Origin of the sequence: Pseudomonas sp. JS425, assembly GCF_018223845.1 — a bacterium.
In the GTDB taxonomy this organism is placed as follows: domain Bacteria; phylum Pseudomonadota; class Gammaproteobacteria; order Pseudomonadales; family Pseudomonadaceae; genus Aquipseudomonas; species Aquipseudomonas asiatica.
Window position 1 is genome coordinate 935,643 of the sequence record NZ_CP073661.1, and the last position, 457,831, is coordinate 1,393,473.

Sequence of the window (457,831 nt, forward strand, 5' to 3'; positions counted from 1 at the left end):
CCGCGAATGCATCGGTAGCTTTGATGACGCATTCGCGGGTAAACCCGCTCCTACACCCACCCCGGAACACTCACCAGCACTCGTAGAATCAATGAGATAGAGGCAAGCCTGCGAAATCCATAAGCGAAGCGGCAAACTGCCATGGATCGACCATACTGACTCTTCATTCGCCCTCAGGAGAGTGCCATGTCGAAGTCGTCCAGGAAGAGAGACCCCAAGGACCAGCCGGAGAAACTGGGCGGCAAGGCGTACGAGAAGGAGCTCAAGCAGCTGCACGTGGAGCTGGTGAAGCTGCAGGAATGGGTGGTGGCCAAGGGCCTGAAGGTGTGCATTGTCTTCGAGGGCCGCGATGGCGCCGGCAAGGGCGGTACCATCAAGGCCATTACCGAGCGCGTCAGCCCGCGAGTATTCCGCGTGGTGGCGCTGCCGGCGCCAACCGAGCGGGAAAAGAGCCAGATGTATGTGCAACGCTACCTGGGCCACCTGCCTGCCGCGGGCGAGGTAGTGATCTTCGACCGCAGCTGGTACAACCGCGCCGGTGTCGAGCGAGTGATGGGCTTCTGCAGTGAAGAGCAGAGCAGCAAGTTTCTCACCGTGGTGCCGCTGTTCGAAAAGATGATGGTCGAGTCGGGGATCATCCTCATCAAGTACTGGCTGGAGGTCAGCGCCGAAGAGCAGACCCGCCGCCTGCAGGACCGCATCAACGATGGCCGCAAGCTGTGGAAGCTGTCGCCGATGGACCTCAAGTCCTACACACGCTGGGATGAATACACCCGGGCCCGCGACGAAATGTTCGCCGCCTCCGACTCGTCATGGGCACCGTGGTTCATGGCCCATTCCAACGACAAGCGCCGTGCCCGGCTGAACATCATCAGCCATCTGTTGACGCGCATTCCCTACAAGGACATCACCCGTGACGGGCTGGTGAAATTGCCCAAGCGCGGCAAGATCGGCAAATACAAGGCCGTCAACTACCCGTTCAAAGTCGTCGAAGAGCGTTTCTGATCTCTCCCCGCGGGGAGCAGCGAGGGTGCGAGCCTATGCCACATGATGGCAGCCTGTTGCAGGCGACGGTGGTGTTCCTGCTGGCCGTGGTGCTTCTGGTACCGCTGGCGCAGCGTTTGAAAATGGGGGCGGTGCCCGGCTATCTGCTGGCGGGCATCCTGATAGGGCCATCGGTATTTGGCCTGCTGAACAACCCGGATAACGTGGCACGCCTGTCGGAGATGGGTGTGGTGATGTTGCTGTTCGTCATCGGCCTGGAGCTTTCGCCGCGGCGTTTGTGGGGCATGCGCCGGGCGCTGTTTGGCGTCGGCTCGCTACAAGTGGGCCTGAGTGCTGTAGTGCTTGGCCTGCTGGCGTACTGGCTGTTCGGCCAGTCGAAGCCGGCTGCCATCGTGCTGGGCCTGGGCCTTGCGCTGTCGTCAACTGCGTTTGGCCTGCAGGTACTGGCCGAGCGCAAGGACCTGGGCAAGCCGCACGGCCGCCTGGCCGTGGCGATCCTGCTGTTCCAGGACATTGCCGCGATCCCGCTGATTGCCGTGGTGCCGCTGCTCGGTGGTGATGTCAGTACCGCCGACGAAGGCGCCTGGCCGGTGTTGGCGGTGGTGGTTGGCATAGGTGTGCTGATCATCTTTGGCCGCTACCTTTTGACCCCTGTCTTCAAATGGACAGTCGGTTCTGGCCTGCCCGAGCTGTCTACCGCTACCGCCCTGTTGGTGGTGCTGGGCACCGCCTGGGTGATGGAGCACGTAGGTGTGTCCATGGCGTTGGGGGCGTTTCTGGCGGGCGTCCTGATGGCCGAGTCGCCTTTCCGCCACGAACTGGAAACCCAGATCGAGCCCATCAAGGGGTTGCTGCTGGGGCTGTTCTTCGTTGGCGTGGGAATGAGCGCCGACCTGCGCCTGCTGTTCGGCATGCCGTTAATGGTGCTGGGGCTGACCCTGCTGCTGGTGATGATCAAATTGCCGCTGCTTTATGGCCTGGGCCGCACCGCAGGTGGGCTCACCCAGGCCCAGGCGCTGTGCCTGGGCGTGGTGCTGGCGTCTGGCGGCGAGTTTGCCTTCGTGGTGTTCAAGCTGGCGTTGGATCATCAGGTGCTGGGGCAGCAGGTGCATGACCTGCTGGTGCTGGCCATCACCTTGTCGATGGCGGTAGTGCCGTTGGTAATGATGGCCCTGGCGCGGCAGTTGCGTGACGACAGCCCCACACCGGCAGCCCCTGAAGCGGGCCACTGAATCGCGCCACATGGCGCACCTGGAGTTCGGAGGTGAAGCATGCAACCGGGTATCAAGATGGACAGCCGCCTGTCGCGGGGCTTGCTCGATGTGCTCATCAAGGCCGGCCTGGTGGCTGCGCTGGTGATATTCGCCTTCCAGACGTTCCAGCCGTTCCTGGAGCTGATGCTGTGGTCGGTGATCCTGGCGGTGACCTTGTACCCGTTGTATTGCCGCATCCAGCGCCGCACAGGGCTCAAGGACGGGCTTTCGGCGACGCTGGTCGTTCTGCTGGTACTGGTCGTGCTGCTGGTGCCGATCTACCTGGTGGTGATGTCGATCGGCGAATCGGTGGACAGCCTGGTGACGCTGCTGAAAAGCGGGGCCTGGACCGTGCCGGCCCCTCCCGACTCGGTGGCGGCCTGGCCGCTGATCGGGCCGAAGGTGCATGCCTTGTGGCTGGCCGCCTCGGAAAACATGGCCGGTGTGCTGAACCAGTGGATGCCCCAGCTCAAGGGTGCCGGGCGCACGGTGCTGGGGGCTGCAGCCAGTGCGGGCGGCGCGTTCCTGCTGTTCATCGCGGCGATCATCGTCTCGGGCATCATCATGGCGTTCGGTGACCGCGGCGAAATCGCGGCGCAGCGCATTGCCATGCGGGTGTCGGGGGAGGAGCGCGGCAAGCCATTGGCCAAGCTGTGCACCGCCACCATTCGCGCGGTGGCCCAGGGCGTGATCGGCATTGCCTTCATCCAGATGCTGCTGATCGGTGTCGGCTTCGTCATCAAAGGGGTACCGGGAGCGGGGATGCTGGCAATCGTCATCCTCATGCTGGGGATTGCCCAGGCACCGGCCACGTTGATAACGGTGCCGGTGATCATCTACATCTTCAACGTCGAAGGCTTTACCGTGGCGACCATCATTTTCGCCATCTACACCTTCGTCGCCGGGCTTGCCGACAACGTGCTCAAGCCGCTGCTGCTGGGGCGCGGGGTGGACGTGCCGATGCCGGTGGTGCTGATCGGGGCATTGGGCGGCATGGTGGTCAAAGGCATCATCGGCCTGTTCATCGGGCCGGTGATCCTGGGCGTCACTTATGTACTGTTCTGGCAGTGGGTGGCGCTGCAGGTGCCGGAAAATCCCGTCGAACCGTCGGCGTAAGCCAAGGCCTGCCATGCCCGGACGCTTCTGTGGTTTTGCACTGAGCCTGGCTGCCGCGTTGGTGGGCTGTACCCAGGTCGGCCCGGATTTCCAGCCGCCGCAGGACCCGTGGCTGGGTACCTGGAATACCCCGCTGCTGGAGCAGGCCGGGCAGCAGGCCGCGGCGCCCGACCTTCGTCAGTGGTGGGCCGTGTTCGCCGACCCTGCCCTGGATGCCTTGATCGCCGAGGCCGATGCCAATAACAGCAACCTGCGCGTGGCTGGTTTGCGCGTTGCCGAAGCCCGCGCCCAGTTGGCCATCGTGCAGACCGGGCGTTATCCACAGCTGCAGCAACTGCGCGCGCAGAGCCTTTACCTGAAGCAGGATCAGTCCGGCACCGCCACCGCTCGCGACTCGGTGTTCTGGCAATCCAGCGCGGGCTTCGACATTGGCTGGGAAATCGACTTCTGGGGGCGCTTCAGCCGCGCCATCGAAAGCGCCGACGCCGTCTACTTCGCCTCCCAGGCCAATTACGCCGATGCCATGCTGCTGTTGCGTGCGCAGGTGGCCGACACCTACTTTGCCCTGCGCACCGCCGAGGCGCGGCTGGATATCGCCGAAGAAAACGCCCGCCGCCAGGCGCGCAGCCTGGAGATAACCGAGCGGCTGTTCCGTCATGGCGAAAACGACGAACTCGACTGGCAACAGGCGCGCACCCAGTACCTGGCTACCCAGGCCACCATCCCCGAGTTCCAGAACCAGCTCAATGCCCTGCGCAACGTGCTGTGCTCGCTGCTGGGCCGCGCGCCCGGGCCGCTGCCACAGCTCGATGCCGGTCATGGCCAGTTGCCGTTGCCGGACCGTGCCGTGCTGCAGGATGTGCCCGCCCGCCTGCTGCAGCGCCGCCCGGACATCCGTGCCGCCGAGCAGGCGGTAGCGGCGCAGTCGGCGCTGGTCGGGGTAGCCGAGGCCGACCTTTATCCACAACTGAGCCTGTTGGGCAGCATCGGCTGGAGTTTCGTCACGGCCAATCATTTGCCCGATACCTTCGACATCGCCGCCGGGCCCAGCCTGATCTGGAACCCGTTCGACTACGGTCGACGCAAGAACGCTGTGCGCGTGGAAGATGCCCGCTTGCAGCAACTGATCGAGCTGTATCACCAGGATGTGCGCGAAGCCGCCCGTGAGGCCGACGATGCCGCCAGCGGGCTGGTGCGCTCGCTGCAGAGCGCAAGTATCCGCGACCAGGCCTCGCAGGCCGCGCAGCGCTCCCTGAACCTGGCCAGCTCGCAGTACCGCGAAGGCTTTGCCGACTTCCAGCGCGTGCTCGACGCCCAGCAACTGCTGCTGCAGCAACAGGACGGCTACCTGGTCAGCCGCGGCAATGCGGTCAGCAGCCTGGTGACGCTTTACAAGGCCCTGGGCGGCGGCTGGGACGCCAGCCGCGCACCGATCGACCCGGCCACCCGCCAGCAGATGCAGCAACGCACCGACTGGGGTGAGCTGCTTGACGAACCAGGCCCCAGCGCACATGCACAAGGTGAAACGAAATGAGCGACACCACGCCGACGCCATCCCCGCCAGCCCCCGATCGCGGCATGCGCTGGGTGCTGCTGCTGATTGTCGTGAGCCTGCTGTGGTACCTGCTGGCCGATCGCTTCACGCCCTATACCCAGCAAGCCCGCCTGCAGGCCTACGTGGTGCCGGTGAGTGCCGAGGTGGCTGGGCAGGTGAAGCGTGTGGCGGTGGGCAACAACCAGGAAGTGCGCAAGGGCGATGTGTTGTTCGAACTGGACCAGGAGCAATATCGCATCGCCCTGGCCCGAGCCGAAGCCGACCTGGACACGGTACGCCGGCAGATCGGCGCCCACACCGCTGGCATCGACTCGGCCCAGGCGGCGCTGGTGGCGGCCCAGGCCAACGAGCGCAAGGCCCGGCAGGACGCCGAGCGGCTCAAGCGCCTGATCGATGAAGACCCGGGCACGGTGTCGGTGCGCCGCCTCGAGGGCGCCCAGGCCACCCGCGACCAGGCCATCAGCCAGGTGGCGGCAGCCCGTGCCGAAGTTGAGCGGGCCCGTGAGCAGCAGGGCGGGGCGCAGGACGACAACGCCCAGCTGCGCAGCGCGGCGGCCAATGTGGAAAAAGCCCGGCTGGACCTGGCGCGCACCATGGTACGCGCCGATGCAGACGGGTTGATCACCGACCTGCGCACCGACGTTGGCCACTATGTTGGCGCCGGCAGCCCGATGATGACCCTGATCGCTATCCATGACGTGTGGATAAGTGCCGACATGACCGAGAACAACCTAGGTCGGCTGCGCCCTGAAACCCCGGTGCTGGTAGTGCTTGATGCGCTGCCCGGCACGGTGTTGAAGGGGCGCATTCGCAGCATCGGCTACGGTGTGAGCGTAGGCCAGAGTGCCCCGCCAGGTACGTTGCCGACCGTACAGAACAGCCGCGAGTGGCTGCGCTCCGCACAGCGCTTCCCGGTTATCGTCGAACTGGAGCGTGACCAGTTGCAGGACAAGACCGTATTGCGGGTCGGTGGCCAGGCCGAAGTCATGGCCCTGCCAAGCGAGGGCAACCCATTGAACCTGCTGGGCCGGCTGTTCATGTGGCTGATGAGCTGGCTGTCGTATGCCTATTGAACTACGCCGCCTGCGTGCCCTGCGCCTGGCCTGGGGCGTGGCGCTTTGCCTGGCGGTGAGTTTCGGCATCGGCTTGCCGGTACCGATCCTGGCGCCGGTGTTCGCGGTGTTGTTGCTGGCCATGCGCAGCCAGCCCTTGCCCCTGCGTGCGGCACCGGCCTTGGCGGTGCTGGTGCTGCTTGCCTGCGGCAGCGGGCTGCTGCTGATTCCGCTGCTGCGCCATGCCCCGGTAAGTGGGGTGTTGTTGGTGAGCGTGGGGGTTTTCCTTACCTTGCGTTATGCACTGAAAGGCGGCAATGGCCTGTTGGCCAATTTGCTGGTTATCGGCCTGACCATGATCGCTGCCGCCGGCACCAGCGACTTCAGCCTGGCGCTGTCGGTGGTCGAAGCGCTGGCCAAAGGCATGCTGCTGGCGGTGCTGGGCACGGCAGCGGCGCATGTGCTGTTTCCCGAGCCGGCCGATGCGCCGGCGCAACCGGCACCGCCTCTGCTCGACGGTGACCAGGTGAGCTGGGTTGCCTTGCGTGCTACGTTGATCGTCATGCCGGCCTTCCTGCTGGCGCTGATCGCCCCGGACCAGTACATGCCGCTGATCATGAAGGCAGTGAGCCTGGGGCAGCAGGCCGGTGAGACCCGCGCACGGCATGCCAGCCGCGAGCTGATCGGCTCGACCTTGCTGGCCGGGTTGCTGGCGATATTGATGTGGGGCGCGTTGAGCCTGTTCGTGCACCTGTGGATGTTTTTTCTGTGGGTGCTGCTGTTCGTTCTCTGGCAGGGGCGCAGGCTCTACCGTGCGGTGGATACCAGGCAAAGCCCGGCGTACTGGGTGAGTTGCCTGACGACCATGCTGATCTTGCTGGGGCAGTCGGTGCAGGACAGCGCGGGCGGGCAGGATGTGTACCGCGCCTTTGCCGTGCGCATGGCGCTGTTTCTGGCGGTGTCGGTGTATGCCAGTGCCATGCTGATCTGGATCGACCGGCTTCGGATGCGGCGTGGGCTTCTTCGCGGGTGAACCCGCTCCTACAGGTATCGTGTTGCCCATGGGATCACGCAATTCTTGTGGGAGCGGGCATGCCCGCGAAGAGGCCAGCCCAGGAAAACCTAGGGCTTCCAGTCAACCCCACTCTCTTCCAGGTAGGCGTCCACCGCTGCCCCAACAGTGGGATGAAATGCCGACTCCCCCATATGCTCGAACAACTCGAACTGCCGCATCTTGTCCTTTACCGGGTCCTTCATCTCGGCAAACTGCAACTCCACCCCCCGCGCCTCCAGCGCCCGGTCCAGCTCGGCCAGCATGTCCGCCGAGGTGATATCGATGCTGGTCACCGGCTCTGCCGCGATCACCAGCCGTTGTACCGGGGTAGGCGATGCATCCACCGCCGCCATCACCGTGCTCTGGAACTGTTCGGCATTGGCAAAGAACAGCGGGGCATCCCAACGCAGCAGCACCAGCCCCGGAATGCGTCGGGCCTGTGGATAACGCTGCACATCATGGTAACCGCGGGTGCCATCCACCCGTCCCAGCACCGCATGATGCGGCCGCCAGCCGTCCCACAGGAATTCGATCACCGATATAGCCACGGCAATGCAGATACCGGGAATGGCCCCGAATACCGCTACGCCGACGAAGCAAGTGAACGACAGCCAGAATTCCCATTGCTGCATGCGGAAGATGCGCTTGAGGTCGGCGAACTCGAACAGGCCCAATGCTGCGGCAATCACCACTGCCGCCAGGGCGCTGTTGGGCAGGTGTTGCATCAGGTTGGGCGCCACCAGCAGCAACAGGGTCACCGCCAGCGCGCCGATAATACCGGTGAGCTGAGTCTGCGAGCCGGCCGCTTCGGCCACGGGGGTGCGCGATGAGCTGCTGCTGATGGGGATGCCCTGGAACAGCCCCGAGGCCAGGTTGGCCACACCCAGGCCGAACATTTCCTGGTTGGGGTTGACCGGGGCCTTCATGCGCGCGGCGTATGAACGTGACAGCACACTGGTATCGGCGAACGACACCAGCGCTACTGCGATGCCACCGAGCAGCACCTCCACCAGGTCGATATCGCTGACCCAGGGGAACACGAAGCTGGGTAGCCCCTGGGGCAGTTCGCCGAGCACTTTCACGCCTTGCTGGTCGAGCCCCAGCAGGCTCACCGCCAGCGTGGCCAGCACCACAGCAATGAGAATGCCCGGCAAACGCTTGAACGGCTTGAGCAGCAGGATCAGCGCCAGGCTACCGCCACCGACCACGAAGCTTGGCCAATGGCCCTGGCCGGCGAGCAATGCCTGGATCAGGTTCCAGGTATCCCGCAGTGGGCCCTGGCTGTCGACCGACAGGCCGAACAGTTTGGGCAACTGGCTGATCAGCACCGTGAGGGCGATGCCGTTCATGTAGCCATAGCGGATCGGCTTGGACAGCAGTTCGGTGATGAAGCCCAGGCGCAGCAAACCGGCGATCACACAGAACGCCCCGGCGACCAGGGCCATCATGCTGGCGATGGCGATTGCCCGTTGCGGGTCGCTGGCGGCGTACTGCACCACCACTGCCAGGATCGGCGCGGCCAGCGCCGAGTCCGGGCCCAGCACCAGGATGCGGCTGGGGCCGAAAAGGGCGTAGGCCAGCAGCGGGATGATGGTGGCGTACAGGCCGTAGATGCCAGGTACGCCGGAAGCTTCGGCATAAGCGATACCCACCGGCACCAGCATGGTGGTGAGCACCAGGCCGGCGGCGATGTCCCTGGGTAGCCAGGCGGGTTGGTAGTGGAGCAGGGTGACCAGGCCGGGTAACCAGCGTTGCCAGTCGAGGCGGGTTTTTTCGGGCATGGGGCGTGCGTCCAGGGGAGGGTGCTGAATCACAGCTTAGATGCTGAATTCCGGGGCCGCTCTGCGGCCCTTTCGCGACACAAGGCCTTTGATGCAATGTCCAGAAAATGCGTGGTAGCTGTGGGAGCGGGCATGCCCGCGAACACCGGCGCAGCCGGTGCCAGGCACCGCGTTGGATTCTTCGCGGCTAAAGCCCACAGGGGGAGCGTGCCGCTTGCCAAATGCCAGAAAAAACAAAACCCCTTGAGGCGTTGGCCTCAAGGGGTTCGTGGGTACTGCAGTCTGGCGCTTAGACGTTGAAGCGGAAGTGCATCACGTCACCGTCCTTGACGATGTAGTCCTTGCCTTCCAAACGCCATTTACCGGCTTCCTTGGCACCGCTCTCGCCCTTGAACTGGATGAAGTCGTCATAGGCCACCACTTCAGCGCGGATGAAACCTTTTTCGAAGTCGGTGTGGATCACGCCAGCGGCCTGTGGTGCGGTGGCACCGACGCGTACGGTCCAGGCGCGTACTTCCTGCACGCCGGCAGTGAAGTAGGTCTGCAGGTTCAGCAGCTCGTAACCGGCGCGGATAACGCGGTTCAGGCCAGGCTCTTCCAGGCCCAGGGCCTCAAGGAACATATCCTTCTCTTCACCGTCTTCCAGTTCGGCGATTTCCGCTTCGATCTTGTTGCACACCGGCACCACTACCGCGCCTTCTTCCTCGGCGATGGCCTTGACCACGTCCAGGTGCGGGTTGTTGTCGAAGCCGTCTTCGGCCACGTTGGCGATGTACATGACCGGCTTGCTGGTCAGCAGGTGGAAGCCGCGGATGACCGCCTTGTCTTCGGCGCTCATGTTCTTCATCAGGCTGCGCGCTGGCTTGCCTTCGGTGAAGTGCGGGATCAACTGTTCGAGGATGGCCTTCTGCGCCAGGGCTTCCTTGTCGCCGCCCTTGGCGTTGCGGGCAACCTTCTGCAGTTGCTTCTCGCAGCTGTCGAGGTCGGCGAAGATCAGCTCGAGGTCGATGATCTCGATGTCACGCTTGGGGTCGACGCTGTTGGAAACGTGGATCACGTTCTCGTCTTCGAAGCAGCGCACCACGTGGGCAATGGCGTCGGTCTCGCGGATGTTGGCGAGGAACTTGTTGCCCAGGCCTTCGCCTTTCGAGGCACCAGCCACCAGGCCGGCGATGTCGACGAACTCCATGGTGGTCGGCAGGATGCGGTTTGGCTTGACGATTTCAGCCAGTGCATTCAAGCGCGCATCGGGCATCGGCACGATGCCGCTGTTAGGCTCGATGGTGCAGAAGGGGAAGTTCTCCGCCGCGATGCCAGACTTGGTCAGGGCGTTGAACAGGGTGGACTTGCCGACGTTGGGCAGGCCGACGATGCCGCAATTGAAACCCATGGGTATTCCCCTCTCTAAGGAAATCAGGCCTTCTGGCTGTGCAGCTCGCGCATCGCCTTGGCGAAGTCGCCGGCAAGCACGTCCGGCAGCACGCCGAGGGCAAAATCGATGCTGGCGTCGAGCTTCTCCTGCTCGGCGCGCGGCGCGCGGCCCAGGACGAAGTTGGAGACCAGTTTGGCGTCACCCGGGTGGCCGATGCCAAGCCGCAGGCGGTGGAAGTCGTTCTGGTTGCCGAGCTGCGCGATGATGTCGCGCAGGCCGTTGTGCCCACCATGGCCACCGCCGCGCTTGAGCTTGGCGACGCCCGGGGGCAGGTCGAGTTCGTCATGTGCCACCAGGATCGCTTCCGGCTTGATGCGGAAGAAATTGGCCAAGGCCGCCACGGACTGGCCGCTACGGTTCATGTAGGTGGTGGGGATGAGCAGACGAACGTCGTTGCCCTGATGGCTGAACTTAGCCGTCAGGCCGAAATATTTGCGGTCAGCGGTCAACGAGACGCGCTGGGCGCTGGCAATGCGTTCAACGAAAAGAGCCCCTGCGTTATGCCGGGTCTGTTCGTATTCGGGGCCGGGGTTACCCAGGCCGACGATCAACTGGATGGCGGTCACGTCAGGGGCTCTTCCTTGGAGTTGGTGGGTTACAGGGCGCGCGGCACTGTAACCCGATCAACGCCGGCGCGCGAGTGGATTACTCGGCAGCGCCTTCTGCTTCTGGAGCAACGCGTGGAGCGTGAACGTTGGCAACAGCTTTGTCATCACCGTGGGCCAGAGCTACGAACTCTACGCCTTTCGGAGCTTTCAGGTCCGACAGGTGGATGATGGTGCCGATTTCAGCGTTGGCCAGGTCGACTTCGATGAACTCAGGCAGGTCTTTGGCTTCGCAGGAAACTTCGATCTCGGCTTCTACGTGGGAGATCTCGCCGCCTTTCTTGACCGGGGCTTCTTCATTGATGAAGTGAACCGGTACCTTGGCGGTCAGTTTCTGGCCAGCAACGACGCGAACGAAGTCGGCGTGCATGATGAAGCCTTTGGCCGGGTGGCGCTGCAGAGCCTTGACCACGACGTTTTGCTTGGCGCCGTCGACGTTCAGTTCCAGAACGTGGCTGAAGGCAGCCTCGTTTTCGAACAGCTTGGTGATTTCCTTGGCCAGGATGGTCAGGGACTGAGCGTCTTGGTTACCACCGTAGACAACGGCTGGGATGTTCGCGGAGTGACGCAGGCGGCGGCTCGCACCTTTCCCCAGGTCAGTACGCGCTTGGGCGTTCAGAGTGAATTCGGTCATTTTGTTTCTCCAAAGTAGCCCCCCGAGGGCGTTTGCGACCAGCGCCAACGGGGATGGCAAAAAAGCCCCGCCCCAACAACCAGTGTTGGGGCGGGGCGCTTTTCGTCAGCGTGTGTTCCGCTTAGCGGAACATCGCGCTGATCGATTCTTCGTTGCTGATGCGGCGGACCGCTTCAGCGACAACCGGTGCGATATCCAGCTGGCGGATACGGTCACAGGCTTGAGCAGCGGCGGACAGCGGAACGGTGTTGGTCACCACCAGCTCGTCCAGTACCGACTTCTCGATGTTCTCGATCGCGCGGCCCGACAGGACAGGGTGCGTGCAGTAGGCGTAAACCTTGGCAGCGCCGTGTTCTTTCAGGGCTTTGGCCGCGTGGCACAGGGTGCCGGCGGTGTCGACCATGTCGTCTACCAGGATGCAGGTGCGCCCTTCGACGTCGCCGATGATGTGCATGACCTCGGAGTGGTTAGCCTTCTCGCGGCGTTTGTCGATGATACCCAGGTCGACGCCCAGGGACTTGGCAACGGCACGTGCGCGCACGACACCACCGATGTCCGGGGAGACGATCATCAGGTTCTCGAAACGCTGGTCCTCGATATCGTCGACCAGTACGGGCGAGCCGTAGATGTTGTCGACCGGGATATCGAAGAAACCCTGGATCTGGTCAGCGTGCAGGTCGACGGTGAGTACACGGTCGATACCTACGACAGTGAGCATGTCAGCGACGACTTTGGCGCTGATGGCTACACGTGCCGAACGCGGACGGCGGTCCTGGCGGGCGTATCCGAAGTAAGGAATCACGGCGGTGATTCGGGATGCTGAGGAGCGGCGGAAGGCGTCGGCCATCACTACCAGTTCCATCAGGTTATCGTTGGTCGGGGCACAGGTCGGCTGAATAATGAAGACGTCTTTACCGCGGACATTCTCATTGATCTCAGTGCTGATCTCGCCGTCGGAGAACTTACCGACAGAAACGTCACCGAGAGGGATATGCAGCTGACGTACGACACGCCGAGCCAGATCGGGGTTGGCGTTCCCCGTAAAGACCATCATCTTGGACACGCGCAGTACCTGAAGGCTGAGGGTAACCTGGATGAGTATAAGGAAAATGGCAGGGGCGGCTGGATTCGAACCAACGCATGGCAGGATCAAAACCTGCTGCCTTACCGCTTGGCGACGCCCCTGTATCTGTTGCTGCGAACGCTTATGCGCTCGACTTCTTGACCAGACTTTGCAGCTTGCGATGCAACATCGAAACGTTGCTTCCTTTCGCCACAAACCCTGTTTGGGTCGCTGAAAGAAGGGCCAGAACTTTATCAGCTTCGGCTTTGCTTGGGAAGGCCCCAAACACACAACTTCCAGTACCGGTCAGTCGAGCCTCAGTGAATTTACCCAGTGAATTCAACGCATTGCGAACTTCCGGGTAACTCTGCTCTACCACCGGTTGGCAGTCATTTCGACTGTTTCCCTCGGGAACGGGGCGCATCTTAAGGGGGAGCGAATCACGTGTCAACTGTGGATGTGAAAAAATTTCTACTGTGCTGACAGACACTTGCGGCACAAGCACGACATACCACGGCTCTTCCGGGTCGACCGGGGTCAATTGTTCACCCACGCCCTGGGCGAATGCCGCGTGGCCGCGCACGAATACCGGTACGTCGGCGCCCAGGCTCAGGCCTAGTGCGGCCAGGCGGTCTTCGTCCCAGTCCAGTTGCCACAGGTGGGCGAGGGCCAACAGGGTAGTGGCGGCATCCGAGCTGCCACCGCCGATGCCGCCGCCCATGGGCAGCACCTTGGTCAGCCAGATATCGGCGCCCAACGTCGTGCCGGATTGTTCCTGCAGCTTGCGCGCAGTACGCACGATCAGGTTGCTGTCATGCGGCACTGCTTCGATCTCGGTGTGCAGGCGGATCACGCCGTCGTCACGCACGGCAAAGCTCAGTTCGTCGCCGTGATCGAGAAACTGGAACACGGTTTCCAGCTCGTGATAGCCGTCCGCACGGCGGCCGATGATGTGCAGCCACAGGTTGAGCTTGGCCGGAGCGGGCAGGGTTAGGGTCTGCATGTATCAGTGCCCCAGCTGGCGGGGCTGCCAGTCCTTGACCACCAGTGTCACGTCGAGGTCCTTGCCGTGCAGCTTCATACGCTCGGGCAGCCAGTAGCCGTTCTGTTCCGTGTAGCTCAGGTATTGCACCTGCCAGCCGTCCTGGTCGAGGCTGGCCAGGCGGCTGTCGCCGTCCAGGGTCAGCTTGCTCTTGCTGTCGGGGGCCGGCAGGCCGCGGACCCACCAGACCAGGTGCGAGACCGGCAACTGCCAGCCCAGTTGTTCTTCCAGCAGGGCTTCGGGGCTGAGGGCCTCGTAGCGGCCCTGGTTGGCCACTTCCAGTACCACGCCGCCGGGGCGGCCGGTCAGGCGAGCGGCGCCACGGCCCAGCGGGCCGGCCAGGCGAATATCGTAGTAGTCCTGGCGTTGCAGCCAGAACAGCGTGCCGCTGCCGGAGTCGCGCGGGGCACGGATGCCGACCTTGCCGTTGATCTGCCAGCCATCGAGGCTGCTCAGTTGCTCTTTATGGGCGCGCCACTGCTGCGGGTCGCCGTGGCCCTGCAGGGCCTCGCGACTACCGAAGCCGGCACAGCCGGCCAGCAGGGCGATCAGGGTGAAGGTAATGCAATGGCGCAGGAACATGGTGTTAGAGAGTCTCGGATCCGGTCAGGCGCAGGATGGTCTTGCGCAGGATGGGGCTGTCGGCCTGGGCTTCGAAGCCCTTGGCCCAGACCTGGCGGGCTTCGCGGCGCTTGCCGTTGGCCCATAGCACTTCGCCCAGGTGGGCGGCCACTTCGTGGTCTGGGAAGCTGGCAAAGGCCTTGCGCAGGTAGGTTTCAGCCTCGTCGAGGTTGCCCAGGCGGTAATTGACCCAACCCAGGCTGTCGAGCACCGCCGGGTCATCCGGGGTCAGCTGATGGGCCTTGTCGATCAGCGCCTTGGCTTCGCTGTAGCGGGTGGTGCGGTCGGCCAGGGTGTAGCCGAGGGCGTTCAGGGCCATGGCGTTTTCCGGCTCGCGGGCGATGATGGCGCGCAGGTCTTTTTCCATCTGCGGCAGGTCGTCACGCTTTTCCGCCAGCATGGCACGGGTGTACAGCAGGTTGAGGTCGTCCGGGTAGCGCTGGATGGCTTGCTGCAGCACCTGGCTGGCCTGGGCGTCCTTGTTGTTGTTGCTGTAGCTTTCCGATTCGATCAGGAACAGCTGTATGGCGTAGTCCGGCTGGGATTCGCGGGCATCGGCGAGCAGGCGCGAGGCTTCGGTACCACGGCCGTTGGCAATCAGGATGTCGGCCTGGCGCAGCTGCGCCGGCAGGTAGTCGGGGCCCGGGCCGACCAGGGCGTATTCACGCAGGGCGCCTGCAGGGTCGTGGCGCTCTTCGCGGATGCGGCCCAGGTTCAGGTGCGCGGCGTCGACGTTGCTGTCGCGTTCGATCAGCTCCTGCAGGTAGCCCTCGGCTTCATCCCAGTCCTTGTTTTCCAGGCACACCAGCGCCAGCGAATAGCGCAGCTCGTCGTCCTCGGGGTATTGCTGGACCAGGCTGAGGAACTCGCCCTTGGCATCGGCGATGCGGTCCTGTTCGACCAGGGTGCGCGCGTAGGTCAGGCGCAGGCGCTTGTCGTCCGGGTTGTCGCGAATCGCCCCGCGCAGCAGTGGCAGGGCCTCCGGGCCGCGGTCCAGGGCTTGCAGCAGGCGCGCGCGCAGCAGGACCGGGGCGACTTCGCCGTTTTGCGGCGGGTGCGACTCGAGCAACTCCAAGGCTTCTTCGGCCTTGCCGTCCTGGTTCAGCAGCAGGGCCTTGCCGAACACCAGCTGGCTGTTGTCCGGGTACTTCGCCAGCAGGCGTTCGAAGCTTTGCAGCAAGCCGTCGCGGGTGCTCTGGTCGGTTTCGGCGGCGGACAGAGCGAGGAAATCGAAATGGGTGTCGCCTTGGCCCTGCAGGACCTTTTCCATGTAAGTCATGGAGTCGTCATAGCGGCCGGCGCGGGCCAGCTGGATGGCTGCGGCGCGCTGGGCGTCGAGGTTCTGCGGGTCGTTGCGGGCCCAGACCAGGGCGTTGTCCAGTGCCGGTTCGTCGGCGCCGAGGTATTCGGCAATGCGGTAGGCGCGCTCGGAAACCCCGGGGTCCTGGGTTTTCGCGGCCTGGTCGGTGTAGTTGGCCAGGGCGATGTCGAAGCGGTTGCGCTGGCCGGCCAGTTCGGCCACCAGCAGGCTGTAGAGCGTATCCTGCTTGAACGAGCCATACACCACGGGTTTTTCCGCCTCGCTCTTGCCGGCCTCGGCGACGGGAGGCTCGGCCTTTTGCGGGGCCAGGCTCTGGCAGCCCTGGAGCAGGGCGAAGGCAAGCAGCAATGCGTATGGTTTGTTCATAGAAGGCTTTAAAAAGGACTCACCGGCGGTCGGAGCATGATGACACAAGCGCGGTGGCAAACCCACCTGCGAAGGTCGTGGTTTACAGGCTGGGTGGTGCAGAGTGGGACAGCGGGGTGGGGGAGAGGTTCGAAGGGGCTTCTGACACAATGACCCAGCCCCTACCTGCGCCGACAATTTTGTCGAGATCACAGGTCAGGATAGATCCGCTCGTATAGTGCCACGTCGCTGGGGCAGTCAATTTCTCCCCAGGGAGCGTGCGTCGCCACGCCGGCGACTGGAAAACCCTCGCTGACTAGTGCCCCTAATAGCGATGTCATGTCAGTCTGGTCGCGTGCCTGAGGCGTGAGCCCTTGCAATTGCCTTTTCAACGCCTGCCAACCCGCTGGCGTGACTTTGAACAAGCCTATGTACTGGCCCTGAATGACCTCAAGACTGGTAGCGGTCTGTCCAATAGCGCTCACCAATCCATCGACTAACCGGAAGTTCTCCAGGTCTGGTAGCGGATCGTTGAAGCGTTGCTGCCAGAGACGCACTGCAGCGGGATCGTAGCCCAGGACAATATCGGCTGGATGGTTAATTAGCTCGGATACTAGGGTGCTGTCGTAGAAGATGTCACCGTAGCTAACAAGGCAAGGCTCTGCGCTCAACCAACCGCTGGCGCAATTTAGAGAGCTGAAAATACCGGAGCTGTGCCAGCGGTGGTTGTGAAACAAAGTGTCGGTGAATGGTGCAAGCATTTCGCTTCGATAGCCTGCAACGATGCCAACCTCGCTGACATCGCATCGACGGAGCGTTTCAATCGCGCGCTGTAGCAGTGGCACACCATTAAAGGGTACCAAGGCCTTGGGGCGTTCATCGGTCAGGGCTTGTAAGCGACTCCCGCGACCTGCAGCAAGAATAATGGCTTTCATGAAAAAGCTCCAAAGGCATGTCGCACGCGTTGAATATCCAATGGATCGGCAGGTAGTTCTCGCTCGGGGTGCCACATGATCCCGGTATGACGACGGTGGTCGTCATACACAGCCTCGATCACGCCGTCGTCGGCCAGGGCTATTACGCGGTAGCCGTCGGGCGCCTCCCGAAAGCCGTATTCATGATAGGAATTCACTCGCCGCCGTTGTTCTTGCATGTTGATCATGTGTTCGCCTACATGGCCGGCCAAACGTTCCAAAGTGCCGCCAGCTCGCGTCAACATTACCTGCATGCCGCGGCATACACCGAGCACCGGAAGCCGTAGATTTTCCGCAAGATCAAGCAAGACCCTCTCAGTGGCGTCGCGTGTGTCGGCTGTCCCACTCAGGGCCTGGCAGCTCCCTCCACCAGTAAGCAAGAGGCCCTGAGGGCGCAATGATTGGACTAGCGCCATGCTGACTCTCGGATCGTTTGGAAGGTACAGCGGGGTCAGCCCACATTGGTCTAAGAATTCAACCCAGCGCTGGTCAAGCGCGTCCCGCCATTCCTGGCGTTCGGCGTTGAACTGCCTGAGCATGGTCATCCCAACCAAAATCATGCCAGCACCTGTATACGCCGCTCGGCGCAGTCGAGCAGCAGGCTTGTCGCCGCCAATAGGGTTTTGAATCGAGTATCGCCCACGCCGATAGCTGCGGGAATGGCGAACTCTCGGGCTCGGATCGACATATGCGAGTTCTCGCCTCCGTAGGCGGTGATGAAACCAGCAATGCGGTGGGTAAAAATCCAATCAAAACCCGGATCAGCGTTTTCGATTAAGACAATGCAACCCTCTATGTCCGGTGCCAATTGCCCTGGAAGCACTTGGGCCACCCGCGCGTGAGTGGCACGTCGAGTGATGAAGTTGGGATTGCACCAGTGCACTCGATGGCCGAATAGATCTTGCGGCTGACAGATGATGCTTGGCGTACGGACTAACTGCGTTTCATACCAGCGGCTGCGGTTGTGGGCAATTGCTTGGTGCAAACGTTTGCGATCGATGTCGGCATAAACGCTGGTAAATTCGGTGATTTGCGCAAAGCTGAGTTGGTCGCGGTCAAAACCATGTACCTCACCCCAATCGCATAGTGAGCGCAGAACATCCGAAACAAACGCTGCATAGAGGTATTTGAGCTTCTCGCGCGACGCAATAGCGGCCTGAGCAAATTGTAGAAACTGCTCGGCGGAAACGTTAAGACCGCACTGGTCAAAAGCTTGCTGAATGGCGTTGACCTGGGCCCGAGATACAGTTAGCCCGTTCATAGATTTTGGGGGCCGCTGTAATGGGCGCTGCCAGTCAAAATAACGCTCCGGAGTCTCGTCGTAGCGTGCCACACGTATATCGTAGGTACCCGGCCGGACATGACCGTGCAGCTTTAGGAAATCGTCCTTATGCAACGTCTGGAAATCGCTGGCCATCTCGCGATCGATACTATTGACCCCTCCGGTCACATGATCGATGAAACCGGCAGATACTACCCCCGCTGTTTCCAGCGATTTAATTATTGCGGTACCTATGAACGCTGCACGGGCAGCGCCAGCGAATATTTCAGCGACCACGTTGGCCGCCGATAGGCCATTCCTCATACGTTGCAAGGACTCGCGCCGAGGTTCCCCCGCCATTAAACTCTGCACCTTGTCAGTAATACTCGGTAGGCGTGTCAGGTCGGAGAAGAACGGGCCGCTGGGGGAGATAATGTGCTCGGTCAACTGGCGTAGCTCGTTCAAGTAGCATTCGTGCTGCTCGGTACTAAGAGTCCGGAGCGCCGGCAGCGCGGCAGCGGCACCGGGGCTAGTAAGCTCTGGCGTGAAGCAAGTAGGAATGATCGCGAACTCGATCTTGTCATGCAGATGAGGATGCATGGCCAAGTAGTCGCCGCACTGTTCGACTACGCGCTCGGCAACATCTTGAGGTACCGAGGCAGGGATGAATGACTCGATGCTGTGGGCAATGCAGATGTAAGGAGAGCCACCCACCTGGTACATCAGCGGTTTGCGCCGCAGATCCCGGTAGCCGTATCGGAACCTGGCAGAGGCCCAATTAAGGTCAGTGATCAGCTCCTTATATAGCGAGTAGGCTAGCGCCCGCGGCTTGGTACCGATCATTTCCGCCGGGTTCCAGTCCGGCATAAGGCCAAGGAAGGCGGTCGACGTAGGACGCGGATGGCGTTGCTTGCAGATCAGCTCTTCGAGCTGAGAGGCCTCGTGCTCCAAAACTTTGCGTAGTTGGGCGTCGGCAAGTGCGCTGGCATTACGGGGCCCATCCGCGGTCATGGGACTCACTTGGAATAGCAGAGGGCCATCGACAGTGATCGCGAACTCTATGTCCAAGGCATCGTGCCCGGTTAGAACTTGTACCTCTTCGAGCAACGAAAACAGCCCTAGTAATTCCGCAGGCTCGCTTGCCGCCTCGCTGCCAAGGGAGACGAAAGCGTGCACAGTCTCGTTGCCGGCAGTGACACCGTCGGTGCTGGCACCTAGTACATAGTCAACTACGTAATATGGCAAACCCGTCTCTGGATCACGGGTCATCGCCACTCCGCTGGCCAATACACCTCTCGCCATCTGCTGCACCAGCACCTCATCGCGCTCGCGAGCTAGGCCGTAGGAGGCGATCACCGTCTTGATGGCTTCGCCGAGTGCCTGGCCGCCACACACATCTAGAATTGACGCGTACATCCCTGCACCGGAATGGCCGTCGCGGTCTTCGGCTAGACAGCTGGATCTTACAATCAGCGGCTCATCGCCAAAGAACGCCTGACAGTGCGAGATCACTGCCTGCCAGTCCTCCCGCCACTGTGCCACGGTGAATCGATGAAGGGGCAACACTTGCCCGGTGCTCAGAAGTGGTGCCAGTTGCTGCAGGGTATCGGCCTTGCCGGAAAAAGCGAACACGGAAGAAGGATTTACCGAGTGCATATGTCTTCCCTAATCAGTCCAATCAGTCCTTCGCAGGGGCTGTAAGTTTGTGTCAGGTTTAAGCCAACTCGGCGCCGGTATAAGTCGCGAGTTCAAGGCCGTAAAGTGAGGACAGCTCGCGCAGGAAGCGATTGCCCTTTTTCGCCGCAGCGTAGGGACAGTCGTCCTCAACGATGACGTGGCCAATTGTGCCGATGTTGCCGCTATAGACGTTTACCGCCTGGCCAGGCGCAACGTGGGCGGTGCAAAACCGGATGTTGTACTTGTCCAGTAATGGCTGTAGGGAGTCGGGGGTGTAGTCGTTGGCGATATGACCGCCATTGCGGGAGGCGACAGTTACGACGCTACCTGCGCGCTGAAGCACTGAGTCGTCAATTAGAATGGGCTCGCCTAGGTGCAGACGGACTAGCAGTTCGAACGGGTCGATGCCGGTCAGCATCCGGTACATCTGCGGCGCTACGCTACCCATCATGCGTGCGTTGATCTCCACTAGACAGGGCCCTTTGGCATCGCGCAACAGTTCAACATGATAAAGGCCAACATCCAGCCCCAGAGCGCTGAACACTGCCTGCACATATGCTTTGATCTCGTCGCGCTGTGCTGCGTCAAGGCCTGACGGCATGGTCGCGGTCATTTCTAATATTTCGCTATGGTCGGCGCGGAAACGGATGGTGGTCGCAAAGCAGGAGACCTTGGCGTCTTGGACGATGACTTCCGCTGAATGCAATGTACCGTTGATGTATTGCTCGACCAGATAGTCGCGGCTTACCAAGTGGTCGATCATAGGATCAGCACCCTTGCGACTCTGGCGCAGCTCGGCGAGAAAGGCGTCAACGTCGGCCTGGCTATGGCAAATGGCGGAAAACTGCTTGGCGAATCCTCGGGTCGGCTTGACAACGAATGGCAGCGACAAACTCGGAACGACCCCGTTGATCAGTTGCTCCTCGCTCAGTACTTCAAAATCAGGAGAGCGTAGTCCGTGTGCCCGCAGCGTTTCGCGCAATCGACTCTTGTATACCGCCCCGCACAGAGCTTCGTACCTCGGGTAGAGGGTGCCGATACGCTGGGCCTCACGCGCCACCGGTACTATGGCTGCTTCAGAGGTAGAGATGAGGGCGTCAATAGGACGCTCCGCGTGCAGGTTGGCCAACAACTGGCTGAGTTCGCCGTCTTCCAGATTATCGATACGCAAATAAGTATCCACATATCGCAGGTAAGGCTCGAGACGGGAGGTGTCGTCCTTGATCGAGATCGTCAGGAACGAGGCGTCGCGCTGATGAATGAAGGTGACATGGCAGCCAAGCCGTTTGGCTGCCTCAAAAGCCAGCAGGCCGCTTACGGTGCTGTCGACGAAAACCACGTGTTTCATTGGAACCTCGGATTACCAGGGATGAAAGTAAATGGTGCTGAGCCCGAACAGCATTGCGAAGCAAGCGACCGTCGAAGGTGCGCCATACTTGGGAATTCTCAAGCTGGTGACCTGGAGGATGCCGACCAGGGCCACCAGGCCGACGATCACACCGGCACCGTAATGCCCGGCCGATAGCCCCATCAGCGCCAGCGCAAAGACAAATCCTGAATATGTGGTGGGTAGCCCCTGATATCCCTCGCCAGCCGATGTGCTGGGCATGCCAAACAGCGATAGCCGCAAAATGGCTGTGAAAACCAGAGTTGCTGCGGCCAGCGTGGCCGAAAGAGACTGGTCGAGGATTAGGATGACAAGGGCTGGCGTGATGCTGAAATTGAGCAAGTCGGCAAAACTGTCTAGATGCTTGCCGAAGGCCCGTTGCGCGTTGTTCGCCGCCAGGTAGCGTCGGGCGATGTGGCCGTCAAGGAAATCGAGCATCGCGGCCAGGCAAATCACCGTTGCCGCCAGAATGAACCGTCTTTGCAACGCAAAATAAACAGTACCGAAGGCCAAACCGATATTGAACATTGTTAATATGTTCGCCAAATCCAAAAGACGGACGAACGGAAATACACGCGCTAATGTGGGCATATTGTTCTCCTTGAAGAAACTATTTAGACAGGTTGTTTTCCCTTGATCGCAACTGTCTTTCGAAGGGCGTTGGTTACGACGAAATAGAAAGCAACGAAGATAACGCTCGTGCTGAACAGGCCTGCATACTTAACCAGAATTGAACCGACGAAGATGGTAATTATCATGCCTAAGTACACCCCAGCATACTGGACAGATGCCATCAACGGCATGGCACTGGTAGGTGTGCTCCTGACAAGATCGGCTTGCAACTTGAAAAATGTCAGTTCGAAAAAGAATATGTAGAAAAAATACGCGATGTAACTGGACTGAATATCATGGCCGAACGCTGCGAGCATCATGAACAGGCCGCTGGCTACAGCCATCGGCATAGGTAGCGGTCGCAAATTACACTTGCCCAAACGATAGAACAGTACTGCGCCCACCAAAGCTGCCAAACTATTGACGGCCTGCAACAAGCCGATATACACCTCTCCCAAGCCCAGCACATGGGCCGGTAACAGCACCCTGGACACATTGAAGAAACCCTGAAAAACGCTGACGAAGACGATGAACTGATAGAGGCTGAGGCGTAGCGCGGGATACTCCTGCAAAAGCGAACCAAGGGCAGTCAATAGTCTTGGTGCGACCTGCACGGTGATCGGAGGCTTTGTTGGCGCAGGTAGTAGATAGGCCGCCAAAGCCGCGATGGAAAAAAGACTGACAGTAATGAGCAGGGCTAACCCAGGCGTCATGTTGGCTTTGAACAGTACCAGACTGATGCCTGCCAGGCCGCCGGCAATGAATTGTGCGGTGAGTGTCAGAGGCACTGAGCTGGCGATTTGCGCACTCGGGAAATAACACTTGATGGCAACAATACGCCCTACCCGTTGCAGCGCATCCAGGGCGCCAATGACTACCGCGCCTAACACGGCGACTTCCACATGATGTGGCAGGATCTTGTAGGTGACCGCCGCGCAGCCCAGCGACAGCAAGTTGGCACTCCACAGCAAGGTGCGTGGCGCTAGATAGTCAGCCAGACGGTAGATAGGAGCGACAAAAATTACCGGCAGAACCATTGGCGCAAACAGCACTACTTGGGAAAGTATTAGGCTGGCAGTATTAGCATAAATGTAGTAGGAAAGATAAATATAACTCAGCGTAGAGGCCGAAATGGCACACAAGTTAACGCCCCAAAGGAGCACTGAGTGCCTACGAGATGCTGCAAATTCTTCCATTGCTCGCGCCTATTATATAGCTTCCTGCCATGCATGAAGCATACCCTGCATAGAAAATCATTTTTAAGATAGGTTAAACAAGAATTTAAAAAATGCTTGTTTTGGGTGCGTCACCAGGTAAATGTGCATCATTGCAGTCCGTCAATATCTTTACTAATCCTCACCAACATAGCTTCTAGTCATCAGCAAAATTAGTAGATAGAAATAAACCGACTGACTGATAAAGCCATGCTATCCCACTCGTATCGCTGTCTCGGTGAGGAATATCGATGTAGCGGCGTCAAGACTAGGTGCGGAAGGAGGGTAGGGCAACAGCTGGGCATGTATTTGGGAAATGGACTACAAGACTGTGGATAAGTCTTATGGACATATGTCAAAGAGTCTTCTCGACCCGGTCGGCGTAGTTGGCTAGGGCGATGTCGAGCCGATGGCTCTGGCTTTTGCTGTGACTGTTGCTTCTAAGAGCGCGGTAGATCAGGTGCTGCAGATTGCGACTTCAGGAGGCCGAGCGTAGGGCTTGCTCCCGGGAGGACTGCGCAGCAGGCCTCATCCTGGGGCCCAGCGCTTGACGGGCATCCATGCCCGTCACCTCCATGCGCAAGGCCTGCGTTCGGCCTCCTGAAGTCGCGAAGATCAAGATCAGGATCAAAAGCCAGATCAAAAGCCGGCAAGACCTGAAAACACCGCTAGGGCAGGCTACGAAAAGGCGATAGCCGCACGACTATCAGCGCAATAGCGAACGGTGGTTGTCCTGAAACCTGCGAAAGAGGACAATTATCGGCTTCCCGTCACAACCAGCGACCTTGCATGGCCTTTCTTGCACTTGGTATCAACCATAAGACTGCCTCGGTAGACGTACGCGAGCGCGTGGCGTTTACCCCAGAGCAGCTGGTAGACGCCCTGCAGCAGCTCTGCCGGCTGACATCCAGCCGCGAAGCGGCGATTCTGTCGACCTGCAACCGTAGCGAGCTCTATATCGAGCAGGACCACCTGTCCGCCGATGCCGTGCTGCAATGGCTCGCCGACTACCACCGCCTCAGCCTGGACGAGCTGCGCGCCAGCGCCTACGTGCACGAAGAGCACGAGGCGGTGAAGCACATGATGCGGGTGGCCTCCGGCCTGGACTCGCTGGTGCTCGGCGAACCGCAGATCCTCGGCCAGATGAAGTCCGCCTATGCCGTGGCGCGTGAGGCCGGCACCGTCGGCCCGCTGCTCGGGCGCCTGTTCCAGGCCACCTTCAGTGCCGCCAAGCAGGTGCGCACCGACACTGCCATCGGCGAAAACCCGGTGTCGGTGGCGTTTGCCGCGGTCAGCCTGGCCAAGCAGATCTTCAGCGACCTGGGCCGCAGCCAGGCCCTGCTGATCGGTGCCGGCGAAACCATCACCCTGGTCGCCCGCCACCTGCATGAGCAGGGCGTGCGCCGCATCGTCGTGGCCAACCGTACCCTTGAGCGGGCCAGCATCCTGGCCGAACAGTTCGGTGCGCACGCCGTTCTGCTGGCCGACATCCCTCAGGAGCTGGCCAACAGCGACATCGTCATCAGCTCCACCGCCAGCCAGTTGCCGATCCTTGGCAAGGGTGCGGTCGAGAGCGCGCTGAAGCAGCGCCGGCACAAGCCGATTTTCATGGTCGACATTGCCGTACCGCGCGATATCGAAACCGAAGTCGGCGAACTGGATGACGTCTACCTGTACACTGTCGATGACCTGCACGACGTTGTGGCAGAAAACCTCAAAAGTCGCCAGGGCGCGGCCCAGGCCGCCGAAGAGCTGGTGTCGGTGGGGGCAGAGGACTTCATGCTGCGCCTGCGCGAGCTGGCCGCGGTGGATGTGCTCAAGGCCTATCGCCAGCAATGCGAGCGCCTGCGCGACGAAGAACTGCAAAAGGCCCAGCGGCTGCTGGCCAACGGCGGCAACCCCGAAGACGTACTGGCCCAACTGGCCCGGGGGCTGACCAACAAACTCCTGCACGCGCCCAGCGTGCAATTGAAAAGGCTCTCGGCCGAGGGCCGCCTCGATGCGCTGGCCATGGCCCAGGAACTCTTTGCCCTCAACGAGGGCTCGACGGACAAATCCCCGCAATGAAAGCGTCGCTGCTGAACAAACTGGAAATCCTCCAGGACCGCTTCGAAGAACTCACCGCTCTGCTTGGTGATGCCGAGGTCATTTCCGACCAGACGCGCTTTCGCGCCTATTCCCGTGAATACGCCGAAGTCGAGCCGGTCTACGCTGCTTATAAAGAGTGGCGCAAAGTCCAGGACGACCTCGAAGGTGCCCAGGCGCTGCTCAAGGACAGTGACCCGGACCTGCGCGAAATGGCCGTGGAAGAAGTGCGTGAAGCCAAGGAACAACTGCTGACGCTGGAGTCGCAGCTGCAACGCATGCTGTTGCCCAAGGACCCCAACGACGGCCGCAACGTGTTCCTCGAAATCCGCGCCGGCACCGGTGGCGACGAGGCGGCGATCTTCTCCGGCGACCTGTTCCGCATGTATTCGCGCTACGCCGAAAAGCGTGGCTGGCGCCTGGAAATCCTCTCGGAGAACGAAGGCGAGCACGGCGGCTACAAGGAAATCATCGCCCGCGTCGAGGGTGAGAGCGTGTACGGCAAGCTCAAGTTCGAGTCCGGCGCACACCGCGTACAGCGCGTGCCCGAAACCGAATCCCAGGGCCGTATCCACACCTCCGCGTGTACCGTGGCGGTACTGCCCGAGCCGGACGAACAGGCGGCCATCGAGATCAACCCGGCCGACCTGCGCGTGGACACCTACCGCGCATCCGGTGCCGGCGGCCAGCACGTCAACAAGACCGACTCGGCGATCCGTATCACCCACTTGCCCACCGGTATCGTGGTCGAGTGCCAGGAAGAGCGCTCGCAGCACAAGAACCGTGCCCGTGCCATGTCCTGGCTGTCGGCCAAGCTCAACGACATGCAGACCAGCGCCGCGCAGAATGCCATCGCCACCGAGCGCAAGCTGCTGGTCGGCTCGGGTGACCGTTCCGAGCGCATCCGTACGTACAATTATCCACAGGGGCGGGTGACCGATCACCGTATCAACCTGACCCTGTACTCGCTGGACGATATCCTCGCCGGCGGGGTGGAGGCGGTGATCGAACCGCTGCTGGCCGAATACCAGGCCGATCAACTGGCCGCTCTGGGGGACTGATGACCATCATCGCCAGCCTGCTGCGCAACGCGCAGTTGCCAGAGTCGCCTACCGAGCGGCTGGATGCCGAGTTGCTGTTGGCCGCGGCCATCGGCAAATCGCGCAGCTACCTGCACACCTGGCCCGAGCGAATCGTCAGCAGCGAAGATGCCGAGACCTATGCTGGCTACCTGCAGCGCCGCCGTGGCGGCGAACCGGTCGCCTACATTCTCGGGCTGCAGGGCTTCTGGAAGATCGATCTGGAAGTGGCACCGCATACCCTGATCCCGCGGCCGGATACCGAGCTGCTGGTCGAAGCTGCCCTTGAACTGCAACCCGCCACGCCGGCCAAGGTCCTTGACCTGGGCACCGGCACCGGCGCGATTGCCTTGGCCCTGGCCAGCGATCGCCCGGCCTGGCAGGTGACCGCAGTGGACCGCGTGGAGGAGGCTGCAGCCCTGGCTGAGCGCAACCGCCAGCGGCTGGGCCTGGCAAACGCCCAGGTACGGCTCAGCCACTGGTTCGACAGTCTGGCCGGCGAGCGTTTCGACCTGATTGTCAGCAACCCGCCCTACATCGCTGCCGCAGACCCGCATTTGGTCGCCGGTGATGTACGCTTCGAGCCCAGCAGTGCGCTGGTGGCCGGTGCCGATGGCCTGGACGATCTGCGCGTGATAGCTGCCCAGGCGCCCGCGCACCTGGTACCGGGTGGCTGGTTACTGCTGGAACACGGCTACGATCAGGCAGCGGCGGTGCGCGCCTTGCTGGCTGAACAAGGCTTCATCGAGGTCGCCAGCCGCACGGACCTGGGCGGCCATGAACGCATTACCCTGGGGCGCCTGCCATGCTGAGTGATCAGGAACTGCTGCGTTACAGCCGGCAGGTTTTGCTGGCCCAGATCGACATCGACGGCCAGTTGCGGCTCAAGCAGAGCAAGGCGCTGATCGTCGGGCTCGGCGGCCTTGGCTCGCCCGTCGCCTTGTACCTGGCCGCCGCCGGGGTCGGTGAGCTGCACCTGGCGGACTTTGACACCGTCGACCTGACCAACCTGCAACGCCAGGTGATCCACGACAGTGCGAGCGTGGGCATGAGCAAGGTCGATTCGGCCCTGCAGCGCCTGCAGGCAATCAACCCGGAAATCAGCCTGGTTGCCCATCGCCAGGCTCTGGACGAGGACTCGCTGGCGGCCGCTGTGGCAGCGGTCGACCTGGTGCTGGACTGCTCTGACAATTTCGGTACCCGCGAGGCGGTCAACGCTGCCTGCGTCGCGGCTGGCAAGCCGCTGGTCAGCGGTGCGGCGATCCGCCTGGAAGGACAGTTGTCGGTATTCGACCCACGGCGTGACTACAGCCCTTGCTACCACTGCCTGTATGGCCATGGCAGCGAAGCCGAACTGACCTGCAGCGAAGCCGGCGTGATCGGCCCATTGGTGGGCCTGGTAGGCAGCCTGCAGGCGCTGGAGGCGATGAAGCTGCTGGCCGGGTTCGGCGAGCCGCTGGTCGGCCGCCTGCTGTTGATCGATGCTCTCGGCACTCGTATCCGCGAATTGCGGGTCAAGCGCGACCCGGCTTGTGCGGTCTGTGGTAAGCGCGATGGCTGAGCGATCGGCGCCGGTCGGCGTGATGGACTCCGGGGTTGGCGGCTTGTCGGTACTCGCCGAGATCCAGCGCCTGCTGCCCAACGAGACGCTACTGTACGTGGGCGATTGCGGCCACATACCCTACGGCGAGAAGTCGCCGGACTATATCCGTGAGCGTCTCCGGCGCATTGCTGCGTTCTTCCATGAACAGGGCGCCAAGGCCATGGTACTGGCCTGCAATACCGCCACGGTGGCGGCGGTGGCCGACCTGCGCGAGTTGTACCCGAACTGGCCGCTGGTGGGCATGGAGCCGGCGGTGAAGCCCGCTGCCGCCGCTACGCGCTCTGGCGTGGTCGGTGTGCTGGCCACTACCGGTACCCTGCAGAGTGCCAAGTTCGCTGCCTTGCTCGATCGTTTTGCCAATGACGTACAGGTCATCACCCAACCTTGCCCGGGCCTGGTCGATCTGATCGAGACCGGTGACCTGGCCAGCCCGACGCTGCGCCAGTTGCTGCAAGGTTATGTGCAGCCGTTGCTGGCCGCTGGCTGTGACACGTTGATTCTCGGTTGCACCCATTACCCCTTCCTGCGCCCGTTGCTGGCCGGCATGGTGCCAGCCGACGTCGCCATCATCGATACCGGTGCTGCAGTGGCACGCCAACTGCAGCGGCTGCTGGGCGCGGATGACCTGTTGGCCGATGGGCCGGCCAGGGATACCCGCTTCTGGACCAGTGCCGATCCGCAATATCTCAGAAAGATCCTGCCTTTGCTGTGGCATAAGTCGGACAGTGTGCAAAGCTTTTCATTGTGAAAAAAACGTGAAAAGAAGCTGAACTATCGTACCGCTGCCGTTTTCTACCGCCTTGCCTGAAATGAGGCGGATACCAATAACAGCAAAGAAGGATGTTGCTCATGAAGAAGCTGCTCGGCTTGGCGGCGGCTGCCGTCTTCACCCTGGGGCACTCACTGTCGGCGCAGGCTACCGACGTTTCGTTTTCGGTGGGGCAGACCGGTGACTCGACCATGGTCTACCGGTTGGGGCTGCAATCGAATTGGGAAGCGAGCTGGTGGCAGACCAGCGTCGGGCGCCTGACGGGGTATTGGGATGGGGCCTACACCTATTGGGATGGTGACGAGACCGCGAGCAACCATAGCCTGTCGTTCGCGCCGGTGTTCGTCTACGAGTTTGCCGGGGAGTCGGTGAAGCCTTATATAGAGGCTGGGATTGGCGTGGCGGCATTCTCCAGCACCGAGCTGGAAGACAACGAGCTGGGCTCGGCATTCCAGTTCGAGGACCGCATCGGCTTTGGATTGCGCTTTGCCGGTGGGCATGAGATTGGCGTGCGGGCGATTCACTATTCCAACGCGGGCATCAAGCAGCCCAACGATGGGGTGGAGAGCTATAGCCTGCATTACCGCATGGCGCTCTGACCTCTCCTGTGCGGGCCTCTTCGCGGGTGAACCCGCTCCCATAGCACCCCCTGTATCTTGAGTGCAGTGGTGTACCTGTGGGAGCGGGTTTACCCGCGAACAAAGCAGTGCCGATGCCAGGCTCTAGCGCGTCAACGGCCACAGGCCATTGAGATCCAAGGCCTCCAGCACAAGCTCGGGCTCCCTCTGCGGCCACCGCCGCAGCAGTTCTTCTGCCGCATCCTGCGGCGTCCATGCCTCCGGTAGCGCCTGCGCCGGTGTCACGGGGTTCTTCAGCGACTGCGGCCCCACCACGGTCAGCTCAACCCCCTGCGCCTTCAACGCCTGACGCTGCTCGCGCATCCATTGCGGCATGTTGTTCCAGCCCGCAGGCACCTGCGTCGGTGCATGCAACTGCAGCGCCGAATAACGGTTGAACACCGCCATCACCTGCGGCGAGTCACCCTTCGCCAACAACGGCAGCGCACTGGCCAGGCAATGCTCGCCGGCCAACTGGTTGTCCGTGACGATCGCCTCGAACAGCTCGCTGTCCGCCACATCGTCCGCCAGGTAATCGCTGGTACCGGCGTTGATGATCAAGCCATCCAGCGTGCACCAGGCATGGCAGATCTGCTGGCTGGCCTGGGCCGCCTGATGTTCTTCGTGCAACTGCCACGGCAAGCGCAACAGCTGGCTGCCATAGCGTGCACCCAAGGCATCCAGTGCCTCGCCATGCTTCGCGCTTGCAGCTACCCGGTGTCCTTGCCCGAGCAGCCCCTCCACTAAAGCCAGGCCAAGTCCATTGCCTGCTCCCGTCACCCAGATACTGCGTGCGTTGTTCAAGATGCTGCCCTCTGATCCTGCCGGCGCGGGAGGTTCTTGAATGCCTCCAGTGCGCGCTGACGACTGCTGTCGAGATCGACAATTGGACTGTGGTAGGAATATCTAGCAAAAAGATCGGCCGACTTCACGGGGAAATGAATGGCTTTTTCATCTACCCCCTGCAATTCCGGCAGCCAGTGCCGAATGAAACGCCCTTGCGGGTCGAATCGCTGCGACTGTGAAACCGGGTTGAAGATGCGGAAATAGGGCACTGCGTCGGTGCCAGTGGACGCGCTCCACTGCCAACCGCCGTTGTTGGCGGCCAGGTCGCCGTCTATCAAGTGGCGCATGAAATGCCGCTCGCCCTTGCGCCAGTCGATCAGCAGGTTCTTGCTGAGGAACATGGCCACGATCATGCGCAGGCGGTTGTGCATCCACCCGGTGTGCAACAGTTGGCGCATGGCGGCGTCGATGATCGGGAAGCCGGTTCGGCCCTGTTCCCATGCTTCGAGGTCGGCCGGTGCATCGCGCCAGGGCAGGGCTTCGGTCTGGGCGCGGAAGGCTCGGTGACGCGAGACCTGTGGATAACCGGTCAGGATGTGTTTGTAGAATTCGCGCCAGAGCAGCTCGTTGATCCAGGTTTGCACGCCGCTGCTGCCGCTGTCGAACTCGCCGCGGTTGCTGGCCAGGGCACCGTGCAGGCACTGGCGTGGCGAGATCATGCCGGCGGCCAGATAGGCGGAGAGCTGGCTGGTACCGGGCTTGGCAGGCAAGTCACGCAGCTGTTGGTAATCGTCGATGGTTTCATCGAGAAAACGGGTCAGCCGCGCCTTCGCTTCGGCTTCGCCGGCCGGCCAGTGGTCGCGCAGTGCCTGCGCGGGTTTTTCGAAGCCGTCCACGTGCTGTGGGATCGGGTCGCTGCTGACATGCAGCGGTGCCTGGCGTTTTATCTGGCGGGCCAGGGCAGGGAGGCTGCGGTGCAGGTGCTCCAGGCAGCTCTTCTTGAACTGGCTGAACACCTGGAAGTAGTCGCCGCTGCGGGTAAGGATGGTGCCAGGGCGGAACAACAGCTGGTCGAGGTGGCTGTGGGCCTGGATGGACGACTTTTCCAGCAGCGCGCGGGTGGCGTCGTCGCGACGTTGCTCGTTGATGCCGTACTCCTCGTTCCAGTGCACGCTTTGCACCTGATGTTGGCGGCAGACGTCGAGTACGGCCTGTGGCGCCTGGTCCCAGGTGTCGATCTTGCGGATCAGCAGGGGGATGTTCAAGCGCTCCAGCGACTGGCGCAGGTCGCGCAGGCTGCGCAGCCAGAAGTCGACCTTGCAGGCGGCGTCGTCGTGGGCCAGCCATTGCCCGGGGCTGACCAGCCACAGTGCGAGGGTCGGGCCGCGTTCGCTGGCGGCGGCTAGCGCGGTGTTGTCATCGATGCGCAGGTCGCTGCGCAGCCAGGTCAGGTGCATGGTGCGGTCATCTCTCCAGGCTGGCGGTCATGGGCTTGCAGCAAACGCAATGCCGCCTGCGGGGTATCGAACAGGGCAAGATTGGGCAGCCCCAAGGCACGCAGCCGGGTTTCATGCAGCGCCAGCGTCGGCCCGCCAGCCAGGGTCGGCACGGGCAGGTTGGACAGGGTACGGTGCAACGCCTTGTCATCGATGCGTGGCCCCAGGTGCAGGAGCACGGCGCGTGGCTTGAGCATGGTGGCTGCGCGTTGCAGGTGCGCGCCAGCAATGGTGTGCTCCAGCACTTCGACCGGCAGGCCGTTGCTGGTGAACAGCCAGGCGCACAACCACAAACCGGGGCTGAAAGTGTGTTCGCTGTCTTCGGCCAGCAAGATGGCAGGCCCATGCAGCAACTGGTTGTCGTGGTAGACCCTGGCGCCCAGCTTGCTGCGCAACCAGCTGTGGAAAAACACCTGTTCCAGCCGTGCGTTGAAATAGTTGCGCCAGCGCAGGTCGAGGAGGTCGAGCAGCGGCAACAGCAATTGCTCGCACAGAGTGACGGCCGGGTACAGGGCCATCGCCTGGTTGAGCTGCTGGTCAAGGGCGCGCTGCGACAGCGTGGCGATGGCCTCGATCAGTTGGAACTGCCGGGCTTGCCAGTCGCCTTTCGGCGGCGTGCTAGCCGGTTTGTCGAGCAGCTCGCGTACCTGGCCGACGGAGGCGCCGCGCTGCAGCCAGGCAAGGATCGCTTCTACTCGTTCGACCTGCTCCAGCGGATACAGGCGATGGCCCTTGGCGGTACGCTGGGGCTTGAGCAGGCCGTAGCGGCGCTCCCAGGCTCGCAGGGTGACGGGATTGACGCCCGTGCGGCGAGCCAGTTCGCCGATGGGCAACAGGATCTCAGACGGCATTGCGCAGGCCCAGGCTCTCGGGGTGCGGCTGAAGGTAGGCCTGCTGCTGCAGATACGGATCGGGATGCTTGCGCAAATGGTGCTTGAGCAGGGTTAGCGGCACTACCAGCGGCACCACGCCTTGCTGGTATTGGCCGATAATGGCCTGCAGCTCGGCTTTGTCCTGCCGTGTGAGGATGTCCTTGAAGTAGCCGCTCAGATGCTGCAGCACGTTGCAATGAGTGCCGCGGCTGGCACAGCGGCGCAGAGCCTGCATCAGCTGGCTGAAGTAGCGCGGGCCGATGCTTTGCGGGTCATCGTCCTTGCTCATGCTGCCGAGCAGGCGCCCGAGGCTGCGGTAGGCCTGCGGGTTGTTGGCCATCAACAGGTACTTGTAGCGTGAGTGGAATCGCACCAGAGCGCCACGGCTCAGGCCTTCGGCCAGCAGGCGTTGCCAGTCGGCGTACGCGTACACGCGGCTGATGAAGTTCTCGCGTAGCACGGGGTCGTGCAGGCGGCCTTCTTCTTCCACCGGCAGGTCCGGCCGCCGTGCGCAGAACGCCTGCGCATACACTCCCCGCCCACCGTGGAAGGCAGGGTGGCCATTGTCTTGGTATACCTTGACCCGCTCCAGGCCACAGGAAGGCGATTTCTGCATGAAGATGTAGCCACAGATATCATCGAGTTCCGCCGCCATTTGCTCGCCATAGCTGCGCAGCGGCCCGGTCAGGTCCATGCCGGGGTTGCGGGTGCCTACCACTTCCGGCTGCTCGGGGTCGCCGACCAGGCGGATCGGGTCGCGCGGCACGCCCAGGCCGATGGCCACCTCCGGGCACACCGGCAACCAGTCGAAATGTTCCTCGAGTTGCATACGGCACAGGTCGGAGGCCTTGTGGCCGCCGTTATAGCGCACGCTGTGCCCGGTCAGGCAGGCGCTGATGGCGATACGCGGCTTGCTGTGGGCGGATGAGTCGTGCATGGGCTGCCTCCAAAAACCTGTACGAGACAAAATAGTTGTACAGGTTCATTCCAGCACAGCCCGGAAGTTATGCAAACAGTTTTTTTTGTATAACCCTACATCACTCGAGATGTTCGAGCAGTCGACGCGCCGCTTCCTGGCCACTGAGCCAGGCGCCCTCGACACGGCCGGACAGGCACCAGTCGCCGCAGGCGTATAGGCCCTGGTCAGCATCGGCCAGTGCGCCCCATTCATGGTTGCTGCTCGGACGGGCATAAAGCCAGCGGTGGGCCAAGGCAAAAGTAGGTGCTGGCACCACGCAGCCGACCAGTTCGGCGAATTCGCCCCACAGCTGTTCGATCACTTCCTCCTTGGGCAGGTCGATGTGTTGTCGGCTCCAGTCCGATGTGGCGTGCAGTACCCAGGTGTCGAGTTGCTCGTCACGCCCGGGCTTGCTGCGGTTGCGCGCCAGCCAGTCGAGCGAGTTGTCCTGCACGAAGCAGCCTTGCATCGGGGTATCCAGCGGTGTCTGGAAGGCCAGGGCGACGGCCCAGGTGGGCTCCATCTGCACACCGGCGGCCACGGCAGCGAGCTTCGGGGTAGCGGCCAGCAGCGGCGTGGCCTGTGGCGCCGGCACGGCGATCACCACGCGGCTGTAGGGGCCGTGGCTGCAGCCTTCGGTGTCCTGCAGGTGCCAGTACTGCTTGCCGCGGAACACTTCGGCGATGCGGCAGCCGAAGTTGACCGTCACGTCCTTGAGCAGGCCGCGGGTGATTGCACTCATGCGCGGCACGCCCACCCAGCGCGTCTGCTCGTCGGGGGAGGGGCTGAGTTCACCATCGCGGTAGTTGTACAGCTGTGGCTTCCATTGCGCGGCCCAACCGGCGGCAACCCATTGCTGTACCTGCTCGACGAAGCGGCGGTCACGGGCCGTGAAGTATTGGGCGCCGAGGTCCAGCGCGCCAGCTTCGCTGCGCTTGCTGGCCATGCGCCCGCCACTGCCGTGGCCCTTGTCGAACAAATGCACGGATTGCCCGGCCTTCTGCAGGGCCTGGGCGGCTGACAGGCCGGCGATACCGGCCCCGATGATGGCGATAGGTACTGTCATGATGGCCTCTTCAAACCTTGCTGTAAGCAGACTACGCTGTCAGGCAAACCTGTACAATGCTCAAATGTTGTATAAGGTTATTCCGTGTTGGCAGGCAGGTTGGCCTATGTTTATCCGAGAGCGTCGGGTCAAAAAAGTGCCTTGATGTTAAAAATAGACCACCGCCGCATTCTGCGAGGACACAGCCATGCATATATTGCTGACAGGCGGCACCGGGTTGATTGGCAAGCACCTGTGCCAGTACTGGCTCGGCCAGGGTCATCGCCTGACGGTGTGGAGTCGGCGGCCTGAACAGGTGCCGAAAATTTGTGGGACCGGCGTGCGTGGCATCGCCCGCCTGGAACAACTGGAGGCGGATGTTCAGCTGGACGCAGTGATCAACCTGGCCGGCGCGCCGATTGCCGATCGGCCCTGGACGGCGACCCGGCGCAACCTGCTGTGGGCCAGCCGCGTCACCCTCACCGAGCAGTTACTGGCCTGGTTGGGCAGCCGCGAACAGCGCCCGGAAGTGTTGATTTCCGGCTCTGCGGTGGGCTGGTATGGAGACGGTGGCGAACGCGAGCTGACCGAGGCTTCACCGCCGGTGCGCGAAGATTTCGCCAGCCAACTGTGCATTGCCTGGGAAGAGACAGCGATGCGTTCGCAGGCTCAGGGCATTCGCGTGGTGCTGGTGCGTACCGGGTTGGTGCTGGCCAGTGACGGCGGCTTTTTGTCGCGCCTGCGCCTGCCCTTCAAACTGGGGCTGGGCGGGCCTTTGGGTGACGGGCGGCAGTGGATGCCTTGGGTCCATATAGACGACCAGGTCGCCCTGATTGATTTTCTCTTGCAGCACAAGGATGCCAGCGGTCCTTATAATGCCTGCGCCCCGGAGCCGGTGCGCAACCGCGAGTTCGCCAGGCGCCTGGGCCGCGCCTTGCACCGGCCGGCGCTGCTGCCAGTGCCGGCACTGCTGCTCAAGGCGGGGCTGGGTGAGCTGTCGACCCTGCTACTCGGCGGCCAGCGCGCCCGCCCGGCACGCTTGCTGGCGGCAGGCTTCACCTTCCGCTTCAACGATCTGCAATCGGCTCTGGACAACCTGTCCAGCTGCCTCTGACATAGGACGCTGCATGACCGATCACGCCCTGCTGCTGGTCAACCTGGGTTCCCCGGCCTCCACCTCGGTGGCCGATGTGCGCCGCTACCTCAACCAGTTCCTCATGGACCCGTATGTGATCGACCTGCCCTGGCCGGTACGGCGCCTGCTGGTGTCGCTGATCCTGATCAAGCGCCCGGAGCAGTCGGCGCACGCCTATGGCTCGATCTGGTGGGAAGAGGGCTCGCCGCTGGTAGTGCTGACCCGTCGCCTGCAGGCGGCGATGGTCGAGCACTGGCCCCATGGCCCGGTGGAGATTGCCATGCGCTATGGCCAGCCGGCCTTGCCCGAGGTGCTGGAGCGCCTGGTGGCCCAGGGTGTGCGCAAGGTGACCCTGGCGCCGCTGTATCCACAGTTCGCTGACAGCACGGTGACCACTGTGGTGGAACTGGCCAGGCAGACGGTCAGTGAACGCCAGTTGCCGTTGCAACTTCGCGTGCTGCAGCCATTCTACGAGCACCCGGACTACATCGAGGCATTGGTCGCCAGCGCCCGGCCTTACCTGGAGCAGGATTACGATCACCTGTTGCTGAGCTTCCATGGTTTGCCGGAGCGCCACTTGAAGAAGCTGGACCCTACCGGCAAGCATGACTTCCAGGCGGCCGATTGCTGCAAGGATGCCAGTGCCGACATGCGCGCGGTGTGCTACCGCGGGCAGTGCCTGGCAACGGCCAGGGCCTTTGCGCAGAAGATGGGCATACCCGATGGCAAATGGTCGGTGTCGTTCCAGTCACGACTGGGGCGGGCCAAGTGGATCGAACCCTATACCGAGGCGCGGCTGGACGAGCTGGCCAAGGCTGGGGTGAAGAAGCTGCTGGTAATGTGCCCGGCGTTCGTGGCCGATTGCATCGAGACCCTGGAAGAGATCGGCATGCGCGGGAGCGAGCAGTTTGTCGAGGCCGGCGGGCAGGAGCTGGTGCTGGTGCCTTGCCTGAATGATCACCCGGAGTGGGTGAAGGCGCTGGCGGGGATGTGCGAAAAAGCCTGAGTCCAAGGTTGCCTGTTCTGGCCTCTTCGCGGGTAAACTGAACTGGCCTAATGATCCCGGACACCTCTTAAGGGCGATATGATTCGCCCAATCAGGAGGTTCCATGCAAGAACGAAAGACCTACACCCGCGAGTTCAAGCAACGTGCTGCCAGCATGGTCCTTGATGACCACTGCTCGATTCCCGACGTCTGCGCCTCAATGGACGTCGGCCCTACAGCCCTGCGCCGCTGGGTTGATCAGGTGCGTAAAGAGCGACACAAGGGCCAGCCAGTAGCCGGTACCAAAGCGATCAGCGACGAACAGCGCGAGCTCCAGCAGCTGCGAGCCAAGATCAAGCGCCTGGAGACCGAGGCTGAAATCTTAAAAAAGGCTACGGCTCTCTTGATGTCGGATCCCGATCGTTTTTCCTGATTGAGGAACTGAGAGAGTCAGGCTCGTATCCGACCAGCCTTCTTTGCAGTGCGCTGAGCGTATCCCGTAGCGCGTTTTATGACTGGCTTCGCCGTCGTTCAACACCGAATACCAAGCGTGACGAACTCAGAGAGAAAGTAGTTCAGCTGCACGTCGAAAGCAGGGGAAGCGCGGGCGCGAGAATGATCTCTGAGTACCTGAAGGCCCAGCAGCTCAAGGTGGGACGGTATCTGGCCGGAAAACTCATGGAGGAGGCAAATCTGGAAAGCAAGCAGCGTCGTCCTCATCGGAATCGCTCCAAAGGTGTTGAAGCGTTTGTGGCCAAGAACCTGCTCGAACGCAACTTTGAGCCAACAGCAATTAACCAGGTCTGGTGCGGTGACGTGACCAGTTTGATGGTCGGGAAGCGCTGGTATCACCTGGCAGTAGTGATTGACTTGTTTGCGCGTCGGATCGTTGGCTGGGCGTTTTCCCTGATCAACGACGCCAACTTGGTTAGCAAGGCACTGAGGATGGCAGTAGGGGTTAGGGGCAAGCATACAGGCTTGATGTTTCACTCGGATCAAGGCTGCCAATACACCAGCCAGCGCTTCCAGTCCGAGCTGCTTGAGCATGGCATAACGCAGAGCATGAGTCGCAGGGGACAATGCTGGGACAACGCACCAACAGAGCGTTTCTTTGGAACGCTCAAGTCAGAATGGGTGCCGCCCAAGGGCTACAAGGAAATTGAAGAAGCCAAGCAGGACATGACCAGCTTCTTCATGCGATACAACCGAATCAGGCTCCACAGCTACAACGACTACCTGTCACCAATAGCTATGGAGCAGCAGGCGGCTTGATCACCGTAACCGGTGTCCGGAAATACTTGACCAGAACAAACCCGCTCCCACAGGTTTTGCACAAGGCCTGAGGGCAGCGGGGTACCTGTGGGAGCGGGTTTACCCGCGAAGTGGCCGGGTCAGGCTAAAGCCGAATCAAGGCAACTGATCCTTCTTGTGCTTCCAGCCATCATTGCCCGGCAAGATCAGGTTCAGGGCGATAGCCACGATGGCGCACAGGGCGATGCCCTTCAGGCCCCAGTCATCCGGGCCATCACCACTGCCGATCAGTACGCCGCCGATACCGAACACCAGTGTCACCGACACGATCACCAGGTTGCGCGCTTCAGCCAGGTCGATCTTGTGGCGGATCATGGTGTTCATGCCCACCGCCGCGATCGAGCCGAACAGCAGGCACAGGATGCCACCCATCACCGGTACCGGGATGCTTTGCAGCAATGCGCCGAACTTGCCGATGAAGGCGAGGGTGATAGCGAAAATCGCCGCCCAGGTCATGATCTTCGGGTTGTAGTTCTTGGTCAGCATCACCGCGCCGGTAACTTCGGCATAGGTGGTGTTGGGCGGGCCGCCGAACAGGCCGGCTGCGGTGGTGGCCAGGCCGTCACCCAGCAGGGTGCGGTGCAGGCCGGGCTTCTTCAGGTAGTCGCGGCCGGTCACGCTGCCGACCGCGATCACCCCGCCGATGTGCTCGATCGCCGGTGCCAGGGCAACCGGGACGATGAACAGGATGGCCTGCCAGTTGAATGCTGGCGCGGTGAAGTTGGGCAGCTCCAGCCACGGCGCGGCGGCGATCTTGGCAGTGTCGACCACGCCAAAGGCGAACGACAGGGCAAAGCCTACGAACACGCCGGCAATGATCGGCACCAGACGGAAGATGCCCTTGCCGAACACGGCAACGATCAGCGTTGTCAGCAGGGCCGGCATCGAGATCATCATGGCGGTCTTGTACGGTAGCAGCACGCTGCCGTCACCGGCCTTGCCCATCGCCATGTTGGCGGCGATCGGCGCCATGGCCAGGCCGATGGAGATGATCACCGGGCCGATCACCACCGGCGGCAGCATGCGGTCGATGAAGCCAGTGCCTTTGATTTTTACCATCAGGCCCATGAAGGTGTACACGAAACCTGCGGCCATCACGCCGCCCATGGTCTCGGCCAGGCCGAACTGGCCCTTGGCGAGGATGATCGGGGTGATGAAAGCAAAGCTCGAGGCCAGGAACACGGGTACCTGGCGGCCGGTGACCAGCTGGAACAGCAGGGTGCCGATGCCGGCAGTGAACAGCGCTACGTTCGGATCGAGGCCGGTGATCAGTGGCATCAGCACCAGCGCGCCAAATGCCACGAAGAGCATCTGCGCGCCCGAAACGACCTGGCGCCAGAGCGGGTCGTTGAAGCCGTCCTGCATGGTCAGGCGTCCTTTTGCTTGGTGCCGAAGATCTTGTCACCGGCATCGCCCAGGCCCGGCACGATGTAGCCGTGTTCGTTCAGGCGCTGGTCGATCGAGGCGGTGTAGATCTGCACGTCCGGGTGGGCTTTTTCCACCACTTCGATGCCTTCTGGCGCAGCGACCAAAACCATGGCGCGGATCTCTTTGCAGCCGGCCTTTTTCAGCAGGTCGATGGTGGCGACCATCGAACCGCCGGTGGCCAGCATCGGGTCGATGATCAGGGCCAGGCGCTGGTTGATGTCCGGCGCGAGCTTTTCCAGGTAGGTGTGGGCTTCGAGGGTTTCCTCGTTGCGGGCAACGCCGACGGCGCTGACCTTGGCGCCCGGGATCAGGCTGAGCACGCCGTCGAGCATGCCGATGCCGGCTCGCAGGATCGGTACCACGGTAATCTTCTTGCCGGCGATTTTTTCAACTTGCACCTTGCCGCACCAGCCGTCGATCTCGTAGGTTTCGAGCGGCAGGTCCTGGGTGGCTTCGTAGGTCAGGAGCGCGCCGACTTCCTGGGCAAGTTCGCGAAAATTCTTGGTGCTGATATCGGCACGGCGCATCAGGCCGAGCTTGTGGCGGATCAGCGGATGGCGGATCTCACGAGTGGGCATAGGGGGGCTCCGAAAGGCGGGCAAAAAAACCGCGCTAGATTAATCTATTCAGCCTGTGCTGTCGTCTGGTCATTCTGGACGTTAGTCCATAAATGCTTGATCTGTGACGAGCGGATGCGTACCTTTGCCCGCTTTTCCAAAATGCACCCCCGGAGAGCGCCATGTCCGCCGATCTCGAGCATATCCGTCAAGTCATGCGTGAAGCTGACTGCCTGTACACCGAAGCCGAAGTCGAAGCGGCCATCGCCAAAGTCGGCGAGCAGATCTGCAAGGACCTGCACGACAAGAACCCGGTGGTTTTCTGCGTGATGAACGGCGGCCTGATCTTCTCGGGCAAACTGCTGACCCACCTGCAGTTCCCACTGGAAGCCAGCTACCTGCACGCTACCCGCTACCGCAACCAGACCAGCGGCGGCGAGCTGTTCTGGAAGGCCAAGCCCGAAGTGTCGTTCATCGACCGTGACGTACTGATCGTCGATGACATCCTCGACGAAGGCCACACCCTCAGCGCCATCATCGAGTTCTGCAAGCATGCTGGTGCGCGCTCGGTGCACACCGCGGTACTGATCGACAAGGAACATGACCGCAAGGCCAGCCCGGAACTCAAGGCCAACTACGTGGGCTTGCCCTGCGTCGACCGCTATATCTTCGGTTACGGCATGGACTACAAAGGCTACTGGCGCAACGCCAACGGCATCTTCGCCGTAAAGGGGCTGTGATCATGCGCCAGCCTGCGTTCATCGACCAATCGCTGTTCGCCGGGCTGGCCGCAAAGGCTGCAGCCAACCCGCGCGGGCGGCAACATCACAATTTCCATGAGATGGAAGAGCCTTGCCACCGCATGGCAGTCGGGCTGCAACCGAGCACCTATATCCCGCCGCATCGGCACCTGAGCGATGACAAAGCCGAAACGCTGGTCGTGCTCAAGGGTTGCCTGGGCCTGCTGCTCTTCAACGAGCAGGGGGCGGTGACCGACAAGCGAGTGCTGCAGGCGGGCGGGGATTGCCTGGGTGTGGACCTGGCGCCTGGTATTTACCATGGGCTTGTGGTGCTGAAGCCGGACAGCATCCTGTTCGAGTGCAAGGCCGGACCGTATCGGCCGGTGGGTGAAGGCGAACATGCGCACTGGGCGCCGCGCGAAGGAGAAGAGGGCGTGGACGAGTACCAGGCCTGGATGCGCGCGCAGTTCGATTGATGTTGCCTGCACCGGCCCCATCGCAGGCAAGCCAGCTTGTATGGTTAGACTTGAAGGGAGGAGGAGGGACAAAGCCAGCTTCTGACTGTTAGCGCAGTACAGACCGTGGGAGATCTCGCCCCTCCTCCCTTTTCACCCAAGCGCCGATAAAGAATGCTTCCGGGCTCAGACCGACGAAAGACACAAGCCAGCGCCTCTGGGTGACCCTTCAAGTGCTTCAACACTATCGAGGAGAGTTGCTCATGGCAATGGTGGTTGCTGATTCAAAGCGGCTGATTGGCGTGGATGTGGCCAAAGCGGAACTGGTCATCTGGGACGATGAATCAGCAGAGCTCATAGCAATCCCCAATACCAAAGCAGCTATTAAGAAATGGCTCAAAGGCCTCTCGGGTGCGATGTCCGTGGCCATCGAGGCGACCAACATCTATCACGTTCTGTTTACGGATCTGGCCTTTGAGTTTGGGCATACGATCTACGTGGTAGATGGTTACGCCCTGAGCCATTACCGCAAAGGCGTCAACGTACGCGCTAAGACAGATGCAATTGATGCCCAGCTGTTGGCCCGCTATCTGAAGAACGAAGGACAGGACCTTACGCCTTGGGCGCCGCCACCGGCTATCTATCGACAACTTCTGAGCCTGTTTCGGCGACGTGCGGGACTGGTCCAGGCACGAACCAGCCTGTCTCAGGGATGGGCTAATGAACCGCTACTTAGAGCCGCCTTCAAGACACATCTGCGTGCGATGCAGCGGCTTGAGCTGCTGGTGGAGAAGATGATCAAGGGTCTGCTGGAAAAGGCCGGACTGATGCCTCAGGTAAAGCGCTGCATGAAGGTCGAGGGGATTGGTTTTCTAACGGCTGCACGCCTGACTGCGACGTTTCAGCGTGGCAACTTCAGCGGGGGTGATGCGTTTATCGCCTTTTTGGGTATGGATCTGAGGATTGCGCAGTCGGGGCAGAAAAAAGGGCAATCCAAGCTCACGAAGCGAGGAGACCCCGAAGCTCGACGCCTCCTTCACAACGCAGCCATGTCGGCATGCCGCACGGCAGTATGGAAATCGTACTACGAAGAGCGCCTGGCACGTGGTTTTAGCACGACAGCATCGCTTGTCATGCTCGCACGCAAATTGGCGCGAGTAGTATTTGCCCTACTGAAAAGCGGAGATGAGTATCGGTCAAAAGCCGCTTAAAAAACTTCCCTAAAACCATAGAATCTCCCACATGGATAGCGCGGTACCTGTGGGCGCTGGCTTGCCGGCGATAGGGCCGGTACAGCCCAGACACAGCATGCTAGAGTGCTCTTTCATTCAAGGAGCCTCACATGCGTGCGTTTCTTCCCCTCCTGCTGGCGGTCAGCCTGCCACTCGCCGCCGCACCGCTACACAGCCAGTTCCTGCCACCAGACGACCAGTCCCTGCGCCAGGAAGCGCCGACCGGCCAGCAATTGCTGCAAGTGACCGACTACTCGGTGGTAGTGGGTACCCAACGCCAATCCGACCAGCAGCCGATCCCGATCACCTCGTCGTTGCAGGTGCGCCTCAAGGGCAAGCCGCTGAGCAAGGGCGCAACCATCGCCCAGGTACTGCTGACCTTTGACGGTGAAGCGGCCAAGAGCCTGAAGAAACCCGTATACGATGAGAAAACCCGCACCCTGAGCCTGAATTATCCGCTCAGCGACTACCGCGTGATCATGGACCTGCTGCGCAACGAGACGCTGTATGTGCAGTTCCTCACCTACGGCAACGGCCACGTCTGGGCCGACCTGCACACCGGTACCGTACGTACGCGTTGAGGCGCCCGGCCTGCGGGGGGTACACTGCCGGCCTTCGAAATTTCGTGATGGTCCAGTTGGAGTCGGCAATGCGTAAAGACAAGAAACAGGTAATCGGTGACGAGATCAGCGACGACTACATCAAGTCGTTCCTCCAGTTCGAGCCGGCCGATGGCGTGACCTCGCCGTCGCTGCACAAGCTGGTCAAGGCCTACCGCGGCCTGCGCATCGACGATTTCGAGCGTTTTGTCGGCTTCTTCGTCGAGGCTGGGCTGGACCTGGATGGCAAGGACGAGCACGGCAAGACCTTTGTCGAGCAGATTGCCGACCAGCGCAATGCGTCGGATTACATCGAGATCATCGCCAAGGCCCGTGGCTGATTTGTAAACCTGCTCCGGCCCTTTCGCGGGTAAACCCGCTCCCACAGGTACAGCACAGCCCTTAGTTGTGGTGCGGTCTTTGTGGGAGCGGGTTCACCCGCGAAAGGGCCGGAGCAGGCTTACAAAGATCCAGGCACAAAAAAACGCCCCGAGGGGCGTTTTTTTCGTTACCGGCCGAATCAGGCGTAATGCTTGGCCGCCGGGCTGCTTTCCACCAGGTCCAGCGCCACGTCGTTGTCGGCACTGATCTTGTGGTACAGGGCAGCATCGGTCGCCAGGATCTTCTCGCGAGCCGGGAAGATTTCCTTGAGCTTGGCAGCCCAGGCACCTTTGGCCTGCTCGGGGAAGCAGCGCTCGATCAGTTCCAGCATGATCGAAACGGTCACCGAAGCGCCCGGCGATGCGCCGAGCAGTGCAGCCAGGCTGCCGTCCTGGGCTGAGACCAGCTCGGTACCGAACTGCAGCACGCCGCCTTTTTTCGGGTCTTTCTTGATGATCTGCACGCGCTGACCGGCTACTTCCAGGCGCCAGTCTTCGGCCTTGGCCTGCGGGTAGAAGCGACGCAGGGCTTCCAGGCGCTGCTCCATCGACTGCATCACTTCGCTGACCAGGTACTTGGTCAGGTCCATGTTGTCACGGGCCACGGCCAGCATCGGGCCGATGTTGCCCATGCGTACCGACAGCGGCAGGTCCATCAGCGAACCGTGCTTCAGGAACTTGGTGGTGAAGCCGGCATATGGACCGAACAGCAGCGATTTCTTGCCATCGACCACGCGGGTATCCAGGTGCGGTACCGACATCGGCGGGGCGCCGACCGCGGCCTGGCTGTAGACCTTGGCCTGGTGCTGCTTGACGATTTCCGGGTTGTCGCAACGCAGCCACTGGCCGCTGACCGGGAAGCCGCCGAAACCTTTGCTTTCCGGAATGCCCGACAGCTGCAGCAGCGGCAGGGCCGCGCCACCGGCGCCGAGGAAGACGAAGCGGGCGTCCACTTCACGGCTACCGCCGCTGTTGACGTCCTTGATGCTCACGGTCCAGCCCTTGCCGTTACGGCGCAGGCCAACGACCTTCTTGCTGTACTTGACCTGGGCGTCCTGCGAGTCGCCCAGCAGCTTCAGCAGCTTGTTGGTCAGGGCGCCGAAGTTGACGTCGGTGCCCTTGAGCACGCGGGTGGCGGCGATGTGCTGGTCGGCTGGGCGGCCTGGCATCATCAGCGGCATCCAGTCCTTCATCACGGCCTTGTCTTCGGTGTATTCCATGTCCGCAAAGGCATGGTGCTGCTTGAGCAGCTCATAGCGCTTCTTGAGGAAGGAAACACCCTTGTCACCCTCGACGTAGCTCAGGTGCGGGACAGGGTTGATGAAGGCACGTGCCGAGCCGAAGTTGCCCTTCTTGCTCAGGTAGGCCCAGAACTGGCGCGAAACCTCGAACTGGGTGTTGATGTGCACGGCCTTCTTGATGTCGATGCTGCCATCGGCGGCCTGGGGCGTGTAGTTAAGCTCGCACAGGCCGGCGTGGCCGGTGCCTGCGTTGTTCCAGGGGTTGGAGCTTTCCGCGGCTCCGGAGTCCATCGCCTCCACGACCTCAAGCTTCAGGGTCGGGTCGAGCTCCTTGAGCAGTACGGCCAGGGTGGCACTCATGATGCCTGCGCCTACCAGTACCACATCAACCGATTCGTTCTGCGCCATTTAACGCGTCTCCACAATCTACAGCTACCTAATTGACAGCATAGGACCTGGGTTCGCCAGGGTCGCCATGTCCGACTTTTCGCAGTTCTTGCAACTTCCGCGGACACCGCCAATCAGTCTTCGGGTTCGCGTATTGAACGCGGTTTGCCACGGGTGCGGCAATTCGACTTATGGTCAAGGTGTCGTGCGTGCGTTATGGAACGGCTCAGACACTCATACGGGATGAGCGCATTTGCCGCCTGTTCAGGGCTGTTCGGGACACATCTGCCGCTTTTGCACATGCCAGACTGTTCATTTGCTCGCCACACTCTTGTGAAGTTGTGAAAACCGTTTTTTCACGCTCTTTTGGAGACGTGAACCTCAAAAGGGGACTGCGCGATGGCAACCCGCAGGTTCATGCAGTGTGAAGGGCCGGAAAAGCAGGCACGACAGCCGATGCAAGACCTGAGTGGAAGGCTCTCTGTGGGCGAAGCATTGAAGTTGCCGGGGTCAATCGGCGAGTGCGGGGCCCGATCAGGAGACGTCCTTATAATCGGGGGGAGATTATAGCGATGTCGCGGGCAGAAATGTCGCCATTCGTGGTTTTTATTGCAGCGTTTGTCAGGCCGCGAGGATGCGCTGGTGCCAGCGGCGGCTTGCGCGGGCGCAAACCCGGGCACTGGCGGGCAGCTCGCGGCCCAGCCAGGCGAGCCGGATTTCGCCGATCTGCACCCAGCCGCTGCCGCTGGGCGCCTGGCTGCATTGCTTGAAGGCCAGGCATTTGCCGTCGGCATCGAGGCGGGCATAGGTGTTGTGGCGCGGGCGTTGGAACAGCAGGGTCCAGAGCGAGGCCATGGCAGCGAGTCCTGTGCGTTAGGGCTTGGCGCAAGGATAAGGGCGCGGCGATGAAACGATTGTGACAAGCGGGCCGGACCGATGACTGGTCGATGCGTGGCTAGGTATACTGTGGGCCTTCGCCGCTTTTTCTGGAGTAACGCGCATGTTGCAACGTCTGTTGTTCGGTTTGATCGCCGTGGCCAGCCTCAGCCTGGTCGGTTGTGCCCACAGCCCGCAACAACTCAACCCGCAACCCACGCTCAAGGCCCAGCTCGCCCCGGTCGGCCATGGCCAGCCGGTAGTGGTCCGGGTAGTTGATGGCCGGGCCTCGCAGTCCCTGGGCACTCGCGGTGGCATGTATCCCGAGACCAGTACCATCAGCGTGAGTGGCAACGACATCGTGCCCAAGCTGCAGGCCCAGGCCGAAGCCGCCGTACGCCTGCTCGGCTTCACCCCGACGCCGAACGCCTACAACGCGCCGCAGCTGACCGTGACCCTGGCCGAACTGAAGTACCAGTCGCCGAAAGACAACCTGTACGTGACCGAGGCTACCATCGGCGCCACCTTCCGTGCCGACGTGTCCAATGGCGGCCGCCGCTACAGTGGCCGTTACGGCGCTTCGCTGGACCAGCGTTTCGGCATGGCGCCGAACCAGGAAACCAACACCCAGCTGGTGGGCGATGTGCTGAGCGATGCCCTGACCCGCATGTTCAAGGACCCGACCATCGGTCAGGTGCTGGGGCAGTAAGCCTTCAGCTATAAAACAAAACCCGCTGCCTGTGTTCCAGGCAGCGGGTTTTTTGTTGTCTGTGCCCGCGAAAAGGCCGGCAAATCTTCATGCCATGCCAGATGAAATTCGATGACACTTTGTCGCCTGAGCCGGGCGTCTGGGCATGACTTGGGTAGAATGCCGGCCTTTGCCGTCGCTCATACCGAGGTTGCGTGATGTCCTTGCAAGTGCTCTGGGGGTTCCTGGCCGCCCACCCGACCAAGCTGATCAATCTGCTGGCGCTGCTGCTGACCTGCCCGGGCGGGTTGCTGCTGCACAGTGCGCGGCGGCGCGAGGCCGAGACCCGCGAATACATGGCGGTGGACGAGGGGGTGGTGGACGCGTTCGACCTGCGGGTGCCGCGGTATTTCTACATTCTCGGTTTTTCGTGCCTGGCGATGGCGTTGCTGCTGTCCTGGTTCAGTACCTGGATTTGAGATTTCAGGGCCGCTTTGCGGCCCATCGCGACACAAGGCCGCTCCTACAGGTATGTGCGATCCCCTGTAGGAGCGGCCTTGTGTCGCGATGGGCTGCAAAGCAGCCCTAGGATCTATCAGGCAACCGGTGCCTGCTGCCTGACCTGGTACTGGTTGCGCACCGGCGTCGCATACTGCAGCACAAGGTACGGCCGCTGCTCCTCAGGGCAGGCATCCAGGCGGCGTTGCCATTCCTCCTTGGCCCGAGCCAGCTCATCGGCCGGGAACACCTTCTCGGCGCTCGGCACCTGTAGCGCCTCATCCTTGCCATCCCACATTGCATAGGCCAGGTAGTGCACCGGGAACAGTCGGTAGCCACCGAGGATCTGCCGGTCGATTTCCGCTGCCAGCTGCTTGGTATCCTCGTGATACTCGGTCACCGGCGGGGCAAAGTTGATGTGCACCCGGCCTTTGTAGCCGGTAATGCCCTTGGCGATGCTGTTGTCGTCCTCGCCCGGCGCCTTCTTGTAGGTGCCGGTGGTGGCGCGGATATACAACTCGCGGGCCTTGGCCTGGTCGCACGGGTCATATTCGTAGCTGATCGAAACCGGTGTCAGGTTCAGGCTCTGGATCACCGCGCCGAACGGCTCGTCCTTGCGGCTCATGTGGAACATCTTGAGTATCGCCGAATCGGTGCGGTCGTCACCGTCCTTGGCCCGGCCTTCTGCCTGGGCGATCCAGATCGACGTGGCGTCGTTGCGGATCGAGTGGTTGATGTAGGCTGAGAGCAACTGGTAGGCCGCCAGCTTCTCGCGGCGCCCACTGATCGAGCGGTGCACGATGAAGCTCTTGTTCAGGCGCATCATGTCGCTGACAAACGGCTTTTGCAGCAGGTTGTCGCCAATGGCGATACGCGGCGTGGGCAGCCCGGCGTGGTACACCGCGTAGTTGACGAAGGCCGGGTCCATGACGATGTCACGGTGGTTGGCCAGGAACAGGTAGGCGGTGCCGGCCTTGAGCTGCTCCACGCCCGAATAGGTGACGCCGTCGGTGGCGCGGTCGATGGTCTGGTCGACGTAGTACTCGACTTTGTCCTGCAAGGTCGAGACACAGGTGACACCGGCGAATTCCTTGCGCAGACGGCGGGCGATCAGCGGTTTGAGCAACCAGCCGAGAGCACCGGCCGCACGCGGGAAGCGGAAGTGGGTGAGGATATCGAGGAATGCCGGGTCGCTGAGCAGGCGTGCCAGAACGGCAGGGACCTCAGCGTCGTCGTACGGTCGGATGGCATCGAATTCGCCCATCATGCTCTCTTGTTGGAAACGGCTAGGGTAATAAGGTAGGGGCGGGCTCCGAAAAACGGCTCGGACACACACAGGCCCTGTAAACAGACCGGCAATTATACGCATAAGTCACCCCGGAGGCCGCGATGCTGCAAACTGCTATCTACGATTGCCCTTATTGTGGCGAAGAAGTCGAAACCACGGTGGACCTGTCCGGTGGCGATCAGGAGTACATCGAGGACTGTCAGGTATGCTGCAAGCCTATCCGCTTCGTGCTGCAAGTTCATGGCGAGGAGTGGATGCTGGATGTATTCGGTGAGAATGACTGATGCAGCGTATCTACGAACCGGAAAACCTGCTCGAGGCTGAATTGCTGGCGGGCATGCTCGCCAGCGAGGGGGTCGAGGCGCACCTGGTTGGTCGTGACCTGATCGGTGCTGCCGGTGAACTGCCGATGCAGGGCTTGCTTGGGCTTGCCGTGGCTGATGAACAGGCCGAGTACGCACGGCAGCTGATCGATGCGTACAATGATGCCCAGCCACTGGTTGGCGACGAACCGGAGAGTTTCCCCGGTACCTTGATCTGCTAGGTTCTGAATTCGCCCATGTGTGGACGTTACGCCCTGTTTCGCTGGCCCCAGGCTCTTGCCAGTCTGCCGGGCTTTCCCGTTGGCCAGCCAGCCCAATGGAACATCTCGCCCGGGGCTTCGGTGCTGATCCAGCGCCAGCTTGACGGCCAGTTGCAACTGGCCAAGGCGCGCTGGGGGCTGACCCCGGCCTGGCTCACCGACCTGTCCCGCACCCCCGCCCATGCCCGCGCCGAAACCCTGGCCGAGCAGCCGATGTTTCGCGACGCGTTTCGCCTGCGCCGCTGCCTGATGCCGGCCAACGGCTTTTACGAATGGCGCGGCAGCGTGCGCAAGCGCCCGTACTGGCTGACCCCGGGGGAGGGTGCATCACTGTACTTCGCCGCCGTGTGGGAGGCCTACCCGGTGCAGGACCAGGTTTGGTTGAGTTGTGCGGTTGTGACCCAGGCGGCGATGAACCAGCGTCGGCCGCTGATACTGGACGAGGCAGGGCAGGCCGCCTGGCTTGACCCGGACACGCCGCTGGCCCGCCTGCATGAATTGCTGGCCAGCCCGCCGGCGACGTTGCGCGAACGGGCCCTGGCGCATTTCGTCAATGATCCGAAGCTGGATGCGCCGGAGTGCCTGACTCCGGCCTGATGTATGGCTGTGCCGGCCTCTTCGCGGCTGAAGCCGCTCCTACAACGATCGCATTATCCCTGTAGGAGGGGGTTCACCCGCGAAGGGGGCGGCACAGGCGACGAAAATCTTCCCTGCGGCTATGGCGGCCCCAAGCGACTCGGCCTACGATACGGCGCATGTAAAAAGGGAGTGTTTTCATGCGCAAGTCTTTTGTCGTCAGCCTGTTGAGTGCTGGCATCCTGCTGGCCGGCTGCCAGGCGGTTAATACCACCAGCGGCGGTGCTGTCGGCGTCGAGCGCCAGCAGTACATGTTCAGCATGCTTTCGACCGATGAGGTCAACCAGATGTACGCCCAGTCGTACCAGCAGACCCTGGGTGAGGCATCGAACAAAGGTGTGCTCGACAAGTCCAGCGCAGATGCCAAGCGTGTGCAGGTAATTGCCAACCGCCTGATTGCCCAGACCCCCAAGTTCCGCCCGGATGCCGCGCAATGGAACTGGGAAGTCAACGTGATCAAGAGCGACGAGCTCAACGCCAACTGCGGCCCGGGCGGCAAGATCATCGTCTACACCGGCCTGATCGATCAGCTCAAGCTCACCGATGCGGAAATTGCTGCGGTGGTGGGCCACGAGATCGCCCACGCTTTGCGTGAGCACAGCCGCGAGGCGATGTCCAAGGCGTATGGCGTGGAAATGGCGCGCCAGGGCGCCGGTGCCCTGTTCGGCCTCGGCCAGGGCAGCATGGCCATGGCCGATACCGTGGTGAACTATGCCATGACCCTGCCCAACAGCCGGGCCAACGAGAACGAAGCCGACCTGATCGGCCTGGAGCTCTCGGCGCGTGCCGGTTACGACCCGAATGCCGCGATCACTTTGTGGAACAAGATGAGCCAGGCTTCCGAAGGCGCACCGCCTGAGTTCATGAGCACTCACCCGGCGTCCCAGAGCCGCATTGCTTCGTTGCAGGCGGCCATTCCGAAGGTGATGCCGCTGTATCAGGCGGCCAAGAAGTAAGACCGTAAGGGGCCGCAGAGCGGCCCCCATCAGCAGTCAACCCACCCAGCCACTGGCTTTCATCGCCGAGTACACGGCCACGATCGCCAGCACGAAGAACGCCGTGGCCGCCAGGCGACGGATCAGCGTCAGCGGCAGTTTGTCCGCTGCGAAGTTACCCGCCAAAACCACCGGCACGTTGGCAATCAGCATGCCCAAGGTAGTACCGATAATGACCATGATCAGGTACGGATACTGTGCTGCCAGCATCACCGTGGCGACCTGGGTCTTGTCACCGATTTCAGCCAGGAAGAACGCGATCAGCGTGGTCAGGAACGGCCCGAAGCGGCGCGCCGGGTTCTCGTCGTCATCCATCTTGTCCGGAACCAGGGTCCATAGGGCAGTGGCGGTGAAGCTCGCGGCCAGGATCCAGTGCAGTGCCGAGTCGCTGAAGAAGCTGCCGACCCACGCGCCCACGGCACCAGCCGCGGCATGGTTGGCCAAGGTGGCGGCGATGATGCCGGCGATGATCGGCCAGGGCTTGCGGAAGCGGGCAGCGAGTATGAGCGCGAGCAGTTGCGTCTTGTCGCCGATTTCGGCGAGGGCAACGATGGCGGTGGGGACCAGCAAAGATTCCAGCATCAGAATTCCTACGGGGGCGGGTCGACACGGCTATGACACGTACAGCCTCCCCGCCCCGGGTAAGGTGTGCGTGTCATAGGTCTTGTCAAACCCTGGATCCGTCTATGCGGATCTCGCCATGCAGGCTGGCATGGTGGGTCGCACGCGCCATGGTCTGTGGACCAAGTATGTTGACGCGTACCGGGCGAGCTGGGTGCTCGCGGGAGACTACTCCCCTAGGACGGTGCGGATTCTGCCTAGGCAAAACGCTTTCGGCAAGCGCTGTTTTTATCCGTGTGTTGCCTGGTAGATGCGGAAACCGTCCGCCTCGTCGCGTACCTGGCAGTTGCCCAGCGCCCCTTCGATCAGTGGCTGGTAGCGCAGGAAGCTGTTGGCAACCAGGCGCATTTCGCCACCTTTTCGCAGATGAACGGCTGATTTTTTCAGCAAGTTTTCCGATGCCTGGTAGTTGGTGTGCACCCCGGTGTGGAACGGCGGGTTGCTCAGGATCAGGCTCAGCTCGGTCGGCGCCGCGTCGATGCCGTCGCCGCTGATCACTTCGCCCTCCAGACCATTGGCGGCCAAGGTCAGGCGGCTGGCGGCCACGGCGAAGGCATCCACATCCAGCAGGGTCACCCGGTTTTGTGGATAACGGCGCTTGACCGTGGCGCCCAGCACCCCGGCACCGCAGCCGAAGTCCAGCACATGCCCGCTCGGCAGGCCGTCGAGGTGCTTGAGCAGCAGGGCGGTACCGCGATCGAGGCGGCCATGGCTGAACACACCGGGCAGGCTGACCACTTGCAGTGGGCCGTCTTCCAGGCTGAGCTCGAAGCGTTCGGCCAGGCTTTCCAGGGGCTTGGCTTCTGGCGCGTGCTCGATGGTCACCTGCCACAGCTGGCAATGGCGGGCGCTGTCGAGCTTGCGCGGCTTGCCAAAGGCCTGCAGCTGCTTGGCCGCACCCTCGATGCCACCACGTTTCTCGCCGACCAGGTACAGCTCGCGGCCCGCCAGGCGCGAGGCCAGGGCATTGAGCAGGTAGGCGGTCAGTTCGCGGGACTTGGGCAGGAACAGCACGGCGCTGTCGAAAGCCACTTCAGGGGGCTCCACTGAATAGTGGCTGCGCCCGGCGAAGCGGCTTTCGAGCGTAGCCTGATCACCCGCATGCCAGGTCCAGGCCTGGGCATTGGGCAACTGGCCTAGCAGGCCGTCGGCGGGGGCGCCGGCGAGCAGCAGCGGGCCCTGGAACAGCTCTGCCTGGCGGAGCAACACTTCACTGCGCGGGTCCATGGACGACGCCTCCTGGAAAAAGTGGCGCAGTTTAGCAGAGGCGGGCGTCGGGCTCAGCTAACCACGCGGCGTGGCTGCCCGGCGAAGAAGGCCTGGGCGTTCTCGCTGAGCTGGCCGACGATGCGCTGGCGCGACTCTACCGCGCCCCAGGCGCTGTGCGGGGTGATGATCAGGCGCGGGATGCCGGGCTCGAGCAGCGGGTTGCCGTTGACCGGCGGCTCCACACTCAGCACGTCGGTGGCGGCGCCACCCAGGTGGCCACTGCGCAGGGCGTCGGCCAGCGCCTGCTCGTCGATAAGGCCGCCGCGGGCGGTGTTGACCACCAGTGCGTTTGGCTTGAGCAAGGCCAGTTCGCGGGCCCCGAGCATGTGTCGTGTGTGCTCGTTCAGCGGGCAGTGCAGGGTCAGGGCGTCGACTTGCGGCAGCAACTCGTCCAGCGGCAACCGGTCGGCGCGTTCCGGGCGGCCGGGGATCTGCCCGCTGAGCACGCGCATGCCAAAGGCTTCGGCCAGTCGCGCCACCGCGCCGCCCAGTTCACCGTGGCCGAGCAGGCCAAGGGTCTTGCCCTCCAGCTCGACGATGGGGAAGTCCAGCAGGCAGAACTGGCTGGCCTTGGCCCACTGGCCGTCGGCTACCGCCTGGTTGTAGTCGCACAGGCGGGTGGCCAGTGCCAGTAGCAGGGCGAGGGTGTGCTGGGCGACGGACGGTGTGCCGTAGCCCTGGCAGTTGCACACGGTGATGCCCTGGGCGCGGGCGGCCGCCAGGTCGACGTTGTTGGTGCCGGTGGCGGCCACCAGGATCAGCTTCAGTTGCGGGTTGGCGGCCAGGGTCGCGGCGTCGAGCATGACCTTGTTGCTGACCACCGCTACCGCGCCCTGAAGGCGTTCGGCGACCTGCTCAGGACGGGTGGCGGCGAACAGTTCGAACTCGTCGAACTGCTGCTTCAGGGACGAGAGGTCGAGATCGCCCAGGTCCAGGGACTGGTGATCGAGAAACACGGCGCGACGCGGGCTGGGCATGAAGTTCTCCGAGGCTGGGCGGGATTTCGGTGTCGCGGCCATTCGCGGGTAAACCCGCTCCCACAGGTACTGCACCAGCCTTTGCAATGGTGCAATACCTGTGGGAGCGGGTTTACCCGCGAATAGGCCATCAGCTTCACCACATAACCTGAAGCTGCCGCCGCAGTGTCTAGTTCAACCTTGCCGCCCGTCAACGCCCGCCACTCATACCTTCATCACGCAAACCATTCCTTCGGCTGATTTAGCCGTCACATTGGCGAACTACAGTAGTTCCCAGACTTGTCCGGCCCGCTTTCCAGAAAAGGGATACCCATGTTGCAGACCCGCATCATCAAGCCCGCCGAGGGCGCCTACGCCTACCCCCTGCTGATCAAGCGACTGCTGATGTCTGGCAGCCGCTATGAAAAGACCCGCGAAATCGTCTACCGAGACCAGATGCGGCTGACCTACCCCCAGCTCAACGAGCGCATAGCGCGCCTGGCCAACGTGCTGACCGAAGCCGGGGTAAAGGCCGGTGACACCGTGGCGGTGATGGACTGGGACAGCCACCGCTACCTGGAATGCATGTTCGCCATCCCGATGATCGGTGCGGTGGTGCACACCATCAACGTGCGCCTGTCGCCCGAGCAGATTCTCTACACCATGAACCACGCCGAAGACCGCGTGGTGCTGGTCAACAGTGACTTCGTCGGCTTGTACCAGGCCATCGCCGGGCAACTGACCACGGTCGACAAGACCCTGCTGCTGACCGACGGCCCGGAAAAGACAGCCGAGCTGCCCAACCTGGTGGGCGAGTACGAGCAACTGCTGGCCGCTGCCAGCCCGGGCTACGACTTCCCGGACTTCGACGAGAACTCGGTGGCCACCACCTTCTACACCACTGGCACCACCGGCAACCCCAAGGGTGTGTACTTCACTCATCGGCAACTGGTGCTGCACACCCTGGCCGAAGCTTCGGTGACTGGCAGCATCGACAGCGTGCGCCTGCTGGGTAGCAACGACGTGTACATGCCCATCACGCCGATGTTCCATGTGCACGCCTGGGGCATTCCCTACGCCGCCACCATGCTGGGCATGAAGCAGGTGTATCCGGGGCGCTACGAGCCGGACATGCTGGTCAAACTGTGGCGCGAAGAGAAGGTCACCTTCTCCCATTGCGTGCCGACCATCCTGCAGATGCTGCTCAACTGCCCGACCTCCCAAGGTCAGGACTTCGGCGGTTGGAAGATCATTATCGGTGGCAGCGCACTCAACCGCTCGTTGTACCAGGCCGCCCTGGCACGCGGTATCCAGCTGACCGCTGCGTATGGCATGTCCGAGACCTGCCCGCTGATTTCCGCCGCCCACCTGAACGACGAACTGCAGGCCGGCAGCGAGGATGAGCGCGTCACCTACCGCATCAAGGCCGGCGTGCCGGTGCCGCTGGTGGAGGCGGCCATCGTCGACGGCGACGGCAACTTCCTGCCCGCCGACGGTGAAACCCAGGGCGAGCTGGTGCTGCGTGCGCCATGGCTGACCATGGGCTACTTCAAGGAACCGGAAAAAAGCGAGGAGCTGTGGCAGGGCGGCTGGTTGCACACTGGTGATGTCGCCACGCTCGACGGCATGGGCTATATCGACATCCGCGACCGTATCAAGGATGTGATCAAGACCGGTGGCGAGTGGATTTCCTCGCTCGACCTCGAAGACCTGATCAGCCGTCACCCGGCCGTGCGCGAAGTGGCGGTGGTAGGGGTGGCCGACCCGCAGTGGGGTGAACGCCCGTTTGCCCTGCTGGTGGTACGCGAAGACCAGGTCATCGACGCCAAGGCGCTGAAGGAACACCTCAAGCCGTTCGTCGAGCAGGGGCACATCAACAAGTGGGCGATTCCAAGCCAGATCGCCGTTGTTACCGAAATTCCCAAGACCAGTGTCGGCAAGCTCGACAAGAAACGCATCCGCCAGGACATCGTCCAGTGGCAGGCCAGCAACAGCGCGTTCCTCTCCACGCTGTAACCGCCATGCGGGTCGCGTACTGCAGCGCGCGACCCGCATGCTAGAGGGGTGGAGCCTTGCCAAACGGCAGAAATACGCCATCCTTTAGCACTGCCAGCGCGCAGCCGGGGCAACATGGCAGCGAGTTGGCCGCACGGAGCGCAAATCACACTTTAGAGGGATCAAGCGCCTGTGCCTTGCTGGCTATAGTCGGGGCCAGGGGATTTTCAGGAATGGGGGAGGCGACATGCGCAAGCCGTGTCGCCGCGGGCGCAAGCCTGCAAACCGGTCGCTCGGGCCGTTCTTGAAAGGACTCACTGCCATAACAAAAAAAGTACATGGAGTAGCGTCGATGAAATCTGCAAACCTGTTCTGGCGCCGGGCCAAGTTGCCCCTGGCCGTCAGCCTTGCTTCCACGCTCGCAAGTCCTGCTTTCGCTGTCAGTTTCAACATTGGTGAAATCGAAGGCCAGTTCGACTCGTCGCTCTCCATCGGCGCCAGCTGGTCGACGGCCAACCCCAACAAGAACCTGATCGGGGTGAACAACGGCGGCAAGGGCCTGTCGCAGACATCCGACGATGGCCACCTGAACTTCAAGAAGGGCGAAACCTTCTCCAAGATCTTCAAGGGTATCCATGACCTGGAGCTCAAGTACGGCGACACCGGCGTTTTCGTCCGCGGCAAGTACTGGTACGACTTCGAACTGAAGGACGAAGGCCGCGAGTTCAAGGACATCAGCGACTCCAACCGCAAGGAAGGCGCCAAATCGTCCGGTGCCGAGCTACTCGACGCATTCGTCTACCACAACTACTCCATCGGCGATCAGCCAGGCTCGGTGCGCCTGGGCAAGCAGGTGGTGAGCTGGGGTGAAAGTACCTTCATCGGTGGCGGCATCAACTCGATCAACCCGATCGACGTGTCGGCGTTTCGCCGCCCGGGGGCCGAGATCAAGGAAGGCCTGATTCCGGTCAACATGTTCTACATTTCGCAGAGCCTGACCGACAACCTGTCGGCCGAGGCCTTCTACCAGATCGAATGGGACCAGACGGTCGTCGACAACTGCGGCACGTTCTTCTCCCAGCCGGACATCATTGCCGACGGCTGTACCGACAACCTGCGTGTGCTCAACAGCAGCCGCACGGTGCCAGGGGCGGCGCAGCAGTTCCTTGCCACTCGGGGCGTGGATATCAACGAAGAAGGGGTGATGGTGCGCCGCGGCGCCGACCGCGATGCACGTGATAGCGGCCAATTCGGTGTGGCCATGCGCTACATGTTCGAACCGCTGGACACCGAGTTCGGTGCCTACTTCATGAACTATCACAGCCGTGCGCCGATCTTCAGCGCTACAGGGGCTGCACCCTCCGTGTTCGCCGGGTTGAGCGCCCTGCCTGCACAGCTGCGCGCCCTGGCACCCCTGATCGTGGCGGGTAATTCCGAGTACTTTGTCGAATACCCGGAGGATATCCGCCTCTATGGCTTGAGTTTCTCCACCACGCTGCCTACAGGGACCGCCTGGAGCGGCGAACTCAGCTACCGCCCCAACGCGCCAGTGCAACTCAACACCACAGATATATTGTTTGCCGGGGTTCGTCCCATTGGCGGCGCCTTGAGCAATGCTTCGCTGTTGACTGGTACTCCGGGGCAGGACCTGCATGGGTATCGCCGTAAGGAAATCACGCAATTCCAGACTACCCTGACGCACTTCTTCGATCAGGTGATGGGTGCCAGCCGCATGACCGTGGTGGGCGAAGTGGGTGTCACCCATGTGGGCGGCCTCGAAAACGCGCACGACACTCGCTACGGTCGCGATCCAGTGTTCGGCCCTGGCCCGCTGCCTTCCACCGGTGGTGCCGATACCTGCCAGGTACTCAACGCCAGCACCATTGCAGGCGCTGGCGCCGGTGCATCCACTGCCAACCTGAACCGCAACTGCGAGAACGACGGCTACACCACCAGTACCTCCTGGGGTTACCGCGCCCGTGTCATCTGGGACTACAACGACGTCTTCGCCGGGGTCAACCTGAAGCCGAGCGTGGCCTGGTCGCATGACGTTTCCGGCTATTCGCCTGGCCCTGGCGCCAACTTTGAGGAGGGCCGCAAGGCTGTCAGCCTGGGCCTGGACGCCGAGTACCAGAACACCTACACGGCGAGCCTGTCGTACACCAATTTCTTCGACGGCAAGTACACCACCGTGGATGACCGCGACTTCGTCGCCCTCAGCTTCGGCGTGAACTTCTAAGCATACAGATCCAGGACGACACGACATGAACAAGACCAGAAGTCTGCTGCAAGCCGGTGTGCTGGGCCTGTCCCTGCTGGCGACCAGCGTCATGGCTGCAGTATCCGCCGACGAGGCGGCCAAGCTGGGCAGTACCTTGACTCCGATGGGCGCCGAAAAGGCTGGCAACGCCGATGGCTCGATCGGCCCGTGGGAACCGCTGTCCAAGAGCGCGGGCAGCGTCGACGGCAAGGGCTTCCTGTCCGACCCGTACGGCAGTGACAAGCCACTGTTCACCATCACCGCGCAGAACGCCGACCAGTACAAGGACAAGCTCTCGCCGGGCCAGCTGGCCATGCTCAAGCGCTATCCGGACACCTTCAAGATCCCGGTATTCAAGACCCATCGCGGTTCCACGGTGCCGGCCGATGTGTTCGCCGCCATCAAGGAAAACGCTACCAAGACCACCCTGGTCGAAGGCGGCAACGGTCTGAACAACTTCCGCACGGCTGTACCGTTCCCGATCCCGAAAAGCGGCCTGGAGGTGATCTGGAACCACATCACCCGCTACCGGGGCGGTAGCGTCAGCCGTCTGGTGACCCAGGCAACGCCCCAGCAGAACGGCTCTTTCAACCCGGTATACTTCTCCGACCAGTTCGTCTTCCGCGAAAGAATGAAGGATTACGACCCGAACAACCCGGGCAACATCCTGTTCTACTTCAAGCAGGAAGTGACCGCGCCTGCGCGCTTGGCCGGTACCGTGCTGCTGGTGCACGAAACCCTCGACCAGGTGAAGGAACCACGCAAGGCGTGGATCTACAACGCCGGTCAGCGCCGCGTACGCCAGGCACCACAAGTGTCGTACGACGGCCCGGGTACCGCCGCCGACGGTTTGCGCACCTCCGACAACCTGGACATGTTCAACGGTGCGCCAGACCGCTATGACTGGAAGCTGGAAGGCAAGAAGGAGATGTACATCGCGTCCAACGCCTTCAAGCTCGACGACCCCAAGCTCAAGTACACCGACATCATCAAGGCCGGGCACATCAACCAGGACCTGGCCCGTTACGAGCTGCGCCGTGTATGGCACGTGGTCGCCACCCTCAAGCCGGGCCAGCGGCACATCTATGCCAAGCGTGACTTCTACATCGACGAGGACACCTGGCAGGCTGCGGTGATTGACCAGTACGACGGCCGTGGCCAACTGTGGCGCGTGTCCGAGGCACATGCCCAGCCGTACTACAACGTGGAAGTGCCGTGGTACACCCTGGAGGCCATCTATGACCTGCAGTCGGGCCGTTACCTGGCCTTGGGCATGAAGAACGAAGAGAAGCGCGCCTACGACTTCGGCTTCAGTGCCAGCAAGGCTGACTTCCAGCCAGCGGCACTGCGCCAGTCGGGTATTCGCTAAGTATCGCGCAACCTCGGAGCGCCCCGGCTTGTCCGGGGCGTTTCATTTTCCTGTACCGGCCCCTTCGCGGGTGAACCCGCTCCCACAGGTACTGCACTGGGCTTGAAACCTGCGCAATCTCTGTAGGAGCGGGTTCACCCGTGAAGAGGCCGGTACAGCAATAAAGCTGGTGAATACCCCTCCAAACCCCCGCCCCAGCCGCTGTCCATCAGTCATGTTGCTTTTTGTCGCAGTCTTTTTCAGTGTAATTGCGCCCATCATCTTCAAATGCGTAGCGTTACCCGCTAGTCTCGCAAGCATCCATACCGCCGTAGTCTTCCAATCAGAACGAGCCGGCCATGACAGATCTGTCCCGTACGCATGGATTCACCAGCCAGGCCCTGGGCCTGCTGGACGGGCGTTTCTTCCGGCCGCCCTTGCCGGACGGCCATGTGCCGCGCCTGCGCCTGTGCCAGCGGCTGCAAGCCGGTCTCGGCGGGCGGTTGTTACTGGTCAATGCCCCGGCAGGGTTCGGCAAAAGCTCCCTTGCCATCGAATTTTGCGAAGCGCTGCCCGAGCACTGGCGTAGCCTGTGGCTGGGCCTGAGCCAACGGGATGCCGACCCTGGCCGATTCCTCGAACGCCTGCTCGAAGGCCTGCAGCAGTATTGCCCGGCGCTGGGCGGCCAGGCCATGGGTCTGCTGAAAATGCGCCAGCGCCACCAGCCGTTCGCCTTCGAGGAATGGCTCGACGGCCTGCTCGACGAGCTGGCGCTGTACCTGCAAGCCGATACTCCCTTGTTGCTGGTGCTGGACGACTATCACCTGGCCCAGGGGCCGGTACTCGACCGCTGCCTGCAGTTCTTCCTCAATCACCTGCCCCCCGGCCTGGTGCTGCTGGTCACCAGCCGCCAACGCCCGGATTGGCACCTGGCGCGCCTGCGCCTGTCGCGGCACCTGGTCGAACTCAACGAACAGGACTTGCGCCTGACCGCCGAAGAATCACTGGCGGTGATCGGCCGCCAACCCAACGGGCTGCGTGGCCAGGCTCTGGACAACCTGATCCAGCGCAGCGACGGTTGGGTGGCCGGGTTGCGTTTCTGGCAGCTGGCGGCAAGCGAGTCCGCTGACGAGCAGGCCTTGCCCCAGGCCTTGCATGGCGGCGAGGGCCTGATCCGTGACTATCTGCTGGAAGAAGTCATCGACATGCTGCCCGCCGATGTACAGGCCTTCCTTTACGAAACGGCCTGCCAGGAACGTTTCTGCGCCCCGCTGTGCGATGCCGTACGCGGCCGCCACGACAGTGCCGCGATCCTGCGTTTCTTGCAGGCGCACCAGGTGTTCCTGGTGCCGCTGGACGAGCATGGCCACTGGTTCCGCTATCACCATTTGTTCTCCGACCTGTTGCGCAGCCGCCAGGCCAGCGAGCCGCTGGCCGACCTGCAGTTGCGTGCCTGCCGCTGGTTCGAAAGCCAGGGCCTGCTGGACGAAGCGGTGGAGCAGGCCCTGCGCGCCGGTTACCTCGATGTCGCCGCCGACCTGGTGCAGAGCCTGTCCGAGGAGCAACTGCTGGCCGAACAGAACGTCGGCATGTTGCTGCGCTGGAAGATGGACCTGCCCGACAGCCTGCTGATCAGCACGCCGCGGCTGATCGTGCTGTACAGCTGGGCGTTGGGCCTGGCGTGCCAGCTGGACGCGGCCGAGGAGCTGGCGGGTTATCTCAGCCGCTTCCTGCCCGCGCCTTCGGCGACCGCGCAAAAGTCCATGCTGGCCCAGTGGCTGGCGCTGAGTGGTGTTATCGCCCGTGGCCGTGGTGATCGCGAGCGCACCCTGGCCTATTGCGGTGAAGCGCTGCAGAGTTTGCCGAGCAAGCGTTATGGCCAACGCCTGGTGTGCCTGTCGACGCTGTCCAACCTGGCGATTGCCGATGGCGATTTCTGGCGGGCCCGCGGCTGGAACCGTGAGGCGCTGGAGTTGGCCCAGCGTGTTGGCAACCCATTGTTCGAGGCCCTGGCCCATTACGACCGGGCGCGGGTGCTGCATGCCCGTGGCGAGGTGTTGCGCGCGCTGGACGAAGTTCGCCAGGGGTTGCAGCGCCTGCAAGGGCTCTCGGCACAGCGGCTTTATGCCGTGCGCGCCCGCCTGACGCTTTACGAGGGCTACCTGCTGGTGTCGCGTCTGCAGCCGTCCCAGGGTCGTGCCCGTTTACGTGCTGGGCTGGGCGAGGCTCGGGCCTGCCGTGATATCAGTGTGCTCATCGGCCACTGTGTGATCGCTACGCTCGATGGCCGAGAAGGGCACTTTGCCGAGGCCTTTGCCGAACTGGCCGAGGCCGAGCGGCTGATGCACATCTGGGATGTACCGCCGGTCTACTATCTGGCGATGATCACCCTGGTCAAATGCGAGTTGTGGTTGGCCCAGGGGCGCATCGACCTGGCCGAGTCCTGGCTGCTGCGGCTGGGCCAGACTTATGGTGGCGAGCAACCGGCGGCGGCCCCGGAGTTCCACCCGTTGCTGCCGTTGCACATCGCCTTGCAGCAGGCATCCCTCGAGCGTATCCAGTCGCGTAGCGCCGATGCGGCGCAGCGGCTGGCAGGCCTGGTCGAGCGCGGCCAGGCCAGTGGCGGCATGATGCTCAGCGTCAGTGCCCTGTGCCAGTGGCTTGGCTTGTTGCTGGGCGAAGGTCGGGAAGAGCAGGCCGCCCAGTTGTTGCCACGGTTGCTGGCGGCAGCCCATGGCGGCGTGCTGCAACCGTTCCAGCCTTTGCTGGAGCAGTACCCGCAGTGGCTTCTCGAACAGCTCCATGCAGTAGCCGCCTGCCCGGTGCAGGCCGAGTTGCTCAAGCGCTTGCCGCAGATACCAAGCGCCAGCACCGGCAGCGGCGAAGCCCTGAGTAGCCGCGAGTTGGCCGTGCTCGAGCTGATTGCCCAGGGTTGTTCCAACCAGCAGATCAGCGAGCGGTTGTTCATTTCCCTGCACACGGTGAAAACCCACGCCAGCCATATCAACAGCAAGCTGGGGGTGGAGCGGCGTACCCAGGCGGTGGCGAAGGCCAAGTCCCTGGGGCTGCTGTTGTGATATTGGCCCAGCAGGGTCTTGCTCGTTAAAGTGATGGCTCGAGGCCATGGTTCGTGGCCGCGAATGCTCTACCCTAATCTTTTCCGACCAGCTGCCGATACAGCTATCGGTGGCATCGCCTCGCGCGATTTTTCAATCATTCCAAGGCAGGTCGTGTTGATGCTGCAGTACGGGCAAAAGAGCTTTCTGATCGTCGACGACTTTACCGACTTTCGCACGTCGACCCGTTCCATGCTGCGCGAACTGGGCGTGCGTGACGTGGACACCGCCGACAGCGGCGAGCAGGCGCTGCGCATGTGCGCGCAAAAGCGCTATGACGTCATACTGCAGGACTTCCACCTGGGCGACGGCAAGAAGAACGGCCAGCAGGTGCTCGAAGACCTGATCCTCGACAAGCACATCAGCCATGAGTGCATATTCATCATGGTCACTGCCGAGAGCAGCCAGGCCATTGTCCTCAGCGCCATCGAGCACGAGCCTGATGCCTATCTGACCAAGCCGTTCAACCGAGTTGGCCTGGCCCAGCGCGTCGAGAAACTGTACCAGCGCAAGACCCTGCTCAAGCCGATCCTGCAGGCCCTGGACCGAAATCGCCCGGCAGAAGTGCTGGCGGCTTGCGCCGAGCTGTGCAAGCGCGACCCACGCCTGGCCCCGCTGTGCCTGCGCTATCGGGCCGATGCCTTGCGCAACCTCAACCGCTTCGAGGAACTGGAGAAGTTCCTCAAGGCCATCCTGGCCAGCCGCCCGCAGCCGTGGGTCTACTCGGCGTTGGGCGGCCTGATGCACAAGCGTGGCCAGAATGCCCAGGCCCAGGGCGTGTACGAGCAGGCGCTCAAGGCCTTCCCGATCATGCCAGGCCTGTACGATGGCATGGCCGAGGTGCTGGTGGCCCAAGGCGAGACCAGGCGTGCGCAGAACATGCTTGAAGAAGCCGTGCGCCTGTCGCCGTTATCGGTGCGCCGGCAGTCGACGCTGGGCAAGCTGGCGTTGGAAAACGAAGACTTCGAGAGTGCTTCGAAGGCATTTCGCCACGCGGTGAATCAGGGCCAGAGCTCACGCTACAAGGACCCCGAGAACAACCTGGGCCTGGTGCAGGCGCTGATGAGCAGGAATGCCGGCTTTGGGCTGGATGCGCGCACACGGGTCGAGATCAACAGCACACTCAGCGAAGTGGCCAAGGAAAACCCCGAGGACCAAGGCCTGCAGGTGCGTGCCCGCATGATGAAGGCCGCCAGCCTGCAGCAGGCCGGCGACCCTGAAACGGCTGCAAAGCTGACCGAACAGGCGATCCAGCGCCTGGACAAGATGAACCAGTTCTTCTCGGTCGATTCGGCCCTGACCGTTGCCGCGCAGTTGCAGGCCATGGGACAGGAAGCTGCCGCCATCGGCGTGCTGAAGAACTGTGTGGAAAGTTATGGCGATGACCCAAAGGTCATGGAGAGGGTCGGCAAGCTGACGGACGACCCCAGCGTGCTCAACGCCATTACCGAAGCGGTCACCCTCAATCGCCAGGGTGTGCGCAGTTACCAGGGAGGGCAGCTCGGCGAGGCTTTGCAGCTGTTCCGCAAGGCGCTGGGTTTGCAGCCGAAGAACATCAGCATCGCCCTCAACACTGCCCAGGCGCTGCTGCGCATCGGCGGAGACAACCCTCAGCCCGCGATCATGCAGGAGTGTCGCGACGCCCTGACCAGCGTGGCCGGCATCCCCGCCAGCGACAACCGCTACGACCGTTACCGCAAACTGCACATCCGAGTGTTCGGCGCATGAATCAAGACAACCAGGGGCTGGATTTTTCCACGGTGATCGCCTCCACCGTGCACGACCTGAAGAACTCCCTGTCGGCGCTGATCCAGTCCCACAACCAGTGGATGCAGCGCTTGCCCGAGGAGCTGCGAAGTGGTGCCGAGCAAGGGGTTATGGAACATGAGTTTCGCCACCTCAACGGCATGCTTGTGCAGTTGCTGGGGTTGTACAAACTGGGCGTGAACCAGTTGCCGGTGTGCCCGGACTACCACGAACTGGACGACTTTATCGAAGCCCAGCTCGCGGCACACGAGGAGGTGCTCAAGCACAAGGACATCCTTGCCACCTGGCGCATCGACACCGACAACCCGCTGGGCTTCTTCGACCGCGAGCTGGTGGCCTCGGTGATCGCCAACGTGATCACCAACGCCACCCGCTTTGCCGCGCATGCCTTGCTGATCACCATCGAAGAGGCAGACAACCAGCTGGCCATCTGCGTCAACGATGACGGCCCGGGTTATCCACAGCGGATGCTCGAACGCCAGGAAGAATTCATCCAGGGTATCGACTCGACCAGCGGCAGTACCGGCCTTGGCCTGTATTTTGCGGCGCGGATCGCGGCACTGCATGAAAGCGGCGGGGTGCGCGGGCGGATCGAGATCTCCAATGGCGGCGCGCTTGGGGGTGGGTTGTTCAGGTTGTTTTTGCCTTGAAACTGACAAGGATTACGTTTCAAATTTTTGCAGGTGGAAAGTAGGTTCCCAAGGTGATGTAGGGCATTTCCTTCTTGAGGTTGCAGGGCTTTTGTCCATACCGGGCAAATGACAGTGTAGATACGACGTCTCTACATTTCGCTTGCAATCATTTGGAGGGTTTCTACTATGTATCTACCTTGGGAGATACTCATGCAGATCAAGATTCAACAGTGGGGTAACAGCGCCGCGATTCGCTTGCCGGCTGCAGTGCTCAAGCAGATGCGTCTCGGAGTCGGCTCTACCTTGAGCCTGGACACCGCGGGTGAGACCATGGTGCTCAAACCCGTCAGGTCGAAACCCAAATACACCCTTGAAGAGCTGATGGCTCAGTGCGATCTGGATGCACCGGAGCCAGAGGACATGGCCGACTGGAACGCGATGCCACCAGTAGGGCGTGAAGTGTGAATCGGGTGAAGTTCGCCAGGGGCGATATCGTTCGCGTCAATCTCGATCCGACTGTTGGACGGGAGCAGCAGGGTGCCGGGCGACCTGCGCTGGTGCTCACTCCAGCTGCGTTCAATGCGTCAGGCCTGGCTGTGGTAGTGCCGATCACTCAAGGTGGCGATTTTGCCAGGCATGCGGGTTTCGCCGTCACGCTCAGCGGTGCGGGTACGCAGACTCAGGGCGTGATGCTCTGCAATCAGGTGCGCACAGTCGACCTTGAAGCCCGATTTGCCAAACGCATAGAGTCGGTACCCGAGGTCGTCATCCTTGATGCACTGGCTCGCGTACAGACCCTCTTCGATTAACCGGTTCCCGTATTCCCTATGCAGAATCCATCGTCAGCGCTCATCCGCGAAACCTTCCCCGTAGGCCCCCTGCAGTGCAACTGCACCCGCATGGTAGTCATAATGTAGCGACAATATGGACATGGTCATGGCATCGGTGTAGCAAGGGTTTAGCCGATCTTCTGGCTTGTCCATATGGACTTCTGTTTATGTGGACAGATCCCGGATTTTTGTCCACATAGGATGTGGTACCCATCATCGACTAAAAAATCGTCCTTTTGAGCAATGGCTCCCCGCTGCTGAGGTAGATGATGCATGGGAGTGGGCTGCAGGCCTAGCCAGACGTTAGCTCTGTGCGATCGTCGATCATGGGTTCAACGGTTTGATACAAAGTCGCGTATTCGAATCAAGCTGCATATACTGCAGGGCAGTTATTCGCGCTTTCGATAAAATTAATCTCTCGCAGTTCTTTCAAGATTGTGTGGATAAATCAGCTTCCAGTCATTAGCATATAGGCTTATCGGTTCGAAGAAGCGTATCCATGACTGACCCCACTCAAATGAAGTCACGAAATAAGTTGAGCTCAAAAAAAGTTAGAGACGATTTCTCGGAGCCAGTGAAAAGACAGCTTCGAGAAATGTGTGGGGGGATATGCTCAAATCCAGATTGCAAAGTCTATACATTCGGGCCGACTATGGAGGAAAGAAGCGGGTATTCCAATATTGGTGTCGCTGCACATATCGCAGCTGCTGCACCTGGGCCGGGAGCGCGTCGCTACGATCCGACCATGACCTCGGAAATTAGGGGCTCGGCTACGAATGGAGTTTGGTTATGTCAATCTTGCTCGAAACTTATTGACACTGATGAAGTTAGGTTTCCTGTTGAGCTTCTGAAAGAGTGGAAGTTTCGCGCTGAGAAGCGAGCCATGGAATTGCTTGGCAAGACATCCATCGGACCCAGTGAGCTGCAGCAGAAGTTAGTCGAAGCAGTAGCGAATGCCACTAAGCTTGCCTACACAGGTATTGGCGAGATTGGAAAAACCCCTCTATGTGGCTTTGTTCGTGGCTATGAAGAGTACCTTAGTCAGCTTGATCAGAGGTTTGTAATAAAGATTACTGCTAGCGGTAACCACTTGGCGCATGAAATAAGTACGAAGCCAGGAGAAAAAGTTCAAGTTCAAATTCGCTTTAAGGACGAGGATGCAGCTCGCGCAGCCAATCAGAAGTGGAAGAAATATCTGGAGACGGGCGAAGGTATTGAGATAAAAACAAGCGATTTCGATTTTTCTGGTTCCCCTCTATTTGAGATGATCAGTAATAGTCAGCGGGAAGGCGTACTGTTTCTTGAGCCTGCGAAAACGCTCTTGCCTTCGACCCTGTATCTAAGATCGATGGAAAGCGATGCAGAGTTTGAATTGGCATCATTTGACTCGAGCCTTCATGTCGCGGGGGAGAATGTATTTATAGTCGGTAGCTGTCTGGATGGACTGTTCACTCATAGAGTTACATTTAACGCAAGTAGTCAGGTGATAAAGATTGACTACAATTTTGATCCGCAGAAGTGGATAGGGTCTACCTTCTCCAATGTTATGCATCTCCCTAAGCTTCAGAAAGCCGTAAGCTTTCTAAGTCGACATGAAACTTCAAGGATGGTTATTGAGCTGAATTCGAAGGGAGAAATTTTGCAGTTTGGTGAAAGCTCGTCTCATGACTATGCTCCACTCTTTGATGTTTTCGACCACGTCGTACAATTAGTAGGCAGGGCCAGAATAGTTGCAATGGCTATTGATGGGAGCCTCAAGATTAATTCGTTAGATATATCAGCTCAAGACGAACGACTGATTAGCATCTATTCTGAAATTTTGAGTGGGGCTGTTATCGAAAGCAAGCCAACAGGTCAGGAGATTCTGAAGACGGCGAATTTGAACATTCCAGAGGAAACGGTTCTGGCAATGAATGAGGGCGGGCTTGCATCTTACTTGCGAATTTCTGAGCGTTGCGGTGCTGACTTCGACCTGCTGGGTAATCAGGTGACTCCACCCATCTTTCAAAGTGTCTTGCAAGGGTTTGAGGCAGCTTTTTTCACAAACTTGGATTCCCTTGAAGGTAGGGAGTTAGCGATCGTAGTCTATTCCATCGAGGGTACTACGATCACTCATAGTATTGAGAACGCTGATTTCAAGGTTCAAAGGGTGAAAGGTAGTTGAAGCTGCTTTTCTGCCGTATGAGATATGAACCAAAATTCGGCGGCGTCCCCGCCGCCGAATTTGTCCTGCTTCATTCGATTTTGCGTTCCGTTTAAAATGGTTGTATCCCGAATCCTGATAAGTTAAATTTTTAATTTTTCGTTATCATTGGAATTGTGCTGTGTCACCTTCCCCAAGCTAGCTATCACTAGCGGGGGTTGTTCGATTGTCGCTGCACAATTTTCGATGTGACTACGCAAAATTTCAGCAGCAGCCACCACGCATATAAGGCGTCTGTGCCAAATAGGCCTTCATCATCAATCAAACCATGTGCTACTTCGTTTCGCAGATTTGTGCCGAGAGGATCAACAAGCAAACCCTGTAGCTCAAATACTCCATCCGATCCAAAAATTTTGAGTGCTTCAGGAGTATCGAGAAGAGCGCTTAGAGGTCGCTCCGGTTGTACTCCGCCAGGTTCTAGCATTGAGGTGGCTCCGCCCATTGATTCAACGGCATGACGAATAATGGCTTCGAGTTGAGGAATTACAAGATGCGATGAAACCAGCATGTCCCCATGGAAACCAGCTACCAACGCACGAAGTACACTTTCCATATGTCCGGGGGGAATCCAGGGGCTGTGCTGAATCAAGCTTAGTACGTCGAGCCGGTCCGGAAAGTGCTCAGCCAAAATCTCAATACGCCCGGGTTCAAAGGCACCTTGTACATAAAGTCCTCTTCCTAAGCGCGCCGTGCTAAACATCCTCCAACGCAATCCATCGTGCTTGATATCGTCAGTAGCGCCATCAAGTCCAGGAGCGCGAGCGACTACCCGGCCGCGAGAATTGACGATCTCGCTGGACAACATACTGCCCAGAACTGAGACACGAGCTTGGTCATTGACGTCTTGGACTAGCTTGGAAATCGATGGTGGTGCTCCCATGCTAATCAAAGCAATAACAGCGTCATGAAAGCTTTTATCACGTACAGCCGCCCTTGAGTTTAGAACCATTTCGGTCAGGTCGATGCTGGTCGAAATTGGCTTGTAATCATCTAAGGACTCTTTCTGTAGTTTCAGCAATTGATCATGTAGCTCTGCTGCTCGTTCGCGTCCACCTGGAGCTTGTCGCATAGCCTCTACAGCGTCTGACAAAATTGACGCAGCAGCCATCGCTCCGCGCCCGATTTGGGCACGTGCCAGTTCGGCCTCTTTAACCAATGACTCTGCTGAGTCTCTGAGTGCGGCCCCTTCTCCGTCCATATCACCTGCGGTGCGAAGGCATTCGGCTACCAGTTGATAGTAGTCCTTCGCACGCCAGTAGTTTTTTTCTGTTTCAGCGGCGGCGGCTGCTGCACGAGCGTATGCGGCGAACTGACTAGGTTCGCCGTGCTTGAATTCCAGCAGCAGTCGTGTGAGGCGCAATGTCAGATAAAGTGGGTCTTTTCCTTGATGCCTATGAAGCATGGCTTCAGTTTCGTTTAAAACTTTTAGCCGTAGCTGAGCTGCGCCCTTGCCCAATCCAGCAGAGAGACGTAAAGATCGCTCTATGCGCTCGAGACATTTCGACCAAACAGTGGGACATTCAAGCCGTAACGCCGATTCAAGATACGCCTCAACAGCTCCCAGAGCAGCTGGAAAAGAACGAGCTTGTACCCATATCAGATCCAAGAATCTTGCTCGAAGCTCTGGGTCCCTAAGAGAAATTGCCCAGGCCTGTAACTCACCAAGGCACTTTTTGGGGAAATCAGTCGGAACAGCGCTCCGTCGGCCGCCCATCACGAACATTGGACCAAACGGCTCAGACGGCTGGTTCGCGTGGAGCATCATTGAAAGCGATGCACCAATAAAGCGTAAACCCTCCAGTTGAGCAGAGCTCCATCGACTTTCCTCCTTTTCCAAACGAGAAATTTCAGTTTGAAAACTGAAGCATTCGAAATCTGTTACACCCTGAAGCAGGCTGTCCAAATCGAGAGATGACAAGGTCTCTTCAGTAATGAGTTGCCAATCCAGAGGCATACGTTGTCTCCATGTAGGTCCTATCGAAATGTATACGCTAGCTTCGAGAATGACGAGCCGCTTTATTCCGAATAAGCGTCCGTAGCATCTGTCTTCTATCAGATCACACCAGTGAGTGTCATTCTTACTGCGTAGGACAGAGCAACCAGCTCTGAGTGGTAATCCATTCGAGCGGACTCGATTTGCCGCATCATCGCGGTATGGGCTTCTGCTGAGAGGCTGGCAGCCTTACCCTCAGCAGCTTTTATGCGTGATGCCAGTCGCTCCAGGGAAGCGTCAACGCATTGCAAACAGTTAAGGATTGGCCTTTCATCGTAAGCGGCCAGAGAACACACCTTCAGAAATCCGGAATTAAGGGCGATGGTGTCCGCCTATTTTAAGCGGACGCGATCACCCTTATCGCTAGGATTTCCATGCGCCAACGAAGCTCCTATCCCAAACCCTTTAAGGCCCAGGTCGTGCAGGAATGCCTGAAACCCGGTGCCTCAGTTTCCAGCGTCGCCATCAGCCACGGCATCAATGCCAACGTGATTCGCAAGTGGCTGCCGATTTACCGTGATAAACCCGTCGCGCCACTTCCCGCGTTTGTACCGCTGCAACCGATTCCTAAACGGCAAGCTGATGAAGCCGTGGTCATCGCACTGTCGCTGGGCGACAAATCCATCACGGTAAAATGGCCCATCTCCGACCCGGACGGCTGCGCACGTTTTATCCGCAGCCTCTCGCAATGATGCGCATCGACGCCATCTGGCTAGCCACCGAGCCCATGGACATGCGCGCCGGCACCGAAACTGCGTTGGCCCGCGTGGTCGCTGTGTTCGGTGCGGCGAAGCCGCACTGCGCTTATCTGTTCGCCAACCGCCGGGCCAACCGGATGAAGGTGCTGGTGCACGATGGCGTGGGCATCTGGCTTGCCGCGAGGCGTTTGAACCAAGGCAAGTTTCACTGGCCTGGCACTCATCGCGGCTTGGAAGTTGGGCTCGACGCTGAACAACTTCAAGCGCTGGTGCTCGGTTTGCCATGGCAGCGAGTTGGCGCTAACGGCGCAATCACAGTGATTTAGCCTTGCTTTTCAGCTGTGGCAGGTGGATCGCTTTGGTAAAATCCACGGCATGACTTCCTCGCCCAATCTCGCCCAAATGACACCCGAACAACTGCGCGCACTCGCTGCGCAGTTGCTGTCGAAGGTCGACACCATGGCGCGAAAAATCCATCGTGACGAGACGATCATCGAGCAGCTCTCTCACGAGATTGCCATCCTCAAGCGCCACAAGTTCGCCAAGCGCAGCGAGCAGATCAGCCCAGCGCAAGGCAGCTTGCTGGATGACTTGCTCAACACCGACCTTGAGGCTATCGAGGCAGAACTGAACGCGCTTCGTCCCGCCCCAACGTCGGACGAACCCCGCCAAAAGCCCAAGCGCGCGCCGCTACCGCCGCAGTTCCCACGTACCGTCATTCGTCACGAGCCAGAGAACACCCAGTGTGTCTGAGGGTGCCAGCTTCAGCGCATCGGCGAAGACGTTAGCGAGAAGCTGGATTACACACCTGGCGTGTTTACCGTTGAGCAGCATGTACGTGGAAAGTGGGCCTGCCGCCAGTGCGAAACACTGATCCAAGCACCGGTGCCGGCCCAGGTGATCGACAAGGGCATCCCGACCGCAGGCCTACTGGCGCATGTGATGGTAGCCAAATTCGCTGACCATCTGCCGCTGTACCGGCAAGAAAAGATCTTTGGCCGTGCAGGCCTGGCGATCCCGCGTTCAACGCTGGCTCAATGGGTGGGCCAAACTGGCGTACAGCTACAACCGCTGGTGGATGCACTGCGCGAAGCGGTGCTGGCTCAGCGAGTCGTGCATGCCGATGAAACTCCGGTGCAGATGCTGGCTCCCGGAGAGAAGAAAACGCATCGAGCTTATGTCTGGGCTTATTGCACGACGCCTTACTCGGCCCTCAAGGCGGTGGTCTACGACTTCAGCCCCAGCCGCGCCGGCGAACATGCGCGCAACTTCCTGGGCACCTGGAACGGCAAGCTGGTCTGTGATGACTTCGCGGGTTACAAGGCCAGCTTCGACCTGGATATCACCGAAATCGGCTGCATGGCGCATGCCCGCCGTAAGTTCTTCGACCTGCATGCAGCGAACAAAAGCCAGTTGGCCGAACAAGCGCTGCACTCAATCGGCGGGCTGTACGAAGTCGAACGGCAGGCCAAAGACATGTGCGATGAAGAACGATGGCGATTACGCCAAGAAATAGCGGCGCCCATTGCACAGAAGTTACATGAATGGATGCTGGCTCAGCGCGACCTCGTGCCCGAGGGGTCGGCCACGGCCAAGGCTCTGGATTACAGCTTGAAACGCTGGGTAGCGCTGATGCGCTACCTGGATGATGGTGCCGTACCCATCGACAACAACCCGGTGGAGAACACGATCAGACCATGGGCGCTTGGGCGCTCCAATTGGTTGTTCGCCGGGTCTCTGCGCAGTGGCAAACGAGCGGCAGCGATCATGAGTTTGATCCAGTCGGCACGCATGAACGGGCATGATCCGTACGCATATCTCAAGGATGTACTGACGCGATTGCCGACGCAGAAAGCTAGTGAGATCGAACATCTACTGCCGCATCAGTGGATGCTGCGTAATTGCATGGACTTGACCACCCGTTTGCACTCGACTTGACCAGTTGTTTGCATCGAATTTGAACCGCGCACGGGTACGCCCTGACCGGCAGAAATCGACCGACTCTGTTGAAAAAGTCGGTTCGCCCAAACAGCCCGGTCATTGACTGGTTAAAACGCCTTTTTTGCACACTGCTACGTGAAATCTGAGTCCGGAAGCCTCTGCCGAAAGTAAAGATTTCAATCTCGGACGCATACTTTTCTGCTGCGGAAACCATGGTCGACTTTTTCAACAGAATCGGCCAAAAGCGGACGTAGCTAATAGACCACTGCTTTCGGTCAGTGCGCGGTCATGAAAGCAAGTAGCTGGCCGCAGGCACTCCGGATAAGGCCATCAGCGCCCTTCGATTAACTCTCCGAACAACTCCCTGACCTTGACTTTGGCATCCGCCAACGCGACTCGGCCTTCATCGGTAATCTCGTACATGCGTCGCTCACGGCGCCCGGTACGCTCATGGTGCGAGCGCAGATAACCTTTCTTTTCCAGACCGTGCAGCATCGGATACAGCGTGCCCGCGCTAAGCTCGTAGCCGTGGTGTCGCAACTCTTCGATGATGGCCAGCCCGAAGATGGGAGCCTCGGCGGCGTGGTGCAGGATGTGCAGGCGGATCAACCCGCCGTAGAGGTCTTTGTCGGTCATTCGCCGCCTCTCACAGGGCAATGCTCAACAGCCCGCCTAGGATACCGCTGCCCAGCACGACCAGCCACGGCGGCAGCTTCCAGAACATCAACGCCACCAGTGCCACAAGGGCCAGGCCGAAGTCTTGCGGGCCATGAATCGCACTCGTCCACACGGGCTGGTAGAGAGCAGCCAGCAGCAGGCCGACCACGGCCGCATTGATGCCGAGCAGTGCAGCCTGCGTGCGCAGGTTACGGCGCAGGTGTTCCCAGAACGGCAGGGCACCCACCACCAGCAGGAAAGACGGCGCAAAGATCGCCAGAAGGCAGATCAGGCCGCCAAGCCAGCCAGTTGGTGCTTGGTTCATCGAGGCGCCGAGAAAGGCTGCAAAGGTGAACAGAGGCCCCGGCACGGCCTGCGCCGCACCATAGCCCGCGAGGAATGCATCATTGTCGACCCAGCCTGTTGGTACGACCTCAGCTTGCAACAGCGGCAGCACGACATGCCCGCCACCGAATACCAGCGAGCCGGCGCGGTAGAAGGCATCCACCATCGCCAATGTCTGATTCGGGAACACAGCTGCTAGCAACGGCAGCCCCAGCAGAAGAGCAAAGAACAGCGCCAGCCAGAACAGGCCAACGCGACGCCGCACGCTGATCGGCAGTGGATCATGGGCCTCTCCCTGTTGCGGTTTGAACAGCAGCAGGCCGACGATGGCTGCAAGGATGATGACACTCACTTGCCCCCAGGCAGAGGGTATGAGCAGCACGAAGCAGGTCGCCGCCGCCATGATGGAAATACGCGGTGCATCGGGACACAGATTGCGCGCCATGCCCCAGACCGCCTGGGCGACCACTGCCACGGCCACCACCTTCAAACCGTGCAGCACGCCAGCAGGCATGGCATCACCATAACTGGCGATGCCGAGTGCGAAGAGGATCAGGGCAATTGCGGAGGGCAAGGTGAAGCCCAGCCACGCGGCCAGCGCGCCGCGATAGCCAGAGCGCGACAGACCGAGCGCGATACCGACCTGGCTGCTGGCCGGCCCTGGCAGAAACTGGCAAAGGGCGACAAGATCCGCATAGCTGCGCTCGCTCAACCATTGTCGACGCACCACGAACTCATCGCGGAAATAGCCCAGGTGTGCGATTGGGCCGCCGAAGGAGGTGAGCCCCAAGCAGAGGAAGATCAAAAAAACAGCCCAAGGGCTACGGTCAGTCTTGGTGATCTCAGTCATGGTCATTACTTGATCTGTGACAGGGTTGGATGAAATTATCGATGTACGATAGCGTAAATCGATAATTGAGGTCGACCATCATGGAACTCATTCTGATCGGCTTTGCGGCACTGCTGGCTTCAGGGCTGACGTTGCTCTCTGGCTTCGGTCAAGGGACAGCGCTGATGCCAGTATTTGCCCTTTTCTTCCCCTTGCAGCTCGCTATTGCGGCCACCGCCGTGGTGCACTTCGCCAACAATCTTTTTAAGCTCGGGCTGATGGCCCAGCAGACTGATTGGTCGGTTGTGGTGAAGTTCAGCTTGCCGGCTGCCTTCACGGCAACCCTGGGCGCAGGCTCACTGGCGTTCTTCGACCAACTGCCGCGCGTCGGCCCATCTGGACACCATGGTCTTTCAGCATCCGGAACGACGCGGAAAGAACTCCTTGGAAGCTACGCACCAGACTGATGTGCGAACTTCTGGCCGGCGATGTGGGGGTAGATGTTATGCACGCGATGCGGCCGCAGTTCGCACTGCAGATCGACATAGGGCAGATCGCCGCCGATTTGGTGAAAGAGTTCAACAAGACGCCAGCACTCAAAACCTGGGGCTGGATGTGCATCATTGATGGCACGCCGCAGATGATGCCGCCCACATCGTTTTTGTAGCTATTCAGTTACGCCGTGCTTTGAGTGGTCAGATCCAATGCAATTGGCTGGTCAAATCCGATGCCAACAGGTGGTCAAGTGCAATGCAAACGCTTGGTCAAGAGAGGTGCAATTTCCCAGGATGCCTGGCTGATCTACGCAAGGCGTATTCCCCGTACGCTTACCTCCCAGCTATCCTCGGCTTCAACTAAAATCTGGGTACACTCCACGATCAAGTGCTCGTGCCCCGATACTAGCGATTCTAGATAGTCAGGAATTGCTGGCCAAAATTCGCCTCCTTCAGACTTAGGTAGTACTAAAGTTAAGGACAGAAACTCGGTGTGGCGCTCCCATTTCATTGAGAAGCCATCCAACCTCAGTAGCCCTTGGGACCTGCAATGCGTTGCAGTGTTCTCGCCTTCGGTCTCCAGTTTACCGACTATTTGGTCTAGAGCATTTCCCTCCTCGAGCAAAGCCATGTGAAAGACATGCGCGGGCTCATGGAAGTAGATTGAGGGACGTGCGTGCAACTCATTGTGCAAGCCGATTCTCAGGGAATGCATGGTAGGACTCTACTTAGAAGAGTTGTACTAGGTCAGGTTTTTGCCACTTCAATGCCTCTGGAGATCGTCATATAAGGTGCCCTATGAGCTACTCGGGGCTAGGCTTGAGTTTGCCGTAATTTCCACAGATAACACCATAAAGATGCTGAAGTAGTCGTTTGATTTCCGCCACAAGAGAGTTAGGCTGATCAGCACGATCAGCCTAACAAGTTTATTTAATTACATTTAGCCGTCGAGTAAGGCTCCTCGCCCTTCGGGCTTCACCTAGCAATTTGCCATCCTGGTAAATTGCCGCATGAGCCCCCTTAGCCAGATAAATCACCAGACCGCCGGGTAAAAACTCCAAGTCAAGCGCCGACGCAGGTTTTTCGCTGCGCACGACAACGCGGATGGCAGAACCACGTTTTATCCAGAACTCGCTTGACTCCGGTTCCAGTACGACGACCAAACGCTTGTCAGTACTGTTAATAAAACTGAATTCTTGGCTCCCTGCTAGCGCACTGGCACGGGTAGGAAGCACTGCGGCGCTTTCTACCCCACTCGCCTCAATCATTTATGTGCGCAAGCAGCACGGAACTGCGGATAGTCAGCCATAGCCTGTGAGCTGGTCAGATAGCCACCAGCAATGTCGCCATTAATTTCATCCAACGACCGCTCATCCGCCGGCCCCCAACCGCCACCGTTAGCTGTTACCAGGCGCAAAAGATCACCCTGTTCCAGCGGCACCCGATTAGCTCGGCTGAAGCGTTGCACGCGACCGTCTGCCCGCGTTACTTCGGCATAGTTGCAGGAACCATCCGAGCCACCTTCAATACCCCATGGTGGTGTCACACCACGACCGAAAAAGGTCGAGACCCACGCTTTAGGCGAGAGGATGCGATAGTCCAGGACCACACCACGACCTCCTCGCTTTCGCCCGGCACCACCGCCTTCTTCGTTGAAAGCATAGCGCTCCACCAATACTTCGTAGCAACGCTCAGTGATCTCAACAGGGATATTGCTGGTCTCACCATTACCTACACAGAACTGGCCACTCTCCCCATCCTTATTTTGCCCAGCCCCCCATCCTCCCACGAGAGGCTGGACTAACAGGTATTCCTCGCCTGTGCCGGAATTGTGGCCATTGAGCACCATTGAGCAAACCGAACCAAGTTGGCCAGCAATCAACCGGTCCGGCAACAGGGGCGCCAACGCGCGGCGAATTACGTCCGCGGCAGTGACCATGGATTCGAAGTAGGCGGATACTGGCGCAGGACGCTCAGCCGTGCAGATGGTCCCGGATGGGCAGATCACTTCGACCGGTCGGAAACAGCCTGCGTTCGCCGGTATGCCTGGGCGAACCACACCCATGAATACTTCCCGCACCGCCGACTGCAGGCCGGCCAGTGTGTTGTTGATCGGTCCTGGTGCCTGCAGGCTGGAGCCGGTGAAATCTACCAGGAAGCGCGAGTCACTGATTTCCACACGCACTTTGACCCAGAATGGCCCATTCCCAAGCCCGTCTTCATCGATCACGTCTTCAGCATGAAATACGCCCTTGGGCAGCGTCTTGAAGCATTCGAGCACCATTGCCTCACCATGTTCGAGCAAGCGCTCCATGGCATCCAGGGTTGTAGCCTCACCGTATTTGGCTACGAGAGAAAGCAACCGGCGCTCGCCCACCCGCAATGCGGCCGCACACGCATGCAAGTCGCCAATGGTCATTTCCGGTAGGCGGACGTTGGCGGCGATTACATCCACCAAAGCTTGGTTGATCCGACCGCGGTCATAGATGCGCACAGTCGGAAACTGCAGACCCTCTTGGTAGATTTCACTCGCATCGGAGCTGAAGCTGCCAGGGTCCTTGCCGCCCACCTCGGTCCAGTGCGCCTTGTTGGCGGTCCAGGCAATAAGCCGTTGCTCATGGAAGACCGGCATGATCATAGACACGTCAGAGAGATGGGTTCCTCCACCACCATACGGGTCGTTCGTGATGAACATGTCGCCCGGTTGAATGTCGTGAAGGTCAAACTTCTCCAGAACGCTGCGCACCGCTCCGTCGAGTGTGCCGATAAAGCCGGGAATGCCATTACCCTGAGAGATCAATTGGCCACGCGCATCGGTCAAGCCGATGCCATAGTCCAGTGCCTCGTAAATGATCGGGCTCATGCTGGTACGCTTGAGGGCGATGAACATTTCTTCGCCGATTGCCACCAAAGCGTTTTTGATGACCTCACAGGTAAAAGGATTGGCCTGGGACATGGTCATGCCTCCTGAGTGCTGATGTTGATATGAAGGCCGCCGTAGGCGTCTACCTCGACGCGGTCCCCAGGACGCACCACAGTGGTGGTAGTCGCCTCTTCGATGATTGCCGGACCGACAAAGCGCATACCAGCGAGAAGGACCTCTCGGCGATAGATTGGGGTCGATACGGGCCGCTCCGGCTCGAATTCCACCATCCGTTGCCCTCTCCGCGCCTGTTCCGCACAGGAATCAGCGCTTGGCGCAATTGGAGCAATAGGTGATTTCCGCACCTCGGCAAAGGCCACCAAATGCAGGTTGACCACTTCTACTGGAGCTTCAAGACGGAAGGTGTAGTTCTGCTGATGCCGCTCGTGGAACGACTCGAGCATTGCCTGTAGCTCGAGCGAATCCAGAGCAATCTTCACGGTGTGCTCCTGACCCAGGTAGCGGGCATCCAATTGCCACTCGAAGCGAAGGCTCTCAGGTGACAAGCCATCGCTGGCGAACTCGGTTTCGGCGCTGGATTGAAGAGCAGCGAAAGCGCTTTCCAGTTCGGCCAGCCCCTCCTGGTCGAGCATTTGGAGGTGGGTTTGGATGTAGTCACGGCGTACATCCAGCATCAACATTCCCCAGGCAGAGAACACGCCTGCAAAGGGAGGAATGATCACCTTGGGAATACCCAACTCGGCAGCCAGGGCCGTGGCGTGCAAGGCACCGCCACCACCAAATGCCATCAAGGAGAAATCGCGAGGATCGTAACCACGATTCACAGAAATCAGCTTGAGTGCGTTGACCATGTTGGCGTTGGCGATCTGCAGCACACCATGGGCGAGGATATTCGCTGAAACACCGAGTTGATCACCGATGCGGGCGAACGCTCGCTCCACAGAGGCTAAGTCCGGCTCGATTTCGCCGTTGGCAAAGCCTTGTGGGTTAATCCGTCCAGTTATCAAATTGGCATCGGTTGTGGTTGGTGCCATACCACCACGTCCGTATGCTACCGGGCCTGGTGTTGAACCGGCACTCTGCGGCCCGACACGCAAACTTCCGGCTGCGTCGACCCAAGCGATACTGCCGCCCCCGTTGCCGATTTCCACGATATCCACCACAGGCGACATGATCGGATAGCCCGCACTGGTCGGCGTCTTCTCGATTACATAGTCATTACTGATTTCAACTCGCCCATCGTGAATCAACGAGCATTTGGCGGTCGTGCCACCAATGTCCAACGCCAGCAATTCGGTCTCACCAATCAAGTTCCCATAGGCTTGCGCCCCGAGGATGCCGCCAACCGGGCCAGACTCAACCAGGCTGATCGGGTCGCCTTTGACCGCAGCCAAAGGCGCGATGCCCCCGTTGGACTTCATGATGAAAGGCGCCTGGCGAAGTCCTTTAGCAGCCAAATGCTGATGCAGGTTGTCCAGATAATCACGAGTAGCCGGCATGACATAAGCCGACAGCACGCAGGAGTTGGTCCGCTCGTATTCGCGCCAACCGCGACTCACCTGATGCGAAGCAATAACCGCAACCTCTGGCCAGAGCTCTTCAATGGCGGTCACCAGGCGCTGTTCATGGTCGGGGTTGCGGTAGGCATGAAGAAGGGAAACAGCTATTGCCTCCACACCAGCCCCGCGAAGGTAGTCCAGCATTGCTGGTAGCTGCTCCAGGTCCAGCGGCGTAACCACATCACCTTGATAATTCAGTCGCTCGGTAACTTCCAGACGCAGCTCTCGCGGCACGAAAGGGGGAGGCTTGCGGTAATGCGGGTTGAAGATGTCCGGAGTATTGCCACGAGCAATCTCCAGCACATCCCTGAATCCCTGGGTGGTGATCAAAGCAGTCTTTACACCCTTACGCTCTGTCAGGGTGTTGATCACGACAGTCGAGCCATGGGCAAAGAACGAGATGTCGCTGTAGGCGACACCACTCTTCTCCACTGCATCGAGCAAACCCTGCTCGAAGTTCGGTGGCGTGGTGTCGGCCTTGACGGCGCGCACCACGCCATCTTGCAAATAGACTAGGTCGGTAAAAGTGCCACCGATATCAGTAGCGATGCGAATTGCCATGGCTCACTCCAATTACAAGGAAAACACGCGCCCGGCCAGGCCAGGCGCGTTGGCATTAGAAGGTGTGGGACAGGGTGAAAATGAAACGACCGTCGTTTCGAAGGAACTCGCCGTCGTTGTAGAAGCGCCCGGACAGATCGGTATCAACCCAGCTCAACTTGGCGTCGACAGGGCCGAAGCTGCGCTTCACAGCAATCTCCCAGTTGCTGTACTCGTGAGCACCGGTTAGCTCGGTGTTGCGGTAGTACTCGCCGAAGGAGTGGCCTGCCGCAAAGGTCAGGTCCACCTGCCAGGGCAAGTTGAAGGTGTAATCGGCCGCAACATAGTGGGACTCCATCGAACTGCTGATCATGTCGTTGGAGTAGTAGTAATAGGCGTTGAAGTTTCCATAACCGGTACTGAAGCCGATTTCTGGGTAATCGATCGTGTAGTTGGTACCAGGGAAGTAGTAGTAGTACCCGATTACGCCATAGCGCAGCCCGTTCTCTAGCTGGCCGTTGTAGCCGCCATAGAAATCGACCTCGATACTGGCACCGTCGTCATAGGGATCACCATCAGCGAAGCTATCGGTGTTGGAAACCCAGGTACCAACATACGTGCCATTGCTGCCGTACCAGTTCAGGCTGCCACTCAGTGCCGGATCGTCACCCGAGTAGCCGATGCCACGCATCTGGTATTCCGAAGTAAGCGCTACGGTGCTGGAAATTTCAGCACGGGCGGCCCCACAGCAGATGAGCCCAGCGAGAAAAATTGCTTTTACGATCTTCAACACGATCTGCTCCTGAAATTCTTGTATATGGCAGATAGGGGGCGGGCGGAGCCCGCCTGGCTTCAATTTGGTTTCCTACAGGCATGGCTTCGCCTTCCGAGTCATGCCCGGTGCCCATAAGCGGTTGCGTCAGATGTTGCGGTGCGGTGCCTCTGGCGCGATCTGCGGCCTGCGCAGTCGCTGTAACACCAGATAAGCCACCAAAGCGATTAGCAGAGAGTCGAGGGTCGGCTGGGTTGTGAGCGTCCAGTTTTCATAGGTGGTCATCCAGGCCACAAGGCTAGCCAGTGCCCAACTGGTCAATGCGGGCCAACCGAAGGCCGGTAGCTGATCAAGCTGCTCGACTGCGTACTGTTGACGATTGACGATGAAGAAGTCAGCAAGGTAGATGCTGGCCAAGGGTGGAATGACAATGCTCAGAGTCAGGATGAAATCCAGGAAGTGATTCATGAACCCGCCCAAAGCCAGAGCCGTGGCAAGGACACTTCCGCCGACGGTGAGCTTCCAGCTCGGCGTGCGGGTTATCGTGGCCAGAGTCAAAGTGGCTGAGTAGAGGTTGGCCGTATTGGTGATCCAGGTCGAGAAAACCATCACGATCAGGGCCGGCAAAAGCACACCGAGCACCGCCATGATCGCCATGATCTCGGCCTGCCCACTGGAGATGGACAGAAGCCCGCCGACGATCAATACAAACGGGAAGCCAATGACCATCCCCAAGATTGTGATCAGCGCATCCGCATCGGTACGTGCATAACGTGTGAAGTCCGGCATCAGTACTGGAGTCAGAACGACCATGCCAATGGTGCTGGAGATTGCCAGCGCCAAACTGTCACCACCGCCTTCAAATCCGACAAGCTGCCCTGGTACCGCGCGCTCCAATCCGAGGTAAAGCGTGTAGAGCAGGAACAGCCCCATCAGTGGCACCGAGCAGACCGACAAACGATCCAGCCCACGCAGGCCAAAGATCGCCATGAGAGTCATCAAAATACTTCCCCACAGGCTGTGTCCCCAGGCCGGCGTTACCATTCCCAATGCGCTCTCCAACGCACTGGAGATTGTACTGCCGAAGATGTCCACGGTAGCGGCGTAGAATCCGAGCAGCGTGATTGCCATGATCAAGTTGAGCAACTTGGCGCCATGCTGACCAAAGGAGAACTGCAGCACCATGTAGGTGCTCAGGCGACTGCGTACACCAGCCAAGGCCGTGAGCGCGGCAAGTACGCCGAGCACAGCGCAAACCCCGAGGAAAATCCAGCAAGCTTTGTTGAAACCGACCTTCGCAGTGACATCTGCGCCAAGCCAGAACACCGGGAGCGTCATGCCAATGCCAAAGGTAATCAGGGCCAAGCCATAGCCGGATACCGTCTCCTCTTGCGGTACGGGGCGCCTTGTATAGCCTTCAGGTACTGCACTTTCATTGCTGCTCATGTTCGCCTCTCACCGGGCAATGCCAGCCCCCCCCACTTTGCAAGGAGGCACCAGCGGATCATTGAAATTGTTATTAGGCGCTCGCGAACGCTGGGGACATATTATTCGGTGGCAGGGAAAGCAAATTTCGCTTTTCTGGGTACAGGAATGAACTTACAGCGGATTATCAGAGCGGTTCCGCAGATTGTTCGGCGCCGGCTCTGCCCTGCAGCCACTCAACCACCTCCGGCTCCATGTGGGGTGCCAAGCTGCGGCACACTCTTTCATGATAGTCATCCAGCCACCTCAGCTCCGAGGCGCCCATCTGCTCCCGATCGATCAGCGATGGCTCAAATGGAGCCAACGTCAGAGCCCTGAAAACCAGGAAGCCAGCAAAGCGCTCGCACGCCATGACTTCGTAGAGATTCTCTATTCGGATACCCAGATCGCCCGGCAAATACACTCCAGGCTCGATGGAAACAACCATCCCCGACTCCAGAGCGACGGGACTAGCATGCTTAGCAATGCGTTGCGGACCCTCATGGACATGGAGGTAGTTCCCAACACCGTGACCGGTGCCGTGCGCGTAGTCCAGACCTGCCTGCCACATGACACTCCGCGCAATTGAGTCCAGTTGCTGCCCGCTGGTCCCCTTAGGAAAGCGACTAGAGGCAAGCGCGATATGGGCTCGAAGCACTCGGGTATACAAGGCACGCTGGCGTACCGTTGCCGAGCCAATCGGCAGCACGCGGGTGACATCGGTGGTGCCTTGCGGGTACTGGCCGCCAGAATCGATCAATAGCAACTGGCCTTTCTCCATGCGCCCGGCATGTTCTGGTTTTGGCAGGTAATGCGGCTGCGCGCCATTCGCTCCGCAGGCGGCAATTGTTTCAAAGCTCACGCCCCGGTAGTCGGTATTACTCCGTCGACTCAGCTCCAAAGCGGCGGACACAGCCAACTCGTCCTCACCTAGGAAGCGTTGCGGGTACTCATCGAACTGATGCAAAAAACGGCACAGCGCTAGGCCATCAACTACATGTGCCTCTCGCATACCCGCCAGTTCCGCTGCGTTCTTGCGGGCGCGCATCAGCAATAGTGGGTGAGGGGCCAGATGCAAAGAGGCACCGCCTCGCTGCAGCTGTTCGAAGGTCGAGGCATTACAGCTCGCTGGTTCCAACCATATGCGACGACAGCCACGTCGTATTAAGTGTTCAGCCAGTCGCTCGGCTACTGCTGGTGGATATGTTTCGACCTCATTCGGCAACCAGCCGGCGGGGAGTTGAAGACGCGCGACATCTATAAACCAATCCAACGATCCATCGGCATATAGCAGCGCTGAGCTGAAAGGCAATGGTGCAATATCGATGTCCTGGCCCCTCACATTGAGTAACCATGCCACCATATCTGGCGCCGGCAGCCAGAGCCCATCACAACCCACTTCGCGGAGCATTACCGCCAGCTTCGAGAGCTTGTCCGTTGAGCTTTCCCCTGCCCAACGTAACGGCTGCTCCGTTACAGGACTGGCAGGAAGGACCGGCCGATCGGCCCAGCAAGTGTCTACTGGGTTTTGATCCATCGGAACCAGATTCAACCCTCTGGCTGCGGCTAGTCCACTCCAAAGCTGCCATTGGGCGGCACTATGCAAGCAGGCGTGGATACCCACAGTCGAGCCTTCAGGCAGTTGCTTTTGCAACCAGTCGAATAACAAGCCGTCATCCAGGTCGAGAACGTCTAACCAATCGCCACATTCCTGCTCAGCCTGGACACTGTAGCGGCCGTCCACCAGCAACGCTGCGGAACTCTCGGTAAGTGCAAGCACCCCTTGGCTTCCACTGAAACCACACAACCACAACAAGCGCTCATCGGCAGGCGCGAGATCTTCATTCAGATATTGGTCACTACGGGGAAGCAGGAACGCATCGATATTGCGTGCGGACATGGTACGGCGCACCGCCACAACTCTGTTCGAGTACATGCTCAAGCCCTCCGGTAGGCGCGCAGAATGCGAATCTCCGCCTCTGGCGCTAGGTATTCGGTAGGTCCGGCCGCGGCAAAGATCGCCTCGACTACCGCCATGCCTTCGTACACCTCACCAAACGCAGCAAAGCCCATTCCATCCGGCTGACGGGCTCCACCGTAGTCGAAATGCGGCTGATCACCGATACAAACGAAAAAATCTCCTTCAGCACTATTGGGTTCATCTCGCCCCATAGACAACGTGCCATGCCGATGCTGAAGTCCACTCTTTTGCGTAGTTTCCAGCGGGATCATCGACAGATTGCTGGCCGCCAGAGGCCGAGTCCCACCATGGATGACGCTAATACGAACTGGGTCAGCCGGCTCCTGGTTGGCTGGATTAACGATGCGAAAAATGCTGCTGCCGTCGTAACGACCTGAGTCGACATACGCGAGGAAATTAGCCACGGTGAGGGGCGCGCGGTCCGCATGCAGTAGTACGGCAAATGTACCCATTGCGGTTTCTATGACGACGCGAGGATTCAGAGCGGACATGCGGACCTCTACTTTTAGTAAAAGCCCATTGTCGACCGGCCTTGCTGCCAAAAAATCGGAGTTATCCCATGATCCCCGCACATGCTGCGGGAATCGCCTATGTCCTCCGCAGTAAGTACGGTCAGTCGCGCCAGATCAACCTATCCAGGGGATAGCCAGCAAACCACTTAGTCTTGTCGAGGATCATGTTACTGCTGATCCTCTGAATATTTGGGTCCTCCTCAAGCAACTGCTCGAGGAGCGTGTTGAAGTCGCTTACGGTGGAGCACGTCGCCAGCGCGATGTAGTCAAACTCACCATCTACCTTCAGGCAATCGACGAATTCGTGACGCTGACGAATGTGGCGTTCGAACCTTCCACGCAAATGGGATGCATGGTCTCGCAGTCGAAACATCACGTACGCCATGACATTGATGCAGATAGCGTCGAGGTCAATCGACGCCATGTACTGCCGGATATAGCCCGCATCCTCAAGCGACTTGGTGCGCTGGAGGCAAGCACTGGGCGACAGATTGACCTTCTCTGCCAGTTCCAGATTGCTGATCCTTGCGTTGTTCTGTAGGTGCTCAAGGATTGAACGGTTGATCCGATCGAGTTTGACTCGTTTCATGCAAGGACTCCGAAACATCGCTGATACCAGCCGACCTGGCACGCCGTGATGAGGAGGGACAGTCTCTCAGATGGACCAATTGTTGCCAAACAAGAAAAAACCTTAGGGAGCCAAAGGTTTTGAATGATAGGTGAGGTCGCAGCCGGTCAGATGCGGTCAATGCCACCAGGGCACTACCCGGCAGGGATGGTCCATCGCGTTAAGTGAACACGAGCCTGTTGTCACCAGCGACCTTAGATAGCGGTTGAGTCGTCGTTAGTACAGCACCTTGGCGATTACCGTGATTCCGAAGTCGAAACCGGCCATTCGAGCGCCTGAAGGCACACACGAAAATCGCTGCGGAACAAGTGGCAACTCCGGTTGGAAGCCCATATCGCCATGATGCGACAGATCAAGCCAGCTCAGATGGATCAATCCTCTGAGCTGCTTGCCTTGGGCCATCGCTTCAGCAGAACACAAGCCGCTCAGCCGAATCTATTACTTTAGTTTGGCAATTACCTTGATCTCGAAGTCGAAGCCGGCCAACCAGGTCACACCAAGTGCGGTAGCCGTCGAGTAAGGAGCCTCGCCCCAGTATTCAGCTGCAACCGCCCAAATGGTCTCGAATTTCGAGACGGGGTCCACCATGAAAATGGTTGTGTCGACCACATCATCGAAACTGCTGCCAGCCTCGGCCAGGATCGCATTGAGGTTGGCAAAGGCCAAACGTACCTGCGCCGCGAGGTCTGGCTCGGCCGCCCCATCCTTGCGACTGCCAACCTGACCTGATACGAACAGAAAACCGTTGGATCGAATCGCTGGCGAGTATCGGTGGAGCTCGTGCAGTGCATGGCGGTCAGGCGGGAAAACAACATCACGTTTGCTGTTCATGACATACCTCAATCAGAGCCATTGCGGCCCGCTAGTTACGATGGACCCACTGTAGAAACAGCGCCGTCCTGGATAAGGGGCAACTCTGGTCATGACTGTTTGTAGAATCCAAACAATCCGAACCGATTGGCGGCGTGAGATGGACCGTTTCGATGCGATGCAGGCCTTTGCCCGGGTTGTGGAAACCGGCAGCTTCACCAAGGCGGCAACCACCCTGAGCATGAGCAAGACCAGCGTGACTCAGCTCGTCCAGCAACTGGAGGCAAGGCTGCGTGTGCGCCTGCTCAATCGCACCACGCGGAAAGTTAACGTCACTGCCGATGGCGCTGCCTACTATGACCGCGTGGTGCGCCTGCTTGCCGATATGGACGACGCAGAGACCAGCCTGTCCAGCGCGTCGATGGCACCGCGGGGGAGGCTGCGGGTACCCGGGAAGACGTGACTTTCTATCGCTCTCCATCGCACTGGCGGGGGGATTACTAATTGGGGAAAAGGCTATCGCCAAAGAGATGGACGCGGGTATGCCAATGCCACGCACCAAGGCTCCTGGGGCTGGACGCAAGGTTGCAATGCTGATTCATCCTCGTATGGCCTTACTGGATCTCGTCGGGCCGCAGACCATCCTCCGAATACTAGGGTGTGACATTTATCTGGTCGCAAAAACGCTAGATCCGGTTTCAACGGATGTTGGTATCAGCGTCACACCGGATATCACTTTCGATCACTGCCCGAATGATCTGGATGTGTTGTTTGTACCGGGCGGTCTGATGGGCTCTCTGGTTGCCATGGAAGATCAGCAGACGCTCAGCTTCCTCGCAGATCGAGGTGCTTCAGCCAAGTATGTGACCGGTGTCTGTACCGGAGGATTGGTGCTTGCTGCGGCGGGACTGCTGAAAGGTTATCGGGCGACAGCGCACTGGGGCGTTGTAGACCTGTTGCCACTCATGGGGGCGGTTCATGAAAGGGGCCGTGTCGTGCATGACCGAAATCGTTTGACCGGAGGAGGCGTCACAGCCGGTCTGGATTTTGGTTTGACTCTGGCCTCGCAACTTTGTGGAGAAGATGCCGCGAAACATGTGCAGCTCATTATTGAATATTCACCCGAGCCACCCTTTCACTCAGGCACACCTGAAGAAGTCGGGGCTGAACGAATGATAGAAGAACGCAAAGGCCGAGTGTGGATGGACGGCCAGGCACGACAAGCCTCTGAGCGAGCGGCCGCGAGGCTCGGCTTACAAATCAGCACTGTAGACCAAGGAATAGGCCACCCATTGACGTAAGCATCCCAAGCCCTTGGCCGCCTTCCAGTTAGCAGGCGGCCGAAAATTCGCACAGCACCTGCGCGCTTTTAAGCGAAAGCAGTGTGTCTGCTGTACTACCTGGTCACTAGGGATGCTCCGATCAACTTGCTGCGCGGCGGCGGCAAGGGCGGTCTCAGTGACCAAGTGCAACACCCGAGGTAAGGTGCTGCATGACTACTCACTACACCCACTTGACCATCGAAGAGCGCGTAACGCTAATGATCATGCGTATGCAAGGCGCCTCGCTGCGAGCCATCGCCCAAGTGAATCGCCCCTGGTTTCGTAGACACCTCCAAGCCTCATAATGAGGCCCAAATAGGAGGTGCCATGAGTCGTCAGCGTTACCCCGAAGAATTCAAGATCGAAGCGGTCAAGCAAGTGACCGAGAAAGGCAAACCTGTCGCCGATGTCGCCCAGCGCCTGGGCATGTCCGTGCACAGTCTTTACGCCTGGATCAAGGTCTACAGCAAGCCCCAAGAGCAGCGTCAGCAAGACGACGATCAGCAGGCCGAACTGCGCAAGCTACGCGCTGAACTCAAGCGCGTGACGGAAGAGCGAGACATCTTAAAAAAGGCCGCCGCGTACTTTGCCAAGGAGTGCGGCTGAAGTACGCCTTCATCAAGAAGCACTCGACTGATTACCCGGTGCGGCGCCTTTGCCAAACCCTCAAGGTGCACCCCAGCGGCTATTACGCCTGGCTGGCCGAGCCTCAATCTGCCCGAGCAAAAGAAGATCAACGTCTGCTTGGCTTGATCAAACACGCTTGGCTGGAAAGCGGAGGTGTATACGGCTACCGCAAAATTCACGATGACCTGCGTGAGCTGGGAGAGGAATGCGGCCGAAATCGAGTCAGGCGCTTGATGCAGGCGGAGGGGCTGCGTTCTCAAACGGGCTATCGGCGGCGTCCAGGGTTCTATGGTGGAAAACCAACAGTGGCCTCGCCCAACCACCTCGCGCGGCAGTTCAAGGTAAGTGAGCCGAACAAGGTCTGGGTGACAGATATCACTTACATCCGCACCTATGAAGGGTGGCTCTACCTCGCGGTAGTGCTGGATTTGTTCTCACGCCAAGTAATTGGTTGGTCAATGAAGCCAAGGATGTGCAGCGACCTGGCTATCGACGCGATGTTGATGGCTGTTTGGCGACGCATCTGCAACTGCTGGCAACCAATCGGCTCAACACTATCAACTGACTGTTGCACTTGGAACCTGAGGCCGCCGTTCAAGCGCAGGGACAACCTGGACCTGTGCAAGCAAGGCCGCATTGGCGAGTCACCGGTGTGTGAAGGTCGGCGGTAGCGCAATGGCAAAAGAGACGGCACGTTCCTTTACGGTTCAGCCGTTTGCCAGCGAGGAAAAATCACAAGCGAAGCAATGATCGCTAAAAGTGCACCACCGGTGCTGTAGAGCATCCGTAAAAATACCAAATCGAGCTCAGATCCTCCTGACTGGCCAATCTGCGCGACCAGAATGAAATGGGGAGTGAGGAACATTAAATAGCTGATGTGGCTCACAGAGCGCCCAGCCAGGGTGCCAATAGAGACAGGCAGTATCAGTGCAGCCAACAAAACCGGATCATGGATTACGTAACCAAGAACGGCAGCAATGGCTCCCCCCAAGAAGGTGCCACCGACGCGTTCCAGAGACATCTTCAACGTTGAAGACATGTAGGGTTGCATGATCAGAAACACCGTGAGGGTCATCCAGTAGCCGTAATGCAACGACCACAATTGAACCATCCAGACTGACAGGGCTCCCGACAGCGCTACGCGAAGACCATGCAGAAAGAGGTTAGATTTGGGTGTGAAATTTTCTCTGAGGGCCGACCATAAAACTGGCGGCTTAACAGCATCAGATTGATCGTTCTGACACCATTGGAACAGTAATGCGGAGCCTGTAGCCCATAAGCTGCCGTAGAGAAAGTAACGTGCATAATCCAGTCCCTGGGCAAAGTCCTTTGCCGGGAATGCAGTGGATACCGCAAATGCCGTCGCTGTCAGCAAAGCAGGAGTGCTGATGCGCGCGCCGCAAACCTGGGCGTAAGCACCCGCAAACGCGAAGAGGGCCGACAGCACTATCGCCAGCGGCGGCCATTCCATCGTCCAGGCACCTAGCCCTGACGCCACGGCGCCGGTCATGCCGAAAACCAGGCCGACAATACAATCTTTTGCGGACTTATTGTCCGGAATCGACAGATAGCTCCAGAATGCGGCAATCGCTGACCAACAGAACAAAGGGTTGTGCAAGCGAGCCGCGAGGAGCGCCGGCACAGTACAGACAATCCCACCACACACTACGTAGCCAATGGGCACATTGCGTACCGCTTGCAACATCTTAACGGTCAGTGATTGCGACATGATCGAACCTTCACTACTCAACTGAAACCAGTGCGGTTCGATCGATCTTGTCAATCGAGGTCACCCCCGTGAGCGTCATTGCCACGCGCATTTCTTTCGAGAAGATATCCAGCATATTCTCGACCCCGTGCTGTCCGTCGGCGGCCAGAGCGTAAACCGTCGAACGCCCCAGCAGGCACGTCTTGGCGCCTAACGCGAGCATACGCACAACATCCAGCCCGGAACGAATGCCGGAGTCCACCAGCACCGTCAGGTCATCGCCCACCACGTCGGCAATGGCAGGCAAAGCCTTGGCGGTGGACAGCACACCGTCCAATTGGCGACCGCCGTGATTGGAGACCACGATGCCATCAGCGCCAAAACTGACTGCGTCCTTGGCGTCCTGTGGATCAAGGATGCCCTTGATAATCATCGGGCCCTTCCAAAACTCGCGGATCCACTCCAAATCCTTCCAACTGATGGAGGGGTCGAAGTTATTGCCTAACCAGCCAACATAATCTTCCAGGGTGGTGGCTTTGCCCATGTACTTGGAGATGTTGCCCAAATCATGCGGGCGACCGAGGATACCGACATTCAACGCCCAATCCGGCCGAGTAGTGGCTTGCAGGATGCGCCGTGTAGCTGCGAATGGACCGGACATGCCCGAGTGGGCATCACGGTAACGAGCGCCTGGTGTCGGCATGTCTACGGTGAACACCAGCGTGGTAACGCCAGCTGCTTGAGCGCGCTCCAGGGCATTACGCATAAACCCGCGATCCTTGAGCACATAGAGTTGAAACCAGATCGATTGCGGACTCTGGGAAGCAACCTCTTCAATCGAGCAGACCGATACTGTGGACAGGCAAAAGGGGATGCCTTTCGTGGCCGCAGCCTTGGCCGCTTGCACTTCACCACGACGGGCGTACATACCGGTCAGTCCAACGGGGCTGAGGATGATCGGCAGACTCTGTTCCTTTCCAAATAGCGTCGTCTTGAGATTCAGGCTGTCAACATTTCTCAAAATGCGTTGACGCAAGCTGATGCTGGCAAGGTCAGAGCTATTGGCCCGCAGTGTGTGTTCGGCATAGGCGCCGCCGTCGATGTAGTCGAATAGAAATCGCGGCAACTTGCGTCTGGCAGCTTCGCGATAGTCGGACGCCGATGAAATAATCATTCTCTACAACTCCTATGTGTCTAGAAAATTTCAGCGACGCAGGAGGTTGCTGAATGGATTTCACGATAAGGGTTTGTTGATCATGATAAAAACAACTTTTCCTACTCAAAATAAGTCGCTATTGGAATACACATGAATCTCAGAACGCTGCGAGTGTTTGTAGAAGTGGTGCGCCAGGGAGGGTTCTCACAAGCCGCTGAGGTGGTGTCTTTGACTCAGTCTTCAGTCAGCAAGGCGGTCAGAACGCTCGAAGATGAACTGGGAACACCACTCTTGAACCGTATCGGCCATAAAAGCGAGTTGACGGCCGCCGGTGAGATTGCCTTTCGACGCGCACTGGTTTTACTCGCAGAGCGCAACGATCTGATCGCAGAGATCAATGAACTGCGGGATCTGAAGGGCGGTACGCTGCGGATCGGCTTACCCCCTGTAGGCTGCGGGGTGTTGTTCGCTCAGATGTTTGCCACTTATCGCAGCCGCTATCCGAGGGTGAATATAGAACTGATAGAGCATGGGAGTAAGAAACTGCGTGAGTGCCTGGAGGCCGGAGAGGTGGACCTGGCTGCACTACTGATTCCGATCGATGAAACGTTCGCTTATCAGCAAGTGCGTAACGAGCCCTTAGTGGCTGTACTGCCTGGCGCCCATTCGCTTTCGCGACGCAAGCGGATCAACTTCAGTGATCTGGCGGATTCGCCATTCATCCTCTTTGAGGAGGGGTTTGCACTTAACGCATTAATAATGGCCGCATGTGATCGAAGAGCGATTGTGCCCCGGGTGACAGCCCGCAGCGGGCAAATTGATTTCATCGCCGACCTGGTAGCTGCTGGTTTGGGGGTAGCATTTTTACCGCGAATGCTTGCGCAAAAACATAAACATGCGGGCATCGCTCTGGTACCTCTTGATGAGCCAGATACGGATTGGAACATCGCACTGGCTTGGCGCGCCGGTGCGCATTTGCCTCCGGCTGCAATAGCGTGGTTAGAGCTGGCCAAAGAGCTGAGATAGTCCAACAAGATCCAATACCGCAAAGCGAACGACCGCGATGGGCGTTTAAGGATGCTCCGATCAACTTGTCGTGCAGCCGCGGCAAGTTGCAATTTTCCAGGCACCTACAGCGTCATTGGACGAAAAGTGACCGAAAAATCATGTACGGAGAGCTTTTTCGACCGGTTCTCCGTGTTAAACGCGAACCTCACCCATACCCATGAGCTGTTTTCGAACCCTCCACAGGTTTGCCAGGGCGAACAGCGTGGTCAACTGAGCCGTGTTTTTCATCAGCCCACGAAAACGTACTTTCACGTAACCAAACTGCCGCTTGATCACGCGAAACGGATGCTCGACCTTGGCCCGTGTCTGAGCCTTGCAGAACTCGATCTTGCGCTTGGCTTTGTACAGTACGCTGCGCTGGTTCAGCTTGGAATAGGTGCTGCGACGCGCTGCAATCTGCCAGATCACCCCCCGATTTTCATGCTCTTCGCGCCTTTCGACACCGGTGTAACCGGCATCTGCATACACGGCGTTTTCTTCGCCATGCAGCAGTTCAGCCACCTGCGTGACATCGGCCACATTGGCAGCGGTGCCATGGACGTGATGCACCAGGCCGGACTCGACATCGGCACCGATGTGCGCCTTCATCCCGAAGAAATACTGACCGCCTTTCTTGGTCTGGTGCATCTCGGGATCACGCTTGCCTTCTTTATTTTTGGTCGAGCTGGGGGCATGAATAATGGTGGCATCGACGATGGTGCCTTGGCGCAGCGACACGCCTTTTTCCTGCAGATAACCATTGATGACCGCAAGGATTGCCGGTGCGAGCTGATGCTTCTCCAGCAAGTGCCGGAAGTTCATGATCGTGGTGTCTTCGGGGATTGGCGCGCTCAGCGTCAGGCGTGCGAACTGGCGCATGGGCGTGATTTCGTAGAGCGCTTCTTCCATGGCCGGGTCGCTCAGGGAGAACCAGTTCTGCAACAGATGGATGCGCAGCATGGTTTCCAGAGGATAGGGTTTTCTACCGCCGCCGGCCTTGGGGTAGAACGGTTCGATCAGCTCCAGCAGGCCTGCCCAGGGCACCACCTGATCCATTTCGGCGAGGAAGCGCTCTCGGCGGGTTTGCTTGCGCTTACCGGCGTACTCGAAATCGGAGAAGCTCATCTGACTCATGGGCAAGACTTGTTGGCGTGGATGAACGGACCGCTATTTCAGCACAGGTCAGGCTGCCTGTGCTGACTTGATCGGAGAATCCCTTTAGACAGCCCCACTGCTTGGTTTTGCGCCAAGCTCTTCAGCTTCGTTTGACCATGTGTGACGGACCATTGAGACAGTCGCCACACCACAAATACGGCAGGTGCGGCAATCAAGACAAACCATGCCACAGCGGCTTGTCCATGAGGAATGATGATCGCGGCCGCAAGCAGTGGTCCAATCGCCGACCCAGTATTTCCTCCTACCTGGAAAGTGGACTGCGCTGTACCGAAACGACCGCCAGAGCCCTCACCTCTCACAAAAGTTGATTGGCCTAGTAAGGGCCAGTGTGTTCTCCCCTCACGACCGACGTGTGCGTTTTCGGTAAGGGATGAGGAGTAGTCGCAGCGATCCTTTAGCTCCCAGTCTGGCGACCTTGGGTTCAGAATCCGACCGGCAATGCCCGCCGTCACTACTTCAGAGGTACCAGTTTCCTCTGCTGCCAAAATTGCGGGGGGGCTCATGCTGGTGCCCAGGCCCGACAAATGGGCAGTTGCAGCCCTCAATCGCAAGGCTATCCAAGGCGGCACGTGTGTCAATCAAGATCTGATGCATGGCGGTGGCCGGCCTCACAGAGGGGAAACCGGAGATTCGGAAATGACTAAACCGCCTCCGTAGACATCAACCTCCTCGCAAGGCCGCAATCGACCCAAAGCTGCCCATGGCTAGGAGCAGCTATCGGCTAGAAGCAGCCATTTAGGCGTGTCTTCGATTTCTGGGGCAAATCAGATTAGAGATGGCTCTATGATATCATCGCTCTGAGCTCGACCACCTAAACCGGAGTTAGTAAGGGGCGTTGGAGTCAATTGAGCGAGCGCTCATAAACATACATGGATGAAGGATAAGACATGCCTGACATCAGGAAAATGGCAAATTCAGGGCTTTTGCTGTCACATAAGGATTTTTATAAGACACCTAGGAGCTTTTCTAGAATTCTAGGGCGTAGCAATAGGCGAGAGCTATTATTACATCTCTCCACGCTTTCTTATGTTCACCAAGAAGAGGAGTTCTTTCGTGAATGGGCGATAAAGAGAATTTGCAAAACAAAGTCACAGCGAACTTACGCCGAGAAGCGAGTGGTGTTTTCAAGATTGCAATGCTGGCGCCTATGGACCCTAATTTTTAAAGAATGGTCGCCACGCATAGATTCTTCAAGTGCTCGATCAGAATATGAAGTGCTACACGAAGTATTCGCTAAGCTTAATGATAGGCCGGATGACCTCAAGGATGATAGCGAGCAGGTCTTTCTCAAGGCGATCACAAGTAATGGAAGGGATCATAGGCTTCTCAAGCTCAGAAGAGCACAGCATATTTTCTGCACTGAAAGCCCCTTAACGCCATATATAAGGGTATTTGAGGAAAAGATCGGTGCTCCAATTAGAACTTATATCAATGCTATTTATTATCTGATCGAGTATTGGCATGGCTTGCGCCCCCACCTGGGTACGGCGCACGGTTTTGATGAATGGGCAGTTTCGGCAGAATGGTTCAGCATTCAACTCAATACACCCGCATCGCAAATTTCCGCCATATTTAAAGATATTTCGTTTTCAGTTGCAGAAGGCAGAGCATTTTCTGACAGCACCACAGGTAAGCCAAACGAATTCATGCTATATCGGGAGCGACCGCTTTTCGAGATTGAAAGTGGGAGATACGTGCCTGTCGAAGGAAAACTTCTAGAGGAGTTGCTATTTGAGAATCTTCTTTATCGAATTCATAAAGCCAATGGCGAGATCGAAGTTTTTCTAAGCAAATTTGGCGTTGAGTTTGAAAAATATGCCCAAAATTATGGCTTGACCTTTATGAGCGCCCTCGGGCAGTACCAAGTCATTGAGGAGTTTAGTTTCGGCGCTGACAATAGCCTCAAGTCTCCCGACCTTATGATCGCTCTGCCTGAAGAGAATTGCATTGTCGTATTCGAGTTTAAGTCTGCGCGCCCTCTCTATGCTAGTTTGTCTTCGGAAAACAAACCGGAAAAAGTAAATGAAAGCCTGACGAAGTTACTTGACAAGCCGTGGGAACAGTCAGTGAAAGCTGTGACGAATATCATGAAAAAGCACGCCCACCCTGCTTTCAATGATAGGGTGAATTATTTTTTTGTGGCCGTTACCATGAATAATTTTCCAATGACTTTAAAGGAACACGTTATCTACAATGCGGCAGGACAAGATATCTCATCGTACTTCCATTCCTTCGATATTGAAACGTTCGAACTGCTTATGCGGGCAGCTCGACTGTCACCTGAATATAGCCTAAGAGATCAGCTCAAGTGGTGCTATGACGCACGTCACGAAATGTCCGCCAAAACCAAGCTCAGTCGCTTCATTGACATTATGGAAACCCGAGGGGTCGTAGATGATCATGTTTATCATGACCTCCTGCAAGAAGTCTCTATGCGATATCGGGCATACTTTAAGTCCTTTTCAGCCTGAAGTTATAAGAACGTTTCTGCCTAGAGGTATCGTGAACGGTGAATGAAGCTTTAACGGACCAGTGATGCTCCCTTTGTAGCTCCTTACGACCCAAAGCAACTGTCCACGACAGACGGAAGTTGTCAATTGCTGCCGTTGGCGACTGGCCTCTCTAGGTCGATAGCGGAGACTGAAGTTAACGCTGCGGGGGCTCATAGCACCCCCCATCAAGGGATATTATGAGGCTTAGAGGTGTCTACGAAACTAGGGGCGATTCACATTGCGTAATGTCGCGCCAGTGTAGAGATACCCCTGTTCAGCCTTATAACGCTCCAGCATGCCGCCCAAAGCCTTCGTGGAAAGCACCACTTGGGTTTGCTTCTCTAGGATGTAAACGACGCGGTCAAATTGCTCAATCAAAAGGTGGACAATTTTCCGAGGAACGCCATCAAACCTGATTTTACGGTCCGTTTTCTCGTGCTGGCGTGGATTGAAATAAGGGCAGTTGTCACGGGCCTCGGTATCAATCGGACCAATCCCATGGATACCGGACGTAGTGTGCTTCCCAAACGGATTCTTAACGTTGGGCGGTAACTGGTATAGCCCAACCAGCTGAATTGGATTGTCGCACCGAGGGCAAACCGCGAATTGCGCGAGCTTGTCGCCACTCCCTGGTTGATACCAAGGTGTCCTTCGGAGGGTATCTAACTCGAATGCATCCTTGTCGATGTGTTTACCGCCCGTGTCTTGGGCGTGGAGCTTGTACTCGTTCATTGCCGTTGGGCCTCTCTAAATCAAGCCTCCCAGATGGTACTTACCCCTGGCTCGCGTGGACAGTCCGCCGACAGCAAGCTCAGCCTGAATGGTCCGGTGGTGACGATACCGGGTATTGCTGGAAGCTTAGGTAGCCTATCTTGCCGAACTGGTAGATACATTGCCGTAATCAATAGGCCGCTATCGACCCAAACCTGACGCTCGTCTGCTTCCCCAACCAACCCTACGCTGCATGTAAGCGAGAGTGCACATGGAGCATGATTACTTTAAACTGTCTCGTTTCATCGTGCGCGAGGCCTATCTAAGGACTCCCGTGCAAATTTGATATACCACTATGGAATTTTTTGAGGACAGGGGATGGCGGCAAAGTCGAAAGTTGCACACATTAAGCGAACTCTCGTGGCAGAGATTATTCGGGCCCAGAATATGACTCATGCTGTCCAGGCCCTGCCGAGATGGTCTCCTAAAAACACCATAAACACCATACATACCAAGTACGTAAACCAGATGATCGAACTCGCGTTCATGGGCATGGTTTCCGCTTGGGAAGAATTTCTCGAAGCCTCACTAGTACGATATATGACGGGAGCTGAGGCTGCTAATGGCTATTGTCCGACACCTAAATACGGCCGCGCTAAAGACTTGAATCACGCCTACGAGGTATTGTCGCATGACCCCGACTACAAGCGGAGCAAAGATTACCTGAAGGTCACCGAGCCGCGAGGGGTGTGGCGCACGGCTGATTTCTTTTTTGATCAGCACCCTTACGGTGCGCTGAATGGAAAGGAAGGTCTTATTCGACATGCTTCCGCTATCAGGAATCGAGTAGCGCATAACTCTGAAAAGTGCAAGCTGTCCTTCAAGTCCACCGCGTGCGCATTACTAGGGACCAAGCAACTCACTAGCGGATATCAGCCTGGAACCCTGCTCATCACTCCGATACAGCGCGCATTTCCAGCTAGCTACGTAGCGCGCGGCCTTAGTCATTTTGATGCCTTCGCTGAGCTCTATGAAGATCTAGCCAAAATCATTGTCCCAGATTGACTCTTCTGACTAGGGTCCAGTTGTTTCTCTGGTTATTTGGGTAGCGGAGTGACTCCCTTAGACTCGTTCGACCAAACATTAGTACCCTAATGATCCCAACAGGAACCGTTCATGACACTGGTAGTAGCTTGGACTAGAAAGACCCATACTGGTCGAGAACTTTGGATGCTTTCTGACAGCAGGCTAAGTGGCGGGAAGATCTGGGATTATGGTCCGAAGATATTCGGCATTGGCCGAAGTGACACTATTATTGCGTTCGCTGGAGACACCTCTTGGACGTACCCATTAATTGCTCAAATTTCCTCTTACGTAGAATCATTTATTAACTTGCGGGATCGAGTTGTCGACGTAGCTGACTTATGCAAACAAATCATCCAGATGCTAAATGACTCACTCTCCTTCGTGAAAGATACTGCGCATCCTTCCATGGCGATTCCGGCGTGTTCATTTATCTTTGCAGGATATTCAGCGCGCAGGAAAGACTTCTTTGTTCGCCGCATTGAGTTCCGGTCAAAAAGTAAAAAATTCGTAGCGACACCTCCCAAGACCTACGGTAGAGAGTTGGTAGCGTACGTAGGCGACGAGGAACCTGTAAAAGCGACTGTCCGGCGAGTGTCCGAAATCCTCAAACAAAGTAGGGTAAAACGCCCAAAACTTGACATGGTTCCGGCGGTGGCGTTTTTCGAAGTGCTCTCATCCGGAAAGTTTAGAGACATTGGCGGAGCACCTCAAGTGACCAAGGTCTATGAGCACATGAATATACGGCACTTTGGTGTGTACTGGCCCCCGAATGTTTCGAATGAAGAGCAGGAGATCTTTCTGCGAGGTCGCCTCCTTAAGACACATGAGGTGCTTGACCATCCGTGGGTTTACGACCCGGTTTTGGCCAAGCTCTGCTGGCACGATTTTTCTCCGGGACAACTTCGCGACCCTACAGTCGTAAAGCTGACCCAACCTTTAATAACCGAGTTGACACTTTGAGACCATCATGGAGCTGTTGGTTTATGTACCATCCCGTCCCTGTAAGCCGGTCGCTGTCGACTGCATATGGTAGTAGGTAGCCATTTGCGACGACCGCTTTGGGTCGATAGCGGCCTTTATGGAAGTTGGTGTCTACGGAGCCGGTTTATTCATTCTGAATCCCCAGTGTCACTCACCTCTGTTAAGGCTGGGTGGAGAAATGTCGAGCTGCTCAGATGCCTTTGAAATCGACCCATGGAGGGAGATGCAAAGGAAATTTCTGATTTTGTTGTCCAGTTCGGCGCTCAAGCTCTTCACCCATTCTCAACAAAAATTCAAAGGAAGTGACGGCCCACAGTTCCTTGCAGGGTACCGAATCGTTAAGTTGCAGGCGCACATTGCGCCAAGCCGAATGATATCTTTGTATCGATAATTGTGCGCCTTTGAGAAGGGCGTACCAGGAGTAGACTCACGACGGGGTGGCATCTCAGACCGATCCACGGATTCCATTGGAGGAACGTACGCCAGTGTCTCTGATAGACGATGTAGAAGCCTTGCAGTCGATTTACATCAATCGTGCGACCGGGAACGGTAGCAACGATGATGAACGTGACTATCCACTTTATCGTCAGAGCGTCCTCGACGTTCCGGAGATAGCTTCACTCGTTCCAGCTTGGGTGAAGCGGCACCGTAATCTGGATCAGTTCTGGGGATTCATCAAACCCAAGTACGCCTCGTACGCTGAACGCAGAACCTTCATTTGGGATGAGTTCAGAGCACTTGTGGAGTATGCCGAGTCTGGCGCTCAGCATCCGTCTGATGCCGTTGTATCGGAGGCAATGAGTCGTTTCGATGCTGAGCATGTGAGCGTTGCCTGGACTAAAGCCATCGAGCGTCGCGCCTCGGATCCAGAGGGGGCCATCACCATGGCTCGCACGCTTTTGGAGTCTGTTTGCAAGCATATTTTGGACGAAGCAGGTGAAACCGAACATGAAGCGAATCCCGACTTGAACAAGCTCTACAAGCAAACGGCAACGCTCCTCAACCTGACAAAAGCACAGCATGAAGAGGTTATTTTCAAGCAGATCCTCGGAGGATGCACTGCTGTGGTTGAGGGGCTGGGTGCATTGAGGAATCGTCTCAGTGACGCTCATGGTAAAGGTAAAAGCGGGGCGAAAGCTGCTCCCCGGCACGCCGAGCTTGCGGTAAATCTGGCCGGCTCAATGGCTATGTTTTTGCTCGCAACTTGGGAGTCCAGGTCTGCGCAATAGCTCATTGCTTCGTCGTTCGAACGAGCTCCTCAGCCCCGCTTGGCGCTGCATCACACTGCGCCAGGCGGGTATATTGCTGCGGCGCGATGTACCGCTGAAGACGGGCTTACCAGTGCAATAATTCACCTTCGTTTTGCGCCCAAGCCTCAAGATGACGTCGAAGAGTTGTCAGTGGGAGCTCATGGTTCGGGAAATCGGCTGGTTTGATTGACTCGCACCGTGCGATGGCGAACTCTAGCCCGATGAACGTTTCGATCGTGTCCCTGCTGAACATGTGCTGCACTTTGCCCACTCGGTCGCCGACGGTGTGGCTCGTGCCAACGCTCATCAGGCTTGAAGCCATGATCGCGAATTCCTGATCCGTGTTGATGGCGCTCAGTAACCACCTGCGTGGTTCATCAACCGATCCGGAGTAGCTCCTCCATCGATAAAGCAGTGAAGCCAGGTCTGGCTCGGCTAACAAGGCATTCTTGTCTACGGACCGACTCCGGACCAACTGCAGCCAAATAGCCTTCATCGCCTCGACTGTCGGAAGGTCAAGTGAAGGCTCGAAATTGGCCTTATCTTTATAGTCTGCAGGGTCACTGAGATGAATAAGCATCGCGGCCACGGACAAAGCTTTGGTCTCTCGAAAAGCTTCGATCGCCAGGCGTCCTCGGTCGCCCTCTGGGATGTACTTCAAGAACCATGACGTCGCTCTCCATGCGCGCACCCATGGAGAGCTGAAAGGGTCTCCGTCGTGGCCTACGAGTTTCTGTGCGATGGAAAACAAACCTGGCAGCAGCACTGCAGCATTATCGACTGGCAGTCGATTGACTGACTCGTCAAGCCTCGCTACGAGTGCGGGGAGCAAGCCGTCGGCCTCAATTGCAGCGATCGACGCAGCCAACTGTTCTTCCGTCAGCGCTGCATCGACGAACTCACTGAAGCGACGTTCTGAAATCTCACCGAGTGCGGTCTGCAACTCGAAATACCGTGGGAAGAATCGAGAGCTACATACTTGCTTGGCTCCAGCCCATTGCTGCTGGAAGCCATGGTCGTAACGAGGGCCGCCCATGGCCCATTCGGCCTGAGGGAACAACAATTCTATGGTTTCCTTGGCAAGATCGCGGCGGTCCTCTGGCACTCTATTGAGAAGATCTTGCATGGCTGCTTCCGCTAGCGGTCTATTGCCATCTCCCCTGTAGCGACCGTCCTGCAGCAGCAGTGATTTCTCCTGAAAAATCGCTTCATGAAGGTCCGGTTCGAAAACCCGAAGCGTCTCCAAAACCAGAAAATCCACAATATTCACTTCGAGCAGATCACCGGACGCATGCAGCGGCAAATGTACCGCAACAGAGGAAACCAACCGATGGGCATCCCGCATATTCCGAAGCCGCGGTTGAATTGAACCAATCAATGCATTGCCCCATCGGACGTGGTCAAAACCGTTTTTTTCTATGGCGTAGGGGCCTGCCAACTGCGACAAATCTTCAGTGAAAATCCGATGTACCATGTGAGTTGGCACCATTGGAAGATCGAAACTCGCTTGGACAATCTTCTCCAGGAAGGCTCGTCCATCCCCATCCGCTACAGGGTCCAGCGCGCTCTCCACGATGCTCGGCTGGAACAGCAAAACGAAAACGATGTTGGGCAGGTTGGCATTGGCTTTCACCTGGCGAAGCAGCACTCGAATCTGGTCTTGCTCCAGCCGATCTATGTCATCAACAAAGACGATAAGCGGGCGTTTCAGCTCCCTGAGGCGCTCTTCCAGAGCGATCCTGATTTTGTCGAGTGACTCGCCGCTGCGATCCCGTCCGAGGTGGCTCAACCAGCGGCCAAGTAGTGATATGGCAATTGCTATGGCGGCCAGAACACCAGCGACCACCGCTGCTGAGGGCAAGTTGAAGCCGATTGAGGAAGCAAAGGAGACCAGTGACGCATTGGTGAGGATCGTCGTAATCTTCTGCTGAGATGCCCCTGCTTGTTTGAGCGGACCACTTGCGCCTGACAGTATCGCGCCGTACTTGCGAAGGGTTTCAGCGCGTTCAAGCGCTTCCTTAGAGTGGTCACCGCCCAGTCTGTCCGCGATTTGCCCGAAAAGAGCTCGGCTAATAGCGTTTCCGTCACCCCACTGCCAGGGGTTGAAATCAAGCCAATCGGATTGCTTGTCTTTGGCCTCAAGCTGCTCAATGACAAGGTGCTTGAGGGACGATTTGCCAAAGCCCCAGCCCCCGCGGATCGCGAAAATTCGCCCTTCACGAGGACTAAGCTCCGAAAGCACTTCAGCGATGCGAGATGCGTAACCTACTCGGCGTAGGCGGTCTTCTGCCTTTGTGCGAATCGGTGCTTCTGTACCTATCTCGAGAGACCGCTGTACTGGTGCGGCCGCGCCTGGCTTAAGACCGAGCCTAATTTTCACAGCGTTCCACAGTCTTTTCATTGAGCTGAATCCCAATTCGATACCTCAACCTTTCAATGCAAGGGGATTGAAGCGACCCAGTCGCACTGCGCCGAATAGCTGAAAGCCCCTTGCTAGGGGCTTAGGAGCGAGTTGGTAGAGTAAATCAGCTGACGCGATGGTAGCCACCAGGCATACCACGCTTGGACATCACCCACTGCCAAAGCTGGATGTCCCTTGCTCTGAATGCGCCGGCGCATGAGAGCAGATAGTAACGCCACATTCGATAGAACCTTTCCCCGAGCTCACCCGCAAAACGAGGCCATTCGTGCTCGAACCTCTTTGCCCACTCCATCAGCGTGCGATCGTAGTCGGCGCCAAAATTGTGCACGTCCTCGACTACAAACAAGCCGTCAACAGCGTCGCCGATCTGCCCCAGAGACGGCAGGTCTCCATTGGGGAAAATGTACTTGTCGATCCACGGATCGGGAACGCTATTTCGATGGTTCTTCCCGATCGTATGCAGGAGGAACAGGCCGTCATCCGTCAAGCAGCGCTGAGCGGTTTCCATGTAGATCCGATGGTTCTTGCGGCCCACATGCTCAAACATACCTACGCTGGCGATCCGGTCGAACTGCTCATCCACATCGCGATAATCCTGAAGGCGAAACTCAAGCGGAAGGTCTCGATATCGATGCTTCGCCCACTCCGCCTGGGCACGGGAGATGGTGACCCCGACGCACTCCACCCCGTAATGCTCCGCGGCGTAACTCATGAAGCTTCCCCAGCCACACCCGATGTCCAGCACTCGCATTCCTGGTCGCAATTCCAGCTTGCGACAGATGAGATCCAGTTTGGCTGCCTGGGCTTCCTCCAGCGTCACCGCATCCTTCCAGTAACCACAGGTGTAAGTCATCCGGCTATCCAGCATCGAGGCATAAAAGTCGTTGCCTAGATCGTAGTGTTGCTCTCCGACTTCCCAAGCTCGCTGAGAGGTTTGTTTGTTCAGATAACGAGCTTTAAGGGAGTGAAAAAGCAGAGCGGTCGGGTTGACCTGATCGACAACGCCGGAGCGAAGTAACCGTGCAAAAAACTCATCTAGTTCATCGCTGCTCCATTCGCCGTTCATATAGGCTTCGCCGAGACCAAGATTTCCATGGGCCAAGGCGCGCCGAGGCACATCGGGATGGTAGACTTTCATATCCCAAGGCTGATCGCCGTTGATAGCTATATCAGCTTGCTGAAGTAACGTACGCACAAATCGGGTTGAGGAGTTTTCGCGGCCAGAATCGAGGGTGGCCGGCGTGCTAGCAAAATCAGTAGACATATACAGCTTCCTTTCTCGGTCTTCTCAGTGCTGCGGAGTTACTGGAAAGAGATCAGGTATGAAGCGTTAAAACTGCCTTTAATTCCTCGTATAGCCAACGCTGTGAAATGGTAGGAAGCCTTTCTTTAATGCGCTTAGCAACCCAATGTTGGCCTCGGGCTATAAACATTAAGCGCTCATCCATATCAGAAATGATCATGGTCTTTGCGTGGAAATCACTGATCTTCTTTGAAGGAACCGCTCCGAGTCGTTTCAGACTACGGCGTAGTCTCTGGCAACTGGCTGCCTCGGAGACATGGAGAGCTTCCAATTGCCGTATCAGCACTTCATTCCTGGCCTCCTTCAGGCTATCGACCATGATCAACGCCCCTGCGTGCTCTGCCTCCAGCAGCATTTGCAGCCAGTCGATGAGGTCGTTGCCGTCTTCGATGCCGTCGTCGGAAGAGCTTTTGAACGCCCCGACGGCTGTGGACTCGAAAGCACCTTGCTGTGTTGCAAACCCCTGCTTTTGTTCAGGGTGAGCGGTGATGGGAATCACAAGCTTGTCTGTGCGGTAGTTGCTCGGAACAGATAAATCTTCGCAGTTTTTATCAGAAAATTCAGACGGTGAATCAGTCATAAACCCTCCTTGCTTACTAAGCCTCATTGGGCGCGGCAATCATACTCAGAGAGATGCTGAGGGGATAACTCAAAAAAAATGCTGGATTGGTGCATTAATTTTGTGTTGATTAGCGTCGGTTTTTCTAAGCAGAATACGGCCGGCTCAACACAGTACTGAATCTTTCCCCCTGGCGCGTAGGTAGACTTGCGCTTGAGCCTTCCCGGGATTATCCGGGAAGGCATTTTTTCAGTATTCAAACAGTGCCCTGACAGCACGTTTCAGGGTGACAGGAAGTGAGACCCAGATTCTTTTATGTATCCACGACCTAGTTGACGAGACATAACCTAACAAGGACATTGTCGTGGTAGATTTTTATATTTCAGCGATCAAGTTCAACTCTGACCAAACCTTTATTGAACAGGTTAAAGTGAGACGGAACACTGGCAGCCAAATAGGGCCTGAGCTTCTCGCCGACCGGGCATTTATTGCCGACTTGATCACAGTGGGTGACATCAAGTTCAAGACTTTGGTCCGGGGCCAGAAAGGGTGGCTGCCTGGAGCAGATATTTTTGTAGCCCGAGGCTTGTATTTGGTAACAGACGCGCACGCACCCGCAAGGCTCAATTTGCACAATCTTCCACGATTCTGAAAGCTAGCGCGCGCCCTGCCAGACACCGATCGGAGCGGTTCCGACATGCTCGGTCAATTCTTTGGTGAACCATGAAAAAAGAGATGAGCGTCGACGACGCACTGCTGCTCCTGCTGCTTGCGGAAAAAATCCATGGCACAGATGCCAGCATACGCCGCGTTGCCAAAAACATCGTGAAGAAGGTGCCTCGTAGTCGTAGAGACGTGCTGTACAAGCTCATCGACGCCAAGTCGCCGCTCGGGCAAATCCGCTGCATCGCTATGAACATCGATGAACAGACGCGACGGCGACTTGCTACCTAATGACTGAACGCTGCGCCCCCACGACGGTACCCAAAGGGACATCTCGATTGTCATAGCACGCATCGACTGCGACTGAATCGGCCAGTGCCGATCGCATCCACTTAGGCATCGTGCAGGCCATGAGCGTTCTAAGTTCCTCGTCGCTAAGTGCGTTTGCAATTTTACTGATGGTCAGGTTAGTTAGCCCTTCTTTTCCAAGATAAAACAATGCAGTAAGGGCCAGCCCCACTTTAGTTCCAGCGTGCTGCAGCCGTTGCCGAGAAGCATGGCGCAAGCGAACCACTGCATTACCCATCCTGATTTCGCGCGTCGGTCCGCTAGTGTAGTAGGTTGGTAGAATCTGCATCTGAGTGCTTAGTCCCAGCCGGCGAGCAGCTTCTACTCCGTGTAGCTGAACAATTTCGCCTCTTGACCTGGTGATCGCCTCCATAACTGAAATAGGGTTAGCTCGAACCTTCTTACCTGTGTACTCGCTATGCTTGGGACGCATGTAGACGCCGCGCGCAACTCGCTCAAGGAGGCCATTGAGCACCATGCGAGACAGCGCTTTATAAACCGAGGACTGGGACCCTGCTTGCGCGAATAAAGCACCGACAAAGGGCTTGCCCTTGGGCATGTATCTGATTCGTTTTGAGATAGACTCTGCGACAGACATCGCTGACTCCTGCTCTATGGGCGGCATCGGATAAAAGCACTACCTCCAACCTAGCTGCTCCCCAGTTGAACTCGGCTTTAGTCGACACGATACACACGCACGAGTAATACCTTTTCGAGGATGCAACGCAGATACCATTCACTACGGCGCTAAGGGTAAATACCCTGCTCAATTCGTTCCAAAAGCGTACCTACTACTTCAAAGCCTGACGTTGTTGCCAGAATGCAGCAAGGCAACTGATACCTTAACCCGAGCGCTGGTTTGTAGAGCCAATGCTCAGCAAGCACGCGGCTTCCAAGAACGCGCGTTGCTAGCATTATCGTCTGCTCGCACCTTCCCAGGAAGCATCGGTGGGCGATGCTCCAACATCCCAATGGAAAGTGGTTGCAAAATGCCAGTATCTGCTGCTCGCTCATTTGCATTCCTCAGCCGTGCATGAAAATTTCTCACCCTGCCAGTCGACCAACGGGCTCCATTCTCTTGCCTGTTCGGGCAGCAATGTCAAGAAAGCGTCCTTCCGTTCCGGTCCGACCCTGCAGAAGCTTCCGGACGGTGCTTTCATACTCCGATTTTGTACGCCACTTTTCAGTTTTTACCTTCCGCCGGCCCTTCATTGCTGCTCCTCGTAGCTAGGACTCTTGGTCACTTGAGGCGTCCGCTAGATCTCCGACATTGGTGCGACCTACTGTGCATCACGGAGCAAGCCGCGATCAATCTGAGCATGCAGCGGTGTAGGCGCGGAATCCACATCAGTCCGGTAGCGTCTCACAGAGTTCCACGCGGACTCGCTCCATGACTGAATCCAGGGTGGCCTTCTCGTCCATAAAAAGGTAGCACTGCATCAATATCGTCAGTGGATGAACGTTCATGACAGACGCGAGTCCGTGAACCATTTCCAAAGATGGACCCTTTCCTCCGGCTTCCAATTGGCTGAGGTAGGTTTGGCTGGTGTGGCCCCCAAAGGCTTCTTGGCTGAGACCTCGGGATTTCCGAAGCAGTCGCATTGCCTGCCCAAACGCCTGTTTCAGCTCCATTTTTTTCCTTCCTACAAAAGGAATGATGAAGCCGTCTTGAACGTCAGACATCCATTAACTATTGTTAATATTTTGAGGATTTGTTCGATGTTCAAGACCTACAAACATGCCGAGCTCAGCCCAGCCGTCTTTGGAGAGCCTTACACCCGTCACTGGCAATTTATCGAGCTGGAGCTACACCACCCGTGGTTTTACGTGGAACTGGTACGCGATTATGGTGATGATGTTGTGGGCAGCATGCTGATGATCCCCACGGTGCCGATCCTTCAACAGATGCTTTCGGAGCTAGATGAGCACTCGTGGTTCGCGCAGGCACACCTCATGTCTCCTGGTCACATGAGGGGAGAGACTCACTGGGTGATGGAGCCACTAGAAGAGGTTAGCGTTGCCGAAGACGCATCGGGAACGATAGAGGGCTACATCTATAAGGTGGTAAGCGGGTCATGTTATAGCGTCAATTACTCGCCGCTGCGCGATAACCTCAGGGTTAGAGAGATAATTTTTTCAGCTAAGCGCGATTTGCGCGTACCCGAGTGAACTAGGAGGCTTGCATTTTTAGTTGTCGTAATTTTTATAGGTTTCGAGTAAGCTCACATTGGAGAGCAACTGGAAAAATGATTAAGAAGGTTATCTCGGTACGAGCATGACCTTTGTGAAACTCGTAAGCGCGCTCGTTTCAATTGACTTTTCCGGTGCCTGCTAGGCTTTGAAATATGCCCCCATTAGGGGCAGCAATTTATTTGGTTTTGATTAAGTCGATTACGTTGTTGTTCGTGTTGCCCGTTTCGATAATCTCTGTAAGCTGTTTCTTTAGATAAAAGTTTTCGTATTCCAATGATGCAATTTTGGCCAGTGCTTTTTCGTATTTTTCTCGGAAGCTGTCTCTCTGTACTATTGCTGATTTTTTAAGTGTTTTTTGCTTCTCTACTTTTTGCAAGTTTGAATCATTTCTGGTTTCTTGTGGCTTGATGGCCGCTGCCTTGATGTCCAATATTAACTGTGCGTGCTCGGCTCTGCTTTTTTTGATAGAGCCTCTTTTGCGACCTGCCTCCAGGGCAACAGTGTCATTGTTGATTGAAGAGCCTTTGGGAAGTATGCTCGGTCTGTTCTCAATCAACCGCAGTAAAGCTGCACGGTACTCATGAATCGCGCTCACTCCACTTCCTCCATTTTTTTGAGCAGTCCTCGGTTTTTCAGCTTTTCATTAAGTGAGTTGATTTCAAGCTCTAGCTGTTTGTATTGAGGATTGTTTTTAGGGAAAAAATCCTGCTGCCTTATTAAGTTGTCGATCCCTTTTTTGATTTTCTTCAAGCTTTGATCGTCGTTTAGGATCGCTTTCTCACAATCGAGACATGCGAATATGCTTGTAAAAGAAATTTTGCTGCAGTGCTCTAAATTAGTACATCCCCCGAGTGGTCCTCTTTTATATACCATATCACCTTTGAGAAATTTTTTCTCCGTCAACGATCTGTCCGTTGAAATAATCAATGGCTGCCCTTTATCTCTAGCCTGCTGAATACGATTGCCCTCACCACCCCACAAACGGCCTGATGTGCTGATCACGTCATTGTCATAATTCATAAATTGGACAGCTCTTCGCTCATGCTCTAGCTCCTCCAGCCAGCCTCGAGCATCGTCTGATTGCAGAAAATTAACTGCAAAAATGCTACCCTTTCGGTAATAAGAGGCCATGGCTTCCGTTAGTTGCTTAAACTGGAGAGCGATTGACCCTAAAGAAAGCATGCCGGAACGAGCACCATAAACAGCGAGTGCCCGTCTACATTGATGAGTAGCAAGGGGCCAAGGCGAGCCAATTGTCAGAGTTGGATCTTCCCTCCAGTTTCGGAAGCCATCAAACATCTCCAGTTCGCGAATATCTTCTTCGCAAATATTCAACGCAGGAATTTTTGATATAAGGGCTGAGTGTGCCGAGTTACATATGCTATTAGCTGTAGGTGCTCCTTCGAAGTGCCAGGTATGCTTGTTTGCGATTACGGTATTAGTTTTTCTGGAAACGCGTCCGGGGAAAAGTGGGTACTGAGATCTGATCTGATCATCCCAGTCGCACGTAAGTGCTGATATCCTGCCGACTGACGTAGCCGCTTCCACGCCTTTTTCAACGATCTCGTGCGTTACCCAAAAAGTATCCGTATGATTCTGTCCAGCTATTTTTGAGGTGAATCCTTTCAATATTTTGAAAGAAGCTGTTCCTGCTTTGATCGAGGTGTAAGTGTCAGCTGGTAAAAAATTTGCCTCGTTGTCTCGCATACCGGAAAACAAGTGGATCCAGTATTTTGCTGCCGCGTGAACAATGCCGATATAGTTAGCTAGCTGTTTCCAGTTTGTGACGGATTGGCGCTCGAAAAACTTTGTAAGCCCGAGATCTTCTGTCGCAAGTTTCCAAGGGATGACCTTCTTACTTCGCCGGCTATGAGTCTTGGATGCACCATAAGCTTTATGCTTTAAGCGATTGTCGTGCAGTTCAATAATTCTTGAGGCGTGCTGGTTGAAATCATCGAGTATTATATGAAGCCCGATGATCAGTTCGCCGTAGATTCGCGAAGGAATAAGTTTTGTCTGAGAGGGCTCGTTGAGTTTGGTCTTGGGGTATTTATTGTAAATGACCTCAAGTCTTTCAAGTAGTTGATAGTTTGGTGGGGCGATTAAAAAGTCGCTATGTCTTGCTCGAATCGAGAACAAATCTCGTAGAACTGCAAGGAGTGCCTTCATTGTCTTGGGGCTGAGTGTAGAGAAACTGGAAATAAACGACGGATAATACTTGGGCTCGTTGAATAGTTCTGTTAGAGTGGTTCTATTGGTCAAGGCTAGTCTGGCTATTTTGCGAAGGAGTACAATTCGTGTTGAGTTAACCTTTCTGGGCGACCCCGAAAGATAGAGTCTCGCCATTTGTGTAATTTTAAGCTCTTGAATAATGGTTTTTTTTAGCGGGCTGTCAGTGTCGCACCAGTTTGAAAAATTATAGACGCACTTATTTTTTGGGCAGTAAACTCGCACGTCCCATACATCGTCTCTGAAACGAGAGATTACTTGTCCCGCAGCATCAATTGATATGACGAGGTCATCATCAGGAGTAAGGTAATCTTGTGCGGGTAAGCTCATCAATGGCATGTGAGCTTGGCTGCGTATGCTAAATGCGATTTTTTCTGAATTCAAACTACTATCCCTACATAAGCCATGGTGTCTAGGTGAATTGCCCAAAATGGATCTAGGTCGCCGGAGTCTACTTCACCTTTCAACCGGTCGATCATCAACGGCATTGCGACATCACTATCAGCAACCATCGAAAGGATTTCATCAATCCTGTGAATGGATGGACCAAACTTCAATTCCCAGTGGTCATGGTCTTGATCCTGTTTGGCTGCTGTGATGATATATCGCAAAGACAAGAGGCGGCGAATATCTTCTTCGTCAGCATGAACCGCGTAGAATTCGCAGAATAAGCAAGTTTCGGGAGAGCGGCATGAAGGCACGGGGGCGTCTTCAGTAAATCCTGCGCTACGGCGCGGTTGAGAATCAGCGGCCTTGTCACAGCTTCCCACGCCGATGACCTCTTCGGGCTTCTTTTCTAAAATCATACGCACAGGTATATGATCGACCTTTCGAGAGCGAGCAATGGCAGCTGCGTGTATAGAGTCAAATAAGTGTGAAACTTGACCCGCAAACTCTTCTAGTGACGGTCTCGCATAAGTTCGTGAGACGGTGCGCTCCGTGTTATTAAGTTTTTCTGCGGTCAAAGCGGTATCGCCGCCGCTTTTACTAATATAACCATAGCTCACATTCTTCCGCCACTGCGTTGCGGAAACCCATGAGATATGCGGACAATATTTTCGAAGAATGGCTTTAAAGGTCGCGAACGAACTTGTGCCAACATAACCCACGCTGTTAGTCCCTTTCGGCCTAACGGCAAACAAGCGCGGTGATTCTTCGTCATCAAGAAGCCAGTTGCGTATCTCGATGATGTTCCTAAATATAGGTGTAAAGCGTGCGCCGAACTCTGGCGTGACTGTTTTACCCTGGGCGCGAGGCTTTATTCCGAAAAATCGTCTACCTTGTGTGCTAGGGACAACTTCACAGTCATCTATGTTAAGGTTTTGCGCCACACTCAAGTTGCAGCCTGTAGCAGCTATAAATGCCATCATTCCGGCCGTCATTGCGTGATTTGCAATCTGGAGGCGGATGGGAGAGCGCTTATTGTTATTGCTTTCGATATGATTTCGCTTCGACTGTTCGTAGCCTGATTTGTAGAGGAATTCACTCCCGTCATCAGGAAGATTGTATTCATTTTTTACCACGTCCCAGCTTGGATATGTTGGGCTTGAATCCAGCAGGCTGATAATACTAATACTTGCATTTTTGCTTTTATTGCTGCCTTGGTGAAGGTTGTACAGATAAAAGGGTTTGGTTCCTGGGGATTCAAGTTTCATTGGGAAGCTTTCCTCCGCCACCAAGATTCGATGAGCTTCATTGATGAAGGAGATGAGCGTCGCAAATGTCCGGGCCTGCGTGTCTTCGCTCAACTGTTTTAAATTGACATGTTTATTTCCAGCTTTTTGAATGATTAAGGGCGCGAACGCAGCTATCTCTCGTTCGTGAACACTTGTGGCCAAGGAAACAACCTGCCGCGCTACCGTTTGCATTCGCGCAGCTGTACTGGTTGCAATGGATTTTCCCCTCATAGATGGATTGTTTAGTCTATGTAGTAAATGTTTGGTGTATCCGATATAAGCCTCATGTGAAACTTTTAGTATGGAGCCTGGGTTTTCCGTTGGTTGGCTATCAATCCAGTCAAATAAGTATTTTGTTTCGTTGTAGAAACCTACTGTGGAAGCGAAGCTCTTATGTGATCTGGCACGCTCTATCAATTTGCTTACAATCGGAACGCGGTCTTTATCTAGAGAGTCAACTCTGACCAGCATTCCAGCATACATAGCTTGCTTATTGTTTGGGCCCTTTTTTCTGTATCTATAACACAGTGATCCAAAGTCTAAATGCCGCTTTCCGTTCGAGGATATATTGCTGCTCGCTATTACAGTGAGATGAGGGTGGAGCGCTTCGACGGCTTCGGCTTTATGTTCAATTATAGTGATAGGTCGTAGGCTGTAATCAATTGTCATGGCTTACGTTGCAATGTTCACGTAATTGAAGAGGGACTGCTCATATTCGCTTTGTACGTGTGACTTCCACTCTAAACGGGACTTGTAGTTAAGGTACTGCATTGTGGTCGCCTTATCTCGATGTCCCATTCGTTGCTGTACATAGTCCAGCGCTGAAGTTATGGGTTTGTCGCCTAGATGCTTCAGTTGGGCTTCTAGGAGGTTCATTCCAAACGTGGCTCTCAAGTCATGAAATCTAAAGCTTTGGAAGTCCGGTTGCTCTTCAAGAATGCGAGGCAAAAGAATTTCATGGATGTGCTGACGAATTGAACCACCATCTTGAATAGAGGCACCTTTCGCTCGATCCGTGAGAAAAGTATTTCGATTCACATCAGGGTTTTGCCTGTCATATAGTTCTTTTTTGCTGGTGTAGTAGGGTACACCGCTTTTACTCAGGAATAGATAGTTATCTTCAGTGTTTCCATAGTATGAGCGTTCGCGTCGCTTTATTGCTTCGCTGCTATGGCTGTATATCAATAAATCCTTAACAAGCCACCCAGGCAACAGAAGAGTCATTGGGCTCCCTTTCTTGGTATCTACCAGTGTGCCTGCGCCTACCGGAAGCCGGAGATTCCCGTCGCCATCTAATTTCAGGTTTAAATTTTTCGCTCTAAGAGTCCCCACGGTTTGAATTCGAGCACCCGTGAATAACGCTAAGTAAAACATCAACTGGTATTCACGGGAGGAGGAGAGCAAGGCTTTCAGTACGAACTTCTGGTCTGTGACAGTGAGCGGGCGTAGAGCGCCGCCATCTTGAATGTATTCAGCTTGACTAGGTTTTTGCGGAATTGGAATTACAAGATTATGTGATTGGACATTAATAATGTTCTGGGTTCCGTATTTTGAAGTGATTTGAATTTTCTTATGCACTTCGTCAAATGGCGGGTTAGGGATTTCACTTTTTTGAATAATGCCCCATTTCACTATGTCCCTATAAAATCTAGCAATTGCATTTATGCGAGTGCTTGCTGTGCTGGTCGATATGTGACCTTGGTCGCGAAGCTCTATAAGATGCTTGTGGTAGCGAAAAGTAACTTTGAGACGATTGTTCTGAGGAAGGTGTAAGAAATTCAAGTCCTCGTCTTCGAGGAATCGTAAATAGTTGAGGAGGTGATCTGCAATGCGGCTCTTCGCATTTAAGGGTGTAGCTGATTTCTAAACCCTCCTGACTTCAGCAAGCACCTGGCTATGTAATTGGTTAAATTTCTAAAGCCCAAGGCGGTACCTCGTAAGTGCTCAAGTCGCCCGTTGATAGCTTCTGTTGGACCGTTGCTGGTTCCTGGCCGGTCGAAGTAGGCAAGGATGCTCTCAGCGTATTTTTTCAGCGTTTCCCCCAAGCCTTTCACCTCGATGAGCGCTTTGGGCAAGTCGCTGGCTGTAATGATATTTATGACCTCTTCCATGAGTTTTTTACCACGTTTTCGATCCGGCTCGTTGTAGGCGCTGACCACCCGTTGGTACATGCTCCAGGTGCAATCCACTTCGAGGTGGTGCTCATCTGCAAACAGCTGGAACAGTTGCTTTTTGTTGGCGTCAGACAGGTAGCTGATCCGAGTCAGTAGCGTTCGACGGCTTTTGTAGAGCGGGTCATTTTTACGCCCTCTGCGGCCCAGGATGTCGTGTTGCACACGCCGGCGGCATTCATCCAGCATGTTGCTTGCCCAGCGCACGACATGGAAAGGATCCAGCACGGTTTGGGCTTGAGGCAGGGCTTCTTGCGCTGCAGATTTAAACCCCGTAAAACCGTCCATGGCAATGCTTTCGATCTGGTCACGCCACGATTTGGGGCGACTCTGTAGCCATTGCTTAAAGGCTTGTTTGGAGCGGCCTTCCAGCACATCGAGCAAGCGGGCCGGCCCGTTTTTGTTACGCACGGGCGTAAGGTCAACCACGATGGTGACGTACTTGTCACCACAGCGTGTATGTCGCCAAACATGCTCATCCACGCCCAGCACGGTCACACCGTCAAAACGTGTCGAGTCATTAAAAAGCAGGCGCCGTCCTTCGTTGATAATGGCATTATTAGCGGTGTGCCATGCAACATCAAGCTGGCTCGCAACACGAGATACCGACAGATGATCCAGCACGATGGCAGCTAATGCCCAGCGTATCGCCCCATATGAAAGCTTTGAACGTGGAGGTGCTGCACTGTTTGTATCTTCATGCCAGAAACAGCCGCAAGCACAACGCCAGCGACGGATACGCAGCAGCAATCTGGTTGGTCGTTGTCCGTAAGGTGTGTGAGCAAGATGCCTATCGACAGTACCGCGTGAAACACCAGCAGCCCCGCACTTGGGGCATGGCTCGGGTGCTTTGGTTAAACGACATTCGATGACGGCGCGCTCTGCACAAAGATGTTGTCCAGTGGCAGTCAGGCCGAGGTTATTCAGTTGGCAAAAGCTGGAAAGATCAGGGCTAGAAAAGGTAAGATTGTTCACGTCGGGGGCTTAGTTTTTGTTGGTGTGAGAGCTTACATTTTCTAAGATCCTCGACTCCTTTTCCAGCCGGTCAGATTTTTTCTACACCCTTAAATGCGAAGAGCCTGCAATGCTTCGGTAGGTTCTCGATTCGTACCCGTGTTCGCGCTGAAGCTTGCAAACTAGATATAAGTTAGCAATAGACCACGGTTCATTATTGCTTTGGATGATGACTGGAAAGTTTGGGTAGTAGCCATTCTCTGCAGGCCATGCCAAATAATCTGGTCTTGGAGGGCTGGATGAGTCGAATGTGTTCTCGTATGTTTCGTAGCGCGTATGCATTAACCTGAATTGGGGTATGAGCACACGGTAAGCACTGGAATTATACCGAGACCGATTGAGATCACGGTTTTTGGCTGAACTAAACATAGATGTCCGAAAAATGATCGTTGTCCATATTTTCCTACATGTGGATCTTGTGGTCAACGTTGCTACATGTGGACTGTGATCGGCGACCCGCTGACCAAAAAGGCCATCGTCGTCGACCCCGGCGGTGACCCGGACAAGATCCTTGCCCGCCTGCAGGCCCACGGGCTGACGCTGGTGAGCATCATCCACACCCACGCGCACTTCGATCACTTCCTCGCCTCGGGCAAGCTCAAGGAGCTGACCGGCGCCACGCTGCACCTGCACAAGGACGACCAGTCGCTGTGGGACAACCTGGAAATGCAGTGCCAGATGTTCGGCGTGCCCTACACTCCGGTACCCGCGCCAGACCGCTGGCTGGGGGATGACGAGGAGCTGGCCTGTGGATGTGGCGTGGCCTTGCATACGCCAGGCCACACGCCAGGCTCGATGAGTTTCTGGTTTGCCGACGCCAAGCTGCTGATCGCCGGCGATACCCTGTTCCGCCGGGGCATTGGCCGTACCGATTTGTGGGGTGGCGACCAGCGGGCCATCGTCCGTTCCATCAGGGAGCGGCTGTACCGGCTGGACGAGGAGGCCATCGTGGTGACCGGCCACGGGCCTGATACCCGCCTGGGCGACGAAATGCGCGAGAACCCCTTTGTGCGTGCCTGATGGCACATGAAGGCACTTTCACGGAATTTTTCGGCACCGATGCAATCCAAGGCTGGCATAGATCCCTTTATGATCTGTCGCATTCATGAATTCAGTAGGAGCTTGTCCATGTTCACCATGCGTCGTCTGATTATCGTCGCAACCGCCGCTGCCCTGATGACCGGCTGTGCCGGCCAGAACCCTTATGACAGCCAAGGGCAGGCGCAGGGCTCCACCGGGATGAGCAAAACTGCCAAATACGGCGGCCTGGGCGCGCTGGCCGGTGCTATCGCCGGTGCCGCCATCGACCACAACAACCGTGGCAAGGGCGCACTGATCGGCGCTGCCGCCGTGGGTGCCGCTGCAGCCGGTTATGGCTACTACGCCGACAAGCAGGAAGCCGAATTGCGCGCGCAAATGGCCAATACCGGTGTGGAAGTGCAGCGCCAGGGTGACCAGATCAAGCTGATCATGCCGGGCAACATCACCTTCGCAACAGACTCGGCCAACATCGCGCCAAGCTTCTACTCGCCGCTGAACAACCTGGCCGGCTCGTTCAAGCAGTTCAACCAGAACACCATCGAAGTGGTCGGCTTCACCGACAGCACTGGCAGCCGCCAGCACAACATGGACCTGTCCCAGCGCCGTGCGCAGGCGGTCAGCACCTACCTGACCTCGCAGGGTGTAGATGCCTCGCGTATCACCGTACGTGGCATGGGCCCGGACCAGCCGATCGCCAGCAACGCCGACGCCAATGGCCGTGCGCAGAACCGCCGTGTGGAAGTGAACCTGAAGCCGATTCCGGGTCAGCAGTATGACCAGCAAGGTCAGGTTCAGCAGTATCCCTGATTGACCGCCGGGGCCCCTTGGCGGCCCTTCGCGGGCTTGCCCGCTCCCACAGGTTTAGCGCGAGGCTCAGGAAATGCGCGGTTCCTGTGGGAGCGGGCGTGCCCGCGAACACCGGCGAAGCCGGTGCCATGCACCGCGGTGCATGCTTCGCAGGTATCAGCCCGCCACGCTCGCCTGAATCGCCGTCAGGGCAATGGTATGCACGATATCGTCAACCTGAGCCCCGCGCGGCAAGTCGTTCACCGGCTTGCGCAACCCTTGCAGCATCGGCCCCAGGCTGACCCCGTCGGTGCTGCGTTGCACCGCCTTGTGAGTCGTGTTGCCGGTATTCAGGTCTGGGAACACGAATACCGTCGCCCGCCCGGCTACCGGGCTGCCCGGCGCCAGGTCCCGCGCAATCGCCGGGTTGGCCGCCGCGTCATACTGCAACGGCCCGTCGATTAGCAGCTCTTGCGCCGCGCCTTGTGCCAGGCGGGTCGCTTCGCGCACTTTCTCGACTTCCTCGTCGCTGGCCGAATCGCTTGAATAACTGATCATCGCCACCCGTGGCGCGATGCCGAAGGCCTGTGCCGATTCGGCACTCTGCCGGGCGATCTCGGCCAGTTCGACAGCACTCGGGTGCGGGTTCATCACGCAGTCCCCGTACACCAGCACCTGTTCGGGGAACAGCATGAAGAATACCGACGACACCAGGCTCGAGCCCGGTGCGGTCTTTATCAGTTGCAGAGCCGGGCGGATGGTGTTGGCGGTGGAGTGCACCAGGCCCGAGACCAGGCCGTCCACTTCGTCCAGGGCCAGCATCATGGTACCGATCACCACCGGGTCTTCCAGTTGCTGCTCGGCCATTGGTGCATTGAGGTTCTTGCTCTTGCGCAGCTCGACCATCGGCTCTACATAGCGCCCGCGAATTACCTCGGGGTCCAGGATTTCCAGGCCCGGCGGCAAGGTGATGCCCTGGGCGCGGGCCACGGCGTCGACATCCTCGGGCTTGGCCAGTAGCACGCAGCGGGCAATGCCGCGGGCCTGGCAGATGGCCGCTGCCTGCACCAGCAGCGGCTCGGCGCCTTCCGGCAGGACGATGCGCTTGTTGGCCTGCTGCGCCCGCTGGATCAACTGGTAGCGGAACACGGCTGGGGACAGGCGCAATTCACGCGGCGTGCCGCAACGCTGGTGCAGCCAGGCGGCGTCGAGGTGGCTGGCGACGAAGTCGGTGATGAATTCGGCGCGCTCGCGGTCGTCCACTGGTATCTCGCGGTTCAGCGAGTTGAGCTGGTTGGCGGTGTCGTACGAGCCGGTACTGACCGACAGGATCGGCAGGCCGGCCTGCAGGGCGCCACGGCACAGACCAAGGATACGCGCGTCAGGTTTGCTGTCGCTGGTCAGCAGCAGGCCGGCCAGCGGGACGCCGTTGATCGCCGCGAGGCTGACGGCGAGGATGATGTCGTCGCGGTCGCCCGGTGTCACCACCAGGGTACCCGAGGTGAGCAGTGGCACCGTGTTGGCAACGGTACGCGCGCAGATGATGATCTTGCTCATGCGCCGCTGTTCATAGTCGCCGGCGTTGAGCACCTGGGCACCTAGCAGGTCGGCCACATCGCGGGTGCGCGGGGCGTTCAGTTCAGGCTGGTAGGGGATGCAGCCCAGCAGGCGGAAGTCGTTGCCGCGCAGTAGCGGCGAGTGCTCGCGCAGGCGGGTGGAAAAGTCGGCCATGCTTTCGTCGGTGCGCACCTTGTTGAGGATTACCCCGAGCACCTTCGGATCGCGCGGGCCGCCGAACAGCTGGGCCTGCAGTTCGACCCGGCCGGACAACTCGCTGAGCACTTCGTTTTCCGGCGCCGATACCAGAATCACCTCGGCATCCAGGCTCTTGGCCAGGTGCAGGTTGACCCGCGCCGCATAGCTGGCGTGGCGCGTGGGCACCATGCCCTCGACCACCACCACGTCGTTGCCGATGCAGGCTTGCTGGTACAGGCGGATGATTTCTTCGAGCAACTCGTCCAGCTGGCCATCGCCGAGCATGCGCTCGACGTGGGCCAGGCTCAGCGGCACCGGGGGCTTGATGCCGTGGGTGCGGGCGACCAGCTCGGTGGAGCGTTCGGGGCCGGTGTCACCCGGGTGGGGCTGGGCGATCGGCTTGAAGAAGCCGACCTTCAGCCCGGCGCGCTCCAGGGTGCGCACCAGGCCCAGGCTGATGGAGGTCAGGCCGACACCGAAATCGGTCGGCGCAATGAAAAATGTCTGCATGCGTGCTTCTCGAAATAAGCGGTGCAAGAAATTAACGGCCAAGGGTAGCGCTATCGGCCCCTTGTGCGCACCAGCCGCAAGCGAAAGGCTGGCCGATGCGCTGCTCGCGCTGGGTCGGGTCGAGCACCCAGGGGCGTGCCTGCCACGGCGGCTGGTGGCGCAGGTGCTGGGTGTGGCCACAGGACAGTTCGGCCACCCAGTGGCCCTCTTCGTCCTGGTGGAAGCCGGTGATCCGACTGATGGGCCGTTGCTCGTCCGCAGTGCGTTCGCAATCGGGCGATGGCTTGGTTACACTTGTCCGCTCTACATACTTTTGCAAAAGGTCTTGCCCCATGCTGATCGCCGCCAACAAGGCTGTCTCCATCGACTATACCCTGACCAACGACGCCGGGGAGACCATCGACAGCTCCGCCGGCGGTGCACCGCTGGTTTACCTGCACGGTGCCGGCAACATCATCCCGGGCCTGGAAAAAGCCCTGGAAGGCAAGCAGGCCGGTGATGAGCTGAACGTTTCCATCGAGCCGGAAGATGCCTACGGCGAATACCTGGCCGAGCTGGTCAGCACCCTGAACCGCAGCCTTTTCGAAGGTGTCGACGAACTGGAAGTGGGCATGCAGTTCCACGCTTCGGCGCCGGATGGCCAGATGCAGATCGTCACCATTCGCGACATCGACGGCGACGACGTGACTGTCGACGGCAACCACCCGCTGGCCGGCCAGCGTCTGACCTTCCAGGTCAAGGTGGTCAACGTTCGTGATGCCAGCGACGAAGAAATCGCTCACCGGCACATCCACGGTGAAGGTGGCCATCACCACTGATTTTTCTGCGCTAAGCTCAGAAAGTCGCCAGGCGCTCGGGCAAGCCGATTTGCCTTCCTACGGGAGGTGGACGGTTTGGACGAGCGCCTTTTTAGTGGGCGTAATTCGCCTGCGCGGCAACCGGGAACCTGAGAGGGGATTCATCATGAGTGCATTTCACGACCTGAAACTGGACGCATTGAACGGCGGGGAGCTGCCCCTCGCACCGTTCAAGGGCCAAGTGGTGCTGGTGGTCAACGTTGCCTCCAAGTGTGGCCTCACGCCGCAATACAAGGCCCTGGAGAACCTCTACCAGAATTACAAGGACAAGGGCTTCAACGTGCTTGGCCTTCCGTGCAACCAGTTTGCCGGGCAGGAGCCTGGCAGCGAAAAGGAAATTCAGGAGTTCTGCAGCCTCAACTACGGGGTGAGCTTCCCGCTGGGTGCCAAGCTGGAGGTCAACGGGCCGCAGCGCCATTCGCTGTACCGACTGCTGGCGGGTGAGGGGGCGGAGTTCCCGGGCGACATTACCTGGAACTTCGAGAAGTTCCTGGTGGGCAAGGACGGGCGGGTGCTGGCGCGTTTTTCGCCGCGCACGGCGCCGGATGATCCTGCGGTGGTGCAGGCTATCGAGAAAGCCTTGGCCTGAAGTGCCTGACGCGGTCCCTCTGTAGGAGCGGCCTGGTGTCGCGATCGGGCCGCATAGCGGCCCCCGGATATCAGCATTGTCGCAACTATCGAGGGGCTGCTCTGCAGCCCGATTGCGACACAAGGCCGCTCCTACACAGATCGCGTAGCACCCAGCCTCGAAGCAGGCGAGGTCGCAGCCTGGTTCCGGGCTGCATGCAGATACCCCTCGAACTGCTCGACAATCGCCGGCCATCCCTGGTGGCTGGCATGCTTTCGCGCATTCAGGCGCACCCGCCGTAACGTCTCTTCTTCCTCCAGCAGCCAGCAGGCTGCATCGATGAACGCCACCTGATCCCCCGGCATGGCCAGCGCACCGCTATGGCCATGACGAATATGCTGCGCGGCGGCTGCCTCGTCATAGGCGACCACCGCCAACCCCGAGGCCATGGCTTCGAGTACCACATTGCCAAAGGTTTCGGTCAGGCTCGGAAACAGGAAAAGGTCACCGCTGGCATAGTGTTCGGCCAGCACCTCGCCACGCTGGACGCCGCAGAACATGGCATCCGGTACCTGCTGTTCGAGGGCGGCACGCTGCGGGCCGTCACCGACCATTATCAGGCGCAGACGTTTGTGTGGATAAGTTTTCTGCAGGGCCTCCAGGCTTGGGCGCAGCAAGCCCAGGTTCTTTTCTGCCGCCAGCCGCCCCACATGCAGCACGGCGATATCATCCGGGCCGAGCCCCCAGCTTTCCCGTAATGCGGGGTTGCGCCGGGCCGGGTTGAACAGGCAGGCATCGACCCCCCGGGCCAGTAGCTCCAGGCGTTCGAAGCCACGGCGTTCGAGCTCCAGGCGCTGGCTGAGGCTGGGTACCAGAGTGATCGCCGTGCGCCGATGGAACCAGCGCAGGTAGTTGGTGAGCAGGCGCGTCAGCAGGCCCAGCCCGTACTGGCCGGAATACTGCGGGAAGTTGGTGTGGAAGCCACTGACCACCGCAACCCCGAGGCGCCGGGCCGCGCGCAGTGCACTGAGCCCAAGCGGCCCCTCGGTGGCGATGTACAGCACATCCGGGCGCTGTCGACGCCAGCGGCGCAACAGCTTGTGCATCGATACCTCGCCCCATTGCAAGCCCGGGTAGCCAGGCAGTGGCCAGCCACGGCACAGCATCAGGTTCGGGTCGCTGTGCCGCGTTGCTTCTCCGGCCTGGCGTGGGCGCACCACTTCGATCTCATGGCCGCGTTGGCGCAACCCCTCGCTGAGGCGGCCAAGGGTATTGGTCACGCCGTTGATCTCGGGTGGGAAGGTTTCGCTGACCAGGGAAATGCGTAGGGCGGGTGTATTCATGACAAAAAGTTTCCGCCTGCTGGATTGCGCCAATGTGACTGCCGTGTGACGTAAAGATGACGCCTGCTCGCCGACGCGTATGTCCACGTGAATATTTCATTGCAGGGCACTCAAGCGGGGGCATCGGCAGCCGATGAAGATGCATTCGACTACCCGATTCGCTCCAGGAGAGCGGTGATGTTCAACAACAAGCTCAAGCAAGAAATCCGGCAGCTTCGCGAAGACCTGATGTCCATAGAACAGGTCAAGAATAGCCTCGACAGCGAGATGCTGGTACTTCAACTCGACCCTCAGGGACGGATCGAGATGGTCAATGCCAACTTCGAGAGCGAGATGCTCTACCGTGGCGAACAATTGCTTGGGCGCAACATCGAGGACATCGTCCCCGCCCATGTGAAGACGCTGGATTTCCACCAGCGCATGAAGGGCGCAATCAGCCGCGGTGAACACCTGAACGGTGCATTCCGCCTGCTGCGTGGCAATGGCCAGGAAGCCTGGCTACGGTCGATCCTGCAGCCGGTCAAGAACAGCGAGGGGCGCATCAAGTATTTCACGCTGCATTCCAGCGACCTTACCCGCACCATCGAGACCTCCCGCGAGCACGAAAGCCTGATCAAGGCCCTGATGCGCTCCACCGCGGTGATCGAGTTCGATCTCGATGGCACCATCCTCACTGCCAACGACCGGTTCCTGGGCGCTGTCGGTTACCGCCTGGAGCAGATCCGTGGCAAGCATCACCGCATCTTCTGCGAGCCGGAGGAGGCCAACTCGGCCGGCTACCAGGCGTTCTGGGACAAGCTGCGCCGTGGCGAGTACGTTGCCGACCGCTTCAAGCGTATCGATGCCCACGGCCGGGTGGTCTGGCTGGAAGCTTCATACAACCCGATTTTCGATGCCCATGACGTGCTGTACAAGGTGGTGAAGTTCGCCACCGTCATCACCGATCAGGTCAACCAGGAGCAGGCGGTGGCCGAGGCGGCGGATGTCGCCTACAACACCTCGCTGGGTACCGATGCCAGTGCCCGCAAGGCCACCGATGTGGTAACCCAGAGCGTCAGCGTGATGCGCGGGCTGGAAGCGTCGATGCAAGAGGCGGCAGAGGGTATCCAGGCACTGGATACCCAGTCGCGGGTGATCGGCTCGATCATCAAGACCATCAGCGACATTGCCGGGCAGACCAACCTGCTGGCGCTGAACGCGGCCATCGAAGCGGCCCGCGCTGGCGAACAGGGACGTGGGTTTGCCGTGGTTGCCGATGAAGTGCGCCAACTGGCCTCGCGCACCAGCACCGCCACCGAGGAAATCGCCCGCGTGGTACAGCAGAACGAGCAACTGGCCCAAGCGGCAGTGGCGATCATCGACACCAGCAAGCGCCAGGCCGAGCAGGGCCTGGCACTGGCGGACGAGACAGGGAGCGTGATCGTCGAGATTCAGGATGGTGCGAAGCGGGTGGTGGATGTGGTGGGGCAGTTTTCCAGCCAGTTGAGTCTTTGATATGGCCTGAGGTTTGTAGCGCATATGCAGTCGAGCCCCCGCCCAGATGGGGCTCGATCTCAGGCACGACAAAGATCCCCAACCTTGTCCATGGTGCCGGCTGAACAGCTCAACTTCGCTGAACCTGCCGTAAAAGAAGTCGCATTTTCCTACAACTGGCTAAGAAACCTCCGATCCGAATCCATGATGGGATTTCCCCCTGCACACGCTGTCAGGGAGACACCTCATGTACCTGGATTACCTCGTGCCCTCCTGGCACGAGATCGAGTCACGTGTCATCGCCCTGGTGGGCTACCAAAGCGGTGGCCAGTTCCGCACCAGCCTCAATGAAGAGGTCGCCTCGCTAGGCCTCAACCTGCGCCGGATCGAAGCCGTCCGCACAGCCTTCTACCACGCCGAATGGCAGGCGGCGCACATGCTGCGCCAGCGCTTCGCCGACCTCGACATCAACAGCATCGTCGACGAACTGCTGATGGTCGTGCGGCAGATGGCGATGATCGTCGCCGGCAGCACCATTACCGGTGGCCTGCTTGGCGCGGGGGTTGGCGCATTCGCCGGCGGCGCCGGAACCATTCCGTTCGCCGGCGCGGGCGCGGCCATGGGCCTCAAGGTCAGTGGCTGGATCCTCGGCGCGCTGGGGCTGGCCTCCATCGCCGAGTTCTTCATCGAGGGCTTGCCGCGTATCGGCGAGTACTACGTCGACGGCATTCGCTTCGCCTGGGAAGGCACCTGCGGCAATGAAGGCACGGGCCCGTTCTGCCGGGACGACCCCTATGCGATATCCCGGGCCACGCATCAGATTGCCCAAGGCCATGTGGAAGTCGTGCTGCTGTTGTTGGGGGCGATCGTGTCGTACCTCACCCGCGGCCGCGGCGATGCCCGGGTGCTGGCCCAGGAAATGGCGGCCAGCCGCAAAGGTGCGCGGCTGGGGCAATGGATGCTCAAGCATGAAGAAGGGTTGAAGCAACGGCCGGATCTGCAGGTGCCGGAGCGGCGCAAGGGGGCGGTGGGTGAGCCGCAACCGATGCAGCCTGATCGGCCGGCAGGGAAAGACAAGGAGCCCTCGACAGGGAAGCCCGGTAGCATGCCGTTGCATACCGTGGCGTGCTTCAAGGCAGACAAATTGCCAGTATCCAAGCATGGCGAGTTTGAACGGCAGTTGAAGGGACAGCAGGATGGGCTAAACCGGCTTACGGTTGAAGAGTTTCTCGAAAATATCGCTAATCCGGCCAAGCGAGATCCGCGCATTGCAAAAATAGCGAGAAAGGAACTTTATGATAAGTTGCAGGAGAGGATTCAGAGGGATCTGATGAAAACTATGAGTGCCATTGAAGCTAGAAAGCTCTCGGTGAAGCAAGCAAAGGAAACCATGTCATCTCTCGCAGCTTTGCATAATCCTGACTTGATCGCCGGTGGACGGGATACTATTTCTGACTTTGGCGACAGGCAAGTTAACTCGAGCATAGGCACGCAATGGAAAAGCAGAGTTTATGGTTTGAAAGCTGCTGCCGAGAAAGCTTCAAGATCGGGTGTGGGGTCAGGCCTGTTAAACGTAAAACTGCATAAATGCTAGTCGCTTGAGGGTTTCGCCGTGGATGAGATTTTTTCCCTGTTTGTAGAGCAAGTTGGTGAGCCGTTTTTTCGACAGGAGGTTCCTCCCTCAAGTCTGGATCGATACAGAGGGATCTTGCCGAGCAAATTGTTAGAGTATTGGAGTGAGCACGGTTGGTGCGGATATGGTGACGGGATATTTTGGACTGTCAATCCCCAGGAATATGAAGAGGTAACTGCCTCGCTTATCGAAGGCACAATATTGGAGAGGCGGGATAGATACCACCTGATCGCTCGCGGTGCATTTGGTGACTTGTATCTCTTTGGAGAGCAAACGGGTTTCTCAGTAAAGATTTTGGCTCATATTTCACGATATAGGGGAAGTGAATATGAGTTGACGGCGGCGGATATGGACAGTGAAGTGCAAGGTTTCTTCCTTGGGAAAGAGAAGGCGTCTGTTGACTTTGATGGAATGTTCGAGCCAGCAAAGAAAAAACTGGGCATGCTAAAGCATGATGAAATGTATGGGTTCGTTCCAGCCCTGGCGTTCGGCGGCTCAAGCGACCTTGCTAACCTTGAGAAGGTTAAGGCAGTGGAGCATCTAATACTGCTTTCTCAGATTGCCACCCTCGAGCCCTACAGTTTCTCCGACTTTTGAAAATGCAGCCCGCAAAAAGGGGCTGCCCTGCAGCCCCTCGCCCCTTCAGTTCCGCTCCCGCACCCAGAACAACGTAGCCCCGGCCACCGCCGCCGGCATCATCAGCACGTTCACCACCGGCACCATCAACGCCAGATAGGTGATGCCGCCAAAGCCCAGCGATTGCCAGCGCTTCTGCCGCAGCCAGGCGAGCATGTCCTGCCAGCTCATCTTGTTGTTGTCCGCCGGGTAGTCGATGTACTGGATAGCCATCATCCATACCCCGAAGATCAGCCAAAGCGGCGCCGCCACCACGTTGACCACCGGGATCAGCGACAGGATGAACAGGCCGATGGCCCGCGGCAGGAAGTAGCCCAGCTTGCGCATTTCACGGCCGAAGGTACGTGGCACCATGGCCACCAGCTCGCCCCAGCTGAACGCGGGGAAATTGTCCTCGCCACGCACCACAACCTCGACCTTTTCCGCCAGAAAGCCATTGAACGGCGCGGCGATGATGTTGGCCACCAGGGTGAAGGTGAAGAACACCATCAGCACCACCAGGGCGACGAACAGCGGCCAGAGGATGTAGGTGAGAAAGCTCAGCCAGCTCGGCAAGCTTGGCATCAGGGCGTCCACCCACAGGCTGAACTGGTGGCCGGCGAAGTAGATCAGGCCGCCAAACAGCAGCAGGTTGACCGCCAGCGGCAGCAGCACGAACAACCGCAGATTGGGGCTCAGCACCAGTTTCAGGCCTTCGCGCAGGTACTGGGGGCCAGAGAGTACAGGGGCTTGCATCGAGAGACTCCGCAGAGAAGGAAAACGCGCTGACCTTACCGAGTTTGCCGCGCCGACGAAAGGCGGGCAGCGGGCGGGAAACGGGCTGTAACAAAAGCAGCAGGGCTTGGCTATCGATCAAATCGCTGAATAGACGATGGCTATGAGGTGGATTGTCGAAGGATATTTCCTTAATCTTTGCGACCTCGCTACAGTGCGCTCACTTTCCGCTTTATGGGCCTGCGCGTTGTAGCCTTCCCCAAGTGCTGCGTGGGTCCTTTTTAATTTCCAGGCAGGCGCAGCCGGTACACCGATGCCGGCCCTGCGGCCCGCTCGACAGGAGTTCGACATGTCTGAAGTACGTCATTCGCGCGTCATCATTCTCGGTTCCGGCCCTGCCGGTTACAGCGCTGCGGTATATGCCGCCCGTGCCAACCTCAAGCCGCTGCTGATCACCGGCATGCAGGCCGGTGGCCAGCTGACCACCACCACCGAAGTCGACAACTGGCCGGGCGACCCCCACGGCCTGACCGGCCCTGCGCTGATGCAGCGCATGCAGGAACACGCCGAGCGTTTCGAAACCGAAATCGTCTTCGACCACATCAACGCCGTCGACCTGGCCAACAAACCCTTCACCCTGCAGGGTGACAGCGGCAAGTACACCTGTGACGCGTTGATCATCGCCACTGGCGCCAGCGCCCGCTACCTGGGCCTGCCGTCGGAAGAAACCTTCATGGGCAAGGGTGTTTCGGCCTGTGCCACCTGCGACGGCTTCTTCTACCGCAACAAGCCGGTCGCCGTGGTGGGTGGCGGCAACACTGCCGTGGAAGAGGCGCTGTACCTGGCCAACATCGCCAGCAAGGTGACTCTGGTACACCGTCGCGATACCTTCCGCGCCGAGAAGATCCTGGTCGACAAGCTGCATGCCCGTGTGGCCGAAGGGAAGATCGAGCTCAAGCTCAACGCCACCCTGGACGAAGTGCTGGGTGACAACATGGGCGTGACTGGTGCGCGCCTGAAGAACAACGATGGCAGCAGCGACGAAATCAAGGTCGACGGCGTGTTCATCGCCATTGGCCACACCCCGAACACCTCGCTGTTCGAAGGCCAGCTGACCCTCAAGGACGGCTACCTGGTGGTCAACGGCGGCCGTGAGGGCAATGCCACCGCCACCAACATCGAGGGCGTGTTCGCCGCCGGTGACGTGGCCGACCACGTTTATCGCCAGGCCATTACCTCGGCCGGTGCCGGCTGCATGGCGGCGTTGGATGTCGAGCGTTACCTGGATGGGCTGGCCAACGCTTCGTTCTGATCCGAGAGCGCCACCAATGAAAAAACCGGCCCTGAGGCCGGTTTTTTCATGCCTGCAATCAGCTTACAGGCTCAACCGCATCGACAGGTCCACTGCCTTCACATCCTTGGTCATGGCACCAATCGAGATGTAGTCCACCCCAGTCTCGGCAATCACCCGCAAGGTCGTCTCGTTGACCCCGCCACTGGCTTCCAGCTTGGCCTTGCCCGCAGTAATGCGCACTGCTTCGCGCATCTCTTCCAGAGTCAGCTCGTCGAGCATGATGATGTCGGTACCAGCGGCCAGTGCCTGGCGCAGCTCATCCAGGCTTTCCACTTCGATTTCCACCGGCTTGCCCGGCGCAATGCGGTGCGCCGCCGCCACGGCCGCGGCCACGCCGCCGCTGGCTGCGATGTGGTTTTCCTTGATCAGGAAGGCGTCGTACAGGCCGATGCGGTGGTTGTCGCAACCGCCGCAGGTCACTGCATACTTCTGCGCCAGGCGCAGGCCCGGCAGGGTCTTGCGGGTGTCCAGCAGGCGTACCTGGGTGCCTTCCACCAGGTCGGCAAGGAAGCGCGCACGAGTGGCGACACCCGACAGCATCTGCAGGAAGTTCAATGCACTGCGCTCACCACTGAGCAGCGAACGCGCGGGGCCCTCCAGATGGAACAGCGGCTGGTTGGCCGTGGCGCGCTCGCCATCGGCCACCTGCCAGTGCACGGCCACGCGTGGGTCGAGTTGGCGGAACACGGCATCGACCCAGGCGGTGCCGGCGATCACGCAGTCTTCGCGGGTAATGATGGTCGCCTTGGCCAGGCGCTCGGCCGGGATCAACTGCGCGGTGATATCGCCACTGCCGATGTCCTCCAACAGCGCACGGCGCACATTGGCTTCGATTTCAGCGGTCAGGTCGGCAAGGCGTAGGTTCGGCATGGTCGGCTCCACAAGCTAGATGCCGGCGATTATAGGGCAGGGGGCCGGTGTGTACAGTCGCCTCGGCGATGACCTTTGGTCGGCCGGTGTGAGCAGGCGGGGTAAATCAGGGTCATTAGCCAGCTAGTGAAACGGCGCTGGCAGCTGTGTGGATTTTTACCGATAATGGTGACTAGTATTTGGCGTCATGACTTTGACGATCTTCAGCCCCTTCGGGCGAGACACCCTGCAAGGAGTACAGGATGCAAAAAGAAGGCAAGGTGGTGCCCTTGGCGGCAGCCATCGATCGAGGCGGGCGTACGCCTCTGCCTTGCCTTCCGGTATTGCTCCTGCAGGTGCGCGACAAGGCCGCCTTGCAGTTGCGTCAGGGCCTGCAGGGCTTGTTCGACAATGCTGACGACACCCTCTTCGAGATGGCCGACAAGGCCTTCGACCGCAGTGACCAGAACCTGTACTTCGAGGCCATGCGTGACCTGCGCCTGAAGCGCAAGAGCATCGAGCGCGGTTTTCTCGACACGTTCTATGATGCCTTTGCCCGTATCGGCCAGGTTGACCTGCTGGCGCACATGGTCGAGCCGGGCAACCTGCGCAGCAAGGCCCACGTGGAACGGGCTGGCGCGATAGAAGGCATGGTCGCGCGCGTGCTGTCACGCGACGGTATTGCCCTGCAGCAACTGGGCCTGCGCTTGCAGGTACTGCTCGACCGCCCCCTGCACGAGCAGCACAACCCGCTGGGGCCCGCAGCGCTGTGCGGCTACTTCCTCGACGCTGGCCGCAACCTGGGGGTTGGCCTGCGGGTCAAGCTGGTCCTGCTCAAACTGTTCGAGCGCTATGTGTTGCGCGATGCCGACGTGATCTATGGCGAAGCCAACCAGTTGCTGGCCGCCGCCGGTGTATTGCCTGAATTGCCGTCGGCACCACGTCGGCGTGCCGAAGATCGGCGCATGAGCGCAGGTCGTGGGCCGGCGAACCTGGGTCACGAGGTGGGCTCGGACGCGGCAGGGCAGGCTTTCTTTGCCTCGTTGCAAACACTGCTGGCCCCGGTGCGTGGAAAGTTCGCGCCTCGTTTGCAGGCGGTGGCCGCCGCCCAGCCAATCAGCACCGCCGACCTGCTGCGCCTGCTTTCGCATTTGCAGCACTATGTGCCCGCTACCCACGAGGCCGACGATTTCGAACTTGGCCAACAGCTTGAACAATTGCTGTTGCGGGTCAGCGTGCGCAGCGGCACACGCCGGCGTATCGATGTTGCCGACGAGGACATGATCAACCTGGTTGGCCTGCTGTTCGTCTTCATCCAGAACGACGACAACTTGCCGGCCAGCCTGCGTGCGCTGATCGGGCGTTTGCACATTCCGCTGCTTAAAGTGGCCCTGTTGGACAAGGGGCTGCTCAGTCGTGCCAGCCACCCGGCCCGCCGGCTGCTCAACGAGATCGCTGGCGCGGCAATCGGCTGGGAATGCGGCGGCGACGGTATGCGTGACAGCCTGCACCTGCGGGTGGAGCGTATCGTCCAGCGCCTTCTCAATGATTTTGCCGAAGATACCAGCCTGTTCGCCGAACTGCTCGAAGACTTCCTCGCTTTCAACCAGGACGAGCGGCGGCGCAACGAGCTGCTCGAACAACGCACCCGCGACGCCGAAGAAGGGCGTGCCCGAACACTGCAGGCCAGGCAGCAGGTGCAGCATGCTCTCAACCAACGGCTGCGCGGTAGGTTATTGCCGCAGGTGGTGGTACAGATGCTGGTGCAAGCCTGGAGCCAGGTACTGCTGCTGGCCTGGCTCAAGCAAGGTGAAGCATCCCAGGCCTGGCGGGATGCCTTGCAGACGATGGACACGCTGCTGGCCAGCATCACTCCGCCGCATGAGCCGCATGCCTTGCTGCAGCAGGTACCGGGCCTGCTCAAGGCACTGCGCGATGGCCTGGCCAGCGTGGCCCTGGACTCGGCAGCGACCCGCGAATTCTTCCTGCAACTGGAACAGCTGCACCTGCGTGCGTGCGCGGGTACCGCGATGCAGCCCGGCACTGAGGGCCAGCCCTTGAGCGAAGTGCTGGTGGCCGAGGACATCGTCCTGGCGATTGCCGAGGAACCCGCTTGTGCTCCGTCGCAGTTTGCCGACGGGCAGGCTGTGGCGCTGCGCCACGTGCAGCGCCTGCGTATCGGTACCTGGGTAGAAGTGCTGGACGAGGACGAACCGCTGCGCTGCAAACTGGTGGCGCGCGTCGACAGTAGCGACCGGCTGGTGTTCGCCAACCGCACCGGTATGAAAGTACGCGAATGGAACGGGGCCAGCCTGGCCCGGGCACTGCATCGAGGTGAGGTGCGGGTGCTGGATGACGGGCTTTTGTTCGAGCGGGCGCTTGAGGCGGTGCTCGACGGGCTGCGGCGGTAGGCACAACTGTCTTGCGCATTATCTGCAAGCTGGCACGATCTCTGTGGGAGCGGGCGTGCCCGCGAAACAAGCGCCGCGGTGGATGGCACCGGCTGCGCCGGTGTTCGCGGGCACGCCCGCTCCCACAGCATTACAATGATTCACATGCAAACGCCGTTGGCCGCAGGGCATACTGTTGACCTGTTCACGGCGCTCTCAGGATCTGCCCCATGCAATTGGACCGTGCCACTGGCTGGTTCCACGGAATCGGAATCACCCATTGCCCCTCGCCGAACTTCAATGCTCGCCCCGAAGGCGAATCGATTTCCCTGCTGGTTATTCACAACATCAGCCTGCCGCCGGCCTGCTTCGGTACCGGCAAGGTCCAGCAATTCTTCCAGAACCGCCTGGACCCCAATGAGCACTCGTACTTCGCCAGCATCAACCACCTGACCGTGTCGGCGCACCTGTTCGTCGAGCGTGACGGTGCGGTGACCCAGTTCGTGTCGTTGCTCGACCGTGCCTGGCACGCCGGGGTGTCGTGCTTCGACGGGCGTGAAGGCTGTAACGATTTCTCCATCGGCATCGAACTGGAAGGCACCGACGACCTGGCTTATACCGATGCCCAGTACACGGTGCTGGAGCAACTTACCCGGCACATCCGCGGTGCCTGGCCGGCCATCGGGCTGGACCGCATCCAGGGCCATAGCGACATTGCCCCGCAGCGCAAGACCGACCCCGGCCCGGCCTTCGACTGGCCGCGCTACCGAGAGGCGCTGCAGCAAAACGAGGACAAGGCATGAGTTTTCTGGTGTTGTTGCTGGCGCTTTGGGTCGAGAAGTTCTCGGCCCTGCGCCATCAGGTGCAGCGAGATGGGTTCTTCCTCGGCGAACTGGTGCGCCTGGAGCGCAGCGGCAAGGTGCACCCATGGTGGACGCTGGCCATTCTGGTGTTGGCACCGGTAGCGCTGCTGGTTTTGCTGCTGCATGTTCTGGACCCGGTGGCGTATGGCTTGCTGGCGTTGCCGGTGCACCTGCTGGTGCTGATCTACAGCCTGGGCCGCGGCGATGCCAAGGCATCGATGGGGCCGTTCCGTGATGCCTGGCGGCGCGGTGACGACCAGGCCGCGCTGCACGTGGCCGAGCGCGACCTGGGGCTGGCGGCCGACGAGCCGCAAAGCCTGTTGGTGCAGGTGCAGGGCAACCTGCTGTGGCAGGTGTACCAAGGCTTTTTCGCGGTGATCCTCTGGTACTTCGTGCTGGGCCCGGGTGCAGCCCTGGCCTATCGCTTGCTGGCTCTGTGTGGCGAACACAGCAAGCAACCGACGTTGAAGGCCCGTGCCGAGCAGCTCAGGCATATCATGGACTGGCTGCCGGTGCGGGTGCTGGCCTTGAGTTTCGCCCTGGTCGGCAATTTTCTCGCGGTTACCCGGGTGATGCTGCACGAGGTGCTCAACTGGCACATCAGCGCCGCCCACCTGGTTGCCAGGGTCGGGCGCATTGCCGATGACATTCCCGAAGAAGAAGACAGCCAGCGCGGGCTGGGACGGCTGGACAGCCTGTGGGAGCTGCTGCTGCGCTGTGCGGTGCTGTGGTATGCCGGGTTTGCGCTGTGGACGGTGCTTGTCTGAACTGACACGCTGGCTTCTTCGCGGGCTTGCCCGCTCCCACAGGTACTGCGCCGGTCTCAAGATTTGCGCGGTCCCTGTGGGAGCGGGCAAGCCCGCGAAGAGGCCCACGCAGGTGCCAGCACTTCAGCTACCAGCCAAACAACTCGCAAGCATTGCGGGTGCTGGCTTGAGCCAGTTCCGCGACATCCACCCCCATCACCTGCGCCAGCACCCCGGCAATTTCCGGCAGGTGCTCCGGGCTGTTCCTTACCCCGGGGAACATAACCGGCGCCATGTCCGGCGCATCGGTCTCCAGCACCACGCTGTCCAGCGGCAACCGCGCCAGGGTCTTGCGCAGCCGTAGGGCCTGCGGCCAGGTACCCGCACCGCCAAGCCCAAGCCGGAAGCCCAGCTTGATGTACTCGCGGGCCTCTTCGTAACTGCCGGCAAACGCATGAATCACCCCCGCCCGCGCCGGCTTGTAGCGCTTGAGCGTGGCGATCACCTGGGCATGGCTGCGGCGCACGTGCAGCAGTGCGGGCAGTTCGAAGTCGCAGGCCATCTGTAGTTGCGCTTCGAACAGCTTCTGCTGGCGGGCCTTGTCCAGGTCTTCGAGGTAATAATCCAGGCCAAACTCGCCCACGGCACAAAGCCGTGGGTCGCCGTGCAAGCGCTGCAGCCACTCGCGCAGCTGCGCCAGGTGCTCCGGGCGATGCTGGTCAAGGTAGATCGGGTGCAGGCCGAGCGCGGCGAACAGGCGCTGGTCGGCACAGGCGAGGTCCCACACCCGCTGGAAATTCGCCTGGTACACCCCCAGCACCACCATCCTCTCCACCCCGCGCGACACCGCGTTGGCCAGCAGTTGTTGGCGGTCGGCGTCGAAGTCGGGGAAGTCCAGGTGGGTGTGGGTGTCGATCAGGCGCATGTTCAGGCCGCTGTAATGCGTTGCTTGAACGTTCGACCGACGGCATGCACGCCAGGTTCGTAGCGTTTGTCCTCGATCGCGGCCAGTGCCAGTTCCAGCGCGGTGGCGGCAATCAAGCCATGCTGCTGGGCCATGGCATTGACTGGCAGCGGCAGGAAGTCGAGCAACTGGTTGTCGCCAAAGGTACCCAGCTGCAGCTGGCGTGAGTCGGCAGTGCGCGCCTGCAGGGTGTCGAACACCCCTTGCAGCAGCACGTAGGAGGTTGTCACCAGGGCATCCGGCAGGCCGCCAAGGTCATCGATCAGTTGCTGCATCAGGCGCTGGCCGCACTCTCGGCTGAACGCTTCGCCCTGATAGCGGCGAACCTCGCCGGCATAGCCTTGCAGGGCTTCGTCGAAGCCACCGGCACGTGCCTGACTGACCGACAGCTCGGGGCGGGCGCCGATCAAGGCGATGCTGCGCGGGGCGACGCTCAGCAAGCTGGCGGCCAGCTGGCGGCTGGCGTCGCGGTCGTCACTGATCACCGAGCAGAAGTGCGCAGGGTCCAGGCGGCGGTCGATGGCGATTACCGGCAGGCCTTTGTCCTGCAGCTCGCGGTAGCTGTCGTCTTCTGGCGGCAGGCAGCTGGCGACGAACAGTGCATCGCAACGGCGGGCGCGAAACAGCTGTTGCAACTGGCGCTCGCTGTCGGGCTGGTCGTCGCTGCTGGCAATCAGCAACTGGTAGCCACGGGCGCGGGCACCTTGTTCGAGCTGCTTGGCGATGCGGGCGTAGCTGGGGTTCTCCAGATCCGGGAGAATGAAGCCCAGAGTGCGGGTATGCCGGCTGCGCAGGCCAGCGGCCTGCGGGTTGGGGGTGAAGCCGTGGGCCTCGACCACCGCGCGTACCCGCTCGACAGTGCTGTTGCTGATGCGCTGCTGTTCGGCCTTGCCATTGATGACGTAGCTGGCAGTGGTCACGGACACACCGGCCAGACGGGCGATATCGCTGAGTTTCACCGAATTTTCCTTGTTATTACCGGGGCTGGCTGTGAGCCCTGACCGGGTAGTTTGACCCGGCGAGGGCGCCACGCGCAGACGACCATTGTCGCAATTGTCCGACAGGATGGGGCTTTTTCATCGGCAGATTATCGAGTAACGTGGCCGCCTGGTCAGATTAATCGTTTCAGCTGCCGAATTTTCTGCCTCGGCTGCCATCGGTGCAAGGCTGTTGAACTGGCCGTTCATGTGAATTCCACAACAATACTCCAGTACCCGACCGGGAACTGCAAAAGGAGAAGGTCATGCTCGAGCTCGCCAAGGAGCAGATAGCCATGGGCCAGAAGGCCGCCGACAAGGCCGAGGCATTGCGCCTGCTGGCCGACCGGCTGGTCGATGACGGCCTGGTCGCCGAGGGATACCTGCAAGGGCTGCAGGCCCGAGAGGCACAAGGCTCTACCTTCCTTGGGCAGGGCATTGCCATCCCCCATGGCACGCCGCAGACCCGTGACCTGGTGTACGCCACCGGCGTGCGCCTGTTGCAGTTTCCCGAGGGCGTGGACTGGGGCGATGGCCAGATGGTCTATCTGGCTATCGGCATCGCCGCCCGTTCCGATGAGCACCTGCGCCTGTTGCAACTGCTGACCCGCGCCCTGGGCGAGACCGACCTGGCCGAAGCTCTGCGCCGCGCCGGTTCCGCGGAGGCGTTGCTGAAGCTGTTGCAGGGCGCGCCTCAGGAACTGGCGCTGGATGCGCAGTTGGTCGGCCTGAACCTGCCGGCCGAAGACTTCGATGAGCTGGCCTGGCGCGGCGCCCGTCTGTTACAGCGTGCCGACTGCGTCGATAGCGGTTTTGCCGCCGTCCTGCAGCAGGCCGAACCGCTGCCGCTGGGCGAGGGCCTGTGGTGGCTGCACAGCGAGCGCCAGGTGCGCCAGCCGGGGCTGGCCTTCATCACCCCGCAGCAGCCGCTGCGTTACCGCGACCAACCGCTCAACGGCCTGTTCTGCCTGGCCAGCCTCGGTGCAGCCCACCAGGCCTTGCTCGAACGCCTGTGCGAAGTGCTGATCGAAGGCCGCGGCCAGATGCTCTACCAGGCTACCAGCAGCCGCGCGGTGCTGGAGGTACTAGGCGGTGAGGCGCCGACAGACTGGCCCAGTGCGCGCGTGGTGCTGGCCAACCCGCACGGTTTGCATGCCCGCCCGGCAAAGGTATTGGCGCAACTGGCCAAAGGTTTCGAGGGGGAAATCCGTGTGCGGCTGGCGGATAGCGCGCAGCCGGCGGTGTCCGTAAAGAGCCTGAGCAAGCTGCTCAGTCTCGGCGCCCGACGTGGCCAGACACTGGAGCTGGTGGCTGAGCCCGGCATCGCCCCCGATGCCTTGCCGGTGCTGCTGGCCGCCATCGAACAAGGCCTGGGTGAAGAGGTGGAGCCACTGCCGCAGAGTGCTGAGGTTGTAGCTGGCGCAGCGGCCGAAGTGCTGCAAGCGCCCGCAGCCGGTAGCCGTATCCACGGCGTGGGTGCTGCGCCCGGCATTGCCAGTGGCCCGGCCCATGTGTGTGTCGAGCGTGAGTTCGACTACCCCCTGCGCGGTGAGTCCTGCGCCCAGGAGCGGCAGAAGCTGCGTGAAGCTGTGGCGGCCGTGAATGGCGAGCTGCAGGCTTTGGTCCAGCGCAGCGACAAGGCCATTGGCGAAATCTTCGTCACCCATCAGGAAATGCTCGCAGACCCGGCCCTGAGCGATGATGTCGAGCAGCGCCTGGGCCAGGGCGAAAGCGCCGCGGCAGCATGGATGGCAGTGATCGAGGCGGCGGCGCGTCAACAGGAGTCGCTGCACGATGCCTTGCTCGCCGAACGTGCTGCCGACCTGCGTGACATCGGCCGCCGCGTGCTGGCGCAGTTGTGTGGCGTGCAGGCCCAGGCTGAACCCGAGCAACCCTACGTGCTGGTAATGACCGAAGTCGGCCCGTCCGATGTCGCCCGGCTGGACCCGAGCCGCGTCGCCGGTATCGTCACCGCCCAGGGTGGCGCCACCGCCCACAGTGCCATCGTCGCCCGTGCCTTGGGCATTCCGGCGGTGGTGGGCGCGGGGGCGTCGATACTGCTGTTGGACAGCGGCACGCCGTTGCTGCTCGATGGCCAGCGTGGCGTGGTCAGCGTGGCGCCGCCGGCGGATGAACTGCAAAAGGCCCTGGCCGAGCGCGACCTGCGCGAGCAACGCTTGCAGGCCGCCTGGGCCAACCGCTTCGAGCCGGCGGTCACTCGCGATGGTCACGCTGTCGAGGTGTTTGCCAACATCGGCGAGAGCAACGGCATCGCCAAGGTAGTGGAGCAGGGCGCCGAAGGCGTTGGCCTGCTGCGCACCGAGTTGATTTTCATGGCCCACACCCAGGCCCCGGACGTGGCGACCCAGGAAGCCGAGTACCGTCGTGTGCTCGATGGCCTCGACGGGCGCCCGCTGGTGGTGCGCACCCTCGATGTCGGTGGCGACAAGCCGCTGCCGTACTGGCCGATCGCTGCCGAGGAAAACCCGTTCCTCGGTGTGCGCGGCGTACGCCTTACCCTGCAGCGCCCGCAGGTGATGGAAGACCAGTTGCGCGCCCTGCTGCGCGCTGCCGACCAGCGCCCGCTGCGCATCATGTTCCCGATGGTCGGGCAGGTGCATGAATGGCGCGAGGCGCGCGCCATGGTCGAGCGCCTGCGCGCCGAGATCCCGGTAGCCGACCTGCAACTGGGTATCATGGTCGAAGTGCCCTCGGCAGCGCTGTTGGCACCACAACTGGCGCGCGAAGTGGACTTTTTCAGCATCGGCACCAACGACCTGACCCAGTACACCTTGGCCATCGACCGTGGTCACCCCAGCCTCTCGGCCCAGGCCGACGGCCTGCACCCGGCGGTGCTCAGCCTGATCGACATGACCGTGCGCGCCGCCCATGCCCATGGCAAGTGGGTGGGCGTGTGCGGCGAGCTGGCGGCCGACCCGCAGGCTGTGCCCGTGCTGCTGGGCCTGGACGTGGACGAACTCAGCGTCGCCGCGCGCAGCATTGCCGAAGTCAAGGCCCTGGTTCGCCAGGCCGATCACCAGACGGCCCGCGCCCTGGCGCGCGAGGCCCTGCAACAGGACAGCGCCGCAGCGGTTCGCGCGCTGGTGGAGCGTTACTGAATGGCCAAGATCCTCACCCTCACCCTGAACCCTGCGCTGGATATCACCATCGGCCTGGGTACCCTGCGCCCAGGGCAGGTCAATCGCAGCCAGGAGCAGCACAGCCACGCCGCAGGCAAGGGGCTGAACGTTGCCCAGGTACTGGCCGACCTGGGCCACACCGTCACTGTTGGCGGCTTCCTCGGGCGTGACAACCTGCAGCCTTTCGAGGCGCTGATCGACTGGCGCGGCTTCGTCGACTGCTTTGTCCGCGTGCCGGGCGAAACCCGCAGTAATATCAAGCTGGTCGAAGCCGATGGCCGTGTCACCGACATCAACGGCCAAGGCCCGGAAGTCGACGAAGCGGCGCGCAGTGCATTGCTGCGCTGCCTGGCGCAGGTTGCCCCGGGCCACGATGCGGTGGTGGTGGCTGGTAGCCTGCCGCGTGGGATCAGCGCCGACTGGTTCCGACAGTTGCTCGAACAGCTCAAGACGCAAGGCCTGAAGGTGGCTCTGGACAGCAGCGGTGAAGCCCTGCGTGCCGGCCTGCAGAGCTCGCCCTGGCTGGTCAAGCCCAATACCGAAGAGTTGGGCGAGGTGCTCGGCCTGGCTGTGGATAACCCGGCGCAGCAGCGCGCTGCTGCCGAGCGCCTGCTGGCCAGTGGCGTCGAACACGTGGTGGTGTCGGCGGGAGAGCAGGGCGTCAGCTGGTTCACCCGCGGCCATGCCGTACATGCTTGCCCGCCCAAGGTGCAGGTTGCCAGCACAGTGGGTGCAGGTGATTCGCTGGTGGCCGGCATGGTCCACGGCCTGCTGCAGGGCGAAGCCCCGGCGCAGACCTTGACCCGTGCCACCGCCATCGCTGCACAGGCTGTTACCCAGGTTGGTTTCGGCATCCGTGACCGCGAGCAACTGGCGCGTCTGGAAGCTGCCGTGCAACTGACAGAACAAAAAGAGGGTTGCCGATGAATATTGCCATTGTCACTGCCTGCCCCAACGGCCAGGTGTCGAGCGTGCTGAGCGCGCGCTTGCTGTCCGCCGCAGCCCAGCGGCGGGGCTGGAGTACCAGCGTCGAAGTGCAGGATGCCGGCCACCCCGAGCGGCAACTGAGCGCCACGCAGATCGCCGAGGCCGACTGGGTGCTGGTGGTCAGCACCGGCCCGGTGGACCTGGAGCGTTTCGTCGGCAAGCGCGTGTACCAGAGCACGCCATCCCAGGCTTTGGCCGACCGCGAAGGCTTCCTCGATGAGGCGGCTTCCAGCGCCCATCTGCTGGCCACGGTGCCAGGCCTTCCGGCTGAAACTGGCAGCGCTGGCGCACGCATCGTCGCCGTCACGGCTTGCCCGACTGGCGTCGCGCATACATTCATGGCCGCGGAAGCCTTGCAGCAGGCTGCGCAGCAACTGGGCTACGAGCTCACCGTCGAGACCCAGGGCTCGGTCGGTGCGCGCAACCCCTTGTCTGCCGAAGCCATCGCTGCAGCGGATGTAGTGCTGCTGGCCGCCGACATCGAAGTGCCCACCGCGCGTTTCGCTGGCAAGCGCATTTACCGTTGCGGCACCGGTATCGCCCTCAAGCAAGCCCGCGCGACCCTCGACAAGGCCCTGGCTGATGCCAAGGTGGAAAACAGCGGCGATGCCGCAGCGGCGAGCACGCCAGCCAAGGGCGAGAAGAGCGGGGTATACAAGCACCTGCTCACCGGCGTGTCGTTCATGCTGCCGATGGTGGTGGCTGGCGGCCTGCTGATTGCCCTGTCGTTCGTATTCGGTATCGAGGCTTACAAAGAAGCGGGCACCTTGCCGGCGGCGTTGATGCAGATCGGCGGCGAGGCTGCGTTCAAGTTGATGGTGCCGCTGCTGGCGGGTTACATCGCCTGGTCCATCGCCGACCGCCCGGGGCTGGCGCCCGGCATGATCGGCGGCCTGCTGGCCAGCACTCTGGGCGCCGGTTTCATCGGGGGTATCGTCGCCGGCTTCCTCGCTGGCTACAGCGCCAAGGCCATTGCCCGCTGGGCGCGCTTGCCCAGCAGCCTGGAGGCACTGAAGCCGATCCTGATCATCCCGCTGCTGGCCAGCCTGTTCACCGGCCTGGTGATGATCTACGTGGTTGGCCAGCCAGTGGCGGCGATGCTGGAAGGGCTCACGCAATTTCTCGACAGCATGGGCACCACCAATGCCATCCTGTTGGGTCTGTTGCTGGGCGGCATGATGTGCGTCGACCTGGGAGGGCCGATCAACAAGGCCGCCTATGCCTTCTCGGTGGGGCTGTTGGCTTCATCGAGCTATGCACCGATGGCGGCGACCATGGCCGCCGGCATGGTGCCGCCGATTGGCCTGGGTATCGCCAGCTTCCTGGCCCGACGCAAGTTTGCCCAGAGCGAGCGTGAAGCGGGCAAGGCGGCGTTGGCGCTGGGGCTGTGCTTCATCTCCGAAGGGGCGATCCCGTTTGCCGCCAAGGACCCGCTGCGGGTAATCCCGGCCAGCGTGGCCGGTGGGGCATTGACCGGGGCATTGTCGATGTACTTCGGCTGCAAGCTGATGGCGCCGCATGGCGGCCTGTTCGTGCTGCTGATCCCCAATGCGATCAACCATGCGCTGCTGTACTTGTTGGCGATCGTGGCGGGCAGCCTGCTGACGGCGGTGGTGTATGCGGTGATCAAGAAGAGTGAGCGGGTGGAGTTGGCGGTAGCGCCGGTGAAGGGTTAGAGATTTTAGCGGGCCTTACTGGCCTCTTCGCGGGTGAACCCGCTCCCACAGGACTGCACAGGCATCAGGTCCGGCGCGGTCTCTGTGGGAGCGGGTTCACCCGCGAAGAGGCCGGAACAGGTCAACGCCCGTGCTTCTGCCGCAACGGCACAAGCAGATCGCCCAGCCCGTTGTGATCGATCTCGTGCATCAGCGCCAGCAAGCCACCCAATTCCCCCGACGGGAAACCCTTGCGCGCAAACCAGGCCAGGTAATCCCCTGGCAGGTCGGCAATGATTCGTCCCTGGTACTTGCCAAACGGCATGGTGCGGGTGACCAGCAGTTCGAGGGTTTCCGGCTTCATCATCGGCGCACCTGGCTGTTGAAAAGCGCCGACCATACTGCAATCTGCACGAAGGCCCAAGCGGCAATCATGCAGAACGCCGTGATCAAACTCAGACCTTGTGTTTCTATCTTATTGATTGTTAAGGAATTTGTAGATAATCCTCGCTTGGCACGAACGCTGCTCCCATACAGATGACTATCACCTGCCAAGGAGTTTGTGCCATGAGCAATCCCAACAAAGACGTGATCGACGTGCTCAACGACCTGATCGAGTACAGCAAGGATGGTGAGAAAGGTTTCAAGGCCTCTGCCGATGATGTGAAGAACCCCGAACTTAAAGCGTTCTTCGTTCAGCGTGCCGGTGAGTGCGCCAATGCGGCCGGCGAACTGCAGAGCGAGGTGCGTCGCCTGGGGGGCGACCCGGAAACCTCTACCAGCATCAGCGGTGACCTGCATCGGGGTTGGGTAAACCTCAAGGCGATGGTCACCGGCAAGGATGAGGAAGCGGTGCTGAACGAGGTGGAGCGGGGCGAGGACCATGCCCTCAAGGCCTACAAGGAAGCTCGCGAGAAACTGGTCAAGCTGGGCCGCACCGCCAGCGACCAGACCTACACCTTGGTGGAAAAACAGCTGCAAGGTGTGCAGCGTAACCATGATCAGGTCAGGGCCTTGCGCAACGCCGCGCGCGCCCGCAGCTAGTCCGCAGGCCCCTCTACCCGGTTGCGGCCCTTGGCCTTGGCTCGGTAGAGCGCTTCGTCCGCAGCACCCAGCACCCCCGCCAGGTCGTGCTGGGTGCCTGACAGGCCGATGCCGATGCTCACCGTGACAGAGTGGGCATCGTCGGCAAATGGTGCCAGCGCCTCGACGCTGGCGCGGATGCGCTCCGCCAGCAGTTGCGCACCGGCCAGGTCAGTTTCCGGCAACACCACCTGGAATTCTTCACCGCCATAGCGCGCCGCCAGATCGGCCGGGCGGCGGATGCACGCCTCGATGGTCCTGGCCACTTCGCGCAAGGCATGGTCGCCACCGGCGTGGCCGTGGCGCTGGTTGAATGCCTTGAAGTGGTCCACATCCACCATCAGCACTGCCAATGACTTGCGATTGCGCTGGGCGCGGGCCCATTCCTGACGGAGTACCTGGTCCAGGTGGCGGCGGTTGGGCAAGCCGGTCAGGCTGTCGGTGGCGGCCAGGTTGGCCAGACCCTGTTCGGCTTCTTGCCGGCGGCGCAACTCGCGGCCCAGCAGCAGGGTCAGCCAGAGGATACCCACACACAGTACCCCTGTGGCGACGCCGACCACGATCGCAGTGCGGCGCCACGACTCGAAAACTTCATCGGCCGAACGCACGACCAGCACGATCAACGGCAACTGAGCGACCCGGGCAAAGGTGTACATGCGCGGGGTGCCGTTGCGGCTGGAGCGTGCGGTAAAGCTGCCGTTCTGCTCGCTGAGAATGCGTTTGAAATTGGGCCGTTCGGCATAATTGCTGCCAATCGCCGGGTCTTGCGCGCGGCTGGGCTGGCGGGCCAACAGTTGGCCGTCTGTGTTGAGCAGGTTGATGCTGCTATCGTCGCCGATGTCCAGGCGCTGAAACAGGTCACTGAAGTACGACAGGCGCAGTGCCCCCGCGGCCAGGCCGACGAACTCGCCATTGGGCCCGGAAATGCGCCGGCTGAAACTGATGCACCAGTCCAGGTCGCCGAGCCTGGCCTTGAACGGCGGGCCGACCAGCAGACCGAGGTTGGCGTTGTGCAGATGGGCCTGGAATACCCCTGTACCGCTGAAGTTGGCCTTGCGTGGCACGCTACTGGTGGAATCGCCCACCACGTTGCCTTGCTTGTCCAGCCATAGCACGTCACCGCGCTTGCGGTCGACGAAGGCTTCATTGAATAGCAGGCGTTGGCGCACCGGGCCGGGTATTTCCGGCAGCTCCTTGCGCCCGACCGCCCAGATCAGGCCCTGCAGCGACTGGTCGTAGAGTTCGACGTTGCGCAGGATGTCGCTTTCGATCAGCTGGACAATATTGTTGGACGAGCGGATCGCCGACAGCTCGATATTGTCGCGCTCCCGCGCCAGCAGGTAGCTGACGATGGCCACGATGGCGAGCACGGCAAGGCAACTGCCCAGATTGAGGATCAGCTCGGGGTGCGACCTGTAGTGTGCGAAACGCGGTAATCGGGTGGTCATGCTCGCTACTGCGTGGGCAGGGCCATTCGCGGCGGCGACATTCTAGGGAAGCGGGGATTGTCGGACAAGATTTGTCCGACGGAATCACGCAGGGGCTGCTGCGCAGCCCATCGCCGGCAAGCCAGCTCCCACAAGTACCGCACAAGGCTTGAGGTCAATGCGGTCAAGGTGGGAGCTGGCTTGCCGGCGAAACGAGGGCGAAGCCCTCGCACCCGGGTCTGGATCAGAACACGTTCAACGGGTAATCCACGATCACCCGCAGTTCATCATTGTCGCTGTTGCTGTCGATCGACGCATAACCCTGGCTGCCGCGGTGGGTGGCATAGCGCACCAGCACCGACAGGTCCTTGAGGTCTCCTTCCTGGAACACGTACTTCATGTCCACGTCGCGTTCCCAGTGCATGGCGTTCTTGCCATCGGCACGGTAGTAGTCGTAGTGGGTGGTGTCCTGGGTGGCCTTGGTCAGGTCGGCTTCACCGCGCGAGTACGACAGCACCGTACTCAGGCCAGGGATGCCCACACCAGCGAAGTCATAGTTGTACTGCAGTTTCCACGAGCGCTCGTTCGGTGCGTTGAAGTCCGAGTACATGCGCGAGTTGTCCAGGTAGACGCTGTCGCCCAGGTTGATGTAGTCGAACGGCGTGTTGCCATTGACCCGCTGATAGGCGGCCGTGACGCTGTGGAACCCGGCATTGAGGGTGAAATGCACGCTATAGGTGTTGTTGTCGATCTTGCCCAGCAGTGCCTGGCCGGTGTCCTGAGTGTGATAGAAGTGCACGCCCGGGTTCAGGCTGACCAGGTCGTTGACCACATAGGTGTAGTCGAAATCGGCGTAGTACTGGTTCCAGATGTCCTTCAGTTCGGCCGCATACAGGTTGGCAGTGATGTTCGGGGTGCCACTCCACGACGCGCCGGCCCAGTTCAGGTGCTTGCTTTTGTCATGCTCGCCCAGCGAACCGTAGTAGGTGTCGATGCGGCGGTGGCCGCTCTGGTTGTACGGCTTGGTGAAGCTCACCTGGCCGCCTTCGAGCAGCAGGCCGTCGATGCTGGTGTTGGTCAGGCTCACACCACGGAAGGTCTGCGGCAGCATGCGGGTTTCGCCGCCAGCGATCACCGGGTTGGTGAGGAACAGGTCACCGGCTTTCAGCTCGGTGTCGAACGCCTTGAGCTTGACTGCGGCACCGGCGGTGGAGAAGGAGTGCGGGGCAGCACCCAGTTCGTCTTCGTTCTTCTGGTGGGTCGGCAGGATGCTGGTGCCAGCATGGCCGCCGCCCCCGTCGAGCTTCAGGCCCAACATGGCATGGGCGTCCAGGCCAAAGCCGACCACACCCGGGGTGTAGCCCGACTCGAAACGTGCAACCGCACCTTGGCCCCACTCGCGGGTGTCGCGCACGCCGGCGTTGTGGTTGTCGCGGTTGAAGTAGGCATTACGGAAATGCAGGTTGAAGGACGAGCCTTCGATGAAGCCATCAGCCTTGTCTTCATCTGCCTGGGCGGCGAAAGGGATCGTTGCAGTCAACGCAATGAACAGCGGGGTAAAACGAAACGCGGAAGGCACCGGTACTAGCTCCTTGGGTCTGGCGGTGGGGCAGTTTTTATTTTCGAATGTGCGTCTTTTTTATAGGTGAACGTTACAGCTTGGCTGATAGTTGAAGCACATAAAAAAAGCCGCTGATCGGCAGCGGCTTTAAAAGGCTAACATATCGGCACTGGTAGTGCCCATGGCGTAGCCAAGGGAAAACGGGAGCAGCGACAGCACTTGATCAGCTGTCGGCATTGGCATCGACAGAGACCTTGGAAGCTGTCTGGTTAGCGTCTTTTGCAGTGTCTACCTGCTGTGCGGCTACGGCTTCGCGGGCCTCTTGGTGGACTGCGGCGAACTCAGCATTACGGGTGACGAAAGCCTTGGATTCTTCAGCCATGGCCAGGGGCGACAACAACAGGGAAGACAGGACGAAGACGCTGGCAATACCCATACTGTTGGACATTTGAAACTACCTTCTTGCGATGCAAGTGCTAATGAGGACGGGGGTAAAGTTAGTCCTTTCAATGCACTTGAAACAGAGCGAAGAGCGATAAGCACTGTTGCGCAAAAGGTAACTATCGCAGTAAAAGCAATTGGACTTTCGCCGCAAACCCGCATGCTAGAGGGCCTACGCGGTCTTTACTTTTGTGGGAGTGGCCTCCTGTCAGGCATGGGTGGGCAGCCTGATACCAAAGGTATTGGCCCCAGCGGCACTACGCACGAACACCTCCCCACCATGCATCAGCGCAATCGCCTTGACGATCGCCAACCCCAACCCATGGTTACCCCCACCACTATTGCTACGTGCCGCATCCACCCGGTAGAAGCGTTCGAACAACAACGGCAGGTGCTCATCGTCGATCGCCGGCCCCGGGTTGCTCACGGCGATGCTGACCTGCTCCGGCCCGGCAGCGATCTGCACCTCGATCACCTGGTGCGGTGCGGTGTGCTGCACGGCGTTGTTCAGCAGGTTGATCAGCGCCCGGCGCAGTTGGGCCTTTTCGATGGGCGCCTGGGCGTCACCGCTCACACTCACGCTGACTTGTGCATCTTCGAGAATGTAGTCCAGGTAGTCGAGGGTGGTCGCCACTTCCTGGGCCAGCGAGGCCTGGGTCAGGGCAGTGGCCTTGCTGCCCTGGTCGGCACTGGCCAGGAACAGCATGTCGTTGATGATGCTGCGCAGGCGCTCCAGCTCCTCAAGGTTCGATTGCAGCACTTCGAAGTAATGCTCGGCGCTGCGCCCTCGGGTCAGTGCAACCTGGGTCTGGCCGATCAGGTTGGTCAGCGGCGAGCGCAGTTCGTGGGCGACGTCGGCATTGAACGCCTCCAGCCGCGAGTAGGCCTGGCTTACCCGGTCGAGCGCAGCATTGAAGGCGCCGGCGAACTGCGCCAGTTCCGGGGCCAGGGCGTGAGTCTGCAGGCGCCCGTCCAGGTGCGGAGGGGCCAGGGCCTGGGCCTCAACGGACAATGCCAGCAGCGGGCGCAGGCCGATACGCGCCACCCAGTAGCCCAGTAGCGAGGCCAGCAGCACGCCGAGCACCGCCAGCCCGACAATCGCTACCAGCAGGCTGTGCTGCGCCTGCCAGAATGTTTCGGTGTCGATGCCGATCAGAAAGCGCAGCGGCGGCCGCTCGCCCAGGGCCGGCAGTTCGCTGACCAGCACCTTGTAAGGGTAGGGCCGGTCGGGCAGACGCAGGTCACGCATGCCCTGCGCGCCTTCGGCGAAGGCGCGGACCAGCTCGCTGGGGTGGCCGTATTCATAGGCCGGGTTGCTACTGACCACCCAGAAGCGAATGCGCTTGTCCTCTTCACTGAGCAGGTCGAGCTTGTTGTTGATCTTGACCCAGTGCTCCGGTGTGCCGAAGCGGTTGAGGGTGGACTCGAGCACGCTGAAGCGCGCGTCCAGCTCGGCTTGCGGCAGCAGGTCGAGGCTGCGGTCTACCTGGCGGTACAGCGCCGAACCGATCAGCAGGAACACGCCCAGCGCCACCAGGATGAACAGCGCCGACAGGCGCAGCGCGATGGAATTACCCCGCACGGCTTTCCAGGACATAACCCATGCCTCGGATGGTGTGCAGCAACTTGTTGTCGAAAGGCCCGTCGAGCTTGGCGCGCAGGCGCTTGATCGCCACTTCGACGACGTTGGCGTCGCTGTCGAAATTGATGTCCCAGACCAGCTCTGCAATCGCTGTCTTTGACAGAATTTCGCCCTGCCGGCGGGCCAGCACGCTGAGCAGTGAGAACTCCTTGGCCGTCAGCTCAAGGCGTTGGCCGGCGCGCGTGGCCTTGCGCGCCATCAGGTCGATCCACAGGTCACCCACCTGCACCTGCAGCGGTTCATGGTTGCTGCTACGGCGTGTCAGGGCTTGCAGGCGGGCGACCAGTTCGAGGAAGGAAAACGGCTTGCCCAAGTAGTCGTCGGCACCCTCGCGCAGGCCATGGATACGGTCTTCGACCCGTTCACGGGCGGTCAGCATGATGACCGGTGTCTGCTTGCGCGCGCGCAGGGCGCGCAGCACGCCATAACCGTCCAGGCCCGGCAGCATCACATCCAGCACGATCACTGCGTAGTCACCTTCCAGGGCCAGGTGCAGGCCATCGATGCCGTCCCGCGCCAGGTCGACGGTAAACCCCTGTTCGCTGAGGCCGCGATGCAGGTAGTCGGCGGTTTTTTCTTCGTCTTCGATGATCAGCACACGCATGGTCTTGTCCTAACTGGCACTGGGCGCCGCCGCACGGGCGGCCTGACGGCGGTGGAACAGGCGCTCCAGGGCCAAGTATATGACCGGGGTGGTGAACAGCGTCAGCGCCTGGCTCACCAGCAGGCCGCCAACCACGGCGATGCCCAGTGGCTGGCGCAGTTCGGAGCCGGTGCCGAAGCCGAACATCAGCGGCACCGCGCCGAGCAAGGCGGCCAGGGTGGTCATGATGATCGGCCGGAAGCGCGTCAGGCAGGCCTGATGGATCGCCTGCTCCGGGGTCAAGCCCTGGCGGCGTTGGGCCTCCAGGGCGAAGTCGATCAGCAGGATGCCGTTTTTCTTGACGATACCGATCAGAAGCACCACGCCGATCAGCCCCATGATGCTGAAGTCCTGGCCCAAGGCCCACAACAGGATCAGCGCGCCGAGGCCGGCCGAGGGCAGGGTGGAGATGATCGTCAGCGGGTGGACGAAGCTTTCGTACAGCACGCCGAGGATGATGTACACCGCCACCAGCGCAGCCAGGATCAGCCACGGCTGGCTCGACAGCGAACTTTGGAAGGCCTGGGCCGCGCCCTGGAAGTTGCCGCTGATGGAGTCGGGCATGCCGAGCTCGCGCTGGGTGCGCTCGAGGATGGTCACCGCATCGCCCAGGGCCACGCTTGGGGCCAGGTTGAACGACAGGTTGGCTGCCGGGAACAGGCCATCGTGGCTGATCGACAGTGGCCCGGTGCTGGGCGGCGCTACATGGGCTACTGCCGACAGCGGCACCATCTCGTTGGTCAGCGGCGAGCGCAGGTAGAAGTAGTTGAGGCTTTCGGCCTTGCCGCGCTGGCGGGCATCCAGTTCGAGGATCACCTTGTACTGGTTGGTCTCGGTCTGGAATTCACTGATCTGCCGCTGGCCGAAGGCGTCGTACAACGCCTGGTCGACGTCGGTGGTGGTCAGGCCGAAACGTGCCGCGGCCTGGCGGTCGATATCGATGCGGGTGACGCTGGCGCCCAGTTGCAGGTCGTTGGACAGGTCGCGGAACGCCGGGTTTTCCCGCAGGCGCTCGGTCAGGCGCTGGGTCCACAGGTTCAGCGCCATGCCGTCGTTGCTCTTGAGCACGTACTGGTACTGGGTGCGCGACGGGCCGGAGCTTAGGTTGATGTCCTGGCCGGCACGCATGTACAGGACGATGCCTGGTACCTGAGCCAGCTTGGGTCGCAGCCGGTCGATCAGTTCGCTGGCCGACACATCGCGTTCGCCACGCGGCTTGAGGGCGATCCAGAAACGGCCGTTGGCGATGGTCTGGTTGCTGCCGGTGACACCCACCGAGTGGGAGAACGCGCGCACCGCCGGGTCGGCCTCGATGATTTTGGCCAGCGCCTGGTGCTTCTCGATCATCGACGGGTACGACACATCCGCCGCCGCCTCGCTGGTGCCAAGGATGAAGCCGGTGTCCTGCAGCGGGAAAAAGCCCTTTGGAATACCCACGTAACCGGCCACCGCCAGGGCCAGGGTCAGGCCAAACACCCCGAGGGTCAGACGCTGGTGGGCGAGGGCGCGGTCCAGGCCCTTTTCGTACCGCCTGACCAGCCGCTCGCCGAAGCCGCCCTTGTGCTCTCCGGGCGGGCGGCGCATGAACAGTGCGCACAGGGTTGGCGCCAGGGTCAGCGAAACCACCACCGAAATCAGGATGGTGGCGGTGGCGGTAAGGGCGAACTCCTTGAACAGCCGGCCGACCACGCCGCCCATGAACAGCAGCGGGATGAACGCGGCGATCAGCGAGAAACTGATCGACACCACGGTGAAGCCTATTTCCCCGGCGCCCTTGAGCGCTGCCGTGCGGCTGTCGTCGCCGGCCTCCAGGTGACGGTGGATGTTCTCCACCACGACGATGGCATCGTCGACCACGAAGCCCACCGAGATGACGATGGCCACCAGGGTCAGGTTGTTCAGGCTGAAGCCGAAGATGTACATCAGCGCGCAACTGGCGATCAGCGATACGCCGAGCACGCTGGACACCACCATGGTCGCCGACCACTGGCGCAGGAACAGCGCCATCACCCCGATCACCAAGGCCACGGCGATCATCAGGGTCAGCTCCACTTCATGCAGCGAGGCACGGATGGTCTGGGTGCGGTCCTGCAGCACCGACACTTCGACCGAGGCTGGCAGCATCTCCTGCAGCTTGGGCAGGGCAGCCAGTACCCGGTCCACGGTATCGACGATGTTGGCGCCAGGCTGGCGGAAAATCACCAGATTCAACCCGGGCTGGTCGCCGGACCAGGCTTTGACGTAGGCGTTCTCGGCGCCATTGATCACCTTTGCCACGTCCCTCAGGTGCACTGGTGCACCGTCACGGTAGGAGACGATCAGCTGGGCGTAGTCGTCGGGATGGAACAACTGGTCGTTGGCGGCGATGGTCGAAACGCTGTGCTCGCCGTACAGAGCCCCCTTGGCCAGGTTCAGGCTGGTCTGCTGGATGGCCTGGCGCAAGTCGGCCAGTGTCAGGCCGATGGCGGCCAGTTTCTCGGGTTGCGCCTGCACGCGGATCGCCGGGCGCAGTTGCCCGGTGATGTTGATCAGGCCGACCCCGTCGATCTGGCTCAGCTGGCGCGCGAGCAGGGTTTCGGCGTAATCGCTGAGGTCGTTGCCAGGCATCTGGCTGGAGCTTACCGTCAGCACCAGCACCGGGCTGTCGGCCGGGTTGACCTTGCGCCAGGTCGGCGGGTTGGGCAGGTCTTGCGGCAGGCGCGCGGTGGCGGTGTTGATGGCCGCCTGCACTTCCTGGGCGGCGGTGTCGATGTTCTTGTCGAGCGTGAACTGCAGGATCAGGTTGGTCGAGCCCAGTGCGCTGCTGCTGGTCATCTGGGTCATGCCGGGGATGGCGCTGAACTGCACTTCCAGCGGCGTGGCCACCGACGAGGCCATGGTTTCCGGGCTGGCGCCGGGCAGCTGGGCGGTGACCTGGATGGTCGGGAAGTCGGCTTCCGGCAGTGGTGCCACCGGGAGGCGCGGGAAGGCGATGGCCCCCAGCAGCACAAGGGCGAAGGTCAGCAGCAGGGTGGCGATGGGGTGGTCGATGCACCAGGCCGAAACACCGTTGCGCGTGTTCATGGCTGGCTCCGCCGGTCGGCCATTTCCGACGGCGCGGGGGCATCGGGAGCCACCTCGACCCGCGAACCTGGCTTGAGCCGCGACTGGCCATCGAGCACCAGGCGCTCGCCCGGCTTGACCCCGGCAATGATGTTGAGCCCACTGTCCTGGTACAGCACCTTGACTGGCACGCTGGTGACCTTGTCACCGTCCAGGCGGTAGACGAAGTGCCCGTCGACGCCGCGCTGTACCACCGGAGGCGGCACTACCAGGGCGTTTTCTTCCACGGCGGTGCGCAGGCGGATGGTGACCAGCTGGCCCGGCCACAGGCGGCCGTCCTTGTTGTCGAACTCGGCTTTTACCCGCACGGTGCCGGTGGTGGCGGAGATCTGGTTGTCGATCAGTGCCAGGTGGCCTTCACCGAGCAGGCTGCGTTCGCCGTCGGCATCCATGTAGGCCTGCACCAGTGCCGGGGTGGGCGCCTTCAGCAGGCTTTGGAGGGTTGGCAGCATTTGCTGCGGCAGGGCGAATTCGACGGCGATCGGGTCGATCTGGGTGACGCTGAACAGGCTGCGGGTATCGCTGGTGCGCACCAAGTTGCCGGGGTCGACGTTGCGAATACCTACCCGGCCGGTCACTGGCGAGCGGATCTGCGTGTACGACAGCTGCACCTCGGCATTGGCGATGGCCGCCTGGTTGCCCTTGACCGTGGCTTGCAGGCGGTTGACCAGGGCCTGCTGCTGGTCGAGCGTCTGCTTCGACACGCCGTTGTCGTTACTCAGCAGGCGGTAGCGCTGCAGGTCGACGTTGGCTACCTGGATCTGCGCCTGGCTCTGGCCAAGTTCGGCACGGGCCTGGTCGAGGTTGGCGCGGATGGCGCGGTCGTCGAGGGTGGCCAGCAGGTCACCTTCCTTCACCCACTGGCCTTCCTTGACCAGCACCTGGGTCAGTACACCCTCCACTTGCGGGCGCACCTCGACGCTGTGCAGCGACAGCACCGAGCCGATGGCGCTGGCATAGCGCGGCACGTTCTGCTGGACGACGCTGACCACGCGCACCGGGATGGCGGTTTGCGCGCGGGTGGCAGGTACTGGCTGGCGCTGGCCGAACCAGAGGCCCGCTACCGCCAGGACCAGGAGCGCCAGGGCGGCGAGGATGACAGGGCGGGACGGACGTCGCATCGGTGCGGGCACCTTGGCCATAGGGGAGGGAAGTGGGCTGTATTCAATCTTATAGCCCCCGAACCGGGTCGGCAGCGTGACCGCCGGCTGACAGTGCTGTCAGTTTCGCCTGCGCCGCAGGAGATCGTTCGCCTTTTGCGCTGCGCTGTCGCGCAGAGAACTGATCAGCTGGGCGATCCGCGTTCCCTGTGGGAGCGGGTTTACCCGCGAAGAATCCAGCGCGGTACATGGCACCGGCTCCGCCGGTGTTCGCGGCTAAAGCCGCTCCCACAGGGATGGCGCCGGTTCATAGATCTGGAACAGGACAGTTGCCCCCGCCAAGGCATAGCTAGAAGCTGATGAAGGCGTAATACACCGGGGGCTCGCTGGTGGTGCGCAAACCATGTTCCTGCAAGCTCGCCACCAGCGCCGCGTCCTCCACGTGCAGGGCCCACTGTGCCAGGCCAGCCTCCGGTATCTGCTCCAGACCCGCGCGGAAGGCCCCCATGTCAGGCAGGTAGGCAGTAAATCCGTTGCCCTTGAGCGCACTGGTGGTCATGCCCAGCGCCTGGCACACCGCCACCTTGGCGGCGATGTCATCGCGGTCGGCCTGGCGCGAGGCCTGCACCAGCGCCTCCAGCCCGGCATCGACCAGTTGCCTGCCGTGAATCAGCTCCGGCCCCTGTTGCCAGGCTTCCGGCGGGCAGTCCTTGCTGCCCGGGCGCAGCGGTATATGTGGGTTGATTTCCACCGGGTAGATGCGACAGACCAGCGGGCGCTGGTCGTAGATGGTGCACAGGTCGTTGTCGTCGAGGTTGCGGCAGCGCCCGGGGTTGAACGCGGCAAAGGTCACCGAGACGCGTACTTCGCTGTCGCCGCAGGGCACGGGATGGGAACGACGCAGCACATGATCACGCTGTTCTACTGGCATGCCAGGGCCGTCCGCAACGAAGGCTTCGATCAGCACCACCACCTGGCCGTCGTTGTCCGCCCAGCGGCGCGCTTCGGCCAGGGTCAAGGGCACGTGGTGGCCGGTACAGCACTTGCCGCAGCCGGTACAGGCGAAACGCAGGCTGTCGGTCACTTGGCTTCCGGGCTCCACTCGCTGACGAAGGCGCGCTGGTGCTGGCGGTCGTACAAGCAAAGCTCGGTGCCGGTGCGCTGCTGCATGTGCTTCTGGGGGTAGACGCCTTCGATCAGCAGGGCGCTCATGCCGACCTGATCATCGAACTCGGCGGGCTTGCTGCGGGCGTGAGCATCCTTGAACTGGCTGGCGGCCAGGCAAGCCTTGAGCATCTGCTGGCGCTGCTCGTTCCAGGCCTGGCTGCTGGAGGCCTGGGCGATACCGCTGAAGAGGGCGAAACTGATCAGGATAGAGCTGAAAAACTTCATACGGGTTCCGGCAAGTTACTTGCGAGGGGCGCGAATTATGCCTGACTCGACCCCGACGGCAAGCCGGGGAGTTTGTCTCCGAATATATCAGCGCTCGGCGAACACCACGGCGCGCGCCGCCACCACCAGACAATCGGTCAGCTCTGGCGAGGAAAACTTGGTGAGGATGGCATTGGCCCCGGCCTGGGTCGCCTTTTCACTGCTCATTGCGCTGTCCAGCGAGGTGTGCAGCAGTATGTACAGGTGCTGGAAGTCGGGGGTTTCGCGCAGGGTGCGTGTGAAAGCGTAGCCGTCCATTTCGCTCATTTCGATGTCGGAGACGATCACGTTGATTTCTTGCGCGGTGCCCTGCAGCTCCAGCAACACGTTGATGGCGTCCTTGGCGCTGCGCGCGGTATGGCATTCGACGCCGAGGTTGCGCAGGGTGTGCACCGACTGTTGCAGGGCTACCTGGCTGTCGTCCACCACCAGGATATTGGCGGCAGCCAGCAGGCTGGCGTCTTCCTCGCTCAGGGTGCCGTGATGCGGTTCGGGCACCGGCGGGGCGATGGCGTGGATGACTTTTTCGATGTCCAGCACCTGCACCAGAGTGTTGTCGACCCGGGTCACGCCGGTGATGAACGAGCGGCTGCCGGAGCCATAAGGGGGTGGTTTGATGTCGGTGCTCAGGCAATGCACGATGCGGCTGACCGCCTGCACATGCAGGCCCTGGCGCGAGCGGCTGATCTCGGTGACGATCAGGCAGCCGCCGTCAGGGTCGGCCAGCGGCCGTTCGCCGATGGCGCGGGACAGGTCGATGACTGACAGCGAATTGCCGCGCAGGGTTGCCACGCCCTTCACGTGGGGGTGCGATTCGGGCAGCTTGGTCAACGGTGGGCAGGGGATTATCTCGCTGACCTTGAGCAGGTTGATTGCCATCAACTTGCCGCTGCGCAGGGTGAACAGCAGCAGGGACAGCGAGTCCGCGCGGGCATTTTGCGTGGCCATGGTGACCTTCGTGGCGAACAGGGGATAACCGGTTATCGGCCTGTTCGGGCTTGGCTTTAGTCATTTTGCACCGAGCCAAGGAATGCTCGGGACCCTGTGGGAGCGGCTTTAGCCGCGAACACCGGCGCAGCCGGTGCCATGCACTGCGTTGGATTCTTCGCGGCTAAAGCCGCTCCCACAGGTACCGCGCTGGTTTCAATCAGCGCAGCCCCAGCCGACGGGCCAGGCGGCTAAGGTTGGCGCGGTCCAGGCCGAGTTCCCGGGCAGCCGCTGCCCAGTTTTCCTGGTGCCGCTGCAGGCAGGCCTCGATCAGCTGGCGCTGGTAGTCGTCGACGGCTTCGCGCAGGCCCCCTTCGGGTAGCGGTGCCGCTGGCAAGGGCGCGGCAGGGGAGGGCGGGGTGCCGGGCGTTGCGGTTGCGCGCAGGTCCAGGTCGATGGCTTCCAGGGTGAGGATGCGTGGCCTGTCGGAATGTTGGCCCAGCGCCTTGAGCGCCGAGCGGCCGATCAGGTGTTCCAGTTCACGCACGTTCCCTGGCCAGTCGTAGGCCAGCAGCGCGGCCTGGGCTTCGCTGCTCAGGCGCAGGCTGTTCAGGCCCAGGCGCGAACGGTTCTGTTCGAGGAAGTAGCCAGCCAGTAGCAGCACATCCCGCCCACGTTCGCGTAACGGCGGAACGTGCAGCGGGTATACGCTGAGGCGGTGGTAGAAGTCGGCGCGGAAGTTGCCAATACGTACCTCTGCTGCCAGGTCGCGATTGGTGGCTGCGATCAGGCGCACATCCACCCGGTGTTCGCGATCCGAGCCCAGGCGTTGCAACTGGCCGCTCTGCAGTACGCGCAACAATTTGGCCTGCACCGTCAGTGGCAGTTCACCGACTTCGTCGAGGAACAATGTGCCGCCATTGGCGAGCTCGAACTTGCCGCGGCGCTCGCCATGGGCGCCGGTGAAGGCTCCGCGTACATGGCCGAACAGTTCGCTTTCTACCAGGGTGTCAGGCAGGGCGGCGCAGTTGAGGCTGACCAACGGCTTGTCAGCGCGGTTGCTGGCCTGGTGCAGGGCCTGGGCCACCAACTCCTTGCCGACGCCGGTCTCACCGGTGATCAGTACGGTCAGGTCACTGCCACCGACCAGGCGGATTTCCTCGACCAGGCGCTTGTGCGCGGGGCTCTGGCCAATCAGCTCTTTGTCCTGGCCGCTGGCCTGGCGGTAGATCTCCGCGCGATGGTGTTCGTCTTCTGCGCGCAGGGCCAGGTGCTCGATGCGCTCGGCCACGGTGACCGTGGCGGCGGCAAGGCTGGCGAAGGCCTGCAGGGCGCCCAGCTCCAGGCTCTGGAACTGCCCGGGGGTGAGGGCATCGAGGGTAACCAGGCCCCAAGGGCGCTCGTCGACCATCAACGGGCAACCCATGCAGTCATGTACTTCCAGGTTGGCATCAGGGGCGTTGACCAGGCCGTCGTAAGGGTCGGGCAGCTCGGAGTCGCTGGCGAAGCGGGTGGGTTCCCGGCTGCTGAGCAGGATCTGGAAGCGTGGGTGCTCGCTGACTCGGAAGCGCCGGCCCAGGGTATCGGGGCTCAGGCCGTCCACTGCCAGCGGCACCAGCCACTCGCCGTCCAGGCGCAGCAGCGCGGCGGCATCACAGGGCAGCAACCCCCGCATGGCCTGCAGCAGGCGGCGATAGCGTTCCTGGTCGGGCAGGTCGCGGGAAAGGTCGCTGACCAGGGGCAGCAGGGTGGTGAGCAGGGGCTTCGTGGTCATATGGACTCCTGTGGGTCGATATGACTATACGTCGAGGTGGGTCGTTTTGACATGACCTGCGTCAAGCCCCTGATTTTGCTGGAGATAAGAGTTGGCATGATTGATGTAATAGCTCGGGCAGTCATTTGAAGCCACAGGCTCAGGAGTTGTTGCAATGCTCAATGCCGAACAACGTGCAATCATCAAGGCCACTGTCCCCCTGCTGGAAAGCGGCGGCGAAGCGCTGACCACCCACTTCTACAAGATGATGCTCAGCGAGTACCCGCAAGTGCGCCCGCTGTTCAACCAGGCCCACCAGGCCAGCGGTGACCAACCGCGCGCCCTGGCCAACGGCGTGCTGATGTATGCCCGCCATATCGACCAGCTGGAGCAACTTGGCGGCCTGGTCGGCCAGATCATCAACAAGCACGTTGCCCTGCAGATTCTGCCGGAGCACTACCCGATCGTCGGCAGCTGCCTGCTGCGCGCCATCGAAGAAGTGCTGGGCAAGGAAATCGCCACCCCCGCCGTGATCGACGCCTGGGGCGCGGCCTATGGCCAGTTGGCCGACATCCTGATCGGCGCGGAAGAGAACCTCTATAAACAGAAGGAAGAGGCCGAAGGCGGCTGGCGCGGCACCCGCGAATTCCGCCTGGTGCGCCGTGAGCAGGAAAGCAGCGAAATCGTTTCGTTCTACTTTGCCCCGGTGGATGGCAAACCGGTGCTCAGGGCCGAGCCTGGCCAGTACATCGGCCTGAAGCTGGACATCGACGGCGCCGAGCAGCGCCGCAACTACTCCCTGTCGGCACTGTGCGACGGCAAGGAATACCGCATCAGCGTCAAGCGCGAGGCGGGTGGCAAGGTCTCCAACTACCTGCACGATGTGTTGGCGGTGGGCGATACCCTGCAGCTGTTCCCGCCGGCTGGCGATTTCACCCTGGCAGCGAGCGACAAGCCGCTGGTGCTGATCAGCGGTGGCGTGGGTATTACCCCGACCCTGCCAATGCTGCAGGCGGCACTGCAAACCCAGCGTGAGGTGCATTTCATTCACTGCGCCCGTAACGGCGCCGTGCATGCCTTCCGCGACTGGATCGACGAGCTGGCCGAGCGTCACCCGCAGCTCAAGCGCTTCTACTGCTATGCAGAACCGCAGGGTGGCGGCGCGGCTGATGCCGTGGGCCTGCTGAGCGAAGACCTGCTGGCCGAGTGGCTGCCGCAAGAGCGAGACGTGGATGCCTACTTCCTCGGGCCCAAGGGCTTCATGGCGGCGGTCAAGCGCCAGTTGAAGGGCCTGGGTGTGCCAGAGCAGCAGAGTCGCTACGAGTTCTTCGGGCCGGCGGCAGCGCTGGAGTGATGTAGCGCCTGCACTGGCCTCTTCGCGGGCTTGCCCGCTCCCACAGGGTACCCCACAGGATCTGAAGTCTGTGGCGTACCTGTGGGAGCGGGCAAGCCCGCGAAGAGGTCGGTACAGGCTTACAGCATATTCATCCCAGCCGCTGGCAAGCCAGCTCCCTTGCAGCACTGCTCCCGCCCGTGGGTAATCGAGAACGAAACGGTCGATCGCATTCGCCGCCTGGGGGCTGGCTTGCCAGCCGCTGGGCCGCACTTCACCTTCCTGCCTATATATAAAGGAGAGATGAAAGCGGCTGTGCAGCTTTCATCTTTAATCCTCCTTTAATCACGGTATCCTTCACTCCCGGGTGTCGAGGGGCTTGCCCCTGCGCGGCACCCGGGCAGCCGCTTTTTTGCCGCCCTGCGTTGAACCGACGTCGTTGCGGCCGGTCTCAGCCACACCGGATAGCCCTGCGCAGCGCTATCACGCCGCTTCCTCGGCACGCTCAAAGGCCCTGCACAGCGTGTAGACTTGCGCCAGGCAGGCGGATCACGCTGCCACTATCCATCGAAGGAACCGGCAATGAACGAACAAACATCGCGCCTGAATCGGGAACGGCGCTTTCTGGTACTGTTGGGCCTGATCTGCATTTCGCTGATCGGTGGCGCCCTCTACATGCAGATAGTCCTGGGCGAGGCACCATGCCCGCTGTGCATCCTGCAACGTTATGCGCTGTTGTTCATCGCCGTGTTCGCCTTCATCGCCGCGGCGATGCCCGGGCGCCGTAGCCTCACCTTCTTCGAGGTACTGGTGGTGCTCAGCGCCATCGGCGGAATCGTTGCGGCCGGCAACCATGTGTATATACTCGCCAACCCCATGGTCAGTTGTGGCATCGACACCCTGCAGCCGATCGTGGACGACCTGCCGCTGGCCAAGCTCTGGCCGCTGGTGTTCCAGGTCGACGGCTTCTGCAGCACGCCATACCCGCCGATCCTTGGTCTGTCGCTGGCGCAATGGGCACTGGTGGCGTTCGTCCTGACGGCTGTGCTGGTTCCACTCGGGATCTATCGCAACCGACGCCAGGGTTAGACAAAAGTACCGAATTGCATGGGGTCTTTTACGCCGCATGAGAAGAGGGAAAATTCGCTCACCGCTTGATCCAGATCAACTCGGAGGCCTTGCAGAATGCGGCTTTGGGGGCTATCAAGCGGGGTGCGACAAACTGTCGCGAAGTTGAATTTTTGAGCGGTATTGTTGCAGATTCTGTAAAGGACTGTTGCTCAATAAGTCATAGTCAAGGGTTGGCGACCTATCTACAATCGCCCCCAATTTCCGTTCGGCACTGCTTGCGAGTCGCAGGATTGAAGGAAGCCCCAGCGCTCCTTTTTGCTGACTTCGTCAAGTTTCGCCCAACGGCGATACCGGGCGGATCCCCCTCCGCGTTTTCCCGCACCAAATGGACTTGGTCTGAAGTACAGGCCTGTTGCCTACGAAACCATAAGCACCGCTAACCCGCTTGACGCCAAGGTCCTGCAGTCGGACCCCGGGCAGGAGCGAGTTCGGGCGCGAAATGCCTCACTTGGCAGGACGAAGTGCTGGCTACCAAAACACAAATTGCATTGAAGCAAGCTGATCTAGAGGTCGTGAGATGAGTAAAAAGCGTTACCCCAGACTGTTTGGCATATTGCCCTTTTTAGGCATGCTTTTACTCAGTGGGTGCAACTGGACCCTGCTCGACCCGAAAGGTCAGGTCGGCATTGAGCAAAAGAACCTGATCCTGATCGCTACCGGCCTGATGCTGCTGGTGGTGATTCCTGTCATTATCATGACCGTGGTTTTCGCCTGGAAGTACCGTGCTTCCAACAAGGCTGCCACCTACACCCCCGACTGGTCGCACTCGACCAAGATCGAAGCCGCGGTGTGGATCATCCCGATCCTGATCATCATCGCCCTGGGCTACTTCACCTACCACTCCACCCACAAGCTGGACCCGTACCGTCCGCTGGATTCCGATGTGAAGCCGGTGCAGATCGACGTGGTCGCACTGGACTGGAAGTGGCTGTTCATCTACCCGGAGCAGGGCATTGCCACGGTCAACAAGATCGTCTTCCCGGCTAACACCCCGGTCAACTTCCGCGTCACTTCCGACGCCGTGATGAACTCGTTCTTCATCCCGGGCCTGGGCGGCCAGATCTACGCCATGGCCGGCATGACCACCAAGCTGCACCTGATCGCCAACGAAAACGGCGAGTTCGACGGTATCAGCGCCAACTACAGCGGTGCTGGCTTCACCGGCATGAAATTCAAGGCTACTGCCACCTCTCAGGAAGACTTCGACAAGTGGGTCGCCGAGGTCAAGCAGTCGCCGAAGAAGCTGGACAAGGCCGAATACGACGCCTTGGCCAAACCAAGCGAAAACAACCCAGTCGCGCTGTATAGCGAGGCTTCGCCTGACCAGTTCCAGCTGATCGTCGACAAGTACGAAGGCATGAACCGCGGTCGTCCGAGCCACGAAGAAGCAGGCAGCAAAGATCTGGCCACTACCAAGGGTGTGGAATCGAGTATGCAACCAGCTGCCGGTGCAGAGGAGTAAGAGATGTTCGGTAAACTAAGCCTGGAGGCGATACCCTATCACGAGCCGATAGTCATGGTGACGCTTGCCATGATCGCGCTCGGTGGTATCGCTGTCGTCGGTGCTATCACCTACTTCCGCAAGTGGACCTACTTGTGGAGCGAGTGGTTGACGACTGTCGACCACAAGAAAATCGGGGTGATGTACATCATCGTCGCGATGGTCATGCTGCTGCGCGGCTTTGCCGACGCCATCATGATGCGTACCCAGCTGGCTGCCGCTACCGGTGGCTCCGAAGGCTACCTGCCGCCTGAACACTATGACCAGATCTTCACCGCTCACGGTGTGATCATGATCATCTTCATGGCGATGCCGTTCTTCACCGGCCTGATGAACCTTGCGGTTCCTCTGCAGATCGGTGCACGTGACGTTGCCTTCCCGTTCCTGAACTCCCTGAGCTTCTACCTGCTGCTGGCAGGCGTGCTGCTGGTCAACATCTCGCTGGGCGTTGGTGAATTCGCCAAGACCGGCTGGGTTGCCTATCCGCCGCTCGCGGGCATTCAGTACAGCCCTGGGGTGGGTGTCGACTACTACATCTGGGCGCTACAGCTCTCAGGCCTGGGTACGACGCTTACCGGCGTGAACTTCCTCGTCACCGTGATGAAGATGCGCGCACCTGGCATGAAACTGATGGACATGCCGATCTTCACCTGGACCTGCACCTGGGCCAACGTGCTGATCGTGGCTTCCTTCCCGATCCTGACCGCTGCACTCGCTCTGCTGACTGTTGACCGTTATCTGGACTTCCACATCTTCACCAACGAGCTTGGTGGGAACCCGATGATGTACGTCAACCTGTTCTGGGCGTGGGGTCACCCTGAGGTTTACATCCTGATCCTGCCGGCCTTCGGTGTGTTCTCGGAAGTTACCTCCACCTTCGCAGGCAAGCGTCTGTTCGGCCACCACTCGATGATCTACGCATCGGGCGCCATCGCCGTGCTGGGCTTCGCTGTATGGCTGCACCACTTCTTCACCATGGGTGCCGGCGCCAGCGTCAACACCTTCTTCGGCCTGGCGACGATGCTGATCTCCATTCCGACCGGTGTGAAGCTGTTCAACTGGCTGTTCACCATCTACCAGGGCCGTCTGCGCTTCACCGCGCCGATCATGTGGACCCTGGGCTTCATGATCACCTTCTCCATCGGTGGCATGACTGGTGTTCTGCTGGCTGTTCCAGGTGCTGACTTCGTGCTGCACAACAGCCTGTTCGTAATTGCTCACTTCCACAACGTGATCATCGGTGGTGCGGTATTCGGCTACATCGCCGGCTTCGCCTACTGGTTCCCGAAAGCCTTTGGTTTCACCCTGAACGAGAAGTGGGGCAAGGCTGCCTTCTGGTTCTGGATCTCGGGCTTCTACGTAGCGTTCATGCCGCTGTACGCCCTGGGCTTCATGGGCATGACGCGTCGTCTGAACCACTCCGACAACCCGCTGTGGGAACCCTACCTGTACGTAGCCGTTGTCGGCGCCGTGCTGATCCTGTTCGGTATCGCCTGCCAGCTGATCCAGCTGTACGTATCGGTTCGCGACCGCAACCAGAACCTGGACGTGACCGGCGACCCATGGGGCGGCCGTACCCTGGAATGGTCGACTTCGTCGCCACCTCCGTTCTACAACTTCGCCCACATGCCTGAGAAGGTTGGCCTGGACGCCTGGCACGAAGCCAAGGAAGCCGGTGTTGCCTACAAGCCTGCGGCCAAGTACGAAGCGATCCACATGCCGAGCAACACCTCCACCGGTTTGTTCATGGGCCTGTTCCTGACCGTCTTCGGCTTCGCCTTCATCTGGCACATCTGGTGGCTGGTTGGCGCGAGCCTGGTTGCAACCATCGCTGTCTTCGTTCGCCACGCTGCGCGTGACGACCAGGGCTACATGGTTCCGGCCGAAGAAGTGGCGCGCATCGAAGGCGAGCGCATGAAAGCGCTGGCCAAAGCAGGTGCTCTGCCTGCCGGCGCACGTGTCGAATCGTTTGAGCGGGTGTAATCAATGTCCAGTCAAGTAATGCACGGTGCTGCTCATGGTCACGACCATGGGCATGACGACCACCACCACGACTCGGGCCAGATGACCGTACTCGGTTTCTGGCTGTACCTGATGACCGACTGCATCCTGTTTGCGTCGCTCTTCGCCACCTACGCGGTGCTGTCCGGCAGTTTTGCCGGCGGCCCGTCGGGTCATGACATCTTCCAGCTCGATTTCGTAGCTGTTGAAACGCTGTTCCTGCTGCTGTCCTCGATCACCTTCGGCTTCGCCATGCTGAAGATGTTCGACGGCAAGAAAGCTGGCGTACTGGGCTGGTTGGCTGTGACCTTCCTGTTCGGTGCAGGCTTCATCGCGATGGAAATCTACGAATTCCATCACCTGATCGCCGAGGGCTACGGCCCGAACCGCAGTGGTTTCCTGTCGGGCTTCTTCGCCCTGGTAGGTACCCACGGTCTGCACGTGACCGCCGGCCTGATCTGGATGGCAATCATGATGTACCAGATCAACAAGCACGGCATCACGCCGACCGCCAAGACCCGCATGAGCTGCCTGAGCCTGTTCTGGCACTTCCTGGACGTGGTCTGGATCTGCGTATTCACCGTCGTCTACCTGCTGGGAGTTCTGTAATGGCTAACGCACACGACACTCATCACGAAGGTAACCACGGCAGCGTCAAGTCGTACATGATCGGCTTCATCCTGTCGATCATCCTGACTGCGATCCCGTTCGGCCTGGCCATGTCGCCAAGCCTGCCGAAGAACCTGACCGTTCTGATCATTGTTGCCATGGCCGTGATCCAGGTAGTAGTGCACCTCGTGTACTTCCTGCACATGGACCGCTCGAAAGAGCAACGCAACAACGTTTCGACGTTCCTGTTCACCACCCTGGTGATCGCTCTGCTTGTCGGCCTGTCGCTGTGGATCATGTTCAGCATCCACTTCGAAATGTTGGCCAAGTGAGGTAAGACTGCATGTCCGTTAAGCACTTTATCCAAATCACCAAACCGGGGATCATTTTCGGTAACGTGCTTTCCGTGGCAGGCGGTTTCTTCCTTGCCTCGAAGGGCCATGTGGATTTCGCCCTGTTCCTGGCGGTGGTGATCGGTACTTCGCTGGTGGTTGCGTCCGGATGCGTGTTCAACAACTGCATCGACCGTGACATCGACCACAAGATGGAGCGCACCAAGAACCGCGTCATGGTCCAGGGCGGCATGTCGCTGCCCCTCGCGCTGATCTACGCCACCCTGCTCGGGGTGGCGGGTTTCAGCCTGCTGTATGTCCAGGCCAACCCGCTGTCGGCGTTCTGTGCGCTGATCGGCTTCATCGTCTACGTCGGTTTCTACAGCCTGTGGCTGAAGCGTAAATCGGTGCACGGCACCTTGGTCGGCAGCCTGTCTGGTGCCATGCCTCCGGTGATCGGCTATTGCGCCGTGAGCAACAGCTTCGACCTGGCTGCGTTTACCCTGCTGGTGATGTTCAGCCTGTGGCAGATGCCGCACAGCTTCGCAATCGCGATCTTCCGCTTCAAGGATTACAGCGCTGCCAACATTCCGGTCCTGCCGGTGGCACGTGGCATCCTCGCGGCGAAGAAGCAGATCGTGCTGTACGTGCTGGCTTTCGTGCTCGCAACCCTGATGCTTACCCTCGGCGGTTACGCCGGCCTCGGCTATCTGGCCGTGGCAGCAGCCATGGGCCTGTACTGGCTGTACATGGCCTGGGCTGGCTACAAGGCCGAGGACGACAGCAAGTGGGCACGCAAGGTGTTCGGCTTCTCCATCCTCACCGTCACTGCCCTGAGTGTGATGATGGGTGTGGACAGCCAGACCGCTGCGGACGTGCTGATGACATACGCACGCTGATACTGCTGCCTGTTTCACGAAAAAGCCCGGCCACTGTGCCGGGTTTTTTTTATGGGCGTTTTTCTGTGCCGGCCTCGTTCGCGGGCTCGCCCGCTCCCACAGGTACGGCGCAGGTCTCGGGACAAGTGAGTAATCCTGTGGGAGCGGGCAAACCCGCGAAGAGGCCGGCACAGCAGAATATAAATTTCTTATTTTCAAAAAATACATCTGAAAAGATCTATGAAAACAGGAAATTGTCCTTTACAGGAATGCTGTATCGGCATTATCTTCTGATCCAGGCCGCCATATCGGCCAGCGTCGCTCGGACGGTTCCGGGCGCTTACGTACTCAGAGGAAGCCATGGCCAACCCAGGTTCGCCGCGTCGCTTTGCGCGCATCGATCGTCTCCCCCCTTACGTTTTCAACATCACTGCCGAGCTCAAGATGGCTGCCCGCCGCCGTGGCGAGGACATCATCGACCTGAGCATGGGCAACCCCGATGGCGCTACCCCACCGCACATCGTCGAGAAGCTGGTGCAGGTCGCCCAGCGTGAAGACACCCACGGCTACTCCACCTCCCGCGGCATCCCGCGCCTGCGTAGGGCCATCTCCAACTGGTACAAGGAACGCTACGAGGTCGACATCGATCCGGAAAGCGAAGCCATCGTCACCATCGGCTCGAAGGAAGGCCTGGCGCACCTGATGCTGGCCACCCTCGACCAGGGCGACACAGTGCTGGTGCCCAACCCCAGCTACCCGATCCATATCTACGGGGCGGTGATCGCCGGTGCCCAGGTGCGTTCGGTACCGCTGGTGCCGGGCGTGGACTTTTTCAACGAACTCGAGCGGGCCATCCGCGAGTCGATCCCCAAGCCGAAGATGATGATCCTCGGCTTCCCGTCCAACCCCACCGCTCAGTGCGTGGAGCTGGACTTCTTCGAGCGCGTGGTGGCCCTGGCCAAGCAGTATGGCGTGCTGGTGGTCCATGACCTGGCCTATGCCGACATCGTCTACGATGGCTGGAAGGCCCCGTCTATCATGCAGGTGCCGGGGGCCAAGGACATCGCGGTGGAGTTCTTCACCCTGTCCAAGAGCTACAACATGGCCGGCTGGCGGATCGGCTTCATGGTCGGCAACCCCGAGTTGGTCAGTGCCTTGGCGCGGATCAAGAGCTACCACGACTACGGCACCTTCACCCCGCTGCAGGTGGCTGCCATTGCAGCACTGGAAGGCGACCAGCAGTGCGTACGAGACATTGCCGAGCAGTACCGCCAGCGCCGCAACCTGCTGGTGAAAGGGCTGCACGAGCTGGGCTGGATGGTCGAGAACCCCAAGGCTTCGATGTACGTATGGGCGAAGATCCCGCCGGAGTATGCGCACCTGGGCTCGCTGGAGTTTTCCAAGAAGCTGCTGGCCGAAGCCAAGGTTTGTGTGTCGCCGGGGATCGGTTTTGGTGATTATGGTGATGACCATGTGCGTTTTGCCCTGATCGAGAACCAGGATCGTATTCGCCAGGCGATTCGCGGGATCCGGCAGATGTTCCGGGCTGATGGCCTGACTCGTAAGTAAGCCCTCATGTCTACAGGTACGGCACATGCCGCACGGCCTGCGCCGTACCTGTAGGAGCAGCTTTCCTACTGCTCTACAGCTACCCAGTTAAATATTTTTCTGCACTCATTTCTCACTTCAGAGACCCGAAAGATGAGTGTCTTCACCGCCTATTTCTGCGGCACCGGCTCCCACCGCTTCGACGATGCCAACCCCAACTTCTGGAATGGTGAGCTGGTCTCGACCCTGGCCAGCAATGACCAGGGCCGCGAGTTCGCTCACTGGATTGCCGTTGACGGCCCCGGCAGCGGCAACCTGCAGGATGACAATCTGTTCGTCGAGCCCGGTGGTTATTTCAACTGGAGCGGCCAGTTGTTTGGCAGCGGCTGGGAAGAGAACGTCAACCATGTGCTGAAGGTGATCAAAGGCGAAAGCAGTTGGCAGCGCACCAAGCTGAGCGAGGAAGAATACGAGCGGCTCAAGGAGGCCGGTGTTCCGATCCCGGATGCCACCTCTACAGCTTCCTGGTTCTGGCGCACCTATGACTACGGCGAACGCCACCCGACGCCACAGGAGCTGCAAGAGCGCATCATCAACCTGTTCCGCAAGCCGCGCTTGCCGACCCAGGTGAACCTGGTGGGTTGGAGCAGGGGAGGGATCAGTTGCCACATGCTGGCCAACGCCATGGCGCAGGTCCCTGTATTGCGGGACATACCTGTGAATATCTTCGCCATCGACCCGGTGCCGGGCATCGGTAACCTGCAAAGCCAGCGGGTAACCTTGGCGGGCAATGTCCGCGAGTATGTGGGTTTCTATTCGCGGGACGAGCGATCCAAAGGCTTTGCCTGTGTGATCCCTTCGGTCGAACCGAGTACACGGATATGCATCTACCCGATACCAGGCCGCCACGCCACGCTGGTGGGCAACGCCTCCATCGACGGTGCGAGTGATGGCAAGGTACTGGCGGAGCCGGGATTGATCGTTCGTCATTTTGCCGAGGTCTGCCTGACCCGCTGGGGTGTGCAACTGGACAGGCGCCTGTTCCTGAGCGACGAGCATTTGATGCGATATCACATGCTCATGGCCGCTGCCGAAGGGCGTTACAAGGCCATGCGTAGCGAGTCGTATACCCTACTTACCGAGGGCGAAGATGACGACCGCTTGGTGTATTGCGGCGAGACCTGCATTCACTTCAGCAAGGTGTGTGGTGATGGCTATGAGCCGACCGAGGGCCTTGGCCTGCAGCGCTGGGATGTCAACACCTACAAGGCATTACGCTGACTTGAACGGGCGGCCGGGGAAGTCATTGGTCGCCCGTGTTCAATTGCCGGATCAGCGGCAAATATTTTTTGCATTCCCCTCTATCCAGCCGCCCCGGCTTGGATTGAAAATGGCGCCGCGGGCCAGCCCCGATAACAACAACCTTCCCTCCGTGCCATCATGTCCGAATACAACCCTTGCCTTGACTGCGGCGCCTGCTGCGGGTACTTCCGTGTGTCCTTTTTCTGGGGCGAATGCCAGTCCGCCGGGGGCCTTGTGCCGGACGACCTGGTGGTACAGATCAACCCCACCCGTGTTGCCATGATCGGCACCGATGCCAAACCCTGCCGCTGCATCAGCCTGCAGGGCGAGATCGGCCAGGAAGTGGCTTGCACCATCTACGCCAACCGTTCCAGCCCCTGCCGCGAGTTCGAGGCGTCGTGGGAGGGTGGGGTGCATAACCCCAGCTGCGACGATGCGCGGGCGGCGTATGGCCTGCCACCACTGACCCCGCCCGGGGCCAACGAACCGCATTGGCCGGATGATGGGGCTGAGGTGGCCTGATCGTATTTCGTTAGCCTGTACCGGCCCTTTCGCGGGTAAACTGTTCTGGTCAAGTATTTCCGGACACCGGTTACGGTGATCAAGCCGCCTGCTGCTCCATAGCTATTGGTGACAGGTAGTCGTTGTAGCTGTGGAGCCTGATTCGGTTGTATCGCATGAAGAAGCTGGTCATGTCCTGCTTGGCTTCTTCAATTTCCTTGTAGCCCTTGGGCGGCACCCATTCTGACTTGAGCGTTCCAAAGAAACGCTCTGTTGGTGCGTTGTCCCAGCATTGTCCCCTGCGACTCATGCTCTGCGTTATGCCATGCTCAAGCAGCTCGGACTGGAAGCGCTGGCTGGTGTATTGGCAGCCTTGATCCGAGTGAAACATCAAGCCTGTATGCTTGCCCCTAACCCCTACTGCCATCCTCAGTGCCTTGCTAACCAAGTTGGCGTCGTTGATCAGGGAAAACGCCCAGCCAACGATCCGACGCGCAAACAAGTCAATCACTACTGCCAGGTGATACCAGCGCTTCCCGACCATCAAACTGGTCACGTCACCGCACCAGACCTGGTTAATTGCTGTTGGCTCAAAGTTGCGTTCGAGCAGGTTCTTGGCCACAAACGCTTCAACACCTTTGGAGCGATTCCGATGAGGACGACGCTGCTTGCTTTCCAGATTTGCCTCCTCCATGAGTTTTCCGGCCAGATACCGTCCCACCTTGAGCTGCTGGGCCTTCAGGTACTCAGAGATCATTCTCGCGCCCGCGCTTCCCCTGCTTTCGACGTGCAGCTGAACTACTTTCTCTCTGAGTTCGTCACGCTTGGTATTCGGTGTTGAACGACGGCGAAGCCAGTCATAAAACGCGCTACGGGATACGCTCAGCGCACTGCAAAGAAGGCTGGTCGGATACGAGCCTGACTCTCTCAGTTCCTCAATCAGGAAAAACGATCGGGATCCGACATCAAGAGAGCCGTAGCCTTTTTTAAGATTTCAGCCTCGGTCTCCAGGCGCTTGATCTTGGCTCGCAGCTGCTGGAGCTCGCGCTGTTCGTCGCTGATCGCTTTGGTACCGGCTACTGGCTGGCCCTTGTGTCGCTCTTTACGCACCTGATCAACCCAGCGGCGCAGGGCTGTAGGGCCGACGTCCATTGAGGCGCAGACGTCGGGAATCGAGCAGTGGTCATCAAGGACCATGCTGGCAGCACGTTGCTTGAACTCGCGGGTGTAGGTCTTTCGTTCTTGCATGGAACCTCCTGATTGGGCGAATCATATCGCCCTTAAGAGGTGTCCGGGATCATTAGGCCAGTTCAAACCCGCTCCTACAGGTATCACCGTACCCTGTAGGAGCGGGTTTACCCGCGAAAGGGCCATCAGCTGTAAGAAGATTCTGAACCTGAAACCAAATGCTTCAGGTTGCCAGGGATTAGGAATTATCCTACGGCCTCAGTCGGATGCCGTCTGATAGGCAAGTAGCTACCTCAGAGATAACGTTTCGGCGTCGTCACAATTGGCGATCGGGTGTGAGAAGCCCGGTGTTTCGAGATGGCTTGCCAGTTATGGCAGCCGTGCGCGTGCAGACTTCGGTCTGGCCGGTGCCTCGGACACTGGTCTTCTCACCTCGCGTACGGCTGCCACCTTATCTGTGAGAAGGATGCGAGTGGTTGCCTCTGAAAATATTTCCGAGATGACTATGAAAAAACTTGTACCTGATCCACCCGTTACAGACCTTACTTACCAAGCCGCGAAGTCCCAGGCTACCCAGGTCATGGACATTCTCTCCAACACCATCCTCCAATACCTCGACGCAGAAGCCCCGGACCTGCGTTCCACCCTTCTCGAAAACATGTCGACGCAAACTGCCCTGCTGCACGCCTTGTTAGCCCACATAAAGGCGCAGGAGGCCCAGGCATGAGCGACCACCTCAAATCCCGCACCACCGTAGGTGCGGAGAAATTCCTTGAGCTGTACCGGGTAGAGCCGGGTGTACCGCTTGATCTGGCATTCGATGAATTGTCGGTGCTGATCGGCTGTATCAAGCATTTGAACGAAGAGGCCGAGATGGAGGGCGACAAGATCGCCGGCAGCGCGGCGCGCATCCTCAGTGCCATGGCCAAGGCGCTGATCAATGATATGGAAATGGGCTTGAATCGGGGCGCCTGAACGATTTTTGGGGCCGCTTTGCGGCCCATCGACGCGGTTCGTCGCCACGACAAGCCAGGCTCCCACAGGTATAGTGCAAGGCTCCGGGCCTGTGGTGCACCTGTGGGAGCCTGGCTTGCCGGCGATGGGCTGCGCAGCAGCCCCGGGATGCTTGAACCGATCGCTTGACGTTAAACTGTCATCTCCCCAGCAATGGACAGGAGATCCGGCGTGACCCCACCCCGCAGTTTCCCCAGTGACCTCTGCCTCGACAGCCCGCGTCTGCAATTGCGCCCCATGCGCCATGCCGATGCCGCGCAATGGCTGGCGATCATGGCCGACCCCGAGGTCATGCGCTATTGGCACCATGCACCTTGGCAAGACCTGGCCGAAGCCGAAAGCGCCCTGGCCGCCGACCGCGAAGCCTATGCCAATGGTGACCAGCTCAAGCTTGGCATGTACCGCCGTGACAACGGCGAACTGATCGGTATGGTCCAGCTGTTCAATATCGACGATGTCTCTCGCCGTGGTGAAATCGGCTACTGCCTGGCCAGCGCGGTGCAGGGCAGGGGTTACATGGACGAAGCACTGACCTGCTTCATCGATTACCTCGCCCACACCCTGCACATGCGCCGCCTGGAAGGCGAGATCGACCCGCGCAACCAAGGTTCGGCACGCACTCTGGAGCGCCAGGGCTTTGTGCTGGAAGGCACATTGCGTGCGCGTTGGTGCGTTGCCGGCGAGTTGTCCGATTCGGGTATTTATGGCCTTCTGCTAGAGCCCCCGGTTGCATAGGAAGTAAATCTCTTGCCAGTTTTCTACCTGAGCGCCAGCCTGCTGCTTTACCTGCTCGCATTGTTCTTCGACGGCGCGCTGATGAGTGGTGACCGCCACATGCCGGCCCTGCAGATGCTGTTGTACGGGCCTTGGGGCATGCCCTTCGGGTTGTACCAGTGGTTTGCCAACCCGCTGCTGGCCCTGGCAATCCTTGCCCATCGGCGCTTTCGTCGTCTGGCCTTGCTGGTCGGGCTGGTGGCTGTGTATCTGGCGGCCAGCAGCTTTGGAATTGACCGCCTGCCGGACAATCAGAGCTATGAGTTCCATGACCTGACCGGTTTTGGTGCCGGTTTCTACCTGTGGCTGGCGGCAATGGTGGTGTTTTGCATGGGCCAGGCCTGGCATTGCTGGAGGGCACGCAGCGCCGACGACATGCCGGGCTGGAGCTGGCTGGATGTGGTGTTGATCGCGGCGCTTGGCGTGATGTTTTATGCGGCAACGCAGATGCCGTCGCTGCGCTTCGAGCCGGGCAAGGTGCTGATGCCACCGGAACAGCCGCAGACGCTGTGATGCCCACAAGGAGAGTTTATGACCAAGCATTACCTGACGGGCCTGGCATTGGCCTGTGTGCTGCCGCTGGCCCAGGCGGATGACTACACGCCGGGATACGGGCAGTGCATGGACAAGGCGTCCAGTACCGTTGCCATGAGCGAGTGCATTCGGGCCGAGACGCAGTTGCAGGACCAGCGTTTGAACCGGGTGTACAAGCAATTGATGGGCAAGCTGGATGCCGGGCAGCAGAAGAGCCTGCGTGATGTGCAGCGCAAGTGGCTTGCCTACCGCGATGGCAATTGCGGGTTCCATGTGCAGGCCAGTGGCGGGACCATGGCACAGCTGGAAGGTGGGTCCTGTGTGATGGACATGACCCGCGACCGGGCGGCGGAGCTGGAGCGCGTGCTCAGCCCTGGGCAGTGAGTACTGCCAGTACTGGCCCTATCGCCGGCAAGCCAGCTCCCACAGGGAGCGCATACCCTGTCAGGCAGTGCAATACCTGTGGGAGCTGGCTTGAACTGGCCTAATGATCCCGGACACCTCTTAAGGGCGATATGATTCGCCCAATCAGGAGGTTCCATGCAAGAACGAAAGACCTACACCCGCGAGTTCAAGCAACGTGCTGCCAGCATGGTCCTTGATGACCACTGCTCGATTCCGGACGTCTGCGCCTCAATGGACGTCGGCCCTACAGCCCTGCGCCGCTGGGTTGATCAGGTGCGTAAAGAGCGACACAAGGGCCAGCCAGTAGCCGGTACCAAAGCGATCAGCGACGAACAGCGCGAGCTCCAGCAGCTGCGAGCCAAGATCAAGCGCCTGGAGACCGAGGCTGAAATCTTAAAAAAGGCTACGGCTCTCTTGATGTCGGATCCCGATCGTTTTTCCTGATTGAGGAACTGAGAGAGTCAGGCTCGTATCCGACCAGCCTTCTTTGCAGTGCGCTGAGCGTATCCCGTAGCGCGTTTTATGACTGGCTTCGCCGTCGTTCAACACCGAATACCAAGCGTGACGAACTCAGAGAGAAAGTAGTTCAGCTGCACGTCGAAAGCAGGGGAAGCGCGGGCGCGAGAATGATCTCTGAGTACCTGAAGGCCCAGCAGCTCAAGGTGGGACGGTATCTGGCCGGAAAACTCATGGAGGAGGCAAATCTGGAAAGCAAGCAGCGTCGTCCTCATCGGAATCGCTCCAAAGGTGTTGAAGCGTTTGTGGCCAAGAACCTGCTCGAACGCAACTTTGAGCCAACAGCAATTAACCAGGTCTGGTGCGGTGACGTGACCAGTTTGATGGTCGGGAAGCGCTGGTATCACCTGGCAGTAGTGATTGACTTGTTTGCGCGTCGGATCGTTGGCTGGGCGTTTTCCCTGATCAACGACGCCAACTTGGTTAGCAAGGCACTGAGGATGGCAGTAGGGGTTAGGGGCAAGCATACAGGCTTGATGTTTCACTCGGATCAAGGCTGCCAATACACCAGCCAGCGCTTCCAGTCCGAGCTGCTTGAGCATGGCATAACGCAGAGCATGAGTCGCAGGGGACAATGCTGGGACAACGCACCAACAGAGCGTTTCTTTGGAACGCTCAAGTCAGAATGCGGATTCCACGCTGACTCGGACACCCATTCCACGCACATCCGGACAGTGATTCCACGCTGATCCGGACACTCATTCCACGAGCATCCGGACACCGATTCCACGGCCATCCGGACACTTTCCAGGCAGGCAGCTACGCAGGATTTATTCACTACCATCGACCTCTTTTTCGAAGCAGAGAGGTCGTCGTGGAGCGTTTGTCCATGCGTAAAATCCGTGAGGTGTTGCGCCTCAAGTTCGATTGCGGGCTGTCTGTCCGTAAGATCTCCCGCAGTCTGGGCATAGGCCACAGCAGTGCCGGTGATTACCTCTGTCGCTTTGCCGCCAGCGGTCTAGCCTGGCCCTGCTCGTTGTCCGATTCCGAACTGGAACAGCAACTGTTCCCACTGGCCCCTGCGGTGCCCAGTGAGCAGCGGCCACTGCCTGATTGGTCTTGGGTGCACGCCGAGCTGCGTCGCCCCGGCGTGACCCTGGCGCTGCTCTGGCAGGAGTATCGCCTGAGCCAGCCGCAGGGTTTTCAGTACAGCTGGTTCTGCGAGCACTACCGGGCCTGGCAGGGCAAGCTGGACGTGGTGATGCGCCAGGAACATCGCGTCGGCGAGAAGTTGTTCGTCGACTACGCCGGGCAGACGGTGCCGGTGATCGACCGGCACAGCGGCGAGATCCGCCAGGCGCAGGTGTTCGTCGCGGTGCTCGGCGCCTCCAGCTACACCTTCGCCGAAGCCACCTGGTCGCAGCAGCTGCCGGACTGGCTGGGCTCGCATACCCGCTGCTTCGCCTTCCTCGGGGGCGTGCCGGAGATCGTGGTGCCGGACAACCTGCGCAGCGCGGTGAGTAAGAGCCATCGCTACGAGCCGGACATCAACCCGAGCTACCGCGATCTGGCCGAGCACTATGGCGTGGCGGTGGTGCCGGCGCGGGCGCGTAAGCCGCGCGACAAGGCTAAGGCCGAGGTCGGCGTGCAGGTGGTCGAGCGCTGGATCCTCGCCGCGCTGAGGAACCGCCAGTTCTTCTCCTTGAACGAACTCAACAGCGCCATCGCCTTATTGCTGGAGCGCCTCAACCGACGACCGTTTCGCAAGCTGCCGGGCTCCCGGCACTCGGCCTTCGAAGCCCTGGATCGTCCGGTGCTGCGGCCGCTGCCGGAGCAACCCTACGTGTATGCCGAGTGGAAGAAGGCGCGTGTGCACATCGACTACCACGTCGAGGTTGATGGGCACTACTACTCGGTGCCGTACCAACTGGTGAAGAAACAACTGGAAGTACGCCTGACAGCGCGCACGGTGGAGTGCTTCCACGCCAATCAGCGGGTGGCCAGCCATCTTCGCTCACCGCACAAGGGCCGGCACAGCACACAGGCCGAGCACATGCCCAAGAGCCATCGCGAGCACGCCGAGTGGACGCCACAACGGCTGATCCGCTGGGCTGAGCAGACCGGGCCGAACACGGCCGGCGTGATCAGCCACATCCTCGAACGGCGCATCCACCCAACCCAAGGCTACCGGGCCTGCCTGGGCATCCTGCGCCTGGGCAAGACCCATGGCGAAGTGCGCTTGGAGTTGGCCTGCCGTCGCGCCCTCAGCCTCGGTGCGTGCAGCTACAAGAGCCTCGAATCGATCCTGCGCCAGGGTTTGGAAAGCCTGCCGTTGGCTCAAGCCAACCTGCCCCTGCTGCCGGACGACCACGCCAATCTGCGCGGCCCCGGCTACTACCACTGAACACAAGGAATCCCACCATGCTGCCCCATCCGACCCTGGACAAGCTCCAGACCCTGCGCCTGACCGGCATGCTCAAGGCACTCGCCGAGCAACTGAAAACCCCCGACATCGACAGCCTGAGCTTCGTGGAACGCCTCGGCCTGCTGGTCGACCGCGAACTGACCGAACGCGACGACAAGCGCCTCAGCAGCCGCCTGCGTCAGGCCCGGCTCAAGCACAACGCCTGCCTCGAAGACATCGACTACCGCAGCCCGCGCGGACTCGACAAGGCGCTGATCCTCCAGCTGAGCAGCGGTCAGTGGTTACGCGACGGACTCAACCTGATCATCAACGGGCCCACCGGCGTGGGTAAAACCTGGCTGGCCTGCGCCCTGGCACACCAGGCCTGCCGAGAGGGTTACAGCGTGCGTTACCTGCGCTTGCCGCGCCTGTTGGAAGAGTTGGGCCTAGCCCATGGCGACGGGCGCTTCGCCAAGCTGATGAGCGGCTATGCCAAGACCGACCTGCTGATCCTTGATGACTGGGGCCTGGCCCCGTTCACCGCCGAACAGCGCCGCGACATGCTGGAGCTACTGGACGACCGCTACGGCCAGCGCTCGACCCTCGTGACCAGCCAAATGCCCGTGGACAACTGGCACGAACTGATCGGCGATCCAACCCTGGCCGATGCCATCCTCGACCGCCTGGTGCACAACGCCTACCGGATCAACCTCAAGGGCGAGTCGATGAGAAAGCGGGTGAAGAAATTGACGGCGCCGGGCGCCTCAGACTAACAATGCAACCCCTGCGTCGCTGCGCTCCGACTGCCTGTCCGAATGATCGTGGAACAGGTGTCCGGATCAGCGTGGGCTGAGTGTCCGAATGGCGTGGAATCCGCAAGTCAGAATGGGTGCCGCCCAAGGGCTACAAGGAAATTGAAGAAGCCAAGCAGGACATGACCAGCTTCTTCATGCGATACAACCGAATCAGGCTCCACAGCTACAACGACTACCTGTCACCAATAGCTATGGAGCAGCAGGCGGCTTGATCACCGTAACCGGTGTCCGGAAATACTTGACCAGAACAGCTTGCCGGCGATGGGGCGCGAAGCGGCCCCGTTTTTACTTGCGTGGTTCGCGCAGCGCCCGGGCCTTGAGATACTCGCGCACTTCCACCGCATCCCCGGCAAACTCGATACGCTCTGCTTTCGCTGCACGCTGGTAGGCATACATCGGGTCGTAATACTCGCTCAGCAAGCTTTCGATGAAGACCCGGTGCAACTCTACCGAACCACTGCGCTGCTGCTCGTCCAGCGCCTGGCGCAGGATTTCCGACAGCCGCTGATGGCGCTCGCCGCCGAGGCGCTTTTGAATCCTGCCCATGCTCTGCAGAAGTGTCTCGGCAAATAGCCGCCGGCCATCTTCTTCACCATGCAGGCTGACGAACTCGGCGCTCAGGTCGATCACGTAGTCGCGCAGGATACGCTCCACGCGGTTGGCCAAACTGTCTTCCAGCCACACCAGCGGGTATTGCTGCATGCCCTGGTACAACTCCAGCGGTACGGTGCAGCTGCCCACGATTCGGCCTTCGTCTTCCAGCACGAACTGCTCGATACCCCGGGCGCGTTTTTTCAACACGTCTATGGCCAGCCTGTTCTCGAAGTCGATCTGCGCTGGCTGTGCAGTGGCGCGCTTGCCAAAGCTGGAACCGCGATGGTTGGCGTAGCCCTCCAGGTCCAGCTCGTTGTCCAGTAGGTGCAGCACTTCGGTCTTGCCGGTGCCGGTCAGGCCGCCCACTAGCACGAAATCACATTGCGCGACCGCCTGTTGGGTAGTCTCCAGCAGGAAGTGGCGCATGGCCTTGTAGCCGCCCTCGACGAGGGGGTAGTGGATGCCCTTCTCATCGCGCAGCACTTTCTGGACAAGATGCGAGCGCAGGCCGCCACGGAAGCAGTACAGGTAGCCTTCCGGGTGATCCTCGGCGAACTTTGCCCAGGCCTCCAGACGTGCCTGCTTGATCTCACCGCTGACTAGCTTGTGGCCCAGAACGATGGCTTCAGCCTGGCCCTTCTGCTTGTAGCAGGTGCCGACCTTTTGCCGCTCCTGGTCATTCATCAGTGGCAGGTTGACGGCACCCGGGAAGGCGCCCTTGGCAAATTCGACAGGTGCACGCATGTCCATCATCGGCACGTCGTCGAGGAACAACTGGCGGAAGTCGGTGCAGTCGGGGCGCATCAGATCACCTCGACCGCGTGGCTCTGTCGCTCGACCAGCTTGCCGATCGGCGCCAGTTGCAGGCCCAGTTCGGCGGCCACCGCGAGGAACTCGGCTTCACCCTCCGGGGTAACCGCCACCAGCAGGCCACCGCTGGTCTGCGGGTCGCATAGCAGATGCTTCTGGTCGTCGCTCAGGGTGCCGATCTTGTGGCCATAGCTGTCGAAGTTGCGCAGAGTGCCGCCGGGGATGCAGCCCTCGGCCAGGTAGTGGTCGACGCTGGGCAGGCGCGGGACGGCGGCATAGTCCAAATGAGCGGTAAGGCCACTGCCCTCGGCCAGTTCCACCAGGTGGCCGAGCAGGCCGAAACCGGTGACGTCGGTCATGGCCCTGACCCCGTCAAGCTTGCCGAAGCGGCTGCCGGGCGTGTTGAGGGTGCACATCCAGTCGCGGGCAAGGCCCTGGTCCTGGGTGCGCAGCTTGGCCTTTTTCTCGGCGGTGGTGAGGATGCCGATACCCAGTGGCTTGGTCAGATACAGGCGGCAGCCTGCGCTGGCGGTGTCGTTGCGCTTGAGGTGACGCTTGCTGACCACGCCGGTGACGGCCAGGCCGAAGATCGGCTCGGGGGCGTCGATGGAGTGGCCGCCGGCCAGCGGGATACCGGCTTCGGCGCATACCGCACGGCCGCCGCGGATCACTTCGCGGGCCACTTCTGGTGGCAGCACGTTGACCGGCCAGCCGAGAATGGCAATGGCCATCAGCGGGTCGCCGCCCATGGCGTAGATGTCGCTGATGGCGTTGGTGGCGGCGATACGGCCGAAGTCGTACGGGTCATCGACGATCGGCATGAAGAAGTCGGTGGTCGAAACCACGCCGCGCTCGTCATCCAGCGCGTACACGGCAGCGTCGTCGCGCGAGGCGTTGCCCACCCACAGTTTCGGGTCCAGGGCCTGGGCGCCGCTTTCTGCGAGGATCACATCCAGCACCTTGGGGGATATCTTGCAGCCACAGCCGGCACCATGGCTGTACTGGGTCAGGCGAATCGGCTCGCTCATGTGCACCTCAGGAGGTCAATTTGATGCGCGATTGTAGCAAAGCTGGCCTTTGCGCCTGCGCCTCTTATAATTCCCGTCGTCGGCGTATAGGCCGACATTTCCCCGCTATTGAACCGGAGAACACCCCATGCTCAAACGCCCTCTGGCGCTCGCCGCCGGCCTCGTGCTGTCTTGCTGCGCCGTTGTCGCCCAGGCCGCCGACACTCTGCGGGTCAGCGCCATCCCTGACGAAGCACCGACCGAACTGCAGCGCAAGTTCAAACCGTTGGGCGAGTACCTGGCCAAGCAGTTGGGCATGGAGGTGAAGTTCGTGCCGGTGGCCGATTACCCGGCGGTAGTCGAATCGCTGGCTTCCAACCGCCTGGACCTGGCCTGGCTGGGGGGCTTCACCTTCGTTCAGGTGCACTTGAAGGACCCTGCCGCCACGCCGCTGGTGCAGCGTGAACAGGATGCGCAGTTCACTTCCAAATTCATCACCGCCAACCCTGATGTGAAGAGCCTGGCCGACCTCAAGGGCAAGTCGTTTGCCTTCGGTTCCATCTCATCCACCTCGGGCAGCCTGATGCCGCGTTACTTCATGCTCAAGCAGGACAATATCAAGCCTGAAGACTACTTCGGTCGCGTTGCCTACTCCGGCGCCCACGATGCCACTGTGGCCTGGGTGCAGGCCGGCAAGGTCGATGGCGGCGTGCTCAATGCCAGCGTTTGGCAGAAGCTGGTGGATGCCGGCAAGGTCGATACCGCCAAGGTGAAGGTTTTCGCCACCACCCCGACCTACTTCGACTACAACTGGACCGTGCGCGGCAACATGGACCCGGCGCTGAAAGAGAAGATCAAGAAAGCCTTCCTCGACCTCGACCCGGCCAACCCGGAGCACAAGGCGATCCTCGACCTGCAGGCGGCCAGCCGCTTCATCGAGACCAAACCTGAGAACTACGTGGGCACCGAGCAGGCTGCGCGCGAGGCCGGCCTGCTCAAGTGATATCGACAGTGGCTTCCAATGTGGCGATCCATCTGCACGAGGCCGGGCTGCGCCATGGCCAGGTGCGTGCGCTTGATGCCGTGAGCCTGAGCATCGGCCAGGGCGAGCGCGTCGCCATCATAGGCCCGTCGGGGGCGGGCAAGTCCAGCTTGTTGCACCTGATGGCGACCGCCGTCCAGCCCAGCAGCGGGCGCCTGGAACTGCTCGGCGAGCAGCCATGGGCGTTGTCCTCCAGAGCCCGCCAGCGCCTGCGTGCGCGGGTAGGCCTGGTGCATCAGGCACCGCCCTTGCCGCCGCGCCAGCGGGTGGTGACGGCAGTGCTGGCCGGCCGCCTGGGGCAGTGGGGCATGCTGCGTGGCCTGTTCAACCTGCTGTACCCCTGCGATGTGCCGGGGGCGCGCCAGGTACTGGCCGAGCTGGGGTTGGCCGACAAACTCTTCGTACAGTGCGGGCAATTGTCCGGTGGCCAGTTGCAGCGTGTGGGCATTGCCCGGGCGCTGTACCAGCGGCCGCAGGTCTTGTTGACCGACGAGCCGGTGTCGGCCATGGACCCGGTGCTGGCTGACCACAGTCTGGCCTTGCTCAACCGCCACGCACAGGCCAATGGCGTCACTCTGGTGGCGAGCCTGCATGCCGTGGACCTGGCGCTGGCGCACTTTCCGCGGGTGATTGGTATCCGCGAAGGGCAGGTGGTGTTCGACTGCCCGGCGCAAGCGGTGACCGAGCAGTTGCTGGATGCGTTGTATGCGAATGAACAACTGGCCTCACCACCGAGCCAGGGGCCGACCCTGACCGTGCAGATACCGCGATGTTGAAACTTGATGCCCGCGACCCGGCGCTGTTGCATCGGTTGCTGCTGACCCTGCTGGCTGTGGCGGTGCTGTGGCCTGGCGTGCAGCTGAGCGAATTGAACCCGGCGGTCCTGCTTCAAGCGGAGAATCGCCAGCAGATCGCCAGTTTCACCAGTGCCTTCTGGCCACCAGCACACGATGCCGACTTCCTTTCCCTGCTTTATGAGGCCACCTTGCAGACCCTGGCCGTGGCCACGGCCGGCATGGCGTTGGCGTTGCTGCTGGCGGTCCCTGCCGGGTTGCTGGCCAGCCGAGCCTTGTCGCTGCATGCCGCCTCACATGGCGGTCGCGCCGGGTTGTGGTCGCGTCTGCTACGCCTGCCGGTACGCTGGTTGCTGATTTTCTTGCGCAGTGTGCCGGAAATCGTCTGGGCGTTGCTGTTCGTGCGCGCCGTCGGGCTGGGGCCGACGGCGGGCGTGCTGGCTATCGCCATTACCTACAGCGGTATGCTTGGCAAGGTGTATGCCGAGATCTTCGAATCGGTCGACCAGCGCCCGGCGCATGCCTTGCTGCAGGCGGGTAGTGGCCGCCTGGCTGCGTTTTTCTACGGCATCCTGCCCAGTGCGGTGTCCGAAGTGGTGTCCTACACCGTGTACCGCTGGGAGTGCGCGGTACGCGCCTCAGTGGTGATGGGCTTTGTCGGTGCTGGCGGGCTGGGGCAGCAGATCGACCTGTCGATGCGCATGTTCGCGGGAGCGGAAGTGGCAAGCATGCTGCTGACGTTCCTGGTCCTGGTGATGCTGGCCGACCTGCTCAGCCGCTTCCTGCGCTGGAGGCTTGCATGAACCGGGTCATCAACTGGCTGGTGCTCGGCGCCATCGTGGCTGCAGTGATGGCCTCGTTCGCCTACCTGAAGCTGGACTTGCAGGCGCTGGTCGGCAACGGCGGGCTGGGGCAGATGGGCGAATATGCCGGGCGTTTCCTGCACCCTGACCTGTCTGCCGGGCATCTGCGCGCGGTAGCGCATGGGGCGCTGGAAACCTTGGCCATGTCCGGCCTGGGCACCTTGTTGGCCATGCTGCTGGGCATGCTGTTGGCGCTGCCGGCCGCTGGCCGGTTCGGTTGGCCGCTGCAGGCCTGTGCGCGGTTGTTGCTGAATGCCCTGCGGGCCATCCCGGAACTGGTGTGGGCCGCGCTGACGGTACTGGCGGCCGGGCTTGGGCCGAATGCTGGCACCCTGGCCTTGGCGCTGCATACCGCTGGCGTGCTGGGGCGGCTGTTTGCCGAGGCGCTGGAGAACGCACCGCCGGAGCCCGCAGCTGCCATCCGCTTGCAGGGCGGTAGCCAGGTGGCGGCATTCTGCTTTGGCACCTTGCCCAATCTGTGGCCGCAGTTGCTGGCTTATAGCTTGTATCGGTGGGAAAACAACATCCGCATGGCGAGCGTGCTGGGATTTGTCGGGGCTGGCGGGTTGGGGCAGATGCTGTACACAACCTTGAGTTTGTTCCAGGAGGCCCAGGCCAGCACGGTGATCATGGGGATGCTGGTGCTGGTGTTACTGGTGGATGCGTTGAGTGATGTGTTGCGCCAGCGCTATGTGCGGGCCTGACAGATAGCCGGGGCCGCGTTGCGGCCCTATCGCCGGCAAGCCAGCTCCCACAGATACGGTGCAAGGTCACAGGATTCCACGGCCCCTGTGGGAGATGGCTTGCCGCCGATAGGGCAGTTGAGGTCTGGCACTAAGCCAACTCCCCACACTGCGCCTCCCGCTGCATCGACTCCAGATTCCGCTCGATCGTCTCGCAAATGCTGTCCATCTGGATCTGATGCTCACTGAACCTGAACGGGCTCTGCAAATCCGTCCCGATCCGCTCGATGGCCAGCAGCATGAAGCCCACCACCGTCGATGCCAGCGGCGTGAACCAGCCCAGCGACTCCACCAGCCCCACCGGTACGATCAGGCAGAACAGGGTGATGAACAGCCGCGGAAAGTACACGTAAGGGTAGGGCAGTGGCGTATTGGCGATCCGTTCCATGCCACCTTGGGCATTGGACAGGTCCACCAGCGTCGATTCCAGCCTTGCCAGGCGAATGCTGTCCAGCCGCCCGGCCTGGTACTCCCGCGCCAGCAACGCCGCCGAACCACTCAGAATGTCGTTGGCGAAATTGTTCGAGCGGTTGCGCCGCTCGAATTCCGCTGGCGGAATGAACGCCATCAGTTCATCCGGGCAGCGCTCGCCCTTCAGGTGCGCCGCCAGGCAGTTTACATAGGCGATATGCCGACGCAGCAGGGTAGCCTTGACCGGGTTCAGGCCATCATCCGGGTCATCGATCAGCGTCAGCGCCTGCCGCGCGAAACTGCGTGAACTGTTCACCAACGCCCCCCACAATGTGCGAGCTTCCCACCAGCGGTTGTAGGCGCTGCTGTTGCGAAAGCTCACCAGCACCACCAGCGCCGAGCCAAGCAAGGTCAGCGGGATCAACGGCAGGGTGAACTTGCTGTTGAAGAACAGCATGAAATCGATGGTGACCAGCACATCCCAGATCAGCAGCCAGAACAGCGACCAGCCGATATAGCCGATGGTCTTCACCGCCAGGCGGTACTTGCGGACAATGATGTCTTTCACGCGGGCTACCTCGAAAATTGGCAGATGCAGGATCCGACGTCGAGGTAGGGCGAAGGTTCTGTGTGTGATTGTTGCAAGGGATTTTGGATCTTCTCGTCCAGCCCCATGCAGTGCCTCGCTGGCTCAGCCGGGTTGGATAAACACCTGTTTCATCTGCACTAACGCCACCCGCGAGCCATCCCACGCCTGCCGTTCATCGATGCCGAACGGCACGAAGCCCAGCTGTGGATAAAGCAGCAGGCCCGCTGTGTTGTGGTTGAAGCACGACACCCAGACCTCCCGGGCTGCGAACTGTTGGCGGGCCAGTTCGATCATGGTAGTTACCAGGTAGCGCGCTACGCCGTGGCCGCGTGCGGCGTGGGCCACGACCACGTTGCCCAGGGCGCACACGCCGCCGTGTTCGGCCTTGTAGAAGTTGGCGAATGCCAGCACCGTGCCGTTGCCCTCCACCACCGTGGAGCCGCTGCGCTGGGCGATGGCATCGTTCAGTTGGGCGGGGGAGAGAGGGTACTTGGCTTTGGGGAACATGTAGAACAGTTCGGCCGGGCTTTGCGGGAAGCTGCAGATTCCAGGGATATCGTCGGGCCGTACGGGGCGGTGGGTCAGGTGCATGGCAAGTCCTTGTGTGCTGGCTGGTCGGGCCACTTCGCGGGCAAGCCCGCTCCCACAAGGGGCGGGGAAGTCATATTCTGCCCCGCGACGGGTCAATGTTCACTATTCATGAAACTGTTTCCCCCTTGGTCGGGGTCGCGTTTCGCATCAGCTCTTTGCGCAATTTGCCGGGGGACATGCCGAACAGGTTCTGGAAATGCCGAATGAAATGGGGAGCATCGGCAAAACCGCATTCGAAAGCGATTTCTCCGATATGTCGATCCGAGCTGATGAGCAGCCAGCGGCCAAACCTGAGTCGAACCTGGCGATAGAACTGGGCCGGAGTACTACTGGTTTCGGCGACAAACAGACGCTCCAGTTGCCGTTTACTGGTACCGACAAGGTTCGCGATCGCGTCGATATCCAAAGGCTCGGTCATGTGCTTTTCCATCAGCATCACGGCTTCGTGCAGGCGCCTGTTCGAAGAGCTGGCGTAGCCGAGTGCCTTGCGCCGATCGACGAAACTGCCAGAACTGCTTTTCGCAACTGTCATCTGGTGAACGACCTTGCCGGCCCGATCCGGGCCGCAATGCATCCCGATAAGATGGATGGCCAACTCGATCACCGAGATACCACCTGCGCAGGTGATCCGATCCTTGTCGATGAGGAAGTCACTGTTGCTGACAAAGCGCAATCGTGGGAACAGACGTTTCCAGTCATCGCAATGGTAGGCATGCACACAGGCAGTACGTCCCTCCATCAGGCTATGTCGCGCGAGCACGAAGCTGCCTGTGCATAGGCCGATCAAAGGCACGTCAGCGGCGGCTGCCTGATGCAGGAATGCCGGATAAGTCTTCGGCGCTGCCTCCAGGTAGTCCAGTAGCCCACCAATCACCACGATGTAATCGAATTGATGAGGGTCGGTGAGTTCACTGTCGATGGGTACATCCAGCCCGCAACTGGAAATGACTCTTTGCCCAGGGGTACCGAGGACTTTCCATTGGCATCGTATCGGGCGGCTCTGATCGCCGGTATCGGCAGCATGTCGCAACGCATCGGTCAGCCCCGAGAGTGACAGCAAGGGGAAGCGCGGCCATAGCACGATACCTATAGACAACTCGGTGGCGCCGCGTCGGCTTGGCGGATGTCGTGCCTGACCCTTGTCAAGCGCTTCCACGAGGCTTGCGCTGGAGGCGTTGGGCAGTGCATCTCCGAAATGTCGCAAATGTTCAATCATTCCTGCAAAGCATCCAACCAGTTATCCCGATCATCACCATACGATGAGCTTCTGCCTAACACCATGCTGTTCATAAAAAAAGCAATCTGGGAGCACGTGATGAAGAAGCCCAACGTTCGACGTTTTGCCGGTATCTACGCGGGTTTGCTGGTATCCATGCTGGCCTCGGTGCCGGCATTCGCACTGGAAACGGTAGAGCCTGGAAGCCTTACTATCGCGTTCACTGGCGATATGCCGGGGACCGGTTATCAAGACAGCCGGATGGTCGGCTATGACGGTGAAATCCTTCAACAAATATCTGAGAAGCTGGGCTTGAAGGTCAAGCCTGCCTTGATGGACTGGGCCAGCACCATCGCTTCGGTACAAGCTAACCGCGTGGATGTCATGGCCGGCACCATGGGCTGGACCGAGCAGCGCGCGAAGATCATGACCGTGAGTGACCCGATTCACTATTTCAAGAACGGCATCACCCAGACCGACAAGACCAACTGGAGCAGCCTCAAAGATTTGCAGGGCAAGAAGGTCGGCACCATCACCGGTTTCTCGTTCATCCCAGAGATGCGCAAGATCGAAGGGTTGCAAGTTGCGTTGTACGACACCTCCGATGCTGCGGTGCGCGATCTTCTCGCCGGACGCATCGATGCAGTGATCGGTGATCCTCCAGTCATGCAATACGCCATTTTTCGCAACGAGCAGTGGCACCTGCGTTTCAACGCCTTCACCGACAACGATCCGAATTTCCCACTGCTTACGGGGCTAGGTCAGGTGGTTTACGGCTTCAACAAAGAGGCCAGCCCGCAGCTGGTGGCTGCCGTGAACGAACAGATCCAGACCCTCTGGAAAAGCTGTGAAATGCGCACGATCGGTGCCCGCTACGGCCTGACTCAGGATGTCTGGTATGTGCCGGAAGGCAAGGACCTGAGGCAGGGGGTCGACCGTCCGGCGGACTGGAAACTGCCCGGCTGCAAGTAAGCGCTTGAGCGGATGAATCGGCCCGGTACCCGGTGCCGGTTCATCGCCATGTCTATAAAAAAAAGAGGTTAACCAAGATGTCGACCCCGTCCGAACCTGCGTTGCTGCGAGTGCATGACCTGCACAAAAGTTATGGTGATCTGGAAGTACTCAAAGGGATCAACCTGGAGTTGAAAGCCGGTGAAACCCTGTCGTTGATCGGCCCCAGCGGGTCGGGAAAGTCCACGTGCCTGCGTTGCATCAATTACCTGGAAAAACCCACTCGAGGTGATATCTGGCTGGGGGATGAGTTGATCGGCCAGGTCAAGGACGGTAAACGCACACGTCTGATGAGTGATCGGGAAATGGCTCCGCAGCGTCGCGAGATCGCGATGGTGTTCCAGCTCTTTTACCTCTGGCCACATTTGAGCGTACGCGACAACGTTGCGCTGGGGCCGATCAAGGCACAGGGTATGCCGCGAAAGCTGGCCTATGAGCTGGCCGATGCCATGCTGGAAAAAGTCCATCTGCGGCATAAAGCCGAGGTCTACCCCGAGCAGTTGTCCGGTGGACAACAACAGCGAGTCGCTATCGCCCGCGCGTTGGCCCAACAACCGAAGGTCATCCTGTTCGACGAGCCGACCTCGGCACTGGACCCCGAACTGGTGGGGGAAGTACTGGCCGTGATTCGTGAGCTGGCGCAAGAGGGCCGCACCATGATCATGGTGACCCATGAAGTGCGCTTCGCTCGGGATGTGGCGGATCGGGTGATCTTCATGGATGGCGGACACATAATCGAGCAAGGGCCTTCGGCGCATGTAATCGACAACCCAAGCCATGAGCGCACCCGCAGTTTTCTTGGGCGCATGGCCATGGAGGGCGCTTGATGGCGAACTTCGAGGTCTTTGTCGGGCTACTGCCTCTGTTGTTCAAAGGCGCGCTCACCGCCCTGGAAATCGCGCTATGTACCTTGCTGCTGGCGAGTGTCGGAGGGGTAGTGCTGGCGGTGTTGCTGACGTTCAGTCGATCACGGGTGTTGCATGGGGTGATCGGCTGTTTCATTGAGTGGATGCGCAATGTTCCTGCGCTGGCTCATTTGTTCCTGATCTATTTCGGTCTCTCCTACCTTGGCATCAACTTGCCCGCGTGGCTGGCCGCCATCGTTGGATTGAGTCTGGTGGGCAGCGCGGTGTTGGCCGATATTTTCCGTAGCGGCTTGCAGTCGCTGCATGTCGGTCAGCATGAAGCCGGGTTGGCTGTGGGGCTGAGCCGGATGCAGATTTTGCGCTGCATTCTCTTGCCCCAGGCCCTGCGCGTGACGTTGCCAGCGTTCGCCAACTACGTCACGCAATTGATCAAGGACACGTCCATCGCCTCGGCCATCGCCGTGCCGGAAATCATGTTCCTTGCGCGCAATCTGGTGACATCCACCTTCCAGACTTCACTGATCTATTTGGCTGTGATGTGCATCTACGCCGCGATGATTCTACCGATCGGTGTGGGATTCATTCGCCTCGAACGTCATTTTGGGAGCGCGCGATGATCAGCTTTTTCCAACAGTACCCAGAGTACTGGAGCGACTGGAGTGCTCGCCTGTTGCTCGGGGCACGGATCACTGCCGAATTGTCCCTGGTGGGGTTCGCCCTGGCAGTCGTGCTGGGGGCGTTGTTGGTCTGGGCGATGAGAAGTCCGAGTGTCATCCTGAAACGGCTGGCAGCGTTCTTTATTCAGAGCATGCGCGCTGTGCCTCTTCTGGCGTTGCTGCTGGCCCTGTATTTCGCATTGCCCAGCCTGGGGTTGACGTTGTCCGGCTACTGGGCCGGGGCCATCGGTCTGGGGTTGCAGGGTGCCGCTTACGTTGCGGAAATCCTTCGTGGCGGCCTGGATTCGCTGCATCGCGGCCAGCGCGAAGCCGCTATCGCCATCGGACTGACGCCGCTCAGAGCGTTTACTACCGTCATCCTGCCGCAAGTGATTCGCGTCATACTGCCACCACTGCTTAACGCCTACGTGTCAATCCTCAAGGACAGCTCATTGTGCGCTCTGATCGCCACCGATGAGTTGATGCTGGCGGCGCGGGCCATCGCTTCGGAAACCTTCCTGCCAATGCATGTCTTCCTGCTGGTAGGACTCTTCTATTTTGTTATCGCCTTCCCTCTTTCAATGCTGTCGCGCGTGCTTGAAAAGCACTTTTCACGCGGGCGCAAAACCGTGCGAGGTTGAACATATGAGCATCATGGATCGAGTTACTTCCCACAGCATTGCCCAGTTGCAGCAGGCACTGCAGGCGGGATCGCTGACTAGCGAAGCGCTGGTTCGTGCGCAACTGGCGCGCATCGAGCACTTTGACGAGCAGCTCAATGCCTATGTCGAGACCTATCCCTCGCGCGCTTTGAGCGCAGCCATCGCCGCTGATCGCCAGCGTGCGTCCGGTATACACCTGGGACCGCTGCATGGCATTCCTCTGGCTATCAAGGACTTGTTCGAGATCGATGGCCAGGCCATCACGGGCGGGTCAGTGGCACAGCAACCGCGTGTTTCGAGGGTGACCGCCACTGCAGTGCAACGCCTGGAACGTGCTGGTGCAATAATTCTTGGCAAGACCCATACCGTCGAATTCGCCTTCGGCGGCTGGGGCACCAATGCGGTGATGGGCACGCCATGGAACCCATGGGACCGTAACGTGCATCACGCTCCGGGGGGCTCAAGCAGCGGTTCGGCAGTGGCCGTGGCCAGTGGATTGGCGAGCGCTGCGTTGGGCACCGATACCGGTGGTTCGGTACGAATTCCGGCGGGCATGTGCGGCCTGGTCGGGCTGAAAACCACGCGTGGGCTTATCAGTCGCCATGGCTTGATCGAACTGTGTCCTTCGCTGGATTCGGTAGGGCCTATCACTCATACCGTTGAGGATGCGGCGTGGATGCTGGATGCATTGCTGGGGCCAGACCCGCTGGATCCGGTTTCGGCCCAGGCGCCTGTATTCAGCGCCGCAAACGGTCTCAATAAGCCGGTAGCCGGTTTGCGCATCTGGGTGTTGCCACAGGCCGAACGAGCGCATGTCGCGCCCGGGGTGCTGAAGGCTTACGATTTGGGGCTCGAGCAGCTGGCCGCGTTGGGCGTGCAACTGATAGAGCAATCGCTACCCACCACGTTGGAACAGTGCATGCGCATCGCTGGTGGACTGATGAGCGCCGAAGGTTATGCCAGCCTGGGTAGCTTGTTCGAGCGCGACGATCTGCGTTTCGATCCCCATGTTCAACGTCGCATACTCAGTGGTCGCGACATCGACGCAGCGTCGTACATCCAGTTGCATAATCAGCGCCGTGCCGCTCGGCATGCCATGCAGGAGGCCATGACCAACATAGACGCCTGCGTTTTCCCGACCAACGCTATTGGCAGTGTGCCGCTGGATGAGGTCGATGAATATGGCACACCGCTGGCCTTGTTGGGACGGTTCGCCAACTTGCTGAACCTGTGTTCGGTGGCGGTGCCCATCGGGTTCGATGAGAAAGGCATGCCGGTCTCGATGCAGATTGTGGGGCGGGCATTCGCCGAACCGCTGATTCTGCGCATTGGCCATGCTTATCAACAGGTCAGTGACTGGCACACGCTACGGCCTGAGGGCTGGGCGCTGGCAGACAAAGCGGTTGCGTGATCCATGTGACGGTTTGACATATCCCTGAGTATCACCTTGGCAGCATTGCAAGCTGGCCGAGGTGGAAGGGGCATTGCCGTACAAGATGGAGGAGCTGGTCAGTAGCCTCGATTATGCTCGACAAATGGCCGCTATTGCAGAAAAACATGGGCAGCGACTGAGAAGGTCCACCTGGCCTTGAGCGCAGGTGGCATGAGCCGTAACGGTAAACAAGGAGACAGCGAAATTACCCAGAGTGAACTTGAAGAACTCAGCGGAACTTTGCTGGTGGACCTTGCTACTACCGTATGGGGGAGTAGCAATCCTCAAACCTTGGTGACGGATAAAGCTTCCGACTAACCAGTGGGGGGGTGGTCGCTACTGTGGTGGTAACGCTCACGCAGTAGCGACTTTTGGCAGTACCGCGCTCGCAGGTCCCTGCCGGCCCGTAATCTTCATGGGTATGAGCGGGGAGCAGAAGCTACTGCACCGGATCACTCACCGGCTTGGCAAAGATGGCCTTGAGTTCGCTGGTCATCGGGAACTCCAGGTTCAAGCCTTTAGGCGGAATCGGCTGTTCGAACCAGCGCTGGTAGATCCCGTTGATCTCCCCTGAGCTGTACAGTTCGCCCAGCGACGCGTTCACCAGCGCGAGGAACTGCGGGTCATCCTTGCGCACCATGCAGCTGTAGATTTCCCGCGACTGCTCTTCCCCGACCACCACCCAGTTGTGCGGATCGCGAGCCTTGGCGCGTTCGCCGTAGAGCAGCGCATCGTCCATGTAGAACGCCGCCGCCCGGCCGGACTGCAACATCTGGAAAGCTTCACCATGGTCCTTGGCGCTGATCACGTACATGTCCATCTTGTTATCGACGTTGTAGCTTTTCAGATAGCGTTCGTTCGTGGTGCCTGCAGTGGTTACCACATTCTTGCCGCGCAGGTCGGTGAAACTCTTGATTCCGCTGTCTTTGGCTGTCAGTAATTGACCTTTGACATAGATGAACCCGTAGGAAAACGCCACCTGCTTCTGGCGCTCTGCGGTGACGCCGGTCGAGCCGCACTCCAGGTCAACGGTACCGTTCTGTACCAGCGGAATGCGGGTTTGCGATGTCACCAGGTTGTACTTCACCTTGAGCTGGGGCAATGCCAGCTTTTGCTGTACCCGCTCGACGATCTTTTTCGCCAGGTCTACTGAGTAGCCCATGGGTTGTCCCGAATGGTCTCCCACGTAGGAGAACGGCACCGAAGCATCGCGATAGCCCAGGGTAATGCTGTTGGCTCTGGCAATCTTGCTCAGGGTAGGCCCCAGCGCTGCTTCGTCAGCATGGGCCTGGGTGCCTAGCAACAGGCCAAGGGTGCAGCCGATCAACGTGATTTTTCGCATTGTTATTCTCCGTTGTAGGTGAGGGGTTAGCGACGTGCTGCAATAACGGTTATTTCCACCAACACCTGCGGACGCGCCAGTTCGGCCTGCAAGGTGGTGCGACTTGGTGCCTGGCCGGGCGACAACCAGGCGGACCACACTTCATTCATCGCAGCGAAATCTTTACCGATGTCCTTCAGGTAGATGGTCGCGCTGAGCAAGTGATCCTTGTCGCTGCCCGCCTCGGCCAATAATGCGTCGATCTTTTCCAGCACTTGGCGAGTCTGGCCGCCGGCATCGGTGGCGTCGTCCGGCACCTGGCCAGAGAGAAACACCAGGTCGCCGAAGGTCACGGCGCCGGACAAGCGTGGATTGGGCTGGATACGGTTAATGGTCATCGGGTGGTCCTTCTAAGGAGTTAGCGTTCAAGCTGCGCGGGGCGTAAAACCCTGCAGGTCGATGGAGGGGCGGCGCTGGCCGATCAGTTCACTGAGCAATCGTGCACTGGCGCAGGCCAGGGTGAAGCCCAGCGCACCATGGCCGAGGTTCAGCCACAGATTGCTATACGCCGTTGCGCCCAGCAGCGGTACGCCGCTGGGGGTCGCCGGCCGCATGCCGGCCCATTCGATGGCGTAGTCGTAGTCACCAGCATTGGCGAAGGTTTCACGGGCCTGGCGTTTTAGCAGGGCCAGGCGCTTGGGGTCCAGCGACGGATCGAAACCGACAATGTCGACCATCGCCGCCACCCGCAGCTGTTCGCCAATCCGGGCGTAGACGATCTTGCGATCGTAGTCGGTGATGCTCAGGTCCGGCGCCTTGTGCTGTGCGCCGATCGGTAATGTCAGGCTATAGCCCTTGAGTGGATACAGCGGCAGGTCGATGCCCGGCAGTGCCAGCAACGCACTGCGATGGCCGGCCGCAACCACCAGGTGCTCCACCGGCAGCACTTCGTCGTCCAGTTCAATCGCATTCACCACGCCATGCGCATGGCGAATTGCGGACACCGCCTGGCCCAGGCGGAACTTGCAGCGTCCCGACGCCTGCAGGCGCGCCGCCAGTTGCTGGCAAAAGCTGTGGCAATCGCCGACTTCTTCATCCGGGGTATAGATGGCGCCGACAAAGGGCGCCTCTGCCAGTGCCGGGTCCAGACGGGTGCAGTCGGCGTGCGACAGCACCTGTTGTTGCTGGGGCGCGGCAAGGTTCTTGCGCGCATGTTCGAAGCTGCTGGCCTGGCGGAAGGTGACCAGCTTGCCGTTGCGCCGCCAGTTGAAACCGTCCAGGCCATCCTCTTCTCGCCAGGTTTGCAAGGTCGATTGGCTCAACAGCGCGAGGCGCAACAGGTGGCCTGCGTTGGCGCGGTTGACCGAGGAGCGGCAAGCACCAAGGAATGCTGCCATCCAGCGCCATTGGGCACGATCGAAGCGCGGGCGCAATCGCAGCGGCGATTCACCGCGCAGCATCCAGCCAAGGGCCTGCAATGGCACACCTGCGTCGGCCAGGGGCGCCACGTACCGATAGGACAGCTGGCCGCCGTTGGCGAAGCTGGTTTCACTGCCCAACGAATCGCGAGCCTCGATCAGCGTCACGTCAAAGCCGTCGCGTACCAGTGCGTAAGCGGTTGACAGGCCAATGACGCCACCGCCGATGATGCATACATGCTGAGCCATGTCAGTCCTTGGTCGTGGTTGGAACGAGGCTGAGGTTAGGGCCAGGTGACAGGTGGCGAAAAATGAATAAAGATCGCTGAGCCATAAACAAAGGTTATGGACTTGCCATGCGCCTTCGCCATATCGAGATTTTCCAGGCCATCCGCCAGACCGGCTCGGTCAGCGGTGCCGCACAGTTGCTGCACGTTTCCCAACCTGCCGTGACCAAGGTTCTGCAGCACGCCGAGCAGCAACTGGGCTTCCCGTTGTTCCTGCGGGTGCGCGGCAAGCTGCAGCCCACGCCCGAAGCGCTGGAGCTGGAGCGTGAGGTCGACAAGGTAACGGAGAGTCTGCAAGGGGTGCGACGCCTGGCGCAAAGCCTGCGTCGCGCGCCAGGCCACAGCCTGCGGATCGGTGCGACCCCGGCACTGGCCCTGTCGCTGCTGCCGCCGGCCATTCATGAATGGACCCAGCGTTATCCGGATATCGCCTGCGAGTTGTCCAGCGCCCACAGTCGCGAACTGGTGCAGAACCTGTTGATGCGGGAGATCGATGTCGCCCTGACCTTGCAACAGCCAGATCACCCTGCGCTCAAGGCTCAGGCGCTGGCCAGCGGGGTTTTGGTGGCATTGGCACCGGCAGGTTATTGGCCGCTGGAAGATGAAGGCAAGCCGCTGCCGTTGGCGGCACTGGCCGGTGCGCCCATGATCGGACTGTCCAGCGCCGACCCGCTGTCGGTGCGCCTCGAAAGCTACCTCAAGGCGGTGGAGCCGCCGCCACGGGTGAGCATTGCGGTGCAAACCTATTCACTGGCCAGGGCGATGGTCGAATCCGGTGCTGGGCTGGCGGTGATCGATCCCTTCACCGCACTTGGCGCGGCGCCTGGGGCGACCGCGATCAGGCCGCTGGCCCCGGCGCTGCCGATTACCTTGTATGCGGTGACCCGCACTGCCGAACCGTCACCGCATACATTGAGCGAGCTGCTGACGATTTTCAGCAGCCGTGCCCAGGGGCAGCTGGATCGCTGGCGTTGACCGGACGGGCAAAAAAAAAACCGACCATAAGGTCGGTTTTTTCCGGATCTTGGTGCCCCGAGGGAGACTCGAACTCCCACTCCTTTCGAAAACGGATTTTGAATCCGCCGCGTCTACCAATTCCGCCATCAGGGCTTGTGGCGCGCAGTATAGAGAGCCACCGCTGGTCGGTCAATCGGCTTTCATGGTCAATTTTCACACATTGGGCTAAACTTCCCGGCCCTGCCGAACCGAACATCATCATGCGCGTCGCCGATTTTTCCTTCGAACTCCCCGATTCCCTGATCGCCCGCCACCCGTTGGCCGAGCGCCATGGCAGCCGTCTGCTGGTGCTCGATGGGCCAACCGGCGCGCTGGCGCACCGGCAATTCCCCGATCTGCTCGAGTACCTGCGCCCCGGCGACCTGATGGTGTTCAACAACACCCGGGTGATCCCGGCGCGGTTGTTCGGCCAGAAAGCTTCCGGCGGCAAGCTGGAAGTGCTGGTCGAGCGCGTGCTCGACAGCCATCGGGTGCTGGCCCATGTGCGCGCCAGCAAGGCGCCCAAGGTAGGCGCGGTCATCCTCATCGATGGCGGCGGCGAGGCCGAAATGGTCGCACGCCATGACACGCTGTTCGAGCTGCGCTTCACCGAAGAGGTGCTGCCGCTGCTCGACCGTGTCGGCCACATGCCGCTGCCGCCGTACATCGACCGCCCCGACGAGGGCGCCGACCGTGAGCGCTACCAGACTGTGTACGCCGAACGAGCCGGTGCAGTCGCCGCACCGACCGCAGGCTTGCACTTCGATGAGGCGTTGCTGGAGAAGATTGCCGCCAAGGGTGTAGAGCGTGCCTTCGTCACCTTGCACGTGGGCGCGGGCACCTTCCAGCCGGTGCGGGTCGACAAGATCGAAGACCACCACATGCATAAAGAGTGGCTTGAAGTGAGCCAGGAGGTGGTCGATGCCATCGAGGCTTGCCGCGCCCGTGGTGGCCGGGTAATCGCAGTCGGCACCACCAGCGTGCGTTCGCTGGAGAGCGCAGCGCGCGATGGCGTGCTCAAGGCCTTCAGTGGCGATACCGACATCTTCATCTACCCGGGCCGGCCGTTCCATGTGGTCGACGCCCTGGTCACCAACTTCCACCTGCCGGAGTCCACGCTGCTGATGCTGGTCTCGGCCTTCGCCGGCTACCCCGAGACCATGGCCGCCTACGCGGCAGCGGTCGAGCAGGGGTACCGCTTCTTCAGTTACGGTGATGCCATGTTCATCACCCGCAATCCGGCGCCACGCGGGCCCGAGGATCAAGCATGAGTCGCACCTGTCGAATGTCCTTCGAACTGCTGGCCACCGACGGCAAGGCCCGTCGTGGCCGCATCACTTTCCCACGTGGCACCGTGGAGACTCCGGCGTTCATGCCGGTGGGCACCTATGGCACGGTCAAGGGCATGCTGCCACGCGACATCGAAGCCATCGGCGCCGAGATGATCCTGGGCAACACCTTCCACCTGTGGCTGCGCCCGGGCACCGAGGTGATCAAGAAGCACAACGGCCTGCACGACTTCATGCAGTGGAAAGGCCCGATCCTCACCGACTCTGGTGGCTTCCAGGTGTTCAGCCTGGGCGCCATGCGCAAGATCAAGGAAGAGGGCGTGACCTTCGCCTCGCCGGTCGATGGCGCCAAGGTGTTCATGGGCCCGGAAGAGTCGATGCAGGTGCAGCGTGACCTGGGCTCGGACGTGGTGATGATTTTCGACGAGTGCACCCCGTACCCGGCCGAGCACGATGTGGCGCGCGCGTCCATGGAGCTGTCGCTGCGCTGGGCCCAGCGCTCGAAGAACGCCCACGCCGACAACACTGCGGCGCTGTTCGGTATCGTCCAGGGCGGCATGTACCAGGACCTGCGCATGCGCTCGCTGGAAGGCCTGGAAAACATCGGCTTCGACGGCCTGGCCATCGGTGGCCTGTCGGTGGGCGAGCCCAAGCACGAAATGATCAAGGTGCTGGATTACCTGCCGGGCCAGATGCCTGCTGACAAACCTCGTTACCTTATGGGGGTAGGCAAACCGGAAGATCTCGTTGAGGGTGTGCGCCGCGGCGTCGACATGTTCGACTGCGTGATGCCGACGCGTAACGCGCGCAACGGTCATCTGTTCGTCGATACAGGGGTGATCAAGATTCGCAATGCGTTCCATCGCCACGATGATTCGCCGCTGGATCCGACCTGTGACTGCTACACCTGCACCAACTTCTCCCGCGCCTATCTCCATCACCTGGACAAGTGCGGCGAAATGCTGAGCAGCATGCTGAATACCATCCACAACTTGCGCCATTACCAGCGCTTGATGGCCGGTTTACGCGAGGCTATTCAACAAGGTAAATTGGCCGCCTTTGTCGACGCCTTCTACGCCAAGCGCGGGCTTCCTGTGCCGCCTTTGGACTGACTGTCTGCATCCATTATTAGAAAATTACATTAGGAGTGCCCAATGAGCTTCTTGATCCCCGCCGCTTACGCGGACGCCGCTGCACCTGCCGCCGGCCCAGCCGGTACCGGCTTCGAGTGGATTTTCCTGGTCGGTTTCCTGGTCATCTTCTACCTGATGATCTGGCGCCCGCAGGCCAAGCGTGCAAAAGAGCAGAAGAACCTGCTGAGCAACTTGCAGAAGGGTGACGAAGTTGTCACCAACGGCGGCATCGCCGGCAAGATCGTCAAGGTTTCCGATGATTTCGTGGTCCTGGAAGTTTCCGACAACGTCGAGCTGAAGTTCCAGAAGGGTGCCATCGCGGCCACCCTGCCAAAAGGTACGCTCAAGGCTATCTGAGTTACCGGTTTCATTTTTCCAGTCGGGGCGCGCAAAGCGCCCCGCGTCTTGAACGGGCGGCGTGATGCTGAACAAATACCCTCTGTGGAAATACGCACTGATCGTGCTGGTACTGGCGATCGGTTTTATTTATTCCGCTCCCAACCTCTACCCGGATGATCCGGCGGTACAGATCAGTGGTGCCAGTTCGGCGCTGCAGGTGAACCAGGCCGACCTCGACCGCGTCAGCAAGGCGCTGGTCGATGCCAAGATCGCCGTCAAGGGCGTGAGCCTGGGTGAGAAGGGCAGCGGGCTGATCCGCCTGACCAATCAGGAAGACCAGCTACCAGCCAAGGATGTAGTGCGCAAGGCACTGGGCGATGATTACGTCGTGGCCCTGAACCTGGCCCAGACTACCCCGCAATGGCTGCGCAACCTGGGCGCAAGCCCGATGAAGCTGGGCCTGGACCTGTCAGGTGGTGTGCACTTCCTGCTGGAAGTGGACATGGACAAGGCCATGAACGCCCGCATGAAAGTCTACGAAGGCGAGGTCAAGACCTTGCTGCGCAAAGAGCGCGTCCGCTACCGCAGCCTGCCGCAGCAGGATGGCGGCATCATGCTGGGCTTCGCTGACGATGCTACCCGCGAACAGGCTCGTGTCCTGATCCGCAAGAATTTCAATGACTTCGACCTGACCACCACCGAGCGCAACGAGCTCGCCGTGCTGCGTCTGGCGCTGACCCAGGCGAAAGTCGCCGAGATCCGCGAATACTCGATCAAGCAGAACCTCACCACCGTCCGCAACCGGGTCAACGAGCTGGGTGTGGCCGAGCCGCTGGTACAGCGCCAGGGCGCCAACCGCATCGTGGTCGAGCTGCCAGGCGTGCAGGACACTGCCGAAGCCAAGCGTATCCTGGGTAAAACCGCCAACCTGGAGTTCCGCTTCGGTGCCGAGCCAGGCGCATCCAAGGCCACCACCGAGGTGTTCGAGTTCCGTGAAGGCGGCCGTTCCGCCGCGGTCGAGCGCGGCCTGATCATCACTGGTGACCAGGTAACCGACGCCCAGGCCAGCTTCGACGAACAAGGTCGCCCGCAGGTGAACATCCGCCTGGATGGCCACGGTGGCGAGCTGATGACCCGCGCTACCCGCAGCAACGTCGGCCGCAGCATGGCGGTGATCTTCATCGAGCAGAAGCCGGTCACCCGCTACGTCAAGCAGACCGTCGACGGCGTCGAGAAGGACGTTGCCGTACAGAGCTTCCAGGAAGAGAAGAAGATCATCAGCCTGGCGACCATCCAGTCGCCGCTGGGCAGCCAGTTCCGCATCACCGGCCTGAACGGCCAGGGCGAATCGTCCGAACTGGCCCTGCTGCTGCGTGCCGGTGGCCTGGCTGCGCCGATGTACTTTGCAGAAGAGCGTACCATCGGCCCAAGCCTGGGTGCCGACAACATCACCAAGGGTATCGATGCGTCGCTGTGGGGCATGCTGTTCGTCTCGCTGTTCATCATCGCCATCTACCGCGCCTTCGGTGTGATCGCCACCATCGCCCTGGCAGGCAACATGGTCCTGCTGCTGGCACTGATGTCGCTGTTGGGCGCCACCCTGACCCTGCCGGGTATTGCCGGTATCGTGTTGACCATGGGTATGGCGGTGGACGCCAACGTGCTGATCTTCTCGCGTATCCGCGAAGAGCTGAACGCCGGCATGTCGGTGCAACGCGCCATTCATGAAGGCTTCAACCGCGCCTACACCGCGATCATCGACGCCAACCTGACCAGCCTGCTGGTCGGCGGCATCCTGTTCGCCATGGGTACCGGCCCGGTCAAGGGCTTTGCGGTCACCATGTCCCTCGGGATTTTCACCTCGATGTTCACCGCCGTCATGGTGACCCGTGCAATGGTCAACCTGACCTGCGGCGGGCGTGACATCAAGAAGCTGTGGGTTTGAGGGAGCTGCGATGAAAACCATCAACTTCATGGGCGTGCGCAATGTCGCGTTCGCCGTTACCGTGCTCCTCACCGTGCTGGCTCTGTTCAGCTGGTGGCAGAAGGGCCTGAACTTCGGCCTGGACTTCACCGGCGGTACGCTGATCGAGCTGACCTACGAGCGCCCGGCCGACCTCAAGGCGGTGCGTGCCGAGCTGGTCAATTCCGGCTTCCACGAAGCAGTAGTGCAGAGCTTCGGTGCCACCACTGACCTGCTGGTGCGCATGCCGGGTGATGACCCGCAGCTGGGCAACAAGGTAGCTGAAGCCCTGCAGAAGGCTGGCGGCGACAATCCGGCCAAGGTCAAGCGTGTCGAGTTCGTTGGTCCGCAGGTGGGTGAAGAGCTGCGCGACCAGGGTGGCATGGGCATGCTTCTGGCCCTAGGCGGCATCCTCATCTACCTGGCCTTCCGCTTCCAGTGGAAGTTCGCCGTGGGCGCGATCGTCTCGCTGATCCACGACGTGGTGGTGACCCTGGGTATCCTGTCGTTCTTCCAGATCACCTTCGACCTGACGGTGCTGGCAGCGGTGCTGGCGATCATCGGCTACTCGCTGAACGACACCATCGTCGTGTTCGACCGGGTGCGCGAGAACTTCCGCGTCATGCGCAAGGCCTCGCTGATCGAGAACATCAACGTTTCCACCACCCAGACCCTGCTGCGGACCATCGCCACCTCGGTTTCGACCTTGCTGGCCATTGCCGCGCTGCTGTTCTTCGGTGGCGACAACCTGTTCGGCTTCTCGCTGGCACTGTTCATCGGCGTCATGGCCGGTACCTATTCGTCGATCTATATCGCCAACGTGGTACTGATCTGGCTGAACCTGAGCAGTGAAGACCTGATCCCGCCAGCCAAGACCGATGGTGTGGACGACCGTCCATAAGGCGTGCTCCACGCCGTTTGGCGGCCAAAAAGGCGCGAGTGTTGAACTCGCGCCTTTTTTTTTACTCCAAGGCTGGGAGAAGGCGGGTCGGACCCGCGGGTGATGATCAGGAGGTTCATGTGAACAAATCAATGCTTGTGGGTGCGGTACTGGGTGCTGTCGGTGTGACTGCCGGAGGTGCTGTCGCGACCTACAGCTTGGTCAACAAGGGGCCTGAATATGCACAGGTCACCGACGTGCAACCGATCAAACAACAGGTAAAAACCCCCCGTGAGGTCTGCAAGGACGTCGCCGTGACGCGTCAGGCGCCGGTCAAGGACCAGCACCAGATCGCCGGTACCGTGGTGGGCGCCATTGCCGGTGGCCTGCTGGGTAACCAGATCGGTGGTGGTAGCGGCAAGAAGATCGCCACCGTTGCCGGTGCGGTCGGTGGTGGTTATGCCGGTAACAAGGTGCAGGAGGGCATGCAGGAGCGTGACACCTACACCACCACGCAAACCCGCTGCAATACGGTCAACGATATCAGTGAGAAGGTGGTGGGCTACAACGTGAAGTACACCATCGGCGACAAGGTCGGGCAGGTGAAGATGGATCACGAGCCCGGTTCGACCATTCCACTGGACAAGAATGGCAAGCTGATCCTGAGTGAAGCCGGCCAGTAAGGCCGCATGGCTTCGACAGGCATAAAAAAAGCACCCCGAGGGGTAATGCCAGTCAGTTAAGACTGACGCTTTGAGCTTTAGCCCGTAGGCCGCAAAATCCGATGCTTGGAAACGAGCATCGGATTTTTTATGCGCCTGTCACAAGCCCTCTCCCTCACTCACGAAATGGCATCGCGGCCACATGCCCTCGAGGGGCTGGGGGCGTTGCTCGATCCTGATCTTGTGCAACAAGCTTTTGAGACGGCAGGTGTCGCGACCATTCGCAAGCGACGCCTCCCGCTTGAGAGCCTGGTGTGGTGCATCATCGGCATGGCGCTGTTCCGCCGTATGTCGGCTTGGGATGTCGTAAACCACATGGACATCATGCTGCCGGGCAAGAGGCCTCTGGTGGCCCCCAGTGCTGTTGTACAAGGGCGGCAGCGACTGGGCAGTGAAGCTGTACGTGAAGTTTTCACGCTCACTCAGCAGCGGTGGCACGAAGAAACCAAGCACCCGCACTGGTTGGGCTTGACGCTGCTTGGTGTGGACGGTGTTGTCTGGAGTACGCCTGACACAGCTGAAAACCGTGCGTTTTACGGGGGCGCTACCAATCAGCATGGGGATGGCGGTTTTCCTCAGGTTAGGATGGTCTGCCAGATGGAGCTGACCAGCCACTTACTGATAAACAGCACTTTCGAGAGCTACCACAGTAGTGAAATGAAGCTGGCAGAGCAGCTGATCGCGACCACGCCGAACCACTCGCTGACCCTGTTCGATAAAGGTTTCTATTCGTTGGGCTTGCTGCACCACTGGCAGTCACAAGGTGAGCATCGACACTGGCTGATCCCTGTGAAAAAGGGCACTCAGTACGAGGTGGAACACACGCTAGGACGCAACGATGCCGTGGTCGTCCTGCGCACATCGCCCCAGGCCCGCAAGCAATGGCCAGGCTTGCCGCTGGAAATGCGGGCACGACTGCTGAGCAAAACAATCAAAGGAAAGGTTGTGAGTGTCTTGACCTCAATGACCGATGCGCAGCGCTTCCCTGGCGATGAGATCGTTGATCTTTACAGTCAGCGCTGGGAAATCGAGCTGGGTTATCGGGAGATCAAACAAGGACTTCTGGGGGGCGAATACACCCTGAGAAGCAAGACGCCGGAGATGATTGCGCAAGAGCTGTGGGGCGTGCTGTTGGGCTACAACCTATTGCGTTATCAGATGGTGCAGATGTCGAGACAGTGCCCAGGCGTGTACCCATGCGAGATGAGCTTTACCGCTTGTAGCTGGGCGATTCTGGGCTTGCTGCATGGCACGTCATTAAACCATCCCGGCAACTTGCCAGGTTTTTTGGCAGATCTGCAGGCGTCAGCGGCTCAGTATGTCCTACCCCATCGGCGACCCGATCGATGGTTCCCCAGAGTGGTGAAGCAGCGCCCTGCAAAATATCCGACCCGAAAATGAAAATGCCAGTCAGCTTAACTGACTGGCATTACCCCGAGGGGTGCTTTTTTGTTTGCCGGCAATCCGCGCTTAGCGCTTCATGTTCTCTGGCAGGTGCGGCTGGATGGCAGTCAGCACGGCCTTGAAGCACTTGATGTTGCCCGCAACGATATGGCCCTTCTCGAGGAAGTCATGGCCGCCGTTGAAGTCGCTCACCAGGCCGCCCGCTTCCTGGATCAGCAGCACGCCGGCCGCCATGTCCCATTCGGACAGGCCCGACTCCCAGAAAGCGTCGAAACGGCCGGCGGCCACGTAGGCCAGGTCCAGGCTGGCGGAGCCGGCGCGGCGGATACCGGCGGTCTGGCCAGTCAGGGCGCGGAACATGCCCAGGTAGTTGTCCAGGTCGGCCATCTGGCTGTCACGGAACGGGAAGCCGGTACCCAGCAGGGCGCCTTCCAGGCTGGTGCGCGAGCTGACACGCAGGCGGCGACCATTGAGCTGGGCGCCACGGCCGCGGCTGGCAGTGAATTCTTCCTGGCGAACCGGGTCGACGATCACGGCGTGCTCAAGGCGGCCACGGTATTTGCAGGCGATGCTGACGGCGAAGTGCGGGATGCCACGCAGGAAGTTGGTGGTGCCGTCCAGCGGGTCGATGATCCACAGGTAATCCTTGCCTTCTTCGCCGCTACCCGCGTGCAGGCCGGTTTCCTCGCCCTGGATGGAGTGGTTCGGGTAGGCCTTGCGCAGGGCGTTGACGATGCTCTGCTCGGCGGCGCGATCGACTTCGGAGACGTAGTCCTTGGCCTCTTTCTCATCGACCTTGATGCTATCCAGGCGTTCGATGGAGCGGAAAATCAGTTCACTGGCGCTGCGAGCGGCGCGCAGGGCGATATTCAGCATAGGCTGCATGGGCGGGTCACCTGGAGATGTTAAAGAAGAAAGCCGATCATTCTAGCAGAAAACTTTGGCGGCAGAAGTGTCACATTTGCTTTCATGGCGTTACGTCTGTCGGTTCTGTAAGATCGAAGGCCCTGATTCCTGCATCTGTGAGCACAACACCTTGCTGCAAAATATTCGTGTTGTTCTGGTCAATACCAGCCACCCCGGCAACATCGGCGGCGCTGCACGTGCCATGAAAAACATGGGCTTGTCGCGTCTGGTGCTGGTGCAGCCGAAAGAGTTCCCCGCCGTGGATGCCAGTGCCCGAGCCTCGGGTGCCGACGATGTGCTGGACAATGCCCAAGTGGTCGACAGCCTCGAACAGGCGTTGGTCGGCTGCAACCTGGTAATGGGCACCAGTGCCCGCGAGCGGAGCATCCCCTGGCCGTTGATCGGCCCGCGCGAGTGCGGGGCCAAGGCGGTGGAGCATGCCAACGGTGGCGAGGAAATCGCCCTGGTGTTCGGGCGTGAACACGCCGGCCTGACCAACGAAGAGCTGCAGCGATGTCACTTCCACGTGCACATTCCCTCCAACCCCGACTTCAGCTCGCTGAACTTGGCTGCCGCTGTCCAGGTGCTCTCCTACGAGGTGCGCATGGCCTGGCTGGCCGCCGGTGCAGCGCCGGGCAAAGTCGAGAAGGTTGACGCCAGCGAGCTGGCGACGATGGACGAAATGGAGCTGTTCTACGACCACCTGGAGAAGACCCTGGTCGGTATCGGCTTTCTCGACCCCGAAAAGCCCAAGCACCTGATGCCGCGCCTGCGCCGGCTGTATGGGCGGGTGGCGGTCGAGCGTTCGGAAATGAGCATTTTGCGCGGCATCCTCACCGAGACCCAGAAAGTGGTCCGGGGCGAGCCGCATAAACGGAAGGACTGACAGATGTTCGAACGCCTGCGTGAAGATATTCAAAGCGTATTCCACCGTGACCCGGCTGCGCGCAACGCCTTTGAGGTGCTGACCTGCTACCCAGGCATGCACGCCATCTGGCTGCACCGCCTGGGCAATGCCCTGTGGAAGCGTGATTTCAAGTGGCTGGCCCGCCTGGTATCGAACTTCGGCCGCTGGCTGACCGGCATCGAGATCCACCCCGGCGCCACCATCGGACGGCGCTTCTTCATTGACCACGGCATGGGCATCGTCATCGGCGAAACCGCCGAGATCGGCGACGATGTCACCCTTTATCAGGGCGTGACCCTGGGCGGCACCAGCTGGAACAAAGGCAAGCGACACCCCACCCTGGAAAACGGTGTGGTGGTAGGGGCGGGGGCCAAGGTGCTGGGCCCGTTCACCGTCGGCGCCGGGGCCAAGATCGGTTCCAATGCGGTGGTGACCAAAGCCGTGCCGGCCGGGGCTACGGCGGTTGGTATCCCCGGGCGAATCATCGTCAAGAGCGAAGACAACGAGGTCGAGGCCAAGCGTAAGGCCATGGCTGAGAAGATCGGCTTCGATGCCTATGGCGTCAGTGGCGACATGCCCGACCCGGTGGCCCGTGCCATCGGCCAGATGCTCGACCACCTGCAGGCAGTTGACGAACGGCTGGAGGGCATGTGCGGCGCCCTGACCAAGATGGGTAGTGATTACTGCGCCAAGGAACTGCCAGCCCTGCCGGAAGATGACTTCAAGGAAGTTGCCCAGGTGGCTCAGCGCGACACTCAGTCACATTGATTGCGCCGCGCTGAAATCATGGTGACATACGGGGCGTGTGCTCACGCCCCCTGTCTGCTACAATCGCGCCCGCCTCCCCGATGCAAACCCGACTAAAGCACTAGGTCTAATAGTTGACTTAAATGCTCGGGAATCGCATACTCGCTCACATCCTGTAACTCCCGTGGTACCCAATAGCCATGCGACTGACTACCAAAGGCCGATACGCCGTGACCGCCATGCTCGACCTGGCGTTGCACGCGCAGCATGGGCCGGTGTCTTTGGCCGACATTTCCGAGCGCCAGGGCATTTCCCTCTCTTATCTGGAACAGCTGTTCGCCAAGCTGCGCCGCAGCAGCCTGGTCTCCAGCGTGCGTGGTCCAGGCGGTGGCTACCAGCTGTCGCGGGGCATGGAAACCATCCAGGTGGCCCAGGTCATCGATGCGGTCAACGAATCGGTCGATGCCACCCGTTGTCAGGGCCTCGGGGACTGCCATGCCGGTGATACCTGCCTGACCCACCACCTGTGGTGCGACCTCAGCCAGCAGATCCATGAATTCCTCAGCGGTATAAGCCTGGCCGACCTCGTCATGCGCCGTGAGGTGCAGGAAGTCGCCCAGCGCCAGGACCTGCGTCGTGTCGCAGGCCGAACCGCCCAGCTGGACAAGATTGAGACGTCCGCCGTCGATTGATCCCTCCGGGACGACGAGCGACGCCACCGCCTGATAGGAGAGACAAATGAAGTTGCCGATCTACCTCGATTACTCCGCGACCACCCCGGTCGACCCACGCGTGGCCCAGAAGATGGCCGACTGCCTGCTGGTCGACGGGAACTTCGGTAACCCGGCTTCGCGCTCCCACGTCTTTGGCTGGAAAGCCGAGGAAGCGGTCGAGAACGGTCGCCGCCAGGTTGCCGAACTGATCAACGCCGATCCGCGCGAAATCGTCTGGACCAGCGGTGCCACAGAGTCCGACAACCTCGCACTCAAGGGCGTCGCGCACTTCTATCAGACCAAGGGCAAGCACATCATCACCTCCAAGATCGAGCACAAGGCGGTCCTGGATACCGCTCGCCAGCTGGAGCGTGAAGGTTTCGAAGTCACCTACCTCGAGCCAGGCGAAGACGGCATCGTCACCCCGGCCATGGTCGAGGCGGCGCTGCGCGACGACACCATCCTGGTTTCGCTGATGCACGTGAACAACGAAGTCGGCTCGATCAACGATATCGCCGCCATCGGTGAACTGACCCGCTCGCGCGGCGTGCTGTTCCACGTTGACGCCGCGCAATCGGCCGGCAAGGTCGAAATTGACCTGCAAAAGCTGAAGGTCGACCTGATGTCGTTCTCGGCGCACAAGGTCTACGGCCCGAAAGGCATCGGCGCGCTGTACGTCAGCCGCAAGCCTCGTGTACGCCTGGAAGCCATCATTCACGGAGGTGGTCATGAGCGCGGCATGCGTTCGGGCACCCTGCCGACCCACCAGATCGTCGGCATGGGCGAAGCCTTCGCCATCGCCAAACAGGAAATGGCCGCGGAAAACGTACGCATCAAGGCCCTGAGCGACCGCTTCTTCAAGCAGGTCTCGGACCTCGAAGAGCTGTACGTCAACGGCAGCAAGACTGCCCGCGTACCGCACAACCTGAACCTGAGCTTCAACTACGTCGAAGGCGAATCGCTGCTGATGTCGCTGAAGGATATCGCCGTATCGTCCGGTTCGGCCTGCACCTCCGCGTCGCTCGAGCCGTCCTACGTATTGCGCGCCCTGGGCCGCAATGACGAGCTGGCGCACAGCTCGATCCGCTTCTCCTTCGGCCGCTTCACCACCGAAGAAGAAGTCGACTACGCCGCGCAGAAAGTCTGCGAGGCCGTGAACAAACTGCGTGAGCTGTCGCCGCTGTGGGACATGTACAAAGACGGCGTTGACATCTCCAAGATCGAGTGGGCCGCCCACTAAGCAGTCGCCGGCAAGAGCGGCTCCCTGATGAGGAAGGAATTGCACCATGGCATACAGTGAAAAGGTCATCGACCACTACGAAAACCCGCGCAACGTCGGCAAGATGAACGCCGAAGACCCGGACGTCGGTACCGGCATGGTCGGCGCCCCGGCCTGCGGTGACGTGATGCGCCTGCAGATCAAGGTCAACGAGCAGGGCGTGATCGAAGACGCCAAGTTCAAGACCTACGGCTGCGGTTCGGCCATCGCTTCCAGCTCCCTCGCCACCGAGTGGATGAAGGGCAAGACCCTGGACGAAGCCGAAACCATCAAGAACACCCAGCTGGCCGAAGAACTGGCGTTGCCGCCGGTCAAGATCCACTGCTCGGTACTCGCCGAAGATGCCATCAAGGCAGCCGTTCGCGATTACAAGCAGAAGAAAGGCTTGATCTAAGTCGCCTGTTGCGAGGTAAGGAGTCCTGATGGCTATCAGCATGACAGAAGCCGCCGCCAACCACGTGCGGCGTTCCCTGGAAGGGCGCGGCAAGGGCGAAGGCATTCGCCTGGGCGTGCGCACCACCGGTTGCTCGGGCCTGGCCTACGTGCTGGAGTTCGTCGACGAGCTGGCGGACGAGGACCAGGTGTTCGAGAACCATGGCGTCAAGGTGATCATCGATCCCAAGAGCCTGGTCTACCTCGATGGCACCGAACTGGACTTCGTCAAGGAAGGGTTGAACGAAGGCTTCAAGTTCAACAACCCCAACGTGCGCGGTGAGTGTGGCTGCGGCGAAAGCTTCAACGTTTGAGGCTGGCTGTGGGCACTCCTTGTCATTTCGCATTGTTTGACCTCCAGCCAAGCTTCCGCCTGGATCTCGACAAGCTGGCCACTCGCTATCGCGAGCTGGCCCGCGAAGTCCATCCCGACCGCTTTGCCGACGCCTCCGAGCGCGAGCAGCGCGTGGCGCTGGAAAAGTCCGCGGCACTCAACGACGCCTACCAGACACTGCGCAGTGCGCCGCGTCGCGCCCGCTACCTGCTGGCCATCGGCGGCCACGAAGTGCCTCAGGAGGTCACGGTCCACGACCCTGACTTCCTGTTGCAGCAGATGCAGTGGCGTGAAGAGCTCGAAGAATTGCAGGACGAAGCCGACCTCGATGGCGTGGCCGTGTTCAAGAAGCGCCTGAAGGTCGCCCAGGACACGCTGAACGAGGACTTTGCCGCCTGCTGGGACGCCCCAGGCGAGCGCGACAAGGCCGAACGCCTGATGCGCCGCATGCAGTTCCTCGACAAGCTCGCCCAAGAAGTGCGCCAACTGGAAGAGCGCCTCGACGATTAACCCGGTGCTGCCCGTGATAGCACCTAAGGTATTCAGATAAGCATGGCCCTACTGCAGATTGCCGAACCCGGTCAAAGCCCTCAGCCGCATCAGCGCCGCCTGGCGGTGGGGATCGACCTGGGTACCACCAACTCCCTGGTCGCCGCACTGCGCAGCGGCCGTAGCGAGCCCCTGCCCGACGCGCAGGGCAATGTCATTCTGCCGTCCGCGGTGCGCTACCTCGAAGGGCGCAACGAAGTGGGGCAGGCTGCACGCGATGCCGCTTCCAGCGACCCGCTGAACACCGTGCTGTCGGTCAAGCGCTTGATGGGGCGCGGCCTGGCCGACGTCAAGCAACTGGGCGAGCAGCTGCCGTACCGCTTCGTTGGCGGTGAGTCGCACATGCCGTTCATCGACACTGTGCAGGGGCCGAAAAGCCCGGTGGAAGTGTCCGCCGATATTCTCAAGGTGCTGCGCGAGCGTGCCGAAGCCACCCTTGGTGGTGAGCTGGTGGGCGCGGTTATCACCGTGCCGGCCTATTTCGACGATGCCCAGCGCCAGGCCACCAAGGACGCTGCGCGCCTGGCCGGCCTGAACGTGCTGCGCCTGCTCAACGAGCCGACCGCCGCTGCCGTGGCCTATGGCCTGGACCAGAACGCCGAAGGCGTGGTGGCCATCTATGACTTGGGCGGCGGTACCTTCGACATTTCCATTTTGCGCCTGACTGCCGGCGTATTCGAAGTGCTGGCCACCGGTGGCGATACTGCCTTGGGCGGTGACGACTTCGACCACGCCATCGCTGGCTGGATCATCGAGCAGGCCGGGCTGTCATCCGACCTGGACCCGGCCACCCAGCGCGCACTGTTGCAGACCGCCTGCGCCGCGAAGGAAGCCCTGACCGACGCCGACGTGGTCAGCGTCAGCCATGGCACCTGGCAGGGCGAGCTGAGCCGCGCTGGCTTCGAAGCCATGATCGAGCCCATGGTCGCCCGCAGCCTCAAGGCCTGCCGTCGCGCCGTGCGTGACAGCGGTATCGAGCTGGAAGAAGTCAGTGCCGTGGTCATGGTCGGTGGTTCGACCCGCGTACCGCGTGTGCGTGAAGCCGTCGGAGCACTGTTCGGTCGCACCCCGCTGACCTCGATCGACCCCGACCAGGTGGTGGCCATCGGTGCCGCCATCCAGGCCGATACCTTGGCCGGCAACCGCCGCGAAGGTGGCGAACTGCTGCTGTTGGATGTCATCCCGCTGTCGCTTGGCCTTGAGACCATGGGCGGGCTGATGGAGAAGGTGATCCCGCGCAACACCACCATCCCGGTGGCGCGTGCCCAGGAGTTCACCACCTATAAAGATGGCCAGTCGGCCATGATGATCCATGTACTGCAGGGCGAGCGCGAGTTGATCAGCGACTGCCGCTCGCTGGCGCGCTTCGAGCTGCGTGGCATTCCGGCCATGGTCGCCGGTGCGGCAAAAATCCGCGTCACCTTCCAGGTCGACGCCGATGGCCTGCTCAGCGTCGCCGCCCGCGAGCTGGGCTCGGGCGTGGAAGCCAGCATCCAGGTCAAGCCGTCCTACGGCCTGACCGACGGCGAAATCGCCCGCATGCTCAAGGACTCCTTCGAACACGCAGGTTCCGACAAGCAGGCCCGCCAGCTGCGTGAGCACCAGGTTGACGGCGAGCGCCTGCTCGAAGCAGTACAGGGCGCCCTGGACGCCGACGGCGAGCGCCTGCTCAGCAGTGACGAGCGCGACGCCATCGAATTCCAGATGCAAGAACTACGTGATTTGCTGGCCGGCACCGATGGCGCAGCCATCGAGCAACAGACCAAGCGTCTGTCGCAGGTGACCGACGCATTTGCCGCCCGTCGCCTTGATTCGACGGTCAAAGCCGCACTGGCCGGGCGCAACCTGAATGAGATCGAGGAGTAACCGATGCCGCTGGTGACATTCCTGCCGCACGAGAAGTTCTGCCCCGAAGGGCTGGCCGTGGAAGTCGAGACCGGGACCAACATCCTGGAACTGGCCCACGACCATCACATCGAGATGGAAAGCGCCTGCGGCGGCGTCAAGGCCTGCACCACTTGCCACTGCATCGTGCGCAAGGGCTTCGACTCGCTCGAAGAAGCCGACGAACTGGAAGAGGACATGCTGGACAAGGCCTGGGGCCTGGAGGCTCAATCGCGCCTCGGCTGCCAGGTGGTTGTCGCTGACCAGGACCTGGTCATCGAGATCCCCAAGTATTCGCTCAACCACGCCGCCGAAGCGCCGCACTGAGGTTTACCCATGAGCCTGAAATGGATTGATGTACTTGAGATCGCCATCCAGCTTGCAGAAAGCAAGCCGGAAGTCGATCCTCGTTATGTGAATTTCGTCGATCTGCACCGCTGGGTGCTGGCCTTGCCAGAATTCAGCGACGATCCGTCACGTGGCGGTGAGAAAGTGCTCGAGGCCATCCAGGCGGCCTGGATCGAAGAAGCCGACTGAACGCGTCCTGCAGGTTAGGCAATCCCCTGGAACCCGCGTATAATTCGCGGGTTTAATTTTTCGCAACACTCATTTTTCTGGAGTTTTCCATGGCTGTTCAACGTACTTTCTCCATCATCAAGCCTGACGCCGTTGCCAAGAACGTCATCGGCGAGATCACCACTCGTTTCGAGAAAGCCGGCCTGCGCGTCGTCGCTTCGAAAATGAAGCAGCTGTCCAAGGCCGAAGCCGAAGGCTTCTACGCCGAACACAAAGAGCGCGGCTTCTTCGGTGATCTGGTTGCCTTCATGACTTCCGGCCCGGTCATCGTTCAGGTTCTGGAAGGCGAAAACGCCGTTCTGGCCAACCGCGAGCTGATGGGCGCCACCAACCCGAAAGAAGCTGCTGCCGGCACCATCCGTGCTGACTTCGCCGTTTCCATCGACGAAAACGCTGTTCACGGTTCCGACTCGGAAGCTTCGGCTGCCCGCGAAATCGCTTACTTCTTCTCCGCTACCGAGCTGTGCGACCGCATTCGCTAAGCGAAGCAGGTCTTGGGTGATTCCATGAGTGACATGACTGGCAAGATCAACCTGTTGGGCCTGACCCTGCAGGAAATGGAAAAATTCTTCGAGTCGATCGGAGAGAAGCGTTTTCGTGCCGGTCAGGTCATGAAATGGATTCACCACTATGGCGTCGACGATTTCGCCGCCATGACCAATGTCGGCAAGGCCTTGCGCGAAAAGCTCGAGGCCGTTGCCGAGATTCGGGGCCCGGAAGTGGTCAGTGAAGACATTTCCGCCGACGGTACCCGCAAGTGGGTGGTCCGCGTTGCCTCCGGCAGCTGCGTCGAGACCGTCTACATCCCCACCGACGATCGCGGCACCCTGTGCGTGTCGTCGCAAGCCGGCTGTGCCCTGGACTGCAGCTTCTGCTCCACCGGCAAGCAAGGCTTCAACAGCAACCTCACCGCCGCCGAAGTGATCGGCCAGGTGTGGCTTGCCAACAAATCCTTCGGGACCGTTCCGGCCAAGATCGACCGCGCCATTACCAACGTGGTCATGATGGGCATGGGCGAACCCCTGCTGAATTTCGACAATGTCATCGCCGCCATGAAGATCATGATGGAAGATCTGGGCTATGGCATTTCCAAGCGTCGCGTCACCCTGTCCACCTCGGGCGTGGTGCCGATGATCGACGAGCTGGCCAAGCACATCGACGTGTCGCTGGCCCTGTCGCTGCACGCACCGAACGACGAACTGCGCAACAAGTTGGTACCGATCAACAAGAAGTACCCGCTGAAGATGCTGCTGGAATCGTGCATGGGCTACATGTCCACCCTGGGTGGCAAGCGCGTGCTGACCATCGAGTACACCCTGCTCAAGGACGTCAACGACCAGCCTGAGCATGCTGCGCAAATGATCGAGCTGCTGCGCGACGTACCCTGCAAGATCAACCTGATCCCGTTCAACCCGTTCCCGCACTCGGGCTACGAGCGGCCGAGCAACAACGCCATTCGCCGCTTCCAGGATCTGTTGCACCATGGTGGCTTCAACGTCACCACCCGCACCACCCGTGGTGATGACATCGACGCTGCCTGTGGTCAGCTGGTCGGCCAGGTCAACGACCGCACCCGCCGCAGCGAGCGCTACATCGCTGTGCGCCAGCTGTCCGCGGACGCCGAGCTGCAAGACAGCCCCGTCAGCCACTGACCGGGACCTTGCCCATGAGCCTGCGCGCCGCGCTGTCGATCCTTGCGCTTTCGCTGCTGGCCGGCTGCGTGTCGGGCGGCGCGGGCGACCCCCTGGCCAGCCGCCAGGGCAGGGCAGAGGCGGGGCGGGCCTATGTGCAGCTTGGGCTGGGTTATTTGCAACAGGGTTTGACCGAGCAGGCCAAGGCGCCGCTTGGCAAGGCCCTGGCCCTGGATGCTGGTGATGCCGATGCGCACGCCGCCCTGGCGCTGGTCTTTCAGGCCGAAGGCGAGCCTGCGCTGGCCGAAACGCACTTCCGCAAGGCGCTGAAGGCACGTACCGGCGACACGCGAATTCGCAACAATTACGGCAGTTTCCTTTATGCTCAGGGCCGATTTGCCGAGGCCGAGCAGATGTTTCGCCTTGCCAGCGCCGATACCCTGTATCCTGAGCGCTCACGCGTTTACGAGAACCTGGGCCTGACCGCCCTGAAACTCGAGCGCCGCGACCAGGCGCATGCGTATCTGCTGAAAGCTCTGCAACTCAACCAGCGGCAGCCGAAAGCGTTGCTGGAAATGGCTGAGTTGTCCTACGAAAACAGGCATTATGTGCCGGCCCGGGACTACTACGATCGTTTCAGCCAGTTGAGCGACCACGATGCCCGTAGCCTGCTGCTGGGCAGCCGCCTTGCCAGGGTATTCGACGAGCAAGGCACACTGGCCGAGCTGGGCCAGCAATTACAACGACTTTATCCCGGTACGCCGGAATATCAGCAATACCTGTCGGAGCAACGATGAAAGCCGCGCATCCCGAAGTAGCAGTAGCGCCTGGCCAGAACCCCGGTGAGCTTTTGCGTCAGGCCCGTGAGAACCGGGACTGGTCACAAGCCGAGGTGGCCCGCAAGCTCAACCTCACTGTCAGTTCGTTGAACCACGTGGAAACCGGCGCCTTCGACAAGCTGCCGGGGCATACCTTCGCCCGTGGTTATATCCGCGCCTATGCCAAGCTGATGGACCTGGACCAGGCTGCCCTGGTGGACGCCTTCGACCGTTACACCGGCACCCACGCCAAAGGCAGCGACGTGCACTCGCTGGGCCGTATCGAAGAGCCCGTGCGCCTGTCGCACAACATTCTGCGTGGCGTCAGCCTGCTGCTGCTGGTGGCAGTGGTCGGCGGCGGCTTCGTCTGGTGGCAGGACCAGGGCAGCCTGCGTGGCAAGGAGCTGGCCAAGATTGCCCTGGAGCACGTCGAAGTCGAAAGCGCCGACGGCACCACCCAGATTCACCCGCTCGATGAGCCTGAAGACCAGGCTGTTTCCGCTGGCCAGCAGCCTGAGAGTGCGCCGCTGCCGCTTGAGCAGGGCGCAGCCGAGCAGCCTGCCACCGCCGTACCGGCACCGGCAAGCCCGGCACCTGCCGATACCGCTGCCGTAGTACCGACACCGGCCCAGCAGGCGCCTGTGCCAGCGATCGCCAGCGCACCTGCTGCCGCGCCTGCGCCGGTAGCACCGGTTGCCCCGGCCCCGGCGGCTGTTGCACCTGCTACGCCGGTAGCGGCCGTGGCCGCTGCCGCCCCTGCCGCAGTGCCAGCTGGCAGCGCCAAGGTTGCCATCCAGTTCGTCGCCGATTGCTGGACCCAGGTCACCGACGGCAACGGCAAGGTGCTGTTCAGCGCCATCAAGCGCAAGGGGGACAACCTCGAGCTGACCGGCAAGCCGCCGTTCTCGGTACGCCTGGGCTTTGCCCGTGGCGCCCAGGTCAGCTACAACGGCCAGGCCGTCGATGTTGCCCCGTTCACCAGTGGCGAGACCGCTCGCCTGAAGTTGGGACAGTAATCATGCACGGCGAATCTCCGATCAAACGTCGCGAATCCCGCAAAATCTGGGTCGGCAATGTACCGGTGGGTGGTGATGCCCCCATCGCGGTGCAGAGCATGACCAACACCGACACCAACGATGTGGCCGCCACCGTGGCGCAAATCCAGCGCCTGGTCGATGCCGGCGTGGACATCGTGCGCGTCTCGGTGCCGGACATGGACGCCGCCGAGGCGTTCGGCCGCATCAAGCAGCAGGTCAGCGTGCCGCTGGTTGCCGACATCCACTTCGACTACAAAATCGCCCTGCGCGTGGCCGAACTGGGCGTCGACTGCCTGCGCATCAACCCGGGCAACATCGGCCGTGAAGACCGTGTGCGCGCGGTAGTCGATGCCGCCCGCGACCGGGGCATCCCGATCCGTATCGGCGTCAACGCCGGCTCCCTGGAAAAGGACCTGCAGAAGAAGTATGGCGAACCGACCCCGGCGGCGCTGGTCGAGTCGGCCCTGCGCCATGTCGAGCACCTCGACCGCCTGGACTTCCAGGACTTCAAGGTCAGCGTCAAGGCATCCGATGTGTTCATGGCCGTCGAAGCCTACCGCCTGCTGGCCAAGCAGATCGTGCAGCCGCTGCATCTGGGCATCACCGAAGCCGGTGGCCTGCGTTCGGGGACGGTGAAATCCGCTGTCGGCCTCGGTATGCTGCTGGCCGAAGGCATTGGCGATACCATCCGTATCTCGCTGGCGGCCGACCCGGTCGAAGAAGTGAAAGTCGGCTACGACATCCTCAAGTCGCTGCACCTGCGCTCGCGTGGCATCAACTTCATCGCCTGCCCGAGCTGCTCGCGGCAGAACTTCGATGTGGTCAAGACCATGAACGAGCTGGAAGGGCGCCTGGAAGACCTGCTGGTGCCGCTGGACGTGGCGGTGATCGGTTGCGTGGTCAACGGCCCGGGCGAAGCCAAGGAGTCCCATGTGGGGCTGACCGGTGGCACGCCGAACCTGGTCTACATCGACGGCAAGCCGGCGCAGAAGCTGACCAACGACAACCTGGTCGATGAACTGGAAAAGCTCATCCGCCAGAAAGCGGCCGAAAAGGCCGAAGCCGACGCGGCGCTGATCGTCCGTGGCTGACACACAGAATTCGTAAGGACTTTTCGTGAGCAAATCGCTACAAGCCATCCGTGGCATGAACGACATCCTGCCAGAACAGTCGCCACTGTGGCGCTACTTCGAGGGCACCGTGGCCGGCCTGCTGGATACCTACGGGTACAGCCAGATCCGCACGCCGATCGTCGAGTTCACCGAGCTTTTCAAGCGCTCCATCGGTGAAGTGACCGACATCGTCGAAAAAGAGATGTACACCTTCGAGGACCGCAACGGCGACTCGCTGACCCTGCGCCCCGAAGGTACTGCCGCCTGCGTGCGTGCCGTACTCGAGCATGGCATCACCGGCAACGGCCAGGTGCAGAAACTGTGGTACATCGGCCAGATGTTCCGCCACGAGCGCCCGCAGAAGGGCCGCTACCGCCAGTTCCACCAGATTGGCGTGGAAGTGTTCAACCTGGATGGCCCGGACATCGACGCCGAGCTGATCATGTTGACCTGGCGCCTGTGGGGCCTGCTGGGTATCCAGGACGCGGTCAAGCTGGAGCTCAACAGCCTGGGCACCAGCGAAGCCCGTGCACGCTACCGTGATGCGTTGGTCGAGTTCCTCTCGGCGCGCCTGGAGCAACTGGACGAAGACAGCCAGCGCCGCCTGAAGAGCAACCCGCTGCGCATCCTCGACAGCAAGGACCAGAACACCCAGGCGGTGCTGGTCGGCGCGCCGAAGCTGGAAGACTACCTGGACGAAGAGTCGCGCGTGCACTTCGAGGGCCTCAAGGCCCGCCTGGACGCTGCCGGCATCCCGTTCGTGATCAACACCAAGCTGGTGCGTGGCCTGGACTACTACAGCAAGACTGTGTTCGAGTGGGTCACCGACAAGCTCGGCGCCCAGGGCACTGTCTGCGCCGGCGGCCGTTATGACGGCCTGGTCGAACAGATGGGCGGCAAGCCGACCTCGGGCGTCGGTTTCGCCATGGGCATCGAGCGCCTGATCCTGCTGCTGGAAACCCTGGGCAAGGTGCCCGAGTCCATCAGCCGCCAGATCGACGTCTACCTGTGCGCCTTTGGCGAACAGGCGGAGCTGGCCGGCCTGCGCCTGTCCGAAAGCCTGCGTGACCGCTTGCCGGGCCTGCGCCTGGCAGTCAACGCCGGCGGTGGCAGCTTCAAGAGCCAGTTCAAGAAAGCCGACAAGAGTGGCGCGCTGTTCGCCCTGATCCTCGGCGACGACGAGCTGGCCCAGCAAGAGATCGGCTTCAAGCCCCTGCGTGGTCAGGGCGAACAACAGAACATTGCCTGGGATGCTCTGGCTGAGCACCTGGAAACCGCGATCGCGCAGGCGTAACGCGGTTCAACAAGCAAATAGGCGAAAAGGAGTATTGGGGTGTCGAGTACCGATGATGAACTGGCAGGGGTCAAGGACTGGTGGAACCGCAACGGCAAGCCGCTGCTGACCGGTGCCCTGTTGGCTGGCGTAGTGGTGTTGGGCTGGAATACCTGGCACAAGTACCAGAACAATCAGTCGCAAGGTGCCTCGCAGCTGTACCAGGCCTTGCTGGAGACCAGCCTGACGCCGACTGGCCAGCCTGACGCGACCAAGGTCGCGGAACTGGCCGGCAAGCTCAAGAGCGAGTTCGGTGGTACCGCCTACGCCCAGTACGGCAGCCTGTTCGTTGCCAAGGTCGCGGTCGAGAGCGGCAAGCTCGACGACGCTGCTGCCGAGTTGAAGAGCGTGCTGGACAAGCCGGCCGATGCCACTCTGGGCGAGATTTCGCGTCAGCGCCTGGCTCGTGTGCTGGCCGCCCAGAACAAGGCCGAGGATGCCCTCAAGCTGCTCGACGGCGACGCCGACAAAGCCTTCCTGGCCAGCCGCGAAGAGTTGAAAGGTGACCTGCTGGTGCAACTGGGTCGCGCCGACGACGCGCACAGCGCTTACGAGAAAGCCAAGGCTGCGTTGTCCGATGAGGCGGCGGTCGGTGGCCTGCAATTGAAGCTGGATGACTTGGCCAAAGGGGACGCGTAAGTGATCGGTTGGAAACATGCAGCAGTGCTGACCCTGGCCGTACTGGCCGCAGGTTGCAGCAGCAACAGCAAGAAGGAACTGCCTCCGGCCGAGCTGACCAAGTTCACCGAGGAAGTGGTGCTGAAAAAGCAGTGGAGCCGTTCGATCGGTGACGGCCAGGGCGAGACCTACAACACCCTCGTACCTGCCATCGAGAACGACCGTATCTACGCCTCCGACGTCAACGGCGAAGTCTTCGCCCTCGACCGCATCACCGGCGACGTGGTATGGAAGAAGGACCTCGAGCTGCCGGTTTCCGGCGCTGTCGGCGTGGGCTACGGCCTGGTCATGATCGGTACCCTCAAGGGTGAAGTCATCGCCCTGGACTCCAGCACCGGTGAGGAGCGCTGGCGCTCCCGCGTGACCAGCGAAGTGCTGGCCCCGCCTGCCAACAACGGTGATGTGGTGGTGGTGCAGACCCAAGACGATCGCCTGATCGGCCTGGATGCTGCCACTGGCGACCGCCGCTGGATCTACGAAAACACCCCGGCCGTGCTGACCCTGCGTGGCACCGGCGCGCCGATCGCCACCAACCGCCTGGCCGTCGCCGGCCTGTCCACCGGCAAGGTGGTGGCGGTGGACATCAACAACGGCGTACCGGTGTGGGAAAGCCGTGTGGCAATCCCGCAGGGCCGTTCCGAGCTGGACCGCGTGGTCGATATCGACGGCGGCCTGCTGCTGTCGGGTGGTACCCTGTACGTCAGCACCTACCAGGGCCGCGTCGCGGGCCTGGACCTGGAAAGCGGCCGCGTGCTGTGGCAGCGTGATGCCTCCAGCTACGTGGGTGTCGCCCAAGGCTACGGTAACGTCTATGTCAGCGAAGCTTCCGGTACTGTCGAAAGCGTCGACGAGCGCTCGTCCAGCGCCCTGTGGACCAACGACACCATGGCTCGCCGCCAGCTGACCGCGCCTGAAGTGTTCTCCAGCTACGTGGCGGTGGGCGACTTCGAGGGTTACCTGCACCTGCTGAGCCAGGTCGATGGCCGCTTCGTCGGCCGTGAGCGTATCGACAGTGATGGCCTGCGTGCCCGCCCACTTGTGGTCGGCGACACCATCTACGTCTTCGGCAACAGCGGCAAGCTCGAGGCACTGACCATCCGCTGAAGCTATGCTTGAAGCCTTGGCGGGCTTCAAGCCGCGGCGTAGGACACGCCGCCCGAACTCCGGCCGCTGCCTTGCAGCGGCCTTTGCATTTTCAAGAATTCAAGAGTGGAGAGCCGAATGGTTCCCGTAATCGCCCTGGTGGGCCGCCCAAACGTCGGCAAATCCACCATGTTCAACCGCCTGACCAAGACCCGCGATGCCATCGTTGGTGACCTGTCGGGCCTGACCCGTGACCGCCAGTACGGTGATGCCACCTGGCAGGGTCGTTCCTTCATCCTGATCGACACCGGCGGTATCACCGGTGACGAAGTGGGCATGGACGAGAAAATGGCCGAGCAGTCGCTCATGGCCATCGAAGAAGCTGACTATGTGCTGTTCCTGGTCGATGCCCGTGCCGGCATGACCGCTGCCGACCAGATGATCGCCGAGCACCTACGCAAGCGGAACAAGGAAGCGATCCTGGTTGCCAACAAGATCGACAACATCGATGCCGATGTGGCACGCGCCGAGTTCTCGCCGCTGGGCATGGGCAACGCGATCCCGGTAGCCGGCTCCCAGGGCCGCGGCATCAATGCGCTGATGGAGGCCGTGCTCGGCCACCTGCCACGCGACCAGGTCGAGGAAGCGCTGGACGCCGAAGTCGCCGAAGGCGAGGAAGCGGTGCGCATCCCGGGCCCGAGCGAGAAGGATGGCATCAAGATCGCCATCATCGGCCGCCCCAACGTCGGCAAGTCGACGCTGGTCAACCGCATGCTCGGCGAAGAGCGCGTGGTGGTTTACGACCAGCCGGGCACCACCCGCGACAGTATCTACATCCCGTTCGAGCGCGATGACGAGAAGTACACCTTCATCGACACCGCCGGCGTGCGCAAGCGCGGCAAGATCCACGAGGAAGTCGAGAAGTTCTCGGTGGTGAAGACGCTGCAGGCGATCAAGGACGCCAACGTGGTGATTTTCGTCATGGACGCCCGCGAAGGCGTGGTGGATCACGACCTGAACCTGCTGGGCTTCGCCCTGGAAGCTGGCCGCGCCATCGTCATCGCCCTGAACAAGTGGGACGGCATGGAGCCGGGCGAGCGTGACTACGTGAAGACCGAGCTGGAGCGCCGGCTGTTCTTCGTCGATTTCGCCGACATCCACTTCATCTCCGCCCTGCACGGCACCGGCGTGGGCCACCTGTACAAGTCGGTGCAGGCCGCGTTCAAGTCGGCGGTAACCCGTTGGCCGACCAGCCGCCTGACGCAGATCCTCGAAGATGCCGTGAGCGAGCACCAGCCGCCGCTGGTCAACGGCCGCCGCATCAAGCTGCGCTATGCCCACCTTGGTGGTGCCAACCCACCGCTGATCGTGATCCACGGCAACCAGACCGACAAGATTCCGAAGTCGTACTCGCGTTACCTGGAAAACACCTACCGCCGTGTGCTGAAACTGGTCGGTACGCCGATCCGCATCGAGTACAAGGGCGGTGAGAACCCGTACGAGGGCAAGAAGAACACCCTCACCGACCGCCAGGTCAACAAGAAGCGCCGCCTGATGTCGCACCACAAGAAGGCCGAGAAGAAGCGCCGCGACAAGCGCTGATTCCGCGTCGACTTCTTCGCGGGTAAACCCGCTCCTACAGGACCCACAGTTTTCGAAATCTGTGCAGGACCTGTGGGAGCGGGTTTACCCGCGAAGAGGCCCTTTGATCCAGCGCAAATCCCCCTATTGTTTCAACCTTTTTCCTGACCGCTCGATCCGCTATGCTCGGACTCCACCCCGTGCCGGATACACCCCAGGAAAGAGGGCTCCATGATCCGCAGCAAACTGCCGAATGTCGGCACGACCATCTTCACCACCATGTCCCAGCTCGCCGTGCAGACGGGCGCGCTCAACCTGTCGCAAGGCTTCCCCGACTTCAATGGCCCGCAGGCGCTGCTCGATGCAGTCGGCCGGCATGTGGCCGCAGGGCATAACCAGTATTCTCCGATGACCGGCCTGCCGGCCCTGCGCCAGCAGGTGGCGGCCAAGGTCGCGCGGCTGTATGGCGCGCAGGTGGATGCCGACCGGGAAGTGACCATCACCCCTGGCGCCACCGAGGCGATCTTCTGCGCCATCCAGGCTGTGGTGCATGCCGGTGACGAGGTAATCGTCTTCGACCCTTGCTACGACAGCTACGAGCCGTCCGTGGAACTGGCTGGTGGGCGCTGCGTGCATGTACAGCTGAGCGATGGCGATTTCCGCATCGACTGGCAGAAGTTCAGCGATGCCCTCAGCCCGCGCACGCGCATGGTCATTCTCAATTCGCCGCACAACCCCAGCGGTGCGCTGATTACCCGTGAAGACCTGGACCAACTGGCGCGGCTTATCGCTGACCGCGATATCTACCTGGTCAGCGACGAGGTCTACGAGCACTTGGTCTATGACGGTGTACGCCATGCCAGCGTGTTGGCCCACGAGCAACTGTACCAGCGCGCCTTCGTGGTCAGCTCGTTCGGCAAGACTTATCACGTCACCGGCTGGAAGACCGGCTACGTGATCGCCCCGCCGGCGCTGAGTGCCGAGTTGCGCAAGGTACACCAGTACGTCAACTTCTGCGGGGTGACCCCGCTGCAGTGCGCCCTGGCCGATTTCATGGCCGAGCACCCCGAGCATATCGATGAACTGCCGGCCTTCTACCAGGCCAAGCGAGACTTGTTCTGCGGTTTGCTGGAGGGCTCGCGGTTCCGCTTCACCCGCACGGCGGGCACCTATTTCCAGCTGGTGGACTATTCGCAGATCCGCCCGGACCTGAACGATGTCGACATGTCGCTGTGGCTGACCCGTGAGCACGGCGTGGCGACCATCCCGGTGTCGGTGTTCTACCAGCAACCCATCCCCGAGCAACGCCTGGTCCGCCTGTGCTTTGCCAAACGAGAGGAGACGCTGCGTCAGGCAGCGGAAAAACTATGCGCGATCTGAGTACACTGCCGAATCTGAAAGTCGCCCTGGTGCAGACCACCCTGGCCTGGCACGACCGTGAGGCCAACTATGCGCACTTCGAAGAGCTGCTGGAGCAGGTGGGCGAAGTGGACCTGGTGATCCTGCCGGAAATGTTCACTACCGGTTTTTCCATGCAATCGGAAAGCCTGTGCGAGCCGGAAAACGGCCCGACCTACAAATGGCTGAAGGCCCAGGCGAAGAAGTACAACACGGTGATTACCGGCAGCGTGATCATCCAGGCCGCCGATGGCAGCCACCGCAACCGTCTGCTGTGGGCCCGACCGGATGGCGAGATCCTGCACTACGACAAGCGTCACCTGTTCCGCATGGCCGGTGAGCACAAGCATTACACCCCGGGTGAGCGCCAGGTGCAGTTCGAGCTCAAGGGCTGGCGGATTCGCCCGCTGATCTGCTACGACCTGCGTTTCCCGGTGTGGAGCCGCGATGCCCAGGACACCGACCTGTTGCTGTACACCGCCAACTGGCCGGCTGCGCGCCGCCAGCACTGGAACCGCCTGTTGCCGGCGCGGGGTATCGAGAACCTGTGCTATGTGGCGGCGGTGAACCGGGTGGGCACCGACGGCAAGGGCTTTGCCTATTCCGGCGACAGCCAGGTGCTGGATTTCCAGGGCGAGAGCCTGCTCAGTGCCGGCGAGGCCGACGGTGTTTTCACCGCTGTGTTGAGCGCGGCAGAGCTGGCGGCCTACCGGACCAAGTTCCCGGCCAACCTGGATGCCGATACCTTCGAGCTTCACTGACAGCTTGTACCGGCCTCTTCGCGGGTAAACCCGCTCCCACAGGTCCCCCACAGTGTTTGAATTCTGTGCAGTACCTGTAGGAGCGGGTTTACCCGCGAAGAGGCCTGTGCTGGTTACATCAGTTTCCGATCAGTACACATCCCGCCGATACCGCCCATCCTCGATCAGCTGTTGCACAACCGCTTCCCCGAGGATGCCGTTGAGCGCTGCATCCACCCCGGCAGCCATGCCTTGCAGGCTGCCGCAGACATACACACAGGCACCATCCGCGACCCAGCGCTTGAGCGTTTCAGCCTGCTGCAGCAACACATCCTGCACATACACCTTGTCGGCCTGATCCCGCGAAAATGCCAGGTCCAGGCGTGCCAGGTCGCCGTTGTCCAGCCAGCCTTGCAGCTCGTTGCCGCACAGCAGGTCATGCGCCCGGTTACGTTCGCCGAACAGCAGCCAGTTGCGCTGCTCGCCAGCATTCACCCGCGCGCGGAGCAGGCTGCGCAGGCCGGCCAGGCCGGTGCCATTGCCGATCAATACCAGCGGTGCAGTCGTTTCCGGCAGGTGGAAGCTGCTGTTGCGTCGCAAACGCAGGCTCAACATACCCCCAAGCGGCAGGTACTCGGTCAGCCAGCCGGAACCCAGGCCCAGGTTGCCATCGGCATGGCGTTCCTGGCGCACTATCAGCTCCAGCACACCATCGCTGGCGATCGAGGCAATCGAGTATTCGCGGCTGCCGATCGGCACCAGTGCGTCGACCAGCGCCTGCGGCTGCAAACCGACCAAGTGATCGCGACGGGTCGGCAACTGGCGACCGGACAGGGCCTGGGCGAGGGTTTCGGCCAAGCCATTCACTTGCACCTTGGCCCCGCCGTCCAGCGCCATGCCATCGAGGAAGGCGTCGATCCTCGGCTGGCCGTTGAGCGGCAGGATCTCCACCAGGTCGCCGGCTTCCCAGCTGGCGGGCTGCTCCGGTCGCAGGCCCAGCAGGTACACCGGCTGGCCCTGGCTGCCCGGGTTGAGCAGTTCGCGGCGCACCAGCGACCAGTTGCCGAAACTCGGCGGCTGCCAGGCGGCCACTGGCTGGGCGCCGGTCAGTTGCGCCAGTTCCTGCTGCCACTGCTGCAGCGCGGCCTGGTCGGCGTTGTCCACTTCCACCGGGCTGAATGCGCTGCTGGCCCCGCGCTCACCCAGCCATGCCTGCAGGCGGCGGGCGAAGCCGCAAAAGTGCGGATACTGGCGGTCACCGAGGGCGAGCAGGGCGTAGCTGAGGTTGTCCAGCGCCCAAGGCTGGCCGAGCACCTTGCGCTCGAAGGCGCGGGCGCTGTCGGGGGCTTCGCCGTCGCCGAAGGTGCTGACCACGAACAGCGCACGTCGGGCCTGGCGCAGGTCGCTTTCACCCAGTTCTGCCAGGGCGCGTACCTGCACTGGCAGGCCGGCAGCCTGAAGCTGCCCGGCGCTCTGCCAGGCCAGTTGTTCGGCAAGCCCGCTCTGGCTGGCAAAGCCGATCAGCCAGCTGTCGCCGCTGGCAGTGTTGCTGGTGACGTTGCCACGGGCGGCACGTACCTGGCGCTTCTTGCGACGGCGGTCGAGGTACAGCAGCCAGCCGGTGACGAAGAACAGCGGCATGGTCAGGCTGGCGATGGTGACGATGATGCGCCCCGGCAGGCCGAAGTATTCGCCCACGTGCAGGGCGTAGACGCTCTGGAGCAGCTGGGCCTTGAAGGACTTGTCGGTGTAGCGGTCATGTCTTTTCACCTGGCCGCTGGCCGGGTCCAGTACCAGGGTGTTGAAGGCACGTGGGTGGTCGGCGTTATCCAGCAGGTAGAACAGGTTGGCCGGCTGGCCGCCTACCGGTGGCAGGCGCAGGTTGTACATGGCCAGGCCCGGGCCGGCAGCGTCCTTGAGGTTGGCCCAGATCGCGTCGTAGTCGACCACCAGCGGCGGGGCGTTCTTGTCGATTTTCTGCGGCCCCGTGGCGGCCCCGGCCTTCGCCGCGCTTTTGCTGCTGGCCGGCGGCCGGCGTGTCGGCCAGCAGCTTGTTCAGGCCGTCGCGGTACCACTCGTAGGACCAGAACAGCCCGGTCAGGGCGAACAGCAGGTAGAACAGCAGGCACCAGGTGCCAGCCACCGCGTGCAGGTCCCAGTTGAAGGCGCGGCCTTTCTTGGCCCAGTCGAAGGTCAGCCAGGTGCGCCAGTCCAGCGCCTTGCGCGGCCAGCGCAGGTACAGGCCGGAGAGGCAGAAGAACACCAGCATCAGGGTGCAGGCACCGGTGATCTGCCGGCCGCTGTCGCCCATGGCCAGGAAGCGGTGCAGGTTGAGCATGAGGTTGAAGAAGCCTTGCCCGGCCACTTCTCCCTTGAGTTCGCCGGTGTACGGGTCGGCGTAGCGCAACTGGCCACGGCGCTCGCCTGGCGGTGGGGTAAAGAAGACGCGTGCGGCGTTGCCTTCGCGTACATCGACCCACAGCATCGCCACCTTGTCGTGCTGCTGGGCCTCGACCCGCTGGACCAGTTCGGCCGGGGGCAGCACGCCCTCCGGGCGCACCTGGACCTTCAGGACATCGGCATTCAGCGCGCGCAGCAGTTCGTCCTGAAACGAGTACAAAGCCCCGGTGATACCCATCAAGGCCAGCACCAGGCCAGCGGTGATGCCAAAGAACCAGTGCAATTGGAACAGCGTCTTCTTCACCACATGATCACCTTGTGTTTCTGCCGCACACTGCGCGGCGTGCATTATGCCTTGATACGCAAAAGCCCCGCTCACGGGAATGAACGGGGCAGGGTGGGCGAGTCAGTCAGGCTTGTGTTGTCTGTACCGGCCTCTTCGCGGGTGAACCCGCTCCCACAGAGATATCACTGGACCTGAGGCCAGTGGAGTACCTGTGGGAGCGGGTTCACCCGCGAAAGGGCCGGCACAGGCGCAGCCCATTCAACAGATCAACCCGATCCCGGCATCAGAAGTGGACGCTGGTGGTCAACAGAGCCGTCCGCCCCGCCGCCTGGTTGGCGAAGTGGGTAGAGAAGGCCTTGTCGTAGTACACCTCGTTGGTCAGGTTCTGCACGTTCAGCTGCAGGTCGATGTTCTTGGTCAGCTTGTAGGCGGCCATGGCGTCGTAGCGTACATAGCTGTCGACCATGGTGGTGTTGGCCACGCTGCCATACACGTCATCCACGTAGAAGGCACCGCCACCCACGGTCAGCTTCGGTGTAATGGAGTAGGTGGTCCACAAGCTGGCGCTGTTGTTCGGCGTGTTCGGCAGCTGGTTGCCGTCGTTGGCCTTGTTCACGGCACCACCGTCTATCTGGCGAGCTTCCATGTAGGTGTAGCCGGCAAATACCTGCCATTTTTCGGTGATCTTGCCGCTGGCAGACAGTTCGATGCCCTGTACGCGAGTTTCGCCGACGTTCTCGTAGGTAGTGGTGTCAACCTGGACGCGGGCGTTTTCCTTCTCGGTGCGGAACAGCGCTGCGGCCAGGGACAGGCGCTGGTCGAGCAGGTCCCACTTGGTGCCGATTTCGTAGTTGGTGGTTTCCTCCGGCTCCAGATCGCTGCTCAGCAAGTTGCCGGCGCGGTCGGTGGTGTTGCCCAGCGGGTTGCCTTCAGTACCTTCGCCCAGCATTGCTCCGGGTGGCGTTGCGGAGGTGGCGTAGGAAACGTAGATACTGCCATTCTCGGCCGGCTTCCATACAAGGCCCAGCTGGCCGGTAACGAACTCGCTTGTATCCTTGCCTTTGGAGACAACGCCCTTGCTGTTCACCACGGTGGCGCCTGTGGCGTCGTAGGTGCGGTACTGGGTGTCGAAGTGGTCGTAGCGCAGGCCCATGTTCAACAGCCACTCGGGCGTCAGTTCGAGTGTGTCAAAAACATAAATTGCGCGGGTGTTGCTCTTGGTATCGGTGCCCGCGTAGTTGCGTGCGATGCTGCCGTTCCACGGATCGTCCGGGTTCGGGTTGCTCAGTGAGGTGCAGTTGTAACCGCTGGTGGCGCCGATCATGCCTGGGGTGCAGTTGGTGTTGGCGGTGCCGCCCGGGACGGTGTCAGTATCGACGGTATAGCTCGAGCGCTTGCTCTCTTCTCGGCTCAGCTCGATACCGGTCGAGAAACTGTTCTTCATGCCACCCAGGTAGAACTCACCGAACAGGTCGGTCTGGTTGGTGGTGGTGGCAGTGTTGCCCACACGGGTATTGGCGCGGCGCCAGACGCTGCCGTTGTTGACGTTACCCTTGCTGTCGTCAGGCTGGGTCAGGATGTAGTCCTGCATGCTGTTGCCATGGCGCAGGGTGTTCTTGATGGTCAGCGAGTCGGTCAAGTCGTGCTCGATGGCAAAGGTGGCAATATCCACGCGGCTTTTGCGGAAGTCACGACCGGTCAGGCCATAGAAGTTGTCGCTGTCGCCGCCGTCGTACGGCTTGCTCGGGTGTGCCGAGGTGCGGGCAGTACTACCAGCGGTCGGGATGGTGTACGGAATGCCCGAATCCGGCAGGTCGTCGCTTTCCAGATGGTAGTAGTCGAGGTTCACGCGGGTCGGAGTACCCAGGCCGAAAGCCAGCGATGGGGCGATGCCCCAACGGTCGTAGTTGACCTTGTCGCGGCCGGCGACGTTGCTTTCGTGGGTCATCAGGTTCAGGCGCCCGGCAACGGAGTCGCTGAACTGGTAGTTACCATCGAAGGTATAGCGCTGGGTCTGGTCGCTGCCCCAGGTCCAGGCGCCGTCAAGCGAGTTGCCCAGGTGGGCGCGCTTGCTCACCAGGTTGATGCTGCCGCCGGCGGCGCCTCGGCCGCCGATGGCCGAGTTCGGGCCCTTGGCTACCTCTACCGATTCGATGGCGAAGATTTCGCGGGTTTGCGCACCAGTGTCGCGCACGCCGTCCAGGTAGGTGTCGCCCTGGGCGTCGAAGCCGCGGATGAACGGGCGGTCGCCTTGCGGGTTGCCGCCTTCGCCGGCACCAAAGGTGATGCCCGGTACAGTGCGCAGTGCATCCTGCAGCGTCAGGGCGTTGGTGTCCTTGATCACTTGCTGCGGGATCACGGTTATCGAGCGGGGGGTATCCACCAGCGGCGCGGTGTACTTCTGCGAGGATGCCTGGTCGACCTTGTAATCGGTGCTGGCCTGTTCAGCCTTGCCGTTGACGCTGGTGGCGTCGAGGGTGATAGCACTGCTGGCGACCGGGTCGGCGGCGTAGGCCGACGAAGCGCTGAGGGCTACGCCGATGGCAGACACGATCAGGCGTGGTGAACTCACTGCAGATGGTACGTACTGGCGCATTGCTAAGGACCTTCCCCAAGGTGGTAAGGCCGCGGATCTTAATGTAAGCAATTGTGACTCACAATTGAGATTCGTTACCATTCGTGAATAATTTACAATCTTTACAATTTGCCTTTACGGTTTCATCAAGCTGAAACGTCTTAAGCGGCAATTGGGGCTTGTGAAGCGCAAAAGGGAATCAATATCATTGGCGCATTACATTTTCCGACGGTGCTGTCGCCATGCTGCTTCACATCCCTGGCCTGTTTCACGCCGATGAACTGGCCCGTATCCGCGAGGCGCTGGAGCAGGCCGACTGGGCCGACGGCAAGATCACGGCCGGCTACCAGTCGGCCAAGGCCAAGCACAACCTGCAACTGCCGGAAGGCCACCCGCTGGCCAAGGAAATTGGCAGCGCGCTGATCGACCGCCTGTGGCAGAACCCGCGCTTCATGTCTGCAGCCTTGCCGCACAAGGTGTTCCCGCCGCTGATCAACTGCTATCGCGAAGGCGGCAGTTTCGGCTTCCACATCGACAACGCCCTGCGCCAGCCCAAGGGCAACCCGGAGCGGGTGCGTACCGACCTGTCTTCCACGCTGTTCCTCAGCGATCCGGACAGCTACGGCGGCGGCGAGCTGGTGATTCAGGACACCTATGGCGTGCAGCAGGTCAAGCTGCCCGCCGGTGACCTGGTGCTGTACCCCGGCACCAGCCTGCACAAGGTCAACCCGGTTACCCGTGGCCAGCGTTATGCCGCGTTCTTCTGGACCCAGAGCCTGGTGCGCGAGGACAGCCAGCGGGCGTTGCTCTTCGAGATGGACAATGCCATCCAGCAACTGACTGCCGATGTGCCGGACCATCCGTCACTGCTGCAGTTGACCGGCACCTACCACAATCTGCTGCGCCGCTGGGCCGAGGTCTGAGCCGTGTCCTATCAGTTGCGGCGTGAGGAAGTGGTGGATGTGGCCGGTTTGCGGGCCATGCTGGAAGAAAGCCCTGGCAAGGCCGCCCAGGCGATCCTGGCGGCGGCAGGGCAGGGCGCGGTCGAGGCACAGTTGCTGCTAGGGCAGATCCTGCTCGACGGGCGCGGCATTCAGGCGGATGCAGCCGTCGCCAGGCGCTGGTTCGGCATCGCCGCGCAGGGTGGCAGTGCCATGGCGCACAACATGCTGGGCCGTTGCCTGGAGCATGGCTGGGGCGGTGAGCCAAGCCAGACGCAGGCGGCCATTCACTATGCGCGTGCGGCCGATGCCGGGCTGGACTGGGGGCTGTACAACCTGGGCAACTTGCTGGCCACCGGGCGCGGCATACCGGCCAACCAGGCACAGGCGCTGATGTGCTACGAGAAGGCCGCGCACATGGGGCATGCCAAGTCGATGAACCTGTACGGGCGTTACCTGGAACAAGGCATCGCCACGGCGCCCAATCCGACACGGGCGGTGCGCTGGTATCGGCGCTCGGCCGAGGCGGGGGACTTTCGTGGCATGTTCAGCCTGGCGCTGGTGCTTGTCGAGCGGGGACAGGTGGCGGAAGCCGGGCCCTGGCTGGAGCGGGCGCGGGTCGAGGGGAACATGAATTTCCTGCGCAGTGCCTTGGTGACCCTGCAGGGGGCGGGGCCGGCGTTGATGGCCTTTGCCGGGAGCTATGCCCAGGAGCTTGAGCGGCGCGAAGCCTGATGTTGACTGGGCCGGCCCCTTCGCGGGCAAGCCCGCCCCCACAGGTACAGCGCCAGTTTTCAATGTAGCGCCGTCCCTGTAGGAGCGGGCTTGCCCGCGAAGAGGCCAGCACAGGAGTACACAAATGAAAACGGGGCCTTTCGGCCCCGTTTCGCATTACAGGTAGTAAGCCTTCAGCGGCGGGAAGCCGTTGAATTCCACTGCGCTGTAGCTGGTGGTGTAGGCGCCGGTCGACAGCCAGTACAGGCGGTCACCGATGGCCAGGTTCAGCGGCAGGCCGTACTTGTAGTGCTCGTACATGATGTCGGCGCTGTCGCAGGTCGGGCCGGCGATGACCACTTCTTCGGTCTCGCCTTTCTTCTCGGTCCAGATCGGGAACTTGATGGACTCGTCCATGGTTTCGATCAGGCCGGAGAACTTGCCCACGTCGGTGTAGATCCAGCGCTCGACGGCAGTGCGCGACTTGCGTGCAACCAGTACCACTTCGCTGACCAGGATACCGGCGTTGGCAATCAGCGAACGGCCCGGCTCGAGGATGATTTCCGGCAGGTCGTCACCGAAGTCTTCCTTCAGGAAGCGGATGATCTCTTCGGCGTAGGTTTCCAGGCTGTTGGTCCGGGTGATGTAGTTGGCCGGGAAGCCGCCACCCATGTTGATCAGCTTCAGCTCGATGCCGTCTTCTTCCTTCAGGCGCTCGAAGATCACCTTGACCTTGGCGATGGCGGCGTCCCACACGCTGATGTCGCGCTGTTGCGAGCCGACATGGAAGGAAATGCCGTAAGGCACCAGACCCAGGTCGCGGGCGAGAATCAGCAGGTCCATGGCCATGTCGGTCTGGCAGCCGAATTTACGCGACAGCGGCCAGTCGGCAGTGGTCGAGCCTTCGGTGAGAATACGCACGTACACCTTCGAACCCGGTGCGGCCTTGGCGATGTTGCGCAGGTCGGCTTCCGAGTCGGTGGCATACAGGCGCACGCCCTTCTCGTAGAAGTAGCGGATGTCCTTGGACTTCTTGATGGTGTTGCCGTAGCTGATACGGTCGGCGCTGACGCCGCGGCCCAGCACCTTGTCCAGCTCGTAGATCGAGGCGATGTCGAAGCTCGAACCTTTCTCTTTGAGCAGGTCGATGATTTCCACGGCTGGGTTGGCCTTGACCGCGTAGTACACCTTGGCGAATTCGAAACCAGCGCGCAGGTCGTCGTAGGCCTGGCTGATCATCTGGGTATCGATGAGTACGAAAGGGGTTTCCTGCTTGTCGGCAAACGCCTTCATTTTCTGGAAGGTGTCACGCGCGAAATAGTCTTCGACCTGGATCGACATGCTCAGGGACTCCATGGGCAAACTGAAAATTTAAGTGGCTGCAAACTGAACGTCCTCCGTATCCCCACTTTGGTTCGCCTACTCAGTACTTGAGCCGGATGGATCGTTTCCAGCATGGACGTTCGGCGCGCACTTTAGGGCGTGAAGAATGCAGAATCAACAGGCAATCCGGGCGTGATCGACGCGGATCGACGACCTGCCATTTGAATAACCGACCCATGTGACCGGCTGATGTTCCCCGGAGTGTTTCAAGCGTAAAAAATAGTGGAATGGAACGCGTTGGCTCCTTCGCGGGCACGCCCGCTCCCACAGGCATCTCGCGGTTCCTATGGGAGCGGGCGTGCCCGTGAAGGGGCCTCAGGTGTTCATATTTATGGCCACATTTCCCTGGCACTGCCGTGCATGAAAAAGACGATAAATTTTTTGTTACCGACTGGCGGAATTGCCGTCCTTGATGAGAAACATTACTATTCGCACCCTTGTCTGCCTCCCTGATGACCCCGACCGTGTCCGGACCCAAAGGCTTCCTCGACCACTACCATGAGCTGATCGGCACCTGGACGCGCAAGTTGCGCAGTCGACAGCAGGCCGAGGACCTCACCCACGATGCCTTTGTCCGGGTACTGGAAAACCCGCGCGAGCAGGTCGAGCAGCCACGCGCCTACCTGCACCAGACCGCACGCAATATTGCCGTGGATGGCTTCCGTCGCGAGGACCGCCGCCATGCACTGGAGCTGGCCGACAGTGTCGAGCGGGCGTTGGCCGAACTGCCGCTCAATTGCCGGCAGGTGTTCATCTGGCAGAAGCTCGAAGGCCTGACCCAGGCCGAGATCGCCGAGCGCATGGGTTTGAGCAAGAACATGGTCGAAAAGTATATGATCCGCACGCTCCGGCATCTGCGCGAGCACCTGGATGTGTCGGCATGATGAGTCAGGAGACCTTTTCGATGAAACAGCACGGTACCGATACCGTCCGCGAGCAGGCGGCCGCGTGGTTCGCCCGGGTGCAGGATGCACCTCGCGATGCCGGGCTGCAGGCGCAGCTGCACGCCTGGCTGGAAGGCGATGCGCGACACCGTGAAGAGTACCAGCAGCTCGCCCGCCTGTGGCAGGCCGCCGAGTTCATCCCGCGCCAGCGCCTGGAAGCGCTGTGCCAGCCGGCACCGGTACGCCAGTTGCCACGTCGGCGCTTCGTGCGCCAGGCCTTGGCCGCCAGCGTGGCCGCACTGGCGTTGGGCTTGGGCTGGGGCGGCTGGCACTACCAGCAACTGAATCACCAGGGCAGCTTGCAGACCGCCTTCAACGAACGCCGCCAGGTCGAACTGCCGGATGGATCGCACCTTGAGCTCAACGGCAGCACGCAAGTGCAGGTCGCTTTCAGCGCCGGCCAGCGGCATGTCCGGCTGATGGCGGGTGAGGTGATGTTCACCGTCGCCCACGACAGTGGCAGGCCGTTCGTGGTCGACACCGCCCAGGGCAGCGTGACTGTCACCGGTACCCGTTTCGACGTCCGCCTGGACCCGGCCAGCACCCGCGTGGCGGTGGAGCAGGGCTCGGTGCGTGTGCAGGGCAAAGGCGCCTCGCTGGCGCAGCTCACGGCGGGCCAGGGCTCGCATATAGATGCACAAGGCCAGGTGGCCGCGCCCTATGCGGTGAATACCGGCGCCCTGACTGCCTGGCGCCAAGGCAGGCTGGTGTTCGATAACGCCACCCTGGCCGAGGTGGTGGCCGAAGCCTCGCGTTACCGCAGCCAGCCGCTGCGGGTCGCCCCCGGCAAAGTCGCGCAGCTGCGGCTGTCCAGCACCTTCAGCACCGATGACACCGACGCACTGCTGCGTGCCTTGCCGAGCATCCTGCCAGTGGCCATCAAGGCCCATGAAGATGGCTCGCGCGAAATAATCGCGAAATAGATTCAGGTTTTTTTCCGCTCGTTCGTCTTCCCCGCCAGCTGCAACTGCCAAGCATTTCCATTTGCATGCGGTTGGCGTTTATTCCGTATTCCAGGAAGTTTCGACGACGTGAACAACAACAATCCCTTCCCACGCTTCCGCGCCCTGGCGCTGGCCCTTGCGGTCAGCGCCGTGGCCGTCAACAGCCAGGCCGCAGACGCCACTATTCAGATTCAGGCCCAATCCTTGGCATCGGCGCTGAACCAACTGGGCCAGCAGACCAACCTGCAGCTGTTCTTCAACCCCGAACTGGTGGCCGGCAAGCAGGCCCCGGCGGTGTCCGGCCAGCTGGCGCCCGAGCAGGCGCTGCAGCAGTTGTTGCAAGGCAGCGGCCTGACCTACGAGATGTCCCAGGGCACCGTGGTGGTCAAGCCGGCCCAGGCCGATGGCACCCTCACCACCGGTAGCCTGGAGCTGGCACCCACCGACGTCAAGGTGGTGGGTGACTGGCTGGGCGATGCCCAGCAGAGCGTGGTGCAGAACCACCCCGGCGCGCGTACCGTGGTACGCCGCGAGGCGATGCTGGAAAAGGGCGCAATGAACGTGCGTGACGTGCTGCGCGGCATTCCGGGCGTTCAGGTGCAGGACTCCAACGGTACCGGCGGCAGCGACCTGTCGCTGAACGTGGGCGTTCGCGGCCTGACTTCGCGCCTGTCGCCACGCTCCACGGTGCTGATCGACGGCATTCCGGCGGCCTTCGCCCCCTATGGCCAGCCGCAACTGTCGATGGCGCCGATTTCCTCGGGCAACCTCGACAGCATCGACGTGGTGCGTGGCGCCGGTTCCGTGCGTTATGGCCCGCAGAACGTCGGTGGGGTGATCAACTTCGTTACCCGGGCAATCCCCGAGAAGCCCTCGGCCGAGCTGTCCACCACCCTGGAAACCTCCCAGCATGGCGGCTGGAAGCACACCGAGTCGGCCTTCGTCGGCGGTACGGCGGACAACGGCATGGGCGTGGCGCTGCTGTACACCGGGGTGAATGGCAACGGCTACCGTGAAAGCAACAATGGCAACGACATCGACGATGTCATCCTCAAGACCCACTGGGCACCGACCGACGTTGACGAGTTCTGGCTCAACTTCCACTACTACGACGGCCGTGCCGACATGCCTGGTGGCCTGACCCAGGCGCAGTACGACAGCAACCCGTACCAGTCGCTGCGCGACTACGACTACTTCGCCGGCCGGCGCAAGGACGTGTCGTTCAAGTGGCAGCGGCAGCTCGACGACGCCACCCAGTTCGAAGTGCTGACCTACTACACCGACAGCTTCCGCGGCAGCTCCATTGCCTCGCGCGACATGAAGACCCTGTCGTCGTACCCGCGCAACTACCACACCTTTGCCATCGAACCACGGCTGTCGCGGATCTTCTTCGCCGGCCCGACCACCCAGGAAGTCAGCGTGGGCTACCGCTACCTGAAGGAAGCGATGCGTGAGCAGTCGACCCGCCTGGCGCTGATCGACAACGTGCCGACGCCCGCCCCGGGCTCCGACGGCCATGTGTTCCAGGACCGCAGCGGTGGTACCGAGGCCAGTGCCTACTACATCGACGACAAGATCGACGTGGGTAACTGGACCATCACCCCAGGTATCCGCTTCGAGCATATCAACACCGACTGGCGCGATCGCCCGGTGCTCGGTGCCAACGGCCAGCCGGTGCCGGAGAAGAAACGCAGCATCACCAGCAACGAGCCGCTGCCGGCGCTGAGCGTGATGTACCACATCTCCGATGCGTGGAAGGTGTTCGCCAACTACGAGACCTCGTTCGGTAGCCTGCAGTACTTCCAGCTGGGCCAGGGTGGTACTGGCAACAGCACGGCCAATGGCCTGGAGCCGGAAAAGGCCAAGACCTACGAAATCGGTACCCGCTATGACAATGGCGGCTTTGCCGGTGAGCTGACGGCGTTCTACATCGACTTCGATGACGAACTGCAGTACATCAGCAACGATGTGGGCTGGACCAACCTCGGTGCGACCAAGCACCAGGGTATCGAGGCCTCGGTGCGCTATGACCTGGACGGGCTGGACCCGCGCCTGGAAGGCCTGTCGGTGAGCGGTGGCTATACCTATACCCGCGCTACTTATGAAGGGGACATTCCTGGCTTCGAGGGCCGTGACCTGCCGTTCTATTCACGCCAGGTGGCCACTGCCGGCGTGCGTTACGCGGTCAATCACTGGACCTGGAACCTGGATGCCTACGCCCAATCCAAGCAGCGCGCGCCGGGTACCGGGATCAATGCCGATGGCAGCTTCAACGGCGACTACATCACCGAGCCGAGTGCGGACGGGCAGTTTGGCGATATTCCGGGTTATGTGACCTGGCATGCCCGTGGCGGGTATGAGTTCGGGCCCCAGATGTCCAACCTGAAGCTGGCGGCGGGGGTGAAGAACTTGTTCGACAAGCAGTACTTCACTCGCTCCAGCGACAACAATGCCGGCATCTATGTGGGTGAGCCGCGGACCTTTTACGTGCAGGCCAGTGTAGGGTTCTGACATCGCGTCGCCTGCTTCGCGGGTGAACCCGCTCCCACAGGTACCGCGCAGGTCTTTAGCCTTGCACCGACCCTGTGGGAGCGGGTTTACCCGCGAAGAGGCCGGCACAGGCAATCCATTACTTGGGTTTTGAGCCGAGATTGCCGGGGCCGCTTTGCGGCCCCCCGGCTATTACGAAACCACCGCCTCAGCCGGCGAGACAATGCTGGTCTTGGCCCCCCGCGAGCGCCCCGAACTCAGGTACGCCGCAATCGACTCCTGCGTCACCTCGCCCAAGAACACCTGCTCGGCATCCAGCACCGGCGGCCACGCCCGGTTGAACTCGTACATCCGCGACAACAGGATGCGCAAATGCTCATCATGCGACGCCGTGGCATTGAACGGCCGCAGGAAGTCGCCACAAGTCCCTTGCTGGCGATGCATGTCACGCCGGCGCACGTAGCCCAGTGCCTTGTTCTGCGCATCGGTCACCACCACGTAGCGGCGGTCGTGCTCGTCCAGCAGCTCCAGCGCATCGCTCACCGGCGTCTGCGGGCTCACCGATGGCGCGTTGTCCGCCGCATCCTCCGCACGTACCAGCAGCAGGCGCTTGAGGGTGCTGTCCTGGCCGACGAAGTTGCTGACGAAATCATCCGCCGGGTGCGCCAGCAGGGTGTCCGGGTGGTCCAGCTGCAACAGCTTGCCGGCGCGGAAGATGGCGATCTTGTCGCCCAGCTTGATCGCTTCGTCGATGTCGTGGCTGACCATGATCACGGTCTTGTTCAACGCCCGCTGCATCTCGAAGAACTCGTTCTGGATCATCTCGCGGTTGATCGGGTCGACCGCGCCGAACGGCTCGTCCATCAGCAGCACTGGCGCTTCCGCCGCCAAGGCGCGGATCACGCCGATACGCTGCTGCTGGCCGCCGGACAGCTCGCGCGGGTAGCGCTGCAGGTACTGCTTGGGCTCCAGCTTGATCATGTGCATCAGCTCGCGGGCGCGTTCATGGCACTTCTGTTTGCCCCAGCCGAGCAGGCGCGGCACCACGGTGATGTTTTCTTCGATGGTCATGTTGGGGAACAGGCCGATCTGCTGGATGACATAGCCGATGTGCCGGCGCAGGGTGACCTCGTCCAGCCCGGTGGTGTCTTCGCCATTGATGAACACCTGGCCGGAAGTGGGCGTGATCAGGCGGTTGATCATTTTCAGGGTAGTGCTCTTGCCGCAGCCCGAGGGGCCGAGGAACACGCAGATTTCCCCTTCGTTGACGGTGAGGCTTACCGAGTCGACGGCTTTGACGTCCTTGCCGTTGACGTTGAAGGTTTTGCTGAGGTTCTTCAGTTCGATCATGAGCGCAGTCCTTCTGGAGTCAGGGCACGTTGCAGGGTTTGCAGCAGCAGGTCGGCGATGATCGCCAGCAGGCTGACCAGCACGGCGCCGACCAGCAGCATCGACATGTCGCTGCGGCTGATGGAGGTAAGGATGAGTACACCAAGGCCGCCGGCGCCGATGGTGGCGGCGATGGTCATCACGCCGATGTTCATCACCACGGCGGTGCGCACGCCGGCGAGGATCACCGGCACGGCGATGGGCAGTTCGACCATGCGCAGGCGCTGGCCGAAGGTCATGCCGATGCCACGCGCGGCTTCACGGATGCCGGGTTCGACGTTGGTCAAAGCCAGGTAGGTGTTGCGCATGATCGGCAGCAGTGAGTAGAGGAACACCGCAGTGATCGCCGGCAGCGGCCCCAGGCCCTGGCCGAACCTGGAGTAGAACGGCAGCAGCAGGCCGAACAGGGCGATCGAGGGGATGGTCAGCAGCACCGTGGCGCTGGCCTGCAATGGGCCGGCGACGGCCGGGAAGCGGGTCATCAGGATGCCCAGCGGTACGCCGACGATGATCGCCAGGCCCACGGCGACGCCGACCAGCATGATGTGTTGCCAGGTCAGCTGCAGTACCTGGGCCCAGTCGAGGTGGGCGAACGTGTCGAGCAGGCTCATGGTTGTACCTCGGCAGGCATTGCGTGGTCACGCAGGAAGGCGGCGGCCACCGTGGTCGGGTTCTGGTGTTCGACGTCGACCTTGGCATTGAGCTGGCGCATGGTTTCGTCATCCAGTTGCTCGGCCAGAGGCTTGAGCAGGCCGGCCAGTTGTGGGTTGGCGTCGAGCACCTGTTTGCGCACCACCGGGGCGGCGGTGTAGTCGGGGAAGTAGTGCTTGTCGTCTTCCAGCAGCTTGAGGTTGAACGCGTTCAGGCGACCATCGGTGGTGTACACAAGGCCGGCGAACACCTGGTTGTTGTGCATGGCGGTGTAGACCAGGCCGGCATCCATCTGGCGGATGTTGGCGCGGCCCACTTGCAGGTCGTACATCGCTTTCAGGCCTACCAGGCCGTCCGGGCGGTTGGCGAACTCGGTGTCCAGCGCCACCAGGTGGTTGCGGTGGCTTTCGTCACGCAGTACCTGGTTGAGGTCGCTGATGGAGTTGATCTGCGGATAAGCCTCGGCGACCTGCTTGGGCAGGCCCAGCGCATAGGTGTTGCTGAACTTCGACGGGGTCAGCCAGATCAGGTCCTTCTTCGCGTCCAGTGCCTTGACCTTGGCGTAGGTGGCCTCGGCACTGGGCATGCGCTCGTCGATATGGTTGTACGACACCAGTGACACGCCGGTGTATTCCCACATCAGGTCGAGCTGGCCGGTTTCCTGGGCCTGGCGTGCGATGTTGCTGCCAAGGCCGCTGGTGACGCGCACATCAAAACCGTTGGCGCGCAGGTATTGCGCGGTGATTTCGGCAAGTACGGTCTGTTCGGTGAACACCCGCGCGCCGATACGGACAAGTGGTTTTTCCGCTGCCTGGGCAAATCCTGCGAACAGCAGGGTCGCGCCCAACAACAAGGCGATTCTCTTGTTCATACGTTCCCTCTCGTTATCCAGCCAGGCCACGTTCCAGCCAGCGCTTGCTGGAGAAACTCACCGCTGCGTCCAGCGCCAGCGCCAGCAGTGCGGTGCAGGCAGCCCCCAGCAGCAGTTGTGGCTGGTTGTTCAGGGCGATGCCGGGGAAGATCAGGCTGCCCAGGCTGTTGGCGCCAATCAGGAACGCCAGCGGTGCGGTGCCGACGTTCAGCGCCAGGGCCACACGCACGCCACCAACGATGATCGGCACGGCGTTGGGCAGCTCCACCTGCCAGAGTTGCTGGCGCGGAGTCATGCCGATGCCGGTGGCGGCTTCCTTGAGCGAGGCGGGGACGTTTTTCAGGCCCTCGTAGGTATTGCGCACGATGGGCAGGAGGGAGGCGAGGAACAGCGCGAAGATCGCGGGCCCGGCGCCGATGCCCAGGATACTCAGGGCGATGGCCAGAACGGCCAGGGGAGGGATGGTGTTACCAACGTTGAAGAACTGCATGAAGCGTTCGGCTTTGTCGACCCGGTGCGGTCGACTTAACGCAATGCCGGCGGGGATGCCCACGGCCAGCGCCGCCGCCATCGAAGCCAGCACCAGTAGCAGGTGCGCTTGCAGGTAGAACCCAAGATCGTCGCGATATCGCGCGATCGTGTCGATGCCGATCCAGTGGACCAGCAGGGCCAGGATGACGAGCACGGAGGCCCATCCCAACAGCCCTTTTCCGTAGCGTTTTGCCACAGGCGGACTCCTTGTGTAGTCGGCGAGCACACTTCTTGGTTGCCGGCCAGTCCTGGCGGCGGGTGGTGTGTTCGCGAGTAGCAGCGTGACGCACGCCGAAGGCTGCGATCAGGCCATGAGCCGAACCCCGTCGGGCCCGAAAATGCTGATGAAACCAGCTCCCCAACCGAAGCGGGTTGCAGGGGAGTGGACGTCTCCGTGGGCGTAAAGGTTCCCACCTGGGGCGGCATTTGGCCAGCGTTAATCACTGGTTGGTTGGAAAATTGACGAGAAAAAGCAGCGGGTTAGTGCTTTGTAGGCGTTGAAATAACTGCTCTTGGGCCATTTGTCGTGATAAAGCGATTGCCTGGCGAATTTGTGGCCTCTGGGCGGGCGCTTTCGCGGGTAAACCCGCTCCCACAAGTCCTGCACAGGTTTCAAAGGCGGTGTGATACCTGTGGGAGCGGGTTTACCCGCGAAGAGGCCGGAACAGGCACCGCCGGTTCAGCAAATTTTGGTCCCGGCCCAACTTCAGGTATGATATCGCCCCTTTTTAATCCCCCAGTCAGGCGATTTCCCATGACCAACCAGGCCGCCGAAGTCGCGAAGCGCCGCACTTTCGCAATCATTTCCCACCCCGACGCCGGTAAGACCACCATCACCGAGAAGCTGCTGCTGATGGGCAAGGCCATTGCCGTCGCCGGTACCGTGAAGTCGCGCAAGTCCGACCGCCACGCCACCTCCGACTGGATGGAAATGGAGAAGCAGCGCGGCATCTCCATCACCACCTCGGTGATGCAGTTCCCGTACCGCGAGCACATGATCAACCTGCTCGACACCCCCGGCCACGAAGACTTCTCGGAAGACACCTACCGCACCCTGACCGCGGTGGACTCGGCGCTGATGGTGCTCGACGGCGGTAAAGGTGTAGAGCCACGTACCATCGCCCTGATGGACGTGTGCCGCCTGCGCGACACGCCGATCGTCAGCTTCATCAACAAACTCGACCGTGACATCCGCGACCCGATCGAGCTGCTGGACGAGATCGAAGCCGTGCTGAAGATCAAGGCCGCGCCGATCACCTGGCCGATCGGTTGCTACCGCGACTTCAAGGGCGTGTACCACCTGACCGGTGACTACATCGTGGTGTACACCCCGGGCCACGGCCATGAGCGCACCGAAGCCAAGATCATCCAGAAGCTGGACTCGGACGAAGCCCGTGCCCACCTGGGCGACCAGTACGATTCGTTCGTCGAACAGCTGGAGCTGGTGCAGGGCGCCTGCCACGAGTTCAACCAGGAAGAGTTCATCAACGGCCAGCTGACCCCGGTGTTCTTCGGTACCGCGCTGGGCAACTTCGGTGTCGACCATGTGCTTGACGCCGTCGTCGACTGGGCGCCGCGCCCGCTGGGCCGTGTGGCTCACGAGCGCACCGTGGAGCCTGTGGAAGAGAAGTTCACCGGTTTCGTGTTCAAAATCCAGGCGAACATGGACCCGAAACACCGCGACCGCATCGCCTTCATGCGCATCTGCTCGGGCAAGTACGAGAAGGGCATGAAGATGCGCCACGTGCGCATCAACAAGGACCTGCGCATCGGCGACGCGCTGACCTTCTTCTCCTCCGAGCGTGAGCAGCTGGAAGAGGCCTATGCCGGCGACATCATCGGCCTGCACAACCACGGCACCATCCAGATCGGCGACACCTTCACCGAAGGCGAGGCACTGGGCTTCACCGGTATCCCGCACTTCGCACCGGAGTTGTTCCGCCGCGTGCGCCTGAAGGATCCGCTGAAATCCAAGCAGCTGCGCCAGGGCCTGCAACAGCTGGCCGAAGAAGGTGCTACCCAGGTGTTCTTCCCTGAGCGCAGCAACGACATCATCCTCGGTGCAGTCGGTGTGCTGCAGTTCGACGTGGTCGCCAGCCGCCTGAAGGAAGAGTACAAGGTCGAGTGCGCCTACGAGCCGATCACCGTGTGGTCGGCCCGCTGGATCGGCTGTGACGACAAGAAGAAGCTCGAGGAATTCCAGAACAAGGCCATGGAGAACCTGGCCATCGACGGTGGCGGGCACCTGACCTACCTGGCGCCGACCCGGGTCAACCTGTCGCTGATGGAAGAACGCTGGCCGGACATCAAGTTCCGCGCTACCCGCGAGCACCACTGATTTCGAGAGCTTGCTACTGATTTTCAGGGCCTGCTCCTGACCCTTGTGGGAGCGAGTTTACCCGCGAATGCGTCGGTAAACTCAACATCGCATTCGCGGGTGAACCCGCTCCCACAGGGACCGTGTTAAGGCCGAAATCAATTCCCGGCCTTGATACTGGTCCAGATCCGCGTGCGAATACGGTCGATCTTGGCCGGCATCGCCTCCAGCGCATACAGCTTGCCCATTACTTCCTCGCTCGGGTAAATCATCGTATTACCCTTCATCGCCGGATCCACCAGCCCGTCCGCCTTGAGGTTGCCGTTGGCGTACTGCACATGGTTGCTGATGTTGGCCATCACCTCCGGCTGTAGCAGGTAGTCCATGTAGGCATACCCGGCCTTCTCATCCGGTGCATCGGCCGGCATGGCAACCATGTCGAACCACATCGGCGCGCCTTCCCTGGGGATCGAGTAGCCCACCTTCACCCCGTTCTTCGCCTCCTCGGCGCGGTTCTTCGCTTGCAGTACATCCCCCGAGAAGCCCACCACCACGCAGATATCGCCATTGGCCAGGTCGCCGGTGTACTTCGAGGAGTGGAAGTAGCTGATGTACGGTCGCACCTGCATCAGCAGCGCCTTGGCCTTGTCGTAGTCCGCCGGGTCCTGGCTGTGGTGTGGCAGGCCCAGGTAGTGCAGGGCGATCGGTAACAGTTCAGGGCCGTTGTCCAATACCGCGACGCCGCAGCTTTTCAGCTTGCTCATGTACTCGGGCTTGAAGATCAGGTCCCAGGAGTCCACCGGGGCATCGTCGCCCAGCACTGCCTTGACCTTGTCGATGTTGTAGCCGATGCCGGTGCTGCCCCACAGATATGGGAAACCGTACTGGTTACCCGGGTCGTTCACTTCGAGCGCCTTGAGCAGCACCGGGTTGAGGTTGTGCCAGTTGGGCAATTGCGACTTGTCCAGGCGCTTGAGGGCCTTGCCCTGGATTTGCCGGGCCATGAAATGGTTGGACGGAAACACCACGTTGTAGCCGGAGTTGCCGGTCATCAGCTTGCCGTCGAGGGTTTCGTTGCTGTCGTAAACGTCGTAGGTGGGCACGATACCGCTGGCTTGCTGGAAGTTCTTCAGTGTGTCGGGGGCAACGTAGCTGGACCAGTTGTAGATCTTCACCGTTTCGGCGGCGCCGGCCACGCTGGCGGCCAGCATCAGGGGGGCGAGAAGGAGCGTGCGCATGTCGGGGTTACCTTGCTTTGTGTGTTGTTATCGAAGGCAGGCGATCAGCGGATCAGAAGACAAGAACGTAGGTTTTGCGCACGGTCTCCTGGATGTCCCAGGTGCCAGTGCTGTTGGCCGGTAGCATCAGTGCGTCTCCGGCTTCTATGAGCAGGGGCTCGCCACCGTCGGGGGTGAAGGTGCAGCGGCCCTTGATGAAATGGCAGAACTCCTGCTGCACGATCTGCCGACGCCAGCGCCCGGGGGTGCACTCCCAGATGCCGGTTTCGACGCCGTCGCTGCGTTCCACGCAGGTGACCGAAGTCAATGCAACGGGGTCGCCAAGCGGCACCGCGACCGGGTTGGAGCTGTCGAGCACGGCGCTGTCGGTGTTCTTGAAATGGGTGATGCTCATGACCGGTAAATCCTGTGTCAGTGAGGGGGAAAAATCAGCGCATGAAGCCTTCCATGAAGTCCGCAAGATTGCTGGCAAGGCGCCGCCTCCAGGGCGCACTGGCGGGGTTGGCGAGGGTCCGGTCCTCGTGGACGAAGCTCTGGATGATCGCGTTGTAGCCCAGCCAGCGGCAGGGCTCGGGTGGCCAGCTGGCCAGGCTTGAAAGCGGGCGGTTGTCGAGTACCCAGGGTTGCGCGGTCAGTTCGTTGTGCTGGTTGAGGATCAGCGCCGCCAGGGTGCGCCCGCCCAGGTTGGTGGCGCCGACGCCTTCGCCGCCGTAGCCGCCCGCCAGGGCGATGCCGCGTTGACGGTCGCAGAGCATGTGCGGGCGGAAGCGCCGCGCCATGCCCAGGTTGCCGCCCCAGGAATGGGTGATGCGTGCGTGCTTCAACTGTGGGAACAACTCGCTGAACAGGTAGCGGCGCAGCTCGATTTCCTGTTCGTCGAGGTTGAAGTTTTCGCGCAGGCGGCCACCGAAGCGGTAGCCGCCACGGGCGCCGAATACCAGGCGGTCGTCGGCGGTGCGCTGGCCGTAGGTGACCTGGCGGCTGCTTTCGCTGAACGCCTCGCCCTGGTTCAGGCCGATCTGTTGCCAGGTGGCCTCCGGCAGTGGTTCGGTGGCCACCAACAGGCTCTGTACCGGCAGCTGATGTTTGCCCAGTGGCGGCAGGCTGACGGCATAGCCCTCCACGGCGGGTACCGTCCATTGGCAACGGATGCGCGCCAACGGGGTGCGCACCTCACCCGGCTGCCAGTCGATGGCTGGGGTGTTTTCGTAGATGGGTACGCCCAGCGCTTCTACCGCCCGGGCCAGGCCACGCGCCAGCTTGGCGGGTTGGATGGTTGCGGTGTGCGGGCTGTAGATGGCGCCATAGGCGTTGCTGACCCGCAACTGAGCGTCAAGCTGTTCGGGGCGCAGCCAGCGGTAGTCGTCCTCGGTCATGCCTTGGCGATAAAGGTCGTCTAGGTAGGCGCGCAGGCTGCGCTCCTGTTCCGGGTAGCGCGCGGCGCAGTACAGCACGCCGCCTTTGCGGTAGTCGCAGTCGATGCTCTCGCGATGCAGTACGCGGTGTACTTCATCGGGAATGCCATGCAGCAGGTCGATGCTGGCGCGGCGCTGTTGCGGTGACAGGGTGGCCAGCAGGCGGTCTTCGCCGAGCAGGTTGCCCATCAGCCAGCCGCCGTTGCGCCCCGAAGCGCCGAAGCCGGCGATGTTGGCGTCGATTACCGCGATGTTCAACTGTGGCGCCTGGCGCTTGAGGTAGTAGGCGGTCCACAGGCCGGTGTAGCCAGCGCCGATGATGCATACATCCGCGTCCAGGTCCTCGCGCAGGGCCGGGCGGGCGCACAACGGCTCGTCGAGCTGGTCCATCCACAGGCTGAGCGTGCGCAGGGGTTGCATCGGGTTCGGCTCCACATCCGTCAAGGTCTGTGGGCGATCCTAGTGGTGTCGGCGGGCGGCTGTCCTACGTGCGTGCACGCAGGGAAATTTGCTTCAGGTACGCATTGGGCGTAAGCCCGGTGTGTTCGCGGAAACACTTGTAGAACGCCGACAACGAGTTGAAACCGGCATTGAACGCCAGCTCGTCGATCGTGGCCTCGATGCTGTCGTTATCAAGGCTGGCCATCAGGTGCTGCAGGCGGGCCTGGTTGACGTAGCAGTAGAAGCTTTGCCCGAGCACCTGGTTGAGCAGGTAGGAGATCTGGTTGCGGCTGTAGCCGCTGGCGTCGGCCACCTGCTGCAGGTCCAGTTCCGGGTCCAGGTAGGGGCGCTGGCGCTGGAAGTAGTGTTCCAGGTCCTGGGCCATGGTCGACAACTGCCTCGGCGACAGGCCCAGGCGGCTGGTGGCCGGGCGTGGGCCACTGCTGGCGTGGCCGCTGCCGTTGCGGTGTACCAGCGTGGCATATTCGTTGACCTGCCAGATCAGGCCGTCCTTGACGGTAATCGCCTCGCTGGACTGGAACGCCACCAGGCCATCGCCGCCCTGGACCGTGACCTGGTACTGGATGAACGCGGTACAGCCGTCGACGCGGATGCGGTCGCTGTGCACGATATCTTCGCCGGCTTCATGGGGCAGGCAGGCGCGCACGTAGTCGCGCAGTTCCTGGTAGCCGAGCACGCGGTTCTGGAAGAAGTCGTGGTACTGAATGTCGGGGTGGTAGAGCTCCATGACGCCGTCGAGGTCGCGGCGCTTCCAGCACAGGTGGTAGCGCAGCACGGTGTCGGCGGTGAGCGGGGTCTGCTCGGGGCCGTCGGGGAGGGTGTGGGCGATCATGAGCCTGATAGTGCATTGCAGAACACCCAGCTGCAAGGGTGTGGATCCGGCATATTGCACGGTTCTGCCAAGCGGTATGGGGCGTAAGCCGTTGATTTGGTTGAGACTGATTTTTTGACAGGGATGGCATGGCGAGTGCACCGGTCTGTTCAACATCGAACAAGGAGAAAGGCCATGCGCTCGATACTGCTCTGGATGATTGGGGTGCCGATTCCGGTGATTATTCTGATCTGGTTCTTCATGCATTGAAATTGTGGGGCCGCTTTGCGGCCCATCGCGACACCAGGCCGCTCCTACAGGAGATCGCGGTCCCTTGTAGGAGCGGCCTTGTGTCGAGAAAGGGCTGCAAAGCAGCCCCGGCTATCTAAAGGCTAGAGAAACTGCTCGGCATAGTGACAAGCCACCTGCCGGGTACTCACCTGCCTGAGCGCCGGCACCTCCTTGGCACAACGCTCGGTCGCATACGGGCAGCGCTTGTGAAACGCACACCCATCCGGCGGGTTCAGCGGGTTGGGCAACTCCCCGGCAATGCGGATCTTCGGCTTCAAAGGGTCCGGGTGAATCGCCGGCGTCGCCGACAGCAGCGCCTGGGTATACGGGTGCAACGGCCTTTCGTAGATATCTTCTTTCGGCCCCATCTCCGCCGGCCGGCCGAGGTACATCACCAGCACCTGATCGGCCACATGCCGCACCACCGCCAGGTTGTGCGAGATGAACACGTAGGCAGTGTTGAACTCCTTCTGCAAATCCATGAACAGGTTCAGCACCTGGGCCTGGATCGACACGTCCAGCGCCGAGGTCGGCTCGTCCGCCACCAGCACCTTGGGCTGCAGCATCATTGCCCGGGCCAGGGCAATACGTTGGCGCTGGCCACCGGAGAACATGTGCGGGTAACGCTGGTAATGCTCGGGGCGCAGGCCGACCTGTTCCATCATCTTCTGCACCTTTTCTCGCCGCTCGGCCTTGCTCAGCGAGGTGTTGATCAGCAGCGGCTCGGCCAGCTGGTCACCAATCTTCTGCCGTGGGTTGAGCGAGGCGTAGGGGCTCTGGAACACCATCTGCACATCGCGGCGCAGTTGCTTGCGCTCGCTCTTGCTGGCGCCTTTCACTTCGGTGCCGGCAATTTGCAGCGAGCCGGACGACGGCTCTTCGATCAGGGTCAGGGCGCGGGCCAGGGTCGACTTGCCGCAGCCGGACTCGCCGACCACGGCCAGGGTCTTGCCGGCCTCCAGTTCGAACGACACGCCATTCAGCGCGCGGACCAGGGCGTGGCCCTTGAACAGCCCGCGGGAGACTTCGTAATGCCGGGTCAGCTCCCGGGCGGATAGAACGACGGCCATCACGCCACCTCCTGGTTCAGCGGGTAGAAGCAACGCACCAGGCCATGGGCCTGGGGATCGAGGGGCGGGCGCTGGCGCCGGCAGTTGTCCTGCACGTACGGGCAGCGCGGTGACAGCAGGCAACCCACGGGGCGGTCGTAGCGGCCTGGGACGATGCCGGGCAGGGTGGCCAGGCGTTCGGCACCGATGCTGTGCTCGGGGATCGCCGCCAGCAACGCTTCGCTGTAGGGGTGGGCGGGCACGTCGAACAGCTCCGGCACCTGGCCCACTTCCACGGCCTGGCCGGCGTACATCACGCACACCCGCCTGGCCGTTTCGGCGACCACGGCGAGGTCGTGGGTGATCAGGATGAGCGCCATGTTGCGCTCCTTCTGCAGGTTGACCAGCAGCTCCATGATCTGCGCCTGGATGGTCACGTCCAGCGCAGTGGTGGGTTCGTCGGCAATCAGCAGCTTGGGCTCGCCGGCAATCGCCATGGCAATCGCCACGCGCTGGCTCATGCCGCCGGACAGCTGGTGCGGGTAGGCGTCCAGGCGGCTTTCCGCAGCCGGGATCTCGACCTTCTTCAGCAGCTCCAGGGCACGCTGGCGCGCGGCCTTGCCCTTCAGGCCCAGGTGCTGGCGCAGCACTTCCTCGATCTGGTAGCCCACGGTGTAGCTGGGGTTGAGCGCGGTCATCGGGTCCTGGAAAACCATGGCGATGTCCTTGCCCACTACCTTGCGTCGCTGGCGACCGCTGAGCTTGAGCATGTCGGTGCCGTCGAAGGTGAGCGAGTCGGCGGTGATGCGCCCGGGGGCGTCGATCAGGCCCATCAGGGCCATCATGGTCACGGACTTGCCCGAGCCGGATTCGCCGACGATGGCCAGGATCTCGCCGGCCTCCACCGTCAGGTCCAGGCCATCGACCACCGGTACCGCATTGGCGTCGCCGAAGCGCACGTTCAGGTTGTTGATCTGCAACAGTGACATGGCGTTCTCCTCAGGCGGCGTTCTTGAGTTTCGGGTCCAGCGCATCGCGCAGGCCGTCGCCCATCAGGTTGATTGCCAGCACACTGAGCAGAATGGTCAGGCCGGGCAGGCTCACCACCCACCAGGCGCGCTCGATGTAGTCGCGGGCCGAAGCCAGCATGGTGCCCCACTCCGGTGTCGGCGGCTGCACGCCAAGGCCGAGGAAGCCCAGGGCGGCGGCGTCGAGGATGGCCGAGGAGAAGCTGAGGGTGGCCTGCACGATCAGCGGTGCCATGCAGTTGGGTAGCACGGTGACGAACATCAGCCGTGGCAGCCCGGCACCGGCCAGGCGCGCGGCGGTGACGTAGTCGCGGTTCAGCTCACCCATCACGGCGGCGCGGGTCAGGCGCACGTAGGATGGCAACGACACGATGGCGATGGCGATCACGGTGTTGATCAGGCCTGGGCCGAGGATGGCGACGATGGCCACTGCCAGCAGCAGCGAGGGCAGGGCCAGCATCACGTCCATCAGGCGCATGATCGACGGGCCTAGCAGTTGCGGGAAGAAACCGGCCAGCAGGCCCAGCAGGATGCCAGGGATCAGCGACATCACCACCGACGACAGGCCGATCAGCAGCGACAGCCGCGCGCCCTGGATCAGCCGCGAAAGCAGGTCGCGGCCCAGCTCGTCTGTGCCGAGGATGAACTGCCAGCTGCCACCTTCGAGCCACACCGGTGGGGTCAGCAGGAATTCGCGGTACTGCTCGCTCGGGTCGTGCGGGGCAACCCACGGCGCGAACAGCGCGCAGAACACTACCAGGCACATGAAGGCCAGGCCCATCACCGCGCCTTTGTTGCGGGCGAAGGCTTGCCAGAATTCTTTGTATGGCGAGGGGTAGAGCAGGCTCTGGTCCACCGGGCTGGCCGGCGTGACGGATTTCGGAATCGGGCTAGTCATGGCGAAGGCCTCAGCGCTGATGACGGATGCGTGGGTTGGCCAGGCCGTAGAGGATATCCACGACGAAGTTGACCAGGATCACCAGGCAGGCGATCAACAGGATGCCGTTCTGGACCACGGGGTAGTCACGGGCACCGATGGCTTCGATCAGCCACTTGCCGATGCCCGGCCAGGAAAAGATGGTTTCGGTCAGCACCGCACCGGCCAGCAACGTGCCGACCTGCAGGCCGAATACGGTCAGTACCGGGATCAGCGCGTTGCGCAGGCCGTGCACGAACACCACGCGTGCCGGCGACAGGCCTTTGGCGCGGGCGGTGCGGATGTAGTCCTCGCGCAGCACTTCGAGCATCGACGAGCGGGTCATGCGGGCAATCACCGCCAGCGGGATGGTGCCGAGCACGATGGCCGGCAGGATCAGGTGCATCACCGCGTCCTTGAACGCACCTTCCTCGTCGCTGAGCAGGGTGTCGATGAGCATGAAGCCGGTCTTCGGCTCGATGTCGTAGAGCAGGTCGATGCGCCCGGACACCGGGGTCCAGCCCAGGCTTACCGAGAAGAACATGATCAGGATCAGGCCCCACCAGAAGATCGGCATCGAATAACCCGCCAGCGAAATGCCCATCACCCCGTGGTCGAACAGCGAACCACGTTTGAGCGCGGCGATCACCCCGGCCAGCAGGCCGACGATGCCAGCGAACAGCAGGGCGGCGAAGGCCAGTTCGAGTGTGGCCGGGAACAGGGTGAGGAACTCGCTCCACACGCTCTCGCGGGTGCGCAGCGATTCACCGAGGTCACCCTGGGCCAGCTTGCCGACGTAGTCCAGGTACTGGACCGGCAGCGGCTTGTTCAGGCCCAGGCGCTCCATGGCCTGGGCATGCATTTCGGGGTCGACCCTGCGCTCGCCCATCATCACTTCCACCGGGTCGCCGGGGATCAGGCGTATGAGCGCGAAGGTCAGCAAGGTGATACCGAAAAAGGTCGGTATCAGCAGGCCAAGGCGCCGGGCAATAAAGCTCAACATTGTCGGGGTTACCTCATCAGGCCGTGGGGCGATCAGCCCGCTACGGTGGTGCCGCCGGTTCCCGTGTGGGTTGCCGGCGGTCGTTGTTGTTCTACTTCACCTTGGTGGTGGCGAAGTTGTTGTTGGTCAGAGGGTTGATCACGTAGCCCTCCACGTTGTCACGCATGGCGGTGAACATCTTCGGATGGGCCATGCTGATCCAGGGTTGTTCGTCATCGTACACTTTCAATGCCTCGTTATAGAGCCTTGCACGCTCGTCGTTGTCGATCACTTCGCGGGCGCGGCTGATCAGCTCCTGGAACTTGGGGTTGCACCAGCGTGCATAGTTCTCGCCGCTTTTGGCGGCATCGCAACTGAGCAGCGGGCTGAGGAAATTGTCCGGGTCGCCGTTGTCGCCGGCCCAGCCGGTGGACACCAGGTCGGCCTCGCCCTTCTTGGCCCGGCGCAGCATTTCGGCCCACTCCATCACACGGATGTCCAGCTTCAGTCCGATCTGCTTGAGGTCGGCCTGCAGCATCTCGGCAGACAAGCGCGGGTTGGGGTTGGTCGGGCCGCCGCCGTTGCGCGTGAACAGGGTGATTACCGTACCTTCGGGCACGCCCGCCTGCTTGAGCAGATCGCGCGCCTTGGCCAGGTCGCGGGGTGGGTTTCTGTTCTCGTTGTTGTAGCCGATCATGGTCGGCGGGTACGGGTTCACGCCGACCAATGCGTTGCCTTTGCCGAACAACTGGTCGACATGGGTCTGGCGGTCGAAGGCCATGTTGATGGCTTTGCGCACGCGAACGTCGCTCAGGTATTTGTGTTCGGTGTTCATCGAGATGTAACCGGTGACCAAGGCCTCGATCTCCTCGACCTTGAGTTTCGGGTCCTGCTTGATCGACGGCACGTCATCGGGCTTGGGATAGAGCGCTACCTGGCACTCGTTGGCGCGCAGTTTCTGCAGGCGCACATTGCTGTCGGTAGCGATGGCGAAGACCAGCGCATCGGCCGGCGGCTTGCCGCGGAAATAGTCCGGGTTGGGCTTGAAGCGAACCTGGGCATCCTTGTTGTAACGCTGGAAGATGAACGGGCCGGTGCCGATCGGCTTGCTGTTCAACTCGGCAGCCTTGCCAGCCTTGAGCAACTGGTCGCCGTATTCGGCGGAGTAGATCGAGGTGAAGCCCATGGCCATGTCGCGCAGGAACGGCGCTTCCGGTCGGGTAAGGGTAATTACCACGGTGTGCTCGTCGGCCTTGCTGACCGACTTGAGCAGGTCCTTGAAGCCCATGCTCTCGAAGTACGGGTATCCGACGCTGGTCTTGTCATGCCATGGATGGTTCGGATCGAGCTGGCGATTGAGGCTCCACAGGACGTCATCGGCGTTGAAGTCGCGGGTGGGCTTGAAGTAGTCGGTAGTGTGGAACTTCACGCCCTGGCGCAGATGGAAGGTGTAGGTCAGGCCATCGGCTGAAATGTCCCAACGCTCGGCCAGGGCCGGCTGGACTTCGGTGGTACCGGGCTTGAAGTCGACCAGGCGATTGAACACCGTCTCGGCCGAGGCATCGGCGGTGACCGCAGTGGTGTACTGGACGATGTCGAACCCTTCCGGGCTGGCTTCGGTGCACACCACCAATGGTTTGGCCGCCAGTTGCGTGGCACCGCCCAGAAGCAGTGCGGCCAGGGCCAGGCGCAGTGGCCGCGATTTCATGAAAGCTCTCTGCATGGGTTGAAACTCCCTGCTTGCATTGATTCCAGCGTAGCCGCCACGGCCCGCAGCGAAGCAGGCCGTGGCGCCGGCGGTCAGAGAATGTTGAATGGAATGGTGGTAACCACCCGGAACTCATCCAGGCTGCCATCGCCCTGGGCCTTGCTGGCGCGGTGCGCGGTGTAGGTGGCACGGATGCTGGTGTCTTTCAATGGCCCGCTCTGTACCGCGTAGCTGGTGCCGAAGCCCCACTCGTAGTGGGTTTCGCCATCCAGGCCGTTCACGTCGTAGGCGGTACCGCGGTAATGAGTACCATCGATGCCCCAGCCGCGGGCGTTGTACAGGTTGAACTTCAGGCCCGGCACGCCGTACGGCGCCATGTTCAGCACGTAGGAAATCTGCAGCGATTTCTCGTTGGGGCCGTTGAAGTCCGACAGCAGCGAGTTGGCCAGGTAGATGCCGTTGGTTTCGTGCAGGTAGTCGAAGTACTCGTTGCCGTTGACCTGCTGCCAGGAGGCGCTGAGGGTGTGGGCCTGGTGGGTCAGGCCGAACGACAGGCTGTAGGTGTCGTTGTCGATCTCGCCCATCTTCTTGCTGCCGGCGTCGACGGTCTTGTAGTAGTTCAGGCCGGTGCTCAGGCTTAGCACTGCGCTGTCGCCGAGCACGTGGTTGGCGCCGAAGTAGTACTGGTTCCAGAAGTCGTCGACCTTGGTGGCGTACAGGCTGGTGCTCAGGCTCTTGAGCGGCTGGTAGTTGATGCCGGCGGTGCTGGCGCGGTCGGTCTCCACGCCAGTGGCGCTGTACTCGGTGCGGAACTTGCTGAGGCTCTGTTCGGTACGTGGCGAGACGCGGTCGAAGGTGCCCAGGTCGAAGCTCAGGTTGTCGAATTCGGCGCTGTGCAGGAACGCGCCCTGGAAGCTCGAGGGCAGGGCGCGGTTGCCGATGTAGGCGATCATCGGCGTGTCCACCGATTGGCGGCCGACGGTGAGCGTGGTGTTGGACACCCGCGCCTTGACGTTGGCCAGGCCCATCTTGCTCCACTGGCCGACCGGGTCGCCGTCGCTGTGGGTCAGGGTGCGGTTGTTGGGGCCGGCGACGTCCTCGCGGTTCTGCAGCAGGGCGATGGCATTGTAACCGGCGGCTTCGACGGCGAAGCCGACGGTGCCCTGGGTGAAGCCGGAGCTGTAGTTGAGGATGGTGCCCTGCACCCAGTTCTCGCGGCTGTGGGTGTCGTGGCGGGTGCCGTCGCTCTTGTAGTACTTCCACAGCGGGGCGCGTGCGGCGCGCTCGCGGGCATACCAGTTGCGGGTGCTGCCGGACAGGCTCTGGCCGTCGACGAAGCCGCTGGCCTGCTCCTGCTCGCTGCTGCCTTTTAGTGTGATGGGCACGTATTCCTGGCTTTGCGGGTCGGCCTGGGTCACGGTGGATAAGGCACTGATGGATAACGCCAGTGCGGTCAAGGTGAATAGTCTCAAGGTTAAAGCTCCCTTTCTGTTCTTCTAGTTATTGCCTGGCCTTGTGGGCCGGGCTTCTTGCTGCGGTGTTGCCAGGGTTGCCCGGGGTCACCGGGCAGAATCGGGGCGTTGTGTTGGCTGTGCCGGCCCTTTCGCGGGTAAACCCGCTCCCACAGGGGCACCACAGGTTTCGGCATGTGCGCCGTATCTGTGGGAGCGGGTTTACCCGCGAAGAGGCCCTTGAGGGTCAAAGATCAATCAACACTCACACCGGAAAAGTCGTTGCGCCCGAAAGGGCTGACCTTAAATTCGGAAACCTTGATGCTCAGCGGTTGGTTGACCGTTGAATGTGCCACCGGGGTAATCGGCACCTGCTGCTTGAGCCGCTGCTGGGCCTGCTGGTACAGGGCGGTGCGCTGCGCGCGGTCGGTGACCTGCTTGGCCTGCTTGACCAGGCTGTCGTACTGCGGATCGCACCACAGCGAGTAGTTGTTGCTGCCGATGGCATCGCAGTTGTAGAGGGTGCCCAGCCAGTTGTCCGGGTCGCCGTTGTCCCCGGTCCAGCCGATCAGGGCGATATCGTGCTCGCCGCTTTTCATGCGCTTGAGGTACTCGCCCCATTCATAGCTGACAATGCGCACCTTGAAGCCGAGCTTGCTCCAGTCGGCCTGGAGCATTTCCGCCATCAGCTTGGCGTTTGGGTTGTACGGGCGCTGCACCGGCATGGCCCACAGGGTGATCTCGGTGCCCGGCTTGACTCCGGCCTGCTGCAGTAGCTGTTTGGCCTTTTCCGGATCGAAGGGGGCGTCCTTGATGCTGTCGTCATAGGACCACTGGGTTGGCGGCATGGCGTTGACTGCCAGCTGGCCGGAATCCTGATACACAGCCTGGATGATCGCCTGCTTGTTCACTGCCATGTCCATTGCCTGGCGCACTTCCAACCGGTCGAACGGTGGGTGTTGAGTGTTGTAGGCGATATAGCCGAGGTTGAAGCCAGGCTGTTGCAGCACCTGCAGTTTGCTGTCGGCCTTGAGCGCCGGGAGATCTGCGGGGCGCGGGTGGAGGGTGACCTGGCATTCGTTGCGGCGCAGCTTCTGGATGCGCACCGAAGGGTCGATGTTGATCGAGAACACCAGGTTGTCGATCTTCACGTCCTGCGGTGACCAATAGGCCTTGTTGCCTTTGTAGCGGATCTGCGAATCCTTCTGATAACGCTGGAACACGAACGGGCCGGTGCCGATCGGTTGCTGGTTGATGTCGCTGGGGCGCCCGCTGGTCATCAACTGTTCGGCGTATTCGGCAGAGAGGATCGAGGCGAAGCTCATGGCCAGGTTCTGGATGAACGCGGCATCGACCTTGTTCAGGGTGAACACCACGGTCAGTGGACCGGTCTTTTCGACACGGGCGATGTTCTTGTCCAGGCCCATGCTGATGAAATAGGGGAACTCGGTCGGGTAGGCCTGGCGGAACGGGTGGTTCTTGTCGAGCATGCGGTTGAAGGTGAACAGCACGTCGTCGGCGTTGAAGTTGCGGCTCGGTGCAAAGGCCTTGTTGCTGTGGAACTTCACCCCTTCGCGCAGGTGGAAGGTGTAGCGCAGGCCATCTTCGGACACCTCCCAGCGGGTCGCCAGGGCAGGGTGCACGGCAGTGCCGCCGCGTTCGAACTCGACCAGGCGGTTGTAGATCGGTTCGGCGGCGTCGTTGTCGGTGGCGCTGGTGTACTGGGCAGTGTCGAAGCCGGCGGGGCTGCCTTCGGAACAGAACACCAGGTTGTTGGCCAGCAGCGCCGGCGATTGGCTGATCAGGCCCAGGGCCAGCAGGGCGGAAACTCGGGTGGTATGGCGCATGGCAAGTCCTTTTACGTCTGTTTGCGCCGCCTCGGGGTACGAATGGCGGCAACAGGTCGCCGACCCCGCTGCGGATGGCGGCGGGACGACATGGAGGGGGACGAGGTTGGCGGGGCACCCGCCGCTCGGCGGGTGCCTTGGCTAGCCTATTTGTCCACGCTGACGCCGTAGAAGGAGTTCAGCGCGAACGGGCTGATCTTGAAGTCCTTCACCTTGGCGCTCATGGGCTGGTACACGGTGGAGTGGGCGATCGGGGTGATCGGCACCTGCTCCTTGAGGATGTGCTGTGCCTGCTGATACAACTCGGTGCGCTTGGCCTGGTCGGAAGTGGCCTTGGCCTGCTTGATCAGGTCGTCGTAGGGCTTGTAGCACCATTTGGAGAAGTTGTTGCCGTTCATGGCGTCGCAGCCGTACAGGGTGCCCAGCCAGTTGTCCGGGTCACCGTTGTCACCGCTCCAGCCGATCAGCATGGCGCCCTGTTCGCCGCCTTTGGAGCGCTTGATGTACTCGCCCCATTCATAGCTGACGATCTTGGCCTTGATGCCGACCTTGGCCCAGTCGGATTGCAGCATCTCGGCCATCAGCTTGGCATTGGGGTTGTACGGGCGTTGCACGGGCATCGCCCACAGGGTGATTTCGGTGCCTTCCTTGATGCCGGCTTCCTTGAGCAGTTGCTTGGCTTTTTCAGGGTCGAATGGCACGTCCTTGATGCTGTCGTCATAGGACCACTGGGTCGGGGGCATGGCGTTGACCGCCAGTTGGCCGGCGCCCTGGTAGACCGACTCGATGATCTTTTTCTTGTCCACGGCCATGTCCAGCGCCTCGCGGACCTTCAGCTGGGCCAGCGGGTTGGGCTCGTTGCTGCCCTTGACCTTGTCCATCACGTTGTAGGCGATGTAGCCGAGGTTGAAACCGGCTTGCTGCGGCATCTGCAGCTTGGGGTCCTGTTTCAGCGGCTGGATGTCGGCAGGGCGCGGGAACAGGGTGACCTGGCACTCGTTCTTCTTCAGCTTCTGCATGCGCACAGAGGCGTCGGTGGTGATGGCGAAGATCAGGTTGTCGATCTTCACGTCATCAGGTTGCCAGTAGTCCTTGTTGCCCTTGAAGCGGATCTGCGCGTCCTTCTGGTACTTGCTGAACACGAACGGGCCAGTGCCGATCGGCTTCTGGTTGATGTCGGCGGCCTTGCCGTCCTTGAGCAACTGGTCGGCGTATTCGGCGGACTGGATCGAGGCGAAGCTCATGGCCAGGTTCTGAATGAATGCGGCGTCGACTTCGTTGAGGGTGAACCTGACGGTATGTTCGTCGAGCTTCTCCAGCTTGGCGATGTTCTTGTCCATGCCCATGTCGGTGAAGTATGGGAACTCGGTGGGGTAGGCCTTGCGGAACGGGTGGTCCTTGTCGAGCATGCGGTTGAAGGTGAACAGCACGTCGTCGGCGTTGAAGTTGCGGGTGGGCTTGAAGTAGTCGGTGGTGTGGAACTTGACCCCTTCGCGCAGGTGGAAGGTGTAGGTCTTTCCGTCGTCGGAGACTTCCCACTTGGTTGCCAGACCCGGGATGACTGCCGTGCCGCCACGTTCGAACTGGGTCAAGCGGTTGAACACGGTCTCGGCCGAGGCGTCAAAGTCAGTCCCTGTGGTGTATTGGCCCGGGTCGAAGCCGGCCGGGCTGCCTTCGGAGCAGAACACCAGGTTGGACGCTGCGAGGGCCGACGGTGCGCCGGAGAGCAAGCCTGCGCCTAGCAGGAACGGAATGACTGCGTGTTTGAGCATGGTGGCCTCATTGTTGTCATTTTTCGATTGAGGTGGCCTCGTGAGCCGACCTGCGGATACTTATGCAGGGGTGTTCCCAATGCAATATGCGGAGGGATAGTTGGCGCCAGAAAAGTGGTACGGGCGTACATGGATGTCGCATTGATATAACTTTCGAAGAAGTTAAACGTTTGCGTAGGCAAAATGATGGCTTTTTGCGGGATATTTCGAGGCGGGATTGGCGTAGGAAGCACCTTATTGGTGCGTAGGAAATGTCTGAAAATGCTGATTTGGCAGAGAACTGGATTCGCAAGCGATCCGTGTACCCTGTGGGAGCGGCTTTAGCCGCGAAGAATCCAACGCGGTGCATGGCACCGGCTGCGCCGGTGTTCGCGGCTAAAGCCGCTCCCACAAGGTCCCTGCTAATTCAATGAGTCATGTGCAGTTCCATGAGAGCGGGCAAGCCCGCTCCCACAGGTGTTTCGTGAATTTAAGGCATCTGCACTTCGATCAGGCCATCGGCATTCATGCTCACTTCACTGGTCCCTGCCTCGATATCCGGCGCCGGTGCCGACTCATCAGCCCCCATGGCCTTCATCGCCATCGGCGCACTGCGCAGGTAAGGGCGCGGGTAACCGCTGCTGTTGAGGTTCAGGCTGACCACCTTGTAGCCCTTGCCACCCAGTGCCTCGGTAGCCAGTTGCGCGCGTGCCTTGAAGGCATCCACCGCATCCTTGAGCAGTGCATCCTCGCTGGCCTTGCGCGTGGTCGGGGCGATGGAGAAGTCCATGCCCCCCATCTTCAGCTCTTGCAGTAGGTCGGCGGTCAGCTGCGACAGGGCAGGGAAGTTGGCGCTTTCCAGGCGCAACTCGGCGCGCTCGCGCCAGCCGGTGATCTTCTGGCCCTTGCTGTCATATACCGGGTAGCTGTTGCGGCTACCCTGGCTGATCTTCACGTCCTTGACCTGGCGCGACTGCTGTACGGCCTTGTTCATGGTCTCGGTGATCTGCTTGGCGAGCTTGCCCGGGTCGGTGTTCTGCGCTTCGCTGTACAGGGTAACGACCATCAGGTCGCGCGCCACTTCCTTGCTGACCTCGGCACGCAGCGAGACCTGATTGTAGCGCGGCTCATCGGCAGCCAGCGCCGGCAGGCTGGCGAGCAGGCCGCAGGACAGGATCAGGGCGGTGCCGCGACGTGGGATTTGCATGTGGTACTCCTTGGCAATATAAGGCGTGGGTTGTGGCCATCCATTCCACGCATGGCCCATCAGACCGGCAACAGTGTAGTGGGTTCAAAAGTGCCATCATGAACCTGTGACAAAGTGTGGCGCTTTGCCGCATCGCTGCAGCGAGGCGCCTGGCTTCGGTATACTCCAGCCGATTTTTCTGGAGCAATCATCAGGAGAGCTCATGCTCGCCGCCGTACAACCGCTGTCCGCTACTCGCCAGAACCTCTGGCGCCTGACCGTCATTCGGGTCCTGGTCCTGGCTGCCCAGGCCGGCTCCGTGGGCGTCGCCTACTGGACCGAACTGCTGCCTTTGCCCTGGCTGTCGCTGGCCGGCACCTTGGCCTTGTCTTCGCTGCTGTGCGCCTTCACGGCCCTGCGCCTGCGCCTGTCGTTACCTGTCACCGAGCTGGAATATGCCCTGCAGCTGGCCTGCGACCTGCTGATCCACAGTGCCTTGCTGTACTACTCCGGCGGCTCGACCAACCCGTTCGTTTCGTATTACCTGGTGCCGCTGGCGATTGCCGCAGTTACCTTGCCGTGGCTGTATTCGCTGATCCTGTCCGGCATTGCCCTGACCGCCTACAGCCTGCTGCTGGTGCAGTTCTACCCGCTCGAAGGCCTGCCGATGGCGCGGGACAAGATGCAGGTGTATGGCATGTGGCTGAGTATTGCCCTGGCCGCGGCGGTGATCACCTTCTTTGCCGCACGCATGGCCGAAGAGCTGCGCCGCCAGGAGCAACTGCGTTCCGAGCGGCGTGAAGAAAGCCTGCGCGACGAGCAGTTGCTGGCCGTGGCCACCCAGGCCGCCGGTGCCGCCCATGAGCTGGGCACACCGTTGGCGACCATGAGCGTGCTGCTGAACGAAATGCGCCAGGACCACGCCGACCCGTTGCTGCAGGAAGACCTGCAGATCCTTCAGGACCAGGTGAAGCTGTGCAAGGAAACCCTGCAACAGCTGGTACGCGCCGCCGAAGCCAACCGCCGCCTGGCCGTGGTGGAGCAGGATGTCACGGCATGGCTGGACGAGGCGCTCAACCGTTGGCACCTGATGCGCCCGGAAGCCAGCTACCGCTTCCAGCGCTTGCGCGACGGCCAGGTGCCGCGCCTGACCCCGCCGCCGGACCTGACCCAGGCGCTGTTGAACCTGTTGAACAATGCCGCCGATGCCTGCCCCGACGACCTTGAAGTGCGCCTGGACTGGGACACCCATGACATCGTCATCAGCATCCGTGACCACGGCCCCGGCGTGCCGCCGGCGATCGCCGAGGCCATCGGCAAACCCTTCATTACCACCAAGGGCAAAGGCTTCGGCCTGGGCCTGTTCTTGAGCAAGGCCAGCGTGACCCGTGCGGGCGGTTCGGTGAAACTCTATAGTCATGAACAGGGTGGCACCCTGACCGAACTGCGCCTGCCCTATGGCAAGCGAGGAGATGAATGATGAGCGAAGAAAACCAGGTCGAAGGCGAAGAGCTGCCGCACCTGCTGCTGGTGGATGACGATGCCACCTTCACCCGGGTCATGGCCCGGGCCATGAGCCGCCGCGGTTTCCGCGTAAGCACCGCCAGCTCTGCCGAGGAAGGGTTGATCCTGGCCCAGCAAGACCTGCCGGACTACGCCACGCTGGACCTGAAGATGGAGGGCGACTCCGGCCTGGTGCTACTGCCCAAGCTGCTGGAGCTGGACCCGGAAATGCGCGTGGTGATCCTGACCGGTTACTCGAGCATTGCCACTGCGGTGGAAGCGGTCAAGCGTGGTGCCTGCAACTACCTGTGCAAGCCGGCCGATGCCGATGATGTGCTGGCTGCGTTGCTGTCAGAGCACACCGACCTGGACAGCCTGGTGCCGGAAAACCCGATGTCGGTCGACCGCCTGCAGTGGGAGCATATCCAGCGCGTACTGAACGAGCACGAGGGCAATATCTCGGCCACCGCGCGGGCGCTGGGCATGCACCGGCGGACCTTGCAGCGCAAACTGCAGAAGCGCCCGGTTCGGCGCTGATTCAGTACTGGCAGTGCCGGCCTCTTCGCGGGTAAACCCGCTCTTACAGGTGTTCACAGGCCTCCAGACCTGTGCAGTACCTGTAGGAGCGGGTTTACCCGCGAAAGGGCCGTAACTGCCAGAAACTTCTCTTTATCACCCCGCGATCCCCGCAAGTCCCGGCCGTTGGCGTATCATTAGCCCCCTAACGGCAACCCTTCCAGGATCGCTTGCGCATGCTCGCCCTTCTTATCCAGACGTTGAACATCACGGCCCCGGTCTTCGCCATGCTGTTCATGGGCGTGCTGCTCAAACGTATCCGCCTGATCGACGACAATTTCAACCGCGTAGCCTCGCAACTGGTGTTCAACGTGTGCATGCCGGCGTTGCTGTTCCTCGGCATCTACCACGCCGACCTGGCCACGGCGGTCAAACCCGGCGTCCTTCTCTATTTCATCGTCGCCACCCTGGCCGGCTTCGCCATTGCCTGGGGCATGGCCATCTGGCGCAGCCCGCTGGCCGACCGGGGCATCTATACCCAGGGCGCATTCCGTGGCAACAACGGCGTGATCGGCCTGGCCCTGGCCGCCAGTCTCTACGGCGACTACGGCATCTCCCTGGGGGCGGTACTCGCCGGCCTGGTCATCCTCATGTACAACTCGTTGTCGGCGGTGGTGCTGGCGGTTTACAGCCCGGACCTGAAATCCGACCCGTGGAGCATTTGCAAGAGCATCTTCAGCAACCCGCTGATCATCAGTGTGCTGGTGGCCACGCCCATGGCCTACGGCCAGGTGCCGCTGCCCAACTGGCTGCTGACCTCGGGCGATTACCTGGCGCAGATGACCCTGCCGCTGGCGCTGATCTGCATCGGTGGCACGCTGTCGATGGCGGCACTGCGCGACAGTGGCAGGCTGGCCATCGACGCCAGCCTGGTGAAGATGGTCTGGCTACCGCTGCTGGGTACCCTCGGTGCCTGGCTATGCGGCTTCCGCGGCGCCGAGCTGGGCATCCTGTTCCTGTACATCGGCAGCCCGACTGCAGCTGCCAGCTACGTCATGGCGCGGGCGGCGAACGGCAACCATGAGCTGGCTGCATCGATCATCGTGATTACCACGCTAATGGCGGCGATCACCACCAACATTGGTATTTTCATCTTGCAGTGGGGCGGATGGATCTAGATCCTTGACTGCAAACAACACAAAAACACAGCCTCACTGAGCTAAAGGACACTTCATGCAAGACCAGAGCACGCCCGAGCGGTTACAGCGCGGGCTGAAGAATCGCCATATCCAGCTGATCGCGCTGGGCGGGGCCATCGGTACCGGGTTGTTCCTGGGCATTGCCCAGACCATCCAGCTGGCGGGCCCCTCCGTCCTGCTGGGCTACGCCATTGCCGGCCTGATGGCCTTCCTGATCATGCGCCAGCTCGGTGAAATGGTTGTTGAAGAGCCCGTGGCCGGCAGCTTCAGCCACTTCGCCCACCAGTACTGGAGCGAGTTTGCCGGGTTTGTTTCGGGCTGGAACTACTGGGTGGTGTACGTACTGGTCGGCATGGCCGAGCTTACCGCGGTGGGCATCTACGTGCAGTACTGGTGGCCCGGCTTCCCCACCTGGGCCACGGCGGCGATCTTCTTCGTGGTGATCAACCTGATCAACCTCACCCAGGTTAAGGTCTACGGCGAGATGGAGTTCTGGTTCGCCCTGGTCAAGGTGGTGGCCATCGTCAGCATGATCGGCTTCGGCGCCTGGCTGCTGACCAGCGGCCATGGCGGCCCGGACGCCAGCGTGGCCAACCTCTGGCAGTACGGCGGCTTCTTCCCCAACGGCGTCACCGGCCTAGTGATGGCACTGGCAGTGATCATGTTCTCGTTTGGTGGCCTGGAGCTGGTGGGCATCACCGCCGCCGAGGCCGACAACCCGCGTCAGAGCATCCCAAAGGCCACCAACCAGGTGGTGTACCGTATCCTCATTTTCTATATCGGTGCCCTGGCGGTGCTGCTGTCGCTGTACCCATGGCAGAAGGTGGTGCAGGGTGGCAGCCCGTTCGTGATGATCTTCCATGAACTGGACAGTGACCTGGTGGCGACCATCCTCAATATCGTGGTGCTGACGGCCGCACTGTCGGTGTACAACAGCTGCGTGTACGCCAACAGCCGCATGCTGTTTGGCCTGGCCAGCCAGGGCGATGCACCGCGTCAGTTGCTGAAGGTAAGCCGTAGCGGCGTGCCGCTGACCGCGCTGGGTGTGTCGGCTTTTGCCACCGGGCTATGCGTACTGATCAACTACCTGATGCCGGGCGAAGCCTTTGGTTTGCTGATGGCCCTGGCGGTGTCGGCGCTGGTGATCAACTGGGCGAGCATCAGTATCACCCACCTGAAGTTCCGCAAGGCCAAGCTGGCGGCCGGGATTACCCCGTTCTACAAGAGCTGGGGGCACCCGGTAACCAACTACCTGTGCCTGGCGTTCATCGTGCTGATTCTGGTGGTGATGTACCTGACCCCGCCGATTCGCATCTCGGTGATGCTGATTCCGGGGTGGATCCTGGTGCTGTGGGTGGCCTTCAAGATGAAGAAGGCTCGCCAGGCCAGGTAGGTAACACAGTACCGGCCTCTTCGCGGGCACGCCCGCTCCAACAGGGATTCCACAGGCTCTAAGACCTGTGCAGTACCTGTGGGAGCGGGTTTACCCGCGAAGAGGCCGAGCCTGAAAAAGGCTGGGTCAGCCTTGATAGCTGTCGATCACTTCCTGTGCTGCACGGAACGCATCAATCGCCGCCGGCACCCCCGCATACACCGCGCAATGCAGCAGCGCTTCGCGAATTTCCTCCACCGTACAGCCATTGTTCAGCGCCCCGCGCACATGCCCCTTGAGCTCCTGCGGGCACTTGAGTGCGGTCAGCGTGGCCAGGGTAATCAGGCTGCGGGTTTTCAACGGCAGCCCATCGCGGGCCCACACGCTGCCCCAGGCATGTTCGTTGACGAAGTCCTGCAGCGGCTGGGTAAAGTCGGTGGCATTGCCCAGGGCGCGGTCGACGAACGCATCGCCCATCACCTGGCGCCGAATCTGTTCGCCGGTTTTCTTGCTATCAGCCATGTTGTTTTCCTTAGTGTTGGCGGCGCCAGGCTCGTGCGGTGGTGTACAGCAACACCATGGCGAGCACCGGCAGTACGTAGAACAGCATCAACCGCTCCAGGCGGCCGGCCAGTGGCATGCCCATGGTAAACGCCGCCACGTGCAGCCCATAGGCCAGGTACAGGCAGAGGAACACCAAGCCTTCGGCGCGAGTGATGCGGTAGCCGGAATAGAACACCGGCAGGCTCAGCGCAGCAACACCCAGCATTACCGGCAGATCGAAGGCCAAGGCGTTGGGCGAGATCGACAGCGGCTCGGGAGTGACCAGCGCGGTCAGGCCCAGCACGGCCAGCAGGTTGAACAGGTTGCTGCCGATCACTGTGCCCACGGCAATTTCCCGCTCACCGCGCAGGGCGGCGATCAGCGCAGCGGCCAGTTCCGGCAGGGAGGTGCAAATGGCAACGACGGTCAGGCCGATGATGCGCTCGGACAGGCCCAGGTCGGTGGCCACCTCCACGGCGGCTTCCAGCAACAAGTGACCCGCCAGGCTCAGCAGGCCCAGGCCGGCCAGCACCTGCAGCAGCGTGCCCGACCAGAAGCGCCCGGCGCTGCTGGTGACGGTGGTCGGTGCGGGGTAGGTGCGGGCGTAGTGGCGCGACTGGTGCCAAAGCATTGCCAGGTAGCCGACCAGTCCGGTCAGCAGCAACACCCCTTCGGCCCGGCCCAGGTGGCCGTTGGCGGATAACGCGTAGACCAGGCCGCTGGCGACGATCATCAGTGGAATGTCCAGACGCACCAGTTGCCGCGACACGCGCAGCGGGATGATCAGTGCGGCCAGGCCGAGAATGACCAATACGTTGAATATGTTGCTGCCGATAACGCTGCCCACCGCCACGTCCGGCGCGCCTTGGTAGGCGGCCTGCAGGCTCACGGTCATTTGCGGGGCAGTGCTGCCGAAGGCCACCAGGCTAAGGCCGATGATCAGCGGGCGTACGTGCAGGCGCTGGGCCAGGCGCAGGGCTGCGCGAACCAGCAGTTCGGCACCGCCGATCAGCAACAGCAGGGCGATGCCCAGTTGCAGGAGGCTGGAGGTAGGTAGGGTAGCCAGGTCGAAAATGGTCGGACTCCTGTCGCGTCAGTCGCTAAGCCCTTGTACTCGCACGCGCGCGGTTCCGCTACGGATCATGCCGATTTTTTCTGCGGCGGCACGTGAAAGATCGATCAGGCGGCCGCGGGTGTGTGGGCCACGGTCGTTGATGCGCACCACGACGCTGCGCTGGTTGGCCAGGTTGGTCACCCGTACCCGACTGCCGAAGGGCAGGCTGCGGTGAGCGGCGGTGAGGCCGTGCTGGTTGAACGGTTCGCCGCTGGCGGTGCGTTTACCGTGGTGGCGAGAGCCGTAATAGGAGGCGGTGCCGGTCTTGTCGTAACCGTCGGGGTCGATGTCCTGGCTGGCGCAGCCGGCCAGCAGGGAGAAGAGGGCGAGGGTGCTCAGGGATCGTTTTAGCAATTCGAATGCTCCGGTGCGGCCATTCGCGGCTAAAGCCGCTCCCACAGGTACGGCGCTGCACTGGCGAGCTGCGCTTTACCTGTGGGAGCGGCTTTAGCCGCGAACGAGGGCGAAGCCCTCGCAGGACTACAGGGGTAAAACAATCACCCTTCGAGCTTGGCCTTGAGCAATTGGTTCACTTGCCCCGGGTTGGCCTTGCCCTTGGAGGCTTTCATCGCCTGGCCGACGAAGAAGCCGAACATCTTGCCACGCTTGGCCTCGTCGGCTGCGCGGTACTGTTCGACCTGCTCGGCGTTGGCCGCCAGCACTTCGTCGAGCATCTTGTCGATCGCACCGGTATCGGTGACCTGCTTCAGGCCCTTGCTTTCGATGATGCTGTCGGCATCGCCTTCACCGGCGGCCATGGCCTCGAACACGGTCTTGGCGATCTTGCCGCTGATGGTGTTGTCACGGATACGCAGCAGCATGCCGCCCAGCTGTGCGGCGCTGACCGGCGCCTGGTCGATCTCGATGCCCAGCTTGTTCAGCAGGCTGCCCAGCTCGACCATGACCCAGTTGGCAGCCAGCTTGGCATCGCCACCGATCTTCACCACTTCCTCGAAGTAGTCCGCCTGCTCGCGGCTGGAAGCCAGCACGTTAGCGTCGTAGGCCGACAGGCCGTACTGGTTCTGGAAGCGCTCGACCTTCTGCGTCGGCAGTTCCGGCAAGCCGGCGCGGACGGTTTCGAGGAAGCTGTCCTCGATCACCACCGGCAGCAGGTCCGGGTCGGGGAAGTAACGGTAGTCGTTGGCTTCCTCCTTGCTGCGCATGGAGCGGGTCTCGTCCTTGTTCGGGTCGTACAGGCGGGTTTCCTGTACCACCTTGCCGCCGTCCTCGATCAGGTCGATCTGGCGCTGGATCTCGCTGTTGATCGCGCGCTCGATGAAGCGGAACGAGTTGACGTTCTTGATCTCGCAGCGGGTGCCGAACTCGGCCTGGCCTTTCGGGCGGATCGACACGTTGCAGTCGCAACGCAGCGAGCCTTCGGCCATGTTGCCGTCGCAGATGCCCAGGTAACGCACCAGCGCGTGGATTGCCTTGACGTAGGCCACGGCTTCCTTGGCGCTGCGCATGTCGGGCTCGGAGACGATTTCCAGCAGCGGGGTGCCGGCACGGTTCAGGTCGATGCCGGTGGAGCCGCTGAAGTCTTCGTGCAGGCTCTTGCCGGCATCTTCTTCCAGGTGCGCGCGGGTTACCCCGATGCGCTTGATGGTGCCGTCTTCCAGGGCGATGTCCAGGTGGCCCTTGCCGACGATCGGCAGGTCCATCTGGCTGATCTGGTAGCCCTTGGGCAGGTCCGGGTAGAAGTAGTTCTTGCGCGCGAACACGTTGCGCTTGCCGATCTCGGCATCGATGGCCAGGCCGAACATGCACGCCATGCGCACGGCTTCCTGGTTCAGTACTGGCAGTACGCCAGGCATGCCCAGGTCAACCAGGCTGGCCTGGGTGTTCGGCTCGGAACCGAAGGTGGTGGCGCTGCCGGAGAAGATCTTCGACTGGGTGGCGAGCTGAGTGTGGATTTCCAGCCCGATCACAACTTCCCATTGCATGTGTGAATTCCTCAGAAGCCGTTGGGGGCGCGGGTGTGCCAGTCGGTCACTTGCTGGTAGCGGTGCGCGACGTTGAGCAGGCGGCCTTCCTGGAAGTATGGCGCCAGCAGCTGCACGCCGACCGGCAGGCCATCGACGAAGCCGGCCGGCATCGACAGGCCCGGCAGGCCCGCCAGGTTGGCGGTGATGGTGTAGACGTCTTCCAGGTAGGCGGCGACCGGGTCGCTGCTCTTGGCGCCGAGCTTCCAGGCCGGGTTTGGCGTGGTCGGGCCGAGGATCAGGTCGACGTCGTTGAAGGCGGCCATGAAGTCGTTCTTGATCAGGCGGCGGATCTGCTGCGCCTTCACGTAGTAGGCGTCGTAGTAGCCGGCCGACAGGGCGTAGGTGCCGACCATGATGCGGCGCTGCACTTCGACACCGAAGCCTTCGCCACGCGAACGCTTGTACAGGTCGGTGAGGTCTTTCGGGTTCTCGCAGCGGTAGCCGAAGCGCACGCCATCGAAACGCGACAGGTTGGACGAGGCTTCAGCGGGGGCGATCACGTAGTAGGCCGGGATGGCGTGCTGCATGTTCGGCAGGCTGATTTCCTTGACCACCGCGCCGAGCTTTTCCAGCTCCTTGACGCTGGCCTGGACCAGGTCGGCGATGCGTGGGTCGAGGCCGGCACCGAAGTACTCCTTCGGCAGGCCGATGCGCAGGCCTTGCAGCGAAGCATTCAGGTTGGCGCTGTAGTCCGGCACCGGCTCTTCGATGCTGGTGGAGTCCTTGGCGTCGAAACCGGCCATGCCTTGCAGCAACAGGGCGCAGTCTTCGGCGGTACGGGCCAGCGGGCCGCCCTGGTCGAGGCTGGAGGCGTAGGCGATCATGCCCCAGCGCGACACGCGGCCGTAGGTTGGCTTGAGGCCGGTGAGGTTGGTCAGTGCCGCCGGTTGGCGGATGGAGCCGCCGGTGTCGGTGCCGGTGGTGGCTGGCAGCAGGCGTGCAGCCACAGCCGCGGCCGAACCGCCCGACGAGCCGCCCGGGACGTGCTCAAGGTTCCATGGGTTCTTCACCGCGCCGTAGTGGCTGGATTCGTTGGCCGAACCCATGGCGAATTCGTCCATGTTGGTCTTGCCCAGGGTGACCATGCCGGCTTCGGCCAGCTTGGCAACCACGGTGGCGTCATACGGCGCCTTGAAGTTGTCGAGCATCTTCGAGCCGCAGCTGGTGCGTACGCCGTTGGTGCAGAACAGGTCCTTGTGGGCGATCGGGGCACCCAGCAGCGCGCCGGTTTCGCCAGCGGCGCGACGGGCGTCGGCGGCACGCGCCTGGCCCAGGGCCAGGTCTTCGGTGACGCTGATGAAGCTGTTGATCTGCGGGTCGAGCTGCTTGATGCGCGCCAGCAGGGCGCCGGTCAGCTCTTCGGAGGAAAACGACTTGTCGGCGAGTCCGCGGGCGATCTCGGCCAGGGTCAATTGATGCATGGCAGGCACTATCCCTTACTCGATGACTTTGGGAACCAGGTACAGACCGCTTTCGGTCGACGGCGCGATGGCCTGGTAGGCGTCGCGCTGGTTGCTTTCGGTGACCTGGTCGGGACGCAGGCGCTGGCTGGCCTCCAGGGGGTGGGCCAGTGGCTCGATGCCAGTAGTGTCGACCGCTTGCATCTGGTCGACCAGCCCGAGAATGCTGTTCAGTGCGTCAGTAATGCGTGGCAGTTCGCCATCATTCAGGCCCAGACGGGCCAGATGGGCGATCTTTTCCACGTCGCAGCGTTCAAGCGCCATGGGGATCTCCAGGGGAAACAAAGACCGGAATTCGGGTCCGCAGTGAGGAACATGTCAGCTTTCTGGCGGTCTAACGGCCGCGAAATTCTGCTGGCGTGCTCGGAAAAACAGCCAATTTAACATATTGGCTCCTTGCCCAAAATCCCTGCCATTGTTAGAGTTTGCCGCACTTTTTTACCCACGCTTTCCCCAGGGTCACTTTCCCATGTTCAAGAAACTGCGTGGCATGTTTTCCAGCGATCTGTCCATCGACCTGGGTACTGCCAACACCCTTATTTACGTGCGTGAGCGCGGTATCGTCCTGAATGAGCCCTCGGTTGTTGCCATCCGTACCCATGGCAACCAGAAAAGCGTCGTCGCCGTCGGTACCGAAGCCAAGCGCATGCTGGGCCGTACGCCTGGCAACATTGCTGCCATTCGTCCGATGAAGGACGGCGTCATCGCCGACTTCAGCGTCTGCGAAAAAATGTTGCAATATTTTATCAACAAGGTTCACGAGAACAGCTTCCTGCAGCCGAGCCCGCGCGTGCTGATCTGCGTGCCGTGCAAGTCGACCCAGGTAGAGCGCCGCGCCATTCGCGAATCGGCGCTGGGTGCCGGTGCCCGTGAAGTGTTCCTGATCGAAGAGCCGATGGCCGCCGCCATCGGTGCCGGCCTGCCGGTCGAAGAAGCCCGCGGTTCGATGGTCGTCGATATCGGTGGTGGTACCACTGAAATCGCGCTGATCTCCCTGAACGGCGTGGTCTATGCCGAATCCGTCCGCGTTGGCGGCGACCGCTTCGACGAAGCCATCGTCACCTACGTGCGCCGCAACTACGGCAGCCTGATCGGCGAGTCCACCGCCGAGCGCATCAAGCAGGAAATCGGTACTGCCTACCCGGGCGGCGAAGTACGTGAAGTCGACGTGCGCGGCCGCAACCTGGCCGAGGGCGTACCGCGTGCCTTCACCCTGAACTCCAACGAAGTGCTCGAAGCGCTGCAGGAATCCCTGGCGACCATCGTCCAGGCGGTCAAGAGTGCCCTGGAGCAATCGCCGCCCGAGCTGGCCTCGGACATCGCCGAGCGTGGCCTGGTGCTGACTGGTGGTGGCGCGCTGCTGCGTGACCTCGACAAGCTGCTGGCCCAGGAAACCGGCCTGCCGGTGATCGTCGCCGAAGACCCGCTGACCTGTGTCGCCCGTGGCGGCGGTCGCGCCCTGGAGATGATGGACAAGCACGCGATGGACCTGCTCTCCAGCGAGTGATTCCGCTCGCTGTTCACGAGCGCCCGGTTTACAGGTAGTACGCACAGTGCTACCTGTATGTGCTGGGCTGGCGCCCGTTCGGGGCGCCGTATCCGTCAACCCGCAACCAGGCTGGTGCGTTGTCCCATGTCCAATGACCTCCTGAGTCGTCCACGAGGAACGGCCCATTAAACCGCTTTTCTCCAAGGGCCCTTCGCTGGGCGTTCGCCTGCTCGTCCTGGTGGTGATGTCGGTCGCGTTGATGGTTGTCGACGCGCGCTTCGACGTGCTCAAACCAGTGCGCAGCCAGATGGGCCTGGTACTCATGGAGTCGTACTGGATCACCGACCTGCCGCAGCGTGCGTGGCAAGGTGTGGCCGGCCAGTTCGGCAGCCGCACCGAACTGATCGCCGAAAACGAAAAGCTCAAGACCGAAGCCCTGCTGCTGCAGGGGCGCCTGCAGAAACTGGCGGCCCTGACCGAGCAGAACGTGCGCCTGCGCGAGTTGCTTAACTCTTCGGCGCTGGTCAACGAAAAGGTCGAAGTGGCGGAGCTGATCGGTGTCGATCCCAACCCGTTCACCCACCGCATCCTGATCAACAAGGGCGAACGTGATGGCGTGTTCCTCGGCCAGCCGGTGCTCGATGCCCGTGGCCTCATGGGCCAGGTGGTCGAGCTGATGCCCTACACCTCGCGGGTACTGTTGCTTACAGATACCACCCACAGCATCCCGGTGCAGGTCAACCGCAACGGCCTGCGCGCCATCGCCAGCGGCACCGGCAACCCGGAACGCCTGGAGCTGCGCCATGTGGCCGATACCGCCGACATCAAGGAAGGCGACCTGCTGGTCAGTTCCGGCATGGGGCAACGGTTCCCGGCCGGCTACCCGGTGGCCACGGTCAACGAAGTGATCCACGATTCCGGCCAGCCGTTCGCCATCGTTCGTGCCATCCCCACCGCCGCGCTCAACCGCAGCCGCTACATGCTGCTGGTGTTCAGCGACCGGCGCAGCCCGGAACAGCGCGCCACCGATGCCGCCATTGCCCAGGAAGAGGCTGACCGCAAGGGCACCTCGGCCGCAGGCCTGCCGGCCACGACGGGTGAGCAGGGCGCACCAGCTGGCAGCGCCCCTGCCGCGCCGGCTACATCAGCGGCCCCGACAGCCCCGGCTGCACAGCCTGCAGCTCCGGCGGCGGCACCTGCCACGCCGGCTGCCGCGCCTGCCGCACCCGCTCACACCCGGAGGCAATGATGGCTGCATCACGCCGCAACAACGGCTGGGTCATCTGGCTGACTTTCGCCATCGGCCTGCTGCTCAGCGTCTCGCCCATGCCGCAGTTCATGGAAGTGTTCCGGCCCATGTGGCTGGCCTTGCTGGTGTCGTTCTGGACCCTCGCCGTACCGAACAAGGTCGGCATGACCACCGCGTTCGTGCTGGGCCTGGCCGAGGATGTGCTGTACGGCACCCTGCTGGGGCAGAACGCGCTGATCCTCACCCTCATCACCTTCCTGGTGCTGTCGTTGCAGCAGCGCCTGCGCATGTTCCCCATGTGGCAGCAGAGCCTCGTGATCCTGGTGATCTTCGGCATTGCCCAACTGATCCAGCTGTGGCTCAGCGCGCTGACCGGCAACCGGCTGCCCACCCTGGCGCTGGTCTGGTCGGCGGTGATCAGTGCCTTGCTCTGGCCGTGGATCAGTTTCGCCCTGCGCGACCTGCGCCGACGCTTGCATATCAACTGACGGCGCCGCCGCGACTGACAGGGAGATGTCTGCATGAACCCGCTATACCTGGCCTCCGGCTCGCCCCGTCGTCGTGAACTGCTGACCCAGATCGGTGTGCCGTTCAGTGTCGTCAGTGCCCCCATCGATGAAACCCCACTGCCCGATGAAAGCGCACCGGCCTACGTCGAGCGCCTGGCCCGGGCCAAGGCTGCCGCCGGCCTGGCCTGCCTCGAAGGTCCGGCTGTGGTGCTGGGCGCAGACACTGCCGTGGTGCTCGATGGTCGTATTCTCGGCAAACCGGAAAACCGCGAAGATGCCCTGGCCATGCTGGCCGACCTTTCGGGCCGCGAGCACCAGGTATTGACCGCGGTCGCCCTGAGCGATGGCCAGCGCGTGCACAGCCTGTGCGTCACCAGCAAGGTGCGCTTCCGTGCGATCAGCGCCGAGGAAGCGCAACGCTACTGGGCCAGCGGCGAGCCCGCGGACAAGGCCGGCGGCTATGCCATCCAGGGCTTGGGGGCGGTGTTCGTCACCGGCCTTTCCGGCAGCTACTCGGCGGTGGTCGGCTTGCCCCTCAGTGAAACGGCCGAACTGCTTGGCCAATTCGGCATTGCCTGCTGGCAATCGCCCGCGCATACGCCAGAGGTAACAAACCAGCGGTAGCCAGCACTGCATACGCCATCCATCATTATCCAAGACCTTTGACGAGAGCCTGCCATGAGTGAAGAGATCCTGATCAACATCACCCCGATGGAGTCGCGCGTGGCGGTGGTGGAAAACGGGGTGCTGCAGGAAGTGCATGTCGAGCGCACCCAGCGCCGGGGCATCGTCGGCAATATCTACAAAGGCAAGGTGGTGCGTGTGCTGCCGGGCATGCAGGCGGCCTTCGTCGACATCGGCCTGGAGCGCGCGGCATTCATCCATGCCTCGGAAATATCCCAGCGCGAAGGCTCGGCGGTAGAGAACATCACCGCTCTGGTGCACGAGGGACAGGCCCTGGTGGTGCAGGTGACCAAGGACCCGATCGGCACCAAGGGCGCGCGCCTGACCACCCAGCTGTCGATCCCGTCGCGCTACCTGGTATACATGCCGCGCAGCAGCCATGTCGGCATTTCCCTGAAGATCGAAGACGAAGCCGAGCGCGAGCGCCTCAAGCAGGTAGTCAGCGACTGCATGGAAAGCGAGAACATCAAGGACGCCGGTGGCTTCATCCTGCGTACCGCCGCCGAAGGCGCACGCGCTGAAGAGATCCTGCAGGACATTCGCTACCTGCGCCGCCTGTGGGAGCAGATCGGCACCCAGATCAAGACCTGCGGTGCGCCCACGGTCATCTACGAGGACCTGGGCCTGGCCCTGCGTACCTTGCGTGACCTGGTCAACCCGAAGATCGAGAAGATCCGCATCGACTCGCGGGAAACCTTCCAGAAGACCACGCAGTTCGTTGGCGAACTTATGCCGGAAATCGCCGACCGCCTCGAACACTACCCGGGCGAACGGCCGATTTTCGACCTGTATGGCGTCGAGGACGAGATCCAGCGTGCACTGGAGCGCAAGGTGCCGCTGAAGTCCGGTGGCTACCTGGTGGTCGACCCGGCTGAAGCGATGACCACGATCGATGTGAACACCGGCGCCTTCGTCGGCCATCGCAACCTTGAAGAGACCATCTTCAAGACCAACCTCGAGGCCGCCACCGCCATCGCCCGGCAACTGCGCCTGCGCAATATCGGCGGCATCATCATCATCGACTTCATCGACATGGAAGACGAGGAGCACCAGCGCCAGGTGCTGCGCACGCTGGAAAAGCAGCTGGAGCGCGATCACGCCAAGACCAACATCATCGGCATCACCGAGCTGGGCCTGGTGCAGATGACCCGCAAGCGCACACGCGAAAGCCTGGAACAGGTGCTGTGCGAGCCCTGCCTGGCCTGTCAGGGCCGTGGCAAGCTGAAAACCCCCGAGACCATCTGTTACGAAATCTTCCGCGAGATCCTGCGCGAGGCCCGTGCATATCAGGCCGAAGGCTACCGCGTGCTCGCCAACCAGAAGGTGGTCGATCGGTTGCTGGATGAAGAATCCGGTAACGTCGCGGAGCTGGAGGCCTTTATCGGCCGAACCATTCGTTTCCAGGTGGAGTCGATGTATTCGCAGGAACAATACGATGTGGTGCTGCTCTGAGGCCTTCTGAAACGCGCCGCAGGTGGCCCGGGCTGGAAAATCCGGGGCTACGGGCCATCATGGATAAACGACCTGGAGGGCAATGGCCATGGGACGTCTGACCCGCGTTCTTGTCGCCTTGACCCGCTGGGGGCTGGGCGTTTGCGCCCTGCTGGCGGTACTGGTGGCACTGTATGTCAGCCTCGGCCGCGAACTGGTGCCGTTGGTGGCCGAGTATCGCGCCGATGTGGAAAGCAAGGCCGAGCAGGCTTTGGGCCTGCCCGTGCACGTTGGTGCCCTGGAAGGCCGCTGGAGCGGCCTGGCACCGGTGCTGCGGGTGCGCGACCTGCAACTGGGCGAGGGGGCCACGGCCCTGCGCTTGGACGACGTCAAGGTAGTCCCCGATGTCTGGGCTAGCCTCACTGCCCGAGAAGTACGCCTGGCACGCATTCAGTTGGGCGGCCTGCAGTTGATTCTGCGCGAGAACGAGCAGGGCGCCTGGAGCCTCGAAGGCCTGCCGAAGAAGGACGATGCGCCGCTTGACCCTGCCGAGTTGTTGCAGCGCCTGCGCCAGTTGGGCCGCATCGATGTGTTCGACAGTCAGGTCACCCTGCACCCCTGGCAGCGTGACCCGTTGACCCTCACTTATGTGAGCGTTGGCCTGCAGGCCGGAGCTTCGCGCCATGCCCTGGACCTGCGCGCGACCCTGCCCGATGGCCAACCGCTTTCGCTGAACCTGCGCAGTCGTGCCACGCCCAGCGCCTGGCGCGACGGCCAGGTTGAAGCCTACCTGAGCCTGCCACAGAGTGACTGGGCGCGTTGGCTGCCACCACGCCTGCTGGGCCAGTGGCATGCCGACGCCCTGCGGGCGGGCGGCGAGTTCTGGGTCGACTGGAGCAAGGGGCAGTTGCAGCAGGCCGTTGTACGCCTCAATGCACCGGAGCTGCACGGTGCCTATGCCGGGCGCAAGGCGGCCAGGCTGAACAACCTGGCCCTGGGTGCCTGGTTCCAGCGCCAGGAACAAGGCTTCGATGTGGTAGTCGACTCCCTGGCCATGGACGTCGGCAAGACCCGTTGGGAGTCGCACCTGCAATTGCAGCAGCGTCCAGGCGAGGACGCTGCCGCGGAAAGCTGGAACGTGCAGGCCGACCGCCTCGACCTCACGCCGTTGACACCGCTCGTCGATGCCCTGGCGCCACTGCCGGACAAGGTCATGGCTGTGGTCGATGGCCTGAATGTGACCGGCGCGTTGCGCAATGTGCGTCTGATAGCCCGGCCCAAGGCTGAGGGTGACCAGCGCCTGCAGTTCGAAGCCAACCTGGAGAAGGTCGGTTTCGATGCCTATCACAATGCCCCGGCAGCCGGTAACGTCAGCGGCAGCATCAGCGGAGACCTTGGTCATGGCGAACTACGCCTTGATACCGATGCGTTCATGCTGCACCTGTACCCGATCTTCGCCAAACCCTGGCATTATCAGAAGGCCAATGCGCGCCTGACCTGGGCCCTGGACAAGGAGGGTTTCACCCTGGCCGCGCCTTACCTCAAGGTACTGGGCGAGGAGGGCAAGATCGCCGGTGACTTCCTCATTCGCCTGTTGTTCGAAGAAGGCCGTGAAGACTACATGGACCTGCGCGTCGGCCTGACCGAAGGCGATGGCCGCTACACCGCCAAGTACCTGCCCGAGGTGCTCAGCCCGGCACTCGACGAATGGCTGCGCAGTGCGATCGTCAAAGGCACGGTGGACGAAGGCTACTTCCAGTACCAAGGCTCGCTGAACCATGGTGTCGCGCCGGAAGCCCGCAGCATCAGCCTGTTCTTCAAGGTGCGTGATGCAGCCTTGGACTTCCAGCCGGGCTGGCCGCAGGTGCAGCACGTGGATGGCGATGTGTTCATCGAGGACAGTGGTGTGCGCATCAAGGCCCAGCGTGGCGTACTCCTCGACACCAAGGTCAGTAATGTGAGCGTCGATATCCCGCATGTCGACGAGGGGCAGCAAAGCCACCTGTACCTCGATGGTGACTTCGACGGGAGCCTGGGCGATGGCCTGAAGATCCTCAAGGAGGCGCCAATCGGCACTGGCGAGATATTTGCCGGCTGGGAGGGCGAGGGGCCGCTCAAGGGCAAGGTCAAGCTCGACATTCCGCTGGCCCGCGGGCAGCGGCCGAAAGTGCAGGTGGACTTTGCCACCGACGATGCCCGGCTGAAGGTGGCGCCGCCGAGCCTGGAGTTGAGCCGCCTGAAGGGTGACTTCAGTTTCGATTTGGACAAGGGCCTGAGCGGCAAGGGCATCAGCCTGCAGGCCTTCGGCAAGCCGGTGACGGCGCAAATCACCGCCGAAGGCCAGCCCGGGCAGATGCAGACACGCGTCAACGCCAGCGGCCAGGTGTCGCTCAAGGCACTGACCGACTGGCTGCAGTTCAACCAGGCCTTGCCGGCTTCCGGCGACCTGCCGTACCAGTTGCAGGTCAGCCTGGGTAGCCGAGACAACCGCCTGAGCGTCAATTCCAGCCTGAAGGGCCTGGCCATCGACCTGCCAGCACCCTTTGGCAAGGCAGCGTCCGATACCCGTGACACCCGTTTCAGCATGACCCTGCAGGGGCCGGAGCGGCGCTTCGATGTCGCCTACACCGACCTTGCCCGCTTTGCCTACGCCGCGCCGGCCGAGAAGCTGGGGCAGGGCCGTGGCGAGTTGCTGCTGGGCACCGGTGACGCCCAGGTACCTGCCGGCCAGGGCCTGCGAGTGCGCGGGCACCTGGAGACGCTGGACCTGGGGCCCTGGCAGGAACAGGCGGCGCGCCTGGCCGGCGATGACCCGGGCGGTAGCGCGAGGCAGAACCTGCAAGGCGTAGACCTGAGCATCGGCCAGCTGAAAGCCTTTGGCCTGGACCTGAACCAGGCCGTGGTGCGCCTGGCCCGTGGCGGCCCCGCCTGGGATTTGCGCCTCGATAGCAAGGAAGTCATCGGCAACGCCCGGGTGCCGGATGCCAAGGGCGCGCCAATGGTGGTGCGCATGCAGACCTTGCGCCTGCCCGCCGCCAGCGCGGCGGAAAAGCAGGCAGAGGCACAGGCCGAGGAGGGCCCGGACCCGCTGGCTTCGTTCGACCCGCGCAAGGTTCCGGCGCTGGACCTGAGCATTGACAAGCTCTATCGCGGTGACGACCTGTACGGCAGTGCGTCGCTCAAGCTGCGGCCGACCGCGCGTGGCGTGACCGCCAGCGATATAGACCTCGACTTCAAAGGCCTGCGTATCGATGGTGGCGGTGGCTGGGAAGGCGAACCGGGAAAAACCGGCAGTTGGTACAAAGGGCGCCTGGACGGCAAGAACCTGGCGGATGTGCTCAAGGCCTGGGGCTTTGCACCGACCGTGACCAGCCGCGACTTCCGCCTGGATGTGGATGGCCGCTGGCCGGGTTCGCCGGCCTCGGTGAGCCTCAAGCGCTTCTCCGGCAGCATGGACGCAGCCCTGCGCACCGGCCAGTTCGTTGAGGTCGAGGGCAGTGCCCAGGCGCTGCGGGTGTTCGGCCTGCTGAACTTCAACTCCATCGGCCGGCGCTTGCGCCTGGACTTCTCCGACCTGTTCGACAAGGGCCTGGCCTACGACCGTGTCAAAGGCTTGCTGGTAGCCAGTGACGGTGTCTATGTGACCCGCGAGCCAATCGCTGTGACCGGCCCGTCGAGCAACTTCGAGCTGGACGGCACACTGGACCTGGTGCGCGACCGGGTCGATACCAACCTGCAGGTAAGTCTGCCAGTGACCAACAACCTGCCGCTGGCAGCCCTGATTGTCGGCGCGCCAGCCGTGGGCGGGGCGCTGTTCCTGGTGGACCGGCTGATCGGTGACCGGGTGTCACGCTTCGCCAGCGTGCACTACCGTGTCGAAGGTCCGGTGAAAGAGCCTAGAATCACATTTGTGAAACCTTTCGAGAAATCCCGCTAGGAGTGCCCATGAAGGCAGCGGTAATCCAGATGGTCAGCCAGGACGATGTGCTGGCCAACCTGCAGCGCGCCGGTGCCCTGTTGGAGCAGACCGCCTCTGGCGGCGCACGGCTGGCGGTGCTGCCGGAAAACTTCGCTGCCATGGGCCGCAAGGACGCCGCTGCCATCGGCCGCGCCGAAGCGTTGGGCGAAGGGCCGATCCTGCCATGGTTGAAACGCACCGCCCGCGACCTCAAGTTATGGATTGTCGCCGGTACCTTGCCATTGCCACCGGTCGGCCAACCTGAAGCCAAGGCCCATGCCTGCTCGCTGCTGATCGACGAACACGGTGAGGTAGCGGCACGCTATGACAAGCTGCACCTGTTTGATGTGGACGTTGCCGTCAATCGTGGCCGTTACCGCGAGTCCGACGACTATGCCCACGGCGCCCAGGTAGTGGTGGCCGATACGCCAGTAGGGCGGCTGGGGCTAAGCGTGTGCTACGACCTGCGCTTCCCCGAACTGTACAGCGCACTACGCGCCGCCGGCGCGGAACTTATCACTGCGCCAGCCGCCTTCACTGCGGTAACGGGCGCGGCGCACTGGGAAGTGCTGGTGCGCGCCCGGGCCATCGAGACCCAGTGCTACCTGCTGGCTGCTGCACAGGGCGGCACCCACCCGGGGCCACGGGAAACCCATGGCCATGCGGCGATCGTCGACCCCTGGGGGCGCATCGTCGCTGAACAGGCGCAAGGTGAAGCAGTATTGCTCGCCGAACGCGACATTGACGAACAAGCGTCCATCCGGGCGCGCATGCCGGTGGTATCGCACCGGCGCTTTTTCTCGCAGGGCGCGTTGCGGCCTGCGCACACCTCGGAGTGACTATGAGCCAGATGTTATCCACCGTCAGCGAGCAGCTCCTGGCCCCAGGCGGCTTGACCCTGGACAGCCTGCAGAGCGTGCTGGGTGAGTTGGCCGGCCCCGGCATCGACGCCGCCGACCTGTATTTCCAGGGCCAGATCTCGGAAACCTGGGCGCTGGAAGACGGCATCGTCAAAGAGGGCAGTTTCAACCTCGACCAGGGCGTGGGCGTGCGTGCCCAGTCCGGTGAAAAGACCGGCTTTGCCTACAGCAACGCAATCAACCTCGAAGCGCTGACCTCGGCCGCCCGTGCCGCCCGTTCGATCTCCCGTGCCGGGCAGAACGGCAAGGTGCAGGCCTTCCGCAGCCAGGACGTGACTGCCCTTTATCCGGCGGACAACCCGCTGGATGTGCTCAGCCGTGCCGAGAAGGTCGAGCTGCTCAAGCGTGTCGACGCCGCCACCCGCGCGCTGGACCCGCGTATCCAGCAGGTCAGTGTGAGCATGGCCGGGGTATGGGAACGCATCCTGATCGCTGCGGCCGATGGCAGCCTGGCCGCCGACGTGCGCCCGCTGGTGCGCTTCAATGTCAGCGTAATCGTCGAGCAGAACGGCCGCCGCGAGCGTGGCGGGCAGGGCGGTGGCGGGCGTACCGACTACCGCTTCTTCACCGAAGAGCGGGTCATGGGCTATGCCCGCGAAGCGCTGCGCCAGGCCCTGGTGAACCTGGAGGCGATCCCGGCACCGGCTGGTACCCTGCCGGTGGTGCTGGGTTCGGGCTGGTCGGGCGTGCTGCTGCACGAGGCTGTCGGCCATGGCCTGGAAGGTGACTTCAACCGCAAGGGCAGTTCGGCGTTCAGCGGCCGCATTGGCGAGAAAGTGGCGTCGAGCCTGTGCACCATTGTCGACGACGGCACCCTCGAAGGCCGCCGTGGCTCGCTGAGCGTGGATGACGAAGGCACCCCGACCGAGTGCACCACATTGATCGAGAACGGTGTGCTCAAGGGCTACATGCAGGACAAGCTGAACGCGCGCCTGATGGGCATGGCGGTGACCGGCAACGGCCGCCGCGAATCCTACGCGCACCTGCCGATGCCGCGCATGACCAACACCTACATGCGTGCGGGCGAAAGCGACCCGCAGGAAATCATCGCTTCGGTGAAGAAGGGTATCTACTGCGCCAACCTCGGCGGTGGCCAGGTGGACATTACCAGCGGCAAGTTCGTGTTCTCGACCAGTGAGGCCTACCTGATCGAAGACGGCAAGATTACCGCGCCGGTGAAGGGGGCGACCCTGATCGGCAACGGCCCGGAGGCGATGAGCCGGGTGTCGATGGTCGGTAACGACTTGGCGCTGGACAGCGGGGTAGGGACTTGCGGCAAGGACGGGCAGTCGGTGCCGGTGGGCGTCGGGCAGCCGACCTTGAAGCTGGATGCGATCACCGTAGGCGGTACAGGGGCGTGATGGCTTCAGGGACCGCTCTGCGGTCCATTCGCAGCACAAGGCTGCTCCTACAGGGATCGCGTATTTCTGTAGGAGCAGCCTTGTGCTGCGAATGGGCCGCAAAGCGGCCCCAGGGCGATCAGCGCAATCCGCGCTGCAGCTCGTCGAGGTCGCGGATGTACTTGAACACCTTGCGCGCGGCGGCAGGCGGCTTGTTCCGGGCCTTCTCGTGCTGGGCATGGCGTACCAGCGAGCGCAGCTGCTGGCGGTCGGTGTCGGGGTATTCGTTGACGAAGCGTTCGAGGTCTTCGTCATTACCGTCGATCAACCGGTCGCGCCAGCGCTCCAGGCTGTGGAAGCGCTCATTGTACTGGCGGGTCGAGCTGTCCATCTGTTCGAGCAGGGCGTGGATGGCATCCAGATCCTGCACGCGCATCAGCTTGCCGACAAACGACATGTGGCGTTTGCGGGCACCGTGAGCGGTGTGCTTGCTGGCTTCGGTCAGGGCCTTGCGCAGCTCGTCGGTCAACGGCAGGCGAGCCAGGGTATCGGCCTTGAGCGTGGTAAGGCGCTCGCCGAGTTCGACCAGCGCATGCAGCTCGCGCTTGATCTGGGTTTTGCTTTTTTCGCCGTCGAAGGCGTCGTCGTTTGAATCAACCATGGTGGCAGTCCGCTAGAAATCGCCGCCATGATAACCAGTCGGGGGCCGCTTGTCCGGCCCGGTCGTAGAATGACCCTCGCCGAACGCAGAATTTGAGTGGAGAGAACCATGAGTGCAGTCCAGAGCGTAGGTCCGAAGGACCTGCCAGCATTGCAGGAGCAGGTCGAGGCGATCATCGCCGAGGCGCGCCGTCAGGGGGCCAGCGCCTGCGAAGTTGCGGTGTCGCTGGAGCAGGGCCTGTCCACCACGGTACGTCAACGAGAGGTCGAGACGGTCGAATTCAATCGCGACCAGGGCTTTGGTATCACCCTCTATGTGGGCCAGCGCAAAGGCTCGGCGAGCACCTCGGCCAGTGGCCCGGAAGCGATCCGCGAAACCGTCGCCGCGGCCTTGGCGATTGCCAGGCATACCTCCGAAGACGAATGTTCCGGCCTGGCCGACGCAGCGTTGATGGCCCGCGAGATCCCGGACCTGGACCTGTACCACGACTGGAACCTCGAGCCAGAGAAGGCCATCGAGATGGCCCTGGCCTGCGAAGCGGCGGCGTTCGACGCCGACCCGCGCATCCTCAATGCCGACGGCACCACCCTCAATACCCACCAGGGTTGCCGCGTGTATGGCAACAGCCATGGTTTCATCGGTTGCTACGCCTCGACCCGGCACAGCCTGAGCTGCGTGATGATCGCCGAAGGCGACGGCCAGATGCAGCGTGACTACTGGTACGACGTGAACCGCCAGGGCAACCTGCTGGCCGACCCGCGTAGCATCGGCGTGCGCGCTGCCCAGCGTGCCGCCAGCCGCCTGGGTGCGCGTCCGGTGCCGACCTGCGAGGTGCCGGTGCTGTTCTCGGCCGAGCTGGCAGGTGGCTTGTTCGGCAGCTTCCTGTCGGCCATCTCCGGCGGCAACCTGTACCGCAAGTCGTCGTTCCTGGAGGGGACCATCGGCCAGCGCCTGTTCCCCACCTGGCTGACCCTCGACGAGCGTCCGCACATTCCGCGGGCACTGGGCAGTGCCGCATTCGACGGCGATGGCCTGGCTACCTATGCCAAGCCGTTCGTCGACAAGGGTGAGCTGGTGTCGTACCTGCTAGGTACCTATTCCGGGCGCAAGCTGGGTTTGCCAAGCACAGCCAACGCTGGTGGTGTGCACAACCTGTTCGTCAGCCATGGTGTCGAAGACCAGGCGGCGCTGATCCGGCGCATGGGCCGCGGGCTGCTGGTGACCGAGTTGATGGGGCATGGCCTGAACATGGTGACGGGGGATTATTCCCGTGGCGCGGCGGGCTTCTGGGTCGAGAATGGCGAGATTCAGCACGCAGTGCAGGAAGTGACCATTGCCGGGAACATGAAAGACATGTTCCAGCAGATTGTCGCGATCGGCAGCGATCTTGAGACCCGAAGCAACATTCACACCGGGTCGGTGCTGATCGAGCGGATGACTGTGGCAGGTAGCTGATTCATAGCCTGTACCGGCCTCTTCGCGGGTAAACCCGCTCCTACAGGAATCGCATAAGGCTCCAGTCTTATGCAGAATCTGTAGGAGCGGGTTTACCCGCGAAGAGGCCGGTGCAGGCACTACAGAATTTTCAATGAAACCGAAGACCCGGCCCCCATGCCGGGTTTTTTGTTCCATCATCTATATTGAAGTGACTCTATTTATCACTTAATAATGAATATCATTAACTAGTAACTCGGCGATGATGTTCATGAAACCGGTCCTCCGCGAACTGCCCTACCTGGAAAACTGGCGCTGGCTCAGCCGACGCATCCGCTGTGCGCTGGAGCCCGACGAACCGCGCCTGATCGAGCATTACCTGGCTGAAGGCCGTTACCTGGTGTGCTGCACCGAGACCTCGCCATGGACGGTGGCGCTGACCTCCTTCCGCCTGCTGCTGGATACCGCCTGCGACCGCATGCTGCCCTGGCATTGGCGCTGCCTGTGCCTGGACCAGGCCTGGCGACCACTGCTGGACCTGCGCAACCTCGACCGCGAGGCCCAGAACCAGCGCTGGCAGCCCTACGCCCTGCAGTTGGCCAATTGCCGCCTGCTGCCGTCGATTTCTCCCGATGAACTGATGCAAGGATTTGATGATGAGTGATACCCGTATCGAGCGTGACAGCATGGGCGAACTGCAGGTGCCGGCCCAGGCCCTGTACGGTGCCCAGACCCAACGCGCGGTCGACAATTTCCCGATCAGTGGCCAGCGCATGCCGGCCCAGTTCGTTCGAGCGCTGCTGCTGGCCAAGGCTGCCGGGGCCAAGGCCAACGTCGAACTGGAACAGCTGTCGACCGCGCAGGGCCAGGCCATCGTCACGGCAGTCGAGCAATTGCTGGCGGGTGACTTCATCCAGCATTTCCCGGTGGATGTGTTCCAGACCGGCTCCGGCACCAGCTCGAACATGAACGCCAACGAGGTGATCGCGACTCTGGCCAGCCGCGTGCTGGGTGAGGCCGTCAACGCCAACGACCACGTCAACTGCGGCCAGAGCAGCAACGACATCATCCCGACCACGATTCACGTCAGCGCCGCCCTGGCCTTGCACGAGCAGCTACTGCCCGCCATGGCGCACCTGGTACAGGTGATCGAGGCCAAGTCGGCACAGGTGCATCAGTACGTGAAGACCGGCCGCACTCACCTGATGGACGCCATGCCGGTGCGCATGAGCCAGGTGCTGGATGGCTGGGCGGCACAGATCAATGGCGCCAAGGCACACATCGAAGCGACCCTGCCCAGCCTGCAGGCGCTGGCCCAGGGTGGCACCGCTGTGGGCACTGGCATCAATGCCCACCCACAGTTCGCTGCCGGTTTCGCCCGCCAGCTCAGCGGCCTGACCCAGGTCGAGTTCACCCCCGGGCGAAACCTGTTCGCCCTGATCGGCTCGCAGGACACCGCAGTGGCCCTGTCCGGCCAGCTCAAGACTGCCGCCGTGGCGTTGATGAAGATTGCCAACGACCTGCGCTGGATGAACTCTGGCCCGCTGGCCGGGCTGGGCGAAATCGAGCTGCAAGGTCTGCAGCCGGGCTCTTCTATCATGCCTGGCAAGGTCAACCCGGTGATTCCAGAGGCCACCGCCATGGTCGCCGCCCAAGTGATCGGCAATGACGCCACCATTGCCATCGCTGGCCAGTCCGGCAACTTCGAGCTGAACGTGATGCTGCCGGTGATCGCCCGCAACCTGCTGGAGAGCATCGAGCTGATGGCCAACGTTAGCCGCCTGCTGGCCGACAAGGCCATCGCCAGCTTCAAGGTCAACGAAAGCAAGCTCAAGGAAGCCCTGGCACGCAACCCGATTCTGGTCACGGCGCTGAACCCGATCATCGGCTACCTCAAGGCCGCTGAAATCGCCAAGACCGCTTACAAGCAGGGCCGTCCGATCATCGACGTGGCGCTGGAGCACACCGACCTATCGCGTGACCAGCTGGAAGCGCTACTGGACCCGGAAAAACTCACCGCCGGTGGTATCTGACACTGAGTCACGGCCCAAGCGCCAGCGGTGGCCGCGTTGGTCATCGCCCAACCCATGCCTACGGAATTCACTGATATGCCCCATACCTTGCCTGCACTGCCTTACGCTTACGCTGCGCTGGAACCGCACATCGACGCGCAGACCATGGAAATCCACCACACCAAGCACCACCAGACCTACGTCACTGGCCTCAACGCCGCCATCGAAGGCACCGAGTGGGCTGAGTGGCCGGTGGAAAAACTGCTCGGCGCGGTCGGGCAACTGCCGGAAAACCTGCGTGGTGCGGTGACCAACCATGGCGGCGGGCACGCCAACCACAGCCTGTTCTGGACCGTGATGTCGCCGCAGGGCGGGGGAGAGCCGCAGGGTGCTCTGGCGCAGGCCATCGACGCCCAACTGGGCGGCTTCGATGCCTTCAAGGAGGCCTTCACCAAGGCTGCGCTGACCCGCTTCGGCAGTGGCTGGGCCTGGCTCAGCGTGACCCCGCAGAAAACGCTGGTAGTGGAAAGCAGCGGCAACCAGGACAGCCCGCTGATGCACGGCAACACGCCAATCCTCGGCCTGGACGTGTGGGAGCATGCCTATTACCTGAAGTACCAGAACCGTCGTCCGGAATACATCGGTGCCTTTCACAACGTCATTGACTGGGCGGAAGTGGAGCGCCGCTACCTCGAAACCCTGAAGTGAGTCTCCCCGGTATGCGCTCCCAGATGATGTCCGTCAGCCGCGTGCGCCTGTTTCGCCTGTTTCGCATGACGCTTGGGACTTTGCTGTTGCTCGCAGGCACTGCATTGCTATTGGCGCGCGGCTTCGCCTGGTTGGACCTGGCCTGGCCAGCTTGGGGGTGTGCATCGGTTTGCGCCGGATGATGGGGTGTTCACCGGTTTCGCTGTGGGAGCGGCACATAACTCATTGAATTAGCGGGGACTCTGTGGGAGCGGCTTTAGCCACGAACACCGGCGCAGCCGGTGCCATGCACCGCGTTGGATTCTTCGCGGCTAAAGCCGCTCCCACAGGGTAAGCGTACCGCTTGCAATTCATTCGCCTTCGTCGAAGAAGTTGTTGATCAGCTCGACCAGCGCATCCATGGCATCAACGTCCTGCTCGCCTTCGGTATGCAGGTGCACCTGGGTGCCCTTGCCGGCCGCCAGCATCATCACCGCCATGATGCTCTTGCCATCCACCAACTTGTCCGGCGCACGGCCAACCCTGACCTGGCAGGGGAAGCGGCCGGCAACGCCGACGAACTTGGCTGCCGCCCGGGCATGCAGACCCAGCTTGTTGATGATGGTGATTTCACGGGCGGGCATCGTGGGGCGGATCCTTGGGCTAGAGGTCGCGGTGGCGGACCTGGACGTTTTTCAGGGATTGCTGCAGCAGTTGGCCAAGGCGTTCGGTGATGTACACCGAGCGGTGGTGGCCGCCGGTGCAGCCAATGGCAATGGTGACGTAGGCACGGTTGCTGGCGGCGAAGCGGGGCAGCCACTTGAGCAGGTAGCTGGAAATGTCGTTGAACATCTCTTCGACATCCGGCTGTGCGGCCAGGTAGTCGATCACCGGTTGGTCGAGGCCGGAGTGCTCACGCAGCTCGGGCTTCCAGTAGGGGTTGGGCAGGCAGCGCACATCGAACACCAGGTCGGCATCGACCGGCATTCCTCGCTTGAAACCGAACGACTCGACCAGGAACGCCGTTCCAGGCTCGGGCTGGTTGAGCAGGCGCAGCTTGATCGAATCACGCAGCTGATACAGGTTCAGGCTGGTGGTGTCGATCTTCAGGTCGGCCAGGTCTGCAATCGGCCCCAGCAATTCGCTTTCCACCCGGATCGCTTCCGCGAGCGAGCGGTTGGCGTTGGTCAGCGGGTGGCGTCGGCGGGTTTCCGAGAAGCGCTTGAGCAGTACGTCTTCGTCGGCATCCAGGTACAGCACGTCGCACTGGATATGCCGGGCGCGGGCTTCTTCGAGCAACTCGGGAAAACGCGTCAGGTGGCTGGGCAAGTTGCGCGCGTCGATCGACACGGCGACCTTGGGTTGCTGCAACTCGGTGTTGATCAGCGCATTTTCCGCCAGTTGCGGCAGCAGCCCGGCGGGCAGGTTGTCAATGCAGTAGAAACCGTTGTCTTCCAGGACATCGAGGGCGGTGCTCTTGCCGGAGCCGGACCGGCCGCTGACGATGATCAGGCGCATGTTCAGTGCTCGTTCTGTACGTCCAGGACAACCTGGAACAGGGCCTCGCTGCTGGTGGCCGCACGCAGGCGATCACGGACCTCCTTGCGATCGAGCATGCTGGCAATCTGGCGCAGCAATTCCAGATGGGCATCGGTGGCGGCTTCTGGCACCAGCAGGACGAACAGCAGGTCCACCGGCGCGCCATCGATGGCGTCGTAGTCGATAGGCGCTTCCAGGTGCAGCAGGGCGCTGACCGGAGCGGAACATCCTTCAAGCCGGCAGTGCGGGATGGCGATGCCGTTGCCGAAACCGGTCGAACCGAGTTTTTCCCGGGCGACCAGTTTTTCGAAGACGTCTTGCATCTCCAGTTCGGGCACTTGTTCGGCGATGACGGTGGCGACCTTTTCCAGGGCGCGCTTCTTGCTGCCGCCCGGCACGTTCACGAGGGAACGGCCGGGGGTCAGGATGGTTTCAAGTCGGATCATGGATGAGGGGGATCAGCGGGCAGCTGCACCTTGCAGCAGGCTTTGCTGTTTTTCCTTGTGTTTTTTCAGTTGGCGGTCGAGCTTGTCGGCCAAGGCGTCGATCGCTGCATACATGTCTTCGTGTTCGGCGTTGGCAACCACTTCGCCGCCGGGAATCTGCAATGTCGCCTCGACCTTCTGCTGCAGCTTCTCGACTTTCATGATGACCTGCACGTTGGTGATCTTGTCGAAGTGACTTTCCACGCGAGCGAGCTTTTCAAGCACATAATCGCGCAGTGGCTGGGTGACTTCTACATGCTGTCCACTGATATTGACTTGCATACAGCTTCTCCTTTGTTGCCCGTGCATAGAGAGGCAGGTCTTGCACCTGCCCCACAAACGCTGTGGCACATCTCAGGGGCTACATCAGTCGCTTGCGCTCGCTCGACGGTGCGATGCCGAGGGACTCGCGGTACTTGGCGACGGTGCGACGGGCTACCTGGATGCCTTGTGCCTCCAGTAAACCAGCGATCTTGCTGTCACTCAATGGCTTTTTCTGATTTTCCGCCGCAACCAGTTTCTTGATGATCGCGCGGATAGCCGTAGACGAGCATTCTCCGCCTTCGGAGGTGCTGACGTGGCTGGAGAAAAAGTATTTCAGTTCGTAGATGCCACGCGGGGTGTGCATGTATTTCTGCGTGGTTACCCGCGAAATGGTCGACTCGTGCATGCCCACCGCTTCGGCTATGTCATGCAGCACCAAGGGCTTCATCGCTTCGTCGCCGTGGTCGAGGAAGCCGCGCTGGTGCTCGACGATCTGCGTGGCCACCTTCATCAGGGTTTCGTTGCGGCTTTGCAGGCTCTTGATGAACCAGCGCGCTTCCTGCAGCTGGTTGCGCATGAAGGTGTTGTCGGCACTGGTGTCGGCCCGGCGCACAAAGCCAGCGTACTGCGGGTTTACGCGCAGCCGCGGAATGGCCTCCTGGTTCAGCTCCACCAGCCAGCGGTCGCTGTCCTTGCGTACGATGACGTCGGGCACCACGTACTCAGGCTCGCTGGACTCGATCTGCGAGCCGGGGCGCGGGTTGAGGCTTTGTACCAGCTCGATGACCTGGCGCAGCTCGTCTTCCTTGATTTTCATGCGACGCATCAGCTGGCTGTAGTCGCGGCTGCCGAGCAGGTCGATGAAGTCGGTGACCAGGCGCTTGGCTTCCGCCATCCACGGGGTGCTGGCGGGCAGCTGGCGCAATTGCAGCAACAGGCATTCGCCAAGGGTGCGGGCGGCAACGCCTGCTGGCTCGAACTGCTGGATGCGGTGCAGTACCGCTTCGACCTCGTCCAGCTCGATATCCAGCTCCGGATCGAAACCGGCGCAGATCTCCTCGAGGGTGTCTTCCAGGTAGCCCTGGCCGTTGATGCTGTCGATCAGGGTGACGGCGATCAGGCGGTCGGTGTCGGACATCGGAGCCAGGTTCAGTTGCCACAGCAGGTGGCTTTGCAGGCTTTCGCCGGCCGATGTGCGGGTGGTGAAGTCCCACTCGTCGTCGTCGTTGCTCGGCAAGCTGCTGGCACTGGTCTGGTAGATGTCTTCCCAGGCGGTGTCGACCGGCAGTTCGTTGGGGATGCGCTCGCTCCATTCACCGTCTTCCAGGGTGTCGGCACTGGTCGTGCTTTCCTGGAAGCTGTTGTCCTGGACTTCAGCGGCCGGCTTGTTCTCGGCGTTGTCCGCCATCGGGTCGCTGTTGTCGAAGTCGTCGCCGTCTTCCTGACGTTCGAGCATCGGGTTCGACTCCAGCGCTTCCTGGATTTCCTGTTGGAGGTCCAGGGTGGAGAGCTGGAGCAGGCGGATGGCCTGTTGCAACTGCGGTGTCATCGTCAGTTGCTGGCCCATTTTTAGGACGAGCGATGGTTTCATGGCTGGGGCTTAATACCTTGTTCGCCGGCGCGCATGCGCCATCCACTACACGAGGGCGCCGGGGCGCCAGATCAAGCAAGTTTTATGCCTTAAATTGTAGCGTTTGCCTAGAGTACCGTAACACTTTACCCCAGGTTCCAGGGCTATTTGCCAGTACTCCAGGCGCGTGCCGGGCTCAGAGCCGGAACTCGTGGCCCAGGTAAACTTCTTTGACCAGGTCGTTGGCCAGGATGGTTTCGGCGTCGCCTTCGGCGATCAGCCGGCCATCATTGACGATATAGGCGGTTTCGCAGATATCCAGGGTCTCACGCACGTTGTGGTCGGTGATCAGTACACCGATGCCCTTGGCCTTGAGGTGATGGATGATCTGCTTGATGTCGCCGACCGAAATCGGGTCGACACCGGCAAACGGTTCGTCCAGCAGGATGAACTTGGGTGCGGTCGCCAGCGCGCGGGCAATTTCCACGCGGCGGCGCTCACCACCGGACAGGCTCATGCCGAGGTTGTCGCGAATGTGGCTGATGTGGAATTCCTGCAGCAGGCTTTCCAGCTCTTTGCGCCGGCCGTCGCGGTCGAGGTCCTTGCGGGTCTCGAGGATGGCCATGATGTTGTCGGCCACCGACAGCTTGCGAAAGATCGAGGCTTCCTGCGGCAGATAGCCGATGCCCGCGCGGGCGCGACCGTGCATGGGCTGGTGGCTGACATCGAGGTTGTCGATCAGCACGCGCCCCTGATCGGCCTGGACCAGGCCGACGATCATGTAGAAGCAGGTGGTCTTGCCGGCGCCGTTGGGGCCGAGCAGGCCGACGATCTGGCCGCTGTCGATAGACAGGCTGACGTCGCGTACGACTTGCCGCCCCTTGTAGCTCTTGGCCAGGTGCTGGGCTTTGAGGGTTGCCATTTACTCGGCCTTCTTCTTGGGCTGGATCACCATGTCGATACGCTGACGCGGCGAGGTCACGTTGCCACCACGACCGGCGGTCGCCACCTGGGTCTGGGTGTTGTAGACGATCTTCTCGCCTTCGGTGGTGTTGCCTTCGTTCTCGACCTTGGCGCGGTCGGTGAGGATCACCATGTCCTTCTGCGACTGGTACTGGATGGTCACCGCCCAGCCTTTCATCTTGTCCGGCTTGGCTGCGCTCTGCTGCTGCTCGAAGTAGGCCAGGTTGCCCACCGAGGTCACCACGTCGATGTCGCCGGAGGCGGAACGGGTGATGGTCACGGTGTTACCTTTGATCATCATCGAACCCTGGGTGATGATCACGTCGCCGGTGTAGGTGGCCACGCCCTGCTTGTCGTCCAGGTGGGCGTTGTCGGCCTGGATGCGGATAGGCTGGTCACGGTCATTCGGCAGGGCGAGGGCGCTCGCGCTTCCCAGTGCTGCGCTCAGGCTGAGCAAAAGGGGGAGGGTTTTAACGAGCCTCATACTGTCCTCTTACGTTAGAGAGCAAGTCCATCTTGCCTTCTTTCAAATACGCTTTCATTCCTTTGCCCGTAGTTGTGCCACCGGCGCCGTCGATTCTAACGGCTTGCTCGGTCTGCGCATATTGCTTCTGCGGGAACACGGTCATGCGTGAGCTGGTAATGATCATTTCGCGCTGCTTTTCGTCGGTGCGGGCGACCCGTACGTTGTCGATCAGTTCGACTTCGCTGCCGTCCGGGTTGACCTCGGCGCGGGTGCTCTGTACGTGCCACGGGTATTCGGTACCGCGGTACAGGTGCAGGTCCGGCGTGGTCAGCAGGGTGATTTCGCTGGCTTTCAGGTGTTCGACCTTGTCAGCGGTCATTTCGTACTGCAGCTTGCCGTCGGGCAGGAACTGCACGCTGTGGGCGTTGACTGCGTAGTAGTCGATGGCGCTTTCGTCGACCTGGGCCACAGGCTTGTCGAGGAAGCTTTCCGGGCTGACATTCCAGTAGCCGATCGCCACCAGCAGGGCGGCGATCACCGCGAGCAGCGCAATGTTGCGGGCTTTCTTGCTGAACATGGGCAGCCTTACAGGTAGTTGGCGTTGGCAGCGTCCAGGGTGCCCTGGGCCTGCATGATCAGTTCGCAGAATTCACGGGCCGCGCCTTCGCCGCCACGTGCCTGGGTCACGCCATGGGCGTGCTGGCGAACGAACGGCGCGGCGTTGGCCACCGCCATGCCCAGTGCGACCCGGCGGATCACCGGCAGGTCGGGCAGGTCGTCGCCAAGGTAGGCCACTTGAGCATAGCTCAGGCCCAGTTCGGCGAGCAGGCCGTCCAGCACCACCAGTTTGTCCTCGCGGCCCTGGTACAGGTGCGGGATGCCGAGGTTCTTCGCCCGGCGCTCGACCACCGGGGTCTTGCGCCCGCTGATGATCGCGGTGGTCACGCCCGAGGCCATGAGCATCTTGATGCCCTGGCCGTCGAGGGTGTTGAAGGTTTTGAACTCGCTGCCGTCCTCGAGGAAGTACAGGCGCCCGTCGGTGAGCACGCCGTCCACGTCGAACACTGCCAGCTTGATGTTCTTGCCGCGTTGCATGAGGTCCTGGTTCATTCCATTGCTCCTTTACATCACGCCGGCGCGCAGCAGGTCGTGCATGTTCAGGGCGCCGGTGGGGCGGTCCTCGCGGTCCACCACCACCAGGGCGCCGATCTTGTGGTCTTCCATGATCTTCAGGGCCTCGGCCGCGAGCATTTCGGCGCGGGCCGTCTTGCCGTGCACGGTCATGACTTGATCGATCAGGGTGGTGTGGACGTCGATGTTGCGGTCCAGGCTGCGGCGCAGGTCGCCGTCGGTGAAGATCCCGGCCAGCTTGCCGTCGGCTTCGACGATCACGGTCATGCCCAGGCCTTTGCGGGACATTTCAAGGAGTGCGTCCTTGAGCAGGGTGCCGCGGGGCACCTGGGGCAGTTCGTCGCCGGCGTGCATCACGTTCTCCACCTTGAGCAGCAGGCGGCGGCCCAGTGCACCACCCGGGTGCGAGAAGGCAAAGTCCTCGGCGGTGAAGCCGCGGGCTTCGAGCAGGGCAATGGCCAGCGCGTCGCCCAGCACCAGCGATGCGGTGGTGGAGGAGGTGGGGGCCAGGTTCAGCGGGCAGGCCTCTTGTTCGACGCGGGCGTCGAGGTTGACCTCGGCAGCCTGGGCCAGGGGCGAGTCCGGGTTGCCGGTCAGACTGATCAGCTTGATGCCCAGGCGCTTGATCAGCGGCAGCAGGGTGACGATTTCGGCAGTGCTGCCGGAATTCGACAGGGCAAGGATGACATCATCGCGGGTGATCATGCCCATGTCGCCATGGCTGGCTTCGGCCGGGTGCACGAAAAATGCCGGTGTGCCGGTGCTGGCCAGGGTGGCGGCGATTTTGTTGCCGATGTGCCCGGACTTGCCCATGCCGACCACGACGACCCGGCCCTTGCTGGCCAGGATCAGTTCGCAGGCCTTGACGAAATTGTCGTCGATGCGCGCCAGCAGGGCCTCTACGGCCTCGAGTTCCAGGCGCAGGGTGCGTTGGGCGGATTGGATCAGCTCGCTGGATTGGCTCATGTCGAAAAAGCAATGCCTGATGAAAAGGCGGCGATTATAGCTGCAATGAAAGAAACCCTCACGCTTTCGATTGCCGTGGTGAATGTCTCGCCAGCCTGTCGCAGGGCTGAACGACTCGCTAGCCGACCTTGGGGCGGCGCTGTCAGCGGTGCTATAGTTCGCCGCTATTCGGCCTGCCAGGGGCGCTTGTGCCTTCCAGGTGGAGGCCGACGTCCATTAGGACGAGGCTGCACCAGCAAGGAGTCTAGATGAGTGTGGATAGCGCCTACGCGGTCGAGTTGAAGGGGGTTACCTTCAAACGTGGTTCGCGCAGCATTTTCAGCAACGTCGACATTCGCATCCCGCGCGGCAAGGTCACCGGCATCATGGGGCCATCGGGTTGCGGCAAGACCACGTTGCTCCGCCTGATGGGCGCGCAGTTGCGCCCCTCCAGCGGTGAGGTCTGGGTTGCCGGGCAGAACCTGCCGACGTTGTCGCGCAGCGACCTGTTCGACGCCCGCAAGCAAATGGGGGTGCTGTTCCAGAGCGGCGCGCTGTTCACCGATCTCGATGTGTTCGAGAACGTCGCGTTCCCGCTGCGCGTGCATACCCAGCTGTCGGATGAGATGATCCGCGATATCGTGCTTATGAAGCTGCAGGCCGTGGGGCTGCGCGGTGCCATCGACCTGATGCCCGACGAGCTGTCCGGTGGCATGAAACGCCGTGTGGCGTTGGCCCGTGCGATTGCCCTGGACCCGCAGATTCTCATGTACGACGAGCCGTTCGTAGGCCAGGACCCGATCGCCATGGGTGTATTGGTGCGTCTGATCCGCCTGCTCAACGATGCCTTGGGTATCACCAGCATCGTCGTTTCCCACGACCTGGCGGAAACCGCCAGCATCGCCGACTACATCTATGTGGTTGGTGACGGCCAGGTGCTGGGCCAGGGGACGCCTGACGAGCTGATGGGCTCGGATAACCCGCGCATTCGTCAGTTCATGAAGGGCGACCCGGACGGCCCGGTGCCTTTCCATTTCCCTGCGCCTGACTACCGCGCCGACCTGCTGGGAGCGCGTTGATGCGCAGAAAATCCTTACTCGAACGTGTCCGCCTGCTGGGGCGCTCGGCCATCGACGTGCTGGCGGTGCTGGGGCGCTCCTGCCTGTTCCTGTTCCATGCGCTGATCGGCCGTGGCGGCATCGGCGGCGGCTTCCAGCTGCTGACCAAGCAGCTGTACTCGGTGGGCGTGCTGTCGCTGGCGATCATCGTTGTGTCCGGGGTGTTCATCGGCATGGTGCTGGCGCTGCAGGGCTTCAGCATCCTGACCAAGTACGGCTCGGAGCAGGCGGTGGGGCAGATGGTCGCCCTGACCCTGCTGCGTGAGCTCGGCCCGGTGGTGACGGCGTTGCTGTTCGCCGGCCGTGCCGGTTCGGCGCTGACCGCAGAAATCGGCAACATGAAGTCCACCGAGCAGTTGTCGAGCCTTGAAATGATCGGCGTCGACCCGCTCAAGTACATCGTCGCGCCACGCCTGTGGGCCGGTTTCATCTCGCTGCCGTTGCTGGCGCTGATTTTCAGCGTGGTCGGCATCTGGGGTGGCTCGTGGGTGGCGGTGGACTGGCTGGGCGTCTACGAGGGCTCGTTCTGGGCCAACATGCAGAACAGTGTTTCGTTCACCGACGACGTGCTCAACGGGCTGATCAAGAGCCTGGTATTTGCCTTCGTCACGACCTGGATCGCCGTATTCCAGGGGTATGACTGTGAGCCCACCTCAGAAGGGATCAGCCGTGCCACCACCAAGACCGTGGTCTATGCCTCGTTGGCAGTGCTGGGTCTGGACTTTATTCTGACCGCCTTGATGTTTGGAGATTTCTGATGCAAAACCGCACCCTGGAAATCGGTGTCGGCCTGTTCCTCCTGGCCGGGATCCTGGCGCTGCTGCTGCTCGCCCTGCGTGTCAGCGGGCTGTCGGCCAGCCCGAGCAGCGATACCTATAAAGTTTATGCCTACTTCGACAATATCGCCGGTTTGACGGTCAGAGCTAAAGTGACCATGGCCGGTGTGACCATCGGCAAGGTTACCGCCATCGATCTGGACCGCGATTCCTACACCGGTCGGGTGACGCTGCAGCTGGACAAGTCGGTGGACAACCTGCCGACCGACTCCACTGCCTCGATCCTGACCGCCGGGTTGCTTGGCGAGAAGTACATCGGCATCAGCGTGGGCGGTGAGGACCAGGTGCTCAAGGACGGCGGGACCATCCACGACACCCAGTCGGCACTGGTGCTGGAAGATCTGATTGGCAAGTTCCTGCTCAACTCCGTTGGCAAGGAACCGAAAGAAGCGCAACCAGCTAATTAAGGAGTTTCCATGATTTCCATCCTGCGACGTGGCCTGCTGGTCCTGCTGGCAGCCTTGCCCCTGCTGACCGTGGCTGCGCAGACGCCACACGATGTGGTTCAGGGCACCACCACTGAACTGCTGGGCGACCTCAAGGCCAACAAGGAACAGTACAAGTCCAACCCCAATGCCTTCTATGATGCGCTGAACCGCATCCTCGGCCCGGTGGTGGACGCTGACGGTATTTCCAAAAGCATCATGACCGTCAAGTACTCGCGCAAGGCTACCCCCGAGCAGATGCAGCGCTTTCAGGAAAACTTCAAGCGCAGCCTGATGCAGTTCTATGGCAATGCCCTGCTCGAGTACAACAACCAGGGCATCACCGTCGACCCGGCCAAGGCTGATGACGGCAAGCGCGCCAGCGTTGGTATGAAGGTCACCGGCAACAACGGTGCCGTGTATCCGGTGCAGTACACCCTGGAAAACATCGGCGGCGAGTGGAAGGTGCGTAACGTGATCGTCAACGGCATCAACATCGGCAAGCTGTTCCGCGACCAGTTCGCCGACGCCATGCAGCGCAATGGCAACGACCTGGACAAGACCATCGACGGCTGGGCCGGCGAAGTGGCCAAGGCCAAGCAGGCCGCCGACAACTCGCCAGAGAAGACCGTCAAATGAGTGAGGCCGGTGTAAGCATGGCCGAGCCGGGCGTGCTGCGCCTGGCCGGCGTGCTGGACTACCGCAGCGGGCCGGTCCTGCGCAAGCAGGGCAAGGCGCTGATCGCGGCCTGCCGCGAGGCGCAGCTGGTGCTCGATTGTTCGGCAGTGCAGCGTTCCACCAGTGTCGGCCTGTCGTTGCTGCTGGCCTTCATGCGCGATGCCGAGGCCGCAGGCAAGGGTTGCCAGGTGCGCAGCATGCCAGACGACATGCGGGAAATTGCCGAGGTCTATGACCTCGATGAAGTGCTGGCAACCTGATGGCCCGGCACGGATGATGGCCCCTCGGTCAGCGAAGCCCTCGTTGGGCTTCGCAGGCGAGGGGCTTTTTTGTATGATGGCCGACCCGTGCGCATCGGGCGCCGATTGAGGTTGAGCATGCAGGCCGTAGAAGTTAAAAGCTTCCTTGAAGAGAAATTGCCGGGTTCCCGGGTCGAAGTTGAAGGCGAAGGCTGCAACTTCCAGTTGAACGTGATCAGCGACGAGTTGGCTGGCCTGAGCCCGGTCAAACGCCAGCAGGCGATCTATGCTCACCTGAATCCGTGGATCGCCAATGGCAGCATCCATGCGGTAACCATGAAATTTTTCAGCAGCGCAGCCTGGGCTGAGCGCACCTGAGCCAACGTGGCGGCGAGATTCCAATGGACAAACTGATTATTACTGGCGGCGCTTGCCTTGATGGCGAGATCCGCATTTCGGGCGCGAAGAACGCAGCCCTGCCGATTCTGGCGGCGACCCTGCTGGCCGACGGCCCGGTCACCGTGGGCAACCTGCCGCACCTGCACGACATCACCACCATGATCGAGCTCTTCGGCCGCATGGGCATCGAGCCGGTGATCGACGAAAAGCTGGCGGTCGAGATCGACCCTCGCACCATCAAGACACTGGTTGCACCTTACGAGCTGGTCAAGACCATGCGCGCCTCGATTCTGGTGCTGGGCCCGATGGTTGCCCGTTTCGGCGAGGCCGAAGTGGCCCTGCCTGGCGGTTGCGCAATTGGTTCGCGCCCGGTCGACCTGCACATCCGTGGCCTCGAGGCCATGGGCGCGAAGATCGAAGTCGAAGGCGGCTACATCAAGGCCAAGGCACCTGAGGGTGGCCTGCGCGGTGCGCACTTCTTCTTCGACACCGTCAGCGTGACCGGTACCGAGAACATCATGATGGCCGCTGCTCTGGCCAAGGGCCGCAGCGTGCTGCAGAACGCCGCGCGCGAGCCGGAAGTGGTCGACCTGGCCAACTTCATCAACGCCATGGGCGGCAAGGTCCAGGGCGCTGGTACCGACACCATCGTCATCGATGGCGTCGAGCGCCTGCACTCGGCCAACTACCGCGTGATGCCGGACCGTATCGAGACCGGTACCTACCTGGTGGCCGCTGCCGTGACCGGCGGCCGCGTCAAGGTCAAGGACACCGATCCGACCATCCTTGAAGCCGTACTGGAAAAACTCAAGGAAGCTGGCGCCGACATCAACACTGGCGAAGACTGGATCGAGCTGGACATGCACGGCAAGCGGCCGAAAGCCGTCAACCTGCGTACCGCCCCGTACCCGGCGTTCCCGACCGACATGCAGGCGCAGTTCATTTCGCTCAACGCCATTGCCGAAGGCACCGGTGCAGTGATCGAGACGATCTTCGAAAACCGCTTCATGCACGTCTACGAAATGCACCGCATGGGCGCGCAGATCCAGGTCGAAGGCAACACTGCCATCGTCACTGGCGTCAAGGCGCTGAAGGGTGCCCCGGTAATGGCCACCGACCTGCGTGCTTCCGCCAGCCTGGTGCTGTCGGCGCTGGTAGCCGAAGGCGATACCCTGATCGATCGCATCTACCACATCGACCGTGGTTACGAGTGCATCGAAGAAAAACTGCAGATGCTGGGCGCGAAGATCCGTCGCGTACCGGGCTAGTCGTCTGCCTGGTGCATCCTGTGGGGGTGGGATTTGCCCGCTTTCACAGGATGTGCCTAACGAATTGAATGCGGTCGGGCTCGACGCCCGGCCAGCAGTAGCCGCTTAAGGACCGACGTTCCAATGTTGACCATCGCGCTTTCCAAAGGCCGTATTCTCGACGATACCCTGCCGTTGCTGGCCGAGGCCGGTATCGTGCCGACCGAGAACCCGGACAAGAGCCGCAAACTGATCATCCCCACCACGCAGGACGATGTGCGCCTGCTGATCGTGCGTGCGACCGACGTGCCTACCTATGTCGAGCATGGTGCCGCCGACCTGGGTGTGGCCGGCAAGGATGTGCTGATGGAGTACGGCGGCCAGGGCCTTTACGAGCCCCTGGACCTGCAGATTGCCCGTTGCAAGCTGATGACCGCTGGCGTGGTCGGCGCACCCGAGCCCAAGGGCCGTCTGCGCGTGGCTACCAAGTTCGTCAACGTAGCCAAGCGCTACTACGCCGAACAGGGCCGCCAGGTCGACATCATCAAGCTGTACGGCTCGATGGAACTGGCTCCGCTGATCAACCTCGCCGACAAGATCATCGACGTGGTCGACACCGGCAACACCCTGCGTGCCAACGGCCTGGAGCCCCAGGAACTGATCGCCACGATCAGCTCGCGCCTGGTGGTCAACAAGGCCTCCATGAAAATGCAGCACGCCCGTATCCAGAGCCTGATCGACACGCTGCGCGGAGCGGTCGAATCGCGACACCGCGGCTGACTCTCTACCGACTGCGCGCGGCCTTCGCTGCCGCGCCCGTCTATCCGCGTCATAGCCATTTTTCTCGGGTGCCCGCGCGGATGGACTGGTAGCCTAGGGCGCCTGAGCATTCGCCAATAATCGAGGCCCTCGCCATGACCGTGTCCACTGCAATTGCCCGTCTCAACGCTGCTGATCCGGATTTCGCCCGACATCTGGATCATCTGCTGAGCTGGGAAAGTGTGTCCGATGACGCGGTCAACCAGCGCGTGCTCGACATCATCAAGGCCGTGCGCGAGCGTGGCGATGCGGCATTGGTGGAATTCACCCAGCGTTTCGATGGTGTCGATGCCAAGTCCATCGATGACCTGATCCTCGGTCGCGAGCGCCTGGAACTGGCGCTGACCCGCATTACCCCTGGCCAGCGCGAAGCCCTGGAAAAGGCCGCCAATCGTGTGCGCATGTACCACGAGCGGCAGAAGCAGGATTCCTGGCAGTACACCGAGGCCGACGGCACCGTGCTTGGCCAGAAGGTCACCCCGCTGGACCGCGCCGGCCTGTACGTGCCGGGTGGCAAGGCGTCGTACCCGTCGTCGGTGCTGATGAACGCCATTCCGGCCAAGGTTGCTGGCGTGGCCGAAGTGGTGATGGTGGTGCCGACCCCGCGTGGCGAGGTCAACGAACTGGTGCTGGCGGCTGCCTGCATCGCCGGTGTCGACCGTGTGTTCACCGTCGGTGGCGCCCAGGCTGTCGCCGCGCTGGCCTACGGTACCGAAAGCGTGCCGCAGGTGGACAAGATCGTCGGCCCGGGCAATATCTACGTCGCCACCGCCAAGCGCCACGTGTTCGGCCAGGTGGGTATCGACATGATCGCCGGCCCATCGGAAATCCTCGTGGTGTGCGACGGCCAGACCGACCCGGACTGGATCGCCATGGACCTGTTCTCCCAGGCCGAGCACGACGAAGATGCCCAGGCCATCCTGGTCAGCCCGGACGCCGCCTTCCTCGACCGCGTTGCAGCCAGCATCGACAAGCTGCTGCCGACCATGGAACGTGCCGGGATCATCGAGAAGTCGATCAATGGCCGTGGCGCGCTGATCCAGGTGCGTGACATGCAGCAGGCCATGGAAGTGGCCAACCGCATTGCCCCGGAGCACCTGGAACTGTCGGTCGCCGACCCGCAGGCCTGGCTGCCGCACATCCGCCACGCTGGCGCGATCTTCATGGGCCGCCACACCAGCGAAGCGCTGGGCGACTACTGCGCAGGGCCCAACCACGTGCTGCCGACCTCCGGTACCGCGCGTTTCTCGTCGCCGCTGGGGGTTTATGACTTCCAGAAGCGTTCGTCGATCATTTTCTGCTCCGAGCAGGGCGCGTCCGAGCTGGGCCACACCGCCTCGGTCCTGGCCCGTGGCGAGTCGCTGACCGCACACGCCCGCAGCGCCGAATACCGCATTCTGACCCAAGAGAAGGGGAACTGAGCATGAGTCGATTCTGGAGCCCCTTCGTCAAGGACCTGGTGCCTTACGTGCCGGGCGAGCAGCCCAAGCTGGCCCGCCTGGTCAAGCTGAACACCAACGAAAACCCCTACGGCCCGTCGCCCAAGGCGCTGGAAGCCATGCGCGGCGAGCTGAACGACAACCTGCGCCTGTACCCGGACCCGAACGGTGACCGGCTGAAGCAGGCGGTGGCCGAGTACTACGGCGTCACGCCGGCACAAGTGTTCGTCGGCAACGGCTCGGACGAGGTGCTGGCGCACATCTTCCACGGCCTGTTCCAGCACGACGCACCGCTGCTGTTCCCTGACATCAGCTACAGCTTCTACCCGGTCTACTGCGGTCTTTACGGTATTGCCTTCGAGCAGGTGGCGCTGGACGAGCAGTTCCAGATCCGCATCGAGGACTACAACAAGCCCAACGCCGGCATCATCTTCCCCAACCCCAACGCGCCGACCGGCTGCCTGATGCCGCTGCAGGCGGTGGAGCAGTTGCTGCAGGCCAACCGTGATTCGGTGGTGGTGGTGGATGAAGCCTACATCGACTTCGGGGGCGAAACAGCGATCAGCCTGGTGGACCGCTACGACAACCTGCTGGTCACCCAGACCCTGTCGAAGTCGCGCTCGCTGGCGGGGCTGCGGGTTGGCCTGGCGGTTGGCCACCCGGACCTGATCGAAGCGCTGGAGCGGATCAAGAACAGCTTCAACTCCTACCCGCTGGACCGTGCCGCGATCGTCGGCGCAGCGGTGGCGTTCGAGGACCGCGAGTACTTCGAAGAAACCTGCCGCAAGGTGATCGACAGCCGCGAGGTATTGGTCGGGCAACTGCGGGCCAAGGGCTTCGAAGTGCTGCCGTCGGCGGCCAACTTCATCTTCGCCCGCCATCCGCAGCACGATGCCGGTGAGTTGGCTGCACGCCTGCGCGAGCAGGGCGTGATCGTGCGCCACTTCAAGCAGCCGCGCATTGCCCAGTTCCTGCGCATCACCATCGGTACGCCAGAGATGAACCAGGCGCTGCTTGATGCATTGAACTAACGGTATTGCAAGCTGCCGTGACGCGGCCCTTGTGGGAGCGGGCGTGCCCGCGAACACCGGCAACGCCGGTGCCATCCATCGCGTTGGATTCTTCGCGGGCATGCCCGCTCCCACAGGGATTTCCACTATCGCCAGAAACCATCAATGTTTGCTGTATTGCCGGTATACATTATGCTGAGCAGATTCATCGGATGATTGGTTGAGTTTCATGAGCACCGAATTGACCAAGCGCTCCCTGGTCGAACTGGCCGTCGAGCGCATGCGAGAACGCATCCTGCTGGGCGACTGGCAGGTTGGCCAGCGTTTGCCGACCGAGCCGGAACTGGCCCTGCAGTTGGGCATAAGCCGCAACACCGTACGCGAGGCCATGCGTGTGCTGGCGTTCAGTGGCCTGGTGGAGATTCGCCAGGGGGATGGCAGCTACCTGCGCACGGCCCAGGACCCGCTACAGGCGGTGCAGGCGATGTCACGCTGCACGCCCGAGCAGGCCCGTGAAACCCGGCACATCCTCGAAGCCGAGGCCATCGGCCTGGCCGCGCTGCGCCGAACCGACGCCGATCTTCAGGCGCTGCGTGATGCCCTGGCCAACAGTGCCGGGCATTTTCACGGTGATATCGATGCTTATGTGGCCTGCGACCTGGTGTTTCACCAGCGCCTGGTAGATGCCGCCCATAACCCGGCCTTGAGTGAGCTGTACCGGTACTTTTCCGGGGTGGTGGCTGCCGCGCTGCAGCACAACATGGCAACCGTGCCGCGCTGCCAGGCCACGTTCGACCTGCATGGGCAGATCCTTGCCGCAATCGAGCAACGCGATGCGGAGCAGGCCAAGCGCCTGAGCCGTACCCTTATCGAATCCTGACTCCGAGAAGGCCATGGCTGATTCCATCACCCGTAACACCCCACCGAGCGAGCGGGACCTCGATGAGTTGCTGATCGACGCCGAGGCTGACGACGAGCAGGTCCAACAGCAGCCGGTACAGATACAGCGGCCTTGGCTGTTGTTGCTCGGCCTGGTGCTGGTGGCATTGAACCTGCGCCCGGCATTGTCGAGCATGGCGCCGGTGCTGGGCCAGGTGTCCGAAGGCTTGGGGCTGAATGCCTCGCAGGCCGGTTTGCTGACCACCTTGCCAGTGCTGTGCCTGGGCCTGTTCGCTCCCTTGGCGCCGGGGCTGGCGAGGCGTTTTGGCAGCGAGCGGGTAATCCTCGGCATCCTCGCCACCCTGGCGCTTGGCATTGTCGTGCGCAGTAGCCTGGGGGCCACCGGGGTGTTCCTCGGCAGCCTGATGGCCGGGGCCAGTATCGGCATCATTGGCGTGCTGTTGCCGGGCATCGTCAAGCGCGATTTCCCGCAGCACGCTGGCACGCTGACCGGCGTGTACACCATGGCCTTGTGCCTGGGCGCCGCCATGGCGGCTGGCGCCACGGTGCCCCTGGCCCAGCATTTCGACGGCAGCTGGGCGCTGGGGCTTGGCTTCTGGATGTTGCCGGCCCTGCTGGCCATGCTGGTATGGCTGCCGCAGGCCCGCCAAGGTCATGGCCTGCACAAGGTGGCCTATCGTGTGCGTGGGCTGTGGCGTGATCCGCTGGCCTGGCAGGTGACCCTGTACATGGGCCTGCAGTCGTCACTGGCCTATATCGTCTTTGGCTGGTTGCCATCGATCCTGATCGGTCGCGGCCTGAGCCCGACCGAGGCGGGGCTGGTGCTGTCGGGGTCGGTGATCGTGCAGCTGGTCAGTTCGCTCAGTGCGCCCTGGCTGGCTACTCGCGGCAAGGACCAGCGCCTGGCGATCGTGCTGGTCATGCTGATTACCCTGGCCGGCCTGTTCGGTTGCCTGTATGCGCCGCTTTCCGGGCTGTGGGGCTGGGCGGTTGTGCTGGGCCTGGGGCAGGGCGGTACCTTTGCCCTGGCGCTGACCTTGATCGTACTGCGCTCGAAGGATGCCCATGTCGCGGCGAACCTGTCGAGCATGGCGCAGGGGGTGGGTTATACCCTGGCGTCGATGGGGCCGTTTGCGGTGGGGCTGGTACATGACCTGACCGGGGGGTGGGCGGCAGTGGGGTGGATTTTTGCCGTGCTGGGGGTGGGTGCCATCGTGTTCGGCCTGGGGGCCGGGCGGGCTTTGCATGTGCAGGTGAGCAGCGAGAAAGTCTGAAGGGGCATGTGGCATTGCCGGCCTCTTCGCGGGTAAACCCGCTCCCACAGGGATTGCACACATCTTGAAGTCATGTTGTACCTGTGGGAGCGGGTTTACCCGCGAAAGGGCCGGTACTGGCATAACCAACCGGGGAAGATTATCGTGCTGCTTTCGACTCCCAGGACGGACCAGCCCACATGAGCGACGCCAACCGCGACCTGATCACCCGCTTCTACCAGGCCTTCCAGCGCCTGGACGCCAAGGCCATGGTCGCCTGCTACAGCGACGATATCGTCTTCAGCGACCCGGTCTTCGGCACCTTGCGTGGCAAGGATGCAGGCGACATGTGGCGAATGCTCACCAGCCGGGCCAAGGACTTCACCCTGACCTTCGACAACGTCCGCGCCGATGAACGCACTGGCGCCGCACATTGGGTGGCCACCTACCTGTTCAGCCAGACCGGCCGCATCGTGGTCAACGATATCCAGGCGCGTTTCGTGATCCGTGACGGGCTGATCTGCCAGCACGATGACCAATTCGACTTGTGGCGCTGGTCGCGGCAGGCGCTGGGTGTGCCTGGCATGCTGCTGGGCTGGTCGCCGCTGGTGCAGAACAAGGTACGCCAGCAGGCGTTCAAAGGATTGCGAGCATTCCAGCAGGCTCAGGGTGAGTGAGCCCGTCGAAATTGCCGCCAGCAAACCCTGGTATGTCTACTTGGTAAGGGCTGCCAATGGATCGCTGTATTGCGGTATCAGCGATGACCCGCAGCGGCGCTTTCTGGCGCACCAGAAAGGGCAGGGCGCGCGCTACTTCAAGACCAGCCCGGCCCAGGCGCTGGTGTATGTGGAGCAATGGCCGGACAAGGGCGAGGCGTTACGCCAGGAGCGGCTGGTGAAGCGGCTGCGCAAGTCGGCGAAGGAGGCGTTGGTGGCCTCCTATGGCGCAGTAGTGGCTGCTAATTAGGGCCGCTTCGCGCCCCATCGCCGGCAAGCCAGCTCCCACTTCGGCTGCATAGACCTCAGGCCTGTGCAGTACCTGTGGGAGCTGGCTTGCCGGCGATGGGCTGCGCAGCAGCCCCGGGGTCATCAGTCCTTGCGCCGCTTCAACTGATCCACCAAGGTGGTCGGAAGGCCCTTGATGATCAAGGTCCCTGCTGCTTCGTCATACTCGACCTTGTCCCCCAGCAGGTGCGCTTCGAAGCTGATCGACAACCCCTCGGCACGGCCGGTGAAGCGGCGGAACTGGTTGAGGGTGCGCTTGTCTGCGGGGATTTCCGGCGACAGGCCGTAGTCCTTGTTGCGGATGTGATCGTAGAACGCCTTGGGCCGGTCCTCGTCGATCAGGCTGGACAGCTCTTCCAGCGTGACCGGCTCGCCGAGCTTGGTCTGGGTAGTGGCGTACTCGACCAGGGTCTGGGTTTTTTCGCGGGCGGACTCTTCCGGCAGGTCTTCGCTCTCGACGAAGTCGCTGAAGGCCTTGAGCAGGGTGCGGGTTTCGCCCGGGCCGTCGACGCCCTCCTGGCAGCCGATGAAGTCACGGAAGTAGTCCGAGACCTTCTTGCCATTCTTGCCCTTGATGAACGAAATGTACTGTTTGGAGTTCTGGTTGTTCTTCCACTCCGACAGGTTGATGCGCGCCGCCAGGTGCAACTGGCCAAGGTCGAGGTGGCGCGAAGGCGTCACATCAAGCTCGGCGTTCACTGCCACACCTTCGCTGTGGTGCAGAAGGGCGATTGCCAGGTATTCGGTCATGCCTTGCTGGTAGTGGGCAAACAGGATGTGGCCGCCGGTGGACAGGTTGGACTCTTCCATCAGCTTTTGCAGGTGCTCCACGGCCACACGGCTGAAGGAGGTAAAGTCCTTTTCTTCGTCCAGGTACTGCTTCAGCCAGCCGCTCAGCGGGTAGGCGCCGGACTCGCCGTGGAAAAAGCCCCAGGCCTTGCCTTGCTTGGCGTTGTAGCTGTCATTGAGGTCGGCCAGCAGGTTTTCGATGGCGTCGGAGGCAGCCAGTTCGGAATCGCGGGCATGCAGCACGGCGGGGCTGCCATCGGGCTTTTTGTCGATCAGGTGAACGATGCAATGACGGATTGGCATGGAATTCTCGGCGAGCTGCAAAAGTCGTCCAGTTTACCCTAGACATCAGGTGATGCAGTGGCCGGATGTTGGCAGAAATGCCGGTTGTTCGTTTTTTGTTCAATTTTGTGCGTTTTGGGCTAAAACCCCCGAAAAACCTGCATTAAATCGAAGCGTGCAGCGGATATTTATCTGCTCCTGTGGTAGCTTTGCGCGGTCTTGCGCCCCTTGTGTGGCGCATTGCTGGCAGCGTGCTGTCGTCGTGTCGAACCAAACGTCGATTTGCGTATCTACATACGCGATTGGCGCGGCCCTCCACTTTCAGGGGCTGGCCCGATAACGTCGTAGTCCGCTGCATAACCATCGAATTTGATAGGGAAGGAACACCACCATGGCATTGACCAAAGACCAACTGATTGCCGACATCGCCGAATCGATCGCCGCGCCAAAAGCCACCGCCAAGAACGCTCTGGAGCAACTGGGCCAGATCGTTGCCGACCAGCTGGAAAACGGCGCTGAAATCACTCTGCCAGGCATCGGCAAACTGAAAGTCGCTGAGCGTCCTGCCCGTACCGGCCGCAACCCTTCGACTGGCGCTGCCATCGAAATCGCTGCCAAGAAAGTCGTCAAGTTCGTTCCGGCCAAAGTGCTGACCGACGCCATCAACAAGTAATTGTTGAAGCTTTGACGAAACCGCGCCCGGCTTGCCCGGACGCGGTTTTTTCATGCCTGGGTTTTACGCCCGGCGTGCCAGGCCTGGCGCGCCTCGTCGTCGTGGAAGCTCCAGGCGACCATGCGGCTTTGCTTCTGCCCCTGGCCCATTTCACTGATGCGCACGGCCTTGGCGCCCGCTTTCCTGAGCGCAGCCTCGATCCCCGGCAAGTTGCTGGCCTTGGACACCAGGCTGGTGAACCACAATACCCGTTCGGCGTACTGCACGCTTTCACTGACCAGTTGGCTGACAAAGCGGATCTCGCCGCCTTCGCACCACAGTTCGTTGTTCTGGCCACCGAAGTTGAGCACCGGCAGCTTGCGCTTGGGGTCCTGCTTGCCCAGGTTCTTCCACTTGCGCTGGCTACCACGGGTGGCTTCGTCGCGTGAGGCATGGAAGGGCGGGTTGCACAGGGTCAGGTCGAAGCGTTCGCCCTCCTGCAGCAGGCCGCTGAGGATGTGCGCACGGTTGGCCTGTTGGCGCAGGGTGATGGCCTTGCCCAGGCCGTTGGCCTGGACGATGGCCTTGGCCGAAGCCAGGGCCACGGGGTCGATGTCCGAGCCAACGAAGCGCCAGCGGTAGTCGCTGTGGCCCAGCAGCGGGTAGATGCAGTTGGCCCCCACGCCGATGTCCAGCGCACGCACCTGGGCGCCCTTGGGGATCTCGCCGGCATTGTCATCGGCCAGCAGGTCGGCGGCGACGTGAATGTAGTCGGCGCGGCCGGGAATCGGCGGGCACAGGTAGTCGGCGGGGATATCCCAGTGCTGGATGCCGTACTGGGCCTTCAGCAGCGCACGGTTGAACACCCTTACGGCCTCGGGGTTGGCGAAGTCGATGCTGGGTTTGCCGTGGGGGTTGGTGATGGTGAAGCGCGCCAGGTTAGGGTGGGCCTTGATCAGGCTGGGGAAGTCGTAGCGGCCCTGGTGGCGGTTGCGCGGGTGCAGGGTGGGTTTGTTCGGGGTCATGGCAGTGTCCAGCCCTATACGAGCGGTGGCTGATAGAGCCTAGGGCTGCTTTGCAGCCCTTTCGCGACACAAGGCCGCTCCTACAGGATAGCGGCGCCCTTCAGACCGGCGCCGTCCCTGTAGGAGCGGCCTTGTGTCGCGAAAGGGCCGCAAAGCGGCCCCAGCTTTTCTCTAGTGATTAAAGCGCTGCAATCCGCGCATGCTGCTCGGTGAAGTTGGCCAGGGCCTGTTCGGACTCGGCCAGCTTGGCGCGTTCCTTCTCGATCACGGCAGGTGGTGCCTTGTCGACGAAGGCGGCGTTGGACAGCTTGCCACCCACGCGTGCCACTTCACCCTGCAGGCGCTGGATTTCCTTGTTCAGGCGCGCCAGCTCGGCATCCTTGTCGATCAGGCCGGCCATTGGCACCAGCACTTGCAGGTCACCGACCAGGGCGGTGGCCGACAGCGGCGCTTCGTCGGCATCGCCCAGTACGGTGAACGATTCGACCTTGGCCAGCTTCTTCAGCAGGGCTTCGTTTTCCTGCAGTCGACGCTGGTCGTCGGCGTTGGCGTTCTTAAGGAACAGCGGCAGCGGCTTGCCCGGGCCGATGTTCATTTCGGCGCGGATGTTGCGCAGGCCGACCATCAGCTCCTTGAGCCACTCGATGTCGCCTTCGGCGGCAGCATCGATGCGGCTTTCATTGGCCACCGGCCATGGCTGCAGCATGATGGTCTTGCCTTCGATGCCGGCCAGCGGCGCGATGCGCTGCCAGATTTCTTCGGTGATGAACGGCATGAACGGGTGCGCCAGGCGCAGCGCCACTTCCAGCACGCGCACCAGGGTGCGGCGGGTGCCACGGGCGCGCTCGACCGGGGCGTTCTCGTCCCACAGCACCGGCTTGGACAGCTCCAGGTACCAGTCGCAATACTGGTTCCAGATGAACTCGTACAGCGCCTGGCTGGCCAGGTCGAAGCGGAACTGCTCCAGCTGGCGGGTCACTTCGGCTTCGGTACGCTGCAGCTGCGAGATGATCCAGCGGTCGGCCAGCGACAGCTCGTAGGCCTCGCCGTTCTGGCCGCAGTCTTCGCCCTTGTCCAGCACGTAGCGGGCGGCGTTCCAGATCTTGTTGCAGAAGTTGCGGTAGCCTTCGACGCGGCCCATGTCGAACTTGATGTCGCGGCCGGTGGAGGCCAACGAGCAGAAGGTGAAGCGCAGGGCGTCGGTGCCGTAGCTGGCGATACCTTCGGGGAACTCGGCCTTGGTCTGCTTGGCGATTTTCTCGGCAAGCTTGGGCTGCATCATGCCGCTGGTGCGTTTTTCCAGCAGGGCGTCGAGGGTGATGCCGTCGACGATGTCCAGCGGGTCCAGCACGTTGCCCTTGGACTTGGACATCTTCTGGCCCTGGCCGTCACGTACCAGGCCGTGCACGTACACGGTCTTGAAAGGTACCTGCGGGGTGCCATCCTCGTTCTTGATCAGGTGCATGGTCAGCATGATCATGCGCGCAACCCAGAAGAAGATGATGTCGAAGCCGGTTACCAGCACGTCGGTGGAGTGGAACTTCTTGAGGAACTCGGTCTGTTCCGGCCAGCCCAGGGTAGAGAAGGTCCACAGGCCCGAACTGAACCAGGTGTCGAGTACGTCGTCGTCCTGGCGCAGGACCACGTCGGCGCCCAGGTTGTGCTTGGCGCGCACTTCTTCCTCGTTGCGGCCGACATAGACCTGGCCGGCCTCGTCGTACCATGCCGGGATGCGGTGGCCCCACCACAGCTGGCGGCTGATGCACCAGTCCTGGATGTCACGCATCCAGGAGAAGTACATGTTCTCGTACTGCTTGGGCACGAACTGGATGCGGCCATCTTCCACTGCGGCGATGGCAGGTTCTGCCAGCGGCTTGGTGGAAACGTACCACTGGTCGGTCAGCCACGGCTCGATGACGGTGCCCGAACGGTCGCCCTTCGGCACTTTCAGCGCGTGGTCGTCGATGCTCACCAGCAGGCCCTGGGCATCCAGGTCGGCGACGATCTGCTTGCGTGCGACGAAGCGGTCGAGGTTGGCGTACTGGGCCGGCAGGCGGGTGTCCACCTGCTCGTTGACGCTGCCGTCGAGGTTGAAGGCCTGCGCGCTGGCCAGCACGAAGGCATTCTTGTCGAAGATGTTCAGCAGCGGCAGGTTGTGGCGTTTGCCGACTTCATAGTCGTTGAAGTCGTGGGCCGGGGTGATCTTCACGCAGCCGGTACCGAACTCGGGGTCGCAGTAGTCGTCGGCGATGATCGGGATGCGGCGGCCGACCAGCGGCAGTTCGACGAACTTGCCGATCAGTGCCTGGTAGCGCTCGTCGTTCGGGTTGACTGCCACGGCCGCGTCACCCAGCAGGGTTTCCGGACGGGTGGTGGCGACGACCAGGTAGTCCTTGCCTTCGGCGGTCTTGGCGCCATCGGCCAGTGGGTAGCGCAGGTTCCACAGGTGGCCCTTCTCGTCGTGGTTCTCCACTTCGAGGTCGGAGATGGCCGTGTGCAGCTTGGTGTCCCAGTTGACCAGGCGCTTGCCGCGGTAGATCAGGCCGTCTTCATGCAGGCGCACGAAGGCTTCCTTGACCGCTTCGGACAGGCCGTCGTCCATGGTGAAACGCTCGCGGCTCCAGTCGACCGACGAGCCCAGACGGCGGATCTGACGGCTGATGTTGCCGCCGGACTGGTCCTTCCATTCCCAGACCTTTTCCAGGAACTTTTCGCGGCCCAGGTCATGACGGTTCTGGCCCTTGGCCTCTAGCTGGCGCTCGACCAGCATCTGGGTGGCGATACCGGCGTGGTCGGTGCCTGGCTGCCACAGGGTGTCGCGGCCTTGCATGCGGCGGAAACGGATCAGGGCGTCCATGATCGCGTTGTTGAACCCGTGGCCCATGTGCAGGCTGCCGGTCACGTTCGGCGGCGGGATCATGATGGTGTAGGACTCGCCTGCACCTTGTGGGGCGAAATAGTTCTCGGACTCCCAGGTGTTGTACCAGGAAGTTTCGATGGCGTGCGGCTGGTAGGTCTTATCCATGCGCGGCGGGACCCTGTGCATTTATTCGGGAAAGCCGGGAAGTATAACCAAGCTGGGGGCCGCAGGCGACAAGCTGCTGACAACTGTCGGAACAGTGGCGCCTGCTTCGCGGGCACGCCCGCTCCTACAGGTGCACCATAGGTCTTGCGGTCTGTGGGGACCCTGTGGGAGCGGGCGTGCCCGCGAAGCAGGCGACCCGGATGTTCGGTATATCTACTCGGAACGCTTGATCAACCGCTCGATCCGCGCATCCAGCCGGCGCTTGATCTCGTTCTCGATGTGCGGGGTAAAGTCGTTGATCACGTCCTGCATGATCATCTGCGCCGCCGCACGCAGTTCGCTTTCCAGATGCAGCAGGGTGTCCTGGCGACGAGTCTGCGGGTCATCTTCGGGTTCGGCAGCTATTGGTTCGGCCGTAGGCACATGATTGCCGGGCGCTTCTTCCAGCAGCAACGGGATCTGCTCCACCGTCTCGGTCAGCAGCGGTGGTTGCAGGTCGGCGTCGCCAAGCAGCTGGCGTATCGACTCGAGGTCATCGAGCAGATGGGCGGAATCGGGCAGGGGGGAGGGCTTGTCCATCGTCGTCAAAGTCGCTGTAAGCGGTGGTCTTGCAGAGCATAGCCCTGTTCACGGTAGAAACGGAATCGTTCACGGGCCGATTGGCGGATGCCAGGCTCTTCAACGACGATTTCGGCCACCCGCTCGAACTGGCCGACGAAGGCCGGTACGCCGGCGCCCAGGTTGATCAACAGGTCGTGGTGGTCGCCCGCACTGTCGGCGGCCAGGCCCAATGCCACGCTGGCATCGGCATGCACCTCCGCGAGGTCGTGGGGCACGAAGGCCTCGCCCTTGAAGCGCCACAGGCGTTGGTCCAGCTCGTTGCGCTGCTCGGCGTCCTGGCAATGCAGGTAGACCCGGTGGCCGAGGCGCCAGGCCTTTTCGCATAGCTTGCAGGCGAAATCGAGCCGCGCCGACAGCGAGTCGGTGGGCAGGATGTAGAAATCGACTTTGCTCATGGTGGTATCGCCGGCCGGTGGCGCGCGCAGCGCCACCGGCTCAATGGCGTCAGGCGCCGGCGCGGTCCAGCAGGTACTGGGTCAGCAGGGGTACAGGGCGGCCAGTGGCGCCCTTGTCCTTGCCGCCGCTGACCCAGGCAGTGCCGGCGATGTCCATGTGCGCCCAGTCGTAGGCCTTGGCAAAGCGCGACAGGAAGCAGCCGGCGGTGATGGTGCCGGCCTTCGGCCCGCCGATGTTGCCCATGTCGGCGAACGGGCTGTCCAGCTGCTCCTGGTACTCATCGAACAGCGGCAGCTGCCAGGCACGGTCGTCGGCGCGCTTGCCGGCGTCGAGCAACTGGCCGACCAGGTCGTCGTTGTTGCCCATCAGGCCAGTGGTGTGGCTGCCCAGGGCGACGATGCAGGCACCGGTCAGGGTAGCGATGTCGATGACTGCCTGCGGCTTGAAGCGCTCGGCGTAGGTCAGGGTGTCGCACAGCACCAGGCGGCCTTCGGCGTCGGTGTTGAGGATTTCCACGGTCTGCCCGCTCATGGTGGTGACGATGTCACCCGGCCGGGTGGCGCCGCCGCTCGGCATGTTCTCGGCGCAGGCCAGCAGGCACACCAGGTTGACCGGCAGCTGCAGCTCGAGCACCGCACGCAGGGTGCCGAGCACGCTGGCGGCACCGCACATGTCGTACTTCATTTCGTCCATGCCGGCGCCAGGCTTCAGGCTGATGCCGCCGGTGTCGAAGGTAATGCCCTTGCCCACCAGCACGAACGGCTTGTCCGCCTTCTTGCCGCCCTGGTAGTTGAGCACGATCAGGCGTGGCGGCTGGTCGCTGCCCTGGCCGACGGCGTAGAACGCGCCCATGCCGAGGTCCTTGATCTTCTTCTCGTCCAGCACTTCGACTTTCAGCGCCTTGTGCGCCTTGCCCAGGTCCTTGGCCTGTTCGGCCAGGAAGCTTGGGTGGCACAGGTTGGGCGGCAGGTTGCCCAGGTCGCGCGTGAAGGCCATGCCGGTGGCGATGGCACTGGCATGCTTGACGGCACGTTCGACCTCGGCCTGGCCGGCCTTGTCGGTCAGCAGGGTGACCTTCTTCAGGGCGCGCGGCTCGGCCTTCTGGCTCTTGAAGCGATCGAACACGTATTCGCCGTCGAGCAGGGTTTCGGCCAGCAGGCGGTACTTGCCATAGTGGGCATCACGGTTGCTGACCGCGATGTCGTCCAGGGCCAGCACTGCGTCAGCGCCGTTCAGGCCCTTGAGCACGCCGGCGACGCTGGCGACCAGTTTGCGCCAGGCGCGGTCGCCCAGGGCTTCGTCCTTGCCGCTGCCCACCAGCAGCACGCGCTCGGCCTTCAGGCCCGCGAGGTTCTGCAGGAGCAGGGTCTGGCCCGGCTTGCCGGCCAGGTCGCCACGTTTGAGCACGGCACTGATGGCGCCTTCGCTGGCCTGGTCGACGGCCTTGGCCACGGCGCCGAGCTTGCGGTTTTCACCTACCGGGAGGACCAGGGTGGCGGTTTTTACGGATGCAGCAGCTACGCTTTTTACAACCAGTTCCATGTCAGGATCCCCGAATGATCGATACAGTCGGCGCTGTGTATTCCAGCGCTCTGGACGGGCCTGGCCGCGTCGTCGCGCGCCAGCGGAAAAGCTGCCAGTTTGAGCCTGCGGCAAGCGTGCTGACAACCCCGTTATGCGCCTTCATGCGCGGCGAAGTGACAGGGGCGGTCAATCACAGGATAATGCGCGCACTTTACATGGAGGTTCGCCTTTGGCGAACCGGCATTGGTCTTGGCTGTACTAAGTCATTGTCTGGCGCCATTGATTGGCAGTCCGCCCTGACAACCCAGGAGTGTCTGGTTTGATCGTCTTTCGTTATCTGTCCCGCGAGGTCCTGGTGACCTTGAGCGCCGTCAGCGCCGTGCTGCTGGTGATCATCATGAGCGGGCGCTTCATCAAGTACCTGGCCCAGGCTGCCCAGGGTGTGCTCGACCCGAGCGTGCTGTTCCTGATCATGGGCTTCCGTCTGCCGGGCTTCCTGCAGCTGATCCTGCCTTTGGGGCTGTTCCTCGGCATTCTCCTGGCGTACGGGCGCCTGTACCTGGAAAGCGAGATGACCGTGCTGTCGGCCACCGGCATGAGCCAGCAGCGCCTGCTGGGCCTGACCATGGCGCCGGCCGCCCTGGTCGCCCTGCTGGTGGCCTGGCTTAGCCTGAGCCTGGCACCGCTGGGCGTGGCCCAGGTGCAGCAGATCATCGCCCAGCAGGATGCCCTGACCGAGTTCGACACCCTGGTGCCGGGCCGCTTCCAGACCCTGCGCGACGGCTCGCGGGTGACTTACACCGAAGAGCTGTCGGACGACCGCATCAACCTGGCCGGGGTGTTCATTTCCGAGAAGCGCTTCAACCAGGACAAGACCAAGGACCGCGCCCCGTCGGTGCTGGTTGCCGAAAAAGGCCACCAGGAAATCCAGGCCGACGGCAACCGCTACCTGGTGCTGGAAAACGGCTACCGTTACGACGGCAACTCGGGCCAGGCGGATTACCGTGCAATCAAGTACGACACCTACGGAGTGCTGCTGCCCAAGCCGGAAGTCGCCGAGGAAGTGACCGATCGCGAAGCCATCCCCACTTCCGAGCTGATCGGCAAGAAGGGGCTGCGTGAGCGCGCCGAGCTGCAATGGCGGCTGTCGCTGCCGATCCTGGTGTTCATCGTCACCATGCTGGCGGTGCCGCTGTCCCGGGTCAACCCGCGCCAGGGCCGCTTCCTCAAGCTGCTGCCGGCAATTCTTCTGTACATGGCCTACCTGACAATGCTGATTTCCGTACGCGGCGCCCTCGAGAAGGGCAAACTGCCGATCGCCCTGGGCATGTGGTGGGTCCACGGCCTGTTCCTGCTGATCGGCCTGGGCCTGATGTACTGGGAGCCGCTGCGCCTCAAGCGCGCCGCCCGTCGTGCGGAGGTGGCCCATGGGTAAGCTCGACCGCTACATCGGCCAGAGCGTGCTGCTGGCCATCCTCGCCGTGCTGGGGATCATCCTCGGCCTGGCTTCGCTGTTTGCCTTCATCGACGAGATGAGCGACCTGAGTGACACCTACACGGTGATGGAGGCGGGCAACTTCGTCCTGCTGACCGCACCGCGGCGGCTGTACGAAATGCTGCCGATGGCCGCCTTGATCGGCTGCCTGATCGGCCTGGGCAGCCTGGCCAGCAGCAGCGAACTGACCATCATGCGTGCTGCAGGGGTTTCCATCGGGCGCATCGTCTGGGCAGTGATGAAGCCGATGCTGGTACTGATGCTGGTCGGTCTGCTGATCGGCGAGTACGTGGCGCCGGTGACCGAGAACAAGGCCCAGGCCGACCGTTCCCTGGCCCAGGGCGGTGGTGAGGCGCAAAGCTCCAAGCGCGGCATGTGGCACCGCCAGGGCGAGGAGTACGTGCACATCAACGCCGTGCAGCCTAACGGCCTGCTGCTGGGTGTGACCCGTTACCGCTTCGACAGCGAGCGCAAGATTGTCACCTCGAGCTTCGCCCGCCGTGCACAGTACCAGGACGACCACTGGATGCTCAGCGACGTGCGCACCACCTTCTTCCGTGGCGACCACACCGAAGTGGTGACCGCGCCGCAGGAACGCTGGGACGTTTCGCTCACGCCGCAACTGCTCAATACTGTGATCCTCGCGCCGGAGTCGCTGTCCATCACCGGGCTGTGGGACTACATCCACTACCTGTCCGACCAGGGCCTGAACAATGCCCGTTACTGGCTGGCGTTCTGGACCAAGGTATTGCAGCCGATGGTGACCGCGGCGCTGGTGCTGATGGCCATTTCCTTCATCTTCGGCCCGCTGCGTTCGGTAACCCTTGGCCAGCGCGTGTTCACCGGTGTACTGGTGGGCTTCGTGTTCCGCATCGCCCAGGACCTGTTGGGGCCTTCGAGCCAGGTGTTCGGCTTCCCGCCGCTGCTGGCGGTGGTGATCCCGGCAGGCATCTGTGCATTGGCCGGAGTGTGGTTGTTGCGTCGGGCAGGTTGATGGCCTGAGCTGTACAAAAAAAGCCGACCTCGGGGGTTAATGCCAGTCAGTTAAGACTGACGCTTTGAGCTTTAGCCCGTAGGCCGCAAAATCCGATGCTTGGAAACGAGCATCGGATTTTTTATGCGCCTGTCACAAGCCCTCTCCCTCACTCACGAAATGGCATCGCGGCCACATGCCCTCGAGGGGCTGGGGGCGTTGCTCGATCCTGATCTTGTGCAACAAGCTTTTGAGACGGCAGGTGTCGCGACCATTCGCAAGCGACGCCTCCCGCTTGAGAGCCTGGTGTGGTGCATCATCGGCATGGCGCTGTTCCGCCGTATGTCGGCTTGGGATGTCGTAAACCACATGGACATCATGCTGCCGGGCAAGAGGCCTCTGGTGGCCCCCAGTGCTGTTGTACAAGGGCGGCAGCGACTGGGCAGTGAAGCTGTACGTGAAGTTTTCACGCTCACTCAGCAGCGGTGGCACGAAGAAACCAAGCACCCGCACTGGTTGGGCTTGACGCTGCTTGGTGTGGACGGTGTTGTCTGGAGTACGCCTGACACAGCTGAAAACCGTGCGTTTTACGGGGGCGCTACCAATCAGCATGGGGATGGCGGTTTTCCTCAGGTTAGGATGGTCTGCCAGATGGAGCTGACCAGCCACTTACTGATAAACAGCACTTTCGAGAGCTACCACAGTAGTGAAATGAAGCTGGCAGAGCAGCTGATCGCGACCACGCCGAACCACTCGCTGACCCTGTTCGATAAAGGTTTCTATTCGTTGGGCTTGCTGCACCACTGGCAGTCACAAGGTGAGCATCGACACTGGCTGATCCCTGTGAAAAAGGGCACTCAGTACGAGGTGGAACACACGCTAGGACGCAACGATGCCGTGGTCGTCCTGCGCACATCGCCCCAGGCCCGCAAGCAATGGCCAGGCTTGCCGCTGGAAATGCGGGCACGACTGCTGAGCAAAACAATCAAAGGAAAGGTTGTGAGTGTCTTGACCTCAATGACCGATGCGCAGCGCTTCCCTGGCGATGAGATCGTTGATCTTTACAGTCAGCGCTGGGAAAACGAGCTGGGTTATCGGGAGATCAAACAAGGACTTCTGGGGGGCGAATACACCCTGAGAAGCAAGACGCCGGAGATGATTGCGCAAGAGCTGTGGGGCGTGCTGTTGGGCTACAACCTATTGCGTTATCAGATGGTGCAGATGTCGAGACAGTGCCCAGGCGTGTACCCATGCGAGATGAGCTTTACCGCTTGTAGCTGGGCGATTCTGGGCTTGCTGCATGGCACGTCATTAAACCATCCCGGCAACTTGCCAGGTTTTTTGGCAGATCTGCAGGCGTCAGCGGCTCAGTATGTCCTACCCCATCGGCGACCCGATCGATGGTTCCCCAGAGTGGTGAAGCAGCGCCCTGCAAAATATCCGACCCGAAAATGAAAATGCCAGTCAGCTTAACTGACTGGCATTAACCTCGGGGTCGGCTTTTTGCTGCTTGACCAATAGCTGTAGGCTTGCGGCGAACTTGTAGGAGCAGCCTTGTGCTGCGAAAGGGCCGGTCTGGCAAAACACTCTCGTTGCCAGTGATGGCCTCTTCGCAGCACAAGGCTGCTCCTACAGGTACATTGGTTGCCCTGAAGCTTGTACTTATCTCTTCTGCTTAGGCACCCGCACCAGCTGGCTTTCCGAATAGATGTCATGCCAGCCCCTCTGGCGCTTGTCGATCAACGCCCAGAAAAAACCCAGCCCCAGGCACAGCCACGAGGCAATCGACACCACGAAGCGCAGCAGCGCCTGCCACAGGCTGATGGCCGTGCCATCGGCGTTCTGTACCCGCACGCCCCACACCTGCATGCCCAGGGTCTGCCCGCCATGGGTCCAGAACTTGGCAAAGAAACCGAAAAGGACGAACAGCAGCACCGTCGACAGCAGCGGGTCGCCGTCCAGAGCGCCAGCCTCGGTCAGCTCGCGCATGCGGGCTTCGCCGATGATCGCCATCTGGATCATCTTGTAGGCACCTGCGGTCACGATCAGCAACGCCGTGCACAGCAGGAAGTCGTAGAACATTGCCGCCAGGCGCCGGCCCAGGCCGACCGGAGGAAAATCACCCTGGGGTGTGAGCAGAGGCTTGGACATGCAAAACGGCTCCAGAAGACGAAGCCGCTATTCTACGGGCAAAAAAAAGCCCCTGCACTTGGCAGGGGCTTTTCTCGAAGTCGGGTTCGGCTTAGCCGGCGACCTGAACTTTGTCAGCCTGCATGCCTTTCTGGCCCTGGACTGCTTCGAAGGTGACCTTCTGGCCTTCTTTCAGGCTCTTGAAGCCGTTACCTTCGATAGCGCGGAAGTGCACGAACAGATCCGGACCGCTTTCTGGGGTGATGAAGCCGTAACCTTTTTCGTCATTGAACCACTTGACGGTACCGTTCTGACGCTCAGCCATTGTCTTATTTCCTATGAAGCTTGAATTTTGATGACAGTTTCTTTTGCAATAAAGGAAGCAAAAGATTACTGGGCTGGGTTGCAGGAAAGTAAGAGACGTCGAACGGGTTGTAGCAGATTGCGGCTACTGGCCCAGGTCACGAACTGTTGCGACCCATGCAAACACAGTGCAGTGACTCTACGCCAACTCCCGAGCGAAAAACAAGCCCTTGGTCGTATGGAAAATCGGCCGTTTGCCGATAACCGACCGATTTGTCGGAAACGGCATGGCGCCTGGCCTGGCGCCATGTTCAAAAGTTATTGGACAGGTTCGAAAACGAATATGTCGAACCTGCCCGTAACCTTCACAAAACGGCTTCAGCCCCGGTAGTAACGTTGTGCCACAAAAGGCATTTTGCTGACCTTCAAGGCAACCTTCTTGCCACGCACCACGGCAAACAGTGGGGTGTCGATAGCGGTATGTTCACTATCGATATAACCCATTGCTACAGGAGCACCGAGTGTCGGGCCAAAGCCGCCGCTGCACACTTTGCCTACAGGTTTATCGTTTGCATCGACAATATCCGCGCCTTCACGTACTGGGGTACGCTCCTGCGGCAACAGGCCCACACGTTTGCGCGCCACACCATCTCGCTGATGGGCGAAGATGGCTTCGGCACCCGGGAAGCCGGCGGCACGCGCGCCATCGGCACGGCGAACCTTGGAAATAGCCCACAGCAGGCTGGCTTCCACCGGCGTGGTTTCGGTATTCATGTCGTGGCCATACAGGCACAGGCCGGCTTCCAGGCGCAGCGAGTCACGCGCACCCAGACCGATCGGTTGCACTTCGGGCTCTGCCAGCAGGCGGCGGGCCAGGGCTTCGGCGGCATGCGCCGGTACCGAAATTTCGTAGCCGTCTTCGCCGGTGTAGCCTGAGCGGCTGACGAAGCAGTCTTCACCCAGCAGTTTCACCGGGCGGAACTGCATGAAGGTCATGCCGGCCACTTCCGGGGCCAGGCGTTCCAGCACCTTGACTGCCGCCGGGCCTTGCAAGGCCAGCAGGGCGCGCTGCTCGAACAGTGGCTGTACCTCGCAACGGCTGCCGATGTGCGCTTGCAGGTGGGCCAGGTCCTGATCCTTGCAGGCGGCGTTGACCACAAGGAACAGCGTGTCGTCGCCCAGGTTGGCAACCATCAAGTCATCGAGGATGCCGCCTTGCTCATTGGTGAACATGGCATAGCGCTGCATGCCCACCGGCAGGTCGATGATATCCACCGGCACCAGGCTTTCCAGGGCCTTGGCGGCATCGCTGCCGCGCAGGGTGATCTGGCCCATGTGCGAGACATCGAACAGGCCGGCCTGCTCGCGTGTGTGCAGGTGTTCCTTGAGCACGCCCAACGGGTACTGCACCGGCATGTCATAGCCGGCGAACGGCACCATGCGCGCACCCAGTTCCAGGTGCAGGGCGTGCAGTGGGGTCTTGAGCAGTGTTTCGGACATCGGTGACTCCTTGCTGTTGTTGTCGGGTCAACATTCGATGATGTTGACGGCCAGGCCGCCACGGGCGGTCTCTTTGTATTTGCTTTTCATGTCGGCGCCGGTCTGGCGCATGGTGCGGATGACCTTGTCGAGCGACACGTAGTGCTGCCCGTCGCCGCGCAAGGCCATGCGCACCGCGTTGATCGCCTTCACCGAGCCCATGGCGTTGCGCTCGATGCAAGGCACCTGGACCAGCCCGCCAATCGGGTCGCAGGTCAGGCCCAGGTTGTGTTCCATGCCGATTTCGGCAGCGTTTTCCACCTGTTGCACGCTGCCACCCATCACCTCGCACAGCGCCCCGGCGGCCATCGAACAGGCCACGCCGACCTCGCCCTGGCAGCCTACTTCGGCACCGGAGATGGAGGCGTTTTCCTTGTACAGGATGCCGATGGCCGCGGCGGTGAGCAGAAACCGCACCACCCCGTCCTCGTTGGCTCCCGGTACGAAGCGCATGTAGTAATGCAGCACCGCCGGGACAATGCCCGCCGCGCCGTTGGTCGGCGCGGTGACCACGCGCCCGCCGTAGGCGTTCTCCTCGTTCACTGCCAGTGCATAGAGGTTGACCCAGTCGAGCACCGACAGGGCATCGCGCAGGCTGGCTTCAGGGTTGCGGCTCAGCTGGCGGTACAACGCCGGTGCCCGGCGCTTGACCTTGAGCCCGCCCGGCAGGATGCCTTCATGCTGGCAACCGGCTTCGACACAGTCCTGCATCACCTGCCAGATGCGCAACAGCCCGGCACGGGTTTCCGCCTCGGGGCGCCAAGCCGCCTCGTTGGCCAGCATTACCTGGCTGATCGACAGGTTTTGCCCGGTGCAATGACCGAGCAGCTCCTTGGCGGTCTTGAACGGGTAGGTCAGCGGTGTGCTGTCCTCGACGATGCGGTCGTGGCCGGCAGCGTCCTGGTCGACCACGAAACCGCCGCCCACCGAGTAGTACTCGCGGCTGCGGATTTGCAGGCCGGCCTCGTCGAAGGCGCGGAAGATCATGCCGTTGGGGTGATAGTCCAGCGGCTTGCGGATCATCGCCAGGTGCTGCTTTTCGATGAACGCGATGCTGTGCTCGCCGAGCAGGTTCAGCCGACCGCTGTCGCGGATGGCCTGCAGGCGGGCAGGGATGGTGTCGGTGTCGATGACGTCGGGGTGTTCGCCTTCAAGGCCCAGCAGCACGGCCTTGTCGCTGCCGTGGCCCTTGCCGGTGGCGCCGAGCGAGCCATACAGTTCGGCCTTGACGCTGACCGTGCCGGCAAGCAGGCCATCACGACGCAGCCCTTCGGCGAAGCGCGCGGCGGCGCGCATCGGGCCGACCGTGTGCGAGCTGGAGGGGCCGATGCCGATCTTGAACAGGTCGAAGACGCTCAAAGACATGGTGGACCTCCAGCCAGGATATTGGGCAAACGGTGAACTCTGTGGGAACGGGCGTGCCCGCGAATGCGTGGTTGAAGCCAACATCGCATTCGCGGGCACGCCCGCTCCCACAGCGGACCACACCTTGAGTCAGGTGGTGGGCCCGAGGGCTATCAGGCGTCCTGATAACTCTCGATCGACGGGCAGGCGCACACCAGGTTGCGGTCGCCGAACACGTTGTCGACCCGGCCGACCGGCGGCCAGTACTTGCCTTCCACCAGGCTTGGCAGCGGGTACACCGCCTGCTCGCGGCTGTAGCCATGGGCCCATTCGCCAACCAGCTCGGCCGCAGTGTGCGGGGCGTTCTTCAGCGGGTTGTCGTCCTTGTCCAGGCTACCGTTCTCGACCGCGCGAATTTCTTCGCGGATCTGGATCATCGCGTCGCAGAAGCGGTCCAGTTCTTCCTTGGACTCGCTTTCGGTCGGTTCGATCATCAGCGTGCCCGCCACCGGGAAGGACATGGTCGGGGCGTGGAAGCCAAAGTCGATCAGGCGCTTGGCCACGTCGTCGACGCTGATACCGCTGGTGTCCTTCAGCGGGCGCAGGTCGAGGATGCACTCGTGGGCCACCAGGCCATTGCCGCCGGTATACAGAACAGGATAGTGCTCTTCCAGGCGACGGGCGATGTAGTTGGCGTTGAGGATTGCCATCTGCGAGGCACGCTTGAGGCCGGCACCGCCCATCATGCGGATGTACATCCAGGTGATCGGCAGGATGCTGGCGCTGCCGAACGGCGCGGCACAAACCGCGCCCTCGGTGTTTTCCAGCTGCGCGTGGCCGGGCAGGAACGGCGCCAGGTGCGACTTGACGCCGATCGGGCCGACGCCCGGGCCGCCACCGCCGTGCGGGATGCAGAAGGTCTTGTGCAGGTTCAGGTGGGAAACGTCGCCGCCGAACTTGCCCGGGGCGCACAGGCCGACCATGGCGTTCATGTTGGCGCCGTCGATGTACACCTGGCCACCGTTGTCGTGAATGATCGCGCAGATTTCGCCGATCGCTTCCTCGAACACGCCGTGGGTCGACGGGTAGGTGATCATGATCGCGGCCAGGCGCTCGCGGTGCTCGATCGCCTTGGCGCGCAGGTCCTCGACATCGACGTTGCCGCGGGCATCACAGGCGGTGACCACCACGCGCATGCCGGCCATGTGCGCGGTTGCCGGGTTGGTGCCGTGGGCCGACGACGGGATCAGGCAGATGTCGCGGTGGCCTTCGCCACGGCTGCGGTGGTAGGCGCGGATGGCCAGCAGGCCTGCGTACTCGCCCTGGGAACCGGCGTTGGGCTGCAGCGACACGGCGTCGTAGCCGGTGGCGGCGCAGAGCATGGCTTCCAGCTCGGTGGTCATCTGCAGGTAGCCCTGGCTCTGCTCGGCCGGGGCGAACGGGTGCAGGTTGCCGAACTCGGCCCAGGTGACCGGGATCATTTCGCTGGCGGCGTTCAGCTTCATGGTGCACGAGCCCAGCGGGATCATGCTGCGGTCCAGCGCCAGGTCCTTGTCGGCAAGGCGGCGCAGGTAGCGCATCAGCTCGGTTTCGCTGTGGTAGCGGTTGAATACCGGGTGCGAGAGGATGGCCGACTGGCGCAGCAAGGCGGCAGGCAGCAGCGAGCCGGTGCTGGCGGCCAGCGCGTTGAAGTCCGGCTGGGCCTGGTCGCCACCGATCAGTTGCCACAGGGTCTCGACATCGGCCTGGCTAGTGGTTTCGTCCAGCGACAGGCCCACGTGGGTGGCGTCGATCTGGCGCAGGTTGATGCCCTGGGCGCGGGCCTTGTCATGGAGGCTGGCAGTGGCGCTGCCGGTGGCCAGGGTCAGGGTGTCGAAGGCGCTGGCGCCCACTACCTGCACGCCCAGCGTCTTCAGGCCGGCGGCCAGGATCGCGGTCAGGGCATGGGTACGTTCGGCGATGCGCTTGAGGCCGGCCGGGCCGTGGTACACGGCGAACATGCTGGCGATGTTGGCCAGCAGCACCTGGGCGGTGCAGATGTTGCTGGTGGCCTTTTCGCGGCGGATGTGCTGTTCGCGGGTCTGCATGGCCAGGCGCAGGGCGGTCTTGCCGAAGCGGTCGATCGACACGCCGACCAGGCGGCCTGGCATGTCGCGCTTGAATGCGTCACGGGTGGAGAAGTAGGCCGCGTGCGGGCCACCAAAGCCCAGCGGCACACCGAAGCGCTGGGCGCTGCCGATGGCCACGTCGGCGCCAAACTCGCCCGGCGGGGTCAGCAGGGTCAGGGCCAGCAGGTCGGCAGCAACGGCGACCAGGGCGTTGGCGGCGTGGAGGCGCTCGACCACTTCGCGGTAGTCGAACACTTCACCGTTGCTGGCCGGGTACTGCAGCAGGGCGCCGAAGAAAGCGCTGACATCGCCCAGCTCGCGCTCGTCGCCGACCACGATCTCGATGCCCAGCGGCTCGGCACGGGTGCGCAGCACGTCGAGGGTTTGCGGGTGGCAGTGCACGGAGGCGAAGAAGGCGTGGCTGGCCTTGTTCTTCGACAGGCGCTTGCAGAAGGTCATGGCCTCGGCCGCAGCGGTGGCTTCGTCGAGCAGGGAGGCGTTGGCGATCGGCAGGCCGGTCAGGTCGCTGATCAGGGTCTGGAAGTTCAGCAGCGCTTCCAGGCGGCCCTGGGAAATTTCTGGCTGGTACGGGGTATAGGCGGTGTACCAGGCCGGGTTTTCCAGCAGGTTGCGCAGGATCGGTGCCGGAGTGTGGGTGTTGTAGTAGCCCTGGCCGATGTAGCTCTTGAACAGCTGGTTCTTGCCGGCGATGGCCTTGAGCGCGGCAAGCGCGTCGGCTTCGCTCTGGCCGTTGTGTGAGCCGAGCACGCTGGTGCCTTTGATGCTGTCGGGAATGACCGCGGCGGTCATGGCTTCCAGCGAGTCGAAGCCGAGGGCGGCCAGCATGGCTTGCTCGTCAGCGGCGCGCGGGCCGATGTGGCGGGCGATGAATTCGTTGGCGGTGCCGAGGTTGATGGTCATGGCGGGGTTCCTCAGGCGTCGTCGTTGGCTTTGATCAGGCGGTCGTAGGCGTCCTGGTCGAGCAGGGCGGCCACGGCGCTGGCGTCGGCGGGAATGAAGCGGAAGAACCAGCCTTCGCCCATCGGGTCTTCGTTGACCAGTTCCGGCCTGTCTTCGAGCTGGTCGTTGATCTGGACCACTTCGCCGGTCAGGGGCATGTACACACCGCTGGCGGCCTTGACCGACTCGACGGTGGACGCTTCGCTGCCTTTCTCATACTGCTGCAACTCTGGCAGTTGCACGAAAACCACATCGCCAAGGGCATTCTGGGCGTAGGCGGTGATGCCCACGGTAATGCTGCCATCGGCTTCGACGCGCAGCCATTCGTGATCTTCAGTGAAACGCAACTCGCTCATGGGGAATCCTCGGGAAGCAGGGCGTTAGGCGCAGTGGCTCCGCGCTCTTGGGGTTGGGATTCCCTTAGCAAAAATGCGGCCAATCGTTAAAAATCGTTATAAATCAATATGTTAATTATTTTTCGTATTCAGTTTGTCATTCTTTTGGAATGAAAACGCTACAGCGGCAGGGGGATGGAAAAGGGTTTGGGGATCAAACCCTTGCACTGCCGAATCTGTATGGGTGTGTATTGATTTCAATACGATGTACTGAAATCAATACAATCCTCCTGCAGGGCGCGAGTTTCAGCCGTCAGTTCTTCAGGCGGCCCTTCTTGCGATGCCCGTTCTACGTAGTTCTACGTAGATCGCGCCCGTAGTACTGCGAATTTTCTTGTGGACCCGGCATGGCGAAAGTGTCGCCGTCCTTATCCGGACACATACAACAACAAAAGCCGTCGCAGGTTTACCACCCGCGACAGGAGAAAATTCGATGACCACACTGGCTACCCGAATTGCCTGGTTTGCCGTTGCCTTGCTTGGTGCGTTCGCGCTGGGCACCCTTGCACTACGCAGAGGCGAAGCCATCAACGCCCTCTGGATCGTGACTGCAGCAGTCGCCATCTATCTCATTGCCTACCGTTACTACAGCCTGTTCATCGCCAACAAGGTAATGCAACTGGACGCCACACGCGCCACGCCCGCCGTACTCAACAACGACGGCCTGGACTACGTACCGACCAACAAGCACATTCTCTTCGGGCACCACTTTGCTGCCATTGCCGGCGCGGGCCCTCTGGTTGGCCCGGTGCTTGCCGCGCAAATGGGCTACCTGCCCGGAACACTCTGGCTGATCGCCGGTGTGGTCCTGGCGGGCGCTGTCCAGGACTTCATGGTGCTGTTCATCTCCACCCGTCGCAATGGTCGCTCCCTGGGCGAACTGGTACGCGAAGAAATGGGTTCCATTCCCGGTACCATTGCCTTGTTCGGTGCCTTCCTGATCATGATCATCATCCTCGCGGTGTTGTCTCTGATCGTGGTCAAGGCGCTGGCGGAGAGCCCCTGGGGCATGTTCACGGTAATGGCCACGTTGCCGATTGCAGTGTTCATGGGCGTCTACATGCGCTACCTGCGCCCAGGGCGTATCGGTGAGATCTCTGTGATCGGCGTGGTCCTGCTGCTGGCGTCCATCTGGTGCGGTGGACTGGTCGCCGCCGACCCAGTCTGGGGGCCTGCGTTCACCTTCACCGGGTTGCAGATTACCTGGATGCTCATCGGCTATGGCTTCGTTGCCGCGGTACTGCCCGTCTGGCTGATCCTGGCGCCACGGGACTACCTTTCGACCTTCCTCAAGATCGGGACCATCGTCGCCCTGGCAATCGGCATCCTGGTCATCGCCCCCGACCTGAAAATGCCAGCCGTTACCCACTTCATCGATGGTACGGGCCCGGTCTGGAAGGGCGCCCTGTTCCCCTTCCTGTTCATCACCGTGGCATGCGGCGCGGTGTCTGGCTTCCACGCGTTGATCAGTTCGGGTACCACACCCAAGCTGTTGGCCAATGAACGTCATGCCCGTTACATCGGCTACGGCGCGATGCTGATGGAGTCCTTCGTCGCGATCATGGCCATTGTCGCGGCATCGGTCATCGAACCTGGGATCTACTTCGCCATGAACAGCCCGGCCGCTGTGGTGGGTGGCGATGTCGCGACCGTGGCGGCTACCGTGAGCAGCTGGGGTTTCACCATAACACCGGAAATCCTGCAACAGACTGCCACCGACATTGGCGAGCACACCATCCTGGCTCGCGCCGGCGGAGCGCCGACCTTGGCCGTGGGGATTGCCCAGATCCTCCACCAGGCGCTGCCAGGCGAGAACACCATGGCGTTCTGGTACCACTTTGCAATTCTCTTCGAGGCACTGTTCATCCTCACCGCCGTCGATGCCGGCACCCGTGCAGGGCGCTTCATGCTGCAGGATCTGCTCGGCAATTTCGTGCCGGCACTGAAGAAGACCGACTCCTGGACGGCGAACCTGATCGCTACCGCAGGTTGCGTGGCCATGTGGGGCTGGCTGCTGTACCAAGGGGTGATCGACCCGCTGGGTGGCATCAACACCCTGTGGCCGCTGTTCGGCATCTCCAACCAGATGCTGGCCGGGATCGCGCTCATGCTCGGCTGTGTGGTGCTTATTCGCATGAAGCGTCAGCGATACGTCTGGGTTACCTTGATTCCAGCCGTCTGGCTGCTGATCTGCACCACTACGGCCGGTCTTATCAAGCTGCTGGACAAGGACCCCTCGATGGGCTTCCTGGCGCTTGCCAAGAAGTACAGTGATGCTGCCGCTGCAGGCCAGGTGCTGGCGCCTGCGAAGGATCTGATGCAAATGCAGCACGTTGTGTTCAATGCCTATACCAACGCGACGCTGACAGCATTGTTCCTGTTGGTGGTCCTTAGCATTCTTTGCTTTGCCGTGAAGGTGGGGCGCCGTGCCTGGGTCATGCCCGAGCGCACCGACAAGGAATCACCGTTCCAGCCACAGCCGGACGTCTGAGGGGGCGCCCGGAATGTTCAATGACCTGAGCAAGATGGGTAAGTACCTGGGGCAAGCCGCCCGGATGCTGGTCGGCATGCCAGACTACGACGCCTATGTGGAGCACATGCAGCTCAAGCACCCGGAAAAACCGCTGATGTCCTACGAGGCGTTTTTCCGGGAGCGCCAGGAGGCACGTTACGGTGGCGGGAAGGGACGCCCAGTTCGTTGCTGCTGAGCGCTGACTAGCCCAGGCAGGCGCAACGTTCATCATGGTGCTCTCGCATTGGAAGGCCGGCAGCAGGCATAGTGCTGTTGCCGGCCCGCTCCTGCATTGGAAATGACCATGCAACTCAAGCACAAGATCGTCACTCTCAGTGTGCTTCCACTCGTCCTTTCGGTCCTGTTCATCTGTGTCCTCGTGTTTGCCCAGAGTCGCAAGCTGGAGGAGGAACAGGCACGCCTGGTTGAAAGCAGCATCATGGCAGCAAAGAAGGCCGAGTTGAAAAACTACCTAAGCCTGGCGATGAGCCTCATCGCGCCGTTGTATGAAGGCAGCACCGATAATGAAGCAACTCGGCAGCGTGCACTGGAGATCCTGTCCCAAGCCAACTTCGGCCTCGACGGCTACTTCTTCGTGTATGACCAGCAGGGCAAGAACCTGATGCACCCGAGGCAGTCCGAGCTGGTTGGCAAGCAACTCATTACGCTGACCGACAAGAACGGGCTACCGGTCATCCAGGCGCTGCTCAAGAGCGCCAGGGAGGGCGATGGATTCCAGTTGTACGACTGGCAGAAGCCTTCTTCCGGGCAGATTACCGGGAAACTGTCATATGTCGTGATGCTGGACCGTTGGGGCTGGATGCTTGGCACAGGCATATACATCGACGATGTGGAGGTGGCGACCCGCAAGTCCCGGCAAGAGGTCGCTACCGGGGTACTGACCACGGTTCTGGCGATCGCCTCGTTCTCGTTGATTGCCGTACTGGTGATTTTTACCGGTGGCCTGATGCTGAACGTCAGTGAGCATCGCCTGGCGGACCGTAAGCTTTCCACGCTCAACCAGCGGATCGTGAACCTGCAGGAGGAGGAGCGCTCGCGGGTTTCGCGTGAACTGCATGACGGGATCAGTCAGGAGCTGGTGTCGATCAAGTTCCAGTATGAGCTGGCCGCCATCGAACTGGCCAACGGCCGGAGCGAGGGCCTGGAAAACCTGCGCAAAGGTACTTGCAGACTTGGCGCGGCGATCGGTGAGATACGCCGCATTTCCCATGATCTGCGCCCCTCGCTTCTGGACACGTTGGGGTTGTCGCCTGCCATCGAGCAACATGTCCGTGAGTTCGAGCAACGTACCTCGATTCACACCCAGTACGAATGTGGAATGGATGCGGCGGACATCGATACCAGCCTCAGGTTGACGCTGTTCCGCATCATTCAAGAGGCCCTCGCGAACGTGGAGCGTCATGCCAAAGCCACTGCCGCGATCGTTTCCGTCACGCAACAGCAGGGCATGATCGTATTGCGTGTGGAGGACAACGGGGTAGGGTTCGACACCCGCGCAGCAGACGAGTGCCACGGTATCGGCCTGAGGAACATTCGCGAACGAGTGGACCACCACTCGGGTAGCGTCAACATCGCATCCTCTTACGGCCGTACCGAGCTACAGGTGCAGATACCGGTTACGATCAGCTGAGCAGCCTTGCCACGCCAACCCTCGAGGACTCCATGAGCGTAACCCATCCGGTCAGAATCGCCCTGGTCGACGACCACGTCCTTGTGCGTGACGGCGTAAAGGCGCTGCTGTGCGCGATCCCGCACTTCGAGGTTGTCGGCCAGGCCGAGTCAGGAGCCCAGGCAATCGAGTTGGTAGCGACTACTGAACTGGACATTCTCCTGGTCGACGTAGGGCTTCAGGACATGAACGGGTTGGAGCTCACGCGCAAGCTGCGCGAACGCTACCCGGATATCAGGATCCTCATGCTGAGCATGTACGACAACCAGGAGTACGTCCGCACCTCCATCAGTTCCGGAGCGCTAGGTTATGTGCTGAAGAATGCGCCTTCCGCAGAGCTCATCGCGGCCATCGAGGCCATCGCTGCGGGAGGAAGCTTCTACAGCTCGGAAATCACTCGCAAGCTCGCCGTGAGCAACCGGGACGAGCACGAGCTGACGCCCCGTGAGTTGCAAGTGCTGTCAATGATCGCCAAGGGGCACAACAACAAGAAAATGGCCCAAGAGCTGGATATCAGTGTCCGTACAGTGGAAACCTATCGGCTGAGCATCAGGCGCAAGCTCAATATCGATACCCCTGCGGCACTCGTGAAATACGCCCTGGAGCATGGCCTGACCTCGATCTAGGCAATCCAGGGCAACGCCAGATACAGCTTGATGACGATGACATTGATGATGTCGATGAAGAATGCCCCCACCATCGGCACCACCAGGAAGGCAATGCGCGAGGCTCCGTAGCGCTGGGTCACCGCTTGCATGTTGGCGATTGCCGTTGGCGTTGCACCCAGGCCGAAACCACAGTGCCCGGCAGCCAGTACCGCTGCATCATAGTTGCGGCCCATGACCCGGAACGTGACGAATATCGCGAACAGTGCCATGACCAATGTCTGTGCGGCGAGCAATGCAAAGAATGGTAATGCCAGCGCTGAAAGGTCCCACAACTTGAGCGACATCAAGGCAATGGCCAGGAATAACGACAAACTCACATTGCCCAATACCGAGACTTCCCGTTCGAATACTTGATAAAAGCCGAGCGCCGAAAGGCCGTTTCGCAACACCACGCCCACAAACAACACGCAAACGAATGTTGGCAGTTCAAACGCAGTGCCTTTCAGCATACCGTTAAGTAACGAGCCTGCGAGCAAACTGACAGCGATCAGCGCCAATGTTTCGATAAATGAAAACGGCGTGATCAAGCGTTCTTTGTCTGGTTGTTCGAAACCCTTGGGCAGTTGTGGTGCTGGTTCTTCGATACCAGGTGTCGTTACCCGTCTGATCAGCAACCGGGCGACCGGGCCACCAATAAGGCCACCCAGTACCAGGCCGAAGGTAGCTGATGCCATTGCCAGTTCGGAGGCCGACGCCAGACCGAACTTTTCGGTGAAAGTGGCCCCCCACGCGGCGCCTGTACCGTGGCCGCCGGACAAGGTAATAGAGCCGGCCAGCAGGCCCATCAGCGGGTCGAGGCCCAGTGCCGTTGCCAGGCCGATGCCCATGGCGTTCTGGACCAGCAGCAAACCGGTTACCACCAGCAGGAACACGGTAACCACGCGGCCACCTTTTTTCAGGCTGGCGAAGTCTGCACTCAAACCGATGGTGGCGAAGAATGCCAGCATCAGAGGAGTTTGCAGTGAAGTATCGAATTGCACGTGGATATCGAAACTGCGCAACGCCAGGAACGCCAAGGCCACTACCAGGCCGCCAGCGACAGGTTCCGGAATATTGTAAGTGCGCAGGAAACCAATACGCGCGACCAGGCCGCGCCCCAATAACAGTACCAAAGAGGCGGCTACAAGCGTCCCGTAAAAATCGAGTTCAAACATCAGGTGCTCTCGTTATATCCAGTAGCGGACCACTTCCCGCTATGGGGCGGGCAAGTGGGGTGACAGGTGGGAATACACTGTCACCATTCTACGAGGCATACGTGGGAGAGTATCTTTCACTGGCGTAGGAAAAGCCTGAATAACAACCGGATTATTGCAATAACTATCAGGGGCAGCTTTGCGGCCCATCGCAGGCAAGCCAGCTCTCACATGGCACAACACATGACTCATTGGTTCAGCGAGGTTCTGTAGGAGCAGCCTTGTGCTGCGAAGAGGCCGGTACAAGCAACAGACAGGCTTTGTCAGTACCGGCCTCTTCGCAGCACAAGGCTGCTCCTACAAAGGACGCGTCAGACGAGCGATATTTGTTCTCTGCGCGACAGCGCAGCCCAAAAGGGCTGGGCAATCTCCCACAGGTATCGCGCAGAATTCAGCACGTGTGCGATACCTGTGGGAGCTGGCTTGCCTGCGATGGGCTGCGTAGCAGCCCCGTTGACGCTATCTGACAGGTATCAGGCTTTGCCCGGTATTCCATATTTGCGCAGGCGCTGCGCAATGGCGGTATGTGAAGTTTGCAAGCGCCCGGCCAGTTGCCGCGTGGACGGGTAGCTGGCGTACAGGCGTTGCAGCAGTTCGCGCTCGAAATCACTCACGGCCTGTTCCAGGCTGGCCACATCGCTGTCCTGACCACGGGCCACCGAGGTGCCGGCGATGTCCAGGTCACCAATATCCACCAGGTTGCCCTCGCAGATGGCTGCGGCGCGGAATATCACGTTCTGCAGCTGGCGCACATTGCCCGGCCAAGGGTTGGCCAGCAGTGCCGAATGGGTAGCCGGGGTCAGCCTGCAGGGTGGGCGCTGGATCTGCGTGCAGGCCTGCTGCATGAAGAAATGCGCCAGCATCAGGATGTCCTGGCCGCGGTCGCGCAGCGGTGGCACTTGCAGATTGAGCACGTTCAGGCGGTAGAACAGGTCTTCGCGGAAGCTGCCTTCGGCGACCATGCGCTCCAGGTCGCGGTGGGTGGCGCTGATGATGCGTACATCTACCTTCACTTCGCGGTCGCCACCCACCCGGCGGAAGCTGCCATCGCTGAGAAAGCGCAGCAGCTTGGCCTGCAGGTATGGCGACATCTCGCCGATTTCATCGAGGAATACCGTGCCCTGGTTGGCCAGCTCCATCAGCCCGGGCTTGCCGCCCCGTTGTGCGCCGGTGAAGGCCCCGGGGGCGTAGCCGAACAGTTCGCTCTCGGCCAGGCTCTCGGGCAGCGCGGCACAGTTCAGGGCCAGGAATGGTGCCGCGTGGCGGCTGCTGATGGCGTGGCAGGCGCGGGCTACCAGTTCTTTGCCGGTGCCGGTTTCGCCATGCACCAGCAGCGGTGCATCGAGCGCCGCCACGCGCAGGGCGCGGGCCTTGAGGGTGCGGATGGCCGGTGACTCGCCGAGCAAGGCATCGAAGCCTTCGGCATGGTCGTGGTGCAGGGCCGACAGGCGTTCGCCCATGCGCGTGGGCGGGTACAGCGTAAGCAGGCCACCGGCGTTGGTAATTGGCATGGCGTCCAGCAACAGGCTCTGGCCGTTGAGCTGCATCTCGCGCATGGGCAGGTGGAAGTTGTTGTCCAGCAGGGCCTGCAGCAGCGCCGGGTCGCCGAACAGCTCACCCACCGAGCGCCCGGCCGATTTGCGGCCGCACAGTTCGATCAGCGCCGGGTTGGCCAGCAGCACCTTGCCGGCACTGTCCACGGCCAGCACCGGGTCGCTCATCGCCGCCAGCAGGGCATCGAGCTGCAGGTGCCGGCGTTGGCCAGGGAGGATGTCGACCACGTCCACCGATTGCACGCCATGTACCTCGAACAGCGCGTCGTGCAGTTCTTCGAGTACGGCGGGGCTGAGGGTAGGGGCGTCGATGTAGACGTTCGGCGGTACCATCTCCACGGCGTCCAGGTTGAGGTTGCGGGCACCGAGCAGGGCGAGGACTTCCTGGGTGATGCCGACGCGGTCTATGAAGCTGACGTGGATGCGCATGGGGAGGGTGCGGTTGTGGCTGGGGGAGGGCGGTAGTATGCCTCAACATTGTCGGGGCCGCTTTGCGGCCCCGGTTCTTGAAATCACTCCAGATGTTCAGGCTTGATCGGGTCGCCCGATTTCACATCCAGCTTTTCGCGAATGTCCGCGAACATATGGTCATAAAGCTTGTGCGGCGAGCTCAGGCTCTCGAATTTCTTCGGTGGCTTCAGGTACGACTGCGCCCTTCGGCTCAGTTGCATGAGGAAGCTGGGCAATACCTGATCCTTGGCCAGGAAGAACTTTTCTTCCACTGGCTTGCCTTCGATGCTGCCATGCATCTTGAACTGGATGCCTCTACCTTCCTTGGGGTCCGACACTGCCTCGTATTCGATGTTCAGGTCATAGCTGTGGTCATTCTGGTTCAGCGCGGTGCGCTCGATGTGTACATGACCGGGTTGGTACTGGGCCATGGCAAGCTCCTTTGGAAGGTCGAAAATGGCGGACGCTGGCGCCCGCCTACTGCATTCAACGGTAGCTGATCCCCGGCTTCGCGGTGGAAACGCGCGTGCCGGCGGTGCCTTTGACGATGTCTTCGATGTTCTCCAGCGAACTGATCACTGCCACTTTGCCGGTGTTGCGGGCAAAGTCGCAGGCGGCCTGCACCTTCGGCCCCATGGAGCCAGCGGCGAAGCCAAGGCGTTCGAGTTCGTCGGGGTGGGCCTGGGCAATGGCCTTTTGTGTGGGCTTGCCCCAGTCAACATAGGCCGCATCGACGTCGGTGGCAATGATCAGTAGGTCGGCGTCCAGCTGCTCTGCCAGCAGGGCCGAGCACAGGTCCTTGTCGATCACCGCCTCGATGCCCTTGAGCTTGCGGTTCTCATCGTACATGGTGGGGATGCCGCCGCCACCGGCGCAAATCACGATGCTGCTCTTTTCCAGCAGCCACTTGATCGGGCGGATCTCGAAGATGCGTTTGGGTTTCGGGCTGGCCACCACTCGGCGGTACTTGTCGCCGTCGGCCTTGACCACCCAACCCTTTTCCTTGGCCAGGCGCTCGGCCTCTTCCTTGCCATAGACCGGGCCGATGAACTTGGTCGGGTCCTTGAAAGCGGGGTCGTTGGCGTCCACTTCGACCTGGGTCAGCAGGGTGGCGAACGGCACTTCGAAGGCCAGCAAGTTGCCCAGTTCCTGTTCGATCATGTAGCCGATCATGCCCTCGGTCTCGGCCCCCAGCACGTCCAGCGGGTAGGCCTCGTCGGGCTTGTAGGACAGGCCCTGCAGCGATAGCAGGCCAACTTGCGGGCCGTTGCCGTGGGCGATGACAAGCTCGTTGCCTGGGTGGATCTTGGCGATCTGTTCGGTGGCGGTGCGAATATTGGCCCGCTGGTTGTCAGCGGTCATGGGCTCGCCGCGACGCAGCAGGGCGTTGCCGCCCAATGCAACAACGATACGCATGGGGAATGTCCTTTAACGAAAGAAGGGAGCGCTGCTCTCGACCGGTATCGCCGCCCCCTTGTGGGAGCGGGTTGCCCGGCTTGCCGAGTCAGCCTTTACAGGTCAGCCAGTGTCGACACCAGGATCGCCTTGATCGTGTGCATGCGGTTTTCCGCCTGCTCGAAGGCGATGCAGGCCGGCGATTCGAAGACGTCGTCGGTCACTTCGATACCGTTGGCCAGGTCCGGGTACTGTTCGGCGATCTGTTTGCCTACCTTGGTTTCGGAGTTGTGGAACGCCGGCAGGCAGTGCATGAACTTGGTCCGCGGGTTGCCGGTGGACTTCATCAGCTGTGCATTCACCTGATACGGCTTGAGCAGCTTGATGCGCTCACCCCAGGCTTCGATCGGCTCACCCATCGATACCCACACGTCGGTGTGCACGAAGTCCACACCCTTGACCGCGGCAACCGGGTCTTCAGTGAGGGTGATGCGTGCGCCGCTTTCCTCGGCGTACTTGTGGCAACGTTCGACCAGGTCGTCATGCGGCCACAGCGCCTTGGGCGCGGCGATGCGTACGTCCATGCCAAGCTTGGCGCCGATCAGCAGCAGCGAGTTGCCCATGTTGTTGCGGGCGTCGCCCAGGTAGGCGTAGCTGATGTCGTGCAGGGGCTTGTCGCTGTGCTCACGCATGGTCAGCACGTCGGCGATCATCTGGGTTGGGTGGTATTCGTCGGTCAGGCCGTTGAACACCGGAACGCCGGCGAACTTGGCCAGCTCTTCGACGATTTCCTGCTTGAAGCCCCGGTACTCGATGGCGTCGTACATGCGCCCGAGCACGCGGGCAGTGTCCTTCATGCTTTCCTTGTGGCCGATCTGCGAGGAGGTCGGGTCGATGTAGGTGACATTGGCGCCCTGGTCATAGGCGGCCACTTCGAAGGCGCAGCGGGTACGGGTAGAGGTTTTTTCGAAGATCAGCGCGATGTTGTTGCCTTTCAGGTGCTGCTGCTCGGTGCCGGTGTACTTGGCACGCTTGAGGTCGCGGGACAGGTCCAGCAGGTAGCGCAGCTCACGGGTGGTATGGTGTTCCAGACTGAGCAGGTTGCGGTTGTGAATATTGAACGCCATGACTTTTCTCCTTGAGTTTGGTGAACGCACCGGCCGCCGCTTTATGAGGGCGGCCGGGGGTAATGGTCGTTAGTAGTCGATCGGGTCGCGCACGATCGGGCAGGTCATGCAGTGGCCGCCACCCCGGCCCCGGCCCAGTTCGCCGGCACTGATGGTGATGACCTCGATCCCGGCTTTGCGTAGCAGGGTATTGGTGTAGGTGTTGCGGTCGTAGCCAATGACCACGCCCGGTTCCATGGCCACCACGTTGTTGCCGTCATCCCACTGTTCGCGCTCGGCGGCAAAGCTGTTGCCACCGGTTTCGACCACGCGCAGCTTGACGCCAAGCTGCTCGCCCACCACCTCGATGAACGACTTGTTCTCGCGGCGCACGTCCATGCCGTAAGGCTTGCTTTCGTCCGGGCGGATGATGAACGGCACGATCTCTTTCACCACTTCCGGGAAGACCGTGACCAGGTCGCGGTCGCAGAAGCTGAACACGGTGTCCAGGTGCATGGCAGCACGGGATTTTGGCAGGCCGGCGACGATGACTTTTTCCACCGCGCCCTTGGCGAACAGGTTTTGCGCCAACTGGCCGATGGCCTGGCGCGAGGTGCGCTCGCCCATGCCGATCAGCACGATGCCTTTGCCGATCGGCATCACGTCACCGCCTTCGAGGGTAGCGTTGCCGTGGTCCTTGTCCGGGTCGCCGTACCACACCTGGAAGTCGGCGCCGGTGAACTCCTTGTGGAACTTGTAGATGGCGGTGGTCAACAGGGTTTCCTGGCGGCGCGCCGGCCAGTACATCGGGTTGAGCGTGACGCCGCCATAGATCCAGCAGGTGGTGTCGCGGGTGAACTGGGTGTTGGGCAACGGTGGCAGGATGAAGCTGGAGTGGCCCAGGTAGTCGTTGTACATCTTGACCACGCTGGCGCCTTCGCTTTCCGGCAAGTCCTGGCCTGCCACGCCGCCGATCAGGAACTCGGCCAGATGGCGTGGCTCGAGGCCTTCGAGCCAGCTTCGCACTTCATTGGTCAGGCCGACACCGACGGTGTCGGAGGTGATCTTGCGATCGAGGATCCACTTCAGTGCTTCGGGTTGCTGGACGATGTCGGTCAGCAGGTTGTGCATCTCCAGCACATCCACGCCACGCTCGCGCATCTTGGTGACAAAGTCGAAATGGTCACGCTTGGCCTGGTCGACCCAGATCACGTCGTCGAACAGCAGCTCGTCACAGTTGCTCGGCGTCAGGCGCTTGTGCGCCAGGCCCGGCGAGCAAACCATCACTTTGCGCAGTTTGCCGGCTTCGGAGTGGACACCGTACTTCTGTTTTTCAGCGGACATGATTTCATTCCTCCAGTTGAACGAAGACGTGGGTCAAAGGGTCAGGAAGCCGTCGTACAGGCCAAAGGCTGCCACCAGGGCACCGATGACCACGGCTGCGAAGATCAGTTTTTCCACGTTGGTGAAGACAGGTTGGCCAACCTCACGCTTGGCCTTGGCGAACAGGATCGCGCCAGGTGCGTAGAGCAGGGCCGAGAGCAGCAGGTATTTCACGCCACCGGCGTACAGCAGCCAGACGGCGTACAACAGGGCGATACCACCGATCACCAGGTCCTTCTGCCGTTCGGCCAGGGCCTGCTCGTAGGTTTCGCTACGCAGAGCCAGCAGGAAGGCATAGGCGGCCGACCACAGGTAAGGCACCAGGATCATCGAGGTGGCCAGGTAGATCAGCGACAGGTAGGTACTGCTGGAAAACAGCGTGATCACCAGGAAGATCTGCACCATGGCGTTGGTCAGCCACAGGGCGTTGGCCGGTACCTGGTTGGCATTCTCGCGGCGCAGGAACTCCGGCATGGTATGGTCCTTGGCGGCGGCGAACATGATCTCGGCGCACAGCAGCACCCACGACAGCAGGGCCCCGAGCAGCGAGATGATCAGGCCGACGCTGATCAGTACCGCGCCCCAGTGGCCGACCACATGCTCCAGTACGGCAGCCATCGACGGGTTCTGCAGCTTGGCCAGTTCTGGTTGGGTCATGATGCCCAGCGACAGCACGTTGACCAGCACCAGGAACAGCAGCACGGTGACGAAGCCGATGACCGTGGCCTTGCCCACGTCAGAGCGTTTTTCCGCCCGCGACGAGAAGATGCTCGCACCCTCGATGCCGATGAACACCCACACGGTGACCAGCATCATGTTGCGCACCTGGTTCATCACGCTGCCCAGCTCTGGCGTACCTACCGCCCAGATGTCGGCGGTGAAGATGTCGAGCTTGAAGGCGAACAGGCAGATCAGGGCGAACAGCAGCAGCGGCACCACCTTGGCCACGGTGGTGACCAGGTTGATGAATGCTGCTTCCTTGATGCCGCGCAGCACCAGGAAATGCACGGCCCACAGCAGCACTGATGCGCCGATGATGGCGGCCGGGGTGTTGCCTTCGCCGAAGATCGGGAAGAAGTAGCCCAGGGTACTGAACAGCAGCACGAAGTAGCCGACGTTGCCCAGCCAGGCACTGATCCAGTAGCCCCAGGCCGAGGAGAAGCCCATGTAGTCGCCAAAACCGGCCTTGGCGTAGGCATACACCCCGCCATCCAGGTCAGGCTTGCGGTTGGCCAGGGTCTGGAACACGAACGCCAGGGTCAGCATGCCGACCGCGGTGATCGCCCAGCCGATCAGTACAGCGCCAACCCCTGCGCTGGCAGCCATGTTTTGCGGCAGCGAGAAGATACCGCCACCAATCATCGAACCGACGACAAGTGCAACTAACGCGCCGAGCTTTAGTTTTCCGGATGAATCAGACATTTAATAACTCCTGCCAGGAGAAAGTTGACGACAGAGTAAATCCGACGCCGCTGCCATTCGCTGACTTGGGTCAGTTCATGGCGACGTGAAGTAGGAAAATTCCTTCACGAAGCTCCTGGAGAGTGCCGACAACTTATGCTGCAGGCCTTGCATGCTGGCACCTCCATGTCCATCTAGAGCAAACGCTCTGTTCAGCCTGCGATGCTTGACGCTAGCCGTTTTTGCCGCTTTCGCAAATTTTTCACAAGAATTTCGAGTTTTATCGGATTCTTTTCTAGTTGCTCCGGAGCTGCTAGTTTTTACTCAAAAGCTGGCATAGACAAAGCAGTTATTAGTGCTATAGCTTCATTGGTCAGGATCATTATAAGTAGCAACACTTATATGGACCGCATGGCTGTTTCAAGCCCGTGACAGTGCGCAAAAAAAAAGGAAGGCTCATGAGCGAACCGGGACAGAAGCTGCGCCTGGGCGCGCTGATCGCGTTGGTGGTCGGCTCGATGATTGGAGGCGGGATCTTCTCGTTGCCGCAGAACATGGCGGCGCGTGCCGATGTGGGGGCTGTGCTGATCGGTTGGGGTATCACCGCAGTCGGCATGTTGGCCCTGGCTTTCGTATTCCAGACCCTGGCCAACCGCAAACCGGAGCTGGACTCGGGAGTGTACGCGTACGCCAAGGCCGGCTTTGGCGAGTACATGGGTTTTTCCTCGGCCTGGGGCTACTGGATCAGTGCCTGGCTGGGCAACGTCGGCTACTTCGTGCTGCTGTTCAGCACCCTGGGTTTCTACTTCCCGGTATTCGGCGAGGGCAACACGCCAATCGCCATCGGTTGCGCCTCGCTGCTGCTGTGGGCGGTGCATTTCCTGGTGCTGCGCGGCATCAAGGAAGCGGCGTTCATCAACCAGGTGACCACCGTGGCCAAGGTGGTGCCGTTGCTGATTTTCGTGGTGATCGCCGCGTTCGCCTTCCGCGCCGATATCTTCACACGTGACATCTGGGGCCTGAGCAACCCGCAGTTCGGCAGCGTGCTGGAGCAGGTGCGCAACATGATGCTGGTCACCGTGTTCGTGTTCATCGGCATCGAGGGCGCCAGTGTGTATTCCGGGCGCGCCCAGCGCCGCTCGGATGTGGGCAAGGCTACGGTGATCGGTTTTCTGGGAGTGCTGGCGCTGCTGGTGCTGGTCAACGTGCTGTCGCTGGGGGTGATGACCCAGCCGCAACTGGCCGGGCTGCAGAACCCGTCACTGGCTTCGGTGCTGGAGCATATCGTCGGGCCATGGGGCGCCTTGCTGATCAGTATCGGCCTGGCGGTTTCGCTGCTTGGCGCGCTGCTGTCGTGGGCGTTGCTGTGTGCCGAGATCCTCTACGCCACGGCGCGGGACAAGACCATGCCGCGTTTCCTGGCCAAGGAAAACGCCAACCATGTACCGGCCAACGCCCTGTGGCTGACCAACTGCATGATCCAGGGCTTCCTGCTGATCACGCTGTTTTCCGCCGGTACCTATACCAGCCTGATCTACCTGGCCTCGTCGATGATTCTTGTGCCCTACCTGTGGTCGGCGGCCTACGCCGTGCTGTTGGCGGTACGTGCAGAAACCTACGACGAGCAGCCGGCCCTGCGCCGCAAGGACCTGCTGGTGGCGCTGGTTGCCCTGGTATATGCCGTGTGGCTGTTGTACGCCGGCGGGCTGAAGTACCTGCTGCTGTCGGCGCTGCTGTACGCCCCGGGCGTGATCCTGTTCGCCAGGGCCAAGCATGAGCAGGGTAAAACCTTGTTCACCACTTGGGAAAAGCTGATTTTCGCTGCTGTGCTGGCAGGTGCCGCGCTGGCGGCCTATGCCCTGTACTCAGGGCTGCTGAGCTTGTGACGGGGCAGGGCAGGGGGCGTGCTCGGGGCGGGACCAGATCCACAGGTTGCCCAGGGTCATGCCGGCAATGGCCAGGAACACCGGCCAGCGGTGTTCCAGAAGCGTCAGCATCAGGCCCGCGCACAGCAGCATGCTGAGGGTCGCGCTGACCTTGGCCCGGCGCTGGATCACCTTGCCATTGCGCCAGTTGTGCAAGATCGGCCCGAACAACCGGTGGTTTTCCAGCCAGGCAGACAGGCGCGGCGAACTGCGTGTGGCCGCCCAGGCAGCCAGCAGGATGAATTCGGTGGTCGGCAGGCCGGGAATGACGATCGCGACCAGGCCCACGCCCAGGCTCACGTAAGCCAAGGTCGCATACAGCAGGCGGGCGAGTTTCGAACGGGCGGGTCGGGTCATGGTCTCACTGCATGGAAGCGGTTCGGCCACCGGTAGGGTGGCCGGGGTATGGCGTGTCAAACCAGCGCGGCATCTGCAGCATAGGCATGCTTGAGCAGCTTGGTGAAGCGCTCGAAGGCAGCAACTGCGCCGCGTTCGGCAGCGGCTTCCTCTTCGGCCGACAGGGCCAGGCCATCAAGAATGCGGGTGAACTGTTTCCAGCCTTCGGCACGGCCACCGGCCGGTTCGCCCAGATGTCGAGCACCGAAAGTTTCGGACAGTTCCAGGGCCACGGCACGCTTGATCAGAAACGCAGCGCCCAGTTTGGAGCCTTCGGAGACGAAGATCCAGCCCATTGCCTCGCCCAGGCTCGGGTTGCGCAGGGCGCCCGGCACGGCTGGTGGTACTTCGGTGTCAAGGTCGGCGAGGTCCAGGCGGGCCTGTTCGGCACGGCAGCGCTCGGCCAGGTCGGGGACGATGGCGATCAGTTGCGGGTCGTTGTACAGGGCCTGCAGCTCGGCCTGGAACAGGTACTGGGCGACCACGAAGCGGGCGAAGCTTTCGCGGCTGTCGAAGGGCGCGTGGGCTTTGACCAGGGCATCAAGTTCGGCGTGGGGGGCGTGGGTGATCTGGTTGAGGCGCTGGGAGCGCAGGGCTGGGCGGTCGGTCATGGGGCAGTCCTTGGAAGAGGGGGGTCTAGAGACAAGACGAAACAGCGGGGGCGGGACAGTAAAAAAAGCTGGTATTTGTGCTGGTAGTGCTGGCCTCTTCGCGGGTAAACCCGCTCCCACAGGGACATCATAGGCCCGAGGTCTGCGCGATACCTGTGGGAGCGGGTTTACCCGCGAAGAGGCCGGCACTGACGAAACAAACCTGTCAGCGATAATCCAGGTCAGATATCCCAAACCACATTGATGCCGAAGTTGCGCCCCGGCATGGTCAGGCGGTCGATGTTGGCCGGCTGGGTCACGGCCGCTTCACCCTGGCCGTCGTAGCTGCGTACCGAATCCCACTGCCAGTACTTCTTGTCGGTGAGGTTGTACAGGCCGGCGTTGATGGTCACGTCGTCGGTGACCTTGTAGTAACCGGTCAGGTCCAGCACCCCGTAGCCCGGGGTGCGGAACTTGGAGCTCGAGCCGTCGGGCGAGTAGAAGGTACTGTCGTCGACGCGGGTCTTGCGCTTGACCAATGTCCAGCTCAGCAGGCCGCCGTAGTGTTGTTGTTCGTAACCCAGGCCGAACACGCCCTTGAGCGGGTTGACGCTGTTCAGTGGCTCGCCGGTGTCATCGTTGCGGCCATAGGTGTAGGCGATCGAGCCCTGGGTATACAGGCCCTGCGGCGCACCGAAGTGGTCCAGGTTCAGGCGGCCCTTGACCTCGGTACCCTTGATGGTGGCGTGCTTGATGTTGTTGGCCTTGAAGGTCTGCTCCAGGTTGGCGCTTTGTACGGCATCTTCGTCGATGAAGTCGCGGTACTTGTTGTAGAACACCGCCATGTCGAAATTACCGGCGTCGAAGTTGCCACGCAGACCGGTTTCATAGCTTTTGCTCTTTTCGGGTTCGAGACCCGGGTTGCCTTCGACGCGGTAGCCTTGCTCGATGTTCTCAAACTTCCCGTACATGGATTTGGCAGTCGGGGTGCGGAAACCTTCGGCGTACTGGCCATACCAGGTGTAGTTGTCGTTGAAGGCGTAGGTCAGGCCGAGTTTGGGCGAGACGCGGTGCCACTTCTTGTCCGAGTCGTCCTGGGAGGTTGGTGCGGTACCGCTGGACTCCAGGCCACGCAGGAATTCCTCGGTGAACCTGGGCTCCATGCGCGTGTAGTCGTAACGAGCACCAGGCATGAAGGTCCAGTTGTTCCAGCGGATTTCATCCTGCACGAACAGGCTGTAGGTGTTCACGGTCGGGTCCGGGAAGTCGCTGACCAGGGCCTGGCCGTCTGCCGGGCGCTCGGCGCCAGCGGCAGAACAGCCTGAACCAACGGCCAGGCAGGTACCGGTGCCGCTGCGGGAACCGGTGACCTTCTCGTGCTTGAGGGTGGTGCCGTACGTCAACAGGTGGTCGGTGGCGCCGAGGCTGAAGGCCTTGTCCAGCTGGGCGTCGAATACCCACTGGCGGTCCTTGTACAGGGTGTCTCGGGTACGCAGTACCTGACGGCCAGGCGGTGCGTAGACTTCCTCGGTGTGCTGGTCGGTCTTGGCGATCTGGTAGTTCAGGCTCCACTTCACATGGTCGGCGACCAGCGAATCCAGGCCGAACTCATGGTTGATGCCAAGGCGTTCGCGGGTGACGGTGTCGTTGCCGTTACGCGCCTTGTAGTAACCTGGGGCACCAAAGCCAGGAATGAAAGGCCCGCCCACCGCACTGAGGATGTTCTGGTCGCGATCATCCTTGTAGCGCTCGTAGGTGAAGCCCAGGCGCGCTTCGTCGGCGTAGTTCCAGCCCAGCTTGGCCAGCACGTTTGTGGTGCGCACGTCCATCGGGTTGGCTTCGGTACACGCCAGGCCGTCACCGCTGTGGCCGCCGTGGGTCTCGGTTTCGTGACCGTTGCGCTGGCTCAGGTGCAACAGGCCGTCGAAGTCGCCCTGGCGGCCGGCGACGGTGGCCGAGGTCAGCCAGCTTTCGTCGGCCGAGCTGTAGCCGGTTTTCAGGCGGGCACCGGCGTCCTTGCCAGGCTTGATGATGTCGTCCGGGTCGAGGGTGAAGTAGCTCACCGCCCCGCCGATGGCGTTGCTGCCATACAGCACCGAGGCCGGGCCGCGGAGGATTTCCACACGCTTGACGATCTCCGGGTCAACGTAGTTGCGCTGGGTCTGGGCGTAGGGGCCGAAGAAGAAGCTGTCGGGGATCGACACGCCGTCCACCTGGGTGAGGATGCGCTCGCCATCGATACCACGGATGTTGTAGCCGTTCAGGCCGCTGCGCTGGCCGGTGCCGGCTACCGACACACCTGGTTCGTAGCGCACCAGGTCCTGGATGTTGTTCACGTTCTGCCGGTCCAGTTGCTCGCGGGTCTGCACGCTGACGGTGCTCGGCACCTGGCTGACGTCCTGGGCGCTGCGGGTGGCGCTGACGGTCACCTGCTGCAGGGCAATCACATTGGCGCTGGCCTGGCGTTCGAGCACCACATTGCCGTTGCTGATCTTGCGAAAGCCCAGGCCGGTGCCGTGCAGCAGGCGCTTGAGCGCGGCTTCCGGCGGTAGCGAACCCTGCACCCCTGGTGATGCCACGCCGTCGGCCAGTTCGGCGCTGAAGCCGACCTGCCAGCCGGTGACCTGGCTGAAAGCATTGATGGCCGAAACCAGCGGCTGCTGGCCGATGCTGAAGCGGTAGTCGCCCATGCGCGGGCTGCTGGCCTGTGCCGGTTCGGCGGCCAGTGCCGGCAGGCTGATGGCGCCGCTGGCGAGCAGGGCGAGGTTCAGTAGGGAAAGGCTCAGGAGGGACAGTTGCCCTCCATGGCGAGGAAGGTTGGAGGGGCGGGTAGGACCTGTGGACATCGGAAGCGCTCCCTGACGCGCGGACTGTTATAGGTGATGGCTGTCCTCGCTTTCAAACGAGAATCAGTTGCATTGGCTATAACGAGACGGGCGGGGTAGCGTGACTGCGTAAAAATAAATTCAGGGGGCCATGATCATGTGCTGCCTGCACGGGCCTCATCGCCGGCAAGCCAGCTCTCATAGAACAACACATGACTCATTGGTTCGGCGAGGTTCTGTAGGAGCAGCCTTGTGCTGCGAAGAGGCCGGTACTGACAAAGCCTGTCTGTTGCTTGTACCGGCCTCTTCGCAGCACAAGGCTGCTCCTACAAAGGCCGCGTCAGACGAGCGATATTTGTTCTCTGCGCGACAGCGCAGCCCAAAAGGGCTGGGTAATCTCCCACAGGGACATCGCATTGCTTGAGGCCAATGCGGTCGGGGTGGGAGCTGGCTTGCCGGCGATGAGGCCGAGACAGGCAAAAGATCAGTTCAGGATAACCAGCGCCGGGTACTCATGCAGCTGTGCCGAGGTGATGTGGGCCAGCGCACGCAGGGTTTCCAGCGGTTGGTCAAGGCGGTAGTTGCCGGTGACCGCCATGTCTTCCAGCTGCGCATTGCGGTTGATGATCCAGCCCGGGTAGTAGCGCTGCACCTCGGCCAGCACCTGGCTCAGCGGGCAGTTCTCGAACACCAGGCGGCCGTCGACCCAGGCCAGGTCCTTGTGCATGTCGGGGCGTTGGCGCTGGCCGAACCCCTGGGGGCCGACGCTGATGCTGTCGCCGGCGCTCAGGCGGATGCGCTGGTCGCGGGCCCCCTGCAGGTCGACATCGCCGCGCTGCACCCGCACCTGTGCCTCGCCGTCGAGGTAGCGCACGGCAAAGTCGGTGTCGCGCACCTGTGCGCGCAACGGCCCGGCCTGCACTTCCAGTGGCAGCAGCGCGCCCTCGGGGACTTGAAAATAGGCCTCACCCTGCAGCAGGCGGGCGACCTGGAGACCATCACGCTGCTCGCTGGCAAATGCCGAATTGGTGTTGAGCAGCACTTTCGCCCCGTCTTCCAGCTGCAGGCGCTGGCGTTCTCCCACCACTGTCAGGTGGTCGGCCTGCAGGCGCATGGGCAGGTTGCCGAGGGTGAACAGCCCGACCAGCAGCAGCGCTGCCGTGGCCAGGGGTTTCCAGTGGCTGCGCAGGCGCCCGCGCCACGAGCGGCGCTGTTGCCGATGCATCTGCACGGCCACCTGGTGCAGCGGTGCGCCGTTCCACAATGCTTCTGCCTCGACATAGGCCTCGGCATTTTCCGGCGCTGCGCTCAGCCAGGCTTCGAAGGCCTGGGTGTCCTCGGCGTCGGCGCATTGCAGGCGTACCAGCCAGTCCAGCGCCTCGTCCATGGCACGAGCACGGGCGCTGGGCCCGACGGGTGACGGGCGAGGGGCAGGGCTGTCGGTCACGGTGAATCCTTGAATGGTTTTTTTCGAATGATCAAGGCTGAGGCGGGGTGTGGCAAGGGCTTTGGGTTGCCTCACTTGAGGCGGTCGGCGACACCCATGCAGATCGCCATGATCAGTTTCAGTTCCTTCTGTACCGTGCTGGGCGAAACATTCAGTTGTCTGGCGATTTCCAGGTAGGTGGCGCCATGCAGCCGGCTTAGTATGAAGATGCGCTGCTGACGTTCGCTCAGCTGTTTGAGGCTGATACTCAGGTGCTTGAGCAACTGCTCGGCATGGGCCGCATCCTCGCTGCTGGTGGCCGGCGCGGCCACGCTGTGCAGGACCTCGTCGGGCACGTCGTCGACCAGCATGCGCGATTGCACCCGGCGCGCGCGCAGATGGTCGAGGGCCAGGTTGCGCGCGGTCTGGAAGACGAACGGCTCGATGTGTCCTATGGGCCGCTCACCGAGCGCGCGGGAAACCCGCAGGTAGGTTTCCTGCAACAGGTCTTCGGCAGTGTTGGGGTTGCCCACCATGCGTTGCAGGGTGCGCAGCAGGGTAAGACGCTGGACGAGGAAGACAGAGTTGAACCGGGACTGACTCACAGGGGGACCTGGCCGACGAAAGGTTAATGATAATGCTTATCATCCGCCTGAGAGGTCAAGCCTGGAAATGTTAGGAAAAGGTAAAGATTGTGAGTATTGGGCGCAGAGGCGCTCGCCGCGGCATTATCAGCGCCTGTGAGATCGAGCGCCGCCCGCGCGGCGCTTCGCAGCACAAGGCTGCTCCTACATCTGTTTCAGGCCAGTCACGCCTGTGCCAACGCACGCGACCGCCTTGTTTGTCCGTCACGATATCGAGGTGAAAGCCAAGGGGCCGCGCGCCTTGGCCTCAGGAATAATTGGCCCGAAACAGATGTAGGAGCAGCCTTGTGCTGCGAAGCGCCGCGCGGGCGGCGCTCGATCTCACAGGCGGTAAAAATGCCATGTCATGCTCAGCCGGCGCGGCACAACGCCAGGCAGTTATCCAGCATGCGGTTGGAGAACCCCCACTCGTTGTCATACCAGGCCAGCACCTTGAGCATGCGCCCGTTGGCCCGGGTATGGTTGGCATCGAAGATCGACGACAGCGGGTTGTGGTTGAAATCGCAGGAAACCAGCGGCAAGGCGTTGTAGCCAAATACCCTGGAATGCTTGCTGGCCTCGAGGAACAGCTGGTTGACCTGTTCGGCCGTGGCCTCGCGCTTGAGATTTACCGTGAGGTCCACCAGCGACACGTTGATCACCGGCACCCGTACCGCCATGCCGGTCAGCTTGCCGGCCAGCTCCGGTAATACCAGGCCCACGGCCTCGGCAGCGCCGGTCTTGCTCGGGATCATCGACTGGGTTGCCGAACGCGCACGATACGGGTCGCCGTGGTACACATCGGTCAGCACCTGATCGTTGGTATAGGCATGGATGGTGGTCATCAGGCCCTGTTCGATGCCGAACTCGCGGTGCAGCACCTGGGCAATCGGTGCCAGGCAGTTGGTAGTGCAGGAGGCATTGGAGATGATCTGGTGCGAGGCCCGCAGGATGTCATGGTTGACCCCGTACACCACGGTGGCATCGGCGCCTTTGGCCGGTGCCGAGACAATCACCTTGCCAGCCCCCGCAGCCAGGTGGGCGGCGGCCTTGGCACGCTCGGTGAACAGCCCGGTGCATTCGAACACCACGTCGATCGCCTCGGCCTTCCAGGGCAGTTCGGCCGGGTTGCGGATGGCACTGACCGCGATACGGTCACCATTGACCGTGAGGCTTTCGTGGTCGGCCTCGACGCTGGCGTCGAAAGTACCGTGCACGCTGTCGTACTTGAGCAGGTGGGCATTCATGGCGCTGTCGCCCAGGTCGTTGATGGCGACGACCTGCAGGTCCTGGCGGTAGCCTTGGGTATACAGTGCGCGCAGGACGTTGCGCCCGATGCGGCCGAATCCATTGATGGCGATGCGTAGGGTCATGGCAGTACCTCTGGCAGTCCGAGTGAAAGCTGTGGCACAAAGGAGCTTCACTGAAACGGTTTTGTTGTTGGAATTACAAGATTATTCACCTGCCGATAGAAAACAAGCCTTTTTAGTGGCAGTATTTTGTTTAAATATACAACGAGTGGTTGGGCGACGTGCCTCCACCGATGCAGCGGGCTCCTCTACCTTGAGCCTAGGCCGCAATCGTTTGGAGGGGAAATGCCCGGCAAACCGCCCTTACAATTAGCCTGGAGTCCAGTACATGCATCCGCGCATCCTTGAGGTTACCCAGCGGCTGGTCGAACGTAGCCGTGCCACCCGCGAACGCTACCTGCAACTGATTCGCGGCGCGGCCAGTGACGGCCCCATGCGTGCCAGCCTGCAGTGCGCCAACTTCGCCCATGGCGTGGCCGGTTGCGGCAGCGACGACAAGCAGACCCTGCGCCTGATGAACGCGGCCAACGTGGCCATCGTCTCGGCCTACAACGACATGCTTTCGGCGCACCAGCCGTATCAGCACTTCCCCGAGCAGATCAAGCAGGCCTTGCGTGAGGTCGGCTCGGTCGGCCAGTTCGCCGGTGGCGTGCCAGCCATGTGCGATGGCGTGACTCAGGGCGAGCCGGGCATGGAGCTGGCCATCGCCAGCCGCGAAGTGATCGCCATGTCCACTGCCGTGGCCCTGTCGCACAACATGTTCGACGCCGCGCTGATGCTGGGCATCTGCGACAAGATCGTTCCCGGCCTGATGATGGGGGCGCTGCGCTTCGGCCACCTGCCGACCATCTTCGTTCCGGGCGGGCCGATGGTCTCCGGCATTTCCAACAAGCAGAAGGCCGATGTGCGCCAGCGCTACGCCGAAGGCAAGGCCAGCCGCGAAGAGCTGCTGGAGTCGGAGATGAAGTCCTACCACAGTCCTGGCACCTGCACCTTCTACGGCACTGCCAATACCAACCAGTTGGTGATGGAGGTGATGGGCCTGCACCTGCCGGGCGCCTCGTTCGTCAACCCGTACACACCGCTGCGCGACGCGCTCACCGCCGAGGCCGCGCAGCAGGTCACGCGCATGACCAAGGCCAGCGGCAGCTTCATGCCGCTGGGTGAAATCGTCGACGAGAAGGCGTTGGTCAACTCCATCGTCGCCCTGCATGCCACCGGCGGCTCGACCAACCATACCCTGCACATCCCGGCGATTGCCCAGGCTGCGGGTATCCAGCTGACCTGGCAGGACATGGCCGACCTGTCCGAGGTGGTGCCGACCCTGTCCCACGTCTACCCCAACGGCAAGGCCGACATCAACCACTTCCAGGCCGCTGGCGGCATGGCCTTCCTGATCCGCGAGCTGCTCGATGCCGGGCTGCTGCACGAAGATGTCAACACCGTGGCCGGCCATGGCCTGCGCCGCTACACCCAGGAGCCGTTCCTCGACAACGGCAAGCTGGTGTGGCGCGAAGGGCCGCAGCACAGCCTGGACGAAAGCATCCTGCGCCCGGTGGCGCGGCCGTTCTCGGCCGAAGGCGGCCTGCGGGTGATGGAGGGCAACCTCGGCCGCGGCGTGATGAAGGTGTCCGCTGTTGCCCCCGAGCACCAGGTGGTCGAGGCCCCGGCGCGGGTGTTCCACGACCAGCAGTCGCTGGCCGATGCGTTCAAGGCCGGCGAGCTGGAGCGTGACTTCGTCGCCGTGGTGCGCTTCCAGGGCCCGCGCTGCAACGGCATGCCGGAGCTGCACAAGCTCACACCATTCCTCGGCGTGCTGCAGGACCGTGGCTTCAAGGTGGCGCTGGTCACCGACGGTCGCATGTCCGGTGCCTCGGGCAAGATCCCGGCGGCCATTCACGTTTGCCCCGAGGCTTATGACGGCGGCCCGCTGGCACGGGTGCGCGATGGTGATATTGTGCGGGTCGATGGTGTCGAAGGCACGCTGCGGGTAATGGTGTCGGCTGAAGAATTGGCCAGCCGCGACCTGCCGCCAGCGCCACAGGGCAACGACCTGGGCTGCGGGCGCGAGCTGTTCGGCTTCATGCGCATGGCGTTCAGCCCGGCAGAGCAGGGCGCCAGTGCGTTCACCTCGGCCCTGGAGAACCTCAAATGAAGGACCTGCTGGTTGGCGACATCGGCGGCACCAATGCCCGTTTTGCGTTGTGGCGTGACAACCAGCTGCATGAAGTGAAGGTATTTGCCACCGAGGACTATACCAGCCCGGAACAGGCCATCGAGGCTTACCTCGAAGGCTTGGGCATTCCCCGCGGCGGCGTGACTGCTGCCTGCCTGGCGGTGGCCGGGCCGGTCGATGGCGATGAGTTCCGCTTCACCAACAACCACTGGCGCCTCAGCCGCGTGGCCTTCTGCCAGACATTGCAGGTCGAGCGGCTGCTGCTGATCAACGATTTTACCGCTATGGCGCTGGGCATGACCCGCCTGCGCCCCGGCGAATTCCGCGAAGTATGCCCAGGCCAGGCGGACCTGTCTCGGCCGGCATTGGTCATTGGCCCGGGTACCGGGCTGGGCGTTGGCGCGTTATTGCGCCTGGGCGAACAGCACTGGCATGCCTTGCCGGGAGAGGGCGGGCACGTCGACCTGCCGGTGGGCAATGCCCGCGAAGCGGCGATTCACCAACAGATTCACGGGCAGATCGGCCATGTCAGCGCCGAGACCGTGCTCAGTGGCGGTGGCCTGCTGCGCCTGTACCAGGCAATTTGCGCGCTGGACGGCGACACACCCCGACACAAGACCCCGGCACAGATCACCGATGCCGCGCTCGGCGGCGAGCCGCGGGCGCTGGCGGTGATCGAGCAGTTCTGCCGGTTCCTCGGCCGAGTCGCTGGTAACAATGTTCTGACGCTGGGCGCACGGGGTGGGGTCTATATTGTCGGCGGCGTGATCCCGCGCTTTGCCGAGCTGTTCCTGCGCAGCGGGTTTGCCGCGAGTTTTTCCGACAAGGGCTGCATGAGTGGCTATTTCGCTGGCGTGCCGGTTTGGCTGGTGACGGCGGAGTTTTCCGGGTTGCTGGGGGCCGGGGTGGCTTTGCAACAGGCGCAGGTTCACTGACTGGGGCCGCAAAGCGGCCCCAATAAAAACAGGCAACAAAGACCTGTAACTAACAAAAGGACGGACCACCTTGAGCACTGCCGGCAAATCAATCCTGATGGTCGACGACGACCAGGAAATCCGCGAACTGCTGCAAACCTACCTGAGCCGCTCCGGCTTCCAGGTGCATGCCGAAGCCGACGGAAAGGGCTTTCGCCGCGCGCTGGAAACCACCCCCTGCGACCTGGTCATCCTCGATGTCATGCTGCCCGACGAAGACGGCTTCAGCTTGTGCCGCTGGGTACGCCAGCACCCGCGACAGGCACGGGTACCGATCATCATGCTCACCGCCAGCTCCGACGAAACCGACCGGGTCATCGGCCTGGAGCTGGGCGCCGACGACTACCTGGGCAAGCCATTCAGCCCCCGCGAACTGCAAGCGCGGATCAAGGCCCTGCTGCGCCGCGCCGAGTTCGGCCAGGCGGCGCCGGGCAGTGCGGTGCTGGCCTTCGACGACTGGCGCCTGGACACGGTCAGCCACCGCCTGTTCCATCGCGATGGTGAGGAAGTGATTCTCTCCGGCGCCGACTTCGCCCTGCTCAAGCTGTTCCTCGACCACCCACAGCAGATCCTCGACCGCGACACCATCGGCAACGCCACCCGTGGTCGCGAGCCGATGCCGCTGGACCGCATCGTCGACATGGCGGTCAGCCGCCTGCGCCAGCGCCTGCGCGATACCGACAAACCACCCCGGCTGATCCGCACCGTACGCGGCAGCGGTTACCTGTTGGCTGCCCATGTCTGCAATGCGCCCTGAGCGGCGCTGGCGTCTGCTGCCGCGTTCGCTACTGGGGCGCATGCTGCTGCTGACTCTGCTGGTAGTGCTGCTGGCCCAGGGGTTGTCGAGCGTCATCTGGGTTGCCCAATTGCGCGCCAGCCAGTTGCAGGGCCTGCGTGCCAGCGCCAGCAGCCTGGCTCATTCGATGAGTGCCAGTGTCAGCTACTTCCGCTCGTTGCCGGTGGCCTACCGGCCGATGGTCCTCGACCAGCTGCGCAGCATGGGCGGCACGCGCTTTTTCGTGTCCCTCAACGCCAAACCGCTGGACATGCCGCTACTGCCCGTTACCCCGCGCAAGCAGGCGGTGATCGATGTGTTCCAGCAAGTGCTGCATGAGCGCCTGGGTTCGCAGATGGAAATTTCCGTGGAGTTCGTGGGGCCGGACGACCTGCGTATCTTCAACAGCGGGCTGAAGCTCGACGAACTGCCACGGTCCTGGGCGCATTACTCGCTGACCCTGGAGCCACTCAACCCGCCGGTGCTGGTAACCCAGATCCGCCTGGGCGAGGGTGAGTGGCTGTACATCGCCTCGCTGCTGCCCGAACCCTACACCAGCCTGGAGGCCGAGCGCCTGCCGCGTCAACAGATCGGCTTCATCGTGCTGACCACGGCCTTGCTGCTGTTGTTCATCGGCTTGCTGGTGCACTGGCAAAGCTGGCCGCTCAAGCGCCTGGCGCGGGCTGCGCGGGAGATGTCGCTGGGCGCCGATGTAGCGCCGGTGGCCGAAGGCGGTGGCAGCGAGGTGGTCGAGGTGGGGCGTGCGTTCAACAGCATGCGCGAGCGCATCAGCCGCTACCTGACCGAGCGCAGCCAGCTGTTCAGCGCCATTTCCCACGACCTGCGCACACCGATCACCCGCTTGCGCCTGCGCGTCGAGCTGCTGGAGGACGAGCGCCTGCAGGCCAAGTTCAGCCAGGATCTGGACGAGCTGGAACTGCTGGTCAAAGGCGCGTTGCAGTGCGTGAAGGACACCGACATCCACGAGAACATCGAGCCGGTCGACCTCAACCAGGTGCTGGAAATCCTGGCCGAGCCTTACCTCGGCGATGGCCGCATAACGCTCGAAGGCCGGGCGCTGGCGCCGTACCCGGGCAAGCCGCTGGCGTTGCGGCGCTGCATCGGCAACCTGATCGACAATGCCATCAAGTACGGCGAGCGGGCACGGTTGCGCATCATCGACAATGCCGAGGGGTTTGTCCTGCAGGTGGATGACCAGGGGCCGGGGGTGCCGCAGCAGCAGCTGGAGCAGGTGTTCGAGCCGCACTTCCGTCTGGCCGGGCAGCAGCAGGGGTACGGGCTGGGGTTGGGGATTGCGCGCAACATTGCCCATAGCCATGGCGGGGAGGTGAGCTTGCTGAACCTGCGTGAGGGCGGGTTGCGGGTGACCTTGTATCTGCCGCGGGGCATGGACTGAAGGGTTGTATTGCCTCTACCGGCCCCTTCGCGGGTAAACCCGCTCCCACAAAGACCTCACAGGTCCATACAGACTCCGAGGCTAACGCAAAAACTTGTAGGAGCGGGTTTACCCGCGAAGAGGCCGGCACAGGCAACACAAATGTCACTGGCTGGTGACAAAGCCACCCTCCTTGGTGACATTCCCATCCAGGCCCGCTCACTAGAATTCGCAGACGACTGGCAAGGATCAAGCTGGCCCATGAGCACCTCCAACCTGGCTTCCACCCGCTGGCTCGACGCCCCGGCCCACAACGCCTGGCGCATGGCAGAAGGGCAACGCCTGCTGGCCTTCGCCACGGCTTCGAAACTGCCCGGTGGCTTCGGTAGCCTCGACGCCGCAGGCCTGCTTGCCCCCGGTGCCCGCGCCGAAACCCTCATCACCACCCGCATGACCCACTGTTTTGCCCTGGCCCACCTGCAAGGGGTGCCCGGCTACCTGGCCTATGCCGAACACGGCGTGGCCGCACTGCGTGGCGCGCTGCAGGATGCCACCTACGGCGGCTGGTTCGCCCACCCCGGTGGCCATGACGACAGCGGCAAGGCGGCTTACCTGCATGCCTTTGTCGCCCTGGCCGCCAGCTCGGCGGTAATGGCAGGTGCTGGTGGTGCACCAGCCCTGCTGGCAGACGCGGTGCAGGTGCTCGAAGCGCATTTCTGGAGCGAAGAGGAGGGTGCCCTGCGGGAAGCCTTCTCCCGCGCCTGGCAGCTGCCCGAGCAGTACCGTGGTGCCAACAGCAACATGCATGCGGTCGAGGCCTTCCTGGCCCTGGCAGACGTAACTGGCGACAACCTGTGGCTGCAACGTGCCTTGCGCATCGCCGAACGCATCATCCATACCCATGCCGCCGCCAACGGCTACCGGGTCATCGAGCATTTCGACGCCCTCTGGCAGCCGCTGCCGCACTACAACCAGGCGCACCCGGCAGACCACTTTCGGCCTTATGGCTCCACGCCCGGGCATGCCCTGGAGTGGGCGCGCTTGCTGCTTCACCTGGAGGCCAGCCTGGAACGGTCCGGCCTGCAAGCCCCGCGGTGGCTGCCAGACTGCGCCCGCGCATTATTCGACACAGCCTGCCAGCAGGCCTGGAACGTCGATGGCGCGCCCGGTTTCGTCTACACCCTGGACTGGGACGATCGCCCGGTGGTGCGCGCACGCCTGCATTGGGTACATGCCGAAGCCTGCGCCGCCGCAGCAGCACTGTTGCAGCGCACGGGCGACAGGCACTACGAACAGTGGTACCGCCGTTGCTGGGACTTCATCGCCAACCATTTCATCGACCATGGCGCTGGCAGCTGGCACCACGAACTCGATGCGCACAACCAGCCGGCCGCGACCATCTGGCCAGGCAAACCCGACCTCTACCATGCCTATCAGGCGCTGCTGCTGCCGGGCTTGCCACTGGCACCCAGCCTGGCCTGCAGCTTTGCCGGCAATGTAACCAAACGATGACATTCACGCATCGCTTCGTTACCTGGCGAGGCGAGCACGCTGTTTAGACTTCATGCAACGCAAGCGATCGACTTGCACGGCATAACAACAAGAAAGGTGCTTCGATGAATTCCACGCTCCGTCTCGCTGCCGCAATCTCACTGGCCTCCTTGTTCCCGCTGAGTGCCTTGGCTGCCGATGCCAAAGGCAGTGTCGAGGTCGTGCACTGGTGGACCTCCGGTGGTGAAAAAGCGGCGGTCGATGTGCTCAAGGCCCAGGTCGAAAAAGATGGCTTCACCTGGAAGGACGGCGCCGTCGCCGGTGGTGGTGGTGCCACCGCCATGACCGTGCTCAAGAGCCGCGCCGTGGCCGGCAACCCGCCGGGTGTCGCGCAGATCAAGGGCCCGGACATCCAGGACTGGGCTGCCACCGGCCTGCTCGACGCCGATGTGCTCAAGGATGTGGCCAAGGAAGAAAAGTGGGACTCACTGCTCGACAAGAAGGTCGCGGATACCGTCAAGTACGACGGTGACTATGTCGCCGTGCCGGTGAACATCCACCGCATCAACTGGCTGTGGATCAATCCCGAGGTCTTCAAGAAGGCCGGGATCGACAAGGCGCCAGCCACCCTCGACGAATTCTACGCCGCCGCCGACAAGCTCAGGGCCGCCGGCTTCATCCCGCTCGCCCATGGCGGCCAGCCGTGGCAGGACAGCACCGTGTTCGAAAGCGTGGTGCTGGCGGTGATGGGGGCCGATGGCTACAAGAAGGCCCTGGTCGACCTCGACAGCACGGCCCTGACCGGCCCGCAGATGGTCAAGGCGCTGACCGAACTGAAAAAGGTCGCCACCTACATGGACCCGGATGGCAAAGGCCAGGACTGGAACCTGGAAGCGGCCAAGGTCATCAACGGCAAGGCCGGCATGCAGATCATGGGCGACTGGGCCAAGAGCGAATGGACCCTGGCGAAGAAGACCGCCGGCAAGGACTACCAGTGTGTGCCGTTCCCCGGCACCGAAAAGGCCTTCCTGTACAACATCGACTCGCTGGTGGTATTCAAGCAGAACGACGCCGGCACGTCTGCCGGCCAGCAGGACATTGCCCGCAAGGTGCTGGGTGAGGACTTCCAGAAGGTCTTCAGCAGCAACAAAGGCTCGATCCCGGTGCGCAACGACATGCTGGCCGACATGGGCAAGTATGGTTTCGACGCCTGCGCGCAGACCTCTGCCAAGGACTTCCTGGCCGATGCCAAAAATGGCGGCCTGCAGCCGAGCATGGCGCACAACATGGCCACCACGCTGGCCGTGCAGGGCGCGTTCTTCGATGTGGTGACCAACTACATCAACGACCCCAAGGCCGAACCGGCCGATGCGGCGAAGAAGCTGGCGGCGGCGATCAAGGCTGCCCAGTAAGCAGCTCGGAGGCTAACGCAGCCTGACTGTGGGAGCGGCCTTGCGTCGCGAAAAGGACCGCAAAGCGGTCCCAGAACCAGGCAGCGCAGTCCTTCCAGAACAGTTTCGTTCATCAGGCCCCCGGGGCTGCTTCGCAGCCCTTTCGCGACACAAGGCCGCTCCCACAAAAGCGGGCCGTTGTGCCTTTGAGGTGAACCATGACCACAGCAACCGCCCAACTGCGGGCCTCACCCCTGGACGCGCTACAGCGCTGGCTGCCCAAGCTGGTGCTGGCGCCTAGTATGTTCATCATCCTGGTGGGCTTCTACGGCTACATCCTCTGGACCTTCGTTCTGTCCTTCACCACCTCGACCTTCCTGCCGACCTACAAATGGGCCGGCCTGGCGCAATACGCCCGGCTGTTCGACAACGACCGCTGGTGGGTGGCAAGCAAGAACCTGCTGCTGTTCGGCGGCCTGTTCATCGCCATCAGCCTGGTCATCGGCGTAGTGCTGGCGGTCTTGCTGGACCAGCGCATCCGTCGCGAAGGTTTCATCCGCACCATCTACCTGTACCCCATGGCGCTGTCGATGATCGTCACCGGTACCGCCTGGAAGTGGCTGCTCAACCCCGGCATGGGCCTGGACAAGCTGCTGCGTGACTGGGGCTGGGAGGGCTTTCGCCTGGACTGGCTGATCGATCCCGACCGGGTGGTGTACTGCCTGGTGATCGCCGCCGTGTGGCAGGCCTCGGGTTTCATCATGGCAATGTTCCTTGCCGGCCTGCGTGGCGTCGACCCGTCGATCATCCGTGCCGCGCAGATCGACGGCGCCAGCCTGCCGCGCATCTACTGGCGCGTGGTACTGCCCAGTCTGCGCCCGGTGTTCTTCAGCTCGCTGATGATCCTCGCGCACATTGCCATCAAGAGCTTCGACCTGGTGGCGGCCATGACTGCCGGCGGCCCAGGCTACTCGTCCGACCTGCCGGCGATGTTCATGTATTCGTTCACCTTCAGTCGCGGCCAGATGGGCATGGGCTCGGCCAGCGCCATCCTGATGCTCGGGGCGATCCTGGCGATCCTCGTGCCTTACCTGTACTCGGAGCTGCGGAGCAAACGCCATGCATAGCCCTCTCGACAAAGCGGTGCTGAGCCCGAGCCGCATCGCCATCCACGCCGTGCTGTTGCTGGCGGTGCTGCTGTACCTGGTACCGCTGGTGGTGATGCTGCTGACCAGCTTCAAGACCCCGGAAGACATCAGCACCGGCAACCTGCTGAGCTGGCCGGCAGTATTTACCGGCATCGGTTGGGTCAAGGCCTGGAGCACGGTCAGCGGTTACTTCTGGAATTCGATCATGATCACCGTGCCAGCGGTGCTGATCTCCACTGCCATCGGCGCGCTGAACGGCTATGTGCTGTCGATGTGGCGCTTCCGCGGTTCGCAGCTGTTCTTCGGCCTGCTGCTGTTCGGCTGCTTCCTGCCGTTCCAGACTGTACTGCTGCCGGCCTCGTTCACCCTCGGCAAGCTCGGCCTGGCCAGCACCACGACCGGCCTGGTGCTGGTACACGTGGTCTACGGCCTGGCCTTCACCACGCTGTTCTTCCGCAACTTCTACGTAAGCATCCCCGATGCGCTGGTCAAGGCCGCGCGTCTGGACGGTGCCGGGTTCTTCACCATCTTCCGCCGCATCATCCTGCCGATGTCCACGCCGATCATCATGGTCTGCCTGATCTGGCAGTTCACCCAGATCTGGAACGACTTCCTGTTCGGCGTGGTGTTCTCCAGCGGCGATTCGCAACCGATTACCGTGGCCCTGAACAACCTGGTCAATACCAGCACCGGGGCCAAGGAATACAACGTCGACATGGCGGCGGCGATGATCGCCGGCCTGCCAACCCTGCTGGTCTACGTGGTGGCAGGCAAATATTTCGTCCGCGGGCTGACTGCTGGCGCGGTAAAGGGGTAAGTCATGGCAACGCTCGAACTTCGCAATGTGAACAAGACCTACGGCAGCGGTTTGCCGGACACCCTCAAGGACATCCAGCTGTCGATCAAGGATGGCGAGTTCCTGATCCTGGTCGGCCCCTCGGGCTGCGGCAAGTCGACCTTGATGAACTGCATCGCCGGGCTGGAGCAGATCACCGGCGGCGCGATACTCATCGACCAGCAGGACGTCAGCGGCATGAGCCCCAAGGACCGCGACATCGCCATGGTGTTTCAGTCCTACGCGCTGTACCCGACCATGAGCGTGCGCGAGAACATCGAGTTCGGCCTGAAGATCCGCAAGCTGCCGCAAGCTGCAATCGACGAGGAAGTGGCGAGGGTGGCCAAGCTGTTGCAGATCGAGCACTTGCTGGCACGCAAGCCGGCGCAGCTGTCCGGTGGCCAGCAACAGCGCGTGGCCATGGGCCGGGCGCTGGCACGGCGGCCGAAGATCTACCTGTTCGATGAACCGCTGTCCAACCTCGATGCCAAGTTGCGCGTCGAGATGCGCACCGAAATGAAGCTGATGCACCAGCGCCTGAAGACCACCACCGTGTACGTCACCCATGACCAGATCGAGGCCATGACCCTGGGCGACAAGGTGGCGGTGATGAAGGACGGCATCATCCAGCAGTTCGGCACCCCGCAGCAAATCTACAACGATCCGGCCAACCAGTTCGTCGCCAGCTTCATCGGCTCGCCGCCGATGAATTTCATCCCGGTGCGCCTCACGCAACAGGACGGGCGCCTGCTGGCCGTGCTCGACAGCGGCCAGGCGCGTTGCGAGCTGCCCTTGGGAATGGCCGCGGACGAGATGGATGGCCGCGAGGTGATCCTCGGCATCCGCCCCGAGCAGATTGCCCTGGGCGCAGCCGAGGGCAATGGCCTGCCCGGCATTCGCGCCGAGGTGCAGGTGACCGAGCCCACCGGGCCAGACCTGCTGGTATTCGTCACCCTCAACCAGACCAAGGTCTGCTGCCGCCTGGCGCCGGATGTGGCGTGCCGGGTCGGCGATAACCTGAACCTGCAATTCGACCCAGCCCGGGTGCTGCTGTTCGACGCCGCCAGCGGCGAGCGCCTGCACCTGGCCACCACTGCTGCAACCATGAAAGACAACGTGGCGCACTTCAAGGGCCGATAACTCGTCTACACCATCAAATAAGAAAAAGAGGACGCAAAGGGATGGAACAGCGCAAACGCATCAGGACATTGGGCTCGCTGGCCTTGCTCGCGCCACTGGCGATGGCTGTTGGCAGCAGCGTTCAGGCTGCCGAAGCTTTCTCCAGCGAATCGAAGTGGATGACCGGCGACTGGGGCGGCACCCGCACCGAGTTGCTGGAAAAGGGCTATGACTTCACCCTCGATTACGTCGGCGAGGTTGCCGGTAACCTGCACGGTGGATACAACGACGACAAGACTGCGCGCTACAGCGACCAGTTCGCCCTCGGCGCGCACCTGGACCTGCAGAAAATCTTTGGCTGGCACGACGCCGAGTTCAAGCTGGCGATCACCGAGCGCAGCGGCCGCAACCTGTCCAACGACCGCATCAGCGACCCGCGCGCCGGGCAGTTCAGCTCGGTGCAGGAGGTGTGGGGCCGCGGCCAGACCTGGCGCCTGACCCAGATGTGGGTCAAGCAGAAGTACTTCGACGGTGCGCTGGACGTGAAATTCGGCCGCTTCGGCGAGGGCGAGGACTTCAACAGTTTCCCCTGCGACTTCCAGAACCTGGCCTTCTGCGGCTCGCAGGTGGGCAACTGGGTTGGCGGCATCTGGTACAACTGGCCGGTCAGCCAGTGGGCGCTGCGGGTGAAATACAACATCACTCCGGAATTCTTCGTTCAGGTCGGTGCCTTCGAGCAGAACCCTTCCAACCTGGAGACCGGCAACGGCTTCAAGCTCAGTGGCAGCGGCACCAAAGGCGCGATCCTGCCGGTGGAAGCGGTGTGGTCACCCAAGGTCAATGGCCTGCCGGGCGAGTACCGCCTGGGTTATTACTACAGCACGGCCAAGGCCGACGATGTGTTCGATGACGTCAACGGCAACCCGCAGGCGCTGACGGGCGAGGCCTTCAAGTCGCACTCCAGCAAGCATGGCTGGTGGGTGGTGGCACAGCAGCAGGTCACTGCCCATGGCGGCGATGTAAACCGTGGCCTGAGCCTGTTCGCCAACTTCACCGTGCACGACAAGGCCACCAACGTCGTCGACAACTATCAGCAACTGGGCTTGGTCTACAAAGGCGCATTCGACGCCCGGCCCAAGGACGATATCGGCTTCGGCGTGGCGCGCATTCATGTGAATGACGATGTGAAGAAACGCGCCGAACTGCTCAACGCCCAGAGCGGCATCAGCGATTACGACAACCCAGGCTTCGTGCCGCTGCAGCGTACCGAGTACAACGCCGAGCTCTACTACGGCTTCCACGTCACCAACTGGCTGACCGTGCGGCCCAACCTGCAGTACATCAAGAGCCCCGGCGGCGTGGATGAGGTGGACAACGCGCTGGTCGCAGGGTTGAAGATTCAGTCGTCATTCTGAGAGCAATTGTTGTAAATTTACGCCAATCCACTTCGGTACCCGGCAACCACTGGTCTTCAGTGGTTGTCGGGGATAGGCCGAGACAGCGCTATCTCAAACAACAAGAGCTCTGAACCATGCCCGAACATCCGCTCCATCGCTTCTTCACCTCGCAGCGGCCCCGGCCGACATTCGAGTGGGAGCGTTACCAGCAGCGCGATGTGCTGATCATCGACCATCCCCGTTGTCAGGCGGTGTTCAGCCGCCAGGGTGCGCAACTGCTGCATTTTCAACCAGCGGGTGAACGGCCCTGGCTGTGGTGCGCCGAGCAGTGGCCGCAGGTGGGGGCGATCCGCGGTGGCGTGCCGGTGTGCTGGCCATGGTATGGCCGCCACCCCAGCGAGGACTTGTGGCCCGCCCATGGCTGGGCGCGCCTGCTCGACTGGAAGCTGGTGGACAGCCGTGAGGACGAGGAGGGCGTAACCCTGAAATGGCGGCTGGACCTGTGCGACTGGCAGGTCGACCTTCATGCCCGGTTGGGTAGCCGCATGGAGCTGAGCCTGAGCACCGAGCACCAGGACAGCGAACCCTGTCAGCTGAGCCATGCCCTGCTGGCCTACTGGCGCATCAGTGACGTGTCCGAGATAGCGCTGTCCGGGCTGGAGGATATCGAAGGCTACGACCGTCTGAACCGCCAGGCCTGCCGTGAAGATGGCGCGCTGAAGCTCAAGGGCGGTTGCCAGAAGGTCTACCCCGGCACGCCGCGGGTGCAATTGCAGGACCCGGCCTGGCAGCGCGAGCTGTGCATCGATACCGGTGACAGCGACGACACGGTGGTGTGGCACCCGGGCAACCGCCCGCTGATGGGCGTGACCGGGCGTGAATGCCAGCGCTTCGTCTGTGTCGAGGCCGCCAGCGGCAGTGGCGAGGGCCTGAGCCTGGCGCCGGGGCAGCGTGCACACCTGCGCCTGCAGGCACACCGGCTCAGTTGAGCTCGTCGTCCTCGATCGGGTAGCGGCTGGCGTTGAGGCTTTCCTTGATCTTGCGCAGGTGAGGCTGGAAGTCCACGCCGCGACGCAGGGTCATGCCGGTGGCCAGCACATCGAGCACGGTCAGCTGGATGATCCGCGAGGTCATCGGCATGTAGATGTCGGTGTCTTCCGGCAGCGGAATGTGCAGGCTCAGGCTGCAGGCATTGGCCAGTGGCGAACCGGCAGCGGTCAGGCCCAGTACCGAGGCGCCGTTTTCCCGGGCCAGGCGGGCCATTTCGACCAGTTCGCGGGTGCGCCCGGTGTAGGAGATGATCACGAACAGGTCGCCGGTGTGCGCCACCGAGGCCAGCATGCGCTGCATCAGCACGTCGGCGTGGGCCGATACTGCCAGGTTGAAGCGGAAGAACTTGTGCTGGGCGTCCAGCGCCACCGGGGCCGAGGCGCCCAGGCCGAAGAAGTGGATCTGCCGGGCCTGGATCATCATGTCCACGGCACGGCTGACCTGTTGCGGGTCGAGCTGCTGGCAGGCGCTGTCGAGCGAGGCGATGGCACTGGCGAAGATCTTCTGGGTGTAGGCTGCCGGGTCATCGTCAGCCTCCACCGCGCGGCTGACGTAGGCGGCGCCGCTGGCCAGGCTCTGCGCTAGCTGCAGCTTGAGCTCGGGGTAGCCGCTGACGCCGAATGAGCGGCAGAAGCGGTTGACGGTCGGTTCGCTGACCTTGGCCGCCTGGGCCAGCGCAGCGATGCTGAAACGGGTGGCTTGTTGCGGATTGAGCAGGATGACTTCGGCGACTTTGCGTTCGGCCTTGTTCAGCTCGTCGAGGCGGCCCTGGATCTGTTCCAGGAGGTTTCGCACGCGGTCCATGGGTGTGTCCTTGGGTCGGGAAGACAGCCGGCTGTTGGAGCAGCAGGCTTTTTGCACGGTCGTCTATCGTACTGTCGGCGCGGTTGACGTACCACTTGTCTGTAACACTTGTGTGTAATGTTGTGGTTTTTACTACATTATCCCTTGAAAACCGTATGTGAAAGCGGTATTCCTAGACCAACTTTAGGAAAGAACCAACATCATGGCTGCGATCAGTGTCGAACCTTGCACCTTTGCCCTGTTTGGCGCCTTAGGCGACCTGGCATTGCGCAAGCTGTTTCCTGCCCTCTATCAGCTCGACCGGGCCAACCTGCTGCACCCGGAAACCCGCCTGCTGGCGTTGGCCCGCGAGGCCGGTAGCGCGCAGGGTCACCTGGACAGCATCGAGGCGCACCTGCGCCGGCATGTGCCCGAGGCCGATATCGAGCCCGCCGCACTGGGCCGTTTCCTCGCCAGGCTGAGCTACCAGCACCTGGATTTCCTCCAGCCCGAGGGCTATCAGGCCCTGGCCGAGCAGTTGCCGGACGAGCTGCCGCTGATTGCCTACTTCGCCACCGCTGCGGCGGTGTACGGGGCCATCTGCGAAAACCTCGACAAGGCCGGGCTGGCCGCACGCACCCGAGTGGTGCTGGAGAAGCCCATTGGCCACGACCTGGAGTCGTCGCGCCGGGTCAATGATGCTGTGGCTCGGTTCTTCCCAGAGAGCCGGGTCTACCGCATCGACCACTACCTGGGCAAGGAAACAGTGCAGAACCTGATCGCCCTGCGTTTCGCCAACAGCCTGTTCGAAACCCAGTGGAACCAGAATTCCATCTCCCATGTGGAGATCACCGTCGCCGAGAAGGTCGGTATCGAAGGCCGCTGGGGCTACTTCGACAAGGCCGGCCAGCTGCGCGACATGATCCAGAACCACCTGCTGCAGCTGCTGTGCCTGATCGCCATGGACCCGCCCAGCGAACTGTCGGCCGACGCCATCCGTGACGAGAAGGTCAAGGTACTCAAGGCCCTGGCACCGATCACCGGCGAAGGGCTGAGCACCCGTGTGGTGCGCGGCCAGTACATCGCCGGCTACAGCGATGGCAAACCTGTGCCCGGTTACCTGGAAGAAGACAACGCCAACGCCCAGAGCGACACCGAAACCTTCGTCGCACTGCGTGCCGACATCCGCAACTGGCGCTGGTCGGGGGTGCCGTTCTACCTGCGTACCGGCAAGCGCATGCCGCAGAAACTGTCGCAGATCGTCATCCACTTCAAGGAAACGCCTCACTACATCTTCGCTCCGGAACAGCGTTTGCAAATCGGTAACAAGCTGATCATCCGCCTGCAACCGGACGAAGGCATTTCTTTACGGGTTATGACCAAGGAGCAGGGCCTGGATAAAGGCATGCAACTGCGCAGCGGCCCGTTGCAGCTGAATTTCTCCGATACCTGGCGCAGTGCAAGGATCCCGGATGCCTACGAGCGGCTGTTGCTCGAAGTGATGCGCGGTAACCAGAACCTGTTCGTGCGCAAGGATGAAATCGAGTATGCCTGGAAGTGGTGCGACCAGCTGATTGCTGGCTGGCGTAACGCAGGCGATGCGCCCAAGCCGTACGCCGCAGGCTCCTGGGGGCCGATGAGCTCGATTGCACTGATCACACGCGATGGGAGGGCGTGGTATGGGGATATCTGAACTGAAACTGCCAGCGACTGTGACGGTACATGAGCTGGCGGATGCCAAGGCTCTGGCCGCAGCCCAGGCCCATGACGTGGCCGAGCGCCTGCGCGCAGCCATTGCCGCCAAGGGCCAGGCCTGCGTGGTGCTATCCGGCGGCCGTAGCCCGGTACCGTTTCTCGAGAAGCTGGCCAGCGAAAACCTCGACTGGGCCAAGGTCACCGTCAGCCTGGCCGATGAGCGCTGGGTGCCGGTGGAGCATGCCGACAGCAATGCCGGCCTGCTGGCGCGCCACCTGTTCAAGGGCGCGGCGGCCAAGGCCCGCTTCGTTGGTCTTTACCAGCAGGCGGAGAACCTTGATGCCGCTGCAGGCAAGGCCGATCAGGCCTTGGCCGAGCTGCCGCCAATTGACGTACTGGTGCTGGGCATGGGGGATGATGGCCATACAGCTTCGCTGTTCCCCGCCAGTCCCAACCTGGAAGCAGGCCTCGACCTGGCCAACCCACGCCGCTGCCTGCCTTTGCTGGCACCGAGCGTACCGCGCCAGCGCCTTTCGATGACCCGCTCGCTGCTGGCCAGTTCCGCCTTTACCGCGCTGTCCCTACAAGGGCAGGGCAAACTCGCTACCCTGCGCGCCGCGCTGGCTGGCACCGACCTTTCCGAAATGCCGATACGCGCTTTTCTTCACGCCCCCCTGGACATCTACTGGTGCCCATGAGCCAAGGATCCACAGTCATGACCACCCTCGAACGCCCACAGCCCAAGCTCTCGATGGCCGACAAAGCCGCACGGATCGACGCCATTTGCAAAGAGGCGCGCATCCTGCCGGTGATCACCATCGCCCGTGAGGAAGACATCCTGCCGCTGGCTGACGCCCTGGCCGCCGGCGGTATCCGTACCCTGGAAGTGACCTTGCGCTCGCAATATGGCCTGAAGGCCATCCAGGTGTTGCGCGAGCAGCGCCCGGAGCTTTGTGTCGGTGCCGGCACCGTGCTCGATCGTGGCATGTTCGCCGCGGTTGAAGCTGCGGGTGCGCAATTCGTCGTTACGCCAGGCATTACCCAAGACATTCTCGAAGCTGGTGTGGACAGCGAGATCCCGCTGCTGCCAGGCATCAGCACGCCGTCCGAAATCATGATGGGCTACGCCCTGGGCTACCGCCGCTTCAAGCTGTTCCCGGCGGAGATCAGCGGCGGGGTAGCGGCGATCAAGGCCTTTGGCGGCCCGTTCGGCGATATTCGTTTCTGCCCTACGGGCGGGGTGAACCCGGCCAACGTGCGCAACTACATGGCGTTGCCCAATGTGATGTGCGTGGGTGGTACCTGGATGCTCGACAGCAGCTGGATCAAGAACGGCGACTGGGCGCGGATCGAAGCGTGCAGTGCGGAAGCGATGGCGCTGCTGGACGCCAACTGAATTTGTTGTGTGCTTTACGGCTTGTGGGGCGCTTGGTCGGCGCCCCTTTTTTTTGCCTGGAGATCTTGCAGCGCCTGTACCGGCCCTTTCGCGGGTGAACCCGCTCCCTCAGGTACTGTACAGATGCTAAGTGCAGCGCGATCCCTGTAGGAGCGGGTTCACCCGCGAAGAGGCCGGCACAGGCCAACAAAAAAGCCCGCATCAAACGATGCGGGCTTTCTCATTCATTGCGGTACGGCTCAGGCCGCCTTGGCTTCCTGCTGGCTCAGCGAGCGATTCAGCGCGCTGAACAATGCCTTGAAGCTGGCCGTGGTGATGTTTTCATCGATACCCACACCATGCACCGGGCGGCCACCGGCCACGCGCAGTTCGATATAGGCCGCGGCCTTGGCATTGGTGCCGGCGCCAATGGCATGCTCGTTGTAGTCCATGATCTCCACGGCAATCGGCAGGCCGGCCACCAGTGCTTCCAGTGCACCGTTGCCCTTGCCGCGCCAGTGCAGGGTGGTTTCGCCTTCACCAGCGACTTCCACTTCCACGGCGCTGTGGCCGTTCTCTTCCTGCAGACGGTGGCTGACCAGCGCATACGGGGAGTTGGCCTGCAGGTATTCCTTGTGCAGCAGGCTGTAGATCTGCTGGGCGGTCATTTCCAGGCCCAGGCGGTCGGTTTCGCCCTGTACTACCTGGCTGAATTCGATCTGCATGCGGCGCGGCAGGCTGATGCCGTATTCCTGCTCGAGCAGGTAGGTGATGCCGCCTTTGCCCGACTGGCTGTTGACGCGGATTACCGCCTCGTAGCTGCGACCGATGTCGGCCGGGTCGATCGGCAAGTAAGGTACTTCCCACAGTTCGCCTTCCTGCTGCTTGGCGAAGCCCTTGCGGATGGCGTCCTGGTGCGAGCCGGAGAACGCGGTGTGGACCAGGTCGCCCACGTACGGGTGGCGTGGGTGCACCGGCAGCTGGTTGCACTCTTCGACCACCTTGCGCACGCCGTCGATGTCGGAGAAGTCCAGCAGTGGGTCGATGCCCTGGGTGTAGAGGTTCAGCGCCAGGGTCACCAGGTCGACGTTACCGGTACGCTCGCCGTTGCCGAACAGGCAGCCTTCGGCACGATCGGCGCCGGCCATCAGGCCCAGCTCGGTGGCGGCAATGCCGGTGCCACGGTCGTTGTGGCAGTGCAGGCTGATGATCACGCTGTCGCGACGGCTGACATTACGGCAGAACCACTCGATCTGGTCGGCGTAGATGTTCGGGGTGGACACTTCCACGGTGGCCGGCAGGTTGAGGATGATCTTGTGCTCGGGGGTCGGGTTCCACACCTCGATGACCGCGTCGCAGACTTCCTTGGCGAACTCCATCTCGGTGGCGCTGAAGGTTTCCGGCGAGTACTGGAAGGTCCACTGGGTTTCCGGCTGCTGGGCGGCGTACTTGACGAACAGCTTGGCCGCGTTCACCGCGATGTCCTTCACGCCTTGCTTGTCCTGATTGAAGACAATACGGCGGAACGACGGGCTGGTGGCGTTGTACAGGTGGACGATGGCCTTCTTCGCCCCGCGCAGCGATTCGAAGGTACGGGCGATGAGGTCTTCACGGGCCTGGGTGAGCACCTGGATGGTGGTGTCGTCCGGGATGTGGCCGTCTTCGATCAGCATGCGCACGAAGTCGAAATCGGTCTGCGAGGCGGATGGGAATGAGGCTTCGATTTCCTTCACGCCAACCTGCACCAGGGTCTTCCAGAAGCGCAGTTTCTTCTCCGAATCCATCGGCTCGATCAGCGACTGGTTGCCATCACGCAGGTCGGAGCTGCACCAGATTGGCGCGGCGGTGATGGTCTTCGACGGCCAGGTACGGTCAGGCAGGTCGATGGTCGGGAAAGCGCGGTATTTCTTCGAAGGGTCTTTGAGCATGGTCATGGAAGCAATCCTTTTGTGTGCGGCCGAGATCGGGCCTGCCGAGCGATAACGAGATAAAAGGCGAGGCGACGCGATTCAGCCTGGTAGTCGGGCGCTGACCAGGCAGAGGCTGCGATGTTGTCGGAGCAGGATGAGGGTGCTGTAGGTTTTCATGCCTTCAACCCTAACCAGTGGGGTGGGTGATGGCAAGCGTTCAGAAAAAATTGAGAGGAATGCTTAAAAAAAGCTGAAAGGCGAGATTTTATGGCATGAAAGAAAGGCTGGCTTATTGATTGTTGCGCAGTATTTTTCGATGGCGCAACACAGTTGAACTGATGTCGACTGTGCTGGCCCTTTCGCGGGTGAACCCGCCCCCACAGGTGCAGCGCCATCCCTGTGGGAGCGGGTTTACCCGCGAAGAGGCCGGCACAGGCAGTACCGCTCTCAGGGTTGGAACGCACCAATGAAAATCGCCGGATCCACCCGTGCATCGTTCAGGCTGACGTTCCAGTGCATGTGCGGCCCGGTAGCCCGCCCGGTCGAGCCCACGCGCCCGACCACCTCGCCCCGGCGCAGTTGCTGCCCCACTTGCACATCGATCTTCGACATATGGCAGAACATGCTGATAAAGCCCTGCCCGTGGTCGACGAACACCGTGCGGCCGTTGAAAAAGTAATCGCCCACCAGGATCACCTTGCCATTGGCCGGGGTCTTGATTGGCGTGCCGGCCGGCACCGCGAAGTCCAGCCCGGCATGCGGGTTGCGTTCTTCGCCATTGAAGAAACGGCGCACGCCGAACTTGCTCGACAGCGGGCCACTGACCGGCTTGTCGAGAATCAGATTGCTGGGCAGGGTCGGGCTGAAGCTGCGGTAAGCCTTGATCTGCTCGGCCAGCTCACGATCGATGCGCTTGAGGTCGGCCGGGTTCGGGTTGACCTGGCGGGTGTTCTTCAGGGTGATGCGCTGCTCGGGGTATTTCTTGCTACCGACCGTGAAGGGCAGGGTACGGCCGCCCTGGCTCAGCGTCGCGGTGCCGGGCTTCTGGGTCAGCGGGATGCCGACGATGGCCAGCCAGTTGTCCTGCTCCTTCACCACCAGCACCGGTTTGCCGTCGAAGCGGGCGCTGGGCGCGCTGGCGGCGGGGCCGAGGTCGACCACCGCCACGCCGCCGGGTACCGGCTTGTTCAGCGTGCGGGTGATGTAGCTGGCCTGGGCGCCGCCGGCCAGCAGCAGGATGCAAAGGGCAAGCAGGGGCGCGAGCAGGCGGGGCATGTGTCAGTCCAGAAGTGAGAGGGTGACCGGGGTCAGGTGGTTGTCTTCGACCCGCACCAACAGCTCGCCTTCGTTCAGGCGGGCGGTCAGGCGCTGGCCATTTCGGGTCTGTTCGGCGCTGCGGATGGCCTGGCCCTGTTCGTCCAGCAGGATGCTGTAGCCGCGGGCGAGGGTGGCCAGCGGGCTGACCACCTGCAGCGTCTGCAACTGGGCCTGGAAGCGCTGGCGGCGGTCCTTGAGCACCTCGCGCATGGCCCGTGGCAGGCGCTCGGCCAGGCTGTCCAGGCGTTGGCCCAGCAGTTTCAGGGTTCGCCCCGGGTGCTGCGCGGCGAGGCGGGTGTCCAGGCGTGCCAGGCGCTCGTGTCGCTGGTTGAGGTTGAGCATGAACGCGCGGCGCAAGCGCATGTCCAGGTCGTCCAGGCGTTGGGCCTGCTGGCGCAGGCGCTCGCCCGGGTGGCGCAGGCGCCGGGTCAGCGACTCCAGGCGCAGGCGGTCGTGGGTCAGGCGGTTCTGCATGCGCAGCAGCAGGCGCCGTTGCAGGCCATCCAGACGTTGCTGCAGGCCACTGTTGTCGGGGGCCAGCAGTTCGGCGGCAGCAGACGGTGTAGGCGCGCGCACGTCGGCGACAAAGTCGCTGATCGAGACATCGGTCTCATGGCCCACGGCGCTGACAATCGGCGTGACACAGGCGGCCACGGCCCGCGCCACGGCTTCTTCGTTGAAGCACCACAAGTCTTCAAGCGAGCCGCCGCCCCGGGCCAGGATCAGCGCATCGAACCCCAGGCTATCGGCCAGGCGGATCGCGCGCACGATCTGTGCAGTGGCTTCGCGGCCCTGTACTGCGGTGGGGATCAGGTTCAGTTCCACTTGCGGGGCGCGGCGACCGAACACACTGATGATGTCGCGGATCACTGCGCCGGTGGGCGACGTAATGATGCCGATGCGCTGCGGGTGGGCCGGCAGCGGCTGCTTGCGTTCGGCGCTGAACAGCCCCTCGGCACCGAGCTTCTCTTTCAATGCCTCGAAGGCCAGGCGCAAGGCGCCATCACCGGCCGGCTCGACGGTGTCGAGAATCAGCTGGTAATCGCCACGCCCTTCGAACAGCGAAACCTTGCCGCGTACCCGCACCGCCAGACCGTCGCGCAGGGCCTGGCGCACCCGCGTGGCGTTCTGCCGGAACAGCGCGCAGCGTACCTGTGCGCCGCTGTCCTTGAGGGTGAAGTACATGTGGCCGGACGCCGGGCGGGCGAGGTTGGAAATCTCGCCTTCCACCCACACGCTGCGGAACACGTCTTCCAGCAGCACGCGGGCGCGGCCGTTGAGTTGGCTGACGGTAAGGACCTCGCGGTCCAGGCCGAGTCGTTCGAAAGGGTCTCTGATCATGGCGGGCATCATAAAGGACATCGGCCCCGGTTGTCTGTCCCGGCCCTATCGCCGGCAAGCCGGCTCCCATAGGTATCGCGCTGGCTTGGGCCTCATGCTGTCCCTGTGGGAGCCGGCCCAGCCCTTTGGGCTGCGCTGTCGCGTAGATAACTGAAAGTGCAAGCAGTCCGCATACCCTGTGGGAGCGGCTTTAGCCGCGAAGAATCCAACGCGGTGCATGGCACCGGCTGCGCCGGTGTTCGCGGCTAAAGCCGCTCCCACAGGGCCCCTGCTAATTCAATGAGTTAAGTGCAGTTCTATGGGGGCCGGCCTTTCAAGCCTGCATCGCCGTCACGAACTGGCGCACCATCGAACCTGCGTCACGCCTGCAAGCCATCGCCACAGTACTCTCACACCCTCCTTCCAGTGCCACGAAGCTGACTGAGGCTGGCGCAATCTCTCGCATGCATTCCGGCAACAACGCCACCCCAAACCCCGCCTGAATCAACTGCAACTGGGTGGTCTTGCGCGACAGCACCTGCGCTGCTCGCGGGAAAAAGCCTGCCTCCATGCACATCGAGGCCGACAGGTAGCTCAGCCCGCCACGGTCCCGGTGCGGAATGGAAATGAAGCGCTCTTCCCGCAGTTGTTCCAGTTTCACCTGTGGCGCGCTGGCCAAGGGATGCGCGGCGGCGACCGCCAGTAGCAGGGGTTCGCTGAACAGTTCATGCAGCACCACCCCTTCATGCTGGCGCAGCACCGGCAAGCGCAGCAGGCCGATATCCAACCGCCCGGCAGCGATATCCTCCAACTGCGCCTCCGACGACTGCTGGGCAATTTCCAGCGAAACACCTGGGTTGTCGCGCAAGTAACCGCCCAGGCGAGCCAGCAGCGGGCCGGTCAGCGGCACTGTACTGGAGTGGTTCAGGCGCAGACTGCCCTGCAGCCCTTCGCCAATGTCGCGGGTTACACGCTCGGCCTGCGCCAAGTCGGCCAGCAAGCGCCGCGCCCGTTCCAAAAAGGCCTGGCCAGCCAGTGTCAGGCGCGGGAGGCGCGCGGTGCGTTCGAACAGCGGCGTGCCCAGTTGCTGCTCCAGTTCCTTGATCTGCCGGCTCAGCGCCGACTGGGCGATGTACAGCCGCTCGGCGGCAGCGCTGAAGCTGCCGCATTCGGCGATTTCCACGAAGTAACGCAATTGGCGGATCGACGTCATGTCATGCCTTTTCGAGATGAGTGTGGCGACAAAGGCATATTAGTCGGCATGGCTCATGGCTGGCTAACCTTTGCCTGTCTTCCCAGGAACTGCTGTCATGCTCGCCCAACTGTCGTTTTCCGGCCTCGACTGGCTGCCTATCCTGCTTGGTGTCGGCGCTGCCTACATCGTCTTCGGCATCGCCGGTTTCGGCACCGCGCTGGTGGCCGGCCCAGTGCTGATCCACTTCATGCCGCTGTCGCGGATCATTCCGCTGCTGGTGCTGCTGGACTTCGTCGCCGCCTTCGGCAACCTGCTGCCCTCGCGCCGCGATGTCGTGCGCGGCGAACTGTTGCGGCTGCTGCCGTTCATGGCCATTGGCTGCGCGCTGGGTGTGGTATTCCTGCTACAGCTGAAGTCAGACCTGTTGCTGCTGCTGATGGGGCTGTTCGTCACGGCGTATGCCCTGTACGGGCTGGCGGTGAAGGTACGGCCGGCCAGTCTGTCGGGTTTCTGGGCAATGCCGATGGGCACGGCAGGCGGGCTGTTCGGCGCCTTGTTCGGCAGCGGCGGCTTCCTTTATGCGCTGTACCTGAGCGCGCGGCTGGAGGTGAAGGAGCAGGTGCGCGCTACCCAGAGCGCGCTGATCAGTTGCAGTACGGTGGTGCGGCTGACGCTGTTCCTTATCGCAGGCGTCTATGCCGACCAGAGCCTGCTGTTGCTCGCCGCCTGCCTGTTGCCGGTCATGCTCGTCGGCCTCTGGGCAGGGCGCAGGCTTACCCATCGGCTGTCTCGCGAAGCCTTTGTGCGCCTGGTCACCTGGCTGGTGCTGGCCAGCGGCCTGGCGCTTATCGGTCGCTACCTGAGCGCCTGAGCAGGCGGTAGAATTGCGCTATTACCGCGTTTTTCAGGCTTGTCCCGTTCATGAACACCCAGAGCATCATCGTTCCCAAGCTGTCTACCGTCCCGGTGCACGAAGCCCGTGCCCGCGCCATCCTGCGCTGGCTGGTGCGCGAGAAAGTCGTCGAGGAACAGCTGACCACCTGTGGCCGCACCGGCAACCGCATGGGCCATGCCCTGGCCGAAGGTGCCCGCAAAGTGGCCCTGCATCCGGAGAAACTGCCCTTCGGCGAACAGGTCAACGGCCTGGAGGTGATGCTCAAGCGCTGCATCTATACCCCTACCGAAGGTTTCCTCGAAGAGGCCGGTTGCCCCGAGTGCCGGCGCGAGGTGGGTGAGCCGCTGTTCGAAAGCCTGGAAGAATGGATGCCGGCAGTTAGCGACAACTTCACCTGCCCGTTGTGCGGCTTCGAAGATGACATCAATGGCTTCATTTACCTGCAGCCATGTGCCTTTTCCAACCTGGGGTTCATCTTCAACAACTGGGGCGAGGCCGGGTTCACCCAGGCCTTTCTCGACAGCTTCGCCGACTGGCTCGACCAGCCGGTGGCCGTGGTACAGGTAAAACTGCCACAAGGCTGACCGAAGGCCCTTATTTTGCATTGAGCGGCGCGCCGTGCATGAGTATAATGGCGCGCTTCCATTTTTCCCGCCCGGGAGCCCCCGCGATGCTGCGTATCAGCCAAGAAGCCCTGACCTTCGACGATATCCTCCTTGTACCTGGCTATTCCGAGGTACTGCCTAATGAAGTCAGTCTCAAGACCCGTTTGACCCGTGGCATCGAGCTGAACATTCCGCTGGTATCCGCTGCCATGGATACCGTGACCGAAGCGCGCCTGGCCATTGCCATGGCCCAGGAAGGCGGCATCGGCATCATCCACAAGAACATGACCATCGAACAACAGGCCAGCGAAGTCCGCAAGGTCAAGAAGTTCGAGGCTGGCGTGGTCAAGGACCCGATCACCATCGACGCCGACGCCACCGTGCGCGACCTGTTCGACCTGACCCGCCTGAACAACATCTCCGGCGTTCCGGTGCTGGCGAATGGCGACCTGGTCGGCATCGTCACCTCCCGTGACGTGCGCTTCGAAAGCCGCCTGGACGCCAAGGTCCGCGACGTGATGACCCCCAAAGAGCGTCTGGTCACCGTCCGCGAAGGCGCCGACAAGAACGAAGTCCGCGAGCTGCTGCACAAGCACCGCCTGGAAAAAGTCCTGATCGTTGACGACAAGTTCAACCTCAAGGGCATGATGACCGTCAAGGACATCGAAAAGGCCAAGGCCTACCCGCTGGCCAGCAAGGACGACCAGGGTCGCCTGCGCGTCGGCGCCGCGGTCGGCACCGGCAAGGACACCGGCGAGCGCGTTGCCGCCCTGGTGGCTGCTGGCGTTGACGTGGTGGTGGTCGACACCGCCCACGGTCACTCCAAAGGTGTGATCGACCGCGTTCGCTGGGTCAAGGAAACCTACCCGCAAGTGCAGGTGATCGGCGGCAACATCGCCACCGGCGCTGCCGCCAAGGCTCTGGCCGAAGCAGGCGCTGACGCGGTCAAGGTCGGTATCGGCCCAGGCTCGATCTGCACCACCCGTATTGTTGCCGGTGTCGGCGTGCCGCAAATCAGCGCCATCGCCAACGTTGCCGCTGCACTGGAAGGCACTGGCGTGCCACTGATCGCCGACGGCGGCATCCGCTTCTCGGGTGACCTGTCCAAGGCCATCGTTGCCGGTGCTTCCTGCGTGATGATGGGTTCGATGTTCGCCGGTACCGAAGAGGCTCCGGGTGAAGTCGAACTGTTCCAGGGCCGTTCCTACAAGGCCTATCGCGGCATGGGCTCGCTGGGGGCCATGGCACAGGCGCAAGGCTCGTCCGACCGCTACTTCCAGGACTCCTCGGCCGGCGCCGAGAAGCTGGTACCGGAAGGCATCGAAGGCCGTGTTCCCTACAAGGGCGCGCTGGCCGCGATCATCCACCAGCTGATGGGCGGCCTGCGTTCGTCCATGGGCTACACCGGCAGCGCAACCATCGAAGAGATGCGCACCAAGCCGGAATTCGTGCGCATCACCGGTGCCGGCATGGCCGAGTCCCACGTGCATGACGTGCAGATCACCAAAGAAGCCCCTAACTACCGCGTAGGCTGAGGCTTCCAGCTACAACAGAAAGCGGGGCTGTCATGACAGCCCCGCGTCGTTTCCGATTTCCACTGACGAGATTGAGTCATGGCCCTCGACATTCACGCTCACCGCATCCTGATCCTCGATTTCGGTTCCCAGTACACCCAGCTGATCGCCCGCCGCGTGCGCGAAATCGGCGTGTACTGCGAGCTGCATCCGTTCGACATGGACGATGAAGCGATCCGCGAATTCAACCCGCGCGGCATCATCCTCGCCGGCGGCCCCGAGTCGGTCCACGAAGCCAACAGCCCGCGCGCCCCGCAGGCGGTGTTCGACCTGAACGTACCAGTGCTGGGCATCTGCTACGGCATGCAGACCATGGCCGAGCAGATGGGCGGCAAGGTCGAAGGTTCCGACCTGCGTGAATTCGGTTATGCCCGCGTGGATGTAGTCGGCAAGAGCCGCCTGCTCGACGGCATCGAAGACCACATCGACGCCGACGGCGTGCTGGGCCTGGACGTGTGGATGAGCCACGGCGACAAGGTCACCCAGATGCCGGGCAACTTCCACGTGCTGGCCAGCACCCCGAGCTGCCCGATCGCTGGCATGTTCGACGACGCGCGCGGTTACTACGGCGTGCAGTTCCACCCGGAAGTGACCCACACCAAGCAGGGCGGTCGCATCCTGTCCCGCTTCGTGCAGGACATCTGCGGCTGTGAAGCCCTGTGGACTCCGTCCAACATCGTCGAAGACGCCATTGCCCAGGTGCGTGAGCAGGTCGGTTCGGCCAACGTCCTGCTGGGCCTGTCCGGCGGCGTCGACAGCTCCGTCGTTGCCGCACTGCTGCACCGCGCCATCGGCGACCAGCTGACCTGCGTATTCGTGGACAACGGCCTGCTGCGCCTGCACGAAGGTGACCAGGTGATGGCCATGTTCAAGGAGAACATGGGCGTCAAGGTCATCCGCGCCGACGCTGAAAAGCAGTTCCTCGACAACCTGGCCGGCGAAGCCGACCCGGAGAAGAAGCGCAAGATCATCGGCCGCACCTTCATCGACGTGTTCGATGCCGAAGCCAGCAAGCTGGAAAACATCCAGTTCCTCGCCCAAGGCACCATCTACCCGGACGTGATCGAGTCGGCGGGCGCCAAGAGCGGCAAGGCCCACGTGATCAAGTCGCACCACAACGTCGGTGGCCTGCCGGAGGAAATGAACCTCAAGCTGGTCGAGCCGCTGCGTGAACTGTTCAAGGACGAAGTGCGCAAGATCGGCCTGGAGCTGGGCCTGCCGTACGACATGGTCTACCGCCACCCGTTCCCGGGCCCGGGCCTGGGCGTGCGTATCCTGGGTGAAGTGAAGAAGGAATACGCCGACATCCTGCGTCGCGCCGACCACATCTTCATCGAAGAGCTGCGCAAGGCCGACTGGTACCACAAGACCAGCCAGGCATTCGTGGTGTTCCAGCCGGTCAAGTCGGTAGGCGTCGTCGGCGACGGCCGTCGCTACGCCTGGGTCGTGGCCCTGCGTGCCGTCGAGACCGTGGACTTCATGACCGCGCGCTGGGCGCACCTGCCGTACGAGCTGCTGGAAACCGTCAGCGGCCGTATCATCAATGAAATCGACGGCATCTCGCGCGTTACCTACGACGTGTCGAGCAAGCCGCCAGCGACTATCGAGTGGGAATGATCGGGTAGCCAGCTCAGGCTGGTACCCGTAGGCACGGATACACCAGAAAGCCCGCATGATTGCGGGCTTTCTGGTTCTTGCTCATTCAGATTTGCTTATTCTTTTGGCTTTTTGGCAAATAGCGCTTTCTGGTAGACATTATAGGAAAGCAACCTGCTCTTCACCGCGACGAACTCATCGCCCTCCACGCGCTGCGGGTGCTTTTCCTGCGGGTCATCCTCGATATTGTATTTGGTCAGGGTGTCCGAACTGAATTCGTATATGTATTTGTAAGGGTGCTCCACCAAGGCTGACGCCAGTTGGTCAAAGAACGTGGACATGAAGAATGTGCGCTTGCCATGTTCCCTCAACAAGCTGATGCCTTGGACAGACAGGGGCGACTCGGTCACGCCAAAGAAGTCGGCGACCGTGGGCGCAACATCGATCTGGTGACTGGTCGTTGTGGCGGGTTTGGGCAGTGACCTTTCCTTGGCCCAGAAAATCAGGGGTACGGTCACTTCTTCTTCGTGCATGGAAGCGTTGTGAATGAAGAGACCGTGCTCACCAAACGACTCACCGTGGTCACCCACGAGCACGAATAATGTCGAGTCCAGCAGGCCTTGCTTGTCGAATGATGTCAGCATTTCACCCAGTACGCTGTCTGTTCTGGCTATGCAGTCTTCATACTTTTCCAGCTCGCTCAGTAATGGGGGCCCTTGGCTGCATTGGTAGGGGTAGTGGGCTGCGCTTGGGAAGTAGAGTGCGATGAAACCCTGGCCATTCTTTTTTATCTTCTCCAGGTAAGAGATGCTGGACGAAAACAGCTGTTCATCACTCTCTCCGAAGCTACTGGCGTGTTGTGAGCGATTTTCGGCATGGGTGATCTCCGAAACTGCATAGGCATTCGATACGCCGATGGACTTCAGGAAACCCTCCATGTTTTCGAATTGCAGGTACAGCGAGCTGAATGCGACGGCTTCCATGTTTTTCCTGTTTTTCAGCTCATGGATGACGCTGGGTTGTAGCAGGTACATGGCCTCTTTGATTTCAATATCTGGGTAGGCGTGCAGCCCCGTCAGGATCGCGTGGTAGCCTTTGGACGAGTGAGGCACTGATACGTACGTTTTGAAGAGCATGCCCTCCCGAGAGAGCTTATCGAAGGTGGGATACCTCTCGGCGGTTTTGATGTCGGGCGCAAAAACGCTGTTCCAGCGCACCGACTCCAGAATGATGAAGACCAGGTTCTTGAAGTCTGGTGTGGCATGAGATTGAAGTTTTCGGATGTCGTTGACGCTGGTTAGCGGGTAGGCGGGTTGTTCGAATGGCAGCGGCGGTCTATGCGGAGCTGCATTCAAGGGAGTCGTGCTTCTGAGTGTTGTGACCAGCGGGCTGACGACAATATTTTCGTTCAGGTAATAGCGTGCGTCTTTGGCATGGATGGAGCCGATGAGCAGGGCGCCTATCATCAGCAGCGACGCCCAGAGGTGTTGTCTTTTCTTTATTGTGACCGTGCGCTGTTCTTTATAAGCGATGTAGGTTGCCAGCCCAGCGAAAGACCAGGTCACCAGGTAGGCAAGAAAAAGCACAAGGACAATGAACCTGAATGTGTGCCCGAACCCGGCGGCTTGGGTGAGGAACACCTCGGCTCCGGAGGTCAGGTTGCTTGCGTTCTGCAGGCTGTAGCGTATCAGTTGCCAGTCCAGTGGCTTCAGCCATAGCTCCCGAACTCGCATGTCCACCAGCAGGAACAGCAGCAAGGCGCCTGAGGCGATGCTTACCAGATAAAAATTGAATTTGTTTCTGGTAATGGTGGTGGCAGCAATCACAAAGAAGGCGACCACCAGCAGCACGTCTTGAAGCAAGTACAGGGCAATATCGAGAACACCGGTCTCCACCCATCGATAGGAGAAAAACTCGATCAGGATGATCTTCGGTGCCAGAAGAAGGCCTGAAGTGAGCAGCAGCGAAAAATACAGTAATGAATTCCTGTGCCACATGGTGTCAAACCTTCGCATTCACAGAGCAGGCGTCTTGTCTGAAGCGATAGGCGGGCAGAAGGCCAGCACCTGTGCACCCCGTCTGTTGAACTTAAGCAGCCCACCCTGAATCGGGCAAGTCAGCCTCTGGGCGTTAGTTGGGTACCGGGGGGAGCAGGTTGCCACAGGTGTCGGGGCAGATAACCGGTCGCGCGACAAGACTTCACTTAATCATTCGCAAATGCAGGTGTATCGTATTCGCCCTTTATCGCCAGCCCCTGCTGGCAGACTGATTGCGCAGAATGAGGTACCCGCACCGATGTCCTTTACTCGTCGACAAATGCTCAAGGGCCTCACTGGCCTGGTTGTGGTGGGCCTGGGCGCCGGAGGCGCGGCCCGCTAATGGCTGGGCAAGGTCGAGGACGATAACGCCGGGCATGACTACGAACTGATCGCCGCGCCGCTTGACGTCGAGCTGGTGCCGGGGTTCAAGACCGAGGCCTGGGCCTTTATCATTCAGCTGTCTGCCCCGACGGGCGCATCATCACAGCGAATAGAACGGGTCGTTTTCAGGCGCCTGGTCGTGCAACGCTTGGGCGAGGTCCAGGATGTGTTCAGACCACGCCACTGTCTTTACCCATTCCTCGGGCATGCCGGATACCCCGTACAACGCTCCGGCCAGCTGCCCAGCCACGGCTGCCACGCTGTCGGCGTCGTCTGCCAGGTTTGCCGCCAGTAGCACTGCGTCTCTGAAATTGTCGGTATTCCAAACCGCCCATAGCGCAGCTTCCAAGGTGTCGATGACATACCCTGAGGAGCGGATCTGGTCGCGGCTTTTTTCCTTGTATTCGCCAGCGTTGATGATGGTGGCGCGGGGCTGTAGCGGGCGGACCATCGGGCGGCACATTTCATCCTTGTCGGCGCCGTTCAGGGCGAGGTGCAGCTGCGCGCCCAGCAGTTCGCAGCCACTCACTGCTTCGGGCGCCCGATGGGTGGCCCGACTCTGGCTTTGGGCTTCGCGCCACGTGGATGGCAGCATGTGGCGCCTGAATATGGCGGTGGGGGCGAGCCGGATGATGGAGCCATTGCCGGCCGTATTCGGCTCTGTGTTGCCTATCCAGTCCAGGCCATGGCGTAGCCACCCTTCCAAGGCAAGGCGTGTAGCATTGCCGATGTCGAAACAGACACCGTTTGCGCTGTTTTCCCCTCGCTTGTACCACCTGCACAGTCGCTCGAGATAATCTGCATGGTCGAATCGCATGCAAGCCAGGTACGAGTCCGCCAGGCAAAGCGCCATGCTCGTATCATCGGTCCACTCACCTGGCTTGAGCCTGAACGGCCCGCCGCCGACCATGTCATCGACGTGTGCTTTATCGCGAGGCAGGAACTCCAGGGTGGTGCCTACGGCATCGCCAATGGCCAAACCCAGCAACGCACCTTTGGCTCGGTCGAGCGATTGTTCGGGGGTTAATGTGCAAGCGCGCGATTCTTGCCATTGCGGGTGCACGTAGGCACGGCCTGCGGACTCGCGTGGGGTGGGCGCTGGTAGCAAGTGGTTGTACCGGTAGGCATACTCGGTAACTTCAAGGGTAGGGCTGTGCAGGTCGATCATAGAACTTCTTCTAATAAGAGATGAGTCGTGGGGCCTTGCTCAATCCGGTTCAGTACCCTGAAAGAAGTACCCGGCGGGTACAGTACTTCCGCCTCGGGAATTTGCGTCAGGAAACTGATGTCCTTGCCGGATACGCCGCGTACGACCATCTGGGTATTGCCTGCGAATGGTGTTGTCGCGGATGAGCTGAAGAATGCCATGTCGGTCTCCACTGCGCCCATTTGCATCCGATTGAGCACATCCAGTGGCAGATCCGTTCCACGGTAGGTTTCAGCGCCAACGTAGCGAGGCAAGCGTGCCAGACCTTCGGTTGCATGCTCGGCAAAAGCCATGATTTCAGGCGTGGCTGTGCCTTGGCGCATCGCCAGGTTATACGCCTTGTACACATCGTTGGTAGAGTAACCGTAAAGTGCGCCTATTTGATCGTCGCTGAGCAGTTTCGAAAGCTCCGGGGCCCGAACATCTGCCCGGGCGCGGCCTTCGGCAATCCATCGCTCTGCCATGTCCTTGCCCACTGCCTCTCGCAGGCTCATGAGCTTCTTGGGCGCCGCCGCAATGTTTTTTTCAGTGGCTTGCTTTGCTGGCGGCAGCTCTGGCTCGGCTTTCTGCAGCGGTGTCGCGGCCTTCATCTGCAACTCAGGTTCAGCCAGCAGCCTGCTTTCGTTCTTCGCCAGCCAGTTGGCCAACTGTTTGTTGGAGATTTCGGCCTGAAGCTTGGCACTACGGCTGGCGATGCTTTCCACGCTGCTCATCACGCCGGCTTTCATCTGCCCGCGGGTCAGGTAGGTCACAATTGCCATCAGCAAAAGCATCACCAGCTGCTCTTGCCCACGGGCCAGTTGCCTTGCAGCGTGTTCGGTACGCTCTTGAACCAGCGCCGCCGAGCCGCCCGAAGGGTCGAGACCGGAGGGTTTCAAGCCGTCTTCGGCAGTCCACGCGGTAGCAAGCCCCTCTTGCATGGAGGCCAGGCACGCGGGAAGCCCTTGATAGAAATACTCCGCGATGGCGGCCAGGCCCAGCGCCATCAGGATCAGGTTGCCGACCTGCAGGCCGATACCGCTGCCTGCGACCGCCCCAGGTGCCGCACCGACGCCAAAGGCGAGAGAACCCACGGCGCCGCCGATAGCGCCGCCTAGCGCGACGCTGCCGCCGAGAATCATCACCACTTCCTGCACGAGCTTGAGCAGTACGGGCAAAATCTGGTCGATATTGATGGACGCCCATTTGCGCGACAGATTTGACTGCATCATGGGATAGGACAAAGCCATCGCCTGCCGGACATTGTCTATCCGGTGTCCGCCTACAGCGCCATAAGCCTGGCTGGCGCCATCGCTTACGCGACGGGTGAAGCCGTCCCAGCTGTCATGGACATTGCGCAAGCCGCTGCTGACGCTTTGATTGAGGACGCTGAATTTTTGGTCCAGGTTGCGTTCGATGTCGCCCCAGCTAGGGACGTGAGTTGATAAGTCCATTTACCATTGCATTCCTTTAGAGAAGGCAGGTGAGTGTGCGGGCGGCAGGCGATTCTTTCCCATGCACCACGCTGACGGTCAAGCCAGCCGCCAATCGAGCTGCCGATTGCATTGCGAGGCATTTTCTCATCTGAGGTGCCTCTGGCAATGGTGTCAATTTGATCTCGTGCTTGTCGGTCAGTTCCGTTAAGTCTGCCGAATGGCCAATAGAGTGGCTAAAGCAAACGATGGCTGGATACTTCACTTAATATTTCCCATTTGCAGGTGTATCGTATTCGCCCTTCACCGCCAGCCATGCTGGCAGCTTGATTGCGCAGAACGCGAGGTACCCGCACCGATGTCCTTCACCCGTCGACAAATGCTCAAGGGCCTGACCGGCCTGGTTGTGGTTGGCCTGGGCGCCGGTGGCGCGGCACGTTACTGGCTGGGCAAGGTCGAGGACGACAACGCCGGGCATGACTACGAGCTGATCGCTGCTCCCCTGGACGTCGAGCTGGTGACGGGCTTCAAGACCGAGGCCTGGGCCTTCGGCCCTTCGGCGCCAGGCACCGAGTTGCGTGTGCGCCAGGGCACCTGGCTGCGGGTGCGCTTCATCAATCACCTGCCGGTGGAAACCACCATCCACTGGCATGGCATTCGCCTGCCGCTGGAAATGGACGGTGTGCCCTATGTGTCGCAACTGCCAGTCAAGCCGGGCGAGTACTTCGACTACAAATTCCGTGTGCCGGACGCCGGCAGCTACTGGTACCACCCGCATGTCAGCAGTTCCGAAGAGCTGGGCCGTGGCCTGGTCGGCCCGCTGATCGTCGAGGAGCGCGAGCCGACCGGCTTCCAGCATGAACGCACGCTCAGCCTGAAGAACTGGCACGTGGACGAGCAGGGCGCCTGGTTGCCGTTCAGCATCCCGCGTGAGGCGGCGCGCAACGGCACCGCCGGGCGCCTGATCACCATCAATGGCCAGGCCGATTCGGTCACCGAGTTGCCAGCCGGCCAGGTTGTGCGGGTGCGTCTGCTTAACCTGGACAACACCTGGACCTACCGCATCAACCTCAAGGGCAACTGCGAGGCAAAAATCTATGCTCTGGACGGCAATCCGGTAACCCCGCGCCCATTGGACGATGACTACTGGCTCGGCCCAGGCATGCGTATCTGCCTGGCTGTCCGTATTCCTGTGGAGGGTGAGGAGATCTCCCTGCGCGACGGTTTCGTGCGCCTGGGCACCCTGCGTTCGGTTGCCAGCAACGACGCGCCAAGTGACTGGCCGCCGGCGCTACCGCCCAACCCGATCGCCGAGCCGGACCTGGAGAATGCCGAAAAGCTCAACTTCAATTTTGAGTGGGCGGCGAAAGTCTCGGTCACTACGGACCAGGATAAGCCGTCGAGCATGTGGCAGATCAACGGCCAGGCCTGGGACATCACCGACAAGACCTGCGCCGAGCGCCCCATTGCCACGTTGCAGAAGGGCAAGAGCTACATCTTCGAGCTGAAGAACATGACCCAATACCAGCACCCGATCCACCTGCACGGCATGAGCTTCAAGGTGATCGGCTCCAACCGTCATGACATCAAGGAGCCGTGGTTCACCGATACCTACCTGCTGGGCAAGAACGAGCGCGCCCAGGTGGCGCTGGTGGCGGATAACCCGGGCACCTGGATGTTCCACTGCCACGTCATCGACCACATGGAAACCGGCCTGATGGCCGCGATCGCGGTGGTCTGATGCGCCCGCAGATCATCGATCGCAGCCGCGATCAGGAATTCATGCGTCTGGCCCTGGCCCTGGCCGCCGAAGGTGCGGCCATGGGCGAGGTGCCGGTGGGCGCAGTACTGGTGCAGCATGGGCAGGTGATCGGGCAGGGCTTCAACCGGCCGATCATCGACAGTGACCCCAGTGCGCACGCCGAGATGGTGGCCATTCGCGCGGCGGCGAAATCCGCCAGTAACTACCGGCTACCCGGCAGCACCCTGTATGTGACCCTGGAGCCGTGCAGCATGTGTGCGGGGTTGATCGTGCATTCGCGGGTGATGCGGGTGGTATTCGGTGCGCTGGAGCCCAAGGCGGGGATCGTGCAGAGCCAGGGGCAGTTCTTCGGGCAGGGTTTCCTGAACCACCGGGTGATGGTGGAGGGCGGGGTGCTGGCGGAGGAGTGCGGGCAGATCCTCAGTGACTTCTTCAAGGCTCGCCGAGCCAAGTCTTGACCTGTTCCGGCCCCTTCGCGGGCACGCCCGCTCCTACAGGTACACCGCAGGCCTGAGGAGATTGATATTCCTGTGGGAGCGGGCGTGCCCGCGAAGAGGCCGGTGCAGGCCTACATCGGCGGCGACTGCTCCGCCGGCTTGTCCTTGTTCACCCCGGGCACATGCAGGCTGCCCTCGGCCACCTGGCCTTCGAGCTGCGGCTGGGTCACCCAGGTGAGGATGTCGTAGTAGCGACGGATGTTGGCCACGAAATGCACCGGCTCGCCGCCACGTGCATAGCCGTATTTGGTCTGGCGATACCACTGCTTCTGCGACAGCCGCGGCAGCATCTTCTTCACGTCCAGCCACTTGTTCGGGTTGAGCTTCTCGCGCTTGGCCAGGGTGCGGGCGTCTTCCAGGTGGCCGGTGCCGACGTTGTAGGCAGCCAGGGCGAACCAGGTGCGGTCCGGTTCCTGGATGCTGTCGTCGAGCTCTTCCTTGATCTTCATGAAGTACTTGGCGCCGCCCTGGATGCTCTGCTTCGGGTCCAGGCGGTTGGACACGCCCATGGCCTGGGCGGTGCGCTGGGTCAGCATCATCAGGCCGCGCACGCCGGTCTTGGAGGTGACCTCGGGCTGCCACATCGATTCCTGGTAGCCGATGGCGGCCAGCAGGCGCCAGTCCACCTGCTCGACCTTGGCGTAGCTCTTGAAGTGCTTCTCGTACTTGGGCAGGCGCTGCTGCAGGTGCTGGGCGAAAGTGTAGGCACCCACATAGCCCAGGACGTCGACATGGCCGTAGTAGCGGTCCTTCAGGCGTTGCAGGGTGCCGTTCTTCTGCGCCTTGTCGAGGAACTCGTTGACCTCGTTGAGCAGGCTGTTGTCTTCACCGGCCGCCACCGCCCAGCGCTGGTCGCGGGTGTCGCCCAGGTCGAAGGCAACCCGCACGTTGGGGAAGTACACCTGGTTCATCGCCAGCTCGTTGGAGTCGACCAGGGTCAGGTCGATCTGGCCTTCATCGACCATGCGCAGCAGGTCGACCACCTCGACGGCGTCGGATTCCTCGTATTCCAGGCCCGGGTACTGCTTTTTCAGCTCGGCCAGCTGGTCGGCATGGCTGCTGCCCTTGAGCACCATGATCTTCTTTCCGACCAGGCCCTTGGCGTTGGTGGGGCGCGTGCGGCCGTTGCGGTAGATGACCTGTGGGGTCACTTCCAGATAAGGGTGGGAGTACCTGACCTGGGCCTTGCGCCGTTCGCTGGTGACCAGGCCGGCCGCTGCCAGCACCGGGCCGGAGGGCTTGCCGAGGCTGTCATACAGATCGTCGAGGTTGTCGGCGGTCTCGATCTGCAGCTTCACGCCCAGATCTTCGGCGAAATGCTGGACCAACTCGTATTCGAAGCCGGTTTCGCCGTTGCGGTCCTGGAAGTAGGTGGCCGGGCTGTTACGGGTGATCACGCGCAGCACGCCATCCTCCTTCACGCGCTCGAGGGTGCTGGGTTTTTCAACGCAGGCACCGAGCAGCAGAAAGAGTCCGGTTGCGAAAAGCCATCTGGCGCAACGCTGGCGCAAAGCAGTGTGGGCGAACATAGGTTTCAGTATACGCAAAGGACTGGCCCAACCATATCTCGACAACTGTTAGCTTGTCTGGTAGCGCTTTATGTGCAATGGCGGCCCAGTCCCCTTGTAGGAGCGGCCTTGTGTCGCGATGGGGCGCGCAGCGGCCCCCAGATTTTAAGCTCCGCCGCAGATATCCCTGGGGTCGCTGCGCGCCCCATCGCGACACAAGGCCGCTCCTACAGGGCGCTAGGCAGGTGTATTTTTTTTGACCCGCAAGTCCGGTTCCGCCGCCCGGCAGCCGTGGCTTAGAGCGGGTGCCGAAACCCTTCGAATTAGGCTAGAATGCACGGCCTCTAAGCACACCCCTTCCTGAGGCTGTCCCGACGATGTTGATCCTGCGCGGCGCTCCTGCCCTTTCTGCCTTTCGCCACGGTAAATTACTCGAGCAACTGAGCCAGAAAGTCCCCGCTGTTACTGGTTTGTATGCCGAATTTGCCCATTTCGCCGATGTCGACGGCGAGCTGACCGCCGACCAGCAGCAGGTGCTGGGCCGTCTGCTCAAGTACGGCCCGAGCGTGCCGGTACAGGAGCCGAGCGGCCGCCTGTTCCTGGTCGTGCCGCGCCTGGGCACCATTTCGCCGTGGGCCAGCAAGGCCAGCGACATCGCTCACAACTGCGGCCTGCAGTCGATCCAGCGCCTGGAGCGCGGTATTGCCTACTACGTTGCCGGCAGCCTGAGCGAAGCCGACGCCGAACTGATCGCCGCCGAGCTGCACGACCGCATGACCCAGCGCGTGCTCGGCCAGCTGGAGCAGGCCGCTGACCTGTTCAGCCATGCCCAGCCCAAGCCGATGACCTCGGTGGACATCCTCGCCGGTGGCCGTGACGCCCTGGCCAAGGCCAACATCGACCTGGGCCTGGCCCTGGCCGAAGACGAGATCGACTACCTGGTCAACGCCTTCCAGGGCCTCAAGCGCAACCCGAACGACATCGAACTGATGATGTTCGCCCAGGCCAACTCCGAGCACTGCCGCCACAAGATCTTCAACGCCAGTTGGGACATCGACGGCCAGGCTCAGGAAAAGAGCCTGTTCGGCATGATCAAGAACACCTACCAGATGCACAACGAAGGCGTGCTGTCTGCGTACAAGGACAACGCCTCGGTGATCGTCGGCAACGTTGCCGGCCGTTTCTTCCCGAACCCTGAAACCCGCCAGTACGGCGCGGTGCAGGAGCCGGTGCACATCCTGATGAAGGTCGAGACGCACAACCACCCGACCGCCATCGCCCCGTTCTCCGGCGCCTCCACCGGCTCCGGCGGCGAAATCCGCGACGAAGGCGCGACCGGCCGTGGCGCCAAGCCCAAGGCTGGCCTGACCGGCTTCACCGTGTCCAACCTGCGTATCCCGGGCTTCGAACAGCCGTGGGAGCAGGCCTACGGCAAGCCTGAGCGTATCGTCGACGCCCTCGACATCATGATTGAAGGCCCACTGGGTGGCGCTGCGTTCAACAACGAATTCGGTCGCCCGGCCCTGACCGGCTACTTCCGTACCTTCGAGCAGGCCATCAACACCCCGCACGGTGAAGAAGTTCGCGGCTACCACAAGCCGATCATGCTGGCCGGTGGCATGGGCAACATCCGTGAAGACCACGTGCAGAAAGGCGAGATCACTGTCGGCGCCAAGCTGATCGTGCTCGGCGGCCCGGCCATGCTGATCGGTCTGGGCGGCGGCGCCGCTTCGTCGGTGGCGACCGGTGCCAGCTCGGCTGACCTCGACTTCGCTTCGGTACAGCGCGAAAACCCGGAAATGGAGCGCCGTTGCCAGGAGGTCATCGACCGCTGCTGGCAGCTGGGCGACAACAACCCGATCGCCTTCATCCACGACGTTGGCGCCGGTGGTATCTCCAACGCCTTCCCAGAACTGGTCAACGATGGTGGCCGTGGTGGCCGCTTCGAACTGCGCAACGTGCCCAACGACGAGCCGGGCATGGCCCCGCACGAAATCTGGAGCAACGAATCGCAGGAGCGTTACGTGCTGGCCGTCAGCGCCGTCGACTTCGAGCGCTTCAAGGCAATCTGCGAGCGTGAGCGTTGCCCGTTTGCCGTAGTGGGTGAAGCGACTGAAGAGAAGCACCTGACCGTAAGCGACAGCCATTTCGGCAACACGCCGGTAGACATGCCGCTCGACGTACTGCTGGGCAAGCCGCCACGCATGCACCGTTCGGTTACCCGCGAAGCCGAGCTGGGCGATGACTTCGACCCGAGCAAGCTGGACCTGGACAACGCCGTTCAGCGCGTCCTCAGCCACCCGGCCGTGGCCAGCAAGAGCTTCCTGATCACCATCGGCGACCGTACCATCACCGGCCTGGTAGCCCGTGACCAGATGGTCGGCCCGTGGCAGGTACCGGTGGCCGACTGCGCCGTCACCGCCACCAGCTTCGACGTCTACACCGGTGAAGCCATGGCCATGGGCGAGCGCACCCCGCTGGCTCTGCTGGATGCCCCGGCGTCCGGCCGCATGGCAATTGGCGAGACACTGACCAACCTGGCTGCCTCGCGCATCGAGAAGCTGTCCGACATCAAACTGTCGGCCAACTGGATGTCTGCCGCCGGCCACCCAGGTGAAGACGCCCGCCTGTACGACACCGTCAAGGCTGTCGGCATGGAGCTGTGCCCGGAGCTGGGCATTACCATTCCGGTCGGCAAAGACTCGATGTCGATGAAGACCAAGTGGAGCGACGAGGGCGTAGAGAAGAGCGTTACCTCGCCAATGTCGCTGATCATCACCGGCTTCGCCCCGGTCACCGACATCCGCAAGACCCTGACCCCGCAACTGCGCATGGACAAGGGCGAGACCGACCTGATCCTGATCGACCTGGGCCGCGGCAAGAACCGCATGGGCGCTTCGATCCTGGCACAGACCTACGGCAAGATCGCTGCCCAGGCACCGGACGTCGACGACGCCGAAGACCTGAAGGCGTTCTTCGCCGTGATCCAGGGCCTGAACGAAGATGGTCACCTGCTGGCCTACCATGACCGTTCCGACGGCGGCCTGGTCACCACCGTGCTGGAAATGGCCTTCGCCGGCCACTGCGGCCTCGACCTGCACCTCGACCCGCTGACCGACAGCAAAGGCGACGTGCCGGCCATCCTCTTCAACGAAGAACTGGGCGCGGTCATCCAGGTTCGCCAGGATGCCACCCCGGACGTACTGGCACAGTTCAGCGCCGCTGGCCTGGGTGAAGGCTGCGTCGCGGTGATCGGCAAGCCGGTCAACAACGGTGAAGTGTCCATCAGCCTGAACGGCGAAGTGCTGTTCGACGACGACCGCCGCATGCTGCAGCGCCAGTGGGCCGAGACCAGCTACCAGATCCAGCGCCTGCGTGACAACGCCGACTGCGCCGACCAGGAATTCGACCTGCTGCTCGAGGAAGACAACCCGGGCCTGTCGGTCAAGCTGGGCTTCGACGTCAACGACGACATCGCCGCCCCGTACATCAAGAAGGGCGTGCGTCCGCAAGTGGCCATCCTGCGCGAGCAGGGCGTCAACGGTCAGGTCGAGATGGCAGCCGCCTTCGACCGCGCCGGCTTCGCCGCCATCGACGTGCACATGAGCGACATCCTCGCCGGCCGTGTCGACTTCGAGGCCTTCAAGGGCCTGGTCGCCTGCGGTGGCTTCTCCTACGGTGACGTGCTGGGTGCCGGTGAAGGCTGGGCCAAGTCGGCGCTGTTCAACAGCCGCGCCCGTGACGCCTTCCAGGCCTTCTTCGAGCGCACCGACAGCTTCGCCCTGGGCGTGTGCAACGGTTGCCAGATGATGTCCAACCTGCACGAACTGATCCCGGGCACCGAGCACTGGCCGCACTTCGTGCGCAACCGCTCGGAGCAGTTCGAGGCGCGTGTGGCCATGGTCGAAGTGCAGAAGTCCAACTCGATCTTCCTGCAGGGTATGGCCGGTTCGCGCATGCCGATCGCCATCGCCCACGGTGAAGGCCATGCCGAGTTCGCCAGCGAAGAGGCACTGCTGGCTGCGGACATGTCCGGCTGCGTGGCCCTGCGCTACGTCGACAACCACGGCAAGGTCACCGAAGCCTACCCGGCCAACCCGAACGGCTCGCCGCGTGGTATCACCGGCCTCACCAGCCGCGACGGCCGCGTGACCATCATGATGCCGCACCCGGAGCGTATGTTCCGTGCCGTGCAGAACTCCTGGCGCCCGGATGAGTGGCAGGAAGATGCCGCGCTGATGCGTATGTTCCGTAACGCACGGGTGTGGGTGAACTAAGGCGTGTACAAGCTCGCCTTCTTCGTCCCCGCCAGCCACGTCGAAGTGGTCAAGGCCGCTGTGTTCGCCGCTGGTGGCGGGCGCATCGGTGACTATGACCACTGCGCCTGGCAGACGCTGGGCCAGGGCCAGTTCCGCCCGCTGGACGGCAGCCAGCCGTTCCTCGGGCAAACCGGCCAGGTCGAGGCGGTGGAAGAGTGGAAGGTGGAGCTGGTGGTGGCTGACGATCTGATTGCCCAGGTCGTCGCTGCACTCAAGCAGAGCCACCCGTACGAGACGCCAGCCTACGAAGTCTGGCGGCTTGCCGAGTTCTAGACTGCATCAAGGCTATTCGCGGGCAAGCCCGCTCCTACAGGAATATCGCAGTCATAAGAACCTGTGATATCTCTGTGGGAGATTCTATGGTTTTAGGGAAGTTTTTTAAGCGGCTTTTGACCGATACTCATCTCCGCTTTTCAGTAGGGCAAATACTACTCGCGCCAATTTGCGTGCGAGCATGACAAGCGATGCTGTCGTGCTAAAACCACGTGCCAGGCGCTCTTCGTAGTACGATTTCCATACTGCCGTGCGGCATGCCGACATGGCTGCGTTGTGAAGGAGGCGTCGAGCTTCGGGGTCTCCTCGCTTCGTGAGCTTGGATTGCCCTTTTTTCTGCCCCGACTGCGCAATCCTCAGATCCATACCCAAAAAGGCGATAAACGCATCCCCCCCGCTGAAGTTGCCACGCTGAAACGTCGCAGTCAGGCGTGCAGCCGTTAGAAAACCAATCCCCTCGACCTTCATGCAGCGCTTTACCTGAGGCATCAGTCCGGCCTTTTCCAGCAGACCCTTGATCATCTTCTCCACCAGCAGCTCAAGCCGCTGCATCGCACGCAGATGTGTCTTGAAGGCGGCTCTAAGTAGCGGTTCATTAGCCCATCCCTGAGACAGGCTGGTTCGTGCCTGGACCAGTCCCGCACGTCGCCGAAACAGGCTCAGAAGTTGTCGATAGATAGCCGGTGGCGGCGCCCAAGGCGTAAGGTCCTGTCCTTCGTTCTTCAGATAGCGGGCCAACAGCTGGGCATCAATTGCATCTGTCTTAGCGCGTACGTTGACGCCTTTGCGGTAATGGCTCAGGGCGTAACCATCTACCACGTAGATCGTATGCCCAAACTCAAAGGCCAGATCCGTAAACAGAACGTGATAGATGTTGGTCGCCTCGATGGCCACGGACATCGCACCCGAGAGGCCTTTGAGCCATTTCTTAATAGCTGCTTTGGTATTGGGGATTGCTATGAGCTCTGCTGATTCATCGTCCCAGATGACCAGTTCCGCTTTGGCCACATCCACGCCAATCAGCCGCTTTGAATCAGCAACCACCATTGCCATGAGCAACTCTCCTCGATAGTGTTGAAGCACTTGAAGGGTCACCCAGAGGCGCTGGCTTGTGTCTTTCGTCGGTCTGAGCCCGGAAGCATTCTTTATCGGCGCTTGGGTGAAAAGGGAGGAGGGGCGAGATCTCCCACGGTCTGTACTGCGCTAACAGTCAGAAGCTGGCTTTGTCCCTCCTCCTCCCTTCAAGTCTAACCATACAAGCTGGCTTGCCGGCGATAGGGCCCTACAATCCAGCCACAATCTCCTTGCCCTGCCCAGGCCGCTTCAACCACCCACAAGCCAGCAACCCCACCTCGAACAGCACCCACATCGGCACCGCCAGCATCGTCTGTGAAAACACATCCGGCGGCGTCAGGATCATCCCCACCACGAAGCAGCCGACGATCACGTAGGGCCTGCTGCGCCGCAATGTAGCCACATCGGCCAACCCCACCCAGACCACGATAAACGTCGCTACCGGGATCTCGAACGCCAGCCCGAACGCCAGAAACAGCGCAAGGATGAAGTCCAGGTACTGGCTGATATCGGTCATCATCGCCACCCCCTCCGGTGTCACGCTGGCAAAGAAGCCGAACATCATCGGGAACACCAGGAAAAAGGCGAAGGCCATGCCGGCGTAGAACAGCACGATGCTCGATACCAGCAACGGCAGGGCAATGCGCCGTTCACGGCGGTACAGCCCCGGCGCCAGAAAGCCCCAGGCCTGGTGCAGCAGTAGTGGCATGGCGATAAACACTGCGCACATCGCAGTCAGCTTGAACGGCGTCAGGAACGGCGAAGTGACGCTGGTGGCGATCATGCTCGCACCTTCCGGCAAGAAGCGCCGCAGCGGTTCGGAGATCAGCGTGTACAACGTCTGGGCGAAGGGGAACAGGCCGGCGAACACCAGCGCCACCAGCGCCAGGCAACGCACCAGGCGTTTGCGCAGGTCGCGCAGGTGTTCGGTCAGCGGCATGCTCGCCACCGGATCCATGGCAATGCTCATGAAAGGTTTTCCTTGGGGGGCGCGACCGTGGCCGCATCATTGGCCGGCTCCGCTTTCAGGCTGATGCCTTGGCGGATCTCCTGTTCCAGGCGCTGCAAAGGCGTACTGTCGAGATTGGGTAGCTCGACAGCGGGCAGTTCGATCTCCCGCTCCACCTGCCTGCGCAGGGCGTGCATGGCCCTGCGCGCCTGGCCCAGGCCGCGCCCGAGGGTGCGTGCCGCCACCGGTAGGCGCTCCGGGCCTAAAACCAACAGCGCGACGATGCCGACCAGCAGCAACTCGCTGAAGCCTACCTCGAACATCAGGGCTGACGATCCGCTTGCGGTTGCTGCGTACCCTGACCTGTCAGCGGGCACTGTTGCTGCACCTGCGTATGCGCTGGGGGAGTGGCGTCGGTGTCACCGCCCATGGACTTGCGAAAACCCTGGATCGCCTCGCCCACATCGCTACCCAGGCCCTTGAGGCGCTTGGTACCAAACAGCAGGAATACGATCAGCAGTACGATCACCAGTTGCCAGATTCCAATGCCACCCATTGCGACCACTCCTCTAAGGTCATGAAAAGGAAAGACAATCCTGCCGCGCGCAGATGACGTACACATGACGAACGGTCACTGCCATCTACCTGCAACACCGGGCGTGTTGACTGGCGTCTTTATTCGGCGACAGAGGCAGGCAAGGATGGGTGGCAGGCAACAGCAGGGCGTGGCCCTGTTGATGGTGATGGTTGTGCTGGCGATGCTGGCGGCGGGCATGGCCTGGCTGGTGGAAGATGGCCGACGCCAGGTCGATGATGTGCGCCTGTTGCACCAGCGGGTGCAGGCGCGCGCGATGGAGCAGGCCGGCCTGGCCTATGCCGAGCAGGCCCTGCGTGACCCCAGCTGGCGGCTTAGCCCGCTGTTCTGGCAGGCCTTGCGCGGGCAGCCGTTGAACTACGATTTTGGCGCCGGCCAGGCGCAGTTGCGGGTGCGCGACCAGCACAGCTGTTTCAACGTCAATGCGCTGCTTGGCGCTGACGGCGAGCGTGCTGCGCGCCAGTTGCGTTACCTGCTGGGCGACGACATGGCTGCCGAGCGCCTGGTCGATGCCCTGGCCGACTGGCTGGATGCCGACAGCGATGCCCGCCTGCAGGGCGCCGAGAGCGCCCAGTACCTGCGCCAGCAACCACCGCGCCTGGCTGCCAACCAGCCGATGCTCGATACCAGCGAGCTGAATCTGCTACTGGAGCCGGACGCCAGCCGCCAGGGCCGTTACCCGATGCTGTGCGCCTTGCCGCAGACCACCGGCTGGCGGCTGAATGCCAATGCCCTGGGGTTGGAGCATCTGCCGTTGCTGGAGGCGCTGTATGAAGGGCGTTATCCGCGCTCGTTGCTCAGCCGCATCATCAGCGGACGGCCGGCGTCGGGATATGTGGATGCAACTGCGCTACGCCAGGCCCTGGGGGCGGTGGATGACGAAACTTTCGAACGCTTGAGCGAAGGGCTGCTGCTGAACAGCGGGTATTTCCTGTTGCAACTGTCGTTCGCGGAGGAGGGGCGGGTGATACGCAGCGAGTTCCAGGTGGAGGCATTGGGGGTGGTGCAATGGCATGCCCGGCTACCGGCGCAGCAAGTGCGGGTGCGTAGCCGCGAGCCGATAGCCTGGTAAGGCTTGAAATAGCCGGGGCTGCTCTGCAGCCCAATCGCCGGCAAGCCAGCCACATACGGGAATTGCACGGTATTCAGGACCTGTGATCGTGAGCTGAAACCAGCCGCGTGTACTGATAATCTTGCTAGTTGCGCCTGGCCTCGGAAAGACCAAAACTTTCAGCTCGCCGTCTTGCGAGGCCAAACTTTGTGTCAGTAGCTCTGCGTGCCTATTGCCCTTACGGGCACCACCAAAACCAAGGTAGCTCGGCATTCATGCTTGGCTACAATGGTGAGCGAGAAGACTGCCGTTCCGGCACCTACCTGCTAGGCAATGGTTATCGGGCTTACAGCCCAGCCCTGAGGCGATTTCTTTCACCTGATGGCTGGAGCCCTTTTGGTGCAGGCGGACGAAATGCTTATAGCTATTGCTCAGGAAATCCAGTCATGGGGTCGGATCCAAGTGGTCACGCGGATCTAAGCGGTCTGCGTAAAGTACCGCAAAAGCTATTGAAGCAACCGCGAAGGGCAGGGGCCCAACACGCTCAGCGGCAGACTGCAGCACAGCGTGTGGAGGCACTACGTGCCAGACTACAGCGGCAACAAACACAAGCCGATATGCCCACACAAGCTGTTACGCAAACACTGAGAAACCCTATGGCTCAGCGGGGTACAGAGTATCTGGCTAACCGTCGTGCACCAGCAGGTAGTACAGATCAACAGCTGCCATCGGCCAACGGGGTTCGAACTCCGCCCCGCCATGAAACTGCGGGACCACAGCTACTTGACCTCGATCAGGCAGAGTCTCTGTATCAGCAACTTATTGACATTAATCGGCACGAACAAGTCTTTAGTCAGAATATTTCATATGTGGCAGAAGGCACCGAACTACGTTTAGATTATGAGCGAACCATGTCCAATATCAGAGAGCGCGCAGACCAAATCCGTAGTCGACTTGGTGTTGACGCACTCAGTTGGTTTCACTTCTGAGGAAATGGTTTGCCGGTGATTGGGCAGTTCCACGGGTACCGCGCAGCAAGTGCGGGTGCGTGGCTCAAATCCAATAGCCTGGTAGGGTAGCCGGGGCTGCTTTGCAGCCCATCGCGACACAAGGCCGCTCCTACAGGGGAATGCGATCCCTTGTAGGAGCGGCCTTGTGTCGCGATAGGGCCGCAAAGCGGCCCCCGTGCGCAGATCGATCAGGCGGTGCCGATCTCCCCGCCATCGATACGCTGGATCACCACGGTCGCAGCCCGCGGCCTTACCGTGGCACCTGCCGGGGTGGCATCGGTGGCCTTGTCGGTATACGGCCAGTTATCCGGGTGCTGGATGTTGACGAACAGCGTCTTGTTGTCCGGCGTAAAGGTAATCCCGGTCACTTCGCAGCCATTCGGTCCGACGAAGAAGCGGCGCAGGTCCACCTGGTTCTGCGCGTTCACCGGCACCTGCTTGCCGCTGGCATCCACCAGATTGGTGGGGATCACTGCCAGCAGCTGGTCGTTGGTGTAGTCGGTCACGGTGCTCTCGCCGTTGTCGGTCTCGAACCACAACACGCCACGGCTATCGAAGCTCATGCCGTCCGGGCTGGCGAACTGGTTCAGTTCGGTCAGGCCGGAGCGGTTGATGTCGGCGGTGCCCGCAGCGTTGGCGCCGAACACGAAGATGTCCCAGGTGAAGCTCAGCTGGTCGTCGCTGTCGTGCCAGCGGATGATGTGGCCGTGACGGTTCGGGCCGCGCGGGTTGGCTGCATCGACCTTTTCCGGGGTGCGCGCGCTGTTGTTGGTCAGGGTCAGGTACACGTCGCCGTTCAGCGGGTTGACCGTGGTCCATTCCGGGCGGTCCATCGGCGTTGCGCCCACCGCATCGCCAGCACCACGGGTGTTGAGGATGATGCCCGGCAGGTCGCCATACAGCGCACCCAAGGTGCTGCCGCCAGTGGTCGCAGTGCCTACGTCCAGCAGCAGCCAAACGCCAGTGCCGTCGGCATTGAAGCGGGCCACGTACAGCTTGCCCTGGTCAAGGTACTTGGCGCCGGTGGCCAGGCGGTCGGCCGGGTTGGCGTCGGCGGCGTCCCACACCGCGGTGGAAACCCACTTGTACAGGTACTCGTTGTTCGAGTCGTCACCCATGTACCAAACCAGCGGCTTGCCAGCGACGGGCAGGCCCGGGGCGCAGCCTTCGTGGCGGAAACGGCCCAGCGCGGTGCGCTTGGTGGCCAGTGTGGCGCTGTTGTACGGATCGATCTCGACGATGTAGCCGTAGGTGCTGGCTTCGTTGCGGTAGTCGTCGGTAGCGCTGGCGCCTTTTACGGTGACGTCGAAACGGGCGAACTCATCTGCCACTTCGCTGCTGTCACCGGCTGCGGTTTCCCACTTGTACTGGCCGCTGGAGGTACCCACGCCAATGCGGCGCTGGTCTTCAGGGCGGGTACCTTTGTTGACGAAGATGCCTGGCCAGTTCTCTTCACAGGTCAGGTAGGTACCCCAGGGGGTGTAGCCGTTGCCGCAGTTGTTGTTGGTGCCGCGGCAGTGGGTGCCGTCCGGCGAATACTTGGTCTTCACGTGATCGGTGCCGCGCAGGGGGCCGGTTATTTCCATGCGCGAGGCGGTAGTGAAACGGCGGTTGAGCGGGTCGTTGTCGACCACCTGCCAGCGGCCGCCGATTTTCTGCAGGCGCACCACGCCGGCGCCGTGGGCGTTGATTTCCTTGCGCACTTCCTCGACCGGGCGCTTGCCGTTCACATCGGTGGTCGGGCCGGCCGGGTGCAGGGCGGCGGTGTCGATGTACTCGAAGTTGATCGCCAGCAGGCCGTCTTCGGAGCTGCCGTTGATGGGGAAGAAGTGCATGCCATCATGGTGCATGCCCATGGCGTTGGCCTGGTCGGTCGAGGTGTTGCTGCCGTCGGATTTCCACGGGTTGCCATTGCTGTTGATCGGCGTGCCCCAGGGTGCCAGCACGTAGGCGCTGTAGCCGGCGGCTACCACACAGGCGTCGGTGCGCGAGCCCGGAATGGACTGGAAGCCCAGGGCCAGTTTCGGCACTTCCGGCTCAGTCACGGGGGGCTCGGTCACTGGCGGTTCGGTGACCGGGTCATCGTGGTCGGAACCCCCACCGTCGAAGCAGCCTGTCAGGCCGGTACCGGCAATCATGGCGATGGCGGCGCCCAGGCTGCCACGCATCACGCTGCGGCGGCTCAGGTAGGCGTCCATGACGCTGGCCATCGGCAGGTTGCCGCTTTGGTTCCGGTCCAGGTTGTCGCCGGTATCTCGACTCATCAGGGTGTCCTTATGTTGGCTGAGTTGGAGGAACCGCGACTTTAGTGCGCAAATATGATGATTCATTGGCAGAAATGTTAAAGGGGTTTTAAAACAACTCGCTCTTAGAAGCGTGCTCTACAGATCACTTTGGAATGGCTGTCGGATTTCTGCCATCAAACTGTAATGCCGACGCCGCAACATCCGGTGCCCTGAGTGAACATGGATAAGGATGGCGGGTTCGATGGCAAGCAGTGTGCACAGGCGCGAAGTGATCGGCTGGATGGGTATCGGTGCCTTGGCACCGTTGCTCGGCGCCTGCTCCGCCTTCCCTGGGCAGCAGGGCGGCAACGCCAGCCTCGACCTGCTGTACGTGGCCGATACCCTCGATGCCCGCCAAGCTGGCCAGGCCGTGGTGCCGGCCACCCGCCTGGGGCCGGTCAGCCATCTGGGCCGCGCACCATGGATGACCGGCAGCAGTGCCAGTATCGCCTACCCGCAACTGGCGCCACTGCTCGATGCCAGCCAGGCTGCATCTGCCCAGCTGGGCGGCTATGCGGTGCTGGCGGCGTTGCTCGAGCAACTGCGCGGCGAGGCTGGGGCGGGCAACAGCCTGACCCTGGAAAACGGCCAGGGCTGGAATGGCAGTGGCCTGGCCTACTTGACCCAGGGCGAAAGCGGCCTGCAGGGCAGCCAACTGCTGGGCAGCGAAGCGCGGGTCAGCAGCGACGAGCGCGTGCTGTGGCCACAGCGCAGCCCGGCGCTGTATCGCCAGGCTGGCACCGTTACCCTGGGCGCCGGGCTGGCAGACACGCAACGCCGGGCTTTGGGCCTGGAAGCCTTGCACATCTTCGAACGTGGCGGTGCACGTATTGCTGTGGTCGGCGTGACCGACCCCTACGCCCAGGACCAGAAAGCCTCTCTTAAACAGTGGTACCAATCATTGCAGCCGGTGTTCGAACAGGCGCGGCGCGATGCTGACCTGGTGGTAGCCATGGCCGATGTCGGTACCGGGCCGGGCCTGTGGCTGGCCGAGCGGGTGCCGCAGATCGACGTGCTGCTGTGCGCCCGCGGCCAGGACCTGTGGCCGGCGCCGGTCGAGGTTAGCCAGGCCAGCGGCCGCCGCGTGCCGGTGCTGTTCGCTGGGTGCCGGGGCAGCGGCGCCTTCCGCCTGCGCTGCCAGCGCGTGGCGGGGTTGTGGCAGTTCGATGGGCGTTTCTACCCGGCCTTTGAGCACCAGCTGGTACCCGCCGCGCAGCAGCGTATCGGGGCATTGCAGGCAGAACTGCGCCAGCAGCGCGCCGGCCACGCGGCCTGGCTCGATCAACCGCTGGCCCGCGCGCCCCAGGCGCTGTGGCGCCGCGACACCCGAGGCGGCAGCTGGGACCGTCTGCTGCATCAGGCCCTGGCCGATGACAGCAGCATGTCGGTGCTGCTGCCGGGCCTGCGCTATGACTACCCGCTGCCCGCCGGGGCGGCCATTACCCGCGAACACCTGATCAGCCTCACCGGTGGCTACCCGGCACCGGTGGTCGAAGCGCCGGCCCGGCAGGTCGAACAAGTGCTGGAAAACGCCGCGGAGCAACTGTTCGGCGACCCGCTGCTGCTGGACAACAGCCAGGACCTGCCGCGCTGGCAGGGCCAGGCCTGGCGTGTCAGCTACAGCCCGCAAGGCAAGCGCATCAGTGGCCTGGAACCGGTGCAGGGCCTGTGCCGCACCTTTGGCCTGCAATTCGAAACCCAGGCCGGCGAGCCGCTGTGGCAACGGGTCGAAGCCTGGCTCGCCCGCCAGCCGACCGACTGGCAACTGGCGCCGCTGCAACTGCCCGAAGTGCGTTACGTGCAGGGGCACCCGGGCTGGCACCCAAGGCAACTGGCCTCGTGATGCTCGCCTCGCGCCTGCTGACTGGCGCTGGCCTGACCCTGGCCGGCTGGCTGGCCGCCCAGTGCGTGCTGCAACTGGGCCGCCAGCCGCAACCGGCCACTGCGCCTGCCGTGGCCGACAAACCGTTGCCTGGCTTGATGGTCGGCCATTGGCAGGTACCCGTCGACGACGGTGCCATCGCCATCACCCGCCTGCCGTTGCAATACCTGGGTGGCCTCAAGGCCCAGCCGCTGGCCTCCAGCGTGGTGGTGCTGCGCTATGGCGAGCAGGTGCGCACCTTGGCCCGCGGCCAGCGCCTGGCGCCAGGGATCGTGCTGCAGGACATCGACAGCGATGGCCTGATTTTCAACAACCAGGGGCGGCGTGAACGCCTGTCCTGGCCGCCACGCCCCGCCGTGACCGGCTTCAAGCGGCAAGGATGAACGATGCCTGTTAGATATTGCGTGGCGGCCGCGCTGAGCCTGGCCCTGTCCATGGCCTGTGCTGAAGAGCCGGTGTTCGACGACAACGGTACGCCGATGTACGAGGTGAACTTCGTCGACACCGAACTGGGCGAGTTCATCGACAGCGTGTCGCGCATCACCGGCACCACCTTCATCGTCGACCCCCGGGTCAAGGGCAAGGTCACCGTGCGCACCGTCGACCTGCACGACGCCGATGCCATCTACGACATCTTTCTGGCCCAGCTGCGCGCCCAGGGCTACGCCACTGTCGACCTGCCCAACGGCAGCGTGAAGATCGTTCCCGACCAGGCCGCCCGCCTGGAGCCTGTGCCGGTGGAGGCGGGAGGGCAGCAGGGGGAAGGCAGCGACAGTGTGGCTACGCGGGTATTCAATGTGCGCAACGCCGCCAGCGAGCAGGTGCTGGGCATTCTCAAGCCCCTGATCGACCCACGGGTCGGTGTGATCACACCTTATCCGGCAGCGCACCAGTTGGTAGTTACCGACTGGCGCAGCAACCTGGAACGTATCGCCAGCTTGCTGCGCCAGCTCGACCGCCCCCAGGACGCACCAGGCAGTGGCAGTACCCAGGTCATCTACTTGCGCCATGCCAATGCTGGTGAAGTGGTCAAGGTGTTGCGCGGGCTCAGCCAGGAAGGCATGGCGCCCTCTGAAGGTGCTGGCGAAGCAGAGGGCAAGGAAAGGCCCGTAGTGCCTGTCGCCGGAGGCTCGGGCATCCGCCTGGAATACGAAGAAGGCACCAACGCCGTGGTCATGGTCGGCCCCGACAGCGAGCTGGCTGCTTACCGCGCCATCGTCCAGCAGCTGGACATCCGCCGTGCCCAGGTAGTGGTGGAAGCGATCATCGCCGAGGTGTCCGACAGCAGCGCCCAGGAGCTGGGCGTGCAGTGGCTGTTCGCCGACGAGAAGTTCGGTGCCGGCATCGTCAGTTTCGGCAGTAACGGAGTGAACATCGCCAGCATCGCCGGGGCCGCTGCCAGTGGCGACAACGAGGCCCTTGGCGATTTGCTGTCCAGCACCACCGGCGCCATGGCGGGTATCGGCCATTTCGGCGGCGGTTTCAATTTCGCCATGCTGGTCAACGCGCTGAAGGGCAAGAGCGGCTTCAACCTGCTGTCCACGCCCACCCTGCTGACCCTGGACAACGCCGAGGCGTCGATCCTGGTCGGCCAGGAAGTGCCCTTCGTCACCGGATCGGTGACGCAGAACAACGCCAACCCGTACCAGACCATCGAGCGCAAGGAAGTCGGGGTGAAGCTGCGCATCAAGCCGCAGATCAACGTCGACAACAGCGTGCGCCTGGACATCGTCCAGGAAGTGTCGTCGATTGCCGACATCACGGCTGCCAGCGACGTGATCACCAACAAGCGCGAGATCAAGACCAAGGTCATGGTCGAGGACAACGGCCTGGTGATCCTCGGCGGCCTGATCAGCGACGAACTGAGCACCAGCGACCAGCGTGTGCCGCTGCTTGGCGATATCCCTTACCTGGGCCGGCTGTTCCGCTCCGACGCCACGAAGAACACCAAGCAGAACCTGATGGTGTTCATCCGCCCGCGCATCCTGCGTGACGGGCCGAGCCTGGCCGGGCTCAGCGAAGACAAGTACCGCACCTTGCAGCAGACCACGCCGCTGCAGTTACCCGACCTGGCGGATGCGCAAAACGCTACGCCGCTGTTGCAGGTGTTCCCCTCCAGCCGCGCACGGCTGGAAGGCGGTGACTGGTGATGCTGCCCTATCGCCAGGCACGGCAGAGCGGGGTGGCCATGGCCCCTGCGGAGGAGGGCTGGCAGCTATGGTTGCGGCACGACGCCGACAGCGCCCAATTGCAGGAGCTGCTGCGCGTGCACGGCCAGCCAAGCCTGCTCGAATACCTGGAGCCTGCACTGTTCGACGAACGCCTCGGCCAGCTGTACCAGGCCGGCGATGCTGCCACCGAGGCGCTGATCGAGGGCATCGGCGACCAGGTCGACCTGGACAGCCTGATGAGCGAAATGCCGCGCATCGAGGACCTGCTGGAAAGCGACGATGAAGCCCCGGTGATCCGCCTGATCAACGGCCTGTTCGGCCAGGCCCTGCGCCTGCGCGCTTCGGACATTCATATAGAAACCTTCGAGCAGAGCCTCGTGGTGCGCCTGCGGGTCGATGGCCACCTGCGCGAAGTGTTGCGCCCACCGCGTGCGCTGTCGGCCATGCTGGTGTCGCGGATCAAGGTCATGGCCCGTCTGGACATCGCCGAAAAGCGCCAGCCCCAGGATGGCCGTATCACCCTGCGTGCGGCGGGGCGCGAAGTGGATGTGCGGGTCTCGACACTGCCCGGCATCCACGGCGAACGGGTGGTGATGCGCGTGCTCGACAAGCAGGCCAGCCTGCTGGCGCTGGGCAACCTGGGCATGCCGGCGGCGGTGTTGCAAGGCCTGCGCAGTTGCCTGGCGCGGCCCAACGGCATAGTGCTGTCCACGGGGCCGACCGGTTCGGGCAAGACCACGACCCTGTATGCCAGCCTCAACAGCCTCAACGACGGCAGCCGCAATATCCTCACTGTCGAGGACCCGGTGGAATACGCTATCGCCGGCATCGGCCAGACTGCCATCAACCCGCGTGCCGGGCTGACCTTTGCCAGCGGCCTGCGCGCCATCCTGCGTCAGGACCCGGACGTGATCATGCTCGGCGAAATCCGTGACCAGGAGACCGCGCAGATCGCCGTGCAGGCCAGCCTCACCGGCCACCTGGTGTTGTCCACGCTGCACACCAACAGTGCGGTGGGCGCGGTGACCCGCCTGCGCGACATGGGCATCGAACCGTTCCTGATTGCCTCGTGCCTGCGCGGCGTACTGGCCCAGCGTTTGGTGCGGCGCCTGTGCAGTTGCGCCGTGGCGCACCCGCTGCAGCCGGCGGAACGCGACCTGTGGCCCGAGCTGGCAGCGCTGGGCAGCAGCTACCATGCGGTGGGCTGCGAGCAGTGCCAGGGCAGCGGGTATGTCGGGCGCCTGGGCCTGTATGAATTCATCGAGCTGGATGCCGGGCTGATCGGCCTGTTGTACGACGGCGCCAGTGAGCTGGCCATGCAGGACTACCTGGCCGAGCGCCGGCAGAGTCTGGTGGCGATGGCCAGTGACTGCCTGGCCCGTGGCGAGACCAGCCTGGCCGAAGTACTGCGCGTGGTGCAGGGCTGAGCCATGCCGACCTATCGCTACCAGGCCGTCGACCTCGCCGGCAAGACCCACAAGGCCAGCTTGCAGGCCGACAGCGAACGTCATGCCCGCCAGTTGTTGCGTGAGCAGGGCCTGTTCGCCCGCCGCTTGCAGCGTCACGAAGCCGGCACCCGGCAACCCCGGCGCCAGCGCCTGAGCCGCGCCCAGCTGTGCGAACTGACTCGTCAGCTGGCCACCCTGACCGGTGCCGGTATCCCTCTGGTCGACGCCCTGGCTACCCTGGAACGGCAACTGCGCCAGCCCGCCCTGCACAGTGTGCTGGTGGCCTTGTGCGGCTCGTTGGCCGAAGGCCTGGGCCTGGCTCGCAGCCTGGCACGTCAGGGGGCACCGTTTACCGGCCTGTACTGCGCGCTGGTCGAGGCCGGCGAGCGGTCCGGCCGCCTGGCCCAGGTGCTGACCCGCCTCGCCGACCATCTGGAGCAGGTTCAACGACAGCAGCACAAGGCACGTACCGCGCTGATTTACCCCGCCGTGTTGATGGGGGTGTCGCTTGCCGTGGTGGTAGGCCTGATGACCTTCGTCGTACCCAAGCTCACCGAACAGTTCGCCCATGCCGGGCAAAGCCTGCCGCTCATTACCTCGTTACTGATCGGCCTGAGCCAAGGGTTGGTGCAGGCCGGGCCCTGGCTTTTGGCGCTGGCCCTGTTGCTTGGAGCGCTCGGCGGCTGGTTGCTGCGCAAGCCGCACTGGTGCCTGCGCCGTGACCAGCTGCTGCTACGCCTGCCACATATAGGCAACCTGCTGCAGGTGCTGGAAAGCGCGCGCCTGGCACGCAGCCTGGCAATCCTCAGCGGCAGTGGCGTGGCCCTGCTCGAAGCCCTGCAAGTGGCCACCGAAACCGTCGGCAACCGCCGTATCCGCCTGGCCATGGAGCAGGTGCGCCAGCAAGTTCAGGGCGGCACCAGCCTGCATCGCGCGCTGGATGCCAGCCAGCAGTTCCCGCCGTTGCTGGTGAACATGGTCGGCAGCGGCGAGGCCAGCGGCACCCTGGCCGACATGCTCGAGCGCGTGGCCGATGACCAGGAGCGCGGCTTCGCCCGCCAGGTCGATACCGCCATGGCGCTGTTCGAACCCCTGATGATCCTGGTGATGGGCGCCGTGGTGCTGTTCATCGTGCTGGCGGTGCTGTTGCCGATCATGCAACTCAACCAGGGCCTGCAACTGTGACGACAAGGAGTACTGCCATGCAGCATCGACGTAACCGCCAGCGCGGTTTCACCCTCATGGAAATCATGGTGGTGATTTTCATCATCGGCCTGCTCATCGCCGTGGTCGCGCCCAGCGTGCTGGGCAACCAGGACAAGGCCATGAAGCAGAAGGTGATGGCCGACCTGGCCACCCTGGAGCAAGCGCTGGACATGTACCGCCTGGACAACCTGCGCTTCCCCAGTAGCGAGCAGGGCCTGGCCGCGCTGGTGAAAAAGCCGGCCCAGGAGCCGCTGCCACGGGCCTGGCGCAGCGACGGCTACGTGCGCCGCCTGCCGGAAGACCCGTGGGGCACCCCTTACCAGTACCGCATGCCCGGCGAACATGGCCGGGTCGACGTGTACTCGCTGGGTGCCGACGGGCTGCCGGGCGGCGAAGGCCAGGATGCCGACCTGGGTAACTGGGAACTGTAACGGGTGCGTCGTCAGCGGGGCTTCAGCCTGATCGAATTGCTGGTGGTGCTGGCCATCGCCGGGCTGATGACCGGATTGGTGGTGGCCGGGTTCGGCAACAGCCAGGCCAGTGTCGACCAGGCGCTGCAACGGCTGGCGAGCGAGGCCCGGTCGCAGGCTGCGCTGGCCCGGCATGCCGGGCAGCTGCGCGGGCTGCGCTGGAATGGCCAGCGTCCGGAGTTCGTCCGGCGCGAGGGTAATGGCTGGGTGGTCGAGGCAGTCGCCCTTGGTGACTGGCCCAAGGGGCTGCGCCCGGACTGGCCGGCCAGCCCGCAGCCGCGCCTGTTGTTCACTCCGCATGGCTGGGCGCAACCAGGCAAGGTGTGCTGGCGTTGGGCCGATGGCAGCCAGCAGTGGGCCTGGAGCCGCGATGGCCGCTTGCAGGTGGTGGTCGCCCCATGAAGCGACATCAGCGTGGCTTCACCCTGCTGGAGGTGACCGTGGCCCTGGCGATTGCCGCGGTGCTGGCGGTGATCACCAGCCAGGTTTTGCGCCAGCGCCTGGCGGTGCAGGACAACCTGCAGCAACACCGCCTTGGCCTGCTATGCGCGCGAGAACTGCAAACCCGCTTTGCCGTCGAGCAGTACTGGCCGGCGGAAAACCAGGTTGGCGGTGAACTGAGCCAAGGCGGCCAGCGCTGCCACTGGCAACTGCAACTGCGCCGCACCGGCGTATGCGACCTGCGTCGTGGCGAGCTGCTGTTGTTCGCCGACCGCGACCAGCGCCTGCCGCTAGGCCAGTACACCGTGTTCCTGGAGCGGCCATGAGTTACAGAAACCGTGAAGCTTGTGCGGTCCCTGTAGGAGCGGGTTTACCCGCGAAGCAGGCAACGCGGTGGATGGCACCGGCTTCGCCGGTGTTCGCGGGTGAACCCGCTCCCACAGAGGCCCGGTACCACCCCGCGCAGATGCCTGCCCCTGGAGCGGCCATGAGTTACAGAGACCGTGAAGCTTGTGCGGTCCCTGTAGGAGCGGGTTTACCCGCGAAGCAGGCACCGCGGTGCATGGCACCGGCTTCGCCGGTGTTCGCGGGTGAACCCGCTCCTACAGATGCCCAGTTCCACCCCGCGCAGATGCCTGCCCCTGGAGCAGCCGTGAGTTGCAGAGATCGTGAAGCTTGTGCGGTCCCTGTAGGAGCGGGTTTACCCGCGAAGCAGGCACCGCGGTGCATGGCACCGGCTTCGCCGGTGTTCGCGGGTGAACCCGCTCCTACAGATGCCCAGTTCCACCCCGCGCAGATGCCTGCCCCTGGAGCAGCCGTGAGTTGCGGAGACCGTGAAGCTTGTGCGGTCCCTGTAGGAGCGGGTTTACCCGCGAAGCAGGCACCGCGGTGCATGGCACCGGCTTCGCCGGTGTTCGCGGGTGAACCCGCTCCTACAGATGCCCAGTTCCACCCCGCGCAGATGCCTGCCCCTGGAGCGGCCATGAGTTACAGAGACCGTGAAGCTTGTGCGGTCCCTGTAGGAGCGGGTTTACCCGCGAAGCAGGCACCGCGGTGCATGGCACCGGCTTCGCCGGTGTTCGCGGGTGAACCCGCTCCTACAGATGCCCAGTTCCACCCCGCGCAGATGCCTGCCCCTGGAGCGGCCATGAGTTACAGAGACCGTGAAGCTTGCGCGGTCCCTGTAGGAGCGGGTTTACCCGCGAAGCAGGCACCGCGGTGCATGGCACCGGCTTCGCCGGTGTTCGCGGGTGAACCCGCTCCTACAGATGCCCAGTTCCACCCCGCGCAGATGCCTGCCCCTGGAGCAGCCGTGAGTTGCAGAGATCGTGAAGCTTGTGCGGTCCCTGTAGGAGCGGGTTTACCCGCGAAGCAGGCAACGCGGTGGATGGCACCGGCTTCGCCGGTGTTCGCGGGTGAACCCGCTCCCACAGAGGCCCGGTACCACCCCGCGCAGATGCGTGCCCCTGGAGCAGCCATGAGTTACAGAGATCGTGAAGCTTGCGCGGTCCCTGTAGGAGCGGGTTTGCCCGCGAAGCAGGCACCGCGGTGTATGGCACCGGCTTCGCCGGTGTTCGCGGGTGAACCCGCTCCCACAGAGGCCCGGTTCCACCCCGCGCAGATGCCTGCCCCTGAAGCGGCCATGAGTTACAGAGACCGTGAAGCTTGTGCGGTCCCTGTAGAAGCGGGTTTACCCGCGAAGCAGGCACCGCGGTGCATGGCACCGGCTTCGCCGGTGTTCGCGGGTGAACCCGCTCCCACAGAGGCCCAGTTCCACCCCGCGCAGATGCCTGCCCCTGTAGGAGCGGGTTTACCCGCGAAGCAGGCACCGCGGTGGATGGCACCGGCTGCGCCGGTGTTCGCGGGCGCGCCCGCTCCCACAGAGACCCAGTTTCACCCCCCGCGCAGATGTCTACCCACGAGGCACCGCCAGGCCGGCCTTACCCTGATCGAGCTGATGGTCGCCCTGGCACTTACCGCCGTACTCGGCATCATGCTCGCCGCCCTGGTCAACGGCTGGCTCAAGGTTCGCGAACGCCTGCAGGTCACCACGCAGGAAACCTCGGTGCTGGACTTCTGCCTGGCCTTGGAGCGTCGCTTTGATAGCCCGGTAATGCGCCGGGTCTACGACCAGCGCCTGCCCTTGGCCAGCCGCCGGCTGGACTGGCAACCGGCAAGCAACCAATTGCTCTGGGTCGCCAGCACCGGCATGCCGGAAGCCGAGGGCGGCTCGCGCCTGCAGCGCCAGCGCCTGCGCTTCGAGGCGCGTGAGCAGCGCCTGCTGCTGGAAAGCTCGGCCGACCTCTATGCCGCCGCCGCCCCACGCTGGGTCCAGCGCGAGCGGCTCGACCGGGTCAGCGCCATGAATGTTCTCTATTACGAGGGAGGCCGCTGGCTGGCCTGGCCTTCCGACCAACCTGCGCACCCCGGCCGTGGCGTGCGTCTGGAACTGCAGCGTGACGGAGCACCCTATGTCTGCACCTTCGCCCTCCCGTGGGGGCGCTCATGAAGTTTGAATGGCGGCGGCGCAGCCCGGCTCAGTCGTGGCTGTTGCTGCGACCGGGCGTTGTCTGGCACTGGGCGCTGGCCGAGGGTGGCCTTGTGCAACGCCATGGGCAGGGCGAGCCCCCGGCGAACCTGCAAGCCCGTGTGGCGTTGATCCTGCCTGCCGAGACCTGCAGCTACTTCCGCGTGCCGGCACCGCCCGGGCTCAAGCGTGAAGAATGGCCGCTGTTGCTCGAAGACCGTTTGCTGCAGGCAGTCGACGAGGTGGCATGCGCCTGCCTGGCCCGCGAGCCTGGCCATCTTCGGTTACTGGTAGTGGCCCGTCAGCAACTGGACGACTGGCGCGGGCAGTGCGCCGAATGGGGCTTGCAGGTGGCACGTTGCTGGGCAGAACTACAGTTGCTGCCGCCCCCCGAGGCGGGACATGCCTGGCAATGGCAGCGCACACCCGGCATGTATTTGTACAAAGGGCTGGCCGAAGGCGGGCAGGAGCACTGGCTGGCCTGGCCGGATGCACTGGGCGAGGTGCCACGGCAACCGTGGGCGGAGCTGCAAAAGGTTTCGCTGAGCGGCGACTGGCCCAGTACGCTGGCACCGCTCGATTCATTGCCCGGCCTGTTCGAGCGTACCCGCAAGGTGCGTTCGCTGCCGGTGGTGTCCCGGCTGCAGCAACGGTTGCTTGCGGCCTGCCTGGTACTGGCTGCCGTCTGGGGCGGGCTGTGGTTGAGCAAGCAGTGGGCCCAGGCGCAACTCTGGCGCAGCCAGGTCATCGCCGTGACCGGTGAGCAGGCCAGCCCCCGGCACGCCGCGCAGGCCCTCAAACGCCTGCGCGAAAGTGAATTGCAACAGCAGCTGCGCACGCGCCAGCTCGAAGACCTGCAGGCTGCGTTGCAGGCCTGGCTGCGTGACCACCCCGGCTGGCGCCTGCAAGCGGTGCGCTTCGATGGCCAGCGCTGGCACTTGCGGCTGGAAGGCGAGGGCGGTGCGCCGCCATGGAGCGACATGGCGACAGCCGCCGGGGCCTCTGTCCAGGTGCAGGACGGCCAAGTGGTGTTCGACCTGGGAGCAGCCTCATGAACCGGGACTGGATACAGCGTCACCGTTTGAAGTTCGCCTGGCTACTGATTGCTGTTTTGCTGGCCTTCCTGTCCCTGCGCGCAGGCCTTGCGCAATGGCGCGAGCTCAGCCAGTGGCGCGGGCTGGCCGAACAGGCGGCCAGCCTTCAAGGCGGCCCGGGGTTGAGCCTGGAGCGGCTACGCCAGTCGGCCCAGGCGCGGCAGATCGAACTGGCCGAGGTCGATGCGCAGGGCAAGACCTGGCAACTGCGTGGGCAGGTGGCCGACGAGCGAGTGCTGCAGGGCTGGTTGCAGACCCTGCGTGCAGAAGGCGTACAGCCATTGCAGTGGGGGCTGGAACAGCATGAAAAGAGATTGCGCTTCGACCTGGTGGTGCGGCCATGAGCCGAAGAAGTGTGGCGTGGGTGCTGTTGGTATTCACCGTGACATTGCTGGTGGAACTACCGGCTAGCTGGGTGGTGCGCGGGATAGGCCTGCCTGCGCGTGAGGTCAGCGGCAGCCTGTGGCAAGGCCAGGCGCAGCAACTGGGGCCGGTCGGGCCATTGCGTTGGGTGGTGCAGCCCTGGCGCATGCAGGCGAACGCGCAGCTCGGCTTCCAGAGCCAGGCCTGGCAGTTGCGCGCCGAAGGCTGGCCATGGCGTTGGCGGCTGGAGGCGACGGCCATGGGGGCCCAGGCGACGGTGGCGACGGATTACCGTTTGGCCGGCCAGTGGCAGGGCACGTTGCGGGTGCAGGGGGCAGGGCGGCAATGCCGTTCCAGCGAAGGCCGCATGACGGTAACCGACCTTGCCCTGAGCGAGCCTTGGTCACTGGGCTTGGGGCAGGGCTGGCTGGAAATGGACTGCCGCAGCGGCTGGCACCTGCGCGGGCAGTTGGCGCAGCAGGGGCAGCATCAGTTGGCAGTGGATGCTGACCTGCCCGCGCGCCGGGCACAGGTGGTGGTCGAGTTGCAGCCGGAGGCGGCGCTGACGCCTTTGCTGCGTGGGGTGCAGTGGCTTGGACCGCAGGCGCTGGCAGGGCAGCGGGATTTGCGCTGGTAGACAGGTGTTATCGCCGGCAAGCTGGCTTGCCGCTCCTACAACCAATCAACTGTCTGGCCCAAATGCTAAAAGAGGGCACGAAGCCCGTGCCCTCCAGCGCGGCGCCTGCCTCAGATTTTCTTGCCCTGCACACTCGAAGCCCACTGCTCACTGCGATTGTGCCCACTGGTCCTCAACAACCCCAGGTCCAGTGCATTTTCCCCATCCGCCGCACCCTTGCCCTTGGCCATTTCGGCCACCGCGGTGCCCAGGTCCACTGGCGAGTTGGACGCATCGATCGACACATCCCGGCGATAGTCGTTACCGCTCAGTGTTTCCCGGCTAACCGAGTTGGCGTCGAGTACCACATCTCCTTTGGCCGACTGCAAGCGTGCCCCCACCAGCTGAGCTTTGCCACCAACCTGCAGGTCGATGCCGTCGCTACCTTTGAGCGTGGCCTGCTGGCCTACGCTGTCGCGCTGCACGTGCGACACGTCGAGGCTGAAAGTGGGCGACAGCCCCGGGTCTGCCTTGCTCAGGGCGGAGCCAGCTTTTTCATTCACCTTGCTCCCCAGCGGCCCTGCCACCGAAGTGGCCGCGTTGACGTAGCCCCGCGGGTTTTTCTCCTGGCTCAGGCGGGCATCGCCTTTCACGCTCAGGGTATCGACGCTGTCCTTGCGGCTGGCGATACGCAGGTCGCCATCGATCATTCCCTTGATATGCCCAGCTTCCACGGTGGTGCCTTCGAGGCGGGTATCGCCGCGGCTTTGCAAGTCGATGCGCTCGGCGCGCAGGTCGCTGGCATTCCAGGTGAGGTTGTCGCGCTTGTCGAGCTCCACTTTGACGCGGCCATGCAGGCCGCGAGTATCGAGCGCGCCCTTGGCCATGTCGAAGCCGGCCCCGGCGGTGATGTCGAGGTTGTCACGTCGCTCCTGGCTGGATGACGCTTCCACCAGCATGCCCCCATTCGATGCGTCGAGGGTTATTTGTTCGGCCGAAGCCTGCAGGCCCTCAAGGTGCAGGGCGACATTCTCGCGGGCGCTGCTGCCCAGGGTCACTGTGCCGTTGCTGGCGAACAGGGCATTCACCGCCTGGCGTGCCTCTTCATCCTGCTTGCCGTGGCTGAAGTGGCCTCCGATGGCACCGCCCTTGGTGTCGCCAGCCTTGACCGCCAGCTCCACGCCGCCGCCCATCTTGGCGCCGGTAGCGTTCTGGGTATCGCTGGCCGCCTTGACCTGCAGCCGACCGCCGCTTTGCAGTTGAATGTCGCCGGTCTTGGCCTCACGGCTGCCAATGCGTGTGCCTTCGAGCAACAGGTCGCCGCCACTGCTCAGCTGTACCTGGCCCTTGGCGTCGATCTGCGCCACCTGGGCCTTGAGCTGCGTGCTCTGGCTCTGGCCGTGGTCGAGGTAGCCCCGGCCATCGACGCCGGTGCTGCCCGGGCGGTTGCCGACCTTGGCCCAGGCATTGCCATCGAGCTGGCGTGACTGCTGTTCGACCTGATCGGTTGCCTGGGGCAATGTCAGCGAACCGGCACTGCTCATGACCACGCTGCCTTCACCGCCATCGATGCGCGTCCCTTCATAGTGGCCTGAGCTGCCCAATTGCACCTGGATGCCCTGTTGCCCATACAGGCTGCCGGGTACGGCGCTGCTGGTGCTGTCCTTTTTGTCCAGCGAGCCGCCTTTGCCGGCGGCGCGTACATTGAGGTCTTCGCCGGTGCTGGTGTCCAGGCGAACATCGCCGCCGTAGGCCAGGCGTTGCACGGTATTTTCCTGGGTGTTCTCGGCCGCCTGCATCTGGTGTTGTCGGGCCTCGATCTGCAGCTTGCCGGCGTTGGCGCGCCAGGCGGTGCCTTGGTCGGTGATGTTGTCGGCCTTGACTTCGACCTTGGCTCCGGACAACTCGCTCACCTGGGCAAAGCCGCGGCGCTGGTTTTCCAGGCGCTTGAGGTGGTCCACGGTCATGTCGGCGCCGACACTGGGCGGCGCCATGGCGTCTTCGGGGGAGGCTTGCTGGAAGCGTGCGGCTTCTTCGCCCAGCACCAGGCGTTCGATGGGGCGGGTAAGGTCGCGATACTCGACACTGGCGCCGAGGCTGCCCGACCAGTCGTCACGGCTTTGTTCACGTTCCTCGGTATCCTGCACCGCGCGGTTGTCGATACGTTTGGCCGTTACCTGCAGAGTGTTGCCAGCCTTGACGCGTGCGGCCTCGGTGACCAGTTCATCGCCTTTGAGCTTCAGGTCGCCGCTGGCCTGCAATGTGCTGCGTTGCGCCTTGCTGTCGCGTTCAGTCTGCACCTGGCGGTTGTGATGGCCTTCGAACAAGCTGCCCAGCCGGTCGATGCCGCCGGTCACCGTCAAGCCGCCGCCACTCTGGGTGGTGCTGGTGGTGGTGTCGTGGTCATTGCGGGTTGCCCCCAGGGTCACCTTTTGGGCCTGCACATCGAGGTCGCCTGCGGCGGCTTTCACCGTGGAACCGTTGACTTGCAGGTGAGCCCTGCTGCCAAGGCTCACCGAGGCGCCCTCGAGCTCACTGGCGACCTGGCTGCTGGTGCGCTACCTGCTGCTGGTGGTGGCGACGTCATAGGCAATGCCGGCCGAATACTGGCGGGACTCGGGCTTGCCATCCTCGGCCTCCTGGGTCTGCTTGGCGCTGGCAGTGAAACCACGTTGCTGGTTACGGGTTTCGCGCTCGTCAACCCCTTGTGCGCTGGTAATCAGCAGGTCGCCCTTGGCCTCTACCTGCAGGTGCTCGCCCGCTACGACCTTGGCCCCCTGGATGCGCATTTCCTCGGCGCTGGCCAGGCGCAAATTGGTGGCCGAGCTGACGTCGCTGGTAAGCACCTGTTGCGTACGTTCGGTGTTCTCGCGGTCGCTGCCAATCAGGCCGAACAGCTTGCTGTCGCTGGTACGGTCGGTAGAGGTGGTGCGACCATGGTCGGCTTCGATGGCCAGTGAACCTTTTGTGCTGTAGAGCACCGAGTCCTCCTTGCCGAACACGGTACTGCCCTTGATGGCTACCTGGTCAGCTGTCACGGTAAGCTTGCCATCCGCCGTGACACTGCTGCCGGCAACGGCCTGGCCTTCGCTGTCGTTACCCTTGCGGTCGCCAAAGAAGGTGCCGGATACCAGGTCGCCGCGATAGTTGCGCCGGGTACCGCGCTGCTGCAGGGCGGTGGTAGCGATGTTTGCCTCCTTGGCTTCGATCGCCATGTCGCCGCGGCTGTGCAGGCTGCTCCCCTTCACATCGACAGTATTCTTGGCCTTGAGCGTCATGCGCTGGGCCTGGAGCGCACTGCCTTGTGCGGTTTCCTTGTACTGGTCGGTATCACTGTCACCGCGCCACAAGTCCTTGCGGTGGCGAACCTGCTCTTCGGTGTGCTGGCTGTCGATGCCGGCAGCGATGGCCAGGTTGGCGCCGCTGTCGAGGGTCAGCTCATTGCCAGCATCCACTTTGGCAGCCACCAGGCGCATGTCGTCAGCGGATTGCAGCAGCACGCTGTCCTTGCCTTGCAAGCGGCTGCCCTGTTGCTGCTGCTGGGTGGTGGTAGTTTCGCGGTTGTAGGTTTCGCGGGTGACGAACAGGAACTTCTTGTTCCAGCTGTCGCTGTCGCGCTCGATGTTCTCGCGGGTTGTGGCATCCAGCGTGAGCTTCTTGCCCGCCTTGGCCTCGATTCGCCGAGCTTGCCCGTCGACGGTTTCGAGTGTCAGGTCATCGGCAGCGGTCAGCCGCAGATCGCCCTGTTCGCTATGCAGTTCGACGGGGCTGTCGGCCTTGCCGCTGACCTGCAGGGCGCCGGCCGACTGGATGTCGACCCCGTCGATGCCAAGCAGCTGCGATGCCCCCACACGCACACCAGCACCTTCTGCAGTGCTCACCACGCGAATGCGCCCGGCGCGCATGGCACCGAACAGGCTGGCATCGATGCTGGAAGGGGTGCCGGGCAGGTGCTCGACAATTTCGCCGCTGCTGCTGTCGATACGGTTGCGACCCACTGTGATATCGATGGAGTTGCGCGCCATCAGCAGCCCTTTGCTGTCCACGCGCGGGGCAATCAGCTCGAGGGCGCCGTTGGGGTTTCGCTGGCCGCCCTCGAGCACTTGCAGGGTACCGCTGGCGTTGAGCGTGTCGAGGTACTTCAGTTGCTGGCCCTCGAACTCGGGGGTACCCACCACGAAGCCGGCGCGTGTGGTGTTGATGAAACTGCCGCCGTTGAGGGTGATGCCATTGGGGTTGGCCAGTATGTAGTCGGCCGGGCGGCCGAAGATTTCCTGTGGCCCTTCGATCAGCGAGGCGTTGCGGCTGACCACCTCGTTGAGGATGGTCGAGGCGGCCTGGCCCTGGAATTGCGGGTTGGCCGCCAGGGCACCGGCCAGTTCCGACTGCCCGGCCTGGGTGGCATTGTTCAGCACCAATCCTGAACGGTCGACGTTGTAGTCGAGGAACTGGTTGTGCGACAGCCCGTTGGCGTTTGGCGCGACAATATCGATGACCGGGACGCCGTGGCCGTCGTTGATGACCGGTGTACCACCGGGGCCGCTGGTTGCTGCCAGGCCGCCCTGGGCCAGTGCGGCGCCGGGCCCGAGCAGGCCGAGGAAGATGGCCCAGCGCAAGATATCCGGGCGGGAATACGGTGACTGCGAGAGTGTTTGCATGTTCTCGTTCTCTTTGTTGTGGGTGAATCAGATGGTCAGGGCCAGTTCCACTACCCAGAAACCGGGTTCCAGCAGCGGGCGGGGCGAGTCGCTGGCGTACAGTGCCCGTTGGTAGCCCAGGCGCAGGTGGCTGCCGGGCAGGCTCAGTTCGGCACCGGCAGTGGCCCCGGCGAGGCGTTGTGAAGGCTTGCCTTCGGCAGTGCGGGTCCAGCCCAGGTCCAGGCCGATGTAGGGGCGTACCTGCAGGGGAGCCGTCCAGCGCTCCGGCAGCGGCTGACTGACGGTGTTGCGCCAGACGGCGCTGCTGGCGCCGGAGTAGGTACGCAGGCGAAACCCGCGCACGGCCGAATCGTCGCTGGCCAGCAACTGCTCGACGGCGGGTAGCGGGTCACTGCTGTATTGCAGAGCCAGTTCGCTCTGCCAGCGCCATGGGTGGCTGGCCGGGCCCTGGCGCAGGTGCAGCAGGTTGGCGCGGTACTTGCGAAAATCCGGGCGCAGGCGTTCCGCTCCCAGCGGTGAGCGGTCGGCGCCGAAGGCATCGACGCCCTGGGCGACACCGAGGTAGCCATTCCACAGGCCGCCCTGGAGCCACAGCAGGTTGATACCCGCTTCCAAGGAGACCAGGGTGGGGCTCTGCTGGACGATCACCGCGCCCGCGCTGCGGTTGACCATCTGCTTGCGGTCCAGCCGGGCGCTGGCGCTGAGCATGCCTTGCTGGTTGCGCCACAGCACCCGCTCGACGCTCAGGCCCTGGTAGCTGCTGCTGCTGCTGCCGTCGGCTACCTGGCGGCTGTGGGGGAGCGGCGCCTCGTAGCGCAGCTCGCTGGCGCTGAGCGCGAAGGTCCAGGCGCCGTAGGGGATGCTGTAGTACAGCGAGATGCCTTGGCTTTGCCCGGGCGCATCAAGCACCGTGCCGTACAGCGACAGGCGCAGGTCATCATTGAGGCCCAGCGGGCTGTCCAGGCCGAAGCCTAAGTTCAGGCGATGACGCCCGGTCAGGTCGCTGCCGCGGTTGTCGAAGCGGCTGTCCAAGTGCCCGCGCGAGGCCACCTTGCGCGGCTGCACGACAACCCGGGTGCCGCCCTGCAGTTCGCCGGGCAGCAACTCTGCGGACAGGTCATAAGCGCGCAGCCGGTTGAGCTGGTCGAGGCCTTGCTCCAGGGCTGGCAGGAACAGTGGCTGCCCGAGCAGGCCGGGAAACGCGCCGGGGAGCGACAGGGGCAACTCGGGGCCGGCCATTTCGATGGACTCGACGAACCCCTCGACGATGACCAGATTCAGCGGTGCGCCGTTTTGTGGAGGTTGCTGCAGGTAGGGCCGGCTGGTCGGGTATCCGGCTTGCACATAGCGCTGGGTGATGGCTTTCAGCAGCCCGTTGATTTCCGCGATACCCATGCACGGGGTAATGAACCTGCGGAGGGTTGGCGTTAGCGCCGAGTCGGAAAGCTCGCGGTTGCCGGCCACGCGTACGCCGGTGATGGCCCAGCAGCGCTGGTCGTGCGGGAGGGGGGCGGTGGTGTCGTGGCTTTCAGCCGGGGCGGGCTGGCGCTGCCAGCGTTCCAGCCGCTGTTGCTGTTCCAGCTGTTGCAGCCCACGCTGCTGATCGCGCAGTTGCTGGCTGGCCGGGTCGTCGGCCAACGCCTGTGGTGCGGCCAGCAAACCTGACAGGCAGCAGGTGAGCGCCCAGCAGGTGGCGCGATGAATGTGGAACGGCATTGAAGCACCCCGCAAATGATGTACGGATTTCGTACTCGTCTGCGTGGATGCTAAAAATTAAGGGGTTCGCCTGGATGCAGTACCCGGCCTAAGCGCTTGTAGGGCGCGTTCTTGCCTGATGGTGGGAAGCTTCCTACAGCATCAGTTGAAAGGCCCGCTATCAGGGCCGAATTTCGATCAACGTGCCATCCCGCACCAGGTCCCAAACTTCCTGCATGTCGCGGTTACGCATGGCAATACACCCATCCGTCCAGTCCAGGGTGTGGAAGTACCACTCCGGATACTCGTCGTTGATCGGCGTGCCATGGATCATGATCATGCTGCCGGCACTCACCCCTTCACGAGTGGCACGGGCCGCGTCGTTGATGTTCGGGTAGTTGATGTGTATGGCCAGGTTGAAACGGTCGCTTTGCTTACGCCAGTCCAGCCAGTAAAGGCCCTCGGGGGTTTTCTTGTCGCCTTCGCGCTCCTTGGCACCCTTTGGCTGCTTGCCCAGCGAGATGCGGTAGGTCTTCAGCGGTTCGCCACGGCTGATCAGTTGCAGACGGCGCTCGGACTTGATCACCAGCACCTTGTCGATCAGCGGTTGCATGGCCTGCTGCGAAGGCGACGGGGTTTGCACTGCCGGCTGGGGCTTGCGGATGATGGTCTCGGTGAAGGCCGCCTGGGACACCGAGGTAACGCAAAGGCAGAAAAGGGCAAGCAACCAGCGCATGTAACGGTATCCCTAAAGGCTTCTAGGTGGTGGGCGAGACGTTCATCGGCGGCAGGTATTCATGGCCTATGGGGTAGTGCTGCCCGATGCGATCGCGATAGTAGCATTCTAGTGTGCGAGTGACGGTGCGGAAAGCCAGCTCGCCCCACGGAATCTCATGTTCCTCGAACAGCCGCACCTCCAGGCTTTCGACACCGACAGCGAAATCAAGGTCCGCAAGCTCGGCGCGGAAGAACACGTGCACCTGGTTGATGTGTGGCAGGTCGAACAGCTGGTACAGGCTCATGCTGCCGACCCGGGCGCAGGCCTCCTCGACGGTTTCGCGACGGGCGGCCTGGTCCAGGGTTTCGCCGTTTTCCATGAAACCGGCGGGCAGGGTCCAGAAGCCGCGGCGTGGCTCGATGGCGCGCCGGCACAGCAACACCTGGCTGCCCCAGGTCGGCAACACGCCGGCGACGATGTTGGGGTTCTGGTAGTGGATGGTCTGGCAAACCCCGCAGACATACCGCAGGCGGCTGTCGCCCTCGGGGATCCGCTGAGTGACCGGCTGGCCGCACGCGCTGCAGAATTTCATGTGTCGTTCCTTTTGCTTCGGGCTATCTTGGCGCGCCGGCCGTGCCGTCGCAAGCGCACGGGGCTTGGGTGCTTCGCGCCTTTGGTGCATCATGCAAGGCAGGCCTTGGATATGAGCGTGCGCAATGCTGGACGAGCTACTTCGCCGAATGAGCAACCACCAACCCGCATCACTGGAAACCGACCGGCGGTTCCCCGAAGCGGCGGTCCTCTTGCCCATTACCCGCAGCGAAGCGCCCGAGCTGGTCCTGACCCTGCGCGCCAAGGGCCTGTCCACCCACGGCGGCGAAGTGGCCTTTCCCGGTGGCCGCCGCGACCCGGAAGACCCGGACCTGGTGTTCACCGCGCTACGTGAAGCCGAAGAAGAAATCGGCCTGCCACCAGGCCTGGTGGAAGTGATCGGCCCGCTCAGCCCGCTGATTTCGCTGCACGGCCTGAAAGTGACGCCATTCGTCGGGCTCATCCCCGATTTTGTCGAATACCGTGCCAATGATGCCGAGATCGCGGCAGTATTCACCGTGCCGCTGGAATTCTTCCGCCAGGACCCGCGCGACCATACCCACCGTATCGATTACCAGGGGCGCAGCTGGTATGTGCCCAGCTATCGCTATGGCGAATACAAGATCTGGGGGTTGTCGGCGATCATGATCGTCGAACTGGTCAACCTGCTGTTCGATGCCGGCATCAGCCTGCACCAGCCCCCTGAGCGTTACATCGAAAACTGAGCGGGGCCAACCCCGTCGTCTGCGTTGCAGCCTGAGGAGCAAGCATGAAATACCGCCTGGGCGACCTGCGGGTCGAGAGCCACCCCACCAGTTGGGCCGCACCCAACGCCACGCTGATCGGCAAGGTGCGCCTGCAGGCCGATGCCAGCGTGTGGTTTGGCGCGGTGCTGCGCGGGGACAACGAGCTGATCGACATTGGCGAAGGCAGCAACGTGCAGGATGGCACGGTGATGCACACTGACATGGGCTCGCCGCTGACCCTGGGCAAGGGCGTGACCGTTGGCCACAACGCCATGCTGCATGGTTGCACGGTGGGCGACTACAGCCTGGTTGGTATCAATGCGGTGATCCTTAATGGCGCGCGCATCGGCAAGCATTGCATCATTGGCGCCAATGCGCTGATTGCAGAAGGCAAGGAGATCCCCGACGGTTCGCTGGTGGTGGGTTCGCCGGGCAAGGTGGTGCGCGAGCTGACCGAACAGCAGAAACGCATGCTCGAAGCCAGTGCCGCGCATTACGTGCACAATGCCCAGCGTTATGCACGGGAGTTGGTGGTTGATGATGAGTGATGTAGTGGAGCGCCCGGTAGCCTCGCCGTGCGTGAGTATCTGTGCGTTGGACGAGCAGGATATCTGCACAGGTTGCCAGCGAACCGTGGCCGAGATCGGCCGCTGGGGGCGGATGGACAACGACGAACGCCGGGCGGTGCTCAAACTTTGCCATGAAAGGGCAGTAGAGGCCGGCCTCATCCTGTAGGGCTGACTCGCCCCCCCTGTGGGAGCGGGTTCACCCGCGAACACCGGCGCAGCCGGTGCCATCCACCGTGTTGGATTCTTCGCGGGTGAATCCGCTCCCACAGGTACTGCGCAGCCCTCGAACCTGAAGCTGTACCTTTGAGAGCGGGTTTACCCGCGAACCAGCCAGCGGTAATCTGTGCGGCTTGCCCACAGACTACCAGCCATGTTCTATCTGATTGCCTACATCAGCAGCGTAGTGCTGATCAACTACGCCTTCTCCAGCGCGCCACACCTGGACATCATCTGGTCCGCCTGGGGCGGCCTGGTGTTCATCCTGCGCGACATGGTGCAAACCCGCTTCGGCCATGGCGCTCTGGTCGCCATGCTGGCGGCGCTGGTGCTGTCCTACGTCACCTCGGAACCGGCCATAGCCCTGGCCAGCGCCACCGCCTTCTTCATTTCCGAACTTATCGACTGGCTGGTGTTCAGCATCACCCGCCGACCGCTGCGCGACCGCCTGTGGCTGAGCTCGGCGCTGAGCATCCCGGTCGACACCTTCATCTTCTTCGGCATGATCGGTGCCCTGACCCCAGCCGTGATCGGCACCGCCATGGCCTCGAAATTCGCTGGTGTCACCGCCGTGTGGCTGGCCATGGCATTTCGCGCCCGGCGGGCCGCCGTGGCGGGTTGATGGTGTAGAATAGCGGTCCTTTTTCAGCGGGCGGCGCCAAGCCTGGTGCGGCCCCGGACGCCTTCGAGGACCTGAAATGACCCGTATCGGAACCCCCTTGTCGCCCACCGCGACCCGTGTACTGCTCTGCGGCTGTGGCGAGCTGGGCAAGGAAGTGGTGATCGAGCTGCAGCGCCTGGGCGTCGAAGTGATCGCCGTCGACCGCTACGCCAATGCCCCGGCAATGCAGGTGGCGCACCGCAGCCACGTGGTCAACATGCTCGATGGCGTGGCCCTGCGCGCGGTGATCGAGGCCGAGAAGCCGCACTACATCGTCCCTGAAATCGAAGCCATCGCCACCGCCACCTTGGTCGAGCTGGAAAACGAAGGTTTCAACGTGGTGCCGACCGCCCGCGCCACCCAGCTCACCATGAACCGTGAAGGCATCCGCCGCCTGGCCGCCGAAGAGCTGGACCTGCCAACCTCGCCGTACCACTTCGCCGACACCTACGAAGACTACGCCAAGGCCGTGGCCGATGTCGGGTACCCGTGCGTGGTCAAACCGGTGATGAGCTCGTCGGGCAAGGGCCAGAGCCTGCTGCGCAGCGATGCCGACTTGCAGAAGTCGTGGGCCTACGCCCAGGAAGGCGGCCGCGCCGGCAAAGGCCGGGTCATCGTCGAGGGCTTCATCGACTTCGAATACGAAATCACCCTGCTGACCGTGCGCCACGTCGGTGGCACCACCTTCCTCGAGCCAGTCGGCCACCGCCAGGAGAAGGGTGACTACCAGGAATCGTGGCAGCCGCAGGCCATGAGCCCGAAGGCGCTGGCCGAATCGCAGCGGGTGGCCAAGGCGGTCACCGATGCCCTGGGCGGTCGTGGCCTGTTTGGCGTGGAACTGTTCGTGAAGGGCGACCAGGTGTGGTTCAGCGAAGTCTCGCCACGCCCGCATGACACCGGCCTGGTGACCCTGATTTCCCAGGACCTGTCGCAGTTTGCCCTGCATGCCCGTGCCATTCTTGGCCTGCCGATTCCGGTAGTGCGCCAGTTCGGCCCTTCTGCTTCGGCGGTGATCTTGCCCGAGGGGCAGTCGCAGCAGACCAGCTTTGCCAACCTGGGTGCGGCGCTGAGCGAGCCGGATACCGCCATTCGCCTGTTCGGCAAGCCGGAAATCAACGGTACCCGCCGCATGGGCGTGTGCCTGGCGCGTGATGAGTCGGTCGAAGCGGCGCGTGCCAAGGCGACCCGTGCTTCGCAGGCGGTCAAGGTCGAGTTCTGATCCGATTGGGGCTGCGTTGCAGCCCTTCGCGGGCACGCCCGCTCCCACAGGTTTCGGCGCTACCCCTGTGGGAGCGGGCGTGCCCGCGAAGGGCCGCAACGCGGCCCCAATTACTTACAGCTGCGTATTGCGGGTCTCTTTCAGGCACAGCACGGCAATCAAGCTGATCAACGCCGCCACCGACACATAACCCCCCACCCAGCTCAACCCACCCATGCTCACCAGCTTCTGGGCAAAGAACGGTGCCGCCGATGCGCCGACGATGCCGCCCAGGTTATAGGCCGCCGAAGCGCCGGTATAACGCACGTGGGTCGGGAACAGTTCAGGCAGCAGTGCCCCCATCGGCGCAAAAGTCACGCCCATCAGGAACAATTCGATGGCCAGGAACAGCGCCACACCTGCGGTCGACCCCGAAGTCAGCAGCGGCTCCATGGTAAAGCCCGAGGCCACTGCCAGCAGGCCGCCGACGATCAGCACCGGTTTGCGCCCGTAGCGGTCGCTGAGCCAGGCCGACAGTGGTGTGGCCAGGGCCATGAACACCACCGCGAAGCACAGCAGGCCAAGGAACGTTTCGCGGCTGTAGCCCAGCGTGGTCACGCCATAGCTCAGCGAGAACACCGTGGAGATGTAGAACAGCGCGTAGCACACCACCATCGCCGCTGCGCCCAGCAGGGTCGGCAGCCAGTATCTGGAAAACAGGTCGACCACCGGCATTTTCACCCGCTCGTGGCGGGCGACGGCCTTGGCGAACACCGGGCTTTCTTCCAGCTTCAGGCGCACATACAGGCCCACCAGGACCAGCGCGGCGCTGAGCAGGAACGGAATGCGCCAGCCCCACTCGCGGAACTGCTCGTCGCTGAGCACCAGGGCCAGGGTCAGGAACAGGCCGTTGGCGGCCAAAAAGCCGATCGACGGGCCCAGCTGCGGGAACATGCCGAACCAGGCGCGCTTGCCTTCGGGCGCGTTCTCGGTGGCCAGCAAGGCCGCGCCACCCCATTCGCCACCCAGCCCCAGGCCTTGGCCAAAGCGCAGCAGGCAGAGGATGATCGGCGCCCATACACCAATGCTTTCATATCCTGGCAGCACACCGATGGCCGTGGTGGACACGCCCATCAGCAGCAGCGAGGCGACCAGGGTCGACTTGCGGCCGATACGGTCGCCAAAGTGGCCGAACAGTGCCGAGCCTAGCGGGCGCGCCAGGAAGGCGATACCGAAGGTGAGGAAGGCCGCCAGCATCTGCGCGGTGCCTGACCCGGACGGGAAGAACACCGGGCCGATCACCAGGGCGGCGGCAGTGGCGTAGACGTAGAAATCGTAGAACTCGATGGCGGTGCCGATGAAGCTGGCGGTGGCTACCCGCGCGGGCGAGTTGACCGGCGCGGCAGGCGCTTCGGCATAGGTGCTGCTGGTTGTCATTGAATAGGTCCCTGACAGTCTGGTCCGGCTCCATTGGGATAAGCCCCGCGGCGTGCAATGCAAAAGGGCAGGCACGGTGGCGCGGGCGCCGGAGCGTTTTGTTGTTGTGTGCGCCCGACTGACGATAGCCCAAGGGGGATAGGGGCGGGGGCGGGCACTGTTCGGGGTGTTGAAGCAGGACCGCGGGGCGTGTCAGTGGAGCGGACTGGCCGTGGAGCGCCGGGTGCGGGTAGCAGGCGGGACGGCGGGGCTGGGTAAGCGTGACCCGAGTATAGCTATCGGGTCACGGTCCACACCAGTACCTTGCTGGCACAATTGTCCTCTGTTTCGAGGATTTCCAGGCGATAGCGGCCGATCTTCAGGCAAACGGCGCTTTCCGGGATACTTTCCAGCGCTTCGGTGACCAGCCCGTTGAGGGTTTTCGGCCCGCCGTCGCAGGGCAGGTGCCAGCCCAGACTGCGGTTGATTTCACGCAGCGAAGCGGTGCCGTCAATGACGAAAGTGCCATCGGGCTGTGGGTGCACGTGGGGGTTGTCCAGGCTGTGTTCATCCTCGAACTCGCCAACGATCTCTTCGAGGATGTCTTCCAGGGTGACGATGCCCAGCACCTCGCCGTATTCGTCCACCACCACGCCCAGGCGGCGCTGCTGCTTGTGGAAGTTCAGCAGCTGCATTTGCAGGGGCGTGCTCTCGGGTACGAAATAGGGCTCGTAGCAGGCGCCGAGCAGCATCTCCAGGGTCAGCTCGGCCTTGGGCAGCAGGTGGCTGATCAGCTTGGTATTGAGGATTGCTTCAACCTGGTTGATGTCGCTGTGGTACACCGGCAGGCGGGTGTGGCGGCTGACGATCAGTTGCTCGATGATGCGCTCGATCGGCTCGTCGAGGCTGATGCCGTCCACTTCGTTGCGCGGTACCAGGATGTCGTTGACGGTCATCTTGTCCAGTGACTGCAGGCCGTCGAGCAGGCCGTGGCGCGGTGCTTCGTGTTCCTCATCCTCGTCGAATTCGTCGGCTTCCTGCGGGTGCAGGGCCACGGCCGTGGGTTGCACGCGGAACGGACGCAGGATCAGCTTGGCCATGCCATCCAGCAGGCAGGCCAGCGGTTGCAGCAGGGCGAGGGGTACTTTCAGCAGGCTGGTGCCGAGGCTGACGAACGCTTGCGGGTTGCGCCGGGCCAGGCGCCGCGGCAGGTATTCGGCAAACACCAGCAGGACGAGGGTGGCGGCCAACCCGGCCAGCCAGAAGCCGTGCTCGCCGCTATGGCGCTGGCCGAGCAGGCAGGCCAGGCCCAGCACCAGCAGCTTGCCCAGGCTGGCGCACAGCACCAGGGCCTGGGCCGGCAGCACGGGCTGGCCGTCCTCGCCGGTGCGCAGCGTGCCATTGAGTTGCAGGCGGGCGGCGTCCACCGCGGTGAACAGCGCCGACCACAACAGGGCCAGTGCCAGGGTGCCGAATAGCGGTGCGTACGGCAGGGTATCCATGGGCGGCCGTCAGATATGCAGGATGAATTCGCGAACCAGCTTGCTGCCGAAATAGGCCAGCATCAGCAGGCAGAAACCGGCCAGCGTCCAGCGGATGGCCTTGTGGCCACGCCAGCCCAGGCGGGTGCGGCCCCACAGCAGCACGCTGAACACCACCCAGGCGATACAGGCCAGCAGGGTCTTGTGTACCAGATGCTGGGCGAACAGGTTGTCGAGGAACAGCCAGCCGGAGATCAGCGACAGCGACAGCAGGCACCAGCCAGCCCAGAGGAAGCCGAACAGCAGGCTTTCCATGGTTTGCAGCGGCGGGAAGTTGCGGATCAGCCCGGACGGGTGCTTGTTCTTCAGTTGGCGGTCCTGCAGCAGCAACAGCAGGGCCTGGAACACCGCAATGGTGAACAGCCCATAGGCCAGGATCGACAGCAGGATATGCGCGAGGATACCCGGCTCTTCGTTGACCAGCGGCACCGTGCCGGGGGGCGCGAACTGGGCCAGCAGCGCGGTCACCGCGCCCAGCGGGAACAGCAGCACCAACAGGTTTTCCACGGGTATGCGCAAGCAGGCCAGCAGGGTCAGGGCGATGACCGCCACGGCGATCAGGCTGGCGGCACTGAAGAAGTCCAGGCTCAGGCCCAGCGGGGTGATCAGCTGGAAGAACAGCGCACCGGCCTGGGCGAGTACCGCGAAGGCACCCAGCAGGGCAAGCAGGCGCTTGTCGGCCTTGCGGTTCTGGGCAAGGTAAGAGCCCTGGTAGATGGCCGCAGCTATATATAGGCCGGCGGCGATCAGGTTGGGGATGAGGCTGGGTGAGGAGAACATAAGTCCTGGTTGGCGAGCCTTAAAGAGACGGAGTTTGGCATAGATCGCGCTGGTCTAGGAAGACTGGCGGACCGCGGTACGGCATTCGCGGGTGAACCCGCTCCCACAGGTACGGCGCCGGTTTCGAATGTGGTGCAGGCCCTGTGGGAGCGGGTTCACCCGCGAAGAGGCCGGCACAGCCACCGAATATCTACCAGGCCGCCAGCAAGGTGTGCGCCGCCGCCGCACTTCGCTATAATCGCCGCCTTGCTGTGCCCGGCGGGTATGCATTCCCCCCTGGGCGCCTGACAAACCTCGGCTTTTACTGGGCCTGAAAGGATCACCATGTTCGAAAACCTGACCGACCGCCTGTCACAGACGCTGCGCCATGTCACCGGCAAGGCCAAGCTGACCGAAGACAACATCAAGGACACGCTGCGCGAAGTGCGCATGGCCCTGCTCGAGGCCGACGTTGCCCTGCCGGTGGTCAAGGATTTCGTCAACAGCGTCAAGGATCGTGCAGTCGGCACCGAGGTGTCGCGCAGCCTGACCCCGGGCCAGGCGTTCGTGAAGATCGTCCAGGCCGAGCTGGAAAGCCTGATGGGCGCGGCCAACGAAGACCTCGCACTGAACGCCGCTCCGCCAGCCGTGGTGCTGATGGCCGGCCTGCAGGGTGCCGGTAAGACCACCACCGCCGGCAAGCTGGCGCGCTTCCTCAAGGAGCGCAAGAAAAAGAGCGTGATGGTGGTGTCCGCCGACGTCTACCGCCCGGCGGCGATCAAGCAGCTGGAAACCCTGGCCAACGACATCGGCGTCACCTTCTTCCCGTCCGACATCAGCCAGAAGCCGGTGGCCATCGCTGAAGCGGCCATCCGCGAAGCCAAGCTGAAGTTCATCGACGTGGTCATCGTCGACACCGCCGGCCGTCTGCACATCGACGCCGACATGATGGACGAGATCAAGGCACTGCATGCCGCGGTCAAGCCGATCGAGACCCTGTTCGTGGTCGACGCCATGACCGGCCAGGACGCCGCCAACACCGCCAAGGCCTTTGGCGAGGCGCTGCCGCTGACCGGCGTGGTGCTGACCAAGGTCGACGGTGACGCCCGTGGCGGTGCCGCGCTGTCGGTGCGTGCCATCACCGGCAAGCCGATCAAGTTCATCGGTATGGGCGAGAAGACCGAAGCCCTCGAACCGTTCCACCCCGACCGCGTCGCCTCGCGCATCCTCGGCATGGGTGACGTGCTCAGCCTGATCGAGCAGGCCGAGCAGAACATCGACAAGGCCAAGGCCGACAAGCTGGCCAAGAAGCTGAAGAAGGGCAAGGGCTTCGACCTCGAAGACTTCCGTGACCAGCTGCAGCAGATGAAGAACATGGGCGGCCTCGGCGGCCTGATGGACAAGCTGCCGAGCATCGGCGGGGTCAACCTGTCGCAGATGGGCAACGCCCAGGGCGCCGCCGAGAAGCAGTTCAAGCAGATGGAAGCGATCATCAACTCCATGACCCCGGCCGAGCGCCGTGATCCGGAGCTGATCAGCGGCTCGCGCAAGCGCCGCATTGCCATCGGTTCCGGCACCCAGGTGCAGGACGTCGGCCGCCTGATCAAGCAGCACAAGCAAATGCAGAAGATGATGAAGAAATTCTCCGCCAAGGGCGGCATGGCCAAGATGATGCGCGGCCTTGGCGGGATGCTGCCGGGCGGCGGCATGCCGAAGCTGTAACCCCTATTCCGGGGGCCTGCCGTTTGTCCGGCAGGCGTCCAGAACCCCCGCCGTGGCGGGGCAATGGCCGCGGATTTCGCGGCTCAACCGGCAGATCTGGACGGCAGGGCAGGGCCTTGCCGAAAAAGTCATTTGCAAATGTCCGTGTATTCCCCGAGAATATGCGGCCTTTTGGGCACCCGTGTGCCTATTTGGCATTCAGATTTGCAGTACCAGCTGCTGTATCAACTGCAGCACCGACTATAGGAACGATGTTCACATGGTAACCATTCGTCTGGCCCGTGGCGGCTCGAAAAAGCGCCCATTCTACCACCTGACCGTGACCAACTCGCGTAACGCCCGTGACGGCCGTTTCGTTGAGCGCGTAGGTTTCTTCAACCCGATCGCTGCTGGCGCCGAAGTCAAGCTGTCGGTCAACCAAGAGCGCGTCAACTACTGGCTGAGCCAGGGTGCACAGCCGTCTGAGCGCGTTGCTCAGCTGCTGAAGGACGCTGCCAAGGCTGCTGCCTGAGTAGTATGAACGCGACGCCAGAAAAGGCTGACGACCTCATCGTCGTTGGCAAGATTTTTTCGGTTCACGGCGTTCGCGGCGAGGTGAAGGTGTATTCCTTTACCGATCCGATTGAAAACCTGTTGGATTATCCGCGCTGGACGCTTCGGCACGAAGGCAAGGTAAAGCAGGTCGAGCTGGTCAACGGTCGTGGCTCCCAGAAGGGCCTGGTCGTGAAGCTGAAAGGCCTCGATGATCGCGATGAAGCCCGTCTTCTGAGCGGTTACGAAATCTGCATTCCGCGGAGCCTTTTGCCCAACCTGGCTGCTGACGAGTACTACTGGTACCAGTTGGTCGGCCTGAAGGTCATCAACCAGGACGAACAACTGTTCGGCAAGGTCGATCACCTGTTGGAGACCGGTGCGAACGATGTAATGGTGGTCAAGCCCTGCGCAGGCAGCCTGGATGATCGCGAGCGTCTGTTGCCCTATACGGCGCAATGCGTGCTCGACGTCGACCTGGAAGCAGGCGTGATGCGGGTTGAATGGGACGCGGACTTCTAAACGATGGGTAACCTTCGCGTAGACGTCATCACGTTGTTCCCCGAGATGTTCTCGGCCATCACGGAGTACGGCATTACCAGCCGCGCGGTGAAACAGGGGTTGCTTCAGGTGACTTGCTGGAACCCGCGGGACTACACCACAGATCGTCACCACACGGTGGATGATCGGCCGTTTGGCGGTGGTCCGGGCATGGTAATGAAAATCAAGCCTCTGGAAGACGCCCTGGTTAGCGCCAGGCAAGCGACCGGAGCAGCGGCGAAGGTGATCTACCTTTCGCCACAAGGCCGCAAGCTGACTCAGCAGGCGGTCAAAGGCCTGGCCGAACAGGAATCGTTGATCCTGATCGCCGGTCGTTATGAAGGCATCGACGAGCGCTTTATCGAGGCTCATGTCGATGAGGAGTGGTCGATTGGCGACTATGTGCTTTCCGGTGGCGAGCTGCCGGCCATGGTACTGATCGATGCGGTTACACGGCTGCTGCCCGGAGCTTTAGGGCATGTGGACTCGGCGGAAGAAGATTCCTTCACCGACGGTCTGCTCGATTGCCCGCACTACACCCGACCTGAGGTGTATGCGGATCAGCGTGTTCCCGACGTGTTGCTAAGTGGCAACCATGCACACATCCGGCGTTGGAGAATGAAGCAGTCCCTTGGTAGGACCTTCGAACGACGCGCCGATCTTCTGGAAAGTCGCTCGCTTTCTGGAGAAGAGAAGAAGCTGCTCGAGGAATATCTCCGCGAGCGGGACGATAGTTAAACGTATCGATGGTGGATCACGTATCCATCTTAGGAGCACAGCATGACCAACAAGATCATCCAGCAGCTCGAAGCCGAGCAGATGAGCAAGGAAATCCCGACCTTCGCACCAGGCGACACCGTTGTCGTTCAGGTTAAAGTGAAGGAAGGTGAGCGTTCCCGTCTGCAGGCGTTCGAAGGCGTCGTTATCGCCAAGCGTAACCGCGGTCTGAACAGCGCCTTCACCGTGCGCAAGATCTCCAGCGGCGTTGGCGTAGAGCGTACCTTCCAGACCTACAGCCCGCAAATCGACAGCCTGGCCGTGAAACGTCGTGGTGACGTGCGTAAAGCCAAGCTGTACTACCTGCGCGACCTGTCCGGCAAAGCCGCTCGCATCAAGGAAAAACTGTCCTGAGTGCAGTTTGCCCGGTGGCCGAGGCCGCCTAGCGAGAAAAAAGCAGCCTTCGGGCTGCTTTTTTGCGTTTTGACCCCCCGAAGATGTGATTGCCATGACTACCCGAGACCAGGAAATCCTGCGCCGCACCGAGCTGTCGGTGACCCGCGTGACCAAGGCGGTGTTCCCCAACACCACCAACCACCACAACACCCTGTTCGGCGGCACCGCCCTGGCCTGGATGGACGAAGTGTCGTTCATTGCTGCCACGCGCTTCTGCCGCCTGCCACTGGTGACCGTGTCCACTGACCGCATCGACTTCAAGCACCCGATACCGGCGGGCTCGATCGTCGAGTTGGTGGGGACGGTCATCAAGGTGGGTAATACCAGTTTGCAGGTGCAGGTGGATGTGTTCGTCGAGAACATGTACCTGGATGGGCGCGAGCGAGCGATTCACGGGGTGTTCAGCTTCGTCGCCATCGACGAGGACAAGCGGCCGGTGCCGGTTTTGCCCCAGGCCTGAGTTCTCCTGCACTGGCCCTTTCGCGGCTAAAGCCGCTCCCACAGGGATCGCACATACCTCAAGGGCGGTGATATCTCTGTGGGAGCGGCTTTAGCCGCGAAGAGGCCAGTACAGACAACAATTATGCTGCTGTGAAACACTAAGCCACCTCCAACACCCAGCAGCCCCGAATGCCCGCCCTAGACCACCCCCTGATCGACCAGTTCCTCGACGCCCTGTGGCTTGAAAAGGGCCTGTCCGACAACACCCGCATGTCCTACCGCAGCGACCTGGCCCTGTTCAACGGTTGGCTGCAGGAACACGGCGTCAGCTTGCCCGACGCCGGCCGCGACCTGATTATCGACCACCTGGCCTGGCGCCTCGACCAAGGCTACAAGCCGCGCTCCACGGCACGCTTCCTGTCCGGCCTGCGCGGTTTTTTCCGCTACCTGCTGCGGGAAAAGCTGGTGGCCATCGACCCGACCCTGCAAGTCGACATGCCGCAACTGGGCAAGCCGCTGCCCAAGTCGTTGTCCGAAGCCGACGTCGAAGCCTTGCTGCAGGCCCCGGACCTGGGCGAAGCCATTGGCCAGCGTGACCGCGCCATGCTCGAAGTGCTTTACGCCTGCGGCCTGCGGGTCACCGAACTGGTCAGCCTGGCCCTCGACCAGGTCAACCTGCGCCAAGGCGTGCTGCGGGTGATGGGCAAGGGCAGCAAGGAGCGCCTGGTGCCCATGGGCGAAGAGGCGGTGCTTTGGTTGCAGCGCTACCTGCGCGATGGCCGCGCCGAACTGCTCAATGGCCGCCCCAGCGATGTCTTGTTCCCCAGCCAGCGTGGCGAGCAGATGACCCGCCAGACCTTCTGGCATCGCATCAAGCACCATGCCCGGGTCGCCGGTATCGACAAACCGCTGTCGCCGCATACCCTGCGCCATGCCTTCGCTACTCATCTGCTCAACCATGGTGCCGACCTGCGCGTGGTGCAGATGCTGCTGGGCCACAGTGACCTTTCGACCACGCAGATCTACACCCATGTCGCCAAGGCCCGCCTGCAGCAATTGCATGCCCAGCACCACCCGCGTGGATGAATGTTTTTCATGTTCCGCCGACCGGTCCTTGCAAGGCCCTTCACCGGCGGTGTGATGTGGTAGGCTTGAGCGGTTTGCACCAAGGGCCGCACGGTCACCGCGTATTTTCCGCAGGTGGCGCCCTCCGGCCCCTGTCCGCCTTCAGGAGTTCCCATGCGCGTGACCCAGTTTTTCGCCGCCGCCGCGTTGGCGCTGGCCAGTACCTTTGCCGCTGCCGCGGCAACCGATAGCAATGCTGCTGCCGAGCAGGCCATCCGTAAGTCATTGCAGAACCTTGAGCTGGAAGTGCCCGTCGAAAGCGTGGCCAGCAGCCCGGTCAGCGGCCTCTATGAAGTCAAGCTGCAGGGCGGCCGCGTGCTGTATGCCAGCGGCGACGGCCAGTTCGTGATGCAGGGCTACCTGTTCCAGATCCAGGACGGCAAGCCGGTCAACCTCACCGAGAAGACCGAGCGCCTGGGCATTGCCAAGCTCATCAACGGCATTCCAGCCGCCGAGATGGTGGTTTATCCTGCCAAAGGCGAGACCAAGTCGCACATCACCGTGTTCACCGACACCACCTGCCCGTACTGCCACAAGCTGCACGCCGAGGTGCCCGAGCTCAACCGCCGCGGTATCGAAGTGCGCTATGTCGCCTTCCCGCGCCAGGGCCTCGGTTCGTCGGGTGACCAGCAGTTGCAGGCTGTCTGGTGTTCCAGCGACCGCCGTGCGGCGATGGACAAGATGGTCGAGGGTGAGGAAATCAAGGCCGCCAAGTGCGCCAACCCGGTCAGCAAGCAGTTCCAGCTGGGCCAGTCGATCGGCGTCAATGGCACGCCGGCGATTGTCCTTGAAAGCGGCCAGGTCATTCCGGGCTACCAGCCGGCACCGCAGGTCGCCAAGCTGGCACTGGCCAAGTAATCCAATTCAGTACGCCGTCGTCATGGGGTGACGGCATGTTTCACGGTCGGCATAGGTGCCGGCCGTTCAATGGGGAGTTCACAGTGAAACCGGTCAAAGTAGGCATCTGTGGGTTGGGGACCGTCGGTGGCGGAACCTTCAATGTACTTCAGCGCAACGCCGAGGAGATCGCCCGCCGTGCCGGGCGCGGTATTGAAGTGGCACAGATTGCCATGCGCTCGCAGAACCCGAACTGCCAGATTACCGGTACCCCCATTACCGCTGATGTGTTCGAAGTTGCGAGCAACCCGGAGATCGACATTGTCATCGAGCTGATCGGTGGCTACACCGTGGCCCGCGAACTGGTGCTCAAGGCCATCGAAAACGGCAAGCACGTGGTCACCGCCAACAAGGCGCTGATTGCCGTGCACGGCAACGAAATCTTCGCCAAGGCCCGCGAGAAGGGCGTGATCGTCGCCTTCGAAGCGGCCGTGGCCGGTGGCATCCCGGTGATCAAGGCCATCCGCGAAGGCCTGTCGGCCAACCACATCAACTGGCTGGCCGGCATCATCAACGGCACCGGCAACTTCATCCTCACCGAAATGCGTGAGAAGGGCCGCGCCTTCCCGGACGTGCTGGCCGAAGCCCAGGCGCTGGGTTACGCCGAAGCCGACCCGACCTTCGACGTTGAAGGCATCGATGCCGCGCACAAGTTGACCATCCTGGCCTCGATCGCTTTCGGCATCCCGCTGCAATTCGACAAGGCCTACACCGAAGGCATCACCCAGCTGACCACTGCTGACGTGAACTATGCCGAGGCCCTGGGCTACCGCATCAAGCACCTGGGTGTGGCCCGCCGCACTGCCGAAGGTATCGAGCTTCGCGTACACCCGACGCTGATCCCGGCCGACCGCCTGATCGCCAACGTCAACGGCGTGATGAACGCCGTCATGGTCAACGGCGACGCCGCTGGCTCCACCCTGTACTACGGCGCCGGTGCCGGCATGGAGCCTACCGCTTCGTCGGTGGTCGGTGATCTGGTGGATGTGGTCCGTGCCATGACCTCCGACCCGGAAAACCGCGTGCCGCACCTGGCCTTCCAGCCGGATTCGCTGTCGGCCCACCCGATCCTGCCGATCGAAGCCTGCGAAAGTGCCTACTACCTGCGCATCCAGGCCAAGGATCACCCTGGCGTACTGGCCCAGGTGGCCAGCATCCTCTCGGAGCGTGGCATCAACATCGAGTCGATCATGCAGAAGGAAGCCGAGGAACAGGACGGCCTGGTGCCGATGATCCTGCTGACCCATCGCGTGGTCGAGCAGCGCATCAACGACGCCATCGTCGCCCTGGAAGCCCTGCAGGACGTCATCGGCAAGGTCGTGCGCATTCGCGTCGAGCAGCTCAACTAACAATAGTGCCGTGGGGCCGCCAGCGCGGCCCCGGCCCCAGTATCGAAGGTTTGCACCCATGCGCTATATCAGTACCCGCGGCCAGGCTCCGGCCCTCAATTTCGAAGACGTCCTGCTGGCTGGCCTGGCCAGCGACGGCGGCCTGTACGTCCCGGAAAACCTGCCACGCTTCACCCAGGAAGAAATCGCCTCGTGGGCTGGCCTGCCGTACCACGAACTTGCTTTCCGGGTGATGCGCCCGTTCGTCGAAGGTAGCATCGCCGACGCCGACTTCAAGAAGATCCTCGAGGAAACCTACGGCGAGTTCGCCCACGCCGCGGTTGCCCCGCTGCGTCAATTGAACAGCAACGAGTGGGTGCTGGAGCTGTTCCACGGCCCGACCCTGGCGTTCAAGGACTTCGCCCTGCAACTGCTCGGCCGCCTGCTGGACCACGTGCTGGCCAAGCGCAACGAGCGCGTGGTGATCATCGGCGCCACCAGCGGTGACACCGGTTCCGCCGCCATCGAAGGTTGCCGCCGTTGCGACAACGTCGACATCTTCATCCTGCACCCGCACCAGCGCGTGTCGGAAGTGCAGCGCCGGCAGATGACCACCATCTTCGGCGACAACATCCACAACATCGCCATCGAAGGCAACTTCGACGACTGCCAGGAAATGGTCAAGGCCAGCTTCGCCGACCAGTCGTTCCTCAAGGGCACCCGCCTGGTTGCGGTCAACTCGATCAACTGGGCGCGGATCATGGCCCAGATCGTCTACTACTTCCACGCTGCCCTGCAGCTGGGTGGCCCGGCGCGTTCCGTGGCGTTCTCGGTGCCGACCGGCAACTTCGGCGACATCTTCGCCGGTTACCTGGCACGTAACATGGGGCTGCCGGTCAGCCAGCTGATCGTCGCCACCAACCGCAACGACATCCTGCACCGCTTCATGAGCGGCAACCAGTATGTCAAGGAAACCCTGCACGCGACCCTGTCGCCGTCGATGGACATCATGGTCTCGTCCAACTTCGAGCGCCTGCTGTTCGACCTGCACGGCCGCAACGGCGGCGCCATTGCCGAGCTGATGGCCAACTTCAAGCAAGGTGGCGGTTTCAGCGTCGAGCAAGACCGCTGGACCGAAGCGCGCAAGCTGTTCGACTCGCTGGCAGTGAGCGACGAGCAGACCTGCGAAACCATCGCCGAAGTGTTCGCCGCTACCGGCGAAGTGCTCGACCCGCACACCGCTATCGGCGTCAAGGCCGCCCGCGAGTGCCGCCGCAGCCTGGACACGCCGATGGTGGTGCTGGGTACCGCGCACCCGGTCAAGTTCCCGGAAGCGGTGGAGAAGGCCGGTGTTGGCAAGGCGCTGGAGCTGCCAGCGCACCTCAGCGACCTGTTCAGCCGTGAAGAGCGTTGCACGGTGCTGGCCAATGACCTGAAGGCCGTGCAGGGCTTTGTCAGCCAGCATGGTAACCGCGGCAAGCCTTTGTAAGCATCGGGGCCGCACTGCGGCCCATCGCCGGAAAGCCAGCTCCCACCCCGACCACATAGACCCAAGGTCATGTGCAATCTCTGTGGGAGCTGGCTTGCCGGCGATGGGCTGCGGAGCAGGTCTAATTATCCGAATCTTCCCACTGCTCCATCAGAAACATCCTATTCAGGTCGCCCAGCGCAACGCCTAAATTAGCCGGTCCTCCCATCAGGAGCGGCTCATGCACCAGCCCTACGTGTTGATCCACCAGGCTCGCCCATCCCATCAGATCCTCCTGCACCAGGCCCTCAACGCTCAGGGCATGTTCCATGTGCGCATCAGCGAAACCAGTGCAGACCTCGACGCCTGCCTGAACGCCGATCACCGCCCCGATCTGCTGATCCTTGACCACGCCATGCCAACCCGGGCCGGCCTTGCCTTGCTCGAACAGCAGCACCGAACTCGTGCTTTGCTGTTCGTCGGCCAGGCTACCCCCGAGCGCCGCAACCTTGCCCAAGAGGCCAGAAACCGGGGCCTGTGGGTGCTCGCCGAACTGCCCTGGCCGCTGTCGATGCCAAGCCTGCAGCGCGCTCTGCAGGCACTGCAGGTGCGCCCGTGGCGGCGTATTCAAACTGTCACGTCCGCCCCGCATGCTCACTGAAGCAGCCGCGGTGTAACGAACTTTCCGCTGCGTCTGTTGGTCAGTTCCTCTATATCCCACCACGCAGCGAGTGATCCGGATGGAAAGAATCTGCAGACTGCTCAACGAAGCCCTGACCCCTTATCAGACCCACCTCGGCATAGCCGATGCCCAGGGTAATCGCCAACTGACCGTTCATGACCGCCTCGCCGGCATTACCTTGCGACGCACGGTGAGCGAACGCCAGTTGCAGGAACAACGCCTGTTGGTCGACCTGGTGGATGGCCTTCACCGTGACCTGCAGATCGCCGAAGGGCGTTTGCAGCCCTGTGTGATCGCGGCATTGCAGCAGCGCCAGCAACCCCATGGAACCTTTGCCTGAGTGGTTTATCAGACACTGTAGGGGCAGCCGGGCCAGTGCTTTGCTCCGGCGCTGGCAAGGCTGCACGGGAAGCCCCCAAGGGCTTTCGCTTGGCCCCGGGCGTGTTTCCCCAGCGTCCGGGGTTTCTTTTTGAGTTGCCTGCACCGGCCCTATCGCCTGCAATCCATCTCCCACAGTTACTGCACATGGCTTGAGGTTGATGCGGTCGAGGTGGGAGCTGGCTTGCCGGCGATAGGGCCGGTGCAGGCAATCAGCGGTCTTCGAAGAAGCGCTTGCTCTCTTCCAGATAGTCTTCCTGCAACGCCGGGTCCAGCCAGCGTGCATACAACTCCGGCAACACATCCCGACGCAGGGCAGGCAGCAGCTGGTCGATGTGCGCAATGGCTTCATGCCCCAGCTCGCTGTTTGAACAGCCCACATGCAGAAACTGGTAGCGGTTTACCCCTTTCACAGGGTGAAACTGGTAGTCAGCCAGTGCCCCGCCTTGCAGGTCGACCAGGTAGCGCACCTCGGGCCAGTAGCCGAGCACCATGCGCAGGCGCCCGAGCTGTTGCATCTGCAGCAGGTTGGCGGTGGCGTCGTTGCCGTAGTGGCGGCTGAACGCGGTGTCGGGCAACTGGCGCAGGATGGCGTCGATCTGTGTGCCATAGCTGCGCTCGGCGACAACACCCAGCTTCAGTGGGGTCTTGCTCAGCAGGTTGAGCAGGTCTACCTCCTGGCCGTCGAGGTAAGGCGCCACCAGCGCCTCGCTTTCCTTGCGCAGCACCAGGCCGCCACTGAGCACGCCCAGGGAAGGCACGGAAAACCTCACATATTCGGCGCGTTCCGGCGTCCACAGCAGGGTCGGGTCGCAGGTGAAACTTTTCGGGTCCTGCAGCATCTGGATGCCGCGGGCGCGGTTGACCCGCAGGATGCTGTGGTCGTACTCGGGCATCTGCCTGATCAGCAGGGGCAGCAACTGGTCGATCACCCCTTGGCCTTTTTCCGGCCCTTCCAGAATGGTGAACGGCGGCAGGTCGCGCACCAGCCAGAAGAGGCGCTCCTTGGCGCTGGCAGGCTGCAACAGCAATGCGGGCAGCAGCCCGCACAGCAGGGCCAGGTGGCGTAGGCAACGGGCTGCGCGCATGGACCAGGGCCGCGCCAGGGTCAGACCGTGCCTGCTTCGCGCAGGCTGGCGATGGCCGCCGCGTCGTAGCCCAGGTTGCCGAGCAGTGCCTCGGTGTGTTCGCCCAGCGCCGGGCCTACCCACTCGGTGGAGCCGGGGGTGTCCGACAGCTTGGGCACGATGCCCGGCATGCGGAATGGCTTGCCGTCCGGCAGCTTGGCCTGCAGGAACATTTCGCGTGCCAGGTACTGCGGGTCGTTGAACATGTCCTCGGCCGAATAGATGCGGCTGGCCGGCACTTCGGCGGTGTTCAGCACCTGTATCAGTTGCTCCAGCGGCAGGCTGTTGGCCCAGCGGTCGATTACCCCGTACAGCTCGTCACGGCGCAGGTCCCGGCCATCGTTGGTGGCCAAGGTCGGGTCGTCGGCCAGGTCGGTGCGGCCAATGGCTTGCATGAAGCGCTTGAAGATCGCATCGCCGTTGGCGCCGATCTGCACATGCTTGCCGTCGGCGCTGGTGTGAATGGAGGAGGGCGTGATGCCTGGCATGATGTTGCCGGTACGTTCGCGGATAAAGCCGAACACATCGAACTCCGGGACCATGCTTTCCATCATGGCGAATATCGCTTCGTACAGGGCCACGTCCACCACCTGGCCCTGGCCGCCGTTGACTTCCCGGTGTCGCAGCGCCATCAGTGCACCGATCACACCCCACAGGGCAGCAATCGAGTCACCGATGGAAATGCCCGTGCGCACCGGTGGGCGGTCGTCGAAGCCGGTGATGTAGCGCAGGCCGCCCATCGACTCGCCCACGGCGCCGAAGCCCGGCTGGTCCTTCATCGGCCCGGTCTGGCCGAAGCCCGACAGGCGCACCATTACCAGGCGCGGGTTGAGCGCGTGCAGCACGTCCCAGCCCAGGCCGAGTTTTTCCAGCACGCCTGGGCGGAAGTTCTCGATCAGGATGTCGGCGTCGGCCAGCAGGCGTTTTAGAATCTCGCGCCCCTCTGGGTGCTTGAGGTTGAGGGTGAGCGACTGCTTGTTGCGGGCCTGCACGAACCACCACAGCGAGGTGCCCTCGTACAGCTTGCGCCATTTGCGCAACGGGTCGCCGCCATCGGGCGATTCGACCTTGATCACCTCGGCGCCGAATTCGGCACAGATACGCGAGGCGAACGGGCCAGCGATGAGGGTGCCGAGTTCGACAACCTTGAGACCGGCGAGGGGTTTGCTGGGCGTAGTCATGGGGCATCCGTGGCAGCTGGGCAGATGCGTGGTTTTATCATAGGTCCGAAGCGGCAGATACTGCTGCGGGGCAACGAAGGGCAGTATCGGTTAGACTGTGTCACTTTTTCTCTGCGCAAGAAGCCCGTCGACCATGGCCCAGCCGTCCACCACCTACAAATTCGAACTGAACCTGACCGACCTCGACCGCGGCGTGTACGAAAACGTCCGTCAGACCATTGCCCGCCACCCTTCGGAAACCGAAGAGCGCATGGCCGTACGCTTGCTGGCCTACGCCCTCTGGTACAACGAAAACCTGTCGTTCGGCCGTGGCCTGTCCGACGTGGACGAGGCGGCGCTGTGGGAAAAGAGCCTGGACGATCGCATCCTGCACTGGATCGAGGTAGGCCAGCCGGACGCCGACCGACTGACCTGGTGCTCGCGCCGCACCGAGCGTACCAGCCTGCTGGCCTACGGCAGCCTGCGCGTATGGCAGAACAAGGTGGTAGACGCGGTCAAGGGGCTGAAGAACCTGAGCATCGCCGCCGTGCCGCAGGAGGTGCTGGAAACCCTCGCCACCGACATGCCCCGCACCATCAAGTGGGACGTGATGATCAGTGAAGGCACGTTGTTCGTCACCGACGACCGTGGCCAGCACGAAGTGCAGCTGGAGTGGCTGCTTGGTGAGCGTGGCTGAAGCCCCTCATGCGTATCGAACCTCGCCCGCTGCCGCCCACCCTGCCATTCCTGGGTAACCTGCCACCCTTGCTGACCCGCCTGTACGCCGCGCGCGGCGTGCAGAGCGAGGCCGAGCTGGACAAAAGCCTCGCGCGCCTGCTGCCGTACCAGCAGCTCAAGGGCATCGAGGCCGGCGTGGATCTGCTGGTCGAGGCTATCGACCAGCGCCAGCGCATCCTCATCGTCGGCGACTTCGATGCCGACGGCGCCACTGCCAGTACTGTCGGCGTGCTGGGCCTGCGCCTGCTGGGCGCGGCCCACGTCGACTACCTTGTGCCCAACCGCTTCGAGTACGGCTACGGCCTGACCCCGGAGATCGTCGAGGTGGCGCTGCAACGCCAGCCGCAGCTGCTGATCACCGTGGACAATGGGATTTCCAGCGTCGACGGTGTGGCAGCCGCCAAAGCCGCCGGGCTCAAGGTGCTGGTCACCGACCACCACCTGCCGGGCGCGGAGTTGCCCGACGCCGACGCCATCATCAACCCCAACCAGCCGGGCTGTAGTTTCCCGAGCAAGGCGCTGGCTGGGGTAGGGGTGATCTTCTACGTGCTGATGGCCCTGCGTGCGCGTCTGCGCAGCCTGGGCCGCTATGAAACGCAGCCGCAGCCGAACATCGGCGAATTGCTCGACCTGGTGGCCCTGGGCAGCGTCGCGGACGTGGTGCCATTGGATGCCAACAACCGCATCCTGGTGCACCAGGGCCTCGAACGCATTCGTGCCGGCCGCGCCCGACCGGGGCTGAAGGCCATTCTTGAAGTGGCCCGTCGCGATCATCGGCGCATCACCTCGACTGACCTCGGCTTCATCCTTGGCCCGCGGCTGAATGCTGCCGGGCGCCTGGACGACATGAGCCTGGGCATCGAATGCCTGCTGTGTGAAGACGCGGCCCTGGCCCAGGACATGGCCCAGCAGCTGGACGACCTGAACCAGGACCGCAAGTCCATCGAACAGGGCATGCAGCGCGAGGCCCTGGCCCAGCTCAAGGACCTGCCTGTCGAGTCGATGCCATATGGCCTGTGCCTGTTCGATGCCGACTGGCACCAGGGGGTAATCGGTATTCTGGCTTCGCGCCTGAAGGAGCGTTACCACCGGCCGACCATCGCTTTTGCCGACGCTGGCGAGGGCATGCTCAAAGGGTCGGCGCGTTCGGTGCCGGGGTTCCATATTCGCGATGCGCTGGATGCGGTGGCGGCGCGCCACCCGCACCTGATCAGCAAATTCGGCGGCCACGCGATGGCGGCGGGGTTGTCGTTGCCCGAGGCCAATTTCCCGGCATTTGCCGAGGCGTTCGATGAAGAAGTACGACGCCAGCTGCGCGAAGAGGACCTGACCGGTCGGCTGTTGTCCGACGGCAGCCTGGCGGTGGAGGAGTTCCACCTCGACCTGGCCAAGGCCCTGCGCCATGCCGGGCCCTGGGGGCAGCACTTCCCCGAGCCGCTGTTCCATGGCGTGTTCCAGCTGGTGGAGCAACGCGTGGTGGGCGAGCGGCACCTGAAGGTGGTGCTCAAGAGCGAGTGCGGCTCGGTGCGGTTGGACGGCATTGCCTTTGGCATTGACCGCGAAGTGTGGCCGAACCCGACGGTGCGTTGGGTCGAGCTGGCGTACAAGCTGGATGTGAACGAGTTTCGTGGTAATGAAAGTGTGCAGTTGATGATTGCCCACATGGAGCCCCGTTGAGGGTAGATACCGCCGCTGCTGACGGCCTGGCGCTGGCCCGTTGTGGGAGCGGGTTCACCCGCGAACACCGGCGAACCCGGTGCCATCCACTGCGTCGCCTGCTTCGCGGGTAAACCCGCTCCCACAGGGCCTGCGGCGGGCTTGAAACTTGCGCTGTACCTGAGGGAGCTGGCTTGCCGGCGATCACCGGCGAAGACGGTGCCATCCACCGCGTCGCTGCTTCGCGGGCATGCCCGCTTGTATGGTTAGACTTGAAGGGGTGGTGGGACTAAATGCCCGATTCTGACTGTTCACAGCAGTACAGACCGTGGGAGACATCGCCCCACCCCTTCCACCAAAGCGCCGATAAAGAATGCATCGTTTGCAAGCGACGATAGAAGCAAGCCAGCGCCTCTTGGTGAAACCCCTTCAAGCCGAAAAACCATAACGTGAGGAGCCGCCCATGGCAATGCAGGTAGGTAAGTTGATCGTGGGTGCGGATGTCGCGAAGGCTGAGCTGGTTATCCACCACGATGATCGCGACGAGATCATCAGGCTGAAAAACTCCAAACTCGAGATCAGAAGGTGGCTCAAGCAACAAACCCTCAACACCGCTATCGCTGTTGAGGCGACCAATGTCTACCACTTGGACCTGGTTGAATTGGCCCACAGCCTAGGCTTCGAGGTCTATGTCATCGATGGTTTTCAATTGAGCAACTACCGGAAAAGTGTTGGGGGACGGGTTAAAACCGACCCCTCCGATGCTCGGTTGTTGTCCCGTTTTTTAAAAAATGAAGGCGAGGACCTTCGCCCTTGGAGCCCGCCTCCCGCTGTCTACGGCAAGCTTCAGAGCCTCTTGCGACGCAGAGCCGCCTTGGTGACTGCTCGTACTGCAATGACTCAGAGCTGGGCTAACGAAAGCCTTTTGAAAGCCGCCTTCGAAACTTTTGTGAAGTCGATAGATCGGCTGGATCAGTTGATTCAAAAGAAGATTAAAGAAGTACTGCGAGACGCTGGGCTACAGGAACAAGTCGCTCGCTGCCAGGCAGTAGAGGGCATTGGTTTTCTCACCGCCGCAGCATTGGTGATGGCTTTTACAAGGGGCGAGTTCAAAAGCAGTGACTCGTACATTGCATTCCTAGGAATGGATTTACGAGTCAGTGATTCCGGACAGAAGAATGGGCGACGTCGCCTCACCAAGCGAGGTTGTTCAGAAATTCGTCGCTTATTGCACAACGCTGCGATGGCGGCCAGCAGATCGGCAGCCTGGAAAGGGCTTTACGAACAGCATCGGAGCAGTGGTAAAGCAACAACCCAAGCGTTGGTAATCCTGGCAAGAAAGCTCGCGCGGGTGGCATTCGCCCTGATGAAAAATCAGGACGAATACGTCACTAAAGGCGCGAAACTGGCTTGCTGAAAACCATAGAATCTCCCACAGGGCCTTCACCGGGCTCGAGGCTTGCGCTGTACCTGTGGGAGCGGGTTTACCCGCGAACACCGGCGAAGCCGGTGCCATCCACCGCGTCGCCTGCTTCGCGGGTAAACCCGCTCCCACAGGGCCTGCGGCGGGCTTGAGACTTGCGCTGTACCTGTGGGAGATTCTATGGTTTTAGGGAAGTTTTTTAAGCGGCTTTTGACCGATACTCATCTCCGCTTTTCAGTAGGGCAAATACTACTCGCGCCAATTTGCGTGCGAGCATGACAAGCGATGCTGTCGTGCTAAAACCACGTGCCAGGCGCTCTTCGTAGTACGATTTCCATACTGCCGTGCGGCATGCCGACATGGCTGCGTTGTGAAGGAGGCGTCGAGCTTCGGGGTCTCCTCGCTTCGTGAGCTTGGATTGCCCTTTTTTCTGCCCCGACTGCGCAATCCTCAGATCCATACCCAAAAAGGCGATAAACGCATCACCCCCGCTGAAGTTGCCACGCTGAAACGTCGCAGTCAGGCGTGCAGCCGTTAGAAAACCAATCCCCTCGACCTTCATGCAGCGCTTTACCTGAGGCATCAGTCCGGCCTTTTCCAGCAGACCCTTGATCATCTTCTCCACCAGCAGCTCAAGCCGCTGCATCGCACGCAGATGTGTCTTGAAGGCGGCTCTAAGTAGCGGTTCATTAGCCCATCCCTGAGACAGGCTGGTTCGTGCCTGGACCAGTCCCGCACGTCGCCGAAACAGGCTCAGAAGTTGTCGATAGATAGCCGGTGGCGGCGCCCAAGGCGTAAGGTCCTGTCCTTCGTTCTTCAGATAGCGGGCCAACAGCTGGGCATCAATTGCATCTGTCTTAGCGCGTACGTTGACGCCTTTGCGGTAATGGCTCAGGGCGTAACCATCTACCACGTAGATCGTATGCCCAAACTCAAAGGCCAGATCCGTAAACAGAACGTGATAAATGTTGGTCGCCTCGATGGCCACGGACATCGCACCCGAGAGGCCTTTGAGCCATTTCTTAATAGCTGCTTTGGTATTGGGGATTGCTATGAGCTCTGCTGATTCATCGTCCCAGATGACCAGTTCCGCTTTGGCCACATCCACGCCAATCAGCCGCTTTGAATCAGCAACCACCATTGCCATGAGCAACTCTCCTCGATAGTGTTGAAGCACTTGAAGGGTCACCCAGAGGCGCTGGCTTGTGTCTTTCGTCGGTCTGAGCCCGGAAGCATTCTTTATCGGCGCTTGGGTGAAAAGGGAGGAGGGGCGAGATCTCCCACGGTCTGTACTGCGCTAACAGTCAGAAGCTGGCTTTGTCCCTCCTCCTCCCTTCAAGTCTAACCATACAAGCTGGCTTGCCGGCGATCACCGGCGCAGCCGGTGCCATCCACCGCGTCGCTGCTTCGCGGGCATGCCCGCTCCCACAGGGCCTGCACCGGGCTCAAGGCTTGCGCTGTACCTGTGGGAGCGGGTTTACCCGCGAACACTGGCGAAGCCGGTGCCATGCACCAAGTCGCATTCTTCGCGGGTAAACCCGCTCCCACAAGGCTCTGCGGCGGGCTGGCTAATGTGCTCCATGTGCGATCGATGATCACATCAAACTCAGCGCGCCATACCTAACTCGGCATCATCCATCAGTGCCTTGGCCATCGCACTGAGATAGTGCGCAGCCCAGATCATCATGGGTTTCTCATCCATTAGCCCGACGATGGTCAACTCCCGCACATAGCCCATCAATTCCGAAGCCTGATCACGGGCGTCTCGGCACGGAATGCCCGCTTCGATGCGAAATAATGGGTGAGTCTGGTTTTCACCCTGAAAGAAAGTGGTCTTGCCGACGGTGAACTGGGTGTCTTCTGTAATCATTTTTCTAGCAATTCCTTGAAGGTTAAAGGAGTTGCCACCGCCGTTTCCACACGAAGGGCGGCAACTGTATGCAGGGTGGAAAACCGGCCTTCAAGGAACCCGGTAGGCCAAACGGCCTCCCGCACACAGCTGCCATTACGACAGGAACTTGAAGGTTGACCGAGTTTCCACACCCGCATCGCTGGATTTCAGCGACTCAGAAAGCCTAAGTGGCAGTGTTTCCAGGAACAATCAGACGCCTGTCGACAGAACATGTAGGGTATTTCCTCAGGCCAGGTATCACCAGATCCAACTCGTAGGGGATATCTGAAATGCCTGTCAGAGTGCTTGCCTGTAGCGGAGCTCAGGGCTGCCAGGTACCTGCCTTGAGAGCGATCTCATAGGCGACATCACCCTCGATCCAAACCCCCGCACCCCACGCGAAATCCCATGGAACCTCCCCCCCAACCATTCTGGTCTAGTCTGAAGTTATGACCGGACCTGGGCCAGGGACGTGCAATTGAGTGTCCGGGCCGGATCACCATTGGAGTCCTTGGGAGGTGCCCTCATGAGCCTGCTGCTCGAGCCTTACACCCTGCGTCAGCTGACCCTGCCCAACCGCATCGCCGTTTCGCCGATGTGCCAGTATTCCGCCGTCGATGGCCTGGCCAACGATTGGCACCTTGTCCATTTAGGCAGCCGCGCCGTGGGCGGCGCTGGCCTGGTAATCACTGAAGCCGTGGCGGTGACCGCCGATGGCCGCATCACCGCCGAAGACCTCGGCCTGTGGGACGACGCTCAGATCGCCCCGCTGCAACGCATCACCCGTTTCATCACCGCCCAGGGGAGCGTGCCCGGCATCCAGCTGGCTCACGCCGGGCGCAAGGCCAGCACCTATCGCCCATGGCTGGGCAAGCAAGGCAGCGTCAAGCTCGAGGAGGGCGGCTGGCAACCGGTGGGCCCGTCGAAAATCGCCTTCGACCCGCAACACACGACGCCGCACGAGTTGAACCACAATGAGATTCAGGCTGTGATCTCCGCCTTTGTCGCCTCTACCGAGCGCGCCCTGAAGGCCGGTTTCAAGGTGGTCGAAATCCACGCCGCCCACGGCTACCTGTTGCACCAGTTCCTGTCGCCGCTGAGCAACCAGCGTCGCGACGAATACGGCAGTTGCTTCGAAAACCGCATCCGCCTGACCCTGCAGGTGGTCGAGGCCGTGCGCAAAGTCTGGCCTGCCGAGTTACCGCTGTTCGTGCGGGTGTCGGCGACCGACTGGGTCGAGGACGGCTGGAACCCGGATGAAACCGTCGAACTGGCCCGCCGCCTGCGTGGTTTGGGCGTCGACCTGATCGATGTGTCCTCCGGCGGCACCTCGGTCAACGCCGAAATCCCCACCGGCCCGGGCTACCAGACGCGCTTCGCCGAGCGTGTGCGCAAGGAATCGGAAATCGCCACCGGCACCGTGGGCATGATCACCGAACCGGCCCAGGCCGAGCACATTCTGCGCACTGGCCAGGCCGACATCATCTTCCTCGCCCGCGAACTGCTGCGCGACCCGTACTGGCCGCTGCACGCCGACGACGACCTGGGCGGCAACAAAGCTACCTGGCCTGCGCAGTACCAGCGCGCCACCAGCCGGGCCAACCCGATTCACGAGTCGGACCTGCGGGATTGACCTGACCCAAGCATTACACGGTCGTTATAGGAGCGGCCTTGTGTCGCGAAAGGGCTGCGAAGCGGCCCCAGGTTTCCAGCTCCGCCGCTGATATTGCCGGGGCCGCTTTGCGGCCCTTTCGCGACACAAGGTCGCTTCTACAACGACCGCGTCGGCATCTCAATTCAGCTATAGGCAGCCTTGCTGAGAATATCGCTTACCCACTGGTTGATACTTTTCTCGGCCAACTCGGCCTTGGCCGCCACACTGGCATGAAGGGTAGGCTCCAGGCGCAGGCTGAGCTTGCCGGAGTAGGTTTTCTGTGGCTCACGGCCCAGGCGTTGGCAAGTCTCAAGATAATCGTCCACGGCGTCTTCGAATGCTTGGCGCAGCTCACTGATCGATTCGCCATGGAAACCGATCACATCGCGAATACCTGCGACATGGCCGATCAGTAACTGGTCTTCGTCGCTGTATTCGATACGAGCGGCGTAGCCGCGGTAGGTCATGACATTCATGGTATTACTCCTGCCTGCTCGAGGAACTGGCGGGCGTCTCTTAGTTGATAGGGCTTGGCGTGCCTGTCCGGATGAGGGCGATGGAAGGTTGCTACTGCGCCATTGAGTTCAAAGCGAACCCGTGACCCTCTTCCTTCGATGATCCGGGCACCCAGTGATACCAACATTGACTCCAGTCGCACCCATTCCAGCGTCCTGGGAACCGGCTTTTTCAGTACTGCTTCAAGTGTGGCTTGCTGATGGTTATTCATGGTATCAGATTATGATACCAATGAGAGGGGCTCAATGGATGCGTAGTAGGATGGAGGGGATCGTGCTTGAAGGAAATGTCTGAGATGTTGATCGAGGGGATGCAAAAGCCCCTCGATCAACACGACCGCTCAATGCTTGATCATCACATGCCGCACACAGGTGTAGTCCTCCAGCCCATACATCGACATGTCCTTGCCATACCCCGAATGCTTCTGCCCGCCATGGGGCATTTCGCTGACCAGCATGAAGTGGGTGTTCACCCAGGTGCAGCCATACTGCAGGCGCGCCGCCAGGCGGTGGGCGCGGCCGGTGTCGCGGGTCCATACCGATGAGGCCAGGCCGTAGTTGGAGTCGTTGGCCCATTCCAGCGCCTGCGCTTCGTCGTTGAAGCGGGTCACCGACACTACCGGGCCGAACACTTCGTTACGCACGATTTCGTCGTCCTGCAGGGCGTCGGCCAGCACTGTCGGCTCGAAGAAGAAACCGTCGCCATCAATCGCCTTGCCACCGGTCACCAGGCGAATGTGTGGCTGGGCAATGGCCCGTTGCACCAGCCCTGCGACCTTGTCACGGTGTTGGGCACTGATCAGTGGCCCCAGTTCGGTGTCCTCGGCTTCCTGCAGGCCCGGTTTGAGGCTGGCCACCGCGGCCCCCAGGCGTTCGACGAAACGCTCGTAGATGCCATCCTGCACGTACAGCCGACAGGCGGCGGTGCAGTCCTGGCCGGCGTTGTAGAAGCCGAAGGTACGGATGCCGTCGATGGCGGCATCGATGTCGGCATCGTCGAACACCAGCACCGGGGCCTTGCCGCCCAGTTCCATGTGCATGCGTTTCACGCTGTCGGCGGTGGCGCTGATGATGTGCGCGCCGGTGGGGATCGAGCCGGTCAGCGACACCATGCGCACCTTGGGGTGGTTGACCAGCGGGTTGCCGACCGTCTGGCCACGGCCGAAGAGGATGTTCAGCACCCCCGGTGGCAGCAGGTCCCGGGCCAGGTCGCCGAGGCGCAGGGCGGTCAGCGGGGTCAGCTCGGAGGGCTTGATCACCACCGTGTTGCCGGCGGCCAGGGCCGGGGCGATCTTCCACGCCAGCATCATCAACGGGTAGTTCCACGGCGCGATCGAGGCCACCACGCCCAGCGGGTCGCGGCGGATCATCGAAGTATGGCCCGGCAGGTACTCGCCAGCTGCCGAGCCGCCCAGGCAGCGCGCCGCACCGGCGAAGTAGCGGAACACGTCGGCAATTGCCGGGATCTCGTCATTCAGCGCGGCGCTCAGCGGCTTGCCGCAGTTCTGCGATTCCAGTCGGGCCAGTTCGTCGCCATGGGCTTCGATAGCGTCAGCCAGTGCCAGCAAGGCTTGCGAGCGTTCCTTGGGGCTGGTTTGCGACCAGCTGTCGAAGGCCTGGTCGGCGGCGCGCACGGCGCTGTCCACCTGGGCCTCGCTGGCTTCGTTGATCTGCGCCAGGGCACTGCCCAGCGCCGGGTTGAGCACCGTCCAGGCCGGGCCTTCGCCAGCGACCAGCTGGCCATTGATCAGCATCTGCGTTTGCATCGGGGACTCCTCCAGGGTCATTTGCCGCTGCCCGCGACGCTTTCGCCGCCACGGGTCAGGTAATAGGCGCCAAGTATCGGCAGCATGGTCACCAGCATCACCAGCATGGCGACCACGTTGGTCACCGGCACGTCGCGCGGGCGGCTGAGCTGGTTGAGCAGCCAGATCGGCAGGGTGCGTTCGTGGCCGGCAGTGAAGGTGGTGACGATGATTTCGTCGAACGACAGGGCAAAGGCCAGCATGCCACCGGCCAGCAGCGCCGAACCGAGGTTGGGCAGGATGATGTAGCGGAAGGTTTGCCAACCGTCGGCACCGAGGTCCATCGAAGCTTCGATCAGGCTCTGCGAAGTGCGCCGCAGGCGGGCGATCACGTTGTTGTAGACGATAACCACACAGAACGTGGCGTGGCCGACCACGATGGTGAACACGCCGGGCTCGATCCCCAGGCTCTTGAACGCCGAGAGCAGGGCGATGCCGGTAATGATGCCAGGCAGGGCAATAGGCAGTATCAGCATCAGCGAAATGCTCTCCTTGCCGAAAAAGCTGCGCCGGTACAGCGCCGCCGAGGCCAGCGTGCCGAGCACCAGGGCGATCAGCGTGGCCAGGCAGGCCACCTGCAGCGACAGCTTTATCGCTTCCAGCACATCGGGCCGGGCAAAGGCCACGGCGAACCACTTCAGGGTAAAGCCCTTGGGCGGGAAGCTGAACGCCGCGTCTTCGGTGTTGAAGGCATACAGGAAGATGATCAGGATCGGGAAGTGCAGGAACAGTAACCCGCCCCAGGCCGCCAGGCGCAGCCCGGTCGAGGCTTTTTCAGAGTGCATCGAAGGCTCCCAGTCGCTTGACGATGGACAGGTACACCGCGATCAGCACGATCGGCACCAGGGTGAACGCGGCGGCCATCGGCATGTTGCCGATCGCCCCTTGCTGGGCATAGACCATGCTGCCGATGAAATAGCCGGGCGGGCCGATCAGCTGCGGCACGATGAAGTCGCCCAGGGTCAGCGAGAAGGTGAAGATCGAACCGGCGGCAATGCCCGGGATCGACAGCGGCAGGATCACCTGCACGAAGGTCTGGCCGGGCCTGGCGCCCAAGTCTGCCGAAGCTTGCAGCAGCGACGGCGGCAAGCGTTCCAGCGAGGCCTGGATCGGCAGGATCATGAACGGCAGCCAGATGTACACGAACACCATGAAGCGCCCCAGGTGCGAAGTCGACAGCGTGCTGCCGCCCACGCCCGGGACCGCCAGCACCATTTGCAGCAGGGCATCCAGGTGCAGCTGCTGGACGAACCACTGGGCCACGCCGCCCTTGGCCAGCAGCAAGGTCCAGGCGTAGGTCTTGACGATGTAGCTGGCCCACATCGGCATCATCACTGCGATGTAGAAAAATGCCTTGGTCTTGCCGCTGGTGTAGCGCGCCATGTAGTAGGCGATGGGGAAGGCCAGCACCGCGCTGGCCAGCGACACCGCCAGCGCCATTCCCAGGGTGCGCAGGATGATGTCGAAGTTCGACGGGTTGAACAGCGCGGCGAAATTGCCCAGGGTCAGGTCCGGGGTCACCGCCATGGTGAAGTCGTCGAAGGTATAGAAGCCTTGCCACAGCAGGTTCAGCAGCGAGCCCAGGTAGATCGCGCCGAACCAGGTCAGCGGTGGGATCAGCAGCAGGGCCAGGTACAGGTTGGGGCGCCGGTACAGCAGGTTGGACAGGCCGCGCAGCGTGCTCATGTCAGCGGCCCTCCGTTTCCTGCAGCACCGTCATGGCTTCGCGGGGCCAGTGCGCCTGTACTCGTTGCCCGGGTTGCCAGGCCTGTGCCTGGGCCTGCCAGCGGTCGTTGGCCTGGCTCACCGCCAGCAACTGGCCGCTGTCCAGTTGCAGCTCGTAGCGGGTGGCACTGCCCTGGTACTGGATATCGCGCAGCTGGCCGCTGACCTGGACGTGCTGGCCGGCTGTGGCCGGGTCGCCGAGGCGGATGTGTTCGGGGCGAATGGAGAAGGGCGCCGGGCTGCCATTGAGCAAGGTGGCCAGTTCGCCGCGCACAACGTTGGAGGTGCCGACGAACTCGGCTACGAAGGTGGTGGCCGGCTGCATGTACAGGTTGCGCGGGGTGTCGACCTGCTCGATACGGCCGCGGTTGAACACTGCGACGCGATCGGACATCGACAGCGCCTCGGTCTGGTCGTGGGTGACGAAGATGAAGGTGATGCCCAGCTGGCGCTGCAGCTTTTTCAGCTCGCCCTGCATCTGTTCGCGCAACTTCAGGTCCAGCGCGCCAAGCGGCTCGTCCAGCAGCAGTACTCGTGGCCGATTGACCAGCGCGCGGGCCAGGGCCACGCGCTGGCGCTGGCCACCGGACAACTGCGCCGGCTTGCGCGCGCCGTAGCCGGCCAGGGCCACCATCGCCAGGGCTTCTTCGGCGCGGCTGTGGCGTTCGGCCTTGGCAACGCCTTTTACCTTCAGGCCGTAGGCGATGTTGTCCAGTACGTTCATGTGCGGGAACAGGGCGTAGTCCTGGAATACGGTGTTGACGTCGCGCTGGTAGGGCGGTACGCCCGCAGCCTCGACACCGTGGATGCGGATCGAACCGCTTGTGGGTTGCTCGAAGCCGGCGATCAGGCGCAGGCAGGTGGTCTTGCCCGAGCCAGAGGGGCCGAGCATGGAGAAGAATTCGCCATCGATGATGTCGATGCTGACCTGGTCGACGGCCTTGACCTCGCCGAAGGTGCGGGAAACGTGGGTGAACTGGACGGCTAGGGGCATGCGTGTGCTCCGGACAACTGGCTTACTCCTGTGCCTGCCTCTTCGCGGGTGAACCCGCTCCTACAGGTTCATCACCGCCTGTAAGGGTGGTGCTCTACCTGTGGGAGCGGGTTCACCCGCGAAGAGGCCGGCACAGGCATTCAGGCAACCTCAGCGCCCGCCCATGATCGCAATGTAATCCTGGGTCCAGCGGCTATACGGCACGAACTTGCCGCCCTGGGCCTGCGGGGTTTTCCAGAAGGCGATCTTGTCGAAGTTGTCGAAACCGTTGGTCTTGCAGCCCTCGGCCCCCAGCAGCTCGTTGCCGGTGCAGGCCGCCGGCACCGCCGGCAACGAACCGAACCAGGCCGCCACGTCACCCTGTACTTTCGGCTGCAGCGACCAGTCCATCCATTTGTAGGCACAGTTGGGGTGCTTGGCCTCGCTGTGCAGCATGGTGGTGTCGGCCCAGCCGGTCGCGCCTTCCTTGGGAATGGTCGAGGCCACGGGCTGCTTTTCGGCTTTGAGGCCATTGACCATGTAGCCCCAGGAGCTGGAGGCAACCACGCCTTCGTTCTTCACGTCGCTCATCTGCACCGTGGCGTCATGCCAGTAGCGGTGGATCAGCGGTTGTTGCTGGCGCAGCAGTTCCAGCACGGCCTTGTATTGTGTTTCGCTCAGCTCGTACGGGTCCTGGATGCCCAGTTCCGGTTTGGCCGTCTTCAGGTACAACGCCGCATCGGCGATGTAGATCGGCCCATCGTAGGCCTGCACGCGGCCCTTGTTCGGCTTGCCGTCGGGCAGGTTCTGCGGCTCGAACAGCACACCCCAGGTGGTGGGCGCCTGCTTGAACACGTCGGTGTTGTACAGCAGCACGTTCGGGCCCCATTGGTACGGGGTGCCGTAGACCCGCTTGTCGACCACGTACCAGCCACCGTTCTGCAGCCGTGGGTCGATGTTCTTCCAGTTGGGGATCAAGTCGGTGTTGATCGGCTGTACCCGCTTGCCCGCGATCAGCCGCAGCGAGGCATCTCCCGAGGCGGTGACCAGGTCGTAGCCGCCCTTGGTCATCAGGCTGACCATTTCGTCCGAGGTGGCGGCGGTCTTGACGCTGACCTTGCAGCCGGTTTCCTTCTCGAAGCCGGTCACCCAGTCGTAGGCCTTATCGCTTTCACCGCGCTCGATGTAGCCGGGCCAGGCGACGATGTCCAGGCGGCCCTCGCCGGGCCCCAGGGCCTTGGGCGGTTCGGCAGCCTGCAGGCTGGCGCTGGCCAGCACGGCGCAGGCGGTTGCGCCGAGCAATGCGGTCTTGTGCACTGACATGGTGTTCCCTCTTCTTGGAGATTTTGGTCGGGGCAGTCATCAAGCAAGCCGTGAAGCGAGCGTTATAGGCGTAGTGCGGTTTACGCGCGGTATTGGCGATATCGAGTCTAGTTGGCTTTTTGCCAGCCAATGCAACATCCGGAAGCAAATCCCCCCATGGCGATCGAGCGGGCAGGGCTTAACCTGACGGTTCCCTTGGCCAACGTGGAGACCGTTTGATGAACACCCGGGGATTGCTCGACCAGTTGCTCAAGTCCGGCCAGGACTTGCTCGCCAGCCAGGCCGGCAAGGGCAGCTCTGGCAAGCCAGGCGCCAGTGCCGGCGGCCTTGGCAGCCTGCTTTCCGGTGCCGGTGGTGGTGCCCTGGCAGCGGGTGCCATGGGTTTGCTGCTGGGCAACAAGAAAGCCCGCAAATATGGCGGCAAGGCCCTCACCTATGGCGGCCTGGCCGCGCTCGGTGTGCTGGCCTACAAGGCCTACGGCAACTGGCAGGCGCGCCAGCAGGTGGCCGCCACCGAGCCACAGACCGTCGACCGCCTGCCGCCGGCCCAGGCCGAGCTGCACAGCCAGGCGGTACTGCGGGCGCTGGTGGCGGCGGCCAAGTCCGATGGCCATATCGACGAACGCGAGCGTGCGCTGATCGAGGGTGAATTCACCCGCCTGGACAACGACCGCGAGTTGCAGCACTGGCTGCATGCCGAGCTGAACAAGCCGCTGGATCCGGCCGAAGTGGCCCGTGCCGCGCAAACGCCGGAAATGGCCGCCGAGATGTACCTGGCCAGCGTGATGATGGTCGACCAGGAAAACTTCATGGAGCGCGCCTACCTGGACGAACTGGCCCGCCAGCTGCGCCTGGACCCGGCCCTGCGCCAGGAGCTGGAAAGCCAGGCAAGGCTTGCCGCCGGCCAGTGATGGGGGCTGCGTTGCAGCCCATCGCCGGCAAGCCGGGTCCCACATGGATCACACATGACCTGAGGTCATGCGGTCGAGGTGGGAGCCTGGCTTGCCGGCGATGGGCCGCACAGCGGCCCCAATGGCGTTGGGCACAAATGACCGGTCTGTCGGCAAGGTTACCTGGTCACCCCACATTTCAGCCGCATGAGCACTGGGCGCCTGGGCTATACTTCGGCGATTTTTCCCGCTCGTTGTGAATTCCTGAGGGCTGAATGTGAAGAACTGGACCTTGCGCCAACGGATCCTGGCAAGTTTCGCCGTGATCATCGCCATCATGCTGCTGATGATCGTGGCCGCCTACTCGCGGTTGGTGACCATCGCATCCGCCGAACAGGCAGTGGGGACCGACAGCATTCCCGGCCTCTACTACAGCTCGATGATCCGCAGTGCCTGGGTCGACGGTTACGTGGCTAGCCAGCAGTTGGTAGGCCTGTCCAACCAGCGTGAATTCACCTCGGCCGATGCGGAACTGTTCAAGAGCTTCCAGGACCGCCTGAAAGAGCACATGGCCAGCTACCAGGGCACCATTCAGGATGATGACGACCAGGCGCGGTTCGATGCCTTCATCCAGATGGAGGTTGCCTACCTCAAGATCATCGAGCAGGTGCTGGAAGCCTACCGAAAGCACGACTATGCCGAAGCCCAGCGGTTGATCACCGATGTGCTGACCCCGGCCTGGGTGGACGGCCGCAAGCTTCTGAACGAAGTGATCGAGCACAACCGTGCCGCTGCTGACGCCGACACCAACGAGATTGTCGGTGCCGTGAGCACCGCCAAGGGCAGCATGATGGTTTCGCTGCTGCTGGCGATCATCGCCGCCGGTATCTGCGGCCTGTTGCTGATGCGCGCCATCACCGCGCCCATGCAACGCATTGTCCATGCCCTCGACAAACTGCGCTCCGGCGACCTGAGCATGCGCCTGAGCCTGGACCGCAAGGACGAGTTCGGCGCCATCGAAAGCGGCTTCAACGAAATGGCCGAGGCCCTGGCCAACCTGGTGGCCCAAGCCCAGCGTTCGTCGGTGCAGGTGACCACCTCGGTGACCGAAATTGCCGCAACCTCCAAGCAACAGCAGGCCACCGCCACCGAAACGGCTGCCACCACCACCGAAATCGGCGCCACCTCGCGGGAAATCGCCGCCACCTCGCGTGACCTGGTGCGTACCATGACCGAAGTCACCTCGGCCGCCGACCAGGCCTCCAGCCTGGCCGGCTCCGGCCAACAGGGCCTGGCACGCATGGAAGAAACCATGCACCAGGTGATGGGCGCCGCCGACCTGGTCAACGCCAAGCTGGGCATCCTCAACGAAAAGGCCAGCAACATCACCCAGATGGTGGTGACCATCGTCAAGGTTGCCGACCAGACCAACTTGCTGTCGCTCAATGCTGCCATCGAAGCGGAAAAGGCCGGCGAGTACGGCCGCGGCTTTGCCGTGGTGGCCACCGAAGTGCGCCGCCTGGCCGACCAGACCGCCGTTGCCACCTACGACATCGAGCAGATGGTGCGCGAGATCCAGTCGGCGGTGTCGGCCGGGGTCATGGGCATGGACAAGTTTTCCGAAGAAGTGCGCCGCGGCATGTTCGAGGTGCAGCAGGTGGGCGAACAGCTCAGCCAGATCATCCACCAGGTGCAGGCTCTGGCGCCGCGCGTGCTTATGGTCAACGAAGGCATGCAGGCCCAGGCCACCGGTGCCGAGCAGATCAACCAGGCGCTGGCCCAGCTCAGCGATGCCAGCACCCAGACAGTCGAGTCGCTGCGCCAGGCCAGTTTCGCCATCGATGAGCTGAGCCAGGTGGCCGCAGGCCTGCGTGGCGGCGTATCGCGCTTCAAAGTCTGACCGCGATGAACGACTTGCAACCGCGCGCCGCGCGGACGGGCAACGCCAAGGGGGCGTTGTACCTGCAGTTTCGCATTCGGGAGCAACGCTTTGCCCTGAGCGTGCACGAGGTGATCGAGGTGCTGCCGCGCCAGCCGTTGAAACCGATCGCCAAGGCACCTGCCTGGGTCGCAGGTATCCTTGCGCACCGAGGCCTGTTGGTACCAGTGGTCGACCTGGCGGCATTGAGCTTCGGCCAACCGGCAGCGCAGCGCACCAGTACCCGCCTGGTTCTGGTGCACTACCGAGTCGGCCTGCAGCTTGGCCTGATACTGGAGCAGGCCACCGAAACCCTGCGTTGCCACCCCGACGAGTTCCAGCCGTATGGCGTGGACAGCGGCGAGGCCCCGTATCTGGGCCCGGTGCGTCAGGATGAGCAGGGCTTGTTGCAGCGCATCGAAGTCAACGACCTGCTCCCCGATGCCGTGCACGAGTTGCTGTATGCGGGTGATCCGACAGGGATGCCGACATGAACGAACAGCATTTTTTCCGCTATTTGCGCGAGCGCATTGGCCTGGACGTGGAGTCGGTGGGCTCGCCCATGGTCGAGCGTGCGCTGCGCCAGCGTTGCGTGGCCGTGGACGCCGCGGACCTGGATGATTACTGGCTGCATCTGCAGCAGTCGACGGATGAGCAACAGGCGCTGATCGAAGCGGTCATCGTCCCGGAAACCTGGTTCTTCCGTTATCCCGAATCCTTCACCGCCTTGGCCAGCCTGGCGCACAAGCGCCTGGCCGAGCTGGCCGGGGCGCGCCCGCTGCGCTTGCTCAGCCTGCCTTGCTCGACCGGCGAGGAGCCCTATTCGCTGGCCATGGCCTTGCTCGATGCCGGTATCGCGCCGGGGGCGTTCATGATCGACGGCATGGACATCAGCCCCAGTTCCGTGGCCAAGGCCGGGCAGGCCGTGTACGGGCGCAATGCCTTCCGTGGCAGTAACCTGGGCTTTCGCGAGCGTTACTTCGATGCGCTCGACGAAGGCCACCTCCTGCATGAGCGGGTGCGTGACCAAGTCAGCCTGCAGGTGGGCAACGTACTCGACCCGGCGCTGGCCAGCCGCGATGGCCTGTACGACTTCGTGTTCTGCCGCAACCTGCTGATCTATTTCGACGTGCCGACCCAGCAACGGGTGTTCGAAGTGCTCAAGCGCTTGCTGCATCCACAAGGCGTGCTGTTCATCGGCCCCGCCGAAGGCAGCTTGCTGGCGCGGTTGGGCATGCGCCCGCTGGGGATTGCCCAGTCGTTCGCCTACGTGCGCCAGGAGGGCGGTAGCGCTGCGCTGGCTACGCCCCCGGTCCAGCCCTTGCGGCGCACGTCGCCAGCACCTGCCAAGCCAGGCTCTCCGTTACCGAGCGCAGCGTTGCCGCGCCCATTGCGGGTGCTCCCCTTTGCCGCCAAGCCAGCACCGGCGCGCGAGCACAAACGCGAGGATGCAACTGAGTTGCTGGCCAGCATTGCCCGGCTTGCCAACGCCGGTGCCAGCGAGCAGGCCCGTGCCGAATGCCAGCGCTACCTGGGCCAGTTCGCGCCTTCGGCGCAGGTTTACTACTGGCTGGGGCTGCTCAGCGACACCGAAGGCGATGCGCAGCAGGCTCTGACCCACTATCGCAAAGCCCTGTACCTGGAACCGCAGCACTCCGAGGCGCTGGTACACCTGGCTGCCTTGCTGGCAGCCCAGGGTGACCTGGCCGGTGCCCGGCGCCTGCAGGAGCGCGCCGCGCGGGTTGGCCGGGAGTCTGAACGATGAAGGAATCCGCGATGCAATTGCTCGCCGAGGCTGACACGCACGTCGATGACTGCTGGAACCGTATTGGCGTGCACGGCGACAAGCAGTGCCCATTGCTGGAGCGTCATGTTCACTGTCGCAACTGCGAGGTATATGCCGCAGCGGCCACACGCCTGCTCGACCGCTACGCACTTATGCAGGACCACCAGGCAGCCGTGGCTGCGCCGGTGGAGGAAAACACCGGCCGCTCCATGCTGCTGTTCCGCCTTGGCGAAGAATGGCTGGCGCTGCCCACCGCCTGCCTGGCCGAAATTGCCCCGCTGCAGGCGGTGCATTCGCTGCCGCACCAGCGCTCGCGGGTGCTGCAGGGGGTGGCCAACGTACGTGGTGCGCTGGTGCCGTGCCTGTCACTGGCTGACTTGCTGGGTGTGCAGGCCAGCGCTGCCGAGCAACGTGGCGGCCGGGCGATGCCACGCATGCTGATCCTGGCCGCGGAGGGCGGGCCGGTGGTGATGGCGGTCGAGGAAATCGACGGCATTCACCGGCTCGACCCGCTGCTGCTGAACAGCGGGCAGGACGCCTCCCACTTCACCGCAGCGGTCCTGCAATGGCGTGGCCGCAGCGTGCGGGTGCTGGACGATCAACATTTACTGTCTGCCGTGCAGCGGAGCCTGTCATGACCCCAGAGCAAATGCGCGACGCATCGTTGCTCGAACTGTTCAGCCTGGAGGCCGAGGCGCAGACCCAGGTGCTCAGTGCCGGCCTGATGGCGCTGGAGCGTAATCCCACGCAGGCCGACCAGCTCGAGGCTTGCATGCGCGCGGCCCACTCGCTGAAGGGCGCGGCGCGGATCGTCGGAGTGGACGCTGGCGTCAGTGTCGCCCATGTCATGGAGGACTGCCTGGTGGCAGCCCAGGAGGGTCGCCTGCGGCTGAGCGCCGAGCATATCGATGCCCTGTTGCAGGGCACCGACCTGTTGATGCGCATCGCCACGCCTGGCGATGCCGGGGCGCAGGCGACCCTGCCGGTGTTCCTTGCGCAAATGGCCAACCTGCTCGACCCGGGGGCGGCAGCCTTGCCCCCCGCGCCGCCAGCCGTGCCAGCGCTGCCGGAAGCGCCGGCGCAAACCGTGCAAGCCAAACCGTTGCCGCTGCCCGTCGAACCCTTGGAGCCTGAGCCCGAGCTGGCCCTGCGTCGCAAGGCCGGCAAGCGCACCGGCGAAGGTACGGAGCGGGTGCTGCGGGTCACCGCCGATCGCCTCAACAGCCTGCTCGACCTGTCCAGCAAGTCGCTGGTGGAAACCCAGCGGCTCAAGCCTTACCTGGCCACCCTGCAGCGCCTCAAGCGCATGCACGGCCAGGGCATGCAAGCGCTTGATGGCCTGCGCATGCAACTGGAGGACAGTGGCCAGAGCAGCGAGGTGCTCGAGGCCCTGGCACAGACCCAGCGCCTGCTGGCGGAAACCCAGCAGATCCTGCAGCAGCAGGCTGCCGACCTGGACGAGTTCGGCTGGCAGGCCAGCCAGCGCGCACAATTGCTGTACGACACCGCGCTGGCCTGCCGGATGCGGCCGTTTGCCGATGTGCTGACCGGCCAGAGCCGCATGGTGCGCGACCTTGGCCGTTCGCTGGGCAAGCCGGTGCGGCTGCTGGTGGAAGGGGAGAAGACCCAGGTCGACCGTGATGTGCTGGAAAAGCTCGAGGCACCGTTGACCCACCTGTTGCGCAACGCGGTCGACCACGGCATCGAGCTGCCCGAGCGGCGCCTGCTGGCGGGCAAGGCGGAGGAGGGCGTGATCCGCCTGCGGGCCTCGCACCAGGCCGGTATGCTCAGCCTGGAACTGATTGACGACGGTGCCGGCATCGACCTCGAACGCCTGCGCAGCAGCATTGTCGAGCGCGCCCTGTCGCCCGCTGACACGGTGGCGCGCATGAGCGAGGAAGAGTTGCTGACATTCCTGTTCCTGCCCGGTTTCAGCCTGCGCGACAAAGTCACCGAGGTGTCTGGGCGCGGTGTCGGCCTGGATGCGGTGCAGCACATGATCCGGGAGCTGCGCGGTTCGATAGAGCTGACCCAGCTGGCCGGGCAGGGCTGCCGTTTCCATTTGCAGGTGCCACTGACCTTGTCGGTTGTGCGCAGCCTGGTGGTCGAGGTGGGTGGCGAGGCCTATGCCTTCCCGCTCGCTCATATCGAACGCACGCTCGAAGTAAGTGCCGAAGAGATCGTGCAGATCGAGGGGCGCCAGCATTTCTGGCACGAAGGCCGGCACATAGGCCTGGTCGCGGCCAGCCAACTGCTCAATCGCCCGGCCGGGCAAACGCAGGAGAGCAACCTGCGCGTGGTGGTGATCCGCGAGCGCGAGCAGCTGTACGGGGTAGCCGTGGAGCGACTGATGGGCGAGCGGGTGCTGGTGGTGATGCCGCTCGACCCACGGCTGGGCAAGGTGCAGGACATCTCTTCCGGCGCCCTGCTCGACGACGGCTCGGTGGTGCTGATCGTCGATGTGGAGGACCTGCTGCGTTCGGTGGAGAAGCTGCTCAGCACTGGCAGCCTGGAACGCATTGACCGCGGCAGCAGCGGCACCCGTGGCGTGGCGCGCCAGCGCATCCTGGTGGTCGATGATTCGCTGACCGTGCGTGAACTGCAGCGCAAGCTGCTCGGCAACCGTGGCTACGACGTGGCCGTTGCGGTGGATGGCATGGACGGCTGGAATGCCTTGCGTGGCGAGGACTTCGACCTGCTGATCACCGACATCGACATGCCACGCATGGACGGCATCGAGCTGGTCACCCTGGTACGCCGCGACCAGCGCCTGCAATCGCTGCCGGTGATGGTGGTGTCCTACAAGGACCGTGAGGAAGACCGACGGCGGGGCCTGGATGCCGGCGCCGACTACTATTTGGCAAAGGCCAGTTTCCATGACGATGCGTTGCTGGATGCTGTGGTTGAGCTGATCGGAGGTGCTCAGGGATGAAGATCGCCATCGTCAACGACATGCCCATGGCCGTCGAGGCGCTGCGCCGGGCGGTTGCCCTCGAACCGGCGCACCAGGTGGTGTGGGTGGCCAGTAATGGCGCCGAGGCGGTGCAGCGCTGCACCGAGCAGCAGCCAGACCTGATCCTCATGGACCTGATCATGCCGGTCATGGATGGCGTCGAGGCCACCAGGCGGATCATGGCCGAAACCCCTTGCGCCATCGTCATCGTCACGGTCGATCGCAAGCAGAACGTGCACCGGGTATTCGAGGCCATGGGCCACGGCGCCCTCGACGTGGTCGACACGCCGGCGCTGGGGGCGGGCGATCCGCGTGAAGCGGCAGCGCCACTGCTGCGCAAGATCCTCAACATAAGCTGGTTGATTGGTCAGCAGCGCGCACCGGCCGCACGCCCGGTCGCCGCACCCGTGCGGGCGGCGTCACAGCACCGCGGGCTGGTCGCGATCGGTTCGTCCGCTGGCGGCCCGGCGGCCCTCGAAGTACTGCTCAAGGGCCTGCCGGCGGCGTTTCCGGCGGCCATCGTGCTGGTCCAGCATGTGGACCAGGTATTTGCCGCGGGCATGGCAGAATGGCTCAGCAGCGCCGCCGGCTTGCCGGTGCGCCTGGCCCGTGAGGGCGAGCCACCACAGCCGGGGCAGGTATTGCTGGCCGGCACCAATCACCACATCCGCCTGCTACAGAACGGCCAACTGGCCTACACTGCCGAACCTGTCAATGAAATCTACCGGCCCTCGATCGATGTGTTCTTCGAGAGTGTGGCGCGCTATTGGACCGGCGATGCGGTGGGTGTGTTGCTTACCGGCATGGGCCGCGATGGTGCCCAGGGCCTGAAGCTGATGCGCCAGCAGGGTTTCCTGACCATTGCCCAGGACCAGGCCAGCAGCGCGGTATACGGGATGCCCAAGGCCGCTGCGGCCATCGATGCCGCAGTGGAGATCCGCCCGCTGGAACGCATAGCCGGGCGCTTGATGGAATTTTTCGCAAAATGACGAAGTGTATTGAATCACGCCGCCAGGCCGGCAGTGATCGGGTGAACAGGTATGAATGATTTACCGATCGAAGGTTTCACGACCCCCAACGAGAACTCGGCGATGGTGCTGCTGGTCGACGACCAGGCCATGATCGGCGAGGCGGTGCGGCGTGGCCTGGCCAACGAAGAGAACATCGACTTCCACTTCTGCGCCGATCCGCACCAGGCAGTGGCCCAGGCCGTGCGAATCAAGCCTACGGTGATCCTCCAGGACCTGATCATGCCTGGCCTGGACGGGCTGACCCTGGTGCGTGAATACCGCAACAACCCGGCGACCCAGGATATCCCGATCATCGTCCTGTCGACCAAGGAGGACCCGCTGGTCAAGAGCGCAGCCTTTGCTGCCGGGGCCAACGATTACCTGGTCAAGTTGCCGGATACCATCGAGCTGGTGGCGCGCATCCGCTATCACTCGCGTTCCTACCTTACCCTGTTGCAGCGCGACGAGGCCTACCGTGCTTTGCGCGTCAGCCAGCAGCAACTGCTCGATACCAACCTGATGCTGCAGCGGCTGATGAACTCCGATGGCCTGTCCGGGTTGTCCAACCGCCGCCATTTCGACGAGTACCTGGAACTGGAATGGCGCCGGGCCATGCGTGAGCAGCAGCAGTTGTCGCTGCTGATGATCGACGTGGATTACTTCAAGGCCTACAACGACAGCTTTGGCCACCTGGCCGGTGACGAGGCCTTGCGCCAGGTGGCCGAGGCGATCCGCGGCTCGTGCTCGCGGCCGACCGACCTGCCGGCGCGCTATGGCGGCGAGGAATTCGTCCTGGTATTGCCCAACACCTCGCCGGGTGGGGCACGCCTGGTGGCCGAGAAGCTGCGCCAGACCGTGCTCGGCCTGGGCATCCCGCACACCGCGCCGGTGCCCGACTCGTATCTGACCGTGAGCATTGGCCTTGCCACCCAGACTCCGTCCATCGGCAGCCATAGCCGGCAACTGATCTCGGCTGCGGACAAAGGCCTGTACCAGGCCAAGAATGGCGGGCGCAACCAGGTTGGCATCGCCTGACAGGGCCTGCACGGTAATTGCGGCCATTCGGCGCCCGGCGGGTCTGCCGCCCTGCGGCGGACTCGGTTATACTCGCAGGCTTTTCACCGAATTCGTGCGAGTAGCCAGCCCATGGAAATCCAACCGATCCTGAACACCATCAAGGACCTCACCGAGCGTTCCCAGTCCATTCGGGGGTATCTTTGACTACGATCACAAGCATGACCGCCTGATCGAAGTCAACCGCGAGCTGGAAGACCCCAACGTCTGGAACAAGCCCGAGTACGCCCAGACCCTGGGCCGCGAGCGTGCCATGCTGGCACAGGTTGTCGAGACCCTGGACAAGCTGTCCGGCGGCCTGGCGGACTGCCAGGACCTGCTCGACATGGCCGTCGAGGAAAATGACGAAGGCGCCGTCGGCGACGTCGTGACCGAGCTGGAAGGCCTGGAAGAAAAACTGGCCCAACTCGAGTTCCGTCGCATGTTCAGCGGCGAAATGGACATGAACAACGCCTACCTGGATATCCAGGCCGGCTCCGGTGGTACCGAGGCGCAGGACTGGGCCAACATCCTGCTGCGCATGTACCTGCGCTGGGCCGACAAGCGTGGTTTCGATGCCACCATCATCGAGCTTTCCGAAGGTGAAGTCGCCGGCATCAAGGGCGCCACCGTGCATATCAAGGGCGAGTATGCCTTCGGCTGGCTGCGCACCGAGATCGGCGTGCATCGCCTGGTGCGCAAGAGCCCGTTCGACTCCGGTGCCCGTCGCCACACCTCGTTCTCGGCGGTGTTCGTGTCGCCCGAGATCGACGACAAGGTCGAGATCGAGATCAACCCGGCCGACCTGCGTATCGACACCTATCGTTCCTCCGGTGCCGGTGGTCAGCACGTGAACACCACCGACTCGGCGGTGCGTATTACCCACGTACCGACCAACACCGTGGTGGCCTGCCAGAACGAACGCTCCCAGCACGCCAACAAGGACACCGCCATGAAAATGCTGCGGGCCAAGTTGTACGAGCTGGAAATGCAGAAGCGCAACGCCGCCTCGCAGGCGCTGGAAGATAGCAAGTCGGACATCGGCTGGGGCCACCAGATCCGCTCCTACGTGCTGGATGACTCGCGTATCAAGGACCTGCGTACCGGTGTAGAGCGCAGCGACTGCCAGAAGGTATTGGACGGCGACCTCGACCAGTACCTGGAAGCGAGCCTCAAGCAAGGGCTGTAAATCGCACACAACCGCCGCGGTACCTGGCATGGGCCGGTACCGCGTGCCCTGCCCGAAAGGGGCACCGAACACCTGATGGAAAGAATGACGAAATGAGCGACCTTAAGACCGAAGCGCAAGACCTGCAACAGGAAGAAAACGCCCTGATCGCCCTGCGCAAGGAAAAGCTTGCCGCCGAGCGCGCCAAGGGCAATGCCTTCCCCAATGACTTCCGTCGCGACAGCTACTGCAACGACCTGCAGAAGCAGTATGCGGACAAGACCAAGGAAGAACTGGAAGCTGCAGCGATTCCGGTCAAGGTTGCCGGCCGCATCATGCTCAACCGCGGCTCGTTCATGGTCATTCAGGACATGACCGGCCGTATCCAGGTCTACGTCAACCGCAAGACCCTGCCGGAAGAAACCCTGGCCGCGGTCAAGACCTGGGACCTGGGCGACATCATCAGCGCCGAAGGTACCCTGGCCCGTTCCGGCAAGGGCGACCTGTACGTCGAAATGACCAACGTGCGCCTGCTGACCAAGTCGCTGCGCCCGCTGCCCGACAAGCACCACGGCCTGACCGACACCGAGCAGCGCTACCGCCAGCGTTACGTCGACCTGATGGTCAATGAAGAAACCCGCCACACCTTCCGTGTGCGTTCGCAGGTGATCTCGCACATCCGCAAGTTCCTCATCGAGCGCGACTTCCTCGAAGTCGAGACGCCGATGCTGCAAACCATCCCGGGCGGTGCCGCGGCCAAGCCGTTCGAAACCCACCACAACGCCCTGGACATGGCCATGTTCCTGCGCATCGCGCCGGAGCTGTACCTCAAGCGCCTGGTGGTTGGTGGCTTCGAGAAGGTGTTCGAGATCAACCGCAACTTCCGTAACGAAGGCGTTTCGACTCGTCACAACCCTGAATTCACCATGCTCGAGTTCTACCAGGCCTACGCCGACTATCGCGACAACATGGACCTCACCGAGGAACTGTTCCGCGAGCTGGCGCAGCTGGTACTGGGCACTACCGACGTGCCGTATGGCGACAAGGTGTTCCACTTCGGCGAGCCGTTCGCCCGCCTGTCGGTATTCGACTCGATCCTCAAGTACAACCCGGAGCTGACCGCTGCCGACCTGCAGGACGTCGACCGCGCCCGCGACATCGCCAAAAAGGCCGGTGCCAAGGTGCTGGGCCACGAAGGCCTGGGCAAGCTGCAGGTGATGATTTTCGAAGAGCTGGTCGAGCACAAGCTGGAGCAGCCGCACTTCATCACCGAGTACCCGTTCGAAGTATCGCCGCTGGCCCGTCGCAACGACGACAACCCGGCTGTTACCGACCGTTTCGAGCTGTTCATCGGTGGCCGCGAGATCGCCAACGCCTACTCCGAGCTCAACGATGCCGAAGACCAGGCCGAGCGCTTCCTGGCCCAGGTGGCCGAGAAGGACGCCGGTGACGACGAAGCCATGCACTACGACGCCGACTTCGTTCGCGCACTGGAGTACGGCATGCCGCCGACTGCAGGTGAAGGTATCGGTATCGACCGCCTGGTGATGCTGCTGACCAACTCGCCGTCGATCCGCGACGTGATCCTGTTCCCGCACATGCGTCCGCAGGCCTGAGTGAATTGAATGAGCCGCCTTTCGAGGCGGCTTTTTCTTGCCTGAAGCTTTATGTTGTCAGTACCGGCCTCTTCGCGGCTAAAGCCGCTCCCACAGGGATCCCACTACCCTCAGGCTGGTGCGGTCCCTGTGGGAGCGGCTTTAGCCGCGAAGAGGCCGGCACTGACGAAACACTGTCCATGAGGTACCCCCCGTGACACCCGCAATGCCTCAACAGGGCGCCGCCGGCATCGCCACCGCCGTCGCCGAAAGCGTGCAATACCAAGGCCGCAAGACTGCCCGGCAGGGCAGCGAGCAGCGCCGCCAACTGATCCTCGACGCCGCCATGCGCATTGTCGTGCGCGATGGCGTACGCGGTGTGCGCCATCGCGCCGTCGCCGCCGAGGCCGGTGTGCCATTGTCGGCCACCACCTACTACTTCAAGGATATCGAGGACCTGCTGACCGATACCTTCGCGCAGTACGTCGAACGCAGCGCCGCCTACATGGCCAAGCTGTGGGCCAATACCGAGGTGGTGTTGCGCCAGTTGCTGGCCCAGGGTGACGGCAGCCCGCAGGCGCGGGCGCGGTTGGCTGACGAGGTAGCACGCATGACTGCCGACTACGTGCAGCGACAACTGCTGAATCGCCGCGATTTCCTGATGGCCGAGCAGGCCTTCCGCCAGGAGGCGCTGCTGTGCCCGCGCCTGGCTCAACTGGTGTGCGCCCATGACCAGATCCTGCTGCATGGCACCCGCCAATTGCTGCAGGTGGTGGGCTCGCAGCAACCGGAACAGGACGCCCAAATGTTGACGGCGATTATCGAGCAGATGGAATATCAGGGCCTGCTCAAGGATGCGAACGCGCAAGCCGATGGGCAGATGCTCGCTATGCTTAGCCGATACCTGCAGCTGGTGCTGGCATCGGCCTGAGCCGAGACCGACTTTTCAAGGAGAACCTGATGAAAGCCTGGCGTGTGGTGTTGTTGACTTTGTCATTCCTGCTGCTGGGCGGTTGTCTGGTGACCTTCCACGAGCCGTTGCCGAGCAACCAGGCGGCGCCCAAGGCCCTGCTGGGCAAGTGGAGCAGCAAGGACGCCTGGGGCGAGCCGCTGAAGCTGGTGATCAGCCGTAGCGGCGGTGATGCCTACAAGGCGGTGGCCACGGCCAAGGGCAAGGCCCCTGAGGAATACGTGTTCACCGTGTCGCGCCACGGTAACCGCTGGTACCTGTCGGCTGGCGTGCCGAAGCGCCTGGGTGGCAACTTCCTGATCGGCGGTTTCGATATCGTCGATGGCAAGGAACTGGTGGTCTACAACCTGGATGTCGAGCAGGTGCAGCAGGCGGTGGACAAGAAGGAGCTGACCGGGCGCAGCACCGAAGTGCCGGAAGACAACGGCGACGGCGTGCTGATCGACAGCCCGTCGGCGCGGGTGCTGGCGTACCTGGACGACCCGGCCAACTCCGACCTGTTCGTTGAAGTGGCACGGTTCCAGCGCTCCGGCAAATGACCGTGCTGGCTTCTTCGCGGCTAAAGCCGCTCCCACAGGGACCGCACCGGTTTCGAGCCTGATGCAGTACCTGTGGGAGCGGCTTTAGCCGCGAAGAGGCCGGTACAGGTTTCTTGTACTAGAAAGGAGTCCCCGGTGGACGAATACCAGCAAACCATCCGTGCCCTGTCCGACCGCATCGTTGCGGCGCAGACCCCGATCCGGGTTCTGGACGCGGTGAAGTGGGACGACAACATCCGCCAGGGGTTCCTCAAGGCCAAGGGCAAGGAGCCGCCGGCTGTCGACCGTGCCTACTACCAGTCGCGCCCGCTGGCGTTCGATTCCAGCGCGGTAAAGGCCGAGTTTCAGGGCATCGAGCGCGACATCATTCGCCAGCTCGGCCAGTTCAACCCGGTCGGGCAGATCATGAAGCGCATGTGCCGCGAATACCGCATGGTGGTGCGCATGCTCGAAGCGCGTGGCACCGAGGATTTCGGGCTGATCTCCCAGGAACTGTACGGCGCTGCCTCGGATGCCTTCCACGCTGGTGATCCGACCTTGGCCGACCTTGGCCTGATGCTGTCGGACTACCTGAACAACATCGATGGCCGTGGCGACCTCAAGGACGAGCCGAAGAACCTCACTGCCAAGGAAGCCGTGGAAATCCTCCAGCACCGGTTGAACAAGGTATTCGGCGAGGCCGAGGAGACCATCCGTGTGTTCGAGTCCGACGGTATCGTCGCCGATGCCGCGGCCGGGGCCGACTACATCAAGGTGCGTGCCGACGCCATGTTCAACTCCCGTGACGTGCGCGCCCTGGAGGTGCACGAAGGGCTGGTGCATGTCGGTACCACGCTCAACGGCCTGAACCAGCCGATCTGTACCTTCCTGGCCAAGGGCCCGCCCTCGTCGACGGTCACCCAGGAAGGCCTGGCCATCCTCATGGAGGTGATCGCCTTCGCCTCCTACCCCAGCCGCCTGCGCAAGCTCACCAACCGCACCCGCGCCATCCACATGGTCGAGGAGGGTGCCGATTTCATGCAGATCTACAACTTCTTCCGCGAGCAGGGGTTCGAGATGGCGCAGAGCTACAGCAACGCCAGCCGTGTGTTCCGCGGGTCGGTGCCCAATGGCCTGCCATTTACCAAGGACTTGTCCTACCTCAAAGGCTTCATCATGGTTTACAACTACATTCAGTTGGCCGTGAAGAAGGGCAAGCTCGAACAGATCCCGTTGCTGTTCTGTGGCAAGACCACCCTGGAAGACATGCGTACCCTGCGACAGCTGGTCGAGGAAGGCCTGGTCGAGCCGCCCAAGTATCTGCCCGAGCAGTTCCGCGACCTCAATGCGCTGTCGGCCTGGATGTGCTTCTCCAACTTCCTCAACCACCTGAGCCTGGACCGTATTGAAGCCGATTACGCGAACATTCTCTGAGTGCTGCCGCCTGCTGGCCCTGGGTTTGATCCTGCTGGGCCTGTGCGGTTGCAGCAGCCTGCTGTTCTATCCCGAGCGCGGCCAGCCGTTCACGCCCGAGCGGGCCAGGCTCGAGTACCGCGATGTCACCTTGATCACTGCTGATGGTATCCGCCTGCACGGCTGGTGGTTGCCGGCCAAGGCCGGGGTGGAGGTCAAGGGCACGGTGCTGCACCTGCATGGCAATGGCGGCAACCTGCCTGGGCACCTGGGCGGCAGCTACTGGCTGCCGGAGCAGGGCTACCAGGTTTTGATGATCGATTACCGCGGCTATGGCCTGTCCCAGGGCGAGCCGAGCCTGCCCGAGGTGTACCAGGACATCGCCGCGGCCATGGCCTGGCTGGAGCAGGCGCCCGAAGTCAAGGGCAAGCCGCTGGTGCTGCTGGGGCAGAGCCTTGGCGGGGCCATGGCCATTCACTACCTGGCGGCCCACCCGGAGCAGCGCCAGCGTTTCAGTGCTTTGGTATTCGACGGTGTGCCGGCCAGTTACCGTGCGGTCGGGCGCTTTGCCCTCAGCACCTCGTGGATTACCTGGCCGCTGCAGGTGCCGCTGTCGTGGCTGGTGCCGGACGGTGACAGCGCGATCCGCTCGATCGAGCAGCTGAGCAGCCCGCCCAAGCTGTTCTTCCACAGCATCGACGATACCCTGGTGCCGATGGACAACGGCATCCGCCTGTACCAGCACGCGCCAGCGCCGCGGGTGCTGCAACTGACCCGTGGTGGCCACGTGCAGACCTTCGCCGACCCGACCTGGCGCCAGGTGATGCTGCGTTTCCTCGACGACCCCAGCCATTTCAACGGCCTGCGGCGGCTGGCCGAAGTGCCCAATTACCCTGACGAGAAGAACAAGCAATGAGTGAAGAACGCAACGCCATCCCGCTGATCCTGACCGGTGTCGGCAGCATCATCGTGACGGTGGGGGCCTTGTGGTACTACGGTTACCTGCATTTCGCCAAGCCCGAAGATGCCCTGTTGCTGCAGGACTTCACCATGCTCAAGACCATCCCCGGCGAGGACTACAAGGTCTCGCTGGACCCGGCGCCACAAGTGGCTCAGTGCGTCGACGGCGTGTTGGTGCTGTTCGATACCCAGCAGAAAGGCCTGACCGGGGTGCTGGTGGACAACCGCAAGCGTGCTGTGCGTTGCATGGGCGAGGAAACGCCGCAGCAGGTGCAGTGAGCCATTATCTCTGCTGCCTGTGCTGGCCCTTTCGCGGCTAAAGCCGCTCCTACAGGGACCGCGCCAGTCCCTGTGGGAGCGGCTTCAGCCGCGAAAGGGTCGGAACAGGCAAAAGAAAGCCCCGCTTCGATCGCGGGGCTTGTCAGTTCAGCTAGCCAGCCTTACCGCTGTACCTGGCTCACAGAGCGAGGTGCCACCGGCTGGTTGTCGTTGGAGATGGTCACCTCCACCCGGCGGTTCTGCGCACGCCCCGAATTGCTCGAGTTGTCCGCGACCGGGTACTCCTTGCCATAGCCCTGGGCGACGATGCGCGCTGGGTCGACGCCGGCACGTACCAGTGCCATGCGTACGCTGTTGGCGCGGCGCTCTGACAGGCCCTGGTTGTAGTTGGCCGAGCCGACGCTGTCGGTGTAACCCTCGACGATCACCTTGCGTTCCGGGTTTTCCTGGAGGAATTGCGCCAGCTTGGTGACGTTCGGGTAGGCGTTGCTCTTGAGTTCGGCCTTGTTGAAGTCGAACAGCACGTCTCCGAAGGTGACCAGCGTGCCGCGGTCGGTCTGCTTGGCGTTGAGGCTGTCCAGCAGCTTGGCGATCTGTGCGTCGCGTGCGTCAAGCTTGGCCTGGGCGCGCTGGGCTGAAGCGTTTTTCAGTTCGCTTTCGGCAGTGCGCAGGGCGATGGTCTGCTTGGCCACTTCGACGCGCTGGTTGGTCAGGTAGGCCAATTGGTCGACCTTCTTCTCGTCTTCACGGTCCATGTAGGCCTTGTCGGCCTTGTTCAGCCAGTCCTGTGCGTCCTTGGTCTCCAGCGCCGCAACCTTGCTCGATTGCGGGTCGCTCTGCAGCGAGGAGAAGTTGGTGCGGGCCGATTCGAGGTTGGCGTTAGG

At 61.8% G+C, this 457,831-nt stretch carries 413 protein-coding genes, 2 tRNA genes, 11 pseudogenes and 1 riboswitch (1 of these 427 running past the window's edge); of the genes and pseudogenes, 245 read left to right on the forward strand and 181 right to left on the reverse strand.

The genetic code is table 11. From position 1 onward, the window contains the following. Nucleotides 1-186 precede the first annotated feature (186 nt). From ppk2 to KDB76_RS04275, 6 genes are read left to right on the forward strand one after another with little or no spacing between them, the layout of a single operon-like run. Entirely contained in the window at nt 187-1,005 is an 819-nt protein-coding gene (gene ppk2 / locus KDB76_RS04250; RefSeq protein ID WP_003256373.1) for a polyphosphate kinase 2, read from the forward strand. A gap of 35 nt (nt 1,006-1,040) precedes the next feature. After that, complete coding sequence (locus KDB76_RS04255) at nt 1,041-2,237, forward strand: monovalent cation:proton antiporter-2 (CPA2) family protein (protein ID WP_013970854.1); 1,197 nt, start codon at nt 1,041-1,043, stop codon at nt 2,235-2,237. A 39-nt stretch (nt 2,238-2,276) separates the two neighbouring features. Beyond that, nucleotides 2,277-3,374: an AI-2E family transporter gene (locus KDB76_RS04260; protein ID WP_013970855.1), complete on the forward strand. Its 1,098-nt coding sequence runs from the start codon at nt 2,277-2,279 to the stop codon at nt 3,372-3,374. 13 nt (nt 3,375-3,387) lie between these two features. Next, complete coding sequence (locus KDB76_RS04265; RefSeq protein ID WP_013970856.1) at nt 3,388-4,908, forward strand: TolC family protein; 1,521 nt, start codon at nt 3,388-3,390, stop codon at nt 4,906-4,908. After that, nucleotides 4,905-6,002, forward strand: coding sequence for an HlyD family secretion protein (locus KDB76_RS04270; protein WP_024086253.1), 1,098 nt, complete (start codon nt 4,905-4,907; stop codon nt 6,000-6,002). Before KDB76_RS04265 ends, KDB76_RS04270 begins: the two co-directional genes overlap by 4 nt. Beyond that, complete coding sequence (locus tag KDB76_RS04275) at nt 5,992-7,014, forward strand: DUF2955 domain-containing protein (protein ID WP_013970858.1); 1,023 nt, start codon at nt 5,992-5,994, stop codon at nt 7,012-7,014. The genes KDB76_RS04270 and KDB76_RS04275 overlap by 11 nt, the downstream gene beginning before the upstream one ends. A gap of 89 nt (nt 7,015-7,103) precedes the next feature. Here KDB76_RS04275 and sulP read toward each other — a convergent pair whose 3' ends face one another. The 15 genes from sulP to KDB76_RS04350 all read right to left on the reverse strand — a co-directional run bounded on the left by sulP (nt 7,104) and on the right by KDB76_RS04350 (nt 22,986). Continuing rightward, nucleotides 7,104-8,816 (reverse strand): sulfate permease, encoded by a 1,713-nt coding sequence (gene sulP / locus KDB76_RS04280; RefSeq protein ID WP_013970859.1) that lies wholly within the window; start codon nt 8,814-8,816, stop codon nt 7,104-7,106. 289 nt (nt 8,817-9,105) lie between these two features. Next, entirely contained in the window at nt 9,106-10,206 is a 1,101-nt protein-coding gene (gene ychF / locus KDB76_RS04285) for a redox-regulated ATPase YchF (RefSeq protein WP_013970895.1), read from the reverse strand. A 23-nt stretch (nt 10,207-10,229) separates the two neighbouring features. Then, a complete protein-coding gene (gene pth / locus KDB76_RS04290) occupies nt 10,230-10,814 on the reverse strand; it encodes an aminoacyl-tRNA hydrolase (RefSeq protein WP_008099045.1) in 585 nt (194 codons plus the stop codon). 79 nt (nt 10,815-10,893) lie between these two features. Continuing rightward, nucleotides 10,894-11,487: a 50S ribosomal protein L25/general stress protein Ctc gene (locus KDB76_RS04295; protein WP_013970896.1), complete on the reverse strand. Its 594-nt coding sequence runs from the start codon at nt 11,485-11,487 to the stop codon at nt 10,894-10,896. Nucleotides 11,488-11,608: 121 nt separating this feature from the next. Beyond that, nucleotides 11,609-12,550 (reverse strand): ribose-phosphate pyrophosphokinase, encoded by a 942-nt coding sequence (locus tag KDB76_RS04300; RefSeq protein ID WP_003247410.1) that lies wholly within the window; start codon nt 12,548-12,550, stop codon nt 11,609-11,611. A gap of 47 nt (nt 12,551-12,597) precedes the next feature. Further along, nucleotides 12,598-12,672, reverse strand: a tRNA-Gln gene (locus KDB76_RS04305). Nucleotides 12,673-12,692: 20 nt separating this feature from the next. Then, nucleotides 12,693-13,553 (reverse strand): 4-(cytidine 5'-diphospho)-2-C-methyl-D-erythritol kinase, encoded by an 861-nt coding sequence (gene ispE, locus KDB76_RS04310; RefSeq protein ID WP_038408686.1) that lies wholly within the window; start codon nt 13,551-13,553, stop codon nt 12,693-12,695. A gap of 3 nt (nt 13,554-13,556) precedes the next feature. After that, on the reverse strand, nt 13,557-14,174 hold the full coding sequence (lolB, locus tag KDB76_RS04315) for a lipoprotein insertase outer membrane protein LolB (protein ID WP_013970898.1): 618 nt from the start codon (nt 14,172-14,174) through the stop codon (nt 13,557-13,559). A gap of 4 nt (nt 14,175-14,178) precedes the next feature. Further along, a complete protein-coding gene (locus KDB76_RS04320) occupies nt 14,179-15,900 on the reverse strand; it encodes a tetratricopeptide repeat protein (RefSeq protein ID WP_013970899.1) in 1,722 nt (573 codons plus the stop codon). Nucleotides 15,901-16,088: 188 nt separating this feature from the next. Then, nucleotides 16,089-16,814, reverse strand: coding sequence for a phosphocholine cytidylyltransferase family protein (locus KDB76_RS04325; RefSeq protein ID WP_013970900.1), 726 nt, complete (start codon nt 16,812-16,814; stop codon nt 16,089-16,091). Beyond that, nucleotides 16,811-17,413, reverse strand: coding sequence for a type 1 glutamine amidotransferase (locus tag KDB76_RS04330; protein WP_038408688.1), 603 nt, complete (start codon nt 17,411-17,413; stop codon nt 16,811-16,813). The genes KDB76_RS04325 and KDB76_RS04330 overlap by 4 nt, the downstream gene beginning before the upstream one ends. Continuing rightward, nucleotides 17,410-19,770, reverse strand: a complete 2,361-nt coding sequence (locus KDB76_RS04335; RefSeq protein WP_038408690.1) for a PEP-utilizing enzyme — start codon at nt 19,768-19,770, stop codon at nt 17,410-17,412. The genes KDB76_RS04330 and KDB76_RS04335 overlap by 4 nt, the downstream gene beginning before the upstream one ends. 58 nt (nt 19,771-19,828) lie before the next feature. Continuing rightward, the gene (locus KDB76_RS04340) at nt 19,829-21,139 is read right to left on the reverse strand and encodes an ATP-grasp domain-containing protein (RefSeq protein ID WP_013970902.1); all 1,311 of its coding nucleotides are present in this window, start codon (nt 21,137-21,139) and stop codon (nt 19,829-19,831) included. A 12-nt stretch (nt 21,140-21,151) separates the two neighbouring features. Continuing rightward, nucleotides 21,152-21,769 (reverse strand): CDP-alcohol phosphatidyltransferase family protein, encoded by a 618-nt coding sequence (locus tag KDB76_RS04345; protein ID WP_024086260.1) that lies wholly within the window; start codon nt 21,767-21,769, stop codon nt 21,152-21,154. Between the two features lie 23 nt (nt 21,770-21,792). Further along, nucleotides 21,793-22,986, reverse strand: coding sequence for a hypothetical protein (locus KDB76_RS04350; protein WP_024086261.1), 1,194 nt, complete (start codon nt 22,984-22,986; stop codon nt 21,793-21,795). A gap of 807 nt (nt 22,987-23,793) precedes the next feature. Between KDB76_RS04350 and hemA the strand changes: the two genes are divergently transcribed. The 6 genes from hemA (at nt 23,794) to KDB76_RS04380 (ending at nt 29,139) form a co-directional block, all read left to right on the forward strand. Further along, a complete protein-coding gene (gene hemA, locus KDB76_RS04355) occupies nt 23,794-25,071 on the forward strand; it encodes a glutamyl-tRNA reductase (protein WP_013970908.1) in 1,278 nt (425 codons plus the stop codon). Beyond that, nucleotides 25,068-26,150 (forward strand): peptide chain release factor 1, encoded by a 1,083-nt coding sequence (gene prfA / locus KDB76_RS04360; RefSeq protein ID WP_013970909.1) that lies wholly within the window; start codon nt 25,068-25,070, stop codon nt 26,148-26,150. The genes hemA and prfA overlap by 4 nt, the downstream gene beginning before the upstream one ends. Further along, nucleotides 26,150-26,980: a peptide chain release factor N(5)-glutamine methyltransferase gene (gene prmC, locus KDB76_RS04365; RefSeq protein WP_013970910.1), complete on the forward strand. Its 831-nt coding sequence runs from the start codon at nt 26,150-26,152 to the stop codon at nt 26,978-26,980. Before prfA ends, prmC begins: the two co-directional genes overlap by 1 nt. After that, a complete protein-coding gene (locus KDB76_RS04370; RefSeq protein ID WP_013970911.1) occupies nt 26,974-27,729 on the forward strand; it encodes a molybdopterin-synthase adenylyltransferase MoeB in 756 nt (251 codons plus the stop codon). The genes prmC and KDB76_RS04370 overlap by 7 nt, the downstream gene beginning before the upstream one ends. After that, nucleotides 27,722-28,519 (forward strand): glutamate racemase, encoded by a 798-nt coding sequence (gene murI, locus KDB76_RS04375; protein WP_024086262.1) that lies wholly within the window; start codon nt 27,722-27,724, stop codon nt 28,517-28,519. The genes KDB76_RS04370 and murI overlap by 8 nt, the downstream gene beginning before the upstream one ends. Nucleotides 28,520-28,620: 101 nt before the next feature. After that, entirely contained in the window at nt 28,621-29,139 is a 519-nt protein-coding gene (locus KDB76_RS04380; RefSeq protein ID WP_024086263.1) for an acyloxyacyl hydrolase, read from the forward strand. Between the two features lie 123 nt (nt 29,140-29,262). Here KDB76_RS04380 and KDB76_RS04385 read toward each other — a convergent pair whose 3' ends face one another. The 5 genes from KDB76_RS04385 to KDB76_RS04405 form a co-directional block, all read right to left on the reverse strand. Continuing rightward, complete coding sequence (locus KDB76_RS04385) at nt 29,263-29,961, reverse strand: SDR family NAD(P)-dependent oxidoreductase (RefSeq protein WP_038408692.1); 699 nt, start codon at nt 29,959-29,961, stop codon at nt 29,263-29,265. Next, nucleotides 29,958-31,400 carry a deoxyribodipyrimidine photo-lyase gene (phrB, locus tag KDB76_RS04390; protein WP_038408694.1) on the reverse strand — a complete coding sequence of 481 codons (1,443 nt, stop codon included), beginning with the start codon at nt 31,398-31,400 and terminating at the stop codon, nt 29,958-29,960. The genes KDB76_RS04385 and phrB overlap by 4 nt, the downstream gene beginning before the upstream one ends. Next, nucleotides 31,391-32,290, reverse strand: a complete 900-nt coding sequence (locus KDB76_RS04395) for a MerR family transcriptional regulator (RefSeq protein ID WP_015268948.1) — start codon at nt 32,288-32,290, stop codon at nt 31,391-31,393. Before KDB76_RS04395 ends, phrB begins: the two co-directional genes overlap by 10 nt. Then, a complete protein-coding gene (locus KDB76_RS04400; RefSeq protein ID WP_038408696.1) occupies nt 32,280-33,248 on the reverse strand; it encodes a DUF523 and DUF1722 domain-containing protein in 969 nt (322 codons plus the stop codon). The genes KDB76_RS04395 and KDB76_RS04400 overlap by 11 nt, the downstream gene beginning before the upstream one ends. Before the next feature lie 100 nt (nt 33,249-33,348). Next, on the reverse strand, nt 33,349-34,335 hold the full coding sequence (locus KDB76_RS04405; protein WP_038408698.1) for an NAD(P)/FAD-dependent oxidoreductase: 987 nt from the start codon (nt 34,333-34,335) through the stop codon (nt 33,349-33,351). A gap of 187 nt (nt 34,336-34,522) precedes the next feature. Between KDB76_RS04405 and KDB76_RS04410 the strand changes: the two genes are divergently transcribed. The 4 genes from KDB76_RS04410 (at nt 34,523) to KDB76_RS04420 (ending at nt 37,706) form a co-directional block, all read left to right on the forward strand. Beyond that, nucleotides 34,523-35,428, forward strand: coding sequence for a TIGR01777 family oxidoreductase (locus tag KDB76_RS04410; protein WP_038408700.1), 906 nt, complete (start codon nt 34,523-34,525; stop codon nt 35,426-35,428). Between the two features lie 13 nt (nt 35,429-35,441). Next, nucleotides 35,442-36,455: a ferrochelatase gene (gene hemH, locus KDB76_RS04415; RefSeq protein ID WP_038408702.1), complete on the forward strand. Its 1,014-nt coding sequence runs from the start codon at nt 35,442-35,444 to the stop codon at nt 36,453-36,455. Between the two features lie 103 nt (nt 36,456-36,558). After that, entirely contained in the window at nt 36,559-36,867 is a 309-nt protein-coding gene (locus KDB76_RS29645; protein ID WP_024086157.1) for a transposase, read from the forward strand. 8 nt (nt 36,868-36,875) lie between these two features. Then, a complete protein-coding gene (locus KDB76_RS04420) occupies nt 36,876-37,706 on the forward strand; it encodes an IS3 family transposase (protein ID WP_230491506.1) in 831 nt (276 codons plus the stop codon). 135 nt (nt 37,707-37,841) lie between these two features. Here the strand turns inward: KDB76_RS04420 and KDB76_RS04425 are convergent, their stop codons facing one another. Together KDB76_RS04425 and upp are read right to left on the reverse strand one after the other, a co-directional pair. Next, nucleotides 37,842-39,110, reverse strand: coding sequence for a uracil-xanthine permease family protein (locus tag KDB76_RS04425; RefSeq protein WP_047594600.1), 1,269 nt, complete (start codon nt 39,108-39,110; stop codon nt 37,842-37,844). A 2-nt stretch (nt 39,111-39,112) separates the two neighbouring features. Next, nucleotides 39,113-39,751, reverse strand: coding sequence for a uracil phosphoribosyltransferase (gene upp / locus KDB76_RS04430; RefSeq protein WP_011532223.1), 639 nt, complete (start codon nt 39,749-39,751; stop codon nt 39,113-39,115). A gap of 161 nt (nt 39,752-39,912) precedes the next feature. Between upp and KDB76_RS04435 the strand changes: the two genes are divergently transcribed. From KDB76_RS04435 to KDB76_RS04455, 5 genes are all read left to right on the forward strand, one after another. After that, complete coding sequence (locus KDB76_RS04435) at nt 39,913-40,470, forward strand: hypoxanthine-guanine phosphoribosyltransferase (RefSeq protein WP_013970923.1); 558 nt, start codon at nt 39,913-39,915, stop codon at nt 40,468-40,470. Between the two features lie 2 nt (nt 40,471-40,472). After that, nucleotides 40,473-40,946 (forward strand): WbuC family cupin fold metalloprotein, encoded by a 474-nt coding sequence (locus tag KDB76_RS04440; protein ID WP_024086265.1) that lies wholly within the window; start codon nt 40,473-40,475, stop codon nt 40,944-40,946. A gap of 242 nt (nt 40,947-41,188) precedes the next feature. Then, nucleotides 41,189-42,136 carry an IS110 family transposase gene (locus KDB76_RS04445; RefSeq protein WP_038408539.1) on the forward strand — a complete coding sequence of 316 codons (948 nt, stop codon included), beginning with the start codon at nt 41,189-41,191 and terminating at the stop codon, nt 42,134-42,136. A gap of 131 nt (nt 42,137-42,267) precedes the next feature. Then, nucleotides 42,268-42,738 (forward strand): hypothetical protein, encoded by a 471-nt coding sequence (locus tag KDB76_RS04450; RefSeq protein ID WP_013970925.1) that lies wholly within the window; start codon nt 42,268-42,270, stop codon nt 42,736-42,738. Between the two features lie 68 nt (nt 42,739-42,806). Then, complete coding sequence (locus tag KDB76_RS04455) at nt 42,807-43,097, forward strand: PA4642 family protein (protein ID WP_015268954.1); 291 nt, start codon at nt 42,807-42,809, stop codon at nt 43,095-43,097. A 179-nt stretch (nt 43,098-43,276) separates the two neighbouring features. On the opposite strand, the gene mqo is transcribed toward KDB76_RS04455, so the two are convergent. Together mqo and KDB76_RS04465 are read right to left on the reverse strand one after the other, a co-directional pair. Continuing rightward, complete coding sequence (mqo, locus tag KDB76_RS04460; protein ID WP_023662527.1) at nt 43,277-44,785, reverse strand: malate dehydrogenase (quinone); 1,509 nt, start codon at nt 44,783-44,785, stop codon at nt 43,277-43,279. A gap of 600 nt (nt 44,786-45,385) precedes the next feature. Further along, nucleotides 45,386-45,619: a hypothetical protein gene (locus KDB76_RS04465; protein ID WP_013970928.1), complete on the reverse strand. Its 234-nt coding sequence runs from the start codon at nt 45,617-45,619 to the stop codon at nt 45,386-45,388. Between the two features lie 145 nt (nt 45,620-45,764). Here KDB76_RS04465 and KDB76_RS04470 point away from each other — a divergent pair, with 145 nt between their 5' ends. Further along, entirely contained in the window at nt 45,765-46,349 is a 585-nt protein-coding gene (locus KDB76_RS04470; protein WP_013970929.1) for a YajG family lipoprotein, read from the forward strand. Nucleotides 46,350-46,546: 197 nt separating this feature from the next. After that, nucleotides 46,547-46,807: a hypothetical protein gene (locus KDB76_RS04475; protein WP_013970930.1), complete on the forward strand. Its 261-nt coding sequence runs from the start codon at nt 46,547-46,549 to the stop codon at nt 46,805-46,807. 116 nt (nt 46,808-46,923) lie between these two features. Here KDB76_RS04475 and KDB76_RS04480 read toward each other — a convergent pair whose 3' ends face one another. After that, entirely contained in the window at nt 46,924-48,090 is a 1,167-nt protein-coding gene (locus KDB76_RS04480) for a 1-acyl-sn-glycerol-3-phosphate acyltransferase (RefSeq protein ID WP_024086266.1), read from the reverse strand. A 125-nt stretch (nt 48,091-48,215) separates the two neighbouring features. Between KDB76_RS04480 and KDB76_RS04485 the strand changes: the two genes are divergently transcribed. From KDB76_RS04485 to KDB76_RS04500, 4 genes are all read left to right on the forward strand, one after another. Continuing rightward, the gene (locus tag KDB76_RS04485) at nt 48,216-48,398 is read left to right on the forward strand and encodes a CPXCG motif-containing cysteine-rich protein (RefSeq protein WP_003260667.1); all 183 of its coding nucleotides are present in this window, start codon (nt 48,216-48,218) and stop codon (nt 48,396-48,398) included. Next, the gene (locus tag KDB76_RS04490) at nt 48,398-48,658 is read left to right on the forward strand and encodes a DUF2007 domain-containing protein (protein ID WP_038408705.1); all 261 of its coding nucleotides are present in this window, start codon (nt 48,398-48,400) and stop codon (nt 48,656-48,658) included. The genes KDB76_RS04485 and KDB76_RS04490 overlap by 1 nt, the downstream gene beginning before the upstream one ends. Before the next feature lie 15 nt (nt 48,659-48,673). After that, on the forward strand, nt 48,674-49,294 hold the full coding sequence (locus KDB76_RS04495; protein ID WP_003260669.1) for an SOS response-associated peptidase: 621 nt from the start codon (nt 48,674-48,676) through the stop codon (nt 49,292-49,294). Between the two features lie 179 nt (nt 49,295-49,473). Next, entirely contained in the window at nt 49,474-50,289 is an 816-nt protein-coding gene (locus KDB76_RS04500; protein WP_013970933.1) for a M48 family metallopeptidase, read from the forward strand. 36 nt (nt 50,290-50,325) lie between these two features. On the opposite strand, the gene KDB76_RS04505 is transcribed toward KDB76_RS04500, so the two are convergent. The 3 genes from KDB76_RS04505 to KDB76_RS04515 all read right to left on the reverse strand — a co-directional run bounded on the left by KDB76_RS04505 (nt 50,326) and on the right by KDB76_RS04515 (nt 53,195). After that, nucleotides 50,326-50,910: a TMEM165/GDT1 family protein gene (locus KDB76_RS04505; RefSeq protein ID WP_013970934.1), complete on the reverse strand. Its 585-nt coding sequence runs from the start codon at nt 50,908-50,910 to the stop codon at nt 50,326-50,328. Between the two features lie 88 nt (nt 50,911-50,998). Further along, nucleotides 50,999-51,138: riboswitch (yybP-ykoY riboswitch) on the reverse strand. A gap of 39 nt (nt 51,139-51,177) precedes the next feature. Further along, nucleotides 51,178-52,176 carry a class I SAM-dependent methyltransferase gene (locus KDB76_RS04510; RefSeq protein ID WP_013970935.1) on the reverse strand — a complete coding sequence of 333 codons (999 nt, stop codon included), beginning with the start codon at nt 52,174-52,176 and terminating at the stop codon, nt 51,178-51,180. 53 nt (nt 52,177-52,229) lie between these two features. Further along, nucleotides 52,230-53,195: a 2-hydroxyacid dehydrogenase gene (locus KDB76_RS04515; protein WP_024086268.1), complete on the reverse strand. Its 966-nt coding sequence runs from the start codon at nt 53,193-53,195 to the stop codon at nt 52,230-52,232. Nucleotides 53,196-53,507: 312 nt separating this feature from the next. Here KDB76_RS04515 and KDB76_RS04520 point away from each other — a divergent pair, with 312 nt between their 5' ends. The 9 genes from KDB76_RS04520 to KDB76_RS04560 all read left to right on the forward strand — a co-directional run bounded on the left by KDB76_RS04520 (nt 53,508) and on the right by KDB76_RS04560 (nt 67,286). Next, on the forward strand, nt 53,508-55,190 hold the full coding sequence (locus tag KDB76_RS04520; RefSeq protein WP_023661094.1) for a fatty acid--CoA ligase: 1,683 nt from the start codon (nt 53,508-53,510) through the stop codon (nt 55,188-55,190). 331 nt (nt 55,191-55,521) lie between these two features. After that, on the forward strand, nt 55,522-57,408 hold the full coding sequence (locus KDB76_RS04525; RefSeq protein WP_013970938.1) for a DUF1302 domain-containing protein: 1,887 nt from the start codon (nt 55,522-55,524) through the stop codon (nt 57,406-57,408). Nucleotides 57,409-57,433: 25 nt separating this feature from the next. Continuing rightward, entirely contained in the window at nt 57,434-58,798 is a 1,365-nt protein-coding gene (locus KDB76_RS04530; protein WP_013970939.1) for a DUF1329 domain-containing protein, read from the forward strand. 338 nt (nt 58,799-59,136) lie between these two features. After that, nucleotides 59,137-61,854, forward strand: a complete 2,718-nt coding sequence (locus KDB76_RS04535) for a LuxR C-terminal-related transcriptional regulator (RefSeq protein WP_013970940.1) — start codon at nt 59,137-59,139, stop codon at nt 61,852-61,854. Nucleotides 61,855-62,013: 159 nt separating this feature from the next. Next, a complete protein-coding gene (locus tag KDB76_RS04540) occupies nt 62,014-63,621 on the forward strand; it encodes a response regulator (RefSeq protein WP_023661095.1) in 1,608 nt (535 codons plus the stop codon). Beyond that, nucleotides 63,618-64,310 carry a HAMP domain-containing sensor histidine kinase gene (locus KDB76_RS04545; RefSeq protein WP_013970942.1) on the forward strand — a complete coding sequence of 231 codons (693 nt, stop codon included), beginning with the start codon at nt 63,618-63,620 and terminating at the stop codon, nt 64,308-64,310. Before KDB76_RS04540 ends, KDB76_RS04545 begins: the two co-directional genes overlap by 4 nt. A gap of 192 nt (nt 64,311-64,502) precedes the next feature. Further along, on the forward strand, nt 64,503-64,757 hold the full coding sequence (locus KDB76_RS04550) for an AbrB/MazE/SpoVT family DNA-binding domain-containing protein (protein WP_013970943.1): 255 nt from the start codon (nt 64,503-64,505) through the stop codon (nt 64,755-64,757). Next, a complete protein-coding gene (locus KDB76_RS04555) occupies nt 64,754-65,101 on the forward strand; it encodes a type II toxin-antitoxin system ChpB family toxin (RefSeq protein WP_024086269.1) in 348 nt (115 codons plus the stop codon). Before KDB76_RS04550 ends, KDB76_RS04555 begins: the two co-directional genes overlap by 4 nt. A 520-nt stretch (nt 65,102-65,621) precedes the next feature. Beyond that, nucleotides 65,622-67,286, forward strand: a complete 1,665-nt coding sequence (locus tag KDB76_RS04560; RefSeq protein WP_137187502.1) for a hypothetical protein — start codon at nt 65,622-65,624, stop codon at nt 67,284-67,286. Between the two features lie 187 nt (nt 67,287-67,473). On the opposite strand, the gene KDB76_RS04565 is transcribed toward KDB76_RS04560, so the two are convergent. Continuing rightward, the gene (locus tag KDB76_RS04565; protein ID WP_137187503.1) at nt 67,474-69,279 is read right to left on the reverse strand and encodes a DUF4209 domain-containing protein; all 1,806 of its coding nucleotides are present in this window, start codon (nt 69,277-69,279) and stop codon (nt 67,474-67,476) included. A gap of 413 nt (nt 69,280-69,692) precedes the next feature. Between KDB76_RS04565 and KDB76_RS04570 the strand changes: the two genes are divergently transcribed. From KDB76_RS04570 to KDB76_RS04580, 3 genes and pseudogenes are all read left to right on the forward strand, one after another. Continuing rightward, nucleotides 69,693-70,010 (forward strand): transposase, encoded by a 318-nt coding sequence (locus KDB76_RS04570; protein WP_009405708.1) that lies wholly within the window; start codon nt 69,693-69,695, stop codon nt 70,008-70,010. After that, entirely contained in the window at nt 70,007-70,342 is a 336-nt protein-coding gene (gene tnpB / locus KDB76_RS29650; RefSeq protein ID WP_009405710.1) for an IS66 family insertion sequence element accessory protein TnpB, read from the forward strand. Before KDB76_RS04570 ends, tnpB begins: the two co-directional genes overlap by 4 nt. Before the next feature lie 49 nt (nt 70,343-70,391). Then, nucleotides 70,392-71,954: pseudogene (locus KDB76_RS04580) on the forward strand (IS66 family transposase). A gap of 333 nt (nt 71,955-72,287) precedes the next feature. On the opposite strand, the gene KDB76_RS04585 reads toward KDB76_RS04580, so the two are convergent. Both KDB76_RS04585 and chrA read right to left on the reverse strand, forming a co-directional pair. Then, nucleotides 72,288-72,593, reverse strand: a complete 306-nt coding sequence (locus KDB76_RS04585) for a PadR family transcriptional regulator (protein WP_009405714.1) — start codon at nt 72,591-72,593, stop codon at nt 72,288-72,290. A 10-nt stretch (nt 72,594-72,603) separates the two neighbouring features. After that, a complete protein-coding gene (chrA, locus tag KDB76_RS04590; protein WP_029380191.1) occupies nt 72,604-73,809 on the reverse strand; it encodes a chromate efflux transporter in 1,206 nt (401 codons plus the stop codon). Between the two features lie 80 nt (nt 73,810-73,889). On the opposite strand from chrA, the gene KDB76_RS29655 reads away from it, so the two are divergent. Together KDB76_RS29655 and KDB76_RS04595 are read left to right on the forward strand one after the other, a co-directional pair. Next, complete coding sequence (locus KDB76_RS29655) at nt 73,890-74,255, forward strand: hypothetical protein (protein WP_013970866.1); 366 nt, start codon at nt 73,890-73,892, stop codon at nt 74,253-74,255. After that, nucleotides 74,255-74,455: a hypothetical protein gene (locus KDB76_RS04595; protein ID WP_016711371.1), complete on the forward strand. Its 201-nt coding sequence runs from the start codon at nt 74,255-74,257 to the stop codon at nt 74,453-74,455. Before KDB76_RS29655 ends, KDB76_RS04595 begins: the two co-directional genes overlap by 1 nt. Nucleotides 74,456-74,589: 134 nt before the next feature. On the opposite strand, the gene KDB76_RS04600 is transcribed toward KDB76_RS04595, so the two are convergent. The 9 genes from KDB76_RS04600 to KDB76_RS04640 all read right to left on the reverse strand — a co-directional run bounded on the left by KDB76_RS04600 (nt 74,590) and on the right by KDB76_RS04640 (nt 85,453). Next, the gene (locus KDB76_RS04600) at nt 74,590-74,997 is read right to left on the reverse strand and encodes a DUF3422 family protein (protein WP_212632229.1); all 408 of its coding nucleotides are present in this window, start codon (nt 74,995-74,997) and stop codon (nt 74,590-74,592) included. Between the two features lie 549 nt (nt 74,998-75,546). Then, a complete protein-coding gene (locus tag KDB76_RS04605) occupies nt 75,547-77,238 on the reverse strand; it encodes a hydantoinase B/oxoprolinase family protein (protein WP_212632230.1) in 1,692 nt (563 codons plus the stop codon). 2 nt (nt 77,239-77,240) lie between these two features. Continuing rightward, nucleotides 77,241-79,286, reverse strand: a complete 2,046-nt coding sequence (locus KDB76_RS04610) for a hydantoinase/oxoprolinase family protein (protein ID WP_212632231.1) — start codon at nt 79,284-79,286, stop codon at nt 77,241-77,243. A gap of 55 nt (nt 79,287-79,341) precedes the next feature. Further along, nucleotides 79,342-80,058 carry a TorF family putative porin gene (locus KDB76_RS04615; protein ID WP_212632232.1) on the reverse strand — a complete coding sequence of 239 codons (717 nt, stop codon included), beginning with the start codon at nt 80,056-80,058 and terminating at the stop codon, nt 79,342-79,344. A gap of 126 nt (nt 80,059-80,184) precedes the next feature. Further along, a complete protein-coding gene (locus KDB76_RS04620) occupies nt 80,185-81,483 on the reverse strand; it encodes a cytosine permease (protein WP_212632233.1) in 1,299 nt (432 codons plus the stop codon). Nucleotides 81,484-81,649: 166 nt separating this feature from the next. Beyond that, nucleotides 81,650-83,401 (reverse strand): aminopeptidase P family protein, encoded by a 1,752-nt coding sequence (locus tag KDB76_RS04625; RefSeq protein ID WP_212632234.1) that lies wholly within the window; start codon nt 83,399-83,401, stop codon nt 81,650-81,652. Nucleotides 83,402-83,439: 38 nt separating this feature from the next. Further along, nucleotides 83,440-83,973, reverse strand: coding sequence for a peptidylprolyl isomerase (locus KDB76_RS04630; protein ID WP_212632235.1), 534 nt, complete (start codon nt 83,971-83,973; stop codon nt 83,440-83,442). Nucleotides 83,974-84,094: 121 nt separating this feature from the next. Continuing rightward, entirely contained in the window at nt 84,095-84,583 is a 489-nt protein-coding gene (locus tag KDB76_RS04635) for an Lrp/AsnC family transcriptional regulator (RefSeq protein ID WP_212632236.1), read from the reverse strand. 477 nt (nt 84,584-85,060) lie between these two features. Further along, nucleotides 85,061-85,453 carry a RidA family protein gene (locus KDB76_RS04640; RefSeq protein ID WP_212632237.1) on the reverse strand — a complete coding sequence of 131 codons (393 nt, stop codon included), beginning with the start codon at nt 85,451-85,453 and terminating at the stop codon, nt 85,061-85,063. A gap of 139 nt (nt 85,454-85,592) precedes the next feature. Here KDB76_RS04640 and KDB76_RS04645 point away from each other — a divergent pair. From KDB76_RS04645 to KDB76_RS04660, 4 genes and pseudogenes are all read left to right on the forward strand, one after another. Next, a pseudogene (locus KDB76_RS04645) lies at nt 85,593-85,880 on the forward strand (LysR family transcriptional regulator); the annotation flags it as partial. 94 nt (nt 85,881-85,974) lie between these two features. Next, a complete protein-coding gene (locus KDB76_RS04650; RefSeq protein ID WP_212632238.1) occupies nt 85,975-86,733 on the forward strand; it encodes a DJ-1/PfpI family protein in 759 nt (252 codons plus the stop codon). 191 nt (nt 86,734-86,924) lie between these two features. Beyond that, a pseudogene (locus KDB76_RS04655) lies at nt 86,925-87,020 on the forward strand (helix-turn-helix domain-containing protein); the annotation flags it as partial. Between the two features lie 61 nt (nt 87,021-87,081). Continuing rightward, nucleotides 87,082-87,902, forward strand: a pseudogene (locus KDB76_RS04660) (IS3 family transposase); the annotation flags it as partial. Between the two features lie 179 nt (nt 87,903-88,081). On the opposite strand, the gene KDB76_RS04665 reads toward KDB76_RS04660, so the two are convergent. Together KDB76_RS04665 and lldD are read right to left on the reverse strand one after the other, a co-directional pair. Continuing rightward, nucleotides 88,082-89,110, reverse strand: a complete 1,029-nt coding sequence (locus tag KDB76_RS04665; protein ID WP_137187504.1) for an FUSC family protein — start codon at nt 89,108-89,110, stop codon at nt 88,082-88,084. A gap of 13 nt (nt 89,111-89,123) precedes the next feature. After that, complete coding sequence (gene lldD / locus KDB76_RS04670; protein WP_137187505.1) at nt 89,124-90,263, reverse strand: FMN-dependent L-lactate dehydrogenase LldD; 1,140 nt, start codon at nt 90,261-90,263, stop codon at nt 89,124-89,126. 132 nt (nt 90,264-90,395) lie between these two features. On the opposite strand from lldD, the gene KDB76_RS04675 reads away from it, so the two are divergent. Beyond that, a complete protein-coding gene (locus KDB76_RS04675) occupies nt 90,396-91,271 on the forward strand; it encodes a LysR family transcriptional regulator (protein ID WP_137187506.1) in 876 nt (291 codons plus the stop codon). A 174-nt stretch (nt 91,272-91,445) separates the two neighbouring features. Here KDB76_RS04675 and KDB76_RS04680 read toward each other — a convergent pair whose 3' ends face one another. Both KDB76_RS04680 and KDB76_RS29660 read right to left on the reverse strand, forming a co-directional pair. Beyond that, nucleotides 91,446-92,426, reverse strand: a complete 981-nt coding sequence (locus KDB76_RS04680) for an IS5-like element ISPa41 family transposase (RefSeq protein ID WP_137187507.1) — start codon at nt 92,424-92,426, stop codon at nt 91,446-91,448. Between the two features lie 74 nt (nt 92,427-92,500). Then, a pseudogene (locus KDB76_RS29660) lies at nt 92,501-92,752 on the reverse strand (MFS transporter); the annotation flags it as partial. A 603-nt stretch (nt 92,753-93,355) separates the two neighbouring features. Between KDB76_RS29660 and KDB76_RS04685 the strand changes: the two are divergent. Then, the gene (locus KDB76_RS04685) at nt 93,356-94,939 is read left to right on the forward strand and encodes a hypothetical protein (RefSeq protein ID WP_137187508.1); all 1,584 of its coding nucleotides are present in this window, start codon (nt 93,356-93,358) and stop codon (nt 94,937-94,939) included. Nucleotides 94,940-95,194: 255 nt separating this feature from the next. Here the strand turns inward: KDB76_RS04685 and KDB76_RS04690 are convergent. Then, a pseudogene (locus KDB76_RS04690) lies at nt 95,195-95,692 on the reverse strand (hypothetical protein); the annotation flags it as partial. Between the two features lie 507 nt (nt 95,693-96,199). Between KDB76_RS04690 and KDB76_RS04695 the strand changes: the two are divergent. The 3 genes from KDB76_RS04695 to KDB76_RS04705 all read left to right on the forward strand — a co-directional run bounded on the left by KDB76_RS04695 (nt 96,200) and on the right by KDB76_RS04705 (nt 98,967). Then, complete coding sequence (locus KDB76_RS04695; RefSeq protein WP_137187509.1) at nt 96,200-96,736, forward strand: hypothetical protein; 537 nt, start codon at nt 96,200-96,202, stop codon at nt 96,734-96,736. A 111-nt stretch (nt 96,737-96,847) separates the two neighbouring features. Continuing rightward, complete coding sequence (locus KDB76_RS04700) at nt 96,848-97,717, forward strand: hypothetical protein (protein ID WP_137187510.1); 870 nt, start codon at nt 96,848-96,850, stop codon at nt 97,715-97,717. Between the two features lie 506 nt (nt 97,718-98,223). After that, nucleotides 98,224-98,967, forward strand: coding sequence for an abortive infection family protein (locus KDB76_RS04705; RefSeq protein WP_137187511.1), 744 nt, complete (start codon nt 98,224-98,226; stop codon nt 98,965-98,967). Nucleotides 98,968-99,073: 106 nt separating this feature from the next. Here the strand turns inward: KDB76_RS04705 and KDB76_RS04710 are convergent, their stop codons facing one another. The 3 genes from KDB76_RS04710 to KDB76_RS29665 all read right to left on the reverse strand — a co-directional run bounded on the left by KDB76_RS04710 (nt 99,074) and on the right by KDB76_RS29665 (nt 103,293). Further along, entirely contained in the window at nt 99,074-101,389 is a 2,316-nt protein-coding gene (locus KDB76_RS04710; RefSeq protein ID WP_137187512.1) for a P-loop NTPase fold protein, read from the reverse strand. 124 nt (nt 101,390-101,513) lie between these two features. Continuing rightward, entirely contained in the window at nt 101,514-102,674 is a 1,161-nt protein-coding gene (gene cfa / locus KDB76_RS04715; protein ID WP_137187513.1) for a cyclopropane fatty acyl phospholipid synthase, read from the reverse strand. A gap of 52 nt (nt 102,675-102,726) precedes the next feature. Then, the gene (locus tag KDB76_RS29665; protein WP_249206218.1) at nt 102,727-103,293 is read right to left on the reverse strand and encodes a DUF6306 domain-containing protein; all 567 of its coding nucleotides are present in this window, start codon (nt 103,291-103,293) and stop codon (nt 102,727-102,729) included. A gap of 714 nt (nt 103,294-104,007) precedes the next feature. Here KDB76_RS29665 and KDB76_RS04725 point away from each other — a divergent pair. Further along, nucleotides 104,008-104,226 (forward strand): hypothetical protein, encoded by a 219-nt coding sequence (locus KDB76_RS04725; RefSeq protein WP_137187516.1) that lies wholly within the window; start codon nt 104,008-104,010, stop codon nt 104,224-104,226. Here KDB76_RS04725 and KDB76_RS04730 read toward each other — a convergent pair. Then, entirely contained in the window at nt 104,219-104,881 is a 663-nt protein-coding gene (locus tag KDB76_RS04730; RefSeq protein ID WP_249206219.1) for a DUF6088 family protein, read from the reverse strand. The genes KDB76_RS04725 and KDB76_RS04730 overlap by 8 nt on opposite strands. A gap of 749 nt (nt 104,882-105,630) precedes the next feature. After that, nucleotides 105,631-105,966 carry a helix-turn-helix transcriptional regulator gene (locus KDB76_RS04740; protein ID WP_234546399.1) on the reverse strand — a complete coding sequence of 112 codons (336 nt, stop codon included), beginning with the start codon at nt 105,964-105,966 and terminating at the stop codon, nt 105,631-105,633. A 36-nt stretch (nt 105,967-106,002) separates the two neighbouring features. Here KDB76_RS04740 and KDB76_RS04745 point away from each other — a divergent pair, with 36 nt between their 5' ends. After that, a complete protein-coding gene (locus tag KDB76_RS04745) occupies nt 106,003-106,452 on the forward strand; it encodes a hypothetical protein (RefSeq protein ID WP_084852147.1) in 450 nt (149 codons plus the stop codon). Nucleotides 106,453-106,651: 199 nt separating this feature from the next. On the opposite strand, the gene KDB76_RS04750 is transcribed toward KDB76_RS04745, so the two are convergent. From KDB76_RS04750 to KDB76_RS04770, 5 genes are all read right to left on the reverse strand, one after another. Next, nucleotides 106,652-107,071, reverse strand: coding sequence for a hypothetical protein (locus tag KDB76_RS04750; RefSeq protein ID WP_137187517.1), 420 nt, complete (start codon nt 107,069-107,071; stop codon nt 106,652-106,654). Further along, nucleotides 107,068-109,089, reverse strand: coding sequence for a hypothetical protein (locus KDB76_RS04755; protein WP_212632239.1), 2,022 nt, complete (start codon nt 109,087-109,089; stop codon nt 107,068-107,070). Before KDB76_RS04755 ends, KDB76_RS04750 begins: the two co-directional genes overlap by 4 nt. Next, nucleotides 109,086-111,050, reverse strand: a complete 1,965-nt coding sequence (locus tag KDB76_RS04760) for a hypothetical protein (protein WP_212632240.1) — start codon at nt 111,048-111,050, stop codon at nt 109,086-109,088. Before KDB76_RS04760 ends, KDB76_RS04755 begins: the two co-directional genes overlap by 4 nt. Before the next feature lie 3 nt (nt 111,051-111,053). Continuing rightward, a complete protein-coding gene (locus tag KDB76_RS04765; protein WP_173585792.1) occupies nt 111,054-112,163 on the reverse strand; it encodes a tyrosine-type recombinase/integrase in 1,110 nt (369 codons plus the stop codon). Nucleotides 112,164-112,225: 62 nt separating this feature from the next. After that, nucleotides 112,226-113,527 carry an ISL3-like element IS1411 family transposase gene (locus KDB76_RS04770; protein WP_011920678.1) on the reverse strand — a complete coding sequence of 434 codons (1,302 nt, stop codon included), beginning with the start codon at nt 113,525-113,527 and terminating at the stop codon, nt 112,226-112,228. Nucleotides 113,528-114,001: 474 nt separating this feature from the next. Between KDB76_RS04770 and KDB76_RS04775 the strand changes: the two genes are divergently transcribed. Beyond that, on the forward strand, nt 114,002-114,586 hold the full coding sequence (locus KDB76_RS04775; RefSeq protein WP_349254012.1) for an MBL fold metallo-hydrolase: 585 nt from the start codon (nt 114,002-114,004) through the stop codon (nt 114,584-114,586). 108 nt (nt 114,587-114,694) lie between these two features. Further along, a complete protein-coding gene (locus KDB76_RS04780; protein WP_013970946.1) occupies nt 114,695-115,414 on the forward strand; it encodes an OmpA family protein in 720 nt (239 codons plus the stop codon). Between the two features lie 156 nt (nt 115,415-115,570). Here KDB76_RS04780 and pta read toward each other — a convergent pair whose 3' ends face one another. Both pta and KDB76_RS04790 read right to left on the reverse strand, forming a co-directional pair. Further along, nucleotides 115,571-117,658: a phosphate acetyltransferase gene (gene pta, locus KDB76_RS04785; RefSeq protein WP_024086271.1), complete on the reverse strand. Its 2,088-nt coding sequence runs from the start codon at nt 117,656-117,658 to the stop codon at nt 115,571-115,573. A gap of 31 nt (nt 117,659-117,689) precedes the next feature. Beyond that, a complete protein-coding gene (locus tag KDB76_RS04790) occupies nt 117,690-117,992 on the reverse strand; it encodes a DUF3565 domain-containing protein (protein WP_024086272.1) in 303 nt (100 codons plus the stop codon). Here KDB76_RS04790 and KDB76_RS04795 point away from each other — a divergent pair. Together KDB76_RS04795 and KDB76_RS04800 are read left to right on the forward strand one after the other, a co-directional pair. Further along, nucleotides 117,991-118,476 (forward strand): peptidylprolyl isomerase, encoded by a 486-nt coding sequence (locus tag KDB76_RS04795; RefSeq protein ID WP_003259610.1) that lies wholly within the window; start codon nt 117,991-117,993, stop codon nt 118,474-118,476. The genes KDB76_RS04790 and KDB76_RS04795 overlap by 2 nt on opposite strands. Nucleotides 118,477-118,621: 145 nt before the next feature. Continuing rightward, nucleotides 118,622-119,104: a glutathione peroxidase gene (locus KDB76_RS04800; RefSeq protein WP_015268966.1), complete on the forward strand. Its 483-nt coding sequence runs from the start codon at nt 118,622-118,624 to the stop codon at nt 119,102-119,104. 131 nt (nt 119,105-119,235) lie between these two features. On the opposite strand, the gene KDB76_RS04805 is transcribed toward KDB76_RS04800, so the two are convergent. Further along, nucleotides 119,236-120,426, reverse strand: coding sequence for a glycosyltransferase family 1 protein (locus KDB76_RS04805; RefSeq protein ID WP_038408708.1), 1,191 nt, complete (start codon nt 120,424-120,426; stop codon nt 119,236-119,238). 177 nt (nt 120,427-120,603) lie between these two features. Here KDB76_RS04805 and KDB76_RS04810 point away from each other — a divergent pair, with 177 nt between their 5' ends. From KDB76_RS04810 to KDB76_RS04820, 3 genes are all read left to right on the forward strand, one after another. After that, nucleotides 120,604-121,920: a PAS domain-containing methyl-accepting chemotaxis protein gene (locus KDB76_RS04810; protein WP_024086274.1), complete on the forward strand. Its 1,317-nt coding sequence runs from the start codon at nt 120,604-120,606 to the stop codon at nt 121,918-121,920. 226 nt (nt 121,921-122,146) lie between these two features. Further along, nucleotides 122,147-123,493: a DUF6861 domain-containing protein gene (locus KDB76_RS04815; RefSeq protein ID WP_024086275.1), complete on the forward strand. Its 1,347-nt coding sequence runs from the start codon at nt 122,147-122,149 to the stop codon at nt 123,491-123,493. An 18-nt stretch (nt 123,494-123,511) separates the two neighbouring features. Further along, nucleotides 123,512-124,129: a GAD-like domain-containing protein gene (locus KDB76_RS04820; protein ID WP_024086276.1), complete on the forward strand. Its 618-nt coding sequence runs from the start codon at nt 123,512-123,514 to the stop codon at nt 124,127-124,129. A 45-nt stretch (nt 124,130-124,174) separates the two neighbouring features. Here the strand turns inward: KDB76_RS04820 and cysZ are convergent, their stop codons facing one another. Continuing rightward, nucleotides 124,175-124,903 carry a sulfate transporter CysZ gene (gene cysZ / locus KDB76_RS04825; protein WP_004376058.1) on the reverse strand — a complete coding sequence of 243 codons (729 nt, stop codon included), beginning with the start codon at nt 124,901-124,903 and terminating at the stop codon, nt 124,175-124,177. Between the two features lie 328 nt (nt 124,904-125,231). Here cysZ and trxB point away from each other — a divergent pair, with 328 nt between their 5' ends. After that, nucleotides 125,232-126,194 carry a thioredoxin-disulfide reductase gene (gene trxB / locus KDB76_RS04830; protein ID WP_015268972.1) on the forward strand — a complete coding sequence of 321 codons (963 nt, stop codon included), beginning with the start codon at nt 125,232-125,234 and terminating at the stop codon, nt 126,192-126,194. A gap of 63 nt (nt 126,195-126,257) precedes the next feature. Here trxB and nadC read toward each other — a convergent pair whose 3' ends face one another. After that, nucleotides 126,258-127,106: a carboxylating nicotinate-nucleotide diphosphorylase gene (gene nadC, locus KDB76_RS04835; RefSeq protein ID WP_038408711.1), complete on the reverse strand. Its 849-nt coding sequence runs from the start codon at nt 127,104-127,106 to the stop codon at nt 126,258-126,260. A 242-nt stretch (nt 127,107-127,348) separates the two neighbouring features. Between nadC and KDB76_RS04840 the strand changes: the two genes are divergently transcribed. The 3 genes from KDB76_RS04840 (at nt 127,349) to ampE (ending at nt 131,105) form a co-directional block, all read left to right on the forward strand. Beyond that, entirely contained in the window at nt 127,349-129,496 is a 2,148-nt protein-coding gene (locus KDB76_RS04840; protein WP_038408713.1) for a DUF1631 domain-containing protein, read from the forward strand. 209 nt (nt 129,497-129,705) lie between these two features. Continuing rightward, on the forward strand, nt 129,706-130,278 hold the full coding sequence (gene ampD / locus KDB76_RS04845; RefSeq protein ID WP_023662425.1) for a 1,6-anhydro-N-acetylmuramyl-L-alanine amidase AmpD: 573 nt from the start codon (nt 129,706-129,708) through the stop codon (nt 130,276-130,278). Beyond that, the gene (ampE, locus tag KDB76_RS04850) at nt 130,275-131,105 is read left to right on the forward strand and encodes a regulatory signaling modulator protein AmpE (protein WP_038408715.1); all 831 of its coding nucleotides are present in this window, start codon (nt 130,275-130,277) and stop codon (nt 131,103-131,105) included. The genes ampD and ampE overlap by 4 nt, the downstream gene beginning before the upstream one ends. Before the next feature lie 127 nt (nt 131,106-131,232). On the opposite strand, the gene KDB76_RS04855 is transcribed toward ampE, so the two are convergent. Further along, nucleotides 131,233-132,009: a TatD family hydrolase gene (locus tag KDB76_RS04855; RefSeq protein WP_013970959.1), complete on the reverse strand. Its 777-nt coding sequence runs from the start codon at nt 132,007-132,009 to the stop codon at nt 131,233-131,235. A 2-nt stretch (nt 132,010-132,011) separates the two neighbouring features. Continuing rightward, nucleotides 132,012-133,007: a catabolite repressor/activator gene (gene cra / locus KDB76_RS04860; RefSeq protein ID WP_013970960.1), complete on the reverse strand. Its 996-nt coding sequence runs from the start codon at nt 133,005-133,007 to the stop codon at nt 132,012-132,014. Nucleotides 133,008-133,291: 284 nt separating this feature from the next. Between cra and ptsP the strand changes: the two genes are divergently transcribed. Genes ptsP through KDB76_RS04875 form a run of 3 tightly spaced genes read left to right on the forward strand, consistent with a single transcriptional unit; the run spans nt 133,292 to nt 138,828 of the window. Beyond that, nucleotides 133,292-136,144, forward strand: a complete 2,853-nt coding sequence (ptsP, locus tag KDB76_RS04865; protein ID WP_024086282.1) for a phosphoenolpyruvate--protein phosphotransferase — start codon at nt 133,292-133,294, stop codon at nt 136,142-136,144. After that, on the forward strand, nt 136,145-137,092 hold the full coding sequence (pfkB, locus tag KDB76_RS04870; protein WP_024086283.1) for a 1-phosphofructokinase: 948 nt from the start codon (nt 136,145-136,147) through the stop codon (nt 137,090-137,092). It abuts the gene before it with no gap. After that, complete coding sequence (locus tag KDB76_RS04875; RefSeq protein WP_013970963.1) at nt 137,089-138,828, forward strand: PTS fructose-like transporter subunit IIB; 1,740 nt, start codon at nt 137,089-137,091, stop codon at nt 138,826-138,828. The genes pfkB and KDB76_RS04875 overlap by 4 nt, the downstream gene beginning before the upstream one ends. Nucleotides 138,829-138,949: 121 nt before the next feature. On the opposite strand, the gene KDB76_RS04880 is transcribed toward KDB76_RS04875, so the two are convergent. Beyond that, nucleotides 138,950-139,171, reverse strand: a complete 222-nt coding sequence (locus KDB76_RS04880) for a DUF3820 family protein (protein WP_024086284.1) — start codon at nt 139,169-139,171, stop codon at nt 138,950-138,952. A 203-nt stretch (nt 139,172-139,374) separates the two neighbouring features. Here KDB76_RS04880 and KDB76_RS04885 point away from each other — a divergent pair, with 203 nt between their 5' ends. Further along, entirely contained in the window at nt 139,375-139,851 is a 477-nt protein-coding gene (locus KDB76_RS04885) for a PA2169 family four-helix-bundle protein (RefSeq protein WP_013970965.1), read from the forward strand. Here KDB76_RS04885 and KDB76_RS04890 read toward each other — a convergent pair. The 11 genes from KDB76_RS04890 to norR all read right to left on the reverse strand — a co-directional run bounded on the left by KDB76_RS04890 (nt 139,848) and on the right by norR (nt 153,938). After that, on the reverse strand, nt 139,848-141,338 hold the full coding sequence (locus KDB76_RS04890) for a sensor domain-containing diguanylate cyclase (protein WP_013970966.1): 1,491 nt from the start codon (nt 141,336-141,338) through the stop codon (nt 139,848-139,850). The genes KDB76_RS04885 and KDB76_RS04890 overlap by 4 nt on opposite strands. Nucleotides 141,339-141,561: 223 nt before the next feature. Further along, nucleotides 141,562-142,896: an OprD family porin gene (locus KDB76_RS04895; protein ID WP_013970967.1), complete on the reverse strand. Its 1,335-nt coding sequence runs from the start codon at nt 142,894-142,896 to the stop codon at nt 141,562-141,564. Between the two features lie 205 nt (nt 142,897-143,101). After that, nucleotides 143,102-143,326 carry a hypothetical protein gene (locus KDB76_RS04900; protein WP_023661166.1) on the reverse strand — a complete coding sequence of 75 codons (225 nt, stop codon included), beginning with the start codon at nt 143,324-143,326 and terminating at the stop codon, nt 143,102-143,104. A 201-nt stretch (nt 143,327-143,527) separates the two neighbouring features. Then, complete coding sequence (locus KDB76_RS04905) at nt 143,528-144,916, reverse strand: heavy metal sensor histidine kinase (protein WP_024086288.1); 1,389 nt, start codon at nt 144,914-144,916, stop codon at nt 143,528-143,530. Continuing rightward, on the reverse strand, nt 144,891-145,565 hold the full coding sequence (locus KDB76_RS04910; protein ID WP_024086289.1) for a heavy metal response regulator transcription factor: 675 nt from the start codon (nt 145,563-145,565) through the stop codon (nt 144,891-144,893). Before KDB76_RS04910 ends, KDB76_RS04905 begins: the two co-directional genes overlap by 26 nt. A gap of 9 nt (nt 145,566-145,574) precedes the next feature. Continuing rightward, the gene (locus tag KDB76_RS04915) at nt 145,575-148,667 is read right to left on the reverse strand and encodes a multidrug efflux RND transporter permease subunit (RefSeq protein WP_023661169.1); all 3,093 of its coding nucleotides are present in this window, start codon (nt 148,665-148,667) and stop codon (nt 145,575-145,577) included. Beyond that, entirely contained in the window at nt 148,664-149,827 is a 1,164-nt protein-coding gene (locus KDB76_RS04920; protein ID WP_024086291.1) for an efflux RND transporter periplasmic adaptor subunit, read from the reverse strand. The genes KDB76_RS04915 and KDB76_RS04920 overlap by 4 nt, the downstream gene beginning before the upstream one ends. A gap of 328 nt (nt 149,828-150,155) precedes the next feature. Beyond that, on the reverse strand, nt 150,156-150,890 hold the full coding sequence (locus KDB76_RS04925; RefSeq protein WP_013970973.1) for a YkgJ family cysteine cluster protein: 735 nt from the start codon (nt 150,888-150,890) through the stop codon (nt 150,156-150,158). After that, nucleotides 150,887-151,198, reverse strand: coding sequence for a hypothetical protein (locus KDB76_RS04930; RefSeq protein WP_013970974.1), 312 nt, complete (start codon nt 151,196-151,198; stop codon nt 150,887-150,889). Before KDB76_RS04930 ends, KDB76_RS04925 begins: the two co-directional genes overlap by 4 nt. Before the next feature lie 87 nt (nt 151,199-151,285). After that, nucleotides 151,286-152,185 (reverse strand): chemotaxis protein, encoded by a 900-nt coding sequence (locus KDB76_RS04935; RefSeq protein ID WP_013970975.1) that lies wholly within the window; start codon nt 152,183-152,185, stop codon nt 151,286-151,288. 199 nt (nt 152,186-152,384) lie between these two features. Then, nucleotides 152,385-153,938 carry a nitric oxide reductase transcriptional regulator NorR gene (gene norR, locus KDB76_RS04940; RefSeq protein ID WP_013970976.1) on the reverse strand — a complete coding sequence of 518 codons (1,554 nt, stop codon included), beginning with the start codon at nt 153,936-153,938 and terminating at the stop codon, nt 152,385-152,387. A gap of 154 nt (nt 153,939-154,092) precedes the next feature. Between norR and hmpA the strand changes: the two genes are divergently transcribed. The 10 genes from hmpA to KDB76_RS04990 all read left to right on the forward strand — a co-directional run bounded on the left by hmpA (nt 154,093) and on the right by KDB76_RS04990 (nt 165,074). Next, a complete protein-coding gene (hmpA, locus tag KDB76_RS04945) occupies nt 154,093-155,271 on the forward strand; it encodes an NO-inducible flavohemoprotein (RefSeq protein ID WP_023661240.1) in 1,179 nt (392 codons plus the stop codon). Nucleotides 155,272-155,832: 561 nt separating this feature from the next. After that, complete coding sequence (locus tag KDB76_RS04950) at nt 155,833-156,339, forward strand: disulfide bond formation protein B (protein ID WP_013970978.1); 507 nt, start codon at nt 155,833-155,835, stop codon at nt 156,337-156,339. A 559-nt stretch (nt 156,340-156,898) separates the two neighbouring features. After that, nucleotides 156,899-157,843 carry a ubiquinol oxidase subunit II gene (gene cyoA, locus KDB76_RS04955; protein ID WP_015268993.1) on the forward strand — a complete coding sequence of 315 codons (945 nt, stop codon included), beginning with the start codon at nt 156,899-156,901 and terminating at the stop codon, nt 157,841-157,843. 3 nt (nt 157,844-157,846) lie between these two features. Further along, complete coding sequence (cyoB, locus tag KDB76_RS04960; protein ID WP_013970980.1) at nt 157,847-159,865, forward strand: cytochrome o ubiquinol oxidase subunit I; 2,019 nt, start codon at nt 157,847-157,849, stop codon at nt 159,863-159,865. Nucleotides 159,866-159,868: 3 nt separating this feature from the next. Then, nucleotides 159,869-160,492 (forward strand): cytochrome o ubiquinol oxidase subunit III, encoded by a 624-nt coding sequence (gene cyoC, locus KDB76_RS04965; RefSeq protein ID WP_023661242.1) that lies wholly within the window; start codon nt 159,869-159,871, stop codon nt 160,490-160,492. Then, nucleotides 160,492-160,824: a cytochrome o ubiquinol oxidase subunit IV gene (gene cyoD / locus KDB76_RS04970; protein ID WP_003259128.1), complete on the forward strand. Its 333-nt coding sequence runs from the start codon at nt 160,492-160,494 to the stop codon at nt 160,822-160,824. The genes cyoC and cyoD overlap by 1 nt, the downstream gene beginning before the upstream one ends. An 11-nt stretch (nt 160,825-160,835) precedes the next feature. Next, nucleotides 160,836-161,723, forward strand: coding sequence for a heme o synthase (cyoE, locus tag KDB76_RS04975; RefSeq protein WP_013970981.1), 888 nt, complete (start codon nt 160,836-160,838; stop codon nt 161,721-161,723). A 339-nt stretch (nt 161,724-162,062) separates the two neighbouring features. Further along, nucleotides 162,063-163,271, forward strand: a complete 1,209-nt coding sequence (alaC, locus tag KDB76_RS04980; protein ID WP_013970982.1) for an alanine transaminase — start codon at nt 162,063-162,065, stop codon at nt 163,269-163,271. Nucleotides 163,272-163,403: 132 nt separating this feature from the next. Then, nucleotides 163,404-164,531: a hypothetical protein gene (locus KDB76_RS04985; protein WP_013970983.1), complete on the forward strand. Its 1,128-nt coding sequence runs from the start codon at nt 163,404-163,406 to the stop codon at nt 164,529-164,531. 159 nt (nt 164,532-164,690) lie between these two features. Beyond that, complete coding sequence (locus tag KDB76_RS04990) at nt 164,691-165,074, forward strand: YkgJ family cysteine cluster protein (RefSeq protein WP_003259127.1); 384 nt, start codon at nt 164,691-164,693, stop codon at nt 165,072-165,074. A 79-nt stretch (nt 165,075-165,153) separates the two neighbouring features. Here the strand turns inward: KDB76_RS04990 and KDB76_RS04995 are convergent, their stop codons facing one another. Both KDB76_RS04995 and KDB76_RS29670 read right to left on the reverse strand, forming a co-directional pair. Further along, the gene (locus KDB76_RS04995; protein ID WP_024086385.1) at nt 165,154-165,996 is read right to left on the reverse strand and encodes an IS3 family transposase; all 843 of its coding nucleotides are present in this window, start codon (nt 165,994-165,996) and stop codon (nt 165,154-165,156) included. Continuing rightward, nucleotides 165,993-166,301, reverse strand: a complete 309-nt coding sequence (locus KDB76_RS29670; RefSeq protein WP_024086157.1) for a transposase — start codon at nt 166,299-166,301, stop codon at nt 165,993-165,995. Before KDB76_RS29670 ends, KDB76_RS04995 begins: the two co-directional genes overlap by 4 nt. 520 nt (nt 166,302-166,821) lie before the next feature. Here KDB76_RS29670 and KDB76_RS05000 point away from each other — a divergent pair. From KDB76_RS05000 to KDB76_RS05045, 10 genes are all read left to right on the forward strand, one after another. Then, complete coding sequence (locus KDB76_RS05000) at nt 166,822-166,968, forward strand: hypothetical protein (protein ID WP_169774995.1); 147 nt, start codon at nt 166,822-166,824, stop codon at nt 166,966-166,968. Continuing rightward, nucleotides 166,965-167,216, forward strand: coding sequence for a DUF3077 domain-containing protein (locus KDB76_RS05005; protein ID WP_013970986.1), 252 nt, complete (start codon nt 166,965-166,967; stop codon nt 167,214-167,216). Before KDB76_RS05000 ends, KDB76_RS05005 begins: the two co-directional genes overlap by 4 nt. A gap of 210 nt (nt 167,217-167,426) precedes the next feature. Continuing rightward, on the forward strand, nt 167,427-167,990 hold the full coding sequence (locus tag KDB76_RS05010) for a GNAT family N-acetyltransferase (RefSeq protein ID WP_012270565.1): 564 nt from the start codon (nt 167,427-167,429) through the stop codon (nt 167,988-167,990). A gap of 12 nt (nt 167,991-168,002) precedes the next feature. Continuing rightward, a complete protein-coding gene (locus KDB76_RS05015; protein ID WP_039613833.1) occupies nt 168,003-168,542 on the forward strand; it encodes a hypothetical protein in 540 nt (179 codons plus the stop codon). 18 nt (nt 168,543-168,560) lie between these two features. Beyond that, nucleotides 168,561-168,947: a lysozyme inhibitor LprI family protein gene (locus tag KDB76_RS05020; protein ID WP_023661248.1), complete on the forward strand. Its 387-nt coding sequence runs from the start codon at nt 168,561-168,563 to the stop codon at nt 168,945-168,947. Nucleotides 168,948-169,103: 156 nt separating this feature from the next. After that, nucleotides 169,104-169,412 carry a transposase gene (locus KDB76_RS05025; RefSeq protein ID WP_024086157.1) on the forward strand — a complete coding sequence of 103 codons (309 nt, stop codon included), beginning with the start codon at nt 169,104-169,106 and terminating at the stop codon, nt 169,410-169,412. Nucleotides 169,413-169,420: 8 nt separating this feature from the next. Next, nucleotides 169,421-170,173: an IS3 family transposase gene (locus KDB76_RS05030; RefSeq protein WP_249206225.1), complete on the forward strand. Its 753-nt coding sequence runs from the start codon at nt 169,421-169,423 to the stop codon at nt 170,171-170,173. 140 nt (nt 170,174-170,313) lie between these two features. After that, nucleotides 170,314-171,828, forward strand: coding sequence for an IS21 family transposase (gene istA / locus KDB76_RS05035; RefSeq protein ID WP_038408847.1), 1,515 nt, complete (start codon nt 170,314-170,316; stop codon nt 171,826-171,828). 17 nt (nt 171,829-171,845) lie between these two features. Beyond that, the gene (gene istB / locus KDB76_RS05040) at nt 171,846-172,601 is read left to right on the forward strand and encodes an IS21-like element helper ATPase IstB (RefSeq protein ID WP_038408850.1); all 756 of its coding nucleotides are present in this window, start codon (nt 171,846-171,848) and stop codon (nt 172,599-172,601) included. 80 nt (nt 172,602-172,681) lie between these two features. After that, nucleotides 172,682-172,855, forward strand: a complete 174-nt coding sequence (locus KDB76_RS05045) for a hypothetical protein (protein WP_212632241.1) — start codon at nt 172,682-172,684, stop codon at nt 172,853-172,855. A 73-nt stretch (nt 172,856-172,928) separates the two neighbouring features. Here the strand turns inward: KDB76_RS05045 and mnmH are convergent, their stop codons facing one another. Continuing rightward, the gene (mnmH, locus tag KDB76_RS05050) at nt 172,929-174,041 is read right to left on the reverse strand and encodes a tRNA 2-selenouridine(34) synthase MnmH (protein WP_013970990.1); all 1,113 of its coding nucleotides are present in this window, start codon (nt 174,039-174,041) and stop codon (nt 172,929-172,931) included. Further along, nucleotides 174,041-175,075, reverse strand: a complete 1,035-nt coding sequence (gene selD, locus KDB76_RS05055) for a selenide, water dikinase SelD (protein ID WP_023661249.1) — start codon at nt 175,073-175,075, stop codon at nt 174,041-174,043. Before selD ends, mnmH begins: the two co-directional genes overlap by 1 nt. Before the next feature lie 127 nt (nt 175,076-175,202). Between selD and KDB76_RS05060 the strand changes: the two genes are divergently transcribed. The 4 genes from KDB76_RS05060 to phnE are packed head-to-tail and all read left to right on the forward strand — an operon-like array spanning nt 175,203 to nt 178,457. Then, entirely contained in the window at nt 175,203-176,057 is an 855-nt protein-coding gene (locus KDB76_RS05060; protein ID WP_013970992.1) for a putative selenate ABC transporter substrate-binding protein, read from the forward strand. Between the two features lie 20 nt (nt 176,058-176,077). Continuing rightward, on the forward strand, nt 176,078-176,872 hold the full coding sequence (locus KDB76_RS05065) for a phosphonate ABC transporter ATP-binding protein (protein WP_013970993.1): 795 nt from the start codon (nt 176,078-176,080) through the stop codon (nt 176,870-176,872). Then, the gene (locus KDB76_RS05070; protein ID WP_013970994.1) at nt 176,866-177,693 is read left to right on the forward strand and encodes an ABC transporter permease; all 828 of its coding nucleotides are present in this window, start codon (nt 176,866-176,868) and stop codon (nt 177,691-177,693) included. Before KDB76_RS05065 ends, KDB76_RS05070 begins: the two co-directional genes overlap by 7 nt. Beyond that, nucleotides 177,690-178,457 (forward strand): phosphonate ABC transporter, permease protein PhnE, encoded by a 768-nt coding sequence (gene phnE, locus KDB76_RS05075; RefSeq protein ID WP_013970995.1) that lies wholly within the window; start codon nt 177,690-177,692, stop codon nt 178,455-178,457. Before KDB76_RS05070 ends, phnE begins: the two co-directional genes overlap by 4 nt. 130 nt (nt 178,458-178,587) lie before the next feature. Here the strand turns inward: phnE and KDB76_RS05080 are convergent, their stop codons facing one another. From KDB76_RS05080 to KDB76_RS05090, 3 genes are all read right to left on the reverse strand, one after another. Next, a complete protein-coding gene (locus KDB76_RS05080; RefSeq protein WP_013970996.1) occupies nt 178,588-179,475 on the reverse strand; it encodes a bestrophin family ion channel in 888 nt (295 codons plus the stop codon). A gap of 123 nt (nt 179,476-179,598) precedes the next feature. Next, nucleotides 179,599-180,087 (reverse strand): GNAT family N-acetyltransferase, encoded by a 489-nt coding sequence (locus tag KDB76_RS05085; protein ID WP_013970997.1) that lies wholly within the window; start codon nt 180,085-180,087, stop codon nt 179,599-179,601. Nucleotides 180,088-180,193: 106 nt separating this feature from the next. Then, complete coding sequence (locus tag KDB76_RS05090; RefSeq protein ID WP_044039531.1) at nt 180,194-181,303, reverse strand: GlxA family transcriptional regulator; 1,110 nt, start codon at nt 181,301-181,303, stop codon at nt 180,194-180,196. 99 nt (nt 181,304-181,402) lie between these two features. Here KDB76_RS05090 and KDB76_RS05095 point away from each other — a divergent pair, with 99 nt between their 5' ends. The 6 genes and pseudogenes from KDB76_RS05095 to KDB76_RS05120 form a co-directional block, all read left to right on the forward strand. Further along, on the forward strand, nt 181,403-182,275 hold the full coding sequence (locus tag KDB76_RS05095) for an ABC transporter substrate-binding protein (protein ID WP_024086300.1): 873 nt from the start codon (nt 181,403-181,405) through the stop codon (nt 182,273-182,275). 77 nt (nt 182,276-182,352) lie between these two features. Next, on the forward strand, nt 182,353-183,141 hold the full coding sequence (locus tag KDB76_RS05100) for an amino acid ABC transporter ATP-binding protein (protein WP_013971000.1): 789 nt from the start codon (nt 182,353-182,355) through the stop codon (nt 183,139-183,141). After that, nucleotides 183,141-183,797, forward strand: coding sequence for an amino acid ABC transporter permease (locus tag KDB76_RS05105; protein WP_013971001.1), 657 nt, complete (start codon nt 183,141-183,143; stop codon nt 183,795-183,797). Before KDB76_RS05100 ends, KDB76_RS05105 begins: the two co-directional genes overlap by 1 nt. Next, nucleotides 183,794-184,477: an amino acid ABC transporter permease gene (locus tag KDB76_RS05110; protein WP_013971002.1), complete on the forward strand. Its 684-nt coding sequence runs from the start codon at nt 183,794-183,796 to the stop codon at nt 184,475-184,477. The genes KDB76_RS05105 and KDB76_RS05110 overlap by 4 nt, the downstream gene beginning before the upstream one ends. A 4-nt stretch (nt 184,478-184,481) precedes the next feature. Further along, on the forward strand, nt 184,482-185,909 hold the full coding sequence (locus KDB76_RS05115; RefSeq protein WP_013971003.1) for an amidase: 1,428 nt from the start codon (nt 184,482-184,484) through the stop codon (nt 185,907-185,909). Nucleotides 185,910-186,113: 204 nt separating this feature from the next. Further along, nucleotides 186,114-186,248 (forward strand): annotated as a pseudogene (locus KDB76_RS05120) (alanine racemase); the annotation flags it as partial. A 121-nt stretch (nt 186,249-186,369) separates the two neighbouring features. Here KDB76_RS05120 and KDB76_RS05125 read toward each other — a convergent pair. Genes KDB76_RS05125 through KDB76_RS05135 form a run of 3 tightly spaced genes read right to left on the reverse strand, consistent with a single transcriptional unit; the run spans nt 186,370 to nt 188,918 of the window. Beyond that, nucleotides 186,370-187,272: a transporter substrate-binding domain-containing protein gene (locus tag KDB76_RS05125; RefSeq protein ID WP_013971004.1), complete on the reverse strand. Its 903-nt coding sequence runs from the start codon at nt 187,270-187,272 to the stop codon at nt 186,370-186,372. A 26-nt stretch (nt 187,273-187,298) separates the two neighbouring features. Continuing rightward, nucleotides 187,299-187,649 (reverse strand): RidA family protein, encoded by a 351-nt coding sequence (locus KDB76_RS05130; RefSeq protein WP_013971005.1) that lies wholly within the window; start codon nt 187,647-187,649, stop codon nt 187,299-187,301. Between the two features lie 27 nt (nt 187,650-187,676). Next, a complete protein-coding gene (locus KDB76_RS05135) occupies nt 187,677-188,918 on the reverse strand; it encodes a D-amino acid dehydrogenase (RefSeq protein WP_013971006.1) in 1,242 nt (413 codons plus the stop codon). 107 nt (nt 188,919-189,025) lie between these two features. Between KDB76_RS05135 and KDB76_RS05140 the strand changes: the two genes are divergently transcribed. After that, nucleotides 189,026-189,931, forward strand: a complete 906-nt coding sequence (locus KDB76_RS05140; RefSeq protein ID WP_013971007.1) for a LysR substrate-binding domain-containing protein — start codon at nt 189,026-189,028, stop codon at nt 189,929-189,931. A gap of 50 nt (nt 189,932-189,981) precedes the next feature. On the opposite strand, the gene KDB76_RS05145 is transcribed toward KDB76_RS05140, so the two are convergent. Further along, a tRNA-Leu gene (locus tag KDB76_RS05145) sits at nt 189,982-190,066 on the reverse strand. A 107-nt stretch (nt 190,067-190,173) separates the two neighbouring features. Between KDB76_RS05145 and queA the strand changes: the two genes are divergently transcribed. The 7 genes from queA (at nt 190,174) to KDB76_RS05180 (ending at nt 197,679) form a co-directional block, all read left to right on the forward strand. Beyond that, the gene (gene queA / locus KDB76_RS05150) at nt 190,174-191,223 is read left to right on the forward strand and encodes a tRNA preQ1(34) S-adenosylmethionine ribosyltransferase-isomerase QueA (RefSeq protein WP_013971008.1); all 1,050 of its coding nucleotides are present in this window, start codon (nt 190,174-190,176) and stop codon (nt 191,221-191,223) included. A gap of 14 nt (nt 191,224-191,237) precedes the next feature. After that, nucleotides 191,238-192,353, forward strand: a complete 1,116-nt coding sequence (gene tgt, locus KDB76_RS05155; protein WP_013971009.1) for a tRNA guanosine(34) transglycosylase Tgt — start codon at nt 191,238-191,240, stop codon at nt 192,351-192,353. A 42-nt stretch (nt 192,354-192,395) separates the two neighbouring features. Further along, nucleotides 192,396-192,731: a preprotein translocase subunit YajC gene (yajC, locus tag KDB76_RS05160; RefSeq protein WP_003259111.1), complete on the forward strand. Its 336-nt coding sequence runs from the start codon at nt 192,396-192,398 to the stop codon at nt 192,729-192,731. 64 nt (nt 192,732-192,795) lie between these two features. Beyond that, nucleotides 192,796-194,658, forward strand: a complete 1,863-nt coding sequence (gene secD / locus KDB76_RS05165; protein WP_013971010.1) for a protein translocase subunit SecD — start codon at nt 192,796-192,798, stop codon at nt 194,656-194,658. Between the two features lie 10 nt (nt 194,659-194,668). Next, on the forward strand, nt 194,669-195,577 hold the full coding sequence (gene secF / locus KDB76_RS05170) for a protein translocase subunit SecF (protein ID WP_013971011.1): 909 nt from the start codon (nt 194,669-194,671) through the stop codon (nt 195,575-195,577). Nucleotides 195,578-195,696: 119 nt separating this feature from the next. Next, a complete protein-coding gene (locus KDB76_RS05175; protein WP_013971012.1) occupies nt 195,697-196,239 on the forward strand; it encodes a glycine zipper 2TM domain-containing protein in 543 nt (180 codons plus the stop codon). Between the two features lie 129 nt (nt 196,240-196,368). Then, the gene (locus KDB76_RS05180; protein ID WP_024086280.1) at nt 196,369-197,679 is read left to right on the forward strand and encodes an IS4 family transposase; all 1,311 of its coding nucleotides are present in this window, start codon (nt 196,369-196,371) and stop codon (nt 197,677-197,679) included. A 69-nt stretch (nt 197,680-197,748) separates the two neighbouring features. Here KDB76_RS05180 and suhB read toward each other — a convergent pair whose 3' ends face one another. Continuing rightward, nucleotides 197,749-198,567: an inositol-phosphate phosphatase gene (gene suhB / locus KDB76_RS05185; RefSeq protein ID WP_003257850.1), complete on the reverse strand. Its 819-nt coding sequence runs from the start codon at nt 198,565-198,567 to the stop codon at nt 197,749-197,751. A 151-nt stretch (nt 198,568-198,718) separates the two neighbouring features. Here suhB and trmJ point away from each other — a divergent pair, with 151 nt between their 5' ends. From trmJ to KDB76_RS05290, 21 genes are all read left to right on the forward strand, one after another. Further along, complete coding sequence (trmJ, locus tag KDB76_RS05190; RefSeq protein ID WP_031325634.1) at nt 198,719-199,474, forward strand: tRNA (cytosine(32)/uridine(32)-2'-O)-methyltransferase TrmJ; 756 nt, start codon at nt 198,719-198,721, stop codon at nt 199,472-199,474. A 3-nt stretch (nt 199,475-199,477) separates the two neighbouring features. Beyond that, a complete protein-coding gene (cysE, locus tag KDB76_RS05195; RefSeq protein ID WP_013971015.1) occupies nt 199,478-200,263 on the forward strand; it encodes a serine O-acetyltransferase in 786 nt (261 codons plus the stop codon). 179 nt (nt 200,264-200,442) lie between these two features. Continuing rightward, nucleotides 200,443-200,934 carry a Fe-S cluster assembly transcriptional regulator IscR gene (gene iscR / locus KDB76_RS05200; RefSeq protein WP_008092572.1) on the forward strand — a complete coding sequence of 164 codons (492 nt, stop codon included), beginning with the start codon at nt 200,443-200,445 and terminating at the stop codon, nt 200,932-200,934. Between the two features lie 46 nt (nt 200,935-200,980). Continuing rightward, nucleotides 200,981-202,195, forward strand: coding sequence for an IscS subfamily cysteine desulfurase (locus tag KDB76_RS05205; protein ID WP_013971017.1), 1,215 nt, complete (start codon nt 200,981-200,983; stop codon nt 202,193-202,195). Nucleotides 202,196-202,241: 46 nt separating this feature from the next. Further along, the gene (gene iscU, locus KDB76_RS05210; RefSeq protein ID WP_003248539.1) at nt 202,242-202,628 is read left to right on the forward strand and encodes a Fe-S cluster assembly scaffold IscU; all 387 of its coding nucleotides are present in this window, start codon (nt 202,242-202,244) and stop codon (nt 202,626-202,628) included. 28 nt (nt 202,629-202,656) lie between these two features. Next, nucleotides 202,657-202,980 carry an iron-sulfur cluster assembly protein IscA gene (iscA, locus tag KDB76_RS05215; RefSeq protein ID WP_003257854.1) on the forward strand — a complete coding sequence of 108 codons (324 nt, stop codon included), beginning with the start codon at nt 202,657-202,659 and terminating at the stop codon, nt 202,978-202,980. Between the two features lie 8 nt (nt 202,981-202,988). Next, nucleotides 202,989-203,510, forward strand: coding sequence for a co-chaperone HscB (hscB, locus tag KDB76_RS05220; protein ID WP_015269012.1), 522 nt, complete (start codon nt 202,989-202,991; stop codon nt 203,508-203,510). 42 nt (nt 203,511-203,552) lie between these two features. After that, nucleotides 203,553-205,415 (forward strand): Fe-S protein assembly chaperone HscA, encoded by a 1,863-nt coding sequence (hscA, locus tag KDB76_RS05225; protein ID WP_015269013.1) that lies wholly within the window; start codon nt 203,553-203,555, stop codon nt 205,413-205,415. A gap of 3 nt (nt 205,416-205,418) precedes the next feature. Continuing rightward, complete coding sequence (fdx, locus tag KDB76_RS05230) at nt 205,419-205,760, forward strand: ISC system 2Fe-2S type ferredoxin (protein ID WP_038408721.1); 342 nt, start codon at nt 205,419-205,421, stop codon at nt 205,758-205,760. Between the two features lie 9 nt (nt 205,761-205,769). Further along, nucleotides 205,770-205,970: a Fe-S cluster assembly protein IscX gene (iscX, locus tag KDB76_RS05235; RefSeq protein WP_003257859.1), complete on the forward strand. Its 201-nt coding sequence runs from the start codon at nt 205,770-205,772 to the stop codon at nt 205,968-205,970. Nucleotides 205,971-206,059: 89 nt separating this feature from the next. Beyond that, nucleotides 206,060-206,491, forward strand: a complete 432-nt coding sequence (gene ndk / locus KDB76_RS05240) for a nucleoside-diphosphate kinase (RefSeq protein ID WP_013971021.1) — start codon at nt 206,060-206,062, stop codon at nt 206,489-206,491. Nucleotides 206,492-206,515: 24 nt separating this feature from the next. Further along, on the forward strand, nt 206,516-207,661 hold the full coding sequence (gene rlmN, locus KDB76_RS05245; RefSeq protein WP_038408723.1) for a 23S rRNA (adenine(2503)-C(2))-methyltransferase RlmN: 1,146 nt from the start codon (nt 206,516-206,518) through the stop codon (nt 207,659-207,661). 14 nt (nt 207,662-207,675) lie between these two features. Beyond that, nucleotides 207,676-208,437: a type IV pilus biogenesis/stability protein PilW gene (gene pilW, locus KDB76_RS05250; RefSeq protein ID WP_038408725.1), complete on the forward strand. Its 762-nt coding sequence runs from the start codon at nt 207,676-207,678 to the stop codon at nt 208,435-208,437. Next, nucleotides 208,434-209,474, forward strand: coding sequence for a RodZ family helix-turn-helix domain-containing protein (locus KDB76_RS05255; protein ID WP_013971024.1), 1,041 nt, complete (start codon nt 208,434-208,436; stop codon nt 209,472-209,474). The genes pilW and KDB76_RS05255 overlap by 4 nt, the downstream gene beginning before the upstream one ends. 2 nt (nt 209,475-209,476) lie before the next feature. Next, on the forward strand, nt 209,477-210,586 hold the full coding sequence (ispG, locus tag KDB76_RS05260) for a flavodoxin-dependent (E)-4-hydroxy-3-methylbut-2-enyl-diphosphate synthase (protein ID WP_038408727.1): 1,110 nt from the start codon (nt 209,477-209,479) through the stop codon (nt 210,584-210,586). A gap of 25 nt (nt 210,587-210,611) precedes the next feature. Continuing rightward, nucleotides 210,612-211,901, forward strand: a complete 1,290-nt coding sequence (hisS, locus tag KDB76_RS05265) for a histidine--tRNA ligase (RefSeq protein WP_024086304.1) — start codon at nt 210,612-210,614, stop codon at nt 211,899-211,901. Between the two features lie 39 nt (nt 211,902-211,940). Continuing rightward, nucleotides 211,941-212,579, forward strand: coding sequence for a tetratricopeptide repeat protein (locus tag KDB76_RS05270; RefSeq protein ID WP_013971027.1), 639 nt, complete (start codon nt 211,941-211,943; stop codon nt 212,577-212,579). Beyond that, the gene (gene bamB, locus KDB76_RS05275) at nt 212,580-213,722 is read left to right on the forward strand and encodes an outer membrane protein assembly factor BamB (protein ID WP_013971028.1); all 1,143 of its coding nucleotides are present in this window, start codon (nt 212,580-212,582) and stop codon (nt 213,720-213,722) included. It begins immediately after the preceding gene. 117 nt (nt 213,723-213,839) lie between these two features. Continuing rightward, entirely contained in the window at nt 213,840-215,303 is a 1,464-nt protein-coding gene (gene der / locus KDB76_RS05280; RefSeq protein WP_013971029.1) for a ribosome biogenesis GTPase Der, read from the forward strand. A gap of 210 nt (nt 215,304-215,513) precedes the next feature. Then, nucleotides 215,514-216,662, forward strand: coding sequence for a pyridoxal phosphate-dependent aminotransferase (locus tag KDB76_RS05285; RefSeq protein WP_024086305.1), 1,149 nt, complete (start codon nt 215,514-215,516; stop codon nt 216,660-216,662). Further along, nucleotides 216,650-217,441, forward strand: coding sequence for an amidohydrolase (locus tag KDB76_RS05290; RefSeq protein ID WP_024086306.1), 792 nt, complete (start codon nt 216,650-216,652; stop codon nt 217,439-217,441). The genes KDB76_RS05285 and KDB76_RS05290 overlap by 13 nt, the downstream gene beginning before the upstream one ends. A 129-nt stretch (nt 217,442-217,570) precedes the next feature. On the opposite strand, the pseudogene KDB76_RS05295 reads toward KDB76_RS05290, so the two are convergent. Together KDB76_RS05295 and KDB76_RS05300 are read right to left on the reverse strand one after the other, a co-directional pair. Continuing rightward, nucleotides 217,571-220,127: pseudogene (locus KDB76_RS05295) on the reverse strand (sulfite reductase flavoprotein subunit alpha). A gap of 262 nt (nt 220,128-220,389) precedes the next feature. Then, nucleotides 220,390-222,702, reverse strand: coding sequence for a TonB-dependent siderophore receptor (locus KDB76_RS05300; protein ID WP_024086308.1), 2,313 nt, complete (start codon nt 222,700-222,702; stop codon nt 220,390-220,392). A gap of 221 nt (nt 222,703-222,923) precedes the next feature. Between KDB76_RS05300 and KDB76_RS05305 the strand changes: the two genes are divergently transcribed. Both KDB76_RS05305 and KDB76_RS05310 read left to right on the forward strand, forming a co-directional pair. Continuing rightward, entirely contained in the window at nt 222,924-223,604 is a 681-nt protein-coding gene (locus KDB76_RS05305) for a Fe2+-dependent dioxygenase (protein WP_024086309.1), read from the forward strand. 3 nt (nt 223,605-223,607) lie between these two features. Continuing rightward, nucleotides 223,608-224,357, forward strand: coding sequence for a tetratricopeptide repeat protein (locus KDB76_RS05310; protein WP_024086310.1), 750 nt, complete (start codon nt 223,608-223,610; stop codon nt 224,355-224,357). Between the two features lie 156 nt (nt 224,358-224,513). Here KDB76_RS05310 and KDB76_RS05315 read toward each other — a convergent pair whose 3' ends face one another. Then, the gene (locus tag KDB76_RS05315) at nt 224,514-225,677 is read right to left on the reverse strand and encodes a type III PLP-dependent enzyme (protein ID WP_015269027.1); all 1,164 of its coding nucleotides are present in this window, start codon (nt 225,675-225,677) and stop codon (nt 224,514-224,516) included. Nucleotides 225,678-226,171: 494 nt separating this feature from the next. Between KDB76_RS05315 and KDB76_RS05320 the strand changes: the two genes are divergently transcribed. The 3 genes from KDB76_RS05320 to KDB76_RS05330 all read left to right on the forward strand — a co-directional run bounded on the left by KDB76_RS05320 (nt 226,172) and on the right by KDB76_RS05330 (nt 230,118). After that, nucleotides 226,172-226,603 carry a sigma-70 family RNA polymerase sigma factor gene (locus tag KDB76_RS05320; RefSeq protein WP_024086311.1) on the forward strand — a complete coding sequence of 144 codons (432 nt, stop codon included), beginning with the start codon at nt 226,172-226,174 and terminating at the stop codon, nt 226,601-226,603. 20 nt (nt 226,604-226,623) lie between these two features. Continuing rightward, nucleotides 226,624-227,586, forward strand: coding sequence for a FecR family protein (locus KDB76_RS05325; protein WP_024086312.1), 963 nt, complete (start codon nt 226,624-226,626; stop codon nt 227,584-227,586). A gap of 108 nt (nt 227,587-227,694) precedes the next feature. After that, nucleotides 227,695-230,118, forward strand: a complete 2,424-nt coding sequence (locus KDB76_RS05330) for a TonB-dependent siderophore receptor (RefSeq protein ID WP_024086313.1) — start codon at nt 227,695-227,697, stop codon at nt 230,116-230,118. Nucleotides 230,119-230,289: 171 nt separating this feature from the next. On the opposite strand, the gene KDB76_RS05335 is transcribed toward KDB76_RS05330, so the two are convergent. The 4 genes from KDB76_RS05335 to KDB76_RS05350 are packed head-to-tail and all read right to left on the reverse strand — an operon-like array spanning nt 230,290 to nt 233,735. Further along, on the reverse strand, nt 230,290-231,447 hold the full coding sequence (locus KDB76_RS05335; protein ID WP_038408730.1) for an ABC transporter ATP-binding protein: 1,158 nt from the start codon (nt 231,445-231,447) through the stop codon (nt 230,290-230,292). Next, nucleotides 231,444-232,097, reverse strand: coding sequence for an ABC transporter permease (locus tag KDB76_RS05340; RefSeq protein ID WP_013971042.1), 654 nt, complete (start codon nt 232,095-232,097; stop codon nt 231,444-231,446). Before KDB76_RS05340 ends, KDB76_RS05335 begins: the two co-directional genes overlap by 4 nt. Then, nucleotides 232,094-233,008: a glycine betaine ABC transporter substrate-binding protein gene (locus tag KDB76_RS05345; protein ID WP_024086315.1), complete on the reverse strand. Its 915-nt coding sequence runs from the start codon at nt 233,006-233,008 to the stop codon at nt 232,094-232,096. The genes KDB76_RS05340 and KDB76_RS05345 overlap by 4 nt, the downstream gene beginning before the upstream one ends. Before the next feature lie 13 nt (nt 233,009-233,021). Beyond that, nucleotides 233,022-233,735 (reverse strand): ABC transporter permease, encoded by a 714-nt coding sequence (locus KDB76_RS05350; RefSeq protein WP_024086316.1) that lies wholly within the window; start codon nt 233,733-233,735, stop codon nt 233,022-233,024. A 558-nt stretch (nt 233,736-234,293) separates the two neighbouring features. On the opposite strand from KDB76_RS05350, the gene KDB76_RS05355 reads away from it, so the two are divergent. After that, nucleotides 234,294-235,877 carry a peptide chain release factor 3 gene (locus KDB76_RS05355; RefSeq protein WP_003257876.1) on the forward strand — a complete coding sequence of 528 codons (1,584 nt, stop codon included), beginning with the start codon at nt 234,294-234,296 and terminating at the stop codon, nt 235,875-235,877. Between the two features lie 137 nt (nt 235,878-236,014). Here the strand turns inward: KDB76_RS05355 and KDB76_RS05360 are convergent, their stop codons facing one another. From KDB76_RS05360 to KDB76_RS05420, 13 genes are all read right to left on the reverse strand, one after another. Then, on the reverse strand, nt 236,015-237,094 hold the full coding sequence (locus KDB76_RS05360; protein WP_024086317.1) for a polyamine ABC transporter substrate-binding protein: 1,080 nt from the start codon (nt 237,092-237,094) through the stop codon (nt 236,015-236,017). 52 nt (nt 237,095-237,146) lie between these two features. Further along, nucleotides 237,147-237,488 carry a cupin domain-containing protein gene (locus KDB76_RS05365; protein ID WP_024086318.1) on the reverse strand — a complete coding sequence of 114 codons (342 nt, stop codon included), beginning with the start codon at nt 237,486-237,488 and terminating at the stop codon, nt 237,147-237,149. Between the two features lie 34 nt (nt 237,489-237,522). Continuing rightward, nucleotides 237,523-238,929 carry an FAD-dependent oxidoreductase gene (locus tag KDB76_RS05370; RefSeq protein WP_024086319.1) on the reverse strand — a complete coding sequence of 469 codons (1,407 nt, stop codon included), beginning with the start codon at nt 238,927-238,929 and terminating at the stop codon, nt 237,523-237,525. A 64-nt stretch (nt 238,930-238,993) separates the two neighbouring features. Further along, nucleotides 238,994-239,803: a nuclear transport factor 2 family protein gene (locus KDB76_RS05375; RefSeq protein ID WP_024086320.1), complete on the reverse strand. Its 810-nt coding sequence runs from the start codon at nt 239,801-239,803 to the stop codon at nt 238,994-238,996. Nucleotides 239,804-240,174: 371 nt separating this feature from the next. Next, nucleotides 240,175-241,143 carry a peptide ABC transporter ATP-binding protein gene (locus KDB76_RS05380; protein WP_024086321.1) on the reverse strand — a complete coding sequence of 323 codons (969 nt, stop codon included), beginning with the start codon at nt 241,141-241,143 and terminating at the stop codon, nt 240,175-240,177. Further along, entirely contained in the window at nt 241,143-242,111 is a 969-nt protein-coding gene (locus KDB76_RS05385) for an ABC transporter ATP-binding protein (protein ID WP_003257886.1), read from the reverse strand. The genes KDB76_RS05380 and KDB76_RS05385 overlap by 1 nt, the downstream gene beginning before the upstream one ends. Before the next feature lie 10 nt (nt 242,112-242,121). After that, nucleotides 242,122-243,048, reverse strand: a complete 927-nt coding sequence (locus KDB76_RS05390; protein WP_015269040.1) for an ABC transporter permease subunit — start codon at nt 243,046-243,048, stop codon at nt 242,122-242,124. A 10-nt stretch (nt 243,049-243,058) separates the two neighbouring features. Beyond that, nucleotides 243,059-244,069: an ABC transporter permease subunit gene (locus KDB76_RS05395; protein ID WP_012316108.1), complete on the reverse strand. Its 1,011-nt coding sequence runs from the start codon at nt 244,067-244,069 to the stop codon at nt 243,059-243,061. Between the two features lie 91 nt (nt 244,070-244,160). Then, a complete protein-coding gene (locus KDB76_RS05400) occupies nt 244,161-245,771 on the reverse strand; it encodes an ABC transporter substrate-binding protein (protein ID WP_169774846.1) in 1,611 nt (536 codons plus the stop codon). 77 nt (nt 245,772-245,848) lie between these two features. Then, nucleotides 245,849-247,228, reverse strand: coding sequence for an OprD family porin (locus KDB76_RS05405; protein ID WP_024086323.1), 1,380 nt, complete (start codon nt 247,226-247,228; stop codon nt 245,849-245,851). A gap of 233 nt (nt 247,229-247,461) precedes the next feature. Beyond that, on the reverse strand, nt 247,462-249,054 hold the full coding sequence (locus KDB76_RS05410) for an ABC transporter substrate-binding protein (protein ID WP_024086324.1): 1,593 nt from the start codon (nt 249,052-249,054) through the stop codon (nt 247,462-247,464). 146 nt (nt 249,055-249,200) lie between these two features. Further along, nucleotides 249,201-250,826, reverse strand: coding sequence for an ABC transporter substrate-binding protein (locus KDB76_RS05415; RefSeq protein WP_024086325.1), 1,626 nt, complete (start codon nt 250,824-250,826; stop codon nt 249,201-249,203). A gap of 469 nt (nt 250,827-251,295) precedes the next feature. Beyond that, entirely contained in the window at nt 251,296-252,012 is a 717-nt protein-coding gene (locus tag KDB76_RS05420; RefSeq protein WP_024086326.1) for an SIMPL domain-containing protein, read from the reverse strand. 202 nt (nt 252,013-252,214) lie between these two features. Here KDB76_RS05420 and KDB76_RS05425 point away from each other — a divergent pair, with 202 nt between their 5' ends. The 4 genes from KDB76_RS05425 to KDB76_RS05440 all read left to right on the forward strand — a co-directional run bounded on the left by KDB76_RS05425 (nt 252,215) and on the right by KDB76_RS05440 (nt 256,602). Further along, a complete protein-coding gene (locus KDB76_RS05425; protein ID WP_003257889.1) occupies nt 252,215-253,471 on the forward strand; it encodes an ATP-binding protein in 1,257 nt (418 codons plus the stop codon). Then, nucleotides 253,471-254,031, forward strand: coding sequence for a response regulator transcription factor (locus KDB76_RS05430; RefSeq protein ID WP_015269045.1), 561 nt, complete (start codon nt 253,471-253,473; stop codon nt 254,029-254,031). The genes KDB76_RS05425 and KDB76_RS05430 overlap by 1 nt, the downstream gene beginning before the upstream one ends. Nucleotides 254,032-254,246: 215 nt before the next feature. Next, nucleotides 254,247-255,188, forward strand: a complete 942-nt coding sequence (locus KDB76_RS05435; protein ID WP_015269046.1) for an AEC family transporter — start codon at nt 254,247-254,249, stop codon at nt 255,186-255,188. A gap of 55 nt (nt 255,189-255,243) precedes the next feature. Continuing rightward, on the forward strand, nt 255,244-256,602 hold the full coding sequence (locus KDB76_RS05440) for an amino acid permease (RefSeq protein ID WP_013971058.1): 1,359 nt from the start codon (nt 255,244-255,246) through the stop codon (nt 256,600-256,602). A gap of 126 nt (nt 256,603-256,728) precedes the next feature. Here KDB76_RS05440 and KDB76_RS05445 read toward each other — a convergent pair whose 3' ends face one another. The 6 genes from KDB76_RS05445 to gatC all read right to left on the reverse strand — a co-directional run bounded on the left by KDB76_RS05445 (nt 256,729) and on the right by gatC (nt 261,947). Next, nucleotides 256,729-257,103 carry a carboxymuconolactone decarboxylase family protein gene (locus tag KDB76_RS05445; protein WP_013971059.1) on the reverse strand — a complete coding sequence of 125 codons (375 nt, stop codon included), beginning with the start codon at nt 257,101-257,103 and terminating at the stop codon, nt 256,729-256,731. Between the two features lie 10 nt (nt 257,104-257,113). Next, nucleotides 257,114-258,157: a calcium/sodium antiporter gene (locus KDB76_RS05450; protein ID WP_038408754.1), complete on the reverse strand. Its 1,044-nt coding sequence runs from the start codon at nt 258,155-258,157 to the stop codon at nt 257,114-257,116. A gap of 60 nt (nt 258,158-258,217) precedes the next feature. Then, the gene (locus KDB76_RS05455; RefSeq protein WP_038408756.1) at nt 258,218-258,592 is read right to left on the reverse strand and encodes a septal ring lytic transglycosylase RlpA family protein; all 375 of its coding nucleotides are present in this window, start codon (nt 258,590-258,592) and stop codon (nt 258,218-258,220) included. A gap of 143 nt (nt 258,593-258,735) precedes the next feature. Continuing rightward, nucleotides 258,736-260,181 carry an Asp-tRNA(Asn)/Glu-tRNA(Gln) amidotransferase subunit GatB gene (gene gatB, locus KDB76_RS05460; protein WP_013971062.1) on the reverse strand — a complete coding sequence of 482 codons (1,446 nt, stop codon included), beginning with the start codon at nt 260,179-260,181 and terminating at the stop codon, nt 258,736-258,738. 11 nt (nt 260,182-260,192) lie between these two features. Next, nucleotides 260,193-261,644, reverse strand: a complete 1,452-nt coding sequence (gene gatA / locus KDB76_RS05465; protein WP_024086328.1) for an Asp-tRNA(Asn)/Glu-tRNA(Gln) amidotransferase subunit GatA — start codon at nt 261,642-261,644, stop codon at nt 260,193-260,195. 15 nt (nt 261,645-261,659) lie between these two features. Next, nucleotides 261,660-261,947: an Asp-tRNA(Asn)/Glu-tRNA(Gln) amidotransferase subunit GatC gene (gatC, locus tag KDB76_RS05470; protein WP_003255165.1), complete on the reverse strand. Its 288-nt coding sequence runs from the start codon at nt 261,945-261,947 to the stop codon at nt 261,660-261,662. A 205-nt stretch (nt 261,948-262,152) separates the two neighbouring features. Here gatC and mreB point away from each other — a divergent pair, with 205 nt between their 5' ends. The 8 genes from mreB to tldD all read left to right on the forward strand — a co-directional run bounded on the left by mreB (nt 262,153) and on the right by tldD (nt 273,284). Continuing rightward, a complete protein-coding gene (gene mreB, locus KDB76_RS05475) occupies nt 262,153-263,190 on the forward strand; it encodes a rod shape-determining protein MreB (RefSeq protein WP_003255163.1) in 1,038 nt (345 codons plus the stop codon). Nucleotides 263,191-263,386: 196 nt separating this feature from the next. Next, on the forward strand, nt 263,387-264,421 hold the full coding sequence (gene mreC, locus KDB76_RS05480; protein WP_230491505.1) for a rod shape-determining protein MreC: 1,035 nt from the start codon (nt 263,387-263,389) through the stop codon (nt 264,419-264,421). Continuing rightward, on the forward strand, nt 264,421-264,909 hold the full coding sequence (gene mreD, locus KDB76_RS05485; protein WP_015269051.1) for a rod shape-determining protein MreD: 489 nt from the start codon (nt 264,421-264,423) through the stop codon (nt 264,907-264,909). Before mreC ends, mreD begins: the two co-directional genes overlap by 1 nt. Nucleotides 264,910-264,942: 33 nt before the next feature. Beyond that, the gene (locus KDB76_RS05490) at nt 264,943-265,554 is read left to right on the forward strand and encodes a Maf family protein (RefSeq protein ID WP_024086330.1); all 612 of its coding nucleotides are present in this window, start codon (nt 264,943-264,945) and stop codon (nt 265,552-265,554) included. A gap of 54 nt (nt 265,555-265,608) precedes the next feature. After that, nucleotides 265,609-267,066: a ribonuclease G gene (rng, locus tag KDB76_RS05495; RefSeq protein WP_013971067.1), complete on the forward strand. Its 1,458-nt coding sequence runs from the start codon at nt 265,609-265,611 to the stop codon at nt 267,064-267,066. An 82-nt stretch (nt 267,067-267,148) separates the two neighbouring features. Continuing rightward, nucleotides 267,149-270,982 carry a YhdP family protein gene (locus KDB76_RS05500; RefSeq protein ID WP_038408761.1) on the forward strand — a complete coding sequence of 1,278 codons (3,834 nt, stop codon included), beginning with the start codon at nt 267,149-267,151 and terminating at the stop codon, nt 270,980-270,982. Nucleotides 270,983-270,990: 8 nt separating this feature from the next. After that, a complete protein-coding gene (locus tag KDB76_RS05505) occupies nt 270,991-271,842 on the forward strand; it encodes a carbon-nitrogen hydrolase family protein (protein ID WP_038408763.1) in 852 nt (283 codons plus the stop codon). Between the two features lie 2 nt (nt 271,843-271,844). Beyond that, the gene (gene tldD / locus KDB76_RS05510) at nt 271,845-273,284 is read left to right on the forward strand and encodes a metalloprotease TldD (protein WP_024086333.1); all 1,440 of its coding nucleotides are present in this window, start codon (nt 271,845-271,847) and stop codon (nt 273,282-273,284) included. A gap of 118 nt (nt 273,285-273,402) precedes the next feature. Here tldD and yjgA read toward each other — a convergent pair whose 3' ends face one another. Beyond that, on the reverse strand, nt 273,403-273,924 hold the full coding sequence (gene yjgA / locus KDB76_RS05515; protein ID WP_024086334.1) for a ribosome biogenesis factor YjgA: 522 nt from the start codon (nt 273,922-273,924) through the stop codon (nt 273,403-273,405). A 108-nt stretch (nt 273,925-274,032) separates the two neighbouring features. Here yjgA and pmbA point away from each other — a divergent pair, with 108 nt between their 5' ends. The 4 genes from pmbA (at nt 274,033) to KDB76_RS05535 (ending at nt 278,078) form a co-directional block, all read left to right on the forward strand. Next, on the forward strand, nt 274,033-275,379 hold the full coding sequence (gene pmbA, locus KDB76_RS05520; RefSeq protein WP_024086335.1) for a metalloprotease PmbA: 1,347 nt from the start codon (nt 274,033-274,035) through the stop codon (nt 275,377-275,379). A gap of 241 nt (nt 275,380-275,620) precedes the next feature. Beyond that, a complete protein-coding gene (locus tag KDB76_RS05525) occupies nt 275,621-276,022 on the forward strand; it encodes a hypothetical protein (protein WP_025337819.1) in 402 nt (133 codons plus the stop codon). Continuing rightward, a complete protein-coding gene (locus tag KDB76_RS05530) occupies nt 276,015-277,391 on the forward strand; it encodes a class II fumarate hydratase (protein ID WP_024086337.1) in 1,377 nt (458 codons plus the stop codon). Before KDB76_RS05525 ends, KDB76_RS05530 begins: the two co-directional genes overlap by 8 nt. Before the next feature lie 75 nt (nt 277,392-277,466). Beyond that, nucleotides 277,467-278,078, forward strand: a complete 612-nt coding sequence (locus KDB76_RS05535; RefSeq protein WP_024086338.1) for a superoxide dismutase — start codon at nt 277,467-277,469, stop codon at nt 278,076-278,078. Between the two features lie 350 nt (nt 278,079-278,428). Here the strand turns inward: KDB76_RS05535 and KDB76_RS05540 are convergent, their stop codons facing one another. The 10 genes from KDB76_RS05540 to KDB76_RS05585 form a co-directional block, all read right to left on the reverse strand. Further along, complete coding sequence (locus KDB76_RS05540) at nt 278,429-278,701, reverse strand: HPr family phosphocarrier protein (RefSeq protein ID WP_023660775.1); 273 nt, start codon at nt 278,699-278,701, stop codon at nt 278,429-278,431. Between the two features lie 19 nt (nt 278,702-278,720). After that, on the reverse strand, nt 278,721-279,575 hold the full coding sequence (gene rapZ, locus KDB76_RS05545; protein ID WP_013971076.1) for an RNase adapter RapZ: 855 nt from the start codon (nt 279,573-279,575) through the stop codon (nt 278,721-278,723). Nucleotides 279,576-279,577: 2 nt separating this feature from the next. Further along, nucleotides 279,578-280,042 (reverse strand): PTS IIA-like nitrogen regulatory protein PtsN, encoded by a 465-nt coding sequence (gene ptsN, locus KDB76_RS05550; RefSeq protein ID WP_015269060.1) that lies wholly within the window; start codon nt 280,040-280,042, stop codon nt 279,578-279,580. 12 nt (nt 280,043-280,054) lie between these two features. Beyond that, nucleotides 280,055-280,363, reverse strand: coding sequence for a ribosome-associated translation inhibitor RaiA (gene raiA / locus KDB76_RS05555; protein WP_003255135.1), 309 nt, complete (start codon nt 280,361-280,363; stop codon nt 280,055-280,057). Nucleotides 280,364-280,442: 79 nt separating this feature from the next. Beyond that, nucleotides 280,443-281,936, reverse strand: coding sequence for an RNA polymerase factor sigma-54 (locus tag KDB76_RS05560; protein ID WP_015269061.1), 1,494 nt, complete (start codon nt 281,934-281,936; stop codon nt 280,443-280,445). Nucleotides 281,937-282,111: 175 nt separating this feature from the next. After that, on the reverse strand, nt 282,112-282,837 hold the full coding sequence (gene lptB / locus KDB76_RS05565) for an LPS export ABC transporter ATP-binding protein (RefSeq protein ID WP_003257916.1): 726 nt from the start codon (nt 282,835-282,837) through the stop codon (nt 282,112-282,114). Continuing rightward, the gene (gene lptA / locus KDB76_RS05570; RefSeq protein WP_015269063.1) at nt 282,838-283,362 is read right to left on the reverse strand and encodes a lipopolysaccharide transport periplasmic protein LptA; all 525 of its coding nucleotides are present in this window, start codon (nt 283,360-283,362) and stop codon (nt 282,838-282,840) included. After that, the gene (gene lptC, locus KDB76_RS05575) at nt 283,349-283,921 is read right to left on the reverse strand and encodes an LPS export ABC transporter periplasmic protein LptC (RefSeq protein ID WP_003257918.1); all 573 of its coding nucleotides are present in this window, start codon (nt 283,919-283,921) and stop codon (nt 283,349-283,351) included. Before lptC ends, lptA begins: the two co-directional genes overlap by 14 nt. Before the next feature lie 8 nt (nt 283,922-283,929). Further along, nucleotides 283,930-284,454 (reverse strand): HAD family hydrolase, encoded by a 525-nt coding sequence (locus tag KDB76_RS05580; protein ID WP_024086339.1) that lies wholly within the window; start codon nt 284,452-284,454, stop codon nt 283,930-283,932. A gap of 12 nt (nt 284,455-284,466) precedes the next feature. Next, nucleotides 284,467-285,441 carry a KpsF/GutQ family sugar-phosphate isomerase gene (locus KDB76_RS05585; RefSeq protein WP_003257920.1) on the reverse strand — a complete coding sequence of 325 codons (975 nt, stop codon included), beginning with the start codon at nt 285,439-285,441 and terminating at the stop codon, nt 284,467-284,469. A gap of 248 nt (nt 285,442-285,689) precedes the next feature. Here KDB76_RS05585 and KDB76_RS05590 point away from each other — a divergent pair, with 248 nt between their 5' ends. The 14 genes from KDB76_RS05590 (at nt 285,690) to KDB76_RS05655 (ending at nt 296,749) form a co-directional block, all read left to right on the forward strand. Continuing rightward, a complete protein-coding gene (locus tag KDB76_RS05590; RefSeq protein WP_012270662.1) occupies nt 285,690-286,499 on the forward strand; it encodes an ATP-binding cassette domain-containing protein in 810 nt (269 codons plus the stop codon). After that, nucleotides 286,499-287,296, forward strand: a complete 798-nt coding sequence (gene mlaE / locus KDB76_RS05595; protein ID WP_013971083.1) for a lipid asymmetry maintenance ABC transporter permease subunit MlaE — start codon at nt 286,499-286,501, stop codon at nt 287,294-287,296. Before KDB76_RS05590 ends, mlaE begins: the two co-directional genes overlap by 1 nt. After that, nucleotides 287,296-287,781, forward strand: a complete 486-nt coding sequence (mlaD, locus tag KDB76_RS05600) for an outer membrane lipid asymmetry maintenance protein MlaD (RefSeq protein ID WP_003257921.1) — start codon at nt 287,296-287,298, stop codon at nt 287,779-287,781. The genes mlaE and mlaD overlap by 1 nt, the downstream gene beginning before the upstream one ends. 9 nt (nt 287,782-287,790) lie before the next feature. Next, nucleotides 287,791-288,438, forward strand: coding sequence for an ABC transporter substrate-binding protein (locus tag KDB76_RS05605; RefSeq protein ID WP_024086340.1), 648 nt, complete (start codon nt 287,791-287,793; stop codon nt 288,436-288,438). Then, nucleotides 288,435-288,737: an STAS domain-containing protein gene (locus KDB76_RS05610; protein ID WP_024086341.1), complete on the forward strand. Its 303-nt coding sequence runs from the start codon at nt 288,435-288,437 to the stop codon at nt 288,735-288,737. The genes KDB76_RS05605 and KDB76_RS05610 overlap by 4 nt, the downstream gene beginning before the upstream one ends. 117 nt (nt 288,738-288,854) lie before the next feature. After that, nucleotides 288,855-289,094 (forward strand): BolA family protein, encoded by a 240-nt coding sequence (locus KDB76_RS05615; RefSeq protein ID WP_003255121.1) that lies wholly within the window; start codon nt 288,855-288,857, stop codon nt 289,092-289,094. Nucleotides 289,095-289,117: 23 nt separating this feature from the next. Then, entirely contained in the window at nt 289,118-290,383 is a 1,266-nt protein-coding gene (gene murA / locus KDB76_RS05620; protein ID WP_013971085.1) for a UDP-N-acetylglucosamine 1-carboxyvinyltransferase, read from the forward strand. Between the two features lie 123 nt (nt 290,384-290,506). Next, nucleotides 290,507-291,142, forward strand: a complete 636-nt coding sequence (hisG, locus tag KDB76_RS05625; protein WP_003257924.1) for an ATP phosphoribosyltransferase — start codon at nt 290,507-290,509, stop codon at nt 291,140-291,142. A 134-nt stretch (nt 291,143-291,276) separates the two neighbouring features. After that, nucleotides 291,277-292,602: a histidinol dehydrogenase gene (gene hisD / locus KDB76_RS05630; RefSeq protein WP_024086342.1), complete on the forward strand. Its 1,326-nt coding sequence runs from the start codon at nt 291,277-291,279 to the stop codon at nt 292,600-292,602. Between the two features lie 2 nt (nt 292,603-292,604). Then, on the forward strand, nt 292,605-293,651 hold the full coding sequence (hisC, locus tag KDB76_RS05635) for a histidinol-phosphate transaminase (RefSeq protein WP_013971087.1): 1,047 nt from the start codon (nt 292,605-292,607) through the stop codon (nt 293,649-293,651). 208 nt (nt 293,652-293,859) lie between these two features. After that, nucleotides 293,860-294,510: a FadR/GntR family transcriptional regulator gene (locus KDB76_RS05640; protein ID WP_013971088.1), complete on the forward strand. Its 651-nt coding sequence runs from the start codon at nt 293,860-293,862 to the stop codon at nt 294,508-294,510. Between the two features lie 13 nt (nt 294,511-294,523). Continuing rightward, a complete protein-coding gene (locus tag KDB76_RS05645; RefSeq protein ID WP_024086344.1) occupies nt 294,524-295,804 on the forward strand; it encodes a CynX/NimT family MFS transporter in 1,281 nt (426 codons plus the stop codon). Between the two features lie 179 nt (nt 295,805-295,983). Next, the gene (locus KDB76_RS05650; RefSeq protein ID WP_024086345.1) at nt 295,984-296,460 is read left to right on the forward strand and encodes a nuclear transport factor 2 family protein; all 477 of its coding nucleotides are present in this window, start codon (nt 295,984-295,986) and stop codon (nt 296,458-296,460) included. Then, nucleotides 296,453-296,749 carry a GIY-YIG nuclease family protein gene (locus tag KDB76_RS05655; RefSeq protein WP_013971092.1) on the forward strand — a complete coding sequence of 99 codons (297 nt, stop codon included), beginning with the start codon at nt 296,453-296,455 and terminating at the stop codon, nt 296,747-296,749. Before KDB76_RS05650 ends, KDB76_RS05655 begins: the two co-directional genes overlap by 8 nt. Nucleotides 296,750-296,871: 122 nt before the next feature. Here KDB76_RS05655 and yejK read toward each other — a convergent pair whose 3' ends face one another. After that, nucleotides 296,872-297,879 (reverse strand): nucleoid-associated protein YejK, encoded by a 1,008-nt coding sequence (gene yejK, locus KDB76_RS05660; protein WP_013971093.1) that lies wholly within the window; start codon nt 297,877-297,879, stop codon nt 296,872-296,874. Nucleotides 297,880-298,249: 370 nt separating this feature from the next. On the opposite strand from yejK, the gene KDB76_RS05665 reads away from it, so the two are divergent. Beyond that, the gene (locus tag KDB76_RS05665; RefSeq protein ID WP_003257928.1) at nt 298,250-298,531 is read left to right on the forward strand and encodes an HU family DNA-binding protein; all 282 of its coding nucleotides are present in this window, start codon (nt 298,250-298,252) and stop codon (nt 298,529-298,531) included. 50 nt (nt 298,532-298,581) lie between these two features. Here the strand turns inward: KDB76_RS05665 and rlmF are convergent, their stop codons facing one another. The 5 genes from rlmF to KDB76_RS05690 form a co-directional block, all read right to left on the reverse strand. Then, a complete protein-coding gene (gene rlmF / locus KDB76_RS05670) occupies nt 298,582-299,535 on the reverse strand; it encodes a 23S rRNA (adenine(1618)-N(6))-methyltransferase RlmF (protein ID WP_024086346.1) in 954 nt (317 codons plus the stop codon). Nucleotides 299,536-299,713: 178 nt separating this feature from the next. Then, nucleotides 299,714-302,560, reverse strand: coding sequence for a valine--tRNA ligase (locus KDB76_RS05675; protein WP_013971095.1), 2,847 nt, complete (start codon nt 302,558-302,560; stop codon nt 299,714-299,716). A gap of 213 nt (nt 302,561-302,773) precedes the next feature. After that, entirely contained in the window at nt 302,774-303,139 is a 366-nt protein-coding gene (locus KDB76_RS05680) for a hypothetical protein (RefSeq protein WP_024086347.1), read from the reverse strand. 5 nt (nt 303,140-303,144) lie between these two features. After that, nucleotides 303,145-303,576 carry a DNA polymerase III subunit chi gene (locus KDB76_RS05685; RefSeq protein ID WP_003257931.1) on the reverse strand — a complete coding sequence of 144 codons (432 nt, stop codon included), beginning with the start codon at nt 303,574-303,576 and terminating at the stop codon, nt 303,145-303,147. Nucleotides 303,577-303,625: 49 nt separating this feature from the next. Then, on the reverse strand, nt 303,626-305,119 hold the full coding sequence (locus KDB76_RS05690) for a leucyl aminopeptidase (protein ID WP_003257933.1): 1,494 nt from the start codon (nt 305,117-305,119) through the stop codon (nt 303,626-303,628). A gap of 14 nt (nt 305,120-305,133) precedes the next feature. Here KDB76_RS05690 and KDB76_RS05695 point away from each other — a divergent pair, with 14 nt between their 5' ends. The 4 genes from KDB76_RS05695 (at nt 305,134) to KDB76_RS05710 (ending at nt 309,024) form a co-directional block, all read left to right on the forward strand. Continuing rightward, a complete protein-coding gene (locus KDB76_RS05695; protein ID WP_003257935.1) occupies nt 305,134-305,424 on the forward strand; it encodes a hypothetical protein in 291 nt (96 codons plus the stop codon). Then, on the forward strand, nt 305,421-306,536 hold the full coding sequence (lptF, locus tag KDB76_RS05700) for an LPS export ABC transporter permease LptF (RefSeq protein WP_212632242.1): 1,116 nt from the start codon (nt 305,421-305,423) through the stop codon (nt 306,534-306,536). The genes KDB76_RS05695 and lptF overlap by 4 nt, the downstream gene beginning before the upstream one ends. Continuing rightward, nucleotides 306,529-307,590, forward strand: a complete 1,062-nt coding sequence (lptG, locus tag KDB76_RS05705; RefSeq protein WP_015269076.1) for an LPS export ABC transporter permease LptG — start codon at nt 306,529-306,531, stop codon at nt 307,588-307,590. The genes lptF and lptG overlap by 8 nt, the downstream gene beginning before the upstream one ends. A 123-nt stretch (nt 307,591-307,713) precedes the next feature. Continuing rightward, nucleotides 307,714-309,024 (forward strand): IS4 family transposase, encoded by a 1,311-nt coding sequence (locus KDB76_RS05710; protein ID WP_212632243.1) that lies wholly within the window; start codon nt 307,714-307,716, stop codon nt 309,022-309,024. A 207-nt stretch (nt 309,025-309,231) separates the two neighbouring features. Here KDB76_RS05710 and KDB76_RS05715 read toward each other — a convergent pair whose 3' ends face one another. The 6 genes from KDB76_RS05715 to gcvH all read right to left on the reverse strand — a co-directional run bounded on the left by KDB76_RS05715 (nt 309,232) and on the right by gcvH (nt 316,309). Continuing rightward, nucleotides 309,232-309,720, reverse strand: a complete 489-nt coding sequence (locus tag KDB76_RS05715; RefSeq protein ID WP_015269077.1) for an RDD family protein — start codon at nt 309,718-309,720, stop codon at nt 309,232-309,234. Nucleotides 309,721-309,811: 91 nt separating this feature from the next. Continuing rightward, entirely contained in the window at nt 309,812-310,024 is a 213-nt protein-coding gene (locus KDB76_RS05720; protein WP_003257941.1) for a cold-shock protein, read from the reverse strand. 356 nt (nt 310,025-310,380) lie between these two features. Next, the gene (gcvT, locus tag KDB76_RS05725) at nt 310,381-311,502 is read right to left on the reverse strand and encodes a glycine cleavage system aminomethyltransferase GcvT (protein ID WP_024086348.1); all 1,122 of its coding nucleotides are present in this window, start codon (nt 311,500-311,502) and stop codon (nt 310,381-310,383) included. Between the two features lie 27 nt (nt 311,503-311,529). Then, nucleotides 311,530-312,906 carry an L-serine ammonia-lyase gene (locus KDB76_RS05730; RefSeq protein ID WP_024086349.1) on the reverse strand — a complete coding sequence of 459 codons (1,377 nt, stop codon included), beginning with the start codon at nt 312,904-312,906 and terminating at the stop codon, nt 311,530-311,532. A gap of 152 nt (nt 312,907-313,058) precedes the next feature. After that, nucleotides 313,059-315,914, reverse strand: coding sequence for an aminomethyl-transferring glycine dehydrogenase (gene gcvP, locus KDB76_RS05735; RefSeq protein ID WP_024086350.1), 2,856 nt, complete (start codon nt 315,912-315,914; stop codon nt 313,059-313,061). An 11-nt stretch (nt 315,915-315,925) separates the two neighbouring features. Then, a complete protein-coding gene (gene gcvH, locus KDB76_RS05740) occupies nt 315,926-316,309 on the reverse strand; it encodes a glycine cleavage system protein GcvH (protein WP_024086351.1) in 384 nt (127 codons plus the stop codon). A 472-nt stretch (nt 316,310-316,781) separates the two neighbouring features. On the opposite strand from gcvH, the gene KDB76_RS05745 reads away from it, so the two are divergent. The 4 genes from KDB76_RS05745 to KDB76_RS05760 all read left to right on the forward strand — a co-directional run bounded on the left by KDB76_RS05745 (nt 316,782) and on the right by KDB76_RS05760 (nt 321,176). Next, a complete protein-coding gene (locus KDB76_RS05745) occupies nt 316,782-318,839 on the forward strand; it encodes a carbon starvation CstA family protein (protein WP_024086352.1) in 2,058 nt (685 codons plus the stop codon). 13 nt (nt 318,840-318,852) lie between these two features. Continuing rightward, a complete protein-coding gene (locus tag KDB76_RS05750) occupies nt 318,853-319,056 on the forward strand; it encodes a YbdD/YjiX family protein (protein ID WP_003257949.1) in 204 nt (67 codons plus the stop codon). Nucleotides 319,057-319,164: 108 nt separating this feature from the next. Beyond that, nucleotides 319,165-320,511, forward strand: a complete 1,347-nt coding sequence (locus KDB76_RS05755; RefSeq protein WP_024086353.1) for a cache domain-containing protein — start codon at nt 319,165-319,167, stop codon at nt 320,509-320,511. A 32-nt stretch (nt 320,512-320,543) separates the two neighbouring features. Next, nucleotides 320,544-321,176 carry a response regulator transcription factor gene (locus KDB76_RS05760; RefSeq protein WP_024086354.1) on the forward strand — a complete coding sequence of 211 codons (633 nt, stop codon included), beginning with the start codon at nt 320,544-320,546 and terminating at the stop codon, nt 321,174-321,176. Here the strand turns inward: KDB76_RS05760 and gltS are convergent. The 7 genes from gltS to arcD (KDB76_RS05795) all read right to left on the reverse strand — a co-directional run bounded on the left by gltS (nt 321,173) and on the right by arcD (KDB76_RS05795) (nt 329,720). Then, entirely contained in the window at nt 321,173-322,372 is a 1,200-nt protein-coding gene (gltS, locus tag KDB76_RS05765; RefSeq protein ID WP_024086355.1) for a sodium/glutamate symporter, read from the reverse strand. The two genes, KDB76_RS05760 and gltS, sit on opposite strands and share 4 nt — an antisense overlap. A gap of 512 nt (nt 322,373-322,884) precedes the next feature. Continuing rightward, nucleotides 322,885-324,393: a sigma-54-dependent transcriptional regulator gene (locus tag KDB76_RS05770; RefSeq protein WP_038408769.1), complete on the reverse strand. Its 1,509-nt coding sequence runs from the start codon at nt 324,391-324,393 to the stop codon at nt 322,885-322,887. An 83-nt stretch (nt 324,394-324,476) separates the two neighbouring features. Beyond that, nucleotides 324,477-324,845: a DUF5064 family protein gene (locus tag KDB76_RS05775; RefSeq protein ID WP_013971111.1), complete on the reverse strand. Its 369-nt coding sequence runs from the start codon at nt 324,843-324,845 to the stop codon at nt 324,477-324,479. Nucleotides 324,846-324,900: 55 nt separating this feature from the next. Further along, nucleotides 324,901-325,830: a carbamate kinase gene (arcC, locus tag KDB76_RS05780; RefSeq protein WP_003257953.1), complete on the reverse strand. Its 930-nt coding sequence runs from the start codon at nt 325,828-325,830 to the stop codon at nt 324,901-324,903. 95 nt (nt 325,831-325,925) lie between these two features. After that, nucleotides 325,926-326,936 (reverse strand): ornithine carbamoyltransferase, encoded by a 1,011-nt coding sequence (locus KDB76_RS05785; protein WP_013971112.1) that lies wholly within the window; start codon nt 326,934-326,936, stop codon nt 325,926-325,928. Between the two features lie 69 nt (nt 326,937-327,005). Beyond that, nucleotides 327,006-328,259, reverse strand: a complete 1,254-nt coding sequence (gene arcA, locus KDB76_RS05790) for an arginine deiminase (protein WP_003257954.1) — start codon at nt 328,257-328,259, stop codon at nt 327,006-327,008. A 33-nt stretch (nt 328,260-328,292) separates the two neighbouring features. Further along, complete coding sequence (gene arcD, locus KDB76_RS05795) at nt 328,293-329,720, reverse strand: arginine-ornithine antiporter (protein WP_024086357.1); 1,428 nt, start codon at nt 329,718-329,720, stop codon at nt 328,293-328,295. A 437-nt stretch (nt 329,721-330,157) separates the two neighbouring features. Between arcD (KDB76_RS05795) and arcD (KDB76_RS05800) the strand changes: the two genes are divergently transcribed. Further along, nucleotides 330,158-331,585: an arginine-ornithine antiporter gene (arcD, locus tag KDB76_RS05800; protein ID WP_013971114.1), complete on the forward strand. Its 1,428-nt coding sequence runs from the start codon at nt 330,158-330,160 to the stop codon at nt 331,583-331,585. Here arcD (KDB76_RS05800) and KDB76_RS05805 read toward each other — a convergent pair. The 6 genes from KDB76_RS05805 to gap all read right to left on the reverse strand — a co-directional run bounded on the left by KDB76_RS05805 (nt 331,565) and on the right by gap (nt 338,857). Then, entirely contained in the window at nt 331,565-331,981 is a 417-nt protein-coding gene (locus KDB76_RS05805) for a YbaN family protein (protein ID WP_024086358.1), read from the reverse strand. The genes arcD (KDB76_RS05800) and KDB76_RS05805 overlap by 21 nt on opposite strands. A 56-nt stretch (nt 331,982-332,037) precedes the next feature. Continuing rightward, the gene (locus KDB76_RS05810; RefSeq protein WP_024086359.1) at nt 332,038-332,631 is read right to left on the reverse strand and encodes a biliverdin-producing heme oxygenase; all 594 of its coding nucleotides are present in this window, start codon (nt 332,629-332,631) and stop codon (nt 332,038-332,040) included. A gap of 221 nt (nt 332,632-332,852) precedes the next feature. Continuing rightward, nucleotides 332,853-335,456: a TonB-dependent receptor gene (locus KDB76_RS05815; RefSeq protein WP_038408772.1), complete on the reverse strand. Its 2,604-nt coding sequence runs from the start codon at nt 335,454-335,456 to the stop codon at nt 332,853-332,855. Between the two features lie 463 nt (nt 335,457-335,919). Beyond that, nucleotides 335,920-336,882, reverse strand: coding sequence for a FecR domain-containing protein (locus KDB76_RS05820; protein ID WP_038408774.1), 963 nt, complete (start codon nt 336,880-336,882; stop codon nt 335,920-335,922). A gap of 71 nt (nt 336,883-336,953) precedes the next feature. Further along, nucleotides 336,954-337,466, reverse strand: coding sequence for a sigma-70 family RNA polymerase sigma factor (locus KDB76_RS05825; RefSeq protein ID WP_024086362.1), 513 nt, complete (start codon nt 337,464-337,466; stop codon nt 336,954-336,956). A 389-nt stretch (nt 337,467-337,855) separates the two neighbouring features. After that, on the reverse strand, nt 337,856-338,857 hold the full coding sequence (gap, locus tag KDB76_RS05830) for a type I glyceraldehyde-3-phosphate dehydrogenase (protein WP_024086363.1): 1,002 nt from the start codon (nt 338,855-338,857) through the stop codon (nt 337,856-337,858). A 265-nt stretch (nt 338,858-339,122) separates the two neighbouring features. On the opposite strand from gap, the gene edd reads away from it, so the two are divergent. From edd to KDB76_RS05885, 11 genes are all read left to right on the forward strand, one after another. Further along, the gene (gene edd, locus KDB76_RS05835; protein WP_013971120.1) at nt 339,123-340,949 is read left to right on the forward strand and encodes a phosphogluconate dehydratase; all 1,827 of its coding nucleotides are present in this window, start codon (nt 339,123-339,125) and stop codon (nt 340,947-340,949) included. After that, nucleotides 340,946-341,905: a glucokinase gene (locus KDB76_RS05840; protein WP_013971121.1), complete on the forward strand. Its 960-nt coding sequence runs from the start codon at nt 340,946-340,948 to the stop codon at nt 341,903-341,905. Before edd ends, KDB76_RS05840 begins: the two co-directional genes overlap by 4 nt. 70 nt (nt 341,906-341,975) lie before the next feature. Then, entirely contained in the window at nt 341,976-342,701 is a 726-nt protein-coding gene (gene gltR / locus KDB76_RS05845) for a two-component system response regulator GltR (protein ID WP_003257963.1), read from the forward strand. Then, nucleotides 342,682-344,136 (forward strand): ATP-binding protein, encoded by a 1,455-nt coding sequence (locus KDB76_RS05850; protein ID WP_024086365.1) that lies wholly within the window; start codon nt 342,682-342,684, stop codon nt 344,134-344,136. Before gltR ends, KDB76_RS05850 begins: the two co-directional genes overlap by 20 nt. A 240-nt stretch (nt 344,137-344,376) precedes the next feature. Beyond that, a complete protein-coding gene (locus KDB76_RS05855) occupies nt 344,377-345,627 on the forward strand; it encodes an AGE family epimerase/isomerase (RefSeq protein ID WP_024086366.1) in 1,251 nt (416 codons plus the stop codon). 104 nt (nt 345,628-345,731) lie between these two features. Continuing rightward, a complete protein-coding gene (locus tag KDB76_RS05860; protein WP_024086367.1) occupies nt 345,732-347,018 on the forward strand; it encodes an ABC transporter substrate-binding protein in 1,287 nt (428 codons plus the stop codon). A gap of 197 nt (nt 347,019-347,215) precedes the next feature. Further along, entirely contained in the window at nt 347,216-348,124 is a 909-nt protein-coding gene (locus KDB76_RS05865) for a sugar ABC transporter permease (protein WP_013971125.1), read from the forward strand. Then, complete coding sequence (locus KDB76_RS05870) at nt 348,117-348,962, forward strand: carbohydrate ABC transporter permease (protein WP_003257967.1); 846 nt, start codon at nt 348,117-348,119, stop codon at nt 348,960-348,962. Before KDB76_RS05865 ends, KDB76_RS05870 begins: the two co-directional genes overlap by 8 nt. 3 nt (nt 348,963-348,965) lie before the next feature. Beyond that, a complete protein-coding gene (ugpC, locus tag KDB76_RS05875; RefSeq protein WP_013971127.1) occupies nt 348,966-350,120 on the forward strand; it encodes a sn-glycerol-3-phosphate ABC transporter ATP-binding protein UgpC in 1,155 nt (384 codons plus the stop codon). 101 nt (nt 350,121-350,221) lie between these two features. Further along, nucleotides 350,222-351,514 carry a carbohydrate porin gene (locus KDB76_RS05880; protein WP_230397116.1) on the forward strand — a complete coding sequence of 431 codons (1,293 nt, stop codon included), beginning with the start codon at nt 350,222-350,224 and terminating at the stop codon, nt 351,512-351,514. A 116-nt stretch (nt 351,515-351,630) separates the two neighbouring features. Beyond that, complete coding sequence (locus KDB76_RS05885) at nt 351,631-352,485, forward strand: D-hexose-6-phosphate mutarotase (RefSeq protein ID WP_013971129.1); 855 nt, start codon at nt 351,631-351,633, stop codon at nt 352,483-352,485. On the opposite strand, the gene hexR is transcribed toward KDB76_RS05885, so the two are convergent. Continuing rightward, nucleotides 352,478-353,341, reverse strand: a complete 864-nt coding sequence (hexR, locus tag KDB76_RS05890) for a DNA-binding transcriptional regulator HexR (protein ID WP_200873970.1) — start codon at nt 353,339-353,341, stop codon at nt 352,478-352,480. The genes KDB76_RS05885 and hexR overlap by 8 nt on opposite strands. A gap of 211 nt (nt 353,342-353,552) precedes the next feature. On the opposite strand from hexR, the gene zwf reads away from it, so the two are divergent. The 3 genes from zwf to KDB76_RS05905 are packed head-to-tail and all read left to right on the forward strand — an operon-like array spanning nt 353,553 to nt 356,420. Continuing rightward, nucleotides 353,553-355,022, forward strand: a complete 1,470-nt coding sequence (zwf, locus tag KDB76_RS05895) for a glucose-6-phosphate dehydrogenase (protein WP_013971130.1) — start codon at nt 353,553-353,555, stop codon at nt 355,020-355,022. After that, nucleotides 355,009-355,722 (forward strand): 6-phosphogluconolactonase, encoded by a 714-nt coding sequence (pgl, locus tag KDB76_RS05900; RefSeq protein ID WP_024086368.1) that lies wholly within the window; start codon nt 355,009-355,011, stop codon nt 355,720-355,722. The genes zwf and pgl overlap by 14 nt, the downstream gene beginning before the upstream one ends. Nucleotides 355,723-355,739: 17 nt before the next feature. Further along, nucleotides 355,740-356,420, forward strand: coding sequence for a bifunctional 4-hydroxy-2-oxoglutarate aldolase/2-dehydro-3-deoxy-phosphogluconate aldolase (locus KDB76_RS05905; RefSeq protein ID WP_015269102.1), 681 nt, complete (start codon nt 355,740-355,742; stop codon nt 356,418-356,420). Nucleotides 356,421-356,659: 239 nt separating this feature from the next. Here the strand turns inward: KDB76_RS05905 and leuA are convergent, their stop codons facing one another. The 4 genes from leuA to KDB76_RS05925 form a co-directional block, all read right to left on the reverse strand. Next, the gene (leuA, locus tag KDB76_RS05910) at nt 356,660-358,333 is read right to left on the reverse strand and encodes a 2-isopropylmalate synthase (protein ID WP_013971133.1); all 1,674 of its coding nucleotides are present in this window, start codon (nt 358,331-358,333) and stop codon (nt 356,660-356,662) included. Between the two features lie 423 nt (nt 358,334-358,756). Further along, entirely contained in the window at nt 358,757-359,584 is an 828-nt protein-coding gene (locus KDB76_RS05915; protein ID WP_013971134.1) for a M23 family metallopeptidase, read from the reverse strand. 3 nt (nt 359,585-359,587) lie between these two features. Then, entirely contained in the window at nt 359,588-360,967 is a 1,380-nt protein-coding gene (xseA, locus tag KDB76_RS05920) for an exodeoxyribonuclease VII large subunit (protein ID WP_024086369.1), read from the reverse strand. A gap of 313 nt (nt 360,968-361,280) precedes the next feature. Next, nucleotides 361,281-362,159 carry a LysR substrate-binding domain-containing protein gene (locus tag KDB76_RS05925; protein WP_013971136.1) on the reverse strand — a complete coding sequence of 293 codons (879 nt, stop codon included), beginning with the start codon at nt 362,157-362,159 and terminating at the stop codon, nt 361,281-361,283. 97 nt (nt 362,160-362,256) lie between these two features. Here KDB76_RS05925 and KDB76_RS05930 point away from each other — a divergent pair, with 97 nt between their 5' ends. From KDB76_RS05930 to guaA, 4 genes are all read left to right on the forward strand, one after another. Next, nucleotides 362,257-363,012 (forward strand): sulfite exporter TauE/SafE family protein, encoded by a 756-nt coding sequence (locus KDB76_RS05930; protein ID WP_013971137.1) that lies wholly within the window; start codon nt 362,257-362,259, stop codon nt 363,010-363,012. A gap of 50 nt (nt 363,013-363,062) precedes the next feature. Then, nucleotides 363,063-363,620: a hypothetical protein gene (locus KDB76_RS05935; protein WP_003257977.1), complete on the forward strand. Its 558-nt coding sequence runs from the start codon at nt 363,063-363,065 to the stop codon at nt 363,618-363,620. Nucleotides 363,621-363,706: 86 nt separating this feature from the next. Continuing rightward, nucleotides 363,707-365,176: an IMP dehydrogenase gene (gene guaB, locus KDB76_RS05940; RefSeq protein ID WP_013971138.1), complete on the forward strand. Its 1,470-nt coding sequence runs from the start codon at nt 363,707-363,709 to the stop codon at nt 365,174-365,176. A gap of 78 nt (nt 365,177-365,254) precedes the next feature. Then, a complete protein-coding gene (gene guaA, locus KDB76_RS05945) occupies nt 365,255-366,832 on the forward strand; it encodes a glutamine-hydrolyzing GMP synthase (protein ID WP_013971139.1) in 1,578 nt (525 codons plus the stop codon). 95 nt (nt 366,833-366,927) lie between these two features. Here guaA and KDB76_RS05950 read toward each other — a convergent pair whose 3' ends face one another. Beyond that, nucleotides 366,928-368,808: a sulfatase-like hydrolase/transferase gene (locus tag KDB76_RS05950; protein ID WP_024086370.1), complete on the reverse strand. Its 1,881-nt coding sequence runs from the start codon at nt 368,806-368,808 to the stop codon at nt 366,928-366,930. Between the two features lie 298 nt (nt 368,809-369,106). On the opposite strand from KDB76_RS05950, the pseudogene KDB76_RS05955 reads away from it, so the two are divergent. Next, nucleotides 369,107-369,298 (forward strand): annotated as a pseudogene (locus KDB76_RS05955) (multicopper oxidase family protein); the annotation flags it as partial. A gap of 33 nt (nt 369,299-369,331) precedes the next feature. Here the strand turns inward: KDB76_RS05955 and tri1 are convergent. Together tri1 and KDB76_RS05965 are read right to left on the reverse strand one after the other, a co-directional pair. Further along, nucleotides 369,332-370,399, reverse strand: a complete 1,068-nt coding sequence (gene tri1 / locus KDB76_RS05960) for an ADP-ribosylarginine hydrolase Tri1 (protein ID WP_024086371.1) — start codon at nt 370,397-370,399, stop codon at nt 369,332-369,334. Next, nucleotides 370,396-371,871, reverse strand: a complete 1,476-nt coding sequence (locus KDB76_RS05965) for a DUF6861 domain-containing protein (protein WP_038408778.1) — start codon at nt 371,869-371,871, stop codon at nt 370,396-370,398. The genes tri1 and KDB76_RS05965 overlap by 4 nt, the downstream gene beginning before the upstream one ends. Nucleotides 371,872-372,208: 337 nt before the next feature. Here KDB76_RS05965 and KDB76_RS05970 point away from each other — a divergent pair, with 337 nt between their 5' ends. Both KDB76_RS05970 and tadA read left to right on the forward strand, forming a co-directional pair. Further along, nucleotides 372,209-373,591 (forward strand): multicopper oxidase family protein, encoded by a 1,383-nt coding sequence (locus KDB76_RS05970; RefSeq protein WP_013971156.1) that lies wholly within the window; start codon nt 372,209-372,211, stop codon nt 373,589-373,591. Beyond that, nucleotides 373,591-374,070, forward strand: a complete 480-nt coding sequence (gene tadA, locus KDB76_RS05975; RefSeq protein ID WP_013971157.1) for a tRNA adenosine(34) deaminase TadA — start codon at nt 373,591-373,593, stop codon at nt 374,068-374,070. The genes KDB76_RS05970 and tadA overlap by 1 nt, the downstream gene beginning before the upstream one ends. Before the next feature lie 110 nt (nt 374,071-374,180). Here the strand turns inward: tadA and mltF are convergent, their stop codons facing one another. Beyond that, the gene (gene mltF / locus KDB76_RS05980; protein ID WP_038408780.1) at nt 374,181-375,638 is read right to left on the reverse strand and encodes a membrane-bound lytic murein transglycosylase MltF; all 1,458 of its coding nucleotides are present in this window, start codon (nt 375,636-375,638) and stop codon (nt 374,181-374,183) included. Nucleotides 375,639-375,994: 356 nt separating this feature from the next. Between mltF and purL the strand changes: the two genes are divergently transcribed. Both purL and KDB76_RS05990 read left to right on the forward strand, forming a co-directional pair. Beyond that, a complete protein-coding gene (gene purL, locus KDB76_RS05985) occupies nt 375,995-379,894 on the forward strand; it encodes a phosphoribosylformylglycinamidine synthase (RefSeq protein WP_013971159.1) in 3,900 nt (1,299 codons plus the stop codon). A gap of 3 nt (nt 379,895-379,897) precedes the next feature. Then, nucleotides 379,898-380,209, forward strand: coding sequence for a YqfO family protein (locus KDB76_RS05990; RefSeq protein WP_013971160.1), 312 nt, complete (start codon nt 379,898-379,900; stop codon nt 380,207-380,209). A 105-nt stretch (nt 380,210-380,314) separates the two neighbouring features. Here KDB76_RS05990 and KDB76_RS05995 read toward each other — a convergent pair whose 3' ends face one another. From KDB76_RS05995 to tatA, 4 genes are all read right to left on the reverse strand, one after another. Beyond that, nucleotides 380,315-381,262 carry an IS110 family transposase gene (locus KDB76_RS05995; protein ID WP_038408539.1) on the reverse strand — a complete coding sequence of 316 codons (948 nt, stop codon included), beginning with the start codon at nt 381,260-381,262 and terminating at the stop codon, nt 380,315-380,317. A gap of 229 nt (nt 381,263-381,491) precedes the next feature. Then, a complete protein-coding gene (gene tatC, locus KDB76_RS06000; protein WP_013971161.1) occupies nt 381,492-382,253 on the reverse strand; it encodes a twin-arginine translocase subunit TatC in 762 nt (253 codons plus the stop codon). Then, nucleotides 382,250-382,555 (reverse strand): Sec-independent protein translocase protein TatB, encoded by a 306-nt coding sequence (tatB, locus tag KDB76_RS06005; protein WP_024086372.1) that lies wholly within the window; start codon nt 382,553-382,555, stop codon nt 382,250-382,252. Before tatB ends, tatC begins: the two co-directional genes overlap by 4 nt. Then, a complete protein-coding gene (tatA, locus tag KDB76_RS06010) occupies nt 382,555-382,788 on the reverse strand; it encodes a twin-arginine translocase TatA/TatE family subunit (RefSeq protein WP_013971163.1) in 234 nt (77 codons plus the stop codon). Before tatA ends, tatB begins: the two co-directional genes overlap by 1 nt. A gap of 145 nt (nt 382,789-382,933) precedes the next feature. On the opposite strand from tatA, the gene gspK reads away from it, so the two are divergent. Continuing rightward, the gene (gene gspK / locus KDB76_RS06015; RefSeq protein WP_024086373.1) at nt 382,934-383,899 is read left to right on the forward strand and encodes a type II secretion system minor pseudopilin GspK; all 966 of its coding nucleotides are present in this window, start codon (nt 382,934-382,936) and stop codon (nt 383,897-383,899) included. Between the two features lie 260 nt (nt 383,900-384,159). Then, a pseudogene (locus KDB76_RS29680) lies at nt 384,160-384,348 on the forward strand (RHS repeat-associated core domain-containing protein); the annotation flags it as partial. A 728-nt stretch (nt 384,349-385,076) separates the two neighbouring features. On the opposite strand, the gene KDB76_RS06025 reads toward KDB76_RS29680, so the two are convergent. After that, nucleotides 385,077-387,152 (reverse strand): PhoX family phosphatase, encoded by a 2,076-nt coding sequence (locus KDB76_RS06025; RefSeq protein WP_013971165.1) that lies wholly within the window; start codon nt 387,150-387,152, stop codon nt 385,077-385,079. 223 nt (nt 387,153-387,375) lie between these two features. Between KDB76_RS06025 and KDB76_RS06030 the strand changes: the two genes are divergently transcribed. From KDB76_RS06030 to KDB76_RS06085, 12 genes are all read left to right on the forward strand, one after another. Continuing rightward, entirely contained in the window at nt 387,376-389,016 is a 1,641-nt protein-coding gene (locus KDB76_RS06030) for a lipoprotein UxpA (RefSeq protein WP_038408782.1), read from the forward strand. Further along, entirely contained in the window at nt 389,013-389,438 is a 426-nt protein-coding gene (locus KDB76_RS06035; protein ID WP_024086375.1) for a pilus assembly protein PilZ, read from the forward strand. Before KDB76_RS06030 ends, KDB76_RS06035 begins: the two co-directional genes overlap by 4 nt. A 3-nt stretch (nt 389,439-389,441) precedes the next feature. Then, nucleotides 389,442-391,205 (forward strand): type II secretion system secretin GspD, encoded by a 1,764-nt coding sequence (gene gspD / locus KDB76_RS06040; protein WP_200873965.1) that lies wholly within the window; start codon nt 389,442-389,444, stop codon nt 391,203-391,205. Beyond that, nucleotides 391,205-392,653, forward strand: coding sequence for an ATPase, T2SS/T4P/T4SS family (locus tag KDB76_RS06045; protein WP_013971169.1), 1,449 nt, complete (start codon nt 391,205-391,207; stop codon nt 392,651-392,653). Before gspD ends, KDB76_RS06045 begins: the two co-directional genes overlap by 1 nt. A gap of 3 nt (nt 392,654-392,656) precedes the next feature. After that, nucleotides 392,657-393,859 carry a type II secretion system inner membrane protein GspF gene (gspF, locus tag KDB76_RS06050; protein ID WP_024086377.1) on the forward strand — a complete coding sequence of 401 codons (1,203 nt, stop codon included), beginning with the start codon at nt 392,657-392,659 and terminating at the stop codon, nt 393,857-393,859. Nucleotides 393,860-393,876: 17 nt separating this feature from the next. Beyond that, the gene (gspG, locus tag KDB76_RS06055; protein ID WP_013971171.1) at nt 393,877-394,311 is read left to right on the forward strand and encodes a type II secretion system major pseudopilin GspG; all 435 of its coding nucleotides are present in this window, start codon (nt 393,877-393,879) and stop codon (nt 394,309-394,311) included. Nucleotides 394,312-394,314: 3 nt separating this feature from the next. Beyond that, nucleotides 394,315-394,752 carry a type II secretion system minor pseudopilin GspH gene (gspH, locus tag KDB76_RS06060; RefSeq protein WP_024086378.1) on the forward strand — a complete coding sequence of 146 codons (438 nt, stop codon included), beginning with the start codon at nt 394,315-394,317 and terminating at the stop codon, nt 394,750-394,752. After that, on the forward strand, nt 394,749-395,117 hold the full coding sequence (locus tag KDB76_RS06065) for a type II secretion system protein GspI (RefSeq protein ID WP_038408788.1): 369 nt from the start codon (nt 394,749-394,751) through the stop codon (nt 395,115-395,117). Before gspH ends, KDB76_RS06065 begins: the two co-directional genes overlap by 4 nt. Before the next feature lie 1,631 nt (nt 395,118-396,748). Next, nucleotides 396,749-397,300 (forward strand): hypothetical protein, encoded by a 552-nt coding sequence (locus KDB76_RS06070; RefSeq protein WP_044039553.1) that lies wholly within the window; start codon nt 396,749-396,751, stop codon nt 397,298-397,300. Beyond that, nucleotides 397,297-398,373, forward strand: coding sequence for a type II secretion system protein GspL (gene gspL / locus KDB76_RS06075; protein ID WP_013971174.1), 1,077 nt, complete (start codon nt 397,297-397,299; stop codon nt 398,371-398,373). Before KDB76_RS06070 ends, gspL begins: the two co-directional genes overlap by 4 nt. Then, the gene (gene gspM, locus KDB76_RS06080; RefSeq protein WP_024086380.1) at nt 398,370-398,756 is read left to right on the forward strand and encodes a type II secretion system protein GspM; all 387 of its coding nucleotides are present in this window, start codon (nt 398,370-398,372) and stop codon (nt 398,754-398,756) included. The genes gspL and gspM overlap by 4 nt, the downstream gene beginning before the upstream one ends. Next, entirely contained in the window at nt 398,753-399,412 is a 660-nt protein-coding gene (locus KDB76_RS06085; RefSeq protein WP_038408790.1) for a general secretion pathway protein GspN, read from the forward strand. Before gspM ends, KDB76_RS06085 begins: the two co-directional genes overlap by 4 nt. A 110-nt stretch (nt 399,413-399,522) precedes the next feature. Here the strand turns inward: KDB76_RS06085 and KDB76_RS30140 are convergent. From KDB76_RS30140 to KDB76_RS06105, 4 genes and pseudogenes are all read right to left on the reverse strand, one after another. After that, nucleotides 399,523-404,049: pseudogene (locus KDB76_RS30140) on the reverse strand (hemagglutinin repeat-containing protein). Between the two features lie 27 nt (nt 404,050-404,076). Continuing rightward, on the reverse strand, nt 404,077-405,765 hold the full coding sequence (locus KDB76_RS06095; protein WP_038408792.1) for a ShlB/FhaC/HecB family hemolysin secretion/activation protein: 1,689 nt from the start codon (nt 405,763-405,765) through the stop codon (nt 404,077-404,079). Between the two features lie 160 nt (nt 405,766-405,925). Then, a complete protein-coding gene (locus KDB76_RS06100) occupies nt 405,926-406,480 on the reverse strand; it encodes a L,D-transpeptidase family protein (RefSeq protein WP_013971179.1) in 555 nt (184 codons plus the stop codon). 22 nt (nt 406,481-406,502) lie between these two features. Next, entirely contained in the window at nt 406,503-407,054 is a 552-nt protein-coding gene (locus tag KDB76_RS06105; RefSeq protein WP_013971180.1) for an NUDIX hydrolase, read from the reverse strand. A gap of 124 nt (nt 407,055-407,178) precedes the next feature. Here KDB76_RS06105 and KDB76_RS06110 point away from each other — a divergent pair, with 124 nt between their 5' ends. The 5 genes from KDB76_RS06110 to purT all read left to right on the forward strand — a co-directional run bounded on the left by KDB76_RS06110 (nt 407,179) and on the right by purT (nt 410,464). Then, nucleotides 407,179-407,778, forward strand: coding sequence for a CoA pyrophosphatase (locus KDB76_RS06110; protein ID WP_003252125.1), 600 nt, complete (start codon nt 407,179-407,181; stop codon nt 407,776-407,778). A 44-nt stretch (nt 407,779-407,822) separates the two neighbouring features. Next, entirely contained in the window at nt 407,823-408,347 is a 525-nt protein-coding gene (locus tag KDB76_RS06115; protein ID WP_013971182.1) for a gamma carbonic anhydrase family protein, read from the forward strand. Further along, entirely contained in the window at nt 408,337-408,534 is a 198-nt protein-coding gene (locus KDB76_RS06120) for a DUF1289 domain-containing protein (RefSeq protein ID WP_013971183.1), read from the forward strand. Before KDB76_RS06115 ends, KDB76_RS06120 begins: the two co-directional genes overlap by 11 nt. Before the next feature lie 204 nt (nt 408,535-408,738). After that, nucleotides 408,739-409,206, forward strand: a complete 468-nt coding sequence (locus KDB76_RS06125) for a VUT family protein (protein WP_003252131.1) — start codon at nt 408,739-408,741, stop codon at nt 409,204-409,206. 76 nt (nt 409,207-409,282) lie between these two features. Continuing rightward, a complete protein-coding gene (gene purT / locus KDB76_RS06130; protein WP_013971185.1) occupies nt 409,283-410,464 on the forward strand; it encodes a formate-dependent phosphoribosylglycinamide formyltransferase in 1,182 nt (393 codons plus the stop codon). A 114-nt stretch (nt 410,465-410,578) separates the two neighbouring features. On the opposite strand, the gene KDB76_RS06135 is transcribed toward purT, so the two are convergent. From KDB76_RS06135 to ccsA, 3 genes are all read right to left on the reverse strand, one after another. After that, complete coding sequence (locus KDB76_RS06135) at nt 410,579-411,880, reverse strand: MFS transporter (RefSeq protein WP_023663601.1); 1,302 nt, start codon at nt 411,878-411,880, stop codon at nt 410,579-410,581. A gap of 275 nt (nt 411,881-412,155) precedes the next feature. Further along, a complete protein-coding gene (locus tag KDB76_RS06140) occupies nt 412,156-413,361 on the reverse strand; it encodes a transporter associated domain-containing protein (RefSeq protein ID WP_024086384.1) in 1,206 nt (401 codons plus the stop codon). A 9-nt stretch (nt 413,362-413,370) separates the two neighbouring features. Beyond that, the gene (ccsA, locus tag KDB76_RS06145; RefSeq protein WP_013971188.1) at nt 413,371-414,180 is read right to left on the reverse strand and encodes a cytochrome c biogenesis protein CcsA; all 810 of its coding nucleotides are present in this window, start codon (nt 414,178-414,180) and stop codon (nt 413,371-413,373) included. 324 nt (nt 414,181-414,504) lie between these two features. Between ccsA and ffh the strand changes: the two genes are divergently transcribed. The 12 genes from ffh to KDB76_RS06205 all read left to right on the forward strand — a co-directional run bounded on the left by ffh (nt 414,505) and on the right by KDB76_RS06205 (nt 424,406). Beyond that, nucleotides 414,505-415,881 (forward strand): signal recognition particle protein, encoded by a 1,377-nt coding sequence (gene ffh / locus KDB76_RS06150; protein WP_013971189.1) that lies wholly within the window; start codon nt 414,505-414,507, stop codon nt 415,879-415,881. 259 nt (nt 415,882-416,140) lie between these two features. After that, nucleotides 416,141-416,392: a 30S ribosomal protein S16 gene (rpsP, locus tag KDB76_RS06155; protein WP_003259424.1), complete on the forward strand. Its 252-nt coding sequence runs from the start codon at nt 416,141-416,143 to the stop codon at nt 416,390-416,392. 5 nt (nt 416,393-416,397) lie between these two features. After that, nucleotides 416,398-416,934, forward strand: coding sequence for a ribosome maturation factor RimM (gene rimM, locus KDB76_RS06160; protein ID WP_013971190.1), 537 nt, complete (start codon nt 416,398-416,400; stop codon nt 416,932-416,934). Nucleotides 416,935-416,937: 3 nt separating this feature from the next. Further along, nucleotides 416,938-417,690, forward strand: coding sequence for a tRNA (guanosine(37)-N1)-methyltransferase TrmD (gene trmD / locus KDB76_RS06165; protein ID WP_003252146.1), 753 nt, complete (start codon nt 416,938-416,940; stop codon nt 417,688-417,690). A gap of 42 nt (nt 417,691-417,732) precedes the next feature. Further along, a complete protein-coding gene (gene rplS, locus KDB76_RS06170; RefSeq protein WP_003252148.1) occupies nt 417,733-418,083 on the forward strand; it encodes a 50S ribosomal protein L19 in 351 nt (116 codons plus the stop codon). A 94-nt stretch (nt 418,084-418,177) separates the two neighbouring features. Then, nucleotides 418,178-418,585 carry an acyl-CoA thioesterase gene (locus tag KDB76_RS06175; RefSeq protein ID WP_023660491.1) on the forward strand — a complete coding sequence of 136 codons (408 nt, stop codon included), beginning with the start codon at nt 418,178-418,180 and terminating at the stop codon, nt 418,583-418,585. 170 nt (nt 418,586-418,755) lie between these two features. After that, the gene (gene xerD, locus KDB76_RS06180; RefSeq protein WP_013971192.1) at nt 418,756-419,652 is read left to right on the forward strand and encodes a site-specific tyrosine recombinase XerD; all 897 of its coding nucleotides are present in this window, start codon (nt 418,756-418,758) and stop codon (nt 419,650-419,652) included. A gap of 153 nt (nt 419,653-419,805) precedes the next feature. Then, nucleotides 419,806-420,549, forward strand: a complete 744-nt coding sequence (locus tag KDB76_RS06185; RefSeq protein WP_003259432.1) for a DsbC family protein — start codon at nt 419,806-419,808, stop codon at nt 420,547-420,549. An 83-nt stretch (nt 420,550-420,632) separates the two neighbouring features. Next, nucleotides 420,633-421,937 carry a homoserine dehydrogenase gene (locus KDB76_RS06190; RefSeq protein ID WP_003259434.1) on the forward strand — a complete coding sequence of 435 codons (1,305 nt, stop codon included), beginning with the start codon at nt 420,633-420,635 and terminating at the stop codon, nt 421,935-421,937. Nucleotides 421,938-421,995: 58 nt separating this feature from the next. Continuing rightward, a complete protein-coding gene (gene thrC / locus KDB76_RS06195; protein WP_010952565.1) occupies nt 421,996-423,405 on the forward strand; it encodes a threonine synthase in 1,410 nt (469 codons plus the stop codon). A 220-nt stretch (nt 423,406-423,625) separates the two neighbouring features. Then, nucleotides 423,626-424,045 carry a response regulator gene (locus KDB76_RS06200; RefSeq protein ID WP_013971194.1) on the forward strand — a complete coding sequence of 140 codons (420 nt, stop codon included), beginning with the start codon at nt 423,626-423,628 and terminating at the stop codon, nt 424,043-424,045. A gap of 79 nt (nt 424,046-424,124) precedes the next feature. Next, nucleotides 424,125-424,406 carry a DUF3509 domain-containing protein gene (locus tag KDB76_RS06205; RefSeq protein ID WP_013971195.1) on the forward strand — a complete coding sequence of 94 codons (282 nt, stop codon included), beginning with the start codon at nt 424,125-424,127 and terminating at the stop codon, nt 424,404-424,406. Between the two features lie 250 nt (nt 424,407-424,656). Here KDB76_RS06205 and KDB76_RS06210 read toward each other — a convergent pair whose 3' ends face one another. Together KDB76_RS06210 and KDB76_RS06215 are read right to left on the reverse strand one after the other, a co-directional pair. Next, nucleotides 424,657-425,532, reverse strand: coding sequence for a TIGR02285 family protein (locus KDB76_RS06210; RefSeq protein WP_013971196.1), 876 nt, complete (start codon nt 425,530-425,532; stop codon nt 424,657-424,659). A 20-nt stretch (nt 425,533-425,552) separates the two neighbouring features. Then, nucleotides 425,553-426,752, reverse strand: a complete 1,200-nt coding sequence (locus KDB76_RS06215) for a CaiB/BaiF CoA-transferase family protein (protein ID WP_013971197.1) — start codon at nt 426,750-426,752, stop codon at nt 425,553-425,555. Nucleotides 426,753-426,885: 133 nt separating this feature from the next. On the opposite strand from KDB76_RS06215, the gene KDB76_RS06220 reads away from it, so the two are divergent. From KDB76_RS06220 to KDB76_RS06230, 3 genes are all read left to right on the forward strand, one after another. Then, a complete protein-coding gene (locus KDB76_RS06220) occupies nt 426,886-427,428 on the forward strand; it encodes a YaeQ family protein (protein ID WP_013971198.1) in 543 nt (180 codons plus the stop codon). A gap of 8 nt (nt 427,429-427,436) precedes the next feature. Then, nucleotides 427,437-429,146: a single-stranded-DNA-specific exonuclease RecJ gene (gene recJ / locus KDB76_RS06225; protein WP_013971199.1), complete on the forward strand. Its 1,710-nt coding sequence runs from the start codon at nt 427,437-427,439 to the stop codon at nt 429,144-429,146. Nucleotides 429,147-429,588: 442 nt separating this feature from the next. Then, complete coding sequence (locus KDB76_RS06230; protein WP_013973518.1) at nt 429,589-430,542, forward strand: IS110 family transposase; 954 nt, start codon at nt 429,589-429,591, stop codon at nt 430,540-430,542. Nucleotides 430,543-430,747: 205 nt separating this feature from the next. On the opposite strand, the gene KDB76_RS06235 is transcribed toward KDB76_RS06230, so the two are convergent. Next, nucleotides 430,748-431,695 carry an IS110 family transposase gene (locus tag KDB76_RS06235; RefSeq protein ID WP_038408539.1) on the reverse strand — a complete coding sequence of 316 codons (948 nt, stop codon included), beginning with the start codon at nt 431,693-431,695 and terminating at the stop codon, nt 430,748-430,750. A gap of 459 nt (nt 431,696-432,154) precedes the next feature. Beyond that, nucleotides 432,155-432,418, reverse strand: coding sequence for a DUF3077 domain-containing protein (locus tag KDB76_RS06240; RefSeq protein ID WP_023660495.1), 264 nt, complete (start codon nt 432,416-432,418; stop codon nt 432,155-432,157). Between the two features lie 547 nt (nt 432,419-432,965). On the opposite strand from KDB76_RS06240, the gene KDB76_RS06245 reads away from it, so the two are divergent. After that, nucleotides 432,966-434,072: an NADH:flavin oxidoreductase/NADH oxidase gene (locus tag KDB76_RS06245; protein WP_013971201.1), complete on the forward strand. Its 1,107-nt coding sequence runs from the start codon at nt 432,966-432,968 to the stop codon at nt 434,070-434,072. Nucleotides 434,073-434,236: 164 nt separating this feature from the next. Here the strand turns inward: KDB76_RS06245 and KDB76_RS06250 are convergent, their stop codons facing one another. The 7 genes from KDB76_RS06250 to ydcS form a co-directional block, all read right to left on the reverse strand. Next, entirely contained in the window at nt 434,237-434,569 is a 333-nt protein-coding gene (locus KDB76_RS06250) for a type II toxin-antitoxin system HicB family antitoxin (protein ID WP_013971202.1), read from the reverse strand. Further along, nucleotides 434,566-434,820, reverse strand: coding sequence for a type II toxin-antitoxin system HicA family toxin (locus tag KDB76_RS06255; protein WP_013971203.1), 255 nt, complete (start codon nt 434,818-434,820; stop codon nt 434,566-434,568). The genes KDB76_RS06250 and KDB76_RS06255 overlap by 4 nt, the downstream gene beginning before the upstream one ends. Nucleotides 434,821-434,949: 129 nt before the next feature. Beyond that, nucleotides 434,950-436,374, reverse strand: coding sequence for a gamma-aminobutyraldehyde dehydrogenase (locus KDB76_RS06260; protein ID WP_013971204.1), 1,425 nt, complete (start codon nt 436,372-436,374; stop codon nt 434,950-434,952). A gap of 17 nt (nt 436,375-436,391) precedes the next feature. After that, entirely contained in the window at nt 436,392-437,198 is an 807-nt protein-coding gene (locus KDB76_RS06265) for an ABC transporter permease (protein WP_013971205.1), read from the reverse strand. Beyond that, on the reverse strand, nt 437,188-438,099 hold the full coding sequence (locus KDB76_RS06270; RefSeq protein WP_013971206.1) for an ABC transporter permease: 912 nt from the start codon (nt 438,097-438,099) through the stop codon (nt 437,188-437,190). The genes KDB76_RS06265 and KDB76_RS06270 overlap by 11 nt, the downstream gene beginning before the upstream one ends. Before the next feature lies 1 nt (nt 438,100). Then, nucleotides 438,101-439,132: an ABC transporter ATP-binding protein gene (locus KDB76_RS06275; RefSeq protein ID WP_013971207.1), complete on the reverse strand. Its 1,032-nt coding sequence runs from the start codon at nt 439,130-439,132 to the stop codon at nt 438,101-438,103. A 150-nt stretch (nt 439,133-439,282) separates the two neighbouring features. Then, complete coding sequence (gene ydcS / locus KDB76_RS06280; RefSeq protein WP_013971208.1) at nt 439,283-440,434, reverse strand: putative ABC transporter substrate-binding protein YdcS; 1,152 nt, start codon at nt 440,432-440,434, stop codon at nt 439,283-439,285. 218 nt (nt 440,435-440,652) lie between these two features. Here ydcS and KDB76_RS06285 point away from each other — a divergent pair, with 218 nt between their 5' ends. The 15 genes from KDB76_RS06285 (at nt 440,653) to KDB76_RS06355 (ending at nt 456,947) form a co-directional block, all read left to right on the forward strand. Then, a complete protein-coding gene (locus KDB76_RS06285; RefSeq protein WP_013971209.1) occupies nt 440,653-441,345 on the forward strand; it encodes a tellurite resistance TerB family protein in 693 nt (230 codons plus the stop codon). A 256-nt stretch (nt 441,346-441,601) separates the two neighbouring features. Next, nucleotides 441,602-443,224: a methyl-accepting chemotaxis protein gene (locus tag KDB76_RS06290; RefSeq protein WP_013971210.1), complete on the forward strand. Its 1,623-nt coding sequence runs from the start codon at nt 441,602-441,604 to the stop codon at nt 443,222-443,224. A gap of 5 nt (nt 443,225-443,229) precedes the next feature. Further along, entirely contained in the window at nt 443,230-443,736 is a 507-nt protein-coding gene (locus KDB76_RS06295) for a chemotaxis protein CheW (protein ID WP_013971211.1), read from the forward strand. Continuing rightward, nucleotides 443,733-445,007 carry a CheR family methyltransferase gene (locus KDB76_RS06300; RefSeq protein WP_013971212.1) on the forward strand — a complete coding sequence of 425 codons (1,275 nt, stop codon included), beginning with the start codon at nt 443,733-443,735 and terminating at the stop codon, nt 445,005-445,007. Before KDB76_RS06295 ends, KDB76_RS06300 begins: the two co-directional genes overlap by 4 nt. After that, nucleotides 445,004-445,666 (forward strand): chemotaxis protein CheW, encoded by a 663-nt coding sequence (locus tag KDB76_RS06305; RefSeq protein WP_013971213.1) that lies wholly within the window; start codon nt 445,004-445,006, stop codon nt 445,664-445,666. Before KDB76_RS06300 ends, KDB76_RS06305 begins: the two co-directional genes overlap by 4 nt. Continuing rightward, the gene (locus KDB76_RS06310; RefSeq protein ID WP_024086386.1) at nt 445,663-447,960 is read left to right on the forward strand and encodes a hybrid sensor histidine kinase/response regulator; all 2,298 of its coding nucleotides are present in this window, start codon (nt 445,663-445,665) and stop codon (nt 447,958-447,960) included. The genes KDB76_RS06305 and KDB76_RS06310 overlap by 4 nt, the downstream gene beginning before the upstream one ends. Further along, a complete protein-coding gene (gene wspF / locus KDB76_RS06315) occupies nt 447,957-448,970 on the forward strand; it encodes a Wsp signal transduction system protein-glutamate methylesterase WspF (protein ID WP_013971215.1) in 1,014 nt (337 codons plus the stop codon). Before KDB76_RS06310 ends, wspF begins: the two co-directional genes overlap by 4 nt. A 51-nt stretch (nt 448,971-449,021) precedes the next feature. Next, entirely contained in the window at nt 449,022-450,026 is a 1,005-nt protein-coding gene (wspR, locus tag KDB76_RS06320; RefSeq protein WP_024086387.1) for a Wsp signal transduction system regulator diguanylate cyclase WspR, read from the forward strand. A 111-nt stretch (nt 450,027-450,137) separates the two neighbouring features. After that, nucleotides 450,138-451,233 (forward strand): peptide chain release factor 2 gene (gene prfB, locus KDB76_RS06325; RefSeq protein WP_144241746.1). Its coding sequence is split into 2 segments (ribosomal slippage): nt 450,138-450,209 and nt 450,211-451,233, totalling 1,095 coding nucleotides; the frame shifts between segments, so codons are not numbered across the junction. Between the two features lie 92 nt (nt 451,234-451,325). Continuing rightward, on the forward strand, nt 451,326-452,828 hold the full coding sequence (gene lysS / locus KDB76_RS06330; protein ID WP_013971217.1) for a lysine--tRNA ligase: 1,503 nt from the start codon (nt 451,326-451,328) through the stop codon (nt 452,826-452,828). 205 nt (nt 452,829-453,033) lie between these two features. Beyond that, complete coding sequence (locus tag KDB76_RS06335; protein WP_013971218.1) at nt 453,034-453,738, forward strand: TetR family transcriptional regulator; 705 nt, start codon at nt 453,034-453,036, stop codon at nt 453,736-453,738. Nucleotides 453,739-453,767: 29 nt separating this feature from the next. Continuing rightward, on the forward strand, nt 453,768-454,316 hold the full coding sequence (locus KDB76_RS06340; RefSeq protein ID WP_003258915.1) for a hypothetical protein: 549 nt from the start codon (nt 453,768-453,770) through the stop codon (nt 454,314-454,316). 135 nt (nt 454,317-454,451) lie between these two features. Then, the gene (locus KDB76_RS06345) at nt 454,452-455,729 is read left to right on the forward strand and encodes a flavohemoglobin expression-modulating QEGLA motif protein (RefSeq protein ID WP_013971219.1); all 1,278 of its coding nucleotides are present in this window, start codon (nt 454,452-454,454) and stop codon (nt 455,727-455,729) included. Further along, nucleotides 455,701-456,624 carry an alpha/beta hydrolase gene (locus KDB76_RS06350; protein ID WP_023661516.1) on the forward strand — a complete coding sequence of 308 codons (924 nt, stop codon included), beginning with the start codon at nt 455,701-455,703 and terminating at the stop codon, nt 456,622-456,624. The genes KDB76_RS06345 and KDB76_RS06350 overlap by 29 nt, the downstream gene beginning before the upstream one ends. Continuing rightward, nucleotides 456,621-456,947 (forward strand): hypothetical protein, encoded by a 327-nt coding sequence (locus KDB76_RS06355; protein ID WP_003252219.1) that lies wholly within the window; start codon nt 456,621-456,623, stop codon nt 456,945-456,947. Before KDB76_RS06350 ends, KDB76_RS06355 begins: the two co-directional genes overlap by 4 nt. A 161-nt stretch (nt 456,948-457,108) precedes the next feature. Here KDB76_RS06355 and KDB76_RS06360 read toward each other — a convergent pair whose 3' ends face one another. Beyond that, on the reverse strand, nt 457,109-457,831 hold the 3' portion of the coding sequence (locus tag KDB76_RS06360; protein ID WP_038408796.1) for an OmpA family protein. The gene runs 69 nt beyond the window's last position; the window shows 723 of its 792 coding nt (coding positions 70-792); its start codon lies beyond the right edge, outside the window; the stop codon is at nt 457,109-457,111.

Bases quoted from the DNA above. Each gene is read 5' to 3' on its own strand.
- KDB76_RS06335 (WP_013971218.1), top strand. From the start codon at position 453,034: ATGCCTCAACAGGGCGCCGCCGGCATCGCCACCGCCGTCGCCGAAAGC.
- KDB76_RS04560 (WP_137187502.1), top strand. From the start codon at position 65,622: ATGACTGACCCCACTCAAATGAAGTCACGAAATAAGTTGAGCTCAAAA.
- nadC (WP_038408711.1), bottom strand. From the start codon at position 127,106: ATGCCGAACCTACGCCTTGCCGACCTGACCGCTGAAATCGAAGCCAAT.
- gatB (WP_013971062.1), bottom strand. From the start codon at position 260,181: ATGCAATGGGAAGTTGTGATCGGGCTGGAAATCCACACTCAGCTCGCC.
- KDB76_RS05675 (WP_013971095.1), bottom strand. From the start codon at position 302,560: ATGGATAAGACCTACCAGCCGCACGCCATCGAAACTTCCTGGTACAAC.
- KDB76_RS05375 (WP_024086320.1), bottom strand. From the start codon at position 239,803: ATGATCGCCCACACCCTCCCCGACGGCCCCGAGCAGACCCCGCTCACC.
- KDB76_RS04445 (WP_038408539.1), top strand. From the start codon at position 41,189: ATGGCAATGGTGGTTGCTGATTCAAAGCGGCTGATTGGCGTGGATGTG.
- KDB76_RS06025 (WP_013971165.1), bottom strand. From the start codon at position 387,152: ATGAGTCGAGATACCGGCGACAACCTGGACCGGAACCAAAGCGGCAAC.
- KDB76_RS05355 (WP_003257876.1), top strand. From the start codon at position 234,294: ATGACCAACCAGGCCGCCGAAGTCGCGAAGCGCCGCACTTTCGCAATC.
- KDB76_RS04545 (WP_013970942.1), top strand. From the start codon at position 63,618: ATGAATCAAGACAACCAGGGGCTGGATTTTTCCACGGTGATCGCCTCC.
- cyoE (WP_013970981.1), top strand. From the start codon at position 160,836: ATGTCCGTTAAGCACTTTATCCAAATCACCAAACCGGGGATCATTTTC.
- rlmF (WP_024086346.1), bottom strand. From the start codon at position 299,535: ATGACCCCGAACAAACCCACCCTGCACCCGCGCAACCGCCACCAGGGC.
- hisG (WP_003257924.1), top strand. From the start codon at position 290,507: ATGTTGACCATCGCGCTTTCCAAAGGCCGTATTCTCGACGATACCCTG.
- KDB76_RS04275 (WP_013970858.1), top strand. From the start codon at position 5,992: ATGCCTATTGAACTACGCCGCCTGCGTGCCCTGCGCCTGGCCTGGGGC.
- KDB76_RS05855 (WP_024086366.1), top strand. From the start codon at position 344,377: ATGAGCACCTCCAACCTGGCTTCCACCCGCTGGCTCGACGCCCCGGCC.
- xerD (WP_013971192.1), top strand. From the start codon at position 418,756: ATGCCCGCCCTAGACCACCCCCTGATCGACCAGTTCCTCGACGCCCTG.
- KDB76_RS04810 (WP_024086274.1), top strand. From the start codon at position 120,604: ATGTTCAACAACAAGCTCAAGCAAGAAATCCGGCAGCTTCGCGAAGAC.
- purT (WP_013971185.1), top strand. From the start codon at position 409,283: ATGACCCGTATCGGAACCCCCTTGTCGCCCACCGCGACCCGTGTACTG.
- selD (WP_023661249.1), bottom strand. From the start codon at position 175,075: ATGAGCGAGCCGATTCGCCTGACCCAGTACAGCCATGGTGCCGGCTGT.
- KDB76_RS05680 (WP_024086347.1), bottom strand. From the start codon at position 303,139: ATGGACAAGCCCTCCCCCCTGCCCGATTCCGCCCATCTGCTCGATGAC.
- KDB76_RS05650 (WP_024086345.1), top strand. From the start codon at position 295,984: ATGAGCGACGCCAACCGCGACCTGATCACCCGCTTCTACCAGGCCTTC.
- KDB76_RS06230 (WP_013973518.1), top strand. From the start codon at position 429,589: ATGGCAATGCAGGTAGGTAAGTTGATCGTGGGTGCGGATGTCGCGAAG.
- KDB76_RS04350 (WP_024086261.1), bottom strand. From the start codon at position 22,986: ATGGAAGAATTTGCAGCATCTCGTAGGCACTCAGTGCTCCTTTGGGGC.
- KDB76_RS04530 (WP_013970939.1), top strand. From the start codon at position 57,434: ATGAACAAGACCAGAAGTCTGCTGCAAGCCGGTGTGCTGGGCCTGTCC.
- KDB76_RS05095 (WP_024086300.1), top strand. From the start codon at position 181,403: ATGAAGAAGCCCAACGTTCGACGTTTTGCCGGTATCTACGCGGGTTTG.
- KDB76_RS05695 (WP_003257935.1), top strand. From the start codon at position 305,134: ATGATCGATACAGTCGGCGCTGTGTATTCCAGCGCTCTGGACGGGCCT.
- trmD (WP_003252146.1), top strand. From the start codon at position 416,938: ATGGGTAACCTTCGCGTAGACGTCATCACGTTGTTCCCCGAGATGTTC.
- KDB76_RS05760 (WP_024086354.1), top strand. From the start codon at position 320,544: ATGAGCGTAACCCATCCGGTCAGAATCGCCCTGGTCGACGACCACGTC.
- gcvH (WP_024086351.1), bottom strand. From the start codon at position 316,309: ATGAGCGAGTTGCGTTTCACTGAAGATCACGAATGGCTGCGCGTCGAA.
- KDB76_RS04395 (WP_015268948.1), bottom strand. From the start codon at position 32,290: ATGCCGTCTGAGATCCTGTTGCCCATCGGCGAACTGGCTCGCCGCACG.
- hemA (WP_013970908.1), top strand. From the start codon at position 23,794: ATGGCCTTTCTTGCACTTGGTATCAACCATAAGACTGCCTCGGTAGAC.
- KDB76_RS04565 (WP_137187503.1), bottom strand. From the start codon at position 69,279: ATGCCTCTGGATTGGCAACTCATTACTGAAGAGACCTTGTCATCTCTC.
- KDB76_RS04550 (WP_013970943.1), top strand. From the start codon at position 64,503: ATGCAGATCAAGATTCAACAGTGGGGTAACAGCGCCGCGATTCGCTTG.
- tnpB (WP_009405710.1), top strand. From the start codon at position 70,007: ATGATGCGCATCGACGCCATCTGGCTAGCCACCGAGCCCATGGACATG.
- KDB76_RS04620 (WP_212632233.1), bottom strand. From the start codon at position 81,483: ATGAGCAGCAATGAAAGTGCAGTACCTGAAGGCTATACAAGGCGCCCC.
- zwf (WP_013971130.1), top strand. From the start codon at position 353,553: ATGGCTGCGATCAGTGTCGAACCTTGCACCTTTGCCCTGTTTGGCGCC.
- KDB76_RS04515 (WP_024086268.1), bottom strand. From the start codon at position 53,195: ATGCCCAGCCCGCGTCGCGCCGTGTTTCTCGATCACCAGTCCCTGGAC.
- KDB76_RS05805 (WP_024086358.1), bottom strand. From the start codon at position 331,981: ATGACCCGACCCGCCCGTTCGAAACTCGCCCGCCTGCTGTATGCGACC.
- KDB76_RS05140 (WP_013971007.1), top strand. From the start codon at position 189,026: ATGCGCCTTCGCCATATCGAGATTTTCCAGGCCATCCGCCAGACCGGC.
- KDB76_RS04520 (WP_023661094.1), top strand. From the start codon at position 53,508: ATGTTGCAGACCCGCATCATCAAGCCCGCCGAGGGCGCCTACGCCTAC.
- KDB76_RS04270 (WP_024086253.1), top strand. From the start codon at position 4,905: ATGAGCGACACCACGCCGACGCCATCCCCGCCAGCCCCCGATCGCGGC.
- KDB76_RS04775 (WP_349254012.1), top strand. From the start codon at position 114,002: ATGTGGACTGTGATCGGCGACCCGCTGACCAAAAAGGCCATCGTCGTC.
- KDB76_RS04345 (WP_024086260.1), bottom strand. From the start codon at position 21,769: ATGCCCACATTAGCGCGTGTATTTCCGTTCGTCCGTCTTTTGGATTTG.
- KDB76_RS05085 (WP_013970997.1), bottom strand. From the start codon at position 180,087: ATGCACCTGACCCACCGCCCCGTACGGCCCGACGATATCCCTGGAATC.
- yjgA (WP_024086334.1), bottom strand. From the start codon at position 273,924: ATGGTTGATTCAAACGACGACGCCTTCGACGGCGAAAAAAGCAAAACC.
- KDB76_RS04450 (WP_013970925.1), top strand. From the start codon at position 42,268: ATGCGTGCGTTTCTTCCCCTCCTGCTGGCGGTCAGCCTGCCACTCGCC.
- KDB76_RS04760 (WP_212632240.1), bottom strand. From the start codon at position 111,050: ATGACAATTGATTACAGCCTACGACCTATCACTATAATTGAACATAAA.
- hisD (WP_024086342.1), top strand. From the start codon at position 291,277: ATGACCGTGTCCACTGCAATTGCCCGTCTCAACGCTGCTGATCCGGAT.
- KDB76_RS06310 (WP_024086386.1), top strand. From the start codon at position 445,663: ATGACCCCAGAGCAAATGCGCGACGCATCGTTGCTCGAACTGTTCAGC.
- purL (WP_013971159.1), top strand. From the start codon at position 375,995: ATGTTGATCCTGCGCGGCGCTCCTGCCCTTTCTGCCTTTCGCCACGGT.
- KDB76_RS05115 (WP_013971003.1), top strand. From the start codon at position 184,482: ATGAGCATCATGGATCGAGTTACTTCCCACAGCATTGCCCAGTTGCAG.
- hmpA (WP_023661240.1), top strand. From the start codon at position 154,093: ATGCTCAATGCCGAACAACGTGCAATCATCAAGGCCACTGTCCCCCTG.
- gatA (WP_024086328.1), bottom strand. From the start codon at position 261,644: ATGCATCAATTGACCCTGGCCGAGATCGCCCGCGGACTCGCCGACAAG.
- KDB76_RS05995 (WP_038408539.1), bottom strand. From the start codon at position 381,262: ATGGCAATGGTGGTTGCTGATTCAAAGCGGCTGATTGGCGTGGATGTG.
- iscX (WP_003257859.1), top strand. From the start codon at position 205,770: ATGAGCCTGAAATGGATTGATGTACTTGAGATCGCCATCCAGCTTGCA.
- KDB76_RS04910 (WP_024086289.1), bottom strand. From the start codon at position 145,565: ATGCGTGTGCTGATCATCGAAGACGAAGAAAAAACCGCCGACTACCTG.
- KDB76_RS04875 (WP_013970963.1), top strand. From the start codon at position 137,089: ATGAATATTGCCATTGTCACTGCCTGCCCCAACGGCCAGGTGTCGAGC.
- iscR (WP_008092572.1), top strand. From the start codon at position 200,443: ATGCGACTGACTACCAAAGGCCGATACGCCGTGACCGCCATGCTCGAC.
- cysE (WP_013971015.1), top strand. From the start codon at position 199,478: ATGTTCGAACGCCTGCGTGAAGATATTCAAAGCGTATTCCACCGTGAC.
- KDB76_RS06250 (WP_013971202.1), bottom strand. From the start codon at position 434,569: ATGAATGTCATGACCTACCGCGGCTACGCCGCTCGTATCGAATACAGC.
- KDB76_RS04695 (WP_137187509.1), top strand. From the start codon at position 96,200: ATGATCGAACTCGCGTTCATGGGCATGGTTTCCGCTTGGGAAGAATTT.
- KDB76_RS05605 (WP_024086340.1), top strand. From the start codon at position 287,791: ATGATTTCCATCCTGCGACGTGGCCTGCTGGTCCTGCTGGCAGCCTTG.
- mltF (WP_038408780.1), bottom strand. From the start codon at position 375,638: ATGTTCGCCCACACTGCTTTGCGCCAGCGTTGCGCCAGATGGCTTTTC.
- lptA (WP_015269063.1), bottom strand. From the start codon at position 283,362: ATGAGGCTCGTTAAAACCCTCCCCCTTTTGCTCAGCCTGAGCGCAGCA.
- ptsP (WP_024086282.1), top strand. From the start codon at position 133,292: ATGCTCGAGCTCGCCAAGGAGCAGATAGCCATGGGCCAGAAGGCCGCC.
- lptB (WP_003257916.1), bottom strand. From the start codon at position 282,837: ATGGCAACCCTCAAAGCCCAGCACCTGGCCAAGAGCTACAAGGGGCGG.
- KDB76_RS04985 (WP_013970983.1), top strand. From the start codon at position 163,404: ATGAGTGTCTTCACCGCCTATTTCTGCGGCACCGGCTCCCACCGCTTC.
- KDB76_RS04640 (WP_212632237.1), bottom strand. From the start codon at position 85,453: ATGAACAGCAAACGTGATGTTGTTTTCCCGCCTGACCGCCATGCACTG.
- KDB76_RS06235 (WP_038408539.1), bottom strand. From the start codon at position 431,695: ATGGCAATGGTGGTTGCTGATTCAAAGCGGCTGATTGGCGTGGATGTG.
- KDB76_RS05560 (WP_015269061.1), bottom strand. From the start codon at position 281,936: ATGAAACCATCGCTCGTCCTAAAAATGGGCCAGCAACTGACGATGACA.
- KDB76_RS05500 (WP_038408761.1), top strand. From the start codon at position 267,149: ATGGCCATGGGACGTCTGACCCGCGTTCTTGTCGCCTTGACCCGCTGG.
- pta (WP_024086271.1), bottom strand. From the start codon at position 117,658: ATGCAGACATTTTTCATTGCGCCGACCGATTTCGGTGTCGGCCTGACC.
- KDB76_RS04935 (WP_013970975.1), bottom strand. From the start codon at position 152,185: ATGGCCACGCAAAATGCCCGCGCGGACTCGCTGTCCCTGCTGCTGTTC.
- yejK (WP_013971093.1), bottom strand. From the start codon at position 297,879: ATGCCAATCCGTCATTGCATCGTTCACCTGATCGACAAAAAGCCCGAT.
- secD (WP_013971010.1), top strand. From the start codon at position 192,796: ATGCTGAACAAATACCCTCTGTGGAAATACGCACTGATCGTGCTGGTA.
- KDB76_RS06125 (WP_003252131.1), top strand. From the start codon at position 408,739: ATGTTCTATCTGATTGCCTACATCAGCAGCGTAGTGCTGATCAACTAC.
- gspL (WP_013971174.1), top strand. From the start codon at position 397,297: ATGAAGTTTGAATGGCGGCGGCGCAGCCCGGCTCAGTCGTGGCTGTTG.
- KDB76_RS05870 (WP_003257967.1), top strand. From the start codon at position 348,117: ATGCATAGCCCTCTCGACAAAGCGGTGCTGAGCCCGAGCCGCATCGCC.
- KDB76_RS05365 (WP_024086318.1), bottom strand. From the start codon at position 237,488: ATGAGCATCACCCATTTCAAGAACACCGACAGCGCCGTGCTCGACAGC.
- KDB76_RS04340 (WP_013970902.1), bottom strand. From the start codon at position 21,139: ATGAAACACGTGGTTTTCGTCGACAGCACCGTAAGCGGCCTGCTGGCT.
- KDB76_RS05380 (WP_024086321.1), bottom strand. From the start codon at position 241,143: ATGGCCGTCGTTCTATCCGCCCGGGAGCTGACCCGGCATTACGAAGTC.
- mreB (WP_003255163.1), top strand. From the start codon at position 262,153: ATGTTCAAGAAACTGCGTGGCATGTTTTCCAGCGATCTGTCCATCGAC.
- istA (WP_038408847.1), top strand. From the start codon at position 170,314: ATGCGTAAAATCCGTGAGGTGTTGCGCCTCAAGTTCGATTGCGGGCTG.
- KDB76_RS05810 (WP_024086359.1), bottom strand. From the start codon at position 332,631: ATGACCGACCGCCCAGCCCTGCGCTCCCAGCGCCTCAACCAGATCACC.
- cyoD (WP_003259128.1), top strand. From the start codon at position 160,492: ATGGCTAACGCACACGACACTCATCACGAAGGTAACCACGGCAGCGTC.
- tldD (WP_024086333.1), top strand. From the start codon at position 271,845: ATGAGCCAGATGTTATCCACCGTCAGCGAGCAGCTCCTGGCCCCAGGC.
- rng (WP_013971067.1), top strand. From the start codon at position 265,609: ATGAGTGAAGAGATCCTGATCAACATCACCCCGATGGAGTCGCGCGTG.
- fdx (WP_038408721.1), top strand. From the start codon at position 205,419: ATGCCGCTGGTGACATTCCTGCCGCACGAGAAGTTCTGCCCCGAAGGG.
- mlaE (WP_013971083.1), top strand. From the start codon at position 286,499: ATGCGCAGAAAATCCTTACTCGAACGTGTCCGCCTGCTGGGGCGCTCG.
- KDB76_RS04800 (WP_015268966.1), top strand. From the start codon at position 118,622: ATGAGTGCATTTCACGACCTGAAACTGGACGCATTGAACGGCGGGGAG.
- KDB76_RS05255 (WP_013971024.1), top strand. From the start codon at position 208,434: ATGAAAGCCGCGCATCCCGAAGTAGCAGTAGCGCCTGGCCAGAACCCC.
- KDB76_RS06270 (WP_013971206.1), bottom strand. From the start codon at position 438,099: ATGAGCACGCTGCGCGGCCTGTCCAACCTGCTGTACCGGCGCCCCAAC.
- cyoB (WP_013970980.1), top strand. From the start codon at position 157,847: ATGTTCGGTAAACTAAGCCTGGAGGCGATACCCTATCACGAGCCGATA.
- tatB (WP_024086372.1), bottom strand. From the start codon at position 382,555: ATGTTCGAGGTAGGCTTCAGCGAGTTGCTGCTGGTCGGCATCGTCGCG.
- KDB76_RS05410 (WP_024086324.1), bottom strand. From the start codon at position 249,054: ATGCGCCATACCACCCGAGTTTCCGCCCTGCTGGCCCTGGGCCTGATC.
- ispE (WP_038408686.1), bottom strand. From the start codon at position 13,553: ATGCAGACCCTAACCCTGCCCGCTCCGGCCAAGCTCAACCTGTGGCTG.
- rlmN (WP_038408723.1), top strand. From the start codon at position 206,516: ATGAGTGACATGACTGGCAAGATCAACCTGTTGGGCCTGACCCTGCAG.
- KDB76_RS04665 (WP_137187504.1), bottom strand. From the start codon at position 89,110: ATGTCGCAATCACTGACCGTTAAGATGTTGCAAGCGGTACGCAATGTG.
- tadA (WP_013971157.1), top strand. From the start codon at position 373,591: ATGCGCCCGCAGATCATCGATCGCAGCCGCGATCAGGAATTCATGCGT.
- KDB76_RS05325 (WP_024086312.1), top strand. From the start codon at position 226,624: ATGAAACAGCACGGTACCGATACCGTCCGCGAGCAGGCGGCCGCGTGG.
- KDB76_RS05360 (WP_024086317.1), bottom strand. From the start codon at position 237,094: ATGCGCACGCTCCTTCTCGCCCCCCTGATGCTGGCCGCCAGCGTGGCC.
- KDB76_RS04725 (WP_137187516.1), top strand. From the start codon at position 104,008: ATGAGCGTCGACGACGCACTGCTGCTCCTGCTGCTTGCGGAAAAAATC.
- cysZ (WP_004376058.1), bottom strand. From the start codon at position 124,903: ATGCAAGCCCCTGTACTCTCTGGCCCCCAGTACCTGCGCGAAGGCCTG.
- leuA (WP_013971133.1), bottom strand. From the start codon at position 358,333: ATGACCATGCTCAAAGACCCTTCGAAGAAATACCGCGCTTTCCCGACC.
- KDB76_RS05885 (WP_013971129.1), top strand. From the start codon at position 351,631: ATGCCCGAACATCCGCTCCATCGCTTCTTCACCTCGCAGCGGCCCCGG.
- KDB76_RS06215 (WP_013971197.1), bottom strand. From the start codon at position 426,752: ATGACTACGCCCAGCAAACCCCTCGCCGGTCTCAAGGTTGTCGAACTC.
- KDB76_RS05300 (WP_024086308.1), bottom strand. From the start codon at position 222,702: ATGCGCCAGTACGTACCATCTGCAGTGAGTTCACCACGCCTGATCGTG.
- KDB76_RS04700 (WP_137187510.1), top strand. From the start codon at position 96,848: ATGACACTGGTAGTAGCTTGGACTAGAAAGACCCATACTGGTCGAGAA.
- KDB76_RS05585 (WP_003257920.1), bottom strand. From the start codon at position 285,441: ATGAGCCAATCCAGCGAGCTGATCCAATCCGCCCAACGCACCCTGCGC.
- KDB76_RS04950 (WP_013970978.1), top strand. From the start codon at position 155,833: ATGAACGAACAAACATCGCGCCTGAATCGGGAACGGCGCTTTCTGGTA.
- KDB76_RS04880 (WP_024086284.1), bottom strand. From the start codon at position 139,171: ATGAAGCCGGAAACCCTCGAACTGCTGGTCACCCGCACCATGCCGTTT.
- gcvP (WP_024086350.1), bottom strand. From the start codon at position 315,914: ATGACCATCAACCTCGGCACCGCCAACGAATTCATCGCCCGCCACATC.
- KDB76_RS06240 (WP_023660495.1), bottom strand. From the start codon at position 432,418: ATGATTACAGAAGACACCCAGTTCACCGTCGGCAAGACCACTTTCTTT.
- KDB76_RS05785 (WP_013971112.1), bottom strand. From the start codon at position 326,936: ATGGCGTTCAATATTCACAACCGCAACCTGCTCAGTCTGGAACACCAT.
- KDB76_RS05850 (WP_024086365.1), top strand. From the start codon at position 342,682: ATGTCTGCAATGCGCCCTGAGCGGCGCTGGCGTCTGCTGCCGCGTTCG.
- ydcS (WP_013971208.1), bottom strand. From the start codon at position 440,434: ATGTCAGTGCACAAGACCGCATTGCTCGGCGCAACCGCCTGCGCCGTG.
- KDB76_RS04680 (WP_137187507.1), bottom strand. From the start codon at position 92,426: ATGAGTCAGATGAGCTTCTCCGATTTCGAGTACGCCGGTAAGCGCAAG.
- KDB76_RS04605 (WP_212632230.1), bottom strand. From the start codon at position 77,238: ATGTCCCAGGCCAATCCTTTTACCTGTGAGGTCATCAAAAACGCTTTG.
- KDB76_RS04335 (WP_038408690.1), bottom strand. From the start codon at position 19,770: ATGCACTCGGTAAATCCTTCTTCCGTGTTCGCTTTTTCCGGCAAGGCC.
- KDB76_RS05370 (WP_024086319.1), bottom strand. From the start codon at position 238,929: ATGCAACCCCTGCGCACGCTCAGCCTGTGGATGGACCAGCTCGACGAG.
- KDB76_RS05440 (WP_013971058.1), top strand. From the start codon at position 255,244: ATGCAAGACCAGAGCACGCCCGAGCGGTTACAGCGCGGGCTGAAGAAT.
- KDB76_RS06175 (WP_023660491.1), top strand. From the start codon at position 418,178: ATGACTACCCGAGACCAGGAAATCCTGCGCCGCACCGAGCTGTCGGTG.
- KDB76_RS05590 (WP_012270662.1), top strand. From the start codon at position 285,690: ATGAGTGTGGATAGCGCCTACGCGGTCGAGTTGAAGGGGGTTACCTTC.
- KDB76_RS04500 (WP_013970933.1), top strand. From the start codon at position 49,474: ATGCGCAAGTCTTTTGTCGTCAGCCTGTTGAGTGCTGGCATCCTGCTG.
- KDB76_RS05290 (WP_024086306.1), top strand. From the start codon at position 216,650: ATGCGCGATCTGAGTACACTGCCGAATCTGAAAGTCGCCCTGGTGCAG.
- KDB76_RS05320 (WP_024086311.1), top strand. From the start codon at position 226,172: ATGACCCCGACCGTGTCCGGACCCAAAGGCTTCCTCGACCACTACCAT.
- KDB76_RS05135 (WP_013971006.1), bottom strand. From the start codon at position 188,918: ATGGCTCAGCATGTATGCATCATCGGCGGTGGCGTCATTGGCCTGTCA.
- KDB76_RS05720 (WP_003257941.1), bottom strand. From the start codon at position 310,024: ATGGCTGAGCGTCAGAACGGTACCGTCAAGTGGTTCAATGACGAAAAA.
- KDB76_RS05180 (WP_024086280.1), top strand. From the start codon at position 196,369: ATGCGCCTGTCACAAGCCCTCTCCCTCACTCACGAAATGGCATCGCGG.
- KDB76_RS05530 (WP_024086337.1), top strand. From the start codon at position 276,015: ATGAGTGATACCCGTATCGAGCGTGACAGCATGGGCGAACTGCAGGTG.
- pfkB (WP_024086283.1), top strand. From the start codon at position 136,145: ATGGCCAAGATCCTCACCCTCACCCTGAACCCTGCGCTGGATATCACC.
- KDB76_RS05105 (WP_013971001.1), top strand. From the start codon at position 183,141: ATGGCGAACTTCGAGGTCTTTGTCGGGCTACTGCCTCTGTTGTTCAAA.
- KDB76_RS06185 (WP_003259432.1), top strand. From the start codon at position 419,806: ATGCGCGTGACCCAGTTTTTCGCCGCCGCCGCGTTGGCGCTGGCCAGT.
- KDB76_RS05640 (WP_013971088.1), top strand. From the start codon at position 293,860: ATGAGCACCGAATTGACCAAGCGCTCCCTGGTCGAACTGGCCGTCGAG.
- KDB76_RS04425 (WP_047594600.1), bottom strand. From the start codon at position 39,110: ATGCAGGACGGCTTCAACGACCCGCTCTGGCGCCAGGTCGTTTCGGGC.
- KDB76_RS04585 (WP_009405714.1), bottom strand. From the start codon at position 72,593: ATGACCGACAAAGACCTCTACGGCGGGTTGATCCGCCTGCACATCCTG.
- KDB76_RS29670 (WP_024086157.1), bottom strand. From the start codon at position 166,301: ATGCAAGAACGAAAGACCTACACCCGCGAGTTCAAGCAACGTGCTGCC.
- mqo (WP_023662527.1), bottom strand. From the start codon at position 44,785: ATGGCGCAGAACGAATCGGTTGATGTGGTACTGGTAGGCGCAGGCATC.
- iscU (WP_003248539.1), top strand. From the start codon at position 202,242: ATGGCATACAGTGAAAAGGTCATCGACCACTACGAAAACCCGCGCAAC.
- KDB76_RS29645 (WP_024086157.1), top strand. From the start codon at position 36,559: ATGCAAGAACGAAAGACCTACACCCGCGAGTTCAAGCAACGTGCTGCC.
- KDB76_RS05665 (WP_003257928.1), top strand. From the start codon at position 298,250: ATGGCATTGACCAAAGACCAACTGATTGCCGACATCGCCGAATCGATC.
- arcC (WP_003257953.1), bottom strand. From the start codon at position 325,830: ATGCGTATCGTTGTTGCATTGGGCGGCAACGCCCTGCTGCGTCGCGGC.
- KDB76_RS04485 (WP_003260667.1), top strand. From the start codon at position 48,216: ATGCTGCAAACTGCTATCTACGATTGCCCTTATTGTGGCGAAGAAGTC.
- KDB76_RS05345 (WP_024086315.1), bottom strand. From the start codon at position 233,008: ATGAACAAGAGAATCGCCTTGTTGTTGGGCGCGACCCTGCTGTTCGCA.
- KDB76_RS05000 (WP_169774995.1), top strand. From the start codon at position 166,822: ATGGACATTCTCTCCAACACCATCCTCCAATACCTCGACGCAGAAGCC.
- KDB76_RS06065 (WP_038408788.1), top strand. From the start codon at position 394,749: ATGAAGCGACATCAGCGTGGCTTCACCCTGCTGGAGGTGACCGTGGCC.
- KDB76_RS05400 (WP_169774846.1), bottom strand. From the start codon at position 245,771: ATGCAGAGAGCTTTCATGAAATCGCGGCCACTGCGCCTGGCCCTGGCC.
- cfa (WP_137187513.1), bottom strand. From the start codon at position 102,674: ATGTCTACTGATTTTGCTAGCACGCCGGCCACCCTCGATTCTGGCCGC.
- KDB76_RS04675 (WP_137187506.1), top strand. From the start codon at position 90,396: ATGAATCTCAGAACGCTGCGAGTGTTTGTAGAAGTGGTGCGCCAGGGA.
- KDB76_RS04510 (WP_013970935.1), bottom strand. From the start codon at position 52,176: ATGGACCCGCGCAGTGAAGTGTTGCTCCGCCAGGCAGAGCTGTTCCAG.
- murI (WP_024086262.1), top strand. From the start codon at position 27,722: ATGGCTGAGCGATCGGCGCCGGTCGGCGTGATGGACTCCGGGGTTGGC.
- KDB76_RS05770 (WP_038408769.1), bottom strand. From the start codon at position 324,393: ATGCGCATCCACGTCAGCTTCATAGACCGCGTCGGCATCACCCAGGAA.
- KDB76_RS05335 (WP_038408730.1), bottom strand. From the start codon at position 231,447: ATGATCGAACTGAAGAACCTCAGCAAAACCTTCAACGTCAACGGCAAG.
- gltS (WP_024086355.1), bottom strand. From the start codon at position 322,372: ATGTTTGAACTCGATTTTTACGGGACGCTTGTAGCCGCCTCTTTGGTA.
- KDB76_RS04920 (WP_024086291.1), bottom strand. From the start codon at position 149,827: ATGCGACGTCCGTCCCGCCCTGTCATCCTCGCCGCCCTGGCGCTCCTG.
- KDB76_RS05970 (WP_013971156.1), top strand. From the start codon at position 372,209: ATGTCCTTCACCCGTCGACAAATGCTCAAGGGCCTGACCGGCCTGGTT.
- KDB76_RS05390 (WP_015269040.1), bottom strand. From the start codon at position 243,048: ATGACTAGCCCGATTCCGAAATCCGTCACGCCGGCCAGCCCGGTGGAC.
- wspR (WP_024086387.1), top strand. From the start codon at position 449,022: ATGAATGATTTACCGATCGAAGGTTTCACGACCCCCAACGAGAACTCG.
- KDB76_RS29665 (WP_249206218.1), bottom strand. From the start codon at position 103,293: ATGACTGATTCACCGTCTGAATTTTCTGATAAAAACTGCGAAGATTTA.
- KDB76_RS04440 (WP_024086265.1), top strand. From the start codon at position 40,473: ATGCGCCAGCCTGCGTTCATCGACCAATCGCTGTTCGCCGGGCTGGCC.
- KDB76_RS04525 (WP_013970938.1), top strand. From the start codon at position 55,522: ATGAAATCTGCAAACCTGTTCTGGCGCCGGGCCAAGTTGCCCCTGGCC.
- KDB76_RS06300 (WP_013971212.1), top strand. From the start codon at position 443,733: ATGAACGAACAGCATTTTTTCCGCTATTTGCGCGAGCGCATTGGCCTG.
- KDB76_RS05710 (WP_212632243.1), top strand. From the start codon at position 307,714: ATGCGCCTGTCACAAGCCCTCTCCCTCACTCACGAAATGGCATCGCGG.
- KDB76_RS04650 (WP_212632238.1), top strand. From the start codon at position 85,975: ATGCCAATGCCACGCACCAAGGCTCCTGGGGCTGGACGCAAGGTTGCA.
- hscA (WP_015269013.1), top strand. From the start codon at position 203,553: ATGGCCCTACTGCAGATTGCCGAACCCGGTCAAAGCCCTCAGCCGCAT.
- tatC (WP_013971161.1), bottom strand. From the start codon at position 382,253: ATGAGCATTGCCATGGATCCGGTGGCGAGCATGCCGCTGACCGAACAC.
- KDB76_RS06255 (WP_013971203.1), bottom strand. From the start codon at position 434,820: ATGAATAACCATCAGCAAGCCACACTTGAAGCAGTACTGAAAAAGCCG.
- yajC (WP_003259111.1), top strand. From the start codon at position 192,396: ATGAGCTTCTTGATCCCCGCCGCTTACGCGGACGCCGCTGCACCTGCC.
- KDB76_RS04540 (WP_023661095.1), top strand. From the start codon at position 62,014: ATGCTGCAGTACGGGCAAAAGAGCTTTCTGATCGTCGACGACTTTACC.
- gcvT (WP_024086348.1), bottom strand. From the start codon at position 311,502: ATGTCCGAAACACTGCTCAAGACCCCACTGCACGCCCTGCACCTGGAA.
- KDB76_RS05840 (WP_013971121.1), top strand. From the start codon at position 340,946: ATGAAGGACCTGCTGGTTGGCGACATCGGCGGCACCAATGCCCGTTTT.
- KDB76_RS05950 (WP_024086370.1), bottom strand. From the start codon at position 368,808: ATGTGGCACAGGAATTCATTACTGTATTTTTCGCTGCTGCTCACTTCA.
- arcD (WP_013971114.1), top strand. From the start codon at position 330,158: ATGAGCGAACCGGGACAGAAGCTGCGCCTGGGCGCGCTGATCGCGTTG.
- KDB76_RS04295 (WP_013970896.1), bottom strand. From the start codon at position 11,487: ATGACCGAATTCACTCTGAACGCCCAAGCGCGTACTGACCTGGGGAAA.
- KDB76_RS04630 (WP_212632235.1), bottom strand. From the start codon at position 83,973: ATGTCCGCTCTGAATCCTCGCGTCGTCATAGAAACCGCAATGGGTACA.
- KDB76_RS06105 (WP_013971180.1), bottom strand. From the start codon at position 407,054: ATGAAATTCTGCAGCGCGTGCGGCCAGCCGGTCACTCAGCGGATCCCC.
- KDB76_RS04685 (WP_137187508.1), top strand. From the start codon at position 93,356: ATGCCTGACATCAGGAAAATGGCAAATTCAGGGCTTTTGCTGTCACAT.
- mlaD (WP_003257921.1), top strand. From the start codon at position 287,296: ATGCAAAACCGCACCCTGGAAATCGGTGTCGGCCTGTTCCTCCTGGCC.
- KDB76_RS06205 (WP_013971195.1), top strand. From the start codon at position 424,125: ATGGAAAGAATCTGCAGACTGCTCAACGAAGCCCTGACCCCTTATCAG.
- gspM (WP_024086380.1), top strand. From the start codon at position 398,370: ATGAACCGGGACTGGATACAGCGTCACCGTTTGAAGTTCGCCTGGCTA.
- lysS (WP_013971217.1), top strand. From the start codon at position 451,326: ATGAGCGACCTTAAGACCGAAGCGCAAGACCTGCAACAGGAAGAAAAC.
- KDB76_RS04330 (WP_038408688.1), bottom strand. From the start codon at position 17,413: ATGATTTTGGTTGGGATGACCATGCTCAGGCAGTTCAACGCCGAACGC.
- KDB76_RS06070 (WP_044039553.1), top strand. From the start codon at position 396,749: ATGGTCGCCCTGGCACTTACCGCCGTACTCGGCATCATGCTCGCCGCC.
- KDB76_RS05775 (WP_013971111.1), bottom strand. From the start codon at position 324,845: ATGGCCCAGTACCAACCCGGTCATGTACACATCGAGCGCACCGCGCTG.
- phnE (WP_013970995.1), top strand. From the start codon at position 177,690: ATGAACCGGGTCATCAACTGGCTGGTGCTCGGCGCCATCGTGGCTGCA.
- KDB76_RS04595 (WP_016711371.1), top strand. From the start codon at position 74,255: ATGTGCGAACTTCTGGCCGGCGATGTGGGGGTAGATGTTATGCACGCG.
- KDB76_RS04265 (WP_013970856.1), top strand. From the start codon at position 3,388: ATGCCCGGACGCTTCTGTGGTTTTGCACTGAGCCTGGCTGCCGCGTTG.
- KDB76_RS04535 (WP_013970940.1), top strand. From the start codon at position 59,137: ATGACAGATCTGTCCCGTACGCATGGATTCACCAGCCAGGCCCTGGGC.
- cyoC (WP_023661242.1), top strand. From the start codon at position 159,869: ATGTCCAGTCAAGTAATGCACGGTGCTGCTCATGGTCACGACCATGGG.
- KDB76_RS06100 (WP_013971179.1), bottom strand. From the start codon at position 406,480: ATGCGCTGGTTGCTTGCCCTTTTCTGCCTTTGCGTTACCTCGGTGTCC.
- KDB76_RS04380 (WP_024086263.1), top strand. From the start codon at position 28,621: ATGAAGAAGCTGCTCGGCTTGGCGGCGGCTGCCGTCTTCACCCTGGGG.
- KDB76_RS05610 (WP_024086341.1), top strand. From the start codon at position 288,435: ATGAGTGAGGCCGGTGTAAGCATGGCCGAGCCGGGCGTGCTGCGCCTG.
- rimM (WP_013971190.1), top strand. From the start codon at position 416,398: ATGAACGCGACGCCAGAAAAGGCTGACGACCTCATCGTCGTTGGCAAG.
- KDB76_RS29655 (WP_013970866.1), top strand. From the start codon at position 73,890: ATGGAACTCATTCTGATCGGCTTTGCGGCACTGCTGGCTTCAGGGCTG.
- KDB76_RS05755 (WP_024086353.1), top strand. From the start codon at position 319,165: ATGCAACTCAAGCACAAGATCGTCACTCTCAGTGTGCTTCCACTCGTC.
- rapZ (WP_013971076.1), bottom strand. From the start codon at position 279,575: ATGCGCCTGATCATCGTCAGCGGCCGGTCCGGCTCCGGCAAGAGCACC.
- KDB76_RS05645 (WP_024086344.1), top strand. From the start codon at position 294,524: ATGGCTGATTCCATCACCCGTAACACCCCACCGAGCGAGCGGGACCTC.
- KDB76_RS06120 (WP_013971183.1), top strand. From the start codon at position 408,337: ATGATGAGTGATGTAGTGGAGCGCCCGGTAGCCTCGCCGTGCGTGAGT.
- KDB76_RS05930 (WP_013971137.1), top strand. From the start codon at position 362,257: ATGCTCGCCCAACTGTCGTTTTCCGGCCTCGACTGGCTGCCTATCCTG.
- KDB76_RS04255 (WP_013970854.1), top strand. From the start codon at position 1,041: ATGCCACATGATGGCAGCCTGTTGCAGGCGACGGTGGTGTTCCTGCTG.
- thrC (WP_010952565.1), top strand. From the start codon at position 421,996: ATGCGCTATATCAGTACCCGCGGCCAGGCTCCGGCCCTCAATTTCGAA.
- KDB76_RS05540 (WP_023660775.1), bottom strand. From the start codon at position 278,701: ATGCCCGCCCGTGAAATCACCATCATCAACAAGCTGGGTCTGCATGCC.
- KDB76_RS06285 (WP_013971209.1), top strand. From the start codon at position 440,653: ATGAACACCCGGGGATTGCTCGACCAGTTGCTCAAGTCCGGCCAGGAC.
- KDB76_RS06305 (WP_013971213.1), top strand. From the start codon at position 445,004: ATGAAGGAATCCGCGATGCAATTGCTCGCCGAGGCTGACACGCACGTC.
- KDB76_RS04930 (WP_013970974.1), bottom strand. From the start codon at position 151,198: ATGAAGTTTTTCAGCTCTATCCTGATCAGTTTCGCCCTCTTCAGCGGT.
- norR (WP_013970976.1), bottom strand. From the start codon at position 153,938: ATGACCACGAAGCCCCTGCTCACCACCCTGCTGCCCCTGGTCAGCGAC.
- lldD (WP_137187505.1), bottom strand. From the start codon at position 90,263: ATGATTATTTCATCGGCGTCCGACTATCGCGAAGCTGCCAGACGCAAG.
- KDB76_RS05435 (WP_015269046.1), top strand. From the start codon at position 254,247: ATGCTCGCCCTTCTTATCCAGACGTTGAACATCACGGCCCCGGTCTTC.
- gspD (WP_200873965.1), top strand. From the start codon at position 389,442: ATGCCTGTTAGATATTGCGTGGCGGCCGCGCTGAGCCTGGCCCTGTCC.
- KDB76_RS04890 (WP_013970966.1), bottom strand. From the start codon at position 141,338: ATGACCACCCGATTACCGCGTTTCGCACACTACAGGTCGCACCCCGAG.
- recJ (WP_013971199.1), top strand. From the start codon at position 427,437: ATGCGTATCGAACCTCGCCCGCTGCCGCCCACCCTGCCATTCCTGGGT.
- KDB76_RS06340 (WP_003258915.1), top strand. From the start codon at position 453,768: ATGAAAGCCTGGCGTGTGGTGTTGTTGACTTTGTCATTCCTGCTGCTG.
- tri1 (WP_024086371.1), bottom strand. From the start codon at position 370,399: ATGATCGACCTGCACAGCCCTACCCTTGAAGTTACCGAGTATGCCTAC.
- KDB76_RS05445 (WP_013971059.1), bottom strand. From the start codon at position 257,103: ATGGCTGATAGCAAGAAAACCGGCGAACAGATTCGGCGCCAGGTGATG.
- KDB76_RS04320 (WP_013970899.1), bottom strand. From the start codon at position 15,900: ATGAACAAACCATACGCATTGCTGCTTGCCTTCGCCCTGCTCCAGGGC.
- KDB76_RS06200 (WP_013971194.1), top strand. From the start codon at position 423,626: ATGCACCAGCCCTACGTGTTGATCCACCAGGCTCGCCCATCCCATCAG.
- gspK (WP_024086373.1), top strand. From the start codon at position 382,934: ATGGGTGGCAGGCAACAGCAGGGCGTGGCCCTGTTGATGGTGATGGTT.
- KDB76_RS06135 (WP_023663601.1), bottom strand. From the start codon at position 411,880: ATGACAACCAGCAGCACCTATGCCGAAGCGCCTGCCGCGCCGGTCAAC.
- KDB76_RS04790 (WP_024086272.1), bottom strand. From the start codon at position 117,992: ATGGGGCAAGACCTTTTGCAAAAGTATGTAGAGCGGACAAGTGTAACC.
- gspF (WP_024086377.1), top strand. From the start codon at position 392,657: ATGCCGACCTATCGCTACCAGGCCGTCGACCTCGCCGGCAAGACCCAC.
- KDB76_RS05490 (WP_024086330.1), top strand. From the start codon at position 264,943: ATGAACCCGCTATACCTGGCCTCCGGCTCGCCCCGTCGTCGTGAACTG.
- gspG (WP_013971171.1), top strand. From the start codon at position 393,877: ATGCAGCATCGACGTAACCGCCAGCGCGGTTTCACCCTCATGGAAATC.
- KDB76_RS04710 (WP_137187512.1), bottom strand. From the start codon at position 101,389: ATGAAAAGACTGTGGAACGCTGTGAAAATTAGGCTCGGTCTTAAGCCA.
- der (WP_013971029.1), top strand. From the start codon at position 213,840: ATGGTTCCCGTAATCGCCCTGGTGGGCCGCCCAAACGTCGGCAAATCC.
- KDB76_RS05385 (WP_003257886.1), bottom strand. From the start codon at position 242,111: ATGTCACTGTTGCAGATCAACAACCTGAACGTGCGCTTCGGCGACGCC.
- KDB76_RS05125 (WP_013971004.1), bottom strand. From the start codon at position 187,272: ATGCGAAAAATCACGTTGATCGGCTGCACCCTTGGCCTGTTGCTAGGC.
- KDB76_RS05525 (WP_025337819.1), top strand. From the start codon at position 275,621: ATGATGTTCATGAAACCGGTCCTCCGCGAACTGCCCTACCTGGAAAAC.
- secF (WP_013971011.1), top strand. From the start codon at position 194,669: ATGAAAACCATCAACTTCATGGGCGTGCGCAATGTCGCGTTCGCCGTT.
- pgl (WP_024086368.1), top strand. From the start codon at position 355,009: ATGGGGATATCTGAACTGAAACTGCCAGCGACTGTGACGGTACATGAG.
- ptsN (WP_015269060.1), bottom strand. From the start codon at position 280,042: ATGATCCGACTTGAAACCATCCTGACCCCCGGCCGTTCCCTCGTGAAC.
- KDB76_RS04470 (WP_013970929.1), top strand. From the start codon at position 45,765: ATGTTGCAACGTCTGTTGTTCGGTTTGATCGCCGTGGCCAGCCTCAGC.
- KDB76_RS04815 (WP_024086275.1), top strand. From the start codon at position 122,147: ATGTACCTGGATTACCTCGTGCCCTCCTGGCACGAGATCGAGTCACGT.
- KDB76_RS05860 (WP_024086367.1), top strand. From the start codon at position 345,732: ATGAATTCCACGCTCCGTCTCGCTGCCGCAATCTCACTGGCCTCCTTG.
- istB (WP_038408850.1), top strand. From the start codon at position 171,846: ATGCTGCCCCATCCGACCCTGGACAAGCTCCAGACCCTGCGCCTGACC.
- KDB76_RS04805 (WP_038408708.1), bottom strand. From the start codon at position 120,426: ATGAATACACCCGCCCTACGCATTTCCCTGGTCAGCGAAACCTTCCCA.
- xseA (WP_024086369.1), bottom strand. From the start codon at position 360,967: ATGATCAGAGACCCTTTCGAACGACTCGGCCTGGACCGCGAGGTCCTT.
- trxB (WP_015268972.1), top strand. From the start codon at position 125,232: ATGTCTGAAGTACGTCATTCGCGCGTCATCATTCTCGGTTCCGGCCCT.
- gatC (WP_003255165.1), bottom strand. From the start codon at position 261,947: ATGGCGCTTGAACGCTGCGACGTGGAAAAGATCGCCCATCTGGCCCGT.
- KDB76_RS05935 (WP_003257977.1), top strand. From the start codon at position 363,063: ATGAACACCCAGAGCATCATCGTTCCCAAGCTGTCTACCGTCCCGGTG.
- KDB76_RS05880 (WP_230397116.1), top strand. From the start codon at position 350,222: ATGGCTGTTGGCAGCAGCGTTCAGGCTGCCGAAGCTTTCTCCAGCGAA.
- KDB76_RS04610 (WP_212632231.1), bottom strand. From the start codon at position 79,286: ATGGCAATTCGCATCGCTACTGATATCGGTGGCACTTTTACCGACCTA.
- KDB76_RS05130 (WP_013971005.1), bottom strand. From the start codon at position 187,649: ATGACCATTAACCGTATCCAGCCCAATCCACGCTTGTCCGGCGCCGTG.
- KDB76_RS04465 (WP_013970928.1), bottom strand. From the start codon at position 45,619: ATGGCCTCGCTCTGGACCCTGCTGTTCCAACGCCCGCGCCACAACACC.
- ampE (WP_038408715.1), top strand. From the start codon at position 130,275: ATGAGTTTTCTGGTGTTGTTGCTGGCGCTTTGGGTCGAGAAGTTCTCG.
- KDB76_RS05750 (WP_003257949.1), top strand. From the start codon at position 318,853: ATGTTCAATGACCTGAGCAAGATGGGTAAGTACCTGGGGCAAGCCGCC.
- suhB (WP_003257850.1), bottom strand. From the start codon at position 198,567: ATGCAGCCTATGCTGAATATCGCCCTGCGCGCCGCTCGCAGCGCCAGT.
- KDB76_RS04400 (WP_038408696.1), bottom strand. From the start codon at position 33,248: ATGCACGACTCATCCGCCCACAGCAAGCCGCGTATCGCCATCAGCGCC.
- guaA (WP_013971139.1), top strand. From the start codon at position 365,255: ATGGCCCTCGACATTCACGCTCACCGCATCCTGATCCTCGATTTCGGT.
- KDB76_RS05915 (WP_013971134.1), bottom strand. From the start codon at position 359,584: ATGCCCCGCCTGCTCGCGCCCCTGCTTGCCCTTTGCATCCTGCTGCTG.
- alaC (WP_013970982.1), top strand. From the start codon at position 162,063: ATGGCCAACCCAGGTTCGCCGCGTCGCTTTGCGCGCATCGATCGTCTC.
- KDB76_RS05305 (WP_024086309.1), top strand. From the start codon at position 222,924: ATGCTGCTTCACATCCCTGGCCTGTTTCACGCCGATGAACTGGCCCGT.
- mreD (WP_015269051.1), top strand. From the start codon at position 264,421: ATGGCTGCATCACGCCGCAACAACGGCTGGGTCATCTGGCTGACTTTC.
- KDB76_RS04730 (WP_249206219.1), bottom strand. From the start codon at position 104,881: ATGTCTGTCGCAGAGTCTATCTCAAAACGAATCAGATACATGCCCAAG.
- KDB76_RS05060 (WP_013970992.1), top strand. From the start codon at position 175,203: ATGCTCAAACGCCCTCTGGCGCTCGCCGCCGGCCTCGTGCTGTCTTGC.
- iscA (WP_003257854.1), top strand. From the start codon at position 202,657: ATGGCTATCAGCATGACAGAAGCCGCCGCCAACCACGTGCGGCGTTCC.
- mnmH (WP_013970990.1), bottom strand. From the start codon at position 174,041: ATGCGCCCCGACTGCACCGACTTCCGCCAGTTGTTCCTCGACGACGTG.
- KDB76_RS05020 (WP_023661248.1), top strand. From the start codon at position 168,561: ATGACCAAGCATTACCTGACGGGCCTGGCATTGGCCTGTGTGCTGCCG.
- KDB76_RS06275 (WP_013971207.1), bottom strand. From the start codon at position 439,132: ATGCCCCTAGCCGTCCAGTTCACCCACGTTTCCCGCACCTTCGGCGAG.
- KDB76_RS04495 (WP_003260669.1), top strand. From the start codon at position 48,674: ATGTGTGGACGTTACGCCCTGTTTCGCTGGCCCCAGGCTCTTGCCAGT.
- phrB (WP_038408694.1), bottom strand. From the start codon at position 31,400: ATGCACCTGACCTGGCTGCGCAGCGACCTGCGCATCGATGACAACACC.
- tatA (WP_013971163.1), bottom strand. From the start codon at position 382,788: ATGGGTGGCATTGGAATCTGGCAACTGGTGATCGTACTGCTGATCGTA.
- KDB76_RS06210 (WP_013971196.1), bottom strand. From the start codon at position 425,532: ATGCGCGCAGCCCGTTGCCTACGCCACCTGGCCCTGCTGTGCGGGCTG.
- KDB76_RS04490 (WP_038408705.1), top strand. From the start codon at position 48,398: ATGCAGCGTATCTACGAACCGGAAAACCTGCTCGAGGCTGAATTGCTG.
- KDB76_RS06030 (WP_038408782.1), top strand. From the start codon at position 387,376: ATGGCAAGCAGTGTGCACAGGCGCGAAGTGATCGGCTGGATGGGTATC.
- KDB76_RS05110 (WP_013971002.1), top strand. From the start codon at position 183,794: ATGATCAGCTTTTTCCAACAGTACCCAGAGTACTGGAGCGACTGGAGT.
- lptG (WP_015269076.1), top strand. From the start codon at position 306,529: ATGGGTAAGCTCGACCGCTACATCGGCCAGAGCGTGCTGCTGGCCATC.
- KDB76_RS04475 (WP_013970930.1), top strand. From the start codon at position 46,547: ATGTCCTTGCAAGTGCTCTGGGGGTTCCTGGCCGCCCACCCGACCAAG.
- KDB76_RS06355 (WP_003252219.1), top strand. From the start codon at position 456,621: ATGAGTGAAGAACGCAACGCCATCCCGCTGATCCTGACCGGTGTCGGC.
- KDB76_RS05535 (WP_024086338.1), top strand. From the start codon at position 277,467: ATGCCCCATACCTTGCCTGCACTGCCTTACGCTTACGCTGCGCTGGAA.
- KDB76_RS04405 (WP_038408698.1), bottom strand. From the start codon at position 34,335: ATGACAGTACCTATCGCCATCATCGGGGCCGGTATCGCCGGCCTGTCA.
- ccsA (WP_013971188.1), bottom strand. From the start codon at position 414,180: ATGTTCTCCTCACCCAGCCTCATCCCCAACCTGATCGCCGCCGGCCTA.
- arcA (WP_003257954.1), bottom strand. From the start codon at position 328,259: ATGTCCGCTGAAAAACAGAAGTACGGTGTCCACTCCGAAGCCGGCAAA.
- ispG (WP_038408727.1), top strand. From the start codon at position 209,477: ATGCACGGCGAATCTCCGATCAAACGTCGCGAATCCCGCAAAATCTGG.
- pmbA (WP_024086335.1), top strand. From the start codon at position 274,033: ATGAGTGCAGTCCAGAGCGTAGGTCCGAAGGACCTGCCAGCATTGCAG.
- ppk2 (WP_003256373.1), top strand. From the start codon at position 187: ATGTCGAAGTCGTCCAGGAAGAGAGACCCCAAGGACCAGCCGGAGAAA.
- KDB76_RS04780 (WP_013970946.1), top strand. From the start codon at position 114,695: ATGTTCACCATGCGTCGTCTGATTATCGTCGCAACCGCCGCTGCCCTG.
- KDB76_RS06220 (WP_013971198.1), top strand. From the start codon at position 426,886: ATGGCCCAGCCGTCCACCACCTACAAATTCGAACTGAACCTGACCGAC.
- guaB (WP_013971138.1), top strand. From the start codon at position 363,707: ATGCTGCGTATCAGCCAAGAAGCCCTGACCTTCGACGATATCCTCCTT.
- prfA (WP_013970909.1), top strand. From the start codon at position 25,068: ATGAAAGCGTCGCTGCTGAACAAACTGGAAATCCTCCAGGACCGCTTC.
- KDB76_RS04840 (WP_038408713.1), top strand. From the start codon at position 127,349: ATGCAAAAAGAAGGCAAGGTGGTGCCCTTGGCGGCAGCCATCGATCGA.
- arcD (WP_024086357.1), bottom strand. From the start codon at position 329,720: ATGTCTGATTCATCCGGAAAACTAAAGCTCGGCGCGTTAGTTGCACTT.
- KDB76_RS04900 (WP_023661166.1), bottom strand. From the start codon at position 143,326: ATGTCCAACAGTATGGGTATTGCCAGCGTCTTCGTCCTGTCTTCCCTG.
- KDB76_RS06140 (WP_024086384.1), bottom strand. From the start codon at position 413,361: ATGGATACCCTGCCGTACGCACCGCTATTCGGCACCCTGGCACTGGCC.
- hemH (WP_038408702.1), top strand. From the start codon at position 35,442: ATGACCGATCACGCCCTGCTGCTGGTCAACCTGGGTTCCCCGGCCTCC.
- KDB76_RS04260 (WP_013970855.1), top strand. From the start codon at position 2,277: ATGCAACCGGGTATCAAGATGGACAGCCGCCTGTCGCGGGGCTTGCTC.
- KDB76_RS04745 (WP_084852147.1), top strand. From the start codon at position 106,003: ATGTTCAAGACCTACAAACATGCCGAGCTCAGCCCAGCCGTCTTTGGA.
- KDB76_RS06115 (WP_013971182.1), top strand. From the start codon at position 407,823: ATGAAATACCGCCTGGGCGACCTGCGGGTCGAGAGCCACCCCACCAGT.
- gap (WP_024086363.1), bottom strand. From the start codon at position 338,857: ATGACCCTACGCATCGCCATCAATGGATTCGGCCGCATCGGGCGCAAC.
- pilW (WP_038408725.1), top strand. From the start codon at position 207,676: ATGAGCCTGCGCGCCGCGCTGTCGATCCTTGCGCTTTCGCTGCTGGCC.
- KDB76_RS05025 (WP_024086157.1), top strand. From the start codon at position 169,104: ATGCAAGAACGAAAGACCTACACCCGCGAGTTCAAGCAACGTGCTGCC.
- rpsP (WP_003259424.1), top strand. From the start codon at position 416,141: ATGGTAACCATTCGTCTGGCCCGTGGCGGCTCGAAAAAGCGCCCATTC.
- KDB76_RS06245 (WP_013971201.1), top strand. From the start codon at position 432,966: ATGAGCCTGCTGCTCGAGCCTTACACCCTGCGTCAGCTGACCCTGCCC.
- KDB76_RS05005 (WP_013970986.1), top strand. From the start codon at position 166,965: ATGAGCGACCACCTCAAATCCCGCACCACCGTAGGTGCGGAGAAATTC.
- upp (WP_011532223.1), bottom strand. From the start codon at position 39,751: ATGCCCACTCGTGAGATCCGCCATCCGCTGATCCGCCACAAGCTCGGC.
- KDB76_RS05925 (WP_013971136.1), bottom strand. From the start codon at position 362,159: ATGACGTCGATCCGCCAATTGCGTTACTTCGTGGAAATCGCCGAATGC.
- KDB76_RS05420 (WP_024086326.1), bottom strand. From the start codon at position 252,012: ATGCAAATCCCACGTCGCGGCACCGCCCTGATCCTGTCCTGCGGCCTG.
- KDB76_RS05090 (WP_044039531.1), bottom strand. From the start codon at position 181,303: ATGATTGAACATTTGCGACATTTCGGAGATGCACTGCCCAACGCCTCC.
- edd (WP_013971120.1), top strand. From the start codon at position 339,123: ATGCATCCGCGCATCCTTGAGGTTACCCAGCGGCTGGTCGAACGTAGC.
- KDB76_RS05745 (WP_024086352.1), top strand. From the start codon at position 316,782: ATGACCACACTGGCTACCCGAATTGCCTGGTTTGCCGTTGCCTTGCTT.
- ffh (WP_013971189.1), top strand. From the start codon at position 414,505: ATGTTCGAAAACCTGACCGACCGCCTGTCACAGACGCTGCGCCATGTC.
- KDB76_RS05815 (WP_038408772.1), bottom strand. From the start codon at position 335,456: ATGTCCACAGGTCCTACCCGCCCCTCCAACCTTCCTCGCCATGGAGGG.
- KDB76_RS04480 (WP_024086266.1), bottom strand. From the start codon at position 48,090: ATGGGCGAATTCGATGCCATCCGACCGTACGACGACGCTGAGGTCCCT.
- cyoA (WP_015268993.1), top strand. From the start codon at position 156,899: ATGAGTAAAAAGCGTTACCCCAGACTGTTTGGCATATTGCCCTTTTTA.
- KDB76_RS04915 (WP_023661169.1), bottom strand. From the start codon at position 148,667: ATGAACACGCGCAACGGTGTTTCGGCCTGGTGCATCGACCACCCCATC.
- KDB76_RS05715 (WP_015269077.1), bottom strand. From the start codon at position 309,720: ATGTCCAAGCCTCTGCTCACACCCCAGGGTGATTTTCCTCCGGTCGGC.
- KDB76_RS05425 (WP_003257889.1), top strand. From the start codon at position 252,215: ATGCTCGCCGCCGTACAACCGCTGTCCGCTACTCGCCAGAACCTCTGG.
- KDB76_RS04990 (WP_003259127.1), top strand. From the start codon at position 164,691: ATGTCCGAATACAACCCTTGCCTTGACTGCGGCGCCTGCTGCGGGTAC.
- KDB76_RS04600 (WP_212632229.1), bottom strand. From the start codon at position 74,997: ATGCATTCCCTGAGAATCGGCTTGCACAATGAGTTGCACGCACGTCCC.
- KDB76_RS05430 (WP_015269045.1), top strand. From the start codon at position 253,471: ATGAGCGAAGAAAACCAGGTCGAAGGCGAAGAGCTGCCGCACCTGCTG.
- KDB76_RS05730 (WP_024086349.1), bottom strand. From the start codon at position 312,906: ATGTCTTTGAGCGTCTTCGACCTGTTCAAGATCGGCATCGGCCCCTCC.
- KDB76_RS04885 (WP_013970965.1), top strand. From the start codon at position 139,375: ATGAGCAATCCCAACAAAGACGTGATCGACGTGCTCAACGACCTGATC.
- KDB76_RS05340 (WP_013971042.1), bottom strand. From the start codon at position 232,097: ATGAGCCTGCTCGACACGTTCGCCCACCTCGACTGGGCCCAGGTACTG.
- lolB (WP_013970898.1), bottom strand. From the start codon at position 14,174: ATGTTCCTGCGCCATTGCATTACCTTCACCCTGATCGCCCTGCTGGCC.
- sulP (WP_013970859.1), bottom strand. From the start codon at position 8,816: ATGCCCGAAAAAACCCGCCTCGACTGGCAACGCTGGTTACCCGGCCTG.
- KDB76_RS04625 (WP_212632234.1), bottom strand. From the start codon at position 83,401: ATGTCCGCACGCAATATCGATGCGTTCCTGCTTCCCCGTAGTGACCAA.
- KDB76_RS05070 (WP_013970994.1), top strand. From the start codon at position 176,866: ATGTTGAAACTTGATGCCCGCGACCCGGCGCTGTTGCATCGGTTGCTG.
- KDB76_RS04855 (WP_013970959.1), bottom strand. From the start codon at position 132,009: ATGCGCCTGATCGACACCCACACCCACCTGGACTTCCCCGACTTCGAC.
- KDB76_RS06110 (WP_003252125.1), top strand. From the start codon at position 407,179: ATGCTGGACGAGCTACTTCGCCGAATGAGCAACCACCAACCCGCATCA.
- ndk (WP_013971021.1), top strand. From the start codon at position 206,060: ATGGCTGTTCAACGTACTTTCTCCATCATCAAGCCTGACGCCGTTGCC.
- ychF (WP_013970895.1), bottom strand. From the start codon at position 10,206: ATGGGTTTCAATTGCGGCATCGTCGGCCTGCCCAACGTCGGCAAGTCC.
- KDB76_RS05615 (WP_003255121.1), top strand. From the start codon at position 288,855: ATGCAGGCCGTAGAAGTTAAAAGCTTCCTTGAAGAGAAATTGCCGGGT.
- ugpC (WP_013971127.1), top strand. From the start codon at position 348,966: ATGGCAACGCTCGAACTTCGCAATGTGAACAAGACCTACGGCAGCGGT.
- murA (WP_013971085.1), top strand. From the start codon at position 289,118: ATGGACAAACTGATTATTACTGGCGGCGCTTGCCTTGATGGCGAGATC.
- lptC (WP_003257918.1), bottom strand. From the start codon at position 283,921: ATGTTCAGCAAGAAAGCCCGCAACATTGCGCTGCTCGCGGTGATCGCC.
- KDB76_RS05690 (WP_003257933.1), bottom strand. From the start codon at position 305,119: ATGGAACTGGTTGTAAAAAGCGTAGCTGCTGCATCCGTAAAAACCGCC.
- KDB76_RS05315 (WP_015269027.1), bottom strand. From the start codon at position 225,677: ATGTCGATCCAGGTCGAAGACTATTTCGCGCGTGACACCTTCCAGAAA.
- KDB76_RS06045 (WP_013971169.1), top strand. From the start codon at position 391,205: ATGCTGCCCTATCGCCAGGCACGGCAGAGCGGGGTGGCCATGGCCCCT.
- KDB76_RS05415 (WP_024086325.1), bottom strand. From the start codon at position 250,826: ATGCTCAAACACGCAGTCATTCCGTTCCTGCTAGGCGCAGGCTTGCTC.
- KDB76_RS04570 (WP_009405708.1), top strand. From the start codon at position 69,693: ATGCGCCAACGAAGCTCCTATCCCAAACCCTTTAAGGCCCAGGTCGTG.
- KDB76_RS05205 (WP_013971017.1), top strand. From the start codon at position 200,981: ATGAAGTTGCCGATCTACCTCGATTACTCCGCGACCACCCCGGTCGAC.
- wspF (WP_013971215.1), top strand. From the start codon at position 447,957: ATGAAGATCGCCATCGTCAACGACATGCCCATGGCCGTCGAGGCGCTG.
- tgt (WP_013971009.1), top strand. From the start codon at position 191,238: ATGTCCTTCGAACTGCTGGCCACCGACGGCAAGGCCCGTCGTGGCCGC.
- KDB76_RS05505 (WP_038408763.1), top strand. From the start codon at position 270,991: ATGAAGGCAGCGGTAATCCAGATGGTCAGCCAGGACGATGTGCTGGCC.
- KDB76_RS04325 (WP_013970900.1), bottom strand. From the start codon at position 16,814: ATGAAAGCCATTATTCTTGCTGCAGGTCGCGGGAGTCGCTTACAAGCC.
- KDB76_RS04505 (WP_013970934.1), bottom strand. From the start codon at position 50,910: ATGCTGGAATCTTTGCTGGTCCCCACCGCCATCGTTGCCCTCGCCGAA.
- KDB76_RS06085 (WP_038408790.1), top strand. From the start codon at position 398,753: ATGAGCCGAAGAAGTGTGGCGTGGGTGCTGTTGGTATTCACCGTGACA.
- KDB76_RS04370 (WP_013970911.1), top strand. From the start codon at position 26,974: ATGCTGAGTGATCAGGAACTGCTGCGTTACAGCCGGCAGGTTTTGCTG.
- ampD (WP_023662425.1), top strand. From the start codon at position 129,706: ATGCAATTGGACCGTGCCACTGGCTGGTTCCACGGAATCGGAATCACC.
- KDB76_RS05685 (WP_003257931.1), bottom strand. From the start codon at position 303,576: ATGAGCAAAGTCGATTTCTACATCCTGCCCACCGACTCGCTGTCGGCG.
- hisC (WP_013971087.1), top strand. From the start codon at position 292,605: ATGAGTCGATTCTGGAGCCCCTTCGTCAAGGACCTGGTGCCTTACGTG.
- queA (WP_013971008.1), top strand. From the start codon at position 190,174: ATGCGCGTCGCCGATTTTTCCTTCGAACTCCCCGATTCCCTGATCGCC.
- rplS (WP_003252148.1), top strand. From the start codon at position 417,733: ATGACCAACAAGATCATCCAGCAGCTCGAAGCCGAGCAGATGAGCAAG.
- KDB76_RS06295 (WP_013971211.1), top strand. From the start codon at position 443,230: ATGAACGACTTGCAACCGCGCGCCGCGCGGACGGGCAACGCCAAGGGG.
- KDB76_RS04740 (WP_234546399.1), bottom strand. From the start codon at position 105,966: ATGTCTGACGTTCAAGACGGCTTCATCATTCCTTTTGTAGGAAGGAAA.
- KDB76_RS06260 (WP_013971204.1), bottom strand. From the start codon at position 436,374: ATGCAAACGCAGATGCTGATCAATGGCCAGCTGGTCGCTGGCGAAGGC.
- KDB76_RS05580 (WP_024086339.1), bottom strand. From the start codon at position 284,454: ATGAACCAGGACCTCATGCAACGCGGCAAGAACATCAAGCTGGCAGTG.
- KDB76_RS04795 (WP_003259610.1), top strand. From the start codon at position 117,991: ATGCTGATCGCCGCCAACAAGGCTGTCTCCATCGACTATACCCTGACC.
- prmC (WP_013970910.1), top strand. From the start codon at position 26,150: ATGACCATCATCGCCAGCCTGCTGCGCAACGCGCAGTTGCCAGAGTCG.
- KDB76_RS05905 (WP_015269102.1), top strand. From the start codon at position 355,740: ATGACCACCCTCGAACGCCCACAGCCCAAGCTCTCGATGGCCGACAAA.
- KDB76_RS05285 (WP_024086305.1), top strand. From the start codon at position 215,514: ATGATCCGCAGCAAACTGCCGAATGTCGGCACGACCATCTTCACCACC.
- KDB76_RS04455 (WP_015268954.1), top strand. From the start codon at position 42,807: ATGCGTAAAGACAAGAAACAGGTAATCGGTGACGAGATCAGCGACGAC.
- KDB76_RS04410 (WP_038408700.1), top strand. From the start codon at position 34,523: ATGCATATATTGCTGACAGGCGGCACCGGGTTGATTGGCAAGCACCTG.
- KDB76_RS04435 (WP_013970923.1), top strand. From the start codon at position 39,913: ATGTCCGCCGATCTCGAGCATATCCGTCAAGTCATGCGTGAAGCTGAC.
- KDB76_RS04635 (WP_212632236.1), bottom strand. From the start codon at position 84,583: ATGAAACGAGTCAAACTCGATCGGATCAACCGTTCAATCCTTGAGCAC.
- KDB76_RS05965 (WP_038408778.1), bottom strand. From the start codon at position 371,871: ATGGACTTATCAACTCACGTCCCTAGCTGGGGCGACATCGAACGCAAC.
- KDB76_RS05395 (WP_012316108.1), bottom strand. From the start codon at position 244,069: ATGTTGAGCTTTATTGCCCGGCGCCTTGGCCTGCTGATACCGACCTTT.
- KDB76_RS04905 (WP_024086288.1), bottom strand. From the start codon at position 144,916: ATGTCCTGGAAAGCCGTGCGGGGTAATTCCATCGCGCTGCGCCTGTCG.
- KDB76_RS05865 (WP_013971125.1), top strand. From the start codon at position 347,216: ATGACCACAGCAACCGCCCAACTGCGGGCCTCACCCCTGGACGCGCTA.
- KDB76_RS06265 (WP_013971205.1), bottom strand. From the start codon at position 437,198: ATGCACTCTGAAAAAGCCTCGACCGGGCTGCGCCTGGCGGCCTGGGGC.
- raiA (WP_003255135.1), bottom strand. From the start codon at position 280,363: ATGCAAGTCAATATCAGTGGACAGCATGTAGAAGTCACCCAGCCACTG.
- chrA (WP_029380191.1), bottom strand. From the start codon at position 73,809: ATGACTGAGATCACCAAGACTGACCGTAGCCCTTGGGCTGTTTTTTTG.
- KDB76_RS05100 (WP_013971000.1), top strand. From the start codon at position 182,353: ATGTCGACCCCGTCCGAACCTGCGTTGCTGCGAGTGCATGACCTGCAC.
- KDB76_RS06095 (WP_038408792.1), bottom strand. From the start codon at position 405,765: ATGCCGTTCCACATTCATCGCGCCACCTGCTGGGCGCTCACCTGCTGC.